Source organism: Bradyrhizobium sp. STM 3562, from assembly GCF_045571435.1.
Taxonomy (GTDB): domain Bacteria; phylum Pseudomonadota; class Alphaproteobacteria; order Rhizobiales; family Xanthobacteraceae; genus Bradyrhizobium.
Window position 1 is genome coordinate 4395247 of record NZ_CP120694.1, and the last position, 461373, is coordinate 4856619.

General features: G+C 62.6%; 429 protein-coding genes, 5 tRNA genes and 7 pseudogenes (1 of these 441 only partly in view). 177 read left to right on the forward strand and 264 right to left on the reverse strand.

Annotation, left to right across the window (positions count from 1 at the left end; translation table 11 throughout):
- Positions 1-5 precede the first annotated feature (5 nt).
- Together P6U23_RS20350 and P6U23_RS20355 are read right to left on the reverse strand one after the other, a co-directional pair.
- Positions 6-923, reverse strand: coding sequence for a helix-turn-helix domain-containing protein (locus P6U23_RS20350; protein WP_407174306.1), 918 nt, complete (start codon positions 921-923; stop codon positions 6-8).
- A gap of 52 nt (positions 924-975) precedes the next feature.
- The gene (locus P6U23_RS20355; RefSeq protein ID WP_407174308.1) at positions 976-1416 is read right to left on the reverse strand and encodes a MarR family winged helix-turn-helix transcriptional regulator; all 441 of its coding nucleotides are present in this window, start codon (positions 1414-1416) and stop codon (positions 976-978) included.
- Between the two features lie 143 nt (positions 1417-1559).
- Between P6U23_RS20355 and P6U23_RS20360 the strand changes: the two genes are divergently transcribed.
- On the forward strand, positions 1560-2546 hold the full coding sequence (locus P6U23_RS20360) for a helix-turn-helix domain-containing protein (protein WP_407174310.1): 987 nt from the start codon (positions 1560-1562) through the stop codon (positions 2544-2546).
- A 910-nt stretch (positions 2547-3456) separates the two neighbouring features.
- On the opposite strand, the gene P6U23_RS20365 is transcribed toward P6U23_RS20360, so the two are convergent.
- The gene (locus tag P6U23_RS20365; protein WP_407174312.1) at positions 3457-3903 is read right to left on the reverse strand and encodes a hypothetical protein; all 447 of its coding nucleotides are present in this window, start codon (positions 3901-3903) and stop codon (positions 3457-3459) included.
- 516 nt (positions 3904-4419) lie between these two features.
- Between P6U23_RS20365 and P6U23_RS20370 the strand changes: the two genes are divergently transcribed.
- Positions 4420-6093, forward strand: coding sequence for a carbohydrate-binding domain-containing protein (locus P6U23_RS20370; RefSeq protein WP_407174314.1), 1674 nt, complete (start codon positions 4420-4422; stop codon positions 6091-6093).
- Between the two features lie 48 nt (positions 6094-6141).
- On the opposite strand, the gene P6U23_RS20375 is transcribed toward P6U23_RS20370, so the two are convergent.
- Positions 6142-6744, reverse strand: coding sequence for a CinA family protein (locus P6U23_RS20375; protein WP_024510980.1), 603 nt, complete (start codon positions 6742-6744; stop codon positions 6142-6144).
- Positions 6745-6746: 2 nt separating this feature from the next.
- Positions 6747-7928: a bifunctional 2-C-methyl-D-erythritol 4-phosphate cytidylyltransferase/2-C-methyl-D-erythritol 2,4-cyclodiphosphate synthase gene (locus P6U23_RS20380; RefSeq protein ID WP_407174316.1), complete on the reverse strand. Its 1182-nt coding sequence runs from the start codon at positions 7926-7928 to the stop codon at positions 6747-6749.
- 350 nt (positions 7929-8278) lie between these two features.
- Here P6U23_RS20380 and dusB point away from each other — a divergent pair, with 350 nt between their 5' ends.
- The 10 genes from dusB (at position 8279) to hflX (ending at position 18936) form a co-directional block, all read left to right on the forward strand.
- Positions 8279-9232, forward strand: coding sequence for a tRNA dihydrouridine synthase DusB (gene dusB / locus P6U23_RS20385; protein ID WP_407181528.1), 954 nt, complete (start codon positions 8279-8281; stop codon positions 9230-9232).
- Positions 9229-10407 (forward strand): two-component system sensor histidine kinase NtrB, encoded by a 1179-nt coding sequence (locus P6U23_RS20390; RefSeq protein ID WP_407174318.1) that lies wholly within the window; start codon positions 9229-9231, stop codon positions 10405-10407. Before dusB ends, P6U23_RS20390 begins: the two co-directional genes overlap by 4 nt.
- A 9-nt stretch (positions 10408-10416) precedes the next feature.
- Positions 10417-11859 carry a nitrogen regulation protein NR(I) gene (gene ntrC, locus P6U23_RS20395; RefSeq protein WP_024510984.1) on the forward strand — a complete coding sequence of 481 codons (1443 nt, stop codon included), beginning with the start codon at positions 10417-10419 and terminating at the stop codon, positions 11857-11859.
- Between the two features lie 239 nt (positions 11860-12098).
- Complete coding sequence (locus P6U23_RS20400) at positions 12099-12335, forward strand: DUF3551 domain-containing protein (RefSeq protein WP_407174320.1); 237 nt, start codon at positions 12099-12101, stop codon at positions 12333-12335.
- Between the two features lie 313 nt (positions 12336-12648).
- The gene (locus tag P6U23_RS20405; RefSeq protein ID WP_407174322.1) at positions 12649-12774 is read left to right on the forward strand and encodes a hypothetical protein; all 126 of its coding nucleotides are present in this window, start codon (positions 12649-12651) and stop codon (positions 12772-12774) included.
- Positions 12775-12926: 152 nt separating this feature from the next.
- Positions 12927-13121 (forward strand): hypothetical protein, encoded by a 195-nt coding sequence (locus P6U23_RS20410; protein ID WP_407174324.1) that lies wholly within the window; start codon positions 12927-12929, stop codon positions 13119-13121.
- 159 nt (positions 13122-13280) lie between these two features.
- Positions 13281-15650 (forward strand): ATP-binding protein, encoded by a 2370-nt coding sequence (locus tag P6U23_RS20415; RefSeq protein ID WP_407174326.1) that lies wholly within the window; start codon positions 13281-13283, stop codon positions 15648-15650.
- Between the two features lie 20 nt (positions 15651-15670).
- Positions 15671-17041, forward strand: a complete 1371-nt coding sequence (locus P6U23_RS20420) for a sigma-54 dependent transcriptional regulator (RefSeq protein WP_024510988.1) — start codon at positions 15671-15673, stop codon at positions 17039-17041.
- Positions 17042-17299: 258 nt separating this feature from the next.
- Positions 17300-17548 carry an RNA chaperone Hfq gene (hfq, locus tag P6U23_RS20425; RefSeq protein ID WP_006613906.1) on the forward strand — a complete coding sequence of 83 codons (249 nt, stop codon included), beginning with the start codon at positions 17300-17302 and terminating at the stop codon, positions 17546-17548.
- 11 nt (positions 17549-17559) lie between these two features.
- Positions 17560-18936: a GTPase HflX gene (hflX, locus tag P6U23_RS20430; RefSeq protein WP_407174329.1), complete on the forward strand. Its 1377-nt coding sequence runs from the start codon at positions 17560-17562 to the stop codon at positions 18934-18936.
- 189 nt (positions 18937-19125) lie between these two features.
- Here hflX and mazG read toward each other — a convergent pair whose 3' ends face one another.
- The gene (mazG, locus tag P6U23_RS20435; protein WP_407174331.1) at positions 19126-20010 is read right to left on the reverse strand and encodes a nucleoside triphosphate pyrophosphohydrolase; all 885 of its coding nucleotides are present in this window, start codon (positions 20008-20010) and stop codon (positions 19126-19128) included.
- Positions 20011-20127: 117 nt separating this feature from the next.
- Between mazG and queC the strand changes: the two genes are divergently transcribed.
- Positions 20128-20841 (forward strand): 7-cyano-7-deazaguanine synthase QueC, encoded by a 714-nt coding sequence (gene queC / locus P6U23_RS20440; protein ID WP_407174333.1) that lies wholly within the window; start codon positions 20128-20130, stop codon positions 20839-20841.
- A 110-nt stretch (positions 20842-20951) separates the two neighbouring features.
- On the opposite strand, the gene P6U23_RS20445 is transcribed toward queC, so the two are convergent.
- Genes P6U23_RS20445 through nthA form a run of 3 tightly spaced genes read right to left on the reverse strand, consistent with a single transcriptional unit; the run spans position 20952 to position 22605 of the window.
- The gene (locus P6U23_RS20445) at positions 20952-21323 is read right to left on the reverse strand and encodes a nitrile hydratase accessory protein (protein WP_407174335.1); all 372 of its coding nucleotides are present in this window, start codon (positions 21321-21323) and stop codon (positions 20952-20954) included.
- Positions 21323-21982 (reverse strand): nitrile hydratase subunit beta, encoded by a 660-nt coding sequence (gene nthB, locus P6U23_RS20450; protein WP_407174337.1) that lies wholly within the window; start codon positions 21980-21982, stop codon positions 21323-21325. Before nthB ends, P6U23_RS20445 begins: the two co-directional genes overlap by 1 nt.
- Positions 21979-22605: a nitrile hydratase subunit alpha gene (gene nthA, locus P6U23_RS20455; RefSeq protein ID WP_407174339.1), complete on the reverse strand. Its 627-nt coding sequence runs from the start codon at positions 22603-22605 to the stop codon at positions 21979-21981. Before nthA ends, nthB begins: the two co-directional genes overlap by 4 nt.
- Positions 22606-23174: 569 nt before the next feature.
- Here nthA and P6U23_RS20460 point away from each other — a divergent pair.
- Together P6U23_RS20460 and P6U23_RS20465 are read left to right on the forward strand one after the other, a co-directional pair.
- Positions 23175-26366 carry an efflux RND transporter permease subunit gene (locus P6U23_RS20460; RefSeq protein WP_407174341.1) on the forward strand — a complete coding sequence of 1064 codons (3192 nt, stop codon included), beginning with the start codon at positions 23175-23177 and terminating at the stop codon, positions 26364-26366.
- The gene (locus tag P6U23_RS20465; protein WP_407174343.1) at positions 26363-27625 is read left to right on the forward strand and encodes an efflux RND transporter periplasmic adaptor subunit; all 1263 of its coding nucleotides are present in this window, start codon (positions 26363-26365) and stop codon (positions 27623-27625) included. The genes P6U23_RS20460 and P6U23_RS20465 overlap by 4 nt, the downstream gene beginning before the upstream one ends.
- 18 nt (positions 27626-27643) lie before the next feature.
- Here the strand turns inward: P6U23_RS20465 and P6U23_RS20470 are convergent, their stop codons facing one another.
- On the reverse strand, positions 27644-27808 hold the full coding sequence (locus P6U23_RS20470) for a hypothetical protein (protein WP_407174345.1): 165 nt from the start codon (positions 27806-27808) through the stop codon (positions 27644-27646).
- A gap of 230 nt (positions 27809-28038) precedes the next feature.
- Here P6U23_RS20470 and P6U23_RS20475 point away from each other — a divergent pair, with 230 nt between their 5' ends.
- The 5 genes and pseudogenes from P6U23_RS20475 to P6U23_RS20495 all read left to right on the forward strand — a co-directional run bounded on the left by P6U23_RS20475 (position 28039) and on the right by P6U23_RS20495 (position 30881).
- Entirely contained in the window at positions 28039-28494 is a 456-nt protein-coding gene (locus P6U23_RS20475; protein WP_407174347.1) for a host attachment protein, read from the forward strand.
- A gap of 307 nt (positions 28495-28801) precedes the next feature.
- Positions 28802-29525, forward strand: a pseudogene (locus P6U23_RS20480) (AMP-binding protein); the annotation flags it as partial.
- A 72-nt stretch (positions 29526-29597) separates the two neighbouring features.
- Positions 29598-29930 (forward strand): hypothetical protein, encoded by a 333-nt coding sequence (locus P6U23_RS20485; RefSeq protein ID WP_407174349.1) that lies wholly within the window; start codon positions 29598-29600, stop codon positions 29928-29930.
- Positions 29931-30007: 77 nt separating this feature from the next.
- Entirely contained in the window at positions 30008-30175 is a 168-nt protein-coding gene (locus tag P6U23_RS20490; RefSeq protein WP_407174351.1) for a hypothetical protein, read from the forward strand.
- Positions 30176-30323: 148 nt separating this feature from the next.
- The gene (locus P6U23_RS20495) at positions 30324-30881 is read left to right on the forward strand and encodes an FAD-binding oxidoreductase (RefSeq protein WP_407174352.1); all 558 of its coding nucleotides are present in this window, start codon (positions 30324-30326) and stop codon (positions 30879-30881) included.
- Here the strand turns inward: P6U23_RS20495 and fsrB are convergent.
- Together fsrB and P6U23_RS20505 are read right to left on the reverse strand one after the other, a co-directional pair.
- Positions 30838-32127, reverse strand: coding sequence for a siderophore utilization protein FsrB (gene fsrB, locus P6U23_RS20500; protein WP_407174354.1), 1290 nt, complete (start codon positions 32125-32127; stop codon positions 30838-30840). The two genes, P6U23_RS20495 and fsrB, sit on opposite strands and share 44 nt — an antisense overlap.
- A gap of 101 nt (positions 32128-32228) precedes the next feature.
- On the reverse strand, positions 32229-34535 hold the full coding sequence (locus P6U23_RS20505) for a TonB-dependent siderophore receptor (protein ID WP_407174355.1): 2307 nt from the start codon (positions 34533-34535) through the stop codon (positions 32229-32231).
- 108 nt (positions 34536-34643) lie between these two features.
- On the opposite strand from P6U23_RS20505, the gene P6U23_RS20510 reads away from it, so the two are divergent.
- The 5 genes from P6U23_RS20510 to P6U23_RS20530 all read left to right on the forward strand — a co-directional run bounded on the left by P6U23_RS20510 (position 34644) and on the right by P6U23_RS20530 (position 41080).
- Complete coding sequence (locus P6U23_RS20510) at positions 34644-35039, forward strand: hypothetical protein (protein ID WP_407174357.1); 396 nt, start codon at positions 34644-34646, stop codon at positions 35037-35039.
- 145 nt (positions 35040-35184) lie between these two features.
- Positions 35185-35979, forward strand: a complete 795-nt coding sequence (locus P6U23_RS20515; protein ID WP_407174359.1) for a hypothetical protein — start codon at positions 35185-35187, stop codon at positions 35977-35979.
- 492 nt (positions 35980-36471) lie between these two features.
- Complete coding sequence (locus P6U23_RS20520; protein ID WP_407174361.1) at positions 36472-37491, forward strand: TRAP transporter substrate-binding protein; 1020 nt, start codon at positions 36472-36474, stop codon at positions 37489-37491.
- 11 nt (positions 37492-37502) lie between these two features.
- Positions 37503-39404, forward strand: a complete 1902-nt coding sequence (locus P6U23_RS20525; protein WP_407174363.1) for a TRAP transporter large permease subunit — start codon at positions 37503-37505, stop codon at positions 39402-39404.
- A 26-nt stretch (positions 39405-39430) separates the two neighbouring features.
- A complete protein-coding gene (locus P6U23_RS20530) occupies positions 39431-41080 on the forward strand; it encodes an acyl-CoA synthetase (protein WP_407174365.1) in 1650 nt (549 codons plus the stop codon).
- A 60-nt stretch (positions 41081-41140) separates the two neighbouring features.
- Here the strand turns inward: P6U23_RS20530 and P6U23_RS20535 are convergent, their stop codons facing one another.
- The 6 genes from P6U23_RS20535 to P6U23_RS20560 form a co-directional block, all read right to left on the reverse strand.
- Positions 41141-41938: an MBL fold metallo-hydrolase gene (locus tag P6U23_RS20535; protein ID WP_407174367.1), complete on the reverse strand. Its 798-nt coding sequence runs from the start codon at positions 41936-41938 to the stop codon at positions 41141-41143.
- Positions 41935-42723, reverse strand: coding sequence for a TatD family hydrolase (locus P6U23_RS20540; protein WP_407174369.1), 789 nt, complete (start codon positions 42721-42723; stop codon positions 41935-41937). Before P6U23_RS20540 ends, P6U23_RS20535 begins: the two co-directional genes overlap by 4 nt.
- A gap of 12 nt (positions 42724-42735) precedes the next feature.
- Positions 42736-44664, reverse strand: coding sequence for a methionine--tRNA ligase (metG, locus tag P6U23_RS20545; RefSeq protein WP_407174371.1), 1929 nt, complete (start codon positions 44662-44664; stop codon positions 42736-42738).
- A 66-nt stretch (positions 44665-44730) separates the two neighbouring features.
- Positions 44731-45777, reverse strand: coding sequence for a DNA polymerase III subunit delta' (locus P6U23_RS20550; protein ID WP_407174373.1), 1047 nt, complete (start codon positions 45775-45777; stop codon positions 44731-44733).
- Entirely contained in the window at positions 45774-46463 is a 690-nt protein-coding gene (gene tmk, locus P6U23_RS20555) for a dTMP kinase (protein WP_407174375.1), read from the reverse strand. The genes P6U23_RS20550 and tmk overlap by 4 nt, the downstream gene beginning before the upstream one ends.
- 1 nt (position 46464) lies before the next feature.
- The gene (locus tag P6U23_RS20560; RefSeq protein ID WP_407174377.1) at positions 46465-47712 is read right to left on the reverse strand and encodes a D-alanyl-D-alanine carboxypeptidase family protein; all 1248 of its coding nucleotides are present in this window, start codon (positions 47710-47712) and stop codon (positions 46465-46467) included.
- Between the two features lie 152 nt (positions 47713-47864).
- Between P6U23_RS20560 and P6U23_RS20565 the strand changes: the two genes are divergently transcribed.
- Positions 47865-48815, forward strand: a complete 951-nt coding sequence (locus tag P6U23_RS20565; RefSeq protein WP_407174379.1) for an alpha/beta fold hydrolase — start codon at positions 47865-47867, stop codon at positions 48813-48815.
- A 9-nt stretch (positions 48816-48824) separates the two neighbouring features.
- On the opposite strand, the gene P6U23_RS20570 is transcribed toward P6U23_RS20565, so the two are convergent.
- Positions 48825-49763, reverse strand: coding sequence for a septal ring lytic transglycosylase RlpA family protein (locus P6U23_RS20570; RefSeq protein ID WP_407174381.1), 939 nt, complete (start codon positions 49761-49763; stop codon positions 48825-48827).
- Between the two features lie 1072 nt (positions 49764-50835).
- On the opposite strand from P6U23_RS20570, the gene P6U23_RS20575 reads away from it, so the two are divergent.
- Positions 50836-50967 carry a hypothetical protein gene (locus P6U23_RS20575; protein ID WP_407174383.1) on the forward strand — a complete coding sequence of 44 codons (132 nt, stop codon included), beginning with the start codon at positions 50836-50838 and terminating at the stop codon, positions 50965-50967.
- 795 nt (positions 50968-51762) lie between these two features.
- Positions 51763-51852, forward strand: a tRNA-Ser gene (locus P6U23_RS20580).
- Positions 51853-51946: 94 nt separating this feature from the next.
- Here P6U23_RS20580 and P6U23_RS20585 read toward each other — a convergent pair.
- A complete protein-coding gene (locus P6U23_RS20585; protein ID WP_407174385.1) occupies positions 51947-52723 on the reverse strand; it encodes a sulfotransferase domain-containing protein in 777 nt (258 codons plus the stop codon).
- A 553-nt stretch (positions 52724-53276) separates the two neighbouring features.
- Between P6U23_RS20585 and P6U23_RS20590 the strand changes: the two genes are divergently transcribed.
- The 4 genes from P6U23_RS20590 to P6U23_RS20605 all read left to right on the forward strand — a co-directional run bounded on the left by P6U23_RS20590 (position 53277) and on the right by P6U23_RS20605 (position 55743).
- Positions 53277-53477 carry a hypothetical protein gene (locus tag P6U23_RS20590; RefSeq protein WP_407174387.1) on the forward strand — a complete coding sequence of 67 codons (201 nt, stop codon included), beginning with the start codon at positions 53277-53279 and terminating at the stop codon, positions 53475-53477.
- A gap of 114 nt (positions 53478-53591) precedes the next feature.
- The gene (locus P6U23_RS20595) at positions 53592-54104 is read left to right on the forward strand and encodes an NUDIX domain-containing protein (RefSeq protein ID WP_407174389.1); all 513 of its coding nucleotides are present in this window, start codon (positions 53592-53594) and stop codon (positions 54102-54104) included.
- Positions 54105-54499: 395 nt separating this feature from the next.
- The gene (locus tag P6U23_RS20600; protein WP_407174391.1) at positions 54500-55375 is read left to right on the forward strand and encodes a S1C family serine protease; all 876 of its coding nucleotides are present in this window, start codon (positions 54500-54502) and stop codon (positions 55373-55375) included.
- On the forward strand, positions 55372-55743 hold the full coding sequence (locus P6U23_RS20605) for a response regulator transcription factor (RefSeq protein WP_407174393.1): 372 nt from the start codon (positions 55372-55374) through the stop codon (positions 55741-55743). Before P6U23_RS20600 ends, P6U23_RS20605 begins: the two co-directional genes overlap by 4 nt.
- Positions 55744-55777: 34 nt before the next feature.
- Here the strand turns inward: P6U23_RS20605 and P6U23_RS20610 are convergent, their stop codons facing one another.
- Positions 55778-56818, reverse strand: a complete 1041-nt coding sequence (locus P6U23_RS20610; RefSeq protein ID WP_407174395.1) for a family 16 glycosylhydrolase — start codon at positions 56816-56818, stop codon at positions 55778-55780.
- Positions 56819-57094: 276 nt separating this feature from the next.
- Here P6U23_RS20610 and P6U23_RS20615 point away from each other — a divergent pair, with 276 nt between their 5' ends.
- Complete coding sequence (locus tag P6U23_RS20615; RefSeq protein ID WP_407174397.1) at positions 57095-57316, forward strand: hypothetical protein; 222 nt, start codon at positions 57095-57097, stop codon at positions 57314-57316.
- Between the two features lie 108 nt (positions 57317-57424).
- Entirely contained in the window at positions 57425-57661 is a 237-nt protein-coding gene (locus P6U23_RS20620; protein WP_407174399.1) for a hypothetical protein, read from the forward strand.
- Here the strand turns inward: P6U23_RS20620 and P6U23_RS20625 are convergent.
- On the reverse strand, positions 57655-59406 hold the full coding sequence (locus P6U23_RS20625; protein ID WP_407174400.1) for a beta-(1-6) glucans synthase: 1752 nt from the start codon (positions 59404-59406) through the stop codon (positions 57655-57657). The genes P6U23_RS20620 and P6U23_RS20625 overlap by 7 nt on opposite strands.
- A 133-nt stretch (positions 59407-59539) precedes the next feature.
- Here P6U23_RS20625 and P6U23_RS20630 point away from each other — a divergent pair, with 133 nt between their 5' ends.
- From P6U23_RS20630 to P6U23_RS20655, 6 genes and pseudogenes are all read left to right on the forward strand, one after another.
- The gene (locus P6U23_RS20630) at positions 59540-61015 is read left to right on the forward strand and encodes a GH1 family beta-glucosidase (RefSeq protein ID WP_407181529.1); all 1476 of its coding nucleotides are present in this window, start codon (positions 59540-59542) and stop codon (positions 61013-61015) included.
- 157 nt (positions 61016-61172) lie between these two features.
- Positions 61173-61358 (forward strand): annotated as a pseudogene (locus tag P6U23_RS20635) (hypothetical protein); the annotation flags it as partial.
- A gap of 284 nt (positions 61359-61642) precedes the next feature.
- The gene (locus P6U23_RS20640; protein WP_407174401.1) at positions 61643-62281 is read left to right on the forward strand and encodes a DsbA family protein; all 639 of its coding nucleotides are present in this window, start codon (positions 61643-61645) and stop codon (positions 62279-62281) included.
- 312 nt (positions 62282-62593) lie between these two features.
- Complete coding sequence (locus P6U23_RS20645; protein WP_407174403.1) at positions 62594-64000, forward strand: MFS transporter; 1407 nt, start codon at positions 62594-62596, stop codon at positions 63998-64000.
- Between the two features lie 12 nt (positions 64001-64012).
- Entirely contained in the window at positions 64013-65206 is a 1194-nt protein-coding gene (locus P6U23_RS20650; protein WP_407174404.1) for an acyl-CoA dehydrogenase family protein, read from the forward strand.
- 13 nt (positions 65207-65219) lie between these two features.
- Positions 65220-65621, forward strand: a complete 402-nt coding sequence (locus tag P6U23_RS20655; RefSeq protein ID WP_407174406.1) for a VOC family protein — start codon at positions 65220-65222, stop codon at positions 65619-65621.
- A gap of 302 nt (positions 65622-65923) precedes the next feature.
- Here P6U23_RS20655 and P6U23_RS20660 read toward each other — a convergent pair whose 3' ends face one another.
- Positions 65924-66712, reverse strand: a complete 789-nt coding sequence (locus P6U23_RS20660; protein ID WP_407174408.1) for a Spy/CpxP family protein refolding chaperone — start codon at positions 66710-66712, stop codon at positions 65924-65926.
- Between the two features lie 510 nt (positions 66713-67222).
- Here P6U23_RS20660 and P6U23_RS20665 point away from each other — a divergent pair.
- The 5 genes from P6U23_RS20665 to P6U23_RS20685 all read left to right on the forward strand — a co-directional run bounded on the left by P6U23_RS20665 (position 67223) and on the right by P6U23_RS20685 (position 73297).
- On the forward strand, positions 67223-68563 hold the full coding sequence (locus P6U23_RS20665) for an ABC transporter substrate-binding protein (RefSeq protein ID WP_407174410.1): 1341 nt from the start codon (positions 67223-67225) through the stop codon (positions 68561-68563).
- A gap of 127 nt (positions 68564-68690) precedes the next feature.
- The gene (locus P6U23_RS20670) at positions 68691-69629 is read left to right on the forward strand and encodes a carbohydrate ABC transporter permease (RefSeq protein ID WP_407174411.1); all 939 of its coding nucleotides are present in this window, start codon (positions 68691-68693) and stop codon (positions 69627-69629) included.
- Positions 69629-70540: a carbohydrate ABC transporter permease gene (locus tag P6U23_RS20675; RefSeq protein WP_407174413.1), complete on the forward strand. Its 912-nt coding sequence runs from the start codon at positions 69629-69631 to the stop codon at positions 70538-70540. The genes P6U23_RS20670 and P6U23_RS20675 overlap by 1 nt, the downstream gene beginning before the upstream one ends.
- A 5-nt stretch (positions 70541-70545) precedes the next feature.
- A complete protein-coding gene (locus P6U23_RS20680) occupies positions 70546-71655 on the forward strand; it encodes an ABC transporter ATP-binding protein (protein WP_407174415.1) in 1110 nt (369 codons plus the stop codon).
- A gap of 283 nt (positions 71656-71938) precedes the next feature.
- Positions 71939-73297 (forward strand): tyrosine-type recombinase/integrase, encoded by a 1359-nt coding sequence (locus P6U23_RS20685; RefSeq protein ID WP_407174417.1) that lies wholly within the window; start codon positions 71939-71941, stop codon positions 73295-73297.
- Positions 73298-73351: 54 nt separating this feature from the next.
- Here the strand turns inward: P6U23_RS20685 and P6U23_RS20690 are convergent, their stop codons facing one another.
- From P6U23_RS20690 to P6U23_RS20730, 9 genes are all read right to left on the reverse strand, one after another.
- Positions 73352-73606 (reverse strand): hypothetical protein, encoded by a 255-nt coding sequence (locus P6U23_RS20690; protein WP_407174419.1) that lies wholly within the window; start codon positions 73604-73606, stop codon positions 73352-73354.
- An 11-nt stretch (positions 73607-73617) separates the two neighbouring features.
- Positions 73618-74115: a hypothetical protein gene (locus P6U23_RS20695; protein WP_407174421.1), complete on the reverse strand. Its 498-nt coding sequence runs from the start codon at positions 74113-74115 to the stop codon at positions 73618-73620.
- 425 nt (positions 74116-74540) lie between these two features.
- Positions 74541-75377 (reverse strand): hypothetical protein, encoded by an 837-nt coding sequence (locus P6U23_RS20700; protein WP_407174423.1) that lies wholly within the window; start codon positions 75375-75377, stop codon positions 74541-74543.
- Between the two features lie 32 nt (positions 75378-75409).
- Positions 75410-76042: an HK97 family phage prohead protease gene (locus P6U23_RS20705; RefSeq protein ID WP_407174425.1), complete on the reverse strand. Its 633-nt coding sequence runs from the start codon at positions 76040-76042 to the stop codon at positions 75410-75412.
- On the reverse strand, positions 76042-76788 hold the full coding sequence (locus tag P6U23_RS20710) for a hypothetical protein (protein ID WP_407174427.1): 747 nt from the start codon (positions 76786-76788) through the stop codon (positions 76042-76044). Before P6U23_RS20710 ends, P6U23_RS20705 begins: the two co-directional genes overlap by 1 nt.
- Positions 76789-77934: 1146 nt before the next feature.
- Entirely contained in the window at positions 77935-78357 is a 423-nt protein-coding gene (locus P6U23_RS20715; protein ID WP_407174429.1) for a hypothetical protein, read from the reverse strand.
- Positions 78354-78887, reverse strand: a complete 534-nt coding sequence (locus tag P6U23_RS20720; RefSeq protein ID WP_407174431.1) for a hypothetical protein — start codon at positions 78885-78887, stop codon at positions 78354-78356. The genes P6U23_RS20715 and P6U23_RS20720 overlap by 4 nt, the downstream gene beginning before the upstream one ends.
- A 1155-nt stretch (positions 78888-80042) precedes the next feature.
- Positions 80043-82460: a VapE domain-containing protein gene (locus P6U23_RS20725; protein ID WP_407174433.1), complete on the reverse strand. Its 2418-nt coding sequence runs from the start codon at positions 82458-82460 to the stop codon at positions 80043-80045.
- Positions 82461-82740: 280 nt separating this feature from the next.
- Positions 82741-83442 (reverse strand): hypothetical protein, encoded by a 702-nt coding sequence (locus tag P6U23_RS20730; RefSeq protein ID WP_407174435.1) that lies wholly within the window; start codon positions 83440-83442, stop codon positions 82741-82743.
- A gap of 359 nt (positions 83443-83801) precedes the next feature.
- Between P6U23_RS20730 and P6U23_RS20735 the strand changes: the two genes are divergently transcribed.
- The 3 genes from P6U23_RS20735 (at position 83802) to P6U23_RS20745 (ending at position 84998) form a co-directional block, all read left to right on the forward strand.
- On the forward strand, positions 83802-84416 hold the full coding sequence (locus tag P6U23_RS20735) for a hypothetical protein (protein ID WP_407174436.1): 615 nt from the start codon (positions 83802-83804) through the stop codon (positions 84414-84416).
- 121 nt (positions 84417-84537) lie between these two features.
- Complete coding sequence (locus tag P6U23_RS20740; protein WP_407174437.1) at positions 84538-84765, forward strand: hypothetical protein; 228 nt, start codon at positions 84538-84540, stop codon at positions 84763-84765.
- The gene (locus P6U23_RS20745; RefSeq protein ID WP_407174439.1) at positions 84762-84998 is read left to right on the forward strand and encodes a hypothetical protein; all 237 of its coding nucleotides are present in this window, start codon (positions 84762-84764) and stop codon (positions 84996-84998) included. The genes P6U23_RS20740 and P6U23_RS20745 overlap by 4 nt, the downstream gene beginning before the upstream one ends.
- A gap of 39 nt (positions 84999-85037) precedes the next feature.
- On the opposite strand, the gene P6U23_RS20750 is transcribed toward P6U23_RS20745, so the two are convergent.
- The gene (locus P6U23_RS20750) at positions 85038-85328 is read right to left on the reverse strand and encodes a DUF2285 domain-containing protein (protein ID WP_407174441.1); all 291 of its coding nucleotides are present in this window, start codon (positions 85326-85328) and stop codon (positions 85038-85040) included.
- A 147-nt stretch (positions 85329-85475) separates the two neighbouring features.
- On the opposite strand from P6U23_RS20750, the gene P6U23_RS20755 reads away from it, so the two are divergent.
- A complete protein-coding gene (locus P6U23_RS20755; RefSeq protein ID WP_407174443.1) occupies positions 85476-85889 on the forward strand; it encodes a hypothetical protein in 414 nt (137 codons plus the stop codon).
- Positions 85890-85978: 89 nt separating this feature from the next.
- On the opposite strand, the gene P6U23_RS20760 is transcribed toward P6U23_RS20755, so the two are convergent.
- A complete protein-coding gene (locus tag P6U23_RS20760; RefSeq protein WP_407174444.1) occupies positions 85979-86200 on the reverse strand; it encodes a hypothetical protein in 222 nt (73 codons plus the stop codon).
- A 218-nt stretch (positions 86201-86418) separates the two neighbouring features.
- Between P6U23_RS20760 and P6U23_RS20765 the strand changes: the two are divergent.
- The 5 genes and pseudogenes from P6U23_RS20765 to P6U23_RS20785 all read left to right on the forward strand — a co-directional run.
- Positions 86419-86628: pseudogene (locus tag P6U23_RS20765) on the forward strand (SOS response-associated peptidase); the annotation flags it as partial.
- 162 nt (positions 86629-86790) lie between these two features.
- Positions 86791-87642, forward strand: a complete 852-nt coding sequence (locus tag P6U23_RS20770; protein ID WP_407174446.1) for a hypothetical protein — start codon at positions 86791-86793, stop codon at positions 87640-87642.
- Positions 87643-87713: 71 nt separating this feature from the next.
- Complete coding sequence (locus tag P6U23_RS20775) at positions 87714-87920, forward strand: hypothetical protein (RefSeq protein WP_407174448.1); 207 nt, start codon at positions 87714-87716, stop codon at positions 87918-87920.
- 43 nt (positions 87921-87963) lie between these two features.
- Positions 87964-88548 carry a hypothetical protein gene (locus tag P6U23_RS20780; RefSeq protein ID WP_407174450.1) on the forward strand — a complete coding sequence of 195 codons (585 nt, stop codon included), beginning with the start codon at positions 87964-87966 and terminating at the stop codon, positions 88546-88548.
- A 14-nt stretch (positions 88549-88562) separates the two neighbouring features.
- Complete coding sequence (locus P6U23_RS20785) at positions 88563-88847, forward strand: hypothetical protein (protein ID WP_407174452.1); 285 nt, start codon at positions 88563-88565, stop codon at positions 88845-88847.
- 99 nt (positions 88848-88946) lie between these two features.
- On the opposite strand, the gene P6U23_RS20790 is transcribed toward P6U23_RS20785, so the two are convergent.
- The gene (locus P6U23_RS20790) at positions 88947-89615 is read right to left on the reverse strand and encodes a hypothetical protein (RefSeq protein ID WP_407174454.1); all 669 of its coding nucleotides are present in this window, start codon (positions 89613-89615) and stop codon (positions 88947-88949) included.
- A 188-nt stretch (positions 89616-89803) separates the two neighbouring features.
- A complete protein-coding gene (locus tag P6U23_RS20795; RefSeq protein ID WP_407174456.1) occupies positions 89804-90091 on the reverse strand; it encodes a hypothetical protein in 288 nt (95 codons plus the stop codon).
- A 62-nt stretch (positions 90092-90153) separates the two neighbouring features.
- On the opposite strand from P6U23_RS20795, the gene P6U23_RS20800 reads away from it, so the two are divergent.
- The 8 genes from P6U23_RS20800 (at position 90154) to P6U23_RS20835 (ending at position 98870) form a co-directional block, all read left to right on the forward strand.
- Complete coding sequence (locus tag P6U23_RS20800; RefSeq protein ID WP_407174457.1) at positions 90154-90678, forward strand: thermonuclease family protein; 525 nt, start codon at positions 90154-90156, stop codon at positions 90676-90678.
- A gap of 126 nt (positions 90679-90804) precedes the next feature.
- Positions 90805-91794, forward strand: a complete 990-nt coding sequence (locus tag P6U23_RS20805; RefSeq protein ID WP_407174459.1) for a hydroxyacid dehydrogenase — start codon at positions 90805-90807, stop codon at positions 91792-91794.
- A gap of 66 nt (positions 91795-91860) precedes the next feature.
- Positions 91861-93285, forward strand: a complete 1425-nt coding sequence (locus P6U23_RS20810) for an amidase (RefSeq protein WP_407174461.1) — start codon at positions 91861-91863, stop codon at positions 93283-93285.
- A 99-nt stretch (positions 93286-93384) separates the two neighbouring features.
- Positions 93385-93789, forward strand: coding sequence for a hypothetical protein (locus tag P6U23_RS20815; RefSeq protein WP_407174462.1), 405 nt, complete (start codon positions 93385-93387; stop codon positions 93787-93789).
- 95 nt (positions 93790-93884) lie between these two features.
- Positions 93885-94685 (forward strand): transporter substrate-binding domain-containing protein, encoded by an 801-nt coding sequence (locus tag P6U23_RS20820; protein WP_407174464.1) that lies wholly within the window; start codon positions 93885-93887, stop codon positions 94683-94685.
- 199 nt (positions 94686-94884) lie between these two features.
- Complete coding sequence (locus tag P6U23_RS20825) at positions 94885-95664, forward strand: DUF2147 domain-containing protein (protein WP_407174466.1); 780 nt, start codon at positions 94885-94887, stop codon at positions 95662-95664.
- A 257-nt stretch (positions 95665-95921) separates the two neighbouring features.
- Positions 95922-97589, forward strand: a complete 1668-nt coding sequence (locus P6U23_RS20830; protein ID WP_407174468.1) for a thiamine pyrophosphate-binding protein — start codon at positions 95922-95924, stop codon at positions 97587-97589.
- Between the two features lie 9 nt (positions 97590-97598).
- Positions 97599-98870, forward strand: a complete 1272-nt coding sequence (locus P6U23_RS20835) for an NAD(P)/FAD-dependent oxidoreductase (protein WP_407174470.1) — start codon at positions 97599-97601, stop codon at positions 98868-98870.
- 113 nt (positions 98871-98983) lie between these two features.
- Here the strand turns inward: P6U23_RS20835 and P6U23_RS20840 are convergent, their stop codons facing one another.
- The gene (locus tag P6U23_RS20840) at positions 98984-99391 is read right to left on the reverse strand and encodes a cupin domain-containing protein (protein ID WP_407174471.1); all 408 of its coding nucleotides are present in this window, start codon (positions 99389-99391) and stop codon (positions 98984-98986) included.
- Positions 99392-99518: 127 nt separating this feature from the next.
- Entirely contained in the window at positions 99519-100217 is a 699-nt protein-coding gene (locus P6U23_RS20845) for a ribonuclease activity regulator RraA (protein WP_407174472.1), read from the reverse strand.
- Between the two features lie 232 nt (positions 100218-100449).
- On the opposite strand from P6U23_RS20845, the gene pxpB reads away from it, so the two are divergent.
- Genes pxpB through P6U23_RS20860 form a run of 3 tightly spaced genes read left to right on the forward strand, consistent with a single transcriptional unit; the run spans position 100450 to position 103021 of the window.
- A complete protein-coding gene (gene pxpB, locus P6U23_RS20850) occupies positions 100450-101181 on the forward strand; it encodes a 5-oxoprolinase subunit PxpB (protein ID WP_407174474.1) in 732 nt (243 codons plus the stop codon).
- On the forward strand, positions 101178-102254 hold the full coding sequence (locus P6U23_RS20855; protein ID WP_407174476.1) for a biotin-dependent carboxyltransferase family protein: 1077 nt from the start codon (positions 101178-101180) through the stop codon (positions 102252-102254). Before pxpB ends, P6U23_RS20855 begins: the two co-directional genes overlap by 4 nt.
- On the forward strand, positions 102251-103021 hold the full coding sequence (locus P6U23_RS20860; RefSeq protein ID WP_407174478.1) for a LamB/YcsF family protein: 771 nt from the start codon (positions 102251-102253) through the stop codon (positions 103019-103021). The genes P6U23_RS20855 and P6U23_RS20860 overlap by 4 nt, the downstream gene beginning before the upstream one ends.
- 114 nt (positions 103022-103135) lie before the next feature.
- On the opposite strand, the gene P6U23_RS20865 is transcribed toward P6U23_RS20860, so the two are convergent.
- From P6U23_RS20865 to P6U23_RS20890, 6 genes are all read right to left on the reverse strand, one after another.
- Complete coding sequence (locus P6U23_RS20865) at positions 103136-103288, reverse strand: hypothetical protein (protein WP_198026581.1); 153 nt, start codon at positions 103286-103288, stop codon at positions 103136-103138.
- Between the two features lie 189 nt (positions 103289-103477).
- Positions 103478-105088, reverse strand: a complete 1611-nt coding sequence (locus P6U23_RS20870) for a sulfite reductase subunit alpha (protein WP_407174480.1) — start codon at positions 105086-105088, stop codon at positions 103478-103480.
- On the reverse strand, positions 105085-106881 hold the full coding sequence (locus P6U23_RS20875) for a NirA family protein (protein WP_407174482.1): 1797 nt from the start codon (positions 106879-106881) through the stop codon (positions 105085-105087). The genes P6U23_RS20870 and P6U23_RS20875 overlap by 4 nt, the downstream gene beginning before the upstream one ends.
- A 15-nt stretch (positions 106882-106896) precedes the next feature.
- Entirely contained in the window at positions 106897-107730 is an 834-nt protein-coding gene (locus P6U23_RS20880; RefSeq protein ID WP_407174484.1) for a formate/nitrite transporter family protein, read from the reverse strand.
- A gap of 361 nt (positions 107731-108091) precedes the next feature.
- The gene (locus P6U23_RS20885) at positions 108092-109255 is read right to left on the reverse strand and encodes a CmpA/NrtA family ABC transporter substrate-binding protein (protein WP_407174486.1); all 1164 of its coding nucleotides are present in this window, start codon (positions 109253-109255) and stop codon (positions 108092-108094) included.
- A complete protein-coding gene (locus P6U23_RS20890) occupies positions 109252-109860 on the reverse strand; it encodes an ANTAR domain-containing response regulator (protein ID WP_024511055.1) in 609 nt (202 codons plus the stop codon). The genes P6U23_RS20885 and P6U23_RS20890 overlap by 4 nt, the downstream gene beginning before the upstream one ends.
- Positions 109861-110055: 195 nt before the next feature.
- On the opposite strand from P6U23_RS20890, the gene rimO reads away from it, so the two are divergent.
- The 4 genes from rimO to argC all read left to right on the forward strand — a co-directional run bounded on the left by rimO (position 110056) and on the right by argC (position 114099).
- Positions 110056-111375, forward strand: a complete 1320-nt coding sequence (gene rimO / locus P6U23_RS20895) for a 30S ribosomal protein S12 methylthiotransferase RimO (RefSeq protein WP_407174489.1) — start codon at positions 110056-110058, stop codon at positions 111373-111375.
- Between the two features lie 61 nt (positions 111376-111436).
- Complete coding sequence (locus tag P6U23_RS20900) at positions 111437-111670, forward strand: hypothetical protein (RefSeq protein WP_407174491.1); 234 nt, start codon at positions 111437-111439, stop codon at positions 111668-111670.
- A gap of 230 nt (positions 111671-111900) precedes the next feature.
- Complete coding sequence (locus P6U23_RS20905; RefSeq protein ID WP_407174493.1) at positions 111901-113097, forward strand: acetylornithine transaminase; 1197 nt, start codon at positions 111901-111903, stop codon at positions 113095-113097.
- Between the two features lie 24 nt (positions 113098-113121).
- Positions 113122-114099 (forward strand): N-acetyl-gamma-glutamyl-phosphate reductase, encoded by a 978-nt coding sequence (argC, locus tag P6U23_RS20910; protein ID WP_407174494.1) that lies wholly within the window; start codon positions 113122-113124, stop codon positions 114097-114099.
- Positions 114100-114146: 47 nt separating this feature from the next.
- Here the strand turns inward: argC and P6U23_RS20915 are convergent, their stop codons facing one another.
- The 3 genes from P6U23_RS20915 to pcsA form a co-directional block, all read right to left on the reverse strand.
- Positions 114147-115121 carry a quinone oxidoreductase family protein gene (locus tag P6U23_RS20915; protein WP_407174495.1) on the reverse strand — a complete coding sequence of 325 codons (975 nt, stop codon included), beginning with the start codon at positions 115119-115121 and terminating at the stop codon, positions 114147-114149.
- An 84-nt stretch (positions 115122-115205) separates the two neighbouring features.
- A complete protein-coding gene (locus P6U23_RS20920) occupies positions 115206-115928 on the reverse strand; it encodes a TerC family protein (RefSeq protein ID WP_407174496.1) in 723 nt (240 codons plus the stop codon).
- Positions 115925-116659, reverse strand: a complete 735-nt coding sequence (gene pcsA, locus P6U23_RS20925; RefSeq protein ID WP_407181530.1) for a phosphatidylcholine synthase — start codon at positions 116657-116659, stop codon at positions 115925-115927. The genes P6U23_RS20920 and pcsA overlap by 4 nt, the downstream gene beginning before the upstream one ends.
- Positions 116660-116799: 140 nt before the next feature.
- Here pcsA and P6U23_RS20930 point away from each other — a divergent pair, with 140 nt between their 5' ends.
- Positions 116800-118035 (forward strand): UbiH/UbiF family hydroxylase, encoded by a 1236-nt coding sequence (locus P6U23_RS20930; protein WP_407174497.1) that lies wholly within the window; start codon positions 116800-116802, stop codon positions 118033-118035.
- On the opposite strand, the gene P6U23_RS20935 is transcribed toward P6U23_RS20930, so the two are convergent.
- Positions 118004-118957 carry an AEC family transporter gene (locus P6U23_RS20935; protein ID WP_407174498.1) on the reverse strand — a complete coding sequence of 318 codons (954 nt, stop codon included), beginning with the start codon at positions 118955-118957 and terminating at the stop codon, positions 118004-118006. The genes P6U23_RS20930 and P6U23_RS20935 overlap by 32 nt on opposite strands.
- 105 nt (positions 118958-119062) lie before the next feature.
- Between P6U23_RS20935 and hspQ the strand changes: the two genes are divergently transcribed.
- A complete protein-coding gene (gene hspQ, locus P6U23_RS20940; protein WP_024513238.1) occupies positions 119063-119395 on the forward strand; it encodes a heat shock protein HspQ in 333 nt (110 codons plus the stop codon).
- A gap of 105 nt (positions 119396-119500) precedes the next feature.
- On the opposite strand, the gene P6U23_RS20945 is transcribed toward hspQ, so the two are convergent.
- A complete protein-coding gene (locus tag P6U23_RS20945; RefSeq protein ID WP_407174499.1) occupies positions 119501-120331 on the reverse strand; it encodes an invasion associated locus B family protein in 831 nt (276 codons plus the stop codon).
- A gap of 316 nt (positions 120332-120647) precedes the next feature.
- Between P6U23_RS20945 and P6U23_RS20950 the strand changes: the two genes are divergently transcribed.
- The 5 genes from P6U23_RS20950 (at position 120648) to P6U23_RS20970 (ending at position 127823) form a co-directional block, all read left to right on the forward strand.
- Complete coding sequence (locus P6U23_RS20950; RefSeq protein WP_407181531.1) at positions 120648-122435, forward strand: extracellular solute-binding protein; 1788 nt, start codon at positions 120648-120650, stop codon at positions 122433-122435.
- A gap of 36 nt (positions 122436-122471) precedes the next feature.
- The gene (locus tag P6U23_RS20955) at positions 122472-123974 is read left to right on the forward strand and encodes an AMP-binding protein (protein WP_407174500.1); all 1503 of its coding nucleotides are present in this window, start codon (positions 122472-122474) and stop codon (positions 123972-123974) included.
- A 93-nt stretch (positions 123975-124067) separates the two neighbouring features.
- Positions 124068-125291 carry a GGDEF domain-containing protein gene (locus P6U23_RS20960; protein ID WP_407174501.1) on the forward strand — a complete coding sequence of 408 codons (1224 nt, stop codon included), beginning with the start codon at positions 124068-124070 and terminating at the stop codon, positions 125289-125291.
- A 782-nt stretch (positions 125292-126073) separates the two neighbouring features.
- Positions 126074-127153, forward strand: coding sequence for an IS630 family transposase (locus tag P6U23_RS20965; RefSeq protein ID WP_407174502.1), 1080 nt, complete (start codon positions 126074-126076; stop codon positions 127151-127153).
- Positions 127154-127271: 118 nt separating this feature from the next.
- Positions 127272-127823, forward strand: a complete 552-nt coding sequence (locus P6U23_RS20970) for a hypothetical protein (protein WP_407174503.1) — start codon at positions 127272-127274, stop codon at positions 127821-127823.
- Between the two features lie 270 nt (positions 127824-128093).
- Here P6U23_RS20970 and P6U23_RS20975 read toward each other — a convergent pair whose 3' ends face one another.
- Both P6U23_RS20975 and P6U23_RS20980 read right to left on the reverse strand, forming a co-directional pair.
- Positions 128094-129632 (reverse strand): L,D-transpeptidase, encoded by a 1539-nt coding sequence (locus P6U23_RS20975; RefSeq protein WP_407174504.1) that lies wholly within the window; start codon positions 129630-129632, stop codon positions 128094-128096.
- A gap of 433 nt (positions 129633-130065) precedes the next feature.
- Entirely contained in the window at positions 130066-130650 is a 585-nt protein-coding gene (locus P6U23_RS20980) for a TetR/AcrR family transcriptional regulator (protein WP_407174505.1), read from the reverse strand.
- 96 nt (positions 130651-130746) lie between these two features.
- On the opposite strand from P6U23_RS20980, the gene P6U23_RS20985 reads away from it, so the two are divergent.
- Positions 130747-131217 (forward strand): hypothetical protein, encoded by a 471-nt coding sequence (locus tag P6U23_RS20985; protein WP_407174506.1) that lies wholly within the window; start codon positions 130747-130749, stop codon positions 131215-131217.
- 265 nt (positions 131218-131482) lie between these two features.
- Here P6U23_RS20985 and P6U23_RS20990 read toward each other — a convergent pair whose 3' ends face one another.
- The 5 genes from P6U23_RS20990 to P6U23_RS21010 all read right to left on the reverse strand — a co-directional run bounded on the left by P6U23_RS20990 (position 131483) and on the right by P6U23_RS21010 (position 137587).
- Positions 131483-131761 (reverse strand): hypothetical protein, encoded by a 279-nt coding sequence (locus tag P6U23_RS20990; protein ID WP_407174507.1) that lies wholly within the window; start codon positions 131759-131761, stop codon positions 131483-131485.
- Between the two features lie 401 nt (positions 131762-132162).
- Entirely contained in the window at positions 132163-133365 is a 1203-nt protein-coding gene (locus tag P6U23_RS20995) for an MFS transporter (RefSeq protein WP_407174508.1), read from the reverse strand.
- 232 nt (positions 133366-133597) lie between these two features.
- A complete protein-coding gene (locus P6U23_RS21000) occupies positions 133598-133774 on the reverse strand; it encodes a hypothetical protein (protein ID WP_407174509.1) in 177 nt (58 codons plus the stop codon).
- A gap of 10 nt (positions 133775-133784) precedes the next feature.
- Entirely contained in the window at positions 133785-137300 is a 3516-nt protein-coding gene (mfd, locus tag P6U23_RS21005; RefSeq protein ID WP_407174510.1) for a transcription-repair coupling factor, read from the reverse strand.
- Positions 137297-137587 carry a succinate dehydrogenase assembly factor 2 gene (locus P6U23_RS21010; protein WP_407174511.1) on the reverse strand — a complete coding sequence of 97 codons (291 nt, stop codon included), beginning with the start codon at positions 137585-137587 and terminating at the stop codon, positions 137297-137299. The genes mfd and P6U23_RS21010 overlap by 4 nt, the downstream gene beginning before the upstream one ends.
- A 214-nt stretch (positions 137588-137801) precedes the next feature.
- On the opposite strand from P6U23_RS21010, the gene recG reads away from it, so the two are divergent.
- Complete coding sequence (recG, locus tag P6U23_RS21015) at positions 137802-139901, forward strand: ATP-dependent DNA helicase RecG (RefSeq protein ID WP_407174512.1); 2100 nt, start codon at positions 137802-137804, stop codon at positions 139899-139901.
- Between the two features lie 97 nt (positions 139902-139998).
- Here recG and P6U23_RS21020 read toward each other — a convergent pair whose 3' ends face one another.
- Positions 139999-140784 carry a DUF502 domain-containing protein gene (locus P6U23_RS21020; RefSeq protein WP_407174513.1) on the reverse strand — a complete coding sequence of 262 codons (786 nt, stop codon included), beginning with the start codon at positions 140782-140784 and terminating at the stop codon, positions 139999-140001.
- 89 nt (positions 140785-140873) lie between these two features.
- Positions 140874-142700, reverse strand: coding sequence for a glutamine--fructose-6-phosphate transaminase (isomerizing) (gene glmS, locus P6U23_RS21025; protein WP_407174514.1), 1827 nt, complete (start codon positions 142698-142700; stop codon positions 140874-140876).
- Between the two features lie 225 nt (positions 142701-142925).
- Between glmS and P6U23_RS21030 the strand changes: the two genes are divergently transcribed.
- Positions 142926-143162, forward strand: coding sequence for a hypothetical protein (locus P6U23_RS21030; RefSeq protein ID WP_407174515.1), 237 nt, complete (start codon positions 142926-142928; stop codon positions 143160-143162).
- A 73-nt stretch (positions 143163-143235) separates the two neighbouring features.
- On the opposite strand, the gene P6U23_RS21035 is transcribed toward P6U23_RS21030, so the two are convergent.
- On the reverse strand, positions 143236-144579 hold the full coding sequence (locus P6U23_RS21035) for a TIR domain-containing protein (RefSeq protein WP_407174516.1): 1344 nt from the start codon (positions 144577-144579) through the stop codon (positions 143236-143238).
- 99 nt (positions 144580-144678) lie between these two features.
- Positions 144679-146034 carry a bifunctional UDP-N-acetylglucosamine diphosphorylase/glucosamine-1-phosphate N-acetyltransferase GlmU gene (gene glmU, locus P6U23_RS21040; protein WP_407174517.1) on the reverse strand — a complete coding sequence of 452 codons (1356 nt, stop codon included), beginning with the start codon at positions 146032-146034 and terminating at the stop codon, positions 144679-144681.
- Positions 146035-146169: 135 nt separating this feature from the next.
- On the opposite strand from glmU, the gene P6U23_RS21045 reads away from it, so the two are divergent.
- Together P6U23_RS21045 and P6U23_RS21050 are read left to right on the forward strand one after the other, a co-directional pair.
- Positions 146170-147663, forward strand: a complete 1494-nt coding sequence (locus tag P6U23_RS21045; RefSeq protein ID WP_407174518.1) for a hypothetical protein — start codon at positions 146170-146172, stop codon at positions 147661-147663.
- 101 nt (positions 147664-147764) lie between these two features.
- Complete coding sequence (locus P6U23_RS21050) at positions 147765-148145, forward strand: hypothetical protein (protein ID WP_407174519.1); 381 nt, start codon at positions 147765-147767, stop codon at positions 148143-148145.
- Here the strand turns inward: P6U23_RS21050 and P6U23_RS21055 are convergent.
- Entirely contained in the window at positions 148105-149727 is a 1623-nt protein-coding gene (locus P6U23_RS21055) for a beta-(1-6) glucans synthase (protein ID WP_407174520.1), read from the reverse strand. The genes P6U23_RS21050 and P6U23_RS21055 overlap by 41 nt on opposite strands.
- 252 nt (positions 149728-149979) lie before the next feature.
- On the opposite strand from P6U23_RS21055, the gene P6U23_RS21060 reads away from it, so the two are divergent.
- The 4 genes from P6U23_RS21060 (at position 149980) to P6U23_RS21075 (ending at position 154490) form a co-directional block, all read left to right on the forward strand.
- Complete coding sequence (locus P6U23_RS21060; protein ID WP_407174521.1) at positions 149980-150555, forward strand: beta-1-3, beta-1-6-glucan biosynthesis protein; 576 nt, start codon at positions 149980-149982, stop codon at positions 150553-150555.
- A 195-nt stretch (positions 150556-150750) separates the two neighbouring features.
- Positions 150751-153417: a glycosyltransferase gene (locus P6U23_RS21065; protein WP_407174522.1), complete on the forward strand. Its 2667-nt coding sequence runs from the start codon at positions 150751-150753 to the stop codon at positions 153415-153417.
- Between the two features lie 215 nt (positions 153418-153632).
- Positions 153633-153708: transfer RNA gene (locus P6U23_RS21070), tRNA-Lys, on the forward strand.
- Between the two features lie 458 nt (positions 153709-154166).
- Entirely contained in the window at positions 154167-154490 is a 324-nt protein-coding gene (locus P6U23_RS21075; protein WP_407174523.1) for a hypothetical protein, read from the forward strand.
- Positions 154491-154562: 72 nt separating this feature from the next.
- Here the strand turns inward: P6U23_RS21075 and P6U23_RS21080 are convergent, their stop codons facing one another.
- Positions 154563-154991 carry a hypothetical protein gene (locus tag P6U23_RS21080; protein WP_407174524.1) on the reverse strand — a complete coding sequence of 143 codons (429 nt, stop codon included), beginning with the start codon at positions 154989-154991 and terminating at the stop codon, positions 154563-154565.
- Between the two features lie 164 nt (positions 154992-155155).
- Between P6U23_RS21080 and P6U23_RS21085 the strand changes: the two genes are divergently transcribed.
- The 8 genes from P6U23_RS21085 to P6U23_RS21120 all read left to right on the forward strand — a co-directional run bounded on the left by P6U23_RS21085 (position 155156) and on the right by P6U23_RS21120 (position 164411).
- Positions 155156-155638, forward strand: coding sequence for a thermonuclease family protein (locus P6U23_RS21085; protein WP_407181532.1), 483 nt, complete (start codon positions 155156-155158; stop codon positions 155636-155638).
- Between the two features lie 10 nt (positions 155639-155648).
- Positions 155649-156311, forward strand: coding sequence for an SOS response-associated peptidase (locus P6U23_RS21090; RefSeq protein ID WP_407174525.1), 663 nt, complete (start codon positions 155649-155651; stop codon positions 156309-156311).
- A 149-nt stretch (positions 156312-156460) separates the two neighbouring features.
- Entirely contained in the window at positions 156461-158041 is a 1581-nt protein-coding gene (locus tag P6U23_RS21095; RefSeq protein WP_407174526.1) for a recombinase family protein, read from the forward strand.
- A 153-nt stretch (positions 158042-158194) separates the two neighbouring features.
- Positions 158195-158506 carry a hypothetical protein gene (locus P6U23_RS21100; protein ID WP_407174527.1) on the forward strand — a complete coding sequence of 104 codons (312 nt, stop codon included), beginning with the start codon at positions 158195-158197 and terminating at the stop codon, positions 158504-158506.
- A gap of 164 nt (positions 158507-158670) precedes the next feature.
- Positions 158671-159948, forward strand: a complete 1278-nt coding sequence (locus P6U23_RS21105; protein ID WP_407174528.1) for an acyltransferase family protein — start codon at positions 158671-158673, stop codon at positions 159946-159948.
- A gap of 466 nt (positions 159949-160414) precedes the next feature.
- Positions 160415-162394 carry a hypothetical protein gene (locus P6U23_RS21110; protein WP_407174529.1) on the forward strand — a complete coding sequence of 660 codons (1980 nt, stop codon included), beginning with the start codon at positions 160415-160417 and terminating at the stop codon, positions 162392-162394.
- Positions 162395-162663: 269 nt separating this feature from the next.
- Complete coding sequence (locus P6U23_RS21115; protein WP_407174530.1) at positions 162664-163509, forward strand: ABC transporter permease; 846 nt, start codon at positions 162664-162666, stop codon at positions 163507-163509.
- A gap of 620 nt (positions 163510-164129) precedes the next feature.
- A complete protein-coding gene (locus P6U23_RS21120) occupies positions 164130-164411 on the forward strand; it encodes a hypothetical protein (RefSeq protein ID WP_407174531.1) in 282 nt (93 codons plus the stop codon).
- A gap of 193 nt (positions 164412-164604) precedes the next feature.
- On the opposite strand, the gene P6U23_RS21125 is transcribed toward P6U23_RS21120, so the two are convergent.
- From P6U23_RS21125 to P6U23_RS21160, 8 genes are all read right to left on the reverse strand, one after another.
- Entirely contained in the window at positions 164605-166299 is a 1695-nt protein-coding gene (locus P6U23_RS21125; RefSeq protein ID WP_407174532.1) for a glycosyl hydrolase family 28-related protein, read from the reverse strand.
- A 95-nt stretch (positions 166300-166394) separates the two neighbouring features.
- On the reverse strand, positions 166395-166586 hold the full coding sequence (locus P6U23_RS21130; RefSeq protein WP_407174533.1) for a hypothetical protein: 192 nt from the start codon (positions 166584-166586) through the stop codon (positions 166395-166397).
- Complete coding sequence (locus P6U23_RS21135) at positions 166587-167117, reverse strand: hypothetical protein (protein ID WP_407174534.1); 531 nt, start codon at positions 167115-167117, stop codon at positions 166587-166589.
- 209 nt (positions 167118-167326) lie between these two features.
- On the reverse strand, positions 167327-167845 hold the full coding sequence (locus P6U23_RS21140; RefSeq protein WP_407174535.1) for a hypothetical protein: 519 nt from the start codon (positions 167843-167845) through the stop codon (positions 167327-167329).
- Entirely contained in the window at positions 167842-168021 is a 180-nt protein-coding gene (locus tag P6U23_RS21145) for a hypothetical protein (protein WP_407174536.1), read from the reverse strand. The genes P6U23_RS21140 and P6U23_RS21145 overlap by 4 nt, the downstream gene beginning before the upstream one ends.
- A 95-nt stretch (positions 168022-168116) precedes the next feature.
- Complete coding sequence (locus P6U23_RS21150) at positions 168117-170228, reverse strand: hypothetical protein (protein ID WP_407174537.1); 2112 nt, start codon at positions 170226-170228, stop codon at positions 168117-168119.
- Between the two features lie 8 nt (positions 170229-170236).
- On the reverse strand, positions 170237-170734 hold the full coding sequence (locus P6U23_RS21155) for a hypothetical protein (protein WP_407174538.1): 498 nt from the start codon (positions 170732-170734) through the stop codon (positions 170237-170239).
- Complete coding sequence (locus P6U23_RS21160; RefSeq protein ID WP_407174539.1) at positions 170734-170910, reverse strand: hypothetical protein; 177 nt, start codon at positions 170908-170910, stop codon at positions 170734-170736. The genes P6U23_RS21155 and P6U23_RS21160 overlap by 1 nt, the downstream gene beginning before the upstream one ends.
- Positions 170911-171467: 557 nt before the next feature.
- Here P6U23_RS21160 and P6U23_RS21165 point away from each other — a divergent pair.
- The gene (locus P6U23_RS21165; RefSeq protein WP_407174540.1) at positions 171468-172205 is read left to right on the forward strand and encodes a recombinase family protein; all 738 of its coding nucleotides are present in this window, start codon (positions 171468-171470) and stop codon (positions 172203-172205) included.
- A gap of 125 nt (positions 172206-172330) precedes the next feature.
- On the opposite strand, the gene P6U23_RS21170 is transcribed toward P6U23_RS21165, so the two are convergent.
- From P6U23_RS21170 to P6U23_RS21240, 15 genes are all read right to left on the reverse strand, one after another.
- Complete coding sequence (locus P6U23_RS21170) at positions 172331-173965, reverse strand: hypothetical protein (protein ID WP_407174541.1); 1635 nt, start codon at positions 173963-173965, stop codon at positions 172331-172333.
- A gap of 135 nt (positions 173966-174100) precedes the next feature.
- The gene (locus P6U23_RS21175) at positions 174101-174415 is read right to left on the reverse strand and encodes an HGGxSTG domain-containing protein (RefSeq protein WP_407174542.1); all 315 of its coding nucleotides are present in this window, start codon (positions 174413-174415) and stop codon (positions 174101-174103) included.
- Complete coding sequence (locus P6U23_RS21180) at positions 174412-175032, reverse strand: hypothetical protein (protein ID WP_407174543.1); 621 nt, start codon at positions 175030-175032, stop codon at positions 174412-174414. The genes P6U23_RS21175 and P6U23_RS21180 overlap by 4 nt, the downstream gene beginning before the upstream one ends.
- 467 nt (positions 175033-175499) lie before the next feature.
- Positions 175500-176765 (reverse strand): AAA family ATPase, encoded by a 1266-nt coding sequence (locus P6U23_RS21185; protein WP_407174544.1) that lies wholly within the window; start codon positions 176763-176765, stop codon positions 175500-175502.
- On the reverse strand, positions 176732-177367 hold the full coding sequence (locus tag P6U23_RS21190) for a UPF0149 family protein (RefSeq protein WP_407174545.1): 636 nt from the start codon (positions 177365-177367) through the stop codon (positions 176732-176734). The genes P6U23_RS21185 and P6U23_RS21190 overlap by 34 nt, the downstream gene beginning before the upstream one ends.
- Positions 177364-178926, reverse strand: a complete 1563-nt coding sequence (tnpC, locus tag P6U23_RS21195) for an IS66 family transposase (RefSeq protein ID WP_407174546.1) — start codon at positions 178924-178926, stop codon at positions 177364-177366. Before tnpC ends, P6U23_RS21190 begins: the two co-directional genes overlap by 4 nt.
- Positions 178927-178976: 50 nt before the next feature.
- The gene (tnpB, locus tag P6U23_RS21200) at positions 178977-179330 is read right to left on the reverse strand and encodes an IS66 family insertion sequence element accessory protein TnpB (RefSeq protein ID WP_407174547.1); all 354 of its coding nucleotides are present in this window, start codon (positions 179328-179330) and stop codon (positions 178977-178979) included.
- Positions 179327-179803 (reverse strand): IS66-like element accessory protein TnpA, encoded by a 477-nt coding sequence (gene tnpA, locus P6U23_RS21205; RefSeq protein ID WP_407174548.1) that lies wholly within the window; start codon positions 179801-179803, stop codon positions 179327-179329. The genes tnpB and tnpA overlap by 4 nt, the downstream gene beginning before the upstream one ends.
- 401 nt (positions 179804-180204) lie before the next feature.
- A complete protein-coding gene (locus tag P6U23_RS21210) occupies positions 180205-180678 on the reverse strand; it encodes a hypothetical protein (protein WP_407174549.1) in 474 nt (157 codons plus the stop codon).
- Positions 180679-181017: 339 nt separating this feature from the next.
- Complete coding sequence (locus tag P6U23_RS21215; protein ID WP_407174550.1) at positions 181018-181425, reverse strand: hypothetical protein; 408 nt, start codon at positions 181423-181425, stop codon at positions 181018-181020.
- Between the two features lie 102 nt (positions 181426-181527).
- Positions 181528-182292 carry a hypothetical protein gene (locus tag P6U23_RS21220; protein WP_407174551.1) on the reverse strand — a complete coding sequence of 255 codons (765 nt, stop codon included), beginning with the start codon at positions 182290-182292 and terminating at the stop codon, positions 181528-181530.
- A gap of 172 nt (positions 182293-182464) precedes the next feature.
- The gene (locus P6U23_RS21225) at positions 182465-183211 is read right to left on the reverse strand and encodes a hypothetical protein (RefSeq protein WP_407174552.1); all 747 of its coding nucleotides are present in this window, start codon (positions 183209-183211) and stop codon (positions 182465-182467) included.
- Between the two features lie 94 nt (positions 183212-183305).
- Entirely contained in the window at positions 183306-184367 is a 1062-nt protein-coding gene (locus P6U23_RS21230; RefSeq protein ID WP_407174553.1) for a hypothetical protein, read from the reverse strand.
- A 177-nt stretch (positions 184368-184544) separates the two neighbouring features.
- Entirely contained in the window at positions 184545-184796 is a 252-nt protein-coding gene (locus P6U23_RS21235; RefSeq protein ID WP_407174554.1) for a hypothetical protein, read from the reverse strand.
- An 87-nt stretch (positions 184797-184883) separates the two neighbouring features.
- Entirely contained in the window at positions 184884-185363 is a 480-nt protein-coding gene (locus tag P6U23_RS21240) for a hypothetical protein (RefSeq protein WP_407174555.1), read from the reverse strand.
- A 239-nt stretch (positions 185364-185602) separates the two neighbouring features.
- Here P6U23_RS21240 and P6U23_RS21245 point away from each other — a divergent pair.
- A pseudogene (locus tag P6U23_RS21245) lies at positions 185603-185845 on the forward strand (helix-turn-helix domain-containing protein); the annotation flags it as partial.
- A gap of 278 nt (positions 185846-186123) precedes the next feature.
- On the opposite strand, the gene P6U23_RS21250 reads toward P6U23_RS21245, so the two are convergent.
- On the reverse strand, positions 186124-187704 hold the full coding sequence (locus P6U23_RS21250; protein WP_407174556.1) for a hypothetical protein: 1581 nt from the start codon (positions 187702-187704) through the stop codon (positions 186124-186126).
- 427 nt (positions 187705-188131) lie between these two features.
- Here P6U23_RS21250 and P6U23_RS21255 point away from each other — a divergent pair, with 427 nt between their 5' ends.
- The 5 genes from P6U23_RS21255 (at position 188132) to P6U23_RS21275 (ending at position 191590) form a co-directional block, all read left to right on the forward strand.
- Complete coding sequence (locus tag P6U23_RS21255) at positions 188132-188320, forward strand: hypothetical protein (RefSeq protein WP_407174557.1); 189 nt, start codon at positions 188132-188134, stop codon at positions 188318-188320.
- Positions 188321-188377: 57 nt separating this feature from the next.
- Positions 188378-188845, forward strand: a complete 468-nt coding sequence (locus P6U23_RS21260) for a hypothetical protein (protein WP_407174558.1) — start codon at positions 188378-188380, stop codon at positions 188843-188845.
- Positions 188846-188868: 23 nt separating this feature from the next.
- Positions 188869-189024 carry a hypothetical protein gene (locus P6U23_RS21265; protein WP_407174559.1) on the forward strand — a complete coding sequence of 52 codons (156 nt, stop codon included), beginning with the start codon at positions 188869-188871 and terminating at the stop codon, positions 189022-189024.
- A gap of 652 nt (positions 189025-189676) precedes the next feature.
- Positions 189677-191023 carry an IS5 family transposase gene (locus tag P6U23_RS21270; RefSeq protein WP_407174560.1) on the forward strand — a complete coding sequence of 449 codons (1347 nt, stop codon included), beginning with the start codon at positions 189677-189679 and terminating at the stop codon, positions 191021-191023.
- A 72-nt stretch (positions 191024-191095) separates the two neighbouring features.
- Positions 191096-191590: a hypothetical protein gene (locus P6U23_RS21275; protein WP_407174561.1), complete on the forward strand. Its 495-nt coding sequence runs from the start codon at positions 191096-191098 to the stop codon at positions 191588-191590.
- A gap of 38 nt (positions 191591-191628) precedes the next feature.
- Here P6U23_RS21275 and P6U23_RS21280 read toward each other — a convergent pair whose 3' ends face one another.
- Both P6U23_RS21280 and P6U23_RS21285 read right to left on the reverse strand, forming a co-directional pair.
- Positions 191629-192945 (reverse strand): tyrosine-type recombinase/integrase, encoded by a 1317-nt coding sequence (locus P6U23_RS21280; RefSeq protein WP_407174562.1) that lies wholly within the window; start codon positions 192943-192945, stop codon positions 191629-191631.
- A gap of 633 nt (positions 192946-193578) precedes the next feature.
- Positions 193579-193821 carry a hypothetical protein gene (locus tag P6U23_RS21285; protein ID WP_407174563.1) on the reverse strand — a complete coding sequence of 81 codons (243 nt, stop codon included), beginning with the start codon at positions 193819-193821 and terminating at the stop codon, positions 193579-193581.
- A 797-nt stretch (positions 193822-194618) separates the two neighbouring features.
- Here P6U23_RS21285 and P6U23_RS21290 point away from each other — a divergent pair.
- Positions 194619-194810, forward strand: coding sequence for a hypothetical protein (locus P6U23_RS21290; protein WP_407174564.1), 192 nt, complete (start codon positions 194619-194621; stop codon positions 194808-194810).
- Between the two features lie 88 nt (positions 194811-194898).
- Here the strand turns inward: P6U23_RS21290 and P6U23_RS21295 are convergent, their stop codons facing one another.
- Positions 194899-195096: a hypothetical protein gene (locus P6U23_RS21295; protein ID WP_024507055.1), complete on the reverse strand. Its 198-nt coding sequence runs from the start codon at positions 195094-195096 to the stop codon at positions 194899-194901.
- Between the two features lie 632 nt (positions 195097-195728).
- Between P6U23_RS21295 and P6U23_RS21300 the strand changes: the two genes are divergently transcribed.
- The 4 genes from P6U23_RS21300 to P6U23_RS21315 all read left to right on the forward strand — a co-directional run bounded on the left by P6U23_RS21300 (position 195729) and on the right by P6U23_RS21315 (position 198306).
- Entirely contained in the window at positions 195729-196127 is a 399-nt protein-coding gene (locus tag P6U23_RS21300; protein ID WP_407174565.1) for a DUF4118 domain-containing protein, read from the forward strand.
- Positions 196128-196679: 552 nt separating this feature from the next.
- Positions 196680-197273, forward strand: a complete 594-nt coding sequence (locus P6U23_RS21305) for a formyltransferase family protein (RefSeq protein ID WP_407174566.1) — start codon at positions 196680-196682, stop codon at positions 197271-197273.
- Positions 197274-197453: 180 nt separating this feature from the next.
- Positions 197454-197804, forward strand: a complete 351-nt coding sequence (locus P6U23_RS21310) for a hypothetical protein (RefSeq protein WP_407174567.1) — start codon at positions 197454-197456, stop codon at positions 197802-197804.
- Positions 197749-198306 carry a hypothetical protein gene (locus tag P6U23_RS21315; RefSeq protein ID WP_407174568.1) on the forward strand — a complete coding sequence of 186 codons (558 nt, stop codon included), beginning with the start codon at positions 197749-197751 and terminating at the stop codon, positions 198304-198306. The genes P6U23_RS21310 and P6U23_RS21315 overlap by 56 nt, the downstream gene beginning before the upstream one ends.
- A 24-nt stretch (positions 198307-198330) precedes the next feature.
- On the opposite strand, the gene P6U23_RS21320 is transcribed toward P6U23_RS21315, so the two are convergent.
- On the reverse strand, positions 198331-198531 hold the full coding sequence (locus P6U23_RS21320) for a hypothetical protein (protein WP_024507051.1): 201 nt from the start codon (positions 198529-198531) through the stop codon (positions 198331-198333).
- 11 nt (positions 198532-198542) lie between these two features.
- Positions 198543-198941 carry a RidA family protein gene (locus P6U23_RS21325; RefSeq protein WP_407174569.1) on the reverse strand — a complete coding sequence of 133 codons (399 nt, stop codon included), beginning with the start codon at positions 198939-198941 and terminating at the stop codon, positions 198543-198545.
- A gap of 204 nt (positions 198942-199145) precedes the next feature.
- On the opposite strand from P6U23_RS21325, the gene P6U23_RS21330 reads away from it, so the two are divergent.
- Positions 199146-200054 (forward strand): DMT family transporter, encoded by a 909-nt coding sequence (locus P6U23_RS21330; RefSeq protein WP_407174570.1) that lies wholly within the window; start codon positions 199146-199148, stop codon positions 200052-200054.
- Positions 200055-200141: 87 nt separating this feature from the next.
- Here P6U23_RS21330 and P6U23_RS21335 read toward each other — a convergent pair whose 3' ends face one another.
- On the reverse strand, positions 200142-200381 hold the full coding sequence (locus P6U23_RS21335; RefSeq protein ID WP_407181533.1) for a BrnA antitoxin family protein: 240 nt from the start codon (positions 200379-200381) through the stop codon (positions 200142-200144).
- Complete coding sequence (gene cysK / locus P6U23_RS21340) at positions 200381-201361, reverse strand: cysteine synthase A (RefSeq protein WP_407174571.1); 981 nt, start codon at positions 201359-201361, stop codon at positions 200381-200383. Before cysK ends, P6U23_RS21335 begins: the two co-directional genes overlap by 1 nt.
- 236 nt (positions 201362-201597) lie before the next feature.
- Between cysK and P6U23_RS21345 the strand changes: the two genes are divergently transcribed.
- Positions 201598-201813: a hypothetical protein gene (locus P6U23_RS21345; RefSeq protein WP_024507047.1), complete on the forward strand. Its 216-nt coding sequence runs from the start codon at positions 201598-201600 to the stop codon at positions 201811-201813.
- Here the strand turns inward: P6U23_RS21345 and tgt are convergent.
- On the reverse strand, positions 201810-202949 hold the full coding sequence (gene tgt, locus P6U23_RS21350; RefSeq protein WP_407174572.1) for a tRNA guanosine(34) transglycosylase Tgt: 1140 nt from the start codon (positions 202947-202949) through the stop codon (positions 201810-201812). The two genes, P6U23_RS21345 and tgt, sit on opposite strands and share 4 nt — an antisense overlap.
- Positions 202950-203199: 250 nt before the next feature.
- Here tgt and P6U23_RS21355 point away from each other — a divergent pair, with 250 nt between their 5' ends.
- Complete coding sequence (locus P6U23_RS21355) at positions 203200-204237, forward strand: aspartate-semialdehyde dehydrogenase (RefSeq protein ID WP_407174573.1); 1038 nt, start codon at positions 203200-203202, stop codon at positions 204235-204237.
- Positions 204238-204963: 726 nt separating this feature from the next.
- Complete coding sequence (locus P6U23_RS21360) at positions 204964-207474, forward strand: autotransporter domain-containing protein (RefSeq protein WP_407174574.1); 2511 nt, start codon at positions 204964-204966, stop codon at positions 207472-207474.
- 125 nt (positions 207475-207599) lie between these two features.
- Here P6U23_RS21360 and queA read toward each other — a convergent pair whose 3' ends face one another.
- The 5 genes from queA to coaD all read right to left on the reverse strand — a co-directional run bounded on the left by queA (position 207600) and on the right by coaD (position 210782).
- Positions 207600-208676, reverse strand: a complete 1077-nt coding sequence (queA, locus tag P6U23_RS21365; RefSeq protein WP_407174575.1) for a tRNA preQ1(34) S-adenosylmethionine ribosyltransferase-isomerase QueA — start codon at positions 208674-208676, stop codon at positions 207600-207602.
- Positions 208677-208795: 119 nt separating this feature from the next.
- Positions 208796-209260, reverse strand: a complete 465-nt coding sequence (locus P6U23_RS21370) for a peptidylprolyl isomerase (RefSeq protein WP_407174576.1) — start codon at positions 209258-209260, stop codon at positions 208796-208798.
- Positions 209236-209655 carry a hypothetical protein gene (locus tag P6U23_RS21375; protein ID WP_407174577.1) on the reverse strand — a complete coding sequence of 140 codons (420 nt, stop codon included), beginning with the start codon at positions 209653-209655 and terminating at the stop codon, positions 209236-209238. Before P6U23_RS21375 ends, P6U23_RS21370 begins: the two co-directional genes overlap by 25 nt.
- A 17-nt stretch (positions 209656-209672) precedes the next feature.
- Entirely contained in the window at positions 209673-210236 is a 564-nt protein-coding gene (locus tag P6U23_RS21380) for a peptidylprolyl isomerase (RefSeq protein ID WP_407174578.1), read from the reverse strand.
- A 48-nt stretch (positions 210237-210284) separates the two neighbouring features.
- Complete coding sequence (coaD, locus tag P6U23_RS21385; protein WP_407174579.1) at positions 210285-210782, reverse strand: pantetheine-phosphate adenylyltransferase; 498 nt, start codon at positions 210780-210782, stop codon at positions 210285-210287.
- Positions 210783-211060: 278 nt separating this feature from the next.
- On the opposite strand from coaD, the gene P6U23_RS21390 reads away from it, so the two are divergent.
- Positions 211061-211318 carry a hypothetical protein gene (locus P6U23_RS21390; RefSeq protein WP_407174580.1) on the forward strand — a complete coding sequence of 86 codons (258 nt, stop codon included), beginning with the start codon at positions 211061-211063 and terminating at the stop codon, positions 211316-211318.
- A 152-nt stretch (positions 211319-211470) separates the two neighbouring features.
- Here P6U23_RS21390 and gyrA read toward each other — a convergent pair whose 3' ends face one another.
- The 3 genes from gyrA to P6U23_RS21405 all read right to left on the reverse strand — a co-directional run bounded on the left by gyrA (position 211471) and on the right by P6U23_RS21405 (position 215298).
- Positions 211471-214218, reverse strand: a complete 2748-nt coding sequence (gene gyrA, locus P6U23_RS21395) for a DNA gyrase subunit A (protein ID WP_407174581.1) — start codon at positions 214216-214218, stop codon at positions 211471-211473.
- Between the two features lie 171 nt (positions 214219-214389).
- Complete coding sequence (locus P6U23_RS21400; protein ID WP_407174582.1) at positions 214390-214788, reverse strand: DUF2306 domain-containing protein; 399 nt, start codon at positions 214786-214788, stop codon at positions 214390-214392.
- An 18-nt stretch (positions 214789-214806) separates the two neighbouring features.
- Positions 214807-215298: a single-stranded DNA-binding protein gene (locus P6U23_RS21405; protein ID WP_024507035.1), complete on the reverse strand. Its 492-nt coding sequence runs from the start codon at positions 215296-215298 to the stop codon at positions 214807-214809.
- A 437-nt stretch (positions 215299-215735) separates the two neighbouring features.
- Between P6U23_RS21405 and P6U23_RS21410 the strand changes: the two genes are divergently transcribed.
- From P6U23_RS21410 to P6U23_RS21425, 4 genes are all read left to right on the forward strand, one after another.
- On the forward strand, positions 215736-216506 hold the full coding sequence (locus P6U23_RS21410) for an outer membrane protein (protein ID WP_407174583.1): 771 nt from the start codon (positions 215736-215738) through the stop codon (positions 216504-216506).
- Between the two features lie 256 nt (positions 216507-216762).
- Positions 216763-217518 (forward strand): outer membrane protein, encoded by a 756-nt coding sequence (locus P6U23_RS21415; RefSeq protein WP_407174584.1) that lies wholly within the window; start codon positions 216763-216765, stop codon positions 217516-217518.
- Positions 217519-217765: 247 nt separating this feature from the next.
- Complete coding sequence (uvrA, locus tag P6U23_RS21420) at positions 217766-220735, forward strand: excinuclease ABC subunit UvrA (protein WP_407174585.1); 2970 nt, start codon at positions 217766-217768, stop codon at positions 220733-220735.
- Between the two features lie 2 nt (positions 220736-220737).
- Positions 220738-220923, forward strand: a complete 186-nt coding sequence (locus P6U23_RS21425) for an HNH endonuclease (protein ID WP_407174586.1) — start codon at positions 220738-220740, stop codon at positions 220921-220923.
- A gap of 109 nt (positions 220924-221032) precedes the next feature.
- Here P6U23_RS21425 and P6U23_RS21430 read toward each other — a convergent pair whose 3' ends face one another.
- Together P6U23_RS21430 and P6U23_RS21435 are read right to left on the reverse strand one after the other, a co-directional pair.
- Complete coding sequence (locus tag P6U23_RS21430; RefSeq protein WP_407174587.1) at positions 221033-221338, reverse strand: DUF6295 family protein; 306 nt, start codon at positions 221336-221338, stop codon at positions 221033-221035.
- 10 nt (positions 221339-221348) lie between these two features.
- Complete coding sequence (locus P6U23_RS21435) at positions 221349-222098, reverse strand: dienelactone hydrolase family protein (protein ID WP_407174588.1); 750 nt, start codon at positions 222096-222098, stop codon at positions 221349-221351.
- Between the two features lie 159 nt (positions 222099-222257).
- On the opposite strand from P6U23_RS21435, the gene P6U23_RS21440 reads away from it, so the two are divergent.
- The gene (locus P6U23_RS21440; RefSeq protein WP_407174589.1) at positions 222258-222899 is read left to right on the forward strand and encodes an HAD-IA family hydrolase; all 642 of its coding nucleotides are present in this window, start codon (positions 222258-222260) and stop codon (positions 222897-222899) included.
- A 16-nt stretch (positions 222900-222915) separates the two neighbouring features.
- On the opposite strand, the gene P6U23_RS21445 is transcribed toward P6U23_RS21440, so the two are convergent.
- The 7 genes from P6U23_RS21445 to P6U23_RS21475 form a co-directional block, all read right to left on the reverse strand.
- A complete protein-coding gene (locus tag P6U23_RS21445) occupies positions 222916-223848 on the reverse strand; it encodes a YncE family protein (protein WP_407174590.1) in 933 nt (310 codons plus the stop codon).
- Positions 223849-223850: 2 nt separating this feature from the next.
- Positions 223851-224393, reverse strand: coding sequence for an SRPBCC family protein (locus P6U23_RS21450; RefSeq protein WP_407174591.1), 543 nt, complete (start codon positions 224391-224393; stop codon positions 223851-223853).
- Between the two features lie 364 nt (positions 224394-224757).
- On the reverse strand, positions 224758-225534 hold the full coding sequence (locus P6U23_RS21455; RefSeq protein WP_407174592.1) for an AAA family ATPase: 777 nt from the start codon (positions 225532-225534) through the stop codon (positions 224758-224760).
- Positions 225535-225576: 42 nt separating this feature from the next.
- Complete coding sequence (locus P6U23_RS21460) at positions 225577-226332, reverse strand: AAA family ATPase (RefSeq protein ID WP_407174593.1); 756 nt, start codon at positions 226330-226332, stop codon at positions 225577-225579.
- 111 nt (positions 226333-226443) lie between these two features.
- Positions 226444-227304, reverse strand: a complete 861-nt coding sequence (locus tag P6U23_RS21465) for a PCC domain-containing protein (protein ID WP_407174594.1) — start codon at positions 227302-227304, stop codon at positions 226444-226446.
- 12 nt (positions 227305-227316) lie between these two features.
- Positions 227317-229011 (reverse strand): acyl-CoA synthetase, encoded by a 1695-nt coding sequence (locus P6U23_RS21470; protein ID WP_407174595.1) that lies wholly within the window; start codon positions 229009-229011, stop codon positions 227317-227319.
- A complete protein-coding gene (locus P6U23_RS21475; RefSeq protein ID WP_407174596.1) occupies positions 229008-229208 on the reverse strand; it encodes a hypothetical protein in 201 nt (66 codons plus the stop codon). Before P6U23_RS21475 ends, P6U23_RS21470 begins: the two co-directional genes overlap by 4 nt.
- A 286-nt stretch (positions 229209-229494) precedes the next feature.
- Between P6U23_RS21475 and P6U23_RS21480 the strand changes: the two genes are divergently transcribed.
- Positions 229495-229770, forward strand: a complete 276-nt coding sequence (locus P6U23_RS21480; protein WP_407174597.1) for a GNAT family N-acetyltransferase — start codon at positions 229495-229497, stop codon at positions 229768-229770.
- A gap of 73 nt (positions 229771-229843) precedes the next feature.
- Here the strand turns inward: P6U23_RS21480 and P6U23_RS21485 are convergent, their stop codons facing one another.
- A complete protein-coding gene (locus P6U23_RS21485; RefSeq protein WP_407181534.1) occupies positions 229844-230257 on the reverse strand; it encodes a DUF3597 domain-containing protein in 414 nt (137 codons plus the stop codon).
- A 377-nt stretch (positions 230258-230634) separates the two neighbouring features.
- Here P6U23_RS21485 and P6U23_RS21490 point away from each other — a divergent pair, with 377 nt between their 5' ends.
- Positions 230635-231546 (forward strand): DUF2189 domain-containing protein, encoded by a 912-nt coding sequence (locus P6U23_RS21490; RefSeq protein ID WP_407181535.1) that lies wholly within the window; start codon positions 230635-230637, stop codon positions 231544-231546.
- A gap of 205 nt (positions 231547-231751) precedes the next feature.
- The gene (locus tag P6U23_RS21495) at positions 231752-232567 is read left to right on the forward strand and encodes a lytic transglycosylase domain-containing protein (protein ID WP_407174598.1); all 816 of its coding nucleotides are present in this window, start codon (positions 231752-231754) and stop codon (positions 232565-232567) included.
- Positions 232568-232640: 73 nt separating this feature from the next.
- On the opposite strand, the gene P6U23_RS21500 is transcribed toward P6U23_RS21495, so the two are convergent.
- Positions 232641-232907 (reverse strand): hypothetical protein, encoded by a 267-nt coding sequence (locus P6U23_RS21500; RefSeq protein WP_407174599.1) that lies wholly within the window; start codon positions 232905-232907, stop codon positions 232641-232643.
- Between the two features lie 727 nt (positions 232908-233634).
- Here P6U23_RS21500 and P6U23_RS21505 point away from each other — a divergent pair.
- The 3 genes from P6U23_RS21505 to P6U23_RS21515 all read left to right on the forward strand — a co-directional run bounded on the left by P6U23_RS21505 (position 233635) and on the right by P6U23_RS21515 (position 236501).
- Positions 233635-233787: a DUF1127 domain-containing protein gene (locus P6U23_RS21505; RefSeq protein ID WP_084305112.1), complete on the forward strand. Its 153-nt coding sequence runs from the start codon at positions 233635-233637 to the stop codon at positions 233785-233787.
- 173 nt (positions 233788-233960) lie between these two features.
- Positions 233961-235394: a methylenetetrahydrofolate--tRNA-(uracil(54)-C(5))-methyltransferase (FADH(2)-oxidizing) TrmFO gene (gene trmFO, locus P6U23_RS21510; RefSeq protein ID WP_407174600.1), complete on the forward strand. Its 1434-nt coding sequence runs from the start codon at positions 233961-233963 to the stop codon at positions 235392-235394.
- 3 nt (positions 235395-235397) lie between these two features.
- On the forward strand, positions 235398-236501 hold the full coding sequence (locus tag P6U23_RS21515) for a serine/threonine protein kinase (protein WP_407174601.1): 1104 nt from the start codon (positions 235398-235400) through the stop codon (positions 236499-236501).
- 31 nt (positions 236502-236532) lie between these two features.
- Here P6U23_RS21515 and P6U23_RS21520 read toward each other — a convergent pair whose 3' ends face one another.
- The 5 genes from P6U23_RS21520 to yajC all read right to left on the reverse strand — a co-directional run bounded on the left by P6U23_RS21520 (position 236533) and on the right by yajC (position 240874).
- Entirely contained in the window at positions 236533-237390 is an 858-nt protein-coding gene (locus tag P6U23_RS21520) for a phytoene/squalene synthase family protein (protein WP_407174602.1), read from the reverse strand.
- Positions 237387-237770 (reverse strand): Mth938-like domain-containing protein, encoded by a 384-nt coding sequence (locus P6U23_RS21525; RefSeq protein ID WP_407174603.1) that lies wholly within the window; start codon positions 237768-237770, stop codon positions 237387-237389. Before P6U23_RS21525 ends, P6U23_RS21520 begins: the two co-directional genes overlap by 4 nt.
- Positions 237771-237840: 70 nt before the next feature.
- Complete coding sequence (gene secF, locus P6U23_RS21530; RefSeq protein ID WP_407174604.1) at positions 237841-238866, reverse strand: protein translocase subunit SecF; 1026 nt, start codon at positions 238864-238866, stop codon at positions 237841-237843.
- 12 nt (positions 238867-238878) lie between these two features.
- Entirely contained in the window at positions 238879-240477 is a 1599-nt protein-coding gene (gene secD / locus P6U23_RS21535; RefSeq protein WP_407174605.1) for a protein translocase subunit SecD, read from the reverse strand.
- Positions 240478-240520: 43 nt separating this feature from the next.
- A complete protein-coding gene (gene yajC, locus P6U23_RS21540; RefSeq protein WP_024507011.1) occupies positions 240521-240874 on the reverse strand; it encodes a preprotein translocase subunit YajC in 354 nt (117 codons plus the stop codon).
- A gap of 181 nt (positions 240875-241055) precedes the next feature.
- On the opposite strand from yajC, the gene P6U23_RS21545 reads away from it, so the two are divergent.
- Positions 241056-242036, forward strand: coding sequence for an ATP-binding protein (locus P6U23_RS21545; RefSeq protein ID WP_407174606.1), 981 nt, complete (start codon positions 241056-241058; stop codon positions 242034-242036).
- Between the two features lie 12 nt (positions 242037-242048).
- Here the strand turns inward: P6U23_RS21545 and P6U23_RS21550 are convergent, their stop codons facing one another.
- Together P6U23_RS21550 and P6U23_RS21555 are read right to left on the reverse strand one after the other, a co-directional pair.
- A complete protein-coding gene (locus tag P6U23_RS21550) occupies positions 242049-243416 on the reverse strand; it encodes a peptidoglycan DD-metalloendopeptidase family protein (RefSeq protein ID WP_407174607.1) in 1368 nt (455 codons plus the stop codon).
- A gap of 122 nt (positions 243417-243538) precedes the next feature.
- Positions 243539-244192 carry a protein-L-isoaspartate(D-aspartate) O-methyltransferase gene (locus tag P6U23_RS21555; protein ID WP_407174608.1) on the reverse strand — a complete coding sequence of 218 codons (654 nt, stop codon included), beginning with the start codon at positions 244190-244192 and terminating at the stop codon, positions 243539-243541.
- 280 nt (positions 244193-244472) lie between these two features.
- Here P6U23_RS21555 and P6U23_RS21560 point away from each other — a divergent pair, with 280 nt between their 5' ends.
- A complete protein-coding gene (locus tag P6U23_RS21560; protein ID WP_407174609.1) occupies positions 244473-244850 on the forward strand; it encodes a response regulator in 378 nt (125 codons plus the stop codon).
- Positions 244851-245812: 962 nt separating this feature from the next.
- Here the strand turns inward: P6U23_RS21560 and P6U23_RS21565 are convergent.
- On the reverse strand, positions 245813-246781 hold the full coding sequence (locus P6U23_RS21565) for a zinc-binding dehydrogenase (protein WP_407181536.1): 969 nt from the start codon (positions 246779-246781) through the stop codon (positions 245813-245815).
- Positions 246782-246798: 17 nt separating this feature from the next.
- Here P6U23_RS21565 and P6U23_RS21570 point away from each other — a divergent pair, with 17 nt between their 5' ends.
- Positions 246799-247269, forward strand: a complete 471-nt coding sequence (locus P6U23_RS21570; protein ID WP_407174610.1) for a winged helix-turn-helix transcriptional regulator — start codon at positions 246799-246801, stop codon at positions 247267-247269.
- 108 nt (positions 247270-247377) lie between these two features.
- Here P6U23_RS21570 and P6U23_RS21575 read toward each other — a convergent pair whose 3' ends face one another.
- Complete coding sequence (locus tag P6U23_RS21575) at positions 247378-248637, reverse strand: MFS transporter (protein ID WP_407174611.1); 1260 nt, start codon at positions 248635-248637, stop codon at positions 247378-247380.
- A gap of 98 nt (positions 248638-248735) precedes the next feature.
- Positions 248736-249656 carry an alpha/beta fold hydrolase gene (locus tag P6U23_RS21580; protein WP_407174612.1) on the reverse strand — a complete coding sequence of 307 codons (921 nt, stop codon included), beginning with the start codon at positions 249654-249656 and terminating at the stop codon, positions 248736-248738.
- 150 nt (positions 249657-249806) lie between these two features.
- Between P6U23_RS21580 and P6U23_RS21585 the strand changes: the two genes are divergently transcribed.
- Entirely contained in the window at positions 249807-250277 is a 471-nt protein-coding gene (locus P6U23_RS21585; protein ID WP_407181537.1) for a winged helix-turn-helix transcriptional regulator, read from the forward strand.
- 358 nt (positions 250278-250635) lie between these two features.
- A complete protein-coding gene (locus P6U23_RS21590) occupies positions 250636-251451 on the forward strand; it encodes a glutathione S-transferase family protein (protein WP_407174613.1) in 816 nt (271 codons plus the stop codon).
- A 40-nt stretch (positions 251452-251491) separates the two neighbouring features.
- Here P6U23_RS21590 and P6U23_RS21595 read toward each other — a convergent pair.
- The 12 genes from P6U23_RS21595 to P6U23_RS21650 all read right to left on the reverse strand — a co-directional run bounded on the left by P6U23_RS21595 (position 251492) and on the right by P6U23_RS21650 (position 264028).
- Positions 251492-252249, reverse strand: a protein-coding gene (locus P6U23_RS21595) for an IS5 family transposase (RefSeq protein WP_407174614.1) whose coding sequence is annotated in 2 segments (ribosomal slippage) — positions 251492-251890 and positions 251893-252249 — 756 coding nt in all. Because the reading frame shifts where the segments join, the coding sequence is not laid out codon by codon here.
- A 92-nt stretch (positions 252250-252341) separates the two neighbouring features.
- Positions 252342-253109: a 5'/3'-nucleotidase SurE gene (gene surE, locus P6U23_RS21600; RefSeq protein ID WP_407174615.1), complete on the reverse strand. Its 768-nt coding sequence runs from the start codon at positions 253107-253109 to the stop codon at positions 252342-252344.
- Positions 253110-253214: 105 nt separating this feature from the next.
- Positions 253215-254543 carry a serine--tRNA ligase gene (gene serS, locus P6U23_RS21605; RefSeq protein WP_407174616.1) on the reverse strand — a complete coding sequence of 443 codons (1329 nt, stop codon included), beginning with the start codon at positions 254541-254543 and terminating at the stop codon, positions 253215-253217.
- A gap of 200 nt (positions 254544-254743) precedes the next feature.
- Positions 254744-255550, reverse strand: a complete 807-nt coding sequence (gene tatC / locus P6U23_RS21610; protein ID WP_407174617.1) for a twin-arginine translocase subunit TatC — start codon at positions 255548-255550, stop codon at positions 254744-254746.
- Positions 255547-256065 carry a Sec-independent protein translocase protein TatB gene (gene tatB / locus P6U23_RS21615; RefSeq protein WP_407174618.1) on the reverse strand — a complete coding sequence of 173 codons (519 nt, stop codon included), beginning with the start codon at positions 256063-256065 and terminating at the stop codon, positions 255547-255549. Before tatB ends, tatC begins: the two co-directional genes overlap by 4 nt.
- 78 nt (positions 256066-256143) lie before the next feature.
- Entirely contained in the window at positions 256144-256380 is a 237-nt protein-coding gene (locus P6U23_RS21620) for a twin-arginine translocase TatA/TatE family subunit (RefSeq protein WP_407174619.1), read from the reverse strand.
- A gap of 283 nt (positions 256381-256663) precedes the next feature.
- Entirely contained in the window at positions 256664-257395 is a 732-nt protein-coding gene (gene scpB, locus P6U23_RS21625; protein WP_407174620.1) for an SMC-Scp complex subunit ScpB, read from the reverse strand.
- A gap of 28 nt (positions 257396-257423) precedes the next feature.
- Positions 257424-258257, reverse strand: coding sequence for a segregation and condensation protein A (locus P6U23_RS21630; RefSeq protein ID WP_407174621.1), 834 nt, complete (start codon positions 258255-258257; stop codon positions 257424-257426).
- Entirely contained in the window at positions 258254-259279 is a 1026-nt protein-coding gene (gene nagZ, locus P6U23_RS21635) for a beta-N-acetylhexosaminidase (protein ID WP_407174622.1), read from the reverse strand. The genes P6U23_RS21630 and nagZ overlap by 4 nt, the downstream gene beginning before the upstream one ends.
- A gap of 48 nt (positions 259280-259327) precedes the next feature.
- Complete coding sequence (locus P6U23_RS21640; RefSeq protein WP_407174623.1) at positions 259328-260911, reverse strand: SPOR domain-containing protein; 1584 nt, start codon at positions 260909-260911, stop codon at positions 259328-259330.
- Positions 260912-261016: 105 nt separating this feature from the next.
- Positions 261017-262810 carry an arginine--tRNA ligase gene (gene argS / locus P6U23_RS21645; RefSeq protein WP_407174624.1) on the reverse strand — a complete coding sequence of 598 codons (1794 nt, stop codon included), beginning with the start codon at positions 262808-262810 and terminating at the stop codon, positions 261017-261019.
- A 9-nt stretch (positions 262811-262819) separates the two neighbouring features.
- Positions 262820-264028, reverse strand: coding sequence for a deoxyguanosinetriphosphate triphosphohydrolase (locus P6U23_RS21650; protein ID WP_407174625.1), 1209 nt, complete (start codon positions 264026-264028; stop codon positions 262820-262822).
- A gap of 129 nt (positions 264029-264157) precedes the next feature.
- Between P6U23_RS21650 and erpA the strand changes: the two genes are divergently transcribed.
- The 3 genes from erpA to P6U23_RS21665 all read left to right on the forward strand — a co-directional run bounded on the left by erpA (position 264158) and on the right by P6U23_RS21665 (position 266001).
- Positions 264158-264487 carry an iron-sulfur cluster insertion protein ErpA gene (gene erpA / locus P6U23_RS21655; protein WP_407174626.1) on the forward strand — a complete coding sequence of 110 codons (330 nt, stop codon included), beginning with the start codon at positions 264158-264160 and terminating at the stop codon, positions 264485-264487.
- A gap of 230 nt (positions 264488-264717) precedes the next feature.
- Positions 264718-265509: an exodeoxyribonuclease III gene (xth, locus tag P6U23_RS21660; RefSeq protein WP_407181538.1), complete on the forward strand. Its 792-nt coding sequence runs from the start codon at positions 264718-264720 to the stop codon at positions 265507-265509.
- Between the two features lie 21 nt (positions 265510-265530).
- Positions 265531-266001 (forward strand): GNAT family N-acetyltransferase, encoded by a 471-nt coding sequence (locus P6U23_RS21665; RefSeq protein ID WP_407174627.1) that lies wholly within the window; start codon positions 265531-265533, stop codon positions 265999-266001.
- A gap of 107 nt (positions 266002-266108) precedes the next feature.
- Here the strand turns inward: P6U23_RS21665 and P6U23_RS21670 are convergent, their stop codons facing one another.
- The 17 genes from P6U23_RS21670 to eno form a co-directional block, all read right to left on the reverse strand.
- Complete coding sequence (locus tag P6U23_RS21670; protein WP_407174628.1) at positions 266109-266939, reverse strand: tetratricopeptide repeat protein; 831 nt, start codon at positions 266937-266939, stop codon at positions 266109-266111.
- Positions 266926-268650: a dihydroxy-acid dehydratase gene (gene ilvD, locus P6U23_RS21675; protein ID WP_407174629.1), complete on the reverse strand. Its 1725-nt coding sequence runs from the start codon at positions 268648-268650 to the stop codon at positions 266926-266928. Before ilvD ends, P6U23_RS21670 begins: the two co-directional genes overlap by 14 nt.
- Positions 268651-268902: 252 nt before the next feature.
- Positions 268903-269874 (reverse strand): tripartite tricarboxylate transporter substrate binding protein BugD, encoded by a 972-nt coding sequence (locus P6U23_RS21680; RefSeq protein ID WP_407174630.1) that lies wholly within the window; start codon positions 269872-269874, stop codon positions 268903-268905.
- A gap of 205 nt (positions 269875-270079) precedes the next feature.
- Positions 270080-271321: a threonine synthase gene (locus P6U23_RS21685; protein ID WP_407174631.1), complete on the reverse strand. Its 1242-nt coding sequence runs from the start codon at positions 271319-271321 to the stop codon at positions 270080-270082.
- 110 nt (positions 271322-271431) lie between these two features.
- Complete coding sequence (gene lpdA, locus P6U23_RS21690; RefSeq protein WP_407174632.1) at positions 271432-272853, reverse strand: dihydrolipoyl dehydrogenase; 1422 nt, start codon at positions 272851-272853, stop codon at positions 271432-271434.
- A 68-nt stretch (positions 272854-272921) separates the two neighbouring features.
- Entirely contained in the window at positions 272922-274283 is a 1362-nt protein-coding gene (locus P6U23_RS21695; protein ID WP_407174633.1) for a pyruvate dehydrogenase complex dihydrolipoamide acetyltransferase, read from the reverse strand.
- A 99-nt stretch (positions 274284-274382) separates the two neighbouring features.
- Positions 274383-274835, reverse strand: coding sequence for a nucleoside deaminase (locus tag P6U23_RS21700; protein ID WP_024506984.1), 453 nt, complete (start codon positions 274833-274835; stop codon positions 274383-274385).
- Positions 274836-274837: 2 nt separating this feature from the next.
- Positions 274838-275143 (reverse strand): DUF5076 domain-containing protein, encoded by a 306-nt coding sequence (locus tag P6U23_RS21705; RefSeq protein WP_407174634.1) that lies wholly within the window; start codon positions 275141-275143, stop codon positions 274838-274840.
- Positions 275144-275151: 8 nt separating this feature from the next.
- A complete protein-coding gene (locus P6U23_RS21710) occupies positions 275152-276543 on the reverse strand; it encodes a pyruvate dehydrogenase complex E1 component subunit beta (protein ID WP_407174635.1) in 1392 nt (463 codons plus the stop codon).
- Positions 276544-276575: 32 nt separating this feature from the next.
- On the reverse strand, positions 276576-277598 hold the full coding sequence (gene pdhA, locus P6U23_RS21715; RefSeq protein WP_024506981.1) for a pyruvate dehydrogenase (acetyl-transferring) E1 component subunit alpha: 1023 nt from the start codon (positions 277596-277598) through the stop codon (positions 276576-276578).
- A gap of 344 nt (positions 277599-277942) precedes the next feature.
- Entirely contained in the window at positions 277943-279460 is a 1518-nt protein-coding gene (gene adh, locus P6U23_RS21720) for an aldehyde dehydrogenase (protein ID WP_407174636.1), read from the reverse strand.
- 219 nt (positions 279461-279679) lie between these two features.
- On the reverse strand, positions 279680-280645 hold the full coding sequence (locus P6U23_RS21725) for a GAF domain-containing protein (protein WP_407174637.1): 966 nt from the start codon (positions 280643-280645) through the stop codon (positions 279680-279682).
- Positions 280646-280860: 215 nt separating this feature from the next.
- Positions 280861-281178 (reverse strand): FtsB family cell division protein, encoded by a 318-nt coding sequence (locus P6U23_RS21730; protein WP_407181539.1) that lies wholly within the window; start codon positions 281176-281178, stop codon positions 280861-280863.
- Between the two features lie 67 nt (positions 281179-281245).
- Positions 281246-281797, reverse strand: a complete 552-nt coding sequence (locus P6U23_RS21735) for an NADPH-dependent FMN reductase (protein WP_407174638.1) — start codon at positions 281795-281797, stop codon at positions 281246-281248.
- 247 nt (positions 281798-282044) lie between these two features.
- Entirely contained in the window at positions 282045-283187 is a 1143-nt protein-coding gene (locus P6U23_RS21740) for a zinc-binding dehydrogenase (protein WP_407174639.1), read from the reverse strand.
- Positions 283188-283296: 109 nt separating this feature from the next.
- Complete coding sequence (locus P6U23_RS21745) at positions 283297-286434, reverse strand: glycoside hydrolase family 113 (protein ID WP_407174640.1); 3138 nt, start codon at positions 286432-286434, stop codon at positions 283297-283299.
- Positions 286435-286752: 318 nt separating this feature from the next.
- The gene (gene eno / locus P6U23_RS21750; RefSeq protein ID WP_407174641.1) at positions 286753-288036 is read right to left on the reverse strand and encodes a phosphopyruvate hydratase; all 1284 of its coding nucleotides are present in this window, start codon (positions 288034-288036) and stop codon (positions 286753-286755) included.
- Between the two features lie 109 nt (positions 288037-288145).
- On the opposite strand from eno, the gene queF reads away from it, so the two are divergent.
- Positions 288146-288622, forward strand: coding sequence for a preQ(1) synthase (gene queF / locus P6U23_RS21755; protein WP_407174642.1), 477 nt, complete (start codon positions 288146-288148; stop codon positions 288620-288622).
- 22 nt (positions 288623-288644) lie between these two features.
- On the opposite strand, the gene P6U23_RS21760 is transcribed toward queF, so the two are convergent.
- From P6U23_RS21760 to P6U23_RS21770, 3 genes are read right to left on the reverse strand one after another with little or no spacing between them, the layout of a single operon-like run.
- Positions 288645-289874 (reverse strand): MFS transporter, encoded by a 1230-nt coding sequence (locus P6U23_RS21760; protein ID WP_407174643.1) that lies wholly within the window; start codon positions 289872-289874, stop codon positions 288645-288647.
- The gene (gene kdsA / locus P6U23_RS21765) at positions 289874-290740 is read right to left on the reverse strand and encodes a 3-deoxy-8-phosphooctulonate synthase (RefSeq protein ID WP_407174644.1); all 867 of its coding nucleotides are present in this window, start codon (positions 290738-290740) and stop codon (positions 289874-289876) included. Before kdsA ends, P6U23_RS21760 begins: the two co-directional genes overlap by 1 nt.
- A 44-nt stretch (positions 290741-290784) precedes the next feature.
- A complete protein-coding gene (locus P6U23_RS21770) occupies positions 290785-291111 on the reverse strand; it encodes an NIPSNAP family protein (protein ID WP_407174645.1) in 327 nt (108 codons plus the stop codon).
- Positions 291112-291328: 217 nt separating this feature from the next.
- Between P6U23_RS21770 and P6U23_RS21775 the strand changes: the two genes are divergently transcribed.
- The 3 genes from P6U23_RS21775 to P6U23_RS21785 all read left to right on the forward strand — a co-directional run bounded on the left by P6U23_RS21775 (position 291329) and on the right by P6U23_RS21785 (position 294215).
- Positions 291329-292003 (forward strand): response regulator transcription factor, encoded by a 675-nt coding sequence (locus P6U23_RS21775; RefSeq protein ID WP_407174646.1) that lies wholly within the window; start codon positions 291329-291331, stop codon positions 292001-292003.
- Positions 292000-293361 (forward strand): sensor histidine kinase, encoded by a 1362-nt coding sequence (locus P6U23_RS21780; protein ID WP_407174647.1) that lies wholly within the window; start codon positions 292000-292002, stop codon positions 293359-293361. Before P6U23_RS21775 ends, P6U23_RS21780 begins: the two co-directional genes overlap by 4 nt.
- A 173-nt stretch (positions 293362-293534) precedes the next feature.
- Positions 293535-294215: a class I SAM-dependent methyltransferase gene (locus P6U23_RS21785; protein ID WP_407174648.1), complete on the forward strand. Its 681-nt coding sequence runs from the start codon at positions 293535-293537 to the stop codon at positions 294213-294215.
- On the opposite strand, the gene P6U23_RS21790 is transcribed toward P6U23_RS21785, so the two are convergent.
- The 3 genes from P6U23_RS21790 to tpiA all read right to left on the reverse strand — a co-directional run bounded on the left by P6U23_RS21790 (position 294178) and on the right by tpiA (position 297258).
- The gene (locus tag P6U23_RS21790) at positions 294178-295809 is read right to left on the reverse strand and encodes a CTP synthase (RefSeq protein WP_407174649.1); all 1632 of its coding nucleotides are present in this window, start codon (positions 295807-295809) and stop codon (positions 294178-294180) included. The genes P6U23_RS21785 and P6U23_RS21790 overlap by 38 nt on opposite strands.
- Positions 295810-295975: 166 nt before the next feature.
- Complete coding sequence (gene secG, locus P6U23_RS21795; RefSeq protein WP_407174650.1) at positions 295976-296365, reverse strand: preprotein translocase subunit SecG; 390 nt, start codon at positions 296363-296365, stop codon at positions 295976-295978.
- A 134-nt stretch (positions 296366-296499) separates the two neighbouring features.
- Positions 296500-297258, reverse strand: a complete 759-nt coding sequence (gene tpiA / locus P6U23_RS21800; protein ID WP_407174651.1) for a triose-phosphate isomerase — start codon at positions 297256-297258, stop codon at positions 296500-296502.
- Between the two features lie 240 nt (positions 297259-297498).
- Between tpiA and P6U23_RS21805 the strand changes: the two genes are divergently transcribed.
- From P6U23_RS21805 to P6U23_RS21825, 5 genes are all read left to right on the forward strand, one after another.
- Positions 297499-299403 (forward strand): SurA N-terminal domain-containing protein, encoded by a 1905-nt coding sequence (locus P6U23_RS21805; RefSeq protein ID WP_407174652.1) that lies wholly within the window; start codon positions 297499-297501, stop codon positions 299401-299403.
- Between the two features lie 20 nt (positions 299404-299423).
- A complete protein-coding gene (gene trpD, locus P6U23_RS21810; RefSeq protein WP_407174653.1) occupies positions 299424-300437 on the forward strand; it encodes an anthranilate phosphoribosyltransferase in 1014 nt (337 codons plus the stop codon).
- Positions 300438-300452: 15 nt separating this feature from the next.
- Entirely contained in the window at positions 300453-301247 is a 795-nt protein-coding gene (gene trpC, locus P6U23_RS21815; protein ID WP_407174654.1) for an indole-3-glycerol phosphate synthase TrpC, read from the forward strand.
- 20 nt (positions 301248-301267) lie between these two features.
- A complete protein-coding gene (gene moaC, locus P6U23_RS21820; RefSeq protein WP_407174655.1) occupies positions 301268-301762 on the forward strand; it encodes a cyclic pyranopterin monophosphate synthase MoaC in 495 nt (164 codons plus the stop codon).
- A 132-nt stretch (positions 301763-301894) separates the two neighbouring features.
- Positions 301895-302173: a hypothetical protein gene (locus tag P6U23_RS21825; RefSeq protein WP_407174656.1), complete on the forward strand. Its 279-nt coding sequence runs from the start codon at positions 301895-301897 to the stop codon at positions 302171-302173.
- 22 nt (positions 302174-302195) lie between these two features.
- Here the strand turns inward: P6U23_RS21825 and P6U23_RS21830 are convergent, their stop codons facing one another.
- The gene (locus P6U23_RS21830) at positions 302196-302786 is read right to left on the reverse strand and encodes a CGNR zinc finger domain-containing protein (RefSeq protein ID WP_407174657.1); all 591 of its coding nucleotides are present in this window, start codon (positions 302784-302786) and stop codon (positions 302196-302198) included.
- Positions 302787-302873: 87 nt separating this feature from the next.
- On the opposite strand from P6U23_RS21830, the gene P6U23_RS21835 reads away from it, so the two are divergent.
- Both P6U23_RS21835 and P6U23_RS21840 read left to right on the forward strand, forming a co-directional pair.
- The gene (locus P6U23_RS21835) at positions 302874-304130 is read left to right on the forward strand and encodes an MFS transporter (RefSeq protein WP_407174658.1); all 1257 of its coding nucleotides are present in this window, start codon (positions 302874-302876) and stop codon (positions 304128-304130) included.
- 137 nt (positions 304131-304267) lie between these two features.
- The gene (locus P6U23_RS21840; protein WP_407174659.1) at positions 304268-306952 is read left to right on the forward strand and encodes an EAL domain-containing protein; all 2685 of its coding nucleotides are present in this window, start codon (positions 304268-304270) and stop codon (positions 306950-306952) included.
- Between the two features lie 54 nt (positions 306953-307006).
- Here the strand turns inward: P6U23_RS21840 and P6U23_RS21845 are convergent, their stop codons facing one another.
- Both P6U23_RS21845 and P6U23_RS21850 read right to left on the reverse strand, forming a co-directional pair.
- The gene (locus tag P6U23_RS21845; protein ID WP_407174660.1) at positions 307007-308338 is read right to left on the reverse strand and encodes a S41 family peptidase; all 1332 of its coding nucleotides are present in this window, start codon (positions 308336-308338) and stop codon (positions 307007-307009) included.
- Between the two features lie 97 nt (positions 308339-308435).
- On the reverse strand, positions 308436-309599 hold the full coding sequence (locus tag P6U23_RS21850; protein ID WP_407174661.1) for an NADH:flavin oxidoreductase/NADH oxidase: 1164 nt from the start codon (positions 309597-309599) through the stop codon (positions 308436-308438).
- Between the two features lie 167 nt (positions 309600-309766).
- Here P6U23_RS21850 and P6U23_RS21855 point away from each other — a divergent pair, with 167 nt between their 5' ends.
- A complete protein-coding gene (locus tag P6U23_RS21855) occupies positions 309767-310903 on the forward strand; it encodes an alpha-hydroxy acid oxidase (protein ID WP_407174662.1) in 1137 nt (378 codons plus the stop codon).
- Between the two features lie 45 nt (positions 310904-310948).
- Positions 310949-311578: an HAD-IA family hydrolase gene (locus P6U23_RS21860; RefSeq protein ID WP_407174663.1), complete on the forward strand. Its 630-nt coding sequence runs from the start codon at positions 310949-310951 to the stop codon at positions 311576-311578.
- Positions 311579-311703: 125 nt separating this feature from the next.
- Here the strand turns inward: P6U23_RS21860 and P6U23_RS21865 are convergent, their stop codons facing one another.
- Together P6U23_RS21865 and P6U23_RS21870 are read right to left on the reverse strand one after the other, a co-directional pair.
- A complete protein-coding gene (locus P6U23_RS21865; protein ID WP_407174664.1) occupies positions 311704-312180 on the reverse strand; it encodes a hypothetical protein in 477 nt (158 codons plus the stop codon).
- A 322-nt stretch (positions 312181-312502) separates the two neighbouring features.
- Positions 312503-312853: a DUF6665 family protein gene (locus P6U23_RS21870; RefSeq protein ID WP_407174665.1), complete on the reverse strand. Its 351-nt coding sequence runs from the start codon at positions 312851-312853 to the stop codon at positions 312503-312505.
- A 163-nt stretch (positions 312854-313016) separates the two neighbouring features.
- On the opposite strand from P6U23_RS21870, the gene P6U23_RS21875 reads away from it, so the two are divergent.
- The 8 genes from P6U23_RS21875 to P6U23_RS21910 all read left to right on the forward strand — a co-directional run bounded on the left by P6U23_RS21875 (position 313017) and on the right by P6U23_RS21910 (position 320331).
- Entirely contained in the window at positions 313017-313310 is a 294-nt protein-coding gene (locus tag P6U23_RS21875; protein WP_407174666.1) for a hypothetical protein, read from the forward strand.
- 761 nt (positions 313311-314071) lie between these two features.
- Entirely contained in the window at positions 314072-314257 is a 186-nt protein-coding gene (locus P6U23_RS21880; protein ID WP_407174667.1) for a hypothetical protein, read from the forward strand.
- Positions 314258-315225: 968 nt separating this feature from the next.
- Complete coding sequence (locus P6U23_RS21885; protein WP_407174668.1) at positions 315226-315534, forward strand: hypothetical protein; 309 nt, start codon at positions 315226-315228, stop codon at positions 315532-315534.
- Positions 315535-315828: 294 nt separating this feature from the next.
- The gene (locus P6U23_RS21890; RefSeq protein WP_407174669.1) at positions 315829-316383 is read left to right on the forward strand and encodes an HdeD family acid-resistance protein; all 555 of its coding nucleotides are present in this window, start codon (positions 315829-315831) and stop codon (positions 316381-316383) included.
- A 625-nt stretch (positions 316384-317008) separates the two neighbouring features.
- A complete protein-coding gene (gene glp / locus P6U23_RS21895; RefSeq protein ID WP_407174670.1) occupies positions 317009-318220 on the forward strand; it encodes a gephyrin-like molybdotransferase Glp in 1212 nt (403 codons plus the stop codon).
- A gap of 331 nt (positions 318221-318551) precedes the next feature.
- Positions 318552-319244 carry a transcriptional repressor LexA gene (gene lexA, locus P6U23_RS21900; protein ID WP_024506947.1) on the forward strand — a complete coding sequence of 231 codons (693 nt, stop codon included), beginning with the start codon at positions 318552-318554 and terminating at the stop codon, positions 319242-319244.
- A gap of 295 nt (positions 319245-319539) precedes the next feature.
- On the forward strand, positions 319540-319962 hold the full coding sequence (locus P6U23_RS21905) for a hypothetical protein (RefSeq protein ID WP_407174671.1): 423 nt from the start codon (positions 319540-319542) through the stop codon (positions 319960-319962).
- A gap of 162 nt (positions 319963-320124) precedes the next feature.
- Positions 320125-320331 carry a hypothetical protein gene (locus P6U23_RS21910; RefSeq protein ID WP_407181540.1) on the forward strand — a complete coding sequence of 69 codons (207 nt, stop codon included), beginning with the start codon at positions 320125-320127 and terminating at the stop codon, positions 320329-320331.
- Here P6U23_RS21910 and P6U23_RS21915 read toward each other — a convergent pair whose 3' ends face one another.
- Positions 320332-320829, reverse strand: a complete 498-nt coding sequence (locus tag P6U23_RS21915) for a GDSL-type esterase/lipase family protein (RefSeq protein ID WP_407174672.1) — start codon at positions 320827-320829, stop codon at positions 320332-320334. It lies immediately after the preceding gene.
- Positions 320830-321108: 279 nt separating this feature from the next.
- Between P6U23_RS21915 and P6U23_RS21920 the strand changes: the two genes are divergently transcribed.
- Positions 321109-321318: a hypothetical protein gene (locus tag P6U23_RS21920; RefSeq protein ID WP_407174673.1), complete on the forward strand. Its 210-nt coding sequence runs from the start codon at positions 321109-321111 to the stop codon at positions 321316-321318.
- A gap of 56 nt (positions 321319-321374) precedes the next feature.
- Here the strand turns inward: P6U23_RS21920 and P6U23_RS21925 are convergent.
- The 3 genes and pseudogenes from P6U23_RS21925 to P6U23_RS21935 all read right to left on the reverse strand — a co-directional run bounded on the left by P6U23_RS21925 (position 321375) and on the right by P6U23_RS21935 (position 324773).
- A pseudogene (locus P6U23_RS21925) lies at positions 321375-323647 on the reverse strand (ComEC/Rec2 family competence protein).
- Between the two features lie 352 nt (positions 323648-323999).
- Positions 324000-324200, reverse strand: a pseudogene (locus P6U23_RS21930) (SOS response-associated peptidase); the annotation flags it as partial.
- A gap of 135 nt (positions 324201-324335) precedes the next feature.
- Entirely contained in the window at positions 324336-324773 is a 438-nt protein-coding gene (locus tag P6U23_RS21935; RefSeq protein ID WP_407174674.1) for a nuclear transport factor 2 family protein, read from the reverse strand.
- Between the two features lie 388 nt (positions 324774-325161).
- Between P6U23_RS21935 and P6U23_RS21940 the strand changes: the two genes are divergently transcribed.
- Positions 325162-325941 carry a hypothetical protein gene (locus P6U23_RS21940; RefSeq protein WP_407174675.1) on the forward strand — a complete coding sequence of 260 codons (780 nt, stop codon included), beginning with the start codon at positions 325162-325164 and terminating at the stop codon, positions 325939-325941.
- Positions 325942-326017: 76 nt separating this feature from the next.
- Here the strand turns inward: P6U23_RS21940 and P6U23_RS21945 are convergent, their stop codons facing one another.
- Positions 326018-326200, reverse strand: a complete 183-nt coding sequence (locus P6U23_RS21945; protein ID WP_407174676.1) for a hypothetical protein — start codon at positions 326198-326200, stop codon at positions 326018-326020.
- Between the two features lie 526 nt (positions 326201-326726).
- Here P6U23_RS21945 and P6U23_RS21950 point away from each other — a divergent pair.
- A complete protein-coding gene (locus tag P6U23_RS21950) occupies positions 326727-326909 on the forward strand; it encodes a hypothetical protein (protein WP_407174677.1) in 183 nt (60 codons plus the stop codon).
- A gap of 147 nt (positions 326910-327056) precedes the next feature.
- Positions 327057-328487, forward strand: coding sequence for a type I glutamate--ammonia ligase (gene glnA, locus P6U23_RS21955; protein ID WP_407174678.1), 1431 nt, complete (start codon positions 327057-327059; stop codon positions 328485-328487).
- A 310-nt stretch (positions 328488-328797) separates the two neighbouring features.
- Here the strand turns inward: glnA (P6U23_RS21955) and P6U23_RS21960 are convergent, their stop codons facing one another.
- The 3 genes from P6U23_RS21960 to P6U23_RS21970 form a co-directional block, all read right to left on the reverse strand.
- Positions 328798-329559 carry a slipin family protein gene (locus tag P6U23_RS21960; protein WP_024506938.1) on the reverse strand — a complete coding sequence of 254 codons (762 nt, stop codon included), beginning with the start codon at positions 329557-329559 and terminating at the stop codon, positions 328798-328800.
- Entirely contained in the window at positions 329556-330953 is a 1398-nt protein-coding gene (locus P6U23_RS21965; RefSeq protein WP_407174679.1) for an NfeD family protein, read from the reverse strand. The genes P6U23_RS21960 and P6U23_RS21965 overlap by 4 nt, the downstream gene beginning before the upstream one ends.
- A 102-nt stretch (positions 330954-331055) precedes the next feature.
- Positions 331056-332747 carry a glutamine--tRNA ligase/YqeY domain fusion protein gene (locus P6U23_RS21970; RefSeq protein ID WP_407174680.1) on the reverse strand — a complete coding sequence of 564 codons (1692 nt, stop codon included), beginning with the start codon at positions 332745-332747 and terminating at the stop codon, positions 331056-331058.
- A gap of 158 nt (positions 332748-332905) precedes the next feature.
- On the opposite strand from P6U23_RS21970, the gene gltX reads away from it, so the two are divergent.
- From gltX to bla, 3 genes are all read left to right on the forward strand, one after another.
- On the forward strand, positions 332906-334330 hold the full coding sequence (gene gltX / locus P6U23_RS21975) for a glutamate--tRNA ligase (protein WP_407174681.1): 1425 nt from the start codon (positions 332906-332908) through the stop codon (positions 334328-334330).
- Positions 334331-334491: 161 nt separating this feature from the next.
- Positions 334492-335799: a citrate synthase gene (gene gltA / locus P6U23_RS21980; RefSeq protein WP_407174682.1), complete on the forward strand. Its 1308-nt coding sequence runs from the start codon at positions 334492-334494 to the stop codon at positions 335797-335799.
- Positions 335800-335959: 160 nt separating this feature from the next.
- Positions 335960-336805: a class A beta-lactamase gene (gene bla, locus P6U23_RS21985; RefSeq protein ID WP_407174683.1), complete on the forward strand. Its 846-nt coding sequence runs from the start codon at positions 335960-335962 to the stop codon at positions 336803-336805.
- Between the two features lie 49 nt (positions 336806-336854).
- Here the strand turns inward: bla and lpxB are convergent, their stop codons facing one another.
- The 19 genes from lpxB to P6U23_RS22080 all read right to left on the reverse strand — a co-directional run bounded on the left by lpxB (position 336855) and on the right by P6U23_RS22080 (position 360979).
- Positions 336855-338048 carry a lipid-A-disaccharide synthase gene (lpxB, locus tag P6U23_RS21990; RefSeq protein ID WP_407174684.1) on the reverse strand — a complete coding sequence of 398 codons (1194 nt, stop codon included), beginning with the start codon at positions 338046-338048 and terminating at the stop codon, positions 336855-336857.
- Positions 338045-338902 carry an LpxI family protein gene (locus P6U23_RS21995; RefSeq protein ID WP_407174685.1) on the reverse strand — a complete coding sequence of 286 codons (858 nt, stop codon included), beginning with the start codon at positions 338900-338902 and terminating at the stop codon, positions 338045-338047. The genes lpxB and P6U23_RS21995 overlap by 4 nt, the downstream gene beginning before the upstream one ends.
- Positions 338903-338922: 20 nt before the next feature.
- Entirely contained in the window at positions 338923-339726 is an 804-nt protein-coding gene (gene lpxA / locus P6U23_RS22000; RefSeq protein ID WP_407174686.1) for an acyl-ACP--UDP-N-acetylglucosamine O-acyltransferase, read from the reverse strand.
- A gap of 228 nt (positions 339727-339954) precedes the next feature.
- A complete protein-coding gene (gene fabZ / locus P6U23_RS22005; protein WP_407174687.1) occupies positions 339955-340413 on the reverse strand; it encodes a 3-hydroxyacyl-ACP dehydratase FabZ in 459 nt (152 codons plus the stop codon).
- The gene (gene lpxD / locus P6U23_RS22010) at positions 340413-341492 is read right to left on the reverse strand and encodes a UDP-3-O-(3-hydroxymyristoyl)glucosamine N-acyltransferase (RefSeq protein WP_407174688.1); all 1080 of its coding nucleotides are present in this window, start codon (positions 341490-341492) and stop codon (positions 340413-340415) included. The genes fabZ and lpxD overlap by 1 nt, the downstream gene beginning before the upstream one ends.
- Before the next feature lie 142 nt (positions 341493-341634).
- A complete protein-coding gene (bamA, locus tag P6U23_RS22015) occupies positions 341635-344214 on the reverse strand; it encodes an outer membrane protein assembly factor BamA (protein WP_407174689.1) in 2580 nt (859 codons plus the stop codon).
- A gap of 172 nt (positions 344215-344386) precedes the next feature.
- The gene (gene rseP, locus P6U23_RS22020; protein WP_407174690.1) at positions 344387-345538 is read right to left on the reverse strand and encodes an RIP metalloprotease RseP; all 1152 of its coding nucleotides are present in this window, start codon (positions 345536-345538) and stop codon (positions 344387-344389) included.
- A gap of 42 nt (positions 345539-345580) precedes the next feature.
- Positions 345581-346804 (reverse strand): 1-deoxy-D-xylulose-5-phosphate reductoisomerase, encoded by a 1224-nt coding sequence (dxr, locus tag P6U23_RS22025; RefSeq protein WP_407174691.1) that lies wholly within the window; start codon positions 346802-346804, stop codon positions 345581-345583.
- A gap of 4 nt (positions 346805-346808) precedes the next feature.
- Positions 346809-347657 carry a phosphatidate cytidylyltransferase gene (locus tag P6U23_RS22030; protein ID WP_407174692.1) on the reverse strand — a complete coding sequence of 283 codons (849 nt, stop codon included), beginning with the start codon at positions 347655-347657 and terminating at the stop codon, positions 346809-346811.
- Positions 347654-348412, reverse strand: coding sequence for an isoprenyl transferase (locus tag P6U23_RS22035; RefSeq protein WP_407174693.1), 759 nt, complete (start codon positions 348410-348412; stop codon positions 347654-347656). The genes P6U23_RS22030 and P6U23_RS22035 overlap by 4 nt, the downstream gene beginning before the upstream one ends.
- A gap of 11 nt (positions 348413-348423) precedes the next feature.
- A complete protein-coding gene (frr, locus tag P6U23_RS22040) occupies positions 348424-348987 on the reverse strand; it encodes a ribosome recycling factor (RefSeq protein ID WP_407174694.1) in 564 nt (187 codons plus the stop codon).
- Between the two features lie 133 nt (positions 348988-349120).
- Entirely contained in the window at positions 349121-349831 is a 711-nt protein-coding gene (gene pyrH, locus P6U23_RS22045; protein WP_407174695.1) for a UMP kinase, read from the reverse strand.
- A 56-nt stretch (positions 349832-349887) separates the two neighbouring features.
- Complete coding sequence (tsf, locus tag P6U23_RS22050) at positions 349888-350817, reverse strand: translation elongation factor Ts (protein WP_407174696.1); 930 nt, start codon at positions 350815-350817, stop codon at positions 349888-349890.
- Positions 350818-350945: 128 nt separating this feature from the next.
- A complete protein-coding gene (locus P6U23_RS22055) occupies positions 350946-351944 on the reverse strand; it encodes a 30S ribosomal protein S2 (protein ID WP_407174697.1) in 999 nt (332 codons plus the stop codon).
- A 330-nt stretch (positions 351945-352274) separates the two neighbouring features.
- The gene (locus P6U23_RS22060) at positions 352275-354611 is read right to left on the reverse strand and encodes a caspase family protein (RefSeq protein WP_407174698.1); all 2337 of its coding nucleotides are present in this window, start codon (positions 354609-354611) and stop codon (positions 352275-352277) included.
- Positions 354612-354843: 232 nt separating this feature from the next.
- Positions 354844-355584, reverse strand: a complete 741-nt coding sequence (locus tag P6U23_RS22065; protein WP_407174699.1) for a carbonic anhydrase — start codon at positions 355582-355584, stop codon at positions 354844-354846.
- 228 nt (positions 355585-355812) lie between these two features.
- On the reverse strand, positions 355813-359325 hold the full coding sequence (gene dnaE, locus P6U23_RS22070) for a DNA polymerase III subunit alpha (protein ID WP_407174700.1): 3513 nt from the start codon (positions 359323-359325) through the stop codon (positions 355813-355815).
- 518 nt (positions 359326-359843) lie between these two features.
- A complete protein-coding gene (locus P6U23_RS22075) occupies positions 359844-360077 on the reverse strand; it encodes a hypothetical protein (RefSeq protein ID WP_407174701.1) in 234 nt (77 codons plus the stop codon).
- A gap of 164 nt (positions 360078-360241) precedes the next feature.
- Complete coding sequence (locus P6U23_RS22080) at positions 360242-360979, reverse strand: outer membrane protein (protein ID WP_407174702.1); 738 nt, start codon at positions 360977-360979, stop codon at positions 360242-360244.
- A gap of 259 nt (positions 360980-361238) precedes the next feature.
- On the opposite strand from P6U23_RS22080, the gene P6U23_RS22085 reads away from it, so the two are divergent.
- Together P6U23_RS22085 and P6U23_RS22090 are read left to right on the forward strand one after the other, a co-directional pair.
- On the forward strand, positions 361239-361544 hold the full coding sequence (locus P6U23_RS22085; protein WP_407181541.1) for a DUF3551 domain-containing protein: 306 nt from the start codon (positions 361239-361241) through the stop codon (positions 361542-361544).
- A 133-nt stretch (positions 361545-361677) separates the two neighbouring features.
- Positions 361678-361947, forward strand: coding sequence for a DUF3551 domain-containing protein (locus P6U23_RS22090; RefSeq protein ID WP_407174703.1), 270 nt, complete (start codon positions 361678-361680; stop codon positions 361945-361947).
- 51 nt (positions 361948-361998) lie between these two features.
- Here P6U23_RS22090 and P6U23_RS22095 read toward each other — a convergent pair whose 3' ends face one another.
- The 10 genes from P6U23_RS22095 to P6U23_RS22140 form a co-directional block, all read right to left on the reverse strand.
- A complete protein-coding gene (locus P6U23_RS22095) occupies positions 361999-362700 on the reverse strand; it encodes an ABC transporter ATP-binding protein (RefSeq protein WP_407181542.1) in 702 nt (233 codons plus the stop codon).
- A 5-nt stretch (positions 362701-362705) separates the two neighbouring features.
- The gene (locus tag P6U23_RS22100) at positions 362706-363986 is read right to left on the reverse strand and encodes a lipoprotein-releasing ABC transporter permease subunit (RefSeq protein WP_407174704.1); all 1281 of its coding nucleotides are present in this window, start codon (positions 363984-363986) and stop codon (positions 362706-362708) included.
- A gap of 74 nt (positions 363987-364060) precedes the next feature.
- Complete coding sequence (gene proS, locus P6U23_RS22105) at positions 364061-365380, reverse strand: proline--tRNA ligase (RefSeq protein ID WP_407174705.1); 1320 nt, start codon at positions 365378-365380, stop codon at positions 364061-364063.
- A gap of 324 nt (positions 365381-365704) precedes the next feature.
- The gene (locus P6U23_RS22110; protein ID WP_407174706.1) at positions 365705-366262 is read right to left on the reverse strand and encodes a copper chaperone PCu(A)C; all 558 of its coding nucleotides are present in this window, start codon (positions 366260-366262) and stop codon (positions 365705-365707) included.
- Positions 366263-366291: 29 nt separating this feature from the next.
- On the reverse strand, positions 366292-367251 hold the full coding sequence (gene copD / locus P6U23_RS22115; protein ID WP_407174707.1) for a copper homeostasis membrane protein CopD: 960 nt from the start codon (positions 367249-367251) through the stop codon (positions 366292-366294).
- A 15-nt stretch (positions 367252-367266) separates the two neighbouring features.
- A complete protein-coding gene (locus P6U23_RS22120) occupies positions 367267-367623 on the reverse strand; it encodes a copper resistance protein CopC (RefSeq protein ID WP_407174708.1) in 357 nt (118 codons plus the stop codon).
- A 5-nt stretch (positions 367624-367628) separates the two neighbouring features.
- A complete protein-coding gene (locus tag P6U23_RS22125; protein WP_407174709.1) occupies positions 367629-368627 on the reverse strand; it encodes a hypothetical protein in 999 nt (332 codons plus the stop codon).
- A 56-nt stretch (positions 368628-368683) separates the two neighbouring features.
- Positions 368684-369058: a DUF2946 domain-containing protein gene (locus P6U23_RS22130; RefSeq protein ID WP_407174710.1), complete on the reverse strand. Its 375-nt coding sequence runs from the start codon at positions 369056-369058 to the stop codon at positions 368684-368686.
- 109 nt (positions 369059-369167) lie between these two features.
- Positions 369168-371639 (reverse strand): TonB-dependent receptor, encoded by a 2472-nt coding sequence (locus tag P6U23_RS22135; RefSeq protein WP_407174711.1) that lies wholly within the window; start codon positions 371637-371639, stop codon positions 369168-369170.
- 104 nt (positions 371640-371743) lie between these two features.
- Positions 371744-372115: a DUF2946 domain-containing protein gene (locus P6U23_RS22140; RefSeq protein ID WP_407174712.1), complete on the reverse strand. Its 372-nt coding sequence runs from the start codon at positions 372113-372115 to the stop codon at positions 371744-371746.
- 875 nt (positions 372116-372990) lie between these two features.
- On the opposite strand from P6U23_RS22140, the gene P6U23_RS22145 reads away from it, so the two are divergent.
- Genes P6U23_RS22145 through P6U23_RS22155 form a run of 3 tightly spaced genes read left to right on the forward strand, consistent with a single transcriptional unit; the run spans position 372991 to position 376574 of the window.
- A complete protein-coding gene (locus tag P6U23_RS22145; protein ID WP_407174713.1) occupies positions 372991-374013 on the forward strand; it encodes a sugar ABC transporter substrate-binding protein in 1023 nt (340 codons plus the stop codon).
- Between the two features lie 8 nt (positions 374014-374021).
- Positions 374022-375524 (forward strand): sugar ABC transporter ATP-binding protein, encoded by a 1503-nt coding sequence (locus P6U23_RS22150; protein WP_407174714.1) that lies wholly within the window; start codon positions 374022-374024, stop codon positions 375522-375524.
- A gap of 12 nt (positions 375525-375536) precedes the next feature.
- The gene (locus tag P6U23_RS22155) at positions 375537-376574 is read left to right on the forward strand and encodes an ABC transporter permease (protein ID WP_407174715.1); all 1038 of its coding nucleotides are present in this window, start codon (positions 375537-375539) and stop codon (positions 376572-376574) included.
- A 125-nt stretch (positions 376575-376699) separates the two neighbouring features.
- Here the strand turns inward: P6U23_RS22155 and mtnK are convergent, their stop codons facing one another.
- The 23 genes from mtnK to P6U23_RS22270 form a co-directional block, all read right to left on the reverse strand.
- Entirely contained in the window at positions 376700-378007 is a 1308-nt protein-coding gene (gene mtnK, locus P6U23_RS22160; RefSeq protein WP_407174716.1) for an S-methyl-5-thioribose kinase, read from the reverse strand.
- A 49-nt stretch (positions 378008-378056) separates the two neighbouring features.
- Complete coding sequence (locus tag P6U23_RS22165) at positions 378057-378332, reverse strand: DUF1467 family protein (RefSeq protein ID WP_407174717.1); 276 nt, start codon at positions 378330-378332, stop codon at positions 378057-378059.
- A gap of 7 nt (positions 378333-378339) precedes the next feature.
- Complete coding sequence (mce, locus tag P6U23_RS22170) at positions 378340-378744, reverse strand: methylmalonyl-CoA epimerase (RefSeq protein ID WP_407174718.1); 405 nt, start codon at positions 378742-378744, stop codon at positions 378340-378342.
- 92 nt (positions 378745-378836) lie between these two features.
- Positions 378837-380501 carry a ribonuclease J gene (locus tag P6U23_RS22175; protein WP_407174719.1) on the reverse strand — a complete coding sequence of 555 codons (1665 nt, stop codon included), beginning with the start codon at positions 380499-380501 and terminating at the stop codon, positions 378837-378839.
- On the reverse strand, positions 380501-381310 hold the full coding sequence (locus P6U23_RS22180; protein ID WP_407174720.1) for a biotin--[acetyl-CoA-carboxylase] ligase: 810 nt from the start codon (positions 381308-381310) through the stop codon (positions 380501-380503). The genes P6U23_RS22175 and P6U23_RS22180 overlap by 1 nt, the downstream gene beginning before the upstream one ends.
- Positions 381311-382747, reverse strand: a complete 1437-nt coding sequence (gene nuoN, locus P6U23_RS22185; protein ID WP_407174721.1) for an NADH-quinone oxidoreductase subunit NuoN — start codon at positions 382745-382747, stop codon at positions 381311-381313.
- Between the two features lie 24 nt (positions 382748-382771).
- Positions 382772-384283: an NADH-quinone oxidoreductase subunit M gene (locus tag P6U23_RS22190; RefSeq protein ID WP_407174722.1), complete on the reverse strand. Its 1512-nt coding sequence runs from the start codon at positions 384281-384283 to the stop codon at positions 382772-382774.
- Positions 384284-386386 carry an NADH-quinone oxidoreductase subunit L gene (nuoL, locus tag P6U23_RS22195; RefSeq protein ID WP_407174723.1) on the reverse strand — a complete coding sequence of 701 codons (2103 nt, stop codon included), beginning with the start codon at positions 386384-386386 and terminating at the stop codon, positions 384284-384286.
- Between the two features lie 7 nt (positions 386387-386393).
- Entirely contained in the window at positions 386394-386702 is a 309-nt protein-coding gene (gene nuoK, locus P6U23_RS22200; protein WP_015685769.1) for an NADH-quinone oxidoreductase subunit NuoK, read from the reverse strand.
- Positions 386702-387340: an NADH-quinone oxidoreductase subunit J gene (locus tag P6U23_RS22205; protein WP_407174724.1), complete on the reverse strand. Its 639-nt coding sequence runs from the start codon at positions 387338-387340 to the stop codon at positions 386702-386704. Before P6U23_RS22205 ends, nuoK begins: the two co-directional genes overlap by 1 nt.
- An 18-nt stretch (positions 387341-387358) precedes the next feature.
- Positions 387359-387847, reverse strand: coding sequence for an NADH-quinone oxidoreductase subunit NuoI (gene nuoI, locus P6U23_RS22210; RefSeq protein ID WP_024506885.1), 489 nt, complete (start codon positions 387845-387847; stop codon positions 387359-387361).
- Positions 387848-387854: 7 nt separating this feature from the next.
- Entirely contained in the window at positions 387855-388925 is a 1071-nt protein-coding gene (gene nuoH / locus P6U23_RS22215) for an NADH-quinone oxidoreductase subunit NuoH (RefSeq protein WP_407174725.1), read from the reverse strand.
- Positions 388926-388936: 11 nt separating this feature from the next.
- Positions 388937-391012 (reverse strand): NADH-quinone oxidoreductase subunit NuoG, encoded by a 2076-nt coding sequence (nuoG, locus tag P6U23_RS22220; protein ID WP_407174726.1) that lies wholly within the window; start codon positions 391010-391012, stop codon positions 388937-388939.
- A 6-nt stretch (positions 391013-391018) separates the two neighbouring features.
- Positions 391019-392344, reverse strand: coding sequence for an NADH-quinone oxidoreductase subunit NuoF (nuoF, locus tag P6U23_RS22225; RefSeq protein WP_407174727.1), 1326 nt, complete (start codon positions 392342-392344; stop codon positions 391019-391021).
- A gap of 46 nt (positions 392345-392390) precedes the next feature.
- Positions 392391-393002, reverse strand: a complete 612-nt coding sequence (nuoE, locus tag P6U23_RS22230; RefSeq protein WP_407174728.1) for an NADH-quinone oxidoreductase subunit NuoE — start codon at positions 393000-393002, stop codon at positions 392391-392393.
- A gap of 14 nt (positions 393003-393016) precedes the next feature.
- Positions 393017-393982, reverse strand: a complete 966-nt coding sequence (locus P6U23_RS22235; protein WP_407174729.1) for an FkbM family methyltransferase — start codon at positions 393980-393982, stop codon at positions 393017-393019.
- Positions 393982-395178, reverse strand: coding sequence for an NADH-quinone oxidoreductase subunit D (locus P6U23_RS22240; RefSeq protein WP_407174730.1), 1197 nt, complete (start codon positions 395176-395178; stop codon positions 393982-393984). The genes P6U23_RS22235 and P6U23_RS22240 overlap by 1 nt, the downstream gene beginning before the upstream one ends.
- A gap of 51 nt (positions 395179-395229) precedes the next feature.
- Positions 395230-395841 (reverse strand): NADH-quinone oxidoreductase subunit C, encoded by a 612-nt coding sequence (locus P6U23_RS22245; protein WP_407174731.1) that lies wholly within the window; start codon positions 395839-395841, stop codon positions 395230-395232.
- A 13-nt stretch (positions 395842-395854) separates the two neighbouring features.
- A complete protein-coding gene (locus tag P6U23_RS22250) occupies positions 395855-396451 on the reverse strand; it encodes a NuoB/complex I 20 kDa subunit family protein (RefSeq protein ID WP_407174732.1) in 597 nt (198 codons plus the stop codon).
- A complete protein-coding gene (locus P6U23_RS22255) occupies positions 396442-396807 on the reverse strand; it encodes an NADH-quinone oxidoreductase subunit A (RefSeq protein ID WP_407174733.1) in 366 nt (121 codons plus the stop codon). Before P6U23_RS22255 ends, P6U23_RS22250 begins: the two co-directional genes overlap by 10 nt.
- A 372-nt stretch (positions 396808-397179) precedes the next feature.
- A complete protein-coding gene (locus P6U23_RS22260; protein WP_407174734.1) occupies positions 397180-397398 on the reverse strand; it encodes a hypothetical protein in 219 nt (72 codons plus the stop codon).
- On the reverse strand, positions 397398-398528 hold the full coding sequence (locus P6U23_RS22265) for a PepSY-associated TM helix domain-containing protein (protein ID WP_407174735.1): 1131 nt from the start codon (positions 398526-398528) through the stop codon (positions 397398-397400). The genes P6U23_RS22260 and P6U23_RS22265 overlap by 1 nt, the downstream gene beginning before the upstream one ends.
- Positions 398529-398553: 25 nt before the next feature.
- A complete protein-coding gene (locus P6U23_RS22270; RefSeq protein ID WP_407174736.1) occupies positions 398554-400872 on the reverse strand; it encodes a TonB-dependent siderophore receptor in 2319 nt (772 codons plus the stop codon).
- A gap of 266 nt (positions 400873-401138) precedes the next feature.
- On the opposite strand from P6U23_RS22270, the gene P6U23_RS22275 reads away from it, so the two are divergent.
- Positions 401139-401333, forward strand: a complete 195-nt coding sequence (locus P6U23_RS22275; protein ID WP_407174737.1) for a hypothetical protein — start codon at positions 401139-401141, stop codon at positions 401331-401333.
- 849 nt (positions 401334-402182) lie between these two features.
- Positions 402183-403598 (forward strand): hypothetical protein, encoded by a 1416-nt coding sequence (locus P6U23_RS22280; protein WP_407174738.1) that lies wholly within the window; start codon positions 402183-402185, stop codon positions 403596-403598.
- A 27-nt stretch (positions 403599-403625) separates the two neighbouring features.
- On the opposite strand, the gene P6U23_RS22285 is transcribed toward P6U23_RS22280, so the two are convergent.
- Entirely contained in the window at positions 403626-404519 is an 894-nt protein-coding gene (locus P6U23_RS22285; protein ID WP_407174739.1) for a LysR family transcriptional regulator, read from the reverse strand.
- Positions 404520-404616: 97 nt separating this feature from the next.
- On the opposite strand from P6U23_RS22285, the gene P6U23_RS22290 reads away from it, so the two are divergent.
- Together P6U23_RS22290 and P6U23_RS22295 are read left to right on the forward strand one after the other, a co-directional pair.
- On the forward strand, positions 404617-405036 hold the full coding sequence (locus tag P6U23_RS22290) for a CidA/LrgA family protein (protein WP_407174740.1): 420 nt from the start codon (positions 404617-404619) through the stop codon (positions 405034-405036).
- Positions 405011-405721, forward strand: a complete 711-nt coding sequence (locus tag P6U23_RS22295; protein WP_407174741.1) for an LrgB family protein — start codon at positions 405011-405013, stop codon at positions 405719-405721. Before P6U23_RS22290 ends, P6U23_RS22295 begins: the two co-directional genes overlap by 26 nt.
- 109 nt (positions 405722-405830) lie before the next feature.
- Here the strand turns inward: P6U23_RS22295 and P6U23_RS22300 are convergent, their stop codons facing one another.
- The 8 genes from P6U23_RS22300 to P6U23_RS22335 all read right to left on the reverse strand — a co-directional run bounded on the left by P6U23_RS22300 (position 405831) and on the right by P6U23_RS22335 (position 411278).
- Positions 405831-406244 carry a GFA family protein gene (locus P6U23_RS22300; protein ID WP_407174742.1) on the reverse strand — a complete coding sequence of 138 codons (414 nt, stop codon included), beginning with the start codon at positions 406242-406244 and terminating at the stop codon, positions 405831-405833.
- A 111-nt stretch (positions 406245-406355) separates the two neighbouring features.
- Positions 406356-406820, reverse strand: coding sequence for an SRPBCC family protein (locus P6U23_RS22305; protein ID WP_407174743.1), 465 nt, complete (start codon positions 406818-406820; stop codon positions 406356-406358).
- Complete coding sequence (locus tag P6U23_RS22310) at positions 406817-407146, reverse strand: ArsR/SmtB family transcription factor (RefSeq protein ID WP_407174744.1); 330 nt, start codon at positions 407144-407146, stop codon at positions 406817-406819. Before P6U23_RS22310 ends, P6U23_RS22305 begins: the two co-directional genes overlap by 4 nt.
- A 151-nt stretch (positions 407147-407297) precedes the next feature.
- Positions 407298-408389 (reverse strand): sigma-70 family RNA polymerase sigma factor, encoded by a 1092-nt coding sequence (locus P6U23_RS22315; protein ID WP_407174745.1) that lies wholly within the window; start codon positions 408387-408389, stop codon positions 407298-407300.
- Positions 408390-408477: 88 nt separating this feature from the next.
- A complete protein-coding gene (locus P6U23_RS22320) occupies positions 408478-409227 on the reverse strand; it encodes an SDR family NAD(P)-dependent oxidoreductase (RefSeq protein ID WP_407174746.1) in 750 nt (249 codons plus the stop codon).
- Between the two features lie 24 nt (positions 409228-409251).
- Positions 409252-409458, reverse strand: a complete 207-nt coding sequence (locus P6U23_RS22325) for a hypothetical protein (protein ID WP_407174747.1) — start codon at positions 409456-409458, stop codon at positions 409252-409254.
- 10 nt (positions 409459-409468) lie between these two features.
- A complete protein-coding gene (locus tag P6U23_RS22330) occupies positions 409469-410269 on the reverse strand; it encodes an SDR family oxidoreductase (protein ID WP_407174748.1) in 801 nt (266 codons plus the stop codon).
- Positions 410270-410486: 217 nt separating this feature from the next.
- Positions 410487-411278 (reverse strand): SDR family NAD(P)-dependent oxidoreductase, encoded by a 792-nt coding sequence (locus P6U23_RS22335; RefSeq protein ID WP_407174749.1) that lies wholly within the window; start codon positions 411276-411278, stop codon positions 410487-410489.
- Between the two features lie 323 nt (positions 411279-411601).
- On the opposite strand from P6U23_RS22335, the gene P6U23_RS22340 reads away from it, so the two are divergent.
- Positions 411602-412534 (forward strand): LysR family transcriptional regulator, encoded by a 933-nt coding sequence (locus tag P6U23_RS22340; RefSeq protein WP_407174750.1) that lies wholly within the window; start codon positions 411602-411604, stop codon positions 412532-412534.
- Between the two features lie 131 nt (positions 412535-412665).
- Here P6U23_RS22340 and P6U23_RS22345 read toward each other — a convergent pair whose 3' ends face one another.
- Complete coding sequence (locus P6U23_RS22345; protein WP_407174751.1) at positions 412666-412992, reverse strand: MBL fold metallo-hydrolase; 327 nt, start codon at positions 412990-412992, stop codon at positions 412666-412668.
- 115 nt (positions 412993-413107) lie between these two features.
- On the opposite strand from P6U23_RS22345, the gene P6U23_RS22350 reads away from it, so the two are divergent.
- A complete protein-coding gene (locus P6U23_RS22350) occupies positions 413108-414187 on the forward strand; it encodes an IS630 family transposase (protein ID WP_407174502.1) in 1080 nt (359 codons plus the stop codon).
- On the opposite strand, the gene P6U23_RS22355 is transcribed toward P6U23_RS22350, so the two are convergent.
- The 8 genes and pseudogenes from P6U23_RS22355 to P6U23_RS22390 all read right to left on the reverse strand — a co-directional run bounded on the left by P6U23_RS22355 (position 414111) and on the right by P6U23_RS22390 (position 424096).
- Complete coding sequence (locus tag P6U23_RS22355) at positions 414111-414680, reverse strand: MBL fold metallo-hydrolase (protein WP_407174752.1); 570 nt, start codon at positions 414678-414680, stop codon at positions 414111-414113. The two genes, P6U23_RS22350 and P6U23_RS22355, sit on opposite strands and share 77 nt — an antisense overlap.
- Before the next feature lie 405 nt (positions 414681-415085).
- Positions 415086-416018 carry a sugar-binding protein gene (locus P6U23_RS22360; protein ID WP_407174753.1) on the reverse strand — a complete coding sequence of 311 codons (933 nt, stop codon included), beginning with the start codon at positions 416016-416018 and terminating at the stop codon, positions 415086-415088.
- A 93-nt stretch (positions 416019-416111) separates the two neighbouring features.
- Positions 416112-417194, reverse strand: a complete 1083-nt coding sequence (locus P6U23_RS22365; protein ID WP_407174754.1) for an ABC transporter permease — start codon at positions 417192-417194, stop codon at positions 416112-416114.
- On the reverse strand, positions 417194-417958 hold the full coding sequence (locus P6U23_RS22370; protein ID WP_407174755.1) for an ATP-binding cassette domain-containing protein: 765 nt from the start codon (positions 417956-417958) through the stop codon (positions 417194-417196). Before P6U23_RS22370 ends, P6U23_RS22365 begins: the two co-directional genes overlap by 1 nt.
- Positions 417959-418051: 93 nt before the next feature.
- Entirely contained in the window at positions 418052-419095 is a 1044-nt protein-coding gene (locus P6U23_RS22375; RefSeq protein WP_407174756.1) for a LacI family DNA-binding transcriptional regulator, read from the reverse strand.
- A 309-nt stretch (positions 419096-419404) separates the two neighbouring features.
- Positions 419405-420328, reverse strand: coding sequence for a GGDEF domain-containing protein (locus P6U23_RS22380; RefSeq protein ID WP_407174757.1), 924 nt, complete (start codon positions 420326-420328; stop codon positions 419405-419407).
- 108 nt (positions 420329-420436) lie between these two features.
- Positions 420437-421384 (reverse strand): annotated as a pseudogene (locus tag P6U23_RS22385) (IS630 family transposase).
- A 429-nt stretch (positions 421385-421813) separates the two neighbouring features.
- The gene (locus tag P6U23_RS22390; protein ID WP_407174758.1) at positions 421814-424096 is read right to left on the reverse strand and encodes a TonB-dependent receptor; all 2283 of its coding nucleotides are present in this window, start codon (positions 424094-424096) and stop codon (positions 421814-421816) included.
- A 1119-nt stretch (positions 424097-425215) separates the two neighbouring features.
- Here P6U23_RS22390 and P6U23_RS22395 point away from each other — a divergent pair.
- Positions 425216-425701, forward strand: a complete 486-nt coding sequence (locus P6U23_RS22395; RefSeq protein ID WP_407174759.1) for a DUF992 domain-containing protein — start codon at positions 425216-425218, stop codon at positions 425699-425701.
- 111 nt (positions 425702-425812) lie between these two features.
- Here the strand turns inward: P6U23_RS22395 and P6U23_RS22400 are convergent, their stop codons facing one another.
- The 7 genes from P6U23_RS22400 to P6U23_RS22430 form a co-directional block, all read right to left on the reverse strand.
- Positions 425813-427417: an MFS transporter gene (locus P6U23_RS22400; RefSeq protein ID WP_407174760.1), complete on the reverse strand. Its 1605-nt coding sequence runs from the start codon at positions 427415-427417 to the stop codon at positions 425813-425815.
- 81 nt (positions 427418-427498) lie between these two features.
- A complete protein-coding gene (locus P6U23_RS22405; RefSeq protein ID WP_407174761.1) occupies positions 427499-428137 on the reverse strand; it encodes an isochorismatase family protein in 639 nt (212 codons plus the stop codon).
- On the reverse strand, positions 428134-429192 hold the full coding sequence (locus P6U23_RS22410) for a 2,5-dihydroxypyridine 5,6-dioxygenase (RefSeq protein ID WP_407174762.1): 1059 nt from the start codon (positions 429190-429192) through the stop codon (positions 428134-428136). The genes P6U23_RS22405 and P6U23_RS22410 overlap by 4 nt, the downstream gene beginning before the upstream one ends.
- Before the next feature lie 27 nt (positions 429193-429219).
- Complete coding sequence (locus P6U23_RS22415) at positions 429220-430038, reverse strand: alpha/beta fold hydrolase (RefSeq protein ID WP_407174763.1); 819 nt, start codon at positions 430036-430038, stop codon at positions 429220-429222.
- On the reverse strand, positions 430035-430829 hold the full coding sequence (locus P6U23_RS22420) for an Asp/Glu racemase (RefSeq protein ID WP_407174764.1): 795 nt from the start codon (positions 430827-430829) through the stop codon (positions 430035-430037). Before P6U23_RS22420 ends, P6U23_RS22415 begins: the two co-directional genes overlap by 4 nt.
- Before the next feature lie 20 nt (positions 430830-430849).
- Complete coding sequence (locus P6U23_RS22425) at positions 430850-431821, reverse strand: amidohydrolase family protein (RefSeq protein ID WP_407174765.1); 972 nt, start codon at positions 431819-431821, stop codon at positions 430850-430852.
- A gap of 136 nt (positions 431822-431957) precedes the next feature.
- Positions 431958-433157, reverse strand: coding sequence for an ABC transporter substrate-binding protein (locus P6U23_RS22430; RefSeq protein WP_407174766.1), 1200 nt, complete (start codon positions 433155-433157; stop codon positions 431958-431960).
- A 248-nt stretch (positions 433158-433405) separates the two neighbouring features.
- On the opposite strand from P6U23_RS22430, the gene P6U23_RS22435 reads away from it, so the two are divergent.
- Positions 433406-433891: a MarR family winged helix-turn-helix transcriptional regulator gene (locus P6U23_RS22435; RefSeq protein WP_407174767.1), complete on the forward strand. Its 486-nt coding sequence runs from the start codon at positions 433406-433408 to the stop codon at positions 433889-433891.
- 118 nt (positions 433892-434009) lie between these two features.
- Here P6U23_RS22435 and P6U23_RS22440 read toward each other — a convergent pair whose 3' ends face one another.
- The 6 genes from P6U23_RS22440 to P6U23_RS22465 form a co-directional block, all read right to left on the reverse strand.
- Positions 434010-435161 carry a 2Fe-2S iron-sulfur cluster-binding protein gene (locus P6U23_RS22440; protein WP_407174768.1) on the reverse strand — a complete coding sequence of 384 codons (1152 nt, stop codon included), beginning with the start codon at positions 435159-435161 and terminating at the stop codon, positions 434010-434012.
- The gene (locus P6U23_RS22445; RefSeq protein WP_407174769.1) at positions 435158-436009 is read right to left on the reverse strand and encodes an FAD binding domain-containing protein; all 852 of its coding nucleotides are present in this window, start codon (positions 436007-436009) and stop codon (positions 435158-435160) included. The genes P6U23_RS22440 and P6U23_RS22445 overlap by 4 nt, the downstream gene beginning before the upstream one ends.
- Positions 435999-438377, reverse strand: a complete 2379-nt coding sequence (locus P6U23_RS22450; RefSeq protein ID WP_407174770.1) for a xanthine dehydrogenase family protein molybdopterin-binding subunit — start codon at positions 438375-438377, stop codon at positions 435999-436001. The genes P6U23_RS22445 and P6U23_RS22450 overlap by 11 nt, the downstream gene beginning before the upstream one ends.
- A gap of 80 nt (positions 438378-438457) precedes the next feature.
- Positions 438458-438976, reverse strand: a complete 519-nt coding sequence (locus P6U23_RS22455; RefSeq protein ID WP_407174771.1) for an aromatic-ring-hydroxylating dioxygenase subunit beta — start codon at positions 438974-438976, stop codon at positions 438458-438460.
- 27 nt (positions 438977-439003) lie between these two features.
- The gene (locus P6U23_RS22460; RefSeq protein WP_407174772.1) at positions 439004-441853 is read right to left on the reverse strand and encodes an FAD-dependent oxidoreductase; all 2850 of its coding nucleotides are present in this window, start codon (positions 441851-441853) and stop codon (positions 439004-439006) included.
- Between the two features lie 622 nt (positions 441854-442475).
- A tRNA-Asp gene (locus P6U23_RS22465) sits at positions 442476-442552 on the reverse strand.
- Positions 442553-442773: 221 nt separating this feature from the next.
- On the opposite strand from P6U23_RS22465, the gene P6U23_RS22470 reads away from it, so the two are divergent.
- On the forward strand, positions 442774-443073 hold the full coding sequence (locus P6U23_RS22470) for an HU family DNA-binding protein (RefSeq protein ID WP_024506820.1): 300 nt from the start codon (positions 442774-442776) through the stop codon (positions 443071-443073).
- Between the two features lie 123 nt (positions 443074-443196).
- Positions 443197-444450, forward strand: a complete 1254-nt coding sequence (pepT, locus tag P6U23_RS22475) for a peptidase T (protein ID WP_407174773.1) — start codon at positions 443197-443199, stop codon at positions 444448-444450.
- Positions 444451-444475: 25 nt separating this feature from the next.
- Here pepT and P6U23_RS22480 read toward each other — a convergent pair whose 3' ends face one another.
- Positions 444476-445336, reverse strand: coding sequence for a class I SAM-dependent methyltransferase (locus P6U23_RS22480; protein ID WP_407174774.1), 861 nt, complete (start codon positions 445334-445336; stop codon positions 444476-444478).
- Positions 445337-445417: 81 nt separating this feature from the next.
- Positions 445418-446635, reverse strand: coding sequence for a cytochrome P450 (locus P6U23_RS22485; RefSeq protein ID WP_407174775.1), 1218 nt, complete (start codon positions 446633-446635; stop codon positions 445418-445420).
- A gap of 446 nt (positions 446636-447081) precedes the next feature.
- Between P6U23_RS22485 and P6U23_RS22490 the strand changes: the two genes are divergently transcribed.
- The gene (locus tag P6U23_RS22490; RefSeq protein ID WP_407174776.1) at positions 447082-447330 is read left to right on the forward strand and encodes a PilZ domain-containing protein; all 249 of its coding nucleotides are present in this window, start codon (positions 447082-447084) and stop codon (positions 447328-447330) included.
- Between the two features lie 128 nt (positions 447331-447458).
- Here P6U23_RS22490 and P6U23_RS22495 read toward each other — a convergent pair.
- The 7 genes from P6U23_RS22495 to P6U23_RS22525 form a co-directional block, all read right to left on the reverse strand.
- A tRNA-Val gene (locus P6U23_RS22495) sits at positions 447459-447535 on the reverse strand.
- A gap of 147 nt (positions 447536-447682) precedes the next feature.
- Positions 447683-448087 carry a GFA family protein gene (locus tag P6U23_RS22500; RefSeq protein ID WP_407174777.1) on the reverse strand — a complete coding sequence of 135 codons (405 nt, stop codon included), beginning with the start codon at positions 448085-448087 and terminating at the stop codon, positions 447683-447685.
- A 133-nt stretch (positions 448088-448220) separates the two neighbouring features.
- Positions 448221-450647 (reverse strand): endopeptidase La, encoded by a 2427-nt coding sequence (gene lon, locus P6U23_RS22505; protein ID WP_407174778.1) that lies wholly within the window; start codon positions 450645-450647, stop codon positions 448221-448223.
- 309 nt (positions 450648-450956) lie between these two features.
- Positions 450957-452231, reverse strand: a complete 1275-nt coding sequence (gene clpX / locus P6U23_RS22510; RefSeq protein ID WP_024506813.1) for an ATP-dependent Clp protease ATP-binding subunit ClpX — start codon at positions 452229-452231, stop codon at positions 450957-450959.
- Positions 452232-452662: 431 nt separating this feature from the next.
- Positions 452663-453301 carry an ATP-dependent Clp protease proteolytic subunit gene (locus tag P6U23_RS22515; RefSeq protein ID WP_024506812.1) on the reverse strand — a complete coding sequence of 213 codons (639 nt, stop codon included), beginning with the start codon at positions 453299-453301 and terminating at the stop codon, positions 452663-452665.
- Positions 453302-453549: 248 nt separating this feature from the next.
- The gene (gene tig / locus P6U23_RS22520; protein ID WP_407174779.1) at positions 453550-454908 is read right to left on the reverse strand and encodes a trigger factor; all 1359 of its coding nucleotides are present in this window, start codon (positions 454906-454908) and stop codon (positions 453550-453552) included.
- 157 nt (positions 454909-455065) lie between these two features.
- Positions 455066-455150 (reverse strand) — tRNA-Leu (locus P6U23_RS22525).
- A 125-nt stretch (positions 455151-455275) separates the two neighbouring features.
- On the opposite strand from P6U23_RS22525, the gene P6U23_RS22530 reads away from it, so the two are divergent.
- Positions 455276-456610: a multicopper oxidase family protein gene (locus P6U23_RS22530; protein WP_407174780.1), complete on the forward strand. Its 1335-nt coding sequence runs from the start codon at positions 455276-455278 to the stop codon at positions 456608-456610.
- Between the two features lie 10 nt (positions 456611-456620).
- On the forward strand, positions 456621-457703 hold the full coding sequence (locus P6U23_RS22535) for an enolase C-terminal domain-like protein (protein ID WP_407174781.1): 1083 nt from the start codon (positions 456621-456623) through the stop codon (positions 457701-457703).
- 19 nt (positions 457704-457722) lie between these two features.
- Here P6U23_RS22535 and P6U23_RS22540 read toward each other — a convergent pair whose 3' ends face one another.
- Complete coding sequence (locus tag P6U23_RS22540) at positions 457723-459222, reverse strand: NAD(P)H-hydrate dehydratase (protein WP_407174782.1); 1500 nt, start codon at positions 459220-459222, stop codon at positions 457723-457725.
- A 384-nt stretch (positions 459223-459606) separates the two neighbouring features.
- On the opposite strand from P6U23_RS22540, the gene P6U23_RS22545 reads away from it, so the two are divergent.
- Positions 459607-459945 (forward strand): P-II family nitrogen regulator, encoded by a 339-nt coding sequence (locus tag P6U23_RS22545; RefSeq protein ID WP_011441447.1) that lies wholly within the window; start codon positions 459607-459609, stop codon positions 459943-459945.
- Between the two features lie 159 nt (positions 459946-460104).
- Positions 460105-461373 carry the 5' portion of a type I glutamate--ammonia ligase gene (glnA, locus tag P6U23_RS22550; protein WP_024506807.1) on the forward strand. It continues 141 nt past the right edge of the window, so 1269 of the gene's 1410 nt are visible here — the first part of the coding sequence; the start codon lies at positions 460105-460107; its stop codon lies beyond the right edge, outside the window.

Consider the following 461373-nt stretch of genomic DNA (forward strand, 5'->3'; position numbering starts at 1 on the left):
TGAACTTACGAACGTCGGCAGCGCCGATATTCTCCCGGCGTCTTGCCGGTGGCGCGACGGAAGGCGCGGGTAAAACTTGCCTGCGAGGAGAAGCGCGCGTTAAGCGCGATCTGCACGAGCGGCAGCTTGCCGGCAGCAATCTCCGTCATCGCGTTTTCCAGCCGCAGCCGGCTGACATAGCGGTGAGGGGAAACACCGACGGCGCGCGTGAACATGCGGGTAAAGTAAAACGGGCTGAGGCCTGCGACCTCTGCGAGGTCCGACAGCGCGATCTCGTCGGCAATATGGGTGGCGATATAATCGAGCACGCGGCGCAGTCTCACCTGGCAGGAAGACTGGGAGGCGGCCCCGATCGGCCTGCAGGATCCGCTGTCGGAATATTTTTGCAGGAGCCGCGCCGCCAGCATCAGCGATGCCGTTTCCACGTACATCCTGCCGACCGCCGTTTCGTTTTTCATCTCGGAAAGGACAGAAAGCCCGATCTGTCCGATCATCTCATCGCGAATGCCCGCGGCGTAGCGAATGGAGTGGGCGGGGGCGCCCGGAAGATTGAAGTCGTCGCTCAGCCGGCCAAAGAGCGCCGTCGGCAAGTACAGATGCAGCATTTTCGGCAGCGCGGCGCTGATCGAGATCTCGTTGTCGCCGACCGCGATGGGGGTCATCCAGATCGTTCCGGTCGTGGGGATGGTCTGTTGGCGCTGACCGGCGCCGGTGCGGCTGACCAAGCCGTCGTCGTTGCCGCAAACCGCGAGCGTCAACTCCATGTGCAGCGGCAGGACGACGGGCGTCTCGCTGATCCCGTGCGATCGCAATTCGGCGGAGAGAGTGGACCAGCCGAGCCCTGCCGACGACTGCAGAAGCGCCGAGGCCGGATACTTTCTCGCGCCATGGGTCTGAAGTTCCATCGAGCTGTTCCGTGTCATCCCCGATTTCCTTCTGAAAGCTCCTGCTTGCCCCAGCCGTGTCGCGGGCGGTCTAGTCCGAGGCCTGGAGAACGGCGCTCCGCATCGAGAGAATATCATTCCGCAGCCTGCGCAGCGCCTCGTTGGAAAAGCCGGTTGCGGCTTTGACGCAGGAGGGGAAATCGCGCGCCTTGGTCCGCATTCCCGCGCCCTTGCGGGTCAGGCGCACGCGGACCTGGCGTTCGTCTTCGGGATCGCGGTTGCGGGTCAAGAGACCCGATTTCTCCAGCCGCTTCAACAGCGGCGTCAGCGTGCTGGATTCCAGGAGCAGCGTTTCGCCGAGATCGCCGACGGTCTGATCGTTCCGGGCCCAGAGCGCGATCATGACCAGATATTGGGGGTAGGTGAGGCCGATGGATTCGAGAAGCGGCTTGTAGAGGCGGTTGAATGCATGTCCCGCTGAATAGATCGCAAAACAGATGAAGTCGTCAGGTTCGGGAACGGCATGCGGCATGAAGGAAGGAACCTCCGGCTTGCGGCGTCTTTGGGCCGTCAATCATGCGACATATGTCGCGAGCGATTGAATCGCAAGTCGTTGAATTGCGACTGGCGCGGACCATTTACATCGCACGCGATTGAATCGCGATGGAGATTCCGATGGGCCCGCCGCGGACCAGAGCAAGCGCCGTTCAGCAAGGCAGCGCGCATGATGCGGCGCAGGGCTCCGCACCTGCCGGCGACGCTGCGCCCGATCTGCAGGCCGACGGGCGGCGGAAATATCCGCGCTCCAGGCTGCTGGCGTCTTCGGCCGAACGCGGCTGGAAGACGCTCGCGGCCGAACTCCGCTGCCATCCGTCCGGCAGGATCATCTCGTGCGCGCAAGACTGCATCGAGATCGTCATTGCTGTTTCCGGTTCGGATGACGGTCTCGTGATCCGTGCCGGAGCGGGGCGGCAGGAGCAGGCGCGGCCGGTCACCGGAACGATATGGCTAGCTCCGACCGGCGTTGGACGCGAGGACATCGTGCTGACGGCGCCGATGCCCAAGGCGCTGCATCTCTATTTGCCGCTTCGACAATTCGATACGCTCGCCGACCAATACAGCCTTGCGCGATCGCTGGTGCGTTCGATCCAATATGTAGGCGGGGTGGACGACGCGTTGATCCGGCAGATCGGCGCGGCTCTGCTCGACGAGGTGAATCACGAAACCGCGACCGGCCGCATGTTCGCGGAGACGGCTTCGTTGATGCTTGCCGCGCGGCTGATCCACAGCTATGCGGCCAAGGGCCTGCTTGAGGACGGCGCAGGCGCTCCCACGCCGTTCGACAGTGTGCGGCTGCAGCGCGTGCTCGATTACATCGAGCAGCACCTGGAGCACGAGATCACGGTGGCGGCACTCGCCGAGCAGGCGCATCTCAGCGCCTTCCATTTCACGCGGATGTTCACGGCCGCGCTCGGCGTTCCGCCTTATCGCTATGTGAGTCGCCGTCGCCTTGAAGCCGCAATGGCCATGCTGACGAGGGGCAAGCTGCCGCTGTCCGAGATCGCGCACCGCGCTGGCTTTTCGTCGCAAGCGAGCTTTACCCGTGCCTTCCGCCGCGCCACCGGCATGACGCCCGGCGCCTATCGGCGGCTGGTGCGGTGAGGGCGTTCGGCGTACCCACAAAGACAGTCCTTCCGATTTGGTCGTCAAACAGCCATTCACTCCGACGTCGTCGCTCGGTCGAACCGAGTATTCCAGAGACGCCGGTGCTTGAGCCGAAAGGCCGCTGGATGCCCGGCATGCATCCGATCTCGGGCTTATCCCGGATCGGCATAATCAATCCGCAAATCGGCCAGTGCCGATTTGCGGGGCATGAGGAGAGAGGAGACGAGAATTCGCGTTCTCGCGGCGCGTTGCGTCCGAGCTTTGCATCTGCTTGTCCCTCCGAAAATCGAGAGGGCGCAGGGAAGGCCAGGTGCCCGCCGCACCCGCGGCCCCGTGTGCCAAAAATTGCGCGAAAGCGCACACGGGAGTAACCACAGGCAAGGCGGAGTCACACCGGCCTTCCCTGCGCGATGGTTTTACGGCATACTCCGCGCTCTCCTCGGTGAACCAGCTTGTTGCCACCGTCGCCGGCGCGATGCGTCAGCATCGCGCCCGGCTTAGCGCCTGCATGTGCGCGCCAGGACCACACGACTTCGCCGTCCGCGACAGGTGCTGCTCGTCCATCAACACCATCACGGCCACCGCACCCTGTCCCACGTTTCGTGACGATCGGCCGTAACGCCCCTCTTGCCGGGACAGGATGCGCGAGACGATGGCGGTGATTTGCCCGACGGCGCAAGCCGACGGCCTGCGGCAGATTAACGCGACGGGCAAATCGGTGCGTTAGACATTGGCGACGTCGTCACGTTGCTTTCCCGCACGCGGCTCGCTGGAGCACCGGCGAGACCAACCATGTGGACGCCTTCAGCGCATCCCGGAATGACCGCGACGACGTCGAGAGCCAAATCCAACGGCAAAGATCCAAATCCAACGGCAAAGATCCAAATCCAACGGCAAAGATGATGTCTCAGTGACTCTTGTTCAGAGGTTCCTGGCCGCCCCGCGCGGAATCACTGGCAGTGTCGTTGCCCGGGGCCACGGGGGCCTGAGCGGGTTGCTCGCTTTGCCGGGGAGGGGCGCTGCCTGTGGTCGCGCCCTTCTGCGTTCCCATGTTGGTGCCGTAGAGGGACCAGACCATCCACACGATCGCGAAGCATACGATGACGATCGGGATGAGGAGCGCGTAGGGAACATTTCTCCTCAACCCGAAATCCGGCCTCGCCGCGTTTGCTTCGGCCACCTCTTCGACGTGCCGGACGGCTTGCGTGTTCCGGTCGAGCCGCTCCCGCTCGTTGCGCCGCAACCGGCCGGCACGCATGGCTGCATACGCAAGAGCGAGCCCGAGAACAATGATCCCTGCCGCCCAGGCCACGAAAAGCCAGAACGAATACGCATTCGGAGTCCCGCCGACCATGGATGTGAACTCCTTCCGTGCTTGCCGCACTTTCGATGCGACTAGTCCAATGATCGGTCGTCCCGCCGGTTCCAAGATTCGGTGACCTCCCGACGCATTTCCGAACGACGCGATCGGCCCGCAGCGCTTTCAGAAAAGCTCTCTGTGCAGGCGGGGTCCTTGCCATGCAAAGATCCTCAAGCGAAGCGGCGAGCGCTGAAATTGATTTGAGTCTCGTCACTGCGTGAGATCTGGTCTGACATTTTTGACGTCAGCAAATTCATTCCCTTACCTTCGCCTAACCGTCAGAAGTTCCTGCTCGATAGAGACACGTAGCGACCTGTGCGGTTCAATCCGCAGATCAGCGAAGCTGCTGCCTTTGAAACTGGCATGTCGCATCGAGAACGGCTGCCTATCATTTCAGCGGTCACAACATCTTGCGCCGCCGCATTTGCGTCGTGAAGAGCAGCGAAGATGTGGTATGGTTGAACAATTCAGCCGCTTCAATCGACGGTTTCCGATTGCGAGGAGCCTCCGATGATCGATTTGACTGGCTACAAGCTGACATTCGATGACGAGTTCAACACCAGAAGCATCTCGCTGACAGGCGCTGGCACCACTTGGGCTGATACGCGCGCGGAATGGCGCGGTGATGCGTTTTCGGACGTCGGCTTGGGCACGAGCTCGTTTGTCGATCCCGGCTCGGGCTATGATCCGTTCTCCGTCTCGCAGGGCGCGCTTACGATCACCGCCGTGCCTGATCGAACGCCGTATGGAGTCCCCGGAGCCTGGGAGTCCGGCCTGATCACCACGCAGGGACATTTTTCCCAGACATACGGTTACTTCGAGATCCGCGCGGATTTCTCGAGCCTGCCCGGCGGTTGGGATGCGTTCTGGCTGCTGCCTGATCATCAGATCCCTGATCCGACCCAGACCGGGCATTGGCAGGAGCTGGATGTCGCCGAACGTTATGGCGTTTCCGATTCAACCGTCTACAGCGGCATTCACACCACCGACCCGGGGCCGAACCAGGACTGGCAAGATCTGCTCCAGGTCACGAGCCAGATGCCGAATCCTGCCGGCTATCACACCTATGGCATGAACTGGCAGCCGGATCAGGTCAGTTTCTACATCGATGGCCAGTTCATCGGGTCGCACCCAACGCCGAGCGATATGCACGGCCCCATGTACATGATCGCGGACCTGGCCACGCAGGCGCCCGCCGACATCGCAGGCGTGCCGATCAGTTCGCACATCGACTACATCAGGGTTTTCTCTTCCGATCCGTCCGCAACAGCCGTTGCGCAAGACACGGTCTCGTCGCCGGACGGATATGATCCCGGCCTGTACGGCGCCACGACGGCTTCGCAGGTATCACAGAATCCGCCGACGCAGCCGCCGCCGGCGGGATCGACAGTGATTGGCAGCGGGCCGGATCAATTGGTGTTGAAGATCAGCGAAGACGCTTATCTCGGCGACGCCATGTACACCGTCTCGGTCGACGGCGTTCAGATCGGCGACACGCTCACCGCGCACGCTTCTCACGCCTCGGGCCAGGACGAACTTGTTACGGTCGAAGGCGATTGGGGCCCCGGTAGCCATAGCGTGCTCGTTCACTTCCTCAATGATCGCTGGGACGGCACGCCGCAAACCGATCGCAACCTGTATGTCGACGGCGCGACCTACAACGGAGCGGTCGTCCCGGGAGGCGCGATCGGAAGCGCGGTCGGGCAGACCTTCAGCTTCCAGGACACCTCGACCGGGACAACGGCAGCGACTGGAACGACAACAACGCCAACGTCGGGCACATCGGGTCAGACTTCGGGGTCACAGACCTCGACGCAGTCGCCGCCGGCGGGATCGACCGTGATCGGCAGCGGACCGGACCAGTTGGTGCTGAAGATCAGCGAAGACGCCTATCTTGGCGACGCGATGTACACCGTCTCGGTCGACGGCGTTCAGGTCGGGGACACGCTCACAGCGCACGCCTCTCACGCCGCGGGCCAGGACGAGCTCGTCACCGTGGACGGCAATTGGGCCCCCGGCGACCACAGCGTGCTCGTTCACTTCCTCAACGATCGCTGGGACGGCACGCCGCAAACGGATCGTAACCTTTATGTCGATGGGGCGACCTACAATGGAGCGGCCGTCCCGGGAGGCGCGATCGGAAGCGCGCTCGGGCAGACCTTCACCTTCCATGATTTGGCGTGACGTCGGGGCGGCTGCTGCGGCTCAATGCAGCCGTTTGATTGAGACCGACTATCCCCGCGGCGGTCGCCTTCGCTTCACCGCATGCCGGCGCGGCGTCCGCGCCACCCGCAGCCGCAACCGGCTCGCGGCTTCGCGGCGCGGCTTTGCGCTCGCATGGGGAGCCCGGGCGAGCTCCATCAGCATGCGGAGCGCTTCCACTACGCTGCGCTGGCGCACGGCGGTGCGGCCGATGCCGCCGAAGCGCATTTCGCGGTGGATGATGCGACCGTCGCGCGCAGCGGCGGCGAAATGCACGAGGCCCACCGGCTTGCCGGGAACGGCGCCGCCGGGGCCGGCAATGCCGGTGATCGCCACCGCAAGATCGACGCCGGCGCGTTCCAGCGCCCCGATCGCCATTTGTGTTGCGGTCTCCTTGCTGACCGCCCCGAAGGTTGCGAGCGTCGAGGCGTTGACCCCGAGCATCGCGCGCTTGGCTTCATTGGAATAGGTGACAAAACCGCGGTCCACCACGTCGGACGACCCGGGAATGTCGGTCAGCGCGCCGGCGACGAGGCCGCCGGTGCAGGACTCGGCGGTTGCGATGGTGAGCTTGCGCATCCGGCACAGATCAAGCAGCGAACGGGCGAGGGGCCGAGCGTCGCTGCCGGTCATTGTCAAACGCTCCAGGGCAGGCGGATGGTGGCGCTCGCAGTGGCGGCGATGCCTTCCTCGCGGCCGGTGAAGCCGAGCTTTTCGGATGTGGTCGCCTTCACGGCCACCCGCGAGATGTCGACGCCGGAAATCTCGGCAATCCGCGCCCGCATCGCATCGCGCAAGGGACCGATCTTCGGCCGCTCGCAGATCAGGGTGACCTCGAGATTGGCGATGCGGCCGCCGCGCGCGGTGACGCGGTCCACCGCATATTTCAGGAAGCGGTCGGAGGAGGCGCCCTTCCACTTGGGATCGGAAGGCGGGAAGTGGGAGCCGATGTCGCCGTCCGCGAGCGCGCCCAGAATCGCGTCGACCAGCGCATGCAGGCCGACGTCGCCGTCGGAATGCGCAAGAAAGCCCTTGGTGTGGGGCACGCGCACGCCGCAGATCATGACATGATCGCCCGCGCCGAAGGCGTGCACGTCATAGCCGGTGCCGGTCCTGATGTCGCCGAGAGACGCGGCCAGGCGCGCTTCCTCGCGCACAAAATCTTCGGGAGTGGTGAGCTTCATATTGGCAACATCGCCTTCAAAGGTTGCAACCGTCAATCCCGCCCACTCGGCGAGCGCCGCATCATCTGTGAAATCATCACGTCCCTCGCGCGCGGCGCGGCGGTGCGCCTCCAAAATGACGTCGTAACGAAACGCCTGCGGTGTTTGCGCGATCCGAAGCTGCGCGCGGGCAGGGGTGTCGGCGACGTTGCCGCCGGCGTCCACCAGCTTGATGGTGTCGGCGACCGGAATGGTCGGAATCGCAGCGCCGGTCCGGTGTGCAGCCTCGATTGCGCGCGAGATCAGCGCCTGCGAGACAAAGGGGCGCGCCGCATCGTGGATCAGCACGATATCGGGCTTTTGCCCGGCCAGCGCCTCGAGCCCGGCGCGCACGGATGCCTGCCGCGTCGTGCCGCCATGCGCCGGTTCTCGATGACGCAGACCAGCGGTCGCCGCATTGAAGATCGCGGTGTCGTCGGGGTTGAGCACGGGCTGCACGGCATCGATTTGCGGATGCGTGCAGAACGGCTGCATGGCGCGAAAGATCACGGTCTGCCCGGCGATGACGCGATATTGTTTTGGTCCGCCGCTGCCGGCGCGTAAGCCTCGCCCGGCTGCGACAAGGACGGCTGCCGTCCGTTCAGAATTTGCCATGCGACTCAAATATCGGTGATGCGTTAGAGAGGGTTTCGCGCGATGCGCGGCCCAGGCGGGGCAGCCCATAACACGGGTTGGCCGAAAAGGTGAGAGATTCAGCTTCTCGTCGGCGCGATCAGCAGGGCAGATATTGCTGCAGTGCACTTGCCAGACTGCAACAATTGTCTAAACTGTAGGCATAAAGCTTGACTGCACAAGAATTGTGCGCAAAATGGCATCGACAGCAGCCGCGATGATGCGGCTGCGCCCCAAAAGACGAGACATCCGTGAACGGCCCGGACGATCTACGTTCCAAGTCGCTGAGAATAGGCGATATTCAGCTCGCCAACCGGGTCCTACTCGCCCCGATGTCAGGCATTACCGACGCCCCTTTCCGGCGTCTGGCGGCAAGGCTGGGGGCCGGCCTGGTCGTCTCCGAAATGACCGCCAGCGACGATTTGGCTCAAGGCCGCCCCATCTCCAGGTTGCGTTGCGAGGCGGCCGGAGTCGGCCCCCATGTGGTGCAGCTCGCAGGCTGCGAAGCCCGTTGGATGGCCGAGGGGGTCCGAATCGCCGAACAGGCCGGCGCCGACATCATTGACATCAATATGGGCTGTCCCGCCCGCCACGTGACCGGCGGACAGTCCGGATCGGCGCTGATGCGCGATCTCGACCATGCGACCGGTCTGATCGAAGCGACCGTCGCGGCCGCAACAGTCCCGGTGACGCTGAAGATGCGGCTCGGCTGGGATGACCGCACGCGCAATGCGCCTGAGCTGGCGCGCCGCGCCGAAGCCGCCGGCGTGAAGATGGTCACGGTGCACGGCCGCACCCGCGCGCAATTCTACAAGGGCAGTGCCGACTGGGCCGCTATACGCGCCGTGCGCGAGGCGGTTTCCATTCCGCTCGTCGTCAATGGCGACATCACCTCATTCGAGGCCGCGGTCACCGCGCTCGACCAATCGGGGGCGGATGCCGTGATGATCGGCCGCGGCGCGCAAGGCGCCCCTTGGGTGCCCGGGCAGATCGCGCGGCGGCTCGCGACCGGGATCGTCGAGGAGGCGCCGAGCCTGCCGCAGCAGCTCGCCTACTTACGCGCGCTCTATGATGAAGTCTGCGGCCATTACGGCTTGCGTGTCGGCCTGCGCCACGCGCGCAAGCATCTGTCCTGGGCCCTCGACATTGCCGCCGCTTGCGCGCAGGCGCCCGCCGAGACGCTCAAGGGCTGGCGCGAGCGGATTCTGACGTCGGACGATCCGCGCCGCGTGCATCAGGCCCTCACCGAAGCGTTCGACGACTTTGCATGGAGTGCCGCTGCATGACCACGACAGCCGCAGAACATCGCAAGGCACTGCTATCCGACAGCGATGCGATCCTGAACGCGCTGCCGAATCCCGTGCTGCTGATCGGGCCGGACGGCAGGATCATCGACGCCAACAACGCCGCCGAGGCCTTTTTTGATCTCTCGACGCAGTTCCTGCAGCGCCAGTCGCTGAAGGAGCTGGTGCCGTTCGGCAGTCCCTTGCTGTCCCTGATCGACCAGGTCCGCTCGGGCAATTCGCCGGTCAATGAATACAAGGTCGATCTCGGTACGCCGCGCAACGGCGGCGATCGCCAGGTGGATCTGCATGTCGCGCCGCTCACCGAGCGGCCGGGCCATATCGTGGTGATGCTGCAGGAGCGCACCATCGCCGACAAGATGGACCGCCAGCTCACCCATCGCAGCGCCGCGCGCTCGGTGATCGCGCTGGCCGCGATGCTCGCGCATGAGATCAAGAACCCGCTCTCCGGTATCCGCGGCGCCGCGCAACTCTTGGAGCAGCAGGCCTCGTCCGAGGATCGCATGCTGACGCGGCTGATCTGCGATGAGGCCGACCGTATCGTGACGCTCGTCGATCGCATGGAAGTGTTCGGCGACGACCGTCCGGTGGCGCGCGGCCCCGTCAACATCCATTCCGTGCTCGATCATGTGAAGCGGCTGGCGCAATCGGGATTTGCCCGCAACGTCCGCTTTGTCGAGGATTACGATCCCTCGTTGCCGCCGGTGCTCGCCAACCAGGATCAGCTCATCCAGGTGTTCCTGAACCTGGTGAAGAACGCGGCCGAAGCCGTGGTCGATCTCGGGACCGATGCCGAAATCCAGCTTACCACCGCGTTCCGGCCGGGCGTGCGGCTCTCGGTCCCCGGCAAGAAATCGCGTGTCTCCTTGCCGTTGGAATTCTGTGTCAAGGACAATGGTCCCGGCGTGCCGGAGGACCTGTTGCCCAATCTGTTCGATCCGTTCGTGACGACGAAACAGACCGGCAGCGGCCTCGGCCTTGCGCTGGTCGCGAAGATCGTCGGCGACCACGGCGGCATCATCGAATGCGAGTCGCAGCCGCGCAAGACCACGTTCCGGGTGCTGATGCCCATGTACAACAGCGCCAAACAGCAACCAGAGCAAAGCCATCGCGATGACGTTCCGGGGACGCCGTTGCATGCCTCACAGGACCGATGAGGACTAACAATGCCTGCAGGTAGCATTCTTGTCGCCGATGACGACACCGCCATCCGGACCGTTCTCAATCAGGCTCTCTCGCGCGCCGGCTATGAAGTCCGGCTCACCGGGAACGCAGCCACCTTGTGGCGCTGGGTCAGCCAGGGCGAGGGCGACCTCGTCATCACCGACGTGGTGATGCCGGACGAAAACGCGTTCGACCTCTTGCCGCGCATCAAGAAGATGCGACCGAATCTCCCGGTCATCGTGATGAGCGCGCAGAACACTTTCATGACCGCGATCCGCGCGTCCGAGCGCGGCGCGTATGAGTATCTGCCAAAGCCGTTCGATCTGAAGGAGCTGATCGCGATCGTGGGCCGTGCGCTTGCCGAGCCGAAGGAGCGCACGCCGAGCCAGCCGGACGAGCAGGAATTCGAATCGATCCCGCTGGTCGGCCGCTCGCCGGCGATGCAGGAAATCTACCGCGTGCTGGCGCGATTGATGCAGACCGATCTCACCGTGATGATTTCGGGCGAATCCGGCACCGGCAAGGAGCTGGTGGCGCGCGCGCTGCATGACTACGGCAAGCGGCGCAACGGGCCGTTCGTTGCGGTCAACATGGCGGCGATCCCGCGCGATCTCATCGAATCGGAGCTGTTCGGCCATGAGCGCGGCGCGTTCACCGGCGCCAACACCCGCGCCTCGGGCCGCTTCGAACAGGCCGAAGGCGGCACGCTGTTTCTGGACGAGATCGGCGACATGCCGATGGAGGCGCAGACCCGGCTGTTGCGCGTGCTGCAGCAGGGCGAATACACCACCGTGGGCGGCCGTACCCCGATCAAGACCGACGTGCGCATTGTTGCCGCCTCGAACAAGGATCTGCGCATCCTGATTCAGCAGGGCCTGTTTCGCGAAGACCTGTTCTTCCGCCTCAACGTGGTGCCGCTGCGGCTGCCGCCGCTGCGCGAGCGCATCGAGGACTTGCCGGATCTCGTGCGGCACTTCTTCGCGCTTGCCGAGAAGGACGGCTTGCCGCCGAAGAAGCTGGACGCGCTGGCGCTGGAGCGGCTGAAGCAGCATCGCTGGCCGGGAAATGTGCGTGAACTGGAAAATCTCGCCCGGCGGCTCGCGGCGCTCTATCCGCAGGACGTCATCACCGCCTCGGTCATCGATGGCGAGCTCGCGCCTCCGGCGGTGACCGCCGGCGCCGCCGTCCAGCACGGCATTGATAATCTCGGTGGCGCGGTGGAGGCGTATTTGTCCTCGCACTTCCAGGGCTTCCCGAACGGCGTGCCGCCGCCGGGCCTCTATCACCGCATCCTCAAGGAGATCGAGGTTCCGCTGCTCACGGCAGCGCTGGCCGCAACCCGCGGCAATCAGATCCGGGCGGCCGACCTGCTCGGGCTCAACCGCAACACGCTGCGGAAAAAGATCCGCGATCTCGACATCCAGGTCTATCGCAGCGGCAATTGAGGCAATGGAACCCCGCCTGCTGGAGGTCTAGCAGGCGGGGCCGCTCCGAGCTTGGGAGACCGAAGCTGCGCCTCTGAGAACGGCGCGCGGTCATCCTGCGATGCGAAGCTTACACCTCGCTTACACACATCCGGCTATCCACGACTTCGGTGCGAACAGGTCCGGCGCAACCTAGGATAGGAACGGAAAGCGGGCCGGAGCGTTCATCATCATTAAACCCGACCCGAGGAGCCAGTCAGATGCATCGCATTCTGTTCGCCGGCATGTCTGCTGTTGCCTTGCTTGTCGTCGCTGCCTCGCTCTCGCCAGCATCCGCTGCGGGACGTTACTGCCTGCAGGGGAGACACTGGGGCCATCCAGGCAACTGCCAATTCGCCACCTATAGCCAGTGCATGGCGAGTGCATCCGGCACCAACGCGACCTGTGGCATCAACCCGCGTTATGCTTTCGCGCGCCAGCGTCGCGGCTACCGGTAACCGGCCATTTCCGTCGAATTTGCACGCCATCCGGACGCACCGGGAACTTCGCGAGTCCCGGTGCGTTGGTTCGGCTGAACAACCCAATCGAGTTGCGTGCGAATGCGATCGCGGGTCCGCCAAATGCTTACAGAAGGGCTGAGAGTGGCGCTGCCGATTGGGTCGGCTTCGGCCCGCTCGGGTCCGGAGCCGCAGTCTCGGCCCCGAACCTGGTAGGCCGCTCGTGAGCAGCAAGCGTCCAGACACCCTTTCCCCAGAACAGGCAGCAAGGCAGGACCGACAGCGACGAGCTGCCGAGGAGGGGGCGCAGGCCATGAAAGAGGCCGCGGAGAAAGCAATAGCGGTGCGCGCCAATATGGCGCGGCTTCGTGAACTCAGGCTCGCCAAGGAAGCCGCCGACAACCGGACCAAGGCCGCCAAGGCAAGCCGGAAAGCCTAGTCCACGCAGCCAGTTCGGCCTGGACCACGCGCCGGTTTAGTGAACCAGCTCACAAAAAATACCCGCCACATCATGTAGGTGAATGTCGTCTGCCTCCGATCACCTCATGATCGGGAGAAGGAGAGCAATTGAGCCCGAGGATGGAGCACGAGATGTCGCCATTGGAACGGCAGGCCGCAGACGCCCTGCGGCGCGCGCGCCGGCTCCCGATCGGCCCGGACCGCAATGACCTGCGGCAGCTTGCGATGGGTCTTCTGTGGCTGCACCGGCACGGCATGGATGCGCTGGTGGAGCGCCGCTCCGCGATTAGGGAGGGCCGCTCTCTCGATACATCGGAGCCCGCATAGACTTGCGGCGACATTTTCAAAAGCTTTCGTTCGCTTGTGGATGAATATTTCGGCGGCAGACACGCCGCGGAATTGTCGCAATTCGGCAACATTGTGATATGAATGCATCAGTTCGCATCCCCGCGAACGTGACCCGCTTCAGCACCACACTTTGTCGGAATGATCAGCGCAGAGGCCGCCCCAGCACCGTTCGATCCATCGCTTGCTGAGCCAAAGCGGTCGTCCCTGCGGCGCTGGCTGGCGCCGTTTGCGGTCGGCATCGCGCTTCTGTCGGCGTTCCTGACCTTCATCGTGCTGACGGGTCTCACCCGGATCCCGCCGACCCCGCCGGTGGTGAAGTCGTTCTACCTCATCAACGTCGCCACCATCCTGCTCCTGGTGGGAATCATTCTCCGCGAAGTCTGGCAGATGGTGCTGGCGCGGCGCCGTGGCCGGGCCGCTGCGCGCCTGCACATCCAGGTCGTCGGGCTGTTCTCGGTGATTGCGGTGTTGCCAGCGGTGCTGGTCGCGATCATCGCCAACGTCACCATCGACCGTGGTCTCGACCGGCTGTTTTCGGGGCCGACGCGGGAAGTCATTCAGAACTCGCTGACCATTGCCCGCGCCTATGTGCAGGAACACGCCCAGCTCATTCGTGGCGACATTCTGGGAATGGCCGTCGACATCAGCCATGCAAGGCCGCTCTACGACCAGGATCGCGGCTCATTTCTGCAATTGCTGACGGCGAGTGCCGTCGCCCGCAATCTGCCGGGCGCCATGATCATGGACAAGGACGCCAAGCCGTTGGTCACGGCGGATACCGGCTCTCAGCTACCCTATTCGCCGCCGTCGCCCGACTTCCTGAAAAACGTCAATGAGGACGAGCCCGAAATCGCGGTGCTGCCCGATTCGAATTCGGTCGCGGCCGTGATCCGGCTGCGGGCCTTCACCGACACGTTCCTCTATGTCGAGCGCGTGCTCGATCCGCGGGTGGTGGCGCAACTCAAGCAGACCGAGGCCAGCGTCGCCGGTTATTCCGAAATGGAATCGCAACGGCTCGGCATCCAGGTCGCCTTCGCGCTGATGTTTGCCGTGATCGCGCTGACCATCCTGATGGCCTCGGTGCTGATCGGGTTGAATTTCGCCAACTGGCTGGTGGCCCCGATCCGGCGCCTGATGAACGCGGCCAATATGGTCTCCACAGGCGATCTGCATGTGCAGGTGCCGGTGATGAAGTCGGAGGGCGATCTCGCCCAGTTGGGTGAAACCTTCAACAAGATGACGCAGGAGCTGCGCACCCAGCGCGACGAACTCGTCAACGCGAGCGAGCTGATCGACAGCCGGCGTCGTTTCATCGAGGGCGTGCTGTCATCGGCCAGCGCCGGCATCATCGGCGTCGATGCGTCCGGCAGCATCGGCATTCTCAACCGTTCCGCGGAAAAGCTGATCGGCCATGCCGAATCCGAGACGCTGGACCATCCGCTCTCCGATGTGCTGCCCGAACTCGATGAATTGATGAAGACCGCGCGCGAGGGCAACCAGCGCCTCGTCCAAGGGCAGGTGACGTTGCTGCGCGACGGCAGCGAGCGCAATCTCTCGGTCCGCATCAGCGCCGAGAAGACCAGCCAATCCTCGCGCGACAGCTACATCATCACGCTCGACGACATCACCGAGCTGGTCTCCGCGCAGCGCACCTCGGCCTGGGGCGATGTGGCGCGCCGCATCGCCCACGAGATCAAGAATCCGTTGACGCCGATACAGCTCTCCGCCGAACGCATCCGCCGCAAATTCGGCAAGGTCATCACCGAGGACAAGGCGGTGTTCGACCAATGCACCGAAACCATCGTGCGCCAGGTCGACGATATCAGACGGATGGTCGATGAGTTCTCACGTTTCGCGCGCATGCCCAAGCCGGTGATCGAGGGCGAGGACGTGGCCGACACCGTGCGACAGGCCGTGTTCCTGATGAAGGTCGGGCATCCCGATATCGATATCGAAACCGACATCAAGGAAGATCCGCTCCGTGCGCAGTTCGATCGACGGCTGATCTCCCAGGCGCTGACCAACATCATCAAGAATGCGACCGAAGCCATCGAGGCGGTAGCGCCGGACGAATTGGGCAAGGGCCGTATCGACGTCGTCGCCCAGCGCGAGAAGGACGAGATCATCATCGACGTCATCGACAACGGGATCGGACTGCCCAAAGTGGCGCGCCAGCGCCTGCTCGAGCCCTATGTGACGACGCGCGCCAAGGGCACGGGCCTTGGGCTTGCCATCGTCGGACGCGTGCTCGAGGACCATGGCGGGCGCATCGAACTCAAGGATGCGTCCGATTTCCGGCCCGGCCAGCGCGGCGCGTGGATGCGCCTGCGTTTTGCGGTCTCGGGACGTGCATCGAAAATCGAGGTGAAGGGGCAGGGTACGGACAACAACCCGACGATGAGCGAAACGAAACCGACAGACGAAACAAAACAGCCGGCATCAGAAACCAACAACACGGCTGAAACGACCAACAGTGACACAAAAACCGAAGCCGCAACGGGCAACTGACGAGAGGCAGGGTGGGACCGATGGCAAGTGATATTTTGATCGTCGACGACGAAGCCGACATTCGTGAACTGGTTGCGGGCATTCTCGACGATGAGGGGTTCTCGACCCGCACCGCGCGCGACAGCGATACGGCGCTCGCCGAGATCGCCAACCGCCGTCCGCACCTGGTGTTTCTCGACATCTGGCTGCAAGGCTCCAAGCTCGACGGGCTGCAGCTCCTGGAGCAGATCAAGCGCGATCATCCCGATCTGCCCGTCGTCATGATCTCCGGTCACGGCAACATCGAAACCGCGGTCGCCGCGATCAAGCGCGGCGCCTATGACTTCATCGAGAAGCCGTTCAAATCGGATCGGCTCATCCTCGTGGCGACGCGTGCGCTGGAGACGTCGCGACTGAAACGGGAAGTGCGGGAATTGAAACAGCTCGCGCCGACCGCGAGCATTCTGACCGGACGCTCGCCGTCAATGAACCAGCTCCGGCAGACGATCGAGCGCGCGGCGAAGGCCAACAGCCGCATCCTGATCGTCGGCCCCGCCGGTTCGGGGAAGGAATTGGTGGCGCGTACGCTGCATGCTGCTTCCAATCGCGCCGATGGACCATTCGTGGTGATCAATGCCGCGGCCATCACGCCGGAGCGGATGGAAGTCGAACTGTTCGGCATCGAGCAGTCCAACGGCGAGCAGCCGCGCAAGACCGGCGCGCTGGAGGAGGCGCATGGCGGCACGCTGTTCATCGACGAAATCGGCGACATGCCGCGCGAGACCCAGAACAAGATCCTGCGGGTACTGGTCGACCAGACTTTCCAGCGCCAGGGCGGCACCACAAAGGTCCATGTCGACGTCCGCATCATTTCCTCGACCGCGCGCAACCTCGAAGAGGAAATCGCCGCCGGCCATTTCCGCGAGGACCTCTATCATCGGCTCTCCGTGGTGCCGATCCGCGTGCCGCCGCTGTCGGAGCGGCGGGAGGACATCCCCGAACTGATCGATTATTTCATGGATCAGATCTCGGCTACCACTGGCCTGCCGAAGCGGCAGATCGGCCAGGACGCGATGGCGGTGCTGCAATCGCATGTCTGGCCGGGCAACGTCCGCCAGTTGCGCAACAACGTCGAGCGCGTCATGATTCTGGCCGCCGGCGGGCCCGAAACCATCATCACCGCTGATATGCTGCCGCAGGACGTCGGCTCCATGGTCCCGGCGATGCCGACCAGCAACAATGGCGAGCACATCATGGGCCTGCCGTTGCGCGAGGCGCGCGAGGTGTTCGAGCGGGACTATTTGATCGCCCAGATCAGCCGTTTCTCGGGCAATATCTCGCGAACCGCAGAATTTGTCGGTATGGAGCGATCGGCACTGCACCGGAAGCTGAAGGCGCTCGGGGTCGGCTGAAAGGCGGAAAGCCCAAAAAGCGTTGCCGTTTCATGTATTTGCTTGGGAAAATTCGCCTTTCTTTGAAAGTTTTGCAAAGAAATCTGCGATTTGGCCCTCCCATTGCCGTCTCAAGCGGCTTGCCTAAAAACCGGACCTGCCCTCTAATCGGCTCGCCGCACCCCAGAGGGGGACTCAGGGGGTGGGGCAGCCGGGGAATGCCCCATCAGAGGGCGGCAACCGGTCCAATAAAAAGAAGCACATAGCGGGATAAAAACAATGGCGGCAGACCGCGCACAAAATCTACAAGACACCTTCCTCAATCACGTTCGTAAAACCAAGACGCCACTGACGATCTTTCTGGTCAACGGAGTGAAGCTGCAGGGCATTGTCACCTGGTTCGACAACTTCTGCTTGCTGTTGCGGCGCGATGGACACTCGCAGCTTGTGTACAAGCACGCGATCTCGACCATCATGCCGGGCGCCCCCATCCAGTTGTTCGAAGGCGGTGAGGATGCGTCGGCTTGAGAGTGATCTGATTGGAGCCCCGAGAGCGAGAACGGGGAGCTGACCGTCCGCGGTCGGCGGGGCAGAAACCAACAGGGCGGGTGATCGTCATCGGCCCGTATGTACGGATGCGCCGCGGCGGAGCCGAAGCGCAAACGGACGAGCACGCCTCGCGCGATTTCGAGGCCCGGCTCGATGAAGCCAAGGGCCTCGCTCGCGCCATCGATCTCGAGGTCGTCGATGCCCTGATCGCGCCGATCAGCGAAATCAAGCCGGCGACCTATCTCGGCAAGGGCAAGGTCGAGGAGATCACCGGCCTTGTCGGCGCGCGAGATGCGGAGCTCGTGGTGATGGATTGTGCGCTCTCGCCAATCCAGCAGCGCAATCTGGAGAAGGCCTGGAACACCAAGGTGCTCGACCGCACCGGGCTGATCCTGGAAATCTTCGGGCGCCGCGCCAAGACCAGGGAGGGCGCGCTGCAGGTCGAGCTCGCCCATCTGAACTATCAGCGCAGCCGCCTGGTGCGGTCCTGGACCCACCTGGAACGCCAGCGCGGCGGGTTCGGCTTCATGGGTGGCCCGGGCGAAACGCAGATCGAGGCGGACCGCCGGCTGATCGGCGAGCGCATCACCCGCCTCGAGAATGAACTGAAGAAGGTTCAGGCGACGCGACGGCTGCATCGCGCCGGACGCAAACGCGTGCCCTATCGTGTGGTCGCGCTGGTCGGCTACACCAATGCCGGCAAATCGACGCTGTTCAACCGCCTTACCCGCGCCGACGTGCAGGCCGCCGACATGCTGTTCGCAACGCTCGATCCGACGCTGCGCGCGATCAACCTGCCGCATGGTGGCAAGGCGATGCTATCCGACACTGTCGGCTTCATCTCGAACCTGCCGACCCAGCTCGTCGCGGCGTTCCGGGCCACGCTGGAAGAGGTGCTGGAAGCCGACGTCATCCTGCATGTCCGCGACATCTCCCATGAAGATGCGGAGGCGCAGCAGCGCGATGTCGATGCCGTGCTGCGCCAGCTTGGGATCGACCCCGACTCCGCGCGTATTCTTGAAGTCTGGAACAAGATCGACCGCTTCAGCCCGGAGGAGCGTGAAAAGCTCGCCAATATCGCCGCGCGCCGCCCATCGGAGCATCCGTGCCTGTTGGTGTCAGCGCAAACCGGGGAGGGCATCGACGCGCTGCTCGTCGCCATCGAAGACCAGCTCGCGGCTGCACGCGTCACGCTGGATCTGTCGATCGATGCCTCCGATGGCGCCGGCATTTCCTGGCTGCACCGCAATTCGGAAGTGCTCAACAAGGAGCTCCACGACGGCCGTTTCGACATGACCGTGCGCGTCGAGCCGAGCAAGCGCGACATCGTGGTGTCGAGGTTCGATGCCGAGCCGCATGGGATGTGAGCGCAACTGGAATGTGGAATGCGCCCTGGCGAAGCGGGCATCCAACTATCACCGTCACCTTGAGGAGGCCGCCAACGGGTCCGCGCGATGCGCGGCCCGATGACAGGCTCCGCGGCTGTCTCGAAGGGCGACGGCCCGGCCCTCGCAGCGGGGCCGTTCATCCTTCGAGGCTCGCTGATCGCGAGCGCCTCAGGATGACGGTTCAACTTGGGTCCCGCCTCGGCGCTCGCTTTGCTCGCTTGGCTGGGACGACGGAGCGTTTTCGCTCTGCTTCGCCTCGTTCCACAGCGCATCCATCTCGTCGAGTGAAGCTTCCTGCAGCGTTCGGCCCCGCGCTTCAAGCGCGCGCTCGATATAGGCAAAGCGGCGCTCGAATTTGGCGTTGGAGGCGCGCAGCGCCATGTCGGGGTCAGCGCCGACATGGCGGGCGAGATTGACCAGCGCGAACAGGAGATCGCCGGTCTCGCTTTCGAGCTCGGCCTTGTCGTTGCGGTCCAACGCAGCCTCGATCTCGTCCGCTTCTTCGCGGATCTTCTTCAAGACAGCGCGCGGATCGTTCCAGTCAAAGCCGACCGTCGATGCCTTGCGCTGTAACGCCATCGCACGGCTCAGCGCCGGCTGCCCGGCCTTCACGCCTGACAGCAGCGATTTGTGGTCGTGTTCTTCGGCGGGACGGCGCGCGGCGCGCTCGGCCTTTTCTTCCGCCTTGATGCGGTCCCAGTTGCCCTTGACGTCGGCCGACGTCAGCTCCCCGCTCTCGTCACCGAAGACATGCGGGTGCCGGCGGATCATCTTCCTGGTGATGGCTTCGACGACATCGCCGAAAGCAAAGGCGTGCTGCTCTTCGGCCATGCGGGCGTGGAACACGACCTGCAGCAACAGGTCCCCAAGTTCCTCGCGCAGATCGTCGAGGTCGCCACGCGCAATCGCGTCCGCGACCTCATAGGCCTCTTCGATGGTGTAGGGGGCGATGGTCGCAAAATTCTGCTCGAGGTCCCAGGGGCAGCCCGTCACTGGCGTGCGCAGCCTCGCCATGATCTCGATGAGGGCGGCAATATCGCGGGAAGGGGTCATGGCGATCGGAGTTCCCTAACAGAAACGCTGGCTTCTCTATGCCGCAAGATGCGGCGCGGTCCCAGCCTCAAACAGCGCTGATTTCCACTTGTTCGCCGGAAATGCTATGGGCCGCGTATGAGTGAGCAATTCCCATCAGAAACAGCGCTGGTGCTGTTTTCCGGAGGGCAGGATTCCACCACCTGTCTCGCCTGGGCGCTGTCGCGCTTTGCGCGCGTCGAAACGCTCGGCTTTGCCTATGGACAGCGCCACGCCATCGAGCTGTCCTGCCGCGACCGGCTGCTGGACGGCATCAGGGCCTCGCGCGCCGATTGGGCCGCCAAGCTCGGCGACAGCCATACGCTGGACATTCCGACCCTGGCCGCGATTTCCGAGACGGCGCTGACGCACGAGGTGGCGATCGAAATGGGGGCGGACGGCCTGCCCAACACGTTCGTGCCCGGCCGCAATTTGATCTTCCTGACTTTTGCGGCGGCGCTCGCCTATCGGCGCGGCATCTCGCACATCGTGGGCGGCATGTGCGAGACCGACTATTCCGGATATCCCGATTGCCGCGACGAGACCATCCGTGCGCTCGGCACCGCGCTCAATCTCGGCATGGCCAGGCATTTCGAGCTGCACACGCCGCTGATGTGGCTGGACAAGGCCGCGACCTGGCGACTAGCGCATGCGCTCGGCGGCGCGGCGCTGGTCGACCTGATCCGCGAGCACTCCCACACCTGCTATCTCGGCGAGCGCGGCGCGCGCCATGATTGGGGCTATGGCTGCGGCAAGTGCCCGGCCTGCGAACTGCGGGCGAAAGGCTGGCGGGAGTATGTGGCGGGCGGTTAGTGCGGGCTCCGCCCTGACCGTCATTCCGGGGCGATGCGACGCATCAAACGGGGAATCTCGCACTTCCGGGTTTGTAGTTGGCGCGACGCTCCGGAACGACGGCGATGGGTCTACCCAAAATCCTCCGGCTTGAGCTCGATCGGCTTGCCGTGCGGGGTGCGGTCGGCGGCATGGTCCCAGGCGGCGCGGTAGCGGTGCTGCGTGTCCATCGACGCCACGCCTTTTTGCGCCACCAGCCTTTCCAGCGTCGCCAGCCAGTGGCGGTAATAGGTCTCGCCCATGTCGGGATCCCCGGCCGCTTGCGCGCGCTTGATTTCGTCCGCGAGCGCCGCCGCCCATTCCGTCCAGGTGAAGACCCCACGCTGATGCAGCGTCAGCGCCATCGCGAAGGCATGGGCTTCCCAGGGTTCGCGAAAGACCGGTCCGCCCTCGTCGCGAGGAATGCCGGGAACTTCCGCGGTCGCGCGCGCCGCCGCGTCCATCAGACGGGCTCCAGATAGGGCTCGAAGGCGTCGATCGAGACTTTCACCGTGGGATCGCTGTCCGGCCCCCAAAGCTCACGCCCGTCGAACACGACGGTGTAAAGCCATTGCGGGTTTTCGCCCAATTCCTTGGCAGCCGAATCCGGAAACACATGACAGCCATGGTCGCGCTCGACCACGCCGACATGACCGCGCACGTAACGCGGGAGCCTCGTGTGCGTCACGGGGTGCATGTTCCTGGCGCGCACCTTGTCGCCAGGCTTGAACTTGGCCGCGGCCTGTGGCGTGCGCCCGAACTGGCCGCGCGTCATGATGCGCTCGACATCGCCACGCGTGAACTGACCGCGCTTGAGCGGCTTTGCTGCTTGCACCGCATGGCCCGCCGCCATCTCGGTCTCGGAGACAAAGCCCTTGTCGCGCAGCATGTTTTCCAGCCCGAGCAGCCATTTCTGGTAATATGAGCTGGCGAGATAGACGTGCGGCGGCAATGTCTCGCGATAGTAGCGCGAGGTGTCGATGTTGTAGGCGCCGGCGGCACCCATCGCGCGCACCATCGCCATCACGCGCGCTTCCCAGTCGGCATGAAACATCGGCTCGTTCGGTTCGGCCTCGACCCTGCCGAACCCATCCATGCCGCCCATGTCGTGCACGCCGTTCATGATGCCGCTCCCGGCGCTTTCGGAAAGCCCGTGCCGATCATGGAATCGCGCGTTACGAGTTCGGCGAGCTGCTCCTCGCTGAATCCTTCAGTGCCCGCGGGCCGCATCGGCAGCACCAGGAAGCGGGTCTCGGCGGTCGAATCCCACACCCGAATTTCCGTGTCCTTCGGCAGCGTGACGCCGAAATCGCCGAGCACGCCACGCGGGTCTTTGACCGCACGGGAGCGATAGGGCGAGGCTTTGTACCAGACCGGCGGCAGGCCCAACAATTCCCAAGGATAACAGGAGCACAGCGTACACACGACCATGTTGTGACGGGTCGGCGTATTCTCCACCACGACGAGATGATCGCCGACGCGGCTGACATGGCCGAGCGTGCCCACCGCCTTAGTGCCGTCTTCCAGCAGCGCTTTCTTGAAGGCGGGATCCGTCCAGGCCTTGGCGACGACACGCGCCCCGTTATGCGGGCCGATCTTGGTCTCATAGGCCTGGATGATCGCATCGAGCGCGCCGGGCTCGACATAGCCTTTCTCGGTCAGAATGGTTTCGAGTGCGCGTACGCGCAGCTCGGTTTCGGACAGCTCCGAGCGGCCGTGATCGTGGTGATGGTCGTGAGGGCTCATGCCGCAAAAATAGGCTCAAGATGCCGTCCCTGTCGAGGTCTATCCTCGACGCGCGCCGGCCGGCTCTGTCGAATCCTGAAATGTTGCCCGTGCGGCGGCTGGCGCGAGACTTGCAATCCCTTTCTCGTAGTTGCCGAGGTGTCCTCAATCACTTTTGAGGCCGCGCGTCACGGCAATCACCGATTTGTGGTCAGAGAAGCGGGCGTATTACGGCAGAAACGGACTGCTTGGACATTCAACTCTCGCTTATGATCCCTAGATCCAGCCTTCGGGCTGGCGCGTGCGGCGCAAGCCGCCCGCGGTAACAACGCCGCCAGCTCGTCGGCGCGGCGGGGGCGCTTCTTAGCGAGCTGCCAACAACGGGCAAGGGAACGCAACAGGCGGGGCGGCGGAGAAATCGCGCGCAACGGCTGATCGTGTACGCTCTTACGTCATGGGGCTTCGTGCCCCCTTGTGAGGGCCGATCCGGCTTTTGCGCGGGCGGTGCGGCGGCTGCCGCCAGTTGAGGCTGTTACGAGAATTGCGCCCGCCCAGCCGTGCCCACGGCGAGGTGCGGGCGGGGAGTGCCAATGGGTATTGTTCGGTTCGCGCTCAGATATCCGCACACGTTCTACGTGGTCGCCGCCCTGATCCTGTTTCTGGGCATCGTCAGCGTGCGCGAAATGCCCACCGACATCTTTCCGGAAATCAATATTCCCGTGGTGACGGTGATCTGGAGCTACACGGGCTTGAGCACGCCCGAGATGGAGCAGCGCGTCACCACCTACAGCCAGTATTCGATCTCGTCGAACGTCAACGGCATCAGGAACATCGAGGCGCAGACGCTGGCCGGGCTGTCGGTGCAAAAGATCTACTTCCAGCCGGACGTCAATCTCGACCTTGCGATCTCGCAGATCGTCTCTGCCACCAACTCCATTCGCGCGCTGATGCCGCCCGGTATTCAGCCGCCGATCGTGGTGCAGTTCAATGCCTCGAGCGTGCCGGTGCTGCAGATCAGCCTGAGCTCGGATTCGCTGAGTGAGCAGCAGCTCTATGACTACGGCATCTACCGGATCCGCCAGCAGCTCGCGCCGATTCCCGGCATCACGCTGCCGACGCCGGCGGGCGGCAAGTACCGGCAGATCATGGTCGACATCGATCCGAACAAGCTGGTGGCGAAGGGGCTGACCCCGCTCGACGTGGTGAACGCCGTCAATGCGCAGAACCTGACATTGCCGGCGGGCACCGCCAAATTCGGCAACACTCAGTACGTCGTCCGTACCAATGCAACGCCGCCCTCGATCGACGACCTCAACAATATCCCGATCAAGGTGGTGAACGGGGCCACCGTCTTCGTCAAGGACGTCGGCCAGATCCATGACGGTTGGCTGGTGCAGCAGAACGTCGTGCGCGAGAACGGGCGGCGCTCCGTGCTGCTCTCCATCATCAAGAACGGCAATGCCTCGACTGTCAGCGTCGTCAATGCGGTGCATAAGGCACTGCAGACCGCACGCGCGGCCGCGCCGCCGGGCATGCAGATCAACGAGCTGTTCGATCAGTCCGTGTTCGTGAAGGAGTCGGTCACGGGCGTGCTGCGCGAAGGCGCGATCGCCGCGGGCCTGACGGCGCTGATGATCCTGTTGTTCCTGGGCTCGTGGCGATCGACGGTCGTCGTCATGGTGTCGATCCCGCTGTCGATCTTGGCCTCGTTGATCGTCCTGTATTTCCTCGGCGAGACGCTGAACACGATGACGCTGGGCGGGCTTGCGCTCGCGGTCGGCATCCTCGTCGACGATTCCACCGTCACCATCGAGAACACTCACCGCCTGCTCACCGAGGAGCGCCAGCCGCTGCCCCAGGCCACCCTGCATGGTGCGGCCGGGATCGCGGTGCCGACGCTGGTCTCGACGCTCGCGATCTCCTGCGTGTTCACGTCGGTCGTGTTCCTGGAAGGGCCCGCCAAATACCTGTTCACGCCGCTCGGCCTTGCCGTGGTGTTCGCGATGCTGGCCTCTTACGGGTTGTCGCGGACGCTGACGCCGATCATCATCGGACTCTTGCTCAAGGGCGAACATCACGGCCCCGCGGATCAGGCGACGCGCAATCCGTTCGCGCGCTTCCACGCCGCATTCGAGCGCAATTTCGAGCGGCTGCGGCACGCTTATTCGCGCTCTCTCACCGAGCTGCTCAATCACCGCTTCATTCTGCCCATCGGCATGGTGGCAGTGCTGGCGCTCGGTGTGGTGCTGTATCCGATGGTCGGGCGCGACTTCTTCCCGGCGATTGATGGCGGGCAGATCCAGTTGCACGTCCGCGCCCCCGCGGGCACCCGGATCGAGACCACGGAGCGGATCTTCCAGGACATCGAGAACAAGATCCGCGAGATCATCCCCGACAGCGAGCGCGAACTGGTGGTGGACAATATCGGCCTGCCGGCGCGCGCCTATAACCTCGCTTTCAGCGACGGCTCGACCATCGGCGTCAACGACGGTGTGATCCTGGTTTCGCTGAAGGAGGGCCACCGCCGCACCGCCGAATATGTACGCAAGCTGCGCGAGGTCCTGCCGGTCGCGTTCCCGGAAGACACGTTCTACTTCCAGGCAGCCGACATCGTGACCCAGATCCTCAATTTCGGCCTGCCGGCGCAGATCGACGTGCGCACCGTGGGCTATGACCGCGCCAACAATCTGCGCATAGCCAAGGAATTGCGCCAGCGCATCGCCGCGATCCAGGGCGTCGCGGACGCGCATCTGCAGCAGGAGGTGGACGCGCCGGCGTTCTTTGCCGACATCGACCGCTCGCGCGCGGCGCAACTCGGGCTGAACGCGAACACGATCGCGACCAATGTCAATGTCAGCTTGAGCTCGTCCGAGCAGGTGACGCCGAATTTCTGGACCGATCCCGCGTCGGGCATACCCTATTACCTCGCCGTGCAGACGCCCGAGAGCAAGATCGGTTCGCTCAACGATCTCGCCAACACGCCGGTCTCGACGTCGCTGGCGTCCGCTCTGACCGACACGCCGATCCCGGGCCTGCTCAGCAACGTCGCGACCTTCAAGCGCACGACCGTTCCGACCAATGCCAACCAAGCCAACGTGCAGCCGGTCTACGAGGTCTATGCCAGTACGCAGGGCCGCGATCTCGGCAGCGTGGCCAGCGAGATCAGCAAGATCGTCGCCGACCTGCAGAAGGAGCTCAAACCCGGCAACACCATTCAGGTGATCGGGCAGATCCAGAGCATGAACGGCGCCTTCATCGACCTCGGCATCGGGCTGCTATTTGCCGCCGTGTTCGTCTATTTCTTGATGGTGGTGAACTACCAGAATTTTGGCGATCCCTTCGTCGTCATCCTGGCGCTCCCGGCCACGCTGTGCGGCATTCTGACCATGCTGTTCGTCACGGGTACCACGATGAACGTGCCGTCGCTGATGGGCGCGATCATGGCCGTCGGCGTCGCCTCCGCAAACTCCATCCTGCTCGTGACATTCGCGCGCGAGCAGCAGCTCGCAGGCAAGACCGCGTTCGAGGCTGCCATCGAAGCCGGCCACACCAGGATCAGGCCGGTGCTGATGACGGCGGCGGCGATGATCGTCGGCATGATCCCGATGGCGATCGGCGCGCCCGGCGAAGAGCAGAATGCGGCGCTGGCGCGCGCGGTCATCGGCGGCCTCCTGTTCGCGACGCCGACGACGCTGTTGGTCGTGCCCTACCTGTTCGCCGTGCTGCGCAAGGGCAACGACGGCAAGACACATCACGGGGTATTCGACGAGGTGCTGGAATGAACTTCAACGGGCCTTTCAATGCGGAAGAGGCGGCGGAGACCGATCGGCAAACCGAGATGCCGGCCCCGCCCGCGCACAAGCGCAAGCGGCGAGGGCGTTTGATCCTGCTCGGCGTGGTGCTCGTCTTCGCAGGGGCGCTGACGTCCGGCGCCTGGAACCATCTGTCGCAATACCGTCAGGCCGCAGCCGCCGCGGAACAGCAGCGCGACCTGGTCCCACAGGTTCGCATCGCCACCGTGCAGCCGAGCGAGGAGGTCCAGACCGTCACCCTGCCTGCGACGACCTCGGCCTTTGCCAGCGCCAACATCTTCGCGCGCGCCTCCGGCTATATTGGCCGGCGCGAGGTCGATATCGGTGACCGCGTCAAGGCGGGGCAATTGCTGGCGGAGATCGTGGCGCCCGAGCTCGATCACCAGATCGCGCAGGCCGAAGCGACGCTCGCCCAGCTCAAATCGGCGCTGCAGCAGGCGGAAGCCAACCGGAAGCTCGCGGAGGTGACCTGGGACCGCGATCGGCCGCTGGTCGAGAAGGGCTGGGTCACCGCGCAGCAGGGCACGATCGATCAGCAAACGCTGAAGGCGCAGGAGGCCGCCGTCCTGGTGGCCCAGTCCAATGTCGCCGCCGAAGAAGCGCAGCTTCAGGTACTGCATCAGCAGAAGGACTATCAGCGCGTGGTGGCGCCGTTCGACGGCGTCATCACCCAGCGCAATATCGACGTGGGTAGCCTGGTGCAGGCCGATGCGACCTCGGGCACCTTCATGTTCAACATCATGCAGGGCAACGTCATCCGCACACAGGTGTTCGTGCCGCAGGACCAGGCGTTCGGGCTCAAGCCTGGTATCGATGCCGTGGTGCACGTACCAGAGATCCCGGATCGCACCTTTCCAGGCAAGGTGACGCGCATCGCGGACGCCCTCCAGCCGGGCTCGCGGACCTTGCTGACCGAGATCGATATCCCAAATCCGGACGGGGCGCTCACGCCCGGCATCTACTGCACCATCGACCTGCGCATCCCGCGCAAGACGCCGAGCTTCAGGGTGTCGGCCGATGCCGTGATCTTCAACGCGGGCGGCATGCAGGTCGCCGTGGTCGAAAACGGCGTCGTGCATCTACGCAAGATCAACGTGGTGCGCGACTTGGGGCGGGAGGTCGAGATCAACAGCGGCGTCAAGCGCGGCGACCAGGTCATCCTCAATCCGGCCGTCGATCTCGCCGACGGCGCGAAGGTGCGCATGCGCACACCCGCGGCAGTGTCGTGAGGGCGGGCGGGCTGGATCTCAGGTGACGAATTCCGTCGCCAGTCGGAAGATGATCCAGCCCGCCACGACCAGCAATATGCCGATGAGCAAGAGCTTCTCTTGCCAGGTCACGCCGCGGCGGATTTCGTCGGCCTCATGGTGTGCCGCAGCCTTGCGCGCGGCGGCGGCGCTGATGTGAGACAATGGCTGCTCCGCGCCTTGCATCCTAAACGTCCACAGATCTTGCCCCTTGCGTAGCTCGCAAGCTCCTTGCTGGGAACGCCGCTATTGTCGCCGCTTGCCCCGGAGTTTTCATTGATGCGGATCAATCGGGCGGCTTTGACCGCAATCCGCCGGCCACTTGATCTTCGTCAATTCCAACCCGGCGCCTACATCTACCTTGATGAAGATAGTGGATCGCCTGGAGCGAAGGAATGAGCAGATTAAAGATACCACATAATGCTTTCGTATTCGTCGGGGACGGCCGCAAGGCGTTGTTCCTGCGCAACGAGGGCGATGAGAAGTTCCCCAATCTGAAGACGGAAAACGTGTTTGCCAACGAAAACCCGCCGACCCATGAGCAGGGCAGCGAGCGACCGGGGCGGGTGAGCAAAGCGCTGGAGTCGGGTCAGCGCAGCGCGGTCGAGTCGGTCGACTGGCATCAGATCGAAGAGCATCGCTTTACACGGAAGGTGGCGGCGGCGATGGAAGAGGTGGTGCGGACGAGGAGGGTTCCCGCGCTGATCGTGGTGGCGCCGCCGAAGACCTTGGCCGACCTGCGCAATGCTTTCCACGAGGACATCAAGTCGCGTGTGATCGCCGAGATCAACAAGGACCTCACCAAACATCCGATTGGCGAGATCGAATCGCACCTGACCAACGCCGCCTGAGAAACGTCTCGCGGCAGCGCGGCTCACGACGAAAGCGCGGGGCGCACGACCGAGCACGCGCGCTTTGTCCATTCATGCGAGGCTGCGCCCGCAGGCGAAGCGAGCCCCACCGGGGATAGCCGGGAGATGAGGCCTCAGCAGAAGGCCCGCTTCGCGCGGGCCCTTTTTACAGACGCGGTCGGCTTGGTCACGTTTTTGCCGCGTGTCGGGCGGCTGGTTACCGCCGCAACTATTTCCCGAAAGCCTGAAATCCGGCAGTAGCACGAGCGCTGCAATGTCGCTCCCATCGCACAATGGGAGAAGGTCGATGATATCAAGCCCACTCGACGCCTTGGTGGCGCAGGCGCAAGCCCGGCCCAGGAGCGCAGCTTTCGTTTTTCACGAGGAAGCTTGGACCTGCGAGCGGATCCTGCGCGAATCCGAAATGGTTGCGCGCGGAATGGCGGCCCGCGGCGTCAGGCGAGGCGATCGCGTGGTGCTCCACATGGTGAACCGGCCGGAACTTGTTATTGCCTATTATGCCTGTTTTCGCTTGGGAGCTGTTGCGGCGCCACTCGGACCCGCGCTCAAATTCGCTGAACTCGCACCGCTCTTGCAGCGGTTGAGGCCTGCCCTCTACGTTGGCGAGGCGCAAACTTACGACAACGTCGCTCCTGCCGACGAACTTATCCTGCGGCGGGACAAGCGCTTCATCGTCGGCGCAACCCCGGCAGACGATGGCGGTCTGGTATCGGAAAGTCTGTTCGACGGCGCCAGCAACGGTCGTCCGCCGGTTTCCTGTGCCGTGGACGAAGCCGCGGTGCTCATCTCGACGTCCGGAACCACCGGAGAACCCAAATTCGTCGTTCATACGCCGACAACCTTGGGCGCCTCCGTGGACCAGCTCATCAGGAACTGGGGAATTGCCGAGGATGACGTCGTCACCATGCCGCTGCCGCTGGCGCACATGGGCGGGCTGATCAGTCTCTTGTGCTATGTGCAACTCGGCGCCGTCTTTGTGCTGCTCGAGAGTTTCGACGCCGACGAGGTTTTGGATACGATCGAGCGCCACCAGTGCACATGGCACCTCGGCTTTCCCGCGTTTCGGTCTCAAGCGTGGCTGCGTGACGCGGATAGGGCAGGACGCGCAGATCCGGCTGGTCGACGAGCATGGCGAGGACGTCGCCGACGGCAAAGTTGGCGAGCTTCTGCTGCGCGGCGCAAACCTGTTCGCCGGCTATTGGAACGATCCGCAGGCGACGGCGGAGAGCATGAAGGGCGGCTGGTATCATACCGGGGATCTGATGCAGCGCGGCGAGGACAGTGAGCTGCTGTTCGTGGGCCGCAAGAAGGACATCATCACTCGCGAGGGCCGGGTATCCATCCCGGCGCGCGGCGCTGCCCCGGTAGAGCCTTCCACTGTCAAGCGCCTGGATATCCGACCATGCACAAATTGATCCGAAGCATCGTTTTGGCAGCGCTACTCAGCAGCCGCACAGCCTCTGGCGAGACCGTTGGCCTTGCAAAATCGTCCGTGATCGAGGTGCCGTCCCCGCAGATGCAAATGGCCCGAGGCGCGCCAATTGGCCATCGCCAGCCGCAGGCGAAAGACGTTCCGTCCGAAAACCCCAGCGATCTCGAACGCGTCAGCGAAGAGGACCGTGCCGTCGATCGCAAGCTCACGATCTGTCGGGGCTGCTGAGCCCGACCAGCAAGGCAGCTACAAATGACCGATCTCACAGAAAAGGCGCTGCGCCGGCTAGGCGAACGTCTGCCCGGCCGCGTTATCGCGCCCCGGCAATGGCCGCTACCGGACGGCCACGGCGCTCTGGGCGAAGCAGACTGGCGCCATGCCGCAAGCCGTCGTGCATTGCCGCCGCGCCGCGGACGTCCAAGCGGCGATCGACACCGCGGGCCGCGCCGGACTCCCTCTCTCCGTTCGCGGCGGCGGTCACGACTGGGCGGGGAGGGCGTTGTGCGACGGACTGGTCCTCGACCTCGGCGACATGCGCGACGTCATCATCAGCCCAGATCGGCGCAGCGCATTGGTTGGGGGAGGCGCCCGGACCGCTGACTTGCTCGTGGCGACGGATCGTCTGGGCCTCGTCGCTGCCACGGGCTCCTGCAGCGGCGTCGGAATGGCCGGCCTCACCTTGTGGGGCGGCTATGGAACGCTAATCGGCCGGTTCGGGCTCGCCCTCGACAATCTGATTGCCGCCGATGTCGTGCTCGCCGACGGCAGCGCGGTCACCGCGGATGCCCTCCGTGAGAGGGAGATGTTCTGGGCGCTGTGCGAACTGAGGGACATGACCGCGAATGGAAGCCGCCACCGGCTTTTCATCGTGCTGAAGGCAAAGGCCCGCGCTATTCCGCGGGCGCGAGCCGTTGGAGCTTGCGTGTTGCATTGATCTCGCGCATCCGGACACGAGCACGGCGCTTGCGCCACCAGATCACGACTCCGGTCACTGCCAGCGCCGCAACCACCAATCCCATCATCGAGATCAGGATGCGGCCCGGAAGCCCGAGGATGCGACCGGAGTGAAGGGGAAACTGCGCCTGCACGAAGATGTCCGCGGCGGTGCCGACCCACGGCAGCCTCTCGCCGATCGGGCGTCCGTCCGCGCTATCATAATAGAGCTGCGCCGGACCGACGCCGCCGGCACCATGATCGTCGCCGGGTGAGAAGAACGCCGCGGCATAGACGCCGTGGGCGGGCCCATAATTGATCGAGCCGACCGGCGTGGTCCAGCCGCGACTCCCGCCGTCTGCTGTCGCACGCGCCGCGATGTCCGCGAAGCTGACCTTCGGCTCGATCGGATCGTCAAGATGGCGATACGGCCGCAGCTCATATGGCGTCGGAGTGTAGTTCGACACCATCTTCATCAGCGGCGAGAACACCTCGAAATAGAGATTGAGTGAGAAGGCCGTAAAGGCGATCACGAACAGCGGCACCCACGCCCAAAGGCTGAAGGCGCGGTGAATGTCGAAGTTGATCCGGTAAGCGCTGCCTGAGGTCTTGATCTTCCAGGACGGCGCCCAGCGCGCCCAGAAGCCACGGCCGAGTTCACCTTCGACTGCAGGCGCTCGCGACGCACTGGCGCGTCGGCGGGAGGGCAGTGTCAGATAGAAGCCGACGAAGCAATCGACGGTCCAGATGATGGCGATGACGCCAAGGATGCGCATGCCCCAGCGATCGCTGCCCCAGAATTCCGGAATGTGCATCGTGTAGTGCAGCTTGTAGAGGAACGAGACGAAGTTCTCCTTTGTCACCGGCCACACCGCGCCCCAATAGCGCCGCCCGAGCTCTGCGCCCGTGTTGGGATCGAGGAAGATCTGGTTGTAGTCGAGCGTGTAGCGTTTGCCGGTTGCGGGATCGACTCTCGGCAGCACGAAGAACCACAGCGATCGGCCTTTTTCCGGGGTCGTGAAGATGTGGACGACCCGTGCGCGCGGGTCGCGCTGCTCGATCAGCCTGGCAAGATCGACCGACGGAATCGCGGGACCGCTGCTGCTCACCTCGAACAGATGCTTGTTCAGGATCTCGTCGATCTCGTGGTCCCATGAGATGATCGCGCCGGTGATGCCGGAAAAGAACAGGAAGCCGGCAGTGAGCAGGCCCGCCCAGCGATGCAGTCGCCCGAGGATCGATCTCATGACATTCTGCCCCTGTCGTCGTGTGTCTCACTAGCGAGGGTGGACGCCGCTCGTCGATCGACCCGCGGCGTCGAATTGTCGCGCTTGGAGATGTTCTAAATTCACCAGCGATAGGTCAGCCTGGCGACTGCCTTGCGGCCTTCGGCGTAGAAGCAACCCGACAGGCTGTAGCAGGCGGCGACATAGCGCGTATCGGCGATGTTGGTGACGTTCAGCGCCAGGCGGTAATTGTCCTTGCTGTAGGCGATCAGCGCGTCTGCCACCGTCGAGGCGCCAACCCTGAAGGTGTTGGCGTCGTCGCCCCAGGTCGCGCCGACATAGCGGATGCCGCCGCCGAACTGCACGCCGGCGAGCGGCCCGCCCTGCAGCGTGTAGTCGCTCCACAGCGAGAAGCGATTGAGCGGCACCGTGCTCGGCGTGTTGCCGACATTCACCGGATCTTGCGTGACCACCGCATCGACGTAGGCGTAGGCGGCGCGCAGATTCCAGCCCTCGGCCAGCGACGCCGTCCCTTCGAGCTCGATGCCCCGCGATCTCACCTGTCCGGTCTGTTCGGCGGTGTAGAGGGGAGGCGGATAGGTGACGACGTTGTCGCGCGTCAGGTCGAATGCGGCCAACGTGAACAGCGCGTTGAGTCCGACCGGCTGGTATTTGACGCCGACCTCGTATTGAACGCCGGTCTCCGGCTTCAGCAACTGGCCCGCGGCATCGGCCGCGAGCACCGGCAGGAACGATTCGGAATAGCTGAAATAGGGCGCGAGGCCGTTGTCAAAATTATACATCACGGCGGCGCGGCCGGTGAAGGCGGAGGCATCGGTCGAGGCGGTGGTGTTGGCAAGGCCGCTGTCCACCGTCGTCGTCACGAAATCCTGGCGCCCGCCGAGCTGGAACGACACCCGGCCGATCTTGATCTGGTCCTGAGCGTAGAGCCCGACCTGCGATTGCTTGATGCCGGTATCGTCGGTAAGGCCGCCGATGGTCCAGTCGTTGCTGTAGACCGGGGCGAACACGTTGATATCGGGGCTCGAGGTCGTCACCGCATAGGCGGTGTCGCGGAAGGATGTGTTGCGGTAGTCGAGGCCGACCAGCGTCGTATGGCCGAGGAGGCCGGTGGTGAACTTGCCCTGGAGCTGGTTGTCGACCGCGAATGAATTGATGGTCGAGTTGCTCGTGCTGCCGGCGCGCGCCAGCAGGCCCGCGGCTTCGTCTGCATAGCCAGCGCCGTAGAACACCTTCTCCTCGTTGTGCTGCCAAGCATAGCGCAGGTTCTGCCGGAACGTGATGGCGTCGTTGAAGTCGTGCGAGAACTGATAGCCGGCCGTGGCGATCTCGGTGTTGAATGCATCGAAATTAGGAACGCCCGCGAAGAACGAGGTTGGGATGATGCGGCCGTTATTGGGCCACACCGTGCCCGAGGCCGGCAGAAACTGCAGACCCCAGCCCGCTCTGTCCCTTTGGTAATTGGCCAGAAACGTGATGGTGGTGTCGTCGTTCGGCTTGACGGTGACGGCGGGTGCGATGAAGACGCGGTTGTCCTTGGTGAAGTCGACCTGGGTTTCGCCGTCGCGGACAAGCCCGGTCAGGCGCCACAGCACCGTGCCTTCCTTGTTGGCGGCTCCGCCGGCGTCGAACTGGCCCTGGTAGCGGTTGAAGCTGCCGCCCGAGACGGATATCTCGCCGAATTGCTGCGCCGTCGGCAGCTTGCTCACATAGTTGAGGATGCCGCCGGTGCCGCTGCCGCCATACATGGCCGAGGAGGGCCCCTTCAGCACTTCGAGCCGCTCGGCGCCGTAGGGATCGAGGCCGTTGAAATGAACGTAGTTGGAGGCGGGCAAGCGCAGGCCGTCGAGATAGAGGCCGGGCATGGTCATATCGAAACCGCGGATCTGCAGGCCGCCGAAGCGCGTGTCTGATCCGCCATTGACGTCGCCGCTGACGCCTGCGGTGTAGCGCAGCGCGGCGCCGATCGATTCGGCGCCCTGGTTTCTGACCTGGTCGGTGGTGATGACGGAGATCGACTGCGGGGTCTCGATGATCGGAGTGTCGGTCTTGGTCGCGGTGCCGCTGCGGGTTGCGACGAAGCCATGGACCGGACCATTGGCGCGCTCGCCAGCACCGGCACCTGACGCGGTTGCGACCGCCGCAGCTTCGGGCGAACGTGCGGCGCGGCTGGTGCGCGCCGCTCGCGCGGCTGCAGCGCGGCGGGATGACTGGACGGCATGGGAGCGCGTGCGCTGCTGCGGAGCATCCACGGTGACCGGGGGAAGTGACGCCTGCGCCTGCGCGGTGCCACCGGGCAGCGAGAGCTCAAGTGCGCCGATCGCTCCGACGCAGATCACTTGCACGTAGATCAGTTGTAGTAGGTGCAGCCGAGTGTTGAACCGCGAGTGAGATGCAGTTGCTGTCACGCTGTGATGCTCCGAATGTGCCGGCTTCGCCGGTATGATTTTTGGTCGCCCGCTCTATCGCAGGCATCTTCGGAGCACGATGGGGGATGGTCTGGAATTGCTCCAGGTTTGCGCGGTGCGCGCGCAGATGTTGCTGTGATCGCTGGAATTAGCAACGCTCGCTGCGACAATCTGTCCCGCGACGGCTTTGGTGACAACGTGCAGCAGAACGCGTCTCGTCCGAGCGATAGCGAATCCGAGCGTCAAGCTGACTTCGCAGATTATCGATGGTGCTGGCGCTTCGAACGCATGCAGCAATCGTGTTCGCAGTCCCTCAGGATCTCGACTGCTCGACTATTAGTGCAGGTGTGCGAGGAAGCGGACAAGCTCTACCACTTCGAAATGAAGAAACCGGAAAACAGAGAGAAGATGTGGCGCCTGCAGGACGACTGGATGAGCGCAAAAGAGGCCATGACGTTCGATGAATGGCGTCTCCGTGTGAGAGAACGAAAGCGCAATCTATAGTCATTATGAGGACCGACGAAGTAAGGAGGAGGACCGGTTCCGGGCCAGAATGAATCCCTCGCGTTGCCGGATTTGAGTCGCATTGCGACCCAGGTCCCGGGTCAAAGGTCATAGCCGGGCGGGGCGCAACACCGGGGGGTGTGCCATGTCCGGTCATTTGCGATTTTCGTTCGCCGCTTTTCTTTTCCTCGCCGCGGGTCTGTCGACATCACCTGCATCTTCGAATCCCTTCGCCAACCTGTTCTCCCCCGATACCGCCGCTGCTCCGGAAGCCACTGCACCCGCGCGCCCTGAAGACGAGTGCTTGCCGCAACCCGGCAAGTCCACGGCGGACGGCCAGCACTGGGTCTACCGTTTCGACGGCCAACGCAAATGCTGGTTCCAGGCTGCCGAAGGGACCGCGACGAAGAAGCAAGTTCGTCGCCACGCCGCGAAAAATGCTGCCTCTCGCAACGAGAACGAGGCCACGTCGCACAAGCGGAAAGCGGTCGTGGATGCGCGTGCGGAGTTGCTACGCTCCGCGGCGCCAGCGGAACCGCTCCAGCCGGCGCCGCCACCGCCGGAGCTCGAGGTGGTCGATGCGGCTCCCGTCCATGTTACCGGAGCCGCGACGCTCGTGCCTCCGGCGCCGGTCATCGCCAAGCCCGCCAGCGACCAGCTCACGCCTGATCATCCCACGCCCCGCCAGGTCGACGTCGAGAAGCTTCTGGTGGCCGCGCCGGCCGCCAGCGACGCGGTTGGCGCCTCAGTGCCTCCGGTGACCTCAGTGCCTCCGGCGACTTCGGTGCCTCCGGCCGCCCCAATTGCCGTTTCCATGGCCGAGGCGGGCGACCAGGGGCGAGGGTGGACGACGACCTGGCTCGGCGTGCTGCTGCTGGCGCTCGGGTTCGTCTTCCTCTTGAGCTCAAGCCGGACTCTTCGGGGAGTGTTTGGCATCTGACCGGTCGGACGACTTCCCGATCCGAGGACGGAGGCCCGCGCCGCCTTTCGTCTTGGGCGGAGTACGTTCAAATCGGCCGACGTGTTGGGAAGAGCCGGTGATGTTTCAGCCGAGCTTTCCGGTCCGGAGCGTAGCTGGTGCAGGAATCGCGTGTGAAGGGAATGCAGACATCTGGCGGCCGCTACGACAAGACATCCGCTGACGTCAGCCGCATCTATGATTCGCATAAGGTATATTATGGAATATATTTATATCGAATAAGATCAGACATTTACGCCAAAATCCTGGTGCGTCGCGTCAATATGGGCGATCGCGGCCAGTTTCCTGACACCCGCTGGACCCTACGCGCTCACTTCTCAGAAAGCCGATATTGCCGTCCGCCACGCACGCTGCAATAAGCGCTCGTGACGGGATCAAGGCTGACCCCGACCCACCCGCTGCGCCGCAGTTCGTATTGCGACCACAACAACAAGAAGCTTCAGGGAGAATGAGATGAGCTTTTCACGACGCACACTGTTGAAGGCTTCCGCTGCCTCGGCGGTCCTGGGCGGTCTCGGAGCCCCAATGGTGGCGCGGGCTCAGGCGGCCGAGTTCTCGTACAAATACGCCAATAACCTGCCGGACACCCATCCGATGAACACGCGCGCCAAGGAGATGGCCGCGGCGATCAAGGCTGAGACCAACGGGCGTTTCGAGCTCCAGATCTTTCCGAATAACCAGCTCGGCTCCGATACCGATATGTTGAGCCAGGTCCGCTCCGGCGGCATCGAGTTCTTCACGCTGTCGGGTCTGATCCTGTCGACGCTCGTGCCGGCGGCCTCGATCAACGGCATCGGCTTTGCGTTCCCGGACTACGATACGGTCTGGAAGGCCATGGATGGCGACCTCGGCGCTCATGTGCGCGGCGAGATCAACAAGGCCGGCCTCGAGGTCATGGACAAGATCTGGGACAATGGCTTCAGGCAGACCACGTCCTCGACCAGGCCGATCAATGGCCCGGACGACTTCAAGGGCTTCAAGATCCGCGTTCCGGTCTCGCCGCTCTGGACCTCGATGTTCAAGGCCTTCGACGCGGCGCCCGCTTCGATCAACTTCAGCGAAGTCTATTCGGCGCTGCAGACCAAGGTGGTCGAGGGCCAGGAAAATCCACTGGCGATCATCTCGACCGCCAAGCTCTACGAGGTGCAGAAATACTGCTCGCTGACCAATCATATGTGGGACGGGTTCTGGTTCCTGGGCAATCGCCGCGCCTGGCAGGCCGTGCCGGCCGACATGCGTGCGATCGTCGCCAAGCACATCAATGCGGCGGCGGTGAACGAGCGTGCCGATGTCGCCAAGCTGAATGCGAATCTGCAACAGGAACTGGCGGCCAAGGGCCTCGTCTTCAATCAGCCGGCCACGGCACCATTCCGCGACAAGCTCAAGGCCGCCGGATTCTACGCCGAATGGAAAGGTAAATACGGCGAGCAGGCCTGGGCGCTCCTGGAAAAGGCGGTCGGCAAGCTGTCGTAACGGGTGCCGCCATGGCCCAGGTCCAAATCACGGAAGTCGAGATCACGGAAGCTGCGGTCGGTGAGGTGACCTTGAAATCGCCTCGCCGCCCTTCCCTTGTGGCATCGATCGAACGGGGGCTGGGGCTGATGGTCGAGATCCCGGCAGCGATCCTGGTCGTTGCCGAGATCGTCATCCTGTTTGCTGGCGTGGTGTCGCGGTACGGATTGCGGCAGCCTCTGATCTGGTCGGACGAACTGGCCTCGATCCTGTTCCTGTGGTTGGCCATGCTGGGCGCGGCGGTCGCATTCCGGCGTTCCGAACACATGCGGATGACCGCTATCGTGGGCAGCGCCAGTCCGCCTGTACGGGCCTATCTCGACGTGGTCGCGACCTGCGCGGAGCTGGCCTTCCTGCTGCTGATCGTCTGGCCGGCCTACGAATACGCTTACGACGAAAGCTTCATCACGACGCCAGCGCTGCAGATCCCCAATATCTGGCGCGCGCTGGCGCTGCCGATCGGTAGTTGCCTGATGGCGCTGTTTGCGCTGTTGCGGCTGGCACGGAGCGGCAACGTCAAGCTGGTGCTCGCGGCGGCGATTTCCGTGGCCGCCTTGATCGGGCTGTTCTGGCTGGCCCAGCCGTGGCTGCGGCCGCTCGGCAATCTCAACCTGGTGATCTTCTTCGTCGGCGTTGCCGGCTTTTGCGTGTTCGCTGGCGTACCGATCGCATTCGGCTTTGGGCTTGCCGTGTTCGGCTATCTCGCGCTGACCACGCGCACGCCGCTGTCGGTGCTCGTCGGGCGGATGGATGAGGGCATGAGCCATTTGATCCTACTCTCGGTGCCGCTGTTCGTCTTCCTGGGACTTCTGATCGAGATGACGGGCATGGCGCGGGCCATGGTCGCGTTCCTGGCGAACGTCCTCGGCCATGTCCGTGGCGGCCTGCACTATGTGCTGGTCGGCGCGATGTACCTGGTGTCGGGCATTTCCGGCTCGAAGGCCGCCGACATGGCCGCTGTCGCGCCGGTGCTGTTTCCCGAGATGAAGCAGCGCGGCGCCAAACCCGGCGATCTCGTCGCCCTGCTCGCTGCGACCGGCGCGCAGACCGAAACCATTCCGCCGAGCCTTGTGCTGATCACCATCGGTTCGGTCACGGGCGTGTCGATCTCGGCGCTGTTCACCGGCGGTCTCTTGCCCGCCGTGGTGTTGGCGGTCACGCTGTCGGCGCTGGTGTGGTGGCGCTACCGCAAGGAGGATTTGAGCCACGTCCGCCGGGCGGGCTTCGGCGAGGTGGTGCGCTCGCTAATCGTCGCCCTGCCCGCACTTGCCCTGCCCTTCGTGATCCGCGCCGCGGTCGTGGAAGGGGTGGCAACGGCGACCGAAGTCTCGACCATCGGCATTGTATACGGCCTTGTCGTCGGGCTCCTGGTCTATCGCCGCTTCGACTGGAGACGGCTGATGCCGATGCTGATCGAGACGGCCTCGCTCTCCGGCGCCATCCTGCTGATCATCGGCACCGCGACGGGCATGGCCTGGGGGCTAACGCAATCCGGATTTTCCCGCGCGCTCGCCGCCGCCATGACCGGCCTGCCCGGCGGCGCCGCATCGTTTATCGCGGTGTCGATCGTGGCCTTCACCATTCTCGGCAGCGTGCTGGAAGGTATTCCTGCCGTCGTGCTGTTCGGCCCGCTTCTGTTCCCGATCGCGCGGACCGTCGGCGTCCACGAGGTGCACTATGCCATGATCATCATCCTGGCCATGGGCATCGGATTGTTCGCTCCGCCCTTCGGCGTAGGGTATTATGCGGCCTGCGCGATCGGGCGGGTTGATCCGGCGCAAGGCATCCGGCCGATCTGGGGTTATTTGCTCGCGCTCCTGGTCGGACTTATCATCGTCGCTGTATTTCCATGGATCTCGATCGGGTTCCTGTAAGTTTTTTTATAAACGGGAGGTGGCCGATGGATGGGAAAGTGAACCAATACGATATCGGTCTGGACAAGAACGCCGCCAACTACGTGCCGCTGACGCCGTTGAGCTTCCTTGCGCGCAGCGCCGCCGTCTACCCCGACCACACCAGCACGGTCTATGAAGGCCGCCGCTTCACCTGGGCCGAGACCTACGCGCGCTGCCGGCGCTTTGCCTCCTATCTCGCCGCGCACGGCATCGGTGGCGGCGATACCGTGGCGGCGATGCTGCCCAACGTGCCCGCGATGAACGAAGCGCATTTCGCGGTGCCGATGACGGGCGCTGTGCTGAACACGCTGAACATCCGCCTCGATGCACCCTCGATCGCATTCCAGCTCGATCACGGCGGCGCCAGGATCATCCTGGTTGACCCGGAATTCGCGGACGTGATCAGCGAGGCGCTCAAGCTGATGAGCGGGCCGAAGCCGCTCGTGATCGACGTCGATGATTCGTCCTTCGCCGGCGGCAGGCGGATCGGCGACATCGAATATGAGGCCGCCCTCGCGCAAGGCGACGCCAGCTTCGTCCCGCGCTATCCCGACGACGAGTGGAACGCGATCGCCCTGAGCTATACGTCGGGTACAACCGGCAATCCCAAGGGCGTCGTGACGCATCATCGCGGAGCCTATCTGAACGCCGTGAGCAACATCCTCGCAGGTGGGCTCGGCGAGCATCCGGTCTATCTCTGGACGCTGCCGATGTTCCACTGCAACGGCTGGTGCTTCCCGTGGACAGTTGCCGCCGCCGCCGGCGTCAATGTTTGTCTGCGCAAGGTCGAGCCGACAAAGATCTTCGAGCTGATCAAGACGCACGGCGTCACCCACATGTGCGGCGCGCCGATCGTGTACAACACGCTGATCAATGCCCCCGACGCGCCCAAGGGCACGGCCGCGCGACGCGTAGCCGGCCTGATCGCGGGTGCGGCACCGCCGGTCGCGGTGCTCGAGGGCGCCGAGCGCATCGGCATCAAGCTCACCCACGTCTACGGCCTCACCGAGGTCTATGGTCCCGCCTCCGTCTGCGCCGAGCAGCCCGGCTGGGATGAGTTGCCGGCCGCCGAGCGCGCGCAGATGAAGCGGCGGCAGGGCGTGTCCTATCCGCTGGAGGAAGCCGTTACCGTGCTCGATCCGGAAACCATGCGCGAGGTGCCGCGCGACGGGCAGACCATCGGCGAGGTCATGTTCCGCGGCAACATCGTCATGAAGGGCTATTTGAAGAACGAGAAGGCGACCAGGGAAGCCTTTGCGGGGGGCTGGTTTCACACCGGCGATCTCGGCGTGCTCGACCAGCACGGCTATGTCATCATCAAGGACCGCTCCAAGGACATCATCATCTCCGGCGGCGAGAATGTTTCGTCCGTCGAGGTCGAGGATGTTCTCTACAAACATCCCGCCGTCCTGTTCGCCGCCGTGGTGGCAAAACCCGATCCGAAATGGGGTGAAGTGCCCTGTGCCTTCGTCGAATTGAAGGAGGGCGCCAACGCCACCGAAGCCGAGATCATCGCCTATTGCCGCAGCCAAATGTCCGGCTTCAAGACGCCCAAGATGGTGGTGTTCGGGCCGATCCCGAAGACTTCGACAGGGAAGATCCAGAAATTCCTGCTGCGCAACCAGATGCAGTCGGCGAAGGCGATTTCGGCATAGCGCTTGCTGTCATTCCGGGGCGCCTCGCGGAGGCGAACCCGGAATGACAGCCTTCGGCCGTCACCCCACCTCCAACCTCATTCCGTCGTAGGCTGGCACCACGTTCTCCGGCAGCTTGTGCCGCAGCACCTCGTAGTCGAGATCGGAATGCAGGTTGGTGATCACTGCCCGGCGCGGCTTGAAGCGATCGATCCAGGATAGAGCGTCGTCGACGCTGAAATGACTGGGATGCGGCGCATAGCGCAGCGCGTCGACGATCCAGAGATCGAGATCTTCCAGGAACGGCCAGCTCTCCTGTGGGATGTCGTTGAGATCAGGCGAATAGGCAGCGTTGCCAATGCGATAGCCGAGCGCCGGGATGTTGCCGTGCTGCACCTGGAAGGCCGACATGGTCACCGTGCCGCCCTTGCCTTCGATGTTGCGGCTTTCGTTGGCTTCGATCCCATGCCGCTCCAGGATCGGCGGATAGTCGCTGCCTTCCGGCGAAATGAAGCAGTAGGAGAACCGCGCCATGATGTCCTTGGCGGTGGATTGATTGAAATAGGTCGGAATGCGCCGACGCTGGTGGATCACCACCGAGCGGAGATCGTCGATCCCATGCGTCTGGTCGGCATGCTCATGCGTCAGGAAGACCGCGTCGAGGTGATCGACATTGGCATCGATCAATTGCTCGCGCAGATCAGGCGAGGTGTCGATCACGATGCGCGTGACGCCCTGCCCGGTGACCCGTTCGACCAGAAGCGAGCAGCGGCGCCGGCGATTTTTCGGATTGTTCGGATCGCACCGGCCCCAGCCGAGCGCCGGGCGCGGAACGCCGGCCGACGAGCCGCAGCCGAGAATTGTGAGTGTGAGCGTCATGCTGTCTGCGGCGCCGGCACTTTCGAGAACAGGCGGAAGAAATTCTCACTGGTCTGGCGCGAAATCTCCTCGAGCGACACGCCGCGTACCTCCGCCAGCACCTTGGCGACCTCAACGACATAGGCCGGCTCGTTGCGCTTGCCGCGGAATTTGCCGGGCGCGAGATAAGGAGAGTCGGTTTCGACCATGATGCGGTCGGCGGGCAGCTCAGCGGCCAGCGCGCGCAAATTCTCGGACTTCTTGAACGTCAGAATGCCCGTGAATGAGATCGAAAGGCCCAATTCGATTGCCTTCATCGCAAGGTCCCGCCCACCAGTGTAGCAATGCAGCACGGCGCGAAAAGGTCCCTTAGCGACTTCCTCTTCCAGGATGCGGCGGCAATCCTCATCGGCCTCGCGGGTGTGGATGACAAGCGGCAGACCGGTCAGGCGCGCGGCCGCGATATGGGCGCGGAAGCCGCGCGCCTGTGCCGCCGGCGAGCCATTGTCATAGAAATAGTCGAGCCCCGCCTCCCCCAGCGCCACGACTTTCGGATGCCGGGTCAGCTCGGCCAGTTCATCAGGGGAAATGCCATCCTCTTCATCTGCATGATGCGGATGGGTGCCAACCGAGCAATAGACATTGGGAAAGCGCTCGGCGATCGCGATGAGCGCCGACAACTGTCGCACCCGTGTCGAGATCGTGACCATGCGGCCGATCCCCGCCTCGGCGGCGCGCGCCACGATCCCGTCGAGGTCGCCGGTGAAGTCTGGAAAATCCAGGTGGCAGTGACTGTCGACAAGCATGAACGAACCGCCTTAAGCCGCTGTAGGCTCGATATAACGCGGGAATACGGCCTGCGGTGCCGGCAACTTCGTGCCGGATGCGATCCGCGTTGTCCCGCCGAGCGTCGCAAAATTGCGCTCGCTCTCGGGGATACCGAGGCTGTCGAGCAGTTTTGCAGCGGCCGCCGGCATCACCGGCTGGGTCAATATAGCGATCTGCCTGATCACTTCCGCCGTCACGTAGAGCACGGTGCGTTGGCGCGCGGGATCCGTCTTGGCCAGCGCCCATGGCGCCTCGCCCGCGAAATAGCGGTTGGCTTCGGCAACCGCCGACCACACGGTGTTCAGCCATTGATGGATCTGCTGGGTCGCCATGGCGCTGCGCGACGCCGCGATCATCGCATCGGCCTCGGCGAGGATCGACTTGTCGCTGTCGCTGAAGCTGCCCGGCTCGGGCAGCACGCCGCCGAGTTGCTTCGCGATCATCGACAACGAACGCTGCGCCAGATTGCCGAGGTCATTGGCGAGATCGGCATTGATGCGCGCGACGATGGCTTCGTGGTTGTAATTGCCGTCCTGGCCGAACGGCACCTCGCGCAGGAAGAAATAGCGTATCTGATCGACGCCATACTGGTCGGCGAGATTGAAGGGGTCGACGACATTGCCGACCGACTTCGACATCTTCTCGCCCCTGTTGAACAGGAAGCCATGCGCGTAGACCCGCTTCTGCACGGGAATGCCCGCCGACATCAGAAACGCCGGCCAGTAGACCGCGTGAAAGCGGATGATGTCCTTGCCGATGACATGCACATCGGCCGGCCAATAGCGCCAGTTCGGATCGCCCTCATCGGGGAAACCGACGCCGGTGATGTAATTGGTGAGCGCATCGACCCAGACATACATCACGTGCTTGGGAGCGTCGGGCACCTTGACGCCCCAATCGAACGTGGTGCGCGAGATCGAGAGATCGCGCAGGCCGCTCTTCACGAAGCTGATCACCTCGTTCTTGCGCGCGTCGGGGCCGATGAAATCCGGCTGCGACTCGTAGAGCGCAAGCAGCCTGTCCTGATAGGCCGACAGACGAAAGAAATAGCTCTCCTCCTCCACCCACTCGACCGGCGTGCCCTGCGGGCCGAGGCGCACCCCATCCTCGCCGAGCCTCGTCTCTTCCTCGGCGTAATAGGCCTCGTCGCGCACCGAGTACCAGCCCGAATAGCTGTCGAGATAGATGTCGCCATTCTCGGCCATGCGCCGCCAGATCTCCTGGCTGGAGCGATGGTGCTGCTCTTCCGTGGTGCGGATGAAGCGGTCGAAGGAAACATTGAGACGCTCGTCCATGTCCTTGAACCGCGCCGCATTCCTGGTGGCGAGCTCGTGCGGCAGCATGCCTTCGTTCTGCGCGGTCTGAATCATCTTCAGACCGTGCTCGTCCGTGCCGGTCAGGAAGAACACATCCTTGCCGTCAAGCCGCTGGAAGCGCGCCAGCGCGTCCGTTGCAATCGCCTCATAGGCGTGTCCGATATGCGGATTTCCATTGGGATAGGCGATGGCCGTCGTGATGTAGAAGCGGTTGCCGCGGGAGGTTGCCTGCGGCGTCCCAACGGTTGCAGCTTTTGGCGTGGCGGCACGCGCTGGCTTGGCAACGGCCGATTTGGCGGTCTTTGCTCTTGGTGCGGCCGCGTTCGAAGCCGCCGCCGTCTTTGGAGCTTTTTTCACGCTCCTCGTCGCGGTCTTTGACGCGGATCGGGCCTTGGCAGCCGTCTTGGCCGCCTTCCTGGCCTTTCCTGCCTTCTTGACGCCGCGCTTCACCTTTTTGGCGGAGCCCGTTGCTTTCTTGACAGCGCGCTTGGCTTTGGCGCGTTTCTTGGTCGCCGCTGCGGCGGACTTGCGCGTGCGCTTCTTGCCCACTTTCTTCGCGGCTTTCTTGGTCGTCTTCTTGGCAATTGTCTTACGCGCTGCCACCGCAAATGTCCTTGGTTTGAGCTCTACAGAATGTCGGGGTTGAAGCGCGCGGGCTTGCGAAATCCCCTACCGCGTCGCTTCCGCAAGCATGCCGAACACCGAGAAAACCAGCGGTTTTCGTTCAAGATTGTAGTCCTGGGTGTCGCGCGCGGCGCGGGCGATCTTTTCCCATACCTCCGCCAGCCGTGCAAGGCGGGGCAGGTTCGCATTCGCGTCAAGGCCCGGCGCACGCAGGCGCTCGGCCACCCAATGCTCGATGCTGTCGACGAAGGCCGCGAGCGCCACGCGGTCGCTGGTGCCGAGCGCGTCACCGAGCGCGTGCAGCTCGCGCGGATCGACGCCTGGCAAAGCGGCGAGCAGCGCTGCTGTGCGCTGCTGCAGCTTCAGGCTGTCGCCTCCCAGCAGCGTGAGCGCTCGCGCCACGCTGCCTTCCGAGGCGGCGGCGGCTTCGCGCAAGCCGGGCTCATCAGCCGCGAGACCCGCGGCCTGTGCCGCCGCGCTGATGACGTCTGCCTGCGATAGCGGCCGCAACGAAAGCTTGCGGCAGCGTGACTGGATCGTCGCCAGCACCCGGCGCGGCGCATGGCTGATCAGGAGAAACAGCGATTGCTGCGGCGGCTCCTCGAGAATCTTGAGCAGTGCGTTCGCCGCGTTGGGGTTGAGCTCGTCGACGGTGTCGACGATGCAGACCCGCCAGCCTTCGACGGCCGCGGTCGAGCCGAAGAAGGCGATCGTCTCGCGCGTTTCGTCGACGGTAATGACCGTGCGCATCACGCCTTTGTCGTTCAGCGTGCGCTCCAGCGTCAAAAGGCCGCCATGCGCGCCCGCGGCGACCTGCCGGGCCACCGGCTCGTTCTGGTCGACCTGGAGCGTCTCGGCCCTCTGCACCTCGGGAGCGAGCGGATCGCGACGGCTCAGCACAAAGCGCGCCATGCGGTAGGCGAGCGTCGCCTTGCCGATGCCCTGTGGTCCCCCGAGCAGCCAGGCATGCGGAATCCGCCCGCTGCGATAGGCGGAAAGCAGCGCCGCTTCGGCGTCGCGATGCCCGAACAACGCGGACGTCTCGCGCGGATGCGGCACGAGCGTCTCGACTTCCGCCTGGCGAGGACTCATGCGGGCGCGGCCACGTTGGCCGGGTTGGCGAAGAAGCGCTCGCTCACGGCACTCCAGACACGGGCTGCAACCGTGCTCACGTCGGCATTGGCATCGATCAGCACGCAGCGCTCCGGTTCACTTGCGCCGATTTCGCGATAGGCTTCGCGAAGCTCTTGATGAAACTTGAGGTCCTCCGACTCGAAACGATCCGGCGGCTCGCCGCCGCGACGGGACGCGGCCCGCTTCAAACCGATCTCGACCGGCAGGTCGAGGATGATGGTCAAATCCGGCTTGAGGTCCCCGATGGTCACCCGCTGCATGGCGTTGAGCACGCCCGGGGCGACATGACCGAGCTTGACCTGATAGGCCCGCGTCGAATCATAGAAGCGATCGCAAAGCACCCAAGCGCCCTGGGTCAGCGCCGGCAGGATCACCGTTCGCACGTGATCGTCACGTGCGGCCGCAAACAACAAGGTCTCCGCGTCTGGTCCGAGCAGCTTGCCGACCCCTGACAGAACGAGATGACGGATGATTTCCGCGCCCGGCGAGCCGCCAGGCTCCCGGGTTAGCACGACGCGCAGCCTGGCCGCTTCAAGATGCTCGGCCAACTTCTTGATCTGGGTGGATTTTCCGGCGCCCTCGCCGCCCTCGAATGTGATGAAGCGCCCGCGCCCGGGAGCTCGTCTGGTCGCGTCCTCCGCCATGTCAGAGCTTCTCGACACCGGCGCGGAACATGCCGATCACAAGCTCGCTCGCCCCATCGATCGCGCGGCGCATGGTGGATCCTATAGCGACGGACTCGGCGGCATAGACAGGCTGCTCTACGGCGATATTGGGGCCGCGCCAGACCTTGATGAGGCCGACTGGCTGCCCGGCCTGGATGGGCGCGTGCACCGGGCCCTTATAGACGAGGCGCGCGATCAGTTTCTCGTTGGAGTTCTTCTGCACCATCACCTTAATTGGCTCGGGACTCGTGAGCGGGACCGAGCGGCTGTCGCCGCCGAACACGCGCGCATAGCCGAGCGGCTGCTGCGCGGCGAACAGGTTGCGCCATTCGAAATTGCGGAACCCCCATTCCAGCATCTTCTTGGCCTCGTTGGCGCGATCTTCAGAGTCCTCCAGGCCGTTGACCACAACGATCAAGCGAACCCCGTTCTGGACCGCAGACCCGACGATGCCGTAGCCGCCCTCCTTGGTGTACCCGGTCTTCAGGCCGTCAGCGCCTTCCAGAGAGTTAAGCAGCGGGTTGCGGTTCTGCTGCCGGATCTTGTTCCAGGTGAACTCCTTCTCTCCGAACAATTTGTAGAATTCGGGGTAGGTCAGGATGATATGGCGCGCCAACATGGCCAGCTCGCGCACCGTCATCTTGTTGCCGGGGTCTGGCAGGCCGTTGGCGTTGGCGAAGGTCGATTTGGTGAGGCCGAGCTCGCGCGCGCGCTTGGTCATGAAGTCGCTCGCAAAGGTGCGCTCGTTGCCGGCCATGCCCTCGGCCAGCGCGATGCAGGCGTCATTGCCGCTCTGGATGACGGCGCCATGCAGAAGATCGTCCACCGAGACCTTGCTGTGTATGGCCGCAAACATCGTCGAGGTGCCCGAGGGCGCGCCGCCATGGCGCCAGGCATATTCGCTGATCGGATATTCGTCGGTCAGCTTGACCTTGCCCTCCTGGATGGCGTGGAACACCACTTCGGCGGTCATCAGCTTCATCATGCTGGAGGGCGCGCGCAACTCATCCGCGTTCTTCTCGAACAGCACGCTGCCCGTGGTGGCTTCGATCAGGATTGCGGTCGGGGCGTCGCCTTCAAAGCCGCCCTCTTCCTTCTTGGCCCCCTGCACGCTCTGATTGGCGGCGAGCAGCGCGCCGCCCCAGGCAACCGATGCCGCGACCGCACCAGCGATCAGGCCGCGCAGCAGCCGTCCGGTCGTAACCTTACCCAGGCTGAACGGGAACATCAGGCGCGCCTTTAACGAAGTCCTTGAACAGCGCCTTCTAACAGTTGGAAGTCACGCAAACAACACGGCTTTTTGGCGCCGCCGGCGATTGTCGGTGAAATCGAAGGAACCTATCGTGAGCATCCCACATTCAAAAACAAACGGGAAACGCCATGCCTTCCTCGCGCACCATCGCCGTCAACGGCATCGAGCTGTACCTGCTCGAGGAGGGCCAGGGCCCGCTTGTCCTGCTCTGTCACGGCTGGCCGGAATTGTCCTATTCCTGGCGCCACCAGATCGCCGCGCTGGCGCGGGCCGGCTTTCATGTCGTGGCGCCCGACATGCGAGGCTTCGGCAACAGCAGCGCGCCTGCCGATGTCGGCGCCTACAGCATCTTTCACATCGTCGGGGACATGGTTGCGCTCACCGCCGCGCTTGGCGAAAGCAAGGCCGCCATCGTCGGCCACGATTGGGGCGCGCCCGTCGCCTGGCATGCAGCGCTGTTCCGCCCCGATCTCTTCACCGCGGTGGCCGGGATGAGCGTGCCGCCGCCCTTCCGCGGCCGCGGCCGGCCGCTCGAGACCTTGCGCGAGAACGGCATCAGCAATTTCTATTGGCAATACTTTCAGACGCCCGGCGTCGCCGAGGCCGAGTTCGAGCGCGATGTCGCGCGCAGCATGCGGGCGCTGCTGGGGAGCGGCTTTTCCGATGCGTCGGCTTCGCTCTTCATCGATGCGGCCAAGGGCTTTCTCGGCGAGGTCTCCGCCGACCGCCCGCTGCCGCACTGGCTGAGCGAGGCCGATCTCGCGTTCTTCGTCGGCACCTATCAGCGGACCGGCTTTCGTGGCGGGCTAAATTGGTACCGTAACATCGATCGCAACTGGGAACTGACCGCGCCCTGGCAGGACGCCCAGATCCGCCAGCCGTCGCTGTTCATCGCGGGCGCTCAGGATTCGGTAGTGACCGGGCTGATCGGCGCCAAGCGCATTAACGAGCTCGAGCGGGTGCTGCCGAATCTGAAAGGAAAGCTCATCATCGATGGCGCCGGCCACTGGATCCAGCAGGAGCGGCCGGAACAGGTCAACGCCGCACTGATCGCGTTCCTGAAGGACAATGCGGTCTAGCTGACGCGGTCAGTACAGGCCGCGTCCGGCCAGCACTTCGCTCGGGCCCTGCGAATCGACCGGCGCATAGGCGGAGACCGGGCTGACGGGCTCGGCATAACGCGCGTCTTCCTCATAGGAGACCGCGCGGTGGTTTTCGAGAGTCCGGCCGCTCGAGCGTGCACGGCTCGCAGCCGACATCTCGGAGGTCGCATTGACCGAGGCGTAATCGGCCGAAGTGTTGCCGAGGCTATAGGGCCGGTCCTGCGGCATCGGCACCTCGCCGTGGATCGGACGTCCGTAGGACGGACCTTCCGGAACGAATGGGCGGGCGGAGGCAACGCGCACGAGCGATGGCGCCGGTGCCGGCACGCCGGTGCGCAAGGTCGCCATCAACACCCGATCGTCGGAGCCTTCCAGTGGCGCCCGGCCGACGTATTCGACCCGCACCCGCGCGGTGCCGTTGCCTTTGAAGCCAAGCAGATCGGCCGCCTTGTGCGAGACGTCGATCAGGCGGTTGGCGGCATAGGGGCCACGGTCGTTGACGCGCACGATCAGCGACTTGCCGTTGGCGAGATTGGTGACCCGCGCGTAGCACGGCATCGGCAATGTCGGATGCGCCGCGCTCAGCGAATCCATGTCGAAGACCTCGCCGTTGGCCGTCAGCCGGCCGTGAAAGTCGTCGCCATACCAGGAGGCCAGACCCTCCGCGCGGTAGTTGACGTCTTCCTGGGGCACATAGATGCGACCGGCCACCACATAGGGCTTGCCGACGCGGTACGTGCCGCCACCCTTCGGCACCGGCTCGCCGGGCTCGACAACGCGCGGACTCGAAGAGACGCCGTATTTGGGATCGAGCCGGCTCGCGAACTTGTTGGACGAGGCGCAGTTGGCGAGGACCAGGCAGAGAGTTACAGCAACAGCGCCGCGCGCCACGCCGACCACGCGATCTGTTTGTCGAATCCCCATCTGCCCCAAATTACCATTCAGCCGGCCCGCCGCCTATTGCACAGACTGCGGCCGGCTCACTTTACGTTTCGGTGCACCACCCCTCGCACCGGGAGCGGACGATATCGCAACCGGAACAAGGCGGAAATGGGGAGACCGTTGTCGTGGTGAATCAATGGTTGTCCGCGCAGGTCGTTGATCTGCCGGCTTGAACCGCACTCTCCGTGCTCCCTTTTGAGACACCTGTTGCGGGAAATCCCCACCTGAACGGGAATATGGGCAGTGCCGGAGGAATCTTTTTGACTGTGCAGGGTGGCACTGTGTTTTCTGCTGCGCGGGGCCGGAAGGATGCTTGCAATGTTCGAAACTGTGACTGCGGTAATGGGCTTGGTCGGTGTCGGGATTTTCCTGGCTCACGCTTTTGAGGGCGTGCTTTGGGCCTGATGGCCTGAAGCAGCCGCCTACGGCGCACTGCCGCAAATTCGGCTCGTTCGGAACGCTTGATCGATTCGGACGAGCTTGGAGATCGGAGGGTGTACATGCGCAATCATGACCTTGTCTCCGACAGCTTTCTGGCACTGACCGCTGCCGGTCTTGCACTGCTGTGCTCGAGCCTCATCGCGTTCGCCTTTACCTGACCGCGCCGGTGCGTGGCGCGAGCATGAACTACGAAATGACTCGACGGCCTTGCCGTGGCTGCGGGCTCTGCTGCCTTTAGGCTGAACAGGCCGGGGCTGCTTCCTGATCTGGCCGTTGCGCTTGATACCGGTCGGAAATGCGTCTGGCCCACTGAGGCAGCTTCCCTTGGCCCCGCATTCTCGAGCGAGAGAACTCGCAAAGCCGTGAACTGACTTCACCGTTGACCTCGCGACGAAGTTTTCGCTGCTCCGACGAAATCATTTTTCCACGCGTGCGAAGACGCGCCGAAACCAAGCGGCGCCATCATGGCTCCATTGATCAACAACGGAGTCGATCATGTGGACGGTCCTCAGCCTGATCTACCGGCACTATTGCCGTATCAGCCTCCTCACGATGCGGAAACTTCATCTCGGCGCAGCCGGCTGAAGTGCGAAAATTGAATGGGGGAAGTGCCATGCTTGCCGAAAAGTTCTTTTTGATGCTTGAGACGCTCATTAGAAGCCACGCCTATGCCGACGGCAGCCCGCCCGTCGTGAGCACTTCGCCGCACGTGCCGGTCAAACTGCCGGAAGGCAAGCAGGCCTGAGTCGACGCTTGCAGCCGGCCGTGAAAAGTGACCGATCTGCGCCTTGTTGCGACTGACCGTTCTGTCCCATGGACATCATCGGATTGAAGCTGCGCGCTCGCAGACGCGAACGCATCGGGCGTTCCGCACGCCGGCAGCTTGCCAGACGATGCTTTGGCGCCTGGGATTGTTTATCCTCGCGATGCCCCCCACCTCTTCTTCCAACGGCAACGTCTGCTTGCGCCCGATCACGGAGGCAACATGAGGAACCTTTTCATCGCCGCCCTATTCGCCGCCGCCATCCCCGGAATAAGCGCCGCCAATGCCGCAGATGGATGCGGCGCGGGCTGCTATGCAGCCCCCAGAGGAGGCTGCGTCGTCAATGGCTGGAGCATCGCCGCCACGGGAGGCGTGTCCAATGAATGCCCCGTATGGACGAGGCCTCGCCGCCCCTGTCCTTATGGTTATAGCTGGAAATTCGGGGCCTGCTTCATGAGCAGGTAAGGGGCTTATTCGGAGCGCGCGAGGGTCAGCCCAGGCCGGCTGACTCCAGCGCGGCCCAAGCCGCGGCGGCTTGGCGATGGTTCAGATCAGCGCTCCCTGCTGCACCATCGCCGCATAGAATCACTTGCGCGGAGAGACCAGGCTGATCTCGCTTCTTTAGGGCTCCGAATGATCGAAATGCTGCAAGCGGCACTCCGCCCCGAACTCCCCTGCAAACTTTAGCGTCACGTCAGGCCCGCTACGGGTCTGACCGCATTCCGTCCCCATCCATCCTTGAAATTCCCCCCGCCAAATGCTTGATGTCGCAGCATTGGAAGGGTGGCCGAGTGGTTTAAGGCACCGGTCTTGAAAACCGGCGTGCCCGCAAGGGTACCGTGGGTTCGAATCCCACCCCTTCCGCCAAATTCGCAAAATCCCTCATGAGTCAGTGTAGCCGTTAGCGGTCGCCGCCACCGGCTGCGGCCTCGCGCCGGGCAAGAGGGTCCAGTCCCCCAGATCAGTCAACAGGCCACGCCATGCGCGTTCGCAACGTCTCGGGAATGGCGGCTAGTGAACGGGCCTTTTGCTCCTCGGTGAAGACGCTTCGCCACTCCGCAACTTCGCCCTTTCTGAAATGGTGCGCCTCGCTGCGAAACCGCGACAGATCGCCCAGCTCCGGGTTGGAGATATCGAAAAAGTTTAAGAGCCGGCGGAAAAATGCCGCCTGGTCATCGATCATCTGCTCGTAGGTCGACACCAGAACGCGATCGGCATTCCTGTCCGCATACTCCAGCCACGAGGCAGTCCAATGGACGATGTGAGGCAAGAAATGAGTTATCTGCCAGTCCAACCGGCCGCTGAAGTCCAAAGCAAGGTAGTCCTCGCCTGGGATTGGTGCGACATAATCGAGCATGCCCCTTTGATTGAGTGCAACGAACTTATCGAGGTGATGCGTCCAACTTAATGTCACGGAGCGCGGATCGCGCAAATGGACCACCCATTTGGGGACGAATTTTTCCAGAATGGCAAGATTGTTCGGTCTGCAATCCGCGTGCTGCTGAGCCGCGAATCCTCCTTGGCTGAACTTGCGGGCCTGATCGAGAAGCAGAGAGTCGTTCGGGACGTACCCGGTGCCCAGGACAAGATGCTCGCACCCGGCGAGCTCCTGCAACGCAGTCAGAATGAAAACACTCCCGGACTTCGGAATAGTGTTCACAAAGATCTTCGCGTGATTTTTCTTTGGTGAGTTTGTTTCCGAATGTTTCTGCAACGAGTGGCGCACCGGGCGCAGCATTCGACCCATCTGCTGAAAGGACGATGAAAATCGCAACTGCAGCCCCCGTCGGCAACATTGATCCGTTGCGCGCGAACCTGGGCCCAACAAGGCGATGTGACAAGTGAAGGATAGTTTAGATAGCTGAACGCGGCAGCGTGCGTGAATGAAGCAAGCCTGGTGCTCGCCCACGCGATCGGAGCGAGAGAAGCCAAGCGACGCGGGGCTGATGCTTGAGCGGCCCGTCATGAATTTGGCTCTCCTCGCATTCAGCGTTCGTCTTTCGCGTGAAGCGCGAGACACTGGCGCCAGCATGATTGCAAAACCTGGAGTGGCCGTCACTTGAACTGGACCCCGCGGTTTTCGCCGATCATCATTTCCCGAAGCTATCTGCAAATCATCGGCGCTTCGCAGGCGTCCTGTTGATCAGCGCCGCCCTACGCCAAGCGCCACTTCGCGCGCCCCGGGAACGCCGGCTACTGCGCAAACGCGGATCACGCCAACGTGCTCGGAACCAATCCGGGTTCGGTCGGGTTCACTGCGCATGGGCGGTAAACGGCAAGAAGGCAACAGCATGGGTCGGAAGCTTACGCCCCGCCAAGCGATCGCGAGGTCCTACCCCGGCTGGGACTACGCCATGGCGGACCGGCTGATCGCCTGGCTCGATCATTGCGGCTATGAGATCGTCGAGAAAAACGCGGGTCACAAGGAGCCGAGCCTCGTACCCGACGAATCCGCCTTACCGGCGTCGCCGGAGTTCGAACGCAGCCACTGAAACCGACGCCCGCGAGGAGACCGCCGCGGCGGATTTCGCCTGGGACGGTGACGGCATTGACGCCCCAAGGCTTCTGGGGCAATCCGGCATCGGGGACAGGCAATCCGGCGAAGCATGGCCATTTCCGATTATCTCAAAGCGATCCGCGCCAAGGTCGGGCACGACCTCGTTGCGCTCACGGCAGTTGCCGCTGTGATCTTCGACGATCAAGGCCGCCTGCTGCTGGGCCAAGATTCTGAAATGGGATTTTGGACGCTTCCCGGCGGCGCCATCGATCCGCACGAACAGCCTGCGGACGCGGCTCTGCGCGAATGTTTTGAAGAGACCGGGCTCTTTGCCGAGCTGCAAGGCATCATCGGAGTGTTCGGCGGCCCGGAATTCCTCATTCGCTATCCCAATGGCGATCTCGCGTACTACACCTGTATCGCGTTTCGCGCCAAGGCCGTGGGCGGCGCGCATCGACCGGGCGATGGTGAGATGTCGGCCTTGCGCTATTTCAGCAAATCCGAATGTGAGGGTCTGATGATCTCCCCCGCCAGCAGGCTGATCGCGCGGGAGGCATTTGCCGGCGCATCGCAACCCTATTTTCGACCGCCGACCTGGACGCCGGACGCACCGAAGGCATAGCGGGCAATTTCCGGTGCGCCGATGCGAGCAGCGTCTATTGCATGCCGATCAAGACCCGATATCGTCCGTAGTCTCCCGGTCTAGGACGGCTCTGCATTACCCGTTAGAGAGGTCGCCATCGGCGCACGTGATGGGCGGGGGAAAGTTGCGAGGCCCGGACTCCTAGGCACACCGGGCCTCGCACTTATTTCGGCGAAGCGAACCTCCTTCGCGGGCCAACAAACCCGCCATCCCAAATCAAAGACCCTGCAAAACCTGCTCCACCTTGCACCGGAACCCGCAAGTTGGCGGCCGCTGGCGCGAACTGCCCATGACATGGTGCCCCTGCCCACCCGGCTAGTTCCACAACCGGCCACGAGCTCCCAGATTGAGGTGAAACCCCATGGGAGCCATCCATGACCGATCCGAACGCCACCAGCCTTGCCGCCATCTCCTCGTCCTTCGCCGATATCGTCGCGCGCGCAGCGCCGGCAGTCGTTTCCGTCCATTCCCATCGCTTGCGCGCCTCCGGCTTTGTCTGGAAACCCGGCCTTGTCGTGACGGCGGACGAGGCTTTGGCGGAGGACGGTGAGATCTCCGTCAAGCTCGCCGACGGAGCGGAGCGCGCCGCGCGCATCGCCGGCCGCGATCACACCACCGATGTCGCACTGCTGCGTGTCGACACGGGGAGCATCGCGGCCGCAACATTGTCCCCCACCGTGCCGGCGCTCGGCTCTCTCGCCCTGGTCGTTGCCGCCGAGCGCGGTGCGCCCACCGCATCCCTCGCCATGGTGTCGTTGGTCGGGGAACGCTGGCGCAGCCTGCGCGGCGGCGAGATCGATGCGCGGCTCGAGCTCGACGTTCGCCTGCGCCACAGCCACCAGGGCGGCCTTGCTGTCGATGCCTCCGGCAACGCGGTCGGCATGGCGGTGCAGGGGCCAAGGCGCGTGCTCGTCATCCCCACGGCGACCATCGAGCGCGTCGCGGCCAGGCTCGAGAGCCATGGCCGCATTGCGCGCGGCTATCTCGGCCTTGGCCTGCAGCCGGTCAGGCTCGATGAGGGCGTTGGCGCCATGGTCATGAACGTCGACAAGCAGGGGCCGGCGGCGGCTGCCGGCATCCGGCAAGGCGACATCATTATCGGTTTCAACGACGAAAAACTCACCGGCGTCCGCGCGCTTGCGCGTACGCTCGGTCCTGACAGCGTCGGCTCCGTGGTCGACGTTTCGGTCCGCCGCGCCGGCGAGCCCGTACAATTCAAGCTGACCGTCGGTGAGAGGCCGGAGGCGTGAGCGAACCGGAGCCCATCGTGCTCGCTGTCGAGATCGACGATCCGGTGCTTGCGGACCGTCTCGCCTCGCTGCTTGGCGGCGTCGCGGGCCTGCGGCTGGCGGCGCCGGGAGAGACGGCGAACGTCGCGGTCGTCTCGCGTGAACCGCGCAAGGCCGCCGAGCCCGCCGAGATCGAACTGACGCCGAGAGAGCTCGACGTGCTCGCCTTGCTCGCGGAAGGCGCTTCCAACAAGGCGATTGCACGCCAGCTCGGGATATCGGTTCACACCGCCAAATTCCACGTCGGCTCGATCCTCGACAAGCTCGACGCGACCGGTCGCACCGATGCGGTCACCCACGCCGCACGGCGCGGGGTCATCAATCTCTAGCGGCGATGATCTTCCGCGCAGACCCTTGGCAGCGTCACCTCGTGGCGGTCTCGGCGGGCGGAAGGGCGGACTCAAGCTGATAGGCCGAGATGCGGTCGATTTGGAATTCGACCTCGGGCGGCGATTGGGCATCGACAAACCCGACCCCGCCAAACACCTTGGATCCCATTGCCAGGTTCACGATCATGTACATGGGATCCTCGAAGCTGCCTGGCGCCTTGATCTCCGACACCGGCTTGCGGTCGATGAAATAGACCAGCCGGTCGCGCTCCCACAGCACACCATAATCGTGAAAGTCTTCCCAAGCATTGGCGACGGAAAAATCGAAGCCGCAACGTTCGACCAAGCCGGTGGACGGATTTCGCCATTGCGTGGTCATCACCACGTCACCCGGCTGTTGTCCCCGTCCCTCAATGACGTCGATTTCCGGCGGCCAGCCGCCGTTGTTGGCAAGCAGCCAGAAGGCCGGCCATACGCCGACGCCCACCGGGACCTTCGCGCGAATTTCGAAATAGCCATGCTTCTGGGAGAAGGATTGCTGCGTGGTCAGCAGGCCCGACACATATTCGCTGTTGAAGAGCACCTCTTTCAGCTCGGGAGGCGTTCGCCGCGCCATGATCGAAAGGACTCCGCGCTCGACCTTGAAGGGATCGAGGCCGAGAGGCACTGTCCCGCGCCCTTCGTAACCGGGGTCGACATAGATCTGCTGCTCGCCATTATATCTCGTCTTGCGCCGCAACTCCGATCCATCACCGCCGGCATAGAAGGACTCCGGCATCACGACGGGCCCAGCGTAGTGCGGCACCCATCGTCCGCTTCGAAGCGGATGCTCATCGAAATCGTCCTGGAAGGTTCTTTGCAACAACACGGTCTGTGGCATCGGCGAAGGCGATGGCTCGATGCGGGCACATCGTTCGCCCGGTGCGTCGTCGGGGATCTGCAGCAGGAGTTTTGGTGGGGCACCCGTGCTGGTGTCCTCTGCGAAGACCGGCGGCACCAGCGCAAAACAGGCGCCCAGGATCAGCGCTGTTAGCATCGGGGTTGCCACGCCTTTGGATATCGACGCGCTCCTCACGTCTTCCCTCCAAATTGTGTCTTGGGCTGCACCGGCACGGTGACCTTCCGATCACTCCGAAGTTAAACGGCGGCCATGGCGTGAAAAAGTGGCCACCATTCAAAGAACCGTGTGGGCGGCGTTATCACGGTGGCCGACTCGTCATAGGGAACTGGCATTGCTGTGCCCCGCCTGACAGGCCGAACGATTCTGGCGTGGATCGGAAACTGTGAACCTGTTCACAGCGCATTCCCCCATTTACCCCTTCAATGCGCAGCCGGTTGTTCTGGAATCACGATGACAAAGAAAATCGATCTGTTGACGGCTTCGATCGCCCTTGGTGTTGCGAGCTACGCGGCGATCATCCTCGACTGCCTGGCGGTGGACCAATTTGGGCTGTCTGATCGGCAAATTTGCCGATCAGCAGTGGCCGTCGCCTTTCTGATCGCGCTCGTCCTTGGGGCAGCCTCCTTCAGCAAGGAAGTGGGCAAAGCCAAGAGGTCCGACCCGAGGCGCTAGCCAACGATCCGCGAATTGAGGTTTAACATAGCAGCGGATCCGGTACTTGTTGCGATCGGTTTGCGGATTCGCCCGATTTTTTTAAATGCCAATTCGCAGGGGGCGATTTTGAAGGCTTTCTTCCGAGCCGCGTTGTTCGCATGGCTCTTGATCTCACCCGCGTTGGCGGAGCGGCTGGTCGATCCCAGTACCGTTGCGCCGGAATATCGCGACGCGGCCGTCAAGCGCCGTGCCGAGCAGATCAGGCAACTTGAATGCGCCAAGAAGGCCGACATCGCAAAAGTGATGCCACGCGAGCGAACTGCGTTCCTGCTCCACTGCCTCGAGGCGGACGCGACTCAATAGATCCGATCAGGACTTGCGTGACTGTCATTCGATGACGCGCCGGCAATAAACTCCACGACACTCGCCGGCTGCAAACCTGCTCGCGCAGAAACCGTTGGCATCATGGGGACCATCGCGGCAACAGGCAGGGAACGCGCCCGCCACAGTGTGTTGACGAGCAGGAAATAGACTGCCGAGGTCCACAGGGACTGCCAGTTCCGAAAGCCCTCGTTGAAGACAATATAGATCGCGGCGAGGGCAAGCAGGCCTGCGAACACTTCCTCCGCGATCGGTCGCGCAGACGACGTCGAACGGTTCGCCAACGTCGCTGTCCAGAACGGCACGACGGCCATGGTCAGGCTCGCAAAGGGGAAATCGCGCCACCGCGCGTCGAACACGAGGCTGAGCGCGGTCTCCACCGCGAGCAGCGTCACGGCCATCAACGCGAATCCCAAAATCTGCTTTGGCAATGCAAGCGGCGCGCCCTCGCCTCTGCCGATCAGCTCCCGAAATGTCGGTATCGCCCGCTTCGACGTGATCGCATTCGAACACAGGATTGGCGCGGCCATGCCTACGCTCAGCAGCGAGCCCTGCAGGAGCCAGCCGCCGAGCCCGTAACTTTGGTAGAGAAAATCCTCGGCCGCGAGGCCCAGCAAAATCCCGCCCAAGGTTGCCGACATTGCGACGCCGACCCACGATGCCAGGCGCGGCAAGGACGGCCGCCGCCTGAGCGCGAGCAAGGCGGAGCCAAATGTGCAAAGCCCGAATAAGAGGCCGCCCGCAAGCTGAAGGCGCCAGAGCGGATGATTGCTGACCGTCGCCCCAGCCGGATATTTCAGCTCGCGAGTCCAACCGTCAAACACGCCCCAGGCGCCCCCGACCGTGCCTTCCCACTGCCGCTTCCACGGCTCGTCGTAGGCCTCGAACAGATTGACGCGGAAATTCTCCCGCCGCGCACGCTCGACAAGCTCGGCAACAAAGCGCGCCTGGTTGATGCGTGATGGCAGCGCCCCCTCGCGCATGCGCCCCCTGCTCGGCCACCCCGCCTCTCCGATCAGGATCTCCTTGCCCGGAAACTCAAGCGCGACCCGCTTGCGAATCTCATCCACATGAGCGGCCGCCTGCTCGGCGCGGACAGGAAAGTCCTCCCAATAGGGCAGGACATGGATGGTGATGAAATCGACGTCATCGGCGACGACGCGATAGCGTTCCCAGAACTCCCACACGTCGGCATAGGTCACGGGAATCTTCACGCGCGACTTGGCTGAGCGGATGGTCTGCCGAAGATCGGACGCAATCATCTCGCCGCGCAACAGCACCTCGCTGCCGACGATCATCGCCGTGATCACGCCGGGATATTTCTCGACCAGCGATACCGCTTGGTCGATCAGCAGCGCGTTCTTGGCACGGTCCCGCCCGATCCAAACGCCCAGAATGACCTTCAGCCCGACCTTGGAAGCAAGTTCAGGCACCTTGTCCAGGCCGTTATCGATCGAATAGGTGCGAACACATTGCGTGACCTTGGAAAGTTCGGCCAAGTCAGCGGCGATCTGCTCCGGGCTGATGATCAGATCCTGCATAAACGGCGTTTGCTCGCCGCGAAACGGCGCGTAGGACACACAATCCAGCTTGATCGCCGGATCGACCGGCGCGGACGCCAATGTCACTGGCCTGCCCAACCACCACCAGCCCGCGGCGATCAGGCCCAGGGACAGGACAAGAAGCGCCAGCGGCGCACGAACGGCAATGGGAGGCGTCCTCGGCAAGGCGTATCGATCGGGTTTGGAGTGATTAGCGGTTTAGGTGAGAATTCGATAGCTGCTATATTGACCTGCCTCAAGGGCTGGCTACGACAGATTAGCCTTGCTCGCATGCAAATTTGTCTTGGCCTGAACCATGCTGCTCAACAGATTTTCCCGGCGCCATTTTGCCAAGCTGGCAGGCTGGTCGGCCGCTCTCGGACTGACGAGATCTTCCATCAAGTCCGCCCGGGCCGAGCGGGCCGGAGCGCTGCCGCACGCCGGCGGCGAATCGCGTTTTCCCAACGACTTTCTGTGGGGAACTGCGACATCCGCTTATCAAGTGGAGGGAGCCGTCAATGAAGACGGACGAGGTCCATCGATTTGGGACCGCTTCGCTCACACCCCTGGAAAGATCGCCGATCACAGCAATGCCGACGTCGCCAACGATCATTACCATCGCTACAAGCAAGACGTTCAATTGATGAAGGCTATCGGAGCCAAGGCATATCGCTTCTCGATCGCCTGGCCTCGCGTCTTTCCCGAAGGATCGGGCGCACCGAACCCAAGGGGCCTCGACTTCTACAACCGCCTTGTCGACGAATTACTGGCGAGCGACATCGCGCCGTTTGCCACCCTGTATCATTGGGATTTACCCCAAGCGCTGCAGGATCGCTTCGGCGGCTGGCAGTCCCGCGAGACCTCAAAGGCATTTGCCGATTATGCAGCCTATGTCGCCGAACGCCTGAGCGATCGGGTGAAACACATTTTCACGATCAATGAATGTTCGAGGCTCGTGCATTTCGGCTATGGCCTGGGCGTCGATGCGCCCGGTTTGAAACTATCCGCACGTGAACTGAACCAGGTACGCCACCATGTCGCACTTGGACACGGACTAGCAGTGCAGGCCATCCGCGCTCATGGAAAAGCCGGAACCAAGGTCGGACCGGCCGAGAATATCTTGACCTGCATACCTGCCGTCGCAACGCCCGACAACGTACGCGCGGCGGAAGCGGCGACTCGCGAACTCAACGCCAGTTACATCACCGTGATACTGGAGGGACAATATACGCAGCGCTTCCTGGCGGAAGCCGGAGGTGCCGCTCCGACATACACGACCGAGGATCTGAGGGTCATTTCATCCCCGATCGATTTCATCGGGCTGAACATCTACAAGCCCGACCAATATGTCGTCGCAAGCGAGGGACAGGACGGCTTTAGCCTGGTGCCATTTCCCGCATCGTTCCCGCACATGTACTCCTCGTGGCTGAGGATTGGACCTGAAGCGATGTATTGGTCGCCGCGTCACGTGGCGAAGCTATGGGGCGTGCGATCGATCTACATCACTGAAAATGGAGCGTCCGCCGTCGACGAACCTGACGCGAACGGCAATGTCGTCGATATCGATCGGATCATGTATCTGCGCGGCTATCTGAGCGAGATGCAACGCGCGACAGCGGAAGGAATACCCGTGTCCGGGTATTTTCTCTGGAGTCTGATGGACAACTTCGAATGGATCGACGGCTTTCAAACGCGCTTCGGACTTTACCGGGTCGATTTCGCGACCCAACGCCGAACGCCAAAGCTGAGCGCTTCATTTTTTCGTGAGACGATCAGACAGAACCGCGTCGTCTGACCGCTCCGGGTCATGATCTGACGGCGATCGTGACAGTCGTCATCCTGCTTGTATGTCGGGTCTAACGAAAACAACGGTTGATATCCTTAACACAGACTATTGTGCCGCCGTCAGCCTTGCGAAACACTACCCGCACACGTGCATGTTGGGGCGTAACATGCGTAAGCAGGATGGCGGTTACGACTATCATCGCTATCGGCAGTTGCTGGCCGAGGCGAATGACGAGAAAAAGCGGCTGGCGTTGATCGAGCTGTTGATCCAGGAGCGGGCCAAGGATCGGCTGGCGGCCGAACGCGCTTCCGATCACGCCGCGACAACTGCGATGACGATCGCAAAGGTGCTCGGCACATCGGCTCCCCGTGACAGGAGCTACTCCAGCACGTCGCTTAAGCTGGCGCCGTTGCGATTGGTTACGGATCCGCGGCGAGCCGGCGGTCGGTGATCATCGCCCCCTTAAAGCTTTCCCGCTTTGTGCCGCCTGCTCTGGCCATTTCACCCGGCATTTGAGCTCCAATAGGACCCGGCCCGTGGCCGATTGTCAGATCACACGTTTCGCGGTAGCGAGATGGCTGCATGTGACGCGGTGCCTTTGAGGCAGACTCAACGCCCGCCGTTCGGAGCAAGCCATTGCCGATCCATTCTCGCCTCGCCGCCCTTGGTCTACTTGTGCTGACCGCGCTGTTCGTGCTGCCAGAGGCTCGTGCGGACAAGGCGCAGACGCTGACGCTGTTGGCGAAGCCGCAGCCGTTGCCCGACATGACCCTCGGTCGCGAAAAGGCGCCCATCACCATCATCGAATACTCGTCGCTGACCTGTCCGCATTGTGCAGCCTTTGCGGAGAACGTCTTTCCTATGCTGCAGACGAAATACATCGACACGGGCAAGGTTCGCTTCGTGTCGCGGGAGTTCCCGCTGGAGATCAAGGCTGTAGCCGCCTCGATGCTTGCGCGCTGCATCGCCGGCGATAATGCGCAGCGCTATTTCGACGCGCTCACGATGCTGTTCAAGCAGCAGGACGCGGTCGTGGCACACACCACCGATACGCTGAAATCCATCGGCGGCCATTTCGGCATGAGCGAGCAGGATGTCGACACCTGCGAGAAGAACCAGGAAATGCTCGACAAGATCGGGGCCGGCCAGAAATTCGCCTTTGACCAGCTCAAGGTTAGCGCGACGCCCACCTTCTTCATTAACGGCGAAATGGTGAAAGGCGCGATGTCGTTCGAGGAGTTGGACAAGCGGCTTAGCAAACTCTTGGCGCGCTGATGTCGCGTGCTGTTGCCCGCCGGTTTGGGGCGAGACCAATCACTTTGCAGTCATAGCCCGGCGTGGCGTTGGCCACACCATCGCGGCGCGTTGATGCGACGTTGCGCCAAACCGGCTTTGAATCCCGGCACTTGCCGTGCGCATCGCATCGACATTTGCGCCTACTCTCCCGCGCCGCAATAGCCATAAGCCGAACGAGGTTCCGGCCTTGCCGCTTGTCGCAATCGCAGGGTAGCCTTCGGATGAAGGCGAAAAGCGCAGGCGCAACGCTCGCCTCCTAAAAAAATGAACATGCGCCATTGGGGAAATGCCATGTTCGATATACTCGATCGACGCACGAGTCTGTCCCGAAATCAGATCAAGATTCTCCTCGCCGCCATCATCGGCGATGCCCTGGAGTTCTTCGATTATTTCCTGATCGGCTTCGTGCTCGCCTTTCTGATCGGGCCGTGGAAGCTCACCTTCGGCCAATCCGCGACCGTGCTCATGAGTTCGGGAATCGGCGCGATCATCGGCGCCTATGCCTGGGGCTGGCTTGCCGACCGCCTCGGCCGCCGATTGGTTTTCATTGGCACCGTCATCAATTTCTCGGTCGCCACGGGCCTGCTCTATTTCACGCCCGACAACGGCTGGATCTATCTGGCGATCATGCGCTTTTTCGTCGGCACCGGCGTCGGCGGCCTTTATTGCGTCGACCTGCCCTTGGTCCAGGAATTCATGCCCTCCTCCAAGCGCGGCTGGGTTGGCGGGCTCGTCACTTGCGTCATTCCTCTCGGCGTCGGCATCGGAGCGGTCCTCGGCGCCTTTATCGGCACCGATCAGTGGCGGCTGCTCTTTGCCATTGGCGTGCTGCCGGCATTGCTGGTGCTCCTGGTCCGCATCTGGGTTCCCGAGAGCCCACGCTGGCTCTGCCGGCAGGGCCGATATGCGGAGGCGCGCAAGTCGCTCGCCTGGGCGCTGCAGGTCGAGCCGTCCTCCTTGCCAATGCCGACCGCGGCCGATGCCGGACCGGTCGTTGTCAGCAATTGGTTCGATCTCTTCAAATATCCGCGCAGCCTGATCGTGTCCTGGCTCGGCAATGCCGGAGCCCAAACCGGGGTCTACGGCCTCACCTTGTGGGCGCCATCGCTGTTCGTGGTGCTCCTGAAGGTGACCCCGCAGGGGGCCGCCCGGATGATGATCCTGCTGAGCGTATTCGGCTTCATCGGCCGGCTGTCGTTCTCGTTCTTTTCGGAATTCATGGGACGGCGCAACGCCGGCGGCCTGCTCGGTTTCGGCGCGGGATTCCTGACCATTTTGGCGGGTTACAATTATGATGCAACGGTCATGGGCATTTCGGCATTCTGGCTGATCCTGGCGCTGACCTTCTTCTTCGCCGATGGCGGCTTTGCCATCGTCGGCCCCTATGCCGCGGAAGTCTGGCCGTCGCATCTGCGCACCTCCGGCATGGGCTCGGCCTATGGCTTTGGCGGCATCGGCAAGATCATCGGCCCCGTCGGCCTCGCACTGATCGTCGGCTCCAACAATTATCTCAAGCCGGACGTGCCACTGCCGCAGATCCCAACGGCGTTCGTTTATCTCGGCTGCTGGTTCCTGATGGCCGGTGCCGTCTATTACTTCTTGGGCATCGAGACCAAGGGCAAGTCGATCGAGCAGATCGATCAGGAGCTGAACGCCGCGGCCGATTTGCCCGCGGTGCAGCAGGTCCGGCAGGCCTGAGGGGGTTCGGCCATGCCTGCCGCAACCACGGCCGAGCTTGCTGGCGATCCAGGCGTGCTCGCCCGCGCGCAAGCCCTCCGCGAGGCGGTTGCGGCCGCCGCCGACGACATCGAACGGGAGCGGCGGTTGCCGCCTCCCCTGCTCGACAGGCTGCATGAAGCCGAGCTTTTCCGCTTGCTGCTGCCGCGCTCATGCAACGGGATCGAGACCGATCCCGTTACCTTCTTCCACGTGATGGAGACCATCGCGCAGGCCGACGCCTCGACGGCCTGGTGCCTCAGCCAGGCCGGCGGCTGCGCGATGTCGGCAGCCTATCTCGACCTGCCGGTGGCGCAGGCGATCTTCGGCGATGACCCCCGTGCGGTGCTTGCCTGGGGGCCGGGTCCAAAGGTGAAGGCGATCGAATGCGAGGGCGGCTACCGCGTGACGGGCGTCTGGGCCTTTGCCTCGGGCGGCCGCCACGCCACCTGGCTGGGCGCGCATTGTCCGATTTTCAACGCGGACGGCTCGCCAAAACGCGACGAGAACGGCGTTCAGATCGAACGCACCATGCTGGTGAGGAGCGAGGACGTGACCTGGACGGACATCTGGAGCACGGTCGGCCTCCGGGGCACGGCCAGTGATCAGTTCGCCCTGAACGAGTTCTTCGTCCGCGCCGACCATTCGATTACCCGGGAGTTCGATCGCGAATGCCGGGAGAGCGGTCCGCTCTACCGGATGGGCTCCGGCACCTGTTACCAGGTCGGCTTTGCCGGCGTTGCCTGCGGCATTGCCCGCGGCGCGCTCGACTGCTTCGTCGATCTGGCGCGCAACAAGGTGCCGCGCGGCTTCAAGAGCCCGCTGCGCGACAATGCCGTGGTGCAGTCGGGCCTGGCCCAGGCCGAAGTGGGACTCCGCGCCGCCCGCGGCTTCGTGCTGCAATCAATGGCCGAGATCTGGAAGCAGCTTCAGGCCGGTGCAATGATCACGGTGGAACAGCGTATCGTCGTGCGGATGGCAGCAACGCACGCCATCGTGAAAGCGCGCGAAGCGGTCGACTTCGCCTATCATACTGCCGGCGCGACAGCGATCTTCGAGAACCACCCGCTGGAGCGGCGCTTTCGCGACATGCACACCGTGACCCAGCAATTGCAGGGGCGGATGAGCCATTTCGAAACCGTCGGTGCCTGGATGCTCGGCGCCGACGCCGACCTCACCTTCGTCTAGGGAGAACAAGAGCATGCCGCTTGGCACACTACAGCACTTCACGATCGAGCCGCGGGACCTCGAGCGCAGCAAGGATTTCTATGTCGACGTGCTCGGCCTCGAAATCGGCGACCGTCCGCCGCTCGATTTCCCGGGCTATTGGCTCTACTCCGGCGGGGTCGCCACCGTGCACCTGATGGGCACCCGCAAGCCGCGGGAGGGGATTGTCGTGCGCGGCACCGAGAAGACGTACGCGGACACCGGCCGCTTCGACCATATCGCCTTTGCCGCCACCGGTGTGGAGGCCATGCGCGATCGCCTGCGCTCCAAGGGTGTGACGTTTCGGGAGAGCATCGTGGCGCGTACCGGTGACACCCAGTTCTTTCTCTATGATCCCGATGGCGTCGGAGTTGAGCTGAATTTCCCAAGGGCTTAAGCCCTGCACAAGAACGGCTGCGGTACCATCCGGCCGCCGAGTGCGGCCGAATTGCAACGCGCCGCGCTCACGTCATGTCGATCCCGACAAAGGTCACGCCGCAGCCATCAGTCCGGCGCGAAACGGTCGGCTTTTCTTCATCATTGCATTGAGGATTTGAGGAGCCGCGCCGCTGCGGCAGGATAGCCGGGTGCCGGGCCTTTAACCTACCCCAGGGCACGCGTGCCCGGCTATTCGCAAGCGCTGGGCACATCGAAACGAGAGCGCGTCGTCCGGCGACGCGCCATGCGCCGCTTCGCCTCTCAATCCAGACCGCGCTCGTGGCTGAGGCGGACCATCTCCTCGATGAAGATCTGCTTCTGCTTGTCGTCGAGGCTCGCATAGAGCGGCTCGGCGGCGTCGGCCACGTTGCGCTGATCGGAGGCGCGGTCGACCAGAAACTGGGCCTCATTGCGCATCTGTTCGACGATGTCATCGGGCGGATCGCGCTTGGCGCGGGCGATGCGCAGGTTGAGACGGTCGGCGCCATTGTGACCGAGATAGTGCATTGCACTTGCGAACGGTCCCCAATTCTTCTCCTGGTCCGCCGTCAGGTTCAGCTCCTTCTTGATCCGATCGATGAGCACGTCGTTGTTGGCGACGATCTGCTCGGCGGTCAGTTGCGGCTCGCCCTCCTGCGTCAGCACCGTGACGGGCTTATTATTATTGCTCAGAGACGCGTTATTGCTCGGAGGCGCGCTCGGAGCCTTGGCCGTCTTGGTGGCCTTCGGCGCCTTTGCCGCGTTGCTCTGCCTGTCCTTGTCTTTGTCGTTCTTGTCGTTGGCAGCGGGCGCGGTCGCCTGCTGCCCGGTATTCCCGGTGAACACGCCCGTGACGCCGGTGACGACGCCGACAACCCCGCCGATCGCGCCACCCAAGACGCCGCCGACAGGACCTGCCGCCTTGTTGCCCTCCCGCGCGCCCTGTTCCACGCCCTTCACCAGCCCCTGCGCGTCACCCTGTCGCGGCGCGCCGAACAGCGCGATTACGGTGGCCCCAAGCGCGATGCACAGCTTTAACCGCGCACGCAGCTTCGACGTCCTGCTGATCATTTGCCAGGCTCCATGACGGATCGGAATCGAAAATCGTTGGGTTTAACGAGCGGCGGGACTCCCCATCCTGCAGCTCGATTCTTACGTTTCCGCAGTACGTAAGTCCACCGTGTGCGACGCTTTGCAGCGATCGAGAAAAACCGTGACCTGCGAGGCCATTACAGGCGAAGCCGTACATGCTTGCCTGGCGATCGCGGCAATGACAGAGCGCGATTGATGTGTGATTGCGCAACGCGTACGCAGCGCAAAGCGGAGAGATAGCGACGGCGCATTATGTGCGACGCAATATTCGACGCCGCGTGATCGCAAACGCCTGTTAACTTTCGGCAGGCAGGCGCATCGGACGCAACATTAGTTCTAGAGAACTCCGTCACCGGATTTCTCGACAGAAGCTTTCAATTCTGCTCTGATCACTGGCAATGAAATCTCCGCGAAGCCTGACTGGGCCGCGATGCAAAAACAAAAAACGAGATTTCTCATCACATAAGATGGCTCACCAGGAGGAACGCCATGTCAGGGAGAAGGCTCACACGCCGTGAATTCGTAGCCAGCACTGCCGTCACATCCGCCGCGCTCGTCGCCGCGCCTTACGTTCGTTCGGCGCACGCAGCCGGTAAACTCTCGATCGGTTTCTGGGATCACTGGGTTCCCGGCGCCAACAAGGCCTCCACTGATCTCTGCAATGAATGGGCGGCCAAGGAAAAGGTCGACCTTCAGATCGACTACATCACGAGCCAGGGCAACAAGAACCTCGTGACCATTGCCGCCGAAGCGCAGGCGAAGTCCGGCCACGATATCTTCCAGATGCCGACTTGGTGGTGTCATTCCAATTCCGACCTGATGGAACCCGTGAACGACATCATGGAGCCCATCATCAAGCAGAACGGGGAAGTCAACGGCACGGTGAAGTATCTCGGCAATCTCGACGGCAAGTGGATGGGCGTGCCCGCTTGCGTCGGCAGCCAGATCAAGGGCCCCTGCTCCCGCATCGACCTGATGAAGAAATATGCCGGGATCGACGTGCAGGAGATGTATCCGGCCGGCAGCCCGCCCAAGGCTGACAACTGGAACACCGATACCTTCCTCAAGGCGGCCGAGGCCTGCCACAAGGCCGGTTATCCCTTCGGCATCGGGCTCGGTGAAACTTCCGACTCCGTCGACACCGCCGGCGCGTTCTTCCAGGCTTTTGGCGCGGAGCTCGTCAACGCCAAGGGCGATCTCACCGTGAAGACTGACAACGTCCGGCAGGCGCTCGAATTCTACAAGAAGCTGGTCCCCTTCCTGCCGCCCGATGTGGCGGCCTGGGACGACGCGTCGAACAACAAGTGGCTGGTCGCCGGCAAGGGTGCCATGATCATGAACCCGCCGAGCGCCTGGGCGGTGGCGAAACGCGATGCGCCGCAAGTGGCAGAGCAATTGTGGACCCATGGTTTCCCGGTGGGACCGAAGGGCCGCTTTGCGCCATTCCTGCCCTTCTTCTGGTCAATCTGGACCTTCTCGAAGAACAAGGAAGCGGCCAAGAGCCTCCTCGTTCATCTGTCAAAGCCGTCCTCGATCGAGAAGATGGTGGACGCCAGCGGCGGGTACGATCTGCCCGCCTTTGAGAACCTGACGACCCTGAAGGTGTGGGCGGAGGCGGAGCCGCCGAAGGGCACGCTCTACCACTACCCGAACCCGTATCACCATCAGGTACTCTCCATCGCAGCTTCGCCGGCGCCGCCCAAGGTCGCCCAACAGATCTATTTCCAGGCGACGCAGACCAAGATGTGCCTGCGCTATGCGCACGGCGAGAAGATGGAAGACACGCTCGCCTGGGCGGAAGGCGAGTGCGAGGGCTTCCTGCGAAGCTGACGGGGTGAACCTGCCCGTGGCAACCCGCCGAGCGCGGCTTGCCACGGTGCATCCCTCGTCGCCTGAGCCGGAAGCTGACTACGGCGGAACGGTTTGCCGGTGAAAGTCCCTGCAAGGAACACGCACCATGGCTGATGTCGCCTTTCAACAGAACAGGATCGCCCGCGCAACGAGCACCCGGCGCGGCTCAAGCCTACGCTACGCGCTCAAGCGGAAGTCCACCGCTGCGTTCCTGATGACGCTGCCGCTCATTCTGCTGATCGCGATCCTCGTGATCTATCCGGCGTTCTACTCGCTGCATCTGGCGACGTTGAACAAGTCGATGCAGAAGTTCGTCGGCCTCGGCAATTTCCAGTTTCTGTTCAGGCGCGAGACGTTCTGGCTGGTCGTCAAACAATCCTGCATCTTTGCCATCACGGCCGTGATCTTCAAGGCGCTGATCGGCTTCATCGTCGCGCATTTCGTCCACAACATCCCGGCCAAAGGCCAGCGCAAATGGCGCGGCATGCTCTTGGTGCCCTGGGTGATCCCGCCCGCAATGAGCACGCTGGCCTGGCTTTGGCTGTTTGATCCCTCCTACAGCGCGTTCAACTATACACTCTCGTTGTTCGGCATCGGCCCAATTCCTTGGCTTGGCGAAGCCGGCTGGGCGCGCTTCTCGGTGATCCTCGTCAATATCTGGTACGGCGCTCCCTTCTTCATGATCATGTACCTGGCGGCGCTGAAGTCGGTGCCGGATCAGCTCTATGAGGCCGCCGCGATCGACGGCGCCAATTGGTGGCAACGGATCTGGTACGTGACGCTGCCGATGATGCGCAACATCATCGCGATCACAACGCTGTTCTCGCTGATCGTCACCTTCGCCAATTTCGACATCGTCAGAATCCTGACCAATGGCGGCCCGTTGGATCACACTCACCTCTTCGCGACCTGGGCGTTCCGGGTCGGCATTGAGGGCAGCGATATTCCGCTCGGCGCCAGCGTCTCGCTGTTCATGTTCCCGATCCTGGCGATCGCGGCGATCTTCATCCTGCGCGACATCTCCAAACGTGGGAACGAAGCCTGATGAGCACACTTGCAATCGATAAATCCGGACCGACCCGCAAGGTCAAATACGGCAGCGTGAGCCGGAGCCGCGCCTGGGCGTTGCGCTGGTCGTATTTCTTCCTCATCGTGTTCGCGGTCTTTTCGCTCACGCCGCCGTTCTACATGCTGATCACGTCGCTGAAGAGCAGCGCCGAGATCTCCGCGGCGACCAATCCCTGGTGGGTGTTTCATCCGACGCTCAGCAACTACATCGAGTTGCTGGGATCGAACCAGTACATACGCTTCTTCCTCAATTCGGCGATGGTGTCGGTCGTCGTCGTGATCATCACCATGCTGATCAGCATACCCGCGGCGTTTGCTCTGGCGCGCATGAAGTTCTGGGGCTCGGCGCTGCTGGCAACCGGCGTTTTCCTGACCTACCTGATCCCGGACTCGCTGCTGTTTCTTCCGCTGTTCAAGATGTTCTCGTTCTTCAGCGACTGGACAGGAATCCCACTCGTCAACCATTGGTACGTGCTGCTGCTGGTCTATCCGACGCTGACGGTGCCGTTCTGCACCTGGATCATGATCGGCTATTTCGCGTCCATCCCGAAGGAGCTGGACGAGGCCGCCATCATCGACGGTGCCTCCTGGCTGCAGACGCTGACGCGCATCTTCATTCCGGTGGCGCTGCCGGGACTCATCGCCGCCACCATCTTCGCCTTCACGGTGTCCTGGGCGCAGTTCCTCTATCCGCTGGTCTTTACCACCTCGACTGATCAACTCGTGCTGCCGGTCGGCATCGTCACCACGCTGATCAAGGGTGACGTGTTCAACTGGGGCCAGATCATGACCGGCGCGCTGCTTGGCGCGGCGCCGCCGCTGATCATCTATGCCTTCCTGATGGATTATTACATTGCCGGCCTCACCGCCGGCGCGACGAAGGGTTGAAGCCGATGGCCGAAGTGAATCTGCGCAAAGTGGTGAAACGTTACGAGGATGTCGAAGCCGTGCGCGGCATCGACCTCGATATAGCCGACGAGGAGTTCGTCGTGCTGGTCGGTCCGTCCGGCTGCGGCAAGTCGACCACGTTGCGGATGATCGCCGGGCTCGAGGACATCACCGACGGCGACATCATGATCGGCGGCGACGTCGTCAACGACGTTCCGCCGAAAGATCGCGACATCGCGATGGTGTTCCAGAACTACGCGCTCTACCCGCATATGACGGTCGAAGAGAACATGTCCTTCGGACTGCGGCTGAAGCACTACCCCAAGGCCGAGATCAAGGCCCGTGTCACCGAAGCCGCCCGCCTGCTCGACATTACCGACCTCATTGACCGCAAGCCGAAACAGCTATCCGGCGGTCAGCGCCAGCGTGTCGCCATGGGGCGCGCCATCGTGCGCAATCCCAAGGTCTTTCTGTTCGACGAGCCGCTGTCCAATCTCGACGCCAAGCTCAGGGTACAGATGCGCATCGAGATCAAGAAGGTGCACCAGAAGGTGCGCACCACCACCGTTTACGTGACCCACGACCAGGTCGAGGCGATGACGCTGGCCGATCGCGTGGTGGTCATGAATAAAGGCCGGATCGAGCAGATCGGTACGCCCAACGAACTCTATCACAACCCGGCCACGCGGTTCGTCGCCGGCTTTATCGGTTCGCCCGCGATGAATTTCGTGCCGTGCCGGCTCGAGGAGCTTGACGGCAAGCTCAACGTCCGCCTCACCGACCGCCTCGCCTTCCCGGTGCCGGGCCAGCGCGCCGTACGTTACCAGAATATTCCGCGCAACGAACCGCTGTTGATGGGCATCCGCCCCGAGCACATCACGGAGGCGCGGCCGCACGCCGAACCGGGTGTCGAAGCTTTCGACACGGTCCTCGATGTGACCGAGCCGATGGGGATGGAGACGCTGGTCTACTTCACCCTCGAAGGCGCTCAGATCTGCGGACGCGTCAACCCCAACTGGGGCGCGCGCGAGGGTGCGCCGATGCGATTGGCTGTGGACCTCAACAACATGCACCTGCTAAACGAGGCGAGTGGCGTCGTCCTGGGACGGCCATAGACACTCTCCTAAGGGCAGGAAATGGCAGCAAACAAGAAGAAAATCCTCGTCACGGCGCTTTAGAACCCTGTCCGCCAGCCTCCGCCCGCCAACTTTTTTGTTCGAGAAGTAGTTATTTTTCAGGGGGTTTTGACAAAACCCCCTGTCCGTTCTCCTCCAACAACGTCCAGAACAAACCGTGTGCAGCCGCGACCGATTGGGGGTACGGCTGGGGGTACGGCCATTGCGTGCCCCCTCGATGACGTTCATTTAAGGTTCTCATTCCACGCCGGAGAGGGGCAAAATGGCAGCGTTGAACAAGCTGACGTCCAAGCAGGTCGAGGCAATCCAGAAGAACGGCGAGCCCGGCAAGTACGCCGATGGCGGCGGCCTGTTTCTGCTCAAGACGCCGAAGGGCGAGTGCTACTGGCGCTATAAGTACCGCGTCGCCGGGCAAGAGCGCCTGACTGGCTTCGGCAACCTTGATGAATGCACGTTGGCGCAGGCGCGCGAGAGGCACCGGGCCGCGCGCGAGATCGTCGTAGCGGGTGGCGACCCGGTCACCGAAAAGCGTCAGGAGGTCGCCGCCAAGAAGGAGGCAGCGGCGGCCCGCCGCCCCTTTCGCGAGGTCGCGCAAGAATGGCTAGATGCCAAGTACCCCGAGACCCGCCGTGCCAACCGCACCATCAAGGCCAAGAAGAACAGCATCAAAAAGCTCAATGCCGGGTTCGGGGGCAAGGAGATCAGCACGCTCGCGGCCCTCGATCTCGTCGAGGTCCTGCGCAAGTGCGAGCGCGCCGAGACGTACGAGACCCGGCTGCGGGTCCAGCAGGACGCCATCGCCATTTGCGGCTATGCCGTGGTGGCTGGTTATCTCAAGATGAACCCGTTCGCTGGCGTCAGCTACGGCGACGCCTTCACCAGCCCTGCCGAAACCTATGAGCCGCGCCCAGCGCTCACCGACGCCAAGGCGTTCGGGAAGCTGTTGCGCGATATCGACCATCGCTGCGTCATAGGGCACGACAAGCGGCAGCGTCACGCCGCCGTTGATCGCCATGCCTTGCGGCTGCTGGCGCTGATTTGGGTTCGTCCCGGCGAGCTGGCAGCCGCCGAATGGGCGCATGTCGATTGGGACGCCAAGAAGCTGATCGTGCCGTGGGAAACCCTCAAGATGCGAACGCACCGTAAGCAGAAGAAGTCCTCGCGCATGGGCAAGGACTTTGAAGTGCCGCTCTCACGGCAGGCGCTCGCCGAGCTACGCGAGCTGCACAAGCTAACGGGCGGCCATCGGTTCCTGTTCCCCGGCCGCCCCGGCAAGGGCGGCGACGCCATCCAGATGCGCAACAAACACATCTCTGCGGTATCGATCAACGAGACGCTGAACCGGATTGGCTACAAGGGCATTCACTGCGCCCATGGCTTCCGCTCAACCGCCTCGACCATGCTCAATGCTGAGCGCGTTATCGTAAACGGCATGAAACTGCCCCGCTTCGCCGAGCAGAAGGCGTTGATCGAAGTGCAGCTCGATCACGAAGATGCTTCCACGCAGGCGATCTACGATCGTGGCGGCTATTGGGAAGAGCGTTGCGATCTGATGCAGCTCTGGAGCGACCGCATCGACGAGATGCGCGCCGATCGGCCCAAGCTCAAGGCGGTCGCCTAAAGAAAAAGGCCGCCCTTCCGGGCGGCTTAATTCGTTCGGCGATAGTGCGCGCCGCTACTGGACGCGTGCTCCCCTGCGCCGACCCTTCTTGTCTGGCATCTTTTTGCCCGGCTTCCATGGCTTAAGCGCGCGGGCGTTCATGGCATCGATGCTATCGAGATCAACGAACGTGCGATTGCCGCGCGTGAACGCAACGATCGCGCCTTCATTGATTTTCTCATAGAGTTTGGTGCGGCCCATCTTGCCGTAGCCACACGCCTCCTTCACGGTCCCCAGCCGCATCGGTTTGCTCTCGCTGCTCGTGCTCATGTTCTCACTCATCAAAACACCTTAAGGCGATCCTTGATTAGTCCCTCCGCGATCCGCTCACAGCCCTCGTCATGGCGCTCACGCCACGCATCGGCGTAACCGCCCCGGCTCTTCGTCACCCAACCCGCATCGAGCCCGCGCGAATGCGCGAACGCGACCGCATTGACGGCTTCACAGAGTTCAGGCTGGGCGCGCAAGTATTGCGCGGGCCAGCCGAGTGCTGCCTCCATACACGCGATCTCGTTCGCGCTCGGCTGGATGCGCACGCGGTTCTGCTGCCGCATGGTGCGCTCAAGCTCACCCTGTTCGGCCTGCGCGACCAAATCGAAATATTCGTACATATGCGGCGGCCATGCCGAGCGCACGCCCAAGCGATCGCGGCGCGGCAGCAACCGGAGTGTCGTGAAGCCTTTGGTGATGCGCAGCGCCACGTGCGGGCCGTTCCATGTCGAAGGCAGCTCCTCGAACTCGTCAAGGCGCACGACGTTGCGGCGGATCGGCACGGTCACGGTTAACCTCGTTAGTTGGTCAGCTCGACCATCTACTTGGACCAATTCGCCCGATCGCGGAAGGTAGCTATTCAGGGCTATCTAGGGGTAATTCAGGGGTTCCGAGCTTGCGACTTACGTTTGCAAAAGCACGTCGTCCACATCCGCAGATTGGCGGACATGACGATCTGCTCTGGAAACTCGGCGCGCGCCGTTGGCGTGTTGACAGGTGGCAAAATAAAAATACCCCCGCGAGCCCTTGCTCGCAGGGGTATTTCATATCATCGAGCGCGAGTACATCCGTCGCCGCCCAATGATCCACATCGTGTCGCAACTGCATACTACACGATCTCACGCATGATGTTGAGCGCTACTGCAAGGTGCGCTGCTGCACCTCGCAGTCCCCGATCGACAACTTTGCGACCAGCATCGGTTGCTGTTCGCTCTTAGCGGTGGGCAAACATCTCCTCAAACTTTTTGGCGCTCTCTGCGCGGGCTTGCCACTCGCGCCGGGCGGCTTTCTCGCGCGCCAGTTCGAAGCCCGCGACGGTGGTCCCGATCACTTCATCGATCGCGGCTGCATCGAGCGTGCGACGGATGCGTAACACGATGGACAACGCCATGATGATCGGCACATGCGGAAACAGGAGGTCGTATGCGCGTTGTTCGCAGAACTTCAGGAAGTGTTCGGCCGCCGTGGAGGAGGTAGAGATCAAACTCGCAAGCTCGACTGCCTGTTCAACGTCGCTGACGGACGGCACGGGGGCACCGGGGAGAAGCATTTTTTCCGCGACGGTACCCGCTGCAAGCTCCGTGCAACGGTTGACGATATGCGCATAGATGTCTGCGACATCACCGCCATGATCCTCGCCCACCCGAGGCATCAGGTTGCGCAGCCTCGCGCAGATGTTGGAGTGCTTCGCCTCGCGCTGGGCATCCCGCTCGCCATCGCCTTCGACATCGTTGCTGAATGAGACAGTGTACTCCGGTCCCCACACGAGCCCTCCATACCTGCCGTTCGTGTCGGGCTGCACGGTCGCGCCACCGAGCGGCTTTCCGAGAATGCGCGCGCAGGTTGCGTGACCGCTTTCGTGTATCGAGACCCTTAGATCGTCGTCCGCGGAGCGACCGATCATCGTGAGCATCTTGTGGTACTCGTCGTCTTCGTCGGTCTCAAAGTTCTCGACCTGATCAGTCATTCCACATACTCCGTTGCGGGCCGCCGCACGTCGCGAAGGAGAACACGACGGCGGCGGCGCACGTGAACCGGCGGGACCGTGCAACAGATCGCAGGGCCTCCGACCGCCGGTGACGTTTATTCATGAGACAGTCGGCTATTGCGCAGGACGATATTGTGCCGCGCCCGCATGCGGGCACGGACACTCCTTAGCACGTCAGGATCGCCGAGCGACCGGATCGATGACGCGGCATCCGCAGGCACGCCAACGAGCGAGGCTTCGAACAGTTGCCACCGCGTTGCAGTGAAGGTGAGGTCGTCGTCCCAGCGCGCATCGCGTTCATCGACGACACCGCCATCTGCGTCGGTGATCTGCCATTGATCGACCCTGTAGCCCGCGCTGATCCCGGTCAGCTCGCCGCGCGCGACCATGCCTTCGGCCTTCTGGCCCTGTTCGGTCTGATTGAACTTGAAGCGACCGACCAGCGCGCCGTGCTCGAACCACGCATCAACGAGACGGCCGAGCAGTTTGTCGATGCTGCTCTGAGCGTGGTGATCAAGCAACGGGATGCCGCCCTCGCGCAGGCGGCTGAGATCGACCGCGTCGGGCGAGATGCGCAGCAGTTCGGTACCGTAGCTGCGCTTGACCGGCGAGCCCATCGAAATCACGGCCTCGACGGTGTGCTGGTGCTTGTCATAGGTCAGCGGCCCGCCTGCCGACGCGTCGTCAGCGGCGAGCCGAATTTGAAGCTGATCGCGGCGCGGCAGCATTACAGCATCCTCGGCACTGCGATCGTGATCTCACGCTCTTCAGAAGAACGATCGATCACACGGAAATCGGCCGCCACCAAGGCCGGGTCGAGCTTCGGGGAACGCGGCACTCCGCCCTTGAACGTCGGTCCGTGCTTCACCGGCTGATAATCGAACAACGGCTCCGGGGTCACGGCGGGCGGAGCCGCCGGGGCAACGGGCGCGGGCTTCGGTGCGGGTATCGCCATCGAGCCGTCGCGGATAGCCAGCGGCATCGCGTTCAGCTCGGGACTGTGGAAATTCAGAGCAGTTTCGACCTGCGCCGCGCAGTTCTGCACATATGCGGCAAGCTGGCCGCACTCGAAATTCCAATGAAGCTCACCAAGCGCGTCAGCAAGGATGCGCGACTGTTCAATCCAAGGCTTTAACGCCTTCTCGATGGCAGAGACCTTGGTGGTGACCTCTTCGGCCGCAGCAGCGCGGGCAATGCGGTCCTGCTCAGCGGCAAGCCGGGCTTCGGCTTCGGCCTTCTCCTTCATCAGGATGCCGATCGCATCATCGATCCCCTCAAGCAGGCTGGCGGCATCGCTGACGGCGCGCTGCAACTTGATCAGCTTCTGATCGTCGAGATCATCGACACCGATCAGCGCGTCCTGCCGGGCCTTGGTGGCCTTGTCTAAGGCCATCCGGGCCGCGCTGCGCTGCGCGTCGAGCTGCGCACCGCGCTTGGTGAGCGCGGCGATAGTGTCTTCGATCTTCTGGGTCATGGTTCTGCGGAATGGGAGTTTCATGTTGTGAGTTTAGGCTGCCGCGCTCCGATTTGTGGAGGCCACGCACTTGGGCGCCGCCAACTTCACGCTCTTTTCGCTTTGGCGCGGCCAAGTTTTTTGCTTTTTTTCCGCTTTCCGCCTTCGGCACCTTTCGGAGCTAAGCGGACGTCAAGCGGCCAAGACCCGGCGATGACCCGGTCGAAAATGGACCCGAAGCAGACATCCAAGGCCATTCGATTAATCATTGAACAAACCATCCACTAAAACTCTCTAGGCTCGCGCTAGATGATTTAAACGCTCGGGATATATCGTGCCTTTCAACGGCGGATGAGAGCAATGTATAGACGGCTTTGGATCATCTTGTTGCTGATGATCGGGACGTCCCTGTTGGCGGGGTATGTCGGCCTCGTTTTTCTGCCTTCCCTGTTAGCTGTGTGGCTAGTCGCTGTATTGGCGTTCGCCTCGCCAGTGGTTGTTGTCGCGCCTGTATTGGTTGGGGCGCAAATCGCGTGGCCAGTTACTTGCGTCGCGCTTCCGTTATCCGCGATGGCTATTCGGTCGGCAAAAGCGTCGGCGCCAGTCTTCCTTTCGCTTATTGGTGCGGGATCAGCGTTGATCTCTGGCAAGCTATTAGCTCGTACCGTGGGCTACGGGACAACAGATTTGCTTTGGGCCTGCGTCTTCTCCGGTGCCTTCCTGGGAGCTCTATTTGGGTACGCAATGTGGAGGTTCGATCGGTTAGGCACCACCGAAGTCGAAGCGGCGGGAAGCTTGCAGACGACAATAAGCGCAAAGTGGCTAAATATAGCTCTACCCGCTATCTTCTTAGGAGTGGCCCTAACTTACTTGGCGTTCGGGGGGGCGTCCAACCAACCATTTTTGGATAGCAACGGTATGAAGCGCTGTACCGAAGAAGGAGGAAAACTGTCGCCGCGTGAAGATGGGCGGGGCTTTAGGTGCGTTGATCCTCCAAGAAACAACTAGCGGTCACCGCCTCCGATTTTCAGCCTGCAGAAAAACCATCCTAGCCAACTCGTTTTCCGGCGATGACGGGTTTGCCGAGTGAGACGGCCGCCTTTGGCCCGAAGCGCCATCTCGCTGCCATTCACCAACCGCGTCGCTCTTGGGCGCAAGCGGACATCATCAGCTTGCCACCCGCTCCTTCGTCGCCGCGCGAACCTCCGGCGCCTGCGACCACTTCGGCCAGTATTCCTTGAACAGGTTCTCGGCCTTCACGCGTGCAGGCTTGCCGCCGCAATGCTCCTCGACATAGGCGAGCAAGCGCGACTTGCTCACGATCCATGTCGCGCCTTTCTCGGCAATCGGTTGGCCGATTGAGGCGGCATGCGCAATCCAGTCGCGAATGCACTGATCAGTCACCTCGCAAATAAGCGCAGCCCGCGAGGTCGTCAGGAACTCGCCGGTGCGGAGATCGTGGAGGGCATCACCAACCGGAGCGAGCTGGCGGACGCGGGCGGCAAGCCGAGCGGCATGGGCGGCGAGCCGGGTATGTTCGGATGCGAGCCGGTCGAGATCGGCGGCGAGTGACTGCTGGTCGTCATTCATCCCACCACCTCCTCATCCTCGGCGTCCGGCCACTGCGCCGCGAACATCTCCGCAAAGAAGTCACAGCCGTCACGTGGCCACTGGGCCGCCTCCGAGACCTGCTCCATCATCTCGCCCCAGATCAAGTCGGTCCTAGCGCCAAGCGCGTCGTCGTCGATACGGTGCGATCGGCCAACATCGAGATAGGTCGCCTGATATTCCGCAAGCAGCGGTGCAAGCGTGACGGCCATCTGCCGCCGCTTGTCGAGCGACGGCTCGGCGCTAATGGCAGCGACCTGCTTCTCGAACTCGGCGATGAGCCCATCCAGCTCTTTGGAATGCAGCCGGTAGCGGTCACGGACGCGGCTGCTCTCGCGGCGCTCGCGCGGGCTCTTTGCAAGAGCCTCGGCGATCCGCGACAAATACCAGCGCGGCCGGTCGTGTGCGTCGAAGGCGTCCGGCGCGAGACGATCGACGGCGCGTTGGATGGTCTGCCGATCGCGTCCAAGGAGGCGCGATGCACGATATGAAGTTACAAGTTCCTCTTCCACTCGTAAGCCCCTTCTATAACAAAATTTCAATGTTGTTGTTGTTGACCTCATAAAATTTCTTATCTCTGGGAACCCCGGTCGGGGGCGCGCCACCCGACCCCTATGCAGGTAGAGGGAGGACCCGTATAAGTTGTGTTAGTGAGTTCATTCGCTTTCTTTTCGAGGCGATGCTGTGCCTCGCGACCATCCAAGGGATGGTGACCGTCCAACTACCCGCCTGCCGCGAGTATCACTGCCCGGTGAAGCCGCCGACGGGGGTGATCGGCGTGTTCGCGGTCATCGTCGTCATCGCCATGATGGCCGTCGCGCTGATCGCCGCGCAGGCGGCCGCAGAACGTGATATTCTGCGTACGCAAAGGGGCCCTTGTCGTGGCCTATCTGGAACTTCCTCCAGATACAGCCTCACCGCAGACGGAGGCCGCTGCCAATGCACTTTCACGTGTATCGAGACCAAAACCGCGCTGGACACGTCGATCTTGTCGGCGAAGGCGACCACCCGTGGACCGTTGACTTGGTCACCCTCACGGCCGCAGCCATCCTTGTGGTGGGCTTCGCCTGCGCTATCGTGGCAAACTTGATCGTCCGATAGTCCTCGCGGGCAGAAATGCTTCTAGGCGCCCGACGCCAGCAGCATCTCGCGGGCTTTTTCCCCGTAACGCCGGGGTACGGCTTGGTCGGCGTGTCGATCGCGATCTGATTTCTGCGTGGTCATGGCTGCGGCGATCTCCAAAACCGGCTCGCCCGCAGCCCCGCGACGGCGGAAACCGGACACTGCTGACACTGACGACACTGACGATCCACACCGACACCGAGGACCGCGCCAGCCCCACGCGCACTCGCCTCGAAAGGTGAGCGACCTCGGCAATCACGACGGAGCGACCCTGCCCAGAGGGGCGCCGCGCCAACCCCGACCGACCTGAGCGGCCTTTCGCCACCAAAGGCGACCTCCTCGTTTGCAAGAAACCGGTGGGAGAGATGGCTTGGAGCGACCTGAGCGACCTGAGCGACCTATCTAGAGAGTTCCGGCTATGCCCTTCACCAGTGGAAATGTGCTGTATCCCGCACCGGGCCGAGCGGGCTGGGCTGGTGCATCCTGCAGCCAACAGGAAGTTGCCGCTCGGAGGCGCTCAGGTCGCTCACCTGACGCATTGGGCTTTAGCTCTCGGTGCTGCGCTTGCGGAAGTAGCCCTTCTCCCGCCCAATGCCGGGGATCGAGACATAGCCGTTCTTGGCCCGCTCCCAGCCCAGTTTTTTCATGACGGTCGCGAACCGCATGGTGTGCTGGGTGGTTTGGCTCCCCGGCTGGATCCCGAGGACATACTCCAGCACGTGCGACGCTATGACCTTTTCCTCGTCTCGCTCGTCATAGATGATCGTTCGCGTGCCTTCGTGTCGCACGCCGTCCTTCCAGTAGCCGTAGGTCGTCAGGTCGGGCATGTTTCGGAGGATGTCCTCCCAAGGGTCAGTCACGCGGCGGGCCTCTTGCTCGGCAGCGGCAGCTCCCCACAGCGCCTCATCGAGCACGAGGCTTTCGCCTTGGCTCTGGTAGTGCGCAGCCTCGCCCCACAACTGCAGCCGGTCACGTTTGAGCTTCGCGATGTCGATTGCTTTCAGAACCCGCAACGGCCAGAACCGTCGATTGCCGGTTTGCGACTGCAAGTAACGGTCGCTGTTCGTGGTGCCGACCTCAATCGAGTGGCGCTTCTGCTTCTTGACGAAATGCCCATATGCCGGTCGCGCAATATCGACCATCCTGCTTGCGTATGCCTTAACAGTCTCGACCTCGGCCTTCTTCATTCCGGCGAGATCGGCGTTCTCATGTATCCAGATTTCGGCAAGCTGCTCCTGCACCTCCCGGCTGTTCTTGCCGATGATGCTTTCGTCGGAGAAGTTCTCGTCGCCAGCGAGCACGCGCAATGCGGTGGATTTGTTGAAGCCCTCCTCGCTCTCAAGCACCGGGATGGTGTCGAACTTGATGCCGGGAATGCGCGCTCTCGCGGCGGCGGCAATCATGGTCTTGCGCATGAAGGCGGCGTTCAGCGGGGTATCTTCGCAGTTGAGATAATCCGCCGCCACCCGGTCCAGCCGATTGATCCCATCCCAGTTCGCCTCAGCTTTCGCAAGCATATCCACCACGGGATCGAAGCAGTGCTCCAGCGCGAGCGAGATCACGGCGTCCCGCGTGTGCTTGTCCGTCAGATCAAACCCGAACGTATCGGACATCACTTGCCGGAGGGCGATGATGCCGTTGTCGGTCACTTCACCGAAGATGTGTTCGATCGCATGGCGCACGTTGTCGTCCTTAAAGCCGAACAGTAGCTTGTTGTGGAACGTGTCATAGCTGCACTCGATGCCGAGCGCGGTGATGGCAAGACGCGCATTGTGCATGCTGGGTGTCGGTGATCCATCCTTCTTTTGCTCGCGCCAGTTCAGCGCGCCTGCCGTGCGCACCTTCCCCGCCGGTGGCTCATGTGAGCGCAGGATCAGGCGCTCGATCGCGCGGTGCTTGTCCGCCTGATGCCCAATGTGCTGGTTGCATTGCAGATCAGCCAACAGCGCCGCCGCGATCTGCTCGTTGCTGTAGCGGCCGTCATGCTTAAAGATCGCGGCGAGAGCAAAAGCAACCTCGCTCCAGCTCTGGTATGGCTTTGCGAGCACCTTGGCATGCTGGAGATCGAAATTGAGGTCCTTGAGGTTGCCGGAATGCGCGATGATCGCCCTGCCTTTGCCGCTGAAATCGGATGGCAGATCGGCGGCCCCCTTAAGCCACCCCCTGTGCTGCTCGACAACGGCCCAATCGATGCTCGCCTTCCCGGTGCGGGTGTTGTTGGCGCTGGCGTTGCCGCCATTAGAGCTGTTGGTATTTCTCTCCTTTGACGGCACCGGAAAGTCTTCCAGCTTGCAAACCGAGCCATCGGAGCTGAGCAGGCTGGATTGGCATGGCTTGCGCCCTTTCTTCAGCTTCACCGGGTTCGGCAGGTTCTTGGTCCAAGGCAGCCGCATGATGCGGTCGATATTCTGCGTCCCCGCTACGCTACCAAGCTTCTCCATCACCGCCTTAGCGCGAGCTTCAACGTCATCGACGATGATCTGAGCTTCAGGCGCGAGGCCCCAAATGGGTGCCCCTTTTGGATCAACAGCCTTGACCGGCTTGGGTAATGGAATGGGCTGGTCCAAGCGCCACAATGCCTGCACGCCATTCCCGCTATCGATCACAAACGTCGGTGCGGGCTGAAACGCTTTCAGCGAGGTTAAGTAGCGGTCCTTGGCTGCATCGGATGGCTCCTCATCGCGCGGATCGAGATCGGCGAGAACAAACTCAATCGCAGCGACATCGGGCTTCGACGCTTTTCTGTTCTCGACCCGAACCGGATTGACCGAGAAGTGGAGATTGCGCTTGCCGTCGTGCTCGCTGATGAACCTGCGTGCTGCCTCAGGGCTTCTGATAGTCCTCGTGATGATATCGTTGTTGACGCGCGGATTGATCGCCGTTAACTGCCACGGCCCGGCGGGGCGCAAATGCATCAGAAATTCGATGGCCCGCTCCAGCAGGGGCTTGGTGCGGTCATGCATGGCACACACCTCCCATCCGCTCGTTGCAGCCGGTAACGGCGCAGCGCCGCACCTTGTCATCGCGCGCGTTTTCGCACATAGTGCGGCTCACGATCATGGTCTTTTCCAGAAGGCTATGGTTGCGTTTGGAAGCAGAAATTCGTGCCCGGCGATGGTGGCGACCGTTGCCGGGCTTTTCTCTTCTGCAGGTGATTGAGAGGTGAGAGACAGCAGCCGCATGGGCTACCGATCGATTTGCTCAGCGGCATCGAGCTCTTGGGCAATCGAAAGATCTCGTCGGTTACGCCACCTGCATCTGCGGCTGCTTGCGCTGACCATGGATAATCCGTCCGCCCATCGCACGCTGCCTCACCCGCTCACTGACGCGGCGAATAGCGCTCTCACGCTTCCGGCGAGCGCTGGCCTCGACCATGCCGGTCGGCAGCTCGGCAAATGGCGCCATGATCTCGGTGAACTCGGTCGAGCCCGGCGCTGGCATGAACGGCCCGGACAGATCGACGCCAAGACGTGCGGCGTTAGCTCGAACAGTGCGAGTGATCTGATTGACGTTAATCGCGGTGACGCGCTCGATGGTGTAGCCCGGCGCCAAGTTCGCCACCTCCGCGCCGATCATAGCGAGCGACGCGGCGTGCGCGCCGCATGCGAGATGCCCACGCGTGCCGTCAGCCTCTCGGATGAGATCGACCATAACGAACAATGCATCGATCGGGCCGTGCTCGGCTTCGGCGATCACGTTCAGCAAGGTGTCGGCGAACGCGCGCGCAAACGACGCGGCCACGCCCGCGCCATAGGTTTTGGCCAACTCCAAGACCAGCAGAATTGCGACGGCATCGACTGGCGTATACCAGCGCGACGCCGACGCACGGCAATCGCCAAATGCGAGCGCGATCTCCCCGCGCCGTTGCATGCTTTTCCACGCTTCCACGCTGCGGCACGTCGTCCGCAGTAGTTCGGTTTTGGTCATGATCTGCTGCTGCAGCATGGTGGTTCCTTTTTGGCACAGGAGAGTTCGGCCGCGCCGAATGGGGCGCGTCGGTGTGGTGTTCGTGATTGTGGAGACAGGCGGCCTTGCGGCTCGCGCCAAAAGAAAAGCCGCTCCGAATGGAGCGGCTATTTTGCAGACGCTATTGTGGCCTGCGCGACGCGATGGAGGTACCCCACGAAACGGGTCTGATCAACCCGCTGGAATGCGGAAACTGTAAAATAGCCCTAAATAGCTCGATTTTATCCATAGATAGCTCCCCCGCGAACCCGCGCGAGGGTCGCCTCGCATCTTGACGCTTCGAAGATTAAGCGTTTTCTGGACAAAGCGAACGAGCAAGTGTTTCGGGGGGATCACGTATGCATGTCGATGCGCCTATCGCTGAAATTCCGCGCGGCGCCGCGCGCGAGTACATCACCCGTGAGGGGTTCGCGGCCGTCTACCTCGCGGTGATCGATGACCGCTGCGTCGTCGGCGCGTCGCAGGACCTGCAGCAATCGCAGAGCGCGTTACAGAAGCGCTCGCCGAGCTTGCGGGTCGTCCGCGCGTGGTGGGTGAAGGATCGCGCCACCGCCGATGGCATCGCGCGGGCCGTCAAGAAGGCTTTCGACAGGGACGACCAAGACCGCCTCGCGGCGGACGCTACGCACGTGCAGGCGGCGATCGAGGCCGCAGCCCGTGCGCAACGGGTGGCGCTGACCGCTCATGCGAGCGTGATGAAAAAAGTGAAAGCGGTCACTGCGCTAGAAAAGCGCGCCGTCAGCGCCGCCACGCTGACCGGGGACATGAAGCCCTTCAATCAAGCCTATGCGGCGTATCGTGTCCGGCACGGCAAGGGGGCGATGAGCTATAACGTTGCGAGGGCTCGGCTGGCTCGCGTGCTGAAGCTGCAGGGCGAAGGCGGCGGCTGTGATGTCACAGGCGCAATCGCCGAGGTGTTTGGGGATGGAGCGTCGGGCGAAGCTCCGAATTAGCCTGTTCGCTCGTTTAGCGGCCCTTCCGCTCGCAATTCCGGCCCTGCGCACCTACTTTAGTTAAAATGTATGCGCATCAATGTGTGATACCGGCGATGGCCGATCATGGAAGGATAACCACATGGAAAAATTTCAGGTCACCCACGCCATCAAGCCAATAGTCGATGAGCTGTGGGCAATTGCTAATCGAATTGAGCCGGGCTCAGCGTTCAGAATGTACGAAGACTTGTTCGTCGAGTTCAGCTCGGGAGAGGCGTCGGCGAAATTTTGCGGCTATGCTTGGTTTATGCATAACTTGCCACTTTCGCGCGTTGATAATGGCCGCACCGCTGTGTTGTTGAAGTGGTGACCCGCCTACAAAAGATCACCTTCGGCGAGATGCGCGCTGCTGGCGTGCGCAATGTGCTGATCTATTGCACGGACGATACCTGCTGCCGCTGCATCACGGTGCCCGACGATGCCGATCGCTGGCCGGATGAGCTGTGGATATCCGACGTTGAAGACAAATTCGTCTGCACCGCTTGCGGCCAGCGCGGCGCCGACATCCGGCCAGACTGGGCCGCCGCCAAGACGCGCGCTTGAACGGCGCCGTGCTCGGGTATCTTTCACTCGGGCTGCCCCTCAGTTTGCCTGACGCTCGGAAGGCCAGCCTCGTCGGAGCAATTCCTTATATCCGACCTTTGAGACCCACTTGGCCCGTGCCAGATGGCTGTCGAATACTCGTCGCGCCCGTTCGGGCTCGCGATCTGGATCAATGTGCAGCACGATCCGTGAGACCTCGCGCCAGTCGGCACCTTCCGCGTCAGCATCAAGCATGCGCAGATAGGTGATGCCATGCTCTTCATCATAGACGGCTAAGTCGGGGTCGGAGGGCGCCAGATCGGCGACGGCTGGATTTTGGAGGGGCGGCATCGGGTGTCCTTACGACGTCAGGTTGTGGCGCCCGGATCATTTCCCGGCTTTGCGTCAGTAGCGTGACGGCCTGCTTGGGCCGAACCAAGCGCTCAGCCGCGAGGTATAGCGGCTTGCCCCAGTCGGCCCGTCCGGCGATGATCTGACATGGGTACCAAATCCCGCGATCGGCTATACGGCACCTCGGTCCGAATAGCGGCCCAGCGCGCGGCTGAGGCGCGCCGCGAAGCCGATAAGCTCGCCTGCGAGGCGTGGAACAAGCGCATGCTCGCCTTCAAGGGACCGGCGCAGCCCTCGCCTACGCTCGGTGACGCGGTCAATGCGGGCTACACCTATCTTGAGGTCCGATGCTTGGGCTGTGACACCCATCAAACCGTCGCGCTCGACATCGTGCGGCGGCCGAAGACGACGCCGGTCCATGAGCTGGAACGATACATGCGGTGCAAGGACTGCTCGGAGGTGCGCGGCTATCCGTACAAGCGGAGCCATCTGGTCGCGCTACGGCGCACAAAGATTTCGGCAAGCGATCCGCCGTCGCATTGGTGGCCGGGGGAGCGGTGATGAGCATTAGTTCGGAAGAACCATATTCCGTCGCAAAGGGCTACGTGCAGTCCGCGTATTCGATGATGGCCAACCCTCACCGCCTGCAACTACCGGATGACATAACGCTTTTCATGGCATTTCACATGCTCTGCGGTTTTGCCGTCGAATTGTACTTCAAGGCGTTCCTCATCCATAAAGGCTACACCGAAGCTCAGTTGAGACAACGAGACATTGGGCACGACCTCGTAAAACTGCGAGACCGATGCAGGTGCGAGGGATTGTATGACACTGGGGGTGACCTGTTGGTCGATTTGTTGGCCGAAAAACATAAGAGTTTCGAATATCGCTACATGAAGCGAGCGAGCGAGTATCGTACTTCGGACGTGAGGGCGATTTTTTTCGCCTTCTCGTGTCTCGATCGGTTAATCAATACGGCCATAGGCGCCAGCGCGTCCAGAGGAGAAGCGCCGCGCCGTGGGTGGAAGTTTCCTAGCGACGGTGCATGGCGATTGCCGCTATTGTAACAGCCTCTCTCCACAGTCCGCGCATGTGCAATCTCTACTCAATCACCACCAACCAAGCCGCGATCGTCACCCTCTTCCGCGTGATCAATCGCTATGTCGGCAACCTACCCCCGATGCCGGGCGTCTTTCCCGACTACCCTGCCCCTGTGATTCGTAACACCGACGCGGGCACCGAGATGGTGACGATGCGCTGGGGCATGCCGCCACCGCCGCGCATGGGCGGTGCGCCGGTCTTTGCCAAATCTTATTCTGTTACTCGCGTAACCTACTTGTCTCATCGGCGCGGTAGGTAACCCCTAAGATATACACGGACGCCGGAAGGGCATAGGTCACGGGCCGGGATCGGAAGCGCGAGATGGGTTGCAGATGCGAATTTAGTTGATGGAAGCTTGAGAATGATGCGTGAAGTCGAAGCCCACCTACGATCTTTTCTGTGCCGTGATTATTATGAAGATGTCATCCGGCTGAACAAAGCCATATCAAGATCAGGAAATGGCGCGGGACTGCAGCCGATGATGCCACCTTTCGCCTACTCTGGAAATCCGTTCGCACTACGACGGAAGCAATGTATCGCGCTCTTCGGCCTAAATCCGCGGTGGCTTGGTCCAGAAGATAAATGGGCCGAAAGAGAATACTGGCCTGTGAAGCGCGCCGTCGACGCGTTTCGGTCCGGCCAAGAAGCTGGCTTCCACGAATATCGACGCATACGCGCCGGTTATTTTGACGACGACAGCACTATCTATTACGGAAAGTATTTTACGCGGCTAGGAAATTTAATTGGGAAGCATCTTTTCGGCTACCATCGCAGCACGCCGGGAAACACGTTTGCCCGGTCAGTGTTTCGACAGTCGATCTTCAAGACCGACTTCCTGCCGTGGTTTTCAAACAATACGAGCGACATTAGCTGGGGCAAGGTGGCCAGCTCCAGCTCGCAAGATCAAGCACTCCAGTCTTACTATGAATTGATCAGTTCGTTTTTAACGGCTCTTGAGCCCCGTTGGATACAATGCAATGGTAAAGAGAGCCGTCAATTGGCTGAGCTTCTGTTTGAGGCTCGCTTTTCGGAAGAAAGCGTTCACGGCGCAAGCGGCAAAAGGTATATCTTTTTCGTCGGTGAGACCACGAGGCCGATAGGCATTCCCATCATCTCGCATAGCTTCGGTCGTTTCAATGGGGAGGATAGTTTCTCGGCGATAGCCGCGCGGTTCAAAGCCCTTTGCGGCGCGCATACTTTCAATTTCGATTAGCTTTTAGTGCGCGCCAGTAATGGGGTTCTTGTCCGACCGCACCTTCCGACCCCGAGGTCGGCGCCCGCAAGGTGCGAGAACTGGCGAATGCATTCGAGCCGGTGCAGGACGGCCGCATCTATATCGAGAAGATGAAGGGGTCGTTTCTGTATCAGCTCGAGGACACACCTGCGGAGTGCAATGCTGGCCTCGACCTTTGCGTCGCCAAAGGCTGGCTCTGGCTCCACGAGAGCGGCAGCTATGTGAAGTTCACCGAGGCGGGTGCGGCGCCGTTTTAACCGATAGCGCGCTCGCAGTGTAGAAGTCATAAAGGTTCACGAGATGAATGACCGCCAGCCGCCCTTCGAAGAACGGAAGTGGAAGCACGAACTAGAGATCGAGCGGCAGAAGTGGCTGTTCGAAACCAATCGGGATGACGCGCATCGAGCGCATGATCAAAGCCGAGAGTTTCACACCTACGTCAATCAGTCGGCGATCGAAGGGGCAAACCTCGCCCTCAAGACCCTAATACTGATCAATGGCGGCGCTGCCGTGGCGATCCTGACGTTTCTCGGAGCACTTGCAGCGAAGGACAAAGCAGATTTCGTCCAGATCGGGAACGTCGCCCATACGCTGCGTGACTACGCCATCGGCGTCGCATTAGCATTGGCCGCGATGGCTCTGGCGTATCTAACCAATTATTTTCTGGCTGGTCAGGAAGGGCGCAAGTCGTTTCATTATGATCATCCGTTCATCCGAGAAACGACGGCCAGCCGCAAATACAAGCTGGCGTACTATACATCTCATGCACTGGCCTTCTTATGCGCGATGCTTTCGCTGATAGCGTTCATCGTCGGCATGTGGACCACGAGCGACCGGGTCACCAAGATCATCGAAAGGCCAAGCAGCGCAATCGTTGCTGATTAGCGACAACGCCGATCATGGCCAAAGGAAGCTGGCACCGCACCTTCGACGATCCCATCCCCCTGCCCGGTGGCGGCGAGCTGCATACCCTGCGCGATGCTGCCAACTTCATCACCAAGCTCCCCAAACGCGAGCACGACGCGCCGGAATGGCGCGCAGCGATCGAGGCGCTGATGCTGGTCGCGGAATACGGCGGCGACACCATGCTGCCGCGCATCGGCATTATGCGGGCGCTGTATCCGGGCGGTGCCGTGCCGGGGCCGCGCAAGAAGCGGGCGAAGAATTATCGGATCGTAAGATGAGCACGAGACGTGCCAGTCGAGGCCGTCGTCGGCTGTTGAACGAGAGCAGACAATCTCGGGCTCGGACACTTCTGCCCCTGACCCGTTGCGGAAATGCACCTAATTCCCGGCGGAATTTGTAGCGGGAGGCAGTACCTTGTTTCCCCTCAACACAGCCCACATTATGAAGAGTATTCCTTCCGCCGAGGAGGCGGAGGCCGCGCAGAACATAAAAGCTTGCAGCGCAAGAAAACCGCGGGGGGAATGTTCGACTAACAAGCGAACCGGAAGCTGGTCAACAAAGTTGTACAAGTTTGTCGCCACGAATATTCCGATTAGCCCTAGGAATACGAACGAAGCCAAAACTCCGCTAATCGTCCATCCTCTCCTTAGCAGGTCCGAGTACTGGTCAAGGCTCGGCAGGGTCACCGCTCCAGTCACAACCCTCAGGATGACCAGCGCAAGTGCAATCCAAACGAACATCTCGAATAGCGCGAAATCAAATGGATTGAGCTGACCAATCATCTTGCTTTTACAGGCGGCGATATCGAAAACATTCAGCAGGTAGCGGCAATTCAACAGGAAGTCATACTGCTTCTGGATGAATGACACGCCTTGCGGTGATAACATACCGAGCCCAAGGGCTTTCCAAAAACGGAAAAGCTGCTGGCCAAAAATAAGCGCGATAGCGGCGGCAAACGGCAGCGCCAAGAGAGCGCGAGCTAGTCCCCCGGCTCCGCGAAGGGCGGGCGGCATTAGGCTTTCAAAAAGCCGCGCGACTATTGCCACGGTGTCCTCGCAAGCAAGCAGCCACTAGGATTGCAACTTCAGCGATAACAATGCAACCTTTACTCTGACTAAGATTAACAGATTGTTGCGCGTTAGACTTCCGCTTCTGTGCCATCCCGGAATTGTTGCTCATGTCCGCTTTCAATATTCAGCAGACCACCGGATCGGATCACCCTAGGCGCAGGCGGTCACCGGCTGCGAGGCGTTTTCCGCTTCGCACGATCTTCGGCCGTGACCTTCCGCTTTGCCTTGGCCCGCATCCGGCCAAGCGCCTGCTCAAACGTCTCGGTCCGCTTCTCAGGCAAGCGGTCTACTAGATCGGGCATGAAGCGCTCGACGAGGTCGCGAGTGGCGTTGTCGATCCATTGGATGTCGTCGAAAGCGGTGATCTGATCTCGGATTACCCGGAAGTCGTCCTCGGTCATCGGCGCGCCATCGGGGCGGAGCGGTGTTCGCTTTGGCTTGATGCGCTTCATGGCCGTTAACCGAGCGTTTCGAGACATCGTTCCAGTCTACTGCAATCCAACCGAGAGCGCCCGTGCGCCTCCCGCTCATCATCGCCCTGACGCTTCTTGCGTCAACCTTCCCCGCCCTACCTGCCGACCTGATCGGGCGCGCCAGCATCATCGACGGCGACACCTTGGAACTCCACGGCACGCGCGTACGCCTCTGGGGCATCGACGCGCCTGAAAGCGCCCAGCTCTGCCGCAATAGCGACAGCGATCTATACCGATGCGGCGCCAAGGCCGCGAATGATCTTGACGCCTTCATTGCCCGCCGACCAGTGAGTTGCACGGCCGTCGCGCTAGATCAGTACGGCCGGACCGTCGCGACCTGCACGGTCGGCGGTGTCGATCTCGGGGAATGGCTTGTCGGCCATGGGCTCGCGCTCGATTGGCCGCACTATTCCCATGGCAGGTACAGCGCTGCCCAGAACGGTGCCAAGCGCGCTGGGCGCGGTAGTTGGGCGGGCAGTTTAGTGGCGCCGTGGCTGTGTCGGGCGTGCATCAGGGCGCGCGGGAGGCCGGGCGGGTGTTCGGACGATGCGAGCGCGCATCCGTGAAGCTGCCCCACCCCCGGCCTCCGTTCCACCCCCGGCCTCCGTTGCCGTCCACGATAAGCCGCGCTAGTTTGGGGGTACCAAAAGGGGTACGGGAGGTGCCCCTACTCAAAAAGGGCCTAAAACAAAGTGCATCACAATAAAATGAAGATCCTCGTCACGGAATCCATGTCGGCGACGGGGCGAGCACTCCTCAATGCGCGTGACGACATCGATCTCGTCGAATTCCCCAACATGATTTCGGCCCCGGATTTCGAGGCCCTTCTGCGCGCGCAGGCGCCGGTGCACGGGGTTGCGCTCGGAGCGACCAAGTTCGGCGAGCCCGAACTCGAAGCGTCCGGCGACATGAAGGTCGTGACCCGTATCGGGGTCGGCTACGACGCGGTGGACGTGCCGGCGCTGAGCCGCCGCAAGGTCCCGCTGATGGTGGCGGGCACGGCCAATTCGCCCTCGGTTGCCGAATGCGCGCTGTTCATGATGCTGACGCTCGCCAAGCGGGCCGTTGAAATGGACACGATGGTCAAGAACGGCACCTGGCCTGAGCGGCTCGGCAAATTGCCCTACGACCTCTTCGGCAAGACCTTGCTGATCGTTGGTTTCGGTCGCATTGGCACCCGCACCGCCAAGCGCTGTCAGGCCATGGAGATGCAGGTCCTGGTTTACGATCCCTACAAGAGCCCTGCTGATATCAAGGCGGCGGGCTGCGAAGCGGTGCCCGAGCTCAATGCGGCGTTGCCGCGCGCCGATTTCGTCAGCATTCATTGTCCGAAGACGCCGGAAACGGTCGGCCTGTTCAACGCGGCGCGGCTCCGGCTGATGAAGCCGATGGCTTACCTCATCAACACCGCGCGCGGTGGCATTGTCGACGAGAGGGCGCTTTACGATGCGTTGGCATCGGGCAAGCTCGCCGGCGCCGGCCTTGACGTCTTCGAACAGGAGCCGCCGCCGGTCAGCAATCCGCTGTTCGGCCTGCCCAACGTGGTCACGGCGCCGCATGTTGCGGGCGTTACGCGCGAAGCCGTCGACCGCATGAGCGAGCAGACTGCGCGCAACATCCTGAGCGCGCTTGACGGCGATCCGATCCGGCAGAACGTGATCAATCAGGACGTGCTCGGGTGATTTCGGCAGCGGCGGGCGCGCCATCCGGGTGCGCCCGCTGTACGCCCAGTTTCAATGGGTGGTCCAATGGCTCTCAAGGAATATGGCAGCTACGACGCGGTCGGTCTTGCCGACCTTGTCCGCAAAAAGGAGGTGACGCCTCGAGAGCTGCTCGACGAAGCCATCGCCCGAACTGAAAAGCTCGATCCGCAGATCAATGCCGTCGTGGTCAAGCATTACGACTATGCCGAACGACAGATCGACAAGGGGCTTCCCGAGGGCCCCTTCGCGGGCGTTCCCTTCCTGCTGAAGGACCTCGACCTGTTGGAGGGCACGCGCACGACATTCGGCGCCAGTCTCTACAAGGACGAGGTTGCTGATCATTCGAGCACGCTGGCGCTGCGCTGCCTGAACGCGGGGCTGACGATTTTCGGCAAGACTTCGAGCCCCGAGTTCGGCTTGATGCCGACCACCGAACCGCGCCTGCACGGCCCAACCCGCAATCCCTGGAATCTCGCACATTCCGCCGGCGGTTCCTCCGGCGGCGCAGCAGCGGCGGTCGCCGCGCGTATCCTGCCTGTCGCCCACGCCAGCGACGGCGGCGGCTCGATCCGCATCCCCGCCTCGGCCTGTGGCGTGTTCGGGCTGAAGCCGACCCGCGCGCGCAATCCGGTTGGACCGGATCGCGGCCAGGGCTGGGCCGGCCTTTCCTGCGGGCACGTCGTCAGCATCAGCGTGCGCGACAGCGCGGCCATGCTGGACGCCTTGTGCGGGCCGGAGCCGACAAGCCCCTATCACGCGCCGGCGCCGGAGCGGCCTTTCGTCGAAGAAGTCAGGCGCGACCCCGGCCGCCTGCGCATCGCCTTTACAGCCAAGTCGCCCTATGGCGAGGCGATCGATGCCGAGATATCGGCGGCCGTGCACGACACCGCATCGCTGTTGGAGAAGCTTGGCCATCATGTCGAGGAGCGCGCGCCCGTGCTGCCGCTCGATCCCGCGGAGGTGATGGCCACCATCGTCGGCGCCAACACCGCCCTGAGCGTGCGGCTGGCGGAAAAGCGCTTCGGGCGACCCATGACGGCGGAGGATTTCGAAATCCTGACGCTCGTGATGGCACACAATGCGCAAAGCACCAGTGCGACCGATTACGTCGCGGCGGAGCTCGGCGCGTTCCGAATGTCGCGCGCGCTCGCCGAATTCTTCGCAAGCTGCGACGTCTTCCTGAGCCCAACCTTGTGCACGCCGCCGCTGCGCCTCGGCGAGCTCAATTCGATGGCACAGGACCTGTCCCATATCGGGCCAACCCTGCGGCGTTACATGCCGGGCACCTCGATGTTCAACATGTCGGGCCAGCCTGCCATGTCGGTGCCACTTGCCTGGAATAGCGCCGGGTTGCCCCTCGGCATGATGTTCGCCGCGCGGTTCGGCGACGAAGCGACGCTGCTGCGCCTCGCCGCGCAGCTCGAGCAGGAGCGGCCGTGGAGCGCGAAACTGCCGCCGATTTGCACCTAAATAGCCCAAACTCGGCCTTATTCGGGGGCAAGCCTCGCAGAACCTGCGCGCCGGCCATGGCACGTGTGGGCCGGATGCCATGTTTCGGAGGACGGAACATTGACCCAGAGCGATCCAACGGATGAGGCGCTCGCCACCATTGCGAGCATCCTTGAGTACCCGCAGACCCCTCGTGGATCAGAAGAGCCCACGACTGCATCGCCCCCTATCGCACCGGTCGGCGCCGATGGCTACACCAAGATCGGTCCCGGCCCGATGGCCGCGATCCGTTTCAAATGGAGCGTGCGCCGCGGCGAAAACGACGAGTACTTCGTCGACGAGATGATCGGAGAAAATTCCGCCCCGATCGTGCTCGGCCCGATGAGCGCGGAAGCGGCGATCAAGATGGTCGACGAACGCGAGAGCGAGGCGCGGGCCCGCTTTGAGCAGATCCGACGTGAAATGATTGCTCGCAGTCCTGCAGCCGAGACCGCGGAGGACGTGCGGCGAGCTGGCGAGGCTTAGCCTCTTGCCTTTCCCATATCGGGCGTGTTTGCGAATGTCGAGGACTTGCCTATAGGACGATCGATTCGGCATTTCCTTTCGTGAATGAGAGCCCGATGCAACGCATCCTGTCCTGCCTCGCTGCAGCGCTCGTGCTTTTGGCGGGCGCGGCGCCGGCCCAAGAGTCTCGCCAAGAGCCCCGTCAGGAGATCTCCCGCCTCGACGAGATCATCAAGCGCGGAACGCTGCGCGTCGGCATGACCGGGGATTATCTGCCCTTCAGCGCCTTCGACAGCGCAAGCGGCAAATTCCGCGGCTTTGACGTCGACATGGCGGAAGCCCTGGGCAAAGCGCTTGGGGTCAAGGTCGACTATGTCAAAACAACCTGGCCGTACCTCACCAAGGATTTCGAGGCCGACAATTTCGATGTCGCGATGGGCGGCGTCTCGATCACGCTGGACCGGCAGAAGAAAGGATTCTTCTCAACGCCCGTCATGCGCGAGGGCAAAACGCCGATCGCGCGCTGCGCCGATGCGGACAAATTCCAGACGCTGGAGACGATCGATCAGCCGGGAGTCCGCGTGATCGTCAATCCCGGCGGCACCAACGAGCGCTTTGCGCGCGCCCACATCAAGAATGCCGACATCAAGGTTTACGGCGACAATGTCACGATCTTCGACGAGATCGCCAAGGGTGATGCCGATCTGATGATGACGGACGCCTCAGAAACCCGCTATCAGCAGAAGCTGCATCCCGGCGTACTCTGTGCCATACACCCGGACAAGCCCTTCGACTTTGCCGAGAAGGCTTATTGGCTGCAGCGCGACGAGGCTCTGAAAGCCTTTGTCGACCAGTGGCTGCATATCGCGATGGCGGACGGCAGCTTCAAGAGGATTTATGCAGCCTGGTTCGAGTGAGGTCAGGAACCGTTCCCGCTCTCCGGACATTGACCGGCCGTCCGCACCGCGTGCGCGGGGCGCGTTGAACCTGAGCCGCTAGGCCACGACTCATGTTTTGAAGTGATCTGGATCGCGCTCTGGGCGCGCGCCCCTGCGCAGGACCGTGCGAGGGGGACCAGGACCGTGCGAGGGGGACAAAGCCGCTCAGGAGGTCACGATGACAAGGCTGTTGGCTCTTGCCGCATTCCTGTTCGCGAGCAGCGCGGCCCAGGCGCAATACACGTTCCATTATGGCGGACACACCATCCATATTGATCCGGACCGCGGCACCGTCTCGATCCCCGGCATTTACGACAACACCGGTCGCAAGGCCAAACGCATCCGCAATCATGATCAGGCGTCCGCACACAGGCAACAGCAGTCCGCGCGGGAAGCAAAAGTCGAACCGCAGCCGCCGGGACCAGCCGCGCCGCCTGCTGACGCGGCTGCCATACCAGGGCCAGCGCAAACGGTGGTGACGCCGTCTCCAGCCTCTCCGACGACGGACAACCCGCCACCGACGGAGCCCGCGCCGACGACAACGGCGAACAGGACGCCGGCAGATGCGGCCGTGTCGTCTCCGCCCGCAGCAAAGCCCGGCGCTGCTGCTGCGCCGATCTCGCAGCCGGCCCCTGCGCCCGCAGCGCTGCGCGATCCCAATTCGCCGCTCGGGGTGTGGCTGACGGAAGAGAAGGAAGGCAAGGTCCGCATCGAGCAGTGCGGCGCCAATCTCTGCGGCTATTCGGTGGACGCAAAGTCCAACCAGAATGGCGAGCAGGTTCTCATCAACATGAAACCGGGCAAGGACCTGAAATGGACTGGCCGGATTCTTGATCCCAACACGGGCAGCACCTACGACTCGACCATCGCCTTGAGGGGGCCGGACACGCTTCGCGTCCAGGGCTGCGCCTTTGGCGGCATGTTCTGCGGCGGCCAGACCTGGACGCGCGTCGATTGAGGCGGCCCGCCCTACGCTTCTCCCACGCGCTGCGGCTTTGATCTCACCGGGCGGTCCGAGATCAGCCATGACGCCGTCATTTACGAAGCCGACGCTGGTCGAGCACGTTCTGCCGTTATCTCCTGGAACAGCACGATCTCGCCGTGGTGCGCGGCACCTGTTTCGGCCTTGCGCCGTTTTTCCGCTTGTCCTACGCCGCTTCCGAACAAAACTTGCGAGGCCATCGCCCGCATCGCTAACGCTTGCAAGGAGCTGTCATGAGCCCATCGAACGCAGCCAAGAGTAACTTGCGCACCGGCGGCCAGATCCTGATCGATCAGCTCGTCGCGCAAGGGGTCGAGCGGGTCACCTGCGTTCCCGGCGAAAGCTATCTCGCCGCGTTGGACGCGCTGCATGACAGCAAGATCGACGTCATGATCTGCCGCGCCGAGGGCGGCGCGGCCATGATGGCTGAGGCCTACGGCAAGCTCACGGGACGCCCCGGCATCTGCTTCGTCACCCGCGGTCCCGGCGCAAGCAATGCCTGCCATGGCGTGCACATCGCGATGCAGGACTCCACGCCGATGATCCTCTTCATCGGCCAGGTCGATACCGGCATGCGCGAGCGCGAGGCTTTCCAAGAGGTCGACTACAAGGCCATGTTCGGCAGCATGGCGAAATGGGTGGTCGAGATCGACCGCCCCGATCGCATTCCGGAATTGGTGGCGCGCGCGTTCCGCGTCGCCATGCAGGGCCGCCGCGGCCCCGTGGTGATCGCGCTGCCGGAAAACATGCTGACCGAAGCGGCTGCGGTGAGCGACGCACCGCGCGTCGAGCCCGCGGTGAGCTGGCCCGCGCCATCCGATATCGGGCGTCTCGGCGCCTTGCTTGCGCAAGCGAAGGCGCCGATCGCCATTCTCGGTGGGTCGGGTTGGGACGAAGCGGCAGCCAGGAGCATTGCGCACTTCGCCGAGCGCTTCGAACTGCCCGTCGCAACCTCGTTCCGCCGCGCTTCGCTGTTTGACGCCGATCATCCCAACTATGCCGGCGACCTCGGCATCGGACCCGATCCGCGCCTGAAAGCCCGCATCACCGGCGCCGACCTGATCCTGCTGATTGGCGGCCGGCTGTCGGAAATGCCGTCCTCCTCCTATACGTTGCTCGACATTCCCTCCCCCGCTCAGCAACTCGTTCACGTGCATCCGGGCGCGGAAGAGCTCGGCCGCGTCTATCAACCGACGCTCGCGATCGAGGCCGGCCCGGCCGCCTTCGCTCAGGCCGTCGAGATATTGAGGCCTCGCGCGCCTGTCGCTTGGAAGGGCGAAGCCGCGAAGGCCCATGCCGATTACCTCGACTGGACCGACAAGCCCCGCGAACTTCCAGGCGCCTTCCAATATGGGGAAGTCGTCGCGTGGCTGCGTGACCGCCTGCCGAAGGACGCGATCGTCTGCAATGGCGCCGGCAATTATGCCGGCTGGCTGCATCGCCATCATCGTTTCCACACCTTCGCCGCGCAGCTCGCGCCAACCTCCGGCTCCATGGGCTATGGTGTCCCAGCCGCCGTGCTGGCGAAGCGGCAATATCCCGATCGTGTCGTCGTCGCCTTTGCCGGCGATGGCTGCTTCCTGATGAACGGCCAGGAGTTCGCCACCGCCGTCCAATATGGCGCGGCGATCATCGTCGTCATCATCGACAACGGCCAATACGGCACCATTCGCATGCATCAGGAGCGCGACTATCCGGGCCGCGTGATCGGAACGCAGCTCCAAAACCCCGACTTCGCGCTCTATGCCAGAGCCTTCGGCGGCCACGGCGAGCGGGTCGAGCGCACCGAGGATTTTGCGCCCGCCTTCGAGCGTGCGCTAACCTCCGGCAAGCCCTCGATCCTGCATTGCTTCCTCGATCCGCGCGCGATCTCGGTGGGCAAGGACTTTGTACCGAGCTAGGCTTGAGCCATGACAGAGACCAGCGCGCGCCACGTTGCCATCATTGGAGCCGGCGCTGTCGGCGTGATCAGCGCCATCGAGGCGCTGCGCGACGGCCACCGCGTAACCCTGATCGATCCCGGCGAACCCGGCGGGACGCAGGCGGCAAGCTATGGCAATGCCGGCTGGCTGTCGTCGCATTCGGTGATTCCGCCGGCGGAGCCTGGCGTCTGGAAGAAGGTGCCGAAATATCTGATGGATCCGCTGGGGCCGCTGGCGATCCGCTGGTCCTATTTGCCGAGAGTCCTGCCCTGGCTGATCCGCTATCTCTTGTCAGGCTGGACCGAGGCAAAGGTCGAGGCGACGGCTCGCGCGCTGCGGCCGCTGCTCAAGGATGCGCCCGCCCTCCACAAGAAGTTGGCGGAGGAAGCTGGAGTTCCCGATCTGATCGAGCGCAATGGCGTGCTGCACGTCTTTCCCTCGCGCGCACCGTTCGATGATGATCTCGGCTGGCGCATCCGCAAGCGCGTCGGCGTTGAGTGGCTTGAACTCTCGGCCGATGAAATGCGCCAGCGCGAGCCCGATCTTCATCCGCGCTACACCTTTGGTCTCCTGGTCGAAGAGGCCGGGCGCTGCCGCAACCCCGGCAATTACATTGCTGCACTTGCCCGGCTGGCGCTGTCGCGCGGTGCGCAGCGCGTGGCCGCGAAGGCAACGGCGCTGAAGCTGCAGAACGGCAGGCTCGTCAGCGTCGTCACCGACCGCGGCGAAATCGCCTGTGATGCCGCCGTGGTTGCCGCGGGCGCGCGGTCCAAGGCGCTTGCGGCCTCCGTCGGCGATAACCTGCCGCTCGAGACCGAGCGCGGCTATCATGTCGTCATCGAAGATCCAGGCACCGGGCCGCGCACCTCGATGATGGTATCCGATGCCAAGATGGTCGTGAACTGGACCGACCAGGGGCTGCGCGCCGCGGGCACGGTCGAGATCGCAGGTCTCGAGGCCCCGCCGAACTGGAAGCGCGCCGACATTCTTCGCGACAATCTCTTCAGCATGTTCCCAAAACTGGCCAAGGACGTCCCGGCGTCCCGCATCAAGACCTGGTTCGGGCATCGTCCGAGCATGCCGGACGGCCGCCCCTGCATTGGCTATGCGAGGGCCTCGAAGGACATCGTCTATGCATTCGGCCACGGCCATATCGGCCTGGTCGGCTCGGCGCGCACCGGCCGCCTGGTCGCACAACTGCTCGGGCATCGCGAGCCGGAGATTCCGCTCGGGCCTTTTTCGCCCGATCGCCTTCTCTGATCGGGGCGCGACTCACGCGCCCACTCGATGGGCGCGATTTACGATGAGCACACGGCGTTTCTGCGCGGCTTCAAACCGGCGCCAGCCGGCACAGCGATCCGGCCGCAGCGGCGCTATCCAACAGCCGCGTTGTATTCGGCGTCGGTGACGTGCTCCATCCATGTCACGTGATTGCCGTCCAGCGATTCGTGCATCGCGACGTGAACCATGCCCGTGGTCGGAGCGGCGCCATGCCAGTGCTTCTCGCCTGGCGGAATCCAGACGATGTCGCCCGCTTTGATCTCGCGGATCGGGCCGCCCTTGGCCTGGATCCGCCCGACACCCTGGATCACATAGAGCGTCTGCCCCAAGGGATGGGTGTGCCATGCCGTGCGCGCGCCGGGCTCAAACGCGACGCGAGCGGAGGCAACACGTGCCGGCGCCTGCGGGGTGATGATCGGGTCCTGCCATACCGTACCCGTAAAGCTTTCGGCCGGTGCGCGGCGGGTCGGGCGCGATCCGGCGAGATAGACGTCCACCATGTTGTCTCTCCCTATGTCTGCTCACTCGTAGGTGGGCAAAGCCGCGTCAGCGCCGTGCCCAGCGATCCTCACTGGTCGTGTGATGGCGGGCGCGCTTTGCTTTGCCCACCCTGCAACACTCCGCGCCCTACTTCTTCGAGGCAGCGTAGCGCGCCTTGGTCTCGGCATTCATGGGATAAAGGCCAGGCAGCGATGCGCCATTGTTCACCTCGTTGACGATCCAGGCTTCCATGCGTTCCTGCTCCGGTCCTTCCGCGAGCACATGGTCCAGGAAAGCCTGCGGGATCAGGACCGCACCGTCCTGGTCGGCCACCACGATGTCGTTCGGGAATACCGCAACACCGCCGCAGCCGATCGGCTCGCCCCAGCCGACAAAGGTTAGCCCCGCCACCGAGGGCGGCGCCGCATAGCCATTGCACCACACCGGCAGGTTCGTACCCATCACGCCTTCGAGATCGCGCACCACGCCATCGGTAATCAGCGCCGTGACGCCGCGCTTGACCATGCGCGCACACAAGATGTCGCCAAAGATGCCGGCATCGGAGATGCCCATGGCATCGACCACGGCGATGCAGCCCTCGGGCATGGCCTCGATCGCAGTGCGGGTGGAAATCGGCGAGGACCAGGACTCCGGCGTCGCCAGATCCTCACGCGCCGGCACGAAGCGGAGCGTGAAGGCCGCGCCGACGAGCCGCTTCTGTCCCGGATGCAACGGACGCGCGCCCCGCATCCAGACGTTTCGCAACCCCTTTTTCAGGAGAACCGTGGTGATGGTCGCAGTGGAGACTTTGGAAAGGGTCGCGATGGCGTCGGGGGTCAGGGACATCGAAGGTTAGGCTCCTTAAGGGTGAGCAGATTGCGGGCGCATCTTGCGGGGCGCGCACCTGCCGTCAAGCGAAAGCTGCAGGCCTCAATTCCTCGCAAGCGATAAAGCAACCTTATCACGCGGCATTGCATCAATTTATTGAACTTGCGGGATTTTTTCGGGAAAGCGGATTCCACTGGAACACAAAACAAGCTACAGCTTGGCAAGCTCCCGATTTCGATATTGTGAGACGATGGAAGCCACGCTCCCTCCACCCCGCCTTTTGCCCAGCGGCGACAGCGCTATCACGGTGGAGTTCTCGAAAGTGATCGATGAGACCGCCAATCAGCGCGTGCTGGCGCTCGATCGCGCGCTCAGCGAGGCAGCCGTCGAGGGGGTGACCGAGGCCGTGCCGACCTACCGGTCGCTCCTCGTCCACTACGATCCCTGTCAAATCGACTTCGCGACGCTTGGCGAAAAGTTGCTGGCACTCGCAAAACGTCCCGTGCCGCCGAACGGAAAGACGCGGCATTGGCGTGTGCCTGTTGCCTATGGGGGAGAGAACGGCATCGATCTCGAGGATGTCGCGAAAGCCCTGCACACGACGCCGGAGGAGATCGTGGCGCGCCATGTCGCAGGCAATTATCGTGTCGCCATGATCGGCTTTTCACCGGGATGGTCATATCTCAGCGGTCTCGACAAATCGCTGCACATGCCGCGGCGGCAGAGTCCGCGCCTGTTGACGCCGCCCGGCACGATCTCGATCGGCGGCGTGCAGACCGGCATTCAATGCGTCGCCGCGCCCAGCGGCTGGCACCTTCTCGGACGCACGCCGGTGCGGACCTATCAGTTGCATCGCGAACCGATCTTCCTGCTGGAGCCCGGCGACCGCGTGACCTTCTACGCTATCGATCCGAAAACTTTTGCGGAACAGGAGCAGGCCGCGGAGAACGGCGAGATCGTTGCCGAGTTGATAGCCTCATGACCAAGCTCATCGTCACCAGCATTGGTCCTGCAAGCTCGGTTCAGGATGGCGGCCGCCACGGAGCACAGCGTTATGGCTTGACCGAGAGCGGCGCCATGGATCGGCTTGCGCTGGCCGCCGCCAACACCCTGCTTGGCAACGCGCCGTTTGCTGCGGGCGTGGAAATAGGCCCATTTGGCGCTGCGTTCACCGCGCACGAGGGCGCAGTTCGCGTGGCGCTGACCGGCGCGGCCCGAAGTGCCGACATTGCCGGACAGCCGGTCGCGTTCGACAGCTCGATGATCATTCCTGAGGGCGCGACCCTCACGCTCGGATTCGCCAAGGGCGGTGCCTTCAGCTATCTCGCGATCGAAGGCGGCATCACGGGGGAGCCGATGTTCGGCAGTCTCGCGGTCAATGCCCGCGCCGGGCTCGGCAGCCCCTATCCGCGCGCGCTGCAGGCCGGAGATGAGTTGCCTGCACGCGCCGCGAGCGCTGCGCCCGAGCGGCGGATCGAACTGCCCGCCGCGACGAACGGCCCGATCCGGGTGGTGCTCGGTCCGCAGGACGACGAGTTCAGCGATGAGGCGAAAAAGCTGTTTCTCGACAGCGAATGGATGATCTCGGCCACCAGCGACCGCATGGGCTATCGGCTGGAAGGGCCGGTCATCAAGCATCTCCACGGCCACAACATCGTCTCCGATGGCACCGTGAACGGCAGCATCCAGGTGCCCGGGAATGGCGCGCCAATCGTATTGATGATGGACCGCGGCACCACCGGCGGCTACCCGAAGATCGCAACGGTGATCTCCCCGGACCTGCGCCGCCTGGCCCAGACCCCGGCCGGAACCGCGTTCCGCTTCAAAGCGATCAGCGTGGTGGAGGCGCAGACGGAAGCAAAAAAATACGCGCAATTGTTGCGCTCCCTGCCCGATCGCCTGCGCACGATCGAGAACGTCGAACTCAACATCGAAGCATTGCATGATGCCAACGTCGCGGGCCATGCGGTGAATGCGGTGGATGCGGACACCTGGCATCACGTGCCGGGAGACAGTCAAGAGGCGGGACTTTCAGGAAGCGGAAGACCAACATGAGCACAATCGATCTCAATTGCGATCTCGGCGAAAGCTTTGGCCCCTGGGTGATGGGCAATGACGAGGCCATGATCGATCTTGCAACCTCCGTCAACATCGCCTGCGGCTTTCACGCCGGCGACGCCGACATCATGCGCAAGACCGTGGACCTTGCCAAAGCCCGAGGTGTTTCGATCGGCGCCCATCCCGGCTATCGCGACCTGCACGGCTTCGGCCGTCGTCCGGTGCCGGGGCTGAAATCGTCGGAGATCGAGAATCTCGTCGCCTATCAGATCGGCGCGCTGCAGGCGATCGCGACCGCCGCCGGCCACAAGGTCACGCATGTGAAAGCGCACGGCGCGCTCTCCAACGTCGCCTGTGAAGACGACATGACCGCCCAGGCCATCGCGAACGCGATCAAGGCCGTCGATCCGAGCCTGGTGTTTGTGGTGCTCGCGAATTCGCGCCTGGTGAAGGCCGGCGAAAACGCCAACCTGCCGATGGTGCATGAGGTCTTCGCCGACCGCGCCTATGAAGATGATGGGCAATTGGTGTCCCGCCGCAAGCCCGGCGCGGTGCTGCATGACGCCCGGCAGGTCACTGAGCGCGTGGTGCGGATGGTGCAGGATGGCGAGGTGGTGTCCATCACCGGCAAGCGCATCAAGATGCGCATGGACACGGTCTGCATTCACGGCGACACGCCCGGCGCGGTCGACATCGCGAAGGGCTTGCGCAGGGCACTCGCGGATGCGGGAATTACGGTGGCGCCGTTCAAGCGCGCGACGTAGACCTTTGCCGAAGCCGTAGGGTGGGCAAAGCGAAGCGTGCCCACCCTACGCGGCGGCAAGGTTGATGGTGGGCCTGGCGCCACGCGCCTTTGCCCACCCTGCAATCTAAATCCATCAGAACGGGTGCACCGAGAGCGTGCCGAACACGATCGCGGCGATGACCGCGAAGGCACCGCAGAGCGCCGCGAGATGAAGGCCGCGGCCCGTGCGACGGGACAGGGAGCGCGCATGAAAATGCAGGCGGGCTTCCGCTGATAGTTCGCGCATGGTGGTTCTCCAACGCCCCATCGCGCGCCATCAAATAGCATCCGCCGGCCGTTGCAAGAGCGGCGACCAAAGAGCGATGCGGCCACTGCCGTGGAGCTCGTTCCCAGTCCAAATTTCTCCGCAAGCAGTCGTTATGAGAATTTTCTTCGTTACGATTGCGTGAAATTGGAACCGCTCGAAAGACGCCGCTCAGTACACGTCCTGCTGGAAGCGGCCTTTCTTCTTGAGTTCCGCGACGAAGGCCACGGCTTCGTCGGTTGAGCGGGCGCCGAACTGGGCGACGATATCGACCAGCGCGCGCTCGACGTCCTTCGCCATCCGCTTAGCGTCGCCGCAGATATAGAGATGCGCGCCTTCGGCGAGCCAGGTCCACAGTTCGCGGCCGACTTCCCGCATCCGGTCCTGCACGTAGAACTTCTTCGCACCATCGCGCGACCAGGCGAGCGACAGCCGCGTCAACAGACCTGACGTCTTCATCGCGTTGAGCTCATCGGCATAGAAGAAGTCGTAATCGCTGCGCTGATGTCCGAAGAACAACCAGTTCTTCCCCGTGGCGCCGGTCGCCTTGCGATCGAGCAGGAAGGCGCGGAACGGCGCAATCCCTGTGCCTGGCCCGACCATGATGATCGGCGTTTTCGGATCCTGCGGCAGGCCAAAGCCGTGCGCCTTCTGCACATACACGTTCAGCTTCTCGCCGGGATTGATGCGCTCGGCAAGGAACGTCGAGGCGAGGCCGAGACGCCGGCGCTTGCCGACGACATAGCGCACGCAATCGACGGTGAGCGACAGTTTTCCGGGCGTTGCATTGTGCGATGACGAGATCGAATAGAGCCGCGGCTGCAGCGGCTCCAGCGCTTCCACAAACGCCTCGGGATGCGGACGGACGCCGGAAAATTTCTGCAGGGCCGCCATCACGTCGAGCGTCGCCGCATCGCCGTCGGGGTCCTCGCCTTGTGCCAGCGCGCGGGCCTTTTCCCGCTGGGCGCCGCCGGTGATGAAGGAGATCAACTCGAACAACTTATCCGGCGCGGGCGACAGCGATACATCGCTGATCAGGGCCTCGCGCAGCGTCTTGCCGTTGACCTTGGTCGTGTGGGAGGCCCCCAGCAACGCGATGATCTGGTCGACCAGGCCCAAATCGTTCTTGGCGAAAACGCCGAAGGAATCGCCCACGACGTAATCGAGAGCCGACTCGGAAAGATCGAAATCGATGTGATAGGTCTCTTTCTCCGAGCCCTTCTTGTTGAGAAGCCGGCGCCCGACGAAGGTCGCTGGCGCCGGATTGTCGCGGGAGCGGCCAGGCTCGGCGACCACGGCGGGAGCTGCAGGCGCTGCGGGGGCCGAAGAGGCCGCCTTTGCTGGGGCTGGTGCCTTATCGAGCTCCTCGTAGAGCGTCTTCAGCATCCGCGCGGTTTCCTTACCGCCGGGGACGCAGAGATTGAGCCGCGCTTCGGACTTGTCGGCAATCGCATTGGAATAGTCGCGGCAATTGTAGCCGCACTGACCGCAATCCTGCTGCGCCATCGCGGCCATCATGCGCCGCCGCAGCGGGCGTCCTTCGGCAAGCTTCATGCGCTCGGCGATCGGCAGGGTCTGGTCATGCCACGGCGCGTCGTCGTCGTCCTCGGCGGCGGCCGGCGCTTGCAGCATGGCGGCGCCCTGCTCGGGCGACAGCGGCACGGCCACGTCGTTGGACAACAGTCCTGCGAGGAAGCCGTTCAACCAGGAACGCTGCGCCTCGGAGAACGGCGCGCTCGGCGGAATGATCTCGATCTTCGGCGGTGGCGTGATCTGGTTCATGGGGAGACCTCCGCATCTGCGAGCTTGCGCAGCGCTTCGCCGTCGTAGCGGCGGGCAAAGCTAAGGAACGTTTCGTCGGGTGAAGACCGATGCGCGAGATAAGCCTTCAACAGCCTCTCGACGGTCTTTGGCGCATCCACCGCCTTGACATCGCGATAGACCTCGCGGCCGATGTCGGCGTGCGGTCCGAAGCCGCCGCCGGCGAACAGATGGTAGCCCTCGACCACCTCGTCGCCCTCGCCTTCACCGGTCGGCACCTTCGCGGCGATCAGACCGATGTCGCTGATGTAATGCTGCGCGCAGGAATGATGGCAGCCGGTGAGGTGGATGTTGATTGGCGTCTCGATGTCGACGCGCGTCTCGCACCAATCGCCGATCGCGGCAGCGTGGCCCTTGGTGTCGGAAGCCGCAAATTTGCAGCCCTTGTTGCCGGTGCAGGCGATCAAGCCGGCGCGAATTTGCGAGGCTTTTGTCGAGAGGCCAAGCTTTTCGATCGCCGCAGTCGCGAGCGCCACATTCTCATCGCGCACGCCCGAGATCAAAAGGTTCTGCCACACGGTCAGGCGGATCTCGCCGTCGCCGAGGTCCTGCGCGGTTTTCGCCAAGCCCCGCATCTGCTCGCAAGTCAGCTTGCCGAGCGGCAACACCACCCCGATCCAATTCAGGCCGTCCTGCTTCTGCTTGTGCACGCCGATATGGGCCATCCGGTGGAACGCCGGCCGGGGCGCGATCGCTTCGGAAGGCAGGCGCACCAATTTGCGGCCGAGCTTCTCTTCGACCCCCGCCATGAACTTGTCGACGCCCATGCTGTCGAGCACATATTTGAGCCGCGCTTTCAGCCGGTTGGTGCGGTCGCCGGTCTCGATGAAGAGACGCACGATCGCATCCGCCACCTGCGTGGCCTCCTCCGGCTTGACGATGATGCCGGTCTCCTTGGCAAAATCCTTATGGCCGGTGATGCCGCCGATCCCGAGGCGAAACCACACGCCGGGATCGATGCCGAAACCATCCTTCACTTCCACGGCGGCAAACGCGATGTCGTTGGTGTCTTCCAGCACGGCGATGCGGCCGGCGCCGTCGAAGGCGACGTTGAATTTGCGCGGCAAGCCATGGAGCGAGCGGTCGTTCAAGATGTGAAAATGCCATTCGCGCGCGTAAGGCCGCGTGTCGATCAGCTCCTGCGGGTCGATGCCTGCGGTCGGCGTGCCCGTGACGTTACGAATGTTGTCGGCGCCGGAGCCGCGCGAGCAGAGGCCGAGATCCTGGATGCCTTCGATCAGCGCCACGCTGTTCCGAGGCAGAATTTCCCGAATCTGGATGTTGGCGCGGGTCGTGACATGACTGTAGCCGCCGCCATAGATCTCGGCGAGATCGGCGAGACCCGCGAACTGCCAGTGCTTGAGGATGCCGTTCGGCATGCGCAACCGGCACATGTAGGAATCCTGTGCCGGTGCGACGTAGAACAGGCCGTAATAGCGCCAGCGGAAATTGTCGGCGGGCGATGGCGGCGTGTTGTTCGTCGCCTGCTCTTTCAGCCGCTCGTAAGCGTCGAACGGATGCAGCTCACGCTTGAACTTCTCCTGGTCGGCGAGTTTCTTGCCTGACGCCGTGACCTTGTCCTGCGCCTTCAGATGGATGGCGTCCGGCCCGGTCGGCTCGGCACTCGCTTTGCCGGCGGCCGCGCCGCCGCCGAGTCCACGGCCGACCCGGCTGATCTGCAAGCCGGTGGCAAAACCTTCGAGATAACGCTTCTGCTCGTCGGTAAAATCGACGGAAACTGCTTCGAGCTTCATGATGCTGACGTGCCCTTATTCGGCTGCGGTCTGGGCCGCAACGGGCGCGGCCGAGATGGATTTTTGCGCGGGCTTGTAGGTCACGTAGAGCGCGAGGCCCGTGAAGACGAAGCCACCAAACAGATTGCCGAGCGTGACTGGGATCTGATTCCAAACCCACCAGTCGTAAACGCTGACCTTGGCGCCGAGCAGCATGCCCGTCGGGATCACGAACATATTGACGACGGCGTGCTCGAAGCCGAGCGCGAAGAACAGGAAGATCGGAAGCCAGGTCGCCGCAATCTTTCCAATCGTCGAGGTCGACGTCATCGCCATGACCACGCCGAGGCAGACCAGCCAATTGCAAAGAATGCCTTTGACAAAGACGCTGACCATGCCGGCCGTACCGAGCGCCGCGTTGGCGATGGTCTTGGCCTCGGAGACCGCAACGATGCGCGCGGCGACCCCGGTCACTTCGACCTTGCCCATGTTGGTAAGCGAGATCGCGATCAAGACCCCGAATGCGATGCTGCCAAGCAGATTCGCGACGAAGACCCAGGACCAGTTGGCGATCACCGCGTTCCAGCTCGCCTTGCCTTCAAGGCGCGCCAGCGGCACCAGCGCAAAACTCCCCGTAACCAGCTCGAGGCCCAGTAGCACGATGATCACGAGGCTGACGGGGAAGATCAGCGCGCCGATCAACGGCTGTCCCGTGGTCACGGCGCCGGTGAATGCAAGCGTCGTAGCCGCGCCCAGCAACGCACCGGAAAGAGCACCACGAATGAGCAGGTCGCGCGGGCCAAGCGCGAGCTTCTTGAGCCCCGCATCGATCATCGAGGCAATCACGTCGGTAGGCTTTGCGTAATCCATAGCGATGCTCCAGCAGCCACGCGGCGCGTGGTCACAACGGGTGAAGGGGCGTGCGATCGCTCGGAACTTCGACGTGCGGGCCAGCGCACTTTTGAACTTGCGAGACGATCCGGTCAGCCTCGTTGCTGCGGAAGTCCGTCTTGGACTTGGGCCAGCGGGCATCTCCGGCGGCTGGCTTGCAAACCTCTATTCAAGTTATGTGCCAATGCAGCATTCTGAGAAAAATACTGCTAAATCAAAAAGGTAATTCGGTTGCGGCGCATCAAATGAATAACGATCCATGCCTTTTCCGAAGGCAAAAGCTCAAATGGCGTGCAGCAAACTGCAGCGCCTAATCTTTAGTCAGATCAGATTGAGCGGATTACAGGCGGCTGCGCGGTATCTTGAAAGCGGCCAAATAGGCCGCCATGTCGTCCGGATTGAAGGCGGGGCCATCGAATGGCCCAATCGGACGATTTGCTGCCACGTCCGCCCCCGTACCCAGCGCGGCGTCGTAAAGCTCCGGCCTGAACACGGCCATGGCGGCCCTCAGGGCATCCGGGCTGAACCGGGCTTGTGCCCAGCGCACCATTTGAGAGTAGAGCCAAGCCGCCTGCGCCGGATCCGGCCGGCCCGCGGCTTCGCGCCCCACCAGGAGATAGCGGCTGTTCTCGCGGAAGGTGCCATCGGGCGAAATCTTCAGGCGGCCGTCCAACGTGCGTTGGATCACTTCCGCGTCCACGCCGATGCGGTCCGGCTGTGCCAGGATTCGCGCGGCCTCGGCGCGGTTTGCCGGCTGCTCGATGAAGTCGGCGGCACGGGACGCGGCGCGGACCAGGCGCGCGACCGTATCCGGATTTTTCTCGGCCCAGCCCTGCCGGATCGCGAGCACCTTTTCGGTGGCGTGCACCAGGATGTCCGCGACAAAATGCAGGATGTGGCCGACGCCGTGATCGACCGCGATTGAATTCCACGGCGCACCCACACAGAAGCCGTCGACATGCCCGCTCTCGAGGCTTTCCACCATGAAAGGCGGCGGCAGCACCACCAACCGCACATCCTCGTCGGGATCGACCCCACCCGCCGCCATCCAGAACCGCAATTGAAAATTGTGGGTGGAGAACGGGAAGGTCATGGCGAAGGTCAGGGGCTCGGCCCCGCTTTTGCGCCTTGCGGCCACCACGCGCGCCAGCGCCCGCGCCGTCGCCATCGGATCGAAGCGGTCGCCATCGATCTCAGCCATCATCGCGGCGTGCAGCGCCGCCGAGACGGTGATCGCGTTACCGTTGATGCCGAGGTTGAAGGGTGCGACGATCGGGACCTTGACATGGCCGAGCCCTAAGCTCGAGGCGATCGCGACCGGCGCAAGCAAGTGGGCGGCATCGAACAGCCCGATATTGAGCTTGTCGCGGACATTGGACCACGACACCTCCCGCACCAGGTTGACGTCGAGCCCTTCGGCTTTGGCGAATCCCTTGTCGACGGCAACGATGAGGGCTGCGGCATCGACCAGCGGAATGAAGCCGATATGAAGGGGCGTGGTCATTTCAGGAGCTCCGATGCGGTCAGGATCGACTGCGCGATCTCGCCGATCTTTTTCTTCTCGCGCATCGCGGTGGAGCGCATCAGGACATAGGCCTCTTCCTCCGTGAGCCCCTTCAATTTCATCAGGATACCCTTGGCGCGGTCGATCACCTTACGCTCTTCCAGCGCGGATTTGGTGCGGTCGAGCTCGTCCTGCAGCTTGGCGAACGCATTGAAGCGGGAGACGCACAGATCGAGGATCGGCTTGATCCGCTCTTTTTTCAGCCCGTCGACGATATAGGCGGACACGCCGGCATCCACGGAGGCCTGGATCGAGGCGGCGTCGCTCTGGTCCACGAACATGGCGATCGGCCGGCGCACTGCCCGGCTGACCTGGAACATCTGCTCCAGGATGTCGCGACTGGGGTTTTCCAGGTCGATGACGATGATGTCAGGGTCGAGCGCGTAGATGCGGGCGAGCAGGCTCTGCATTTCGCTGATCCGCACGACGCTGCTGTAGCCCGCTTCGCGCAGCCCCTCCTCCAGGATCGCGGCACGGATCGGGCTTTCGTCGACAATCACAATTTTGGGCGACTGCTCAGCTTTGGGCGGCTGCTCGGCGGTCATCGATCACTCGTCTTCGAACCCGTATGCATAGCACGGCAAATTCCGGCTTGAAGCCTTGTCTTTGTGAGCAATTAGGACTAGCTCACGGCCATCAATCAGGCAGATTTGGACGATGCAGCAGGCCTCCGCGCCAAGAATTAGCTTTGTTTCGCTTGGTTGCCTAAAAGACAACCAATGTGGTCTTTCGGGACGCTCATGAAGCCAGCCCCGCGCATATCGTTTACCAGCCTCGGCTGTCCCAAGGCGCTCGTGGACTCCGAGCGGATCATCACGCGCCTGCGTGCGGAAGGCTATGAGCTCGCCCGCAAGCATGATGGCGCTGACATCGTCATCGTCAATACCTGCGGGTTCCTGGACAGCGCCAAGCAGGAATCGCTTGCCGCCATCGGCGAGGCTATGGCCGAGAACGGCAAGGTCATCGTCACTGGCTGCATGGGCGCGGAACCGGAAGCGATCGAAACCGCCTATCCCGGCGTGCTCTCGATCACGGGACCGCAACAGTATGAGACCGTCTTGGATGCCGTGCACCGCGCGCTGCCGCCGCTGCACAATCCCCATCTCGACCTGGTGCCGCCGCAAGGCATCAAATTGACGCCGCGGCACTACGCTTATCTGAAGATCTCCGAAGGCTGCAACAACCGCTGCAGCTTCTGCATCATCCCGAAATTGCGCGGCGATCTGGTGTCGCGGCCTGCCAGCGACGTGCTACGCGAGGCGGAGCGGCTGGTCGGCGCGGGCGTCAAGGAGCTCCTGGTCATTTCGCAAGACACCTCGGCCTACGGCGTCGACCTGCGCTATGAGGCAAGCCCGTGGAAGGACCGCGAGGTCCGCGCCAAATTCGTCGATCTTGCACGCGAGCTCGGCGAACTCGGTGCTTGGGTGCGGCTGCAATACGTTTATCCCTACCCCCATGTCGACGAGGTCATCCCGCTGATGGCCGAAGGCAAGGTGCTGCCCTATCTCGACATTCCCTTCCAGCACGCAAGTCCGGAAATCCTGAAGGCGATGCGGCGTCCGGCGGCGCAGGACAAGACGCTGTCGCGAATCGCAAAATGGCGTGCGCAATGTCCGGAACTCGCCCTGCGCTCGACCTTCATCGTCGGCTTCCCCGGCGAGACCGAATCGGATTTCGCCTATCTGCTGGATTGGCTTGATGAGGCCGAGCTCGATCGCGTCGGCTGCTTCAAATACGAGCCCGTGGCCGGTGCGACGTCGAATGCGCTGCCCAATCCCGTGCCCGACGAGGTCAAACAGGAGCGCTGGAACGCGCTGATGGCGCGCCAGCAAAAGATCTCCGCGCGCCGGCTCAAGCGCAAGGTCGGCACGCGGCAGCAGGTCATCATCGACGAGATTGGGCCGACGGTGGCGAAGGGTCGTTCAAAGGCCGACGCGCCGGAGATTGATGGCTCGGTCTATCTCTCAAGCCGCCGCCCGCTGCGCGTCGGCGAACTCGTCACGGCGAAGATCGACCGCTCGGACGAATACGATTTGCACGGCAGCGTCGCGGGCTTTTGAGCCCCCGCCCCTTGGCGCTGATGGTATCCTGGCTTGATGTAATGCTGCAGGAGGACATGCGATGCCCAGGCCCCTGAAGGTCAAGATCTTTATGGATATCAGCCCGAGCGTGATCGAAGAGCAGATCAACGCCTGGCTGGAGAAGCTCGGTTCGGCGAGCATCATCAAATCCGAGACCGTGGTCACGGCCATCGCCAAGAAGTCGGGCGACGGGACCACTCCCTGCATTGTTGTGACCATCTGGTACGAGCCTCCCGCGTCCGACCAGGAACGTCCCGGTTTCCGGGCTGCTTGACACCCATGCCCTTCGGCGGTAAGGGCACGCGCCATGATCTTCACTCGGACCCAGCGCCGCGCAGCTTTCCGTCGTCACCGCCGTGACGATGACGGGTTGCGCCATGTCCGACGCCAGCGCTGAATAGATCATCAGCTCTAAGGTTTTCGAGAAGGCCGCAACCCAGGAAGTTGCGGCCTTCTCTGCATTTCGGCCCCACGTTTGATCCCACACTGCAGGAGACATCGGACATGACCAACGTCGCCCATCCGTTTGATGCGCTGATGGACATCACCGCGCGCCCGAAGAAGGTGTTCGTGCGCGGCGACGGGTCTTGGCTGTGGGATGATACCGGCAAGCGCTACCTGGATTTCATTCAGGGCTGGGCGGTGAACTGCCTCGGACATTCGCCGCCTGTCGTGGCGCAAGCGATCGCGAGCCAGGCGAAAACCCTGATCACGGCGAGCCCTGCCTATTACAACGCGGCAAGCCTCGAACTCGCCAAGGCGCTGGTCGAGAAGAGCTGCTTCGACCAGGTGTTCTTCGCCAATTCGGGCGCGGAAGCCAATGAAGGCGCCATCAAGCTCGCGCGCAAATACGGCGCCTTGCATAAGGGCGGCGCGTTCGAAATCATCACCTTTGAAGGCGGCTTTCATGGCCGGACGCTGGCGACCATGTCGGCCTCCGGCAAGAAGGCCTTCGAGCCGCTGTTCGAACCCAAGGTCAAGGGTTTCTCCAAGGCGCGGTTCAATGACATCACCTCCGTCCGCGAACTGATCAACAAGAACACCGTCGGCGTGATGCTGGAGCCGATCCAGGGCGAAGCCGGCGTGCGGCCGGCGACCGACCAATTCTTGAAGGATTTGCGGACATTGACGCAGGATCACGGGCTGCTTTTGATCTTCGACGAGATCCAGACCGGCATGGGCCGCACCGGAAAGCTCTTCCATTACGAGCATGCGGAGATCACGCCCGACATCATGACGCTCGGCAAGGGCATCGGCGGAGGCGCGCCGCTCGCGGCCCTGCTCGCCACCGAACGCGCCTCCTGTTTCGAGCATGGCGACCAGGGCGGCACATTCAATGGCAATTCGCTGATGTGCGCAGCGGGCCTTGCGGTCCTCGCGGAGGTCAGCCGGCCGGCGTTCCTGAAATCGGTGGCCGATACGGGGCTGTTCCTGGAAGCTGAATTGCAGCGCCTATCGGCGCGGCACGGCCTCGGCGAGGTGCGCGGGCGCGGCCTCTTGCTCGCGCTCGATCTGAAACTGCCGATTGGTGCCGCGCTCGTAGCGCAGGCGCTTGAAGGCGGGTTATTGCTCAACTCGCCGCGGCCGGACACGTTGCGCTTCATGCCCGCGCTCAATGTCACGCGGGAGGAGATCTTGCAGATGACCGATCAGCTCGACACGATGCTGACCAAGGCCGGAGCCGCGAGGCGGGTGGCGTAGCGAAGGAAATTGGGACATACGAACATGGCAGCGAAAGTCTTCATCGATGGCGAGGCCGGAACGACGGGCCTGCAAATCCGCCAGAGATTGCTCGGTCGGACCGATGTCGAGCTCATCTCGATCGACTCGGCGGGGCGGAAGGACCCGCAGGCGCGAAAGGAGATGCTCAACGGCGCCGACGTCGCCATTCTCTGTCTGCCGGACGATGCGGCGCGCGAGGCCATGAGCCTGATCGAAAACAAGGCTGTTCGCGTGATCGACGCCTCGACCGCGCACAGGACCCTGGACGGCTGGGCCTACGGCTTTCCGGAAATGGCAAAGGGACAGCGCGAGGCGATTGCGAAGGCGCGCTTTGTGGCCAATCCTGGTTGCTATCCGACCGGTTTCATAGCGCTGGTGCGGCCGCTGGTGGATGCCGGCCTGTTGCCACGCAGTTGGCCGGTCACCGTCAACGCCGTCTCCGGCTACACCGGCGGTGGCCGCAAGATGATCGAAGAATTCGAAGACGAAGCCTCGCCCGCGTTCACGCATGTTCCCTATCGCGTTTACGCGCTGTCTCTGGCCCATAAACATGTGCCCGAGATGAGGTCGCATGGCGGGCTCGATCATGCCCCGCTGTTTGCGCCGGCGGTGGGCCGTTACGCCCAGGGCATGATCGTCGAAGTGCCGCTCCCTCTTTATGCGCTGCCGGCCAAGCCGGCGCTTGCCGATCTTCACGCCACTTTGGCCAAGGCCTATGCCGGCGAGCATTTTGTCGAAGTGGCGACACTGGACGAAGCGGCATCCGTCACGACGCTTGCGCCTGAGGGCTTGAACGGGACCAACAAATTGAAGCTTTACGTGTTCGGCTCGAATAAGCTCGGGCAAGCCAGGCTCGTGGCCGTGCTCGATAATCTCGGCAAGGGCGCGTCAGGCGCAGCGGTGCAGAATCTCAATCTGATGCTGGGACTTCCCGAAGCCGCAGGCCTGGATGAGCCATTTGAATGGAGCACCGCTGCATAGCATGGCACCACGGCCCGCGACGAATACGGCCCATCGCGACAGAGCGGCTACGGCTTCAGGATCGAAGCCCCTGTCGTCGCGCGGCTCTCCAGATCGATATGGGCCTTGGCCGCGTCCTTCAGCGCATAAGCGTGATTGATGGGGACGTGCAGTGTGCCGTTGATGACGGCGGCGAACAGCGTATCGGCCCCCTCAAGCAATTCCTTGCGTGTGCCGATATAGTCGTTCAGTTTTGGGCGCGTCGCAAACAGCGAGCCGTGATTGTTCAACTCGGCGATCGCAAAGGGGGGCACGGGTCCTGAGGCGTTGCCGAAGCTGACGAACAAGCCGCGCCGTTTCAAACAGGACAGCGAGCCGGGAAAGGTCGCCTTACCGACGCCGTCATAGACGACATCACACAGTTCGTTGCGGCTGATCTGCTTCACGCGCGCCACGAAATCCTCCTCGTTGTAGAGGATCACGTGGTCGCAGCCGCTCGCGAGCGCAAGCTCCGCCTTCGCCTTCGATCCCACGGTGCCGATCACATGCGCGCCCTTCGCGCGCGCCCATTGGCAGGCGAGCAACCCGATGCCGCCGGCGGCCGCATGGATCAGCACCCGGTGATGCTGTTCGACCTTGAACGTCTTGTGCAGGAGGTACCAGACCGTCAGGCCCTTCAGCATCAAGACGGCGCCCTGCTCGTAGGTGATATGGTCGGGCAGCTTGACCAGCTTGTCCCATGCAATGTTGCGCTCGCTCGTATAGCCGCCGAGGTTGGTGTAATAGGCGACGCGATCGCCGGGATGAAAATGCGTCACGCCAGGGCCGACGGCGACCACTTCGCCCGCGGCTTCGTTGCCAGCGATGAATGGCAATCCCGGAGCCTTGTAGAGTCCGGTGCGGTAGTAAGTGTCGATGAAGTTCAGACCAACCGCGTGCTGGCGGATGCGCACCTCGCCGGCGGCCGGGGCCGGCACGTCGATGGCCTCATAGACCAGCGTTTCCGGCCCGCCCACCTTGTGCACGCGCACGGCCTTGACCATCACTCACCTCCCCTGGTGATCTGCCAAAAATGAAACGAATGCCATCGCACCCGTCTTGTCAACTCGACGGTCGCAGGATGCGCATCAGCCGCCCGCTCTTCGGTTGCGCCTCGCGAGCATGTTGAAGAATTCCACCGCGGCCGAGAAGGCAATCGCGAAATAGATGTAGCCGCGCGGGATGTGGAAGTGGAATCCGTCCGCGACCAGCGCGACGCCGATCAAGACCAAAAACGCGAGCGCCAGCATTTTGGTGGTCGGATGGTTCGCGACGAAGCGGGCGATCGGGCCTGAGGAGGCATACATGATGATACAGGCGATCACCACCGCCGCGATCATGATGGCGAGGTCCTGCGCCATGCCGATGGCCGTGATGATGGAGTCGAGCGAGAACACGATGTCGATCACGACGATCTGCGCAATCACCCAGACGAACGCGCTTGCGCCCTGCCCCTTGGCGTGCGCTTCCTCCTCGCCCTCGACCTCGCCATGGATCTCGTGAGTCGCCTTAGCGATCAAAAACAATCCGCCGCCGATCAGAATGATATCGCGCCAGGAAAACGCCACGTCGCGCACGGTCAGCACAGCCTCGGTCAAACCGATCAGCCAGACCAGGAGACTGAGGAGCAAAATCCGGAATAACAGCGCCAGTGCGAGTCCGATTTGGCGGGCGCGCCTCGCCAGCGGCTCCTGGATGCGCGACACGATCACGGAGATGAAGATGACGTTGTCGATGCCAAGCACGATCTCGAGCGCCGTCAACGTCAACAGTGCCGCCCAGGCCTCCGGGCTGAGTAGCAGTTGGATCATGACTTCAAGGATCTCAGGAAACGGATTGCGGCGTCGCTGGCGACGACGTAGGCCGCGATCGCGCACAAAGCTATGACGACCGGCGTTCCCACGTCGAAATCCCTAAGCAGCACATGCAGGGAAAGCACGGCCCAGAGCACGATCAACGCCAGTGTCAGCCAGCGCAGCCGAAGCGTCCGAACCGGATGCAAGACGTGGAAGGGCAGAAAGGTCGCCGCGATCAGGACGAGCACGACGATGCTCGACAGCGCCGGCGGCCAATGCAGCAGAAACAGGTAGAACGCGGCCAGATTCCATAGCCCGGGAAAGCCGCGAAAATGGTTATCCACCCCCTTCATGCGGCGATCGGCGAAGTAGAGCGCGCCCGACACGGTGATCCCGACGCCCAGCAGCGGAGCGGCCAGCGGCAACAGCAGTCCGCCGGCCGTAATGGCATAGGCCGGCACAAAGACGTAGGTGACGAAATCGACCACGAGATCGAGCACGTCGCCCGACCAGTTTGGCTGCAATCGCACCACGTCCAGTCGCCTTGCGAGCGGACCGTCGGCCCCGTCGATGATCAGCGCCGCGCCAAGCCAGAAAAACATCGCGGCCCAGTGCTCGCGCACCGCCTCCAGCAGTGCCAGCAATGCGACGCCGGCGCCGAGCGCGGTCAAGACATGCACAGAGAACGCGGCGGCCCGGGCGCCCGGCGCGGCGTGCGGCATATCCGGCTGGCTAACTTGCTCCATCATGGCCGGCGCAGTGCTATCAGGAATCGGAGGGTTTTGCACACCGGACCTTGCGGCCTTCCGCCGCGTTATTGCAACGGGAAGAGAGGCGCGGGACCGGCGATCTTGAAAATGTCGCCCGAAGGGTGAATTGTCGGGTCATGAGTAACGCTCCAGTGACCTACGATGTTGCCGTGGTTGGTGGCGGCCCTGCCGGGCTTTCCGCGGCGATTGCGCTGGCCCAGGCCGGCAGCAACACGTTGCTGATCGCCCGCCGCACACCTTACGCGGACAATCGCACCACCGCCCTGCTTGGCGGCTCCATCGACTTTCTCACGAGCCTCGGCGTCTGGGAGCGCTGCCGCGACCAGGCGGCGCCGCTGGTCGAAATGCGACTGGTCGATGACACCGCGCGGCTGATCCGCGCGCCAGAGGTGTGCTTTTCCGCAGGCGAAATTGGCCTTGAGGCGTTCGGCTACAACATTGAAAACCGTGTCCTGGTCGCGGCGCTGGAACAACGGGCCACCGAAATCGCGGGCCTGATGCGGCTCGATGACGAAGCCGAAACGGTGCTTTCGAATGACGCGGAGGTTGCGATCCTCACGACGCACGGCGCCTCGCTCTCGGCGCGGCTCGTGGTGGGCGCCGACGGACGGCATTCGCTCTGCCGCGAGGCGGCTGGAATCGCGGTTGCCAAACGCGAGTTGAACCAGGCCGCCCTTACATTCAACATCGCCCATGCCCGGCCACACCGTAACGCTTCAACCGAGTTTCACACATCTCACGGCCCCTGCGTCTTCGTACCCTTGCCGGGAAACCGCTGCAGTATCGTGTGGGTCACCTCGCCCCGGGAGGCCGAGCGACTGCTGGCGCTGACCGACAGCGAGTTGTCGGAGGCCGCGGAAAGGCAATCGCATTCGATCTTCGGCAGCGTTCGGGTCGAAGCGGGCCGGCACGTCTTTCCGCTGGCGATCGAGCGGCCGAAGCAATTTGCGCACGAACGCATCGTGCTGGTCGGGGAAGCCGCGCATGTGATCCCCCCGATTGGGGCACAGGGGCTCAATCTGGGCCTGCGTGATGCCTCCGACATTGCCGACCTCGTGGGTGAGGCGGTGCTTGCCGGCAAGGATCCCGGCGCGTCGGAGGTGCTGCAGCGCTACGATTTCGCGCGGCGTGCCGACGTCTTGAGCCGTACCTTTGTCATCGACGTTGCGAACCGTTCGCTGCTCAGCGATTTCCTGCCGATGCAGTCGCTCCGCGCCGCCGGCCTGCATCTGATCGGCTCGATCGGCCCGCTGCGACGGCTCGCCATGCGCGAGGGGCTGGCGCCGTCCTGGCACGCCTTTCGCGCAAGACCGCGAACGCCTACGGGAAGGTCAGCCGGCCGCTCTGGATGAACCACATCACGCTGGTGAGCGTGACGACGGACGCAAAAGTTCCGATCAGCACGGCGACGGACGCCTGCTCAATCCAGGCCTCGTTTTGCCGCGCGATCACGAACACATTCAGCGCAGGCGGCAGCGAGGCCATCAGCACCGCAACCGCGGCCCAGGGCTGCGCGAACGGCCCGAACAGCAGCATCAAGGCAAACGCCGCGAGCGGATGGATCAAGAGCTTGATCGCGATCACGCCCGGCACTTCCCAGGGGACTCGCCTGAACGAGCGCAGCGCCACCGTCACGCCCAGCACGAAAAGGGCTGTGGGCGCCGCGGCGTTCTGCAGGAACAGAAGCGTGTTGTCGATCGCAACAGGCAAGCGGATGTGGAAGGCAGCCGCCAGCGCGCCGGCGGCGGCCGACACGATGAGCGGATTGAGCGTGATTTGCCGCACCACAAGACCCAGCGCGTGCAGCACGGATGGGTGATCGCGGTCGGTCAATTCGATCAACAGCGGCACGATCGTGAACAGGAAGATGCTGTCGCAGCAAAAGATCAGTGCCGTCGGCGCCGCCGCCTTCGCGCCGAGCACCGCAAGCGCGAGTCCCGGGCCCATATAGCCGATGTTCCCGTAGCCTCCGGAAAGCCCGGCTAGCGTCGCTTCACGCAATGAGAGGCCGCCGGCAAACCGCCCAATCAGCAAGGCGAGGACAAACGCCGTCATCGTGCCCAAGGTGGTCGCGATCAGGAACGGCGGATTGTTCAGCTCCGCAAAGGGCGTCTTGGAGGTGATGACGAACAGCAGTGCCGGCAGCGAGACGTAAAGCAGGAAGAAATTCATCCAGGCAAGGCCGGCCTCAGGCAGGCTCTTGGCTTTGCCACAGGCATAGCCGATGAAGATCAGGCCGAAATACGGAACGGCCAGGTTGAGAATGTCGGTCATTTCGGAGGGATTTCGGCAGGCCGCCCCGCCCCGGGGCTGTTACAATGGGTTAATTCGGGCCCTTGGGCACTAGCATCCCCGCCCGTCATGGTCTATCGACAGGGAATGATCAAAGCGCGAACCGCCAAGTTCCAGATCGGTCAGATCGTGCGCCACCGGATCTTTTCGTTCCGTGGGGTGATTTTTGACGTCGATCCGGAATTCAACAACACCGAGGAATGGTGGCTGTCGATCGCGGAGGAGATGCGCCCGCGCAAGGACCAACCGTTCTACCATCTGCTCGCCGAGAACTCGGAAACCGAATACGTGGCCTATGTTTCCGAGCAGAACCTTTTGCCCGACGATTCCGGGGAGCCGATCCGCCATTCGCAGGTCTCCGAGATCTTCATCAAGGACAAATCCGGCGGCTACCGGCCTCGCAATCCCTCGTTGAACTAATTCGGCGCGTGAAATACGTCCCGTAAGCTCAAGAGAATCCTGAATGAAAAGGCGCTCCCTTCCAGAAGCGCCTTTTTTCGGATCAATTTATGGCTCGCGCCGCCGCTATTTGGCAGCCGCGCTGGGTGCCGGGCCGCCGGCCGGCTGTTGCTGCTGCTGCGGCTGGGTCTGCTCGAGCTTCTTGCGCGTCTCTTCGGCGCGCTTCTGTAACTCTTCCTGCAGCTTCTTCTGGGTTTCCTCGAACACCTTCGGATCGGTCGGCGGGCCGTCATAGGCCTTGGCGAATTCGCCGAGCGGCAGCGGCAGCGTCAGCGGCGCGCCGTTGGCATTGATCGCCTGAACCACCAGGTTCTGGCCCTTCTTCATGTTGTTGATCAGTTCCGGGGTCGCCTCGTAATCGGACATACAGCCGTTGGCGAAGCAGATCACGTAGGGGCTCTGCTGCGGCGGGTTGTTGTCGACGATGATGCGGGTACCGTGCTGGAGCTGCATGCCGAGCGGCAGCGTCACGCGGAGGATCTTCTTGGGCTCCCCTTCCGGCTCGATGATCACGGCGGCGATCACCGGCTGACCGGACTCGATGCGGCCGTCCTTGCCGGTGAAGCAGACCTGCTTGGCATTGGCGTCCTGGCCCTTCAGGCAGAACTTCGTCCATGGCGCATAGATGAGCTGGATCTGCTGGTCGGCCGGCTGCTGACCCTGGGCCGGCTGCTGCTGGGCCTGAGCGCCGGGGGCGGGCTGAGCCGCGGGCGCCTGAGCAGCCGGAGCCGGCGCATGGGGGGCCGCCTTCGGTGCCGCCTTCTTCGCACCCGGCGCGGGGGCCGGGGCCTGGGCGTGGGCGTAAGGCACAAACGGAACAGACAGCGCGGTTGCCGCCAGCAAGGCGAGTAGCCGCCCACGCGGCCCGACCGACGCGGCCAAATAGCGGAAATTCATTGCGGAAAACCCTTTCTGAACGGGAGTGCCCGAAACCGCCGGAGGCGCTAGCACCTCGCCGTCTCGCGCGGCTGTCTCCTAGTCAATTGAGGCGGATACGTGACACGTCAGCAGCCAGTCTCAATCGCTCGCCTTCATACAGGGGCGAGCCAAAAGATCAATGCCGGCAAGCGTGTTTGATGGCTTTTGATGGCTGTCACACACCTGTTGCGATGCGCTATGCTAGAACCTGCCAGTGAGCTATTCCGAATCAATTCCCTACGTTCCCGGGTTAGCTTTTAGGCCTAAGCGCAACGTCGCCGGCCTCGCGCTTGCGCTGGGCATTGGCCTCGCGCTTGCAATTCCCGCGCCGCTCGCGGCAGCGGAAAGCGATGCGATCGCCATGCACGGCGCTCCGGCCCTGCCGCCCGGCTTCAATCATATGCCCTACGTCAATCCCGACGCGCCAAAGGGCGGAAGACTCACCTGGGGACTGCTCGGAACTTTCGACAGCCTCAATCCTCTGATCGTCAAAGGTCTCGCAGCGCAGCAGATCCGCGGCTATGTGGTCGAAAGCCTGATGGCGCGCGGCAATGACGAAGCCTTCACGCTCTATGGCCTGCTCGCCAAATCGGTGGAGACGGATGACGCCCGGGACTATGTCACCTTCCATCTCGACCCGCATGCGCGCTTTTCTGACGGGCAGCCGGTCACTGCCGACGACGTGCTGTTTTCCTGGGCGCTGTTGCGCGACCACGGCCGCCCCAATCACCGGCAATATTACGCCAAGGTCGCCAAGGCCGAAGCGCTTGACCCGCTCACGGTGCGATTCGATCTCGCCGGCGCCAACGATCGCGAACTGCCGCTGATCCTCGGCCTGATGCCGATCCTGCCGCGGCATGCGATCGACATCGCCACATTTGAGGAAACCACGTTGAAGGCGCCAGTCGGTTCCGGTCCCTATCGCGTCACCGAGGTCAAGCCGGGCACCTCCGTCACCCTCACCCGCAATCCCGACTATTGGGGCCGCGATCTGCCCGTCAACCGCGGGCTGTACAATTTCGATGAGATCAAGCTCGACTTCTACCGCGAGGCCAACAGCCAGTTCGAAGCGTTCAAGCGCGGCCTCTATGACTTTCGCGTGGAGACGGAGCCGCTGCGCTGGCACGACGGCTATGATTTTCCGGCCGCACGCAGCGGCAAGGTGATCCGCGACACGATCAAGACCGGCCTGCCCGAGCCTTCGGAATTTCTGGTGTTCAACACCCGCCGCCCGGTGTTCTCGGACATCAGGGTGCGCAGAGCGCTGACGCTGCTGTTCGATTTCGAGTGGGTCAATCGCAATTACTTCTTTGGACTCTATTCGCGCAAGGCCGGCTTTTTTGCCGGCTCCGAATTGTCCGCCTATGAGCGCCCCGCCGATCCGCGCGAGCGCGAGCTCTTGAAGCCGTTCGCGGCCCGGATCGCGCCCGACATTCTCGACGGCAGCTACCGCCTGCCGGTCACCGACGGTTCGGGGCGAGACCGCGAAAGCCTGCGCAGCGCGCTCAGGCTGCTGTCGGAGGCCGGTTACGATCTCGACGGCACCGTCCTGCGGCAACGCCAGACCAAGGCGCCGCTGAGCTTCGAGATCCTCGTCACCACCCGCGACCAGGAGCGCATCGCGTTGGCGTTCGCCGGCAACGTCAAGCGCGCCGGCATCGAGGCGAAGGTTCGCCTCGTCGACCCCGTGCAGTTCGACCAGCGTCGCCTCGACTTCGATTTCGACATGATCCAGAACCGTTGGGACCAGTCGCTGTCCCCCGGCAATGAACAGTCGTTCTATTGGGGCAGCCAGGCCGCGGACATCAAGGGCACCCGCAACTACATGGGCGCCAAGGACCCCGCGATCGACGCCATGATCGCGGCGCTGCTGGCCGCGCGCGGGCATGACGATTTCATCTCGGCCGTGCGCGCGCTGGACCGGGCCCTGATGTCCGGCTTTTACGCAATTCCCGTGCTCAATGCCGGGGAGCAATGGATTGCGCGCTGGAATCGGATAGAACGTCCAGCGGCCACCTCGCTCTTTGGCTACCTGCCGGAGAGCTGGTGGCAGCATCAAGCACCAGACGCCCCTGCGAAATGAGCCCCACGCCCTGGTCAGCCAAGTGAGCCGGATCACGTGAACCAGATCAACGCTTCGCCGACCCTCGACGTGCTGTTCCAGCGCATTCTGGCACGAAAGCCCGAGACGCTGGCGCTGATCGATCCGCCGAATAAGCAGCGCATCACCGGTCAGGCGCCGAGAGCCCTGACCTATGCGGAGGCGGATCGCGCGATTTCGGCGCTGGCGGCCCATTTCACCGAGGCGGGACTGCCGAGCCATTCGGTGATCGCGGTCCAGCTCCCCAATACGATCGAGTTCATGCTGACGGTGCTCGCCGCCCACCGAGCCGGCCTTGTGGTCGCGTTGCTCCCGCAATTGTGGCGGCAGGCCGATCTGGTCGCGGCGCTCAACCGCACCAGCGCGCGCGCCATCGTCACCACCAGCAGGATCGACGGCGTGCTGCATTCCGACCTCGCCATGAACGCCGCCGCCGAGGTGTTTTCGATCCGGCATGTCTGCGGCTTCGGCAGCGACCTGCCGGAGGGCATGGCCTCGTTCGACCAGGCGATGGCGCGGGACGCCATGCCGACGCGCACCGCCATCCAGGACGGCCGCAAGGCGGCAATCATTTCCTTCGATATGACCGCGGACGGGTTTCGCGCCGTCCCCCGTCCGCATTTCAGCCTGATCGCGGGCGGGCTCGCGATCTCCCTGGAAAGCGATGTGCCCCAGGGCGCGATCATCATGTCGGCCTTCGCGCCCGGCTCCTTCGCCGGACTTGCCGCGTCGATGGTGACCTGGCTGCTGTCGGGGGCCACGCTGGCCCTGCACCATCCCTTCGATGGCGATGTGCTGGAGCAACAGATCACCGCGCATCGCTGCGACACGCTGATCGCGCCGGCCCAATTGGCCTTGCGGCTGGACGAGCTCGACCTTGCAAGCCGGCTGCCGAGCCTGCGCCGTGTGATCGGCCTCTGGCGCGCCCCGGAACAGGTGGCCTCCAGTCCCGCCTGGACGGCTCAGCAGGCGTCCATGACGGACGTGTACCTGTTTGGCGAGGCCGGACTGTTCGGGGCACGGCGCACCGAGGAGGGCACGCCCGCCCCCATCAAGCCGGGATTGCACGGCGCGCGGCGCGAACTCGCGGGCCACTCGATCGCCGGCGAAATCCTGTTGACGCCCAAGGGCACGCTCGGGCTGCGCGGCCCGATGGTGACGGTCGCGGCCTACGCACCGCCCCCGCCGCCAACCGACTCGCTGGTCGCGCAACCGCCGCGCGATTATGTCGATACCGAATATGCCGCGCGGATCGACCGGCAAAGCGGCGCCATCTGCGTCACGGCGCCGCCATCGGGCATCATGCCGGTCGGCGGCTATCGTTTCCTGTCGCAGGATTTGCAGGAGTGGTCGAAACGGCTCGGACAAGGGGCGCTGCTCACGGCCCTGCCCGATCGCCTGAGCGGCCATCGCCTGGCCGGAAGAGCCCAGGACAACGCCCGCGCCCGCGAGGCCCTGACCGAACTCGGCCTCAACCCATTGATGGTGGAAGCATTTCGCGACCGCACCGCGCCGGCCTGAAGACCAGCGGTTGCGGTTCCGTTGACAGTGCATTAAGGCCCGCACATTAGGATCCGCGGCTCCAGCACGCTTTGCCGAGTCGCGGGTTTGTCGATGTCCCAGCAGGGTCCGATTCTGATCGTATCGAGTGCGGGGCGTCCCTCTTTTGCCCGCGCGCTCGACGACGCAAAATTGTTTCCGCTGATCGATGCCAATTTTGCGGAAGCGCCCCGCGCGGTTCGCGAGGTGCAGCCGGCCGCCGTCGTGGTCGCTGCGGCCAATCTGCCCCAGCCCCAATTCGAGGCGCTGGCGAGCCTGGTCGGCGCGCGAAAGCCCTACGTTCCGCTGATCGCGCTCAATCCGGTGACCGCGCTGCCGGACAACGCCCTTCCGCTCTGGCGTAGCGAAGCCAACCCGGACCGCCTGGTCGCGCGGCTTTCCGCGGCCTTGCGCATTCGCGCCCTGCACGCGACCGTGCTGCGCAGGCTCGAGGACGATGCGACGCAACAGCCTTTGCCCGAGATCGATTCCGTGCGTGACGCCACCGCGCTCCTGATCGGCCGCGGCGGCAACTACCCTGCCCTTTCGGTCGCGCTCGGCGAGCGCATGGGCGTGGTCGGCGCGCTCAGCATCGAGGCGGCCGCGAACCATCTCAACAACCGCGACATCGACGGCATCGTGCTCAGCGAAGGTTTCACGCCGCGCGTGGTCGATGCCTTTCTCACCGTGCTGTCGGAGGATTCCCGCTTTCGCCATCTGCCCATCGCTCTGACCTCGGGTCCGTTGGCGCGCAATTATGATCTCGCCAATCTCGAAACGATCTTCGGCCAGCCTGCCGAGATTGCCGCCGCGGCCTTGCCGCTGATCCGGCAGCACGCGTTTGAGGCGCAGTTGAGTCGCACGCTCGCGGCGATCGACGCCGACGGCCTGCTCGACCCGAAGACGGGCTTGCTGACCAGCGCGGCCTTTGCCCGCGATTTTGCCAAGGCCGTCGAGCAGACGCTGTCGGGCGGCGGCGGCCTGTCGGTGGCGCGCTTCGCCTTCAATCCGGGATATCCGCGCGCGCAGCTCGACGGCGCGCGCATCATCAGCCGCCTCAAGCGGCAGACCGATTTCGGCGCGGCCCACCACGACGGCTCGGTGCTGGTTGTGCTCAACGACACTGACTTGCGGGCAGCTCATGCGGTCGCACGGCGCCTTTACAGCGTGATGCGCCACACCTCCAACGGCCGACGCTCGCGCTCGGACCCGACCGTGACGGTTGCGACCTTGCTGCCCTCGGACACGCCGAGGTCGCTGCTGGCACGGCTGTACGAGGGCACACGCGAGGCGGTGTGAGGGCCTGGTGCGGGCGTAACGATTCCGATTCAACCTTACAGTTCCTCAGTCATTGCGCGCGCAAGCGAAGCAATCCATGGCCACACGAACGCTCTCTCCATTCGCGTCATGGCAGGGCTTGTCCCGGCCATCCACGACGTTTTCCTGGCAAGAGAAGGCTTGGATGCCCGGGATGAGCCGGGGCATGACGAGCAAGGTGCGACGCCTTTGTGCGTAACATCCACTTTCAATTTCAATGGCCGAGGATGTGACTCCGCGTTCTCGCGGCGCCTTTCGCGTCCGAGCTTTTGACTTTTGCCGCCCTTCCTCACAGAAGAGGGCGCAGGGAAGACCGAGTGCCCGCCGGCACCCGTGGGCCCTCGCGCGAAAAAATACGCGCAAGAGCGCGAAGACCACAGGTGGAGGCGGAGAACACTCCGGCCTTCCCTGCGCAGTGGTTTTACGGCTTACTTCGAGCTCTCCCCGGTGAACCAGCTTGTTTGCCACCGTCATCGGCGCGATGCGTAAGCATCGTCGCCAACTTGGCGCCTGTATCGGCGCGCCAGGACCACACGACTTCGCCGTCCGCGATTGGCGCCGCTCGTCAGTCAGCGCATTCGCGTCCACCGCATCCCGCCCCACGTTCGTGACGATCGCGATCGTCCCTCTTCAATCGAGGCGGGATGCGCGAACAATACACTCGATTAGACTTCTGAAAAACAGAAATATTTTTTCCGCGGGGGCTAGTGTTCCGTCACTGACAGACGATTCACAAATCGGCGCGAACCTGCAAGTCTGCGCCGATGAGGAAGATCGAACAGATTGCGGTCGGCGCGACCGATCGTGAGCGACTGGAGCGGCTGGTCCGGGGCCGGAACACGCCGCAGAAGGTGGTTTGGAGAGCACGGATCGTGTTGCTGGCAAGCGATGGACTGACGGCGGAGGCGATTGCGGCGGCGGTTGGCAAGAGCCTGCTGACCGTGCGCCGCTGGCGTCAGCGCTACTTGGCGAAGGGCGTGGACGGGCTGCTGAAGGACGCGACCCGGCCATCGCGCGTCAAACCGTTGTCGCCCGAAAAGATCAAGCAGGTTGTGCACATGACGCTGCACGAGAAGCCGCCAAATGCGACCCATTGGAGCGTGCGCAGCATGGCGAAGGCGGTGGGCCTCTCCTACAGCAGCGTCCAGCGTATCTGGCATGCGCACGAACTGAAACCGCATCTCGTCGACACCTTCAAAGTCTCGCGCGACAGGAACTTCGCTGCCAAGGTGGAAGACGTGGTCGGGCTCTATCTCAATCCGCCGGACAAGGCGCTGGTCCTCTGCGTCGATGAAAAGAGCCAAATCCAGGCTCTCGATCGTACCCAGCCCGGTCTGCCCATGAAGAAGGGCCGCGCCGGCACCATGACCCACGACTACAAGCGCAACGGCACTACGACCTTGTTCGCGGCACTCAGCATGCTGGACGGCAAGGTGATCGGGACGTGCATGCCACGCCATCGGCATCGTGAGTTCCTTCGCTTTCTCAGGCTGATCGACCAGCAGACCCCGCCCGGCCTCGACCTGCATCTGGTCGTTGACAACTATGCGACCCACAAAACGCCGGCCGTAAAGCGTTGGCTCAAGGCGCATCCACGCTTCCATTTGCACTTCACTCCGACCTCGGCCTCTTGGCTCAACATGGTGGAGCGCTTCTTTGCCGAGATCACTCGAAACCGCATCCGCCGCGGCACCTTCGAGAATGTCGCCGAACTGAAAAGCGCGATCATGGAATACCTGGAAAACCACAATGCCGATCCAAAGCCCTTCATCTGGACCAAGTCCGCAGGCGAAATCCTCGAAAAAGTCGCCCGTGCGAAACAAGCGTTAGAGTCACAACACTAGACAGGATTTCGCGCATCGCGCGCGTCGGGCAAATCAATTGCGCGTTTGCCGTGTTCGCGAAGAGGTCAGGCGTGCGGATGATCGATCATGCACATCTGGCCGAGCGCGACGAGCATGCGTGGCTCAACTGCATCGCGGACTACCAAGCGCGGTATCATTTTTTCAATTCATGCAGCATTCGATCCAACTGCCGGTCAATCCCGTGTTCAAGCGCAGTGACGGATCTATACTGGGCAAGCTTTCGTTTTTGGTCGTAGCGTTCAACCCAAAGCGCAAGGCGTTAGTTTTTTTACGTACGAATTTTTTGTTATCCGGTGCGCGAAAGTCCAAGAAATCATGTCATCCGCTCGCTAACCTCACGTCGTTTTTTTACGAGCTGGTATTTCACAGGAGCGTGATCATGAAAAACGTCATTCCCATTGTGATCGCAACTGCTTCTCTTCTTACAATGTCTGATGCACAAGCAGCAGCTCAACAACACCGGACCCATCATCATCGCACCGTAGTGATGGGCGCTACGATCAGTCCGGCTTTACTCAATGCCAATGCCAGTCTCAATGCCAACCTCAGTGACCACGAGATGCATATGCGGAATCTGCATGATTCCGGGTACAATCCAAAGAATGACTTTGGTCCTTCTGGCAATATGTCTGATCCTAATAACTGGTAACGCGATGAGATAATGACCTTGGGTTCGCGGCTTGCGGCGATTGTCGTAGCATAGCGACCGGCGTTTGCTGCGGTCGCATATGTACACACCATCGCGCTCGGGATGGACCTACGGTTCTGCTTCAATGGCCGCTGTTGTGGGCCCTTCCCGACCGCCCCCGACACGTGTTTCGATATCTGCCGTCGGGGGCACTCGACATGGTCGGCACAGGGCCAAATCGACCCTCACGACGCTAAGCGACCACGCGGCCTTCGGGCGGCGTGCCGCGTCTTACCACCAGCGCTGTTGCATCGGTTGATAGTATTGGCCGGCGCGCGGGCGCGTATAGCCGGGTTGGGAGTTCCAATTGCGCTGCTGGAAAAAGAAGCTGAAGCCATTGCCCCAGTCGTTGCCGCTCGCAACGGGAACATCGACCGTAGGCCGGCGCATCAGGAAGCCGCCTTGTGGCTGATCGTTCAGCACCGCGACGAACTCGGTGCGATAGTTGGTCTCGCGGCTCAGCGGCTCGTCCGAGACGATGATCGAGGATCGCGGCAATGCAGTCGGCGCGATGCGATCGAACACATCCTTGGGGATGGTGATGCGGTCGAGCGCGTCCTTGGCGTCGTCGGCGTTGTCGATCGTGACCACGGTCCAGCGCAGGCCCGCGTCGCTCTGCGCCATTGCTGTGAACACATGCGTGCCGATCGGCTTGTCGGGATTGCGGATCGTGACCGGAACCTCGATGCTGGCATCGAACACCTCGCCCCCGTCCGGCCAGGGCTTATGCGTGTTGCGTCGCACGTAAAGCTTCTGCGTCGCGCGGCTGATGTAGACCGAGACCGGCTCGAGTGCGAGCTTCGCTTCGCTCGCAGCCTTGGCCGCGTCGGCCTTCTTGGCCTGAGCCACCTTGGCGGCGTCCTTTGCGGCAGCGGCGGCGTCGAGCTTCGACTTCGCGTCGTTCTTCGCGATGTCGAGCTGCGTCCCCGCATCCGCGGCTTTGAGGGCGGCCCTCTGCTTCAGCTCCTCGGCCCGCGCCTTGGCCTGGTCCGTCTTGGCGGCGGCGACTGCCTTGTCGGCGGACGCGAGCTCGGCGTCGGCGCGGGTCTTGAGCCTTTGCAGCTTGCGCAGCGACGCCGTGAGCGAGGCCGCCTCGCGCGCCGCTGTTGCGGCGGCTTTCTTCGCCTCGTCGGCCGTTCTGGCGGCCTCGGCGGCCTCGCGGGCGAGCGTCTCGGCACGGGCCGGAGCAGCCGCGATGGCCTCCGCGTTCGGCACGAAGAGCGCGGGGTGAGAAAACGCGACCGGGGCCGCGTCGTTCGGCGAGATGATCACCCGCATCCCGATCCACGTTTTGTCGAACAGCTTCTCCGCAAAGTCGTAGGGCATCCGCACGCAGCCGTGCGAGGCCGCATATCCCGGCAGCGGCCCGCCGTGCAGCGCGATGCCGTTCCAGGTGATGCGCTGCATGTTCGGCATCCAGGCGTCATCATAGAGGGTCGAGTGGTGGTCCTTGTCCTTCTCGATGACGGCGAACACGCCGGCTGGCGTTTCGCGTCCCGTGGTGCCGGTCGACACCGGCGCGCGCAGGATCGAGCCGTCGGCGTCATAGAAAGTGACCTGCTGGGACTTGATCGACACGATCGCCATGATTGGCTCGCCTGCCTCGCGCGGCGCCGTCGCCTCGATGGCTGGCGCGGGACGCGCCTGTTTCGCCGCAGCGGCGGCGGTCAACGCCGTCAGTGCCGCCATCGCCGCGATCACCACAATGACGGGAGGCGCCCAACGCCCCATCGCCCCGGCGGATTGCGCTGTCGCAAATCGATTTGCCATGCCATGCTCCGGTCGAAATGGCTGTCCGTGCTTGCGTCGGTCGAGATCGGCGACCAGCTTATTTGACTAAGGCCGGCACAGCCAGACCGATCCGCTGTCAGCTTCTGGCTGCGGATTATGTCTGACTTGAGTCCGCAAAGCGCTGCAAAGTGGACATGGCTCAAGGCGGGTTGACCAGTTCGTAGGCCGGATAAGCGACAGGGGCTGGGCAAGAATTCACGCCAGTTGTCCACCCGTGGAACATCGTTCGCCGTTGCAGCGCGCGCGGCTGATCGAACACTTGCTCAGCCTCGACAGCATAATCCGCCCTTGCTTCAATCGTCAGCACGGTGACACGCGACGATCATGACAGGGTCTTCCGGACCACCGCGGAGGGGGCCTGCGAAAACAATGGCGGGTTACGCCTTCGGCTCCAACCCGCCCTACGCCTCCCCTACTTGACCCGCAAAGCGTCGAGCAGTGCGTGGAATGCCCGGGCGTAGTCGCTGCCCGCCCTGCGCAGGTCGCGGCCCGAGCAGGCGACGGCCGCTTCGGTGACGGCGCCGAGCAGGAGCCGTGACAGCGGCTCGATGGGCTGCGGTGCGATCAGGCCGTCGTCCATGGCACGCTTCAGCGCTGTCGCGAAGCGACCGCCGAAATGCCGGTTGTCGATCTCGCGCCAACGCTCCCAGCCGAGCACCGCGGGGCCATCGTGGAGCACGATCTGGCCCGTCGCGCCCTTTGCGCATGCCGTGAAATAGGCTTGCGTGCCCTTGGCCATCGCCGAGAGCGCGTCCTCCTCGCTCGCCGCGGCGCGGTCGACCTCAGCGAGCAGGTCCTGAGAGGCCAGGTCGAACACCGCTTCGAACAGCGCCTCCTTCGTCTCGAAATGGTGGTAGACCGCACCCTTGGCGACATGCGCGCTCGCCGCGACCTCATCGATCGTGGTTGCGGCAAAACCACGCTCGCCGAACAGACGCTTCGCCGCCTTCAGGATCGCCGCCTGCGTCGCCTGACGCCGCTCCGACTGTGTTGCCATCGGCGTATTATCGCGAACCGAAAACTCTTTGCAATTGACTTTCCGACCTTTGGTCGGTAAATACCGACTTATAGTCGGTAATTCGTGAGGACTCCCATGACCTCTGCACCGGCGCGACCAATCTTCGCGAGCCTTGGGGCCGGGCTCTTCGCAGGCACCACCAACCTGATCGCCGCAGGTGCGATCTTCGGCGGCACACTGACGCACGGCCTGCAGCTCATCGCTTCAGGCCTCCTCGGCGAATGGGCGTTCAAGGGCGCCACGCCAGCGGCCGCGCTCGGCGCCAGCCTGCACTACGGCATCTCGATCATTGCCGCGGGCCTTTATTGCGCGCTGGTCCTTCGTCGCAAGTGGTGGCGAGAACATTGGCTGATCGGCGGTACGCTGTTCGGCATCGTCAGCTATCTTGTGATGAATGTGATCGTCGTGCCGCTGTCGAACGCTCCGAACCCGGACTTTTCGCCCGTCATCGTTGCCAAAGAACTCGTGGCCCACACTGTGATGTTCGGCATTCCCATCGCCGGCATCATCACCGCGGTCCTGCGACCACCCTCAGGCGGCGCATGATCCGCCATCATGAATCGCTGGGATAATCGGTTGCGCCCTCAGCGCCAACCCGCCCTATGGTCTGCGATCTCGACGGCAATCTCGTAGACAACCTCGTAGAAGGGGCTCGCTTCGCTTGATCGCGGGCAACCAATACTCGCTGCGCCGAGGCTGCGAGGAAAAGCTCGTTGATGGCAATTTATGCAGGCATACGACTCCCCCCACCCCAAGCTGTTGTTATCCCAGCCTGAGGTGAGGAGACGAAGCTGGACGACGAGACCTGGCGCTATTGCGTCTTGATGGTCCCGTTGTCGTTGAAGTTGTTCTTCGGATTGTATCCGGAGTCGTGCAGGTTTCGCATATACATGGTGTAGTCGCTGTTACTCACACCGCCCATCGTGGCGGGCGGAGGCGCACCCATGCCGGGCGCACCGACGGCGCCATAGGCACCCATCGCGCGGTGATAACTCATCGCCGGGCGATAATGATGATGCGTCCGATACGCAGCCAAAGCAGCGGAAGTGGAGAGGGCGAGGATAGTAATAGCAAGAACGCTCTTGACCATAGTCAGCTCCTCTGACGTACCTGCCCCAAGGAGTAGGTAGGTTGTAGCACAACCGGCACTCCCGCGATAGCTCGTTGGGACCGAGGAGCGACAGCGCCATCAGCCGTCCGCCCTGCACTCAACAAATACGCGCTCAACAAAAAAAGGCCGCCCGCAATATGCCGGGCGGCCTCCGGGCTTAAAATAGATGCGGCGAAAAAATCTGTCTCAACCCCGGTGCGCGGATGTTATCGGCAGCATGAGCGCGCGAATGTTCGGTAGCGAACGTTCCGGTCCAAGAACCAAGCCGCTGTTGCATATCGGGCACACGGCAGCGATGCCACCTCACGCGCGGCCTTCGCCTGCAATCATTTGCAATCAAAATTGAAGATCGTCTCTGAGTCTTGGAGACGAAGAGAGCGTCACGCATCCGCGGATCGCGGTGCGCTTCGATCGCTTTTGTCATCGGCCGCGACCGCCAGCAGCCAGATCGCAAACCCCGCCAGAGCCAGGCCGCAGCCGACCCAACCGGTCGATGTCCATCCGTAGCCGGCAGAGATGGCGAGGCCGCCGAGCCACGGGCCAAGCGCATTTGCGGTGTTGAAAGCGGAGTGGTTGAGCGCGGCTGGGAGGGCTTGGGCTTCGCCTGATACATCCATCAGCCGCGTCTGCAGCACACTCCCAAGAGCTCCGCTCATGCCAATGAGAAATGCATCTGATGTCACGGTCCAGATGTTCAACGCGGCCCAGGGGAACAAGGCCAAGGCGGCGGCACTCCAGAGCAGCAGTCCGCCCGCCGTCGGCATGATCGCGCGGTCGGCGAAACGCGGCACGACAATATTGCCGATGGTCAGGCCAAGTCCGAACGCCGACAAGACCAGCGGTACGAAGGTCGGCGAAACGTGCGTCACTTCCATCAACGTCGTCGCCGTATAGGTGTAAACCGCAAACAAACCGCCAAAGCCGATGGCACCGATTGCGAGCGTGAGCCAGACCTGACCGCGTTTCAGTGCGTCCAGTTCGCGCAATGGGCTCGCCTCCGGAGCCGGTTGATCGTGGGGCGCGAACCAGGCAACCGTCGAAAAGGCGGCGACGGCGAGCGCGGCGACGACGCCAAAACTCCAGCGCCAGCCGACCGCTTGTCCCAGCCAGTTCGCAAGGGGAACGCCGATCACGGTCGCGACCGTCAGGCCAAGGAACATCTTGCCGACGGCCTGAGTCCGCTTGTGGAACGGCACCAGCGATGCCGCCACCATGGCCGCCGCGCCAAAATAGGCGCCGTGCGGGAAGCCGCTGAAGAAACGGAACGCCAGCATCCAGTGATAGCTGGGCGCAAACGCACTTAGCGCGTTGCCGACCGCGAACATGGCCATCAGCAACAGCAGGACGTTCCGACGCGCCAGGCGCGCCGTCAATACCGCGAGCACCGGCGCGCCAATCACCACCCCCAACGCATACATGCTGATGACATTTCCGGCGGTCGGCTCATCGATTCGCAGATCGGGCGCGAAATAAGGCAACAGGCTCATGGTTGCGAATTCGGTGGTGCCGATCGCAAAGCCGCCCATGGCCAACGCGAACAGGACAAGGCCGATCCCAGGCGGGGCGGCATTCTGCTTTTCCATATCTTTTCTCGGGTTCTTGGATCGCGGATTCGAGCGCCTTAGGGATCGATGGAGCGAGTAGCTCGACCGGATGGCGCCGGCGCGATCATGGACGGTTGCAGCCGCCGGTTTGCACGACGGACTGCTGAAACTTTAGGCGATCGGTGTTGGTGAATCCGATGGCGGATTCGGGCGGATGTTCACAGAGTGCGTGTCGCATGTCTTCCATGCGTTCGCACGGCTTGAGCACTCATCATTCATTGGAGCGTGAGACCTGACGGATAGAGGCACCTGGTAGCAGCATCACATTGGCTTGCGTGACATCGATCAGATAGCCACACATGCCGGAAAATCCAAATGATGTCTGCGTGATGTCCGGGCGCTTCTGGCGTGGCGAGCGGTGGTAGGCTGCGCCTTGCCCGCGCCACATCGCCACGCCCTCAAGCCGCCTTCTTCTTCTCCGCGAGGTTGGCGAGTTGCCGCAAGATCTCCGTCGTCCCGTTGAGCCGCTCTTCCGGCGTTTCCCAGTTCTGGAAAAACACCACCTTCATGTCGGGCCGGACCTTGGCCGCCTGGCCATGCTGCTTGATGAAGGTGACGAGACGGTCGGGCTGGGCAAAGCTGTTGTCGCGGAAGCTGATGACGGCGCCCTTCGGCCCGGCATCGACCTTCTCGACATTGGCGCGGCGGCAATAGCCCTTGATGGCGGCGATCTTGAAGAGATAGCGCACCTCGTCGGGCAGCACACCGAAGCGATCGCGCATTTCGGCGGCGAAATTCTCGATCTCCTCCTCGGTCTCGAGATCGGCGAGCCGCCGGTACAGCGACAGCCGCACCGGGAGATCGGAGACGTAGTCCTCTGGGATCAGCACGGGCATGCCGACTGTAATCTGCGGCGACCAGCGCTCGGCCACGGGCTCGGTGATGCCGGCCTTGAGGTTGACGATGGCCTCCTCGAGCATCTGTTGATACAGCTCGAAACCGACTTCCTTGATGTGTCCGGACTGTTCCTCGCCGAGCAGATTGCCGGCGCCGCGGATGTCGAGGTCGTGCGAGGCGAGCTGGAAGCCGGCGCCCAGCGTTTCCAATGACTGCAGCACGGTGAGACGCTTCTCAGCCTGCGCTGTGATCTTCTGCTGCGCCGGCAGCGTGAACAGCGCATAGGCGCGCAGCTTCGAGCGCCCCACCCGGCCGCGGAGCTGATAGAGCTGCGCGAGGCCGAACATGTCGGCGCGATGCACGATCAGTGTGTTGGCATTGGGAATGTCGAGGCCGGATTCCACGATCGTGGTCGAGAGCAGCACGTCATATTTGCCGTCGTAGAAGGCGGAGATGATGTCTTCGATCACGCCCGGCGCCATCTGGCCGTGCGCGACCGCGACCTTCATCTCCGGCACGGTCTTGTCCAGAAACTCCTTCACGCCGGCGAGATCTTCGATCCGCGGCACCACGTAGAAGGCCTGGCCGCCGCGGTAGCGCTCGCGCAAGAGGGCCTCGCGGATCATCAGGGGATCATGGGGTGCCACGAAGGTGCGGACCGCGAGCCGATCGACCGGAGGCGAGGCAATGATCGAGAGCTCGCGCACGCCGGTCAAAGCGAGCTGGAGCGTGCGCGGAATGGGGGTCGCGCTGAGCGTCAGCACATGCACTTCGGCGCGGAGCTGCTTCAGCCGCTCCTTGTGGCTGACGCCGAAATGCTGCTCCTCGTCGACGATGAGGAGACCGAGATCGCGGAATTTGATGGTCTTTCCGAGCAGCGCATGGGTGCCGACCACGATGTCGATCGAGCCATCGGCAATCCCCTTCTTCACCTGGTTGAGCTCCTTGGTGGAAACCAGGCGCGAAGCCTGCGCCACCTTCACGGGGAAGCCGCGGAAGCGCTCGCTGAAGGTCTTGAAATGCTGGCGGGCGAGCAACGTCGTGGGCACCACGACCGCGACCTGCTTGCCGTCGAGCGCCACCGCAAAGGCCGCCCGCAACGCCACCTCGGTCTTGCCGAAGCCGACGTCGCCGCAGATGAGGCGGTCCATGGGACGGCCGATTTCGAGATCCTTCAGCGTCGCCTGGATGGCGGTGAGCTGGTCCTCGGTCTCATCATAAGGGAAGCGCGCGCAGAACTCGTCATAGAGCCCCGCCTGTACCGGCAGTTTCGGCGCTTCGTGCAGCATGCGCTCGGCGGCGATCTTGATCAGTTCGCCCGCGATCTCGCGAATGCGGTTCTTCAGCTTCGCCTTGCGTTGCTGCCAGCCGGTGCCGCCAAGCCGGTCCAGTTCGACATTGGCCTGGTCGGAGCCATAGCGCGACAACAGCTCGATGTTCTCGACCGGCAGAAAGAGCTTCGTATCCGCCGCGTAGTGCAGTTCGAGGCAGTCATGCGGGGCACCCGCGACCTCCAGCGTCTGCAGGCCGACGAAGCGGCCGATGCCGTGCTCGACATGGACGACCAGGTCGCCGGCGGCAAGGCTGGTGATCTCCGCGATGAAATTGTCGGCCTTGCGGCTCGCCTTGCGCGGCCGCACCAGGCGATCGCCGAGGATGTCTTCTTCGGTGATGAGCGCGACGTGCTCGGTCTCGAAGCCGCTTTCGAGGCCAAGCACCGCGAGCGTGGTCTCGTTGCGCGGGGTCGCCTGCACCATGCGCCAGCTATTGACGCTAGTGACGTTCACGAGCTTGTGGTCGCGCAGCATGCTGCCCATGCGGTCGCGCGAGCCCTCGCTCCACAATGCGATCACGACCTTCTTGCGCTGTGTCTGCAGCGCCTGCACATGGGCGACCACCGCCTCGAACACGTTGACCGTGGCATCGTTGCGCTCGGGCGCGAAGTCGCGGCCCTTGCGCGCGCCGGCATCGAACACGCTCTCGCCTTCCGGCACCGCGAACGGCGTGAACCGCGCCAGCGCCACCTCCTCCAAACGCCTGCCCCATTCGGCTTCGGTCAGATAGAGCCGGTCGGGCGGCAACGGCTTGTAGATCGCGCCGCCGCCCGGATGCTTCAGCGCCTCGCGCCGCGCTTCGTAATAGTCGGCGATCTGCTTGAAACGCTCGCGCACGGCGTCTTCGGCCTGCGGCTCGATCGTAACGGGCGCCTGCCCGAGATAATCGAACAGCGTTTCCATCCTCTCGTGGAACAGCGGCAGCCAGTGCTCCATGCCGGGATGGCGGCGGCCTTCGCTGACAGCCTCGTACAGCGCATCGTCGCGCTCGGGCGCGCCGAACTCGGCCGTGTAGGCCATGCGGAAGCGCCGGATGGTTTCGGTGACGAGCTGAAATTCCGAGATCGGCACCAGGTCGAGCGAGCGCATGTCCAAAAGCGTGCGCTGGGTCTCGGCATCGAAGGAGCGGATCGATTCCAGGCTGTCGCCGAAGAAATCCAGGCGCACCGGCTGATCGAGGCCGGCCGGAAACAGGTCGAGAATGCCGCCGCGCACCGCGTATTCCCCGGGCTCGCGCACGGTCGAGGCGCGCGTGTAACCGTTATGCTCGAGCCAGGCGACGATGGAATCCATCGGCACGACATGGCCGGGCGCGACCGACAGCGCCTGGGCCGCGACGATGTCGCGCGGCGGTACGCGCTGGACCATCGCATTGACGCTTGTGAGCACGATCAGCGGCTTGTCGCTGCCCGTCAGCCGCGACAGCCGTGCCAGCGCGGTCATGCGCTGCGCCAGGATGCCGCCATGCGGGGAGACGCGGTCGTAAGGCTGGCAGTCCCAGGCCGGGAACTGCATCACCGGCAGATCGGGCGCGAAGAAGTCGAGCGCGCGGGCGAGCTGCTGCATGCGTGGTCCGTCACGGCAGATCACCGCGAGGCTGATCGCGGATTTCTTCGGCCGCGCGGCGATGGCGCGCGCGAGATCCGAGACGATCAGGCCTTCCGCGCCCTCGGCGACATTGGCAAGTGTCAGCACCTTACCCGGGTGCAGCAATTCGGCCGGCGACGTTGCGGTCTTTTTCATACGTCCAAACCCGTCGCGCGAAACGCCTTGATGCGATCGAACAGCGCCCCTGCGTAGGCCGGTGCCGGCGGCTTCTCTTCGGTCAGCGCCGCATAGAGATCGGGATCGGGGACCTCGATCAGCCGCTCCAGTTCCGTCACCTCGCCGTCCGAAAGGCTTGCAATCTCGGCATCGGCAAAGCGCCCGAGAATGAGGTCCATCTCGCGCGTGCCGCGGTGCCAGCAGCGAAACAACAGCCGCTTGCGGCGGTCATCGAGGCCGCCGCTCGATCGTGTCGATCCAGTCATCCCAAAATCCAGTCCAACGCCAAAAGCCCGGACGGGCCGGGCGCGGTTCATATAGCCATCGGGACGACGGATGTCAGCATCTATCGTTCCTAGACTTATCAACCGCTCCGTTATTGCCGGGCTTGACCGGGCGATCCATCGTCTCTTGAAGATGGACGCGCGGGAATCCAGGCCGAAGAGGCCCGCGTGACGGATGAGTGGTACGAACGACCTTATGCGCCCTGCCCTGCTCAATCCGCTGTTTGCACCGGTCACGAGCCTTGCCGGCGTCGGGCCGAAGCAGGACAAGCTGCTGCGCTATCTGCTCGGGCGTGACGAGACGCCGCGGCTCGTCGATCTGTTGCTGCATCTGCCGAGCAGCGTGATCGACCGCAGGGCGCGGCCCAAGGTCCGCGATGCGGTGCCGGGAACCGTGGTGACGCTGGAAATCACTGTCGACCGTCATCGCCCGCCCCCGCCGCGCAACGCACGCGCGCCTTATCTCGTCTATGCCAGTGACGACACCGGCGATCTCGTCCTGACCTTTTTCCGCGCCAAGCCCGGCTATGTCGAAAAGCTGCTGCCGGTCGGCGCCAAGCGTTACGTCTCCGGCACGCTGCAGATGTATGACGGCATGGCGCAGATCGTGCATCCCGATCGCGTGGTCGACGAAGCGGCTTTCGCAAAACTGTCGGGCATCGATCCTGTCTATCCCTTGACCGAAGGTCTGGCGCTCGGCGCTCTGCGGCGGGCGATCGCGCAAGCGCTGCAAAAGCTTCCCGACCTGCCGGAATGGATCGGCCCTGAGGTCATCCGCCGCTGCCATTTCCCGCCGATTGAGGACGCGCTGACACGCGTGCATGTGCCAGTCGAACTGACCGACGTGCTCCCCGAAAGCCCGTTCTGGTCGCGCCTTGCCTTCGACGAACTGCTCGCGGGTCAACTGGCTCTCGCTTTGGTGCGTGCGCAGTTGCGCCGGCCGGCCGGCAACCGCCACGCCGGCGACGGGCATTTGCGCAGGAAGATCATCGATGCGCTGCCCTATGCGCTCACCACCTCGCAGCGGAAGGCGGTCGCGGCCATCGCGGAGGATTTGCGCCAGCCGGTGCGCATGCTTCGGCTCCTGCAGGGCGACGTCGGCTCCGGTAAAACCGTGGTGGCGCTGCTCGCGGCCGCAGCCGTCGTCGAAGCCGGCAAGCAGGCGGCCCTGATGGCGCCGACCGAGATTCTGGCGCGCCAGCACATCAAGACGATCGCGCCGCTGGCCGAGCGCGCAGGCCTGCGCGCCGCCATCCTGACCGGCCGCGAAAAGGGCAAGGAGCGACGCGATCTCCTGTCCCGGCTCGCGGCTGGCGAGATCGACTTCCTGGTCGGTACTCACGCGCTCATCCAGGACGACGTCGCCTTCAAGGCGCTGGCGCTTGCCGTGGTCGACGAGCAGCATCGATTTGGCGTGCGTGAGCGCCTCGCCCTGACTGAAAAAGGCGAAGCGGTCGACGTGCTGGTGCTGAGCGCAACGCCGATCCCGCGCACGCTGGTGCTGACCTATTTCGGCGACATGGACATCTCGGAGCTGCGTGAGAAGCCGGCGGGCCGCCAGCCGATCGATACCCGCGCTGTGCCTGACACCCGACTCGAGGAGGTGATCGAGGCGGTTGGCCGGGCGCTCTCCGCAGGCAAGCGCGTTTACTGGATCTGTCCGCTGGTCGAGGAATCCGAGACCGTCAATCTCACCGACGCTGAGGCGCGTTTCAAAAGCCTGCAGCAACGCTTTGGCCACCAGGTCGGCCTCGTCCATGGCAAGATGCGAGGCTCCGACAAGGACCGCGTGATGGCGCAGTTCGCCGCCGGGGAGATCGGCCTCTTGGTCGCCACGACGGTCGTCGAGGTCGGGGTCGATGTTCCGGCCGCGACCATCATGGTGATCGAAAATGCCGAGCGTTTCGGGCTAGCCCAACTGCACCAGTTGCGCGGGCGGATCGGCCGCGGCCAGGAAGCGTCGACTTGCCTCCTGCTCTACCGCGAACCCTTAAGCGAAATGTCGAAGGCGCGGCTCAAGGTGATCCGCGAAACCACCGATGGCTTTCGGATCGCCGAGGAAGATTTGCGCCTGCGGGGCGAAGGCGACGTGTTGGGGGTGCGCCAAAGCGGCCTGCCCGGCTATCGCATCGCGCGCTCTGACGTGCATGCGCAGCTCATCACGCAGGCGCGCGACGAGGCGCTGCGGATCATGAAGGAGAACCCGAAGCTGGCAGGTCCGCGCGGCGAGGCCCTGCGCTGCCTGCTTTATCTGTTCGAGCGCGACGAGGCCTTGCCGCTGATGGGCGCGGGATGATGTAGGTTGCTGTCATTCCGGGGCATCGCGGAGCGATGAACCCGGAATCTCGAGATTCCGGGGTTGCGCTTCGCGCGCCCCGGAATGACGCGACGCGTCACTCCACCTTCTCCGGCGCCGGCTTCAGTGCCGAGGCGCCGGCATTGGCGATGCGCGCGGCATTCGCCATGCCGGCGAGCGCGGCCACCTTCTTCTGCTGATCGGAGCCGGGCTGGACCACGCCCGCGGACATGATCAGCGTCGCCGCTTCCTCGGCGCTCATTTCGACCTCGATGATCCTGCTTTTCGGCACGTAGAAGAAGAAGCCGGTGGTCGGGTTCGGTGAGCACGGCAGGAACACCGAGATATGCTCCTCCTGCCCTGGAAGGCTGTTCGCCACATCGGCGCTTGGCGGCTGCGAGATCAAAACGATCGACCACATCCCGGGCGAGGGAAATTCGACCAGTCCGACGCGGCGAAAGCTGGAGCCCTTGCCGGAAAACAGCGTCTCGAACACCTGCTTCATGGCGCGATAGATCGCGCGCACCGCCGGAATGCGTCCCAGGATCCGCTCGCCAAGGTCGAGCAAGGTGCGCCCGATCAGGTTGGCGGTGAGAAAGCCGAGCAGCGTCAGCGCAACGACGGCCACGACCAGCCCGGAACCGGGCACGCCGAACGGCAGATATGTTTCCGGCCGGTAGGCGATCGGCACGAAGGGCCGCACCAGACCGTCGACCCAGGTCACGAACCACCAGGTCAGGTAGAGCGTGATCGCGACAGGGCCTGTGACGACGAGGCCGGTCAGGAAATAGTTCCGCAATCGGCCCATCACGCCGGTGTGGGGGGTCTCCAGCGGCGGCTCGGCCGGAGACTCTGTCGGGGGCAAATCGTCGCGGGAGGTCATTCGGGTTCCAGGTCAGTCGCGGACTCTTCAGCTATGCTCTTCTAGCAGTTTTTTGAAGACCACAGCCGCCCCGACTTTCGCCCTCCCGCCTATTCGACGGTCACCGATTTCGCAAGGTTACGCGGCTGATCGACGTCGGTGCCCATCACGACCGCGGTATGATAGGCCAAGAGCTGCACCGGAATGGCATAAATCATGGGCGTAAAGGTCGCCGCCATGTCCGGCATGACGATGGTGACGAGCGAATCCACGGTCGCCTCGGAGGCGCCCTTGGCGTCGGTCATCAGGATGATGTTGCCGCCGCGGGCGGCAACTTCCTGCATGTTCGAGACGGTTTTCTCGAAAACGCGGTCATGCGGCGCGATCACCACGACCGGCATGGTCTCGTCGATCAGCGCAATCGGCCCGTGCTTGAGCTCACCCGCGGCATAAGCTTCGGCATGGATATAGCTGATTTCCTTCAGCTTCAGCGCGCCCTCCAGGGCCAGCGGGAACGAGGTGCCGCGACCGAGATAGAGCACGTCGCGCGATTTGGCGATATCGCGCGCCAGCTTTTCGATCTGCGGCTCGGTCGCCAGCGCCGCGGCGATCAGCCGCGGGATTTCGATCAGGCCGCGCACGAGCTTGGCCTCGTCCTCTCCCGACAATTCGCCGCGCGCCGTTCCGGCCGCCACCGCAAGCGCGGCAAGCACCATGAGCTGGCAGGTGAAGGCCTTGGTCGAAGCGACGCCGATTTCCGGACCCGCCAGCGTCGGCAGCACGGTCTCGCTCTCGCGCGCAATCGTCGAGGTCGGCACGTTGACCACCGAGAGCGTGTGCAGCCCCTGCGCCTTGGCGTAGCGCAGCGCGGCCAGCGTATCGGCGGTCTCGCCCGACTGCGAAATGAATATCGCAAGATCCCCCTTGCGCAGGGGGGCCTCGCGGTAGCGGAACTCGGAAGCGACATCGATTTCGACCGGCACGCGCGCCAGCCGCTCGAACCAGTATTTGGCGACGTAGCCGGCATAGCTCGCGGTGCCGCAGGCCGTGATCGAGATGCGGCCAACGTCGTTGAAGTCGAACGGCAGCTTGAGCGGCAGCGCGACGCGTTCGGCGGCGATATCGACATAACGCGCCAGCGTATGTCCGACCACTTCCGGCTGTTCGTGGATCTCCTTGGCCATGAAGTGACGATAATTCGCCTTGTCGACCAGGAACGACGACGCGCCCGACTTGAGCGTTTCCCGATGGGCGACGGCGCCTTTCGAATCGTAGATGACGCCTGTGTTGCGGGTCAGCACGGCCCAGTCGCCGTCTTCGAGGTAGGTGATGCTGTCGGTGAAGGGCGCGAGTGCGATCGCATCCGACCCCAGGTACATTTCGCCCTCGCCATGTCCGATCGCGAGCGGCGAGCCCTTGCGCGCGCCGATCATGAGGTCGTCATGGCCTTTGAACAGGAACGCCAGCGCAAACGCGCCGCGCAGACGCGGCAGCGACGCTTTCACCGCGTCCTGCGGCGAATAGCCCTTGCGCAGATAGGACTCGACGAGATGCGCGACCACCTCGGTATCGGTCTCCGAGGAGAACGCGGCGCCGTTCTGCTCCAGTTCGGTGCGCAGCTCGCGAAAATTCTCGATGATGCCGTTGTGCACGACCGCGACATTGTCGGTCGCATGTGGATGGGCGTTGCTCTCGGTTGGCTTGCCATGGGTGGCCCAGCGGGTATGGCCGATGCCGGTATGGCCCGCCAGCGGCTCGGCGCGCAGCCGCTTCTCCAGATTCTTCAGCTTGCCCTCGGCGCGGCGGCGCTCGAGATGGTCACCTTCCAGCGTCGCGACGCCGGCGGAATCGTAGCCGCGATATTCGAGCCGCTTCAGTGAATCGACCAGCAGCTCGGCGACCGGTGCGCGCCCCAAAATCCCGACAATCCCGCACATGCGGATCAATCTCCGAGTTTAAGGAAATGATCGTAAAAGCCGCGGGAATCTTTAACGAAATTCGGTTCCCTGCAGGACTCAATATTTATTGCCGATTGCGACAACGTTAAGCGAACAGCTTAACCCCTCGCGCCGCCGCCTGCCATCCGCGATTTCCCGGAGGCCGGGGCCTTAACCGCTGATCAACGCTTTTGATCAACGATCGGGTGAAGTGGAGAGAGAACCATGAGCGGTAAGCGCGACAAATCGCCCGATCCCAAGGGAATCGCCTTCATGCACGCGCGCGCCAGCGAGACCGCCGGCACCCATCTCGCCCACTGGCCACCGCCGCATCACGATCGCGAGGCGCCGGCGATGCTGAAGGTCAAACATCCTGACGGCGAACCAGGCAAGCGCACCAGGGCGCGCGGCTGGCGCCTGACACGCGCGATGTTTTCCGAATTCGCCGACGGCGAGGATTAGCGCGCGTGTCACCACGGTGCGCGGGCAGATCCCGCTCACTATACCGGTTAGGGCACGACGGTTCCGGCGTATCTCAGGACCTGAGTCGCCGACGCTCCCTCTCGAAATATCCCTCAATGTAGCCTGCTTTCAAGAACGCGGCAGAAATTTCCTCTGCGTCTGCCTGCAGGTTGAGAGTCCGGAGAGCACTTTCGACCAACTCATTCAGCGATGCTCTAAGTCGCTTGGTCAGCTTGAACTTGCTTGGAGTCCGCACAGAAAGCAATGCATAGAAAAATCCTTTGCTTTCGTATGTGTCGGTAACATCTCTGCTACTTGTCCAGGCCGCCCAATCGACAGTTCCGCGCGTTAAAACGGAACGAACGTTCTCAGGCAGCCAAGTAGAGTGCTCTGATAGCAGCCAGACCACGTTCGCAAAACTCTCATAACCTTCAACCTTAGGTGCAAACATCTGACCGGAAAAATAGTGGTGCGCGATCTGCCACGCTTCGTATCCCCCGAATGCGGGATGGCGCAGGGACCACTCTTCGTCACAGAGGTGCTCCGTCGCTCGTTGCTTGTGCTGGACGATCGAACGCTCCAGCTCTTCATCAAAAATTTGCGCCAAGAAGCCACTAAATGGTGGAAGCGTAAGTTGGGGCGCGTAACATGCAACATGCCATGGGCTACGAGAGCAAAGCTCAGCTAAACCCGGAAATTCTTGAATGAACTTATGAACGACGTCGGGATGCGATACCTGGCAGATCTTGTTTCTCTCAGCATGTTCCGACCACGCCATTTGCAGTGCAGTCCACGCGAGGTGCCTTCCCCGCTCTGCGCCCGAGGAGTTATCGTGTGGAAGCGGGAACGTCCAACTGCCCCAGACGGTCGCATCCGGAACAACTGCGCCGCCGTTGCTCATTCTGTTGGACGCCTCGACCACGTCGAGCCACCATTCGTCCGAAATCACAGGTGGCTCGACCCCCCAACGTAAGAGTTCGTCTCTTGCCGAGATCAAAGGGCTCTCATCGGGACGCAATTTCTTCAACAGGCCGGCGCAGACCTCATCCAATCCCCGAGCGGAGTGTAGTGCAACAGTGTCGGCCAGCGGCGGAGAGAACTCAACGATATCAGTGGCAGTGACCTTATGCCAAATTGGCAAAATCAATCTTCGATCCTCGGCAATTTGGCGCGCGACCAGACCATCCAGTTCACGTTGTGCCCACCCCTTTCTAAAGAAATGCGGACTTAGGACCACAATTCCGAAGCGAGATTTTGCCAAGCCTTTGTCGATCGCTCGTCGTAAACCATCCCCAACAGAAAGCGAGAATTCGTCGTACCAGATTTCGAGGTGACGCTTCGATAAAGCCTCCGCTAGCGGCCGAACAAACTCGTCCTTGTCTTCACTAGCATGGCAGATGAAAGCATCGTAAAGCATTAGTCTTCAGCCACCTGTCTGTGATCGTCTATAATCGTAGGCGCCCGAACCTCGACGAATGGGATGTAAGAAACTAGTGCACTGCCCCTATTCTTTCGCTCAGTCTTTCGGCTTCTTGTCCTTCGTCTTCAATTCGCGATAGCGCGTCGCACCGCCCTCGCGGATGCTTTGCGGACTGCGCTCCACGGCCATGGCATCGTCGGGCACGTCCTTGGTGATCACCGAGCCCGAGCCGATATAGGCGCCGTTGCCGATCTTCACCGGCGCGACCAGCGAGGAGTTGGTGCCGACAAAGGCGCCCTTGCCGATCATGGTCTTGTGTTTGGAGAAGCCGTCATAATTGCAGGTGATGGTGCCGGCGCCGATATTGGTGTTGGCACCGACCTCGGCATCGCCGATGTAAGAGAGGTGATTGACCTTGACGCCGGCTTCCAGCCGCGCCGCCTTCGTTTCCACGAAATTGCCGATCCTTGCGCCGTCGCCGAGCGAGGTCCCCGGCCTCAAGCGCGCATAAGGTCCGACCGATGCGCGGCTGCCGATCTCGGCCTGCACCAGATGCGAGAAGGAATGGATCACCGCGCCATCGCCGATGGTCACGCCGGGCCCGATCACCACGAATGGCTCGATGGTGACGTCTTTTCCGAATTGCGTGTCCGTGGCGAGGAAAACCGTCTCAGGCGCGATCATGGTGACACCGGCATCGAGTGCAGCCTGGCGAAGCCGCGCCTGCATGACGGCCTCCGCTTCCGCAAGCTGTGCCTTGGTGTTGATGCCGCGCACTTCATCCTCGTTTGTTTCGATCACGACGGCCTCCAATCCCATGTCTCTCACGATGGCGACGGCATCGACCAGATAATATTCGCCCTTGCTGTTGGCGTTGCCGATCTTTTCGAGAATAGAAAGCGCCTTGTCGCCGGCGAACGCCATCACGCCGGCATTGCACAGGTCGATCTTGCGCTCCGCCGCGCTGGCATCAGCATGCTCGCGGATGGCTGCGAGCCGGCCGCCTTCGAGCAGAAGTCGGCCATAGCCGGTGGGATCCGCGGCGCGGAAGCCGAGGACACTAAGGGCCGCGCCCTCGCTCAGCGGTGCGCGAAGCCGCTCGAAGGTCGCAGCGGAGATCAAGGGCGTGTCGCCGAAGGCGACCAGCAGATCGTCAGGCCTGCGTGCGATCGCCTCGCGCGCGGCCAGCACCGCATGCGCTGTCCCGAGCCGCTCGCGCTGGATGAAGATGGAGGCGTCGGGACGAAGCCGCTTCACTTCATCGGCCACTGCCTGATGGTCAGGCCCGATCACCACGGCAAGCGAGGCGCCAGCGCCCTTGGGCGCGGCCTGCAGGACATGGGACAGCAGCGATTGCCCGGCGATCGGATGCAATACTTTCGCCAATTGCGAGCGCATCCGCGTGCCCTCGCCGGCCGCGAGCACCACTGTCAGGCTGGATCGAGCGTTCATTGCTGTCCTTTTCGCAAACTTGTCGTCAGCGCGCCGTCATAAAGCGTTTTTCCCGCCCCGCAAATGTCCGGGATTCAAGATCGGCCGCCAATTCCTGTTAATGTTTCCCTGTGATTCGTTGAGGTTCCCCTTCGTATGGCAAAGGAAACGGACAAAAAGGCCGGCGCCTTCGAGCTCGAAAATCCCGGGCTTCTGTCCGGGCTTTTCGCCGAAGAGAATGAATTCGACCGGCGCGCTTTATTGAGGATTGGGACCTGGGGAGTGACCGCGGTCGGCGCCGTGGTCCTCGCGGTCGTCTCCAACCAATCGTCGCTGGGTTGGCGGCGCGAGCAGGTTGCGGCCGCCGATCTCGCGCGCCAGGCCCAGCAAATCCAGGCGCTCGCGCGCGAAAGCCAGAACGAGACGCGACGGCTCGTTTCCGCGATCGAGACGCTGAACAGCGACCGCGACCGGCTGTTTGCCCGCGTCACGGTGCTCGAGCAAGGACTGGACTCGGTCACCGGCGCGCTCGCAAAACAGAGCCCGGTCCCGCAAGCGGCACCCGCGCCGCAAGCCTCCGCCGTCCCGCCCATGTCGGCGCAAAGTGCGGTGACGCAGCCGGCCGCGCAAAGTGTCGCAACAGCAGTCCCGGCGCCCGTTCCGGCCCCGGTGACGACCACGACGGCAGCCCCGCTTGCCGCGGATAAATCACACGCGGACGCGGCCAAACCTGAAACGCAGGCTCCTGCATCAGCGGCCACAAACGCGAACGCATCGGCGGCGCCTTTAAACCCGGCAGCCGCCGCATCGCTGATGGCGAAATCCATGATCGGTCCACCCGAGCCGGCCGCAGCGAAACCAGCCGAGCCGGCCAAGGGGGGCGAGATCAAGGCGGGCGAGGTCAAGGCGGCCGACGCCAAGATCACCGATGCCAGGATCGCCGAGGCCAAGATCGCCGAGGCTAAGGCAGCCGTTACCAAGATAGCCGATGCTAAAACACACGATATCAAGACGGCCGATGCAAAAGCGCCTGATGTAAAGACGGCCGACGCCAAAGGCACGAACGCGCCGGCGACTCCCTCGGCTGCGCCGCCGGCGGCTTCGCAGCGGCCACCGCCCGAACTGACCGCCTTGGCGTCGGCCAAAAACTCAGAAGCGCCGGAGCAAGCGACGGTTACGGTCGATGTGCAGCGGACGGATTTTGCGGTGGATCTGGGCAGCGCCAATTCGCTCGGCGGCCTGCGCGCGCTCTGGCGCGGGGTGCGGCATTCAAACGCAGCTCTCGCCACTTTGAGCCCCATCATCATGGTGAAGGAAGGCAATAACGGGCTGGGCATGCAGCTCCATCTGGCGGCAGGCCCGCTCAAGGATGCAGCGACGGCCGCAAAGATCTGCGCGGCGCTCGTCGAGCACAAGCACGGTTGCGAAACCACGGTCTATGATGGTCAGCGTTTGGCCATGACGGGCGACGAGAGTCAGCCGCTTTCGGCGGCGGCCAAGCCACTGCCCGAGGCCAAGCAAGGTTTCTACAAGCGGAGCAAGCACGCCAAGAAAGAGGAACCGCCGCCGGCGGCCGCGGCCCCACCCCCGCCTCCGCCCCCGCAGCCGGAGCAGCCATCCGCCCTTTCGACGCTGTTCGGCAGGCATTAAATTACCCTCGTCTTTGCAGCGGGTTGGGTGTAGGTCTGCAAGCCCCGGCAGGATCAGCCGGGGCACACCGTCGTTTCGCCTCCATTCGACTTCGATCAGGCATGAAGAAAACTCCGTTCCGGCTCACGCCCTATCAGGTGCAATGGCTCCTTATCGTGGGCTTCGTCAGCGTCGGCTATGCACTGTACCTGCGCTATCTCGCGATCGAGTTCTCGACCGTGGCGTTGGCCTGCGATGCCGGCCTGCGGACCGTGCTGTGCACGTCGCGCTCGGTCGCGACGGCGCTGTTCAAGAACAACGTGTTCGGCATCGTCGCGGTGGTGATCGCGGCATTGCACGTCATCCGCCCCTCCATCGTGCTGCTGACGGGAGGGTTGATCGTGGCGGGCCTTGGGATCGTGCTCTACAACGTCGCGCTCTCGGGGATCGCGATCGGCCTGCTCATTTTAGGCTTTGCGCGGCCCGCCCCCGCCACAGCGTGACAGCGAACAGCGCATAGATTGCGCAGGTCCACACCGACTGCCAGTTATCCCGGCCCTCGTTGAAGCCGACATAGATCGCCGACATCGCGAGCAGGCCGGCGAAGACGGCTTCCGCGAGCGGGCGCTGGCCCTGCTGCGGCCGGTTCAGCGTCAAGAGCGCGAACGGCACCACCGCCATCGTCAGCGAAGCAAACGGGAAATCGCGGTAGCGCGGATCGAAGACAAAGCCGAGCGCAGTTTCGCAAGCGATCACTGCGGTCACAATCAAGGCCGCCCCCAAGACCAGGGTCAAAGCCTCGCGGCGCTTGTCGTCGCGCGGGCCGAGCAGGTCCAGGAAGGTCGGCAGCGAGCGTCCGGACACCAGCGCATTGGCGCACAGGATGGGTGAGGCAATCCCGGCGGCGAACAGCGCGCCCCATTGCAGCCAGCCGCCCCAACCGTAGCTTTCATAGAACATCTTGTCGGCGGCAACACCGAACAGGATTCCGGCCGTGGTCGCGGAAATCCCCACCGCGATCCAGGAGCTCAACCGCGGCGTCCAGGGCCTACGGCGTAGCGTGAGAAGCGCGGTGGCGAACACAAATACGCTGATCAACATGCCCGCCGCCATCTGCCACTTCCAGAGCGGATAATTGCTGATCGGCACGCCGGGCGGATATTTCAGCTCGCGCCGGGCCGCATCGAACAGGCCCCAGAAGCCGCCGACCGTTCCCTCGAGCTGCCGTTTCCAGGGCTGGTCGTAGGCCTCGATCAGGTTGACGCGAAAATTCTCCCGCTTGGCGAGCGACAGGATCTCCGAGACCACCCGCGCCTGGTTGGTCCGCGACGGCAGCGCGCCTTCGCGCATCCGCCCTGCGCTTGGCCATCCCGTCTCGCCGATCAGGATCTCCTTGCCGGGAAAAGCCACTGCCATCTGCTGGCGGATCGAATCGACATGGGCGGCGGCGAATTTGGAGCGGATTGGGAAGTCTTCCCAATAAGGCAGGATGTGAATGGTGATGAAATCGACCGCATCGTAGATTTCGCGGTTCTTCAGCCAGTATTCCCAGACGTCCGCATAGGTGACCGGGACCGTCACCTGCGATTTCACCGAGCGAATGGTGGCCGCCAGATCGTTGACCGTCATCTCCCCGCGCAGCAGCACCTCATTGCCGACCACGACGGCCGTAATGACGTCGGGATATTGCTTGGTCAGCCTCACCACGGTCGCGATCTGGTTCAGGTTCTTGAAGCGGCTGTTGCTGAGCCAGATGCCCTGGATGACTTTCAGCCCGACCTTTTGCGCAATACCCGCGACCTGATCCTGCCCGTACTCGATCGAATAGGTGCGCACGCATTCGGTGACCTTGGCGAGTTGCCTCAGGTCCTGCTCGATCTGCTCTGCCGAGATATGGACATTCCCGCTGAGCGGCGACTGCGCGTCGCGAAACGGCGCGTAGGAGACGCATTGCAGCTTGGCGCTGGGATCGATCGGCGCGCGCTCGAGCATGATGGGCGTGGCCAGCCACCACCACACGGCAGCGATCGCGCCCAACGAGACGAGCAACAGCGCCAGTGGCGTACGAAAAGAAATCAGTTCCATCCTCCAGGCGGGGGAAGCGTCGATTAGCCGGAAGCCGGCCGTCTGCCAAGAGCCGGAAGCGCCTTCTTTCCAGACCAGTCGTCACAGGATTTTACCACAAAGCGATAAAGTTGTGACTTTGCTGGACAAAATCCGAAATACAGGTCATGGGATCAGCGTTGCGTCTCTGCCGCATTGGAGACCCATTTGAACGGCATCACCGGTCATATCCGCGGCGGAGGCGGCGGAAGGACTGCAACAATTGGGGAATCCATGCGTCGACGGGTGCTTGAGCTTAAGAACATCACTGTGCGCCGTCTCGCTGTCCTCGGGCTCATCGCCCTCTTGAGCATCGGAACTGCCTTCGCCCAAAGTGGCGATAACAAGGCCCAGGAGCAATCGGGCAAACCCGCCGCCAACCAGGCCGACGCGGCCAAGGAGAGTCAGCACAAGATCGACCAGTTCGTCGAAGCGGCGCAGGCCATCAACGGCCCTGCCGGAAACCCCGAATGCGTCTGGCTCGGCCGGCGCGTGGTGCAACTCGTCTGGGTCGACGATCTCGACACCGCCTTCCGTCACCTCGATCTCTATGACCGCTTCGGCTGCCCCGGTGGCCACATCCAGGCGGCTTTCCGCTGCCTGACCCGTTTCGCCAACCAGATCGACGACAAGGTCCCCAACAGTCTGCGGGATCACGTCCACGCCTGCTGGATCAATCCGGGCGCCCAGCCGCAGGCGGTGGCGGCCGCGCCGTCGAACCCGCCCGCGACCGCAGGTGCAACTCCCGCGCCGACGCCAACTCCGGCCAATCCGCAGCCGCAAGCCTCGCCGCAGCCGCCCGCGAAATAGTCAGCCCGCGTTCAGGTTTGATGGGCTAGCAACCATCTGGACCATGCGAGTTGAATGCTGCGCCCTTAAAACGCCATGGCGTCATATCAGTTGTTTAATGGCGTGGCAGGACTATCCTTTAGTCGCCGTCGTGGCGGTCGAACCTAGGGGACAGGTTCGCATGTCCCACTGCATGCCCCATCTGGTCTAGTCGCGATGCGCGCCGTCGTTGCCGTTCTGCTGTTTGTCAGCGCCGTTCACGCGGCGCTCTGGGGGATTCTTCAGGACAAGCAGGAGGCGCCTGATTTCAAGGGCATGCTGCCCAGCGTCTCCTACGCACCGTTCGAAGGCACGGCCCACCCGGACGTCGACAACATCCCGACGATCGAACGCATCCGCGCCGACATGAAGAAGCTCGCGACGATAACGCGGGCGATCCGTCTTTATTCGTCGACCGGAGGCGTCGAGCTGGTGCCGCCGATCGCCGCCGAGTTTGGGCTCAAGGTCACCGTCGGCGCGTGGATCGACAAAAACTCCGATCGCAACGAGCGCGAGATCGAGGCCGCGATCAACCTCGCCCGCCGCAATAGCAACGTGATCGGCATCGTCGTCGGCAACGAGACGATCTACCGCGGCGAACAGAAGGTCGACGACCTGATCGAGCTCATCAAGCGGGTGAAGAAATCGGTCAACGTTCCCGTCACGACCGGCGAAATCTGGAACATCTGGCGCGACAATCCGTCGCTGGCGTCGAACGTCGATTTCATCGCCGCGCACGTTCTGCCCTATTGGGAGAATTTCTCCTCCGCCCAGGCCGTCGACCAGGCCGTCTATCTTTACCAGTTGCTGCGCGAGAAATATCCCGGCAAGCGGGTGGTCATCGCCGAGTTCGGCTGGCCCAGCGCCGGCTACAATCTGCTCAATGCCGACCCCGGGCCGTTCCAGCAGGCCAAGGTCCTGCGTAATTTCGTTACCCGGGCCGAATCCATCGGCATGGAATACAACATCGTCGAGGCGATCGATCAGCCCTGGAAATTCTTCGAGGGCGGCGTCGGCCCCTATTGGGGCGTCCTCAACGCCGCGCGCGAGCCGAAGTTTTCCTGGACCGGACCGATCGTGAACCCGGATTACTGGAAGCTCGCCACGATCGCGCTTCTGGTCGGCATCCTGATGTCGCTGCCGATCCTGAGCATGGCAGCGCCGACCGCGCTGCAGGCCCTGGTGCTCTCGGCCGCCGCCAACGGCGTCGGCGCCTGGATCGCCACCGTGTTCGCCTATTGGAACGGCCATTACTTCGTGTTCGGCTCGGCGTTCGCGCTGACCCTGGGCCTCATCCTGCTGGTGCCGCTGATCCTGATCGCGATGGCACGGATCGAGGAGATCGCGGCCGTCGCATTCGGCCATCTGCCGCGCCGCCTGCTGGTCAAGGGCAGGAACATGCGCGCCAATCCGGCGGACGCCGCATATCCGAAAGTATCGATCCACGTGCCGGCCTATTTCGAGCCGCCGGAGATGCTGAAGCAGACGCTCGATGCGCTGGCCCGGCTCGACTATCCGAACTTCGAATGCGTCGTCATCATCAACAACACGCCGGATCCGGCGTTCTGGCAGCCGATCCAGGATCACTGCCGCGCGCTCGGCGAGCGCTTCAAGTTCATCAATGCCGAAAAGGTCTCGGGCTTTAAGGCCGGCGCGCTGCGCATCGCCATGGACCGCACGGCGGCTGACGCGGAGATCGTCGGCATCATCGACGCCGATTATGTGGTTCACCCCGACTGGCTGAAGGATCTGGTGCCGGTCTTCAACGATCCGCGCGTCGGACTCGTGCAGGCGCCGCAGGACCATCGCGACGAAGACCGCTCGCTGATGCATTACGTCATGAACGGCGAATATGCCGGCTTCTTCGACATCGGCATGGTCCAGCGCAACGAGGAGAACGCCATCATCGTGCACGGCACGATGTGCCTGATCCGCCGCGCGGCCATGGACATGGCCGGCGGCTGGTCGAGCGACACCATCTGCGAGGACACCGATCTCGGCCTTGCGATCCAGGAACTCGGCTGGCTCACGCATTACACCAACAGCCGTTACGGCCAGGGCCTCCTGCCCGACACTTACGAAGCCTTCAAGAAGCAGCGCCATCGCTGGGCCTATGGCGGCTTCCAGATCGTCAAGAAGCACTGGCGGCGTTTCCTGCCCGGCGCGAGCCGGCTGACGCCGGATCAGAAGCGCGAATTCTCGCTCGGCTGGCTGAACTGGCTCGGCGCGGAAAGCCTGGGCGTGCTGGTGGCGATCCTGAACCTGATCTGGGTGCCGATCGTGGCCTTTGCCGACATCGCCATTCCCGACCGCATCCTGACGCTGCCGATCATCGCGGCCTTCGTAGTCTCGCTCGGGCATTTCCTGGTGATGTACCGCCTGCGGGTACCGGTGAAGACCGGGCAGATGCTGGGCGCGATGATTGCGGCCATGAGCGTGCAATGGACGGTGTGCCGCGCGGTTGCGCAGGGCCTGATTACTGAGCACCTGCCCTTTGCGCGGACATCCAAGGGCGGGCTGTCGCGGATGTCGATTGAGTTCCAGGCGTTCTGGGAGGCCGTGATCGCCGCGCTGCTGCTGGCCGGCGCGGGCGTGCTGATCGCCACCAACAGCGCGCGGCAGATCCACGAGATCTATATTTTCGCCGTGGTCCTGGTGCTGGAGAGCCTGCCCTTCCTGTCGGCGGTCGCGATCGCCACGCTGGAGCTCTCACGGGCGAACTCTTTTGCCTTCTGGCGCAACACCGCCGTGCGTACGGCGGAACTGATCGGCCTGCGCCCGGTGGCGCTGCCGGTCGCCCCGCCCCAGCGCGCCGGCAGCGAGGTCCCGCGCGACGGCCGCTGATTGGGTTGGATGGTTTTGACGATTCGTGCCTTTATCTTTTAAGAAGGGCGCGTAACGATTGCCTGGAGTTGCGGAATGCGGGCAGAGGCCCGCTTTGCAAGGGTCCCATTCGCAACTATTGACCCGCGAGGGATCGGCCCCTACACAGCGCGGGCCGGAGCATGGTCCAAGACAAGCCGCGACGCCTTGGATGCGGCAACCATGGTCAGGGGAGCGAGCGCGTAGCTCAGACGGTAGAGCACGTGACTTTTAATCACGGGGTCCTGGGTTCGATCCCCAGCGCGCTCACCAAGGATTTCAACGACTTAGTTGGATATAGGCTCGGTTCGGTCCCTTGTTGTACAACCAAGGGAACACCACCATGCACTCTCAAACCGAGGACATTTACGGATATACGCCACAGCCAGGCGAGACCTTGATTCACTCTGATGAGGTCGCTTGCATCCTGGTCTATCGAAATGGCCAGCCGAACAAGATCATTTATCCGGACGGCCGCGTAGAACCCTTTAGTCCGCGCGATAGGCCGAAGGCGGGCTAAGCGTGTCTTTTGGAGCTGCTGACGATGACTGGACGCCATGGGACCGGCGTCGTTCGGGGGTACTGTCCGTATTTAGGCCCCAGTGTCCTAAGTTGAGTAAAGGAGTGCCCTAATTCCGAATGTCACACGAAGCCTTTGAGCCCCAGATCGGCATGAAGTAGCATCCTAAGTGCGCCACTATCGACGCTTGTACAGCAATGGAGCTTTTGCAATGTCAAATGGTCCAGCGATAGTTTGCTACGGCGAAGTCGATGATCGGCAGAAACCACCACACGACCTTCGTGTATATCCCTCCGGGTCTGTCCATCTCACGCGTGATAAACCCGGCGTGTTCAATTTCGCATTTTTGCGCCCTATAGCCCTAAAGAATCCTCCTATTGTGATACTGACAAGTGCAGGCTTGGCGGGCGATGGCACCCAGTGGACGAATGTTTATGTGCGAGACGTGACGAATACCGACTTCAGGGTGGTCGGCTATCTGAATGGCGGTAATGCAAACACCACTTTCTCCTTCCTGGTGCTTTCTGCAGGCTGATTAAATCAAAGAGGCCGCCTCAGTTGGCGGCCTCTCTCCTAATTTAATTAGGATAGCACCGAGCGGGCCTGTCTATCGATCTTCGTCCGGATGTACCCAAACATAGGGCGTAATCTCCCGTTCCTCGGTTAGCCTGATCATATGCACGGGCGGAGCATGCCTGCCCTTGCGGCATGATCGGCATTTGAGCGAGGCCTCCAGCTTCCAAATCGGGGTGCTACGCGGACGGCGGATCGCGTCCAACGGGATACTCGCCTTGGTCTCGCAGCGATGACACTTCACCTCCAGCCAGCCATAACCACCATTGAGGCATTGAGCGATCGTGGGGGATGGCTGGGCAGGTCCCCCAAAGCCTTCCATACGGAGGGACCAGGCGTGAGCCTCGGCTCGATCGGCCTCACGGATGGCCTCCGTAGCCCGCTTACGGGCGGCCTCGGCGTTCACCCTGGCCGCACTGACGCGCCCACCCCAAATTACCTCACGCGACTTCGTGCTGTTCATGGGCTAGATTACAGCGAACCCAGCCGCCGTTTTCAACGCCACTAGGATTAGAGGCCCGGAACGGCTTGGGCATACCAGTGCTTTGCGAATGCAGTTCTTACCACAGTATTCCACGGGCTCAATTTGGCGCGGGCCTGTTGTTCGCCGCCTCGATGCTAACGGTGATGGCGCCCGCCGAGGCTGATGACTTAGTTGGGCAAGCAAACATCGTCGACGGCGATACCCTCGAGATCCACGGCAATCGCATCCGGCTCTGGGGAATTGATGCCCCCGAAAGCACCCAACTCTGCCGCGGCGATGACAGCGAGCAATATCGCTGTGGCGCCCAAGCAGCCAACGATCTAGATTCCTTCATTGCCCAGCGGCCTGTGAACTGTAATCCAATCAGTCTCGACCGATATGGGCGGACGGTAGCGATGTGTATGGTCGGGGGCGCCGATCTTGGCGAATGGCTGGTACGAAACGGTCTCGCTTTAGATTGGCCGGAATACTCCCGTGGAAAGTACGGCGCGGCTCAAAGGAAGGCCGAGCAATCCGGGCGAGGAATATGGAAGGGCAGCTACGTTGAACCCTGGTTATACAGGGTGTGCATCCGGGCCGGCGGCAGACCAGCCAATTGCTCGGACGACGCAAACGCTCATCCATAACGGCGGCATCATGTGCAATCTTTACAGCATCACAACTAACCAAGCCGCCATTATCGCCCTGTTTCGGGTCGTCAACCGCTACGTCGGCAACCTGCCGCCAATGCCTGGAGTGTTTCCTGACTACCCGGCCCCGGTCATCCGCAACACCGAGACTGGAACCGAGATGCTGACGATGCGCTGGGGCATGCCGCCTCCGCCGCGCATGGGCGGTGCGCCGGTCACGAACATCCGCAACACGTCCTCGCCGCATTGGCGCATGTGGCTCAAGCCCGAAAACCGCTGCCTGGTGCCGGCCAACAGCTTCGCCGAGTACGCGCCGGAGCCGAACCCCGAGACGAAAAAGAAAGACGTCGTGTGGTTCGCGCTCAATGAGGACCGGCCGCTGTTCGCATTCGCCGGCATCTGGACCACGTTCAACGGCGACCGCGGGACCAAGTCGAAGCCTATCCCGGGACCGCATCAGGTCTATGGCTTCTTAACAACCGAGGCGAATGCCGTCGTGAAGCCGATCCATCCAAAGGCAATGCCTGTGATCCTGACCACAGAGGAAGAACGCGACGTATGGATGCAGGCGCCGTGGGACGAGGCGAAGGCACTACAGCGGCCTCTCCCGGATGACGCGCTCCAAATCGTGATGCGTGGTGCGGAGAAGGAAGACCGGGCGGCGGCGTAGGTTTGGGCCGGTCTAGTACGTCCGCTTGTAAGCAAGGGCGGACGATCTCGGTCTCGGACACTTCCAACCGTGACCCATTGCGGACACAACAGAGCGCTCGATTTCGCTGCGGTTCCAAGGCTCAGTCCAGCAAGGCAGGGAGGCACGAAATGGCTAACGCATTGATCGTTCGCCCATCGTCCGATGTGTTGTCGCCGACAAACGCTGGTCGCGCCGCCCAATACGTCCGCATGTCGACCGACCATCAGCGCTACTCTACGCAAAACCAAGCTGCCGCCATGGCAGTCTATGCCGCGCAGCATAGCCTCGTGATTGTTCGCACGTATGCGGATGAGGGCAGAAGCGGACTTCGTATTCACCACCGCGAGGGCTTGATTGAACTGATCGATGATGTTCGCAATAGTCGGGCAGACTTTGACCACATCCTTGTCTATGACGTGAGCCGTTGGGGCAGATTTCAGGATGTCGATGAAAGCGCCTATTACGAGTTCATCTGCCGTCAGGCGGGGATCAAGGTTTGCTACTGCGCCGAGGAGTTCGACAACGATGGTAGCGTCATCGCGAGCATTGTGAAGAACCTCAAGCGCGTAATGGCGGCCGAATACTCAAGGGAGCTTTCGGTGAAGGTCCACACTGGCGCATGCCGCGTAGCCAGCCTCGGATTTAAGCAGGGTGGCGCCGTTAGCTATGGGCTCCAGCGCGAGTTGGTCGATGAAGATGGGCGTTCGAGATGCATTCTGGCCAAGGGCCAGCGTAAGCATTTGCATACGGACCGAGTCGTGGTCCGGCCCGGCCCGGAGCGCGAGCAACGAGTCGTGGCCCAAATTTTTCGGGAGTATGTCGTTCACCGCAGGTCCCAAGCGTCAATCGCCCGCTTGCTCAACAATGAACAAATTCCCAACCATCGGGGAACGCCGTGGTCTGACGCGATGATCGGCAACATCTTGAGCAATGAGGCGTACATCGGCAACAGCGTCTACAATCGCAAGTCATTCCGGCTCAAGCAGGTGATGAAGAAGAACCCGCCAGAGCTGTGGATTAGAGCTACGGGCTTGTACGAACCGATTGTTGACAAGAGCATTTTCCTCAAAGCTCAAGAATTACTGAAAGACCAATATGTCAGGCTCTCCGATGAGCACCTTCTAAACAAGCTGCAAGAGGCCCTCTCAGTGCATAGAAAGCTCAGTGTTTCGATTATGGCAGCGATGGACGGGATGCCGAGCGCCGCCCTCTATGCATATCGGTTCGGCAGCTTGCGGGAAGCCTTCCGCCGTGTCGGCTATGTCAATTCAGAACGCGATTTTGACTACCTTGACGCGCGCCAACAATCCGACGGCGAGTTGTTGAGGCAGGCATCGGCCCTTGCCACTCGCATCAGAGCGTTTGGTGCCGCCGCCATTTTCGACGCCGAAACTAAGGTGATGACAGTTGACAGCAGACTGACCATCTCGCTGCGCATAGCACGCTACTATGTCGCGCCGCGTCACGCGCCCGCTTGGCTGGTTCATCGACGGAAAATCGAGCCTGCCGGACTTATTTTGGCGCTGAGACTGGACGAGGAAACAAACAGAGAGGTTATCGACTACTTCTTGCTACCCTTGAAGGAAATGGCCAAGGAGCGGATCAATCTCACTGCAACGCCCCGCTCGCGCTTCGCGGCTTATCGCTGCCCTACCGTGAATGACGTTTTGCGAGCCGTTATGTCAAAAGTTGCGGCCCTACCGACGTGAGGGCGGTGGCTCCAGCGGACCTTGTTCCGCTTGTCTCCCTCTGGGCCCATCTCGGAAGTATCGCTCATGTCTGAGCTTCCGCATTCAGCGGACCAAGAGGGTGCAGTCTGTTGGCGTATTGCGCGTCGTGAGCGAAGCAGCTAATTCCGAACCATGAAATTCGTCAGCGACCGCCCCTTCGCCGATCCCGAGGTCGCCGCGCGCAAGCTCCTCGAAATCGCCCACAGGGTCCAAGCGGTCCAGGACGGCCGGATCCACATCGAAAAGATCAACTGGCCTTTTCTAACGGACCCTGCGATCAGGGGCACTCCGTCCGAATACAAGGCGGCCCTTGAGTTTGCCGTCGCCAAGGGCTGGTTCTGGAGACCGCCGCAACAAGTTCGCGACCTGCTCTTAACCATTGCGGCGACACAGGCAGCGTTGATTACGTGGCTCCGCCCTTCGTGCGGAAATAAATCGCAATGAACTGCAACCGGTTCCGACAAATTACAACCGTCTGGAAGTTCGTGGGGAAGCTTCGCTCGTTGTGGTTGCCGGCGAGGTGGTGAGTTGTTACCGTCGGGGTCAGTTCGCGCAGCCCTGCCGCAGGGGGAATGCGGTATTACCACTGACGCGCGATGGGTGGGTATATGCACGTTCATGTCGCCGGACGCGCTGAGGAAGCGCGCATTCGCTATCTCGATGGTCTCAGAGGTGTTGCGGCGCTCACCGTTCTGATCAGCCACACGATTATGACGGTCATACCCGCCATCATCACTCTCCAGCCCAACGACAGTTTGGCGGATCCGGCACTGGTTCAGTTCGCCATTGGGGTCGGTAAATCGCCGATCGGATTGCTGTGGAACGGCAACTCCGCAGTCTGCATCTTCTTCGTTCTCAGCGGCTACGTCATGGCCGATTTCGCCGCCGGCACGCGGCTTGGATTTACTGCGCAGATCGTGCGGCGCTATGTTCGCCTGGCCCTGCCGATCTTGCTAATCTCAACTTTCGCGTACCTTCTCCTGCGGTTCGGGCTATTTCACAATGCGCAGGCCAGCAAGATTTTAGGAAGCGCCTGGCTCGGACACTGGTATCAGTTCGGGCCATCTGGCCGGGTGATGGCGTTCGAGGCGCTGATCGGAACGTTCCTGACCGGATCTGCGGAGTACAACTGCAATATCTGGACGATGCGGACAGAGCTCGTCGGCTCTTTGTACATCCTTACGATCGGGGCGATCGGCCGAAACGCCCGCGAGAGAGCCGTGCTTTACGCGCTCTTTGGTGCCGTTTTCTATTCGGAGTATGTCCTCCTCTTCGTGATCGGCGCATTATTTCGCGAGTTTCACGGCAAGATCCATGATCGTGCGTCGCCGACCTGGCTGCCGATCTTGGCGTTCGCTATCGGCTGCTATTTTTGTTCAATGCCGGATGCGTTACCGAATGACCCCTTGCCTTGGTATGATCTGCTCATGCCTCGCATCTTCACCCTCGATAATGCGCGTTACTGGCACTCAATCGGGGCATCTCTTCTGGTGTTTGGGGTCTTGCACTCGTTCGCTGTGCAACGGCTCTTCAGCTCGACGGTCGCGCAATTCCTTGGCCGGATCAGTTTCACGCTCTATCTGATGCATATTCCCCTTCTCTGCAGCTTCACGGCTTGGCTGGTCCTGTTGATGCAGGGACAGGGTGTGGCGGTGATTGCCGCGGTTTGTTTTCCAACCACGATCGCAGTCTGCGTAGTCGCAGCGGCGCTCGCCACTCCTTTCGTAGACGGACAGGCTATCCGCATTTCGCGCCAGATCGGCAAAGCCGTCGACGGCTTCATCAGCCAGACAAAGCCGCGGAGCGAAGCACAGAACACGCTGCAGCCTGCGATCGTGGCCGATACGGGGATCCAGTCAGCGCGAAGCATAGCCAGTGGCCGTTAGTCGCGGCGTGGCCATGGTGAGACACCGCTAGTCGCGTTGGCAGAGCGCTTGTTGGTCATCGGCGTCAGATTGCCGAAATATGCGCTGGATTCACAGCGATCCCCGCTGAGTTCTCCCGAGGACAATTGCCGTTCCGGTCTCGGCGGGGATCATTAGGGGAGCCTTAGCGCCTGTTTGCAACCGATGGCCGTATTCACTCGCGGATCGTGAATGCACGATGTAGTTGAGGGCCGTTTCACGAGGATGAGCCCGCCGTCCATGGTAAGATAGTATCGCTCTGTTGTACAATAGGTATCATAACACAGCAGCTTTGCTCAACATAGCCGGCTGTCAAGTCGGCGGTTCCGACGGTTTGACTTTACCGGGCGGCGCCATATACAACCTAGAATCTATGCAATCTGGAATCGATTTTGCTTGATCGCTAAATCGGTGATTTAGCCGCGGTATGCGGCACGTGGGGCAAGGGATGGGTGTAGGTCCGCATGCTATTCAATTAACCCGTATTATTCAGGAAAAGGGATTTCTCGCCAAAGGCTTCAGCGTTTTGGAATTGGGCAGTCAGGATTTCGCACCGACGCCCGCGGAAGCTCGCAGCGCGATCCGCCGTGAGTTTGCTTTGGATCGCTCCAGCATCTCCACCCCTGGAGATTTTTACAGGGCGATCGGCTGTGAACGATACGAGTGTATCGATCTCGATGGAAAGCACGGGGCCAAGACGTTTGATCTAAACTTCGACATTCGGGAGAAGTACGCTTTCGACGATCAGTTCGATCTGGTGACCAATCACGGCACCACCGAGCACTTGTTGAATCAGCACACCGCCTTTTTGAATGTGCACAATCTGACTGCACCTGACGGCGTTATGCTGCATGGTCTCCCGTTTCAGGGTTATCAGAACCACGGGATGTTCAATTACAATCCTTCGTTCTTTCTGGATCTTGCAACTGCCAATGGCTACGAGATCTTAGGGCTGTATCTGAGCATAAACGACGCGCTGTATCCGTACTCGGAAGAGTTCTTGGCCGCCTATGACGTAAGGTGTTCCGAGGACGTGCTCGTGATGGCTGCTCTCCGTAAGCAGTCCAATACGGCGTTTAAGACGCCGTATGACGGCCGATATTTCACGCTGCACGGGAAAGACAAGATATCAGCGCGTGACGAGGTCGGATCAAGCATTCGTTTTCGCGATCGGGGCGCAGGGGAGGAAACCTCATCTCCTGACCACGAAAGTCCGTCATCCCCTACGCAAAGGGCCGATCGCTATTCGAGACCGTATACCTTCATCACGCCGGTTTGGGGCGAGCCATACGTCGACACTTACGTTCACGTCACTCTCCCCTCGCAATTGTCTGAAGGAAACCTTGGCGCCTTCGCGAGCGGCGAGGTCGAGTACGTCATCGTAACCACGGCCCATGATGAACGCCGGATTCGGTCAAGCGATGCATTCGCAAAGCTGCAAAAGATTGCATCTGTCTCTTTCATTCGACATCAAGCAATCAATGGAGAAACATCGTATCAGCGACAGACGCGCGCTGCGAACCTTGCACTTCGTAGGATTGTAAAGGAAACGGCGGCCTTCTTTTTGACGGCGGACGACTTTTTCGCCGATGGTCTTTTTGGCTACGCCCGCAAGCGCCTGAGTGAAGGCGCTCGGGCCGTCATCGTTCCGACATTGCGAGCGACCCAAGCCGGCTTTAATGCCTACCTGCAGGCATCCGGAGTATCGTCTCTCAAGCCTCGAGAGCTCGTGCGCGCCATCATGCAGCATGAGCATCCTCTGCTGACTTCGGTCGTCATCAATTGTCCGTCGCGGGTCTGGCATGAACTGCCCTCTCAAACTCTGGTGCGCCTGAAGGACGGTTACGTTGGCCGCTGGAACGTCATGCATCCGCTGGCGGTGAAGGTCGCGCCACCGGTGGCAGATATCGAGTCGACCTGGGATTGGAATTATCCAGCGCTGGTTGCGCGCAACGCCGATGACATCGAAATCATCCGGGATTCCGATTGCGGGTTCATCTGCAGTCCTACAGAGATGAACTACTCACAGGACTATCCGATTTTGCGCGGGGCTACTCGTCGAATCCGTATCCGCACGCTGATCGAATGGATCAGTATCAATTGGGGGCTGAATTTTCATTTGCTGCAGACGTCAGATTATGTCCGGCTGCATGCTGGAGACATCGGCCCCGAGTGGAAGGCCGCGGAAGTCGAGCTCGACAAGGTCTGCGGACCGTACATCGCTTTTGTTAAAAAGCGCGCAGCTCGGCAACCGGAGAACCTGCGCAATTCGAACGTCGACCTGCTGTCCCGTCCATTTGCCGGCACTCAACGGTTCATATTGTGGCGTCGCGCAGCTCGCATCTCCATTCGTAGCGCCCGTTCGAGTGTCAAGAATCGTATTTTGACCCTGCTCAGACGCGTAGCCCGTCGGATCGCGAGGGGATGACGGTAGCTCGCGTGGCCAGCGGGCCAAAGTCATGACGTCAAGCCGAATCGAGACATTACGGCCGGGGAGCCATAATGTCAGGTTTGTCCATCCCGGCGATCTGGATTGTTGCCCTTGTGCTCTATCTTGTCGTTGAGCGCGCAGGTCTGCTCTTGCGAGACAGATGGACGGGTTTGTCCACGGGCGGCCGAAAGGGTTATCGGCACGAAAGGATCTTGTTCCGGTGGAGTTTTTCAACGCGAGGGCAAGTGACTAGGATAGAGCATGACTTGGATTGGAAGCTGTATGGGGAGCTTCCGACCGCCGCCCACTTTGGCGCTGGCGCGTCTAGGCGGGCCGCGACTATTAAGGACTTGGCTGACGGGTTGCGGCGATGGCGGCTGTGGATTTCGCTCGGCTGGCTCGATGTCAAGCAACGTTATCGCCGCGCCGTACTCGGTCCGTTCTGGATCACCATTAGCATGTCGATCCTGGTGCTAACGCTCGGTACTGTCTATTCCGGCCTTTTCAAGCAGGATGTTCATTCGTTCCTTCCCTATCTCTCTGCCGGCTTCATTGTCTGGAATTTCTGCACGGGGACGATCAACGAGAGCGCGACAGCTTTCATCGGGGCCGAGGGCCTGATTAAGCAGGGCGGGATACCGCAATCGCTGCACATCTTCCGCACGATTTTTCGCAACTTCGTCATTAACGCACACAACCTCTCGGTCATGCTTCTTCTCTACGTGTGGCAGCCGGCACTTTTGAACTGGCATCTCTTGCTGTTGTTGTCTGGGCTTGCTCTGATGCTCGTCAACTTCGTATGGATTTCGCTCATTGTCGGCGTGCTCTGCACTCGCTTTCGCGACTTGCCGCCGATCATCATCAATTTCCTGCAAATCCTGTTTTTCGTGACACCGGTCATGTATCAGCCAGATCATCTGCCGCCGCGCCTCAGCTTCATTGTCGAGCTGAATCCGTTCTACTACTTGATGGAGGCGGTGCGCGCGCCGATGCTGGGGAAAGCACCGCCGGACAACACCTATCTCGCTCTTATTTTCATGGCGGTCACCGGCTCGCTGTTAGCCTTCTGGTTTTTCGAGAGAACGCGTGCGCGCATCGCATACTGGCTCTAGCTCGGAAAATCCCAATGGTCGCGCCGTCGTCTCACGAAATGAGCCGCCATACAGAGGCACTTTAGTGGCGGCCGCCGGGCTTGGGGAGCCAACGCCTAAGCAGCGGACCACACGCGAGTCTGGTTAGCTGGCCCCGGTATGGACGCTCGCTGTAACTCCGGAGCCACAGCGCTGATGTCCGGCCAGACTGGCAGACCGACTTAACCGGCAAAACGCGGCCAGCCGGGACTGCTTACGTGATGCCAAACAGACGAGTTGCGTGACTGCGGGTCCGGCGCAGTCGTGAGGCATCAACCGCGAGGCATACATCCTACCCGATTCGCATTTTCGCTAGGGGCGCCTATCTGGATCACATGAGATTCTGCGCGCGTTGCGATAACACCCGTTGGGTTTGCGAGGCTCATCCCGACAGGCCCTGGATCGATAGCCCCCGCGGCTGTCAGTGCGGCGCGCCTGGAGAGCCCTGCCCGGTCTGCAACAAGGCGGACGATGATACCGAGCCCGAGCTGCCCGAGGATTTCGAGGTCGACAAGCGGCGCAGCATCAAAGACTGGGACCCGTAGAGTCGCATTCGCGGCCGTCGCCCTATATGACCGGCAGTTCCTGAGTACCCAGCCCGAATGTCCTGGTCCATCGAATTCGACGACCCGATTGCGCTCGCCAAAGGCAAGCCGTTGCGCACCTTGCGCGATGCTGCCGAGCACATCACTGCGCTGCCCCGCGCAGTTGCGGAGCTCGATCACTGGCAGACTGCAATTGCGTGCCTCATCGCCGCGGCAGAGAAGCGCGGAATCGTGATGATGGCGCGGATAGCCATGGTGCAGGCGCTGCAGGCTGGAAAGCCACAACCAGCGCCGTCGATGCGCAAGAAGGCCGCTAAGAAATACCGGATCATCGGCTGATCACGAGCACGTCGGGGTGCGTCGGTGACTACTTGCCGCCTCGCATCCGTCAGCAATGCGCCCGAACCATCGTCGCAATTAACGGCCGTCAGATGCCGCGCTGGTCTCTGGCTAACCGCTCCACCGCTCCCCACGGCCTCCAGCCTAGGCGGTGGAGCGGGATATTCAATTGAAGCCGCAGCGTGCCTGGCGCTCAGCAGTTGGTGAAGTTGGCGTTGGCCGCGCAGGCCTTGGCACCGGCGCCGCTAACAGTCGTGGCGCCAAATGCTCCAGTGCCCGTCATCATCAACGTGCCAGCGTTGATCGTGAACGAGGTCGACCCCACTTCACTGCCGGTGATCTGAACCCACTTTGCGTGATTGATGAATATCGGCGAGTCGAAGACGCTGCCGTCGAAATGAGTGATCGAGGTGTTGGCGCCATCATCGATGTAAAGCGAATACGTCGCACCCTGCACGCTCAGATCCGTTTGCAGAAAGTGATTTTCGGCAATGGTCAACCCAGGGACGTTGGCGCCCTGAACAAACCCGTAGGTAGTTGGTATCGTTCCTGGAGAGACCGCATCCAGTTTCGTTCGGACATACCAATTGGCGCCGCTGCTCTGAACGCATCCCACATAACCGCAGATGAAACTATTGAAGACAAGCCCGTCCGTGCCGTTGTTCTTGAGCCCAAAGGTCCCAAACCACACGCGGCTATTCAATATGTGCGCAACACAATTGTCACCGATGAATATGGCAGGCTGAGTTGTTGCTGCGTTTTGGTACCCGTAGACGCTGAACTTATCGATTCCACCGTTCAAACCACCGCCGGGACATGTTCCGGAAGATGTGTAGAATTGCACCGCAATGCTGTCCGTGTGAACCTGGATCGATGTCGAGTCAATGCTCGAGGCCAAAAGCCATATTCCGCCTCTTACGACAACTCCCCCGCCAGAGACGAGGTAATTCCCGGGCGGGAAATAGACGGTGCCGCCACCGAACGTGTTATGCATATAGTCAATATGGCACTGGATGGCAGTTGTATCGTCCGTCGAATTATCGCCTGCAGCGGCAGCGCAGCCGTGCTGCGCCGATTTCACATCAAACCACGGCTTGCCACTTCCGAAAATTCCATCGCCATTAATGAAGTTCGTGCCATTCAGGTTGACTTGGCCGCCCAGCGTTATTGGCTGATTGGTAGAAATGGCAGTCTGGTCTTGGACGATCGTGCCAGTCGTCCCACTGAACGTAACAAGATCGCCGCTGGTTGAGCTTCCTGGACCCGAGACATTCCCAGCTCCCGCTGGCGTGGCCCAGTTGCCATCAGCGCGCAGGAAGTTCGTTGTGCCGCCGCCCGAGCCGGGCACGCAGCCAGCCTGCGCCGATCCGAAGGTCGTGCACTTCAGCGTCGTTCCAGAGAACGATAGTGTAGGATCAAGCGTGATTTCTGACGGAGATGCGAGTACTCCCGTGGGATTGCCCAACAGCGTCGATGCACTTTCGTTTTGTAGCTTCGAATAGGTTACAGAGCCGTTCGCAAGATTGCTAGTGGTAATCGTCAGAGTGTTTGGAGCAACGCCGCAATCCTGCAGGAGACCAGTGGTCCCGTTGAAGCAGGCAAGATTCCCACTCACGACAGGAGCGTTCGGCATGATCGAATTGATCACGTCATTCTGAAATGCCCGCACGCCAGCCGGCGTGATCTGGCCAGCAGTATTATCCGGGAATGTCGTGCCGATCTCAGTCGAGAGTTGCGCCTTTGTTTTTTGCGCAAAGCTCGGCGAGCTGAGCAACGCCGCACAAAGCAAAGCAATGACAATTCCAAAATAAGCAAGCGGTCGGGCGACCGGGCGTGAGGCAACCATAGAGAAACGTCTTTCCGAATACCCTCTCGGGTTCGGCTTCATTCAGTGAAGCCGCTGGAAAGACGGTTTTTCGCCAATGTCTCAAAGGCGGGGCTGATCCGGAAAGCCCATCCGAAATGCTCTTTAGGCGAGTAACTTTACTCGAAGGGTAGAGATTCCGCCTGCAGCAAATTCTTGAATTTGTCTTCGTCGAGTGCCGCCAGCTTTTTCAGAGTATGCGCAACAGAACACCACCGTATGTTTTGAGCCTTCAACTCGCGCACTCTCTCGCGCGTCGTCTTGAGCTCACGCTTGAGGCCGAGGATAGCTATTTCTTGCCGATCGGTCATTCAGTTGATCCTGACAACTGAGACCGTGCTGTCTTTTCCGGTGCCACTGTTGTTACCGATTATGAACCCCGACGTGGAGGTCGAGTCCTTGCAGCTTATCTTCAGATTTCCCACTGGGGCCGATAAGTATCCACTCAGATGTACGTCAAGCGTGGCGCTGGCCGCGGTAATCGTGACGATGCTACTGTCAAGCACGCTGCTTCCGTCCCACAGTTTGCAAGCGATCACGTCTCCGCTAGGGCCGCTAACAGTTGCCTGCCCCATCGCAAGCCAAGTCCCAGTGTTGCCTTGGGCAACGCTTGGGCCATCAAAATAGGTCGAGGTACTCGACAGAGAGACGTTGGCGCCGATCGAATTGGTAAAGACCGAGAGCGAAACAGCGCAGGCGCCGCTCGAACTGATCGTGCCGCCCGACAAGCCGGGGCCGCAGGTTACGGATGTCACCGTGCCAGGATTGCTGATGGAATCAGCGAACGCGAGTCCACAGGGGAGGCCAAGCGCAAGGGCAAGGACAAGGATACGCCGGATCATTGCCGCCCCCCAGCAAACGCCGAGCTGAACCCGCTATTGAAGTGAGCAGGCGCCGACAAGCGCTGCCAAAGAAGGCCGGTCGTGACGGCCAGAACCAGGGTGAGAAAAGCGAGCCGACTTACCTTATGCTTTGCCAACTGTGACATGATATCAAAACTCATCAAGTGCCTATGCGAAAATGTTTGCGTGAAATCGGGTTCTCCCCCGCCTCACTTGCGCTCCAACCTGTCGAGCCGCTCAGCCAGCGCCAAAATCAGCATCCTATTTTGTTGCTCCAGCGTCGAGCGCTCCCAGGTGCTTACGTAGCTGACCATTTTCTGCGCGCGCGTCTCCCACTCTGTGGCAAGCGCCGCCGTTTCAGCGTTCGCCGCATCGTGCGCATCAACCGTCGACGCCGGGCTCTCCCACCTGGGCAGGTCCGGCTTTTCGAAAAACTCCGCCGGAGCACCATTGATCTCGTGCAGCCGGCGATTCTTCTTCAAAACAGCCTGGGCTTCCGTAATCGCCCGCCGGGCCCGATGCACTCGTTCCCTAGTGTGATGCAGCCGCGTGGCGGCGTCGATTAGCGGCTGGGCTGCCCTCGCATTTTCCTGCTCCGTATCGGCCTGGGCCGCAAGCTTCTGCAGCCGGACAATATCCCCGGAAATGAAGCCCCCGACCTCCACACTCGGGCCGTAGTGCTTACGCACCCTGGCAACCATCGCTTCCCACTCAGCTCTATGCATCATCCGGCTAATTCCTCAGTTGCGTTCAAAGTAGCCCTACCTTGAATATTCTCGGTTTGAGTGTTGTTATGGGTCATGGCCGAACAGTCATTCCCGACCAAAGAAAAGAAGCGAGAACCGATCTTCACGCGCGCAGGGCGCGTCATAATCATCTCGTTTCTGTTTTCGTTCGCAGTCATGGCTGCCGCCAGGACGCTAGGATACGAACACAGCGTACTGGGGACCCTCGTTGTTCTCGTCACGGTAAATGTGGCGGGCGGGATTGCCGCGTTCATCATCGAGCGGCAGCGGGCTCAAGAAGCCGCTTCCCAAGTTGCGGAAGAGTGGATGAGGCTAGCCCAGTCACCCCTCTTCCAATCTGATTCAAACGATTTACCCGGCCAGCCCTATTCGCTTGTTCATTCATCAAATCGCGAATTAAGGCAGCGAATTGCGGATCATCCATCCGGCGAGTGATGAGAGGCGCAATCTGTTGATAGGCATCGGCATAGCGCTGAGCCTTGGCGCCTTCCAAAATGGTTTGAGGTTTCATCCACTCGGGGATGAAGGAAGCGGGCTTAGTGAGATCCAAGTTGGATAGGTAGCCCAATTCACTCGGTTGTGGCGAAATGGCGTTGACACGCTCCTTTTTAGGAGTGGTTTGCGTGCCGCCAATGACGTTCTCCGTCTTCTTTGAGACATTCACTTCTGCCTGAAGGTCTTGAATCAGGCGATTAGCCCTCTCCTTCCCGAACAGCAGCTCGAGCTTATCGCGATTAGCCCGCGTCAAGAGAGTGTTTCTGGCCGTCGTGTCACCGCGCACAGAGTTTTCCATGATTTGCTGGATCGCATCACGAGCGCCTTGCACGCGCGCCGAAAGCTCTGGACCGGATAACCCATTTAGCTCGCGAGCAAGATCATCCTTGCGCGTGTTGCGAGCGAAGGTTTTTTGCCCCTCTTCGATCTGATGCAAGAGCTCGGAATGCTCGGCGAAGGTCTCGCGTGCCTGCGCCCAAACCTGACCGGCCGGCGTCTTGTCAATCTCGCTCAGCATCTCACGCTTAAGATTGACGAGTTCGCGGTACAATTCCTTGTCGCCGCCGTCTTGTGCCGATGCGATCCGACGATCCAGGCCACGCTTAACGTAATCCCAGCCCTCCGCGGTCGGGTAAGATTTCTCTTTACCAGGGGTAAAGTAGTTCTTGTTGAAGGGCCGACCACTAATCCCGGAAAGCTCCTCTGCCAAGTCGAATGCCCCGGCATTTTCCAAACGCGGGATCAGCGCTTTCAGCTCAGGGGTGGGCTCCACCTGCATAGTGCGGAATCGATCATACAGCGGATCAGCCGCCGTGCCGCGGGCGTTCTCAATGCTGTTCGTCAGATCTGCAATATCGACGTGTGGGACGGTATTGCGATCAAGAGACTGCAGAATCCGATCTGCCTGCCCACGCGCTCGGTCCCGATACGCTTCTCTGACAAATCCCTTGTGCGGGCCTGGAATATCGGCCAACGCGCCGGCAATGTCCGTAGTTGCGTCGTTGATGTCGGCCAACATTCCGGCTCGCCCATACCGCGCACGCGTCTCGGCCAATGATTGCGGCGTCTCTCCCTCAACCGCATTCACAAGCATGTTGCGGCCAACTGAGTTGACGCCTGCCATCTCCCCCGTCTGGCGCGGCATCCATTCCAATAGCCTATTTCCACCAGCGGAGATGGCTTCCCCGACCATTGGACCGAGGGCGCCGCCGGCCATAGCCAGAGGAACGGGACCAAAGATGCCCTGATCGGTCGGGTTATTGCCCTTCAAAAGCTGATTAGTGGTCTCGATCGCGCCAGCACCACCAATGCCCTGATAGACGCGAGCGCCGAGAGAATTGCCACGCATACCAAGGATGCGTTGGCCTACATTAGTCACTAGGCTGGGCGCCGCAGGCACTGCACGGGTGGCCGCAATGCTCATCGGACCACCAGAGAGCGGACCAAGTGCGATCGCCCCGCCTGTCACATCGGCCGCTGTCGAAGCTATCGGATGCTGTTCGCCATAGAGCAGGTTTTGTTCATCCTGGTAGGCGAGATTTTCTCGATATCGCTCGCCGAACGTCTTTTTGGCAGCAGCAGAGCTCACCAAAGGCTGCACTGCAGCCCCCGCAGCCGCCGTTGCCTTATCGAACAACGGTCCGATGATCGGCATGCTCGAGACCATCCGGTTATTGAAACCGGATGCATTGACGACATCGACACGTGATCTTGCTGGACTAACGTAGAGGCGAGCCTTCTTCTCTTCCTTCGGCTCGGAGCGGGCATATTTGTCAAACAGCGCATCAGGGTCAGCCGAATCCGTTGCCGCCGCCTCAGCGGTCGGCTGCGCGTCGCGCGAATACCGCTCGAAAATATCGTCGTCGCTCATACCGCGGTTCACCACCCTATTTGCTTCCGACGCGCCTCTAACAAACGCCGTTCGCGAGCTTCTTCCTTGCGATTCCACTCTTCGTCGGAATCAGAGTCGCGCGGGAGAGCGTCGGTAGCGGCCCGGGCAGTTACTGGTCCGGCCGGCGCGTGGGACCGCGGACGAGCGAGAACGGGGGACTTGGGTGCGGCGAGCTTATCCATGGCGATGGCCCGCTTAATCGGGGCCAACCCCCTGAGCTCGTCAGCCTTTTCGAGATCCCGGCCAAGCTCAAAAAGAACACGTGCCGGATCCTCGGTCTCCAAGGCTATTTCCAAGATATCCATCGGAATTCGCCCGTCGTCGTCGAGCAGAGCGAGGTCCTGTTTGGCTTTGCCCCATTTGTCGCCGAACGCCTTGGAGCCAGCCGCCTCAACGGCGTTGCATTTGGCGTTGAACTCTTCGATCGCGCGTTCAAGGGCCGCCTGTTCGCGAACAGCAGCCTCCGCCATGCCGCCGTTAGCCATCAGGCTGCTCCAGCAATCTCGATGCCGTCCGCCTTTAGCTGGTTGGCCAAAGTCGTCCGAATGAAATCGCTTCGCGACATGAGGCGGGAGACAGCCGCCTTGTCCAGCGCGTTTGCGAAGGATCGAGGCGTCTTGACCTGCACCAACGTATCGAACGCCACGCGTTCGCTCTTCATGGCTTTCACCATCGGTTTTGCGGGCCACACGCGGCGAGGCACAGCTATGCTGTCCTCCCGCAAGCCTGCGGGATTTGGGGGATTGTCGAACCTTTTAGACGGTCACTTAACCCAGGTAGCCCGGAGGCCGGGTGCCGCAGAAGCGGCCGGGGAAGAGGATTGTCTCTTCAATCAGGACGGCCCGTATCGTCGCAGTCGGGATCACGAGGTGATCAGCGCGGCCTGCCAACAGGTGGGCAGTTTCGATTAGCCGGACTGAACCTCGGTCGCCACCTTCGCCAGAACAGGTGGAACGAGACTACCCTACCAGATCAGAACGTAATTACAAGTACTTTCTTCAAGCAATATTCACGAACGCCTTTTCTATTCTTAGAAATACATAAGCTCTTCTGATATCTTCTGATCAGAATAGTATTATTTGCAGTAATCGCTGCCACCACCGAAGCGGCGCCGGCCAGGCGCACCGCTCCCCATCTTATTACATCACTTTCAACGGGTGTTGACAGAGATGTAAACACTTGGAATGGATATTCAGACTCGGTAGTACGGTTAGACTGATGGTGTCGAACGGCAAATTCATCGCCTACTATCGCGTCTCCACCGCTCGCCAGGGACGCAGCGGGCTTGGCCTTGAAGCTCAACGGGCCGCCGTTGCCAGCTATCTCAACGGTGGCAACTGGACCATCGTCGCCGAATTTACCGAGGTCGAGAGCGGCCGGAGGGCCGATCGCCCCGAGCTCGACAAGGCTTTAGCCGCAGCGCGCTTGCACCGCTGCCCGCTTGTCGTCAGCAAGGTGGATCGTCTGACCCGCAGTGTTGCCTTCCTGAGCCGCCTGCTCGAGGCAAACGTTGATATGAGGTTTGCGGACCTGCCGCAGATCGAAGGCGCTACAGGGCGGTTTCTATTGCAGCAAATGGCTTCCGTTGCCGAGCTGGAAGCGGGCATGATTGCTGCTCGCACTCGCGCGGCGTTGGCAGCCGCAAAGGCTAGAGGCAAAAAATTAGGTGGGCAGCGCATCCGACGCAGCAACGGTCAGCCGGTATTGATCAGCCATGCCGCTCAAAAGCGCGGCGCAACCGCCAACAGAATGCGCGCTGTCGATCGTGCGGCGGATTTGGCACCCATCATTACCGAGATCCAGGCCAATGGTGCAAAGACCCTGGCGGCCATTGCAGAGGGCCTAAATGCGGCCAGCATTCCAACCCCGCGAGGACAGGGCAAATGGAGCCCGGTGCAGGTTAAGCGCACCCTGGAGGCTCTGAAGGAGGCTGAGGGGCCCGCAGGCGTCGCTTGACCGAGGCGATTCTTCAACGGCAGTTTTCGCACCTCATACCGAGCGGCCCGACATATCGGAGCGCATACGATTGAACCTGATCGCATCGTACCGGGGTGATAACTGGGTCGACGCACCGCCGCCGATCAGCCGTACAGTCTTTTCTGTAGAAAGCTATAGGCAACGGCAACAAGGATGGCGCCAAGTGCACGGAGCAGATAGAGCATCTTCTGAGGCCAACCCTTGTAGCGCACCTCGAGGTTATTTTTGTCGAGCTGGATTCCTGGGATCACTGAGTCGAGAGCAAGCAAAAAGGTAGCGAACGGAGTCTTAGGTTGGTACGCTCCTGCTTCTAGTCGACCTGAGGCGCACCAGAAGATTGCCCAGCCAAGCAAAACAAAAAGAAGAATGTAAACGAAACCGATTTCGGGTGAGAAGCCGTAATTCACGAGATAGCGGAGAAAGGTCAGTTGAGCAAAATCGGCCAACGACTGTGTCCTCGCCAAATCCCGGTTTCGCTCATTCATGGCGATTAAGACATCATCGGAAATGCGTTTTTCCCCGCGTTCCGTGTAAGATTTTGCAATCAGAGTATACGGCTCGAGATCTGGGCTCTTTGTGTCGACGTCCAAGGCCGTGACAACTGGCATTGGGTTACTGCCGAGGTAGGCATTAGCGAAAATGAACTGGTTCAGCTTGATCCGCTTCGGCAAGGACTTTTCATTGACCTGAAGAGTGAAAACTCCATTGTCAACGGACTCGATAATGCTCAGGTCGGGTGTCGTGCCGTTCTTGGCACCAGTCCATTTAGGCTGAAAAATGAATAGATCGTCGACTTTCACATGCGTGAAGTTCATGGCGCCGTAATCGCCTTCCAGTATCGCCAGTCGGTCGTCGATCCGAACCGTGTCGATCACGAGTTCGCCATCATGTTCCACGTTGTTGGACGACGGTTGCTTGGGCTGAGTGATCAGGTTCTCACGCTCGCGGTTCGATCCGCGCACTGCCCCAATCGTCGTCATCCCGCAATCGCGCTTGTCGACCCCTGGAACCGATTCGGACCGTGAAATCTGTTCGGAATTGTTTTCGGAAACAGATACGCTGCTGAGTAAAATATTCTTGGCCGTAACTAAGTTTATGTTGATGCTTCCTGAGTAAACATTTTCTAGCCTTACGCCGCCATCAACGGCTGCATTCTGAATCGAGAGCCTTCCAACGTGCGCGTGGCGGAGGTCTAGTGATTTTAGCAATGCGGTGTCGATAACCAGTATGTCGGTGTTGAACCCCGCAAATCTAAGCTGTTCTGTCCAAGTGTGAGGCCTCAACTTTGGCTCGCCGAAAACTTTCGACAGGAAATTCGCGCTGAGCCTCCTCGATGGCTCATTCGCCAGCTCTCGCGGGGACTTATTTCGAAGAGTGCTAAGCTTGTTCTTGTAGATCGTATCGCGGTCAGGTGCATCTTTTGCCTGCTGATTTGCGCAATCGTTTGCGTCCCTCTCGTCGAAATCGACAGGTAGGTGTTGGCAGATTTGGCTCCATGCCCATTTTTCTTCGTCGGACCAGCCCCAGTTCGGGTCGACCTTCGCCTCACATGCGGTCTGGTCGACAAGATAGACGGGGGTTGCGTTGTCGAATCGGTTGGAAGACCTTGGGAAGGCGTCCTGGGCTACACATGCTGGCGAGACGATTGTCAGCGTGATGCTGCACCAGGCGGCGAACGCCAGAAGCGATGCAGGCTTGCGCCGCGGCCGTTCCCATTCCAAACACGCTGCGCTTTGCATGTTCGTGCCTCCCGGGATCGGGTGAAAAACAATATTTGACAGAGCCCATCCGCAAACACTGTGATCCAACTCACAGCGGCCACGGTTTTATCGATGGCCGCCAATTCAACTAAGCCCAGCCATTGCTCGCCGGCTCTAAAACGCATCCAACGCATCCTTCGCCGCTTTTATTATCCGGCGGACTTCTCGACGCTGCTCAATCATGTCTTGGCTGTACTGGCCGTGCTTCCACATCCCATTGCGGGGCCCCTTAGGACCGCCGCTGCCGGGTGCGCCCCCGTGCATGCGGCACCTGCCCTTTGGCGTAGCGGGCGCTTGGCAAAGCGTCCCACGACGCGTCTTGGCCAGACAGCGCGGTGCCTGACGTAGGCTCAACGGCTCTCGAGACCGTTGCATGGCCTCGTCGAGGGACGTTGCACCTCTGCCCCCCTCCCTATCCACACTCCTCATCCGAGCTTCTCCCCCTCAACCACCCGCAACGCGGCGGATTCGATTGCCATCTGATCCGCCGCCGTTCCAAGAGCAGGCGCCGGATTGACGTTTCCGACCACGGCCTGGCCGCCGTTGATCGTGACGTGCTCGACCCGCACGGTCTGTTGCGGTCTTCGCGATTTCATCAGCGCCTGGAAAAGCCGCTCATAAGTACCCATGAGCTTGATCGCCATTAGGCCGTGTTCTTGCATCTGCGGCATAAACTCGGCCCGCTTGCATCGCGTCAGCATTTCCATCGCCACTTCATAGGAGGCGATGAGTTGCTGGCAAAGCATGACCTCGGCAGGACCATGAGGTGTAAGCCCAAGAAAAGCTTCGAATGCGAAGTCATAGGCGTCTTTCGAGGGCAATTCCTCCCCCTTGCCGCGCATGACACCGAGTACCCGACCCATGGAGTGGTTCAAAAGGTCTGGATACTTCATCACGTCCTGATATCTCTGCACTTCCTCCGCAGAGAACGTGTGGTGGAGCGTTGGAGTCGCCGATCCCTGCGGCGGATTCTCTGCAGGCCGAGCCACTTTCGTCGCCTTCTTGGACTTGCCGGATCTCAACTTCGTGTCCTTCTTTGCTGTCATGCCTGATCCCTTATTTGAGCTCGTTGGGCGATTTCCAATGGTTCAACATGCCGGTAACCAGCCAATTTCCGTTCGTTTAATTTCCAAACGGAAGCATCCTCATCCCGCCAGCCGCTAAAGAGATTGGATCCTGGGCTCCACTTGCTGCTGCAACGTTCAGGTAATCACCAGAGCAATCACCACATCGTGGACAGGCGCCGAAATACCAACGGCTGTTAGTGGGGCGGCGCTTGAAGATTATTGCGTTTCCGCGATCGGTCATTTTGCAATTCCTACATTTGAGTTTCCCGGCCTTCGGCTGGCGCTTCCGGTGCGTCGCTCGGCGACACCGAGCACGCCACGAAGGCTAGGCGTGTAGCCCGCCCCCAGCGGGCGTTCACACGCCCTAGGGGGTATAAGGGGGTGTGTATGGCCAGGCGTCTGAAGGCCGTCTGAAGGGGGTCTGAAGGGTGTCTGAACTCATCACGTCACCCATTGTAAGCCGTCAATCTGGTCGTTTGCCGCGATGGTGGGCCTATGGTCTCGATCGCGATTCTCTTGGTGCTCAGCAGCCGCTCCAGGGCACCGGCAAAGGCGCGCTTGCTGATCCCCTGTGCGTCGCCATGACGCGCGAATACGGTCGGAGCGTAGGCGGCCGACGGCTTTGGGCTGACGTTTATCCCATGCTCTTCATGCCAGCGCAGGAGCGACATGAACACGAGTTCAGCACGCTGATCGCGTTCGGCTCTATCCAGTCCGAAATCGCCATCCTGCCGCTCAAACACACCGTCAGCCCATTTCAATCTGATCGGTTGGCCCTTTTGCGCATAGTTGGCTTTCTTTACTGAAAGCTCACGGATCGTTTCGTCCGGCTCCACAAGTCGGCTCTTCTCGCCAGCATCGCTCACGAAAACCCGTTCAAGATACAGGCGCGAGCGCACGCTGTTTGACCACCCCGTGTTGCCCGAAGAACCCGATCCTGACGCCATGCCGGAAAGGCTGGGATGAGCCAGCACAACAGGCGTTGTTTCGTAACGAATGGCCAAGCCGCGAAGCAGGCCAATAAACTGCCGCGCCTGAGCCCGCTGATTTTCATCCCCACTGAAAAGATCGGCGAGTGTGTCCAGAACGACCAGGGACGGCCTGATTTCCTCCACGGCCAGCTCGAGCTGCTTCCACAGCTCGGTTGTCTCGATCACATTGCCGCGGCCATTGGGGCCCGCTAGCACGGCATCCTCGCCGGCTAGCGGGATGATATGCAATGCAGCCAAGTCAACAAAACTGGCGTCGTAGGACTGCACAATGCGCGCGAAACGGCGATGGAGCTCGTCCTCGTCATCCTCCGCGGAGAAGTAGATCGCGCTTCCATAGCCAATTTCTTCAAAGCCAACCCATGGGCGCCCCAGCACGGTAGCGGCAGCCAATTGCTGAGCTAGAAGGCTTTTGCCGGTGGCCCCATCGCCGCCCAATAGCGTGACGGTACGCGCCGGGATAAGCCCCGGCACATGCCAAATGGCTTCTGGTACGGCCTTTCCGTCCCAACGATCGGCGGTGAAGATTTTCAGTGGCGCACGCCTCGGTGTCGCCGTCGATCTCCGATTGAGGACAGCGACACGGTTATTGATGACGCGGGCGCCGATGCCTGGAAACGATCCAAACGCAACACCGTCTTCCACCCACGATACAACGTAACCGGTATGAGCTTCCACGTCGGCGGTGATCAGCGCGCGCGAGCGTAGCGGGTCGGCATCCAATACTGGCGCATGGCCTCGACGACGGCTGGGATGTCGGCGTGGGCGTTGCGCAGGAACTCTTCGGTCTCGCGGCCCTTTCTTGGCGGTCCCAGCAGTGGACGCCTTTGATCGTCGACGCAATGCAGCAGGATGGGCAAGAGCAAGCCGTGGTGTATGTTGCTGATGTCAAGCAGCGGGGCCCAGGCCGATAGTCTCAGCTGCATGGCGGCATGGAATCCCTGGCACCACGGCCGCGCATCAACGTCGCCATTCGGCTTGCGGGCATGGGTCGGCGCGAACCGATGGGGTGCGGTGGAAAGACCGTTGCTGATGTCGTTGTGGCGCAGCGCGACGGCCGAGATCGCGGCGAACTCCGGCGTTCCGCCATGGTTGAATGCGTCGGCGTCGATGGCGAGTAGCGGACAGATCCAGTCGAGTGGACTCATCGACACCGGCCCGGCCACGATCGCGGCAACATAGCCGTCGAGCATGGGAAGACTCGTGGCGACGGGATGCCGCTCGGCGCGAGCCTGCAGCCAAGGCTCAAGTTTGTCGAGCGGCATCGCGGCTGCTGCCATCGATGATGAGGAAGATGATGATGACGAACGGTGGCGTCGGCTCATGCAGCCACCCGTGCGCTGAGCTCCTGGGCCGCCTTCCAGTTCCAGGCGAGAAGTTCGTGCAGCTGGTGGTTCTTGGTCTGACCGGAGACGATGCGCTCCAGCACATCGGCCAGATACGCCTGCGGATCGAGTTCGTGGAGCTTTGCCGTATTGACCAACGATGCAAGAATTGCCCAGCTCTCGGCGCCACCCTCGCTACCGCTGAACAATGAGTTCCGCCTTCCCATTGCAATCGGGCGCATGGAACGCTCGACGCTGTTGGAATCGACCTCGACGCGGCCATCGCGGAGGAACAGCGTCAGTCCGTCCCAGTGATTGAGCGTATAGTTGATGGCCTCAGTCAGCTTCGACTGGGAGAACAGCTGGTCGAGCATCGAGGTCAGCCGCGCCTTCAGCTGCTCCTCCACCAGCGGTGCAGTCTTGGTGCGGCGGACGGCAAGCCGCTGTTCGGCGCTGGAGCCGCGGATCTCGGCCTCGATGGCGTAAACCGCCTGCAGGCGCTCGATCACCTCGTGGGCGAACGGCGACTGCATTGTCTTGTACACCTCGACGAATTTGCGTCGGGCATGCGCGAGACAAAAAGCGAGCTGGATCGCGCCGCCATGACCACGCGCAAGCGCTTTGTAGGCGGCATAGCCATCCACCTGCAGAATGCCGGAGAAGCCGGTCAATTGGCCGGCGATCTCCTCGGTGCCGCGGCCATCGGCAAACACATAGGCAACCGCCGGCGGCGATGGGCCGCCCCATGGGCGATCATCCATCGCATGCGCCCAGAACTGGCAAATACGGGCGCGATGTCGCCCGGGATCGAGCACCGGCATCGGCGTCTCGTCGCAGAACAGCCGCGGCGAAGCCTGGATCGTCCGCAACTGAAGCTCATAAAGGCTTTTGAGCCACCATGCCGCACGCTTCACCCAGCCGGCGAGCGTCGCGCGGTCGAGATGAATGCCCTGACCGGCCAGGATCTGCACTTGGCGGTACAGCGGCAGATACCAGGCAAACTTCGACACCACCACGTGGGTCACCAGCGCCGTCGAGGCCATGCCGCCCTCGATCAGGCGCGGCAGCACCTTCGCCTGGACCACGCCGTCGGTGCAGGCGCGGCAGCCATATTTGGGACGGATCGTGCGCAGCACGCGCAGGATCGCAGGGATGACGTCCAGCACTTCGCTGACGTCTTCGCCGATCCTGTGCAGAAGGCCCTGGCAGCACGGGCACGCTGTCGTCTCCGGCTCGAGCACCTGCTCGCAGCGCGGCAAATGCTTGGGCAGTGCGCCGATGTTGCGCCTCGCCTTTTTGCGCGGATTCGCAGCCGGCTTCGTCGCAGACACATCGTCGTTGGCCGACGCAGGCGGTGTGACGTCGGTCGCGAGATCGTCCAGCTCGAGCGCGAGCTGCTCGGCCACGACCGCCGCCAGCCGCTCCGAGCGCTTGCCGAAGATCATCTCCTTCAGCGTCTGCATCGCCACACGCAGCTTCTCGTTCTCGGCGTCAAGCGCAAGCACCATCTCGGTCAGAGCCGCTGCGTCGGTCGGAAGAGCTTCGGGACGAATCGCCATGATCGAACGATATATCCGCGTATCACAGGCTCCAGCAAAATCTTCGTCTCTCAGCCGACAACGGTCGGCTGCTTCACAGGCTTGGGTGAAATACGCGTCCACTCAAGTCCGTCGAGAAGCATCGCGAGTTGTGTGGCACTTAGATGCACTACGCCGTCGCGGATCGGAGGCCAGGTGAAGTGTCCCTGGTGCAGCCACTTCGTCACCAGCACCATGCCGCTGCCATCCCATGCCAGAAGCTTCACTCTGTCCGCGCGCTTGCTGCGAAACACGAAGACGTCGCCGCAGTACGGGTTCGCACGCAGCGCTTCGCTCACCAGCGCCGACAGCGTGTGCACTGACTTGCGAAAGTCGACCGGCTGTGCCGCCAGCACCACCTTGAGGTCTGACCGTAATGCAATCAACGGATGCCCCGAAGCGCCGATAGCACCGTCGAAAGTGTCGCCAACTCCACTCCTGGCTCGACCCGGATGCGTGCCCCTCCCACCTCGATCTCGATCATCCCGCCAAGCTTGCCTCGGGGCGATGCCATCTGCGGCAGCTCCTTATGCGCGGACGCTAAGCGGTCCGGCTCCTCTGCTGTCGCCGCCGGACCGCTCTCGGATGTGATCTGGACCGGCACGAAGCCCGGCGCCTGAAGGCCCGCTGCCGTCGCGAACTTGTGCCGCCACACCGTCAGCAGCCCACGGACAACGCCATGGCGCCGAGCCACCTCAGAAACATTGGCCCCTTCCTCGAAGCTCTCCGCCACGATCCGCGCCTTCTCTTCCGCCGTCCACTGCCGTCGCCGACGCTGCCCCGTGATCACTTCGATCCGACGATAGGAGCCGCCTTCCTGCCTGGCATCAAGCATGGCTTCATGCATGGCATCTGCCATTGCCCACCTCCAAAAAACAGTTCATGCCACGATCTATCGCAGCTCAGTCGCGCGATGCCCAGGTGGGGGGCTCATGCCGGTTACGATACAACACCATCTCCGTGCGCAGGGTGGCGCACACGTTGGCCCACTTTGAGCTCAGTCATTTGCTAACGCGTGACAGCCACACCACGCGTCAGACCATATCAGCGGCCAGACGCCATAATGTTCGTAGGTGTGTTCCGTGGAAAATTGAGGCGGACCGAAACGGCATTCACCGGGAAAAGCCGATGAGCCCGGACGGCTGTATGGTACTTGGAATCCCGAATATTCCGGATGGAAGAAACGGCACGTTGCACAGCGGCGGGGTGGCTGATGCTCCGTGCGTTTGTTTTGCGCGTCCGCGCGATAAACCTGATCCGTCATCGCGCTTGGCCTCCGGCACCGGAAGCGAGACATGCTTGGAGCGCCTGGATTAGCAACGGTAGGTTAGACGGATGAATGAGGATCAGGTGATCCTCGTCCTCGTCCCAGTTCCGCTCCTGTCTGATGACGATGTCGCCTCGGCGATTTTCATAAACGGCTATTGCGGCCTGCGATGAAACGACGACGCAGTCACTATCGATACCGAAATAGTTCTCATCGGTCAGATCTTCGTGACCAGACCCTGCAAGACTGATCCTGCCTTTAGCCACAGCGTCGTCGACCATCTCCTCCGGCGTTTTGGGCACGAATTTCTTCTGAAACTCCCTGGCGCCCTCAATGAGAAGCTGCCGCATCTCGGTCGGAGAAGGCCGCTCCGGGGATTTTTGCGACGGCTGGGGAACGTCAAGGCGAAATTCATCGCCGTTGCCTTTGGGCGCCGAAAGCCCAGGGCTGAGATGCGCGTCGTTCATTGGAGCACCTCCTCGCCGCCGAGGCCGGCGCATGCCGCCAGGAAATCAGCGAGCTCAGCGGGTACAGCGTAGCAGCGATAAACGTGCCGACCTGCCGGAGTCCGTGGGACGGCGGGCAATTCGCTGAAACACTCACCGCTAGCCGTAATGCGTTTGGTAGGTTTTCGCTGGCCTGCCTTTCGTCGTGCACAGCGCTGAATTCCCGCCGAAGAGCGGACAAAGGGTTTGGATTTTTCGAGGGGATTTGGTATATGTCGCATGTGAAAAGACTTTCTGATTAGAGCCCGGTACGCTCGCCGATCCCGCCAAGGAGTCGAGCTGCCGGGCTTTTCCTTGGAACTAAGCGGCGACAGCTTCGCGCGCAGCGATAACCTGCTTTTTCAGGCGTTCAATCTGCCGCTGGCGAAATTGTCTGTTCTGCTCTGCACGTTCGCGCGCGGCCGCGGTCTGCTCTTCGACCTTTGCGCGCAACCAGGCGACGGCCTCATCCGGATCGTAAAGCGGCCGGCGATTCCAAGTCATCGCGACCGGCGGCCCCTCGCCCCTCGAGGCGATTTTGTTCAGATAGTTTAGGCTCAGGGCAGGAAGGCCGTTCTGCCTAAAATGCTCAGTGAGCTGATGCCTGTAGAGTTTCGGTTTGCCGGGGACGGTTTTGCCAAGGGCGGCAGGTGCGCTCGCGCATGTCTCGATATTCGGCGCGTAAGTGATACCCGTGAACACCGTCCAGCGCTTGTTTGAGATCGACATTTAGCTTTGTCTTTCCTGGGTTGAACCTGGAAAGACTTAAATCACGGGAAAATTTGGCAGCAAAAATTGGCAAATTTGGCAGGGCGCAAATTTCTGCCAGATTTATTTCTTGCGGGGCGCCCCAGGATCCTGCCATTCCGGCGGCGCTAACCTTTTTCTGATGTCGCGCGCTGTCGTCCTATCAATTCCGAATTTTTGCTGCAGCCACTTTACGTCCTCGTCTCGCGACGGATTTTTTTTGCCGCGATGTTCTTGAATCCGCTGTAAATAGGTAGCTTCGACCTGTTCGAGCGTAGACCTTTCGGGAGTCTTTGCAGGAGCTTGGCCTCGAAGCCACTCAAAAAAACTTCCAGGCTGATCAATCCTGACGTCGAACCATTTTGTACGTCGGCCGGCGTGATCATCATCAAACACTCGGTCGTCCGAAATATCGGCTAAATCTAATTCAAGAACGCGCGATGGCTCTCGCCCACCTAGTCGGCGCGGAAAGTCGAAATATCGAGTAGGGATTTGCTGGCCATCATCGCTGCCGGCATTCCGGCTGCCATACAAAGCGAACTTGCCGAGACGGGCTGCCTCGCAGAATGCGCGAGTCGCCGGCGCACGTCGTGCCGCGCGTTCAATAGGGTCGAGCGGGCACGCGCCAAGACCAAAAGCCATCAAGTCAATGGCGTCATCTAGCCAAATGATTGATTGCTCCTGTAGCTGGTTAAGGGCTTCGGGGGTCACCGCATCTGGCGTCCATGGCTGCGCCATGAATGCGCGCCAGCGATCTAAATGCTCGCGTTCTTCTCTAGCCCTGCGATTCCAGAGGCTATCCTCAGGAGGCTCTGCAAATTCATGCGGCCCCATTTCGTCACTGGACATCGCACCTCCGCTGGTGCTCTCCGCAAAGTGGTCGACGCGACAGGCTGGTGCGGTCCAGCTTTTCGGGCCGTCGTCCTAGCCGCGCCGATTGATGCTAGCGCCATTTGCCTGCGCGAAGATCCCGTTTCAACAAACTGAAAGCCGCTGCGCCTCGGCAGCCTCGGACCTCAAATTAGTCGCGCAGGGGGCGCTTACCAATTTTCGAAGTCAGTTCGGCTATCTTCTTGGAGTCTTTCGCTTTGATTGCCTTGCGTAACTCCCTTAGATCTTCTTGACCAAACGCCGCCGTCTGCTGGCGGGTTCGTTCTAGCTGGATGGGAGGGGTTTTTGAAGTTTCTGCCATTGCCGCGGGTGATTCTGGCTTCGGGGCTGCTGGCCGGTCTGCCCGCATTTGCTTCTTGGGCGCGTTCTTCGCGCGAGATAACTCGGCATTCCAGTATGCGTGAGACTTCGCCTTGGCCGCAATGAGCTTACCATCGCTCATCTCCGACTTGCCTGCTTTTTCCTGCAACGGCTGATCTACGAATTGTGATGCAATGATCTGCAATACACCGGCCTTGATGGAGGCCTCCGCGTACTTGCGATCAATCGTGCCGTCCTCGTACCAGCGCTCCATGTCGGCTTCGGTGCATTTGCCCGCCGCTTCTCGCTCATGCATCTCGTCCACCTCGTCGCGCATTCTCAGCATTTGGCCCAGCAGATCCGATGGCGGCCAATGCCCCACAGCATCCCTGTATTGGATGGCGGCCTGGACCACCCTGTTGAACTGCATCATCAGTTCGTAGGGCTTTCCAGCCCCTCGAACAATTCGGAGCAAATTGGCTGCTGTGATATGGAGCGCGTTTCTTAGCTCCTGTTCAGCCAGAAGCCGGCTTCGCCCCTCCGGGCCGCCTCCCTCAATCACTCTAAAATCTGCCATGGGGTCGGTCTCCTGCCGACCCCAATCTTTCCTGACGCGAAGATCAAAAACAAGACCCGCCAAGATGCAGTCGGCGCGGCCCTTTTTGTCGCCTCTAGGCCGATAGTGACCGCAAACACTCCCGGATATTGGCATTAAGATAGTATTGCCACGTGTGGGTCTTGTTGAACCGCTCTTCCGGAGGGGCATTCTCGTCATAGTCATCGTCAACGAGGTCGCTGGGCCATGAATGCCCCTTCTCTTCCATTGAATTGCAGTAAGTTACGAGAGCTGCGACACCTTGAAGCGTCGTTGGAACTACGCTCACCAGTTGCAACTCGCAGTCGTTTTCAGCGCGAGAAAGCTCGTGCTTTCTGATCTCATGACTGATCCAACGGGGATCATCTGTTTCCACGATCTTTACTCCGTCGCTGTCCCAACCAAATTCAGTCTGACGGCGTGCTTTCGGAATGGTCTCCTCAAGCTTGCTCTGTTCCTCGAGCGATTCAGAAAATGCGTCATAGGCCTGCTTATGGGCCTCGATCGCTACGAAAATAGGGTCAGCGGGCGAAGGGATCATGGCAGCGCTCGTGGCTTCGGGCAACTCCCTCGTCTTCACGATCGCGTCTTTCCTAACCTGTTCAACGAACGAGCCGAAGAGATCTGACAGGCCCGTAACCGCTATGGTACCAGTCAAGAGCGAATAAAGACTCCACTCATTGTCCAAGTTGAGATCGCCAGTGTGCTCGGCCACACCTGGCCGGCAATCCCATATCGCGACCAGCGCTTTTGCGCGAAGGCCGGCTAAGCTTTGTATTTCTGCATCTCTAATCAGCTCGGCGATCGGATTCATTTCATCGTGCAGCGCACTCTCTGTGTCGGCGGCTTGACGGGCACCATTGCACGCGAGCGCTTGCTGAAGAAAGAGGAATGCCGGAGAATGTGCGCCATCCGGTTCCGTCCAAGCTGGGCTGCAGTAGTCTTCTCCGAACTTCGCATACGTTTCCGCTCTTGCCTCCCGATGGAGCCGTGCCCACTCGAACCAGGCCGTCATGTATTTGGGCAAAAGCTTTTCAAACCTCACGCCGGCAGCGATGATTTTGGCATCCGGATGGGCTGCCTCAATCGGCGAAACGGTCGCGACGCCTGCGACGGCTGAGCTGACGAGCATATTCATTACTGACCTCCTGTTGATTCGAGCCCCGGTTGAGAGAATCGATAAAGGTCCGCTTGGTTCTGGGCTTGATCTGACGGCCAGACATGCGTCAGACCCGCTTTCCGGAATCAGAGCAGATGAAGAGAATTGAATGGCGCCCGGGGCGCTAGTGCTAAACGCTTTCATGGCCTGTCTCCCCTAGTTTGCTGTCCGCGTCTCGTGGGCGATGAGCTCGGGCGATATGGTCTCCCGATCTGCTCCCGCCGCCATGTAGGCCAGTGTCATCATGACCTCAGCCGGGAGGATCAGCTTCACCACAACGTTTTCATAGGCATCGCCATCAACGCTGGGCATGGTGAAGACAAGTCGGCGGTTCGGCCCGAGCGCGTCAATGCGTGCTATGCGATGGCAGTACATATCCGGGGCTTGGTCGATCAAACGGTCGTTCATGGGATTCTCTCGATTGGGACTCCAGTGGTTGATACGCCTTGGTCACTGGCCTAACCGCTTACGCTGATTGCAATTCCCAAGGTGGGCTTAGACGATGCCGCCGGCCTGCCAATCGAGATTACCGACTTGCTCCAGCAATCCATCCATGTCGCCGATGCCAGTGTCATCGAGTTCCCGTGGATCGTCGTCCTCCTGATCGCAGTCGTCCTCTTCAAGATCGTGATCAAACGTCGCCCATTTCATCCGCTGCGTGTAGGACTTCTCCTGATTGATCATCCGATCAAAGCTGCCCAGCGAAGGCTCGCTGTCCCCGCCTTCTTCAAATAGACTGCTATCGTCGTCCTCCAGTTCGGTCATCACGTACGGGTCGCTCTCATCCAGAAATCGGATGAGCCGGCAAATCTCGTCCCTTGCCTCTCTGCGGAGCCGCCGCAGGGTGCTGATTGCCTCGACCCGCATTGCGTGCTGCTCGGCCAGTCGGTCAGCCCGCTCTGGAGGCATATTGAGCTCATGAAATTTGACCGCACACAGCCGTGGCGCGTCTGGCGCGCGATTAGTCTCGCTCATCGGTAAATGTCCTTGGTGGTTAGCCTTGATCAGTCTTTCGTTCAGAACGTTTCCTGCCTCTCGGCTTGCCCCAAGCGCGCCGCATAAGCGCTGCGGTCGATTTTGGGCATAGCTCCGCCGTTCACCGGAATGGTGTTTCTGGCCATTCTTTGCAATTCCAGGGCTTGGAAACCTTACACAAATGATGTAAGGCTACGCGAAATCAAAGTCAACATAAAAAATGTAAGGTTGCTCGAAAAATGACAATCTCCCCTGAGCAGTGCAGGGCGGCGCGCGGTTTGTTGGGCTGGTCCCAATCCGACCTTTCCGAGGCCAGCAAGACAGCCACAAAGACGATTGCTGACTTTGAGCGAGGGGCACGCGAGCCCTATGCGCGCACGTTGGAGGACGTGCAGGCCGCCCTCGAGCAGGCCGGTGTCGAATTTATCCCTGAGAATGGTGGGGGCGCGGGAGTTAGATTGGCAAAGAGAGCCAAGCGGTCCAAATAGCCCCGTCACTGGCTCCTTTCGATTTTGTGATTGATCCACTTTGGATCCGTAAGGCCAGCGTCAGGTCGGGCATCTAGTGTGTTCCTCGATGATGCACGACATCTTGTACTTTCTCTTTCCACTCATATCGGCTGTGCTGGTGCTCGGCTGGCTGGTTTTCGTGACGCTCGGCGCATAAGCGGCCGCCTCAATGGCCGCCCTCCCGGCTGGCGAGGCGCACGAAGCGAAAATGGAAAGGGGCGCGCTAACGCCCCTTCCGGGTTTGACCGATCTTACCAAAGACCGTGTTGGACGGTGTCCTTAAGAGTCATCGAGCTATCGGCGAAGATTGGCGCATCGAGCGACACCAACCCGAATTTGCCGACGCCGTGTCTGTTGGCTTCTCGGTTATGCGAGGCCACGAATTCACGGATCCGCCCGCGTACCTGATCGCGCCGCAGCGACCCTTCCAGCAGCGCCATAAAGATCGATTGCACGATATCGTCGCGGATATCGCGCGGCAGGTTGGCTGGCACCAACGTGGCTATGGCGTGATAGTCGTTTGCCTGCTCCCGCCGTTCGGCCGTGGCTTTCCGAGCTCGATAAACGGCCCAGCGCTGCTCTCCGGACAGCCGGCGAATGCGCGGTATGTGTGCCCTCACAAACATATCAAGCTCCGGGTCGGCTTTTCGCGCGTTGTAGAACTGCACGGTGTTGACCGTGATCTCACGTTTTTTGCCGCGAAGCCATTTGCCAGTAATCTCCGCGATGGGCTTCCCGGCCATAAGCATGCGCTTGACCTTCTCCAGTTTGGCCGGAGGAAGGGGCATCGCACGATTGATCCGGGCTTGATGGCACACGCGGCAATTCCGCATGGTCCAACCTTGTGGACTGACATGGATGTAGGCGTCGGCCAAGGAGTGGCCCCGCTTGCAATGCGTGCGATTTGCCCGTGGGGCGCCTTTGCGCTTGTTAGCTGCCTTATAGTTTTGTTCCAAGAGAGGGAGCGCCTTAGAGGCAAATTCGGGATGTTGTGCGCAGTATTCACGAAACCTGTCGTTGGTTGTGATGATCGGCACACGTTTCCCCCGGAATTTGCCGCCACTTATTCCTCTCAGCGTTCTCCCTTCTCGCAGGGCTGACAGGATCTGCTCTGCCTTGGCTTCATCGATCGGTGCGCATATCGATCCCCTGGGCTGTCGTGCAGGTTGCGTGCAGATCTTGCGCCGGCCTTTCCGATGATGGCCCCTCCGGTAGAGTTTCCTTTTTTTGCTCGATGCAAACGCAGCGCAAGGTTGGGGATTCCGACGACGCTGCTGGAACCTCGTACTGCTGTCGGAAATAACCGAGCAAACAAATTGATCGTATTCGGGATTTTGCTGGCGGTACAGCTTCAGCTTGTTGTGCCCGATAATGCGCTCGCCAGTTCTTTTCCCACCGGACTTGCCCCAACAGATCTGGCCTATCGTTTGTCCCGCATTGAGCGCCTCCGTGACGCGCTGAATCTCATCCTCTGTTGGCGGTCGTGGCGCTGCTGCTCGGCGGGCCATGCAGATCCTGCACCTCCTAAACTTCGTTTTTCCTTCAACGAGAAGATTGGCGCCGAGCAGCGGATGTCCAAACTTGCAGTGCGTCTGGTTTCGCTTCAGCGCCCCCTTGCGCTGGCGGGCGGCGGCATCATTCGCCACGACAAGTGCTTTGGCCCGTGCACCCCATTCGGGGTTTTCTGCGCAGTACTTTTCGAACGCACCACGGGTGTGCATCGCTGGACGAACGCGCTCGTTGTTCCGACGACCAGTAAGAATCTGGTTCAGAGAATTGCCGGCCTCTAACAGTGCCATGAATTCAGTGTGACGAAACGGAATGACTCCCATAGTTCATCTCCATCATGCGCGGAATGCGCACGCGGAGGGAGCGGCTGAGTCGCGGCGTTGCAGGGGCTAAGGCATGGCAACCTTAGGGCGAGCTACTGCGAACAATGTTGCCGAAAGCCTACGCCACTCAGCAGTAGACATGCCTAGATGAGATGCGAACGGAAAATGGCGCCGAGGACGCTCCCGGTGAGTGCGTCGACAACATGAGATTCCGGACCAGCCCCTATTTCGACCTCCGCCACTTAGAAATCCGCGGCGCGATCCTGCGCCCCACGCTCGAGGCGATCGAAGCGGAAGTGAAGCTGTTTTCCGACTCACCGCCTGATCGCCCAGGAGCCCAAATCATCCCGAGCGATGTTGATGGCGGGCAGGAGAAAAGCTTTCCGAATAGAAGGGCGCTGATGTGCTCAGGGCGGCGACGGAACCTATGACTGCCGATCTGGCCGCCGCCGTCCTCAAAGCCATGGAGGGTGAGGACACCTCCAAAGACGAACCGCAGAACGTGTCGCAGGGCGTCCTGCGAAGCCCGCAAAACCATGCCGGAAAGGGCGTGATGCAGGTCAATGAGGACATACCTGCAAAATGGAAGTTGGCCAATCCTGCGGAATCGTCCTAGGTTGACGCCACTTTCTTGGCGCCCTAGGGTTGCAGAAAAGGCGGGGAGAAGTCCAATTTGGGACCGAAATGGCGTGCCACCATGCGGGTGGCAATATGGGTTGTTGCGGCCTTTATTGGCTTATATCCCGTCTGTCACGCAGTCCATTTGCGACCGACGATCAGGTTGGTCTATCTCGCCGAAATGGCGAACCAAAAGCTGCTGTTCAGGGACTACTTCTTCATCGTGGTGGTTTTCGTATCGGCTTCTTTTGGGAACATCATCTACTGCATTGTGAACGGCGAGCGCCTTCCGAATTGGATGAAGGGCCTGTTCGGGCTCGCATCCCTCTACTACCTGTACGTCCTCGTCTATGGAGTGAGCCGATTCTCGGAGTTGACGGAAATGACCATTCCCGTACCAGTGACAGAGCTGCACGACGATCTTACGTTTATGGGGCTGGCAATTTTTGTAACTTTATTAGCAGAACTTGCCATTTCATTAACCGAAAATCTGGAACATACTACCGCCCAGGTTGTTGCATAGCTGGAGCAGGATAAGGTGCAACTATGGCCGACATTCTCCTCTCTCCCGAAGCAGCGAAATTCATCAGCGGGTTCGTCGCCGGTGCAGCAGTTTGTATTTTTGCGCTTCGCTTCGGGCTGGCTGACAAAACCCGGCAATTTTTGATGAATAAGATGAAGTCCTTCGTTCATCTTCACTGATGCCGCTGCTGAAATCCGCCCTCTCGCCACGCTTGAGAGCCAACCCAGCCATCCGGCTCGCTTGCGCGGCCGTTGTCTTCCGCCATAATTGGTCTTGGCACCATCGAGGCTGTAAGCCTGCTGATGGTTGATCCGGTTCACCTTGAAACGTTCAGGCGGATGGTCCCAAGCGGCGGCTTCGTGTGCATGAACCGTTGTGCCCTTGGCGATCCGGAGGATGAAATTGGCGGCTTGTCTCTCCGAGCCGAACACACAGCCGGAAACGAATTGCCGCCGCGCTCGTGAACGATCACAACCATCTTGCGCTTGCCGCTCTGGTTGTAGGCGAAGCGTAGCCGCCGAAATAACCGCCGTCCACCTCAGCGGCCTTGCCTCATCCCTCCACAAGACGACCCTTCATTTCCTCAGCCGAGGCCTCCCGCAGTTCATGCAAGTGGAGGAAATCTTACCGCGTCCGACGGTCTGTCCGGCGTATTGACGAGTCGTCCGTGAAAATGAGCCGAGGCCGTTGAGCGGGAATCGGTTTTTGGCGCCGGTTGCGGTTTTGAGATTGCAAGCTTTCGAGGGTTGAGGCCTCGAAAGCTTGCAATTTCGTTTTGGAGATTCCCTCGAATCGCCGGGCATGATTCCGTGGTCGCAGCGGAGGGGACCGATGCGACCGAAAAAGTCGGAACCGACAGCGGAAGGCGATCTGTTTCGCGCCAGGCTGGATCAGATCATCAATCTGAAGCACGAGCTGGTGCAGCTCGGCGCCAAGATCGACTGGGATTGGATCGATCGCGAGATCGCACCGCTCTACAGCGACAAGGGCCGGCCGGGCGTGGCGAGCCGCTTCCTGATCGGGCTGCTGCTGCTCAAGCACATCTACGGCTTGTCCGACGAAGGCGTCTGCGAGCGCTGGGTCTACGACCCGTATTTCCAGCACTTCACCGGCTTTGAATTTTTCCAGCATGAGTTCCCGCACGAGCGTTCCGGCCTCAGCCATTGGCGCAAGCGGCTTGGTAGCAAACTGGAGCTGTTGCTGGCCGAGAGCCTGAGGGTAGCGCATGAGACTGGCGCGTTGCGGACGCGCGATCTGAAGCGGGTGACGGTGGACACCACCGTTCAGCCCAAGGCCATCACCTTCCCGACCGACGCCAAGCTCGTCCATGCGGCGATCAAGGGCCTCAATCGGCTGGCACGCGCGCACGGCGTGCGGCTGCGGCAGTCCTATCTGCGTATCGCCAAGCGGGCGGCGATGATGGCCGGGCGCTATGCCCACGCCAAGCAGTTCAAGCGCCATCGTCGGCAGTTGCGCAGCTTGCGAACCTGGCTCGGCCGGCTTATCCGCGACATCCGCCGTAAGATCGGAGGTCAGTCGGAGCTTGAGGCTGCCTTCGAGCAGGCGCTTTTGCGCGCCGCGCAAATCCGCTCCCAGGAGCAGCGCCAGCGTGGCTGGAAGCTCTATTCCTTCCACGCGCCCGAGGTCGAATGCATCGGCAAGGGCAAGGCCTCGGCGCCTTATGAGTTCGGCGTCAAAGCCTCGATCGTGACCACTAACGCCCGCGCTCCGGGCGGCCAGTTTGTGCTGCACGCCCAGGCGCTGCCGGGCAACCCATATGACGGCCACACGCTCGGTGACGTCATCGAGGCCACCGAGAAGCTCACCGGTTGCGCGATCGAGCGCGGCTATGTCGACAAGGGCTATCGCGGCCACAAAACCGAAAACCCGCGCCGCGTCTTCATCTCCGGCCAGAAGCGGGGCGTCTTCGGCGCAATCAAACGCGAACTCAAGCGCCGCTCAGCCATCGAGCCCGTGATCGGACACATGAAGACCGACGGTCAACTCGGCCGCTGCTATCTCAAGGGCCGCGAGGGCGATGCGGCCAACGTCATCCTCTCTGCCGTCGGCCACAATCTCCGCCTCGTCCTCGCCTGGCTTAGCCTTCTGCTACGCTTGATCTTGAACGCCTTGATGCGACTGCTCGCCGCCCCAACCGCGCTCAATTGGGCTTCTTAACGGACGACTGACGAAGAAAGCCTGTACTGCCTCAAAGGGAGCCGGTGACGCGCGCAGAGGTGAGCCCGCAATATGACGACGCACTATTTCCCCGATGCAGACGAGCTGGAGCTGCGGCCTTTTACGCGGGCCTTTGTGCGCTTGATGTTTGCCCATGCTGCTTTCGAGCGCCGCATTTCCGACTTGCTCACGGTGATCACCGGCGTCCCAGGATTTGGCGAACGGTCGGGCAACCGGTGGCCGTCAAATCAACGCGTCAAGCGGATGAAGAAGCTGATCAAGGAACACCATCCTGCCGGACTGGCGCATACAACGGAGTTATTAGCCTTCTTGGACAGCTCCGTCCGGCTATCTCACGATCGCAACTTGCTTGCGCACGGGACGTGGTGGGAGCTTGACGCTGATGTTGGCACGATCGCGGTGCGCGCCGGGACAGATTGGCCGCAAGAGGATCAACACCGGACGTTCACGATTGCTGATATTGACGCCACGGCCATATCGCTAGACAATCTAGAAGTGGAATTGTGGAAAATTCAAAGGGCCATTGCGAACAGCTTAGGTCGATAATCGCGCCCGCCGCTACGCAGACGTGGATAGCAGGCGCGTTAGGTTTCTTGTCTGGGCCGGTGAAGGCCTAGGTTCGGAATATCGGCCCTCATCGGGATTACGTTCTCTTGGGGCGGCGTCAGAATCCAAGCCACATGAGCAGCCAGCGCTTCGAAGGCTGCCCGCTTCTCGTCCAGATACTCATAACGGTTGTAGACGCCCTCAACGCCCGCCAAGACGTGTCCCATGCAGCGCTCCGCATGTTCGGCCGGCACCTTGGCGCGCGTCATTAGCGTCCGTGCGGTCCTTCGCAAGTCATGGAGCGTCCAACCGGGCATTCCGGCCCTGCCCTCGTCTTTGCGGAGCTTGGCGATGGCCGCATCTAAGTCCTTCTTAGCTTTGGAAAAACCGCTGAAGGGTTTTTTTCCGCCTGTGGTCGAGAAGATGAACCAGCTATTGCCCTTCACCTCCTCGGGCTTGTCGCCGATCAGTTCCTTCATGCCGGCGGTCAGCGGAATCACGTGGTCAAGCTTGTTCTTGTAGCGCTCGCCTGGGATCGTCCACAGATCGCCCTCAATCTCCCTGGAATGCATCTTGGCGGATTCATTGCGGCGGGTTGCGCAGAGCAAGAGGGATTTCACGAAACGCGCATAGCAGGCGGGTTCCGTCACCTTCTCGAGGCCCGCCCAAACGTCGCGGATCTCCTCATCAGTAAGAATCCGCTTACCGGCCCGGGCCTTCGGCTTGGTCTTTGCCATGCCGCGCACGATCGGCGAGCGGAAGCTGTCGACCCGGGTTTCGTGCCAATTCATGATCTTGCGGATATGCGCCAAGGCGCGGTCCGCGGCGACGGGGCCTCGGTCGTCCGCAATCGCGTCGAGCAATTTTACGATCTCGGATCGAAGGATCTCGTCAATTTGCTTGGCCCCAATACCGGGCCAGGCAATCTCCTTTTTGGTTCTCTTGGATTTGATCCGGGTCGGGTAGACGAGCCGCTTCAGCGCGCTCTCGATTTGCCCCTTGCTACGGAGCTCGGCGCCATCGCGCTTGAGATAATCCGTTGCGACGGCCTCAAACGTGTTTTCGGGTGATCCGGGTTTCGGCGCGGTCGCCCCGATCTCTACGAGCGGTTTCCCGCCTAGCTGAACCCTAAGTCGGGCCTCGTCTGCGGCCACCTTGGCTTTCTTCAGCCCGAGATCAAACTTGAACGTCACCCGCGATTGCTCGCGCGTGTTCCGATCCCGATACTGGTAGACGTAGCTCTTGTGGCCCGTCTCGCTGACCATCAGGCCGAAATTGGTGAAGCTCTTATCCCAGTAGATCGTTCGCCGTTTGCCCGGTTCCACGGTGGCGGCATCCACAAAATCGGCGGTCAATTTGATGATGGGCATGCGATGTTCCGTACAACCGCGGTACAACCACCACCCACGTAAACTAGGGGAAACCAAAAGCAACAGAAATCTCTGGAAAACATTGATTCGTCAGGCTAAAAGTAAAGTAGGGACAAGAACCGGAAACGCGCGGAAATCCCGATTCCAGGACTTTTAATCACGGGGTCCTGGGTTCGATCCCCAGCGCGCTCACCAAATAAGATCAAAGACTTAGCCGCAGAATACCGATCCCGATCTTTAGGCCAAGAATCCCGCGTGCACACGCACACGAGAATGACCCAAGTGCGGTTCGGCCAAGTGCTGCCGCCTGTCCAGCCAGCCCTCATTGCGAGGGTACGCGTTTGCTAGTCTTAAAGGCCCCGTAAAGCCCGCCCCGCGGCATAGCACTTGCTGAATGATCGGCGGCTGGGGATTGCATAGCCCAGTTTGATACAGGCGCCGCCAGGACAGCGTATTTCGAGCCTGGCGGCGTATTTTTTTGAGACAGTCGGGGCTTCAGGCCGCAATCGCTCTCAGGGATTGAAACCAGATTGCGGTTGGCGAAATCCATCTCACCGAAGATCAATGGACTGTGCATCGCCATGCCGAACTCTGGCTCAACGCGAAAGAGGCAGTCGCTCAGTACGTTGTCGGCGCCGCTGCTTCGCCGCCAAACTTGGACGGATCATTGTAGCTCGGGGTGTCGCCGTAATAGACCGGCGGGCGAGGCGGTGCGTAAACCGAGCCTGGAACGGCGGCAAAGCTCGAGGCCACGCCGGGACGAATGAAGACGTGGTGACGCGAACGGGGGTGATGCGCCGTTGCCGAAGCCGCGGAAGCACCCAAGGCGACCAACATTCCTAAAGCCAAAACCGCGCGCATTGCATTCGCTCCAATGGACCAACGCCGCTTCTGAACCTTTGGGGGCGAGCGGTCCCAGCCGGGGCGAGCCGGGACCGCTGCCGCGCGGGCCGCTGGGGGGGGGGAGGATGCAATTGCCCGCTGCCGCTCATGTGTGTTCGTGCGGGCCTGGCCCAAGGTCCGATGGCTTCACGATCGGTCACATCGGCGGCATCGCTTGTAGGTGCCCGCCCTGCTCCGCTGGAAATCACCTTGCCTGCCGGCGTTGTCGGCCCTCTCGAATCGGGCGATCTTGTCGACGTGCGGAAACAGGATTGTCCTATTGCTGGTTGCTGGTTCGAGGTCCGCGCTCTTGCGGTCGCTTCGGCCATGCAAGTCGAGCAGAAGCGTTAACCGATCCTCGGTCCGAGAAGCGCAGATGCGCCGCGTCTTTGAAACGGCTTCTTTACCCTCGGGCGGGCCGCGGCAGATGGCCCCTACGATATCCCCCCGACGAAACCATTTTTAGGACCCGACGAAACCATCCTGAAACCAGCGGACTTCTATAAGGGAGCCCATAAGAAAATAAGGCAGGGTTTTGGCGTAAGGACGAGTTCGATGATCGAGGCATTGGCACTCCTAGTCGCATTTTTTAGCGCCAGCATTTTCGTGGCCCATGCGGTCGAGGCTTATTTCTGATCGCACTGCGGATCAGGCGACGATGATCCTGATGGCACCGCGGCGCGGCGTATTTTCACGTTGTCGTGTTGCAGGTGAGTAGACCTGTTTTGGCCTATTTCCGCTCCCCAGCTTAGCAATGAGACAAACAGGAACGCACCATGCGCAAGCTCACGCCCCGAGAAGCTATCGCTCGAGCCTATCCCGGCTATGACCGCACCATGGCAGATCGGCTGATCGCCTGGCTTGATGCTTGCGGTTATGAAATCGTCGAGAAGGATCACGACGTCAGCGTCGCCCCGTCGCAGCCGAAAGATGACGAGCGCCAGGCGAGCCTGGCCTTCGAGCACTAACCACCTTCGAGCAGAACTGTCTTCGCGCGCTCACGGTTGAGTGCGCTCGTCGCGTTTATTGCAACGTTGGAGACGCGCCGGCAGCGCCTTACTCGCCTTTGATGAAGACGTCGCCCAGCGACGCGACCGTCGTGGGATGCGCTTCGGACCAACCTTGGCTCTCCGCGAGATGCTCGTAACGTTCGGCCATGCGGATCAGCCGGCGGCGTATGGTCTTGTCGGCCTCTTGCTCCGCCTGCTGCCTGAGTTCGGCCGCCTCGCGGATGAGATCGGAACGTTCGGCCATGAATGTCCTCCGCACGTTCGGGAAGCAGCTTTCATGCCGCAACTATCGCGATAATCGATGCGCGCAAGTGAGGTTCCTCCGGAAATCGCAGACGAGGTCTTCCAACTTGCAGGTGAGGCCACGTTTACCCGGAGCAGTGTGACTGGGAACATCCGCCGCCACGCTTGGTTGTGTCGCGAAGGATTCACAAGGGACCCGTCATGAAACTCGCGACGATAATACTCGCCTCCGCCTTTGCACTGACAAGCACGGTCGCACTCGCGCATGGCTACAAGCACACACACCATGGCATGCGCCACTCGATGAACATGATGCGCCACTCGTCCAATTCGGGTAATCCGAATGGCTCGGCAGGCGGCCCCACGACTCTGAGCGGGACCGGCTCATCCACCTATGGCGGGTCCTCGCCCGGGACCAGCGGGAGGCCATGACGAGGCTCCGCGCTGCACCGCAAGACGGCCTGAATAGCGAAGAACCACTGCCCTCTGAGCCGCTTTAACCGCCCTGCCCCGGCAATCGCTGTTGCGGTGCTCCATGATCCCCCTGTTGCACAAGCCTTCCCCCGGCGCTAACCCTACGCTCGGTGGCCAAGCGGGGCGGGCCGCTTGTTTCGAGCGCGCGGGGGGCGAGCGTTGCGTAACGGATTTTCGAGGACCCACCTGTTTCTCAAGCTCAAGCCTTGGTCGCCTGCCGCATTCCTGATCGCGCTATCCGTTCTGGCGGTCGCGATCGGCCTGCGCATGCTGTTCGATTGCCTGGGTGCCACGCTGTACTTCGCAACGTTCTTTCCGGCTGTGCTGCTGGCGAGCCTGCTTGCAGGCATACCCGCAGGGGCTTGCGCGGCGCTGTTGTCCATCCCCATCGTTTGGTGGGCCTTTCTGCCGCCGGTTTTCGAGTTCAGCCCGCTGACCCCTGCCGATTACAGGGATTTCACGATGTTCCTGTTGGGAAGTGGCTTATTGATCTGGTTCGCCCAGCTCTGTCGCGAGGCGATCATGCTGCAGCGCGTGGAATCGTCCCGCGAATTCTAGGCGCGGCCCTTCTCCGACCGGGATCGGCGCGCAGTGAGACCCGTCCTGCAATGAAAGGCATCTGGCACCGTCTCATCATGAGCCTGCTGTTGATCGCGGCGCTCGTGGTCATCTGGCACGTGCTGGGCGCCAGTTGAGCTGGTCAATGGCAGGTGGCGTTCCTGGCCTTCCGCGTAGAGGAGCAACGAATTCTCGGCGCGGGGCTCTAAACCTGCTAGATGGAAGGACGCATCGTTGAACGGGAGCGCCGATCAGGCGTTGCCGCCAGCCGTGGCAAATAGCCGAGCGCTCGTGCCCTGGGGTAGGTTGTGACAGGCGCGGCACCCGGCTATTCGGCCGCGCGGCGGTGCGGCCTTTATATAAAAGCATCAAAGCTTTAAAGAACCGTCTTCGCTCGCTTTGCGAGCCGCGCCCAAACGCGGCCGCAAACGGCGCAAAAAACTTGGCCTCGATTCTCGCCCCGTCTGTTGATAACCCAGCGCCTGCCTTCCACCTGGAGCGCCGCAACATGTTATCGACGGGCCGATTGCCCGCGCGCACGAAAGGACGACCATGCGGATTACCCTCATCGGCTCCCGCCATTTTGGTGTGACCACATTCAACATGCTCAGGGAGCATGGGGTCGAGGTCGCACGGGTCGTGGTGCACGATGGCGAAGACCGCCTCGCCGCCGCTGCGCGTGCCGTCGGGATCGAGGTCGTGGTGCAGGCCGATCCCAAGCTGGTCACGACCCCCGAGATCGCGCCCAACACCGACTTGATCGTGACCGCGCACAGCCACGCTCGTGTCAGCAAGGACGCGCTCGCTGCGGCGAAGCTTGGCGGCATCGGCTATCATCCCTCGCTTCTGCCCCGCCATCGCGGCATCGCTGCGGTGGAATGGACCATCAAGGAAGGCGATCCGATCGCCGGTGGCACCGTCTACCATCTCGCCGACCGCATGGATGCCGGCGCAATCGCAGCGCAGGAGTGGTGCTTCGTCAAGAAGGGCGAAACCGCCCGCGAATTGTGGGAGCGCGCGCTTGCGCCGCTCGGGCAGAAACTGCTCGCCGAGGTGATTGAATACGCCAAGGCCCACAACGCGCTGCCGGCCAAACCGCAGGACGAGCAGTTCGCCACGAAGGCGCCGGCGCTGTCCCCGCATTAAATCAAATCCTTCGGCCATTAACCATCCGGTCGTGCAAAATCCGGCTCACGCGCCGGGCTCGGTCGTAGGGTTATACGACTGAAATTACAGGAACAATTTTAACTGTGGCGACGCAGCAAATTTTCGTCACATTTGATCCGAATAAGCCATCCTATCCCCCACATTGAGGATTTCTTATTCATGCGTTTCAGTCGCATCGGTTCGATTGTTTGTGCTTCCGTTCTGGCCGGCGCTGCAACGGCCCCAGCGTTTGCAGCATCGCCCTATGATGGACTCTGGCATGTCACGATCGTGACCAAGACCGGCAGTTGCGAGCCCACCGCAAGCTCGACGCTTACGGTCACGGACGGTAAGATTTCGGCAGCCGGTGCGAATGTCTCCGGCAGCATCGGACGTGAGGGCCTTGTTCGTGTCTCAATCAACGGTGCATATGCGAACGGACAACTCAATGGCAATGTCGGATCAGGTAAGTGGAATGGTGCGTCAGCGGGCATACCGTGCAGCGGTCGGTGGGAAGCATCGCGGCAATAGTGCCGTCACAACCAACGGTGGCGTAAGCAATTTCCGGCGGCTGTTCATCACAGCCGCCGTTTTATTTGGTGCTGGTCTTTTTGGCCCCGCCGCTCACGCGCAAGCCGGTCCCTTCGCGGCGCTCGCCGGGCGCTGGGCCGGCAGCGGCACCGTGACGCTGGATGACGGCTCGACCGAGCGCATCCGCTGCCGCGCGACTTACGCGGTCGGTGGACCGCGGATGGACCTGACGCTCACCTGCGCCAGCGAGTCCTACAAGTTCGATCTCCGCGGCGATGTGGTCGCAGAGGCGGGCGGCGCAATCTCGGGCACGTGGAGCGAGGCCAGCCGCAATGTCACCGGCAACCTGCAGGGCCGTGGGCGTGACGGCAGCTTCCAGGTGGTCGCCAGCGGTCCCGGCTTCAACGCCAATATCTCGCTCGTCACCCACGGCAATCGCCAGTCGATCACGATGCGGGCGGAGAACCAATTCCGCGGCGCTTCGATCACGCTGTCGCGCTAGATCTATCCGAACCGAAAGCGCGCCTCAGCGCGCTTTCGGTTTCGCCAGCCGCTCCGCGGTCTGGTTCATGGTCTTGGCGATCAGAAGCGCCTGCTCCTTGGTCAGGGCAAAATCCTGCACGCCTTTCTGCGTGGTCAGCGACAAGACCATGATGTGCGGTTCCTGCTCCGGCCAGCCGGTCGCGAAGGCGGTGACAAAGTCAGCGGACGTTTTTCGTTGCGTCATTACAAAATCTCCTAAGCGGCCGGAACGAAGGCCGTTACTTCGATTTCGACCTTGGCGCGGGCATCAACCAGGCCGTCGATGTAGAGCAGGGTCGAAGGCGGAAAGTTGCGACCCAGCGTCTCTTTCCAGGCGCTGGCGATGCCGGCTCCTGCGGACTCGTACTCGTTGCGGCTGGTGAGATACCAGGTCAGGCGAACAATATGCTCAGGGCCGGCGCCGGCTTCGGCGAGCAGCTTTGTGATCCGCCGCAAGGCAGTCGCAACCTGCGTGGCCATATCGGGCGCATAATCGCCCTTTCCGTCCCCGCCGGTCTGCCCCGCCAGCACGATCCATCGCCCGGGACTGCTGAATTCGACGCCATGGGAAAAGCCTCGTGGCCGAGACCATTCGGCCGGTTGCAAGATGCGCATGATCGTCTCTCTCCCTTTTTCCGTCGTTTCGGGGCAGGCCAAGCAACTAGCACCAAACCGCTCGATCCTCCCACGGTGAAATTCACCTTCACGAATTTGCAGGGTGCCGGGTTGCAGATGCCGGGCGCATTTGCGGTTGCAAATAGACCCCTATTCGCCGATACCGCAGCCGGCTCTTCTCTGCCGACCGGGTCCCGCTGCGCCATGTCGACGACGCCTTCCAAACCTATGGCCGCGCTCTGGATGGCGGGCTGGCTTTCGCTGATGCTGGTCATGGCGGTCGCCGGCCGCGAGGCCACGCGCGAATTGAACGTGTTCGAGCTGATGGAGGTGCGTTCCCTCCTCGGCTTCCTGCTGCTCTACCCGCTGATCCATCGGAGCGGCGGCTTTTCCGCGTTGGGGACCTCGCGCCTGCCCCAGCATATCGCCCGCAACCTCATCCACTATGGCGCGCAGCTCGGCTGGTTCTTCGCGCTGACGCTGATCCCGATCGGACAGGTGGTGGCAATCGAATTCACCATGCCGATCTGGACCGCGATCCTGGCGGCGAGCTTCCTCGGCGAACACCTCACGTTGGGGAAGCTGACGGCGATTGTCCTCGGTATCATTGGCGTCGCCATCATCGTGCGTCCCGCCACGGGCGAGATCAATCCGGGGCAACTGATTGCGCTTGGCGCCGCAGTCGGCTTCGGCGTCTCCATGGCCCTGGTCAAATCGCTGACCCGCACCGAGAGCGCACTTGCGATCATCTTCTGGATGCTCGTGGTGCAGTCGACTGCCGGTCTCTTGCCGACGCTTTACACCTGGACGTGGCCGTCCGCCTATGGCTGGGGCTTGATGGTCGTGATCGCCATCTGCGGCACTTACTCGCATTATTGCCTTGCGAACGCGATGCGCTATGCCGACGCCACCGTGGTGGTGCCGATGGATTTCCTACGGGTGCCGCTGACCGCAACCGCCGGCTGGCTGCTCTATGCCGAGCGGCTCGATGCGTTCACGGTGCTGGGCGCCGGCCTCATCCTCACCGGCAATCTGTTGAATCTGAAGGCATCCGAGGCGGCTGCCTCGCGCTCTGCGCTCAAGCGACCGGCCGACCAGCCGGTCAAACTCTGATCTGATCAGACAGTCCGCAGAACCGGGAATCTCGAGATTCCCGGTTCGACGCTGTCGCGTCGCCCCGGAACGACAGGGGGTTAGAAACTATTTCCCCGCCGCCTTGCGCAGCGCTTGGTTGATGCGGTCCTGCCAGCCCGGGCCGCCCCCCTGGAAATATTCCAGCACATCCTGGTCGATCCGCAGCGTGACCTGTTCCTTCACGCCGGGAATGGCGGTCTTCCTGGGCGGCGCTTCCGCAACTTTGGCGGTCACCTTTTTGAACGCAGCTTCGGCTTCGCTGCGCGCGTCACTTAAGGTCCGCGGTCTTCTCGGTTGATCCGGCATCATCCAATTCCTTCAAACAAAGCGGTCGAAAGATAGCGTTCGGAGAACGACGGCACGATGGCAAGAATGATCTTGCCGGCATTTTCCGTCCGGCGGCCGAGCTGCAAGGCGGCCGCGACGGCCGCGCCGGAGGAGATGCCGCCGGGAATGCCCTCATGACGGGCCAGGGCACGCGCGGTCTCGATCGCGGTAGCGCTGTCGATCCTGACGATCTCGTCGATCACCGACCGATCGAGGATATCAGGGACAAAGCCGGCACCGATCCCCTGGATCTTGTGCGGTGAATGCTGCCCGCCCGATAGCACCGGGCTTTCCTCGGGCTCCACGGCGACCACGCGCAAGGACGGTTTGCGCGGCTTCAGCACCTGGCCGACGCCGCTGATTGTGCCGCCGGTGCCGACGCCCGCCACGAAGATATCGATGTTGCCGCCGGTGTCGTTCCAGATCTCTTCCGCGGTGGTGCGGCGATGAATTTCGGGATTGGCGAGGTTCTTGAATTGCTGGGGCATCACGGAATTCGGTGTGGTCCGCAGCAGTTCCTCGGCCTTGGCGATGGCGCCTTTCATGCCTTGCCCCGCCGGGGTCAGCACGAGCTCGGCGCCGAGGAATGCCAGCATCCTGCGCCGCTCGACCGACATCGAGTCCGGCATCACCAGCTTCAGCCGATAGCCGCGCGAGGCCGCAACGAAGGCGAGCGCAATGCCGGTGTTCCCGGAGGTCGGTTCGATCAGCACCGTGTCCGCGTTGATCTTCCCCTCTTTCTCCATTGCGACGATCATGGCCGCACCGATGCGATCCTTCACGCTTGCGGCCGGATTGAAATATTCTAATTTGGCGAGGATGGTCGCCTGCACGCCGCGCGCCGGCGGCAAATTGCGCAGCCGGACGATCGGCGTGTCGCCGATCGCATCGACAATGCTGTCGAAGATCCGGCCACGGCCGGGACGGTGCATTGCATCCGTGGCTGCCGATGCATCCATTACGAACTCCTGATGACGGTGAAAGCGCGGGGACCCGGCCGATGGCGCAAGTTAGCGATTGCGCACGCCGCCGCGCAAGGAACAATGATTCAAATCAAATACATCGATCAAAGTACGCTGCGTTGCAAAAGTTTCGCGCGGCCAAATAACGCAAAAGCTACGCAATTGTGTTGCTACACTGTCAACGATTTTGGTGTATAAGTTGTGCAAGGCTTCGGAACGCAGAGGGGTCCGCGATGCCAGCTCTTGCTGAATTCCTGTCGACCGTCACGCCTCTCCCCGATCCGCGCGGGAGCGAGTTACCAACCTGCCCTGTCTGCGCAGACTCCATGGTAGCTGCGGAAGCTTCCGCCTATCTGTCGGACAATCTGATCAGCTATCTCTGGACCTGCGACACCTGCGGTTACGGCTTCGTGACCAAGCACACGACCAAGCGGATGATGTGCAATTAGGTTGTCAGAGCGGCGATATCGCCCTGCGCCCAACCGGCGCGGACACGCTCGTAAAGCTCAGAGAAGCTCCCGTTCGCGATGGCATCCCTGATGTCGGCCATCAGGCGCTGATAATAGGCGATGTTGATCTCGGACAAGAGCATCGCACCCAATGTCTCGCCTGATCTGACGAGGTGATGCAGATAGGCGCGCGAGATGTCTCGCATCGAGGGCCAGGTGCTTTCCTCATCCAGCGGTCGCGGATCATTGGCGTGGCGCGCGTTGCGCAGGTTGATGGCGCCGAACCGGGTGAAGGCGACGCCATGCCGTCCGTTGCGCGTCGGGAGCACGCAGTCGAACATATCGATGCCGCGCCTGACCGCCTCCAGAATATCGTCCGGCGTGCCGACGCCCATCAGGTAGCGCGGCCGATCGGAAGGCAGGAGCGGTGCGGTCTCCTCGATCATGGTCAGCATCACCGCTTGCGGCTCGCCCACGGCGAGCCCGCCGATCGCGTAACCGTGAAAGCCGATGTCGGCGAGCTCACGCGCGCTGATCTTGCGCAGCTCGGGGACGTCGCCGCCCTGCACGATGCCGAACAGCATGTAGCCCGGCAGCGCGGTTTCGAAAGCACGCTTGCAGCGCTCCGCCCAGCGCAGCGAGAGCTGCATCGCGCGATCGATGTCCGTCCGCTCGGCGGGCAGCCGCACGCATTCGTCGAGCTGCATAGCGATGTCCGAGCCAAGCAGCCGCTGCACCTCGATCGATCGCTCCGGCGACAGCTCGACCTTCACACCGTCGATATGGGAACGGAAGGTCACGGCCTGCTCGGTCAGTTTACGCAAATCCGAGAGCGACATCACCTGGAAGCCGCCGGAATCGGTCAGCATCGGCCCACCCCATCCGGTGAAGCGCTGCAACCCGCCGAGCGCGGCAATGCGCTCAGCGCCGGGCCGCAGCATCAGATGATAGGTGTTGCCGAGCACGATGTCGGAGCCGGCTACGCGGACCTCGCGCCAGTACAGGCCCTTCATGGCCCCGGCCGTGCCGACCGGCATGAAGGCGGGCGTGCGCACCACGCCATGCGGCGTGGTCAGCCGGCCGGTGCGGGCCGTGCCGTCGGTCGCGAGCAGTTCGAAATGGTTGGGAAGCGTCATGGGCCGGCTTATGGCGTAACAACGCGGTCGGATTCAACCGTTCTGGAGCCGTTATCGGCCTTGAAAGCCGTTGACGGCGCTCCGCCGTGCCCCTATGTTCCCGCGCCATGTTCACCGCGACCAAACGCACGACCAAAACCACCAAAGCCCGGCAGGGCCTCGGAGGCGTGCGCGCGTAGCTGACTGAAAAGCCGCGTTATCTCGAACCGAGCCCCGCCTTGAGAAAGGTCCGGGGCTTTTTCATTGCCTGATGGAGAGCAAAGTGAAGAACGATCCCGTTGTCGCGATTGTCGGCGTGACCGGCGCGGTGGGCGCCGAATTCATCGCCACTATGGACAAGCGCGACTTTCGCGTCAGCAAGCTGAAGGCGCTGGCGAGCGCGCGTTCGGCCGGCCAGACGGTGAGCTTTCGCGGCAAGACCGTCACGATCGAGGAGCTCAACGAGCGCTCGTTCGAGGGCGTCGACATCGCCCTGTTCTCCGCGGGCGGCTCGATCTCGCGGAAGTTCGCGCCTCTGGCCGTGCGGTCCGGCGCCGTGGTCGTCGACAACTCCTCCGCCTTCCGCATGGACCCGAACGTGCCGCTGGTGATCCCCGAGATCAACGCGCAGCGCATCCGCGAGCACAAGGGCATCATCGCCAATCCGAATTGCGCGGCGATCACGGCCCTGGTGCCGCTGTGGCCGATCCACCAGAAGAACCGCATCAAGCGTGTGATCATCACGACCTATCAGGCGGCGAGCGGCGCAGGTGCGGCGGCAATGGATGAACTGGTGCAATCCACCCGCGCCTATCTCAACGGCCAGGTGTTTCCGCCCAAGGTGATGCCGCACCCCTACGCCTTCAACCTGTTCAGCCACAACACCGCGATCGACCCGGAGACCGGCTACAACGACGAAGAGAGCAAGGTCATCAACGAGACGCGCAAGATCTTCGAGGACGAGAAGATCGGGGTGGGCGTCACCTGCGTGCGCGTGCCGGTGTTGCGGGCGCATTGCGAAGCCATCACCTTCGAATGCGAGAGGCCGATTTCGGAAGCCGAGGTCCGCAACATCCTGGCGGTGGCGCCCGGCGTGCGAGTCGTGGACGACCGGGCCAACAATTATTTCCCGATGCCGGTCGATGCCTCAGGGCAGGACGACGTGCTTGTCGGCCGTATCCGCAAGGATCTGTCCGACCCATCCGGCCACTCGATTTCGATGTTCGTCGCCGCCGACCAGCTCCTGAAGGGCGCCGCGCTGAATGCGGTGCAGATCGCGGAACTGTTGCCGGAGCGGGTGATGGCGTGACGTAACTATCTGAACCAGCTGAGCCGTCGCGGCGGCAAGAACACCTTTCATCGGAAGAGGTCGATTTGCTCTTGGCGGTGCCAATGGGGCCGGTCGAACACGCCCGATGACAGGCTCCGCATCGTCCAGTGCAAATTGATTGATGGGTTACGGTCTATCTTGAGCGCTGCGGTCCTCGCAGCGCGCGAGTGGCTCCGCGCAGACTCGGTAGTTCTTGCACGCGGGCGCGGGCAGACGGCAATGATCTGACGTAGGAAGCAGTAAAAATCCGAATTGGTCAGTCTCGCTGTCCACTGCGTAGCTCGCCCGCAACAGTCTTGGACAAATTCGAGCCGCCCGGTCGCGTGCCATAGTTATGGCAACTCTGGGTTTACGCTGATGCTGGCAGCACGCATGGAATGAGAAGACAGCGAAGTGGAGCCGGCGGCGTAACGAAGGGACGGCAAAATGCGCATACATTTGCTGGCGACGACTGCCATGGCTACAGCATTGCTCGGGACGACATCATCCGCGCGCGCCCAAGCCATAATTGCCAATTGGCAAGGTACACAGTCAACCAACTGGTTCACTGCTGGCAACTGGTCGACCACTCCGCCCAACCTGATCCCAACTAGTACTACGTCACTTGTAACCATTAACACCGTAACGCCAAATCCAACGGTGATTGGAGCCGCAGGCGCGACAGCCGGAGCTGTCATCGTCGGCTCGGGCTCGACGGGCACGGGCATGCTCACGATCGAGAACGGCGGGACCCTGAGTGCTCTCACCGTTTTTGTAGGACAACCGGCCGGGTCGCAGGGTACCGTAACGGTATCCGGCCCCGGCTCCACCTTAACCACCACGGGCGCTATGGCGGTCGGCGTGCAAGGCCAAGGCATGCTCACCATCAGCAATGGCGCCGTGGTGACCAACATCGCAACGTCGCTTGGTCTAGGGGCTGGGGGCACCGGCACCCTCAACCTCAACAGCGGGGGCACACTGCAGACTGCGGGGCTGGTCGTGGGGTCTATCCCCCCCACCCCCATCTCCAGCACAGGGGTGGCCAACTTCGATGGCGGCACGTTGCGTGCAGTGCCTCCGGCACCGCCACCGACGGTCCCTCCGCCCTTCTTCATCGGCGGCTTTTCCACCGGCGAACTCAATCTCCTCCCCGGCGGCTTGACTATCGATAGTAACGGTTTAGCGGTCGCTACCGACACCACCTCGGGCTTCAGCGGCGTGGGCGGGCTGACCAAGGAGGGCAGTGGCATGCTGACCCTCAACGCCGCAAACACCTACAGCGGCCCGACCGCGGTCAATGCCGGCACGCTGCAGGCCGGCATCCCCAACGCGTTCGCGCCGGGGAGCGCCTACACGATCGCGAGCGGCGCCACGCTCGATCTCAACAGCTTCAACCAGACCATCGGCTCGTTGGCCGGGGCCGGCAACGTCACGCTCGGCAGCGCTACCTTGACGACGGGCGGCGACAATACCAGCACGACCTTCTCCGGCGCGATCTCCGGCAGCGGAGAAGTCAACAAGGTCGGCGGAGGCACCTGGGTGCTCAGCGGCGACAGCCCCGGCTTTACGGGCAGCATGACGGTAGACGGCGGCACGGTCGAGGTGGATGGTTCAATCGCGGGGGCCTCCGTCACTGTGCACGCGGGCGATACCCTGGGTGGCACTGGCACCGTGGGCGCGACCACCATCCGGAGCGGTGGCACACTGGCACCTGGCAATGCGGCCAATCCGACCGGCACGCTGACAGTCAACGGCAGTCTCGCATTTGAGTCCGGCGCGTTCTATCTGGTGCAGGTCAATTCCTCGACGGCCTCGCTCACCAATGTCACCGGCACCGCGACGCTCGCCGGCACCGTGGTGGCCAACGTGACGTCCGGCTCCGCCATCAGTAAGAGGTACGACATTCTGCATTCGGCCGGGCTCGGCGGCACCACCTTCGATGCGCTCGTCCTCACCGATCCGAATTTCAGGGGAATCTTAACCTACAGCGCGACCGACGTGTTCTTGGACCTAACGGCGGCCCAACTTGGCACCGGCCTCAATCTCACTCGGAACCAGCAAAGCGTCGCCAACGCGCTCAATAACTTCTTCAATTCCGGCGGCACGCTGCCGCCGGCCTTCGGGGCACTCTTCGGCCTGACCGGCGGCAATCTCACCCATGCCCTGGACCAAGTTTCCGGCGAAGCCGCAACCGGCGCACAGCAGGCCGCCTTCCAGCTCGGCGATCAGTTCCTCAACGTGATGCTTGATCCCTTCGTCGATGGCCGTTGCGGGATTGGTGGCACCGACTATCCACCGCTCGGCTATCCGCCAGACTGCCAAACGCGGCCGTCGTCGCCCGCACTCGCCTATGCCTCGATGTACACCAAGGCGCCGCCGATGGCCCCGCCGGTCTATGTCCCGCACTGGTCAGTGTGGGGCGCCGGCTATGGCGGCGGCAACCACACCGATGGCGATGCGGTGATCGGCAGCCACGACCTGTCGGCGCGCGCAGCGGGCTTTGCCACCGGGTTCGATTATCACTTGGCGCCCAATTCCGTGGTGGGATTTGCGCTCGCCGCCGGCGGCACCAATTGGAGCCTGTCGCAGGGGCTGGGCGGCGGCCGGAGCGACGCGCTGCAGGCCGGCATCTATGGCGCGACCCGTTGGGGCCCGGCCTATTTCGCCGGGGACTTCGCCTTCACCAATCACTGGATGTCGACCGACCGCCTTGCCTTTGAAGGCGACCATTTGACGGCTGATTTCAACGCGCAGAGCTACGGCGGGCGGCTCGAAGGCGGCTACCGGTTCGCGACCCCGTTTGTCGGCATCGCGCCCTACGCGGCGATCCAGGCGCAGAGCTTCCACACGCCGAGCTACAGCGAGATCGGCACCCTTCCCGATGGCTTTGCCCTGGCCTTCGGGTCGCGTAACGCGACCGATACCAGGAGCGAGCTGGGCGCGCGCTTCGACCAGGCTTGGCCGGTCTTTTCCGATGCCGTGGTGGTGCTGCGCGGACGGCTCGCCTGGGCGCACGACTGGGTCAGCGATCCCACGCTGACGCCGCTGTTCCAGTCGCTGCCAGGGGCGAGCTTCGTCGTCAACGGCGCTACGCCGCCGCAGGACTCCGCGCTGACGTCTTTGGGTGCGGAGTTGCGGTTCGCCAATCACATCTCGCTGCTCGCCAAGTTTGATGGCCAGTTCGCCTCAAACTCGCAGACCTACGCCGGCACGGGCACGATCCGCTACACGTGGTGAGCGGCGCGCGGCCTGGGACACTGCCGAGGACACCCAGTCCGTGCCATTTTGAAGTTGCTTGTCGTTTCGCGAGGCCTCGCGTCCCCCGCCGGCGAGAAGGTGCCCCCGGGAGTGCCTTGATCGTCTCACTGATTATCGCGAAACAACAAGCACGCATCGCCATAGGAATAAAACCGGTAGCCCTTGGCGATCGCATGCGTGTAGGCGCGCTTCATGGTGTCGAGCCCTGCGAAGGCCGAGACCAGCATGAACAGGGTCGAGCGCGGCAGGTGGAAATTCGTGAGCAAAATATCGACCCCGCGAAAACGATAGCCCGGCGTGATGAAGATCGAGGTCTCGTCCGCGAACGGCTCGATCATGCCGTCCTCGGCTGCCGCGCTTTCCAGGAGGCGCAGCGAGGTGGTGCCGACCGCCACGATCCGACCCCGGTCGGCGCGGGCCTGGTTCAACGCCGCAGCGGTCTCGGCGGAGATGCGGCCCCACTCGGCATGCATCCGATGGCCTTCGGTATCCTCTGCCTTCACCGGCAGGAAGGTCCCCGCCCCCACGTGCAGCGTGACCGTGTGAATGCCGACGCCATGGGCGCGTAGCGCGGATTCCAGCGCCGGCGTGAAATGCAGGCCCGCGGTCGGTGCAGCGACCGCGCCCTCGGCCTGCGCGAACATGGTCTGGTAGTCCTGCGCATCCCGCTCGTCGACGTCACGTTTGGAGGCGATATAGGGCGGCAGCGGCGTCACGCCGAGATCGTCGATGGCCTGATCGAGCGCCGGGCCGTGAAACGAAAAGGACAGCGTGACCTCGCCTTCCTCGCCCTTGCGCTCGACCTGGGCGTCGAGATGGCCGAGCAGGCAGACCTTGCCCTCGTTGCCGAAACGGATGATGTCGCCCTCGACGAGTTTTTTGGCGGGCCTCACCAGCGCCTGCCAGCGCGAGCCGTCGAGCCGCTTGATCAATGTTGCATCGATCCTGGGCTCGGTGGGGCGCCCAATGCGCCGGCCGGACAACTGCGCCGCGATCACCTTGGTGTCGTTGACCACGAGCTGATCGCCGGCCTCGAGCCATTTCGGCAGCTCCGAGACCACGTGGTCGCGCAGCACGCCATCGCCCTGCACCACCAGCATGCGCGCGGAATCCCGCGGACTCGCGGGACGCAGCGCGATGCTTTCAGGTGGCAGGTCGAAGTCGAACAAATCGGTGCGCATGGAGTTTGAGTGCGCGCTTCCTCACTTGCTGTCATTCCGGGGCACGCGAAGCGTGAACCCGGAATCTCGAGATTCCGGGTTCGGTGCTTTGCACCGCCCCGGAATGACGGTGTCTTAGGTTACTCCGCGTCCACGGCCATGCGCGCCTTGACGATCTTGTCCGGGTTCTGCACCGGCTCGCCGCGCTTGATCTTGTCGACGTTCTCCATGCCCTCGGTGACCTTGCCCCAGACCGTGTACTGGCCGTTGAGGAAGGAGGCGTCATCGAAGCAGATGAAGAACTGGCTGTCGGCGGAATCCGGATTGGCGGCGCGCGCCATCGACGCAGTGCCGCGCACATGCGGCTCCCTGTTGAACTCGGCCTTCAGCTTCTGGCCGCTCCCGCCGGTGCCGGTGCCATGCGGGCAGCCGGTCTGCGCCATGAAGCCGTCGATCACGCGATGGAACACGATGCCGTCGTAAAAGCCCTCGCGCACGAGTTCCTTGATGCGCGCGACGTGGTTGGGGGCGAGGTCCGGACGCATCTCAATGGTGACGGGCCCCTGGGTGGTTTCAAGGATCAAAGTGTTCTCGGTAACAGCCATGCTTGTTTCTCTGTCGGTTTGGGGGTGGGCCTAACGTTATGGAACCGGATCGAAAACGGGTGGCCGGCCACGGCGCCCGCCATACTCTCGGTAAATGGCATCGGCGTACATCGTTGCAACGTCTCCATCACAGCGATGCGGTATTGAAGGCGGTCGTTGTCGGTCGCGCCGGGCGATTCATAGGTAATCCGCGGGCGGCCCAAAATCTCGCCGGCGCGATTGAAGCTGACGATCACGGTGATGTCGATCGGATTGGCGCGCGACGGTGGCGGCGGTCTCCAACAGCTATAGAGTTTTGCGAGCGCATCCTTGATGGTGTTGACCTGTCCGTCCTCGGCTTGCGCCGACGACGCGAACAAGGCGAGCGCCGAGGCTGCGGCAATCAGGATGCGCAACGGCCGGCCGGCGCCGCTCACTTGATATCGGATGCGACTTGCACCTTCACCATCTTGTCGGGATCGGTGACCGTGCCGCTCGCCGAGCCGGACGGGGCCTTCTTCAGCTTGTCGACGACATCCATGCCCTGCACGACTTCGCCGATGACGGTGTATTGACCATCGAGGCTCGGCGCATCCGCGAACATGATGAAGAACTGCGAATTGGCGGAATCGACGCTGTCACCGCGCCGCGCCATGCCGACGATGCCGCGCTTGAAGTGAACGTTTGAGAATTCCTGCTTCAGGTTCGGATATTTCGATCCGCCGGTGCCATTGAAGTTCTGGCCGTCCCCGGTCTGCGCCATGAAGCCCTCCATCACGCGGTGGAACGGCACGTTGTTATAGAAGCCGTCGCGCGCGAGCTGCTTGATGCGCTCGGCATGGTTCGGCGCGAGATCAGGGCGCAGCTTGATGACGATGCGCCCCTTGGTGGTGTCGATCACGATCGCATTGGCCTTGTCGAGGCCGGCGGGCAAGGATTGCGCAAGCGCAGGCGCCACCGAGATGAGCGCGAAGAGGACGGCAAGGACTCGGATCATGAAAACTCCGGATCGTTGGACGAGACGTTGGCTTGCGCGCGAATGCGGTCAGCCGGCGAATTTGGCCTTGAGCGCGGCGGCGACGAGCGGCGGCACGAAGGCGGAGAAGTCGCCGCCCATGCCGGCGATCTGCCGGACCAGTGTGGCGGTGATCGGGCGGACAGGCGCGGACGCCGGAACGAAGACCGTATGCACGTCGGGCGCCATGGTTTCGTTCATCCCGGCAAGCTGCATCTCGTAATCGAGATCGGTGCCGTCCCGAAGGCCCCGGATCATGATGGTCGCATTGTTCTGTTGCGCCGCCGCGACCGTGAGATTGTCGTAGGTGGTGCAGTCGAAGGCGCAGCCGGCCGCGGCTGCGACCGGCGCAAAGACATCCTTCACCATCTTCAGCCGTTCGTCGGTGGAGAACAGCGGCTTCTTGCCCGAGTGCACGCCGATGGCGACGATCAGCTTGTCGCAAAGCGTGACGGCGTGGCGGACCACATCCAGATGGCCATTGGTGACGGGATCGAAGGAACCTGGATAAAGGGCGATGCGCGGCATGGCCCCTCCTACCCCGCCCGTGTGATGCGGGCAAGCCATCAGGTTCCATGGAGACGCCGCCCCGACCGCAGCCCGTTCGGCCATTGCACCGGCCGGGCCGACCGAACCGCCCATCGCCTGGGCGGGCACTGTTTCACCCAGAACCGCCCGACGAAACAAAACACGCCCGAAATGAAACCATTTTTCGCTTTTGGCGAAGGCATCTCGAAACCGTTCACGGTTAAGAACCCGCCCAACCAAATGACGGGCCAGTAAGGCCCGTGGCAGGGGACCGTCAAATGATCAAAGCTCTTTTCGCAGTCGCGGCGGCTGCCTTCATTGCCGCTGCCCTCACCGCTCTGCCCGGCTTTGCCCCGCAGGTCGAAGCGAGCGTCCCGCAGGCCCTGGCCAAGGGCGAGCGGCTCGATATCCGCCCAGTCGGCCCGGATTGCTCCCACCAGGCCTGGCCAAATTTCGAAGCCGCCTGCCTGCGCACCGCCGGCAGCAAGCTGGCCGTCCGGCAAGCGCGCCTAGTCTCCGCGGACCGCACGCCATAAATAGTACCCGTTACAACATGCAACTTTAAGCTTGTTGGCAGATACCGGCAGCTCGTTGTGGCTGCGAAGCCTCGTCTTACCGCGTCAGTAAATCCTCATGGTGGGCTGACGCTACAAAGAGCGCAATTTGCCAGGGAGAAGGGGCGAGCCCCCTACCCCCCGTTGTTTCCATTTCCATTGCCGCCATTACCATTGCCGTTCTCGGCATCCTCGGGGATGTGCTCGACGGAGACCACGTGCTCGTCCTCGGCGGTGTCGAACACGATCACGCCCTGGGTCGAACGGCCGGCAATGCGAATGTCCTCGACCGGGCAGCGGATGAGCTGGCCCTTGTCGGTGACCAGCATGATCTGGTCGGAATCCTCGACCGGGAACGAGGCGATGAGCTTGCCGTTGCGCTCATTGACCGACATCGCGACGATGCCTTTGCCGCCGCGACCGGTGGTGCGGTATTCGTACGACGAGGACCGTTTGCCATAGCCGTTCTCGCTGATGGTCAGCACGAACTGCTCGGCCGCGGACATCTCGACGTAGCGCTGCTCGCCAAGCTCCATGGTGCCGCTGGCGTCCTCGGCATCCCCGCCCGCCTCTTCCTCGACGCCGCCGCGGCGCACCGCATTGGCGCGGCGCAGATAGGCCGCGCGCTCCTCGGAGTCAGCGTCCATGTGGCGGAGGATGGAGAGCGAGATCACCTTGTCGTTCTCGGCCAGCGCGATGCCGCGCACGCCCATCGAGGTGCGGCCGGTAAAGACACGCACGTCGGTGACCGGGAAGCGGATGCACTGCCCGCCCGCGGCAGTCAGAAGCACGTCGTCCCGCTCCGTGCAGATCTGCACGTCGACGATCGCCTCGCCCTCGTCGAGCTTCATGGCGATGATGCCGGAACGGCGCACGTCGACGAAGTCGGACAGCTTGTTGCGCCGGACATTGCCGCCTGTCGTGGCGAACATCACGTCGAACTGCGCCCAGGAGGATTCATCCTCCGGCAGCGGCATGATCGTGGTGATGCGCTCGCCCTGCTCCAGGGGCAGGATGTTGATCAGCGCCTTACCGCGCGCGTTGGGCGCTGCGACCGGCAGCCGCCAGACCTTTTCCTTGTAGACCTGGCCGCGTGAGGAGAAGAACAGCACCGGCGTATGGGTCGAGGCTACGAACAGGCGGCTGACGAAATCCTCTTCGCGGGTCTGCATGCCGGCCCGGCCTTTGCCGCCGCGGCGCTGCGCGCGATAGGCCGACAGCGGCACGCGCTTGGCATAGCCCGCATGCGAAACCGTGACCACCATATCCTCGCGCTGGATCAGGTCCTCGTCTTCGACCTCGCCTTCCTGCTCGATGATCGTTGTCTTGCGCGCCGTGGCGAACTCTTCCTTGATCGCGGCGAGTTCGGTCTTGATGATTGCCTGCACGCGCGCACGCGAGCGCAGAATGTCGAGATAATCGTTGATCTCGGCCTTCAGCTTGTCCAACTCGTCCGAGATTTCCTCCCGGCCGAGCGCGGTCAGGCGCTGCAGACGCAAATCGAGGATCGCCCTGGCCTGCTCCAGCGAGAGCCGGATCGTACCGTCGGGCGAGAGCCGGTGGCGCGGATCGTCGATCAGCGTGAGCATCGCCTCGACGTCCCGCGCCGGCCAGTCGCGCGACATCAACGTCTCGCGCGCGGCTTCGGGATTTGGCGACGTGCGGATCACGCGGATGATCTCGTCGATGTTGGCAACCGCAATGGCGAGACCGACCAGGATGTGGGCACGGTCGCGCGCTTTGGCGAGCAGGAATTTGGTGCGGCGTGTCACCACCTGTTCGCGGAAATTGACGAAGACCGTCAGCAGGTCCTTCAGATTCATCGTCTGCGGCCGGCCGCCGTCGAGCGCCAACATATTGGCGGGGAAACTCGTTTGCAGCGGCGTGAACTTGTAGAGCTGGTTCAACACCACGTCGGCCATGGCATCCCGCTTCAGCTCGATCACGACACGAAAGCCCTCGCGGTCGGATTCGTCGCGCAGGTCGGCGATGCCGTCGATCTTCTTCTCGCGCACCAGATCGGCGATGCGCTCGACCATGGTCGCCTTGTTGATCTGGTAGGGGATCTCCGTGACGATGATCGCCTCGCGATCCTTCCGGATCGTGTCGATCGTCACCTTGCCCCGCATCACGATCGAGCCGCGACCGAGATGATAGGCGGAGCGGATGCCCTGGCGGCCCAGAATGATGCCGCCGGTCGGGAAGTCCGGTCCGGGAATGATGCTGATCAGCTCGTCGATCGTGAGCGACGGATTGTCGATCAGCGCCACGCAGGCGTCGATCACTTCGCCGAGATTGTGCGGCGGAATATTGGTCGCCATGCCGACGGCGATGCCGCCGGCGCCGTTGACAAGAAGGTTCGGAAATTTTGCCGGAAGGACCGACGGTTCCTTATCCGAGTTGTCGTAGTTGGGCTGAAAGTCGACCGTGTCCTTGTCGATGTCATCGAGAAGCGGAATGGCGGATCGATCCAGGCGCGCTTCCGTGTAACGATAAGCCGCGGGCGGATCACCGTCGACCGAACCGAAGTTGCCCTGGCCATCGATCAACGGCACGCGCATGGAAAAATCCTGCGCCATGCGGACCATCGCGTCGTAAATCGATTGGTCGCCGTGTGGGTGATATTTACCGATGACGTCGCCGACGACGCGCGCGGATTTGACGTATTTCTTTTCCGGCGTGTGCCCCTGCTCGTACATCGAGTAGAGGATGCGGCGATGCACCGGCTTCAACCCGTCGCGCGCATCGGGCAGCGCACGCGCCACGATTACGCTCATGGCGTAATCGAGGTAGGAGCGTTTCATCTCATCGAGAATGGAAACGGGACGAATGTCGGAAGGTCCCGACGGCTCGCCGGGCTTGTTATCTTCAGGTTCAGACAAGGGGAAATCCGGTCAGTCTTTAGCTAAGAATCATATAGCGCATGGGGGCAGTTTTCACCACCCCCAACCGACCCGAGAGGATCGTTTTTCTCTTCGTTTTTCCAGTTACTTACGGGGCGATCAGGCCCCCTCATCGACGACCCGCAGCCGGGCTTTTCCTGGCGCCTCGTTTCAGGGGCCGAACACCACCTGATGCATGATGCGCCCGGGCAGAAGCGTGAACAGGCCGGCGACGACCAGCGCGCCCGAAAACAGCATGATCATCGACCTGCGATGCGCCCCGACCTCATGACGGCGGGCCTTCCAGACCGCAAACGGAAGCACGGCGAGCGTGAAGATCGAGAGCAAGTGGATCGGGCTGAAGGGGCCGCGCAAGCGAAGCTCGTGAATCCAGAACGAGCTGATCGCAACCATCCCCATCAGCGCCACCCAGATCCATCCCAAGGTCCGATGCGGCAAGGTGCCCTTGGGCGCCGCAAGCTGCACCACGCCGAGCACGAAGGCCGCCATCGCCGCCGACGCGTGAAGCGGGATCGCAGGCGCGGCCTCGAGCAGTGGCGCAAGACTCAATCAAGCCTCATGCGGCGCTCAGAACGGGATGTCGTCATCCATGTCGCTGTTGCGGGCGCCGGCCGGCACGGCGCGACGCGGCGCAGGACCAGAGGACGACGGTCCGATCGCTCCGAAATCGCCACCCGTATCGTCGGCGCCAAAGCTTCCGCCGCCGCCGCGGCCATCAAGCATGGTCAGGTTGGAATTGAAGCCCTGCAGCACGACTTCGGTGGTGTATTTCTCGGCGCCGCTCTGGTCGGTCCATTTGCGCGTCTGCAGTTGCCCCTCGACGTAAACCTTGGCGCCTTTCTTCAGATATTGCTCGGCAACCTTGGCAAGCCCTTCGTTGAAGATCACCACCCGGTGCCACTCGGTCTTTTCCTTGCGCTCGCCGGTCGCCCGGTCGCGCCAGGTCTCCGAGGTCGCTACGCTCAAATTGGCGATCGGCCGGCCATCCTGGGTCCGCCGAATCTCCGGATCCTTGCCAAGATTTCCGACCAGGATCACCTTGTTCACGCTTCCCGCCATCGCCACTCTCCACGCTGAAAAATCGGAAGGCTCGGCCGGCACCGGCCTGCCCTAAGCCGCCGACCCTATACGCTTGCAGCGCGCTTAAGCCCGGCCATTCCTGAATTTATCCCCATATATAGCACCGCCGCAGGCCATGTTCCAGTTTTGTTCCAGGAAACGGGACCCCAATGCGGTCCGCGTCCGCCTTCTCGAAGAGCCTTCCCCCAAACGGCCGGCAGCCACCCTCCGCATGCCGCGCAAGGCACCGAAAAACCATGGATGTCCATTAGCTTAGCCACTGCGCAGTTCTCCACCGAGTGTTGCATTTCAGAGACGGCATTTCCGGTTCAATAGGGATATATACCGGCTGAGTTTGGATCGCATGGGCGGTCGCGACTGCTATTTGAGGGCGCTTCTGGGGAACTTAGGGAAGCGTAGGGTCCGGGGACGGTACGATGAAAGGGATTTTGCTGGGTGCGGTCGGGTTGATCGCATTGAGCGCTGCGGCTCCGGCGAGCGCAGCGGATCTTGCCGCACGGCCCTACACCAAGGCTCCCCCGATGGTGGCCGCGATCTATGATTGGAGCGGCTTTTACATCGGCATCAACGGCGGTGGTGGCTGGAGCCACAATTGCTGGACCAACACCGCGACCCCCGCAGGCGCGACCGTTCCGACCGTTTCGGAAGGCTGTCATGACGCCAGCGGCGGCATGGTCGGCGGCCAGATCGGCTATCGCTGGCAGGCGGCCAACTGGGTGTTCGGCGTCGAGGGCCAGGGTGACTGGGCCGACTTCAAGGGATCGAACGTCAGCGTCGCCTCACCGATCTTCGGGTTTGCCGCCACGAACCAGACCAAGGTCGATGCTGTCGGTTTGATCACCGGCCAGGTCGGCTACGCCTGGAGCAATGTGCTCTGGTACGTGAAGGGCGGCGCCGCCGTGACCCACAATAAGTACCAAGGCCTCCTGACTGCGACTGGCACGGTGTTCGACCGGGCTGACGAGGCCCGTTGGGGCGGCGCGATCGGAACCGGCGTTGAGGTCGGCTTCGCACCGAACTGGTCGGTTGGCGTCGAATACGACCATCTCTTCATGGGCCGCCAGACCTTTACGCTCACGGCTCCTGCCGGCGCGTTCTCGCGCACCGATAGCATCAAGCAGGACGTCGACATGGCAACCGTCCGGGTGAACTACCGCTGGGGCGGTCCTGTCGTCGGAAGGTACTGATCCTCGCCGACAGTTCGACTAAATTGCTCTAAAAAGGCCGGCTTTTTGCCGGCCTTTTTGTTGCCTGTCCGCAACAGTCCGATCGAGCCAGCCCGGATTCTCATCAACCAGCGCTTAACCACTGTGCATTTGTGAAACACCTGCGTTTTTTTGGTGACGGCATTTTGCAATCCGCTTCGCTATAGCTTGCTGCGGTTCAATTGATTCCGCTGCTGGTTGCGGCCGGTGGCCTTAAGAAAATGGATTGGAGAAGAAAATGAAAAAGGCTTTGCTGGTCGGCGTGAGTTTGGCGGCTATGGGGATTGCCCCGGCCGTTGCGGCGGACCTGGCTGCGCGTCCCTACACCAAGGCGCCCGCGCTGGCGCCCGTTTACAATTGGGGCGGCTTCTACATCGGCATCAACGGCGGCGGCGCCTCGAGCCACAATTGCTGGGACACGACCGCCATCGCCGGCGTCGCTGTGCCCGTGACCCGCGAAGGCTGCCATGATGCGACCGGCGGTCTCGTTGGCGGTCAGATCGGCTACCGGTGGCAGGCGGCGAGCTGGGTCTTCGGCGTGGAAGCTCAGGGCGACTGGGCGGACCTGAAGGGATCGAATGTGAGTTCGCCCGCTGCTTTTGCGCCCCTGGTCAACCAGACCAAGATCGATGCGATTGGCCTCTTCACCGGTCAGGTCGGCTATGCCTGGAACAACGTGCTCTGGTACGTGAAGGGCGGCGCTGCCGTGACCAACAACAAGTACAACGGCCTGTCGGGCGGCGTTGTGTTCGATCAGGCCAGCGAGACCCGCTGGGGCGGCGCTGTCGGAACCGGCATCGAGATTGGCTTCGCGCCGGGCTGGTCCGTTGGCGTCGAATACAACCACCTGTTCATGGGCAGCAGCAGCATCAACTTCAATTCGCCCGTGCTCCTTGGTATCAACACCCGCACCGACAGCATCAAGCAGGATGTCGACATGGGCACGGTCCGCGTGAACTACACCTTCGGCGGTCCGGTGGTCGCGCGCTACTGATCCTCGCAAGCTTCTGAATGGGAAAGGCCGGCCACGCGCCGGCCTTTTTGTTTGCGCGCGTTCCTGCTGCCGGCTGCCGCCATTGCCCTTTACGGAAACGTGGAAACCGTTGATGGTCTGCACACGGCACTGGAAATTCCTTGTCGTTCTTCCTATGTTCCGAGCTTCACCCATCGGCGTCAGATCTCGGCTCACGCAGCGAGGCGCGCCTTGAACCTGCGCTGCTCACGCGCCCGGAATTGCCACCATGGATGAAATCCTCAAAGCGCGACGGCAACAGAATGCGAGCTCCTTACGCGCAATCACCATCCGCGGCGCGCGCGAGCACAACCTGAAAAACATCGACGTCGAGATCCCGCGCGACAAGCTCGTCGTGTTCACCGGCCTCTCCGGCTCCGGCAAATCCTCCCTCGCGTTCGACACCATCTATGCCGAGGGCCAGCGCCGCTACGTGGAATCGCTGTCGGCCTATGCGCGGCAATTCCTGGAGATGATGCAGAAGCCCGACGTCGACCAGATCGACGGCCTGTCGCCTGCGATCTCGATCGAACAGAAGACCACCTCGAAGAATCCGCGCTCCACCGTCGGCACCGTCACGGAGATCTACGACTACATGCGCCTGCTCTGGGCGCGCGTCGGCGTGCCCTATTCGCCGGCCACCGGCCTGCCGATCGAAAGCCAGACCGTATCGCAAATGGTCGACCGCGTGCTGGCGCTGCCGGAGGGCACGCGGCTCTATCTGCTCGCGCCGGTCGTGCGTGGCCGCAAGGGCGAGTACAAGAAGGAACTCGCCGAATACCTCAAAAAGGGTTTCCAGCGCGTCAAGATCGACGGCACCTTCTATGAGCTCGCCGAGGCGCCGAACCTGGATAAGAAATTCCCGCACGACATCGACGTCGTGGTCGACCGCATCGTGGTGCGCCCCGACATCGGCCAGCGCCTCGCGGAGAGCTTTGAAACCGCGCTGAAGCTCGCCGAAGGCCTCGCGGTCATCGAATATGCCGACGCGCCGGCGGCGCCGGTCGAAGAGAAGAAGAAGACCGCAAAGATCCACGACAAGAGCGGGCCCGAGCGCATCCTGTTCTCGGAAAAGTTCGCCTGCCCCGTTTCCGGCTTCACCATTCCCGAGATCGAGCCGCGGCTGTTCTCCTTCAACAACCCCTATGGCGCCTGCCCGGCCTGCGGCGGGCTCGGTGTCGAGCAGCACGTCGACGAAGACCTCGTGATCCCGGACAAGGAGCTCACGCTTCGCAAGGGCGCGATCGCGCCCTGGGCCAAATCGTCTTCGCCCTATTACATCCAGACGCTGACCGCGCTCGGCAAGCACTACAAGTTCACGCTCGACACCAAGTGGAAGGAGCTGCCGAAGAAGGTGCAGAACGCGCTGCTGCACGGCTCCGGCGACGACGAGATCAAATTCTCCTACGAGGACGGCGTGCGCTCCTACGACACCAAGAAGCCGTTCGAGGGCGTGATCACCAACATCAACCGCCGCTATCGCGAGACCGAGAGCGAGTGGGCGCGCGAAGAGCTGGCAAAGTATTTTGCCGATGTGCCGTGTGAAGCCTGCAATGGCTATCGCCTGAAGCCCGAGGCTTTGTGCGTCAAGGTTGGCGGCAAGCATATCGGCGAGATCTCCGAGTTCTCGGTCAAGCGCGCTGCCGAATGGTTCGAGGACGTGCCGGCCGCGCTGAACGCGCAGCAAAACGAGATCGCCACGCGCGTCCTGAAGGAGATCCGTGAACGCCTCACGTTTCTGATCGACGTCGGCCTCAATTACCTGACGCTGTCGCGCTCCTCCGGCACGCTGTCCGGCGGCGAAAGCCAGCGCATTCGGCTGGCCTCACAGATCGGTTCGGGGCTGACAGGCGTGCTCTATGTGCTGGACGAGCCCTCGATCGGGCTGCACCAGCGCGACAATGCGCGCCTGCTCGATACGCTGAAACGCCTGCGCGACCTCGGCAACACCGTGATCGTGGTCGAGCATGACGAGGACGCCATCCGCCTCGCGGACCACGTGCTCGACATCGGCCCGGGCGCCGGCATGCATGGCGGCAACATCGTCGCACAAGGCACGCCGGCTGAGATCATGCGCAATCCGAAGTCGCTGACCGGCAAATATCTCACCGGCGAACAGTTCGTGGCAGTGCCGGAGCGGCGGCCGCCCAACCATCGCCGCACCATCAAGGTGGTGAACGCGCGCGGCAACAATTTGAAGAACGTCACCGCGGAGATTCCGCTGGGGCTGTTCACCTGCATCACCGGCGTTTCCGGCGGCGGCAAGTCGACGCTTTTGATCGACACGCTCTACAAGGCGATCGCCCGCAAGCTCAACAATGCGAGCGAGGGCGCTGCGCCGCACGACCGCATCGAGGGGCTGGAGCATATCGACAAGATCATCGACATAGACCAGTCGCCGATCGGCCGCACGCCGCGCTCCAACCCCGCAACCTATACCGGCGCCTTCACGCCGATCCGCGAATGGTTTGCCGGCCTACCCGAGGCGAAGGCGCGCGGTTATGAGCCCGGGCGCTTCTCCTTCAACGTCAAGGGCGGCCGCTGCGAGGCCTGCCAAGGCGACGGCGTCATCAAGATCGAGATGCACTTTTTGCCCGACGTCTACGTCACCTGTGACGTCTGCAAGGGCAAGCGCTACAACCGCGAGACGCTGGAGGTGCTGTTCAAGGGCAAGTCGATTGCCGACGTGCTTGACATGACCGTTGAAGAAGCCGCCGAGTTCTTCAAGGCGGTCCCGCGCGTGCGCGACACCTTCCGGACCCTGCACCGCGTCGGCCTCGACTACATCCATGTCGGCCAGCAGGCCACCACGCTCTCAGGCGGTGAGGCCCAACGCGTCAAGCTCGCGAAAGAACTCTCCAAGCGCGCGACGGGCCGCACGCTCTACATTCTGGACGAGCCGACCACGGGCCTGCACTTCCACGACGTCAAGAAGCTGCTCGAAGTGCTGCACGAACTGGTCGCGCAAGGCAACACGGTCGTGGTCATCGAGCACAATCTCGAAGTCATCAAAACCGCCGATTGGGTGATCGACCTCGGCCCCGAAGGCGGCGACGGCGGCGGCGAAATCGTCGCCTGGGGCCCGCCGGAAGATATCGTCAAGGCACCGCGGAGCTATACGGGGCAGTTTTTGGCCCCGGTGCTCGCGAAGGCGAACAAGCCGCGGAAGGCGGGTGGGGCGAGCGAGGCGGCGGAGTAATCGTGCCAAAGCGGGGAAGGCGGCAAGATGTCCACGCCTGTCAACACTGTGGCAGGCATCTGAAGGACGGTGAAGTCGAATTTGACCACATCATACCGATCGCAAAGGTCGGCAGTTCTGAGGAGCACAACATCCGGCTTACATGCTTTGATTGCAATCGCGACAAGAGTGACGAATACGTGCCCTGACACGATAGAAATTCGCCACCCGTACGATAGGTAGAGCGCAGCGAAACCCATCGCGCCGCCGCGCAAAGATGGTGGGTTTCGCTAACGCTCAACCCACCCTACGATCCCGTTACGCCGCCCGCTCAATCCCCGTCACCACCCCCTTCCCCCGCACCTCCGCCTCCTCGAATTCCGCAGCGACAATGGCCCGATCCAGCGCGGCGCGCAGCTCCTTCGCGGTCTCCAGCGTCAGTTCGAGCCCGGCGCGCGCGCCGGGCTCCAGGCTCGTGTTGATGAAGTCGAGCGTGATCACGTCGCCCTCCGGCGCGTGACGGGCGTGGTCGTAGGCGACCACGCTGTGCGTGAGCGGGAACCATTCGTCGCCGCGCTTGGCCATGCCACAGGCAGCCGCGATCTCGATGATGGACGTGCACATAGCAACCTCCTCACTTCGCCAGATGCTTGCCGAAGAAGCCGAAGACCTTGCTCCAGGCATCCATGCACTGCTCCACCCGGTACAGCGGCCGGTGCCAATAGAAAAAGCCGTGACCCGCACCGTCGTAGCGATGGAATTCGTAAGTCTTACCGAGCTTCTTCAGCTCTGCCTCGTGCTGGTTCACCTGCTCCGGGCTCGGTGCGCGATCGTCGTTGCCGAAGATGCCGATCAGCGGACAGCAGAGGTCCTTGGTCATATCGATCGGCGCCACCGGCGTCTTGTCGTTGAGCTCGTCCTTGCCCATCACTACGCGGCCGCCCCACAGCTCGGCGCAGGCGTCGACGTCCTTTCGCTGGCAGGCATAGATGAAGGCGTGCCGGCCCCCGGAGCAGGAGCCGAACAGGCCGACCTTGCCGTTGTGATTTGCTTGCGCGCGCATCCACTTCACGGCGGCCTCGGTGTCGCCCACCATCTGGGCGTCGGGAATACCGCCCTCGGCACGCACCTTGGCGGCGACGTCGTCCGGATTGCCATCGCCCGCGCGTTGATAGAGATTGGCACAGATCGCGAGATAGCCGTGATGCGCGAAGCGCCGTGTCGTCTCGATGTAAAACTCGCTCCAGCCTGGCATGTGGTGGACCAACACCACGCCCGGAAACGGTCCGGCGCCGGACGGTTTTGCGACATAGGCGGTAATCGGCGTCCCCTTGTCGCCTTTGATCGTAACGTTTTCGCAGGTCATGCCTCGGTAAAATGACATCGTCTTGCTCCAGCCGCGTTAGCCGTTGATCGGCATTGCAGGTCACCTGCCCGTATCGGTTGTACGGAAAGTGTGAAAGACGGAACAGTCTACTCCACCGCCTTTCTTATAAAAGGCGCATTGTACGTTTGCCATGTATCTCTGCCCTGCTCGCATTTCATGCCCTATTCCTTTGTCATATTCGATCTCGACGGCACGCTGGCCGACAGCTTTCCGTGGTTTCGGCGCCATGTGAACGGATTCGCCGACCGCTACGGCTTCCGTCGCGTTGCGGACGAAGACGTGGAGTCGCTGCGCCACGCCGGCTCGCGCGAAATCCTCGATCATCTCCAGGTCCCGCTCTGGAAGCTGCCCCTGATCGCTCGCCACATGCGGCGGCTGAAGGGGCTGCATATCGCCGACATCCCGCTATTTGACGGCGCGGAGCTGATGCTGCGCAATCTCGCGGAGGGCGGCTTCCGCCTTGCGCTGGTCAGTTCGGACAGCGAAGCAAATGCGCGCACCCAGCTCGGCCAAGCTGCCGCGCTGTTTTCGCATTTCGATTGCGGTGCCTCGATTTTCGGCAAGGCCGCCAAGTTTCGGCGGGTGATGGGACGGGCCGGCGTCAAGCCGTCGCAGGTGATCGCGATCGGCGACGAAATTCGCGACATCGAAGCCGCCCGCGCCGCAGGCATCGCCTGCGGCGCTGTTCTCTGGGGGTTTGCCGCGCCGAAGGCACTGCGTGCTCTTGCGCCCGACCTGACGTTCGAGCGCATGGAGGACATTGCGCGCGAATTGGGCGCTGCGCGTGGGACGCAATAGCGCGGCAACCCGCATCCTACCGCCGCAGAAAAGCCCCGAACGCCCGCGGTCCGTCGCCAACCTTGATCTCCGCCGTCACCTTCAGCTCGGCCGCATCGATGATGCTGAGCGTATTGCTCTCCCAGTTCGCCACGACGATGCGCCGCGCGTCCGCGGTTGCGGCGATGCCTTCGGGATAGTCGCCCACGCTGATGCGCTTGATCGGCGCCAGAGCGGTCAGATCGAACACACTGACCGTGCCGTCATATTGGTCGGTCACGAAGCCGCGTCCGGCCGCCAGCGCCACCGCATAGGGACGCAGCCCGACCTTCACGCGACCGATCTCGCGCGCTTCGGCGATATCGATCACCGATACGTCGTTGGATCCGACATTCGCCGCATAGGCCCGCCCGCCTTCCGCATCGATGGTGACGCCGAACGGGCGCGTCCCGACCTTAACGACAGCCCGCCGTTCCCGCGTCGCGGTGTCGATGATCGAGACGCTGTCATCATCCCGGTCCGCAGAGAGCAGAAGCCGCCCGTCGGGCGTCACCGCAAGCCCGGATGGGGAGGCGCCGACCGCGATGCTCGCAGCAACCCGCTGGCCCTCGGGATCGACGACGCGCACGGCCGCGGCATACCAGTCGGCCACATAGACCGTGGCGCCGTTCGGAGCGGCCGCCACGCCAAGCGGACCGCCACCGACCTCGATCCGGCCGATCACACGACGTGCTGCGGCGTCGATCACCGTCAAGACCTTGCTGTCGGGACTGGTCACGTAGGCGAAGCGTCCGTCCGGCGTGACCGCAATACCCGCCGGCTTGCCGCCGATCGCAATGGTCGCGATCGGCTGCGATGTTCCGAGGTCCACGACCGTGAGGTTGTCACTGAGCTGATTGGTGACAAAGGCCTCCTCGGCGGAAGCCGGACTGATGCTGGCGACCACCGCCGCCAGAACGATGGCCCGCACGATCAGCTTCCGCTCTCGATCTTCTTTTTCAGCGCCTCCAGGCCCGTGCGATACAGCCCGCTCACCGCCTTCATCGCAGCCTCGTCGTTCAGCTCCGGCGGCGGGTCGTTGTTGGGATAGCCGCGATAGAACGCGCCGGCCCACTCCAAAAGGGTCGTCTTGCCGTCGGCGCCTGGCGATACCGTCAGGGTCGAGGAGTAGTTGGTGACCGGCAGCACCTTCACGTCGACCGTGGTAATGCGGTACGAGTAGGTCATCTTCTCGGCATCATACTTGTAGAGCTCCTCGTCGATGGTCGCGCCGGTGGACAGCGTCAGCCGCCGCGTGGCGCCGATCTCGTTACCCTTGTCACCCTCGGTCTTGCTGACCGGCTGCAACCAGTTCATGTCCTGAAAATTGCCAATCACCGCCCACACCTTCGCAGGCGGTGCATTGATCTCGATCGATTCGTTCACCTTCCGGCGGGTCGGCCCATGGGCCCAGGCGGTCCCCAGCACGGCCAGCACCCCCAGCGCAGCCGCGACCGTCGCGATCGTTACCCTCATATGTCGTGTCCTCACAGCTTTTGTTGGTCCACGCAAATGATGCGTGGCGGTCCATCCTAGAGCACGAGCGGGAAAGGAGGGTACCGGTTTTTTTAAGGCAATCGCAGACTGACGAGCGTAGCCCGCATGAGCGGCAGAGATACGGTCGAGCCGGACGATGACGGGCGATTTGCCGTTTGAAACTTGAATCAGGAAGCTTCAATACATCGTCCCGGCGAAAGCCGCGACCCATACCGCGGAATCTGCGTTGAGGCCCGGATGGTAGACGAACATTCGTAACAACAAAGGCCTGCGGTGAGAGCTCCTGGCTTTCGCCAGGACGACGATGCTGTTGGCCTGTTTGAAGACGCCCCTATCCGCGCGCTCACTCCGCAAGCACGGCTTCCACAAATCCCTTGGGGTCCTCGCAGAATTCGCGCATGGCCTTGTAGTGATCAGTCTGCTCGAGCGTGGTCGGCTCCAGCCCGTGCTTGGTGAGGCGCAACAGGGTCGCGTTCGGATAGGCCATCAGAACCGGCGAGTGTGTGGCCATGATCACCTGGCAATGGCCAATGTCGTCCATCCGCCGCAGCAGCTTCAGAAACTCGATCTGGCGAGATGGCGACAGCGCCGACTCCGGCTCGTCAAAAATGAAGATGCCCTGCCGCTGGCAGCGCTCGTTGAAGAAGCGCAAGAAGCCCTCGCCGTGCGAATGCGAGAGGAAGTCGGGCGGCGGCGGGTTAAATGGGTCCTCGAGAGCTGCCTTATCCAAATATCGCGCGACCGAGAAAAAACTCTCGGCGCGAAAGAACCAGCCATTGGTGATTTTCGGCAGCCAACTCGCGCGAAGCGCATCGGAGAGTTCGCCGCCCATGACTTCGATCGCATTGGAATGATCGACCGGCATGTAGCCCTTGCCCCCGCCCGCTTCATCGTAGCCCGCGAGCGCCGCGATGCCCTCAAGCAGCGTCGATTTGCCGGTCCCGTTTTCGCCGACGATGATGGTGATGGCGCGTTCGAATCGGAGCTCGAATTCGTCACGCAGAAAGGGCAGACAAAACGGATAGGCCTCGCGATCGGAAATGCGCGAGACGTCGAGCCAGAGCCGCCTGAGATAAGGCGCCGGCATCCGGATGTCGCGCTTTTTCGGTCGCCAGCCCATGCTTCCCCAATCCAGATGATCAGTGCCTGCGCAAACTCGATTTCATTCCGCCAGCGCAGCCTCGACGAAGCCCGTCGGATCCTCGCAGAACTCGCGCATCACCTTGAAATGGTCCGTCTGCCGCACCATCACGGGCTCGAGCCCGTATTTCGAGAGGCGCAGCAGCCTCGCATTGGGATAGGCCATCAGCATCGGCGAATGCGTGGCCATGATGATCTGGCAACGACCTGACTCGTCCATGCGCTGCATCAGCTTCAAGAACTCCATCTGGCGCGCCGGCGACAGCGCCGACTCCGGTTCATCGAAGATGTAGATGCCCTGGCGCTGGCAGCGCTCATTGAAGAAGCGCAGAAAACCTTCCCCGTGAGAATACGACAGAAAATCAGGCGGCTCTGCACTGACGGCGTCCAGATATCTGGCTACGGAGAAAAACGTCTCGGCGCGGAAGAACCAGCCCTTGGTGACCTTCGGCAGCCAGGCGGCACGAAGTGCCTCCGACAAATCACCGCCCATCACTTCAAGAGCATTGGAATGGTCGACCGTACTGTATCCCTTACCGCCACCCGCACCATCATAGCCAGCCAGCTCCGCGATACCCTCGAGCAGCGTGGATTTACCGGCCCCGTTCTCCCCCACGATAATGGTAATGGCGCGGTCGAAGCGGATCTCGAAGTCGTCGTGCAGGAAGGGAAGACAGAACGGATAGGCCTCGCGATCAGGAATGGACGCCGGATCAAGCCAAAGCCGCTTCAGATAGGGCGCCGGCAGATTGGTGTCGCGCTGCTTCCTCGAACTCATGAACTCAAAGCCCCCACGCATTCGCAATGCTCAGCCCGAGCTTGTGGCACATTCCCGTGAACGTAACAAGAACATTCGTCAGCCAATTCCGGCGGCCATAGACTTGGCCGCCTATCCCACCGCCTCCAGCACCAGCTCCATAGTCATCAGGATCGGGTTGTCGCCGCGGACCAACCGCCCTTCCGCAAGGCCTCCCGTATAGTCGACCAGCGCCACATCAAGCTGAGCCTCCAGCGTGCCATCGGCTGCGGGACCAATGGAGCCCGAGGTCACCGTCAGCTCGGTCGCAAACGGCTCAACAACGCGGCCATCGGCAAACCGCGCCCCGATGGTCGAGCCGACCCCGCCGCGAATTCGGGCCGCAGTAATGCCATGCGCGCGGCAGAAGGCTTCCAAGCTGCCGGCAAAATCCTGGTTGGGGCGCAGCCGCAGCGCGAACGCGCGTGTGATTGCGTCTACTCCCTTCGCCTCGCTCGGGACCGGACCAAACAATTTGAAATTGGTCTCCGGGTCGGGCTCGGCCTTGAACACGGCGCCGTTGATCCCGAAGGCTTCCACCTCGAACGATTCGGCAACGATGGTCTCTTCGGGCAGGATGTGGCCGCCATTCACACGGCCATGAGCTTCGAGCCACATACCGTGACAATGGAAGAACGGTGCGCCGTCGCGCTCGCCGAAGGTCATGGTCGCGTGCTTGAGCCAGACCTGGCCCTCCGGGCGGAAAGTCTCGCTGTAGAATGCAGCGTTCTCGCCGGTCTTGGACAGCGCCGGCATGACGTAGGCGAACGGGCCGAGCGCCCCGCCCCTGATGTTCAGCGCGCCGCCCGCAAAACCCTTTGCCGCGAAGGCCCGACGCCCGGCCTCCAGCAGCGGAATGCCGGCTTCAAGCGTGAAGGCAAAGCCGCGGCCGCGCACTTCGACCCACTGGATGCGTTCGGGGTTCGGCGGGCCTGGCTGTTTGACCTCGCGCATGGCTCGTCCGCGTCAGCTTGCTTGGCTCTTTGGTTTTGATTTGGACGCGTTTTCTTCACGCGAACCGGTGCCCACTTCGCTCGAAAACGCTTTGCTAACATCAAGCAGCCCGCGCGCCTCCAGCTCGTCGCGCACCATCCGCTTCGGGATCTTGCCGTAGCCCGATTTCGGCAAGGCATCCCAGAAGAAGAAGCGCTTGGGCATCTTGTAGCGCGGCACCTTCTGCGCGAGAAACGCCGCCATCTCGGCCTCGCTCACCGGCTGTGCGCCCTCGCGCAGCACGCAGACGGCAACGCCAATCTCGCCCCAGACTGGATCCGGCACGCCGAGCACGGCGACCTCGCCCACCGCAGGATGGGTGAGAATCTTCTCCTCGATCTCGCGTGGATAGATGTTGGAGCCGCCGGAGATGTACATGTCGGAGGCGCGGCCGGTGATGTAGACGAACCCCTCCTCGTCCATATGGCCGAGATCGCCAGTGCGAAACCAGCCGTCGCGGAACGCTTTCGCATTGGCTTCGGGATTGTTGTAGTAGCCCGCGAACACCGCCGGACCGATGACGCAGATCTCCCCGGTCTCGAAGGCCTTGAGCTCGCGCCCCTGATCGTCCTGGATCGAGACCTGCATGCCCGTGCGCTCATAACCGCAACTGCCGATCTTCGCATGCGGCCCGTCGTCCTCGAAATGCAGCGCGGTCGGCAGCACCGTGATGTTGCCGGTGACCTCGCCGAGCCCGAAATACTGGACCAGCACCTTCCCGAGCTTCTTCAGTGCGGCCTTCTGGTCCTCCCGGTACATCGGCGCACCGGCGTAGATCACATAGCGCAATGACGAATGATCATATTGGTCGACTGCCGGATGCTCGACCATCATCTTCAAGATCGTCGGCACGGTGAAGAGATTGCTCACCCGACGCGCCTGGATCAGCCGAAAGGCTTCCGCGATGTCGAAGCGTTCGGTCGGCAGCAAAATCGTCGGCACGCCGCGCGCGGTCTGCATCAATTGATGCACGCCGGCGCCATGCGAGAGTGGCGCGACAACCAGCGAGGCGTCGGCTTCCGTCGTGCCGGGCGTGAGATCGGCAAGATGGTTGGTGACGACAAACCCCATCTGGCCATGGGTCAGCACCGCCGCCTTGGAACGGCCGGTCGTGCCGGACGTAAAGAAGAACCAGCAGGGATCGTCGTGCTCGACCACGGCGTTCGGCACGGCGGCGCCGGCATGCGCGGCAATCGCCTCGCGCAGCGAACGCTCACCGAAACCGGCTTCCGGGCCGATCCGCCAGGTGAAATCAGGGCCAGAGACGGCGGCCGCGTGATCGGGGAAATCGCCATGGCACAAAAATACCTTCGCGCCCGAGGCGCTCGCGAGATAGGCGACCTCGTCCGGCATCAGGCGGAAATTGGTGGGCACCCAGACCGCACCGAGACGGAAGGCCGCGAACATCGACCAGAACATCTCCTCGCAATTCTTGGAATGCACGAGGATGCGGTCGCCCTTGGTGATCCCGCGCGCGGCAAGCGCGGCCGCAAGCGCCGATACTTCCGCGTCGATCTCCCGCCAAGTCCAGGATTTGTCGGCCCATATGAACCCATCCCGATCACCAAGCCGGCGCGCATTCTGGGTCAGCATGTGCGCAAGGTTCATCACCCGGCGCGACATCCGCAACCGTTCGCCTGGGGTGGTCTCTGACGTGCTCTCACTCATTTCCGTCCCATCCATGCGCCGGCCGCGATCAGGATGATGCCGATCACGCCGGAGACAATGCCATGTTTGACATGCACCCGCATTCCGCCCGCTTCATGTCCGGGAAAGAAGCCCGGCAACTGGTCCGCGGGCACCAGGACGTAGACGGCGGCGGCGATCAGGAGAATGACGCCGAGCGCAGTCAGCACGAGCTTCATGGGTGTTTCCCCACCAGGGGGCGCTTGGCTGCGCCCCGCGTTGAAACAATCGATGTTCGCCTCTGTTTATCGTGAGATGGCGAGGGCGAGCAAGGGCGGCTCGGAGTACGATAAGCTTGCCACAGCGGAGAACCACATTGCGCGCTGGTATCTCGTCCCGTAGGCAGGCAACTGAAAAAATGACGACGTCAGGGAGCGCCGCCGACGGTCAACCCTGCTCGAGGCTTAACCTGGTCTCGCATCATCTGAAAGACGTGAAGAACCCGAAACAAGTCGAGCCGAATGCATGAGCGATGTCGTTAACAACAAGGCCCAACACCGCTTCGAGCTCACTGTCGACGGCCATCGCGCCGACGCTTATTACAAGCTCGAGGGCAACGTCATCACTTTCGTCCACACCGAAGTGCCGCCGGAACTCGGCGGCCAGGGTGTCGGATCAAAGCTCGTGAAAGGCGCGCTCGAGCAGGTGCGCGCCGAGGGAATGAAAGTGATTGCGCAATGCCCCTTCGTCAAAGCCTACATCGACAAGCACGCGGAGTATCAGGACTTGTTGGAAACCTAGGTCCGCATCCTGGCGCTGCACGTGAAAGCAAGACCCGCACCGATCGCGCGGGCCATTGCGGTCGCTGCGAAGCTCAGTGCTTGATCTCGGGCGGCAGCTTGCCGCCATTGGCCACGAGCTTGGCCATCACCTGCTTGTGCAGCCACACGTTCATGCTGGCGGAATCATTGGTATCGCCGGTGTAGCCCAATTCCTTTGCGAGCTCCTTCCGCGCGGCAAGGCTGGAATCGATGTCGAGCGCCTTCAGCAGGTCAACGATCGAGGTGCGCCATTCCAGCTTCTCGTGATGCGCCGCCACAGCCTTGTCCACGATCGCCGCGACGTCGACGCTTTGCGGTGGCGCCGCCGGCGCCGCTTGTGTTGACGCTGACGGCGGCGCGGCCGAGGTGCCGCCCGCAGTCGCACCACTACCTGCCGTGCCGCCGGTCGGGGTCGCGGCGGCATGGTTGCCGAAGATCGCGCTCATGATTTTTCCGAAAACGCTCATCGTTTGGTCCCCATGAGAAAAGACAATGTGTGAAGGCTTCCAGGCGCCCGTCTGGTCAGCCGACGTCAGCATCGGCATCGTGCACGAGAGCTTATCTCCGTCGAGTCGATCCGCCAATACGCAGTCAATAAGCGAATCCAGCTTACCCGAGGCAAAATGACGGCGGAATGACGCGCTCGCGTTTGCGTTGCGGCAAAGAAAATTTTTCACTGAGCCGTGAGTCATCGGCGCGGCGTTTGGGAGTATGCTCGCTTGCAAGAGTTCGCGACTGGCCTGTTCCGGTTCGCGCATGGCCAGATCAGCGATCGTTCCATCGGCGACCGCAAGCGCCCGACCGGACGCAAGGGGTGACCGCCGCGGCAAGGGAGCTAACGGCCATGGCCACGTTCTACCAAGGCAATGTGTCTTCGCAGGTCCGCTCGGCGCAGGACAGCGCGGCGGGCCCGGCGATCCGGTCTCTCACCCTGTCCGATCTGCGCCAGGCGTTGCGGGAGGGGTGGGACGATTTTCAGGCGGTGCCCAGCCACGCCCTCTTTCTTTGCATCATCTATCCCGTGCTGGGATTGGTGCTGGCGCGCGCCGTGCTCGGCTATTCGGTGATTCCGCTGATGTTTCCGCTCGCCGCCGGTTTCGCCCTGCTTGGGCCACTGGCAGCGGTTCCTCTATACGAGTTGAGCCGCCGCCGCGAACGCGGCGAGGAAGTTTCCGCCTGGGATGCGCTCGAACTCGTGCGCTCACCCTCTTTTGGTGCCATGCTCGCGCTCGGGGCCATGCTGCTCGCCTGGTTCGTCACGTGGGTTGCGACCGCGCAGGCGATCTACGTTGCCGCATTCGGCTATGCCGGGGTGACCGGTATCTCCGATTTTGTCACGCGCGTGTTCACGACGACGCAAGGCTGGTGGCTGATCGTGGTCGGCTGTGGTGTCGGCTTCCTGTTCGCGCTGATTGCCTTGTGCCTCACCGTGGTCGCCTTCCCCCTGATATTGGATCGTCACACCAGCGCCGGTGAAGGCATGGTTACCTCCCTCCGCGTCACCGCCCATAACCCGGTGTCAGTCGCGGCCTGGGGCCTGATCGTCGCGGCACTGCTCGTGTTGGGAACGCTGCCATTTTTCCTTGGGCTGGCCGTCGTCATCCCGCTCTTGGGGCACGCGAGCTGGCATCTCTATCGCAAGGCGGTCGAGATTGATCCAAATGCGCGCCCGCTCCCGCCCCGGCCCCATGTGCGGAAACCGGCCGCCGATTTCCCCGCCAACCTGTTTCCTTGGCGCCGTCGCGGCAACCCGTAGGCTCGCAACCTGGTGAACAACACCGCCGGCCGCCGCGCGACCGGCGGTGTTGTTTGCAAACAGCCAAGCATTGCGTTCGCCACGCCGGGATCGCTGCCCATCCTCGGAGCAGGCCTCGCATGACCAAAGCCTTGTTTTGGCCGCGGTTGCCACCGACATTTCGGTGCGCTACTCACCTCCGATCGAAATTGCCTGAGGAGCTTCGATGCGCGCTCGCACTGCCCTCACTGCCCTGGTGTTGAGTGCCGCGTTGGTCTTGCCCGGAACATCCGCGCTCGCCGCGTCCTGTGGCACCACCAGTTTCGACGCCTGGCTCGCCGACTTCAAGAAGGAGGCTGCTGGCAAAGGCATCTCGCAAACGGCCATCGATGCTGGGCTGAATGGGGTAACGCTCGATCAGGCCGTGCTGTCGCGCGACCGTTCGCAGAAGGTGTTCAGCCAAAGTTTCGAAGAGTTTTCCGGGCGCATGGTGCCGCCCCGGCTGGCGCGCGGCTCCAACATGATGAAGCAATACGGTTCGGTGCTGTCGCGCATCGAAGAGCGTTACGGCGTGCCGGGCGAAGTGCTGGTGGCGATCTGGGGGCTGGAGACGGATTTCGGCGTCAACACCGGCAAATTTCCGACCATCCGCTCGCTTGCAACCCTCGCCTATGATTGTCGTCGCGCCGACCAATTTCGTGCCGAGTTGATGGATGCGCTGCGAATCGTGGAGCGCGGTGACCTGACGCCCGCCGAAATGCGCGGGGCATGGGCGGGCGAAATCGGCCAGACCCAGTTCATGCCGTCGTCCTGGATGAAATTCGCCGTCGATTTCGACGGCAATGGCCGGCGCGACCTCATGCACAGTGCGCCCGATGTCCTCGCGTCAACTGCGAACTATCTCGCCAGCTATGGCTGGCAGCGCGGCAAGGATTGGGAGCCCGGCAGCCCGAATTTCGCGGTGTTGCAGCAGTGGAACAAGAGCGAAGTTTATGCGCACACGGTAGCTTACTTCGCCACTCAGCTCGCCCACGCGCCTTGAGAAATTTGTCAAAAGAGATTGCCAGCGCGCATTGGGCCGATCGCCACGCAACCGGCCCCTTACGCGAATAGGCTTACTTAGCCGTCGTCGCCTGCATGGCCTTGGTGAGATGAGCGCCGCACGCCGCAATCTTGCCGTTCAGCATGGAGTCCTGAGCAGCCGCGATTTCCTTCTCGGCCACCCACTTGCTATCGCCATCGGCCATAGCTTCGACGGCCGACTCGGTCTTGCCGAAGTTCGGCCCACTGCAACCGACTGCGGACAATTTAGCGGCCTGCACCGGAACAACCGCAAAAGCGACTGCAGCGACAACCGCTGCCCCGAGTAACTTTTTGATCATGTTACTTTCCATTTTTTGAGAACAGAACCGGCGACATTGCCGGATTCCGCGAAATCATTTTTCGCTGATGGTTCCCAAACTTCGGAATGAAAATCGCGCGATGGAAATGTGATCGGCGTGTGCCGCAGAGCCTTATGCACGCAACGATTGCTTCGCGTCACGAGCCGGTAAGGAGGTCGTGCATGCGCGTCTGCGGGTCGCCCCGCAACCGATCGAGATCAGGCCACGACCCGACTGGTCTATGGGCCCCGAGCAAGCCCCGCCAGCGGGCTCGTGCTGCCGTTCGTCTCCGGGTCGCAGGTCGCCGGCATTGGTTCCCAGCAAGAAACTCCCGCCATACGCGACCCAAAGAGTGCTTCTATGTTCATTTTTTTATACAGCTTCCGTATGCGAATCGCGCATGCACGGCCGGGCTTTGGCGCCAGCGCGAGGCGCAACGCCGCAGCTTGTGGCGCTATATCACCGTGCCTGTCTGGTCCGACGACGAGGCCATTACGCAGTTGCGGTAATCACATGATTTCACGTAGGTATTCTGTGGATTTGATCCGAATTTTGATCACTTTTGTGCACCGCGCCAATAAATTAACGAAAGCTTACCGGCGGCATGCATTTTCGGCTTAGCTGCACCGCAACATAAGCGCTACCGATCCAAGGAACTCTCTTCTATATTCATTTCAACGATGAGGCTCGCCTCCAAGAGCTGAATCACCATGCAAGGAGACTACCCATGTTGCTCTCGCTCATCCGGATGATCCAGGCGTTCCGGGAGTATCAGCGCAATGTTGCCGAACTGTCGGCGCTCAGTGACCGCGAGCTGGCTGACATTGGCTTGGACCGCTCGGACATTCCGCGCGTTGCAGCCGGCAATTACAACGGCTGATCCCGTCCCGACGCCCCGAAATTCGAACCGATGGATAACGCCCGCACTTCGCGGGCGTTGTCATTTGCGGGAAACCGGCCTCGGACAGCCTGCGACCCTAATTTTTAGCGTATCCACTTTTCTGGATCACACGCCAGATGCGTTTGGATTGAAAACGCGCTAACCCTCCGCCCATGAGCGGGACCCAATCTTCTTCTGACGTTGTCCACATCATCGGCGCGGGCCTTGCGGGCTCCGAGGCTGCTTGGCAGGTCGCCGAACGCGGCATCGGCGTCATCCTGCACGAAATGCGCCCCTTGCGCATGACCGAAGCGCACCGCACCGACGGCTTGGCCGAACTCGTCTGCTCCAATTCGTTCCGCTCCGATGATGCCGCCAACAATGCCGTCGGGCTCCTGCATGCCGAGATGCGCAGGCTTGGCTCGCTCATCATGCGCGCGGCCGATGCCAATCAGGTGCCCGCGGGTGGCGCGCTCGCAGTCGACCGCGAGGGATTTTCCGCGGCCGTAACCAAGGCGCTGCATGCCCATCCGCTGATCCAGATCGAACGGGGCGAGATCGCCGGCTTGCCGCCATCGGACTGGGCCAATGTCATTGTTGCGACGGGTCCCCTGACCTCGGCAGCCCTTGCCGATGCCATCCGCGAACTGACCGATGAGGATGCGCTCGCCTTTTTTGATGCGATCGCGCCCATTGTCCACAAGGATACGGTCGACATGTCCGTGGCGTGGTTTCAATCGCGCTACGACAAGGCTGGGCCTGGCGGCAGCGGCGCCGACTACATCAATTGTCCCATGACCGAGGAGCAGTACGGCGCCTTCGTGGACGCGCTGCTTGCAGGCGAGAAGACCGAATTCCACGACTGGGAGGCCAACACGCCCTATTTCGACGGCTGCCTGCCCATTGAAGTCATGGCGAGCCGCGGCCGCGAGACACTGCGGCACGGGCCCATGAAACCGGTCGGGCTCACCAATCCGCATAGTCCGACCGTCAAGCCCTATGCCGTCGTGCAGCTACGCCAGGACAACAAGCTCGGCACGCTCTACAACATGGTCGGATTCCAGACCAAACTGAAATACGGAGCCCAGCAGCGCATCTTCCGGACCATCCCGGGGCTTGAGAAGGCTGAGTTCGCCCGTCTCGGCGGACTGCACCGCAACACCTTTCTCAACTCGCCAAAGCTGCTCGACAGCGAGCTGCGGCTCCGCGCGCAGCCGCGGCTGCGCTTTGCCGGCCAGATGACCGGATGCGAAGGCTATGTGGAATCGGCAAGCATCGGGCTGATCGCCGGGCTCTACGCAGCAGCGAACGCCCGCGGGCGCTCTCTGGCGCCACCCCCACCAACGACGGCGCTGGGCGCCCTGCTCGGTCACATTACCGGCGGCCATATTGAAACCATCGAGCCGGGCGCGCGCTCGTTCCAGCCGATGAATATCAATTTCGGCCTGTTCCCGCCGCTCGCGGTATCCCCGACCAAGAAGGCGGACGGCACGCGGCTGCGCGGCAACGAAAGGACGGTCGCCAAAAAGCAGGCCTTGAGCGCCCGGGCCCTGGCCGACATCGACCGCTGGATCAGCGACAATCTGCACATTGCGGCGGCAGCATAGACGATGAGCCTGCCAAAGGACGACGCTGCGGTGCTCTCGGCGCGCTGGATCGAGGGCGTGCTGCTCAAGCGGGACGTATTTTCAACCGTCGAACGGGGGCGCTTCCGGATTGACGACGGCGAGACCGACGCGGTGCTGCGCCGGCTCGATCAGGTGCCCTGGTGGTCGTTCCTGCTGGCGCGCCATTTGTTTGCGCGCGAACGCAAGGCGCTGTCGCGTGCCAAGGGCCTGGCGGTTGGCCCGGAACTGCTCTGGGCCGGCAGACGAGCGCTGGTCCGCGGCTTCATCGATGGCGTCGCGCTGCATTTGGCAAAGCCCTATGGCGACATCGAATACTTCCGCTCAGCCAAGGTCACGTTGCATCGATTACATCGCGCCGGCATCTGCCATAACGATCTGGCCAAGGAGCAGAACTGGCTGGTCGGCCGCGACGGGCGGGCTTATGTCACCGATTTTCAGCTTGCCGCCTGCTTCCGCAAACGCAGCCGACTGTTCCGCATCGCAGCTTACGAGGATTTGCGGCATCTGCTCAAGCACAAGCGCAGCTACGCGCCGCACGCGCTCACGCCGAGCGAGAGGAAGATCCTCGCGCGCAAATCGTTCGTCGCCAGTCTCTGGCTCGCCACCGGCAAGAAAGTCTATCGCGCCATTACCCGCGGGCTCTTCAATTTCACCGACCGTGAGGGCGGCGGCCGTCGCCTGGTGAACGACGCGCCGGTCCTGGCCGACTTGATCCGCAAGAATCCCGCCGTGCGCGATACCGCGATTGTCGCCTTCGCCGATCGACGCTCCGGCGTCGGGCTCTACGCCTTCGTCGAGGCCGATCGCGCGGCGCTCGAATCGCAGTTGCGCACGGAACTCGCCGCCGCGAAGGGGCCCAAGCCACCTGAGCACATCCAGGTGGTGCATGCGCTACCGCGCGACGCCAGCGGCCGGCCACGCACCGAGATCCTCCAACTTGTCGCGATGAACCAGCTCGATCTGATCGAGCCGATGATGGCGAGCGAGGCCGACCGCGCCTTCCTGAAGGATATCCTGGAGCAGCGGAAGAACCTGCGTGACCGCTTCAACTTCGAGACAAGCGATCTGAAGCTGCCCTTGCACTGAATGACGTGGAAGCGCGGGCCGGCTTCGAGGGTTACGAAAACGTCTTCGACCGCGACGCACGCCACAGCGTCCAGAGCGTCGACAGTCGCGACGGCGTCTGCGGCGCGAAGGGATCATGATCCGCCCGTGACAGCCGTGCCAGTTCGCGCTTGACGACGGAGAGCGGCAGGAAAACCGGCCTCACTTCGTTGGGCACATCGGCAAGCAAGGTGAACGCGGTACCAAGATGCTGGCGGGCCTCGCCGAGCAGTTCGTCGACCGCGGCACGCAGGCGTGTCGTCTGCTTCCCGGCGAAAACCTCTTCGAGGTCGCTGCCCTGCGCTGTCAGCAGTTGCTGCGGCAGGAAGGACTGGTGACGCGAGGCATCGTAAGGCAACCTTGCGATCACCCGCACAATGCCCTCGGCAAGTCCGGCATGCCGCGCCAGATGATCGATCTCCGGCAGCGGCGGAGCTGCAAACCGCGCGGCAAGCGCGAACAGCGCCGACGAGGTATCGTTGAGGTAGCCCTCCAGCGCTGCCAGCGTCGGCATCGGATCGTTGTAGAGATCGAACTGATGCTCCTCGATCAGGCGCAACAGGATGTCGACCGGAAGATTGAAGCTGCGGATAGCCAACAACAGTTCCGCGGCCACAGGATTGCCTTCCACACCGCCACGGCCCTGCCCCGCAAGCGTGTCGCTCCACCATTGCAGGCGAATTTCTCCAGGCAGAGGTTGTGTGACCTGGTCATGCACCCGGGTGATTTCGACGTTGAAGGCACAAAGTGCGAGCAGCGCACGGCGCTGCTCCGCGGGCAGAAAGATGGTTGCGGCGTAGCGGGCAAAGTCATGGCTGCGCACTAGGTCGGCGCAGAACGCCGCGTCGTCCTTGGCATCGTTTGCGCTCATGGGACCGCAATCAGGGCCGCCGCCACGCGCCGCCGCTCACCGATCATGATGTTGTAAGTGCGGATCGCGGGTCCCGTTTGCATCGTGTCCAGGACCACCCGCACGTTGCGCAGCGCGTTGCGCAGCTCCGGGGGCGGCAACCAGACCGCATTGCCAGTGCCTACGATGAGGGTGTCAATCGAGTTCGCGGCGTCAAAGACACGCGCCAGAGAATATTTGTCGATCTGCTCGGGCCTGGTCACGTCCCAAGCCCAGACTGCATCGGGCAGACACAGAAGCGAGCCGCGATGCGACATGCCGGCAAAAGCAAACCCGCCATTGCCATAGGCATCGATAGGCGCCGAGCGCGGAAGATGGGGGGCGTCGGATGCGTTGGGCATGATCGGTCCGAAGAACGAGCTTCCTGCCTCAGGGTCAAGTCCTGAAGCGCCATTTTCGGTCCATGCGCCGCTATTTCTTTGCCGGCCTGTCGGGCTTCTTGGCAGGTGTCTCCGGCGCCTCGGCCCGCTGGGTGCCGACGCCGAGATAGATCAGGACCGGCGCCGCGATGAAGATGGACGTGTAGGTTCCGACCAGCACCACGCCGAACATCATCACGGCGGTAAAGCTGTGAATGGCCTGTCCCCCGAACAGGAGCAGCGCGAGCAGCGCCAGCGTCACCGTGACATGGGTGATGATCGAACGCGACAGCGTCGAGTTGATCGACTCGTTCAAGAGCTGGGGCATCGGCATTTTCTTGTAGCGCCGCAGCATTTCGCGGATCCGGTCATAGATGACGACCGTATCGTTGAGCGAATAGCCGAGAATGGTCAGCAGCGCCGCGATGCTGGTGAGGTCGAAATCGACCTGCGAGATCGACATGAAGCCGATGGTCAGCACGATGTCATGCACGTTGGCGATCATGGCACCGAGCGCGAATTGCCACTCGAAGCGGAACCAGAGATAGACCAGGATCGCCATGATCGCGAGCATCAGGCCGATCATGCCGTAGGCCAGAAGCTCGCCGGAGACACGCGGCCCGACCACCTCGACGCGACGATAGTCGACCGAATCGCCGAGCGCGCCACGGACCTTGTTCACCGCCTCCTGCTGCGCGGCATCGCCGCCGGGTTGCTCGGCAACGCGGATCAGAACCTCGTCCGGTCCGCCGAACTGCTGCAATTGCACTTCACCGAGGCCCAGCGCGTTCAGACTCGATCGCATGCCTGCGATGTCGGCCACCCCCGACTTGGCCCGGACTTCGAGCAGCGTGCCGCCCTTGAAGTCGATGCCGAAGTTCAGGCCGTGGGTGAAGAAAAGCGTGATCGCCACGATCGACAGCATCGCCGAGATCGGGAAACTGATGCGGCGGAACCGCGTAAAGTCGAAATGCGTGTTGTCGGGGACGATGCGCAGCGAGGGCAGCAGGCCGAACGCGCTGACGACGGTCAGCACGGCAATGAGAACGCCGAGAGAGATCAGAACGATGTGAGTCACAGCCGCAATTTCCTAGATCGGCACGGTTTGTGGCCGCTTCCAGCGCACCCACCATGCCACGATCAGTCGGGTCAGGGTGAAAGCGGTGAAAACCGTTGTGAGAATGCCGATGCCGAGCGTCACGGCGAAGCCGCGCACCGGTCCGGTGCCGATATAAAACAGCACCGCGGCGGCGATGAAGGTGGTGATGTTGGAGTCCAGAATCGTCGCCAGCGCCCGCTTGAAGCCGGCGTCGATCGCGGAAATCGCGTTGCGGCCGCCGCGCAACTCCTCGCGGATACGCTCATAGATCAGCACGTTGGAGTCGACCGCAATACCGACGGTCAGCACGATGCCGGCGATGCCCGGCAATGTCAGCGTCGCATTAAGCAGCGACAGCAGCCCGAAGATCATCGCAACGTTCACGAGCACGGCGATATTGGCGAACAGACCGAACAGCCGATAGGTCAGGAGCATGAACACCACGACCATGATCGCGCCGACATAGGCGGCGAGCTTGCCCTTCTCGATCGAATCCTGGCCGAGCCCCGGCCCCACCGTGCGTTCCTCAATCACCGTAAGTGGCGCGGGCAGCGCGCCGGCCCGCAGCAGGATCGCCAGATCGTTGGCCGACTGGACGGTGAAATTGCCGGAAATCTGGCCCTGACCGCCGGTGATCGGCTCGCGGATCACGGGCGCGGAAATGACCTCATTGTCCAGCACGATGGCGAAGGGCTGCCCGACATTCTCGGTCGTTGCCTGCGCAAACTTGCGCGAGCCAGTCGAGTTGAATTTGAAACTCACCACCGGCTCGCCCGTGCGCGGATCGAACGCCGTTTGTGCGTCCGTCAGATCGCCGCCGGAGACCAGCACCTGTTTCTTGACGACATAGGGCACCTTCGGCGACGACGCGCTCATCAAGAGCTCGGAATCCGACGGCAATTGGCCCTGCTGCGCCTGCTCCGGCGACACGCTGGTGTCGACCATCCGGAATTCCATCTTGGCCGTCTTGCCCAGCAATTGCTTCAGCCGGGTTGGATCCTGCAGGCCCGGAACCTGCACGAGGATGCGGTCAGTGCCTTGCCGCTGAATCACCGGCTCGACCGTGCCGAGCTGGTTGACGCGGCGCTCGACGATCTGGATTGACTGCTCGATAGTCTGGCGGATGCGCTCGTTGATCGCTGCCTGCGGCACCGTGAGGCGGATCAGGCCGCCACCGGCCTCGGTGACCTCGACTGAGCGCTGGCCGCTCGAGCCCAACAGCCCGCCCAAGGGCTGCGACAAGTCGCGCAGTTTGCCAAGCGCTGTCTGAACATCGCTATCCTTGACGCGCACCTCGACGGCATCGCCGCGCGTAGCAAGCCCGGTATAGCCGATCCTCGCCTCGCGCAGGGTGCGCCGCACATCGTCGCGGATCTGATCGAGCTTGTCCTTCTTCACGTAGTTGGAATCGACCTCGAGCAAGAGATAGGACCCGCCCTGCAGATCGAGGCCAAGCACGAGACGGCGCTGTGCCCACAGCGGCCAGTTCTTCACCGTCGCTTCAGGGAAAAAATTCGGCACCGCGCAGAGGCACACGATTAGCGCCGTCAGGATGATGCCGAGCGCCTTCCACCGCGTGAAATACAACATCGAGTTGACTCTTTAAGAACCAGAATGTGGACGAGAAACGCGATCAGCTCGCGGCCTCGTCCTTGGCCTCGCTCTTGGCCGGCTCGCCCTTCGCCCGCACGCCGGAGATCATCTGCCGCATTTGTCGGACCCGGACGCCATCGGAAATTTCGAATTCGATCTGATCGTCATCGACGACCTTGGTCACCTTGCCCACCAGCCCGCCAGACGTCACCACCGTGTCGCCACGGCGGATGTTCTTGACGAGGTCGGCATGGTCGCGGACCTTCTTCTGCTGCGGGCGCAGGATCAGGAAATACATGATCACGAAGATCAGCGCGAATGGCAGAAGCGACATCAACATGCTGTTGGTGTCGCCGCCAGCCGCGGCCTGAGCATAGGCGGGGGTAATCAGCATCGGGCAATCCTTTGTGGGACGGCAACAAGCCGGCAAAGCCTCAAGACGGCGCCGGCTCCGGGAAATTTGCGCGGACTATAGCGGTCGCAGTCCCAATTGCAACGCCGCCCGCCCCTCATTTGGGGCGGCTTGCGGCCGTTGAAAAGGCTCGATAAAGGCTGCGCCGTCAGGAAACTCACTTATGTCAAAAAAGCCCCAAAAAACTGCCTCCGCACCCGCGCTCAAGGCGATGCCGCGGAAATCCGCCAAACCCGCGACAAAACGCCCAAGCGCGCCTGCCGCATCAGACCAAGATGACAATGCGGCAAGAATCGCCGCCGCGCTCGAAGCTATCGCGGCGCACCTTTCCGCGAACGCGCCCGCAGCGCTCTCATCCGACTCCTTCGCGGACGCCGACGCCTTCGTCTGGCACCCGAACGGACGGCTGACCAAGGTCCCGCGTGTCAGCCGCGTCGAGATGACCCTGCTCAAGGGCATCGACCGGATGCGCGACATCCTGATCGAGAATACCGAGCGGTTCGCCAACGGCCTGCCCGCCAACAACGCCCTGCTCTGGGGCGCCCGCGGCATGGGCAAATCCTCGCTGGTGAAGGCTGCCCATGCCACCATCAATCTCGACCGCAAGTCCGCCGACCGGCTGAAGCTGATCGAGATCCACCGCGAGGACATCGAGAGCCTGCCGACGCTGATGGAGCTTCTGCGCAGTTCCGATTTCCGCTTCATCGTGTTCTGCGACGACCTCTCCTTCGACGGCAACGACGCCTCCTACAAGTCGCTGAAGGCGGTGCTGGAGGGCGGCATCGAGGGCCGGCCGGATAATGTGATCCTCTACGCCACCTCCAACCGCAGGCACCTGCTCGCGCGCGAGATGATCGAGAACGAGCGCTCGACTGCGATCAATCCGGGCGAAGCCGTCGAAGAGAAGGTCTCGCTGTCCGACCGGTTCGGACTGTGGCTCGGCTTCCACCGCTGCAGCCAGGACGAATATCTCGCCATGGTGAAGGGCTATTGCGGGCATTTCGGCATCGAGCTTGCCGAGGAAGAGCTGGAGCACGAAGCCCTGGAATGGGCGACCACCCGCGGCTCGCGCTCGGGTCGCGTGGCCTGGCAATTCACTCAGGAATTGGCCGGGCGGTTGGGGGTCAAGCTCAGCGGGAGATGAGGGGCTGGCGCCTCACGCCCCGTTCAGGAATTGCAGGGGATCGACCGGCGTCGATCCCTTGCGGATCTCGAAGTGGAGCTGCGGCGACGCCACTTCACCCGACTGGCCGGACTTGGCAATCACCTGGCCGCGCTTGATCGTATCGCCGCGTTTGACCAACAGCTCACTCGCATGGGCATATGCGGTGACGTAGCCGTTGGCATGCCGCACCAGGACCAGATTGCCATACCCCTTCAATTCATTTCCCGCGTAAGCGACGACGCCGTCCTCCGCGGCCTTGACCGGCGTACCCTCGGGCACTGCGAGGTTGATGCCATCGTTGGATTTGCCGTTGGTCTTGGCGCCGTAGCTCGCGATCACCTTGCCGCGCACCGGCCAACGGAACGTCGGTAGCGCACCGGTGGCCTCGCTGGCCTTGACCGGGCTCTCGGGCGCGCCGTCCTCGGCCGATGGGCTCGCCTGGGCGAGCCGCGCCGTCTGCTGCGGAACCGCTGCTGCGAGCCTTGGGACGGCCACAGGCGCTGCAACCTGCTGCGGCGCTGCAGCCGCAACTGGAGCGGCGACCGCCGGCGCCGCGGCAACCGCCTTGGCCGGGACGGTCAGCCGCGTGCCGAGCTTGAGCTTGGCGCCAGTGTCGAGACGATTGGCCCGGGCAAGTTCCACCACCGAGACGTGGTAACGGCGGGCGATGCTGTGCAGGGTGTCGCCGGAATTGACCACATGAATGCCGGGCGCGGCAGCCACAGCCACCGGTTTGGCCGTCGGCGCCATGGGCGCAAGGGCAGGCGCGGCGGCCGGACTAGCTGCGGCGGTCTCGGTCGGCTGCGGAATGATGAGCGACTGTCCGGGCGACAGCGTCCGCGGCCCCTTGTAGCCATTGGCGGCGAGGATCGCCGCGGGTGTGACGTGATAGCGATGGGCCAGCACATCCAGCGTGTCGCTGGTGCCGACGATCACCCTGATATGGGCTAGCGGACGGCCGGCGGCGACAGAACGTGGCGGCACGGTGCCGGTCGCCTCGAGCCTCGGCTGGGGCGGCGGCGTATAGGAGGCCACGCCCCGTCCTCCGCCGGACACGCCGGCGCTCGCGGTTGGATAGGACTGCGGCGCGGCAACCACCGGCGGCGCGCCGGCGGATGACCCGTAAGAGGCTTGCGGCCGGGCATATTGCGGCAGCTCGTGCCGTTCGACCGGCGGCGCGGGCGCGGCGGCGACCGAGCCGGTGGCTTCCTGCTGCGAGGCAAAGGGATTGGAAAAACCGCCCTGGGACAATCGCGTCGACATGTCGGCGCTGCAGCCGGCAAAAGCGAACGAGATCAGCGTCAACGCCGCAGCGTGCGGTACGCGGCGTGCGCAAAGCAACTCGGCAACACGGGACATGGTTACTCACTCGTACGCAACAAAATACCGATTTGAGTAAACAACATCCCCAGTAAACAAGCGCTTAACCCTGCGAGTAAGATCTTGGCGGGCCAGCCGATCCGGCACTCGGCGCTGCCGCCTCAGAGTTCTTTGGCGACGCCCGGAAGCGCCGGCACGAAGCGCACATCCACCAGCTCCTTGCGGTCGAAGCCGGTCTCGGTCCTCACGATGCGAACCAGCGTCTGGACCCCGTGCGGCGGCCCCACCGGCGCGATCAGGATGCCCTCGGGCTCGAGCCGCTGCATCAGTTCATTCGGGATCTGCGCCATGGCCGCCGTGACGATGATGCGGTCAAACTGACCGAGCTGCTCGGGCACGGCAAAACCGTCGCCCAGCATGACCTCGACGTTGTGGTAGCCGAGATCCTCCAGCCGTCGGCGCGCCCCATCAGCGAGCGTCCGGAATCGCTCCATGGTCACCACATGGCCGGCGAGGCGCGACAGGACCGCGGCCTGATAGCCCGAGCCTGTGCCGATCTCGAGCACCCGGTGACGCTTCTGCAGCTTGAGCTGCTCGGTCATGTAGGCGACCACGAATGGCTGGCTGATGGTCTGCCCGCAGGCAATGCCGAGCGCAGTGTCGCAATAGGCATCGGCACGATCGGTCTGCTCGACGAACGTCTCCCGCGGCACCTCCTCCATGGCGCGCAACACCGCCTGATCGCTGATGCCGCGCCGCCGCAGCGTCAACTGGAACATCATCTTTTCGGGAGGAGTGGTCGCCTTCGCCGACATTTGGCTCTCGCTCTTGCGCAACCTCTCGTGAAATCTAACGAGATCGGCCGGACAAGGTTGACGTGAGATGGGCGGATACACGCAAGCCCACGGCTCGAATCACTGTTCCGTCCTAGGAACCCGCCGTGCTAACTTGACGTTTAATGCGTTGGCGATCAATGCGGTCGTTCGGCCGACGATGCCATGGGCCGATGGACGGGCTTTCAGGCAATGTTGGCGTTGCGTCTCTGGCAAAGATTTGCCAACCTTTCGATAAGGGGAACGGGCAAGGACTGACATCATGACTGCGACGCGGCCGCCGCGCGGCTCTGTGTTCCTCGTCGAAGACGAGGTCATGATCAGGATGATGGTCGCCGACATGCTTGAAGAGCTCGGCTACACCGTTGCGGCCGAGGCCGGCGAAATCAACGAGGCGATCCGGCTGGCGCAATCGACCTATTACGACCTCGCCATCCTTGACGTAAACGTGAACGGAAAGGTGATTTCTCCCGTCGCCGATCTGGTCAAGGCCCGCAACCGCCCCTTCATCTTCGCCACCGGCTACGGCTCCTCAGGCCTGCCGGAAGAATATCGCGACCGTCCTGCGCTGCAGAAGCCGTTTCAACTGGAGACGCTCGGCAAAGTGATCGACACCGCGCTGCGCAACGCACCGGCGTGACTAGGTCCGCCGGCTTTTCGGTACGTGCCGGCTTACTTTCGGATTTAATTTTCAAACAGCCGAAGGCTTGTCTCATTGCCGCAGCGGGGCCTCGTGGTTCGAGACGCGCGGCCTTGCCGCGCTCCTCGCGATGAGGGTCGCACCTGGCACCGCGCGTATAGCTTCTCCCGAGGAGCGCGTTCGAGCGCACGTCTCGAAGGATGGACACGGCGACGCTGCAGCCACGACTTCGCATCCTCGCGGCGCGATCCTCGCCCGAGTTTTGTCCATGATCACCCTCCGAGAAACAGAGGGCGCAGGGAAGACCGGGTGCTGGCTGCACCCATGGCCACCGCGCGAAAAGAGTTTGCGCAAAAGCGCGCGTTGACCGACAGGTTCAGCCGGAGCAGTCCGGCCTTCCCTGCGCAGTGGTTTACGGCTTACTTCGGGCTCTCCCCGGTGAACCAGCTTGTTGCCACCGTCGTAGGCCACGATGCGTCAGCATCGTTGCCAACTTAGCGCCTGCATGGGCGCGCCAGGACCACACGACTTCGCCGTCCGTGTCAGCCTCGTTCGTCTTGCGACGCCTTCACGTCCACCGCATCCTAAGCCCAACGTCCGTGACGATCGCGATACGTCCCTCGATTTCGGGCCGGGACGGCGCAAGCAAACATCAATTTCTGAAAAAACGAAAGAGCAATATTTCTCGCGCAAGATCTGGACAGCGCAAATCAGCCTGAAACGGCTCGCGAAATTGGCTTTTTGCGCCACGCGCCTTGCATGTGTCTCAAGGTCCTAGCCGTCACAAAAATCGCGCTGATCCCTACCCGTCGGGCGAATCTCGTCGACGCTTCGCGCGGGCGTGCCCCAGCTTTCCGCTACGCACATCTGAACCAACTCACCGCTTCTGTCTGGTCGGTGGGACTTGGGTATCGCCAGAGGCTGACGGGCGAGGCCGGCAGCGACCGCGAGCGCGAATTCATTCAAGCTGAGCGTGGGACCAACAACGCCCTGACCCCCGGGACCGGCTCATAAGCCATGGCTTCATCGATCTGATGGAAACTGAACTCCTTCCCGATCCTCGTTTTGAACAGCGGATCGTCGACCAATCCTTCGATCTCCTTCATTGCGGCGGCGAGGCGCTGCGGATCACTCACTGTGGCACTTTCGAGATTGGAAAATCTTCTCAGCGTCAGGTTCTTCTCCATGAGCAGCATCGTGGGTAGCGTGATCGGCACGGAGCCACCCAGGAAGCCGTAAATATAAATCGTCGAATTCATCGGAAGAATCGGCAAGATACGGCTGACAAGAGCACCGCCGACGCCGTCAAATACCGCGGTCGTTCCAAGCTGGGTGGTCAATTTGCCGAGCTCTGCTTCGAAATCATCTTGCCTCGTGAGGAGAACGTTTTCCACGCCATGCTGAATGAGTTCTTCGCGCGCCGACGCTGAGCGCACTAGGAAGATAGCGGGCACATTTCGCCGTCGCGTGAGAGAGGCCGCGATGTACCCGGTTGCCGAGTTTCCTGCCGTGACGATGATCCCTTTGTGCCCTTTGGCCTGGATCTCGGAGAGAAACGCGTAGACCGTGAGGATATTGGCAAACGATCCGCAATAGTCGCGCGCGCGGACATCGTCAGGCAGGATCAAGCAGCTTCTATAAGAAACCTGCGCCCTCTCGCACCAGAGCCCAATTGTGTCGGGGCTCCTGCTAATGGACTTATAGATCGCCACCTGCTTACCCAGGTATTCAGATGGCACGCCCGCCCCCACTGCTGCAACTTTGCCCGATCCATTCGCCCCATAAACATCGTGACCATCGGGCACAAAGCGGGTCGCCCCTGGCAACGGCCTCGTCAGAAAGAACTTATCACCATGGGTGATCGTCGCGGCATCCATGTCGACCAGGATGTGACCCGGAGGCGGTGCCTCCGGTGCTCGGATATCGCGCACCTCCAACGTGCGGCTCGATGTCACGCAAATCGCTTTCAAGGCAGTCCACCTTCCGCTCGGGTCAAGCGCGGGATTGCGGCACCCGAGCCGCATCACAGAAGGCGCAAGCCACGATAGATTTGCAAGTACGGAAATTTTTGTTAGTGCCCTACTCCATGAAAGCTCAAGCTCAATGTCCGGTGACCTTCACCTCTCGAGTCCTAGGAGGAAAATGGAAGGCAAGGATCGTCTGGGCGCTGCTTCGGAATGAAAATTTGCGCTTCTCCGAGGTGCGCAGGGCATGTCCTCCCATCAGCGACAGGATTCTTTCCAAAGAGCTGAAGGAACTTGAGGGCTGGGGTCTCATCTCGAGGCGCGAATACTCCACCATCCCACCTCACACTGAATACAGCCTGACAGACCTGGGACAGACGCTTCGCCCTTTGATGATGGCGATGGCGGAGTGGGGAGCGAAGACTCAGGAAACGGTGGTTGCTGCGTCGAAATAATGGATCACACGCCACGATCCCAATCGATGGGACTGCGGCTTTCTGCGAACGTATTTCCATCGCGCTCCTGCGAGACCATCCGCTCCCGCCGCTCGTGAGCAAATCCAATCAACGCGCCAGGTCCGGTGTCAGATGGCGCGTGGAAAGCCAGAACAGCAAGGCGGTGACACTGATCGCAGCGCCCAATGCGCATACGCCGATCCAGCCGGCGTGAGCATAGATAAGCGTCGAGACGACCGAGCCGGTGGCGCTGCCGATGGAGTAGAAGATCATGTAGCCGGCGGTGAGGCGGCTGCGCGCCTCGGGCCGCGTGCGAAGAATGAGGCTCTGATTGGCGACGTGAACCGATTGCAGGGCGAAATCCATGGCAATGACGCAGACGATCAGGCCCCACAGCGAATGATACAGGAGCGCAGCCGGCAGCCATGAGACGAGCATGATCGCGAGTGCGAGGCCGGTTATCCATTGCGCCCTGCCCCGATCTGCAAGATGGCCGGCGCTGGTCGCACCAACGGCGCCCATCGCGCCGGCAAGACCGAACAAGCCGACCTGCGTGTGGGACAGCGAGAACGGCGGCGCACTCAGCGGCAGCACCATGGGGGTCCACAGGACGGTCATGGTCGCAAAGATCAGCAAGGCGAGCACGGCGCGAATGCGCAACACTGGTTCCTGGACGAACAGCGTGAACACCGATCCGATCAGCTTCGGGTAGGACATGGAGGCGCCATACACGTCCTGCCGCGGCAGCAGTCTTGCGAGCACGGTCGCCACCACCAGCGTTGCGCCTGCCGAGGCAAGGTAGACCGATCGCCAGCCGAACAGGTCCGACAAGGTGCCGGAGATGGTGCGGGCAAGGAGAATCCCGATGATGATGCCGCTGGTGACGGTGCCCACTGCGCTGCCGCGCTGGCAAGGATGCGCCAGGGTCGCCGCATAGGCCACCAGGGTCTGGGTGACGACAGCGAGCAGGCCGACCGCCACCATTCCGGCAAGGAGAACCGTACTTGTCGGCGCCACGGCGACGGTGACGAGCGCCAACACCGAGAGAAGGGACTGGCCGACGATCAGGCGTCGCCGGTTCAGAAGATCGCCGAGCGGCACCAGCAGCAGGAGCCCCAGGCCATAGCCGACCTGGGTGACGCCGATGACGAGCCCGACCGTTGCGCGGCTCATGGCGAATTCGTCGGCCATCGTGTCGAGCAAGGGTTGGGCATAATAGACGTTAGCGACAGCGAGACCGCAGGCAACGGCAAACAGAAGTGCCACCCCGCGCGACAATGCGGCCGTCTCAGTCGACGCCGGCGTCGCGCCGCCGACGTTCTTCACCGCCCTACCCACAGCCGCGCCGGCTCCGCCTTCGATCTGCATCGACTGATTCCTTCTTAGTTTTAATTTGCAACCTACGGACGCGGAAAAATGCCCGACTTGTTGATCCTTCGCGCGCTCTCAGCTTGCGTGGAGTGCCATCAGGTCCGTTGGATGAAGGCCGAGATCAGCGTCGTGACATCGTCCGGAGCGTCCTCCAGGCAATAATGTCCGACGCCGGCGAGACGCTCGATCGGCGCGTGGGGAAAGAGCGCACTGAAGAGCGGCAGGAAATGTTCAGCCCGGAGCGTGCGATCGGCATCGCCCCAGATCGCGAGCGCGGGTTTCTGACGGATTGCGCGTTCGGCGCTAGCATCAGGCGTTTCGAACCTGTGGGCGCCGGTTGCAAAACCCTTGGCCCAGCCGATCGCGCCAAGGCAGTCCGCGGGATTCGCGAATGGCGCGCTATAGGCGGCAAGCCAAGCATCGGTGATGAGCGCATTGTTCTGAAAGCCGTTGAGCTTGAGCGTACTCAGGATGTTGAAGCCGAGTTGCCCGAGCACCGGCTCCAGAGTGCCGTCTGCCTCGGCTTTGGCGATCCATTGAAACCAGGGAGAGGTGCGTGCATTGACGGTGATACGGTCAACGAGATCGGCCTGGCCAAACGGCGTCGGTCCGTTGGTCGAGATGACGCGACGAATGCGGTCCGGATGCCGTGCGGCCAATCCCATCCCCACGGGACCACCGAAATCGTGCATGACGAGGGTGATGTCGCGCAGGTCGAGCGCGACGACGAACCGCTCGAGATTGTCGATGTGATCCTGCAGCCAATAACTGCGGTGCTGCGGAGTCTCGCTCTTCCCAAAGCCCATGTGATCGGGCACGACCACGCGGTGAGTCCTGCCGAGAACCGGAACGAGGTGGCGAAACAGATAGCCCCAGGTCGGCTCGCCATGCAGGCAAAGAACCACCTCACCGCCGCGCGGACCTTCGTCGACATAGTGCATCTGGAAGCCGGGCGCGCCGGTGAAATGCGGCGCGAAGGCAAAGGTGCCGTCGAACGTGGCATCGGATCGGATCATTGGGGTCCTCACAATTGTCAGACTAGGTTTCAAACTAAAACCATGCCTTGGCTATAACGCTTGAGGTTTTAGATTGCAACCATTATATCCGCGGGCAAGTAACCCGGGTCCGCCGGCGCTGTGCAGGACGAGGATGGAGGGCTGACCGCAATGGCGAAGAGAATAAGCCACAGGGATTCGCTCTGCGGCGTGGCGCGGCCGCTCGATGCGATCGGCGACTGGTGGTCGCTTCTGATTGTTCGCGACGCGTTCGACGGCTTGCGGCGTTTCGGGGAGTTCCAGAAGAACCTGGGACTTGCGAAGAACATTCTTTCAGCCCGTCTGCGCAACCTGGTCGCGCACGGGATCATGGATACCCTACCTGCCGCCGACGGAAGTCCTCACCAGGAATATGTGCTGACCGCAAAGGGCCGCGGCTTATTCCCCGTTCTTGTCGCGCTCCGGCAATGGGGTGAAGATTTCTTCTTTGAGCCTGACGAGACGCACGTCCTTCTCTTGGACAAGAAGACGTCCCTCCCCGTGCGAAAGCTTGAACTGCGTGCCCATGACGGGCGCATCCTCGGCCCGGAAGACACCTTCGTGCGTATGCCGCCGCGTCCGGCTAAACAGACCAAACGCTAACCTACTTGCCTCGGAGGCTCACCTCTTCCCAGCGGGGAGAGGTCGGATTGCGCGTGGTGATGCGAAGCATCGTCCAGAGCAATCCGGGTCAGGGCTGCAGCGCTCAATGGAGACCGGAATCCCGCACACACGACTTCCGGAGTCACTCGGACGCGCGGGCCTCACCAGGCGCCACCCAGCTCGATCGCGCAGCAGTCAAAAACCTCTGTGTCGAGCTGTGCCTTGCGTGTGGCGCGAAATTCTCCGAAAAGCGCAGCTCCCCCATAGGCACGCGCCGCTAACCTCACGGCCCGTTTGCGCGCGGAGCCCCATTGAACCCGCCCAAATTCCGATCCGCCGCCTTCCGAAGATAAACGACATGACGAAGCCCGCCCGATTCTGCGCTGCCAAGCCGCGTCTCTATCACGCGCCATCCTCCTACTATTCGATGATCGCACGGCTCGCGCTCGCCGAAGGCGGCATCGCCTATGAGCCCGTCTTCATCGATATCCATTACAGGGCGAGCCAGCAGCAGCCGGATTATGTGCGGCTCAATCCCAACATGACCGTGCCCACACTCGTGCTGCCAGACCGCATCCTCGATCAGAGCCGCGATATCGCCGAATATGCGCTCGGTGTCAGCGAAGGACGGCTGGATAGCGAGACCAAAGCCTGGGTCGACCTCCACTACGCCTATCCGATCGAAGAACTGACCTTCGGCGGGATTCTCGCCCGCAATCCCCTGGCGCGGATCATGATCCCGCGGCAGCTCAAGGCCGCGCATCGCCGCCTGCTGACGCGCGCCGCCGAAAACCCTGACCTCGCAGATATCTATGAGGCGCGCGCTGCGGTCTTCGCCGAGCGCGTCCGCATCTTCGATCCCGACGCTGTCGTGCGGCTTTCGCAGCAGCGCCGCAATGAAGCGGTCGGCCTGATGGATCGGCTGGAGCGGACGCTTTCCGATAGCCGCGCGGTGATCGTGCCGCCCGCCTATGGCCTTGCCGATGTGGTCTTTACTGCATTGCTCGCGCGCATGGAATTTGCCGGTCTGGGCGAGCGGATTCCACAGCGGCCGGCGCTTGCACGCTATTGGCGCGCTATGCAGGCGCGCCCAAGCTTTGCCGCTGCGGACATCTGGACCAAGCTCCATGTCTTGCGCCTGATCGGCGGGATCCTGGGCATCGCCAGAGGATGACGGGCGACGCCGCCCGAAACCGCACTAGGGTCCAGACTCATTAAATCCACCATACAAGAGCTGCGGCAAGGCAGACGGAGGCCAAGTAGTTGCGTGCCAGCTTGTCATAACGGGTCGCGATGCGCCTGAAGTCCTTCAGTCTGTTGAAGGCGCTCTCGATGCGCCAGCGGAGCTTGTAGAGGCGCTTGTTGAAGCTAAACAGTCGTACCCTGTTGCTGCGGTTTGGAATGACCGGCTTGGTTCCGCGCTCGTCCAGGTTCTCGCGTAATTCATCGCCGTCGTAGGCGGTGTCGCCGAGCATATGCTTCGGCGGCTTTACTCTGCGGATCAGGCGCTTGGCGATCGGGTAGTCGTGCGCCTCGCCTCCAGTCAGCAGGATGGCGATCAGCCGCCCCTTAGCATCTGCGAGTGCGTGTATCTTCGTGTTGCGCCCTCCACGCGAGCGGCCAATAGCCTGCTTTTGCTCCCCCTTTTTCCGCCCGCTGCCGAGCGATGCGCTTTGACATGCGTGGAGTCGATCATTTGCATCTCCATTGCGCGACCCTGGCCGGCAAGCTCACGGAATAGGTTTTCCCAGACCCCACGTCGTGCCCAGCGCACAAAGCGATTGTAGATCGTCGTCGCAGGACCATATTCGGGCGGGCAATCGCACCAGCGGCAACCACTTTTCAGCACATGAACAATGCCACTGATGACGCGGCGATCATCTGCACGCTCGACACCACGGACATCCGTCGGCAGATGGGGTTCAATCCGCCCCCACTGTTCGTCGCTCAGCCAAAATAGATTCTTGCGCACGATCCCAGCCCCTTCCAAAAACGAATCAGGATCGTATTGTCAGCGCAAAGAAATTAATGAGTTCTGACCCTAATCTGTCCCGCCGGGGCAGATCATTTCAACGCCTCGCCCAGCTCGGCGGAGAACGCTTCATCCGTGCGGTTCAGCCGCAGCGGGGTCACTGAGACGTAACGCGCGGCGAGGGCGGCGAGATCAGTGCCCTCCTCCGGCGCGTCCATCATCGCCGTGCGCTCAAAACCGATCCAGAAGTAGGGATTGCCCCGGCCATCGCGGCGCTGATCCACTTTCAGGAAGCCGAGATTGCGCTTGCCCTGGCGCGTGACCCGTATGCCCGCAACGTCTTCCGGCGCGCACGCAGGAAAGTTGATGTTGATCACGGTATTGTTCGGCACGCCGGCCGCGATCACCTTGCGGATGATGTCGGGCGCGAATTGCAGCGCGGTGTCCCACAACGGTCTTTCGCGCGTCTCGGCTGAAAATTCCTGCGACAGCGCGAATGACGGCAGGCCCAGGATGGTGCCCTCCAGCGCGCCGGCAATGGTGCCGGAATAAACCACGTCCTCCGCGACGTTGCGACCCTTGTTGACGCCGGACAGCACGACCTCAGGCAGCTTCGGCAAAAGAATGTGCCGTGCGCCCATGATGACGCAGTCGGTCGGCGTGCCGCGTACGGCAAAGTGGCGTTCCGTCACCTCGCGCAGCCGCAAGGGATCGTTCAATGACAACGAATGCGACACGCCGGACTGGTCGAGTTCAGGTGCGACCACCCACACGTCATCGGACAATGCGCGGGCGATCTGCTCGACGACTTTCAGTCCCTGGGCGTGAATGCCGTCGTCGTTCGTGCAGAGAATTCGCATTCAGCCAAGAGTCCTTATTCGATCAATTAGCAAATCTTTCGGTCTTGTCTTATCCGCTGGATACCCCTGAGGCAAACTCTTCCAAGCCGCGGCGCGCGGCAGCAGCTATTGCGCCGCGATCACCTTGAGCCCGCCCATATAGGGCTGCAGCACGTCGGGGATCGCGATCGAGCCGTCTTCCTGCTGATAGGTTTCCATGACCGCGATCAGCGCGCGGCCGACCGCGGTACCGGAGCCGTTCAGCGTGTGCACGAAGCGCGGCTTGCCGTCGCTGCCGCGGTAGCGCGCATCCATGCGGCGCGCCTGGAAATCGCCGCAGACCGAGCAGCTCGAGATTTCGCGGAAGGCACCGCCGTCGCCCTGCCCCGGCATCCAGACCTCGATGTCGTAGGTCTTCTGCGAGGAAAAGCCCATGTCGCCCGTGCACAGCGTCATCACGCGGTAGTGCAGGTCGAGCTGGCGCAGCACCTCTTCGGCGCAGGCGAGCATGCGCTCGTGCTCGTCCTTGCTGGTTTCAGGCGTGGTGATCGAGACCAGTTCCACCTTCGTGAACTGATGCTGGCGGATCATGCCGCGGGTGTCGCGCCCGGCCGCGCCCGCCTCGGCGCGGAAGCACGGCGTCAGCGCCGTGAGCCGCATCGGCAATTGCCTTTCGTCGAGGATGCTTTCGCGCACGAGATTGGTGAGCGAGACTTCGGCGGTCGGGATCAGGCCGAGGCGTTCGCTGCGCAGCCGCTCATCGGGGCTCGCCAGGAGTTCACCCTTGATCGCCCAGAACTGATCGTCCTCGAATTTCGGCAACTGGCCGGTGCCGAACATCACTTCGTTCCGCACGAGCAGGGGCGGATTGATCTCGGTGTAGCCATGCTCGTTGGTGTGCAGGTCGAGCATGAACTGGCCGATGGCGCGTTCGAGGCGCGCCAGGCCCTTCTTGAGGACCACGAAGCGCGCGCCCGACAATTTGGCTGCAGTCTCGAAATCCATGTGACCGAGCGCGCCGCCGAGATCGTCATGCGCCTTCGGTGTGAATGCATAATTGCGCTTGTTGCCGAAGACGTGGCGCTGCACATTGCCGTGCTCGTCGAGGCCATCAGGCACCTCGGCGAGCGGCAGGTTCGGTATCGCGGCCAGCGCCTCCCGCAATTCGTCGTCGGTGGCTTTGGCGGCCGCCTCGAGCTCCGGCAGCGTGACCTTGAGCTTTGAGACCTCATCCATCAGCGCCGCCGCGCGCGCCTCGTCCTTCGCTTTCTTGGCGTCGCCGATTTCCTTGGACGCCGCATTGCGCCGCGCCTGCGCCTGTTCGGACGCCAGGATCGCCGCGCGGCGCTTCTCGTCGATCGCCAGCAGAGAGGCCGACAGCGGCTCAAGCCCGCGGCGCTTCAAGGCTGCGTCAAAGGCCTCCGGGTTTTCGCGAATCCATTTGATGTCGTGCATGGCAATGTCGTCCTAAGGCGTCGCGCCGCGAAATTTCAACATATCTGTTGACAGTCTACGGCGCGTACTAGCATGGCCGTCATCGCCCGCGAAAGCGGGCGATCCAGTATTCCAGAGGCGATAGCGATCCGATCGAGAGGCCGCGACGGACTGGATACCCCGCATGCGCGGGGTACGCTGGTGGTGACTGGGACGTGCCCTTATTCCGCGGGGTTGGCGGCTGGCGGTGTCGGCGTCGTGGCGGCCTGTGCGGCGGCCTTCTTTTCCACCATGCGCACGGCGATGATAGAGCCTTCGTAGAGCAGAAGCAGCGGGATCGCGAGCGAGGATTGGCTCAGCACGTCCGGCGGCGTCAGCACGGCGGCGATGATGAAGGCGATGACGATGAAATAGCGGCGCTTGCTGCGCAGCATCTCGGAGGTGATGATGCCGATCCGACCGAGCAGCGTCAGGATCACCGGAAGCTGGAACGCGATGCCGAAGGCGAAGATCAGCGACATCATCAGCGACAGATATTCGCCGACCTTGGGCAGGAGCGCGATCTGTGCGGTCTCGGCCCCTGCGGCCTGCTGCATGCCGAGCGAAAAGCGGATCAGCATCGGCAGCACGACGAAATAGACCAGCATGGCGCCGAGCACGAAAAAGATCGGGGTCGCGATCAGATAGGGCAGAAACGCGCTGCGTTCGTGCCGATAGAGGCCCGGCGCAACGAATTTGTAGATCTGGGTCGCGACGATCGGGAACGAGATGAAGCCGGCACCGAACAGCGCGAGCTTGAGCTGGGTGATGAAGTACTCCAGCAGCGCCGTGTAGATGAACTTCGAGTTCTCCGGCCCCGCCACCCAGACGAACGGCCAGACCAGGACATTGTAGATCTGCTTGGCGAAGAAAAAGCAGAAGATGAAGGCCACGCCGAAGCCGAGCAGCGACTTGATCAGGCGCGAGCGCAGCTCGATCAAATGATCAAGCAACGGTGCCTTGCTGGCCTCGATGTCGGCATCGGTCATGACGCTTTGGCGTCCTTCAGTCCGTCGGAAGCAGCCGGTGCCTGTTCCGCCACCGCGGTGGGCTCGTTCTCGCTGACGACGGCGAGCGGCTCGCTGGCCGCGTGGGTTTCGGCTTCGACAAAGGTCTGCGGCGCCGGCGCTTCCGGCGCCGTCGGGGTCACTGGCGGCTCGACGGCAGGCGGAGCCTCCGTCGCCTCTGCAGGCTTGTCCGTGGGCTTGTCGAGGTCGTCAATGCGCAGCGAGCTCGAGACGTCCTTCTCCAGCGAGGAGAGCAGATTACGACCGGAGAAGCCGCTGGCGGCGTCGCGCACCTCGTCGAAGCTCTTCTTAAGGTCAGCCATCTCGGCCTCGCGCAGCGCTTCCTGAAACTGGCTCTGGAATTCGGCGGCCATCTTGCGCGCCTTGCCCATCCATTGCCCGACCGTGCGCAGGACCCCCGGCAGCTCCTTCGGGCCGATGGCAATCAGCGCGACAACTGCGATGAGGACAAATTCACTCCACCCGATGTCGAACATCAAACTTTCCGCTCACGCGAAACTATCTTGCCCCGCAGCAGAGGCCGGGGGGCCGACCGCGCTCTCCTCGACGTCCGGTCAGACAGCCTTGCTGCCGATATCCGAGCGAGCCGCCGTCGGTTGGCCCGCATTGTGATCGATGCTCTTCATCGGCTCAGGCTTCTCGGCAGTCTTCTCGTCGTCCTGCATGCCCTTCTTGAAAGCCTTGATGCCCTGCGCGACGTCGCCCATCAGGTCCGAAATCTTGCCGCGCCCAAACAGCAGGAGGACGACTGCGATCACGACGATCCAGTGCCAAATACTAAGCGAACCCATCCTGCAACCTCCAAAACACGAAACGGCCGGCACCCGGCCTGATCTTGCCGCAAACGTAGGCTTGGCGGGTGTCAAAAACAAGGACTTCGGGTGCGTTAAATCGCGGCCGAAGCTCGGCTATTTGCGCTACCGTTAACCTACGGGGATGGTGCCTTGAACTCCAAACCATCTCCGTCATCCCCGCGCAAACGGCTGCGCCGTTTGTCGCTGGAGGTGCTTGCGAAGCAAGCCTCGAAGGATGACGGATCAGCAGGGCTGTCCAGCTCTGCGAGTTACTGCGTCGCTACGCCGCGTCTCCGCCCTCGCCGCCCCCGCTCTCCGGTTCGGGCGCGGGCGCCAGCGTGAGTTCCAGATCGCCCGGCTCGAGTGGATCTTCGTCCTCGCGCAGCGTCGGATCATCCGATGGCGTCGGAACGGTAAAGCCGGTCGGCAGGCGCGTATCCAGCATGCCGGTACCCTTGAGCTCCTCCAGGCCCGGCAGGTCGCTGAGCGCCTCCAGGCTGAATTGCGACAGGAACGCTTCCGTGGTCCCGAACGTCAGGGGACGGCCCGGCGTCTTGCGGCGGCCGCGCGGCCGGATCCATCCGGTCTCCAAAAGCACGTCCAGTGTCCCCTTGGAGGTGACCACGCCGCGGATTTCCTCGATCTCGGCCCGCGTCACCGGCTGGTGATAGGCGACGATCGCCAGCACCTCAATCGCCGCGCGCGACAGCCGCCGCGTCTCGGTGCTTTCGCGTGTCATCAACCAGGCGAGGTCGCCGGCGGTGCGGAAGGTCCACTTGTTGGCGATGCGCACCAGATTGACGCCGCGGGGGGCGTAATCCGCCTGGAGCTGCGCCAGCGCAGCCTTGACGTCGACGCCCTCAGGCATGCGTTTGGCGAGCGTTGCCGTGTCGAGCGGTTCCGAGGAGGCGAACAGCAGCGCTTCCAGCAGCCGCAATTCCTCGGGCCGCGCCTGCGGATCCGCGACAGGCTCCTCGGCGATGGCTTCGCGTTTTTCCGCCAAGCTGGCCATGGCTGGGTCTCCTTCTTCCAACACTTAACTACTCGGCCGTCATATCCGGCACGGGTTCAGCAGCCGGCGGCTGCGGCGGGCGTTTGCGAAAGAAAATCGGCGCGAACGCCTCTTTCTGGTTCAGTTCCAGTTGCCCCTCGCGCACAAGTTCGAGCGCCGCCGCAAAGCTGGAGGCAAAGACGGTGGCGCGTTGCGAGGGTTCGGCAACGTAGCGAACCAAATATTCGTCGAGACAGCCCCAATCCTCGGATTCGGGCAAGCCGATCAGCCGCTCCAGCGATGCGCGCGCTTCCGCAAGCGACCACACGGTGCGCCTGGCCAGATGCACCGATGCCAGCACCCCTTGCTGGCGCTGCGTCGCGTAGGCCGTGAGCAAGTCGTATAGGGTTGCGGTGTATTTGGGATGGCGAATCTCGGCGATGGCCTCGGGATTGCCGCGCGGAAAGATGTCGCGCTGCAATTGCGGCCGGTTCATCAGGCGGTTGGCCGCCTCGCGGATCGCCTCGAGCCGGCGCAGCCGGTTGGCCAGCGCCGTCGCCATCTCCTCGGCGCTCGGCCCGTCCGGTACCGCCGGCTCCGGCAACAATAGCCGCGATTTCAGGAAGGCAAGCCAGGCCGCCATCACGAGATAGTCGGCCGCGAGCTCAAGGCGGACCTTTCGCGCCTCCTCGATGAACTGCAGATACTGGTCGGCCAGCGCCAGGATCGAGATCTTGTGAAGATCGACTTTCTGTTGGCGCGCGAGCGCGAGCAGGAGATCGAGCGGGCCCTCATAGCCCTCGACGTCGACCACCAGTGCCGGCTCGCCTTCGGCCAGTTCGGTTGGCCGGCCGGTCTCAAAGGACAGGATTTCCGCGCTCATGCGCCAGCTATTCCCGCTCGCTCAATCAATGCATCCAGTTCGGCCCGCGCCGCTTGCCGATCGAACGGCTGCGGCGCCTTGCGCGACGACAACGCGCGCCTTGCGCGCTGCTGGGCCGGGCCCGACAGTTCGGGCGTCATCCGGGCAACGTCGCGCATCTCCTCGAGCTTGCCGTTGCAATGCAGGACCATGTCGCATCCGGCGGCGATGATCGCAGCCGTCCGCTCGGCAATCGATCCCGCCAGCGCATTCATAGACACGTCATCACTCATCAACAGACCTTGGAACCCAATCACGCCGCGAATCACCCGTTCGACCATTGTCGCAGAAGTCGTCGCCGGATGGGCGGAGTCGAAGACGCTAAACACAACATGTGCTGTCATCGCCATTGGCAGGTCCGAAAGCGGCCGAAAAGCCGCAAAATCGGTGCGTTCCAGCTCACTTTCGGCCGTATCGACCACCGGAAGCTTAAAATGGGTATCGGCCGTCGCCCGTCCATGGCCCGGGATATGTTTCAGGACCGGTAAAATACCACCCTGCTCCAGTCCCTCGGTCACCGCCCGCGCGATGGCCGCGACCTTGCCGGGCTCGGTCCCGTAGGCGCGGTTGCCGATCACCGCATCGGCACCGGCGACCGGCACATCGGCGAGCGGCAGGCAGTCCACGCTGACGCCGAGCTGATGCAGATCGTCCGCAATGAGCCGTGCGCTCAGCCGCGCCGCTTTCAGCCCGAGCTCCTCGTCGATGTCATAGAGCCGGCCGAACAGCGCGCCAGCCGGATAAACCGGCCAGTGCGGCGGGCCCAAGCGGGCGACACGGCCGCCCTCCTGGTCGATCAGGACAGGCGCGTCGGGCCCGCCCAGACAGTTGCGCAATTCCCTAACCAGATGAGAGACTTGCCTGGGAGTCTCGACGTTTCGCTTGAACAGGATGAAGCCCCACGGGCGTTCCGCCGCGATGAAAGCGCGTTCGGCCTCGCTGAGTTCGGTTCCGGCAACGCCGGTGATGAACGCTTTCGTCATGACCGGCCGATTAGCCCGCTGCCGATCAAGGGGTCAAGGAAACGGCAGCTAATTCCTCTGGACGACGCACTGGCCGCCGGCACTTTTCAGATTGCTGCAGAACTGCACGGCTTCCTCAGACGTCCCGAACGGACCCACCATCGCCCGATAGTAAACGCCTTTCTCGCCGAGATCTGCGCGCTTGATCACCGGGCTCTGCGAAGCCAGGACCTGCGGGAACTTGTTCTGCAGCGCACGGAACGACGCACTCGCGTCGGCCTCGTTCCGCTGCGAGGAGACCTGGACCATATAGCCGCCGCTCGTCGCCGGGGGAGCGCTGGGCAAAACCTGAGTCGGCACCGTCGACGCCACCCGGGTCTCGGCGGCCGGCGCCGGTTGCCCCTGAGGCGACAGCGACAACGGCATATTGGCGCTGGCATTGGCCTGGGCCGGCGACGTCCTGCTTGCGCTCTTGGCGGCCGGCTGCTTCGCGGCCGCGGTTGGCGCCTGCGTATTGACCGGCACCGACGCCGTATCAGGCTCATCGCTCTTGACCGAGAAAGTCTTGATCTTGCGCGGCTCGGCGCTCGGCAAGGTGCCATTGCTGACCATCGCCGCCGGCCCGGTGCCCGGAGGCGCGGGCGGCATGGCATTGGCCGAGACGCTCGCCGCCGATGGCGGATTGGCGTTCTGGTTCAGCGGCGGGAAGACGACCCGCGGGCCGGCGACGCGGGCGTTGACGTCCACGGGCTGCTCCTCGCGGGGCACGATTTTTTCGGTGCCATCGCCCGGCGCGATGCGATCCGGCATCTTGGCGCTGCCGTCGGAGGGCGTCGGGATGATCTTGGTCGGGCTGTTATCCGCCTTGATGATCGGCGGTTCACCGCTGCGCACGTGCGTGAAATAGGTCCGGTAGCCATAGGCCGCCGCCGTGCCCAGCACGCCCAGCGCCAGAACGGCAATGACCGCGAACATCGGGCCGCGGCGCCGCGGCGCCGGCTCTTCCTCGCCCTCCTCCTGATAACCCGCCTCGTAGGCGTAGGGATCGTCGGGATAGGCCGGCTCGCGCTGCAGATCCTGCAGGCTGCTTTCGAGCTGCCCATAGAGCGCATCGTCGTACCGCGACGGATCGAGCGCGGCCTGCGGCTCGGCATACGCCTGCTCGTCCTGGTAATGTTGCCCGTCCCCATAGTACGCATCAGGCTGCGCCTGCTGCGGCGTCGCGCCATAGCGGTGCAGCGGATGCATCGAGCCCAGATAATCCTCGCCTCCAGTCTCCACCTGGGGGGCAGGCGGAAAGTCCCGGCGGACGTCGCTCACCGCCTCGCGACGGATATTGGCGCGCTGTATCCAGGACGGCGGGCCGGCCGGCGCAGGCGCTTCATCGGGCTCCGCTTCCGGCTGGTGGGCCTGCTGGTAGTCTTGCGAGAAATCCTGCCGGTAGTCCCGGCTCGGCCGATAGTCCTGCCGCGGCACGGGGCGCGGTGGGACCTGAGGGCTGGGCTGGCCCGCCGTTCCGAACGGATCGGTCTGACCGATCAGCCGCGCCAGTTCGGCCAAGGGGTCGCTCTCAACACGGTCAGACTCATACTGTTCGCCGCCGCGGCCATGGCTGGCGGCGCCGTAACGTCTGTCCTGATATCGATCGGCCATCGTGATGCCTTTAGAGAAAGCCGCCCCGCTTCGCCTGAATGCTAAACCAGCTCTGCCGGGGTGCGCCCACACGCCAACTATAGATAGGCAACAAACTAACCCAGACTACCGCATTTCGTCCGGAGCATGGACGCCCAGAATGGCGAGCCCTGATGCCAAAACCGATACGACGCCCTGGACCATGGCCAGCCGTGCCTTGGTCAACTCTGGATCATCAGAGATAATGAAGCGTAAATAGGGCAAATCATGCCCTTTGTTCCAGAGCGCGTGGAGTTCGCTGGCGAGATCGTAGAGATAAAAGGCGATCCGGTGCGGCTCATGGGCCGCCGCCGCCCCCTCGATGACCCGCGGGAACAGCGCAAGCCGCTTCAAAAGGTCCAACTCGGCGGGGTCGCTCAGCCGCTCGATCGCGGCCCCGGCAAGATAGGCGACCCGGGCGGCCGTTTCCTCGGGCAGATCGGGCACGACCTCACGCGCTTTCCGAAACACCGAATGTCCGCGCGCGTGTCCGTACTGCACGTAGAAGACCGGATTGTCCTTTGACTGCTCGATGACCTTGGCGAGGTCGAAATCCAGCACCGCGTCATTCTTGCGGTAGAGCATCATGAAGCGGACGGCATCCCGGCCGACCTCATCGACCACTTCGCGCAAGGTGACAAAATCGCCGGATCGTTTCGACATCTTCACCGGCTCGCCGTTGCGCAAGAGCTTGACGAGCTGCACGATCTTCACGTCGAGCACGGCCTGACCCGCAGTGACCGCCTTCACGGCCGCCTGCATGCGCTTGATGTAGCCGCCGTGATCGGCGCCGAACACGTCGATCAGATCGGCAAAGCCGCGATCGAACTTGTTCTTGTGATTGGCGATGTCGGACGCGAAGTAGGTGTAGGAGCCGTCCGACTTGATCAGCGGACGATCGACGTCATCGCCAAAGGCAGTGGCGCGGAACAGAAGCTGTTCGCGGTCTTCCCAATCCTCCACCGGTGCGCCCTTCGGCGGCGGCAGGCGGCCGACATAGACGTCGCCGCGGGCGCGCAGGAAATCGATGGTTTCGGCGACCTTGTTGTTGCCGCCCTCGATCAGCGAGCGCTCGGAGAAAAAGACATCGTGATGAATGTTGAGCGCGGCGAGATCGCCCTTGATCTCGTCCATCATCATCGCGATCGCCTTGTCACGCGCGATCGGGAGCCACTGCGCCTCCGGCATGGTGCGCAAGCGGCCGCCATATTCGGCCGCCAAGGCCTGCCCCACCGGCTTCAGATAATCGCCGGGATAGAGCCCCTCGGGGATGGCGCCGATGTCCTCGCCCAGCGTCTCGCGATAGCGCAGGTAAGCCGAGCGGGCGAGCACGTCGACCTGGGCACCGGCGTCGTTGATGTAATATTCGCGCGTGACGTCGCGGCCGGCGAACTGCAACAAATTGCACAGTGCGTCGCCAAACACCGCGCCGCGGCAATGACCGACATGCATCGGCCCCGTGGGGTTGGCCGAGACGTATTCCACATTGACCTTGGCGGCAGCCCCCGCGGGGCAACGGCCATAGGCCTCCCCTTCCCGCAGCACGGTGCGCAGCGCATCGGCCCAGGCCTGCGGTTTCAAGGTGAGATTGATGAAGCCGGGGCCAGCAATATCGACCTTCGCGATCAGCGCGTCCTCGCGCAGCCGCGCCGCGATCGCCTCGGCGAGATCGCGCGGCTTTGCCTTGGCCTCCTTGGCGAGCACCATCGCGGCATTGGTGGCCATGTCGCCATGGCTCGCCTCGCGCGGCGGTTCCACAACCACGCGGGAAAAATCCGTTGTCTCCGGCCAATGGCCTTCCCTGGCCAAGGCAGCGCAAATCGCGTGCACGCGCGCGAGCACGTCCGCGAAAAGGTGGAGTGAGGTGGGCTGATCGGCCATGGCCGCCGCCTAACGCAAATCCGGGGTCGAGTCAAAAAGCCTTTGATGCTCCATGAGCGCGAAACGGTCGGTCATCCCGGCGATGAAATTGCCGATCCGTCGTGCCCGCGCCGCCCCGGCGGTCTGCTCGGTGCCCTCCCGCCATTCGTCGGGCATATCAGCGGGACTGCGCTCGTAACGGGCAAAGAGATCGAAGATGATCTGCTCGGCATCCTTCATGATGCTCATGACGCGCTCGTGCCGGTACATGTGCGCTTTCAGGAACGCCTTGATGCCCGCCTCGGTCTCGGCGACATCAGGCGGAAACAGCATAAGCTGCTGACCGGCGTTGCGCACCTCTTCGACCGACTGGGGCCGCACCAGCGAGAGTTGCCGCCGGGTCTCCGCCGCGACCGCGCCGATCAGGTAGGAGATCAGCTCACGCACGAACTCCGCGCCCCGCCTGTCGCCGTCGAGACCAGGATAGTTTCCGTCGATCGCCGCGATCATGCGCTCCGCGGCCGGCATGACCTTGAGATCATCGACGGCAAACAGGCCGGCACGCAGGCCATCGTCGATATCGTGGGCATCATAGGCAATGTCGTCGGCAATCGCCGCCGCCTGTGCCTCCAGCGAGGCAAAAGTTGAGAGCTCGAGGTCAAAGGCTTGGACGAAATCGGAGATGCCGACAGGCACGCCGCGCTCAACGTAGCGGCCGATCGCCGTGCCGTCGCGCGCCGTCAGCGGACCATTGTGCTTGACGATGCCTTCCAACATTTCCCAGGTCAGGTTGAGCCCATCGAAGCTCGGATAGCGATGCTCGAGCGCGGTGACGACCCGTAGTGACTGGGCATTATGGTCGAACCCGCCATGCGCCTTCAGGCAGGCGTCCAGCGCCCGCTCGCCGGCGTGTCCAAACGGCGGATGCCCGAGATCATGGGCCAGCGCCAGGGCCTCGGTCAGGTCCTCGTCCAGGCCAAGTTGACGGGCGAGCGCCCGTGCGATTTGCGCCACTTCCAGCGAATGGGTGAGCCGGGTGCGATAATGATCGCCCTCGTGGAACACGAAAACTTGGGTTTTATGCTTCAGGCGGCGGAAGGCGTTGGAATGAATGACCCGGTCGCAATCCCTGCGGAACGGGCTGCGGGTCCGGCTCGGCGGCTCCGCAAACAGCCGGCCGCGGGACCGATCGGGGTCGCAGGCATAGGGCGCACGAGGGGCAGCCATTCCGACCGACACGGGTATTTAGTCCCTATCCATTTGATTCCTTAAGGCTCTGTACTTAACTATCTCAGGCGTCGGATACCAATGAATTGGCGATGACGCTTCGCCGGAGTGAGCTCCGCACAAGACCTAGAGAGACCGAAGATGACAGCAGCCGTGACCATCAGCGAGCGGGCCGCCCGCCGCATCGGTGAAATCCTGAGGAGCGAAGGTGGTGGCGCCATGCTGCGCATCTCCGTGGAGGGCGGCGGCTGCTCCGGATTCCAATATAAATTCGACGTCGACCGCGCCAAGGCGGACGACGACCTCGTGATCGAGCGCGATAATGCGGTCGTGCTGGTCGATTCGGCCTCGGCGCCGTTTCTGGCGGGATCGGAGGTCGATTTCGTCGACGACCTCATCGGCGCGTCGTTTCGGGTCAATAATCCCAACGCCACCGCCTCCTGCGGCTGCGGCACCAGTTTTTCGATCTAGAGATTCCAGCTATAGAGCTGATCGGTCGGGGCACGGTTCAACCTCTCCCGCAGGGAGAAGTCCGATCGCACCAAATGATGCGATCCGGGTGAGGGGTTACGGTCTATCGAGAGAGCCGCGCCCCCTCACCCGGATCGCTGACGCGATCCGACCTCTCCCCGCTGGGGAGAGGTGAAGTGCGTTTTCTTTGCTTCAACTTCCAGCTCTTTCCATCAGCCGGGCCATTTCCCATGCGCATCGCCACCTGGAACGTCAATTCGATCAGGCAGAGGATCGAGCACCTCATGACCTGGTTGAAGGAGTGCGAGCCCGACATTGTCTGCCTGCAGGAAATCAAGTGCACCGACGAGGCCTTTCCGCGGCTCGAGATCGAGGCGCTCGGGTACAACGTCGTCACGCACGGGCAGAAGACGTTCAATGGCGTGGCGCTGCTGTCGAAGCTGCCGTTCGATGAAACGAAATCGGGGCTCGCCGGCGACGACGAGGACGCCCATGCCCGGTTTCTCGAAGGCGTGGTGACGCTCAAGCACGGCGTGGTGCGCATCGCCTGCCTCTACCTGCCTAATGGAAATCCTCCTGACAGCGACAAATATCCCTACAAGCTCAAATGGATGTCGCGGCTTCTTGAGTATTCGAAGGAGCGGCTGAAGACCGAAGAGCCCCTGGTGCTCGCAGGCGACTTTAACGTCATCCCGACGGCAACCGACGTCTACAACCCCGTCAACTGGGTCAATGACGCCCTGTTCCGTCCCACCACCCGCGAAGCCTTCCAGTCACTCCTCGGGCTCGGGCTGACCGATGCTGTCCGCGCGGTGACCGACGCACCGGGCCAATACACCTTCTGGGACTACCAGGCCGGCTGCTGGCAGAAGAACTGGGGCCTGCGCATCGACCACTTGCTCCTCTCCCCGCAGGCCAGCGACCGCCTCGTCGATGTCGGCATCGACAGCTATGTGCGCGGCTGGGAGAAGCCATCCGACCACGTGCCGGTGTGGGCGGATTTTGATTTGGAGAAGGTGTAAGCCCCACCCGCCGGAGCCTGAATGAACATTCGCGACGCCAGGCTGGAGGATGCGGAGGCCGCTTGCACGGTGCTCCGAACTTCGATCACCGAACTTTGCGCCGCAGATCACGATAATGATCCGGCGCTCCTGGAGCGCTGGCTGGCCAACAAGAAGCCAGAGATCGTTGCGGGTTGGATCGCTCGACCAGACAGTTCGGTTCTCGTCGCAGTCGAGGGCGACACTATCTTTGCGGTCGGATCGGTGAGTGACGCGGGCGAAATCACCCTGAACTATGTCGCACCTGAAGCGCGCTTTCGCGGCGTCAGCCGCGCGCTGCTCAGAGCCCTGGAAGCGCGGGCGCTTGAGCGCGGCAACATAGAGTGCCGCCTACACAGTACCGAGACCGCGCGTCGATTCTATCTCTCGAGCGGCTATGTCGATACTGGCACGCCGTCGCGAAAATTCGGTATGAACTCGGGCTATCCGATGTCGAAGCGCATCAGCCCGTGAGTTGTGTGAGAGCGTAGGATGGGTAGAGCGAAAGCGAAACCCATCACCTTACCAGCCGGCGTGGTGGATGGTGGGTTTCGCTGCCGCTCAACCCACCCTGCGCAGCCTCAATCCCGCTTGCCCTGCACCCAGTGCTCGAGCATCTGCAGCGCCATGGCGCGGTCGTTGTCGGAGGCTTTTGCAAAGGCGCGGTTGTAGCTTTCCTTGATCCAGGTCTCGTCCGGACCGGCGCTGTCACGCGCCAGGGTGAGCCACATCAGCCCGCGCGCTGCCTGGCGCGGCAGGCGGTCGCCGTTGAACAGCATCTGACCGAGCAGCGCCTGCGCCTCGTGCTGCCCCTTCTGAGCGGCCAGCCCGAGCCAGCGCGCACCGTAGCGGAAATTATCCGGCGTGGCGTCCGGCGCCTTCAGATAGAGCCGAGCCAGATCGTACTGTGCATCCGCATTGCCGAAATAGGACGCCGCATAAGAGAACATCTCCCGCGCCCGCTCCGGATCCGGCTTCACCTTCGAATTGGGAATGCCATTCAGATAGTAGCGTCCGAGCGCGACGAAGGCGTTGGCGACGATCGAGGCCTGCGGTGCCGACGGGCTGTCCTCGGCATGCTCATTGGCGATGCGGCTGAAATATTCGAAAGCGCGCACATCATCCTGAGCGACGCCGTCGCCATTGGCGTACATCCGCCCCAGCTTCCACTGCGCGACGGGATGCCCGCCTTCGGCGGCATATTGCAGCGCAGTGAGCGAGGTATCCTGCGTAACCGCTGCCTGCGCCCCCTTCTTCAGGGTCAAGGCGCCGGCCGCGCTGCCAGACTGGGCGGACGCGACGGGGATGGTGGCATCCTGGTTGACCGGCGCGCCGTCAAAGGCGAACGCCGCGGTGGCGACGGAAGACGCACCCAACAGCAACGCAACAATGATACGCCTAGATGTCCGCATAACACTGCTTCTCATGCGCTGCACCCGGATGGGTCACGGCCCCGCCGACCGCTGGCCCGACCTGCTGCGCGTATTTCCAGAGAGCACCTGATGTATGGTTGGTCTCACGAGACCGCCATTTGGTTCTGCGCTCGGTCAATTCCGCGTCGGTCAATTTCACGTTAAGAGTCCCGGCGACCGCATCGATCTCGATGATGTCGCCGTCCTGCAACAATCCAATCGGTCCGCCGACCGCCGCTTCCGGCCCGACATGGCCGATGCAGAAGCCGCGCGTCGCGCCGGAGAACCGGCCGTCGGTGATGAGGGCGATCTTGCCGCCCATGCCCTGTCCGGTGAGCGCCGCCGTGGTCTGCAGCATTTCGCGCATGCCGGGACCGCCGCGCGGCCCCTCATAGCGGATGACGATGACGTCGCCTTCCTTGTAGGTGCGCTTCTGGACGGCCTCGAAGGCGTCCTCCTCGCGGTCGAAACACCGGGCCGGTCCGGTGAAACGCAAATTCGACATGCCCGCGACCTTCACGATCGCACCTTCTGGCGCAAGGTTGCCCTTCAGCCCAACCACCCCGCCAGTGACGGTGATCGGGTTGTCGGCTGACCGCACCACATCCTGGTGCGGGTTCCATTTTACGCTTTTGAGATTTTCGGCGATCGTGCGGCCCGTGACGGTCAAGCAGTCGCCGTGCAGGAAGCCGTTATCGAGCAACGTTTTCATCAGAAGCGGTATGCCGCCAGCTTCGAACAGGTCTTTGGCGACATAACGACCACCCGGCTTCAAATCGGCGACGTATGGTGTCTTTTTGAAGATTTCGGCGACGTCGAACAGGTCGAACTTGATGCCCGCCTCATGCGCGATGGCCGGTAGGTGCAACGCAGCATTGGTCGACCCGCCGGACGCTGCAACAACGGCCGCAGCATTCTCCAGCGACTTGCGCGTCACGATGTCGCGCGGCCGGATGTTGGCCGCGATCAGCTCCATCACCCTTTCGCCGGCGGCCATGCAGAAGGAATCACGAATCTCGTAGGGGGCCGGTGCGCCGGCCGAATAAGGCAGCGCCAAGCCGATCGCCTCGGAGACGGTCGCCATGGTGTTGGCGGTGAACTGTGCCCCGCAGGCGCCCGCCGAAGGGCACGCCACGCGTTCGATCTCGTCGAGGTCGGCATCGGACATCGCGCCGACCGAGTGCTTGCCGACTGCCTCGAACATGTCCTGCACTGTGACCTGTTGGCCACGGAAATTGCCGGGCAGGATCGAGCCGCCGTAGATGAAGATCGAGGGCACGTTGAGCCGAACCATCGCCATCATCATGCCCGGGAGCGATTTGTCGCAGCCGGCAAGCCCGACCAGCGCGTCATAGGCATGGCCGCGGACGGTCAGCTCGACCGAATCGGCGATGCATTCGCGCGACGGCAGCGACGAGCGCATGCCGTCGTGGCCCATCGCAATGCCGTCGGTGACCGTAATGGTGCAGAACTCGCGCGGGGTGCCGCCGCCGTGCGCGACACCCTTCTTCACCGCCTGGGCCTGCCGCATCAGCGAAATATTGCACGGCGCCGCCTCATTCCAGCAGGAGGCAACACCTACGAAAGGCTGGTGAATTTGTGCGGTGGTCAACCCCATCGCGTAGAGATAAGAGCGATGCGGTGCCCTCTCGGGCCCCTCCGTCACGTGACGGCTCGGGAGCCTGTTCTTGAGATTGGTGTTGGCGTCCATCGCGAAGTCCGCTTCCCCGGCCAATCTTTCGGACCCGGAAAAAGACCCCTGACATTGAGGGCCTTCCTTCGCCTGTAGACGTTTTGGCCAACAGCCTACAAAGTCATCATTTCACGAAGGGGTGTGGCCAAAAAGCGGCGCGGGCAAGAGTAGACTGCGGCGTGAGCCAAATGTTCCTCTCGCTGTTGCGAGATCGCAACAATCGTAGCGCCGCAGCAACGATTTTCTTAGCTATGACGCCGTGAAAGGCGGCTAATCGACCTTCACATTGGCGGCCTTGATCATCGGCCACCACTTGGCGATCTCCGCCTTTTGCCAGTCGCCCAGCGCTTCCGGGGTGAGCTTATCCGCCGGCGGCATCTGCAATCCCAGGTTTTCGAGCTGCTTGCGGACCTGCGAATCATTCAAGGCATCGACCGCCGCGGCATTGAGCTTGGCCACGACCTCCTTGGGCGTGCCCTTGGGCACCCAAAGGCCCGACCACAGGGTCATGTGGAAGCCTGACAGCCCCGCCTCGTCGGTGGTCGGGATGTCCGGCGCCGATCCGGCGCGCTTGTCGTCGGTCACGGCATAGCCGCGTATCGTGCCGGCGCGGACCTGGTTGATGGAGTTGGAGAGCTGATCGACGATCAGGTCGATCTGGCCGGCGACGAGATCGTTCAGCGCCGGGCCCGTGCCGCGATACGGCACATATTGCAGTTTGATGCCCGTGGCGTTTTCAAAATAGAGCCCGGCGATGTGGCTGCCGGAGCCCGCGCCGGCGGTTCCGGCCGTGGCGGGCGCCGGCCGTGCCTTGAGCCAGCCGATCAGCTCCTTCAGCGTCGTCGCGGGGACCGCGTTCTTGCTGACAATGATCATCGGGTTGCTTGGCAAGAGCACCACCGGCTCGAGATCACTCACGAGGTCGTAGTTGAGCTTGTAGATCGCGCCATTGGCGACGTGGGTGCCGAGATGGCCGAAGCCGACCGTGTAGCCGTCAGGCGCGGCATGCACCGCGCGCCCCACCCCGATCGAGCCGCCGGCGCCGGTGACGTTCTCGACCAGGATCGCCTGGCCCAGCGTCAGCTTCATGCGCTCACCGAGAATACGTGCCATCGCGTCCGACGGGCCGCCCGCCGAGAACGGCACTACAATGGTGATGGGACGCGAGGGAAAATTGTCGGCGGACGCAGGGCAACAGAACGCTAGCAGTGCGATAAAGGTGGCCCAAACTGCTCTTCCCATCCGCGTCCTCCCGCGAACTCAGTAGAAACTCTTGAACCAACCCATCTTAACCCGTCATCCTGAGGCGCTCGCGAAAGCGAGCCTCGAAAGATGAACGGCCCTGCTGCAACAGTCGGGCGTCGCCCTTCGAGGCCTCCGCTGCGCGGAGGCGCCTCGGGCTGACGGTCGCAGTTAGGAGTTCGCTTCGACCTGATCTCATTGCACCTTAGAACATCGCGTAGTCGATCGGCTTGTTTCGATCGAGCGTTCGCGTGACTGGCGGCAGCGGGTATTTAAGGCCGGAGGCGCAGTTGAAGAGCATCACGCGATCATTCTTGCTGACGCGGCCATCGGCGAGGCTCTGCTGATAGGCGGCGTAGGTCGCGGCTCCCTCGGGGCACAACAGCAGGCCCTCTTCGCGCGCGACCTCGTTGAGCGCAGCCGAAATCGCCTCGTCGCTCACGGCGATGGCAAAACCTTTGCTTTGGCGCACGGCACGCAGAATCAGAAAATCCCCGATCGCCTGCGGCACGCGGATTCCAGAGGCGATGGTGTGCGCGTCTTCCCATCGCGCGGCATGCTCGGTGCCATTCTCGAAAGCGCGCACCATCGGCGCGCAGCCGGCCGCCTGCACCGCGACCATCCGCGGGCGCTTTGAACCGATGAAGCCGATCGCCTCCAGTTCGGCAAAGGCCTTCCACATGCCGATCAGCCCGGTACCGCCGCCTGTCGGATAAAAGATCACGTCGGGCACGTCCCAGCCGAGCTGCTCGGCGAGTTCCAGCCCCATCGTTTTCTTGCCTTCGATCCGGTACGGCTCTTTCAAGGTCGAGGTATCGAACCAGCCGACCTTCGCCTTGCCTTCACCGACGATCTTGCCGCAATCATCGATCAGGCCGTTGACGCGGTAGACCGTCGCACCCTGCAGCGCGATCTCGCTGACATTCACTTCCGGCGTATCGGCGGGGCAGAAGATGGTGGTCTTGATCCCGCAGGCGGTGGCGTAGGCTGCGAGCGCCGCGCCGGCATTGCCGTTGGTCGGCATCGCCATGTGCTTGATGCCGAGCGCCTTGCCCATCGAGACCGCCATGACCAGCCCGCGCGCCTTGAACGAGCCGGTCGGCAGGCGTCCTTCATCCTTCACGATGATTTCGCCGCCGCCGAGTTTCTTTCCAAGTTTTGGCAGGCGGATGAGCGGCGTCATCACCTCCCCCAGACTGACGATGTCCTTGCATTTGCGCACCGGCAGCAACTCGCGGTAGCGCCACATGTCGGCGGGGCGGTGCTGAAGCGCATCCTTGCTCAGCGCGTTCCTGACGCCTGCGAGATCGTAACGGACCAAGAGCGGCTTGCCGGCCTTCGACAAATTGTGCACCTGGTCGGCGGGGTAGCCGTCGCCTTCCATCGCGCATTCGAGATGGGTGACGAAGGTCGGACGCTCGATGGTCAGGTTGTCGTTGTCGTGCACGAGTTCGCTCTCTCTTCGAAGGGCATTGGTTGTCCGTCATTGCGAGGAGCGTAAGCGACGAGGCATCCAGACTGCATCCGCGGCACTGGATCGCCTCGCCCGCAATGACCTCAGATATTCAGCACGCGCCCGTAGGCGTCGAGCACCGCCTCCTTCATCATTTCCGACAGCGTCGGGTGCGGGAATACGGTGTGCATCAGCTCTTCTTCGGTCGTCTCCAGGTTCATGGCGACGACATAGCCCTGGATCAGCTCTGTGACTTCGGCGCCGATCATATGCGCGCCCAGAAGCTGGCCGGTCTTCTTGTCGAAGATCACCTTCACGAGCCCCTGGTCCTCGCCGAGCGCAATCGCCTTGCCATTGCCGATGAAGGGGAAACGACCGACGCGAATTTCGCGGCCGCCTTCTTTCGCCTTGGCCTCGGTGAGACCGACTGAAGCGATTTGTGGGTTGCAATAGGTGCAGCCGGGGATGAGAAGCTTGTCCATCGGATGCGGATTGAGGCCCTTGATCGCCTCGACGCAGATCACGCCCTCATGCTCGGCCTTGTGCGCGAGCATCGGCGGACCCGCGACATCGCCGATGGCGTAGATGCCGGGCACATTGGTCTTGCAATGCCCGTCGATGACGATGGTGCCGCGATCGGTCTTGACCCCGAGCTTTTCCAGCCCGAGATTTTCGATGTTTCCGACCACGCCGACCGCGGAAATCACCCGCTCGAACTCTACGGACTGAAGCTTGCCCTTGCCGTCGTCGATCGTGGCGACGACGCTGTCGGCCTTCTTCTCCAGCTTTGCCACCTTGGCACCGGTGATGATCTTGATGCCCTGCTTCTCGAAACGCTTGCGCGCAAGCCCTGCGATCTCCGCATCCTCGACCGGCAGGATCTGCGGCAACACCTCGACGACGGTGACGTCGCTGCCCATGGTGTGGAAGAAGGACGCAAATTCGATGCCGATGGCTCCGGAGCCGACGACCAGCAGCGATTTCGGAAACCGATCCGGCACCATCGCTTCAAAGTAGGTCCAGACCAGCTTCTTGTCCGGCTCGAGCCCCGGCAGCACACGCGGGCGCGCGCCGGTCGCGACAATGATGTGCTTGGCCTGATAGGCGCCCTCACCCAGCGCGCCCTTCGGCCCTTCGACGGCGGACTTCTTCACCGTGATTTTGCCGGGCGCGTCGACCACCGCCTCGCCCCAGATCACGGCGACCTTGTTCTTCTTCATCAGGAAGCCGACGCCGTCGTTGAGCTGCTTCGAGACCGCGCGCGAGCGCTGCACCACGGCTTTGGTGTCGTAGCCGACCTTCTCCGCATACAGCCCATAACTCTTTGCGTGCTGCATGTAGTGGAAGATTTCCGCCGAGCGCAAAAGCGCCTTGGTCGGAATGCAGCCCCAGTTCAGGCAGATGCCGCCGAGATAGGATTTCTCCACAATCGCGGTCTTGAAGCCGAGCTGCGCGGCGCGGATCGCGGTGACATAGCCGCCAGGTCCGGAGCCGATGATGATGACGTCGAAGGATGTGTCGGCCATTGCAAGCTACTCTTGATTTCCTTCCCTGCTCTCTCCGAGGAGAGAGCGGCGCACGTTTACGGCGTTTCCTACACCATCATCATCACGGGGTTTTCGATGAGCTGCTTGAAGGCGCCGATCAGTTCGGCCCCCAACGCACCGTCGATGGCGCGGTGATCGCAGGACAGCGTCACGCTCATGAGACTGGCGATCTCGATCTTGCCGTCACGCACGACGGGGCGCTGCTCGCTGGTGCCGACCGCAAGGATGGTGGCATGCGGCGGATTGATCACCGCGGTGAAATGGTTGATGCCGTACATGCCGAGGTTGGACACCGCCGTCGTGCCGCCCTGATATTCCTCGGGCTTGAGCTTTCTGGCGCGGGCGCGGGCGGCAAAATCCTTCATCTCGTTGGAGATGACGGACAGCGGCTTCGTCTCGGCTTTGCGGATGATCGGCGTGATCAATCCGCCGGGCATGGCCACCGCCACGCCGACGTCGGAATGCTTGTGCTTGACCATGCCGCCTTCGGTCCAGCTCACATTGCAGTCGGGTATCCGCTGCAACGCGATCGCCATCGCCTTGATGACGAAGTCGTTGACCGAGAGCTTGTAGAGCGGCTTTTTCTCCTTGTCCTTCGGTGCCGCGGCATTGATCTGCTCGCGCGCATCGAGCAGCCGGCCGATGTCGCAGTCGATGGTCAGATAGAAATGCGGCACGGTCTGCACCGACGCCGTCAGGCGCTGCGCGATCGTGCGTCGCATATTGTCGTGCGGCACGATCTCGTAAGAGCCCGGCTCGAAGAGCCCGAGAATCTGCTTGTCGGACATCGACGGCGCGAGCGCGGGTCCCGCGGCAGGTGCAGCCGCGGGGGCTTTCAGGCCCTTGCCGGCTTTCGCCTGTTCGACGTCATGGGCGATGATGCGGCCATGCGGGCCGGTGCCAAGGATGCGGGACAGATCGATGCCGGCGTCCTTCGCCAGCCGCCGCGCCAACGGCGAGGAAAAGATGCGGCCCTGTCCATTGCCCTGCGCGGCGGGCGCCGGGGCCTGCGGCGCCGGCGCTGCGGCGGGAACCGGCGCGGGCGCTGCTGCAGGCGGCGGTGGCGCCGCTGCGGGCGCGGCGGCAGCCGGCTTCGGCGCCGGCGCCTCGGCGGCCGGTTTTGGCGGCGCTTTGCCGGCGGCGGCACCAGCCGCTTTCACGTCCTCGCCGTCACCGGCGAGCACCGCGATGACGTCGTTGACGGGCACGTCCTGCGTACCTTCCGGCACCAGGATCTTTGCAATCGTGCCCTCATCGACCGCCTCGACCTCCATGGTGGCCTTGTCGGTTTCGATCTCGGCAATCACGTCACCCGATTTGACCTTGTCGCCCTCTTTTTTGAGCCACCTCGCAAGGTTGCCCTTCTCCATCGTCGGCGACAGCGCGGGCATCAGGATGTTGATGGGCATGCTGACCTCAAACAGCTAACTTTTTGACGTTGCCTTCCCTCGTGGAAGCCAACCGGAATCGTTTGGGCATTGCGGCGCCCGACCAGGAACGTAGAGCGCTCAATTGCCGATGTCGCCTTGCCAGATGCGCTCGTTGGCGGGATTCGCGCGCCAGGACTTCATCATGTTGACCGAGCGATCGTCAGCAAGATCAATGAAGGGAATGCCGAACTGGGTCAGGATGTCCTTGGCGCCGGGAAAGGTCACGGACTCTCCGATCACCAGCAGCTTCAGCTTGAACAGACCGATCGCACCCGCACACATCGAGCATGGCGACAGCGTCGTATACATCACCGTGTCGTGGAACGAGATCAGTCCGGCATCGCGCAGGCACGACATCTCGCCATGCAGGATCACGTTCTTCTCCTGCATGCGCCGATTGTGGCCGCGGGCGATGATCTTGTTGTCGCGCGTCAGCACCGCGCCGATCGGCAGACCGCCTTCGGAGATGCCGATCTCGGCCTCACGAATCGCCTCGGCCATGAAGTCGTAATGATATTGTTCGATTGCCACCTTCAGTGCCCCTTTGACGAGCGAGGTGTGGTCGTGCCGACATCCGTGGGACGTTCGAGCTCAGCCTCGAACATGTCGAGGATACGGCCAAGCGCTTCCTCCTCGCTATAGTCGCTCTCGCGCGCATAGGCGCGCGCTGCGTGGCGGGCGATGTCGACGAGCAGGAGGCCCCACATGTCCGGCTCCTCGAAAGCGCGGGTGAAGGCGATGGAGAGGCCGCCGTCGAGCACGAAGGCGCGCAACACCTCGGTGGCGTCCTCACGGCCGATGACGTCTGGAGGTAGGGGCTGCTCCTTGGGGCCGGGCATGGCGCGGCTCACCGATAACAGACGGCTTTGGCGGCCTGAACCACCTCTGCGGCCGAAGGCAGCGCGAGCTTTTCAAGATTAGCCGCATAGGGCATCGGCACGTCCTTGCCGGAGACGCGCAGCACCGGCGCATCCAGATAATCGAAAGCGTGCTCCATGATGCGTGCGGCGATCTCGGCGCCGACGCCGTTCTGCTGCCAGCCCTCTTCCACCGTGACCGCGCGCCCGGTCTTCTTCACGGACTCGACGATGGTCTCGGTATCCAGCGGGCGCAGCGTGCGCACGTCCACGACTTCGGCCTCTATCCCTTCCTTGGCGAGTTCCTCGGCCGCCTTCAGCGCGTAGGTCATGCCCATCGACCAGGAGATGATGGTGACGTGGCTGCCCTGTCGCGCGACGCGCGCCTTGCCGATCGGAACGACGTAGTCGTCGAGCTTCGGTACCTCGCCGGAATGGCCGTAGAGCACTTCGTTCTCGAGGAAGACCACCGGATTGGGATCGCGGATCGCGGCTTTCAGAAGGCCCTTGTAATCGGCGGCAGAGAACGGCGCGATCACCTTCAGGCCCGGAATCTGCGAATACCAGGCGGAATAATCCTGGCTGTGCTGGGCGGCGACGCGGGCGGCGGCGCCGTTCGGCCCGCGGAACACGATCGAGCAGCCCATCTGTCCGCCGGACATATAGAGCGTCTTGGCGGCCGAGTTGATGAGCTGATCCATCGCCTGCATGGCGAAGTTGAAGGTCATGAACTCGACGATCGGCTTCAGGCCGGCCATCGCCGCACCAATGCCGACGCCCGCGAACCCGTGCTCGGTGATCGGCGTGTCGATCACGCGCCGCGCGCCGAACTCCTGCAGCAACCCCTGCGTCACCTTGTAGGCGCCCTGATATTCCGCGACCTCTTCGCCTATGATGAATACGTCAGGATCGCGCCGCATCTCTTCGGCCATGGCATCGCGCAGCGCCTCGCGGATGGTCATCGTGACCATTTCGGTGCCGGCGGGCACTTCCGGTTCGGGGACGGCAACGGCCTGAGGTGCGGCCGGAGCTGCGGGCGAGACAGGCGCCTCCTTCTTGGCCTCGGCAGGCGGCGCGGATTCCGCGGCCTTCTGCTGCTTTGCGGGTGGCGCCGCCTTGGCGAGGTCCGCGGCGCTTTCGCCGTCGGCGAGGATGGTGGCGATCGGCGTGTTGACCGCGACGTCCGCGGTACCTTCCGGGATCAGGATCTTGCCGAGCGTGCCCTCATCGGTCGCCTCGACTTCCATCGTCGCTTTGTCGGTCTCGATCTCGGCGATGACGTCACCGGACTTGATCGGCTCGCCTTCCTTTTTCAGCCATTTGGCGAGGTTGCCCTTTTCCATGGTGGGCGACAGCGCAGGCATCAGCACTTGAATGGGCATGGTAACTCCGGATGGGCTTCGCGTGCGCTTAATCAGCGATAGACGTCGGTGTAAAGCTCGGATGCATCGGGCTCGGGATCGTGCTGGGCGAAGTCGGCCGCTGCGTTGACGATCTCACGAACCTCGGCGTCGATTGCCTTCAGCTCGTCCTCGCTGACCTTCGCCGCCAACAGACGGTTGCGGACCTGCTCGATCGGATCGTGCTCGTGGCGGACTTTCTCGACCTCCTCGCGCGTTCGATATTTGGCGGGATCGGACATCGAGTGGCCACGATAACGGTAGGTCTGCATCTCGAGGATGTAGGGCCCCTTGCCGGCGCGGCACCAGGCGATCGCCTTGTCGCCGGCGGCCTTGACCGCGCGGACGTCCATGCCGTCCACCTGCTCGCCCGGGATATTGAAGGAGGCGCCGCGCTTGGAGAAATCGGATTGCGCGGAGGCCCGCGTCACCGAGGTGCCCATAGCGTAACGATTGTTCTCGATGACATAGACAACCGGCAGTTTCCAAAGCTCCGCCATGTTGAAGCTTTCGTAGACCTGGCCTTGGTTGGCCGCGCCGTCGCCGAAATAAGTGATGCTCACGAAGTCGTTGCCGCGATAGCGATTCGCAAAAGCGAGCCCGGTGCCGAGTGACACCTGAGCGCCGACGATGCCATGGCCGCCGAAGAAGTTCTTCTCCATGCTGAACATGTGCATGGACCCGCCTTTGCCCTTGGAATAGCCGCCACGGCGTCCCGTCAGCTCAGCCATGACGCCCTTGGGGTCCATGCCGCAGGCGAGCATGTGTCCATGGTCCCGGTATCCGGTGATGACCTCATCGCCCAGCTTCAGGGCCATCTGCATCCCGACCACGACGGCTTCCTGGCCGATGTAGAGGTGGCAGAAGCCACCGATCGCACCCATGCCGTAGAGCTGGCCGGCCTTTTCCTCAAAGCGCCGGATCAGGAGCATGTCCCGCAGCGCCCTCAGTTCCTGTTCTTTTGTGAACTCCGCGACCGCGCCCTCTCCTTTTTCCGCGTTCAGTTCTTTTGCAGCGCTTTTCTTGGGTGCGGCCATGGCGATTCCGGCTTCAGGGGGAGAATGGATGCGCCCTCTCTAACCCAACTCAAACCGGCGTGGAAGGATTGCCGTGCTGCGGCAAAAGTTTTGCTATGCCGCAGTGCAGCGCAGATGAAAGTTTTGAAAAGACTCCCGCCCGCTTGCGATATTCAATTGCTCAGAAGGGCGGCAGATCGCAAAGCCGTGACGCGCTTGCTCCGGCCCTGCTCTCAGGCGAGCCACCGCCGCGCGATTTGGAGCGCATGGTCAACAAAGAGAAAAAGCCGGCGGTACCGCGCTCTCGCGCCGTACCGCCGGACTCAAGTCTGGGGAGAAAACTCCGGGGATGAAGCAATGGGGTCTTAGAAGAAGCCCAGCTTCTTCGGGCTGTAGCTGACCAGGAGGTTCTTGGTCTGCTGATAGTGATCGAGCATCATCTTGTGCGTCTCGCGTCCGATGCCCGACTGCTTGTAGCCGCCGAAGGCTGCATGCGCCGGATAGGCGTGGTAGCAGTTCGTCCAGACTCGCCCCGCCTGGATCGCGCGACCGAAGCGGTAGCAGCGATTGGCATCGCGGCTCCAGACGCCAGCGCCCAAGCCGTAGAGCGTGTCGTTGGCGATCGAAAGCGCCTCCTCGTCCGTCTTGAACGTCGTAACCGAAACCACCGGCCCAAAGATCTCTTCCTGGAAGATGCGCATCCGGTTATTGCCCTGGAACACCGTGGGCTGGACATAAAAGCCGCCGGCGAGATCGCCGCCGAGCTGTGCGCGCTTGCCGCCGGCCAGCAGCTTCGCCCCCTCCTGTCGACCGATGTCGATGTAGGAGAGGATCTTTTCGAGCTGCTCGTTGGAGGCCTGCGCCCCGATCATGGTCGCTGGATTGCGCGGATCGTCCTGCTTGATCGCCGCGACGCGGCCGAGCGCCCGCTCCATGAACTTGTCGAAGATGTCTTCGTGCACCAGCGCCCGGCTTGGGCAGGTGCAGACTTCGCCCTGGTTGAGCGCGAACATCACAAAGCCTTCGATCGCCTTGTCGAAGAAGTCGTCGTACTCGGCGGCGACGTCCTTGAAGAAGATGTTGGGCGATTTGCCGCCGAGTTCGAGCGTCACCGGGATCAGGTTCTGACTGGCATACTGCATGATCAGCCGCCCCGTGGTGGTCTCGCCGGTGAACGCGATCTTGGCGATGCGCGGGCTCGAGGCGAGCGGTTTGCCGGCTTCCAGGCCGAAGCCGTTGACGATGTTGATGACGCCGGGCGGCAAGAGATCGGCGACGAGCTCGATCCAGACCATGATCGATGCCGGCGTCTGTTCGGCGGGCTTGAGCACGACGCAATTGCCGGCCGCGAGCGCCGGCGCGAGTTTCCAGCACGCCATCAGCAGCGGGAAGTTCCAGGGGATGATCTGGCCGACCACACCCAGCGGCTCGTGGAAGTGATAGGCCACGGTGTCCTGATCAATCTCGGCCAGAGTGCCCTCTTGCCCGCGCACCACGCCGGCAAAGTAGCGGAAGTGGTCGATGGCCAGCGGCAGGTCGGCGGCGCGGGTCTCGCGGATCGGCTTGCCGTTATCCCAGGTCTCGGCCACCGCAAGGCGCTCGAGATTGGCCTCCATGCGGTCGGCGATGCGGTTGAGAATGATGGCGCGCTCGACGACGCTGGTCTTGCTCCAGGCGTCCTTCGCCGCATGGGCCGCATCGAGTGCGGCCTCGACGTCCTGCGCATCCGAGCGCGCGATCCTGCAGACGACATGGCCGGTCACCGGCGAGATGTTGTCGAAATATTTGCCCGAATGCGGCGCGACCCATTTGCCGCCGATGAAATTGTCGTAGCGCTCAGCGAAGGGCGCCGTGGTCGTCGTCAGAAATTCCGGCTTGTTCATGGCGTGTCTACTCCCGCTGTTTTGTTGCATCGTTCGTCGCCTTGCGACGTGGCGAATGGTCTCGCGGGAGGCCGTAAATGTCAGCCCGGGTGCAACGGCCGACGGCTGAAACTGTCGCAGATTTGCGACAGTTTCGCGCGCGCTCATCCATCGGAGGAGAAAGCGCGGGCTACTGGACCCCGCGTTTTCGCGGAGTATGTCGGGAAAGCCTGAGGCCGCTCAATCTGGCTTGAGGCCGAACCGCTTCAGCTTGCGGTGGAGCGTTGCGCGGCTGACGCCGAGCGCCTTGGCCGCGGCCGAAACATTGCCGCGGGCCCGCAGCAACGCGCGTTGCAATACACCGCGCTCGCTATCGCTGAATTGCTCAAGCCCCGCGCCCACGCCGCCCAGGAGATCGGCCGCCGGGATCGGCTGAAACGCGCGGTCGGGCGCAACACCCAATGCGGCACGCGCCGAGCGCGTGGCGCCTATCACGAGATCGTCGGCATCGACCGCAAGCAGTCCTCCGCCATGACCATCGAATGCGGGCACCAGCACAATTCTCGCCTTCGGGAAGGCTGCCCTGAACATATCGGCTTCAATGCGGCGCGCCGCTTCTCCAACCGCAAGCGTGATCAGATCTGTGAATGCCTCGGTGCGGTCGGCGCGGCAGGAGGAGACATCGAGCACGCCGGCGAGCTTCGCGTCCTGATCGTAGATCGGTGCGGCCGTGCAGCTCAGCAGCGTGTTGCGGGTGAAGAAATGCTGGTCGCGATCGATCGTCAGCGGCCGCCTTTCGACCAGACAGGTGCCGATGCCGTTGGTGCCTTCGTGCTCCTCGCTCCAGATCGCGCCGGTCCACAGGCCCCAGGACTCGAAGGTGGCGTCGTCGGCCGGAGAGCCGCGGCGCTCGACGGGCACACCATCCTGTGCCGCGAGCAGAACGCAGCATCCCGCCGCGCCGACCGCCTGGTAAAGCCGATCCATGACCGGCCGGGCTGCTTGCAACAGTGGGGCGGCTTTCTCCCGCGCCCGACCGAGTTCGGCTTCGGTCAGTCTCAGCGGTGGCCGGCTGCCGGCGGGATCGAGCTGATGGAATCGGGACGAACGGCACCATGATGCCACCACGGCAGATTTGGCTGCATGGCCTGATGCGATCGCAGCCTCGACCAACGCCGCGTGATGCGCAAGCTGGCGCTCTTTCATCGCGTTTGGCGTTCCTCCCAAGAGCTCCTTCGAAAGACAATTGCTAGGGCAGCCCCGCGCGGCACCATTTGATCTGGGTCAAATTCGGTACCGACGGACAAATCCAAATCTATCACAGCCTGCCGGAAATCGAGTCCGAATGAGCAGGCACGCATCCTGACCCGACATCCCCGCGCAAACGGCCTTGCCGTTTGCCGCTGGAGGTGCTCGCCAGTTTACTTCGGATGGTTCGTCCGCACCAGATCATGCGGATTGACATAGTCAAGCTGGTAGCGGGCGCGCTCGTCCAGCATGTCCGGATCGACCCGGTCCGAGCGCAACAACGAGACGCGCTTCTCGCCCTCCGCCCGCTCCTGCTTCAATCGCGCAAGCTCCGACGTCAGCGCGATGATCTCCTGGTCGAGTTCCTGTCGCGCATTGAGGCCGTAACGACCGGTATAGGCGTTGACCCAGAAATAGCCGATCATGGCAGCGGCCATGGTGTAGAGGGCAAGACCGGTCAGGAAGGATTTGAGGCGTGCGCGGGAGACCATGCGCGACAGCATGCGGCGGTCCGGTTAACGGACCGCTAAGGATACCGCCGCGCTTGTCGGGCACCTCTTACTTGTTGTGCTTCTCGACGTGGGCCGCGAACGCGGCGATATATTGCTGCAGCACCGTCTTCAGCGACTCCTTCACCAGTTCGCCCTTCTCGTCGAAGGCATCGCCCACGCCGTTCAGATAGATTTCCGGCTGTTGCAGGATCGGCCCCGAGATGCCCGGCAGGATGTTCTGCAAATGCTTGGCCGCGCTGACGCCGCCAAGCGGTCCGGGCGAGCTGGAGATGATGCCGGTCGGCTTACCATTGAACGAGCTTTTACCATAGGGACGCGATCCGACATCGATCGCGTTCTTCAGAACGCCCGGGATCGAACGATTATATTCCGGCGTCACGAACAGCACGCCATTCGACTTCTGCAGCTTTTCGCGGAAGGCGAGCCAATCGGCCGGCGGATTCGCCTCGAGATCCTGGTTGAAGAAGGAGATGCCGGCCGGCGTGATCACCTCGAGCTTGAGCGTTGCGGGGGCGAGCTTCGCCAAGGCATTGGCGATCTTCAGCGAAAAGCTCTCTTTGCGCAGGCTGCCGACGAGGGCGACGATCTGGTGGGCCATAGAAATTTCCTTCTCGGAGGTTGAGGAACCGGCTGGGCCGCGCACTTAAACCGGCCGATCAGGAACATGCAAGTGCATGGACCGAGCAATTTCAGAAACGCAGCGTTTGCAAAACTGCGCCGTTGTAACGAGAAGCGGGCCGCCTCGGGAAGGCAGCCCGCCCAGATCCGCAAACCGCGGTGAGGATCAGATCGACAAACGACGTATGTCCTGGCGTCCTTGTCCCACCACACCGCCAGGACGCCATTCATCCGGCCTTGTGCGGATTGATCAGGAATTTCTCGCCGGTGGCGCGCTTGGCGTAAAGATCGACATTGGACAGGTCGAGCGCCTCGGACAATGACACGGTCTTGGTGTAATGGCTGGCGAAGGTGGTCTTGAGCTCGCTCGCCACGCGCCCGCGCAGCTTCTGTATTCCATCCGGCCCGATTTTCATCAGGAAGGGAAACAGCAGCCAGCCGCCGACGCCCCAGGCCATGCCAAAGCCGCGATGCAATTCGATCGGCCCGGGATCGAGGCTGCCATAGACATAGACCTGCTTGTGCACGTTCGAGCCGTAGCGGCTGTAGGCTTTGGCGTCCCGGTTGATGGCAGCTTCCATGCAGTTGAGGATTTGGCCGGCGAGCTTGCCGCCGCCGATCGCGTCGAAGGCGAGCGTCGCTCCTGTTACATGCAGGGCGTTGGTCAAATCATCCACGAAGCTCGGCGAGGATGAGTCCACCACATATTTTGCGCCGATCTTGCGCAAAATCTCCGCCTGTTCCGGCTTGCGCACGATGTTGACCAGGGGAATGCCGTCCTTGAGGCAAATCTTGTTGAGCATCTGCCCGAGATTGGAGGCGGCCGCGGTGTGCACCAGCGCCTTGTGCCCTTCCCGCCGCATGGTCTCGGTCATGCCGAGCGCGGTGAACGGATTGACGAACCAGGATGCACCTTCGGCCGCCGTCGTCCCGGCCGGCAAGGCCATGCAGTCGCTGACCTTGATGCAGCGATATTGTGCATACATGGCGCCGCCGATCATCGATACGGTCTTGCCCATCAGCGCTTTCGCCGCATCCGACGAGCCGGTCCTGATCACGACGCCGGCGCCCTCATTGCCGACCGGCATGGATTGATCGAGCCGCGCCGCCATTGCCGTCATAGCCGCTTGCGGGACTTTTGCCGTGATCGCCGGCCGCTCCTTGCCGCCGGACGTCTTTGCTGTCGTAAGGTCGGCGGCGCCGATCAGAAGCCCGATGTCGGAGGGGTTGATCGGCGTTGCCTCGATGCGGACGACGACTTCGTCCGGACCGGGGTCGGGAGTCGGCACTTCGGCCAACGAAATCTCGAGTTCGCCGGAGCTCTTGATCAACGAGCGTAGCTGCAGCCCGGTCTCACCTTCGGACGCCATCGAATCCTCCCTGCTTCATGTTTGGTCGCCTTCAATTAAGTTTGAAGGCAACCGCCAGCAAGGGGGCAAGTGGCGCGTCCCAGTCCCGGCCGTAGCGGTGACCGCGGAATCAGACGATCAGCACGTCATGCGCGGTGAGCGGCGCCGTAACCCCGGCGAGCGTCACGGACGCGCCGTGGCCGAGGTCGATGACGGTGTCGTGCCCGACGACCTCTACGGAAAGATGCGCGAAATCGCTCGCCGTCGTCGACGATATTTCGAGAACGTCGTGCCCCAGAGCATCGCCGACCTTGAAATTGTTGATGACGTCATGTGCGGCCGGCTGGGTCTGGGTGAAGACGAAATTATCGCCGCTTGCGCTGTTCATCACATCATTGCCCGCCGTCGATGTCAGCGTGACGCCCGGCGTGTAGGCCGTCATGGTGTGCGAACCGTCCTTGTTGTCGAACGTGGTCGCGACCGTGTGTCCCGACGGATCAATGACATCGTGCCGCGCCGAATAGGCTTGTCCCGTGATACCGTAAGTGTCCACCGTGCGGCTGCCATCGAGATGTCGGCTCGTCTGCTCGGCAAGGCTGCCGTCTGCCGCATAGTTCGACTGCACGAAGGTGCCATCGGTTTGCGTGATGGTTTGCTGCGTCAGTTGCCCGGGGCCGTCATACTGATCCGACGTCGTGATACCGCTCGCATCGACCGTCTGCTTGTCAAGCAGCGAGCCGTCGCCGCGATACTGCTCGATTAGCAGGCTGTGGCCCGAAGCATCGTTGAACACGTGCTGCGACGTGTAGTCCTTGCCGACAATTCCGTAGGTGTAAATGTCGCGCGAGCCATCAGCATGCCGCTGGGTTTCGCCGGTCAGCGTGCCGTCCGATGCGTAAGTGGACTGCACGACCGAGCCGTCCGCTTGCGCGACGGTTTCCTGCGTGAGGTGGCCGGAAGCGTCATATTGATCCAGCGTCTTGACGCCGCTTGCATCGACGGTCTGCTTGTCAAGCAGCGAGCCATCGCTACGATACTGCTCGACCAGCGTGCTGTGGCCGGACGCATCGGTCGCGACATGCTGTGAGGTGTAGTCCTGGCCGGCGATGCCGTAGGTATCGATCTGCCGGGAGCCGTCCGAGGCACGCTCGGTCTCGCCTGTGAGCGCGCCGCTGGTGTTGAAATTGAATTGATCGTAGGAGCCGTCGGCGTGGCGGATGGCGAATTGCAGCAGATGACCCGCATCATCGTAGCTATCGGTGCTGACCGAACCATCGCTGTTGACGACCTGCTTGAACGCCAACTGGTCGTTGCCGAAGAAGCGCTCGATCAACGTGGTCGCGCCGCCGGCGCTGATCGTATCGTGCTCGGCAACGTAAGCTTTGCCGGTGATGTCGGAGACGTAGAGATCGCGTGAGCCGTCCGTATGGCGAATGGTCTCCGTCGTCGTGCCTCCTGCGGTGGCCGCGATCTGGACGGAGTCGCCGGGATCGGTTGTCGTTGCCAGATTGCCGACGTTGACGGCGGTATCGGCAAACTGCAGGGACTGGATGTTCGTCAGATGATCGACGACGCCGGAGGCGTTGTCTGTGACGATCGTCTCATTGCCGGCAAAGCTGATGCTGTAATCGCCGAGATTCCCTTGGAAAACAGCCGTATTGGTCCCGCCGCCGCCATCGATCGTGTCGTTGCCGGCGCCGACATAGACCACGTCATTTCCCGCCCCGCCGTAGACCGTATCGTTGGCGGTCGCATCGCCGACAAACCAGTCCTGATGGCTCGTGGTGTCGAAATGGATGGTGCGGACGTAGAGGTCGAAGGTGCCGGGACTGCTCGCATTGGTGGCATCGCTTGGGCTCAGGGCGACGCCATTGATGGAGAAATCCTTCACATGCAGCGCGCGCCCCGACGTAGCATTCAGCAACGCGATATCGACGCTGTTGACCGCGCCGACCGTGGAATTGTCGAAGGTGACGGTATACGTCTGGTAGCCCGACGGATCGGTAGCGGGCGTGAATTCGAAAACGCCGGACACCGGCTGCCCGTTGACGAGAATTTGCGCCTGCGCGCCGACGCCGTTCACCACCGAGCCCCAGCCGGTCAGCGTGATCGTCGTGGTCTGCAGCGGAGCCAACGTCGTCGGCCCGGCGTGGATGGTGTTGTCGCCGTCTCCGACGTGGATGACCTTGTCGCCCAGATTGGCGTTGATCACATTGTTGCTGTCGCCGACATCGATGGTACCGGCAATCGGCGTCGCGTTGACCGTCAGGCTCGGGATAGAGCCCTGGTCATGGAAATATTGCGAGACCAAGGTCTCGGCGGGCTTGCCCATCGGCGAGAAGCCGGTGGTGTTGTACTGATTATTGAGATCCCACTGCCAGAGCTCGACGCCCTTCAGCCAGCTCCCGCCATGAGTGGCCCAGACCTGGAAGAACGCGTTGTAGGCATCCGCCTGCGCGTTCGCGTCGGCCGTGACGTTGGTGCTCAGCGACGACGGCGAAATCGCGGTGCCCTCGATGCTGCGATAACCCATCTCCGTCATCAGCACCGGCTTGTTGTACTGTTCGGAGAGCGAGTGCAGAAAATCGACCGGCGACTTGTATTCGAACGCGGCCGCGTAATAGGGATTGTAGGGAACCTCGGTCCAGGCATGGATGAGATCCTGAACTGTCGGTGTCTCGCTCGAGGTCAGCGGCGGATATGTGTTCACACCGATGGTGTCGACCTGATCCCAGAACGAGACGTGCGACGCCTCGTCGGTCGCCGCGGCGTAGGTAATTTCTCCGTGATACACTTGGCGGACCGCGGCAATGATGTCGGTCCAATAAGAGCGATATTGCGCGCCCGTCAGGCTCCCCATCTCGTTGCCGATCGCAAAGGTCGCGACGCCGCCCTCCTGGGCAATAGTGGCAAGATGGACGATTTCCGCCTTGTAGTTGGCAAAGAAGGTCGCAACATCCGACGGCGCGAGGCTGTAGGTCGACGATCCGTCCAGCGGCGAAATCGCCGCCTTGAACACGACTGACAGCCCCGCGGCTTCGGCGGCCTGAAAGCCTGCCAGCAGGCTTGCATCGCTTTCCGTCTTTTGGGGCTGGGCAAACACATCGTTGCTGGTGTGGCTGTCCGTCCAGATGCGGACGGTCAGCTCGACCGAGTTCGAGCCGAGCGATGCGATGGTCTGAAAGGCCTGATTGGCTGAAGCGCTGGAGAATTGTCCGTTCCACTCGGACAATGCACCGAAGCCTTGAACGTCGAAGAGATTTGCCACGCGAGGATTCCGTCCTTGGCCCCGACGAAGCCTAAGCTCCCTCGTTGTCGTTTCTCTGACGGTTACCGCGAAGCGTTACGTTCACCTTAAAGAGACTGGGTTCCGCGCGAATTTCGAAAAGCGGTGGATCGCAAGAGCACGACCCTCCTTTCGATTCCAAGCGTGCCCAATCTCTTTGCAGTTCCGCGTACGGAACTGCAGGTTCGATCAGCGCATTGGATCTACGGCATCGGAGAGGCGGTCGCCATCCGGTAAACCCCGTCGTTTCGTCTTCAAACAAAACGATGCGCCGATGGTTTCTATTTTGTTTTACATCTTTTACGCGAGCGCGCGCAGCGCCGCCTTGCCGGCGTACTTCGCCTGCTTGCCCAATTCCTGCTCAATGCGCAGCAACTGATTGTATTTCGACGTGCGATCGGAGCGCGCAAGTGAGCCGGTCTTGATCTGACCGCAATTGGTGGCGACGGCGAGATCGGCGATGGTCGAGTCTTCGGTTTCGCCGGAGCGATGCGACATCACAGCGGTGTAGCCGGCCTTGAATGCCAATTCGACGGCGGCGAGTGTTTCGGTCAACGTGCCGATCTGGTTGACCTTGATCAGGATGGAATTGGCGCGGCCGTTTTTGATGCCGTCAGCGAGGCGGTTCACATTCGTGACAAACAGATCGTCGCCGACAAGCTGGCACTTGCCGCCGATCATGTCGGTCAGTTCCTTCCAGCCCTCCATGTCGTCTTCCGACATGCCGTCCTCGATCGAGACGATCGGATAGCGCGAGACGAGATCGGCGAGATACTTGGCCTGCTCGGAGCGCGAGCGGGTCTTGTTCTCGCCGCCATAGACATAATTGCCGTCCTTGAAGAACTCGGTGGCCGCGCAGTCCAGCGCCAGCATCACGTCCTGGCCCGCCTTGTAGCCGGCCTTGCCGATCGCGCTCATCACGAACTCGAGCGCGGCATCCGCCGACGGCAGGTTGGGCGCGAAGCCGCCCTCGTCGCCAACATTGGTGTTGTGGCCGGCCTTCTTCAGCTCCCCGCGCAGCGTATGGAAGATTTCCGAGCCGCAGCGCAGCGCGTCGGCGAAGGTCGCTGCGCCCACCGGCATGATCATGAACTCCTGGAAGTCGATCGGGTTGTCAGCATGCACGCCGCCATTGACGATGTTCATCATCGGCACCGGCAAAGTCCGCGCCGAGGTGCCGCCGACATAGCGGTAGAGCGGCATGTCGAAGGATGCCGCCGCGGCCTTGGCGCAGGCGAGCGAGACGCCGAGGATCGCATTGGCACCCAGCCTGCTCTTGTTCGGCGTGCCGTCCAGATCGATCATGGTCTGGTCGATCAGAACCTGCTGCTCGACCTCCATATCGGCGAGCGCCTCGAAGATCTCGCCATTGACGGCGGCGACCGCCTTCTGCACGCCCTTGCCGAGGTAGCGCGCCTTGTCGCCGTCCCGCAACTCCACCGCCTCATGCGCGCCGGTGGAGGCCCCCGACGGCACGGCGGCGCGCCCGAGCGAGCCGTCCTCCAGCACCACGTCCACTTCGACGGTGGGATTGCCGCGGCTGTCGAGAATTTCGCGGCCGATGATGTCGACGATAGCGGTCATGATTGCCTCGTTTGGATGCTGGACCTTGGGATTGGCGAGCTTCTAGCGCAACGCATCGGAGCGGAAAAGGTCGCGTGACGTGGCGGAGCGGATTGGTTAAGAGGGGCCCATGTCCAAAAAGCCCAACAAACCGGCAAATTTCGCCGGCCTGCAGCTTGGCCGCGCCGTGGAATGGCCCCACTCTCCGGAGGAGGCCAAGCTCGACCGCGTACCCAATCCGCAAAGCGACACCGATTACCTGGTGCGTTTCACCGTGCCGGAGTTCACCTCGATCTGCCCGGTCACGGGCCAGCCGGACTTCGCGCATCTCGTGATCGATTACGCGCCTGGCCAATGGCTCCTGGAATCGAAATCACTGAAGCTTTATGTCGCAAGCTTCCGTAATCATGGCGCTTTCCACGAAGATTGCACGGTCATGATCGGAAAGCGGATATCAGCCGAAATCAAGCCGAAATGGCTGCGCATCGGCGGTTACTGGTATCCGCGCGGTGGCATCCCGATCGACGTGTTCTGGCAGGCCGGCAAACTGCCAAGGGGACTCTGGGTTCCGGATCAGGGCGTCGCGCCCTATCGCGGGCGGGGTTGAGGCGCAGCGGATGAGTTGAGCGTTAGGGCCTGACGTCGGGTCTGCCGGCAGCATCTGCCGGCGTACGGGGCCGCAGGAGTCGCGCGCAAATCAAGCCGAGCACGACCATGATAGCGGCCGCCGTCGACAGCACCGGCAGCTTACCGGCGTGCTGCAGGCCGAAGCCATAGGCGATCGGCCCGGCGGTTTGCCCCATGAAAAAGAAGAACGAATGCAGCGCCATTGCGGTGGCGCGGGCTTCGACCGAGAGCTCGCTGGCGAACACCTGCAGGCAGCCGTGGATCATGTAAAAGCCCCAACCCATCGCCAGCAGGTTGAGGAACTGGATTTTCCACCCCGGCCCAAAGGCGAGCGCGACGAGCTGCAAGGCCACGAGGCTCGCACCCGCGATCATCATCCCCTTCACGCCAAGCCTCGGCAGGAAGTGCGACACGGTCAGCGTATAAAACAGCCCGCCGACCGCGAATCCCGCGATCACGATCCCGGCGATGGACAGCGAGGTCACGCCGAGATCCATCAAAAACGCGGCGATGAACGGAAACAGCCCCAACACGCAACAGCCCTCGATGAAGACGGCCGAAAAACAGATCCGCGCGTTCGGATTGCTGAAGATGGTGCGATAGCCCTGTTTGAGCGATGAGAGATTGGTCTTGGGCGGATGGGTCAACGCGGCGCCGCGAAAGCCGGCGGCGACCACCATCGATGCAAGCAGGACGAGCGCGCCAAGCACGGCAAGCACGCCGCGCCAACCCAGGAAATCGCCGATCAGGCCCGAGACGGAGGCTCCCAGCAGATTGCCGGTCATCGACCCTGCAAGCGTGCGTCCGATCGCGACCTGCCGCTTGTCCGGCGCGACAAGGTCGCTGGTCAGGCCGAGCGCCACCGGAAACACGCCGCCTGAGCCGATGCCGGCGAGAATGCGCGTGGCGAAAAACAGCAGAAACGAATTCGATAGCGCGCCCAATATGCTGGCCACGCCCAGCAGCGCCAGGCAGCCGATCATCAGCCGCGCTTTGCCGAACAGGTCGGCGGCCGCCCCGAGCACGGGCTGCACCAGCGCATAGGTGAGTGCGAAGGCGGAGGCAAAGCTTGCTGCAGTCGCGATGCTGATCGAAAACTCGTCCGCGACATGCGGCAGCACCGGATCGAGCGCGCGCGCCGAGAGGCTTGCCGCAAAGCTGGTCAGGGCGATGATGTTGATTGCCGCCGGCAGGCCTTGATCGTGCGGTGTCCGCTGGACGGTCTGATGCATTACGCTGGCTTGCTTCGCTCTGGCTTGGCCTTGGCCAGCGCATCGAAACCCATCAGGCGCCGCAACAGGCCTTCGAACGCGTTGAGCGGCACCATGTTGGGACCATCGGAGGGCGCGTGGTCGGGGTCGGGATGGGTCTCGATGAAGACGCCGGCGACGCCGACCGCCACCGCGGCCCGCGCCAGCACCGGCACGAATTCACGCTCGCCACCCGATGAGGTCCCCTTCCCGCCCGGTTGCTGCACCGAATGGGTGGCATCGAAGATGACGGGCGCGCCGGTGGTGCGCGCCATGATCGGCAGCGCGCGCATATCGGAGATGAGCGTGTTGTAGCCGAAGGAGGCGCCGCGCTCGGTCACCAGCACGTCCGTATTGCCGGCGCCCGTGATCTTCGCGACCACATTGGCCATGTCCCAGGGCGCAAGGAACTGGCCCTTCTTGACGTTGACGACCTTTCCGGTCGCAGCCGCCGCGAGCAGGAGGTCGGTCTGCCGGCACAGAAAGGCTGGGATCTGCAGGACGTCGACCGCTTCGGCCACTTCCGCGCATTGGGCCGCCTCGTGCACGTCCGTGAGCACGGGCAAGCCGAGCGAGGCGCGGATTTCGGCGAAGATCGGCAGCGCCTGTGTCAGCCCGATGCCACGGGCGGCGGAGGCACTGGTGCGGTTGGCCTTGTCGAACGAGGTCTTGTAGACGAGGCCGATTCCGAGCCGGGCGGCGATCTCCTTCAGCGCGGACGCCACTTCCAGGGCATGCGCACGGCTTTCGAGCTGGCAGGGGCCGGCAATGACCGAGAGCGGCAGGGCATTGCCGAATTTGACCGAGCCAACCGTGACGACCGGTGCTGCCGAATGTTTGACGTCCAAGATATCGATCCTTAATCAGGCCCTGCGGCCGATCACCTGCGCTGTTACTTCACCGCGGAGAATGCGGTCGGCACCAAGAGCTGGTTCACGATGTTGCCCACGATCTGGCCATCGGCTTCGGTCTTGGCGCGTGCCTCGATCCATTCCGGATCGGTCTGGAATGCGGTCCATTTCTTGTCGCGCTCCGCCAGAGATTCCCAGGCCAATAGATAAGTCAGTTCCTGGTTCGATTCCCCGATCAGCGTCGTAAAAAAGCCGGCCTGCTTGATGCCGTGCTTCTCCCATAGCTTGAGCGTGATCGTCTCGAAGCGCTTGAGCAGCGCCGGCAGCCGGCCGGGCAGGCAACGATAGACACGCATTTCGTAGATCATGGTTTCGCTCCCCTTTTTGAGCGCGCGTTTATAGCGATTGAATTGGGCCCTGTCTTGAGCCAATCCGGCCCTACGACGCAGCGCGGGTTGCATAGCTGGCTCGCCTCCCCTCGGGAGAAGCTCGCCCTGCGGCCCGATGTCCTGGATAGCCCGATACCACGCAATGCTGCCGCAATGTTGCTAGTGCTAAATGGCTCGTGAGAAGTGGGTCCAGGCGATGCGAATTCTGCTGGTCGAAGATGAGCCGGAAATGGCTGCGGCGCTCGCCACGGCGCTCAGGAACTACGACATGGTGGTCGATCACGTCCCTACGCTCGCCGAGGCGGAGGAGGCTGTCTCCGGCGAGGTGCACGGCGCGGTGCTGCTTGATCGCCAGCTTCCTGACGGCGATGGCCTCGCCTTGATCCCCAAGCTCAGGGCGCGGGCGGACGGCGTCCCCATCATCGTGTTGACGGCCCGCGGCGAACTGGCCGACCGGATTGCTGGCCTGGATCGTGGCGCGGACGATTACCTGGCAAAGCCGTTCGCGATCGAGGAGTTGCTGGCCCGGTTGCGTGCCGTGCTGCGTCGGCCTGCCGGACTGCAGGCGGATGTGATCCGCGCCGGCCGGCTGTCATTCGACTTCGGTCATCGCGAGGCCAGCATCCAGGGCGTCCGCCTCGAGCTGCCGCGCCGTGAACTGCTCGTGCTCGAGACGCTGCTGCGGCGCATGGGCCGCACCGTTCTACGCGCCACGCTGGAACAAGCCGTCTACGGCTTCAGCGACGAGATCCAGTCCAACGCGCTTGACACGCACGTCTCGCGTCTCAGGCGCAAGCTGGCTGAAGCCAATGCCGCGATTGAGATCCACGGCATTCGCGGGGTCGGATACCTGTTGAAACGGCAACCGTGACTCGCTCGCTCCGATCGCGGCTGCTCTTGGGGCTCGTCCCCCTGCAGGCCGCCTTGTTGGCGCTCCTGCTCCTCGTTGTGATCGGAACGTTGTGGCAAGCCGGCTTTCTGCTTGCGCCGCGCGACGAGGATCACGTCATCGACATCGTGCAGCGGGCCGTGGCGCGCGATGGCTCAGGCAGGCTCGTCCTGCAGCCCACGGACGAACTACAGCGACTCCGATCCGAGATTCCCGACCTCTGGCTTCTGGTCAGGGACAGCCAGGGCGGTTCGCTATCGGAAGGCGCGGTGCCGCCGGACATGGCCCAGATCGGGGCCGCCCTCGACCACATCAGCCAGGCGCGCCTCGGCTGGCAGCTCTTCGACGATCCGCGCAAGGCACCGGTGCGGCTGAAGCGCATCGACACCGCGGCCGGAAATTTGCAGATCTTGACGGCGACACAGGGCGACCTATCCGGACGCAAGGCGTTGCTGGCAACCATCCTGGTGTTTCTCGGTCTCGCCCTGCCCGGCTTTCTGCTGATGACGTTGGCAACCTTCATAGCAACGCCGATCGTGGTACGCCGTGCGCTTGCGGGGCTTTCCCTGGTTGCGGATCAGGCCCGACAGATCGATACGCACCAACGCGGCGTGCGGCTGGCGCTGACGCATGTACCGGCCGAGATCGTGCAATTGGTAGCAACCATCAACGATGCTTTGAGCCGCCTCGACGACGGCTATGCGCGTCACCAGCGCTTCGTCGCGGATGCCGCGCATGAGCTGCGTACCCCCATCGCCATCCTGAACACGCGGCTGGAGGCCATGCCGCCGAGTTCGGAACGAACTCGGCTGCTGGAAGATGTGGCGCGCCTTGCCACTCTGGCGGACCAGTTGCTCGACATTCAACGCCTCGAGCAGAACCGAAATTCGTTCGCCCCAGTCGACCTGGTGGCACTCGCGCAACGCGTCGCTGCCGACCTCGCGCCGCTCGCGATTGCAGGCGGATATGAGCTCGCTTTCAACGCCGAGGCCGATCGCATCGAATGCTGCGGTGATGCGAACGCGCTGGAACGGGCTGTAATCAATCTGGTGCAGAATGCGATCCAGCACGGCGGCCGCCAGGGCACGATCAGCATCTGCGTGACGCCGCCCGCGATCATCGAAGTGTCGGATCAGGGGACCGGCATTCCGCCCGAGCACCGCGCGCTGATTTTCGAACCCTTCTATCGTCTGCACCCGCTGAACCGCGGCGCCGGCCTGGGGCTGAACCTGGTGCGCGAAATCGCCCATCTGCACGGCGGCAGCATCACGGTGTTTGATGCGCCATCCAAGGGCGCCTGCTTCCGATTGAGCTTACGGCCGATCCAAGCCGCGCGGTAAGTCGCTCACCGCCGCTCGGCCGCGTGCACGGCAAAGCAAGCACGCCTCCATGCAAGAGCCAACTCGATGCGATGTGCGATCGCCGGGAGCGCGCAATGCTGGCGTAATGCACGGCGCGGAGATTGGGCTCCATCTCGAGCAGGATTCGAGAGCAGACGACTGCCGGAGTTTCCATGTCCCACGATTTCTTCTCGTTCTTTCTTGCCTGGCTGTCGGCCCCTCGCCGGGTCGGCGCGATCGCCCCATCCAGCACGGCGCTCGCCGAGCTCATCACCCGCGAAATCACAGCCGCAAGCGGCCCGATTCTGGAATTGGGACCGGGCACAGGCGTTTTCACCTATCAACTGCTAAGGCGCGGCATCCGGCAGGAGGATTTGACGCTCGTCGAATATGGCTCCGACTTCATGCGCCTCCTGCAACTGCGCTTTCCCGGAGCACGCGTGCTGTGGATGGACGCGGCGCGGCTCGCGGACGAGCGGCTGTTCGATAGCGCGCCGGTCGGCGCGGTCGTCAGCGGTCTGCCGCTCCTCAACATGTCGACCCGCAGGGTGATGTCGATCATTGGCGGCGCGTTCAGCTACCTGCGCCCCGGCGGAGCCTTCTACCAGTTCACCTACGGCATGACTTGCCCGGTGCCGAGACCCGTTCTCGACCGGCTCGGGCTTCGCGCGAAGCTGGTCGATCGCGCAATGCTCAACGTCCCGCCCGCTGCCGTCTACCGATTGACACGGCGACCGCAATGCAGGCTCGTGGCACAAAACAACGACGTGCCACGACGTACCGTCCTCACGACCGGTCCGATCACTGGTTCAGAGATTACACCAGCCGGCTCTGCACGACGGCCGCTTGGATGAAGGACGCGAACAGCGGATGCGGTTCGAACGGCCGGGATTTCAGCTCGGGATGGAATTGCACGCCGATGAACCAGGGATGGTCCTCATATTCGACGATCTCCGGCAGCACGCCGTCGGGCGACAGGCCGGAGAATTTCAACCCGTGCTGCTCCAGCCGGTCCTTGTAGGCCATGTTCACTTCGTAGCGGTGGCGATGCCGCTCGGAAATCTCGGTCGCCCCGCCATAGACCTCAGACACCCGGCTGCCGCGCTTGAGCACCGCGGGATAGGCCCCTAGCCGCATGGTGCCGCCGAGGTCGCCATTCCTGGCCCGCTTTTCCAGCTCGTTGCCGCGCAGCCACTCGGTCATCAGGCCGACCAGCGGCTCGGGCGTCGATCCGAATTCGGTGGAATTGGCCTTCTCGATGCCGACCAGATTGCGCGCGGCCTCGATCACGGCCATCTGCATGCCGAAGCAAATGCCGAAATAGGGCACATCGCGCTCGCGCGCGAATTGCGCGGCCTTGATCTTGCCTTCCGCGCCACGCTGGCCGAAGCCGCCGGGGACCAGGATGCCGTTGACGTGTTCGAGAAACGGCGCTGGATCCTCGTTCTCGAACACCTCGCTCTCGATCCAGTCGAGATTGACCTTGACCTTGTTGGCGATGCCGCCGTGCGACAGCGCCTCGATCAGCGACTTATAGGCATCTTTCATCCCGGTATATTTGCCGACGATCGCGATGGTGACGTCGCCTTCCGGATTGCGGACGCGCTCGTTGATAGTGTGCCAGCTCTGCAGCGCCGGCGGAATGCGCGACTCGATGCCGAACGCGGCCAGCACTTCGTCGTCGAGGCCAGCAGCGTGATAGGCCTCGGGCACCGCATAGATGTTGTCGACGTCGCGCGCCTCGATCACGGCGCTCTCGCGCACATTGCAGAACAGGCCAAGCTTGCGCCGCTCCTCCTTCGGGATCGGCCGGTCGGTGCGGCACAACAGGATGTCCGGCTGGATACCGATCGAGCGCAATTCCTTGACCGAATGCTGCGTCGGCTTGGTCTTCAGTTCGCCGGCGCTCGGGATGTAGGGGAGCAGCGTGAGGTGAATGTAGACGGCGTGGTCGCGCGGCAATTCGTTCTTGAGTTGCCGGATCGCCTCGAAGAACGGCAGGCCTTCGATGTCACCGACGGTGCCGCCGATCTCGACCAGCACGAAGTCGTAGCCCTCGTTGCCGTCGAGAATGAATTCCTTGATCGCATTGGTGACGTGCGGCACCACCTGGATGGTGGCGCCGAGATAATCGCCGCGCCGCTCCTTGGTGAGGATGTCCTGGTAGATGCGCCCGGTGGTGATGTTGTCAGCCTTGGTGGCCGGGCGTCCCGTGAAACGCTCGTAATGGCCGAGATCGAGGTCGGTCTCGGCACCATCATCGGTCACGAACACTTCGCCGTGCTGATACGGCGACATCGTTCCGGGATCGAGATTGAGATAGGGATCGAGCTTGCGAAGCCGGACCTTGTAGCCCCGCGCCTGCAGCAGCGCACCGAGTGCCGCTGAAGCAAGCCCCTTGCCGAGCGAGGAGACCACGCCGCCGGTGATGAATATGTACCGCGCCATGGGACTTAACCTTTAACGCCGTTGGCGCGATTCGCCAAAACGAATCGCGCGCCGCGGCCAAACTTCGGCGCGGCTGTGGGTGACTGAAAAAAGAGAGTGCTGCCAGTACCTTGATGGTGATTTCTGATGCAGGATGCCAGCCGTCCTCCTGCATGGCCACTCTGCTTTATTGTGACTGCGGAGCCTGCGGCGTCGCGGGTGCCTGTTTCTGCTGCTGTTCGTCCGCCTTCTTGAGCGTATCCAGCACGCCACCGCTGGTCGGCGGCGCCACGGGTGCCGCTCCGCCGGGCTGCGACTGCGAGGCGGGTTGTGCGCCCAGGATCGAGGTCGGCTTACGATCGAGGCTGGCGATCCAGGACAACAGCAGGCTCGTCGCGAAGAACCCCACCGCCAACACCGCCGTCGTGCGGGTCAACAGGTTTGCGGTCCCGCGACTGGACATGAAGCCGGCCCCGCCGCCCATGCCGAGTCCGCCGCCTTCGGATTTCTGCAGCAACACTGCGCCGATCAGCACGATGACGATCATGAGATGAATGACAATAACGACAGTCTGCATCTTAACCTTCCGTCACAAGCCGAGCCCGCCCGGCGCGGGCTCTCGGACGGCGGCTTGCGGAGTTCATGAAGTTGCGCGCGTGTTACACGAAAGGGCAGCGCAAAGCCACCCCCGACATCGCTCACCCCCTTTAGCTAAGGGCAAGCTTTCGCGATCGCAAGGAAATCGGCTGCTTTCAGGCTGGCGCCACCCACCAGCGCACCGTCGACATTGGCCACCGCCATCAGCTCGGCCGCATTCGAGGGCTTGACCGAGCCGCCATAGAGGATCCGCATCCGCGCCCCCTCCCGGTTGAACCGCCCGGTCAGAAAATCCCGAATAAACCCATGAATTTGCTCGACATCTGCTGCCGTCGGAGTGCGGCCGGTGCCGATCGCCCAGACCGGCTCATAGGCGACCACCAGATTGTCGGCCCGCGAGCCGTCCGGCAGCGACTGGCTGAGCTGCCCGCGGAGGACATCCAGCGTCTGCCCGGCGTCCCGCTGCGCTTCCGTCTCCCCGACGCAGACGATGGCCACGAGCCCTGCGCGCCAAACCGCCTCCGCCTTCTGCCGGATCAACAGATCGCTTTCGCCGTGATCGGCCCGCCTTTCGGAGTGGCCGACAATGATGGCGCTGGCGCCAGCATCGGCCAGCATTTCGGCGGAGATATCGCCGGTATGGGCGCCCGACGGCTTGGGGTGACAATCCTGCGCGCCAACCGCCAATCCCGCTGCGGCACCGGCCTTCTCCGCAAAAGCCGCAACCAGGGTCGCAGGCGGGCAGACCAGGAGATCGGCCTTCGAGGCGACCTCCGCAGCGCCTGCCAGCATCGCCTCGAACTCCCCAATGGAAGCTCTCAAGCCATTCATTTTCCAGTTGCCGGCGATCAGCGGGCGGATGGCATCGGTCATGGCGTTTTTCCAGTGAAAGACAACTTCCCCTGCGCTAGCAAAGCGCGGCCCTCAGTTCCAGATTGGACGCAAGCCTTTTAACCGCTTCTTGCGGTCGTTAGCGGCAGCAGTTAGGCCTCCGCTCAAGGTTGCGGGGGCCCCGCTGCCTCTTTATGATGCGTAATCAATTCGGTGACGCCCGTTTTGCAGCATCCGCTATAAGCGGGGTGTACCGGTTCCCCTCAGGACAAGTTGGATCCCATGCTTCGAGGAATGCGCAAAGCCTCATCCAATTGGCTCGGCAAAATCATTATGGCCGGGGCCATGGGCGCGTTGATCGTCAGTTTCGGTATCTGGGGCATTGCCGACATCTTCAGGGGCTTTGGCCAGTCGACGCTGGCGACCGTAGGTCACACCGAGATTTCCATCAACGAGTTCCGCCAGCTCTATATGGACAAGCTGCAGCAGCTTGGCCGCCAGTTCGGCCGTCCGCTGACCCCCGAACAGGCACGCGCCTTCGGCCTCGACCGCCAGCTCCTGGAGCAGACGATTGCGGAAGCCGCGCTGGATGAGGAGGCGCACCGGCTCGGACTGGGACAATCCGACGCCGAGACCATGCGGGTGATCTTCAGCGATCCGAACTTCAAGGGGGTCGGCGGCGCCTTCGACCCGCAGCGCTTCCAGGCCATCATCCGCCAGTTCGGCTTTACCGAGGCCCGCTATATCGCCGACCAGAAGAAGGTTTCGCTGCGCCGCCAGATCGCAGGCACGCTATCGGCCGGGCTAGAGCCGTCGAAAACGCTGATGGAAGCGTTGATGCATTATCAGGACGAACAGCGCTCGGTCGAATACGTCAAACTGAGTGCCGCACAAGCCGGCACGATCGACCCGCCCTCGCCGGAGACGCTCGCCGGCTATTTCGACGAGCACAAGGCGCAGTTCCGTGCGCCCGAATACCGCAAGATCGCCTTCGTCGTGGTGACACCGGAGGAGATCGGCAAATGGTCTGATATCTCCGACGATGACGCCAAGAAGCTGTACGAGCAGCGCAAGGAGAGGCTCGGCACGCCGGAAAAGCGCGAGGTCTCCCAGATCGTGTTTCCCAACATGGAAGAAGCGACAGCCGCCCGCGCACACATCACATCGGGCCTGTCGTTCGACGATCTCGCCAAAGAGCGTAAGCTGAGCTCCGCCGACGTCGATCTCGGGGTGGTGAGCAAATCCGGCATTCTCGATCCCGCATTCGCCGACGCGGCGTTTTCGTTGCCTTCCGGCGAAGTGAGCCAGCCGGTGCAGGGGCGGTTCGGCGTCGCGCTGCTCAAGGTCGGCAAAATCCAGCCGGCCGTGCAGCCGAGCTATGAGAGTGTTGCGGCCGACCTGAAGAAGGAGATCGCCATCGAGCGCGCCCGCGACAAGGTCGCAAGCTTGCGCGACAAGATGGAGGACGAGCGCGGCGGAGGCGCCAGCGTTTTGGAAGCGGCCCAGAAACTCGGGCTCGCCGCCACCACGATCGAGGCCGTCGATCGCTCGGGTCACCTGCCCGACGGGCAGCCGGCCAATATTCCCCCCGGCCTCGATGTGGTTGCGCAAGCCTTCAACAGCGATGTCGGGGTCGACAACGAGCCGATCTCCTACCGGGGCGGGTATGTCTGGTACGACGTGCTGGGCGTCACGCCGCCGCGCGACCGGACGCTTGACGAGGTCAAGGATCAGGTCGCGGCGCACTGGCGCGAGGATCAGATTGCCAGCCGCCTGCGCGACAAAGCCACGCAGATTGTACAAAACCTCGGCCAGAGCGGCAGCCTCGCCGATCAGGCGGCGAGCATCGGGGCCAAGGTCGAGACTGCCACGGGATTGAAGCGCGATGGCTCGGGATCCGGCCTGCCCGCCAACGTCGTTGCGGCCGTCTTCCGCTCGGCCAAGGACGCTGCAGGCCAGGCCGATGGCCAGGGCGATACCGAGAGGTTCGTGTTCCGCGTCACCGACATCACGGTGCCGCCGGTTGATCTCGCTTCCGACGCGGCCAAGAAGCTGAAAGAGAGCCTGCAGGGCGCGTTGAGCAACGAGGAGCTCGCGCAATACGTCGCAAAGCTGGAAAAGACTATCGGCACATCGATCAACGAGGAAGCCTTCGCGCAGATTACGGGCGGCGGCAGCAGCAACTGAGCAGTGTTCGAAAGTACGCGATGGACGACCTCAAATCGATTATTGCCAAAGTCGCCACCGGCGCCACGCTGAGCCGTGAAGAAGCGGCTTCCACCTTCGACAGCATGATGTCGGGCGAGGCGACGCCCTCGCAAATGGGCGGGCTCCTGATGGCGCTGCGGGTGCGCGGCGAGACCGTCGAGGAGATTACCGGCGCAGTCTCGGCGATGCGCGACAAGATGCTGCGGGTGACAGCGCCCGCCAATGCCGTTGACATCGTCGGCACCGGCGGTGACGGCTCCGGCTCCGTCAATGTGTCGACCTGCGCCGCCTTCATCGTCGCCGGCGCAGGCATCCCGGTGGCAAAACATGGCAACCGCGCGCTGTCGTCGCGCTCCGGCGCCGCCGACGTGCTGGCTTCGCTTGGAGTCAAGATCGACCTCAAGCCGGAAGAGGTCGGACGTTGCGTGAGCGAGGCCGGCATCGGCTTCATGTTCGCGCCTGCGCACCACCCCGCTATGAAGAACGTCGGCCCGACCCGGGTCGAGCTTGCCACCCGCACAATCTTCAATCTCCTGGGGCCGCTCTCCAACCCAGCCGGCGTCAAGCGGCAGATGGTCGGCGTGTTCTCGCGGCAATGGGTGCAGCCCTTGGCGCAGGTCTTGAAGAATCTCGGCTCGGAATCGGTATGGGTCGTGCACGGCTCCGACGGGCTCGACGAGATCACCCTCACCGGCCCGACATTCGTCGCGGCGCTGGAAAAGGGGGAGATCCGCACGTTCGAGGTGACCCCGGAGGAGGCCGGCCTTCCCCGTTGCGGCCATGACGGATTGAAAGGCGGCGATGCCGAGGCCAATGCGATCGCCCTGCAAAGCGTGCTCGACGGCATGCCAAGCCCCTATCGCGATGTCGCGGTTTTGAACGCGGCGGCGGCGTTGATCGTCGCGGGTCATGCCAAGGATTTGAAGGAAGGCGTCGCAATCGGGCAAAAATCGATCGATAGCGGTGCCGCGGCCGCGCGCTTGAAACACCTGATTGCGGTCTCCAACGGTTAACAGCCGAGACCACCAATGTCCGACATTCTAACGAAGATCGAGGCCTACAAGCGCGAGGAGATCGCGGCCGCCAAGCGCGCCCTGCCGCTGGCGGACCTCGAAGCACTTGCAAGGACCGCCCCGCCCCCTCGCGGATTTGTCAGCGCCATCCGCAGAAAACACGCTGCGGGGGATTATGCGCTGATCGCCGAGATCAAGAAGGCGTCGCCTTCCAAAGGGCTCATCCGCGCCGATTTTGATCCGCCCTCGCTCGCAAAAGCCTATGAAGCGGGCGGTGCAGCCTGCCTTTCGGTGCTGACGGATACGCCCTCGTTCCAGGGGCACCTCGACTTCATGGTGGCCGCCCGCGCGGCAACCAGCCTGCCGGTGCTGCGCAAGGACTTCATGTTCGACACCTACCAGGTCGCGGAGGCCCGTGCACATGGCGCCGACTGCATCCTGATCATCATGGCTGCGCTCAGCGACGGAGCGGCCAAGGATATCGAGGATGCCGCCTTGGCCCACGGCATGGATGTGCTGATCGAAATCCACGATCGCGCCGAACTCGATCGCGCGCTCGCACTGCGCTCACCGATGATCGGCATCAACAACCGGAATCTCCGCACCTTCGAGACGACGCTTTCGACCAGCGAGGCGCTCGCGCCGCTCGTGCCGAAGGACCGCGTGATCGTCGGTGAAAGCGGCATCTTCGTCCCCGCCGATCTGGCGAGGCTTTCACGCGTGGGCATTTCGACTTTCCTGGTCGGCGAGAGTCTGATGCGCCAGGCCGACGTCACCGCAGCGACCCGCACACTGCTGGCGCGCGATTAGAGCTGCAGCGGAACACGACGATGGCACACAAGGCATCCGATTCCCCTGCCCTCACCCACATCGACGCCGCCGGCGAGGCGCGCATGGTCGACGTGTCGGAGAAGCCGGCCACCGAACGCGTTGCGGTCGCCGAAGGCCGTGTCGTCATGAGCAAGGCGACGTTGGATTTGATCGTTTCGGGCAACGCCAAGAAGGGCGACGTGCTGGGAACGGCGCGCATCGCCGGCATCATGGCTGCCAAGCGCACCTCCGATCTGATCCCGCTGTGCCATCCACTGGCGCTGTCGAAGGTCACCGTGGATATCACGCCGGACGCCACTCTACCGGGCTGTATCGTCAGCGCGAGTGTCAAGGTCACGGGGCCCACCGGCGTTGAGATGGAGGCGCTGACCGCGGTGTCGATCGCATGTCTCACGATCTACGACATGGTCAAAGCCGTCGAGCGCGGCGTGCGCATCGAGGGTATTCATCTCGTTGAAAAGAAGGGCGGCAAGTCCGGTCACTACAGGGCCTGACACTGGCCGCGTCATCACGGCGGAGTGATCGCCATCACCGGAAGAGCCCGGCTACGTCGGTGTTAAACTGTGCGCGTCCGCATCACCCCAACGCGGAGACTGCCGATGTCGCCGTGCAGGATTGTCGCCACAATGGCGATTCTGGCCGCCGCAATCACAACGCCGGCGCCAGCACAACAAGTGATGTCCGAACCGGCCTATTGCGCGTTCTTCTATCCGAATGCCAATTGCCAAAACAAGGGACCTGGCAATCCCTATACTGATCCCAATTACCGGCGCAACGGCGGCCAGAGCTCCGGGCTTTGGCCCAGCGAAACGACGGTCGGCATCGCTCCAAACCGGATACAGCGTTCGAACGGCAGTGTCGCGGATGGAATGAGAACACGCCACCGGAGCGGCGCCACTCGATGAGTCCGATGCGCTGTTCGCGCGCTCACCCCCCCGCACGCTGACGTTCCCGATAGGCCCGGGCCTTGCTGCGGTTGCCACATAAGGTCGACATGCACCAGCGCCGCGTCGCCGGCTTCGAGCGATCGAAGAAGACCCGCCGGCATTCTTCGGCCGCGCACATCTTCAGCCGGTCCAGTGATCCATCGCGCGCGCCATCGTAAAGTTCAGCAACGACAGCCGATAGTCCCGCCAGCGCATCGGCGTGGGCCGGCTGCAATCTTGCCCCTGCCTCGCCGCCGAATTCGGCAAGCAGCGGGAATGCTGCCAATCTCTCGTTCAATGTACGGGTCACGCTGCCTTGCCGGCGGCCGGCGGGATCGTGCTGCAGATACGCACGCACGGCCGCGCGAAGCCTGAGCGCGGTCTCCAGCGTCGCTGGCGTGACTTTCGCACCAGCGCGCAACAGTCCGCGTTCCGCCATCCACGCAGCGAGGTCCTGCGCAGTTTTCAGCTCGTCATCCTGCTGGTGCGGCACGCCGTGATGCGTGAAATGCCGCACATCCAGCGTGTTTGCGAAATCGTAAAGATTCGCCAGTGCGTCGGGAACCTTGAACTTTCGCGACTGCTTCGACATTCAACACCATTAAAACATTTTTGCTGGTTGACGCAACCAACACCGGTATAATAAGTTTACTGGTGTCTAACTGGAAGGGAGGCCGTGATGCTGGAACAGGCAGCGTGGTTCCGACCCCGCATCTTCTACGGCTGGTTCGTCGTCGCAGCCGCCTTTGCCGTCACCTTTATCGGCTTCGGCTGCGCCTACACGTTCAGCGCCTTTCTCGAACAGCTCGAGCACGACTTCGGCGCCTCCCGCGGCTCAGTATCGCTGGTGTTCTCGCTCGCCGGTTTTCTTTATTTCGGGCTCGGCATTGTGAGCGGACCACTGGCCGATCGCTTCGGCTCGCGCCCACTGGCGATTGCGGGCATGGTTCTGATCGGCCTCGGGCTTGCGCTCGCAAGCGTGGCGCAAAGCCTTGCGGAGGTCTACGCGGCCTACGGGCTCGGCGTCGGAGTTGGGGTTGGCTGCGCCTATGTGCCGGCAATCGGCGCTGTGCAGCGCTGGTTCGTTCGGCGTCGCGGCTTCGCCTCGGGCCTCGCGGTGAGCGGCATCGGTGTCGGCACGCTCGCGATGCCGCCGCTTGCCTCGCTGTTGATCGCAAGCATCGGCTGGCGCGGCGCCTATCTTGCGCTCGGCCTGTTGGCGCTTGTGCTCGGTAGCGCAATGGCGCTGCTGATCGAGAACGATCCGCAACGCCGCGGCCTCCACCCTGACGGCGATGATTTGCCGATGCAGACGGGGCGCGCACCGGCCGCTGGCGCCGCTGTTGGCGAGGCGATCCGCTCGCCTCGCTTTGTCAGTCTCTACGCGGCCTGCCTGATCTGCTCGTTCGGCGTATTCGTTCCGTTCGTCCACCTCGTGCCGTTTGCGCGCGATCAGGGGATTACGGCTTCATCGGCGGCATTGCTGCTGAGCGTGATTGGCGTCGGGAGCACCGCCGGACGCTTCCTGCTGGGCGGCCTCGCCGACCGGATGGGTCGCGAACGGTCGCTGCTGCTGATGTTCATTGGCATGGCCGTGGCCTTGGCGATTTGGGCCGCATCAAGCGACGTTTGGGCGTTGGCAGCTTTCGCATTCGTCTACGGCGTGTTTTACGGCGGATGGGTTGCCGTGCTTCCCGCCGTGGTGATGGATTATTTCGGCGGCCGCAATGTCAGCGGCATCATCGGCGTGCTCTATACGAGCGTCGCGTTCGGCACCTTGATCGGCCCAAGTGCGGCCGGATTCGCGTTCGATCTCAGCCACAGCTACGAGCTGCCCATCATCGCGAGCGCCGCGACCAATATCATCGCCGCCGTTATCGTGGCCCTCACCTCAAGGCCGGCGGCGCGCAGGGCAAAGCCGCTCACCCAACAGTGAGGCGCAAGGTCGTGGCGGCGATCTTTACCGCGAATTAACCCCGATTGCTAACGGCGCCTCCATATCGGTGGCGTAGAGCTACGGGAAGCCGCGACCTTAGATTGAGGCCACCATCGGCCGCGGCGACGATCAGGCCAATGACCGGAAATGAAGCCGCCCCGATCGACAGCTACGTCCGCGCGCGCGGCGGTCCGATCCGCTGGCTTGTGGTCGGCGGCCTGTTGCTGATCGGCTCGATCACGATCGGCGCCACGGTCGTTGCGAGCAACTCCCGCGAGCGGGCGCTGCGCGGCAGCGAACGGGAATTGGAAAACACCGTTCTTTTGCTGGCGCGACATTTCGATCAGCAACTCCAGGACTTCGGAGCTGTCCAGCGCGACCTTTCCGCCTTCGTCAGGGCCGAGGGAATCGAGACCGGCGAACAGTTCAAGCGCCGGATGTCAGGCAATGACATTCATCTCATGCTGAGCGCCAAGCTGGGCGCACTGTCCTACGTTGGCGGGGTGAATCTTTTCGACAACGATGGCAGGCTGATCAACTCCTCGGCGGCCTGGCCGGTCCCGGACGTTACGGTCGCGGATCGCCCCTACTTCCAGACTTTCAAATATGACCCCCATTCGCCCGACATCATGGTCCAACCGGTCCACAGTCGGGTGACTGGCGTGTGGACGGCCGTGATTGTCCGCAAACTGACGGGACCGAGCGGAGAATTCCTCGGGGTCATCGGCCGCGGCATAGAGCCCGCCAATTTCGAGACGTTTTTGGCATCGGTCGCCCTCGGGCCGGATGCAGCAATCTCCATGCACCACCGCGATGGCACGCTGCTGGCGCGCTATCCTCACGTCGAAGCGATGATCGGACGGAATTTCAAGCAGGGCCCCGCGGAACAACAGAGCGTGTTCGAGCTGCCTCACCACACCGCTCGCTTGGTCAGCCCGATCGACGGCCAGGTGCGGCTGGTCGCCTCGCGCGCGCTCACGAATTTCCCGATCGTCATCGTCGCCACCACGACCAAGGCGGCAGCTCTCGCCGTCTGGCGCGAGCAGGTCGGCATCCTCATCGCGGTGGCCGGCGCCTCGGTTCTTGCCATTGCGACCCTGTTCCTGGTTATCCGCAAACTAACCCAGCAATACCGAGCCTCCGAGCAGCGGCTGAGATTGGAAAAACAGCGCCTCGACCGGGCCGTCAACAACATGACGCAGGGGCTTCTACTGTTCGATGCGTCGGAGCGGCTGGTGGTCTGCAACCAGCGCTACATCGAGATGTATGGCCTGTCCGCCGATGTCGTGCGGCCCGGATGCAGCTTTCGCGACATCATCCGGCATCGCAAGGCGACGGGATCGCTGATCGGCGACGAGGAGCAATACATCGCCTCGGTGCTCCGCGACATCGATCGGCGAGCGGTCAGCGTGATCGAGACCTCCGACGGGCGCGCCGTGCAGATCGTCAATGAGCCGCTTGCCGACGGCGGCTGGGTCGCCACCCACGAGGACATCACCGAGCGCCGCCGCGCCGAGCAGCGCATCGCCCACCTGGCCCATTACGATATGCTGACCAACCTTCCCAACCGCGCCCTGTTCCATGACCGGCTGAGGCAGGAACTGGCGCAGCTCGGCGGCGGGCGACAGCTTGCGGTGCTGTACATCGATATCGACGAGTTCAAGAGCGTCAACGACGCGCTTGGTCACATGGTCGGCGACGAATTGCTCAAATCGGTCGCCGGCAGTTTGAGTCGCTGCATCAGCGAGACCGACTTCGTCGCCCGGCTGGGCGGAGACGAGTTCGCAATCGTGCAGCTCGGCATCGCAACCGCCGACGATATCCTCAATCTCGTGACGCGGATCTTCGACGCGATCAGGACCCCGTTCGAGTGCCTTGGCCATCGCGTGACGAGCGATGCAAGTATCGGCGTCGCGCTGGCGCCAGACCATGGCGTCGACCTCGACCAGATCCTGCGCAATGCGGATCTGGCGATGTACGCCGCCAAGACAGCGGGACGCCGGACCTATCGCTTCTTCGATCCGGAGATGGAGGCGTACGTCAAGGCCCGCCGTGCAATGGAGATCGACCTGCGCGAGGCGATTGCGGCCGGCGCGCTCGAGGTTCATTACCAGCCCTGCGTCAGTCTCAAGGACGACCGCATCACAGGGTGCGAGGCGCTGGTGCGCTGGCGCCATGCCGAACGCGGGATGATCTCGCCCGCCGAGTTCATTCCCATTGCCGAGGACACCGGGCTGATCAACGAGCTTGGCGAATGGGTGTTGATGACGGCCTGCGCGGACGCGGCGCGCTGGCCGGACACGATCCGCCTCGCGGTGAATGTCTCGCCGGTCCAGTTCAAGAGCGGCACGCTCGCGCTGAAGGTCATGACGGCCCTTGCCGCATCCGGCCTGCCGGCGGACAGGCTCGAGCTGGAGATCACCGAAGCGGTCTTGATCCGCGATGATGCGACCGCGCTTGCGATCCTGCATCAGCTCCGCGCCATCGGCGTGCGGATCGCGCTGGACGACTTCGGCACCGGCTATTCGTCGCTGAGCTACCTGCAGCGTTTCCCGTTCGACAAGATCAAGATCGACCGCAGCTTTGTCGAGCACGTCGCCGAGCCGGAGGGATCGTCGTCCATCGTGCAGGCCGTGGTCCACCTCGCAAATGCCCGCCAGATGACCACGACGGCCGAGGGCGTCGAGACCGAGTCGCAGAAGCACTTGCTCCGCTCGCTCGGCTGTTCGGAAATGCAGGGCTATCTGTTCAGCGCGGCCAGATCGGCGGGTGAGATCGCGAAGCTATTCGCATCGCACGGCGAGAGCGCCGCCGTCGCATAGCAAGGACGGCCCAAGGCCGCCCTGCTCTCGCACATCCCGTTCGCGCCTGGGCGATCAGTTCGGCACCGTCTGCTTTGGCGCCAGCGGCACGCCGGCATTGACGGTGGTGCCGCGCAATATGTTGTAGGCGGCATGCAGCGCCTTGTCGTCCTTCTCATCCGGCGGCACGTAGGACTGCGAGCCGGTCTGCTCCTTGCCCTCAGCCGACAGATGCCCGCGCATCGAAGCTTCGCCCTTGGTATCCGCGCGGCCCTTCAGATCATCCGGCACGTCCTGCAGAATCTCGATGTCGGGCGTGATACCCTGGGCCTGGATCGAATGGCCCGACGGCGTGAAGTAACGCGCAGTCGTCAGCGCCAGCGCGCCATTGCCGGCGCCGAGCGGAATGATGGTCTGCACCGAGCCCTTGCCGAAGGAACGCGTACCGACCAGGGTCGCGCGCTTGTGGTCGTGCAGCGCGCCGGCGACGATTTCCGACGCCGAAGCCGAGCCGCCGTTGATCAACACCACCATCGGCTTGCCCTTGGTGAGATCGCCGCCGCGCGCGGTGAAGCGCTGGGTCTCTTCCGGGTTACGGCCACGGGTCGAAACCACCTCGCCTCGCGGCAGGAACGAGCCCGAGACCGAGACCGCCTGATCGAGCAGGCCGCCCGGATTGTTCCGCAGGTCCACCACAAAGCCGGCGAGCTTCTCCTGCGGGATCTGCTTTTCGATGTCGGAGATCGCCTTGTGCAGGCCGTCGGTGGTCTGCTCGTTGAAGGAGGTGATGCGGATGTAGCCGATGTCACCACCCTCGGTGTGATAGCGCACCGGCTTCACCCGAATGATCTCACGCGTGATCGACACGTCGAACGGCTGATCCTTGCCTTTACGGACAATGGTCAGCTTGGTCTTGGTGTCGGCCGCGCCCTTCATCTTGTTGACGGCCTGCTCGAGGGTCAGGCCCTGCACCGCCTCACCGTCGATCTGTGTGATCAGATCGCCGGACATGATGCCCGCCTTCGCGGCCGGAGTATCGTCGATCGGCGCAACCACCTTGACCAGACCATCCTCCATGGTGACCTCGATGCCGAGGCCGCCGAACTCACCCGACGTGGTCTCCTGCATTTCGCGCCAGGCCTTGTCGTTCATGTAGCGCGAATGCGGATCAAGCGAGGTGACCATGCCGTTGATCGCGCCCTCGATCAGCTTGGAGTCGTCGGGCTTCTCGACATAGTCGGCCTTAACGCGCTCGAAGACCTCGCCGAACAGGTTGAGCTGCGAATAGGTGTCAGCGCCCGCGGCGGTGGCTCTGGCGATCAGGTGCGAGCTTTGCGGCCCGGTCACCAGAAGGGTCAGGCCAACACCTGTCAGGGAACCCATTACAAAGAGCCAATTCTTCCGCATCGCTGCCGCTGCCTTCCGCGCTGTTGGTGATTTCGCGCCCGCCTGACCCGGTCAGGTATGATTGAGGCGCCAAGCTCACAATACCTTTCTGGTTTCTTCAAGGCCGACTGGCCAATCCGACCTGCCAGGTCGACGGTTTCGTTCCAAAACCGCGCTTGGCGCGGGTCGAGAGCCAATAGCCAAACTGCGGCGGTACATTTCGGAACGCGCCCTCCGAGCCTAATTTCAAGGCAGCGTCCATTGGCCAATTCGGATTATTCAGGATTTCGCGGCCAATGGCGATCAAATCCGCTTGTCCGTTTTGTAGGATTTGCTCGGCCTGATCACCATGGATGATGAGGCCGACCGCCATGGTCATGATACCCGCCTGGCGCCGGACATGGTCCGCCAGCGGCACCTGATAGTTGTATCTGATTTCGCTTCCCAAAATCGGCGCAAGATCCGTGATTCCGCCCGAGGAGCAGTCGATCACATCGACTCCCTTGGTCTTGAGAATCCTGGCGAGCCGGACGCTCTGCTCCGGACCCCAACCGGCGTGGTCCTCCACCGACAGCCGCACGAACAACGGCTTGCTGTCAGGCCAATGCGCACGGACGGATTCCGTTACCTCAATGAGGAAGCGCATCCGATTCGCTTCCGATCCGCCATATTCGTCGCCGCGCTGGTTGGAACGCTCGGACAGAAATTCATGGACCAGGTAGCCGTGGGCGCCATGCAGTTCCAGCACCTCGAACCCGGCCTCCTGTGCGCGGCGCGCCGCCTCGCCCCAGGCCTGCACGAGGTCCTTCACCTCGTCTCGCTCCAGCGCCCTGGGCACCGGCCATTTCTCGCTATGGGCAATCGCGCTGGGCGCGACCGGCGTCCATGCCTCCCAATCCTCGATCTCCGGTGTACGCTGTAACGGCCCCCCGCCTTCCCAGGGGCGGTAAGCGCGCGCCTTGCGGCCGGAGTGGCCGAGCTGGATCCCGGGCACTGCGTTCTGTTGCTTGATGAATTTCACCAGCCGCCGCAGCGGCTCGATGAACGCATCATCCCAGATGCCGAGGTCGCCGACAGTGCCGCAGCCGCGCCGCTCGACCTTGGTCGATTCCACGATCACCAGGCCGGCGCCGCCGGCGGCGAACTTGCCGGCGTTCATCAGGTGCCAGTCGGTCGGAAACCCCTTCACCGCGGAATATTGATGCATCGGCGGCACCACCACCCGGTTGCGCAAGCTCACGTCGCGGAGCGACAGCGGCGTAAACAGGAGCGGCCCGGTCATGGTGATGTCCTTGCTGGTTTCCTCAAACCCTAAACTCTCATTCGCGTCTGCATGCGCAGCCTATGCCCGGCTTTGCGAGCAAGCCATGCAATTTTGGGATGGCATGAAGCCCTCGGAAGCGATACCCGAAAGGTCCAAACAAGCATCACATTCCCGGGAGGACTTTCATGAACGACGCGACCCCGATCCGGCCAAACCGGAACGTCGAGCTTGGCGCGAGCAACGAACCCTTCCAGAACCTGCATGAGTTCGTGCGCAAGGCGCGCGCCAACCTCAACCAGAACGCCTGGGATTACATCGTCGGGGCCGCGGAGACAGAAACCACGATGCGCCGTAACCGCATGGCGCTGGACGAGATCGCGTTCCGGCCGCGCGTGCTGCGCGATGTTTCCAAGGTAGATCCGTCCGTCGAACGATTTGGCCGCAAGTTGCGCCTGCCGGTCATGATGGCACCGGTCGGTGCGCTGGAGATTTTCGAGCCGGTCGCGGCGGCCGCCGCGGTCACGCGCGCGGTCGGCAAATTCGGCGCCGCCCATATGCTGAGTTCGGTTTCCGAGCCTGGGCTCGAGAAGGTCGCCGAAGCCGCGCCCGACGCGCTGCGCATCTATCAACTCTATGTGCGCGGCGATGATGCCTTCGTCGACGACTGCGTGAGCCGGGCGGTTGCGAACGGTTACACCGCGTTCTGCCTGACCGTCGACACCGCCCATTACAGCCGGCGCGAACGCGACATCGCCAAGCGCTACGTCCGCGAAAGCCGGCTGCGCGCGACCGGTGGCGATTACCAGAAGTCGCTGAGCTGGCGCACGGTCAAGCTCATCAAAGACAAGTACAAGATCCCGCTCATCATCAAGGGCATCGCCACCGCGGAGGACACCGCCATCGCGCTCGATCACGGCGTCGACTGGATCTACGTTTCCAATCATGGTGGACGACAGCTTGATCATGGCCGCGGCGCCATGCATGTGCTGCCCGAGATCGTCGATGCCGTGAAAGGCCGGGCCAAGATCATGATCGACGGCGGCTTCTGCCGCGGCTCCGACGTGGTGAAGGCGGTCGCGCTGGGCGCCGACATTGTCGGGATTGGCCGCCTGCAATGCTGGGCGCTGGCCGCGGCTGGCGAGAGCGGCGTGCTGCGCATGCTGGAACTCTTGGAAGACGAAGTCATCCGCACCCTCGGGCTGCTCGGCGTCACCTCTTTCGCCGACCTCAACAAATCCTATCTCCACCCCTCGACCGCCACCAACGCGCCGAGCGTGTTCAGCGCATTCCCTTTGGTCGACATCGAACCGTATCGCTACTGAGCTATAGGGGCGGAGCATTCTCAACTGGTATCCTCAGACGACATCATGACCTCCGCCCTCCTCTCGCCCGGCGCGGCCGACGCGCTCCTGTTCGATCTCGGCCGCGTCGTGATCGACATCGATTTCGAGAAGGCGCTGGCCTGCTGGGCCGGCCACGCCGGCTGCACGCCGGCCGACATCGCCGCGCGCTTCGTGCGCGACGACGCCTACCGCCATCACGAGGTCGGAAAGATCAGTGATGCGGCCTATTTCGAGAGCCTGCGCACCTCGCTCGGCATTCCTCTTTCCGACGATCAGTTTCTGGAAGGCTGGAACGCTATCTTCGCCGGCGAAATGCCTGATATCGACGCGCTGCTCGCGCGCGCCGCCAAGCATCTGCCGCTCTATGCGTTCTCCAACACCAATGCGGCGCATGTCGCGCATTTTCCGAGCGTCTATGCCGACGTGCTGGCGCATTTCCGCGAGGTGTTTTTCTCGTCCAGCATCGGCCTGCGCAAGCCGGATGCCGCCGCCTACCGTCACGTGATCAACGCAATCGGCGTGCCCGCCTCACGCATCGTGTTCTTCGACGATCTCGCCGAGAACATCGAAGGCGCGCGGGCCGTGGGGATCCATGCGGTGCATGTGAAATCAACTGCCGATATCGCCGAGGCGCTTGCCGCACTGGGGATCTGAGGCGGCCCTCTGTTCGGTCATTCCGGGGCCCCTCGAAGAGGCGAACTAATCTTTAAGATTCCGGTTCGGTGCTTCGCACCGCCCCGGAATGACGGTCAGGCAGTGCGAGCCTCCTACCCGCCTTTTTAGGAGACGGCTTTGTGGGACCGTTTCCGCTGCATTCTGTCGTTCCGACCTACCGGTCCCAGCAAGGCCGCGAGCAGTAAGAGAACCGGACAGATCAGCCAGAGGTAGAATCCTGACCCAAAGCCGCAGACCGCGTTGCCGGCGACGTCATTGGGTAAATAGGTCAACGTCACCGATGTAGGAGCGAGCACCGCAGCCAGTATTGCAAATGCCGATTTGAGGGATCTGCCCAGCGGCAACGCGGCGATAAGCATCAGCGGGTTAGCGAACCACCCAAACTGCCCGATGAGTATCCCCAACGATCCCATGACGAGAAAGAACCATCCCGGCACTTCATCCGGATTTACACAATCAATATTCTTGAAGGCATCTTTGCTTATCGAAACTGCCGGCGAGAACAGACAAGAGATGAAAAGAACAAGTGCCCCAATGTAAATGAGCCGCATCATTTGACTGCGGCGCGCCATTGAAAACATGATCAGGAAATCCTTCGAAAAACGAAATCAGAACTGCGCATCCATTTTCCGAGGTGTCCAGCACTTCCTAGCCCTCTCTAATCATGCGTTCGCGATTCGGGTATCATAATACACCACAATTCCTGATTGTATTCACCGTTCGCCGGCGCGACGCTCATGCGTGAAGGGCTGATCATGGTTGCAATTGCCCCGCTCTTCGTCCGGTAGAGACGGCGGAGGCAATCCGTTCCATGTCGTGTCGGTTTGGGGCAACCCAATCATCGCTGCCGGCGCCAGGCCGAACAGCACCTAGTCCAGTGTCGCGGGCGTGAAGCTCAGTGGCTCATGTTGCGGGACGCGTCGATGTGGCGGGGGCCGCCCCCATGCACTGCTGCACCTCGCCCGGCACGTTATAGTCGCGCATGATCGTGCGGCTGTCGCGCAGCCCACACGCTTCTCGCTGCACCACAAACATCCAGAGTGCGTGGCCGGCCTCTCTCACCAGGGCGCGTCGCGCCTGCTGCGCTGACGCCGTTGCGTCCGAGCGCGGATGGGCGGCATCGAACTCCCGCAGCCTGGCGAGGGCTCGTTCCAGCGCGCGCCCCATCCGTCCAAGCGCTGTGGCCCTCTCCTCGGCGAGCTCATAGTCGAGAATGCCGACGGGAGCGCGATGAAGGCGAAAATCGCGAGACATCCGTTGTGTATAGCGCCACGTCGGTCGCATGCGCAACGATGCGCCCTGCGGGAAAGTACCTGCAGGACCTGCGCAATCACAGACAGCCTCAAAAAGATTTTAGAGTGCTTGGCCGTGCAGATTGGGCGTTGTCCTCTATCTAAAGGCGGAGAAAGGACCAACCATGATGACCATGAAACTGGCGATTGCGGCGCTCGTGACCGTAGGGCTGGCGGCAGCACCCTTTGCTGCGGAAGCGAAGAAGCACAGGCAAGTCAGGCGCCATATTCCGATAGCGCAAGCCGAAACCTATGGGATGTCTGGAATATCGGCGACGCAACCCCGAACCTATGGGACATCAGGAAATTCTGTCGGAACCGTCACCGCTCCGTCGGTCGGATCGTACAATTGGCCGTCGGTCGGCGTGACCAACTCAGTCCCCACCTGGAGCAACACGAATCCGGGCGTTCGCAGGTAACGGGAAGATCAGCACGGCCCACAGCGGGGTGTGAGTTGTCAATACGATGCGGGCCTGGCGGCCTGGCGTTCCTCGACGGCGCGCGATGAGACGACTGCTGGACGCCGCCGCGGCGCTCGCACGTCTGCACCTGCCGCGCATTGATGCTGCGTCCACATAGCTCCGCGCCTTGGAGGTGATCATGCGCTGAGCTGCGCAGATGAAGGCGGTACTTAAGCCGCATTCGTGTGGCCGCGCGACTCCGTTTGAAGTCAGTGCCATGCTGATCAACAACAACTTGCCCATAGGTCAGCACTGCTGCGTTTTTCGAATCAGCTCAAGATGATTCCCTGCGTCAAATATCTTAGGAGTTCGTTATGGTGGTTCGACTTTCCTTTGGACTTTTGATCGCAACGAGCTTGGCGCTGACGGGCTATTTTGGTGCGGCAGCCTGGCGTCTAACCAGCGACCAACAACTCGAGAGCGTCGGATCGAAAGTACCTTTCGAGTTCGCCCGTTCGCGCCGGCCATGATACGCGGCATCAGCAATGCCCTGGTAGCACTGGTGCTCGCGTCACTGATCGACAAGTATTTTTACGACGGGCGCTACACTGATGCCGCACTTTCGATACTGAGCCAAGTCCGGCACTCATTAGGATTGTAAGTTAGGATTGTGAGGGCGCTCCGGCGCCATTCATCAATTAGAAACCATGAAAAATAATCTGCAAACTTTCGGGAAACCGAGGGCACCTCTCCGAGTCGAATGAGCGGAGGGCCGCGGAATGACTGATCCGGGTTTCTTGAGAGAGCAGCAAGTCCGTATTGACCGCTATCGGGCTTTAGAGCGCGAGGTGACCGATCCGCTCGCCGCGCGCCTGCTGCACGACATCGTCCTCGAGCTTGAAGCGGATGCTCAGCGTTCCCGCTTCAATGCTCCTCACCACGATGCCCCCAAACGCGGCGTGTGATCTCACACGAGCCTGAAGAACGTTCTACGCTCACGGGGTAACGGTTGGGACGGCGCCACTTCCCTCCAGCCGCGATCCATCTTGTCGCCCCTGCCGTTTGAAAAAGGGCGTGAGACGAGCTGTCGGAGCTGCGAAACCCAACCTGAATGGCCAAGTGATGGGAGATGTTGGACATCATGCATCACGTTTACCTTGCCCTCACCTTCACTGGAGTGGTCGTGCTTGTCTTTGTCTCCCTCCTTGCCCTGGAGAGGCTGATAGGGTGACCCGGCGCATGGACGCCACGCTTTTCTTTGTTACCTGAGGTAGTCCGCCACCAGTCAGGTAAGGCTTCATTTACCTACAAGCCCAATGATTTACCGGTCGTTTAGGAGGTTTCCACCATGCGTGCGGAGCCGCGGGATTTCCCATTCGCGACACCAACGGACCCTGCTGAGCAGACGCCTCATCAGGAAGCAGGAGACGGTCAGTCTCAGATCCATGTCCTTGCCGGCGACCGCATCGCTGCCGCCGATTCAATCCCGTCAGGCCCGGACGAACCAGCAATTGATCTGGCCCAGGTCCGGGGGTTTGGTTTCAGACAGATCGCAAGATTCAAGGAGATCCTGAGCGGGCTCCACAACCGGATGACGACCCGGTGGAATTGGGTGACCCTCCGCCCGTCCTTGATCGGAAGCGCCCTCGTCTTTGCCTTTGGCCTCGGCTGGGCATGCGCATCTATGCTCAATTCGAACCCCGATGCGAGCCTGAGCTCGCCGGACCAGAAAGATGCGAGCTTGGCCTCGCTTGACCAGGAAGCGGACGCGTCACCTCGGCGGCCCGGCTCCGAACAAGAAAATGTCCGGCATCATCACCATCGCATTGCAACCGCGGCAACCGCCCCTCCACCAGCGCCTCCTGAGTCAGACAAATCAAAGCCGCCAGCATCAGTCGCAAGCGCGCGCGCAAGCCCTTCGGGCACCGTTCAGATGCGCGCCGAACCGCAGGGCTCGATTTCCCAGAGCACGAGGGAGCGAACATCGCCGGTTCGAGCGTTGCCGGGCTCGAGCGATCCGCCACGGCGGCTTGTGCCGTTCCCCGAGTCGAAACCGACCACCATCGCCGGGTGGAGCGTCCGTGAAGTCCATGGCGACAACGCGGTGCTGGCCGGCCCCGACCGCGTCTGGACCGTGCGAACGGGAGATACCGTGCCAGGGGTAGGCCGGATCGATACGATCGTGCGATGGGGCAATCGTTGGATCGTCGCGACCACCGCGGGACTCATTTCGACCGAATAATCTCGCGCTCGGGACGAGCATGGGCCGTTCCGAGATTTTCTTCAGAAGATCGCGCCAAATGATCCCGAGAGCGCCACTCTTGCCGATCCGCCATTCACGGAGATGATGGTGCCAGCGCACCACCATCGCGGTATCATGCTCTACTTGGACGATACTTGGACGATCGATGGCGGCCTGTTGACCCCGACGAAAAACAAGCGCGCGTCCATCGAAGGCCGGTTCGCGGCAGACATCGAAAAGCTCTGCGCGCCGGTCATCACTTTGAAGGGAGCAACGAGATAGGGGAGCGACGAGATGAGCGATGCTCAGGGTTTCCAGATCGAGGTGCCTCAGGAAATAGTCCAATACTGGGGCTGGTTCTTGGCTTTCGGCATCGGGCTCGTCGTGCTCGGCCTCGCCGCGATCGCCCGATCGTTCAGGGCGACGATCGTGACCATGCTGTTTTTTGGATGGCTGCTGATCATCGCCTCCGCACTGGAGATCGTGCAATCCTTCATGGTGGGGCACTGGGCCGGATTCTTCCATCACCTGTTCGCTGCCGTCCTGTTCGGCGTCGCAGGCCTCCTGCTGATCACCAAGCCTATCATGAGCGCCGAGACATTGACGCTGTTCATGGGCCTGTTCTTTCTGATCGGCGGCATCTTCCAATTCGTGACGGCGCTGGTGCTGGGGTCGGCCGGCTGGGAGTGGCAGGCCCTTGATGGAGGCATCACCTTCGTGCTCGGCATGCTCGTCGTGTCGCAGTGGCCGATCTCGGGTCTTTGGGCCATCGGCCTTTTCCTCGGCATCGATCTGATCTTCTACGGCGCCGCTTGGATCGCGGTCGCGTTGAGCCTGCGCACGGCTTGAGCGATCGATCTCAGTACGGCTTGGCCGGCCCTGCGAGACAGTCGCCGACGTCAACTCCCCAATCGCGCCAACGCCGCCTTAGCGGAATATCTTCGCTAAGGCGGCGTTGGCCTTGCACTGGGCACTGAAATTCCCAGCCGTCGGAAATACTGCACTACGACGCCGCACGCGTTCAATGTTCCATACCCCCACACCGGAATGATACGGAAAAGTCATACCGATCGCGTTCCCGCGGTTAATCGCAGGTATTAGTACCCGATCCCATGGGAATTGTTTGTCTCTGGTTTGGAACAGCCCGGTCGGTTTGCGCGTTTGAGGTGCGTGCCGTGCCAGCCCACGGCTCAAGCGTCCGGGAGGCCCTGACACCTGCAAGGCGTCGGGGCCTTTTCTTGCGCGCTCAGCTTATGCCTCTTCTTCGATCAGCTTACGCCCTGGGTGGACGCATCATAGATCCTGCACCGCTGCTGTTGTTTCGCCGGGCGCGGGCTCATGCACGAGGTGCAACCGCTCCAGCGAATTGCATGCGCAGGCCAAGCGAACGGGCGCCGCCTTTGCCTCGCCGCGCGCTCTCGGCTAGAAGCGACCCGCGATCCCAAATGCGATCGCAGAATCTGGAGTTTTGCCCGTGGCCCTGATGCCGGTTGCCGACGCACTCGCCGCGATCCTCGATGGCGCCAAGCCCTTGCCGGAGGAATCCGTCGCATTGGATCTCGCCTATCACCGCACGCTGGCGCGCGATGTCGTGGCGCTGCGTACGCAGCCGCCGCAAGCGATGTCGGCGATGGACGGCTATGCCGTGCGCGCGGCCGATGCCGCCGAGGTCAACGCAAAGCTCAAGGTGATCGGCGAGGTCGCCGCGGGCCGGCCGTTCGACCGCGCTCTCGGCAAAGGCGAAGCCGCGCGCATTTTCACCGGCGGCGTCATCCCCGAAGGCGCCGATGCCGTGGTGATCCAGGAAGACACGGTTGCCGACGGCGGCGCCATCACAATCAAGGAAGCCGCGATCCTCGGCCGGCATATCCGCCCCGCCGGCGTCGACTTTCGGCAAGGCGACGTCCTGCTCGAGGCGGGAAGCCGTCTGACCGACCGCGATCTCTCGCTCGCCGCCAGCATGAATTATCCGGAACTGCCGGTGCGCGGCCGCCCCAAGGTCGCCCTGCTCGCCACCGGCGACGAATTGGTGATGCCGGGCACCGAGCCGGGTCCGGGCCAGATCGTCTATTCCAATGGCTACGCCCTGCGCGCGCTGATGCGCAGCGAGGGCGCCGAGGTCGTCGATCTCGGCGTCGCCGCTGACACCATGGAGGCGACCGTCGCCGGTATCCGCCGCGCCCGCGATCTGGGCGCCGACATCCTGGTCACCACCGGCGGCGCGTCGGTCGGCGACCACGATCTCGTCAAGAAGGCGCTGGAAGCCGAGCGGGTCAGCATCGCGTTCTGGCAGATCGCCATGCGGCCCGGCAAACCGATGATGCACGGCCGGCTCGGTGCCATGCGCGTCGTCGGCGTCCCCGGCAATCCCGTCTCGTCTTATGTCTGCACCCTGCTGTTCGTGGTGCCGCTAATCCGCGCGCTTTCCGGCCGCAAGACCATCCATCACGCCCGCGAGGCCGCCCTGCTCGGCCGCGACATCGGGCCCAATGACGTGCGCGAGGATTACTTGCGCGCAACGCTCGATGACCGCGCCGAGGGCGCCCCGATCGCAACACCGGTCACCCGGCAGGACTCCTCGCTGCTCAACTATCTCTCGCGCGCCCGGGTACTGGTGATCCGCCCGCCCTTTGCGCCGGCGGCGAAGGCCGGCTCGCCTTGCGAGATCCTGCGGCTGCCGGAATAGCTGCGCTCGATGACTTGCACCATCGTTCCGGGACGATGCGAAGTGTCGAAATCCGCAAATGACGGCGCATGTGGCCGGCATGATTCGGGCGAGATCGGCGGCATCCGCTCGCGCATCGTGCCGTTCGCGCATCTTGCGAGCACGCACGCGAGCGGACTAAGGTTCCGCGCGCGCTTTTCACGCAAACTAATCGCGTTCACCGGAAATTAAGTGGTTGCGGAACACTTATCGAACATATAGTGTCCGTTCATGATTTGTTTCGACGATCTAGGGGGAGCCGACGGCTCCGACATCCCGGAATCGAACGACATCAACCTGGGGATTGGTCGCGATGCTTACGCGCAAACAGTATGAACTTCTGCGTTTCATCAACGAGCGGCTGAAAGAGGCTGGCGTTCCGCCCTCCTTCGACGAGATGAAGGATGCGCTCGATTTGCGCTCGAAGTCGGGAATCCATCGCCTCATCACCGCACTTGAGGAGCGCGGCTTCATTCGTCGCCTGCCGAACCGCGCCCGCGCCATCGAGGTGATCAAGCTGCCCGAACTGTCGCCGGCGACCTCCGGCCGCCGCGGCTTCACGCCCAGCGTCATCGAAGGCAATCTCGGCAAGGGACGCGGCGCGGCCGCCGATGATGGCGAGCGTCCGGTGGCCGTTCCGGTGATGGGCCGCATCGCGGCCGGCACGCCGATCGAGGCGCTGCAGACCCGCAGCCATACGATCAGCGTGCCGCCGGATATGCTCGGCTCCGGCGAGCATTATGCGCTGGAGGTGCGCGGCGACTCCATGGTGGATGCCGGCATTCTCGACGGCGACATGGCGCTGATCCAGCGAAATGAGACCGCCGATACTGGCGACATCGTGGTCGCGCTGATCGACGACGAGGAAGCGACGCTGAAGCGTTTCCGCCGTCGCGGCGCCTCGATCGCGCTGGAACCCGCGAACACCGCCTACGAGGTGCGCATCCTGCCGCCGAACCGCGTCAAGATTCAGGGCAAGCTGGTCGGGCTCTACCGAAAGTACTAAACTGTCTGCGCGCGCCTGACGCACGTGAGGCGCGCGACTGCGATTGCGTTGGCACTGCCGGATGCCGATTCCGGCAGAGTTGGAGTTTGTGCCCCGCCAGCAATGGATGCGATGCACACGTCGAGCGCTGACGCTCAAAGGAAATGCACACAGTCAAACGGATGTGATCGCACTTCGCCATTGCGGGCCGCATAATCGCCCACAAGCCCTCTGAGACTGGAGGGCTCGTCCACTCTGATAGAGGCCTGCGCCTCGAAAGAGCGCGGGTTGACTATCTCAAGCGAGGAGCAATCCGATGTGTGACTATAGCCTGCATGCCGTGGCGTCACGTCCCGCTCAGGTTGGCGAAACGCTGATCACCACGACATTCCGCGGCACCTCGACCCGCGGTTTTGCATCAGAGAGCGATCCGACGGTCGCGGTCTGCATGCTGCCGGGCACCGAGCTCGCCTTCGCCGACAACGTTCGCTATGACAATCGATGGATCTGGACGCGGACCGTCAACTTCCGTGTCGGAAAATTCAACACCATCGATACGCACATTCCCGATCGTCATCATGATGCGATCGAATTTCCGGATGGCAGCCACGTGCTGGTGACCCTGCTCTGCGAGGGCCAGCGGGTAACAGTGCTGCAGTTGCCGGTGACGCACCCTGTCGGCACGCCCGCGCACACCGCGGAGACGACGCCCGCGACGCGGCGGTTGCCGGTCGACTGAGACAGTTAGCGCAATCGATGGTTCCGCCGGTTTTTGCCGGCGGTGCCGCGCGCGTATCGAACGTGATTTTTGAGTGGTTTGTAAACGCGTCCTTGGAGCTGACCTGTGGTCAACAAGATCACGTGGCAGAAGGCCGGGCGGGTGGCGCAGCCTGGCCGCTATATGTTTACGTTTGGCTGGCTCACGGTGACGGCCGAAGATATCGGCATCTGGCAGCAATTTCCCAACGCGGCGTTTACGCTGGTCAGGCTGCCGGGCAGCGGCGACGGCATCGCCGAAGAATTTCACCTGGGCGCCTTCGATATCGCTCAAGATGATATGCGCCGAGAGCCGGCTGCGGCCGGCTCTCAGAGCGGAGAGATCGCTTAGCTACTTCCGCAATGCACTGGCGACGGGACCAACGAGCTGTTGCGCGAGCATGTGGTAGCCCTCCGGAGTCAGATGCATGCCATCAGGCTGGTGCGGTTTGCCCCGGAACATTCCGTTTGGCAGCATGACAACCCTGACCCCCATCGCCGTGAGCCGACGTTGCAACTCAATGGTGTAGTTGGGCGCTCCCTTTCTCAGATCATTTCCGCCGGGCTGAAGAATCACGACCTTGGTCCCTTTCGGAACTGCGCTTTCCAGCCGAGCCATCATGCCGCCCGTGGTGTCACCGCTGATGCCCGCATTGATCACGTTGACGTCCAAGCCTCGCGCACGAAGCATCGCCTCAAGCTGTGCCGGGTACGCCTGGTCAGGCGAGACGCCCTTGCCGGCGGTGTTGCTCGCACCGAGGGCGACGACAGTCGCGGCATGTGCTCCGCCAAGCTGAAAGAAAACCGCCAACGCGACAAGTGGAAGAAGCAGTCTGGATATGACGCTCATCTTCAGATCCTGAATTTGATTCTACAGCAATAGCTCGGTGCATCAGCATCCCAGATGTCGAGCGTCAAGCACACACGGCCCTGAAACCGCCGCGGGGCCTCCAGATCCGCCAAGGTGAGGATGACGGCGGAGCAAGACCCGATTGTTCACTGCTGGCGAATAGTCCTTTCCGGTTTTCCCGGGTTCCCGGACTCATGCTCCCGCACTACGTGACCTGCCGACGCAACAACACCCGAAGCGCTCCCGCTTCACTAAGCGTCAGCAATGAGGAGATACCCCATGCGCAAGGCCGTTCTCACTACCCTCGGCGCCCTGCTGATTGCCGCAACGACCGTTCAGGCCGCTTCCGCCGCTGAGCACGATCGCACCCGCAAGGCCCCGCCGGCTGCGACGACCAGCCAGCAATTCCGCAATTCCAACAACGCCGCCGCATCGTCGAGCGGGCTCGGGGTGTACTCGGGCGGCTGGTCGGCTCCCGCCGGTCACTGACGGCCCCGCGAACGAGAAAAACTCCGGCCCAGCGCCGGAGTTCTTTGCAAATTTTGTCAGTCGTCCGGCTGCAGATCGGATTCGGAGGGCGTGGCGTCCTTGCCGCGCTGCGCAGCCGGGCGCGACAGATTGGCCGTATCGGTCTCGGCATAGGCTGCTGCCGGAGACCACGGCCGGTCAAAGCCGCGCGGCCTCACCGCCTCGACGTCAAAGCCGCTCCCGTCGCGCCGCAATGCCAGCGCCCCTTGTCGCCGCAGCCGATCGCGGTCGATCACGGCGGCCGCACAATCCTTCGACGCCTGATGGATCGTCACAACAAGCGCGGCGCGATCGCAATCATCAAGCAAGGCGTCCGCGCGCAGCGCCTGCGCGACAAAGGCGCCGTCGGCCATCGCCACCACGCAGCCGGCCTCATCGCATGAGACTCCTTGCGCGAGCGAAGCTTCGCCGCCCGCTCTGGGATCGGCATCGGCGGCAAGCCATTCTTTCACGAGGAATGCGTCCTTGCCGGTCTGCATCAGATGCAGGTGTCCGTCGCGGCCGCGCACCGCAACGCTCCGCCCGTCGCCGGAAATCAGCACATCGGCCGGCGGCGCGGCGAGCGCCCAGACCACGGCTAAGGCAAGCACAAGCGCGCCCGACCAGCGCAGCGGCGTGCGCAACAGTCCCATCACGATGATACCGATGGAAGCCAGGGCCAGCGGCGCTGCGCCGAACGCCGCCATGCGGCCGATCGCGCCGGGCAGATGCGCCACCCTTGCGTAACCACGATCATCCAGTCGATGCCAACGCCCATCAGCCACCAGAAAAAACCGTCGAGGCCGAATGGCATCGCGAGCAGCCCGAGCAGCCCGGCCGGCATCACGAGCGCCGAGACAACCGGCATCGCCGCGAGATTGGCGAGCACACCGAACGGCGTGACGCGATGGAAATGGAAGGCGGCGTAGGGCGTGGTGGCCAGTCCCGCCACCAGCGAAGCCAGCATCAGCATCATGAGCTCGCGGCCGCCCCACAGTGCCACGCGCGCAGCAGTCGAACTGTCGGGCGTGGCCAGCAGGCGGGGCATGCCAACCTGCACCAGTGCCACGAGTGCCAGCGTCGCGGCAAAGGACATTTGGAAGCTCGGATGCACCAGCGCCTCCGGCGCGATCGCCAGCACGATCATGGCGGCAACCGCGAGCGTGCGGAAGGTGATGGCGCGGCGGTCGACCATCACCGCGATCAGCACCACCGCGGTCATGAAGAACGATCTTTGCGTCGCCACCTCCGCGCCCGAGAGCAGCAGATAAAACGCCGCAGCGACGAGTGCGGCAGCCGCCGCCCACTTCTTGATCGGAAAGCCGACGGCAAGGCCGGGTATCAGCGCCAGCAATGCGCGCACGGCGAAGAACACCACGCCGGCGACGACCGCCATGTGATAGCCGGAGATCGACAGCACATGGCCGAGGCCGGAGATGAACATCGCATCGTTGACCGGCTCGGAGATCGCATCGCGCCGCCCGGTCAAAAGCGCGGTCGCTATCGAGCGCTCATCACCCTCAAGGCGCGTGCGGATGCGCGCATCGATGGCATCGCGCAGGCCCTGCATGAGTGCGGCGTAGCGCAAGGACAGCCCGCCACTCTCGGGCGGTTTGGTGATGGTGATGCCGCCCATCGCGAATCCCGACGCACCGATGCCCTGGAAAAACAGGTCGCGCGCGAAATCGTAGGACCCCGGCCTCAAGGGCGAGAGCGGCGGCATCAATCGCGCCTTCAACTCGACAAAGCTGCCGACATCGGGCGCGGTGCCTTTCTTCACCGACAGCCGAACGCGCTCGAGCTTCAGATCGCCGCGTTGGGCTTCCATGTGGACGACGCGCAGCACGAAGCGGTCCGTGCGCTCACGAATGTCGCGCGTCTCGACGAATCCGGACAGAGCGACCGAATAAAGCGGCCGGGACAGCACGATATGGGCGACATGCGCAGTTCTGAATGTCGCCGTGGCGAACCCCGCGGCTGCGGCGGCGGTCAGCACGAGAGCAGGAAAGAATTTCCAGCGCCGCAACAGGAACGCCGCGAGGCAAAGCACCAACGCGGTGAACGTGGCGACCACGAGCTGCGGCTCATGATCCGCGCTGAAGTAGACCGCGATCCCCGCGCCGAAGGCCACGGGCACCCAGGGCAACAGCCGCCCGGCGCCCGCCTCCGCGCGGACCCAGCTCCTGAACTTCGCAACGAACGATGTCCAGAGGTCAAGACCGGCCGGCGCGAAACCGCCGGCCTGCGCCGCTCCGCGCGGCGGCCAGGTCGTCGCGATCCCTCGCACTCTGCCGCCGCCCCGCTCCGCCATCCACTGCCCGCTGCACGCAATAACGCGGTCATGCTACCTGACGGTGCCGGTACCGAGATAGCGGAACAAAATGAGAAACCGGGAGCAGTTCTTGGCTTATGCCCAGGAGGAGCCGGGCAGCGGGATCGGTCATCAAAGGCTCGTTGCCAATCAGCCACGGCTACGACCGAAACAGTGCGTAGTAGATCACGTACAGCCAACCCAAGATGCCATGGATGATCGCCCAAAGTATCGAGTGGTTAGCGGTGTAGGATATCGCGATAGCAAGGGCGGAGCCAAAGCTCACGCCGTATTTTGCTCCCTCAACTTGAACCCCGTAGTACCGATTTCCGTTCATGCTCGCCCACCTCGGTTAAGCCGCCGCCCGATCTTCCTTGTCAGCGCCCCGCATCACGATCCTGAGCGCGTCATCCGGCAGCGGCCGTTGCAGCGCCTTCGCCTCATCCCACGGCGCCCGCATCCAGACATCGCGTTCTTCATCCGTCGTCAGGATTACCGGCATCGCTTTCGGATGGATCGGCTTCACCACGGGGTTCGCCTCGGTTGTGAGGAACCATAGACGCATTGCAGAATGTTAAGCGAAGGGCCGAGCAAGCTCCACAATCGGCCTTTGCAAAAAAGGAAGCCGCCGACGGAAGGCGGCTTCCTCTCCGTTTTTGGTTGCAAATGCTATGGCGCGTCCATTGCCTTAGTCTTTCGGCGGCGGTGCGTTCGGGATGGCCGACACCATCCGGATTTTCAACTTCCCGCCCTCGCGGAGGTATACTGCGGTCCAACGGCCCGCAAGCTCAACAGCCTGCCCACTCTGGTTCTTGCCGGTGATGCGGTACTCGCCCAACGCGAGGACCGTATCGCTTCCCAAGGGCCAAGCCTGATCCACTGCTATTTCCTCGTGATTAAACCCAGCCTTGAATAGGCCTTGGTAGAACTCCGCGATGTTCGTGTGCGGCCCTGCTGGGTTAACGAGAGCGCCACCGGCCGCGTACAGCGCGGCGATCCCTGCTCCATCCTGTTTGTTGAAGTTTTCCGCGACTGCAGAGCCGATTTTTTCCACCTCCTGCTTGAGATCGGTAGCCGCCGCTGGCGCTGCAAACGCTGCGAGCAAGAAGCACAAAACGTAGGACATTCGCATTGTGTGTCCTCCTCGAATAAATTTGCTGTTTTGAAAAGATGCTGGCCCCATCGCGGGAGCAGCGATGAACCATAGCACACAATCGTACATTGATTAGAAATGCCACCTAGGTACGCTGATGCCGCAGGCGCAAGAACTCCACTCGTTGAGCTCTTGCGTGGTCGCCTCCGCGATTGCTGGCGGCATCAACTGGAGCTGGAAACGCAGATGCGACCGCCCCCCCAGCCGCGGAAGAGGGCCCGAAGAAGCACCGCAATTGTCGGCCGAGAGGCAATTTTCTGTGCATGCCACATTGACTCAACCCCAGCGCGAGTAGTGAGATGAAGCGCCGTGGGCTTGGGGGCTCACCGAGGTTTTCGCGTGAGAATGGGGGCGGTCGGAAATGGCTTCGAGGATTGCGGCGCTCAGTGCGCTTGTCGGCGTCGTGGGACTCGGAGGCTGTGCTGGCACGCAACTTGCGCATAATACGCTGGACGTCGCATCGACCCTAACCGACATCGAAACCAGGCAGGTCTTAGCGAACCTCAGTCGAACCATCGACGAGCCGTACGCCATTCCCACTCAGGTCGACATTCAGACCGGCTCCATTCAAACGACCAACTCAATCACGCCGTCTATAAGCGCCCCTCTTTCCCGATCTGCGGTCCGCACTGCAGGCGGCGCGATTAGTAGCCTGACGACTGCAGGAACTGGGATTTCAGTGGGTGCAAGCGACGGATGGACTCAAACCTGGCAGGTCACGCCTGTCTCCGATCCAACAACGCTTACAAACATCAGAGCGCTCTACCACTATGTAATCTACGGTCTTGACGGACATGAAAATCTGCCACCGGCAGTTCTCAAATTGCCCCCAAGACATATCTTTTGGAGCGGCATTGCTGCCGACGGCTCCACAAATCCTCCTCCCCCAAGTTTAGCAGTGCGGGATCTTGGATTGTTTGGCAATCATGAGCTTTTCGTATCTGCGCAAGATTTCAATAACGGGTACCTCGCAGATTTGGTCCTCCTCGTTCTGCCGCCGGCAGCCCCGGCTGGACCCGCAGCCGCCGGCCAGAAGACGAAGAAAGGCGCCGCCGTCGAGCACGGGGGTAAGCGGGCTGGTACAGTTCGTCCGTTCGTGGAAAAGCCCGCAATTCTCGTTGTACCGCCTGTGACCCAATGAATTGATCACCGCGCATCTTGACGCCAGCGGCACCTGGACGGCGGAACAAAATGAGAATCCGGAAGTGCGCCTCCGCTTATGCCCTGAAAGTGTCGGGCGCGACCGGCAGGCGGGTGATCGGGTGCTCGACCGGCTGGGTCGTCGCGGGCTTGTGCCGCTTCGCCGCAGAAGCCTTGTGACGCTCCTTTGCGAGCGCGTCAGTCCCCGCATAGGCGGTTGCCAGCAAGGTCGCAATCACCAGAATGGTGAGCTTTCGCATGCGAGCCTCCACTTTTTGCTTTTAAATACAGGTCGAGAATGAACCCATTCGCCGCGGCTCGCTATGATCCGCGTCACGCAAAGCGGCGCAACAGAATACCGGGCTGATTGAGCCGAAAGTCTCATAATGCCGCGATCCGCAGTTAAGCTGCGCTACTTTCCGCGCTTCCGCTCCCACGCACAAGCCAGCACGATGGTTATCCAGACCTCTGCGCCGGCGAACCCAGGGGTGCTGAATACGAGCGAACAGCAACACACTCAGCCACACGCCCAAGAACAGACTGGCTGCCTCCTGCCAGTGTTGAATGCGCATGCGCTGCCCTCTGCCAAAATCTTGTAAGCCGAAATCTGCGCCACTCGTCGGGGGACGGTTGCCGCCGTTCGACACCTTTCAGCCCGAGCTGGAGCCTCTTGCAACTAACCCACGCGCGGATGCAAACTGTCCAGGCTTGATGGGCGTCAACGTCTGAGCTTTGCCCGGCCGAAGTGACCGGCCGCGCGGCTCGGAACAAGAGGAGGATGACGCCATGCGAGAAATCGAAATCCATTCCTATGCACGGCAATTGCTGGAAGCGCACGGCGCCAGGGCGATTGCGGAAGCCGCCCAGAATGCCATCGACCTCGAAGCAAAAGGCGATGTCGAACTGGCCAGAACCTGGCGGCATATCGAGGACGCCATGAAGCTCATGCGTGGGCCGCATCAAAGCTGAGGCAGCCGGCGCAAACGCCGCCACGCGGGACCGAGCCCGGTGCGGTAGCGGCGCAAAACATGGAGCGTGGACCCAATCCGTCCAAACCGCTTAGCCGCGGCTGATCGGTGAGACGAAGCCGCGGCTCGCCACCAGAGGAGTGAAGCCATGGTGCCGAATTGTGCGACAGCCGAAGATCTCATGAAGACGATCAAGGATGAAAAGGTCGAGATGATCGATCTGCGGTTCACCGACTTGCCGGGAGTCTGGCAACATTTCTCGGTCCCCCCGAGCGCCGTGAGTGCAGATGCGCTCGATGAAGGCATCGGCTTCGACGGCTCATCGATCCGCGGCTTCCAGGAGATCCAGGAGAGCGACATGTTGGTCGTTCCGGATCCCACGACCGCCTTCTTCGACCCCTTTAGCCCGACAAGGACGCTTGTGCTGATCTGCAACATTAGGGATCCCGTGACCGGCCAGTCCTACAGCCGTGATCCCCGTTACATCGCGCAAAAGGCCGAGATCCACCTGAGGGGCACCGGTCAGGCCGATACGAGCTACTTCGGCCCGGAGGCGGAGTTCTTCGTCTTCGACGACGTGCGCTACGGACAAGGCATCAATCACGCCTTCCACGAGATCGATTCCCGTGAAGGTAGCTGGAACACCGCTAAGGACGAAGGGCCGAATTTGGGCCACAAGCCGCGCCCGAAAGAGGGATACTTCCCCGTCCCTCCGACCGACAGCATGCAGGCACTGCGCACCGAAATGGTGCTGACGATGGAAGCACTTGGAATCAAGATCGAAGCTCATCACCACGAGGTGGCAACTGGCGGCCAGAACGAAATAGACATGCGCTTCACCACGCTGACCCGCATGGCGGACAATCTGATGATGTACAAATATGTGGTGAAGAACACGGCCCACCAGCACGGCATGACGGCGACGTTCATGCCGAAGCCGTTGTTCGAGGACAACGCTTCGGGCATGCACGTTCATCAAAGCTTATGGAAGAGCGAAACCAACCTGTTCTACGATAAGAGTGACTACGCGGAGCTGAGCAAGCTCGGCCGCCACTACATCGGCGGGCTCTTGACCCACGCCTGGGCGCTGTGCGGGCTTTGCGCCCCGACCACGAACTCCTATCGGCGCCTGGTGCCGGGTTACGAAGCTCCGATCAATCTGGTCTATTCCCAGCGCAATCGCTCGGCCTGCTGCCGGATCCCAATGTATTCACCGAACCCGCGGGCAAAACGCGTCGAATTTCGCTCGCCAGACCCGTCCTGCAATCCCTATCTCGCTTTCTCGGCGATGCTGATGGCCGGCCTCGACGGCATTGAGAAGAGGATCGACCCCGGCAGCCCGATCGACAAAAACCTCTACGATCTGCCACCCGCCGAGGCGAAGGAGGTGAAGTCGACCCCGGGATCGCTGGACCAGGCGCTCGACGCCCTCGAACGCGATCATACATTCCTGCTACGCGGTGATGTGTTCACCGCCGACGTGATCGAGACCTGGCTCGCCTACAAGCGCGAGAAGGAGGTCGATGCTATCAGGCTGCGGCCCCATCCTTACGAGTTCCATCTCTACTACGACATTTAAGCCAGCACATCCGCCGGTTAAGTTGCAGTGCCAGGCTCGTCATTGCGAGGAGCGAAAGCGACGACGCAATCCAGATTGCATCCGTGGAGAAAGTCTGGATTGCTTCGCTTGCGCTCGCAATTGTGCATGTTCACTAATTCGCTGATCGAATCCCCCCTGCGGGCTGGATTCGATCAGCGAATTAGTGAACATGCACAGCAATGACGCCGCGTCGCTGATTTTTCACTCAGCTCGGCGGACACGTTAACAGAGCCGCGACGCGGTTATGCCGAGCACGGCTCACATTCCTAAAGCTGGCAAATGACCGAGGTCAGGTTGCTTCGCCGCGCGGGGAGAAGTGGCCAAGCAGATCCATCGGCAGCGGGAAGACCACCGTCGAGGACCGCTCGCCGGCGATGTCATGCAGCGCCGCGAAATAGCGCAACTGCATCGCCTGCGGCTCCTGCGCCAGGGCTCGGCCGGCCTCGACGAGCTTCTCGGCCGCCTGCTGCTCGCCCATCGCATTGATCACCTTGGCACGCCGCAATCGCTCCGCCTCGGCCTGCTTGGCGATGGCGCGCACCATGGTTTCATTGATATCGACATCCTTGATCTCGACACCGGTGACCTTGATGCCCCAGGCATCGGTTTGCTTGTCGAGGATCTCCTGGATGTCGGCGTTGAGCCTGTCCCGCTCTGCGAGCATCTCGTCCAGGTCATGCTTGCCCAGCACCGAGCGCAGCGTGGTCTGCGCGAGCTGGCTGGTCGCGGCCATGTAGTCGCCGACTTTGATGATGGCGCGCTCGGGATCAACAATGCGGAAGTAGAGAACGGCATTGACCTTGACCGAGACGTTGTCGCGAGAGATCACGTCCTGGGGCGGCACGACCTGCACCATGACCCTGAGATCGACCTTCACCATCTGTTGCGCGATCGGAATAAGGATGATGATGCCCGGTCCCTTCACACCCGTGAAGCGTCCGAGCGTAAAGACGACGCCGCGCTCGTATTCGCGCAGGATGCGAACGGCCGACAAAAGAAATATGATGATGACCACTGCGATGGCTGCATAGGTCAGGTAATCAAGCATCATGACGCACCTCCTTCGCCGGTCAGCGCAGGCCGGCGCCGTACCACCAGCGTCAAATCCACAATATTGGCCACCTCGACCACCTCTCCCGGCTTGAAGGTTTCAGCGCCGCGCGCTTGCCAGCGCTCACCCTGGGTGAAGACATGCCCTTCATTCCCGGACCAGTCGAGGACCTCGGCACGCAGGCCGCGCATCGCCTGCGCGCCGACCCGCGCCAAACCCTTGCGGGCGCGCAGGAGCGAGCCGAGGACGGCGAGGACGAGGCCGGCGAACATCGCCGCAGTGATCCCGATGACCCACCACGACAGTCGGTAGCCCGGCGCCTGGACGTTGAAGAGCATCACGGCCCCGAGCACGAAGGCGATGATCCCGCCGGTGCCCAGAACCACGGTCGGGTTGAAGGCTTCGACGGTCAGAAGTGCGATCCCGACCAGCATCAACGCAAGGCCGGCGTAGCTTATGGGCAGCATATTGAGAGCATAGAGACCCACGAGCAGGCAGATTGTCCCGACCACACCGGGCGCGACCACGCCCGGAGACAAGAATTCGAAAATCAGGCCGTAGATCCCGACCATCAGCAAAATGAAGGCGACGTTGGGATCGGTGATGACCGCGAGGAATCGCGAGATCCATCCGGGATCGATCGCCTCGATCACGGCATCCTTCGTCGCCAGGCGTCGCGTGCCGCCACCCGCAACCTCCACCGTGCGGCCATCGACCTGCTTGAGCAAATCGGCCTGATCGCGCGCGATGAGGTCGACGACGTTCGCCTGCAGCGCACCATTGGCAGAGAGGGTCGCGGCCTCGCGGACGGCCTTCTCGGCCCAATCCGCATTGCGGCCGCGCAGCTCGGCGAGGCTGCGGATGAAGGCGACGGCATCATTGGTCACCTTTTCGGTCATGGCGTCCTTCGGCTTGGCCTGATGGTCGCCATCTTTGTTGTCTTTGCCGTCCTTGTCGGGGGTGGCTTGCGGCAGACCCGGGATCGAACCGCCAATCTGTACCGGGGTCGCCGCACCGAGATTGGTGCCCGGTGCCATTGCCGCGATATGGGTTGCGTACAGAATGTAGGTCCCGGCGCTGGCTGCATGGGCGCCGGAGGGCGCGACGTAACCGACGACTGGGACCGGCGAGGCCAGCACGTCTGCGATGATCTCGCGCATGCTGGTGGCGAGGCCACCTGGCGTATTCAGGCGCAGGACGACCACCTCGGCGTGCCTCTCGGCTGCCCTGGTCAAACCGTCCTTGACGTAACCGACTGTCGCCGGTCCGATCGCGCCGTCGATGGAAATGGTCAGTGCAAGACCGTCCCTCTCCCCCGCCAAGCTGGGAAGGGACGACTGAGCCAGAGCGACGCCCGCAATCGCCGCAACCAGGGCCGCCTGTACGGTCTGCACGGCAAGGACTCCCTTGCCCGGATATATGGCGGTACCGGCCTCGAACGACAATGAGCGCCGCGACCGGCCCTGCCAGGGATGCTTGCCGCGAAAGCGACCGGCTCAGCCCTTGCGGCCGACTTCCTTCGCAAAGGTGTCGCGCAGCCCGATGGTGCGGTTGAACACCAGCCGCTCCGGCGTGGAATCCTTGTCGCGCACGAAATAGCCCTGCCGTTCGAACTGCACGACCTCGTCCGAATTGGCTGTCGCGATCGCCGGCTCGATCCGCGCATCGCGCAGGATTTCCAGCGATTGCGGATTCAGGTCGGCGGCGAAATTGGCCGCATCCGGATTGGGTTTTGCAAAGAGCTGGTTGTAGATGCGGATCTCCGCCGGCAGCGACTGCGCGGCCGGCAGCCAGTGCAAGGTCGCCTTGACCTTGCGGCCATCGGGCGCGTTGCCGCCGCGGGTTTCCGGATCGTAGGTGCAGCGCAGCTCCACCACCTCACCGGATGCGTCCTTGATCGCCTCGCGGCATTTGATGAAATAGGCGTAGCGCAGCCGCACCTCGCTGCCGGGCGACAGGCGGAAAAACTTCTTGGGCGGGTTTTCCATGAAGTCGTCGCGCTCGATGTAGAGCTCGCGGCCGAAGGCGACGCGGCGCGTGCCTTTCGACGGATCGTCGGGATGATTGACCGCCTCGATCTCCTCGACCTGCCCTTCCGCATAGTTCTCTATGACGACCTTCAACGGCCGCAGCACCGCCATTCGCCGCAGCGCCGTGCGGTTGAGCTCCTCGCGGATGCAGAACTCCAGCATGCCGACGTCGACCACGCTGTTGGACTTGGCAACACCGATGCGCCTCACGAATTCGCGGACCGCCGCCGGCGGCACGCCGCGCCGCTTCAACCCCGCGATGGTGGGCATGCGCGGATCGTCCCAGCCCGAGACATGGCCCTCGCGCACGAGCTGGGTCAGCACGCGCTTGGAGAGCAGCGTGTAAGTCAGGTTGAGGCGCGCAAATTCATACTGGTGCGGCTGCGAGGGCACCGGCAGCTTCTCGATGAACCAGTCGTAGAGCGGCCGGTGATCCTCGAATTCCAGCGTGCAGATCGAATGGGTGATGCCCTCGACCGCGTCCGACTGGCCGTGCGCGTAGTCGTAGCTCGGATAGATCTTCCACGTATCGCCGGTCCGCGGATGGGTCGCATGCAGGATGCGGTACATCACTGGGTCGCGCAGGTTGATGTTCGGCGAGGCCATGTCGATCTTCGCACGCAGCACCCGCGCGCCGTTCGGAAACTCGCCGGCCTTCATGCGGCGGAACAGGTCAAGGTTTTCCTCGACCGAACGGTCGCGGAACGGGCTGTTCTTGCCGGGTTCGGTCAGGGTACCGCGATTGATGCGGATCTCCTCCTGAGACTGATCATCGACATAGGCAAGCCCGGCGCGGATCAGCCCCTCCGCCCATTCATAGAGCCGGTCGAAATAGTCGGAGGCGTAGAACAGGTTCTTGCCCCAATCGAAACCGAGCCAGCGCACGTCGGCCTGAATGGAGTCGATATATTCCTGCTCTTCCTTGATCGGATTGGTATCGTCGAAGCGCAGGTTGCAGCGCCCGGAAAACTCCTGCGCAATGCCGAAATTGAGCGCGATCGACTTGGCATGGCCGATATGCAGATAGCCGTTCGGCTCCGGAGGGAACCGGGTGACGATTTCCTGGTATTTCTTGGCAGCGAGATCGGCCTGGATGATGTCGCGGATGAAGTCGCGCCCTGCGTCTACCGTCTCTGCTACCGCCGGTTCTGAAACCATTCTGTCGTCCTGTATCGGGAGATGAGCGGACCTTCTGCCAAATTCGCCTAGGCGAGCCAAGAGGTCAGGCCCGGATCCGCTTGCTTTAACCAAGCCTTTAGTTATGCACGGTTCCTGCTATACACCACCGCCCATGATGCATACGACCCGCTTCCGTAATGGCTGATTCCGTCGTCACCCGCTTCGCCCCCTCGCCCACCGGTTTCCTCCATATCGGAGGGGCCCGCACCGCGCTGTTCAACTGGCTCTATGCGAAAAAGCATGGCGGCAAGATGCTGCTGCGGATCGAGGACACCGACCGGGAGCGTTCGACCAAGGCGGCGATCGACGCCATTCTGGACGGGCTGAGCTGGCTGGAGCTGAATTGGGACGGCGAGGTCATCTACCAGTTCAGCCGCGCCGCGCGCCATCGCGAGGTCGCCGAGCAATTGCTGGCGGCCGGCAAGGCATACCGCTGCTACGCTACGCCGGACGAGCTCGCCGCCATGCGCGAAAAGGCGCGCGCCGAAGGGCGCACCCGCCTTTATGACGGCATGTGGCGCGACCGTGATCCTTCCGAGGCGCCCGCCGGCATGAAGCCGACCATCCGCCTGCGCGCGCCGCTGACGGGCGAGACCGTGATCGAGGATCAGGTGCAGGGCCGCGTGGTCTGGCAGAACGAGAATCTGGACGACCTCGTGCTGCTGCGTGGCGACGGCACCCCGACCTACATGCTGGCCGTGGTGGTCGACGACCACGACATGGGCGTCACCCACATCATCCGCGGCGACGACCACCTGATCAACGCGGCGCGCCAAAAGCAGATCTATGACGCGCTGGAGTGGCCGATCCCCAGCATGTCGCATATCCCGCTGATCCATGGCCCGGATGGCTCGAAGCTTTCCAAGCGCCACGGGGCGCTCGGGGTCGATGCCTACCGCGCCATGGGATATCTGCCGGCAGCGCTGCGCAACTACCTGGTCCGGCTCGGCTGGAGCCATGGCGACCAGGAGATATTCTCGACCGAGGAGATGGTCGCGGCGTTCGACCTCTCGGCGATCGGACGCTCGGCCGCCCGCTTCGATTTCGCCAAACTGGAAAATCTCAACGGCTATTATATCCGCCACACCGACGATCAATCGCTGGTGCGGATGCTCGAGAGCGTGCTCGACTACGTCCCCAAAGGCGCGGAGCTCAAGCCCAAGCTCAACGAGGTCACCCGCGCGCAGCTCCTTGCGGCCATGCCGAGCCTGAAGGAGCGCGCCAAGACCCTGATCGAGCTGATCGAGGGCGCGTATTTCATCTTTGCCGACCGGCCGCTGCAGGTCGAGCCGAAAGCGCAGGCCCTGCTGACGCCCGAAAACCGTGCCCTGATCGGCCGGCTCCGCGCTGATCTCGAGACCGTCGACCCCTGGAGCGCGCAGACCACGGAAGCGGCGATGCGCGGCTTCGCCGAGGCCAACGGCCTCAAACTCGGCGCGGTGGCGCAACCGCTGCGCGTGGCGCTGACCGGAAAGACCACCTCGCCCGGCATTTTCGAGGTCCTTTCGGTGCTGGGACAGGCGGAATCCCTGGCGAGACTGGCGGATCAAGCCTCAACTTAAGTCGGTCTTTACCTCTTGAAGTGGCCATCTTGCAGCGCACATAGCAATAAGCTACGCATTTGCGAGGTGCTCTTGGAATAACCGGCTGCCGCCCCCGTTTTAGTCACCTTGGGCATGCTCAGCCGCCGGCTTTTCGCAACGATTTCATCGGGGACTTCACGATGGACGCAACATCAAACAATACAAAAAACGCAACGCTGACGGTCGGCAACAAGACCTACGATCTCCCGATCCACAGCGGCACTATCGGTCCCGATGTCGTCGACATCGGCAAGCTCTACGGCCAGTCCGGACTGTTTACATACGACCCGGGCTTCACCTCGACCGCGAGTTGCCAGTCCAAGATCACCTATATCGACGGCGACGCCGGCGTTCTGGAATACCGCGGCTATCCGATCGAACAGCTCGCCGAGCACGGCGACTTCCTGGAAACCTGCTATCTCCTGCTCTACGGAGAGCTGCCGACCGCCGCGCAAAAGAAGGACTTTGACTACCGCGTCACGCATCACACCATGGTGCACGAGCAGATGGCGCGCTTCTTCCAGGGCTTCCGCCGCGACGCTCATCCGATGGCGATCATGGTCGCATGCGTCGGCGCGCTCGCTGCCTTCTATCACGACTCTACCGACATCAACGATCCGCAGCAGCGCATGATCGCCTCGATGCGGATGATCGCGAAGATCCCGACGCTTGCGGCGATGGCCTACAAATACTCGATCGGCCAGCCCTTCATGTATCCGAAGAACTCGCTGAAATTCGCCGAGAACTTCCTGTACATGTGCTTCGGCGTGCCATGCGAGGAATACAAGGTCAGCCCGGTGCTGGCGGATGCGCTGGAAAAGATCTTCATCCTGCACGCCGATCATGAGCAGAACGCTTCGACCTCGACGGTTCGCATCGCCGGCTCCTCCGGCGCCAACCCGTTCGCCTGCATCGCCGCCGGCATCGCCTGCCTGTGGGGCCCGGCGCACGGCGGCGCCAATGAAGCTGCGCTGAATATGCTCTCCAGCATCGGCAAGGTCGAAAACATTCCGGACTTCATCGCAAAGGTGAAGGACAAGAACAGCGAAGTCCGCCTGATGGGCTTTGGCCACCGCGTCTACAAGAACTACGATCCGCGCGCCAAGATCATGCAGAAGATGTGTCACGCCGTGCTGAAGGAAACCGGCCACGGCGACGACCCGATGCTGAAGGTCGCGATGGAGCTGGAGAAGATCGCGCTCAACGATCAGTACTTCATCGACCGCAAGCTCTACCCGAATGTCGACTTCTATTCGGGCATCACGCTGAAGGCGATGGGCTTCCCGACCTCGATGTTCACCGTGCTGTTCGCGGTCGCCCGCACCGTCGGCTGGATCAGCCAGTGGAGCGAGATGATCGAGGACCCGCAGCAGAAGATCGGCCGGCCGCGCCAGCTCTATACCGGCGTCGCCCGCCGCGACTACGTTCCGATCGAGAAGCGCAAGTAAGACGCACCTCTCTCATCGAATAGAGAAGGCCGGGCGCGGAAGCGTCCGGCTTTTTTGCTCCTGCGCATCATGGTATCTCGCCAGCCCCACTCCCCGTCCCTGCCCGACCATGTTGACACGACGCCGCCTCACAAAGCTTGGCTTGGCCACTGCGGCCGGAATGCTCACCACGGATTGGCGCCGCTTCGGCATGGCCGCAGAGACCGGATTTGCCCGGCTGCCGGACGCGTTCGCGAAGGCAGAAGTGGACAGCGGCGGACGGCTGGGCGTGACGGTGCTCGATACTGGAGACGGTACGGCGATCGGCCACCACGAAAACGAGCGCTTCCCGATGTGCAGCACGTTCAAGGTGCTCGCAGCGGCTGCCGTTCTCTCCAGAATAGATGCGGGCGAGGAGCAGATCGCGCGACGCATTCGCGTTGCACCAGGCGATCTTCTGGCTTATGCGCCGGTCACCAAGCAACATGTCGGCGCGGACATGTCGGTCGCGGATCTGTGCGAAGCCGCGTTGACGCTGAGCGACAACACGGCCGCCAACCTGTTGCTCGCAAGTCTCGGCGGGCCTTCGGCGGTGACGCAATATGCGCGTGCTCTCGGCGACGACTTGACCCGCCTCGATCGGATCGAGCCCGACCTCAACACGGCTGATCCCGGAGATCTGCGCGACACCACCACGCCTCTGGCGATGGCGCGCGATCTGGCGGCGCTCGCGACCGGGACCGCGCTCTCGCCCGCCTCGCGCGAGCTGCTGATCAATTGGCTCGTCGGTTGCAAAACCGGCGATGCAAAGCTGCGCGCTGGTCTGCCAAAGACCTGGCGCGTGGGCGACAAGACCGGCTCGGGCGCTCACGGCACCAGCAACGACGTCGCAGTGATCTGGCCTCCCGGCCGCGCTCCGCTGATCATCGCCGTGTATCTGACGGAAACGGCGCTTCCTGACGACAAGCGCAACGCCAGCTTTGCGGCGATTGGCCGGGCTGTTGCAGCAGCTCTGCCCCGGCAATAGCGTCGAAGATTGGGCGCGCATCTTCTCGAGGCGCTCAAGGGCGACTGCTCTAATTCCCTCGCCTGCCCTGTCGCATCGTCGCCAGCACAATGTCGGCGGCGCGCACGCTCGGCGGCTGGTCACCGACGCCCATGATCCTGTCGATCGCTTTGAAAGCTTCGACTTGCCGCCGGCGTTGCGGGCTATCGACGAGCAGCTCGCGCAGACTGCCTGCCAGATTTTCCGGCGTGCAGTCGTTCTGGATGAATTCCGGCACGACATTCTCGCCGACCACGAGATTGGCGAGGATCACGGATGACACCTTGATCGCGCGCAGCACGATAAAGGCCTCGATGCTGCCGGCCCGGTAGCCCGCGACCATCGGCACGCCGGACAGCGCAAGCTCGAGGGTCACGGTGCCGGATTTGGCAAGCGCCGCGCGGGCGATCCTGAAGGCTGCGCGCTTCTCGGTCTCGCCCACCACGATTTTCGGCGCGACCTGCCAATCGGCGCTGGCTGCGCGGACGGCTTCCACAAGATGCGGCATGGTCGGCAAGATCAGCTCGAAAGCGGCGCCTTGCGCCTGTAGCAAGCTCAGCGCCTTGCCGAAAATCGCCATGTGATGCCTGATCTCGCTGCGGCGGCTGCCTGGCAGCACCAACAGCACCGGCGGCTCGCCGTCGCGGCGTTGCTGCTCGGCGGCGTTGGGCCGCAGCGTCGCGAGCTGGTCGGTCAGGGTATGGCCGACATAGCTGCAGGGCGGCCCCTGCAGCTTGCGATAGGCCTCCGGCTCGAACGGCAGCAGCGCCAGCACGTGATCGATATAGCTGCGCATGGTGCGCGCCCGCCCCGGCCGCCACGCCCATACCGTCGGCGAAACGTAGTCGACGATCGGGATCGCGCCATCGCGGGCACGCACGCGGCGCGCCACGCGATGGGTGAAGTCCGGGCTATCGATGATCACGAGCACATCGGGCGCCGCCTCGATCGCGGCCGCCGCGGTCAGCTTGATCAGCCGCAAGATCTTGGGGAGCTGCTTGACGATCGCGGCGAGACCAATGATCGAGAGCTCCTCGATCGGAAACAGCGATGTCAGGCCTTCCTGCGCCATCGCGCGGCCGCCGACGCCCTCGAAGCGAACGGCATCGCCGAGCCGCTGGCGCAGCACTTTCATCAGAGCGGCCCCGAGCCGGTCGCCGGATTCCTCCGTCGCGATCAGGAAGATCGTCCGCCCGACCCCGGGCGACTGGCGCGCCGGGCTCACGCGGGCACACCCGTGACGAACAGGCCATGGGCGTCGGCCTTCTCGACCATGACTTGCGGCTCGGCGACCAGCGTGTTGCCGGCAACGACGGCGATCCCTGCGAGTTTCGCCCTTGCCGCTCCCTCGACCGTGCCCGGGCCGACGGTCGGCAGGTCGAACCGCAGATCCTGGCCCCGCTTCGGCGCCTTCACCAGTACGCCGCGCTTCTCGGCCGCGCGGATACGGCCCTCTTCGCGCAAGGCGGCGATGCGCGCGAGCAGCCCGTCGGTGCCCTCGATGTCCTCCACGCCCACCACATGACGATCGATCACGATCACCGCCTGGCCGATATCGAATGGACTGAGCGCCGCCAGCACCTCGCGCGCCAAGGCGATGTCCGTGTTCGCGTCGGCCGTCGGCACAGCCCGGGTCAAGCAGCCCTCGGGCATCAAGATGTCGGGCGCGACGTCCTTGACCCCGAGCAGGCGGAAGCCGTCGCGCTCGAAAATGCGCCCCACCCCAGACAGCAGATGATCATCGCCGCCGCGGAAAGCCGCCCACACCTTTGGAAGCACGCGCAGCGTCGCCCAGTCCAGCCGGATTTCCGACAAGGCCGGCCGCGCCAGCGTGCCGATAAAGACGAGATCGCGGCAACCCTCGCTGCGAAATAGCTTTTTCGCACGTCCATACTGACCGATGGAGATCCAGTGATGGCGGAAACGATCGAGCTGCCTGCCATCGCAGGCGCCGCGCAGCGCAAACAGGACCGGTACGATGCCGCGCGCGAGGAGCGAATCCGCCACCGCAAACGGCATGGCGCCGCCGCCCGCGATCAGGCCGACGGGCGATGATATCTCTTGCGCTCCGTCTGTCATGGCGGGAGCCGGGGCCATCGTCAGTGTCGGCTGTTGTCGCCGGCCGGCAGGCAGAGCGGCCGGTGCTTGCCGCCTTCGATGAAGGCGAGGATCTCCGCGATGGCCGGGTCTTCGCTCGCCAGGCCCTGCACGGCGGCCAGCCTTTCGGCGAATACGCCGGGCCCATGAAACAGCTTTTGATAGAAGGCGCGCACGGTCGCGAGCCGCTCGCGGGTGAACTTCCGCCGCTTCATGCCGATGATGTTGAGGCCTTCGAGCACCGCATATTGTCCATTGGCGAGCCCGAACGGAATGATGTCGCCGCGCACGCCGCAGACGCCGCCGATCATCACCTGCGAGCCGACGCGCGTGAACTGGTGCACCGCCGACAAGCCGCCGATGTAGACGAAATCGCCGATCTCGCAGTGGCCGCCAAGCGTGGCCGAAGTGGCGAAGATCGCGTCGTTGCCGACCATGCAATCGTGGCCGACGTGGCTGTTGTTCATGAAGAAGCCGCGATCACCCACGCGCGTCAGCCCGCCGCCTTTGACGGTGCCGACATTCATCGTCACGCCCTCGCGGATGGTGCAGCCGGAGCCGATCTGAAGTCTGGTCGGCTCGCCGCGATAGCTGAGATCCTGCGGCGCGCCGCCCAAGGCCGCGAATGGCGAGATCACGCAATCATCGCCGATCGAGGTATGGCCCGTCACCGACACATGACTCGTCAGCCTGCAGTTCTTTCCGATCACGACATGCGGGCCGATGATGCAATAGGGCCCGATGCTCGTGCCCTCGCCAATCACCGCGCCGTCCTCAACGCGTGCGGTCGGATCGATCGTGCTCATGCGCCGCGTGGTCCCCAGCCTGCTCGAAATACTCGCGAATTTTGCGGTGGTTAGCGTGCAATGCAACACCTGTCCAGTGACAGATGGTTACGCGTTGTTGCGGCATCGCTCGGCTGCCAACGCGCACCCTGGCTAGCCCCGTCATCCTCCTCCAGCGACAAACGGCAAAGCCGTTTGCGCGGGGACGAGGGGGGAGTTCGCTCGCTCGACAGAGCGCGAGTGTCTGCTTCAATCCGTCAGCATGGCGCCGACATCGGCCTCGGCGACGACGGTGCCGTTGACCTTGGCCTCGCCGTGAAACCACCACATCGCCTTGCGGCGGTTGATCAGGCGCATGTGATACTCGATGGTGTCGCCGGGGATCACGGGTTTGCGGAATTTGCACTTGTCGATGGTGAGGAAATACACCGCGCGGGGCTTTTCGGTGCCCTCCACCGAGCGGATGCCGATCACGCCGGCGGTCTGCGCCATCGCCTCGATCATCATCACGCCGGGATAGACCGGGCGATCCGGAAAATGTCCGAGAAACGGCGGCTCGTTGAAGGTCACGTTCTTGATGCCGATGCCGCTGAAATCGGTGCGGATCTTGATCACCCGATCGATCAGCAGCATCGGATAGCGGTGCGGAAGGGTGTTGAGGATGTCGTTGATATCGACCGTCTCAAACTTGACCGGTGCCTCCTCCATCACTCCTGTCCTTCGCCCTTCACATCACTCTTGGCATCGACCTTTTCGCCGCGCGCCAGACGCTCCAGCGCAAGCACCTCTCGGAACCACTGCTTGGTCGGCCTGGCCAGATGACCGCCCCACCGCGCATTGGCCGGGATGTCGTCCTTCACCGCACTCATGGCCGCGATCTGCGCGCCGTCGCCAATCTTGATGTGGTTGTTGAGCCCGGCCTTCGCGCCAATCGCCACATTGTCGCCGATCGTCAGACTGCCCGCGAGCCCGATCTGGGCCGCCAGCAGGCACCGCCTGCCGATGCTGACATTGTGACCGATTTGGACCTGGTTGTCGATTTTGGTGCCCTCACCGATCACGGTATCGCGCAAACTGCCGCGGTCGATCGTGGTTCCCGCACCGATTTCGACGTCGTTCTGGATCAGCACCCGCCCGGTCTGCGGCACCTTCAGATGGCCCTCGGGGCCGAAGAAGACGAAGCCGTAGCCGTCCTGTCCGATATTGCAGCCGGGATGGATCAAGACGTTGTTGCCGATCATGGCGCATTGGATCGCGCAATGAGCGCCCACATTGCAGTCCCGGCCGATCTTCACATTGGCGGCGATCACCGCACCGGCGCCGATCACGGTTCCCGAGCCGATCTCGACATGCGGGCCGATCACCGCAAGCGGCTCGACGATGACCCCATCCTCCAGCCGCGCCGTCGGATCAATGATCGCGGAGGGCGCGATCCCCTCGCAGCCGAACCAGGACTGCGGCCGCAGCGTGTCGTGATGCAGCTCGCGCGCAATCTGCACGAAGGCGCGAAAAGGCTGCTTGGCGCGCAGCACCGCTACGTGCGGCGGCACGCTGGCCTCGAAGCGCGCGCTCACCAGACACGCGCCGGCCTTGGTCGCGGCAAGCTGGTCCGAATATTTGAGATTGTCGAAGAACGCCAAGTGCATGGGGCCGGCTTCATCGAGCGATGCCAGTCCTCTCACCTGTTGGCCGGCCCGGGAAGGATCGGCCAAATGCGCCCCGGTCAACGCGGCAAGTTCAGCCAGCGTCGATGACCGGGGTTGTTCGAAGAATGTTGGCTGCGCCATTCCCTCCGTCGCGGGTTAGGGCGGTAACTGAGCGTGATGATTTCTCATCACGCTTCATGTTCTCGTTTGAGCATGATCTTCCCGGAAAACCGTTACACGCTTTGCGCTAACGCGGGTCTCCGGGTCGGACCATGCTCCAGGATCAGAAGCTCGTGCCGCCGCCGAACTTGAACTCCTGCACGCGGTCATACGCACCCTTGGTCAGCGGCACCGCATAGTCGAAGCGCAGCGGACCGAACGGCGACTGCCAGATCAGGCCGATACCGACCGAGGATCGTACGACGTTGCTGTTGTCGTACACCAGGCCCGTACAGGTGCCGGGCGACGGCGGGTTCACGGTCGGCCTGATGCAGTTCGAGTTCGCAGGCGTCGTGATTTCGCCGGTCGCAGCCCAAGTCGTCGGACCCTGATAGTCGAACAAACCACCCGCGTCGGCATAGACCGCGCCCTTCAGGCCCACTTCCTTGGGCAGGAACCAGAACGGCATCTGCAATTCGAACGACGCACCCCAGTACTTGGTGCCACCGATCGCGTCCATCGTTCCATAGGGATTGATGTCGCGCGGACCGATGCCGTTCGGCGCGAAGCCGCGGACGAGATTCGGGCCCATCTGGAAGTGATCCAGCATGCGCAGCTCGTTGTTGCCGACCTTGTTCAGCATACCCGCCTGCAGGTGGATCAAGCCCACGATATCAGCCACCAGCGGGGTGTAGTATTTGCCGTCGATCTGGCTCTTCAGATAGGTCACATCGCCGCCGACGCCGGCGAAATCCTGCTTGAAGTCGATCAACAGACCGTCGGTCGGGTTCTTGTTGTTGTCGAGGGTGTTGTAGTCCAGCGTGTAGCCGAGCGCCGAGGTGAGCGACGAGCCGCCCGCCAGTTCCTTACGCACCGGCAACGAAGCTTCACCGTCGCTGTAGCACCACAGCCCGAGCCCGGAATCAGTGGCGGTTTGTCCACCTGATGTTACCGAGCCACCCGGCCCGACACCTGGTGCATTCGCCTGCACCCAGGCCGGCGACGGATTGAAGGCCAGCGACGCGTTGTTCGGATTGTTGTTACAGTTGTCGAGGTAATAGGGCAGCGAGATGCTCTGTTGATAGAGCGAGTAGCGGAGCTGCAGCGAGAGGTCTTCGCGCAGTTGCAGGCCCAGGCGCGGGCTGAAGCCCACAGTCTTGGTGCCGTACGCGATATAGGAGTTGGGCAACTGCTCGCGGTAGTAGGCGTCGAGGCCCAGCGCGATGCGGTAGTCGAGCAGATAGGGCTCGACGAAGGACAGCGAGACGCCGCGCGCATACTGGCCATAGGTCAGCGACGCCTTGGCGAACAGGCCCCGGCCGAGGAAGTTACGCTCGGAAATGCTGACCTCGCCGAGCGCACCGTCGGTGGTGGAATAGCCGCCCGACACTGAGAAGTCGCCGGTGGATTTCTCTTCGAGGTCGACGTTCAGGATCACCCGGTCGCTGGACGAGCCAGGCTCGGTGGTGATCTTCACGCTCTTGAAGAAGTCGAGGTTTTTCAGGCGCCGTTCGGCGCGATCGACCAGCGCACGGTTATAGGCGTCGCCTTCCGAAATGTCGAACTCGCGCCGGATCACGTAATCGCGGGTCCGCGTGTTGCCGCGGATGTTGATGCGCTCGATATAGGTGCGCGGGCCCTCCTCGATCGAAAACACGATCGAGACGGTGTGATTGTCGAAATTGCGGTCGCCGCGCGGACGCACCACCGCGAACGCATAGCCGCGCCGCGAGGCCTCGATCTGCATCGATTCGACCGACTTCTCCACCGCTTCGGCGTTATAGAGCGAGCCGACCGATACGTAGGAGAAGCTCGAAAGCGTATTGGGATCGAAGTTGGCGATGCCCGATTCGAACTTGACCGAGGCGACGCGATATTGCTGGCCTTCCTCGATCTTGAAGGTGACGAGGAAGCCCTTCCTTTCGGGATCGTATTCGGTGAGCGCCGCGACCACCTGCACGTCGGCAAAGCCGTGCTTCAGATAGAAACGGCGAATCAGGTCGCGGTCGGCCTCGACGCGGTCCGGATCATAGACGTCGCCGTTGCCGAGGAAACTCAGCAGGTTGGTCTCGTGCGTCTTGATGACGTCCTTCAGGCGGTAGGACGAATAATAGTTGTTGCCGACGAATTCGATGGATTTGACGCCGGTCTTCGGCCCTTCCTCGATCGTAAAGACGAGGTCGACGCGGTTGTTCGGCTGCTCGATGATTTCGGGCGTCACATGCACATCGTAACGGCCGGAGCGGCGATAGATCTCGGCGATACGCAGCGCGTCCGACTGCACCATCGGGCGGGAGAAAGTGCCGCGGGGCTTGGATTGGATCTCGGCCGAAAGCTGCTCGTCCTTGATCTTCTTATTGCCCTCGAAGGCGATGCGATTGATCACGGGGTTTTCGACCACGGAGACCACCAGGTGGCCGCCGGCGCGGTTGATTTTCACGTCCTGGAACAGGCCGGTCTCGATCAGCGCCTTCAGGCCGTCGTCGATGGCCGCCGCATCCAGCGCGCCATTGGGCCCGGGCTTGAAATAAGAGCGGATGGTGTCGGCTTCGACGCGCCGGTTCCCCTCCACCTGGATCGAGGCCACCGTTTGGGCGGCGGCCGGAGAAGACACGGCAACGGTTGCCAGCTCGGCAACCACCGGCACGGCGAACATGATCAGGGCGGCGAGCATGCCCCCCCGCACTCGCATTCCAAACTTCATGCGCAACGCGCCCTTGTCATTCCAGTGTCGGAACGCACCCCCGCGCCCCGACAGATTCGCTTCGTCACCCTGCTTCTAGCCAGTTTCACGCATGTGGCAAACGGCCGAGGGCGCTGCATTTCCATTTTCATTCCAAGGCGTTGCCATTAGGCAACGCCACAAAAAAGCCGCTTCACGATGCCGCGAAGTGCAGAATGTCATTATAAGTCGCAAACACCATCAGCATGAGCACCAGACCGAGCCCGATTCGGAACCCCATCTCTTGGGCCCGCTCCGAGAGCGGACGGCCCCGCACTGCCTCCACGGCATAGAACAGAAGGTGACCACCATCGAGGAGTGGAACCGGGAACAGATTCAAGAGCCCGATGGAAATCGAAAGCACCGCGGCCAGGTGAATCAGCGGCGCAAGTCCGATCGTGGCGACCTGCCCGGAAATCTGCGCGATCCGGAGCGGCCCACCGACCTGATCGGCAGCCTCGCGGCCGGTGAAAACACCGCCGATATAGGCGAGCGTCCGGTCGATCACGAACCAGGTTTCTTTCACGCCGAGCCACAGCGCCGTGGCCGGATCGACGCGCTCGGTCAGGACATCGCCAGCCGCCGTCTGGCGGGTGATCCCGAGCACGCCGCTCCGATGCACATTCCCAAACGGGTCTTTCACTTCCCTTAATTCCGGCGTGCCGTGCAGCGTCACGGTGTCATCGCCGCGCTTGACGGTGAAGGTCAGATGATCGCCCGGGTGGATGCTGACGATCCGCTGCATGTCATTGAAACTGTCGATCTTGCTGCCGTCGATCGACAGCACGACGTCGCCGACCTCGAAACCGGCAGCCGCCGCCGGGCTATTCGCCTCCACCTTGTCGACCCGCGCCGTCGTACTGGGCTTGCCGAAGAAGGTGAACAGGCAGGTGAAGATCACGATCGCCAGCACGAAGTTGGCGATCGGCCCCGCCGCAACGATCGCGGCACGCGGACCCACCTTCTTGTGATGGAAGCTGCCCGCGCGCTCTTCGTCGGTCATGTTGGCGAGCGCGTGAGCCGATGGCGTGGAAGCCTCGGTGTCGTCGCCCAGGAATTTCACGTAGCCGCCGAGCGGCACCGCCGAAATCCTCCAGCGCGTCCCGTGCCGGTCATTAAAGCCGACGAGCTCCGGTCCAAAGCCCAGCGAGAACGTCAACACCTTCACCCCGGCCCAGCGGGCGACCAGGAAGTGACCGAGCTCGTGAAAGAAAACGACGATGGTAAGGACGAACAGGAAGGGGATCACGTAGCCGATGAAGCCATGACCCAACGTGTTGAAACTATGCAGAAAAATTTCGGACATGAGATTCCCCTCAAGCAGAGCCTGAGGCCCCGTCCCCGACCCCTAGGATGCCTTTAGGGCAATTTGAGGCAAGAGGGAGGCAGCTCTGTTTCGCGCGTTATGGTCAACAGCGATGGCGTCGTCGGCAGAGCTCAGCGGCGCCAGATTCGTAGAACGACTCCAGGCCTCCATCGTTGCCTCGACAAGGCGCGCAATCGCGCCGAACTTGATCTGACCCGCGATGAAGGCCGCAACCGCCACTTCGTTCGCGGCATTGAAAACTGTGGTGGCGCCGCGGCCCATGCGCAATGCTTCATAGGCCAGCCGAAGGCCCGGAAAACGTTCAAAATCCGGTGCCTCGAACGTCAACTGGCCGATCTTGGCAAGATCGAGCTTCGCCGAAGGCCCTTTGATGCGTTCCGGCCATCCCAGGCAGTGCGCGATCGGGATGCGCATGTCGGGAGTCCCGAGCTGGGCCACCACCGAGCGATCCGAAAATTCCACCATGCCGTGCACGATCGATTGCGGATGCACCAGCACGTCGATCTCTTCCGGCTTCAGCGCGAACAGGTAGGAGGCTTCGATCACCTCGAGGCCCTTGTTCATCATCGACGCCGAATCGATGGTGATCTTCTGTCCCATGCTCCAGTTCGGATGTTTCAGCGCCTGCGCCAGCGTTGCCTGCTCGATATCGGCCGGCGCCCAGGTCCTGAACGGCCCGCCGGAGGCCGTGATGATCACCCGCACCAGCTCCTCGCGATGACCGGAGGACAGTGCCTGAAACAACGCGTTGTGCTCGGAATCCGCCGGCAGAATGCAGGCGCCCGCCGTCGCCGCGCGCTGCATGAAAAAATCGCCGGCGCAAACCAGGCATTCCTTGTTGGCGAGTGCCACCGTCGCTCCGCGATCGACCGCGGCCAGCGCGGGCTTCAGGCCGGCCGCGCCGGAGACCGCGGCCATCACCCAATCCGCCGGCCGCGCCGCGGCTTCGATCACCGCGCTTTCGCCTGCCCCGCATTCAATGCCGGTACCGGCTAGCGCCTCGCGCAATTCGCTGAGACGCGCGGGATCGGCCACCGCGGCAAAACGCGCGCCGAACTCCTTGGCGAGTTTTGCCAGTCCCTGCACGTTGCTGTTGCCGGTCAGCGCCTCGACCCGATAGCGGTCGCGCGCGCCACGCAGCAGATCCATGGTGCTGTCGCCGATCGAGCCGGTCGCACCCAATACGGTGACGCTACGGATGGCCCGGTCGGCCGTTTTATTGTTACGCAGTGGAACAGCGTTCATCGTCTCACCAAATCATAAGACCGCGGCCGATGCCATCCACACCGTGCCGCAAAATTCCGAAAATCATGGCGAGCACAATCGCCGCAACCAGGCCGTCGAGCCGGTCCATCAGCCCGCCATGACCGGGGATGAGATGGCTGGAGTCCTTCACCCCAAAACGGCGTTTGATCGCGGATTCAAAGAGATCGCCAAATTGTCCGGCGACCGACAGCACGCCGGCCAGGGCAAGCAGCGGTAAGGTCCTGCCGACGCCGGACGCGACAAACCCGACCGCCACCACGAGGCTTGCCACAAAGCCGCCGATGGCTCCCGCCCAGGTTTTGTTCGGGCTGACCTGCGGCCAGAGCTTCGGCCCCCCGATGCCACGCCCGGCGAAATAACCGCCGATATCGGTGGCCCAGGCGACCAGCAGAACGAAGATCAGCGCAACAAAGCCCATATCGGGGTCGGCGCGGACCAGCACCGCGGCAAATTGCGCGGCGGCCGCATAGAGAAATCCGCCCGTGGTCCAGCCGCGGCGCTGCCGCGAGAGCAATGCGACGCCGATCAGCCCCAAGGCCGAGATAATCAGCGCCGCATCAAGCCTGCCGAGCGCAAGGCATAGAGCGCTCAGCGCGAGCGCCAGTGCGCCGCTCACCACGACACGCATCTGGTGCACGGCGCCGACGACCATGAGCCATTCGACGTCGAGGCCGATCACCGCAAGCGCGACCAGTGCGGTCCACAGCCAGCCGCCGACATAGGCGCACACCAGCGCCAGCGGGACCAGCACCGCGGCGGCTAAAACGCGCATCAGAAGATTGCGCGATGGCGGCCCGGCAAGGGCCGCGGGCACTTCCTCACCTTTGCTCACGATGCGGTTTTCGCGACCAGACCGCCGAACCGGCGCTCTCGCCTGGCGTATTCGGCGATCGCGCCTTCGAGCGCGGCCTTGTCGAAATCCGGCCAATGCATCGGCACGAACACGAGTTCGCTATAGGCCGCCTGCCACATCAGAAAATTCGACAACCGCTGTTCACCGCTGGTCCGGATGATCAGGTCGGGATGGGGAATATCGGGCGCGTCGAGATATTGGCCGAGCACATCCGCATCGATCGTCTCCGGGGCACGCTTGCCTTCGGCGACTTCGCGCGCCAGCCGCTGCGCGGCACGTGCGATCTCCTGCCGCGATCCGTAGTTGAAGGCGACCACGAGGTTGAGTCGGGTGTTGTTGCGCGTGAGCTCCTCGGCCTCGCTCAGTAGCGCGCAGATATCGGGGTCGAGACCCTCGCGCTCTCCGATCACGCGGACGCGCACGCCGTCGCGGTGCAGGCTCGCCAGGTCGTTGCGAATGAAGCGGCGCAACAGGCCGAACAGATCGCCGATCTCGCTGGCCGGCCGCGACCAGTTTTCGGCGCTGAAGGAGAAAATGGTCAGATGATGGATGCCGAGTTCGTGCGCCGCGCGAACCACGCGCCGCAACGCTTCGACCCCGCGGCGATGCCCCTCGGCGCGAGGTAAGCCGCGCGCCGCCGCCCAGCGTCCGTTGCCGTCCATGATGATGGCGACGTGCAACTGACCGTCGGATCGGTCCGTTCCTTGCCTGTCGGGGACGGCGGCCTTGGACATCGGATGATCTTTCAAACCGTGAGGATTTCTTTTTCCTTGGCCGCAAGCAATTGATCGATCTCCGCAATCGTCCCGTCGGTCGCCTTCTGCACGTCGGCAGCCAAGCGCCCCTGATCGTCCTCGGAGATCTCGTGGCTCTTTTCCAGCTTCTTGACGAGGTCGAGGCCGTCGCGCCGCACATGCCTGACGGCCACGCGCGCGGCCTCGGCATATTTGTGCGCGACCTTCACCAGCTCCTTGCGGCGCTCTTCGTTGAGCTCGGGGATGCGCAGCCGAAGCACCTGCCCCTCGGTCGCCGGCGTGAGCCCGAGATTGGAATCGATGATCGCCTTCTCGACCGCCTTGACCATCGACTTGTCCCAGACCTGCACCGAGATCATCCGCGGCTCGGGCACGCTGATGGTCGCAACCTGATTCAGCGGCATGTGCGAGCCATAGGCATCGACCTGCACCGGCTCGAGCATCGAGGCCGAGGCGCGCCCCGTGCGCAAGCCGCTCAGTTCATGCTTGAGCGCCTGGGTTGCGCCTTGCATCCGGCGCTTCAATTCGTTGATGTCGAAATTACCCGTGGGCATAACGCTCTCCCATCATTACAAAACTCTTTAGGCCGTCGGCCGGCGCGTATCAGTCAGCGGACCGCCATCTTCTCCTTGAACATGATCTTTTCGGAAAAGCCGACACCCGGTTTTCCGGATCATGCTCGAAGCATCAACCGGCGACGACGGTTCCCCGCCCCGTCCCACGCAGCATCGCACTGATCGAGCCGGGCTCGGAAATCGAAAACACGATGATAGGCAGCGACGTCTCGCGGGCAAGCGCGAATGCAGTCGCGTCCATGACCTTGTAGCCACCCTCGATCGCCTGCGTATGGGTCAGCCGTTCGAACCGCTTCGCGGAAGGGTCTAGCTTGGGATCGGCGCTGTAGACCCCGTCCACATTGGTGGCTTTGAGCACCGCCTGCGCGTCGATTTCGGCCGCCCGCAACACGGCGGTGGTATCCGTGGTGAAAAAGGGGTTGCCGGTTCCCCCGCCGAGCAGCACGATGCGCCCTTCGGCAAGATATTTGTGCGTCGCACCGCGGGTGAACAACTCGCAGATTTCGGGCATGACGAAGGCCGAGAGCGTCTTGGCCGGCGCGCCCTTGCCCTCGATCGCCGCCTCCAGCGCGAGGCAATTCATGATCGTCGCCAACATGCCCATGGTGTCGCCGGTCGAACGCGACATGCCGCGCGCGGAGACACCACGAATCATGTTGCCGCCACCAACCACCACCGCGATCTCGGCGCCGAGTTCGCGGGCCGCGATCAGGTCGGAGGCGATGCGATCGATGGTGGGCTGATCTAAACCGAAGGGCTGGCTGCCTGCGAGATATTCGCCCGACAGCTTGATCACCACGCGACGATAGACCGGCTCAGCCATTCGCACTCGCTTTCGCTTGCGGGCGCTTCCGGCGCAAACGCCGGAAGCATCAACGGCTACTTCTTGCCGCTGGCGGCCGCGACTTCAGCAGCGAAATCGCTTTCCTGCCGCTCGATTCCCTCGCCGAGAGCATAGCGCACAAATCCGGCGATCTTCACCGGCGCGCCGACCTTGCCCTCAACTTCTTTCAGCACCTGCGCGACCGACTTGCCGCCATGCTCGGCATGGATCGAGGCCTGTTCCAGGAGGCAAACCTCCTTGTAGAAGGTCTTCAGGCCGGAATCGACGATCTTCTCGATCACGTTCTCGGGCTTGCCCTGCTGGCGGTACTTGTCGGCGAGCACGTCCTTCTCGCGCTTGACCACCTCGGGATCGAGGCCAGCGGGATCAAGCGCCTGCGGATTGGTCGCCGCGACATGCATCGCGAACAGGCGGCCGAGCGCTGCCAGCTCGTCGGCCTTGCCGGCCGATTCGAGTGCGACGATCACGCCCATCTTCCCCGCACCTTCGGTGACGGCGCCATGGACATAGCTCGAGACCACGCCTTGACCGACCTCGAGGAGAGCGGCGCGACGCAGCGTCATGTTCTCGCCGATGGTGGCGATCGCATCCGAAATCGCCGTCTCGATGGTGACGCTGCCGACCTTGGCCGCCTTGATCTTCTCGACATCGGCGCCGACGTCGAGCGCGACCTGGGCAATCATCTTGACCAGACCCTGGAACTGCTCGTTGCGCGCGACGAAATCAGTCTCCGAATTGACCTCGACCACGACACCCTTGGTGCCCTTGGTGACCGCGCCGATCAGGCCGTCCGCGGCAACGCGGCCAGCCTTCTTGGCGGCCTTCGACAGGCCCTTCTTGCGCAGCCAATCCTGCGCAGCCGTCATGTCGCCGCCGGTCTCGGTGAGCGCGGCTTTGCAATCCATCATTCCTGCGCCGGTCGACTCGCGCAGGTCCTTGACCATCGCGGCGGTGATTGTAGCCATTGTTGAATTCCCTTTTGCCTGTCCGGACCGAATGCGGCGCGGCGCTTCCCCGCCACGCCGCATTCCGCGATCAGGAACTTAACGCTTGTATGTGAGGGCCGAAAAACAACTGCGGCCCTCGCCTTTGGTTACTCCGCTTCCGCGGTCAGCTTCTTGGCCTGCGCGACCCAGGCATCGGCGCGGCTCGGCAGGCCGACCTCTTCGCCGATCTGGTGCGCGGTCTCGCGATCGAGTTCGGCCAACTGCCAGTAATGGAACACGCCGAGATCGTTGAGCTTCTTCTCGATCGCACCCGACACGCCCGACAGCTTCTTGAGGTCGTCGGCGGTGCCGCGCGGCCCAGGCAGGCCCTGGAACGCGGACGTCTGCGGCGCGGTCGGAATTTCCTCACTCACCGGCTCCGCAGCGGCGCCGATGTCGATGCCGGCGTCTCCTTGCGCACGCGAAATACCGTCGATCGCGGCGCGCGCGACGAGATCGCAATAGAGCGAAATGGCGCGGCCCGCGTCGTCATTGCCCGGCACCACGTAAGTGATGCCCTTCGGGTCCGAATTGGTATCGACGATGGCGGCGACGGGAATATTGAGCCGCTGCGCCTCCTGGATCGCGATATCTTCTTTGTTGGTGTCGATCACGAAGATCATATCGGGCAGGCCGCCCATGTCCTTGATGCCGCCCAGCGACCGGTCGAGCTTGTCGCGCTCGCGCTGCAGCGTCAGCCGCTCCTTCTTGGTGTAGGAGTTCGCTTCGCCCGAAGAGAGCACCTCGTCCAGATGCCGCAGCCGCTTGATCGAGGCGGAGATCGTCTTCCAGTTGGTCAGCGTGCCGCCGAGCCAGCGCGAATTGACGAAATACTGCGCCGAGCGCTTTGCGGCGTCGGCGACATTGTCCTGCGCCTGCCGCTTGGTGCCGACGAACAGGATGCGGCCGCCCTTGGCGACGGTGTCGCTGACCGCCTGCAAGGCGTGGTGTAGCATCGGCACGGTCTGCGCGAGGTCGATGATGTGAATGTTGTTGCGGGTGCCGAAAATGAACGGTGCCATTTTCGGATTCCAGCGATGGGATTGGTGACCGAAATGCACGCCAGCCTCAAGGAGCTGGCGCATCGAGAAGTCGGGTAGCGCCATAGGTTTGATTCTCCGGTTGGTTCCTCCGGAAACGTGTGAGCAAACGGGCACTTAAGGCCCGGCTGCCACCGGACGGCTTCGACAGCCATGTTTCCGTGTGAGATGGCGCGCTATATAGCGCGATTTCGGCCAGAAGCAAGGAAATAAGGCCGGATTGGCGGCTAGCTGGCCGAACTTCGGGCCACTTGCTCCGCCGTCCCAACGCCGGTTCCGGCCGCGTTGATCGCCTTTATCTCGGCCCTAGCCCGAACGAAAGCCAGGCTCTGGGGGTATCAGAACCGGGGCTTAAGCTTTGGTCAGGGCGTCTTAAGCACCTCCTTCAGCACTCCTTCAGCACTTGGGCTGGTTCGGCGGGCATTTCTTTGGCGCGGCTGCGGTCGGCCTCGGCGGTGCGGCCGGCCTGGGCGGGGGCGCGGCATGGGCCATCGGGGGCGCCGACGGGGCACGGGCCATCGGCGGTGGCGACGGGACACGGGCGACCGGCGGTGGCGCGTGAACCGCAGGCGGCGGTGGCGGCGCACGGTGCACCGGCGGTGGTGGCGGCGCGGTCGCACGCGCGCTCACCGGCGGAGATGGCCTTGAGGGGGCGGGCGGCGCGGCATGCTGCTGCGGAGCAAGCCTGGGCGGCGCATGCGGCGGCGACGGCGGCGGGCTCGACAGCCTCGCCGTCGGCCTCGAAGCGGCCGGAGGCACCGGCGGTGCCCCGCGCTTCTGCAGCGACTCCGCGGCCGGCTTTGGCGGCGCCACATTGGCCGACGGCGGACTGGCGGGACCTGGTTTACCCGGCGCAGCGCCGGGCGGCGGCGGCGATGGGGCAAGCCTGGCATTGGGATGCACCCCTGCGGGCGGAGTTCCCGTTGCCGGCGGCGCCGTGGGCGCCAGCTTTGCGCTCGGGCTCACCGCGGCTGGCCCGCTTGCCGCAGGCGCTGGCGGCGCCCCTTTGCCGGGCACAGGCAACTCATTGGCTCTCGGCAGCGCGGGCTGCGGCGGCGATGTGCTCGGATGCACGTTGGCCGGGGCCGCGGCGGGCGTGCTCAGCTTGGATGCCGGAGCGAAGGTCGCGCTCGGCGGCACCGGGGCCTTGCCCTGCTGGATCAGCGTCGCTTGATGCCTGACCGAAGGCGGCACCGGCGGGCTTGCCCCGACCGGCGCAGCGCTCGCTGCGGCCGCGGCGGCTTGCGGCGCACCGGGCGCCGCGGCAGCCGATGCCGGCGGCGGCTGGTTGATCACGTTATTGATGACGGTCGTGTTATGGATGTTGTTGAAGATGATGTTGTTCGGCGGCGGCGCGACATAGACCGGCGGCCGCACGAAGACAGGTATCGGCACGAACATGGGTTGCGGCAGGATGAACAGCCCGACCGGCGCGATCGGCGGCGGAAGCACCACGAAATCGGGCGGCGGTGGCGGCAGGAAGAACACCGGCGGTGGCGGCGGCGGCACGAAGCCGAAATCCGGATCGCCGAAAGACAGCACGGGCCGATCGACATAGACGACTTCATCCGGCGGGGGCGGCGGCACGTCATAGTCGATCATCGCAAATGACGGCGGCGGCTCCAGCGGTGCGGTCAAGATGGCGAGCCGGCGCCGCGCGTCATAGGCGTGCGGTCCATGCGGATAGCGCCGCAAATAGGACCAATAGGCCTCCGGCGTGTCGGTCCGGTAGGTACGGCGCCAGGTAATCGCCTCGCGCCTGGCCGCGATGATTGCCCTCACCCGCTTGGCCAGGGGATCGTTCGGAAAGGCTAGGACAAAATCCTCATAGCCTTGCAGCGTGTCGCGTTCGAGTGCGGCCGTGTACGCGTCCTGCACCGAGAGTTCGCGAATCGGCCGATCGCGAATCGCGGCGACCTGGTCCGCCGGTCCCTGCACCGGCGGCGCGTCGGGCGCGCGGTCGAAGAACGAAAACTGCGCCTGGATCTTCTGGCCGTCCCACGGCACCTGGGCGCCCTTGCTCGCCTCGTTGACGCGCAGCCGCACGCGATCGAACACGTCCGGCAGCGACAATCCGCCGGTGCGGATCATCTCGGCCAGCGATTGCGCGTAGATTCCGTAAGGCCCCTGCTCGCTGGGCGCGACCGTGCCGGGCGCGGCGTTGAAGGCGATCAGCATGTTGCTGTCGGGCTCGACCAGCGCAAGGCCGCTGGCGATCTGCTGGCCGCCTTCGATGAAGGGCTGCTGCCGCGCGGCATCCAGCACGACCACGCCGGCCTTCAATGGGAGCGCGGCGAGCTGGCGCGTATAGTCGCTGATCCGCAGGCCCTCGGTCGGGATGTCGGTGTCGCGGTTGATCGTGGAATCGACCGGAATGAAGTAGTTCTCGCCGGCGAGCTGCACGCCATAGCCCGCGAGATAAATCATTGCGACGGTATCCTGGCCCGAACTCTCTGCCTTCTGGATGAAATCGCGAAAACTCTTGCGCAGCGTATCGCCGTCGAGATCGCGGGCGCCGATGACATCAAAGCCGGCGGCCTGCAGGGTCTGCGCGATCAGGCCGGCATCGTTGGCGGCGGTCGCGAGCGGTGCCTTGGCGTAAGCGCTGTTGCCGATGACGAGCGCGATGCGCTTTTCCTGTTGCTGGGCAGAGGCGGAACTGCCCCACGCCGACAGCGCGGCGATCAACGCCAAACAAAAAGAGACGAGCGGGAAGGTTCTGGCCGGTTTCATGGCTTGTTCGCCCCATCAATCACGATGCACGCATTCAGCGCGACAGGAGCTGAATATCACTTGAATAAAAATTGCTGGCATTATGGCCGAAGGGCCAGCCGAAAAGAAATCTTGCGCTGCGCGAACGGGGCCTGGGTTTGGGGCCTCAGATCCTCATGCGGGCCACGCTCGAGACCCGCCCCGGGCGTAACTTTGCGGCCGTCGTCTGGGCGGCTTGGGAGCGATTCGGGTTTCACGCGTGAGCCAACAAGTCGACGTGGCCGGTGTGCAGGCGATAGATGCCGCCGACCACCTTCAGCTTGTTCTGGTCAACGGCGGTGCTGAGAATGGGGATTGCCGATTTCAGCTTGGTGACGTTGTCGATCACGTTCTGCCTGATGGCATTGTCGAGCGCATCGCCGCTTTGCTGCGCTGCGGTCTTCACCGCCGGCGCAATGGCGCTCACCAGCGACGGTATGTGCCCCGGCAGCGTCTTGTCATCCTTGAGCGAGGCGATGGTCGAGGCGACCGCGCCGCAACTGTCATGGCCAAGCACCAGAATGAGCGGCGTGCTCAGCACGGCAACCGCATATTCCATGCTGGCGACCGTTTCGTCCGCGGCGAAATTCCCTGCCACGCGGCAGACGAACAGGTCGCCGCGTCCGGTATCGAAGGCATATTCGGGAGCGACGCGCGAATCGGCGCAGCTCAAGACCGCCGCATAGGGATTCTGCCCTCCGACGAGCGCACCCCGCTCATGCTTGAAGTCATGGCGGCGTGAGACGCCGGCAACGTAGCGGGCATTTCCTTCCATCAAACGCTTCAGCGACGCATCCGGCGATAGCACGTTTTCCGGCTTGGGCGGCGCTTTCGCTTCCTTTGCACCGGCGCTATCTGCAACCAACAGGCCGAGCGCCGAGGCTGCGAGCAGAACGACGGAGCGCCGCGACGGCACGAGAGGACGACTGAGATCTTGGGTGCATCTTTCGCACATGGCTCTCCTCCGCCTCACCGGTTGCCGCGTCCGCGCGTCGACGACGCTTGACGCAGGCAGCGATCGAGGCGGCGATTCTACCGCGAAACCCTGACAGAACAGACTCAGTTGGCGAGACGCCGGGCCCAAATAGCTAAGCTCGATTACCGCCATCGCATGCAAATCGGTCCGTCCGCCGGACCGAAGGCTTCGGATGCGTGAACACGGTTTCGATAGCCGCTCATGGCTCTATAGCTGCTGCACGTCGACGACGCCCGCGACCGCCTTGATCGCGCCGGCGATTTGCGGCGAGACCTTGAAGCGGCCGGGTAGCTTCATCTCCACCTCGGTCTCGAGGTCCAGCATCATGACCAGGCTGACCTCGCCGTCGCCATTTCCGCGCGGCGCGATTGCTGGCGCCGGAACCTTGACCGCGGCACCATTGGCGGCTGCGGCTTCCGGCGCCGCAAGCCTCCGTGCGATCGATTCCAGCGGCTTGGTGTCGCGCAGGAAGATGCGAAGGCCCTTCTGGGTCTTGGCAGCGGCGTCATCCAATGGCTCGGCGTGCAGCACGCGCGCGCGCACGTCCTCGCCCTGCAATTCGGCCCCTAGTTGCAAGAGCACGGCGCCACCGGGCTCCAAGAGATCGCGATATTGCGCAAGGCCTTCGGAGAACAGCACCGCCTCGAAATGCCCGGTCGGATCCGACAGGCCGATGATACCCATCTTGTTGCCGGTCTTGGTGCGGCGCTCCATGCGCGACACCACTGTCGCCGCGACCTTGCCGGCGGTGGCGCCGGACTTCACGGCACGGGAAAACTCCGCCCAGGACTGCACCCGCAGCCGCTTCAACACGGTGGCGTAGTCGTCGAGCGGATGGCCGGAAAGGAAGAAGCCGATGGCATCGTATTCGCGCCTGAGCCGCTCCGCCGGCAACCATGGTTCGACCTGCGGCAAGATGATGGTCGGCGCGTCGGCGGCATTGCCGAACATGTCGTTTTGGCCGCTGCTCGCCGCCTCATGGCTCCGCTGACAGGCGGCAAGGATCGCTTCGGCGCCCGCAAACACGCGCGCACGGTTCGTATCCAGCACATCGAAAGCGCCGGCCGCGGCAAGGCTTTCGATGATGCGCTTGTTGATGGCGCGCGGGCTGACCCGGCCCGCGAAATCGGCGAGCGAGGTGAACGGGCCGCTCTTCCTGCGCTCCTCCACGATCTGCTCGACCGCCTGCGGGCCAACGCCTTTCAAGGCCGCGAGCGCATAGTGGATCTTGCCGTCGGCGACCTCGAAAGTGGCCCCGGAATGGTTGATCGAGGGCGGCTCGACCTTGATGCCGAGCCGCTGTGCCTCGGCGCGGAATTCGGAGAGCTTGTCGGTGTTGTTGAGATCGAGCGTCATTGACGCCGCGATGAATTCCACCGGGTAGTGCGCCTTCATATAGGCGGTGTAGTACGACACCAGCGCGTAGGCTGCGGCGTGACTCTTGTTGAAGCCGTAGTCGGCGAACTTGGCCAGCAGCTCGAAGATCGTTTCCGCCTGCCCTTTCGGCACGCCGTTCTTCACCGAACCGGCAACGAAACGCTCGCGCTGCTTGTCCATCTCGGCGCGAATCTTCTTGCCCATGGCGCGGCGCAAGAGGTCGGCTTCGCCGAGCGAATAGCCGGCCATTCTCTGCGCGATCTGCATCACCTGCTCCTGGTAGATGATGACGCCGAACGTCTCCTTCAGGATCGGTTCCAGCAGCGGGTGCAGATATTCCGGCTCTTCCTCGCCATGCTTGCGCGCGCAATAGGTCGGGATGTTCGCCATCGGGCCCGGGCGATAGAGCGCGACCAGCGCGATGATGTCCTCGAAACGGTCGGGGCGCATGTCGATCAGCGCGCGCCGCATGCCCTGGCTTTCCACCTGGAACACGCCGACCACATCGCCCCTGGCCAGCATCTGGTAGCTTTCGGCATCGTCGATCGGCAATGTCGGAAGGCTGACCTCGACATTCCGCTGCTTCAACAGCTTGACCGCGACGTCGAGCACCGTGAGCGTCTTCAGGCCGAGGAAGTCGAATTTGACGAGCCCCGCAGGCTCGACCCATTTCATGTTGAACTGGGTCACCGGCATGTCGGATTTCGGATCGCGGTAGAGCGGCACGAGCTCGCTCAAGGGGCGATCGCCGATCACGATGCCGGCAGCGTGGGTGGAGGCGTGCCGCGTCAGGCCTTCGAGGCGCATCGCGATGTCGAAAGCGCGCGCCACCACCGGATCTTCGTCGCGGAAGGCCTGCAGCTTGGGTTCGCCCTCGATCGCGGCGGCCAGTGTGACCGGCGCAGCCGGATTCTGCGGCACCAGCTTGGTGAGCTTATCGACCTGGCCGTACGGCATCTGCAGCACGCGGCCGACGTCGCGCAACACGCCGCGCGCCTGCAGGGTGCCGAAGGTGATGATCTGCGCGACCTGATCGCGGCCGTAGCGCTGCTGCACATACGAGATCACCTCGCCGCGCCGGTCCTGGCAGAAGTCGATGTCGAAGTCGGGCATCGACACGCGCTCCGGATTAAGGAAGCGCTCGAACAGCAGGTTGAACCGCATCGGGTCGAGATCGGTGATGGTCAAAACCCACGCGACCAGCGAGCCCGCGCCGGAGCCGCGGCCCGGTCCGACCGGAATGTCGTGCGCCTTCGCCCATTTGATGAAGTCGGACACGATCAGGAAGTAGCCCGCGTATTTCATGCGGGTGATGACGTCGAGCTCGAAGGCAAGCCGCTTCTGATAGTCCTCTTCCGTCATTCCCGGCGCGAGGCCGTGAATCTTCAGCCGGCGGTCCAGCCCCTCTTCCGCCTGTTTGCGCAGTTCGGCGGCCTCCGCGCTTGCGGCGTCCTCGGCACCGGAGCCGGCGCCAACCGTGAAAAGCGGCAGGATCGGCTTGCGCGTGAGTGGCCGGAACGAACAGCGTTCGGCGATCTCCACCGTCGAGGCCAAGGCTTCGGGAATGTCGGCAAACAGCACCGCCATTTCCGCGCGCGTCTTGAAGCGGTGATCGGACGTGAGCTGCTCGCGATCGGTCTCGGCAATCAGGCGTCCGCCTGCGATGCAGAGCAGCGCGTCATGCGCCTCGTAATCGTCCGTGCTGGCGAAATATGGCTCGTTGGTTGCTACCAGCGGCAGGCCTTTTTCATAGGCGATGTCGATCAGGCCGCCCTCGACCTTGCGCTCGCGGTCCATGCCGTGCCGCTGCAGCTCGATATAGAGGCGATCGCCGAACACGCCGGCGAGACGCTCGCAACGTGAGGCCGCGAGCGCGGCGTGATCGTGTTGCAGGGCGAGCGAGATCGGCCCGTCCGGACCGCCCGTCAGCGCGATCAGGCCCTCGGCTTCGTCTTGCAGCCAATCGAACTTGATATGAGGCGCCTGATGGACCGGCGTTTCCAGAAAGGCGCGCGAGTTGAGCCGCATCAGGCTGCGGTAGCCGCGCTCGCGCGCGGCGAGCAGCACGATGCGCGCCGGCGTTGCCAGATGCGCATTGCGCGAATTGGGATCCATATCGCCGAAATCCACCGCCAGCTCGCAGCCGACAATCGGCTGGATGCCGTAGCCGGCCATCTTGTCGGAGAATTCCAGCGCCCCGAACATGTTGTCGGTGTCGGTCAGCGCCAGCGCCGGCTGGCGGTCGGCTTTGGCCAGCTCGCCGAGCTTGGCGATCTTGATGGAGCCCTTCAGCAACGAATAGGCGGAATGGACGTGGAGATGGACGAATCCGGCGCTGGACATGGTTGGGTGGATCAAAGCTTGCGTGGGTCAGGGCGATGTGCGGCCTTGTTCGAGGCACCCTCGCCCCACCGACTCGCTTCCAATATGGTGATGGCCCCGGCGTAAAGAGTCCACGCACCAACGCAGGTTTGGCACCGCCGTCCAGCTTTTCCCCAGCGCCGGATTCCTGTCAGAATCAGAGCTGGGAAATGAGTTGCGCCCACACCGCGATCATGCCGACGAACAGCGTGATTGATGCCAGCGCCGCCGCCTCTTCCACGAAGATCTTCAACATCGCACTGCCTCCACGGACGAAGAACATAGAGAGAACATTGTTCCTTTTTTGTTCTTGCGTCAAGGCAAGCCCCGACCGTGGCGTCCTGAAACCCCTCGGGTTGGTTAATTGGAGCCGCCAACAATCGCGGTAGCCTGCGACTATAGGAGCATGATCCGGAAAAGTGTGAAGCGGTTTTCCGAAGAGATCATGCTCAAACAAGAATCCAAAGCGCGATGGCGATTCGACCTAATCCCATCGCGCTTTAGTCAGGAAACGGCGGCTCGTCTGGGCCGGGTGAGGCGAGCAGGAGGTGAAACAGCGCGCGATCGCCGCGGTACTTGGCTCCGTTCCGACTATCTTCCCAGCCGGACATCATGATCTTGCCGGCGCTGTTGCAGACACGCCACTCCCATCGCGATCTGCCGCGCTTTTCGACCACCACCTCGAACATGAACGGAAAAATACGACCGAGTCGCCGGGTGGCTTTGCGCGGCATCAATTCAACGCCCCCCGGAAACTACGGCCTCTCCGCTATCAGGCCGAATCCACGATCCCGGCTCCAAATGGTCGTTCGCCTCGCCACACAAGCAAAAGCCCCGGCCACGAGGCCGGGGCTTTCGATCCGCCGCTTAACGCGTCAAAGATCAGTCGTTTAGGCGATCAGTACTTGGCGATGATCGGGCCGCCGAACTTGTAGTTGATGCGCGCGGTCACGAGATCGACGTCCTGACGGATGCGATCGGAAGCCACGGCACCGGCCGGCGTGACGAACGTCACCGTACCATCCTGCATGAACAGGTGATCGTATTCGACGCCAACCGACCAGCCCGGCGCGAAGCCGACTTCGACGCCAGCGCCAACAGCGCCGCCCCAACGGGTCTCGTCGGTCCTCGCGAGCTCGACGCCGGTCAGAGCCGAGTTAACGCTGAAGCGATTGCTGGTCACCGCAGCACCGCCCTTGGCGTAGAGCAGCACGTTGTTGAAGGCATAGCCGACCTGACCGGTGATCAGGCCGAACGCGTCGATCTTGGTCCGGTTGCTGTCAGCCAGGAAGGCGGTGCTCACGTTGGAGCCGCTGAAGTCGGCCCAGTTGCCCTGGCCCTCGACACCGAACACCCACTGGCCGAACTGCCAGCGATAGCCGATCTGACCACCGACGGTGCCGCCGGTCGCGTCATGGGAGCCTTCCGGCACGACGCCGAGGAAGTCCCAGGAATTGTGGCTCGAGCCCCAACCGCCGTTGATGCCGATATAGAAGCCGGTCCAGTCATAGATCGCGGCCACCGGCGCTGGCGGCGCCTTGGTGTAAGGACGCGCAGCCAAGTCTGCGCCAAATGCGGGCGCCGCCGCGCTGAGGGCGACGATGCTCGCAGTCACAAGCAGCAATTTCTTCGTCATTTCGTTTTCGATTCCTTTTGATGGCCCCCGGGCCGCACGCGTCATAACAGCGTCAGCGGGAATTGCTGTAACTGGAGCGCAACACTCGCATCGAAAGCGCCGCCCTCCTCGATGCAAATTAACGGTGCAAGCGTAAGCACTTGTGGAACTTTTGATTTGCAGTGGTTCCAGGCTCGATTACAAGCACGTGAACGCTCACACATTGCGGCGAAACTGTGCCAAGTGTGTGAAGAACTTATGGGAGATGCACATGCGCCGTATGCGCAATATTGCCGCGGTTGTCCTTGCTCTGGGCGCTGCAACGACATTTGGGAACCAGCCGGCAAATGCCGTGGGCGTGCGCCATCCGTTCTGCATCCAGGGCGACGAATATCCGGGCCTTAGCAACTGCGCTTTCGACAGCTACGCGCAGTGCATGGCTTCGGCATCCGGGCGATTTCTGACCTGCATCGCGAATCCCTTCTTCGCCGGCGCGAGCGATGACCCCTACGCCTATCCCAACCGCAAACGCCCGTTCCCGTCGCGCTATGTTCCCTATCCGCCGAATCCGTATTGGGAGCGCTGAGAACCAGCGCGAGCCGATGAGAGTGCACGCGCGAACGTGAGTTGACTGGCGCGCGACAGAGCGATCCGGTGCCTCATGACCGCCGTATCACGTGGCGATCCGGCTCGCGATCTTTCGCATGGGAGGTTTTGATATGCGCATTCCGGTTTTGGCTTTTTTGGCGCTCGGAACCGTCCTTGCATCCGCGAGCGTTCGCGCGCAGACCTATGATCCCTCCTATCCGGTCTGTCTGCACGTCTACGGCCCGCTCAATTACTACGAGTGCCGCTACACTTCGCTGGCGCAGTGCAACGCCTCCGCATCGGGCCGCTCTGCGCAGTGCCTCGTCAATCCGTTCTTCGCAACCGCCGGAATCGGCGACCCGCCGGTTCGCTATCGGCGGCATCATCGTCGCGCCTACTGAGCTGGGCCGCTTCGACCAGGGTTTCGGGCGGAACTCCAGCGCCGACCGGTCTCAATCCAGCTCGACGATCTGGCCCTCGACGATCGACACGCGACGATCCATCCGGCCAGCCAGCTCCATGTTGTGGGTCGCGATCAGCATCGCCACGTGCGTGGCCTTCACGAGCTGCATCAGCGCCTGGAAGACGTGATCGGAGGTGTGGGGATCGAGATTGCCGGTCGGCTCGTCCGCAAGCAGCACGCGCGGCGCGTTGGCGACCGCGCGCGCGATTGCAACGCGCTGCTGCTCGCCGCCCGAGAGCTCCGCCGGCCGATGCTTCAGGCGCTCCCCAAGACCGAGATAGGTAAGGATTTCGGTCGCGCGCTTGACCGTCTCGGACTTTCTCAGGCCGCGGATCATCTGCGGCAGCATGACATTCTCAAGTGCGGAGAACTCCGGCAGCAGCCGGTGCGACTGATAGACGAAACCGATCTCGGTGCGGCGAATCTGGGTGCGTTCGACGTCGGACAATTGCGACGTCGGAGCTCCCCCGACATAGACCTCGCCCTCATCGGGAGTCTCCAACAGGCCCGCGATGTGCAGTAGCGTCGACTTGCCCGAGCCGGACGGCGCGACCAGCGCTACCGACTGCCCTGCCCAGAGCGCCAGCTTGGCGCCGCTGAGAATCGTCAGCGGTTCATCGCCCTGCATGTACTGGCGCTTGATCTCGTGGAGATAGATGACCGGTACATCTTCCGCCCCCTGCTCCATCAGGTCCCTCATTCGTAACGCAGCGCATCGACCGGATCGAGCCGGGCGGCGCGCCAGGACGGATAGAGCGTGGCAAGGAAAGAGAGCGTCAGCGCCATGATCACGACGGCAGTGGTCTCGCCGAAATCGACTTCGGCCGGCAGCTTTGAAAGGAAATAAAGCTCGGGCGAAAACAATTCGGTGTTGGTGACCCAGGACAGGAATTGGCGGATCGATTCGATGTTCAGGCAGATGATGAGCCCGACACAGAACCCGACCAGCGTTCCGACCACGCCGATTGCAGCCCCTGTGATCAGGAAGATCCGCATGATCGCTCCTTGCGAGGCGCCCATGGTGCGCAGGATGGCGATGTCGCTGCCCTTGTCCTTGACCAGCATGATCAGCCCGGACACGATGTTGAGCGCCGCGACCAGCACGATCATGGTCAGGATCAGGAACATCACGTTGCGCTCCACCTGAAGCGCGTTGAAGAAGGTCGAATTGCGTTGCCGCCAATCGACCAGGAAGATCGGGCGTCCGGCCGCCTCGGTCACGCTCTTGCGGAACGCGTCGATGCGATCAGGATTGTTGGTGAAGACCTCGATCGCGGTGACGTCGTTGTTGCGGTTGAAATAGGCCTGCGCCTCCGTGAGCGGCATGAACACCATGCCGGCGTCATATTCCGACATGCCGATCTCAAACACCGCCGCGACGCGATAGGGCTTGATGCGCGGCGTGGTGCCCATCGGGGTCACCGCGCCCTTCGGCGACACCAGCGTGACGCTGTCGCCGGCATGCACCGACAATTGGTCGGCGAGCCTGCGGCCGATCGCGATTCCCTGCCCCTCGTCAAAGCCCTCCAGCGAACCTTGCTTGATGTTCTTGGCGATCGAGGTGAGATTGTTCAGGTCATCCGCGCGCATGCCGCGAATGAGCACGCCGGCCGCGTTGAAGGGCGAGGATGCCAGCCCCTGGCCGTCCACCACGGGTGCCGCGAGCCGTATCCCCTGAACCTGGCTGATGCGTTCGGCAACGTCCTTCCAGTCCGTGAGCGGAGACTCCAAAGGCTGCACCAGGAGATGGCCGTTGAGGCCGAGGATCTTGTCCAGCAGTTCCTTACGAAAGCCGTTCATCACCGCCATCACGATGATCAGCGTGGCGACGCCCAGCATGATGCCGAGAAAGGAGAAGCCGGCGATGACCGAGATGAATCCTTCCCTGCGGCGCGCACGCAAATAGCGCGCCGACAGCATCCATTCGAACGGCGCGAAAGGTGCGGTTCGGGTCGGTTCGTTCATGGTCTCATCCATCCCTCGATAATCCCATGATTCGGGGCAAATGTGGCCGGATTGGCCGCTGCGGGAGGCGTGCTCGGTGGATAATGTCAGCCGGCGATCCGCGCCACCACGTCGGCGGCAGACATGCTCTCGCGCGCACCGTCCGCACGTCGCTTGATCTCGATCTTGCCTTCCGCAAGTCCCTTCGGTCCGACCATGATCTGCCAGGGAATCCCGATCAGGTCGGCGGCGGCGAACTTCGCGCCCGCACGCTGATCGGTGTCGTCATACAGGACATCGACGCCCTTCGCCATCAACTCGCGATAGAGTTTTTCGCAGGCCGTGTCGGTGTCGTCGCTGCCCTGCTTCAAGTTCAGAATGGTCGCCGTAAACGGGGCCACCGGCTCCGGCCACTTGATCCCGGCATCGTCGTGGCAGGCCTCGATGATGGCGCCAAGCAAGCGCGAGACGCCGACGCCATAGGAGCCGCCATGGATCGGCACCTCGGCCCCATCGGGACCGGCGACATAGGCCTTCATCGGTTCGGAATATTTGGTACCGAAATAGAAGATCTGGCCGACCTCGATGCCGCGCGTGTTCACCCTGCGCTCGACCGGGACTTCGCGCTCGAAGCGCGCGGCCTCGTGCACGTCTTCGGTGGCCGCATAGAGCGATGTCCACTGCTTGATGATCGGCGTGAGGTCGCCGTCATAATTGACGTCCTCACCCGGTACCGGCAACTCCAGCACGTCGCGGTCGCAATAGACGGCGGACTCGCCGGTCTCGGCCAGCACGATGAATTCATGGCTGAGATCGCCGCCGATCGGCCCCGTTTCCGCGCGCATCGGGATCGCCTTCAATCCCATCCGCGCGAAGGTGCGCAAATACGCGACGAACATCTTGTTGTAGGAGCGCCGCGCGCCAGCCTCATCGAGATCGAAGGAGTATGCGTCCTTCATCAGAAACTCGCGACCGCGCATCACGCCAAAGCGGGGACGCTGCTCGTCGCGGAATTTCCACTGGATGTGATAGAGGTTGAGCGGCAAGTTCCGGTAAGACTTCACGTAAGCGCGGAAGATCTCGGTGATCATTTCCTCGTTGGTGGGCCCATACAGGAGCTCGCGCTTGTGGCGGTCGCTGATGCGCAGCATCTCCGGACCATAGGCCTCATAGCGGCCGCTCTCGCGCCAGAGGTCGGCGAGCTGCAGAGTGGGCATCAGCAATTCCAGCGCGCCGGCGCGGTCCTGTTCCTCGCGCACGATCTGCTCGATCTTCTTCAGCACACGAAAGCCGAGCGGCAGCCAGGCATAGATGCCCGCCGCCTCCTGCCGCAGCATGCCTGCGCGCAGCATCAGCCGATGCGAAACGATCTCCGCCTCTTTCGGATTCTCTTTCAGGATGGGCAGAAAAAACCGCGTCAATCGCATGGGCCGCGCCTTGGGAATCGATATCAGGAGTTTGCGGGCTGCAGTGAAACCGGATCAGCCGCCAAAACACAAGGGAGGACTTCAAAGAAACCCGCTAAGCCATCGGATTTCCAGCCATTTCCCTCGCATAGATTAGAACCACGATTAAGACACAAACACGTCAGGCGTGACGCATCGCCTGAAAAAATGGGCCTATCCCATTGTGGGAACGGCCCGAAATCCTCCTTTGGATAGTTTTCCGAAGCACCAGTTCGGCCGCGGATCGGCCCGGCCGCCCGGCGCCGCCAGGGGCGACGGCCGGCCGAGGCGACGCACGGGCCAGGTTCACATCTTCATGCCGGAGTGATCGGGCATTTTCTTCATATCCATCTTGCCGCCCATGCCCGAGCCGCCGGCCGACGCGCCCGCCGGCCCTTGTGCGCCGACGCCCTCGATGTCCAGCGAGACCGTCACCTTACCCGCCTTCTCGAACTCGAGCGTGACCGGGACCTTGTCGCCCTGCTTCAGCGGCGCTTTGAGATCCATCATCATCAGATGATAGCCGCCTGGCGCGAGCTTGACCGTCTTGCCGGGATCGATGGTGAGGCCCTTCTCGACCGGGCGCATCTTCATGACGCCGTTCTCCATGGACATTTCATGGACCTGCACGCTAGCGGCGACATCGGATGATCCGCCGATCAACCGGTCGGGCGCGCTGCCCTTGTTCTCGATCGTCAGATAGCCGCCGCCGATCTTCGCCCCGTTCGGCGTGGCACGGCTCCAGGCCTGACTGATGACGAGGTCGCCGGCCTTGACGTCGTCGGCACGCACGGGCGCGGCAACGACAGAGGCGACCAAGGCGGCGCAGGCGATCGACGCCAGCGTCAGTTTTCGGATCAACATGTGTTCTACTCCTTTTTGTTGAAGCGATTTCAGTGAACGAGGTGAATGGCGGGATGCAGCGTGCCGAGCACTCCGACCATGATAAAGATCGCAAACGCGAGCACGAGCTCGATGAGAGTGTTGCGTCTTAATGCCGAAAGCGCGCGCCGATCCTCTCCGCTCTTGGCGGCCATCGCGAGCCGAGGTGTGAGCCAGAGCCGGTTCACCGCGGCGAAGCCGACCATGGTCGCGAAGACCGCGATCTTGAGCATCAGGAGCTGCCCATAATCGGTGACAAGCAGCGCGCGGAACGAGCCGACGAGAATCCATGCGATCACGAATCCCGATCCGATCAGGACGGCCACGCTCGCGACACCAATGGTGGAAAACCGCCTGACAGCATCCGATTGCAGCGATCCCCATTCGAAGCTTGAATGCCGCGCGACGGCGAACAGAACCGGAAGTCCGATCAGCCCGCCGATCCAGGCGGACGCGGCGGAGAGATGGAGAACGTCGGCGGCAAGATGCAGATCGCCCAATTCTCCAAGCGTCGATCCGGCATGCCCGGTCCAGGCGAGCGCGCCGACCAGTCCCAACGCCGCCAAGAGCGCGAGCCGGCGCGGCAGCACGAAGCGGTCGAGCAGCAGACAGCCGGCCAGCAGGACGGCCAGCGCGGCACGGATTTCCGCGACCAAGCCAAATTGCGTCTCGTCGAGGACGGTCCACATGGCGCCGGATCTGATCGCCTCATTGAGGCCAAGACCCGCGATCGACATGGTCTGCAGCGCAAGCCAGATCAGGCCGCTCGTGGCGGAAATCACAAGTAGGGCCCAGGCAAGTCCCGTCAGGCGCGACCGCACGATCGCGCTGCCTTTCGGCGCCGCCCGCAGGGCCGGTTCGGCCACCAAGCCTCGGAATATGAGGACGCCGGCGGTCGCCGCCGACGCCCCGAAATGGATCGCGCGCGTCAGCACCAACGGACCATCGATCTCCGCGACCAACCAGCTCATGGGCTTGCCGCCGACCTACTGCCCGACCTGGAAGGTAAAGCTGCCGTCGGTCGTGTGGGTGTCGACCGAAAGCACGTGCCAGTTCACGCGATAGGTGCCGTTGCCGCCCCCGCGCAGCGGGACCGACATCTGGTTGCCGCTGACGCGGGTCTTGCCGCCGTCGACGCGTTGGCCGGCCGCGTTGGTCACGGTGATGTGGCTGAAGGCCGGCTCCAGCTTCTGCGTGAACCAGAGCGTCACCTCGCGCGGCGGAGTTGCGACCTTGTTGCCGACGCGCGGCTCGGCGTGGTCAAGGAACGCATGGGCGTGTGCGGCACCGGTTGTGAGCATCAGGACAACCGGGACGGTTTCGATCAGAGACGAGCGTCGCATGTTCATTACCTTGCAAAGGGGCTGGCGGGTTGCACGGCGCCGCCGAACAGCGGCTTGCCGATCCCGTGTGGATCGATGTCATCGAGGTAGAGGTGAAGCTGCGCGATCACCCCGACATTGCTGCCGCTCTGCCGGTTGATCGGGATCAGTGCCTCCACGCCGACCTGGAAAGTGTTGCCGACCCAAATCACGCCGGGATTGATCGTGCCGGTGGTCAACGTTCCCGAGGTCAGGGTGTTCGACACCGGCGTCTGCAGGCTGGCCTCGACCAGCGGGATCAGATGATTGATGAAATCCGGCAGGCCCAAATCCATCACCGACGATTTCAGATAGGGCATGCTGTATTGAATCGTGCCGCCCCAGTTCAGCACGCGCGGATGGAACTCAGTGTCGGCCGTCAGCGCACCGGTGTCGGGATCGAGCGCGAAAGTGGTTGTGGAACTCCGCTCCGGGATCGCATAGCCCACCTGACCGGTAATCGCGATCGGGCGGAGCCAGGACAGAGTGTCCGGTAAATCACCCAAGCCTTTGCCGAAATAGATCGTGGGCGTGTAGGTGTTGAAGGGATCGGCGCCGACGCTCGAAGCCCCGGTGCCGCCCCACTCCACGGTCAAGCCCGCCGACAACACGAACTCGTGCTCGGGATTCCTGTACACCCGGTATTTGAACGTCGTCTCCAGGTTCTGGAAGCCGCTGGCTCCCGCGATCGTCGGATCGACGGAGCGAAGGAAGGTGTAGGTCGAGCCAAGCGAGATCGCAAAATCGTCGGTGATGCGCTTGGAGAACTCGGCCGAGATGTCGCGCTGCCGCGCCGGCGGATCGTCGCCGGTCTTGAAGCTGTCGACCGTCGGAAGCGACAGCTCGTCATTGACGCCGGGATCGTCGATGCTGAGCGTCGCCGGGAAGAAGCGATTGCCGACGATCTCGTGGGCTACGCCTGGATGGAACGGAATGAGGGCGGCGCCGAGCCCGGCAAGACTCGTACGCATGAGACGGAAGGACATTGGGAATCTCCGCAACTGCCTGAGAACGATGCTTCAGCGGCCGAATGACCGCGACATCACATCGGCAGTGGCGGGGCGCGGGCCTGCGTATTGGAGCCGATACGGGACTGTGGCTGCCGCGGTGCCGCTGCGCTCCAGACCACGCGCGTGGTTTGGCGGTAAGGGATCGTAAAGGCGGCTTGCTGCGGCGCGTTGCCGGAAGCGCTGGCCTGCACCGCGCAACAAAGGATGCAGGCCTCATCATGCGCGCGAGGGTCGCCCTGATCGCTCCCACCTGAGGTCCCGCCCGGAGCGCCGTGACAGATTTGGGCTATCTGCAGCGGATCGGACGTCACGGCTGCTGTGGCCCAGCAGGCGACGATCGGCGCCAAGATCTGCGCCACCAGCGCGATCAGGAGAACCGGCAGAAATTTTCGTTGCAACCGCTGCATCCGCAAATCCGGTTAGGCGCGCAAGTAGCTAATCACTACGGGAGTCCCGAGTCGAGATCGCCGCTGACCGCCTCGGCCTTCGCGTGACATAAATCTCATGAGATGTCCTTCAGAAGGTGTATTTGGCCGCGAGCACATAGGTCCGTCCGGGGAAGGGATGGAACAGGAAATACTGCTCATCGAACAGGTTATCGATGCCGAAATCGAACGAGAAATTCCTGGCCGCGGCGTAGTGGATCTTCATGTCCACGACGAAGTAATTGTCGAAGGCGCCGTAGACGTGTGGGATGATGTCCGTGTTGTCGAGCGTCGAATATTGCTTGCCGCTGTAGCGCGCAGCCACCGTATAGGCCCAGCTATCGTTGGGCCGATAGGTAACTCCTAACCGGGCCCGCCAGTCCGGCACATAGGGCACCCGCTTGCCGACGACCGTGTCGGGAAGACCCGTCAGCGGATTGGTGCCCGCCCAGGTCGGATCCGACAGGATGCGGGAATCGACATAGGTCACGCTGCCGAACACCTGCAGCCCCGCGATCAGCACGTTGTTCTTGTCCGCCGACAGTTCGACGCCTTGCATGCGGATGGCCCCGACATTGCTGACGGAGGTTTGCAGCGATTGCGCGCCGGTGCTGGCGTTGGTGACAGTGTTGGTCTGCGAGATCAGCGCATTGTTGGTACGCTCCCCGAACAGCGTCAGACGCACGCGGCCGTCGTCCCAGTGGCGTTCGATGTTCAGTTCGCCGCTGAAATCCTGCTCCGGCAGCAGAAGCGGATTGGGCAGAAAGACGTTTCCGCCCGAATTGACGTTCTGGTAGAGCTCGGCCACGGTCGGATAACGATAGGCTTCGCCGAAATTGGCGGTGATATTCCATTCCTTATTGGGGTCGTAGGACAGCGAGGCCTTCGGCGAGAAATTCGTCGAATTGAGCTGCGGTTGGTTGGTCGCAAATGTCCTGGTGATCGCGCCAGCGGACGTCGTGATCGTATTGACGTTGAGACCGTCCAGCGCCTCCCAGCTCTCCAGCCGCCCGCCCAGCGTCAGCTTCAGATTGGGCACGATCTTCCAGGCATCCTGGACCCAGAGCGCGCCAGTGCGCGTCTCGCCCTCGCCGTTCGAGTAGAGCGCCCCCGTGCCCGTTGACGACGTTGTGGTCCAGACCGTCGACGCATAGACCGGATTCTCGAGCCGGTAGCGGTCGCCGTGAAGGCCGAAGCTGATCTCATGCGGCCCATCATAGCCGTAAGGACGCCAGATGGCCTTGGCATCCGCGTTCTGCCAGTTGGTGCCGTCATTGCGCGTGATCTTGCCGTTCAGCGAATAGCCGACGCCGGTCGCGGCCACCGTGAACGGATTGAGCATGATATCCTGAAGGTAGTTGTAGGTCGAAGCCGACAGATCGAAATCGAACACCCCTTTGCTGTCGCTCTTCAGCGACACCGCGTTGCTCAGATGCGTCTCTTCCCAAGTGTACTTGTTGCTCGCAAAGGCGGACAGGCCCGCGAAGGTCGGCAACCCTGTCGCCGTCGACGTCAAATAGCTCTGAGGATTTGAGGTCTGAACGTTATTCCAGACCCCAAGGGAATACGTCCCCTGGACCGTCGACGTAAAATCATAGGCAAGCCGGACGTTACCCGAGGCCTGCTGCGAGTGCGCAAGCGTCCCTGCCCCCGCCACATTGGCGGCCAGCCCCTGCTTGTTGAGCGCCGGAAAGGCGCCGGTCGTCCCGGCTGGAATCGCGCCGTTGGTCACATAGGTCAGCGGCTGCTGGTAAGTATCGAGATAATTGGCGGTGACGAGCCAAGACAAGGCGCCGTTTCGATTGCCTGCGGCCGCGCTGGTCTGGCTGGTGACATAGGTGTCCTTGGTGCCGTATTGCTTCCACGGCATCACCGACACCGTTTCCTTGGCGGTTGCGAACGGCTTGTCCGGCATTTTCGAGGTGATCAAGAGCACGCCCCCAATGGAGTTTCCCGGATAGGCCGCCGCGAACGGTCCGTTCAGGACATCGATCCGCTGGATCGCCTCCGGAGAGATTAGGTTCCAGTGGGGTGAGCCGTTTTGGTTGTTGTTGTTGATGAGCGCCGAGATCAGCAGATCGTCGTAGTAGATGAGCGTCCGTGCGCTGGAATTGAGACCCCAGGTGCGGGTGGCCAGCACCGCCTGATTGTCGCCGTCGTTGCGCTTGCGGACGAACAGGCTCGGCATGTATTTGACGGCGTCCTCGGGATCCTTGAGGTTGATGGTCTCCTCGATCTGCCTGGCCGTGATGCTGTAGGACTGCTGCGGCAGTTGGTAGCGTTCCTTGATGGGCGGCGTCGCGTAGGACGCGTTGACACCGCCGCCGTCGATGGTCGACGAGACCACCGCGGCCTGCTGCGGCAAGCTCGCAGCGGCGGGCTTCTGCGCACGCGGTCCGACGGCCGCTGGTGGCTTGCTCCTGCGCTCCGCCGCGCGAGGCGCATGGACGACAAGGGTCGGCAGCACGTTTTGGCTGGATTGAGCGTTTGCGGCGGGCGCCAGCGATAGCGCCAACTCCACCGCGACCACGCTCATGCCACCCAGGGCATGAACACGAGACATCTTGAATTAAAATCCTTCCTGACGGACACGGCGGCGAAAATCGCCGGCCGCGAACACGGCTCATCCGGCGCGGCACGAGGCCACGCGGGTTCGTTCAACTGCGATCAGGAAAGTGACGGGGGCGCTCGCGCCTGCGCGTTCGAGCCCGTGCGGAGCGCTGAAAAGCCCGACGTTGGCTCACGCCAGACGACGACTGTCGGCTGACGATAGGGAGTCCACACCGTAAACATCCGCGGCGCGTCGACGGACCCGCTCGCCTGCAGCAGGCAACACATCGCGCAGGCACCATCATGGGCAGGATGTCCGCCCTGGTCGTCCTGCCCGGATGCATCGCCAATGCTGTGACAGATTTCTGCTAACGGCAGCGGATCGGACGCGGCGAGAGCGGCGGCCCAACAGGCGGCAATCGGTGCAAGGACTTGCACCGCCAGCGCGATCAGAACGACCGGAAGGAATTTTTGCAGGCGCCGCCGCATCAGGGAATCCGATTGACGCACTACCTGATCACCGCGAGAGTTCCAAGTCGAGATCAGGTTGATCCCGGAGGTCAGCCGGTCAATTGCGCGCACAGAATTATTCGGACTGCCTCCGGTTGAGCAGTGGCAACGCGCTGAAATGACGTGCCTTTTACAGACACAGCCGATGCTACTATATTACCTTCGACTAAATGGGTGTGCATACGGACGCGATCCCAGGTGAGCAATTTCCAATCGTTTCGAAAACTGCTCGAAGTTTGAACATTCGTTGCCGAAAATGATGACAAGGCAGTAAAGATAGTCTAGGAATCCAACTACAGGCTACGCCGCAAGCCAAGCCTGGTGGTCCAAGTCTCGGGAGGAGCCCTGACGCGCAGAAGCAGCGTCGTCCCGCCAGCAAGATCAAATCTAAATTTTGCGGGTACAAAGGGTCGACACAATTTTTCGAGCAGGGCCCGCTGCCCTGCTCTTTTTTTGGGGCAGCGCTGCTGCGTGCCTTCGGTAGAGAATGGGCCGCTCCGCGCGACATCACTGCGAGCACCGCACCGATCTGTCGCTTGCGCCGACACACTAAGAAGCCAAGCATCGCGCAAGATGAGCGCTTAAGCGCGCAAGTGCTGCATCACCGCTCGACGACGAGCCATCAGCGCCGGCGCCTTTACGATTGCAGGGCGCCGCAGCCTTTGGACGAGCCCGCGCAGCGTCGCTGCCTATCACCGCTCCTGCATTGCTCGATCAAATGCGGTGCACAACGCCTCGTCGGGAATGCATCCGAACTGCCCATAGCGGGAACAAATCGATTGTGAGACACTGCCCCTCCAATCGCGGCGCGAGCAAGATGCCGCGGTCATAAAAAGGCACCATGGGAGCGAGCAATGTCCGAGACGGATCAATCTAAAGCGAGCAGGCGAGACCTTATTCAGGCGGCAGGCGCCGGGGCCGCCGCGGCAGTGTTGGGCGCGATGGGCGTCAACCCGGCCATGGCAGCCGAAGTCACCCGTTCGGAGAAACCGCTGAAGGCCGCATTCTCCAATGCCGGCCTGCAAGCCACCTGGTGTGCGCAGGGCAAGCAGGCGGCGGAATGGTGGGGCAAGCTGTTCAATGTCGAGGTCACCTGGTTCGACGGCCAGCTCGACGCGGTCAAGCAGCGCGCCGCCATCGACAACATGGCCTCGCAGAAATGGGATTTTGTCGCGATCCAGGCCTTCGGCATCGGCACGCTGACCCAGCCCGTGCAGAAGATGATCGATGCCGGCATTCCCGTGATCGATATGGATACGCTGATCGCGCCGCTGGACCAGATCAACGTCCATGCCTTCCTCGCACCCGACAACGAGTTCATGGGCGCGTCGGTGACGCAAGCGCTGGTCAATGCCATCGGCGGCAAGGGCAAGATGATCATGACCCAGGGTGCGCTGGGCCATACCGGCGCACAGGGCCGCGCCAAGGGCTTCAACTCGGTCATCAAGCAGTATCCGAACATCGAGGTGCTCGACACCCAGCCCGCGGATTGGGACGTCTCGAAGACGGCGCGTCTTTGGGAGACCTATCTGACAAAATACCCACAGATCGACGCGGCCTTCTTCCACAATGACGACATGGCGCTCGCCGCCTACAACATCATGAAGGCGCACAACCGCACCAACATCCTGATCGGCGGCGTCGACGCCATGCCGCCGGCAATCCAGGCGGTGAGCGACGGCCGGATGTATGCCACCGTGCGCAACCCCTCCTGCCGTATCCATGGCGGCGCCATTGTCGCGGGCGTCGCCGCTGTCGTCGCGGGGGAGAAAACCGGCCAGGGCGGCATCCCCAAGAACGTCGTGACCGACGGCCCGGTCGTTACCAAGGCCAACGCCCCCGGCATGCAGTGGATGGAGGATCACTTCCTGATCTGAGCTTGCCGATGTCGGAGGGTCGCTCACCCATCCTCGAACTCACGCAGATCACGAAAGCCTTCGGTGGCGTCGAAGCTCTGCGTGGGGTCGACTTTGCGCTTTATCCTGGCGAGATCCACGGTCTCGTCGGCGAGAACGGCGCCGGCAAGAGCACGCTGATGAAGATCATCGCCGGCGTGCACCCGGAATTTTCCGGCCGTTTCATGCTGGACGGCGGCGAGACCCGCTTCCGTTCGACCCGCGACGCGCGCGCGGCCGGGATCGCGATGGTGCATCAAGAACTCAGCGTCGCGCCCGATCTGTCGGTCGCCGAAAATGTGTTCTTCGGCGTGCAGCCGACCAACCGCCTCGGGCTCGTGCAGTGGCGGCGCATGGCGCGCGAGGCCAGCGAGCAGCTCGCCCGTTTCGGCATCCACGTTGATCCGATGTCCCGGCTCGGCGATCTGCCGATCGGGCTGCAGCAACTGATCGAGATCGCCCGCGTGCTGTTCTCGGGCGCGCGCATCATCATCCTGGACGAACCGACCTCGGCACTATCTCCGCCTGAAGTCGAGCGCCTGTTCGCGACCTTGCGGCGGCTGCGCGACGCCGGCACCGCGATCGTGTTCATTTCGCATTTCATCGAGGACATTCTGAACATCTCCGACACGGTGACGGTGTTTCGCAACGGCCGGAAGGTGGCGGAGACCGCTGCGGCCGCCACCACCAAAGCCGAGTTGATCGAGGCCATGATCGGTAAGGGTCGCGAGGCTCTGGAGGAGACCTATACCCATGATGTCGCTCTGCCCGCGGCAAGCCGGGAGCCGGTGGTGCTGGCGGCAAACGGGCTTTCGCTCAACCGCAGCCTGCGGGAAGTCTCTTTCGAGGCGCGGGCCGGCGAGGTGCTGGGCATCTACGGCTTCATGGGCTGCGGCCAGATCGAGCTCGCGCGCATCCTGTTTGGCAAGCTAAAACCCGACCGCGGGACGCTCGAGGTCGCGGGCAAGGCGAAGGCGTTTGCCTCTACGGCCGATGCGCGACGTGCCGGCGTCGCCTTCGTGCCCGAGAGCCGCCGCGCCATGCTCTTCCACCAGGAACCAGTCTACAAGAATGTCTCGATCAGCATTCTCGATCGCATCTCATCCGTATGGCTGAAGCCAGCGCGTGAGCGTGCAATCGCGATGCGCCAGGTGGAACAATTGCAGATCAGGCCCACGGCGGTCGAACTCGATCTCGGCATGCTCTCCGGCGGCAACCAGCAGAAGGTCGCGCTGGCCAAGTGGCTCACCTTCCCGCCACGCCTGCTCGTGCTCTGCGAGCCGACACGCGGCATGGATGTCGGGGCCAAGAACGACGTCATCCACATTGTGAGGAGCTTGCGCGAACAGGGGCTGGCCATCATCGTGCTGTCGACCGAGCCCGAGACCGTGCTCTCGCTCGCCGATCGCATCATCGTGTTGAAGCGCGGCGCCGTGGTGCGCGAATTTGCCAATGAAGCGATCAGCAAGGATCGCCTGTTGGAAGCGGCCTGATGGAGGGGCTTTATGGCCACTAGTGATAGCGCAGCGGTCCACGCCGAACACCGAAAAGCTTCCGGCAGGATTGCCGCCTTGCTGCGCTCGCAGATGCGCAACATCGCGCCGTTCCTGACGCTGATCCTCCTCTCCGCATTCTTTGCGGTCGCCAGCCCCTCTTTCGCGACGATCGATAATGTCGGCAACATCCTGACCCAGGTCTCGGTCACCGGCATCATCGCGGTTGGGCTGACCTTCGTCATCCTCTGCGCCGAAATCGACCTCTCGATCGCCAGCATCGCCAACGTCACCGGCATTGCGGTCGCCTATTTCACGGCGCAGGAATCCTACGTCAATATCGCCAACATCCCCCTGCCCGGCTGGGCGGCGATCCTGCTCGCGCTTGCGCTCTGTGCCGGACTTGGCCTCGTCAACGCGCTCGGGCTGACGCTGATCGGTATTCCCTCCTTCATCATGACGCTGGCCATGATGCAGATCGCAGCCGGCATCTCGGCGCTCCTGGTGCGCGGACAGATTGCCTACAAGGTGCCCGACCTGATCGCGACGCTCGGCTCGGCCTCGATTGGCGGCATTCCCTGGATCGTCATCGTCGCCGCATTGATGCTGCTTATCGGCCATCTCGTGCTGACCTACACGCGCTTTGGCCGCTACGTCTACATGGTCGGCGGCAACCGCGAAGCGGCCGAATATTCCGGGCTCAATGTCAAGCTGATCCTCGGCAGCGTCATGGTCATCGCGGCGGTCTGTTCAGGGATCGGCGGCATGCTCGGCGTCGCGCATTTCGGCAGCGCCCAACAGAATGAATTCGACACCTATCTGCTGGACTCGATCGCCGCCGTCGTGGTCGGCGGCACCAGCCTGTTCGGCGGCCGCGGCGGCATCGGCAACACCATCGTCGGCCTGTTCGTGCTCGGTGTGCTCAACAACGGGCTAGATCACGTCAACATCGACAGTTTCCTGAAGATATTGATCCGCGGCCTCATCCTGCTCGCGGCACTCGTGATCAACGTCTACGCGCAGCGGCTGCGAGCAAAGGCGGCGGAGTAGCTCAGGCGCTCGAAGCGATTCACACACACAGTCGCTCCCCATCATCCTGAGGTGCCGACGCGAGGCTCGCTTACGCGAGCACCTCAGGATGACGGTATTGACTGCCGGTTTGCTTAGGCCCTTATTCAGCAAAAATCCGGCTGCCAGTCGCGGAGCTGGCGGGCACGCCTGGTCACGTCGCCGATGGTCGCGAATGATGCCGTGTCCACCAGCATCGCCCGTGCGAGATGCAGGCTTCTTGCCTCGCAAACCGCACGGAGACGCGCGTCCTCGATCCATTCGAAATCGATGTTGTGCGCAAGCCCGAGGATACGGCGGATGATCTTTGCCGCGGCAAAGCCAACAGTGTCACGGAATAGCCGCTCCACGTATTGCTGCCGCTCGGCTTCCAGCCACGCCTCGCCCGTCAGGCCCGCAAACAGCGCTTTCGGATAGCCGTCCCCATGCGCCTCGCAGCGCCACAGCTCCGCGAATTTGCGGGCGACCTCGGTCCAGACCTGCTCAATCGTCTGCAGCAGCCAGGCCTCGAAGGTGCGCCGCTCGCCGGCGCTGCGCTCATGGCCGGCGGAGGCGAGATAGGCCATGATCAGATTGGCGAGCACGGCACCGATATCGAAGCCCATCGGGCCATAAAACGCGAACTCGGGATCGATCACCCGCGTCTCGGTCTCCGTCACCATGATCGATCCCGTGTGGAGGTCGCCGTGGATCAACGCTTGCGGCTGGCCCATGAACTTGAGCTTGAGGCGCGAGATCGCGACATGAGCATCGAGATCCTCGCGAAAGCGCGCGGCTATCTCGTCGAGCCAGGGCGCGGTCCAGCGGTTCTGCTCCGCCTCGCGATAGGGATCGGTGAAGATCAGGTCTTCCGTGATCTTGCAGAGCGCGTGATTGCCGGCGAACGCGGCGATCCCCTCCTTCTTCTGCGCCGCGGAAACGGCAAGATCGGAGGTGAAGAACAGCGTTCTCGCCAGGAACGTCGTGATGTCCTCGACAAAGCGCGGATAGATCGTGCCGGCGATCAGCCCCTTGCGCATGATGATATGGGGCTCGAGCAGATCCATTGCGGTCAGCGCCAACGCCTCATCGTGATGCAGGACCGCTGGCACGAGACCGGGCGCCAGCCGCGCCTGATGGGTGAGCGCGAGATATTCATAATGCGCGCGCGAGAGCGGCAGCGGCCAGCTCTCGCCGACCAGGCGCACATAGGGGAGCGCCTGCTTGACGGCGATACCGCCCGCGCTGCCCCTGACGATGAAGACGAGATTGAGGTTGCCGTCGCCGACCTCGCTGATCGACCAGGCGTCTGATGTGCCTCCAAGCCGGCTTGCAACATCAGGCAATTGCGCCAAATAGTCCCGCAGGTCAGCCTCGCGCAGGACACGGTACGGGCCTGGCCGGGACTCGCGCACCGGCCGTTCTTGCAATGTCATGACCGTTCCCTCCCGTGCGGTCGCTAGGTCGAGCGCTTCAACTCGCCGCCTAATACGGCATGCCCATCAGCTTTGATAATCGCTCGATCGAAAGATAGCCTGCATCATAGGCGAGCATGCCGAGGCCGAAAACCACGGCCGAAATGACCGTATTCCAGATCAGCTTGATGCCCATGCGGCTTGCGATCGGTGCGCCCGGGTCGGTGCCCGGCGCGCCCACGCCGTCCTCATGCTGACTGCGCACGCCGAACGGCAGGGTAAGAAACAGCGTGACCCACCAGATCACGAAGTAGATCGCAAACGCGGTCGAGATTGTGTAGGCCATCGTGCGCCTACGCCTGCTCGATCTCGACCAGCGCGCCCGAAAAATCCTTCGGATGCAGGAACAGGACCGGCTTGCCATGCGCGCCGATCTTGGGCTCGCCGTCTCCCAGCACCCGCGCGCCTTCCTTGATCAGCGTGTCACGGGAGGCGATGATATCGGGTACCTCATAGCAGAGGTGATGGATGCCGCCCTCGGCGTTGCGCTCGAGGAATTTCGCGATCGGCGAGTTGTCGCCGAGCGGCTGGATGAACTCGATCTTGGTATTGGGCAATGTGACGAATACGGTGATCACGCCATGCTCGGGCAGCGGCACGGCGTTCGAGATGTCGGCGCCGAAGGCTGCGCCGTAGATCTTCGCGGCCTTCTCGGCATCCTTGACCGCGATCGCCACGTGATTGAGCCGGCCGAGCATGCGAGTCCTCCCTCTATTGTTTTTGCGCGTTGGCTCTTTGGATTGAGCATGATCTCTTCGGAAAACCGCTACGCACTTTTCCGGATCATGCTCTAGACCTCGAGAACGTGCACGAGGCAGAGCGGCTTCTTGCCCCAATATTCGTTGATCGTGCCGCGAACAGCCCTGCGCACCGACTCGGCCAGCGCATCCGGATCGCGCCGCCTGGGCCGCGGCAAGCCCTCGATCGTCGAGACCACGACGTCGAAGACGATGTCGTCGAACGTTTCGCCGGCCGTATTCTTCTCGGGGATACCGACAAGATCAATCTCCGGATCGTCGGCGAGCTCCCCTTTTTCGGTCATGGCGATGGCCACAAAAACGCACCCCGCAAATCCCATCCGCCGCCGCTCGACCACGGCGCGCGACTTGGCGTCCTCCAGGATGGTGCCGTCCTTGTAGAGCCGGCCAGACGGCAATTGGTCGATGACGCCGGGCGCGCCTGGTCCGAGCTTGATCAGATCGCCATTGCGGCAGGTCAGCACCTTGGGAACGCCGGCGGCGCGTGCAAGCTGGGCGTGTTCGGACAGATGCAGCGCCTCGCCATGTACGGGGATCAGAATTTGCGGCCGCGTCCAGGCCAGCATGTCCCGCAGCTCGTCGCGACGCGGGTGCCCGGAGACGTGAACCAGATGCGTGCGGTCGGTTATGACCTCGACCCCCTGCATCACCAGGCCGTTGATGATGGCGCCAACGGCCTTCTCGTTGCCCGGAATGGTGCGGGAGGAGAAGATGAGGCGGTCACCCTTGTTGAGCGTTATCTCGGGATGATCGTCATTTGCGATCCGCGCCAGCGCCGCGCGCGGCTCGCCCTGGCTGCCGGTACAGAGCGCGACCACCCGATCCGGCGGAAAATGGCCATAGAATTCCGGGCTGCGGAAATCCTGCACGCCCTCGAGATAGCCCGTTTCGCGCGCCACCTGCACCACGCGCGCCATGGCACGGCCAACGACGACCACCTCGCGCTCCGCGGCCCTGGCCGCATCCGCCACCGCCTTGATGCGGGCGACGTTCGAGGCAAAGGTCGTCACCGCGACACGGCCGCGGGCGGCCTTCACCAGTTCGGCAATGGTCTTTGCGACCTCGGTCTCCGACGGCGAGCGGCCCTCGCGGACCGCGTTGGTGGAATCCCCGACCAAGGCAAGCAGGCCGGCATCGCCCAGTTCGCGCAAGCGCCGCTCGTCGGTCGGCGGGCCGATGATCGGCGTCGGATCGATCTTCCAGTCGCCGGTGTGCAGCACCGTGCCGACCTCGGTATGGATCGCCAGCGCATGCGATTCCGGAATTGAATGCGCGACCGGAATGAACTCGACATTGAACGGCCCGACGTCGACCCGGCCTCCCGATGGCACCACGGTGACCGGGATCTTGGGCGCGTTGCGCTCGGCTGCGCACTTGGCTTCGAACAGCGCGGCGCTAAACTTGGTCGCATAGATCGGGCATTTCAGCCGCGGCCAAAGATCGATGATGGCGCCAAAATGGTCCTCGTGGGCATGCGTCAGCACCAGGCCGACGAGGTTCTGGCGCTCCTTTTCGAGGAAGGAGATGTCGGGCATGATCAAGTCGATGCCCGGCAAATGCTCTTCGTCGCCAAAGGAGACACCAAGGTCGACCGCGAGAAAGGACCGCTGGTGGCGATTGCCGAGGCCATAAATCGACAGGTTCATGCCGATCTCGCCAACGCCGCCGAGCGGCGCAAAGGTCAGTTCATCTGCCATCAGGTGGCACCCGCCGAGGCCGCCGAGCCAAAATAGACGTCACCCGCCGTGATCGGCACCAATTCCCCACTGGCGGTCCGGACGATCATACAGCCTTGCTCGTCGATCGTGTCGAACGTTCCCTCAATCGCTTCGTCGCCGGACTTGATCGCCACCGCTTGCCCGAGTCCGGCCGCCCGCTCAAGCCAGAGCCGGCGAATTTCACGGAATCCCCGGCCAGCGTCCCAGATCCCGCGAAACTCGGCCCAGCCATCAGAGAGGGCGGCGAACAGCTCTTCGGCGCTGACATCGATCCCGAGCGAACGAAGCGAGGTCGCCGGCGTCGGCGTATCCGTCGGCGCCGCCACGACATTGGTGCCGATACCAACCACGACCGCGAGCCCGCCCGTCACCGCTTCGGCCTCCAGCAGAATGCCGGCGAGCTTTTGCCGTCCGGCAAGGACGTCGTTGGGCCATTTCAACGAGAATTTCAGGTTATCCGAACCCGGCGAACGCAGGGCCGCTTCGACGCACAGCTTGGCAAGCGCGGATTCCAGTGCGAGCCCCGCCGCAAAACCAAGGGTCGCGGCCACCGCCGGCGTAACGGTCAAGACCTCCAGGATGCTGCTTGCAAGATTGCCGCGCGGCGCGATCCAGGGGCGCAGCCGCCGGCCACGGCCGGCGGTCTGCTCGGAGGTGACGAACCACATCGGACCGCGCTCGCCCTCGCGCGCACGCACCATCGCCTCCGCATTGGTCGAACCGATCTGATCGAAGGCAGCGAGCCGGTAACCTGCAGAGCTTGCGCGCGGGCCGAGCGTGAATGACATCTAGAACAGCGATTTGGCCGCTGATGTCGCAGCGCTAACCAGCGGTCCGGGATAGACGAAGAACAGGATATTGAAGAGGCCCGCGATCGCGAGCACCGTGCCCAACTCGAGCCGCACCGGATCGAGCCTGGTCAGCGGCTCATCGAAATACATCACCTTGACGATGAGCAGATAATAATAGGCGCCGACCACGCTGGTGAGCACGCCGATGACCGAGAGCGTGAACAGCCCCGCCTTGATCGCCGCGACGAACACGTACCATTTGGCGAAAAAGCCCGCGAGCGGCGGAATGCCCGCCAACGAGAACAGGAGCATGGCAAAGAAGAAGGCCAGCATCGGGTTGGTGCGCGACAGGCCCGCAAAGTCGCTGATCTCTTCGAAGCTCTGGCCATTGCGCTTGATCGCGATGATGATGGCGAACGAACCGAGCGTCATGGCGACATAAATCGCGATATAGACCAGCACGCCCTGGGCGCCCTCGACCGTGCCTGCGGCAAGGCCCACCAGCGCAAAACCCATATGGCCGATCGAGGAATAGGCCATCAGCCGCTTGATATTGCGCTGCCCGATCGCGGCGAAGGATCCCAGCGCCATGGAGGCGATGGAGACGAACACCACGATCTGCTGCCATTGGGCGAGAATACCCGGGAACGCCGTGAGCGTGATGCGGGTGAACACCGCAAGCGCCGCCACTTTCGGTGCGGAAGCAAAGAAGGCGGTAACCGGCGTCGGCGCCCCCTCGTAGACGTCGGGCGTCCACATGTGGAACGGCACGGCGGAGACCTTGAAGCAAAGACCGGCGAGCAGGAAAACAAGGCCGAATGCGACACCGACGGTGCCGGTCTTGAGTGCGGCCGCAAGCCCGGCAAAGCTCACCGTGCCGGTGAAGCCGTAGATCAGCGATGCGCCATAGAGCAGCATGCCCGAGGACAGCGCGCCGAGCACAAAATATTTGAGGCCGGCCTCGGTGGATTTGGCGTTGTCGCGGTTGCTGGCGGCGACCACGTAAAGCGCCAGCGACATCAGCTCGAGCCCGAGATAGAGCGAGATCAGGTCGCCGGCCGAGATCAGCACCATCATGCCGAGGGTGGAGAGCACCACCAGGATCGAATATTCGAAAATGCGCCGCGACGGATCGGAGAGGAATTCGGCCGAGAGCACCAGCGTCACGACCGAGCCGATCAGCGCCAGAATCTTCAGGAAACGCGCGAAATCGTCGACGATGAAGCTTCCGCCGAAGGTCGTGAGCTTGCCGGAGGGCAGCATCAGCTCGAGGATGCCGACGACGACCAAAAGGCACACGGCAAGGCTCGTCACCAGCCTCGTGGTGCCCTGCCCCCGATAAGCGCCGAGCATCAGGAGCGCCATGCCCCCCGCGGCCAGCACCAGTTCGGGGAGAACCGGCTGCAATTGGTAACCTGCAGTCTCAAAGCTCATAGCGGTTGATCCTAACCTGCCGCGTTATTGCAGCAGCGCGGCGGCCTTAACGGCCGTGACCGCGGTGGTGTAATTGTTGACGAGTTGCTGCACGGATGCCGCCGACATGTCGAGCACCGGCTTCGGATAGACGCCGAACCAGATGGTGAGCGCGATCAGCGGGAACAGCGTCAGGCATTCGCGGAACGTCATGTCCTTGATCGTCATCAGCGTCGGCTTGACCAGCGCGCCGAAAATGATCTTCCGGTACAGCCACAGCGCGTAGCACGCCGACAGGATCACGCCCGTGGTCGCGAAGAAGGTCGTCGGCAGCGACACCTTGAAGGTGCCGAGCAGCGTCATGAACTCGCCGATGAAGCCGGAGGTGCCGGGCAACCCGACATTGGCCATGGTGAAGACCATGAACGCCAGCGCGTACAGCGGCATCCGGTTCACAAGCCCGCCATAGGCGGCGATCTCGCGGGTGTGCATGCGGTCGTAGACGATGCCGACGCAAAGGAACAGCGCGCCGGAGACGATGCCGTGGGAGATCATCTGGAACACGCCGCCGGCCACGCCCTGCATGGTGCCCGCGAAAATGCCCATGGTGACGAAGCCCATATGCGCCACCGAGGAATAGGCGATCAGCTTCTTCATGTCCTCCTGCATCATCGCCACCAGCGAGGTGTAGATGATCGCAATCACCGACAGCGTGAAGATCAGCGGCGCGAAGTCGTGCGAGGCCAGCGGGAACATCGGCAGCGAGAAGCGCAGGAAGCCGTAGCCGCCCATCTTCAGGAGGATCGCGGCCAGGATCACCGAGCCGGCGGTCGGCGCCTCGACGTGAGCATCGGGCAGCCAGGTGTGCACCGGCCACATCGGCATCTTCACGGCAAAGGAGGCGAAGAAAGCGAGCCAGGCCCAGGTCTGCAACGACCGCGGCACCGCCGTGTGCATCAGGGTCGGGATATCGGTGGTCCCGCCGTTCCAATACAGTGCCATGATGGCGAGCAGCATCAGGACCGAGCCGAGCAGCGTGTAGAGGAAGAACTTGAATGACGCGTAGACCCGGCGCGGACCGCCCCAGACACCGATGATCAGGAACATCGGGATCAGGCCGCCCTCGAAGAACAGATAGAACAGCACGAGGTCGAGCGCGCAGAAGGTGCCGACCATCAGCGTTTCCAAGACCAGGAACGCGATCATGTACTCGCGCACGCGGGTCGTGATCGATTTCCAGCTCGCGATGATGCAGAACGGCATCAACGCGGTGGTCAGGATCACGAACGGCAGCGAAATGCCGTCGACGCCCATGTGGTAGTTGATGCCGGTGGCAAGCCAGGTGCCCTTCTCGACGAACTGGAAGTCCGTCTGGGTCGGATCGAAGCGCCAGACCAAGATCAGCGACAGCGCGAAGGTGACGAGCGTGGTCCACAGCGCGATCCAGCGCGTGGTGCGGTTGGCGACCTCATCGCTGCCCCGCGCCATCACATAGATCAATGCCACGCCCAGGATGGGCAGGAAGGTCGTGATGAAGAGAATGGGCCAGGTTGTCATTTACTGGCCTCCAAAGCCGAACATGAACCAGGTGATGAGGCCGGCGGCGCCGATCAGCATCGCAAAGGCGTAGTGATAGAGATAGCCGGTCTGGATCTTGACGACGTTGCGGGTGACGTCGAGCACGCGCGCGGAGACGCCGTCCGGGCCCAAGCCGTCGATGAGCCAACCATCGCCCTTCTTCCAGAGGAAGCGCCCGAGCCACTTCGCCGGCCGCACCAGGACAGCGTCGTACAGCTCGTCGAAGTACCACTTGTTGAGCAGGAAGTTGTAGAGCAGCGGCTGCTGCTCGGCGAGTTCGACCGGCAGATAGGGCCGGCGGATATAGAAAATGTAGGAGACCACGAAGCCGATCACCATCATCACGAACGGCAGGTAGCCGAGCCAGTGCGGCATCTGCTCCATGTCTTCAAGGATATGCGGGTTCATCTTCACGGACTCGCGGAAGAACTCCTCGACCCCCTGGCCGGCGAACAGCTCCCTGAACGGGAAGCCGGACAGGATCGAGCCGGCGGCCAGCACGCCGATCGGGACCAGCATCCAGAGCGGGCTCTCATGCGCCGCCTCGTAGTGTCCCCGGTCATGCGGCTCGCCAAAGAAGGTCTTGAAGATCAGGCGCCAGGAATAGAACGATGTGAGGCCCGCCGCGACCACCGTGAGGACATAGGCGTAGGTCGCGAGCGGATTGTGCGAGGCATAGGCGGATTCGATGATCGCGTCCTTGGAGAAATAACCGGCGAACATCGGGAACCCCGTCAGCGCCAGCGTGCCGATGCACATCACCGCGAACGTATAGGGAATCTTGCGCCACAACCCACCCATGTTGCGGATGTCCTGCTCGTGGTGCATCGCGTAGATCACCGAGCCGGAGCCTAGGAACAGAAGCGCCTTGAAGAAGGCATGGGTGAACAGGTGGAACATGCCCACCGAGTAAGCCCCCGCTCCCATGGCCACGAACATGTAGCCGAGTTGCGAGCACGTCGAGTAGGCGACGATGCGCTTGATATCGTTCTGCACGAGGCCGATGGTCGCGGCAAAGAATGCCGTGGTCGCACCTATGAACATCACAAAAGCCTGCGCGGTCGGCGCGAGCTCGAACAGGGGCGACAGGCGCGCCACCATGAAGACGCCGGCCGTCACCATGGTGGCGGCATGGATCAGCGCCGAGACCGGGGTCGGGCCCTCCATGGCGTCAGGCAACCAGGTGTGCAGCAGGAACTGCGCCGATTTGCCCATCGCGCCCATGAACAGCAGCAGGCAGGCCAAGGTCAGCGCATCCGGATGCCAGCCGAAGAAATCGATGGTTTTGCCGGCAAGCCCCGGCGCGCCCGCAAAGATGGTCTCGAAATCGGTCGAGCCGATCAGCGCGAACACCGCGAAAATGCCAAGCGCGAAGCCGAAATCGCCGACGCGGTTGACGACGAACGCCTTGATCGCGGCGGCGTTCGCGGACGGCCGTTGATACCAGAAGCCGATCAGCAGATAGCTTGCCAGGCCCACGCCTTCCCAGCCGAAGAAGAGCTGGACCAGGTTGTCGGCGGTCACCAGCATCAGCATGGCGAAGGTGAACAGCGACAGATAGCCGAAGAAGCGCGGCCGATGCGGATCCTCGTCCATGTAGCCGATGGAATAGAGGTGCACGAGCGAGGATACCGTGGTGACCACGACCAGCATCACCGCAGTCAGCGTATCCACCCGCAGCGCCCACGAGACCTGCAGATCGCCAGAGACGATCCACGGGAACAGCGCGATCCGTGCGTCGTGATGCAGGAAGCCGACATCGACGAAAGTGAACCAGGACAGCGCGGCAGAGACGAACAACAGGCCCGTCGTGATCAACTCCGCCGCGCGCGAACCTGCTGCGGCCGACTCGCTCGGGCCGTGTCCGTGATCGTCATGTCCCGGCTCGTCATGGGACTCGTGAATAACGGACGCTTCCTCATCGATCGCCGTCGTGCTGTGCGAGTTCGCACCGTGACCATGCGCGTCGTCGTGATGTTCCACCGTGTCGCCGCTCGGGTTGCGCCCATGCGCCCCGACAACGGCGATGATGCCCGCAAGGATGGCGCCCAGCAGCGGCAGGAAAACGATTGCCTGGATCATAGCCGGGTCAGCCCTTCATCAGATTGACGTCTTCGACCGCGATCGAACCGCGGTTGCGGAAATACACGACCAGGATGGCGAGTCCGATCGCAGCTTCCGCGGCCGCGACGGTCAGAACCAAAAGTGCAAACACCTGGCCGACGATATCGCCGAGGAAGGTCGAGAACGCCACCAGGTTGATGTTGACCGCAAGCAGGATCAGTTCGATCGACATCAGGATGACGATGATGTTCTTCCGGTTCAGGAAGATGCCGAGAATGCCGAGCGTGAACAGGATCGCGCCGACCGCCAGATAGTGTCCGAGCCCAATCGTCATTATTGCACCCACTCCGCGGCGTCCGCGTCCTGCAGCCCCTGCCCCGACGCGACCTTGCGGATCGTCATGGCGAGCTCGGGCGTGCGAGCGTTCTGCACGCTGATATCCTGCCGCTTGACATGCGCCTTATGGCGCAAGGTCAGCACGATCGCGCCGATCATCGCGACCAGCAGCACCATGCCGGCAAGCTGGAAGTAATGAATGTACTTCGTGTAGAGCACGAGCCCGAGCGCCTCGGTGTTGCTGACATTGGCCGGGATCGCCGCGGTGATCGACTTGCTGACGGTGGGATTGATCACCCAGAAGCCGACGGTCAAGAGCAGCTCGAACAGGAAGATGCCGCCGACCACGAGCCCGACCGGCAGATATTCGATGAAGCCTTCGCGAAGCTGGTCGAAGTCGACATCCAGCATCATGATCACGAACAGGAACAGCACCGCGACCGCGCCGACATAGACCACGATCAGGATCATCGCCAGGAACTCCGCGCCCATCAGCACGAACAGGCCGGCGGCGTTGACGAAGGCGAGGATGAGGAACAGCACGGAGTGAACGGGATTGCGGGAGGCAATCACCATCACGGCGGACGCGACGCAGATCGCGGCGAACAGGTAAAAGAACAGCGCGGGAAGGATCATTCTCTGCCCCTTGTCCCCTTACCGGTACGGCGCGTCGAGCGCGATCGCCTTCGCGATCTCGCGTTCCCAGCGGTCGCCGTTGGCGAGCAGCTTGGCCTTGTCGTAGTAGAGCTCTTCGCGCGTCTCGGTCGCGAATTCGAAGTTCGGCCCCTCGACGATGGCGTCGACAGGGCAGGCCTCCTGGCACAGGCCGCAATAGATGCACTTCACCATGTCGATGTCGTAGCGCACCGTACGGCGCGTGCCGTCATTGCGGCGCGGGCCCGCCTCGATAGTGATCGCCTGCGCCGGGCAGATCGCCTCGCACAGCTTGCAGGCGATGCAGCGCTCTTCGCCGTTGGGATAACGGCGCAGCGCATGCTCACCCCGGAAGCGCGGTGAAATCGGGTTCTTCTCAAAGGGGTAATTGATGGTCGGCTTCGGCTGAAAGAAGTAGCGCATGGCGAGAAAGAACGCCGATACGAATTCAGACAGCAGCAGCGACCGCGCGGCAGCTTTGACGCTCATAGCAACCTCATTTCGGCGCGATGTCGGCGAAATGCAGCACGCCGGCCACGATCACCACCATCACCAGCGACAGCGGCAGGAACACCTTCCAGCCGAGCCGCATCAATTGATCGTAGCGGTAGCGCGGCACGATCGCCTTGGCCATCGCAAACAGGAAGAACATGAAGAACAGTTTCAACGCGAACCAGATCACCCCGGGGATCCAGGTGAACGGCGGTAGCGCGACCGGCGGCAACCAGCCGCCCAGGAACAGGATGGTCGCCATCGCGCACATCGTGGTGATGGCAACGTACTCGCCGAGCATGAACAGAAGATACGGCGTCGAGCCGTATTCGACCATGAAGCCCGCGACCAGCTCCGATTCGGCTTCGACCAGATCGAACGGCGGACGATTGGTCTCCGCCAGCGCCGAGACGTAGAACACCACGAACATCGGCAGCAGCGGCCACACATACCAGTTCAGGATGGTGAGCTGCGGCAGCCCGATCAGGCTGGCAAGCCCGCGGGTGTTCTGCGCCTCCACCACGGCCGACAGGTTGAGCGAGCCGGCGCAGAGCAGCACCGTGATGATCACAAAGCCGATAGAGACTTCGTAGGACACCATTTGCGCCGCCGAGCGCAGCGCGGCCAGGAACGGATATTTCGAGTTCGACGACCAGCCGGCCATGATGATGCCGTAGATCGACAACGACGAGATCGCGAAGATGTAGAGAATGCCGACATTGATGTCGGAGATCACCCAGCCGAGATTAGTCGGGATCACCGCCCAGGCAGCGAGGGCGAGCACGCAGGACACCAGCGGCGCCAGCAGGAACACGCCCTTGTTGGCGCCAGCCGGAATGATCGGCTCCTTCAGCACGAACTTCAGCAGGTCGGCGAAGGACTGCAGCAGGCCGAAAGGCCCGACCACGTTGGGACCGCGCCGGATCTGCACCGCGGCCCAGATCTTGCGGTCGGCGAGCAGGATGTAGGCGATGGCGATCAAGAGCACGACGAGCAGCAACACGCTTTCCGCGACCATCACGATCAGCGGCCAGAGGAAGCCGGTCCAGAATGAGCTTGCGAAGAAATCAGCCATGATCTTAACGCCTATTCCGCTGCCTGCAGCACGCGCTCCGCGGCCAAGCGCGAACATTCCGCCATCACCGCCGAGGCGCGCGCGATCGCATTCGTCAGGTAGAAATCCTCGACCGATGATTTGAACGGCGCCTTCTCCAGGCTGCCGCCCTTGCCTGCAAGAGCCTTGACCTCGGCGGCATTGCCCGCCGCGATCTGGTCGAGGCGCATCAGATACGGCACCGCCTTGAAGATGGCCCTGCGCAAATCGGCGACCGAGTCATAGGGCAGCTTCTTGCCCAGGACTTCCGACAGCGCACGGATGATGGCCCAGTCCTCGCGCGCGTCTCCCGGCGGGAACGCGGCGCGGCCGGCCATCTGCACGCGGCCCTCGGTGTTGACGTAGATCGCGGATTTTTCGGTGTAGGCGGCGCCCGGCAGGATCACGTCGGCGCGGTGCGCGCCACGATCGCCGTGGGTGCCGATATAGACCACGAAGGTACCATCGGGCGCGTTGATCTCGTCGGCGCCGAGCAGGAACAGCACGTCCAACGTGCCGAAGGTCGCCATCTGCGCGGCATTCAGGCCGCCCGATCCGGGCACAAAGCCGATATCGAGCGCGCCGACCCGCGAAGCGGTGTCGTGCAGGACGGCAAAGCCGTTCCAGTCGTCCTTGAGTGCTCCGAAGTCGGCTGCGATTTTTGCCGCCAGCGACAGCACGGCGGCGCCGTCATGACGGCCAGCCGCGCCCGAGCCGACCAGCACGATCGGGTTCTTGGCTTTCTTCAGAACATCCGCAAACGAGCCCTTGCCGCTCGCGAGTTCGCTCAGGCTGTCGGTGCCTGCGCCGAGATAATCATAGTCGTAGGTCAGGTCGGCCTTCGGACCGATCACGCCGATCTTGAGCTGGCCAGTCCGCCAGCGCTTGCGGATGCGGGCGTTGAGGACGGCCGCCTCCTTGCGCGGATTGGCGCCGACGATAAGAAGCACATCCGCCTGCTCGATGCCGGCGATGGTCGGGTTGAAAATGTAGGAGGCGCGGCCGAGCTTCGGATCGAAGGCATCACCGCCCTGCACCGCAAGATTGCTCGAGCCCCATTTGGCCAGCAGATCCTTCAGCGCGAACATCTCCTCGACGCCTGCAAGGTCGCCGGCGATGGCGCCGACGCGCCTGCCGTCGATGCGCCCGGTCTTGGCCGCGATCGCGGCGAAGGCTTCCGGCCACGCGGCTGCGCGCAACTTGCCGTTCTCGCGGATATAGGGCCGGTCGAGTCGCTGCGTGCGCAGACCGTCGACGATGTGGCGCGTCTTGTCCGAGATCCATTCCTCGTTCACGGCGTCATTGGTGCGCGGCAGGATCCGCATCACCTCGCGGCCGCGGGTATCGACGCGGATCGCGGATCCCACGCCGTCCATGACGTCGACCGATTGCGTCTTGCCCAATTCCCAGGGCCGCGCGGCGAAGGCGTAAGGCTTGGAGGTCAGCGCGCCCACCGGGCAGATATCGACGAGGTTGCCCTGCAGCTCCGAGCTCAGCGCATGTTCGAGATAGGTGGTGATCTCCATGTCCTCGCCGCGGCCGGTCGCGCCCATCTCGGGCGTGCCGCAGACCTCGGCGGAGAAGCGGACGCAGCGCGTGCACTGGATGCAGCGGTTCATCGAGGTCTTGACCAGCGCGCCCAGATATTTGTCCTCGACCGCGCGCTTGTTCTCGGCGAAACGGCTGGTGTCGACGCCGTAGCCCATCGCCTGGTCCTGCAGGTCGCATTCGCCGCCCTGGTCGCAGATCGGGCAGTCCAGCGGATGGTTGATCAGCAGGAACTCCATCACGCCTTCGCGCGCCTTCTTCACCATCGGCGAACGCGTCGAGATCTCCGGCGGCTCGCCCTTCGGGCCGGGCCGGCAATCGCGCACGCCCCAGGCGCAGCTTGCCACCGGCTTGGGCCCGCCTTTGACCTCGACCAGGCACATCCGGCAATTGCCGGCGATGGAGAGGCGCTCGTGGTAGCAGAAGCGCGGAATTTCAGCGCCGGCGGCCTCGCACGCCTGCAGCAGCGTGTATTCCGCGGGGACATCGATCTCTTTGCCGTCGATGATGAGCTTCGTCATTGCCTGTTACTCCGCCGCGGCCATGTGGACGGGGTCGCGGATGCCGATATCGTCGATATCCGCCTTGCGCGAATATTCGTCGATCCGGGCTTCGATCTCGTGACGGAAATGCGCGATCAGCCCCTGGATCGGCCATGCCGCGGCATCGCCCAACGCGCAGATGGTATGGCCCTCGACCTGCTTGGTGACCTCAAGCAGCATATCGATCTCGCGCTTATGCGCGCGGCCCTCGGCCATGCGGGTCAACACCCGCCACATCCACCCGGTTCCCTCACGGCAGGGGGTGCACTGGCCGCAGCTCTCGTGCTTGTAGAAGTAGGAAATGCGCGCGATCGCCCGGATCAGGTCGGTCGACTTGTCCATGACGATGACGGCGGCGGTTCCGAGGCCGGAACGCAGCTTGCTCAGGCTGTCGAAATCCATCGCCGTGTCGATGATCTGCTCGGCCGGCACCATACGCACCGAGGAGCCGCCGGGGATGACGGCCTTCAGATTGTCCCAGCCGCCGCGGATGCCGCCACAATGCTTCTCGATCAACTCGCGGAAGGGAATCCCCATCGCCTCTTCGACGTTGCAGGGACGCTCGACATGGCCGGAGATGCAGAACAGCTTTGTGCCCGTGTTGTTCGGCCGGCCGATGCCGGCAAACCAGGCGGCGCCGCGGCGGAGAATATCCGGCGCGACCGCGATCGACTCGACGTTGTTGACCGTGGTCGGACAGCCGTAGAGGCCGACATTGGCAGGGAACGGCGGCTTCAGCCTCGGCTGGCCCTTCTTGCCTTCTAGGCTCTCCAGCAGCGCGGTTTCTTCGCCGCAGATATAGGCGCCGGCGCCATGCGCGACGTAGAGGTCGAACGGCCAGCCATGGATATTGTCCTTGCCGATCAGCTTGGCCTCATAGGCCTGATCGATCGCGGCCTGCAGATGCTCCCGCTCCCGGATGAACTCGCCGCGTACGTAGATGTAGCAGGCGTGCGCCCCCATCGCGAAGCTCGCGATCAGACAGCCTTCGATCAGAAGATGCGGATCGTGCCGCATGATCTCCCGGTCCTTGCAGGTGCCGGGCTCCGATTCGTCGGCATTGACGACCAGATAGCTCGGCCGGCCGTCCTTGTTCTCCTTCGGCATGAACGACCATTTGAGGCCGGTCGGGAAGCCCGCCCCGCCGCGCCCGCGCAGGCCCGAGGCCTTCATCTCATTGATGATCCAGTCGCGCCCCTTGTCGAGGATTGCCTTGGTGCCGTCCCAGCCACCGCGGCGGCGCGCGCCCTCCAGGCCCCAATCCTGCAGGCCGTAGAGGTTCTTGAAGATGCGGTCCTTGTCGTCGAGCATGACTAAACAGCTTTCCGATCCGAGAATGGGGCTTTCGGCGCACGCCTCATGTCGTTTCCTTCAGCGTGGTCGGCCCGGTGATGGGCGCCGAGAACTGGCGGCCGTTCTGCGGCCCCGGCTTCGGCGGATTGCCTGACGCAAAGCCGTCAAGGACTTTGCCAAAACTGTCTTTGGTGAGGTCTTCGTAAGTATCCTTCCAGATCATGACCATGGGCGCGTTCACGCAGGCGCCCAGGCACTCGACCTCTTCCCAGCTAAAGTTGCCATCCTTGGAGAGGTGGAACGGCTCGTGATGGATACGGCTCTGGCACACTTCGATGATGTCGCCGGCGCCGCGCAAGCGACACGGCGTCGTGCCGCAGACCTGGACATGGGCCTTCTTGCCGACCGGCTGAAGCTGAAACATCGTGTAGAAGGTCGCGATTTCGAGCATGCGGATATAGGGCATGTCCAGCATGTCGGCGACGACCCGGATTGCCGCCTCCGAGACCCAGCCCTCGTTCTGCTCCTGCGCCCGCCACAGGATCGCGATCGCCGCGGAAGCCTGCCGCCCCGGCGGATATTTCGTGATCTCGCGCTTGGCCCAGGCGAGATTCTCCTCCGTGAAAGCGAAGCTTTCCGGCTGCAGTTCTTTAGGCGCAAGGCGGCGAACGGACATCGTGTTCTAGACTCTCATTGCATGCGACGCGCGGCATCCGCGTTTAGCGCATCGATCCGGTTTTGCCAGAACACGCTTGCGGTGCCGAAGACGTTGTAGCCGACGTGGGTGGAAACCTTGATACGGTCGAGGATCGACAGCTCGGTCACGGTCTCCAGGCGGCTGGAGCGGGGATCGTAGACCATCAGCCTCAACGGCGTTTGCTCCAGGATGTAGCGCGACACCGTATGATCAGGATCATTGCCGTGCTCTTCGCAGAGGACCACGCTATCGCCCTCGAGCAGCCGCGAGCCCCCCTTGATGGCCTCGACCTCGACGCCTTCGACGTCGAGCTTGATCAGATATTTGCCCTCGGCGGAGACCTTGCCGTCGTCGATCAGATCGTCGAGCGCGATCACGGGCACTTCCTCGCCGCCGTCGCTGTCGGCCTCGCCTGCGATACTGAAGGCCTCGTGCTTGGTGCCGGAAAGCTGCGCGGACCCGCGCTTAGCGCCGACCGCGCACTTCATCAGCTCAAAGCGATCGCCGTTGACGCGCGCGTTGTTGGCAAGCTTTTGGAAATTCTGCGACGACGGCTCGATCGCGATGACCCGGTGCGAGCCGAACGGCGCGCTCGACACCAGGACCGACCAGTAACCGTAATTGGCGCCGCAATCGATCAGCGTATAGTCGACGTCGGCGGAGTGGCGGAACAAGAGCTCGAGTTCGTCCTCATAATGATAGGAACGGTTGAGCAGCTTGCTCCAATAGCCGTCGCCATAGGGAAACTCGAAGACAGCGTCCTCGTTGAGCTTGATCGCGATGTTGCGCTCGGGGAGCGTCTTGCGCAGCAGATTGGCGCAGCCGATGTAGCCGCGATGCGAGAAGTGCGAGGAAATCTTCGACCCCGTGGCCAACGCCAGCGCAGCCGTGCGCTCCCAGAGGTTCGCTCCTTCGAGCGCCCCGGAGGCACGGTCAAACTGGATCGGCGCCTGCGCCATCAACGATCGACCTCTCCGAACACGATGTCGAGGGAGCCGAGAATGGCGGAGACGTCGGCCAGCAGATGACCCCTGGAGATGAAGTCCATCGCCTGCAGATGCGCAAATCCCGGCGCGCGGATCTTGCACTTGTAGGGCTTGTTGGTGCCATCGGCGACGAGATAGACGCCGAATTCGCCCTTCGGCGCCTCCACCGCGGCGTAGACCTCGCCTTCCGGCACGTGGAAGCCTTCGGTGTAGAGCTTGAAGTGATGGATCAAGGCTTCCATCGAGCGCTTCATCTCGCCACGGCGCGGCGGGAAGATCTTGTTGTCCTGTACCACGACCGGCCCCTGCCCGTCGGGGCTGCGCAGCTTGGCGATGCACTGCTTCATGATACGCACGGACTGCCGCATCTCTTCCATGCGGATCAGGTAGCGATCGTAGCAGTCGCCGTTCTTGCCGACCGGAATATCGAAATCCATTTCGGCATAGCATTCATAAGGCTGCGCCTTGCGCAGGTCCCAGGCCGCGCCGGAGCCGCGCACCATCACGCCGGAAAAGCCCCACTCCCAGGCCTGCTTCAGCGTCACCTTGCCGATGTCGACGTTGCGCTGCTTGAAGATGCGGTTGGCCGTGAGCAGCCGGTCGAGGTCGTCGACCACCTTCAAGAAGGGATCGCACCAGGCATCGATATCGTCAATTAGCTTCGGCGGCAGGTCCTGATGCACGCCGCCGATGCGGAAATAGGCGGCATGCATGCGCGCGCCGGACGCACGCTCGTAAAAGACCATCAGTTTTTCGCGCTCCTCGAACCCCCACAGCGGTGGGGTGAGCGCGCCGACGTCCATCGCCTGCGTGGTGACGTTGAGCAGATGCGACAGGATGCGGCCGATCTCGCAGTAGAGGACGCGGATGAGCTGGCCGCGCCTAGGCACCTCGATGCCGAGCAGCTTTTCCGCAGCCAAGCAGAAGGCGTGCTCCTGGTTCATCGGCGCGACGTAATCGAGCCGATCGAAATAAGGAATCGCCTGCAGATAGGTCTTGGCTTCGATCAGCTTCTCGGTGCCGCGATGGAGCAAGCCGATATGCGGATCGACGCGCTCCACCACCTCACCATCGAGCTCCAGCACCAGGCGCAGAACGCCGTGCGCCGCCGGATGCTGCGGGCCGAAGTTGATGGTGAAATTGCGAAGGCCTGGGCTTTGTTCATTCATGGTGCGCCCTCCATGTGCGGGCGAATAGCGAATGGCGAGTAGCAAACAGCGTCACGATTTCTTCCCCGCCTTCTCATCCCCCGGCAGCGGATAATCCGCCCCTTCCCAGGGCGAGAGAAAATCGAACTTGCGGAATTCCTGGTTGAGGCGGACCGGCTCGTACAGCACCCGCTTCTCCTGGTCGTCGTAACGCACCTCGACGAATCCGGTGAGCGGGAAATCCTTGCGCAGCGGATGGCCCTCGAAACCGTAGTCGGTCAGGATGCGCCGCATGTCCGGATGGCCAACGAAGATCACGCCGTAGAGGTCGTAAGCCTCCCGCTCGAACCAGTCGGCGCCGGGAAACACCTCGATGATCGAGGGCACCTGCGTGGTTTCGTCGGCCTCGGCCTTCAGCCGGATGCGGGTGTTCAGCGTCGGTGACAGGAAGTGATACACCACGTCGAAGCGCTTCTCGCGTCCGGGACGATCCACGGCCGTGATGTCGGTGATATTGACAAAGCGGCAGTTGGGATCGTCGCGCAGAAATCGCACGACCTGCACGATCTTGCTGGCCTCAACCATCACTGTAAGCTGGTTGAATGCCACCACATGTCCGAGCGCCGCTCCCGGAAGCGCGCTAACGATCGTTTGCCCCAGGGCCTCGAGCCTGCCGTCGTCCATCGCTTAAAACCTTTTAGCGTTCGATCGTGCCGGTGCGCCGGATCTTCTTCTGCAACAGCAGCACGCCGTAAAGCAGCGCTTCTGCCGTCGGCGGACAGCCGGGCACGTAGATGTCGATCGGAACGATGCGGTCGCAGCCGCGAACCACAGAATAGGAATAATGATAGTAGCCGCCGCCGTTCGCGCAGGACCCCATCGAAATGACGTAACGCGGCTCCGGCATCTGGTCGTAGACCTTGCGCAGCGCCGGGGCCATCTTGTTGGTCAGCGTGCCCGCGACGATCATCACGTCCGACTGGCGCGGCGAAGCGCGCGGCGCAAAGCCGAATCGCTCGACGTCGTAACGCGGCATGGAGACCTGCATCATCTCGACCGCGCAGCAGGCGAGACCGAAGGTCATCCACATCAGCGAGCCGGTGCGCGCCCAGGTGATAAGGTCATCGGCTGCGGCGACAAAGAAGCCCTTGTCCGCCAGCTCGTGATTGATTTCGAGGAAATAGGCGTCATTGGCGCCGACCGGCTTGCCGGTCGCGGGATCAATGATCCCGGTCGCGGGCGGGGCGACCAAGGGGCCTTTGGCAGAGGGTGCCGCGGTTGGGCTCAATCCCATTCGAGCGCGCCTTTCTTCCATTCATATGCAAAGCCGACCGTCAGTACGGCCAGGAACACGATCATCGACCAGAAACCGGTCGCCCCCAGCTTCGCGAACGCCACCGCCCAGGGGAACAGGAACGCGACCTCGAGATCGAAGATGATGAAGAGGATCGCGACCAGGTAGAACCGGACGTCGAACTTCATGCGGGCGTCATCGAAAGCGTTGAATCCGCATTCGTAAGCCGAGAGCTTCTCCGGGTCGGGTTGCTGGAAGGCAACCACGAACGGAGCGATCAGGAGCACCAGCCCGATCACGGCCGCTACCCCAATAAAGACAACAAGTGGCAGATAATTCTGCAGGATGCCGGTCATCGGCGCTTACCTTCTGCTGCGGTTTCGGGAGAGCCGCAGATTCGTCGATTTGGAATTATTCCGAGGCTTTAGCGCAGCGCAGTAAGTGGCGCAAGACAAGCAATTTTGACGCCTCCAAGCCGCCCCCGGCGGCGAAAAACGCCGGCCCTGTATAGTGATGCATGCGCCCAGCCGGCCGTTTGCGCGTCCCTGTCCGTTGAACGATCTCCATTGAGATCGGAAGTCCAAGCTCAAGGAAAGAAGAAGAACGCCATCAGCCGGCGCCGAGGGGCCGCCGGCATCCCCAGAAAAAATTCGATCTTCGCCAAAGCCACACGATCATGGCCGGGTGGCCGGCATGGATCTTTGCTGGTCGCCCCGCTCCCGGATCCGCTAGCGTCGGCGGCCGGATTGCCGCAGTCGCAGGCGCTCCCGCGCCCAGGCCCAGACGCTCACCAGCACGGGACAGCCGACCAGGAGCCAGCACAGACAGCGGCCGGTGTCGCCCAAGAGCAACCCGGCCAAGAGGCCGGCCAGCGTCGACGCCGCAATCATCAGCGGCGCCCCGAAAACGCGGAGACCGCGCGCCAGCGGAACGAGGCGAGCGGACATTATTGAGGCCGGCACAGGACGGGCACGGCGGATGCGACAGAGTTCCTTCTCGGCCGCCGCGCGAACCAGAGATAGGCGCCGCTGCCGATCACGATGATCGTCATGATGTCCAGCGCGGCCCAGATCAGCTTTAGCGGCATCCCGCCATAGTCGCCGAAATGCAGCGGCTGCGACAGCAGAAGTGCCTGCAGATAGAACGGCAGCTCACGGCTATCGGCCACCACGGCCGTTTCACCGTCGAGCAGCACCGGCTTGAGCAGGCGCGACGTCAGGGGCGTGTTGCCGCGCATGAACGCCACGAAATGGTGCGAACTCGAGAATGGTGTTCCTGGAAAAGCGATGAAGGCGATGTCCATTCCCGGCGCAGCCTGCCTGGCCCGGCCAACCACATCGTCCAGCGAAGCTAGATGCGAGGGAGCCGATTTGCCGCCATAGGCCGCCACCATCTGAGCGAGCTCTGTCGTCTTCCACTGGTTCAACATCAGTTCCGCCCAGGTGTTGATGACGCCGGTGGCGCCGACCACCAACGCCCACATGATCGTCACCACGCCGAGCAGATTGTGCCAGTCGAGCCATCTCACCCGGCGCGAGCTGTGTCCGCGGATCGTCGCAAAGCGCAAGCGGCGGGTGAACGGCGCGTACAACACAACGCCCGATATGATGGCGACGATCAAGAGCAATCCCATGCCGCCCAGAAACAGTTTGCCGGCCTGGCCGGCGAACATATCGGTATGCAGTTTCAAGATGATGAGCATCGGGCCTGTGCCGACCAGGCCGAGCGGCTTGGCCCGCACCGCATCGAACGCCCGGACGGTCGCATCGTCGGGCTTGCCGTTCGGAGCGCTGTTCGTAAACGCGGTGACGAGGCCAGGCTCGTCCTTGTCCCAGGAGATGTATTGCAGCACCCTCCCCGGGTCGGCGGCGAGCGCGGCATCCGCGATCCGCTGCACTGGCGCGGGCGGCAAGCCGGCGCTCGACTCCGGTCGCGGTGCGTAACCGAGGAGCTCGTCGATCTCATCGTGAAAGATCAATGGCAGGCCGGTCACGAAGAGCAGCAGCAGAAACAGCGTCGGGATCAGGCTGGACCAGGTGTGGACCAGCGACCAGAGCCTGACGGTTCGCGCCTTCACCGCTCGCCTCCCCTGGGCCCCGACATCACCACTTGTAGGCAAGGCTGGCCGTCACGCGGCGGCGGTCGCCGTAGAAGCAGGCCGTGGGAGTGGAGCAGTTCGCGACGTAGATCTCGTCGGAAATGTTGCTGACGTTCAAGGCGGCACGCCAGTTCTGCCATTCGTAATGAATTGCGGCATCGCCCATCACCACGGATGGAACCTCGAGCGTATTCGCGGGGTCGGCGAAGGAAGAGCCGATGTAACGCACGCCTCCCCCGAAGCCGAAGCCGGTCAATGGCCCCTCCTGGAACGTGTAGTCCGCCCAGGCCGAAGCCATCTGCTGCGGCGTGGCCGCGGGCGCCTTGCCGATCAAGGCCGGGTTCAGGTCCTTGCTGATGAACAGATCATAGGTCGTGAAGGAGCCGACCAGCTTCAGCCCGGGCAGGACATTGGCGACCGCCTCCAACTCCAGCCCCCGCGACGTCCATTCGCCATTCTGGACCTGCAGCAACGCGTTGTTCGGATCGGTTGTCAGAACGTTCTGGCGCTTCAGATCAAACAACGCCACGCCGAAATGTCCGTTGAAGCCGTTGGGCTGATACTTCAATCCGACCTCGGCCTGCTGCCCGGTCTCCGGCTGCGCCAATTGCCCGCCCGCGGTGACGGTGACGACCGGGTTGTAACTGGTCGCATAGGAGACGTAGGGAGCCAATCCGAAATCGAAATTGTAGATCAGGCCGGCGCGACCGCTGAACTGACTGTCGTCGCGACTCTGGCCGAGCCCGATGTGATTGTCGTTGGTCGTCGTCACCCAGTCGTTTCGGCCGCTCAGCACCAGTGTGAACCGGTCCAGCTTGATCTGGTCCTGCACGTAAGTGCCGAGTTGCTTCTGCATCAGCGTTCTGTCCGCGTACGGCGCTCCGCTAAATTGGGCAGTGGGGGTGTAGACCGGGTTGAGCAGATTAATGGACGTGGCGGCGCCAAAGCCCTGCCAGTCGTCGAGGCCGTAATACTTGAGGTCGAGGCCGAACAGCGTGGTGTGGCTCAGAATACCCGTGTTGAAGCGGTATTCGACTTGACTGTCGAGATCGCCTTGGTTGCCGATCCCGTGCGTCAGGAAGTTGCCGCGCGCGAGATTAGCGGCGGCCGGCGTCGTTGCGTATCCGAGACCGTATAGCGTCGAGAGGGTCACGTCGACATGCGCGAACCGGGCGTTCTGTCGGAACGTGACATCGTCGGAGAGATTACGCTCGAACTGATAGCCGATCATCTCCTGTTCGCGCCTGAAGGTATCCGCGCTGGGCTCGCTGGTGAACAGGCTGGTCGGAATACGGCCGAACGGTGCGGCAACAACAGTGCCGATATAGGGCAGGAAGTTCTGGCTGCGGGTCTCGTTCTTCGACGCTGACGCGAGCACGGTGAATGTCGTGTCGGCGTCGGGTTTGTAGGTCACCGACGGCGCGATGAAGAAGTTGTTGTCCGGGGTGAAATCGACCTGCGTCCCGCCCCCCTGAACCTGCCCGACCAACCGGTAATAGAGCTTGCCATTGTCTCCCGGCGTTGCGACTGGCCCGCCGAAATCAAAGGACAGATATCCATTGCCGAAATTATTGACGCCGGTCTCGAGATAGCGGATCGGCTCGGCCGGGGGCATCTTGCTGATCGCATTGACGATGCCGCTGGGGCTCGAGCCGCCATACAGCACCGCGGACGGCCCGCGCAGAATCTCAACGCGCTCGAGATTGAAGGGCTGCAGTTTCCAGCTCGCATAGGAGGCGTAGAAGAGCTGCAGCCCATCGAGGAACATGCCGACGTCATTGGACGTGAAGCCGCGGATCAGGAACCAGTCGTTGCGGTTGTCGGCGCCGAACGTTCCGGCGAGGACGCCTGGCGCGTAACGCAGGATCTCGTCGAACTTGCCCGGCTTTTGGTCCCGGATCTGTTCGCTGCCGATAACAGAGACGGCCTGCGGGGTCTCCATGATCGGTGTGTTGGTCTTGGTACCGGACGAGCTTCGGTTGGCGACGTAGCCTTGAATCGGCCCACGCGGACTCTCGACAAATCCGACATTGCGCTGCGGCTGCGGCTGCGGCTTGCTCGCCTGCGTCGCGCGTGCTGAGCGTCGCTCAGTTTGCGAGGCCCGGCGCCGCGGCTCACTCGGACGGACCGTCACCGGCGGAAGATTTTCCGCGCCGGATTGCGTGCTTGACGTGCCTGCCTGCTGCGCGAAGGAAACCTGCGGCAACAAAACCAATGCGGACGCGGTCGCCAATGCGGCGATCCGCAAAAAACCCAACGAATTCAACGCGCCACCCCAACCCTGAATGCTTCGGCCTACCGTCAGAATCGACGATGCGGCCATTGCGGCGACGCTTATGCGATGGTTGGCGCTTTACCTAATGGAATACCTCTTAGAACCGGTCTTAGAATGCTTCGAGAAAACTCCCCTTCACGCCGCGACCAGCGCACCGAATCGAAGCGAGGCTGGGTCCGCGCGCAAGGAGGTGATGAATCCATCCTTTCTGCGAACGAAATCATTTTGGCAAAGGCGCGAAACCAGTCTGAAACATATTGAGGCTAAGCCTCCAAGCGACACAACGGCGCCTCGAGACGCCTGGGAGGCTTAAAATGAACCACTCGCTCCATTCGGCCGACCGCGCGACCCACCTGAAGGTCGTGGTGATGGCGCTGGTGGCGAGTCTTGCGGTGGCAGCCTTGGGCATCGCGACCCGCAGCCATGTGGACTACACCCAGACAGCCCATGTCATCAAAGCCGGCAAGCCGATCGTGATGACGAACTCGAATGCCATGATGGTCCGCTGAGCGGCGGTTCATCCGGGAGATTGGGGTTGGGAACGGTCGCATTCCCGTAAGGTTCACGTCAGGGTTGCGAGATAGGATCATCAGACGCGACTCAGCGAGCGGCGACCGGAAAGATGTTCCCAAGAGAGTGGATGTGGCTCGATCCTTATGAAGAGCGCCCCAGGAGCGGATTGATTACCCATCAGTACCGCACGCTGGAGGCCGATTGCCCTGAGATGCGATTAACGGGCATTGGTGGGGAACGCGCGCAGCCATCGCGGGGCTTGAGCACCGCGAGCGGCTCGAAGACACCGCATCCAAGGTCGAAACCTCCGCATTGAATGCGAGCGGCTTCACTGAGATGGGTTTGAAGCCGCACTCATAAAACAGGACCATCCTGTGAGGCGTTGGGAGCATTCAGCCGCCGACGAGCCAGTGAAAAAAGGTAACCAGGGTCCTCCCCCACGCTTGTTAGGCCGGAGTTCCCTCCCGGGAACCTGTTCCGCGCGCGCTGCCCCGGCGATGGCCGCCCAAAACTCTTGAATTTGTGCAGCGCAGTCCCATATAGACCCGTGCGATGGCGTGATCACGCTGTCGCTGCCCTTCTTGGGCGTTTTCCTCCCTAGACTTGGGCCTCCTGCCATCGCAGGCGGCCCTTTTTCTTTTCTGGCCCCTCGAATTGGCGGTGGTCCTCCGATCGGCTTGCACCGCGCCTTACGTCGCGTGAAGCTGGAGGAAGCTCATCCCGGGTGGACGTGGACGGCGAGCGTGCGGTCCGACAGCAAAGCTCCAGCGCGTATGACCGGCGGCGGAGCCGCCTCTTGGGGCGGCATCGGGTCCCCCTCGCGATGGTCCGTGCTGGTTTGGACCGTGCTGCTGGTGGCGATGGTCGTGTCGTTCAGGCCGGCGGTTCCGGTCATCTGGGGCGACACGCCGTCCTTCGTCGAGTCTGCGCTTCTCACGCTCGATGCTGGACGGCTGACTGTGGCCGGCGGGCGCGATCCGGGGTACCCGGCATTCCTTGCCACGATCTTCGCGTTCGGAGGCGATCTCGGGACAGTGGTGCGCGTGCAAGAGGCCGCGTGGGCCGTGCTGATTCTAACAATGGCAGCGACCACCCGGATGGCGACGCGCGGCGCCGTTGGGCTCGTGCCAGTCATCCTGGTCGCGACCTATCCGGGCCTGCTGCTGTTCAGGAACGTGCTCACCGCGGATCTTCTCTTTGCGGTCTTCCTCAATCTGGCAACGGCTGCATTGCTTGTTGCCACCTGCATCGACGATGCGGCGCGGTGCTGGGCGGTGGCGGCCTCTGTCTTGTGCGCGGCGCTCGCCGCCTGTTTCCGATCGCAAGGGCTCCTGGTCCCAATCGCCGCCATCCTGATGGGCGCTTGGCTGGCCCGGCCCGGCACCATCGCGCGTTTTGCCGTGATGGCCATGTCCGTTGCGATCGCCGTGGCGCTCCTTGTGGCAGGCTCCCGGTTCGGCGCTGCGGCTTCCGACCAGGCGTCGGCCGTATTCGTACCCAAGACACTGTTCTGCAATCACCTGAACATTGCGCTTGCAAGCGATGCAGCGCGCCGCGAGATCGCATCAGTGGCCGGCGACCGCGCCGATGCCACCATGGCGCGGCTTGAAGCCGACTTCGCCGCGGAGCCGGGTCGCTGGCCCGTGCTTGGGTTTTTCGGCGACGCGTGCCTGTTCGACACCGCACTTGAACGGGACGTCGCGGACGGGAACGCTGTCGACGCGGCCGCAGCCTATCGGCGTATCTTCCTGGCCGCCGTACGCGACCGGCCGCTGGCCTACGCAGGCAAAGTCCTGCGTCAGATGGCCTTTGGGGCGTCGGTCGCATGGCCGCCTTACGGGCTCGACTCTGCCATACCGGTGTCGAACGACGACGTGCCGCACGTGTCGGACATCATCACGCGGCACGGCCGCAACCTTCACCCGACCCAGTTGCAAGGCGAACCCGTTCGGATCGGGCTGCTGTCCGACGTCCCAGGCCTCTCCGCCTATCTGTTCAGAGCCCTGTCCGCCGCCTTCGTTGTTGCAGTCATATTCTGGACGGTAACGGCTGTGGGGCGTCGGCACCGCTCTCAGTTCCTGACGCGCGCAGGCATCGTGATCGTGATGTGGGCCGCTTCGATCGCAACCGCCGCCTGCGCCCATACCCTCGACATCGGACGCTATCTGATTCCCGCAGTGCCGATGGTGGGCCTGATGCTGTCCATTTTCGCGGCCGAACTGGCCGAGACGATCACGCGTCTGCGGAAGGGGGCCGATTGAGGCGCCCTGCCCGTTCGAGCCGCACCATCAGATCGAGCCGTCGCCATCCCAGGTCCTGCGCAGCAGAGTGAGCCAGGCCTCGGCCGCAGGCGAGAGATAGGCGCCGCGTCGCCAGGCCATCGCCATCGTCCACTCGACGCCAGGCTCGTCGAGGAGCACGAGACTGATCGGCACCTGTGTTCGCTGAGTCGCAATCATCCGCGGCAGAAAGGCGACACCGAGCCCCGCGCCCGCCAGTTCGGCGATGAAGTCGATCTGGCTGCTGCGCGCAGCGACCGCAGGCTCGAAGCCGTTGCGGCGGCACGCATCAAGAATGATCCGATTAAGGGCAAAGCCCGTCTCGAACAGAATGAACGGCATATCACGCAGATCGCTCAGCGTGACCTTGGGCTTGTCGGCGAGCGGATGATCGGCCGGCAAAAGCGCCATCAGCGGCTCGCGCCGCACGGCCTGCGAGGCGAACTCCTCCGTGATCGGCAGCAGCAGGCCGGCGAAATCAATCTCGCCTGCGTGGAGCAACTCGTTGAGGCGGTCGCTGCCATGCTCGACCAGCCTGATCTCGATCTCGGGATGGCGTTGGCGATAGAGGGCGAACAGCGGGGCAAACAGTGTGCTGCTGCCGATGGGCGGCAGGCCGAGCCGCAAGACCCCACGTGTCAGTCCGCGCAACTCCTTGAGTTCGGCCTCAAGATCGTCCCGCTCGGCCAAGAGCCGGAGGGCCCGGCGGTAGACGATCTCTCCTGCAGCCGTCAGCCGGCTTCGGTGGCCGAGCCGATCGAGCAAGGGCAAACCGAGTTCATCCTCCAACTGCTTGACCGCCTTGCTGACGGTGGATTGCGTGGCGAATACCACCTTGGCGGCTTGGGAGAAGCCGCCTTGGCGAACAACCTCCACGAAGGCTCTTAATGTCCTGAGTTCCATGGTATTCCAATAGCGACTTAATCCATTCAATCAATTCATTTTATACATGCTGCATTGCGAGATATAGTGATCTGGACAGGTTTTTTGGGATTTCTCGATGTCGCACCGCAACATCCTGGTCCTTGCACGCCATCGCTTGCGCCGCAGCCGGCTGCTGCAGATCGCGCTGATGGGAGCGTTCTGGCTTGCCGGCGAAGAGATCGCCCGAATCTGCGGGCTGCCGGTACCCGGCGGCATCGTTGGCATGGCCCTGGCGCTGGCGGTATTGTGTGCACGCGGCCTCAAGGTTGCGAGCATGAAACGCGGCGCCGATTGGCTCCTGGCCGAGATGCTGCTGTTCTTCGTACCGGCTGTACTCGCGCTTCTCGACCACCGCGAGTTCATGGGCCTGCTGGGCCTGAAAATCCTCGCCATCATCCTCGTCAGCACGACGGCGGTGATGTGCGTGACGGCCCTGACGGTCGACTTCTGCTACCGCTGGAGCGACGGCGATGAACGCACCCGCCCTGTGGCATGAGCCTCTTGCGCAGGCGGCCGGTTGGTCGCTGGCGACCATCTTGTTCTATTTTCTGGCCAAGCGTCTTCATCGCAAATGGCCGCGCTGGTGGCTGATGCCTCTTGCGGTCGCGCCGGCACTGCTGATGCTGGCTGCTCTCATCCTGCACGAGTCCTACCGCGACTATATCCGCGGCACGCACTGGCTGGTGGCGCTGCTGGGCCCCGCAACCGTCGCTTTCGCCGTCCCCATTTATGAGCAGCGGGCGCTGATCCGCCGTCGTTGGCCGCTGCTGCTGGCGGGCATGATCGCAGGCAGCTTCACCGCTATCGCATCGAGTTGGGCGCTCGCTGATTTGCTGGGTATCGATGGGGCGCTCCGCCTCAGCCTGCTGCCGCGCTCGATCAGCACGCCGTTCGCCATGGAGGTCTCGGACGAAATCGGCGGCATACCTGATCTCACCGCGGTGTTCGTCGTGCTCACCGGCATTATCGGCGCGGCGGTCGGCGACGTGGTGCTGGCGCGGCTACCGCTGCATTCAAGGCTGGCCAAAGGCGCGCTGTTCGGTATCGGCGCGCATGGGGCGGGAACAGCCCGGGCTCATCAAATCGGTCGGGAAGAAGGAGCAATCGCCGGTCTCGTGATGGTGCTGGTCGGATTGATGAACGTGGCCTTGGCACCCGTCATCGTTCAGCTCATGAGATAGTGGTGCCGAACGGCGCCACGGCCAAGGTGCTTCTTCCACGAAGGCCGCATCGTATCTACGTTGCGCCCCACAGTTTTCCGGTCACTGCGCTCCAAGCCACCAGGCGCAATCACGCTGGGGGCATCCTTTCGAATTTCGGCAAGGCTGGATCGAGGTGATCCCACGCGTGACCCGCAGCGCTCCAGATAACGTTTTGCGGCTTATACCGGCTTGGATCATCGAGGCTCCCCGCACGCGCGACGAAAACGTCCGGTATGTCGCGAAAGATCATATAGACCGGTGAACCGCAGGTGGCGCAGAAGCCGCGCGTTTTGACCGTTCCATTGTCGCCAACCAAGTCCCAATGCGTCGCCTCGCCCTGGACGCTCACGGCTGAACGCGGGAAGAACAAGTGGGACAAGTGCCCGGTGCCACTTTCACGCTGGCATTGGCGACACTGGCAATCGTTCATCGCCATAGGTTCGGCGGAGATCTTGTAGCGGATCGCGCCGCAGGCACACCCACCGGTATATGGCTCGTTCATGTCTTCTCACCTTGATCTGAAACGCCGTTGGCCAAACAAGCATTTGAGGGCATCGAACGTGCTCGCCCACCAACTTGGACGGGCGAGCGGACGACGCTCGTCTGCGCAGCGTCAGCCCTGCTCGTCGGCGATGCTGCCGAGGTTTTGCAGGACCTTTTTCCAACCCTCGCTCATGTTCTTGTAAGCCGTATCGTTCCTCGGCAGGACGAAACCGGAGTGGACAAGTCGGAGGCGCGTTCCATTCTCAACCCTCGAGAGAGTCCACGTGACCACCGTGTCCAACTGTGAGCCGTATCCGACATTTCCATCGTGTCCTCCTTTCCAGGCATATGCGAGGCGTTCGTCGCGCTTCACCTCCAGCACCTGACAGTGGATGGTACCGTCCCACGCGCCGGCCGGCTTTGTCTGGAAAGTAAAATGCTTGCCCTCCACGGGCTCGAAACCTGTCGGCGCCATGATCCAACGGCTCATCAGTTCGCCGCTCGTCAGCGTCTTCCAGATTGTCTCGGGCGCATGTGGGAAGACCTCGTCTATCACGATCTCCTGCGTATCGAGCTTCGATGCGGCGTCAGTCATGGATCGATCTCCTTCAGGAGGGTACGAAGATTGGCGAACCGCTTGCGCCAGAGCACGCCGTAATGGCTCATCCAATCGAAGAGTGGAGCAAGGCCCTCGGGTCGGGCGCGATAGTAAACCTTCCGACCCTCGGGCCGTTCGGCGACCAGACCAGCCTGCTTCAATGCTTTGAGATGTTGTGAGATCGCGCCCTGCGTTACCCCGCTCCCCCGCGTCAGCTCCACTACGCTGATCTCGTCAGCGCTGATCACCCGCTCGAACACGGCTCGCCGGGTTGGATCAGCAAGGGCGCGCATCACAGTATCGATGTGGGGTGTTACATGCATAACAACTCATTAGTCTGCACTGATTGATTAGTCAATACTAATACATCCGATCAGGAGCTCGCCAGGCCCGCGCAAGGGAGCGCGAGCAGGAACGTGAGCGCGACGAATTTCTATGATCGCGGATTTAGCGGCGCAGCTACCCAGTCTTTGATCAGAATCCGGAGTTCGGGAGATCGTCGGCTGTCGCAGGGATGATGTCGGGAAGATCGAAAACCGGAAACAGACTCTGCGCGAGGGGCTTTGCAAAGAGCGTCAACGTGGAGATGGTGCCGTTCTCGATGGTAAGCACATGGATGGAATGTGCGGTCCAAGGCGCATCGCTGCTCGCGCGCGAATACGCTGCGAAAGCTGGTTGATTGTTGGCAGCCGTCGGAACCAGTCGAAAGCTCTCGTAAGCTCGCCATGCCCATTCGAAGAAGTTGCCGATAGCCGTACGGCCCGCGTACCACTGTACTTTCGGCGGCATCGTGTACGTCGCGTCCTCTTTAAGCAGAGCCACAAGACCATCGACGTCAAGTCGTTCCCAGGCTCGCAAATAACGGCCTAGAAGTTCCTGCTCGAGCGGATTTGCCGAGCGCGACACCGCAGGTCGACCATCGGGGTAGCGCTTAGAAAGCGTCTCGCGCGCCCGCTGCAAGATACTGTTGATCGAAGCCGTTGAGCCGCCAAGAAGGGTTGCCGCCTCATTGGCAGACCAGCCCAGCACGTCGCACAGCAAGAGCGCGGCTCGCTGGCGGGGAGGCAAGCCCTGTATGACGGCGACGAAGGCGAGTCGGACAGCTTCCCGCGACAGATAGCGCGCCTCGGGGTTCGCCGACTCGTCAATGCCTTCAAGATACGAGTCTGGATAGGGTTCTAGCCATGGGACGTCGGCAACAGCCGTACCATCTGGCATGTGCGCGCCCGCTGCAGGCATCCATTCGTTCGGCAGGAGCCGCGGCGCGTTCCTTCGAGCCGCCAGCGCATTCAGGCAAACGTTCGTTGCAATCTGATATAACCAAGAACGGAAAGATCCGCGCCCCTCGAATTTGCCGAAGCCTCGCCAAGCTCGCAGGAGAGTCTCCTGAACCGCGTCTTCGGCTTCGTGGACCGAGCCAAGCATCCGATAGCAATGCAGTTTAAGCTCGCGGCGAAGCGGCTCTACGAGCCGACCAAACTCATCATTGGGGCGGTTCGGATCTCTTTTTGAGCTTGGCACGTCAGCCGCGGCCATCGCTATCGGATATTTGCATTCGGACAGCATGCTTCAAGCCCAGACGATCAGAGTAAACTTTCGACGACTCGGCCCAACCACGATAACGATGACTATCGGCGCAAGCCAACGTCGTCGCTCATTGAGGCACAACTTCGAGCCCACGGCCCGAGACAATGAAAGTGTTGCCTTCAACACGGCCGATATTCGTGGCCAACTCGATGACTGCGGTCGCAACGTGCGCTGAAGTCGGTGGCGAGGCCATACTCCGAACGACGTCCGCCGCGGGTATGCCGAGATAGCGAGAATAACCGGCGATCGCATGCTTTCCCAGGTCGGTATCCGGCATGATGCGCGGCGCCAGCGAAATGAACCGCAATCCAAGTCCTAAACGATCCGATTCCTTCTGTGCATAGTTAGCAATGAAAAGCTGCGTACGCTTGGCCCCGGCGTATCCTCCCGAGTTCGGCGAACCCGCGAGGGCCGCGCCGCTCGATATCAGAATGATCTGAGTGCCGGCGGGCAGCGGGCGCGATATTGCGGCCTTGCAGAAATTAAACGCAATCCTGACGTCAACGGCCCAGTTTACACTGAACTCGTGCCAGCTCTGCTCATGAAACGGGGCCGCGGGCGGAAAGGCTCCGGCACAAATGGCAAGAATGCTTGGCTCGAGGGTCTCAAATACTTTGAGCGGAGCATCTTCGTCCGTCGCATCGAGCGACAGAATCTGGACACCCGCGATCGCTTGTTGCAGTTGCCTCAGGGGCGCCTGCTGCCGAGCGACCGCAAGCACCCGCGCGCCATTGCCGCGAGCTTCCTCCACGATACGCCGCCCCACGCCTCGGCTCCCACCGATGACCACGATGTCCTTGCCCGTTAATGCAAGCATTCTGTTCTCCTGGCGTTTGGGTGTTCATGCCTGCCCACCCGACGAATAAGACCAGCTCGACCTGCGAAACTCATCGGTGATGCCCACTTTTTTTTCGCTGCTGAGCACCAGTCGACGCAGCCACGATACCGTGCAAAAAATCACGCGCAGCGCCCTCACCGCATGCGCCAGCGCCGCAGACCTGCCAGGACCGAACAGCCCATCCAGAGCTTTTAGCCTGCCGCCGGCCACGCATCCGGCTTCATGTGTAAGACAAACGCGGCGGCTTGGAATCGTCGGCCCCCATAGGCACCAGCTTCCTAGACGCCTTCCAGAGCTGTCCATTGATAAAATTCGGCGCGAGTCGGCGCATGAATGCGAGTTGCTCCGACTGCCCCGGCCGGATCTCGAGGACACCCGCCTTGAGCCCCTCGAACGATTGCTTCACTAACTGCTCGGTTGTGATCATGGTGATGCCATCTCCTCGAAGGTCAGCCGTCATCTCGGTCTTCACCGCCGGAGGCATGAGCTCGATGACCTCCACCCCGGTTTCCTCTAGCTGGAAACGAAGCGACTGCGTGTACGAGTGGATCGCCGCCTTGGTGGCGCAGTATATCGGCAAGCACGGCAACGGCACGAATGCCAGGGCAGAAGACACGTTGATGAGAGTGCCTCTGTTAGCCTTGAGCATGTCGATGAATGCAGAAGTCATCCGGATTACGCCGCCCGCGTTGACCTCCAACTCCACCGTCAAGCCGGCAAGGTCGGCCGCCGTGCCCTTGAGGTTCTTATAGCGGCTGATGCCGGCGTTGTTCATCAGCACATCGAGCTCAGGGAAGTCCGCCTTCACGCGCGCTGCAAGCGCAGCGATCTGCGTGGGGTCGGAAACATCGCTCTGGATCGTATGAAGCTTCGGGTGCTGTCGCTTCACCTGGTCGAGCGCTGCCTGGCGTCGCCCGGTCACGATGACTTGGTTACCGAGCTCGACGAATTTGAGCGCGAACGCAAGACCGATGCCAGCGGATCCTCCGGTGATGAGGACTGTGCGACCGGTGAGTTTCATGAGATTCCCCTTAGTGAACTGTGCTCCTGGATCGGAGCGGTGTCATCAAACGCTGCGATAAGAGTGGATCAAGATAATCGGGGGCTGCACGTGCCTCGCAGTCCGCTGCGAGGATGCGACCCGCACCGCCCTTTTGCGATGCCTGCTCCCGCCAACCCTCGATCGCCCAGCTCGGGCGATCGAGGGCATGAAAGCGCCGGCCAAGCCGAAGAACGCCCTAGTCGTCGAGGCTTCCCAAGCTCATGTTGAGGATGGTGCCGGTCATTGCACTCGCCTGATCGGAGGCCATGAAAGCAGCCGCATTGGCCATCTCCGCAAGCGTCGTCAACCGGCGCGGGTGGGTCCTGCTTGCGATCAAATCGTGGAATTGATCCCAGGAAACTCCCCAGGCTTTGGCATGAAGACCGTAAACCTCCTTGATCGTGCCCGAGTCCGGCATGCCCAGGGGTCGAAGACCGACGACCCGAACGCCGTGACGCGCGAGTTCCGCGGAGAGATTCCGAGTGAGCGCTTCCACCGCGGCCATGGCTGGGCCGACCCCTCCCATCAACGGAATGCCGGTCCGCGAGGGCGTTGAGGTGACGGTCATGATCACCCCTGATTTCTTTTCGACCATCCTGCGAGCGGCCAGACGCGCGGTCAGCAGATACGATTTTGTGTAAGTCGCGATCGGCAAAGAGAACTGGTCGAGCGCGAGATCGATCAGGGAAACCCCCTGCAGCTTCGTGTTCGGGATGCCGACAGCGTTGAAGGAGATATCAATGCGGCCAGCTTCGTCGACGACCGACTGCAGATGCCCATTGATCGCGTCCTCTTTGAGAGCATCGACCTCCGCCGTTCGGACCGCCGCTCCATTAAAGGCAACTTCCTTTGCGACAGCTTCGACCGAAGCTCGGTTGCGCCCGGTGAGAAAGAGCCTGGCTCCTTCGCGCGCGAAAGCGCGCGCCACGGCGCCGCCGACCGCGCCTCCAGCTCCGTAGATCACTGCAACCTTGTCCTTCAGCATCATCTCTGGCTTCCCGCTCTGTTTTCTTGATCCCTCGTCATTCCGAGCGACCTCATGCGTAAGACCGAGATGGCAGGCAAAATTCATCGGTGCCGCACCATAATTTTTGGATGCGTTCTTTGGCGAAGACCGGTCCCGCCTAAGGCCCGAGATGCCGACCGCGCGCGGAAAGGACAAACGGGTTAATCTGAATGCCCTGGACAACAGCCGGTTTTCTGAAGATATCGAGCGGACTGATAGCCAACTTTGCCTCGCCAATAGGACAGTTCGGCGCGCTTGGCGTTCGGCGACGGCTAGACCAGAGTCTTGACCGTGCGGAGACATACATGCAGGAATCCACAATCGATCACGCTCGGTTTGCTGAAGTCGACTTGAACCTTCTGGTCGCGCTTGATGCCATCAATTCTGCCGGTAGCGTTACCAAAGCCGCAAACAGGCTCGGCATAAATCAATCATCTCTCAGCCATCAGTTGGGGCGATTGCGCGAGCTTTTCGGTGACGAGCTTTTCGTGCGAAACGGTATAGGCATGACCCCGACCCCACGCGGCGCCGCAATCGCGAAAGCTGCTTCGGAGATCCTGCGCCATATCGATCGAGATTTGCTCAGGGCGATCGCCTTCTCTCCTGCCGAGACTAGCCGGATCTTCAAGCTTGGCATACCGGACTATCTGGAGAGTGTATTCGTCCCGCCCCTGGCAAGGTTCTGCCTGGACGCCGCGCCCCATGCGCGTCTGGAACTTCATTCGCTCGATCACCAAAGAGCGACGGATATGTTGGACAGGGGCGAAATCGATGTCGCCGTCGGGAATGTTTCGGATGGGGGCCTTGTGCACAAACGCAAGGTCCTATTCGATGATAACTACGTTTGCCTGCACAGCCCGGCACTTCTCGAAAAGGTGCGGTCCATTACTCTCGAAGAATACTTCCAGCTTCCTCACGTAGCGGTCGATTTGAAGGAAAGCGCGTGCAGACTGGTCGACGATACGCTCGAACAGAAGAAACGAAGCCGGAGGATCGTGGTGTCCACCCCTCACGCTCACGCTATTCCGATATTACTCAAGTCTCTTACGGCGATCGCAACTGTTCCACGATTGTTCGCCGATAATGCAGCGAAAGCGCATGGCCTCGCGGTAAGCCGGCTACCGTTCGATGTTGCGCCCTTTCAAATTTCGATGGTGTGGCATGCCTCCAGTCACGTCGACCCAGGAATGATTTGGTTCCGGGGAGCAGTCGCTGACGTCACGCGATCTCTGCGGTAACTCCTGCCCCGAAAATCATCTGCAGAACGCTTCGGCTTCAATTGGCGCCACCCATGTTCGACTCCGAAGTTCGACGGCTATGGATCGCGCGGAGGACACGAACGATGTGCCGGCATCGCAATGCGGATTGATCAGATCAGATCCGGGGACCAGGGCTCGTCGAGAATGGAGTAGGATTCGCCCGATGCTCGGACCCGGGCAAAGCCAGGAAAGTTCAGATGCATACCCGCAATGAGGGGATTTTCGGCCGCCGCCATGGCCAATACCGCACGGCGCGTCACAGACGCGGCGGCGGAATCCACGTCGAAGGCGATCGTCACTGCCGGCCTTGGGACCTGAATGTTCGGGTAATGAACGATGTCACCCCAAATGAGAAGGGTCTGCGTACCTGAACTGATCCTGTAACCGCTGTGCCCCGGCGTGTGGCCAGGTAGATGCAAAAGAGTGATACCGGGCACGACGTCACCGTCGACGACGGTCCGCCGCCGATCTCCATAGGCAGCAAAGACGCTCCTAGTGTTCCGTCACTGACAGACGATTCACAAATCGGCGCGAACCTGCAAGTCTGCGCCGATGAGGAAGATCGAACAGATTGCGGTCGGCGCGACCGATCGTGAGCGACTGGAGCGGCTGGTCCGGGGCCGGAACACGCCGCAGAAGGTGGTTTGGAGAGCACGGATCGTGTTGCTGGCAAGCGATGGACTGACGGCGGAGGCGATTGCGGCGGCGGTTGGCAAGAGCCTGCTGACCGTGCGCCGCTGGCGTCAGCGCTACTTGGCGAAGGGCGTGGACGGGCTGCTGAAGGACGCGACCCGGCCATCGCGCGTCAAACCGTTGTCGCCCGAAAAGATCAAGCAGGTTGTGCACATGACGCTGCACGAGAAGCCGCCAAATGCGACCCATTGGAGCGTGCGCAGCATGGCGAAGGCGGTGGGCCTCTCCTACAGCAGCGTCCAGCGTATCTGGCATGCGCACGAACTGAAACCGCATCTCGTCGACACCTTCAAAGTCTCGCGCGACAGGAACTTCGCTGCCAAGGTGGAAGACGTGGTCGGGCTCTATCTCAATCCGCCGGACAAGGCGCTGGTCCTCTGCGTCGATGAAAAGAGCCAAATCCAGGCTCTCGATCGTACCCAGCCCGGTCTGCCCATGAAGAAGGGCCGCGCCGGCACCATGACCCACGACTACAAGCGCAACGGCACTACGACCTTGTTCGCGGCACTCAGCATGCTGGACGGCAAGGTGATCGGGACGTGCATGCCACGCCATCGGCATCGTGAGTTCCTTCGCTTTCTCAGGCTGATCGACCAGCAGACCCCGCCCGGCCTCGACCTGCATCTGGTCGTTGACAACTATGCGACCCACAAAACGCCGGCCGTAAAGCGTTGGCTCAAGGCGCATCCACGCTTCCATTTGCACTTCACTCCGACCTCGGCCTCTTGGCTCAACATGGTGGAGCGCTTCTTTGCCGAGATCACTCGAAACCGCATCCGCCGCGGCACCTTCGAGAATGTCGCCGAACTGAAAAGCGCGATCATGGAATACCTGGAAAACCACAATGCCGATCCAAAGCCCTTCATCTGGACCAAGTCCGCAGGCGAAATCCTCGAAAAAGTCGCCCGTGCGAAACAAGCGTTAGAGTCACAACACTAGCGAGATGAAAAAATGGCTGCACGGCGTCCGGCGCACGGCTCAAATTGCCATCGTCGCTCCAGAATTTATATTCCTCCTCGTGGAGGACGAGTTCTGCATTCGGAAACAGGACGGCCGAGGGCGACGCCCCGATTAAGCCTCCGACGTGATCGGGATGCGCATGCGTGAGAAACACGTGGTTTATCTGGTGCGGGTCAATGTTGGCTGCAGCAAGCGCGACCTGGAGCCGTCCGCCCCACCCATTGATGCCGCCGGCCCCGCCGTCTATGAGAATCGTCCTCCCGCCACCTTCGACGAGGTAAGCCGAGACGGTCATCGCCGATGAGCGTGGACGCCCTGCCGCGGCGATCATTTCTGCAGCTTCATCGGGTTTTATCCCGGTCAGCAAATCGAACGGAACATCGACGATACCATCCACAAGCGCGGTTACGATGTAATCGCCAATTTCTCTTCTGTTCAGGCCAGATGCCTGGACTTGCGCGAGCTTTGTCAAAGGATCTCCTCACGAGAGCTTTGGAGTTGGTGCCGAGGAGTTAGTGACAGTTGAGCTGCTCGATTTCAAATCGAGGCAATCAATTCAGAAAATCGAAATTCTGCATAAAGCTTCCGAACCCGCGAACATATGCCAGGGCATCAACACATTACCCCATGGTCGACCGCGAGAAATCCCGCGGGACATGAGAGCTCCTCGTGGGCGGGGGACAGGATAGCGATCTTCCGCCTCAACAGAGAGCAGTCGAATGAGAAACGCTCAGGCATTGCATGCGCTGATCGCCGAGACCAGGCAATGTAATGGGGAGCCCCTCGCCCCACATTTGGCGTGAGTGGGCGGAGGCTCCCCACCAGCCTCTTCCCGAACGGGGCGAGGCGCGCAGGAACGTCGGGGCTGCGAGCGTCCCTACTTCAACATTGTCGCAACGTTGTCCTTCGTCACAATGTCGAGACCGGTGTAGATGATCTCCGGCACCTTCTGACCCTTCTTGATTGCAAGAAGAGTATCCATCGATTTCTCGCCCATCTCGAACGGGCGCTGCCCGACCAGTGCATTGGCATAACCCTCGTTCAGAAGTTCGAGCTGCATCTTGAGCGTGTCGGCCACGACGAGCGTGAACTTGCCAGCATCCATGTCCTTCTTGCTCTTGCTGGCGAACGCCTTGAAGCCTTCCGGCGCAAACATTGGCCAGCCGCCAACCGGGATGATCGCCGCGAGGTCGGGAGTCGCGGTGCGCAGATCGGTCATCTGCTGCACGGCAAGCGCGGGGTCGTCATTGCAGAAAGTCGGCGAGCCCGGGACTTCGGTCCACTTCGAACCTTTAAGCGCTTCGCGGACGCCATTGACGCGCTCGGCCAAATTCTCCGCACCCGGGCCGCCGGACACCATCGCGTATTTGCCGCCATCGGGCCGGAGCTTGAGCAACTGCTTGCCAAGCGCGACGCCGAACTCCTTGTTGTTGGTGCCGATATAGGCAATCCGCTTCGAGCCCGGCGCGTCCGAGTCAAACGTGATGACGGGAATGCCGGCTGCCGTCGCCGCCTCGATCGACTTGGTCATCGCGGCGACGTCGGCGACCGAGATGGCCAACCCGTCCACCTTCTGGGTGATGAAATCCTGGATGATCTGCGCCTGCGTCGCCGGCTCGTGCTCGACAGGACCTTTATAGATGCATTCGATGTTGCCGAGCTCCTTGGCACGTTTCTGGCAGCCGTCGCGCGCGAAATCGAAGAACGGATTGTTCATGGCCTTGGGCACGATCACGAATTTGTAGGTCTCGGCGAGCGCCGGCGTCGCCATCATGGCGACAGTGATGCCGGCAAGAAAAAGTTTTCTCATAGCTTCCCTCCGCATTTTTGTGCCTATCCTTTTTGAAAACTGTGGCTCCGGGAGGCGGATAGGGATCATTTCGTCATCCTCCGGGAGGAACTCTCAAATCATGCGCGATCGGATGCGATCGACCAGCACCGCCACAATGATGATCACGCCCACCAGAGTCTGCTGCCAATAGGAGCTGACCTGCGCGAGCACGAGGCCGTTGCGGATCACCTCGAGCAGCACGCAGCCGACGATGGCCCCAAGCGGGCCGCCGACGCCACCGGCGAGATTGGCACCGCCGATGACGGCGGCCGCAATGACGTTCAGCTCATAGGACGTCGCCATGTTTGCCGGCGCCGATCCCAGCCAGCCGGAGATGATGATGCCCTGCAGACCCGCTGCGAGCGCACAGATCACATAGACGGCGATCTTCACCCGCACGACCGCAATTCCGGTCAGCGCGGCCGCCTTCTCGTTGCCGCCGAGGGCAAAGACGTGGCGGCCGAAACTGGTGTGATGCAGCACGACCGCCATCGCCACCGCGAGAACCAGCAGATAGATGAACGGCGCGGGCATGCCCAACACAACGCCCGATGTCAGCCCATAGAAATAGTTGGCGTCGGGCCCACCGGGAAAACTGCCGCGGCCGTTGCTGACGACGTAGCCCAGTCCGCGCACGATCGAGAGCATGCCGAGCGTCGTCACGAAAGGCGAGAGCCCAAGCACCGCGGTGCAGAATCCGTTGACAAGGCCGACGATCAGCGCGACGCCAAGCCCCGCCAGGACCGAGGCGAGCAGGATCAAACCGGGCACATTGGCAATCACGGTCTTGCCGTCCCCGGCCAAATGCACAAACCACTCCGCGCCAGGCAGGCCCGGGGTCGAGAGCTGCGTCATCACCATCGAGGTGATCATCGCGGAAAAGCACATCATCGAGCCGACCGAGAGATCGATGCCGCCGGTGATGATCACGAAGGTCACGCCGAGCGTGGCGATGGCGATAAAGGAAAAATTCTTCGCCACATTCTGCATATTGCCTTCGGTGAAGAAATACGGGCTGGCGAAGTTCATCACCACGAACAGCGCCACAAGCGCGAGCAGGACGTAACCGGTCTGCGAGGCAAAGATGCCGCTCTGCCACCATCTGGCCTTGCCGACATTGGTGAAGGTGATAGGAGATTCGATCGGCGTGGCCATCACGCGGCCTCCTTCGCTCCGGTAATGAGGGAGGTCACTTCCTCGGGGCTGGTGTCGCCGATCGCCTTGTCGGCGCGCTTCTCGCCGCGGCGCATGACGACGACGCGGTCGCACACCGCGAACACGTCGGGCATGCGATGCGAGATCAGCATTACGGCCACGCCCTGCTCCTTCAGGCGATGGATCAGGCCAAGAACCTGCTCGACCTGACGGACCGAGATCGCGGCCGTCGGCTCGTCCATCATCACGAGCTTAGCATTGGACAGCCGCGTCCGCGCGATCGCGACCGCCTGACGCTGGCCGCCCGACATCTGCTTGACGAGATCGTGCGGACGGGTCTCCGAGCGCAGCTCTCCGAACAGTTCCAGCGCACGCGCTGCCATCGCCTTGTGATCGAGAAACGCGAACGGACCAAATTTGCGCTTGAGCTCGCGGCCGAGAAAGACATTGGCTGCCGCCGTAAGATTGTCGGCGAGCGCGAGGTCCTGGTAGACGACCTCGATTCCGACCGCGCGTGCATCGATGGGGCGGGCAAAATGGACCGCGTTCCCGTCAAAGCGGATCTCGCCCTGACTCGGCGGGAAATTGCCGGCGATGATCTTGACGAGCGTCGACTTGCCGGCGCCGTTGTCTCCCATCAAGCCAACCACTTCGCCGGGCAAGATGCGCATGTCGACGCCGTGCAGCGCACGAATGGCGCCGAATTCCTTGCCGATGCCTCTCAGCTCCAGGACCGGCCTCCCGGTTGCGTGAGTGGTTACCATGAGTTGCCGCTGTCCATTCCGAGATACACGCCTTCCTCCCTTCCGGCCCGTTTTGCGGTGTGCGAACTGCGCCGCCCTTCCCGCAGAAGCCGCCTACGGCAGATTGTCCCGCATCACGATATCGATTCGAATTTTCTCCTGTTCGCTCAGGATCGGCTCCCCCCTCGCAAGCGCGAGCAGCACGCGCACGGCGGCGCGCGCCTCATGACCTGGATTTTGCGAGATCGCCGCAGCCATCACGCCCTGCAACAACAGCTTGCGCGTCAACACCGTCACGTCATGGCCGACGAACACCACCTGCTTCTCGCGGCCCTGCTCCACCAGCGCCTTGGCGACGCCGGCCGTTCCGGCGCCGACATTGTAGAGGCCGACAATGTCCGGGTGCCTGCCAAGCAAGCGCGTCATTAGCTGCTCCGAGCGCACATCGTCGTCGCGGCTCTCGAGGACGGGCAGCACATCGAGTCCGGAGAACTCGCCCCCCATCACCTGGTTGAAGCCGAAGATGCGCTCGGCATGGTCGCGCAAGCCTCGCGAGCCGGCGATGATCGCGACCTTTCCCTTGCGGACACCAACGAGCCGGCCGACCAGCGCGCCAGCGGTGCGGCCAGCCGCGATATTGTCGATCCCGACATAATGATGGCGGCGCGACGAGGGCACGTCGGAGACCAGGGTCACGACCTTGGTGCCGGCATCGACGAGATCGTTGATGGCCGCGCGAACGCTCGGATGATCCAATGCCACCACGGCGACGCCATCATAATCATCGGCGAGCGCGTCCAGCGAAGAGGCGAGAGCGGAGGCTTCAAAGACATCGGTCGCGACCGTCTCAATCGCGAGACGGCGGGCCGAGAGCCAGGCCGACATCTGGCCAAGGTAGGAGTGGATCTGTTGCATGAACAAATTCGGACCTGACGGCATCACGAAGGCAAAGCGCCGGGTCCGGCCGCGGGCGAGCTCCGCTGCCGCCACATGAGGCTGAAATGCGTTGCGCTCGATCGCCTCCCTGACGCGGCGAACGGTATCCGGCCGCACTCCGGGGCGATTGTGCAGCACGCGGTCGACGGTCGCCAGGCTGACACCGGCCTGCCGGGCGATGTCCTTTAGCGTGAGCACGGCAGGTACGTCCCTCTCCTTCATAGACGAAGGCTAGCAGAGGTCAATTGAGGTACGCAACTCATATTGAGGGGCAGATTGCCACTTTCGTGCTGCGGTTGCGCGAGCCGAGATGTGGCCACTGCTTGAGCGCCGTCGTGTAGGTCAGGCACGACGGCAATCTGGGCGGGGCAAGCAGTGGAGCGCCGCCGGTGAGAGCGGCGCTCCATAAAGATGCCACCGGCGCCGCCAGCGATCAGTCCGAGGTCCGGCCTTTATCTCGGTCTCGCGAGGTAACGAGGTTTCGACGGCAAGAGCTTCCGATGCCCACCATTGGTGAGCATAGAGCCGCAGCTAAGCTGCCAGAGCCTCCTCTATATGAGCCTCTATCCGGTTGCGTCCCTGCTGTTTCGATCGATAGAGCGCCGCGTCTGCGTTGCGAAGGATTGCATCGAGAGCCATAGAGGCGGCCGATTGACGGGCGATACCAATGCTGAGCGTTGGGTGGACCTTGAGAACGCCCCGCCCACTGACAGCTACTGAAAATGCCTGGCTGATATCCGCGGCCACTTCTGTGGCTTCATCCAGCGGAGCGTTGCCGAGAAGCACGACGAACTCATCGCCTCCTATTCGCGCAACAACATCTCGGGGCGGAAGGTGGATCTTGATCACATCCACGAGCACCCGAAGAAGCTCGTCGCCTGCCGCGTGACCATGCTTGTCGTTCAGCGACTTGAAATGATCCATGTCGATGAGCAATGCCGTCACCCGCGCCGTCCCAAGTTCGGCATAGGCGCGGGCCAGACCCGCACGGTTGAGCGCACCAGTCAGCGGATCGCTGTTCGCAAACGCGGTTAGCTGGTGGTGATTTCGCTCCGCCGCCATGAGCATCATGACCATGTTACGCAGCACGATGAACAGGACAGCGAACATCGCCAGCAAGCTGTGAGCACTGCTGCCGTCGAACAGCCGCTCTGCGCCGATTTCGCCCGTGGCCGCCAGCGGGGCCCGAGCAGCGAACATCAGAGCAGTCGGCAAATAAAGGCCTGCCAGAATCCACGCGGAATAAAGCCGTTCGCGCATGCCCAGGAGGACGCCTTCGCGCACAATGACTAGGTCGACCACGCAATAGATGACCGAACCGAAAATGATGCGGCCCCTGGTGTCCGACGCTCCATCAAGCACGAAAACGCATATGAGAATGCCCGCGAGGACTGAAAGCAAAACGTGCTGCAAGTGTGTCGGACGGTTCGCAAACACGCGAACGGCCGGCAGCATGCAGACGTAACCTGCCAATGTCGCGGAGTTGCCGAGATCGACTGAGATGAAATCCGGAGCGAGATCACGAAGCGCGATCGCGAACGTGCCGATACCGGTTAGAGCGTTTCACGTTTTGATGGAAGCGTATCCGGCGTTTTCGAAGTAGTTGCTGCATTCGTTGGGCTGGATGGTTGTGATGAGGCTGCCGATATGGCGGCAAATCTCGTCGATGGTGCGCTTCTGGGCGGCGCGCATCCAGTGCTTGATCTTGGCGAAGGCCTGTTCGATCGGATTGAGGTCGGGGGAGTATGGCGGCAGGTACCAGAGCCTTGCGCCGGCGGCTTTGATCAGGCGGCGCAGGACCGCCGACTTGTGGCTGCCGAGATTGTCCATGATGACGATGTCGCCGGGCTGAAGCTGCGGAACGAGAACCTGCTGGACATAGGCGCGGAAGCATTCGCCGTTGATTGGGCCGTCGAACAGGCACGGCGCGGTGAGGCGGTCGCAGCGCAAGGCGCCAAGGAATGTCAGCGTCCGCCAATGGCCATGTGGCGTGAAGCTCCGCACCCGCGCGCCTTTTGGCCCCCATCCGCGCAGTGGGGCCATGTTGGTCTTAATCCAGGTCTCGTCGATAAAGACCAGGCGTCGGGGATCGAGGTTGGCCTGCCATGAACGCCAGCGCTGGCGTCTACGCGCGACGTCTGAGCGAGCTCGCTCGAGGGCGAGCAGCGTTTTTTTTGAACCGCAGCCCTTCGCGACGCAGAAACAGCCAAACCGCATTGTGGGAAACCTTGATCCCGCGCGCCGCCAGTTCGTCCTTTAGGGCGTGAAGCGTCACATGCGGCGTCTGACTGATCCGTTCCTTGATGAAGGCGCGATGCGGCTCAAGGACGGGTTTGCGATGGCCCCCATCTTCCCGGGCGCTACCGAGCCGGTCGCGCGATAACGTTGCGACCACTTCACCACGGACGACACCGCAACGCCAAACCTCGCTGCGACCGAACGACAGCTCTCACCCTTCGCAACCGCCGCAACAACACGCTTACGCAGGTCATTGGAAATTGGTCGAACCATCGGATGCTGGCCTCCAGTCCCAGCCAGCATCTTGAATCACATTCGCCCCAAAACCGGAATCCCTCCCGATTCAATTAAGCTGTGAACCGCTCTAGGATATTGCCGAGGCCCCACCACAGCGGCCAGCGACCGAAACGCCCGATAAAATAGCTTGCGAGCTGAAGCGCCCCCAGCAACGCCAAGGTTAACGAAGCGACAACATAGATTGTTCTCAAATCGAGGACCATGAGCCTCGCGCCCCACGCCCCACGCCTTGGGAGCGGCATAAAGCAGGCCGGTTGTGATCCCCTTGAAGATATCCCTAAATTGCAAGGAATTTTCCTGTCGCGCGACCGAACATCGCGGCCGCACTTCTTCCGCTAAAACCGGAGGCGCTCACCGGCCCAGTCCTACCAAGGGGCGATGGTTCCCCGGATTTAACAGCAGCGACTACATGTCCACGGTCATCGACAGGAGATACGTGCGCGGTGCCCCGAGGAAGAACGTTCCGAATGAGGCCACGCTGGACCAGTAATCCGCACCGGTCACGTTCTGGACGTTTGCGCGGAAAACCGTCTTCCGGCCGTTGATCTGTGTCGTGTAGCGGGCGCCGAGATCAAGCCGCGTCCAATCCGGGATCGGCTGTGTGTTCGCTGTATCGACGAACTGCTTGCCCGTGTAGATGAGTGCCCCATTCAAAGTGAGCCCCGTCACCAAGGGAAGATCCCATTCGGCTCCGATATTGGCCTGCACGCTCGGAACGCCGATCGGCGTATTGCCGATGTTCGCCGCAATTGCAGTCTTCGTTAGGGTGCCATCCAGCAGCGAAAAGCCTCCCAGGATCCGAACATCGGCCATGAGTTCGCCGTAGACGTTGAACTCGAGCCCACGGACTTGCTGTTCGGCGGTCGCCGCGAAGCGCCCGGCGGACAGCTCGCCGCTCGCCTTCGAGATCTCGAAGGCGCTGAAGGTGGTTGCGACCCTGCCGAAGCCCACCTTGATGCCGACCTCGTACTGCTTGGCGATGTAGGGCGGGAGCACTTCGCCGAAATTGGAAGCAGCTTGGGGCGCTACATCGCCCCGGCTTAGGCCTTCGATGTAGTTCGCGTACAGAGAGACGTTGTCCCGGGGGCGGATGACGAGGCCGACCACGGGGGTAGTCGCGCTCTTGTCGTAGGACGAGGTCAGTGTTCCGACATTCGAGAGGTAGTTGTTGGCCTCGATGCCCTGGCGCCGCACACCCAACGTCAACAGGATGCGCTCATCGAGCACGGACAAGGTGTCGGCAATCGAGAGCCCGGTGAGATCACTGTCCGAGAGCCGAGGGCGACCGCTGATTTCGTTCGCGAACTGGGTTGGCGCCACGGTCGGATTATAGATGTTCGACGCGACAAGACTGCCATTGGTGAGCCGCCGGTAGAGAACGTCCTGATAAACCGAGGCCTGGAAGGCGACGGCATGGTGGACGAAACCAGTATCGAAGCCGGCACGGACGCCGCCATCGTATGTGCCTCGATCAACGGTCAGGCCGAAGAACTGGGGGGTCGAGGTCGTGTCGCCGCGTGTGTTGATGATCGTCGGAAGACCGAAGAATCGCTCGACGTCGGTCCGCGATCCGCCGATGTCGGCGAACAGCGTAACCTGATCGGTTACATCGTATTCGGTGCGCAACAAGGCAGACTGATCGTTGATGCGCGACCATTCCCAGGGTTGCGTCACGTTCAGCCGACCGTCCGGCGCCTTCGGCACTTGAAGGCCGGGAGCAATTAGGAAGGGACGCAAGGGAGCGTCGAACCGATCGGTCTGGGCGATGACGTAGAGCCAAGACCTGAACCGTTCGCCCTGATAGTCGAGGGCCAGCGATCCGACCCCCGTCGTTTCGGACTGACGGTCAATGGGCGTGTCGCCGCCGCGCAGGCTGCCGCTGGTGCGCACGCCCCATTCCTTGCCGTCACCATAACGCCTTCCAACATCCCAGTGACCGCCGAACCGAGCGGCCGAGCCATAATCCATGGTGAAGCGGGTCAAGTCCTCTCCCGCGCGCTTAGGTACAACGTTGATGACGCCGCCGACGCCGCCATTGGGTGCGATGCCCGACAGCGCGGCTGAGGGGCCCTTGAGCACTTCGATGCGCTCGACGTAGTCCGTGAAGATGCGGTAGTTCGGCGCGATCCCGTAAAGGCCGTCGAAGGCGAACTCACCGTTGTTGCCTTCGTTGACGGGGAAGCCGCGAATGTTGAACGATTCGACCATACCGCCCGTCGGGTGGGAGCTGCGCACGGAAGGATCCAGGATCAAGGCATCGGTAGCCGTCGCCGCCTGCTGATCCCGGATGAACTTGTCCGTGTAGCTTGTCACGTTGAACGGCGACTTCATGGTGTCGGTGTTTCCGAGCAGTCCCAGCCGCGCGCCCTGAGCGACCTGGCCGCCTGCAAAGGCGGGCACGACACCCGACCGCCACGGCTGCGATTGCACGGCGGCCGTTTCGACTTGCGGAGCGCCAGACACCGGGGCGCGGCGTGAAGCTGATCGGACCTGGGCGGCATTTCGTTTGGTCGGTGCACGGCGGACCGACTGTCGGGTCGGCGCATCGACAGTAACGGGTGGAAGGGAGATGCCGCCTTGCGACGTTTGGGATTGAGCGGGCGATTCGAACCACGCCAGCAACGCCACTCCACTCAGCAGTGTCGCACCGAAGCGACCTACCGCCCCACCCCCACCTGCAAGTCCCATTTCCAGAAAGACCCCATCAACAGCACGTCGCCGAACGTAAGATGGTCCTAGGCTCGGCCCGCAATGACTGCGGATCGGAGATCCGCTCTCCGCGTCCGAGCACGGCGACACTTATCGGCCTTGTGAATCAGCTCCCCTGCAGACTCGCGCTCCGGGGTGCTTGCCTGTGCCTTATCGGCTAACTCCGACCGCCAGCGATCTGCACCGCCTCTTTAGAGAGGCGCTATTGTGACAGCAACGCAAATGCGTGCGCTGCGACTTAGAATGTCTCAACCATCGAGGACTCGAATAGGCCGACACCGTATTCGGAAAAGATTCCAAAGATGGTTTTGAAGGATTCCAAATCAATGCTGTTGAAATTTTGCAGGAGCGACGGATGAGAGCGCTCTCGCCCGCCCCATGCTCCCTCTCAAGTTGGCTTTGATGACTATGCCGTGCTGATGGTCGAGTGGACGCAAACTCAGTCTACAAAATGATCATCATCATTCCTCTCGATCTGATTGACCGAAAGGGTACGTTGGGCGGGATCAGCATCAGATCTCCGGCCCTTCATGAGATGTTTCTTACCTTGCGAGTACAGTTCTGCTCGCCATTTGGTGATCGATGTTATCTGCTCAAACTCTGTCCAAACGAACAGGCGCGCAATCAGCTTCCGCGTCGCCCCTGTATTCTGAGCAACGGCGTGCGGATCTGAAATACACCCGCGGTGCTTCTGCTTAGTTCTGTTCCCGATTGTCGTTCCTCTTTAATCGCATGGAGATCCTCGGTGACCACGCTCAAGCTCTTGTCGATTGGCCTCGTTATTGCGGCCCTCGCAAGCTCTCTTACGGCTCGAGAGGGCCAGGCAAAGTCGCGACATGTTAAGAAGGCCCACGCGGCGTCGGCCTCAAATTGCGCGCGGGCTCCGGACGTTGGCGCATTCGCCACTCGGCCCTGGAGCAAGCCTCCGTGCGAGCCCAGTACTACGGCCCATTGATCAGTCCGCACCAGCCATCGGTCCGGCAACGCATCGCGGCTGCCTGGCCGACGGTTAGATTCCAAGCCAATTGAGATCGATGCCGATCACTGCGTCGAGTCTTCTTGTCCTGTCATTCGCAAGCCAGTAGCAGGAGTTTTCCCATGCGTCTTTCGACCGTCCTTGCCGCTACCGCTATGACTATGCTCGCTGCGTCCTTCCGAGCCAGTCCGGCGCAACAGCCGAGTGAGCGCGTGCAGGTCGGGCTGCTTGAATGCCGCGGCGGGGCCAGTGTCGGCTTCATCATTGGATCGGAAACTAATCTGGGATGCGTGCTGCACGTCGACGGCATGCCTGAAGGCCATTACATCGCCGTCATCAAAAAGGTTGGTCTCGATATCGGCCTCACCGAGGAGACCAAGCTCGCCTGGAATGTTTTTGCGCCGACAGCGCGACTTGGACCGGGCGACCTCGCCGGCAACTACGCCGGTGTCGACGGTAGTGCGGTGGTCGGCATCGGCGTGGGCGGCAATGTCTTGCTCGGCGGTTCAAACAATTCCATCGCACTGCAGCCGGTGAGTGTAGAGGATGCCGTCGGCTTAAGCGTAGCTGCAGGCCTGGAAAGCCTTGAGCTTCGGCCCGGAAGGTAGCCGGCGCGCTGGAGCGAGGCTGGCGTGCAAAGCGTAGCGCGGGGAGCGCTGGATAGCGTGGAGCAATACTGAAGTGCTCCACGCCAATGGCTTACAAGCCGCCTGCCCCGATCAGGAATCGAGGTCTCGCCCTCTTGTTTCCGGCATGAAGCAAACTGCAACGAAGAACGCCAAGCCGGAAACTACGACCGGGTACCACAGCCCATAATACAGACTGCCCGTAAATACGTTCATCGCCGAAACGACGAATGAGAGCATCCCGCCTACCCAGCCCGCGCCGATGTGAAAAGGAAACGACAGTGATGTGTAGCGAATGCGCGCTGGAAAGAGCTCGACCATGAAGGCGGCCATAGGCCCGTACACCATGGCGAGATAAAGCACGAGCACGAACAGCAGCCCGAACACAGCAGGCCGATTGATGCGGGAAAGGTCCGCCACCTGAGGCCATCCGGCAGACACCAGGGCCTGCTTGAGCGCATCGGGATTGAAGCCCTCAACGACCCGGCCCGAAATGCGGGTCGTCGTTGGTTGCCCTTGGGCCGCCTCTGTCGATCGATACTGAACACCGAGGTCGGTCAGGTAGCCCGTCACCTTGTCGCATTCCGTGGTCGCTTCGGCAAACAGGCGGAAATGACAATCACGGGCGCTGACCACGATGTCGGTGCTCTCGAGGAAACGCTCGAGCGCCGGATTGGCGTAGTGGGTCAACCCCTTGAAGATTGGCTGGATCGTTACCGTCGCGAGCAGGCACGCCGCAATCATGATCGGCTTGCGGCCGATCCGATCCGAGAGCCAGCCGAAGCCAATATAGAGCGGGGTGACGACCACCAGCGCAAGGCCGATCAGCAATTGCACTTCCTCGATCGGCACTTTCAGGGTCTTGTTGAGGAAGAACATCGAATAAAAGTGACCGGTGCCGAAAATCGCCCCCAGGCCAGCCGCGATAATGAAGAGAAGCACGATACATTTAAGGTTCGTGGCGTGCGCAAAGCTCTCGACGACCGGAGCCTTCGACGTCGTCCCGGCGGCCTTCATTTTCCGGAATGTCGGCGACTCCTGCAGCTTGGCTCGGAAATAGACCGAGATGATCAGCATCAACAGCGAGAAAAGGAACGGCATCCGCCAGCCCCATTCCCTAAACTGCACATCGGAGAGAACGACCTTCAGGAAATATACGACGATGATGGAGCTCAGCAGCCCCAACGTGGCCGTGGTCTGGAGCGAACTCGTATAGGCGCCCCGCCGGTCGACCGGCGAATGCTCCGCAACGTAGGTCACGGCGCCGCCGACTTCGCCGCCCAGCGCAAGCCCCTGCAGGAGGCGAAGGGTGACGAGGCCGTAGGTTGCGGCGATCCCGATCTGATCGTAGGTCGGAAGCGCCCCCACACCAACCGTGGCGATGCCCATCAGAAGGATGGTCACCAGAAACGTCTTCTTCCGGCCGACCATGTCTCCCAGTCGCCCAAACACGAGGGCGCCGATCGGCCGGACCAGGAAGCCGGCACCGAACGTCGCAAGGCTCGCGAGGAATGCAGCGGTCTCGTTGCCCTTAGGAAAGAACAGATTTCCGAGCTGGACCGCGAGCGCGGCGTAAATATAGAAATCGTACCATTCCAGTAGCGCACCGAAAGACGACGCCAGAACAACCTTCCTCTCTTCGGCGGTCATCGCCGATCCGCTGCGCGTCACGCTGATCTGCTGAAGCATCTCCGTCATACAGTCCCTCCCACCATCATTTCCCTTTTGTCATTTACCCATGAGGTCTCCGCCGCTCCTTACGGGCGATTGCGGCCGTTCCTAACCTGTCGCGGTTCCCGCCCCCGTGATGCGCTCCAATGCCTCATCGAGATCCATGACAGACGCACACTTCTGCGCCATGTCGAACAGGTTTGCTTCGTGGGGTCCGATTGCGCGGTCACCGACGCAATCCCTGACAACCAGCGGCCGAAAGCCCAGCGACATGGCGTCAACGACGCTGGCGCGGACGCAACCGCTGGTCACGCAACCCGCGACCAGGAGCGTGCGAACACCTTTCTGCGTCAGCCAGGGCCCCAGCGGCGTCGCAAAAAACGCCGACGGAACGGTCTTGCGTACGACCAGCTCGCCGCTTGCCGGCGCAAGTTGCGGAACGATCGCGCTGTTCGGAGTGTGCTCCTTCAACGCGAGCAGTCCCGGCACCTTCATCGCGAACACGTTGGCGTCGCTGTCGTCATCGGCAAAGACAATCCGTGAATGCGCGACAGGCCATTTTCGCTGGCGCGCCTCGCCCAGCAGCCCCATCGTTCTCTCCATGGCGGCGGCGATGTTGCCGCCGCCGAATACGGCAGGATCGAGAAATCCGTTGACGAAATCGATGATCAGCAGCCCAAACGGGCCGCTGAGATCGAGATCCTTGCCGAACCCCTGTCGTCGATAGGTCTGCGTCTCGTCGATCATTCCGCGGCCTCTCTAACGGGGCCACCGTCCAGCACCCTGCCCTTGCGAACGACTTCCTCGCCGTCGAGCGCGATCGTACAGTTGCGCATCGGAATATCGATGTGGCACGCCGTGGTTCGGCTGCCGCCGGCTTCGTTGTTCGGACCAAACGAGAACAGGAAGTTGCCCTCGAACGCGCGTGCGTCCATGCCGATCGTCGCCTCGCGATCATAGAGGCCAAGCGTCGACCACTTCGCGCGCGGCTGCAGCCCCCAACCGATATGCGACATCGCATAGGCGTCCGGATCGTTGTATGAGGCCATGTACTCGCTGAGAATTTCGGCATCGACGCCGCCGTCGATCGACGTCACGAAGCCCTTTTCGATCTTGAAGTGAATGCGATCGTGAATGTAGGACTTCATCGGGAGGAGGATGTCGCCCCTCTCCATCACGATCGTTCCTTCGGCCTCCCCTTCGTTCGCCCAGGTCAGGGCGAACCCACTGGGCCAATGGTCCCAGCGTCCGGGCTCGTCGACGAACCCGTATTCGCTGATTGCCGGAAATTGGCCGAGCTTGAAGCGGACGTCAGTTCCGGCAGGAGACGTGACGTGCATCTCCTTCGCCTTGCCGAGCTTGGCGCTCGCCGCCATCACGCGCGCTCGGTCCGCCAGCGTCGGCACCATGCGAACCAGGACCTCTGGAGGCTCGACCGCGAGCAGGATCTTGGTGCCGGCTTTCAGAATCTCGTGCTGCTCCGGGGAGAACAGAAGGGTCATGAGGTCGAGAACGAGATCGCTCTCCTTCAGCGACGCAATTGCCGCACGATTGCCTGTCAACGGCGTGGTGCCGAGATAGGCTAGCGAGTCGCGGCTGAGCGCCTTGTCTCCATTCACCGGAAGCAAGTCGAGGCGGTTGACGATCGCGCCCATCGATGCAGCGGCGACGATCGCGGTCGAGAGAGTCTGCGGATGGGTCGAGGCGCTCGTCAGCACCGTGACGAGCTGCCCCGCTTGCAGCTTGGAAAGCGTGAGAACCTGCTTCCAGGCCTGTATCAGATCGTGATCACTGACCGACATGTTCGTTCTCCTTGCTGGTCCATGTTTCTAGGCATCCAACCGCGTACCGAGGAAATCTTCGAAAGCGGCGTAGAACCCCTCCTCGTCATCCCACGGGATCATGTGACCCGCGGCCGCTACCCGCGTAAACGTGATCGACGGAAGCAGCGATCGAATCTCAACGACATCCTCTTTGCGGATCACGTCGCCGCGGCCGGCAGCGATCAAATGCACCGGGACGTTGATTGATCGAAGATCTGCGTGGATATCGTCGCTGTGAAAGCCATCGAAGCTCGCGCAGACCGCGCGTTCATCGCAGGTATGCAGCCATTCCGCTCGGAGCCGAAGCTGATCATCCGTCCAAGTCGGACAGAACGCGCGCATCCCATCTGCATCACATCCTTGCGCAGCGAGCCGGATGGAATCTACGTACCAGTCCAATTTCGCTGGATAAGCCCTTCGCCCTGGTCCCGAGACCGGCGGGTCCACGAGAGCAAGCCGCGCCAGACCTGCCGGGCGAGCGCTCGCGGCCCGGATAGAGATCCGCGCGCCCATGGAGTGTCCGACCACGGAATAGCGCTCCAGTCCCAGGGCCGCCGCGAGGCCAACCAGATCGGCGGCCTGGGCATCAAGGCTATAATCGAGCAACGCTCCGCTCTGCGAGAGGCCGCGGCCGCGGATGTCCAGGATGTAGGTCTCGAAGTGCCGACCGAACCGCTCGCCAACGAAGCCCCATGTAATCGCGGGGCTTGTAATTCCCGGCAACACGATCACTGCGTCGCGGTCCGGCCGGTGCTGCCCGTAGCGCAAATAGTGCTGCCTGATCCCGTTGGCGTGGATGTTTGCGCCGTACTGGAAAGTGCTCATGCGTGAACGCTCGCGGCGCGAGGCGCGATGGCCTGATCGTCGAAGGCGCCCGACAGTAGCGCGCCTGCACCGGGCACCCTGGTGCTGAGGTTCAGGGCCCTGAGCATGGCGTAGGTCGTGGCGACCGCCGCCGTGATCACGGGCTTTCCGGTCCGCGCCTCGACCTCGGCGATCGATGGTAACGACGGCATTTGCACGCATGCCGACAAAACAACGGCATCTGCGTCCTTCACGTTCATTGCTGCGACGATCCCGGGGAGCCTCGCCGGATCATGACGTCCCACCTGGATGTTGTCGGGGATCTCGAGCGCCCGGGAGTCGGTGACCTTGACCCCTTCCTGCTCGATGTAATCAATGACGAGCTGCGTCAGCGGCTTCATGTATGGCGCGACGACGGCTACACGTTTCGCTTTAATGACATGCAGAGCGTCGACCAGGGCTCCCGCACTGGTCACGACTGGCGCTGGCGCGCCGTTTTCAACCGTACGGCCATGAAGCCGCTCCTGCGAGATGCGGTGATAGGATTTTCCAATGCTCATGATGGCGACAAGGCAGGCATAGCCCAGCACGTCGACGCGTGCGTCTGACAGCTCAATCGCGCAGCGATCGGACTCGCTGTCCATCGCCGCCAACTCCTCCTTCTTTACGGTCTTCATCCGCATCCGGCTGGAATGGAATGTGAAGCGCGTGCCATGCACGAGCGCGTGCGCACCGAGCATCGCCGGGATTTCGGTCTCCATCGTAGTATTCGAGCTCGGCACGATCTGACCGATACGAAAGACTCTCTGCATTGTCGTATCTCCGAGGATAATCAGCCCAGTTTCAGGATGCGCTCCGCATTTCGTGAGCAGACCCGCTCCCGGGTGTCATCCGACAGCGGAGCGCTTTCGATGAAATCAGCCGCAATCGCCGTCGACTCGTACGGATAGTCGACGGAGAACATGACGGCGTCGTCGCCCATTTCCGCGAGTGCGCAGGCGAGCGCCGCCGGAGAGCAGACCCCTGACGTGGTGATGACGATGTTGCGCCCGAAATATTCGGACGGCCTCAGCGCCAGCTTCACGCCGTGCGAATAGACCGCGAAGCGGCTGTCGAACCGCCACCGCAGCATCGGCAGCCCCTCGCCCATGTGACCAAGGATGATCTTCACTTGCGGAAAGCGATCGAACACGCCGCCAAACAGCAGCCTGAGCGCGTGCGTCGCGGTCTCGACACCCCATCCCCACACGGCACCTGAAAGTTCGGGATGTCCCTCGTAGGCCTTGGTGATCGGCAAGGGATCCGTTGGATGGAGATAGAGCGGAACGTCAAGCTGCTGCATGCGCTCCCACAACTCGTCGTAGGCCGGCGCGTCGTAATAGATTCCGTTGGTATGCCCGTTAACCAGCGCGCCTTTGAAACCGAGCGTTTCGACCGCGCGCGACAATTCCGCTGCCGCTGCGCGCGGCGAATGCATCGGAAGCGATGCGAAGCCGGCGTAGCGGTGCGGATGCCGGGCGACCTGCCGGGCCAGGAAATCGTTGTTCTCGGCGGCCCGACGAATGGCGGTGTCGACATCGGTCTCGGCCTGCACGCTCGGCCCGGTCTGCGACAGAACCGCAACGTCGATACCGGCACGATCCATCTCGCCAAGGCGAATGTCGTCGAAATCGGTGAGCCGCGACGACAGCTCGGACTGCGTCGCCGAGCCCATCAGGCTGGTGAAGACCTTCGAATATGTCTCGAATCCGGGCGCGGTGAAGTGCTCTTCAAGAGCGATCTTTCGAATTCGTCTGGCCGTCATCGCAGTCGTTCCGCAGCTTCGAGATTGAGTGGACAAGTCAGCCGGCGCTTTGACGGACGTCTTCCGTCAAAGTCAGCACGGGCATCGAGTCGCGTTCACCTTGGCGCGCGAGCAAGTCGCAGGCGCCGCATTAGCGTTACTTCACCAGCGGACAATCGCTGTCGGCGAGCGGCTTGAAAGCCTCGTCAGCCGGAATGGTCGCGAGCACCTTGTAATAGTCCCACGGCGCCTTCGACTCCGACGGCTTCTTGACCTCGACGAGGTACATGTCATGGATCATGCGCCCGTCGGCCCGCACCGTGCCGGTCTGCGTGAAGGCGTCCCGCACCGGGATGGCCCGCATCTTCTCTGCCACCGCCGGCCCATCATCGGTGCCGGCCGCCTTGACGGCCCTGAGATAGTGAAGCACGCCGGAATAGACGCCGGCCTGCGCCATGGTCGGCATCGCATTACGCCGCTTGTAGAACTTTTCCGCGAAGGCCCGGGTTTGGTCGTTCAGATCCCAATAGTAGCCGGTCACGAAGGTAAGTCCCTGCGCGACCGCGAGACCGAGGCTGTGCACGTCGGTGATGAAGGTGACTGGCGTAACGAGCGTCTGCCCACTCTCGACAATGTTGAATTCGTGCGCCTGCTTCACGGCGTTGACGGTGTCGCCACCGGCGTTCGCCAGCGCGATGACTTTCGCTTTCGACGACTGGGCCTGGAGCAGGAACGACGAGAGGTCCGGCGTATTGAGCGGATGCCGCGCCGTGCCGGCGACCGTGCCTCCGGCCGCCTTCACGGCCTTGGATGCCTCAGCCTCCAGCGAGAGCCCGAATGCATAGTCGACAGTGATGAAATACCAGCTACTGAGGCCCTTCTTGACCAGAGCCGAGGCCACGCCCGCGGCGTTGGAATAGTTGTCGTATGTCCACTGGAAGCCCGTCGGCGAACAAGCCTTGCCGGTGAGATCCATCGTGGCCGCAGTGGAGTAGATCGCAATCTTCTTCTTGCTCCTGGCGATCTCCTGCACGGCAAGTGCAACACCGGAGTTCGGGAAATCGATTACCATGTCGACGCTCTCGACGTCGAACCAGCGGCGCGCCAACTGCCCGCCGACGTCGGGCTTGTTCTGGTGATCTCCCGAAATCACCTTGATCGGTTTGCCGAGAACGGTGGGCCCGAATTCCTCGACAGCGATCTCTGCGGCCGCCACCGATCCCTGCCCGCCGAGATCGGCATAAACCCCGCTGAGGTCGTTCAGCACGCCGATTTTGATGGCGTCCGGCCCCGCCTTGGCCGGTCCGAGTCCCAACATTAAAATGAACGCGAGCGTCGATGGCACGAATCTGCCCATGGCTTCCTTCCCCTTAGCTGCGCGTTCCATTCGTTTCTTGAATTTGCTAACGGGGGTCAGCCCGGTTCGATGGTAACGCTCGTAATAAAACGATGTATACTGAGCATTTATGATCCAGCAGCGGATGTCAATAGGCCGGCAGCCCAATTTGCGGCCACCGCCTGCTTAAAAGTGGAAGGACGTGCACGTTGAAGAAGCAACCGATGACCAAACCGTCGAGGAGCGAAGCCAAGGTAGAGACCGCGCGCATGCCGCTGTCGTCGCGCCCGGGGTACCTCGTACGCCGGCTGCATCAGATCCACTCCGCAATCTTCCAGGAGGAATGCCAGGAATTTGGGATCACTCCGGTGCAGTACGGCCTCATCACCGCCCTGCTCAACAATCCCGGGATCGATCAGGTCACGCTCGGCAGCGAAGTCGGCATCGACCGCACGAACGTTGCGGACGTACTCAATCGTCTGTCCGAACGAGGTCTGGTGCGCCGCGAACGGAGCAAGGTGGACCGCCGGTCGATGGTCGCGTTCCTGACCAAGGAAGGCGAGGACATTGCGGAGCGAATGTACGACAGCATGCGCCGCGCGCAGGATCGCTTCCTTGCTCCGCTGCGCCCGGAATTCCGCTCGGCATTTCTTGCGATGGTGACGGAACTGATCGAAGGAAACAGCAAATACAGCCTGCCCGAGGCATCCGCCACTTCCGAACGTCGCCGAAAGAAGGCGCGGGAGGACGAGTGATGGCGACGGTCAATGGATCGCAAAATTCATCAGTATACTTCCCTAATGTGCGCTTATTGCTGCACATTATGCGCAGGTCAGCGCGCAAAGTCGCCGCGACACGGAGGGGGTTCGCGCGCTAGCTTCCCGGAAACAGGCGAGCCTTGATGATCGACCAGATCAGCCTGAAGCCACCGAGTGCGGCGCCGGCTTGCGCCGGCCGCGGCGCGCCGGTGATCGCGGCCTCAAGATTTCCAGCGAACGCCGCAGCGAGGCGGCGCACTATGTCCCGCACCAGGCCGGCCCGATTGAACTGGGCCAGCGGCCCGCCCAGCTTCCAAGTGAGAGTCACGGCAATGACGGAGGCATTGGGACCGTCGGCGAGCACTTTCCACCGGGCGGTCCCTTCGGCCGACGACCCCTGGCCCGCATCGCGTCCGCGCCCACTCATCCAACCTTCGCGCCTGGCAGCGTCCATGCCAACCTTGGCCTGACCGCTGAATGCGACCTTGATCGGTCCCAGCGCTATTCGCACCTTTCCTGTCAGGTCGTCTCCCGCCAGCGTCGAGATCTCGGCACCCGGCACACAAGGAACGACACGCCGGAGATCGGAAAGTACCGCCCAAACCTGCTCGGGCGATGCTGCGACCCGGACATGCTCCTCGATCGAGGTCCCGCCGTCGGCCACGTTGGCCGGCGCGGAGGGCTGGTCGGCGGGCAAGGTGCGGGGCGGCCTGGGCTTGTCGACAGCCCGCGTCGGCAAGGAAGGTGATCGCGCATCGCCCAGCGCGGTGCGGGACGGCGAAATGGGTGCAGTCGCGGCAGCAGGGCTTTTCCCCGCAGCGACCTTCCGGACCGCTTCGACAATGCCGACATAGCCGGTGCACCTGCAGAGATTGCCCGACAATTCCTCCCGTATCTGCGGCTCCGGAATGTCGCCGAGGCGCAGCACGATGTCGCGTGCGGTGGTCAGCATTCCCGGTGTACAGAACCCGCATTGCAGCGCGTGGCACTCCGAAAATGCTTCGCGAAGCTCGTTCATCGTGGGATCGTCATCAAACCCCTCAATCGTCGTGACATGCGCCCCGTCGCAGTCCGCAACGAACGTAATGCAGGATCGCTGCACTTTGCCGTCGACAACCACCGTGCAGGCGCCGCAAACACCCTGCTCGCATCCAAGATGAGTGCCGGTGAACTGCAGTTCCTGCCGCAGGAAGTCGGCGAGCAGAGTCCGCGGCTCGACATTGGCGTTCACGGCATTGCCGTTCACGGTCATCAGGACCTCGGTCATCGATGCTGCTCCTTGCCGAGCCTCGCCAGGGCGCGGGACACGGCCACCGCGTGCAACTCCTGCGCATCGACATCAAGATGCGGGAGAGCCCCGCGGAGTTCATCTGCCACGATCGTAGCGGCCGTGGCGGCACCGGATTCGGCAAGCCGTGCCGCCGTTCTCGGCAAAAGCGCGGGCGGCCCATCGGTTGCACCGGCAAGCACCCTGCTCAACCCGATTTTCGGATCCAGAATGACGACGCCGATTGCGTTCGCGAACTCACCGGTCTTGCGGCAAACCTTGTAATAGGCCCACTCGGCGCCGGCCGAGAGCCTTGGGACCTCAATCGCCGCGATCACGTCGGTCTCGGCAAGCTTGGTCGTAAATGCGCCCTCGACGAAGGTCTCGGCCGCGTAGCGCCTTTGCGTTACCTCGGTGCCGCTCCCCTGCACCACGATCGTGGCGCCGAGTGCGGCAAGCGTCGAGACCCAGTCCGCGGCGGGATCGGCATGCGCAAGGCTTCCCCCGATGGTCCCACGGTTGCGAATCGCGCGGTAGGCGATGCCGTGCGCGACGAAGCGCAACAGGCCCCGGGTCGGGTCCTCCAGCACACCATCCTCGATCTCGGCATGCGTCCATCCGGCGCCGATCGCAAACACCCTGTCGTCGGCCTCGAGCCTTCGAAAGTCGCTGGCGCGCTTGATGTTCACAAGAAGCTTCGGCCGTGCCAGCCTCAGATTGAGCATCGGTCCTAGCGACTGTCCGCCGGCTAGCACCTTGCCGTCTCCATTCGCCGCGGCGAGCAGTTCGGATGCTTCGCCGAGCGAGCGGCATTTCTGAATTCGAAAGCGGACGGCTTCATTGCGCAATGTTCCATTCGCCGTCGGCGGTGCCGCTCGCGCGCGCCTTCCTGATAGCCTCACGGATCCGCTTGGGGCTGGCTGGAATCTGCCGGACCGTCGCCCCGATGGGTGCGAGCGCATCGTTGATCGCATTGATGATCGCCGCCGCCGGCGCGATTGCACCCCCCTCGCCGACCCCCTTGATGCCGTGCGCCGAGTAGGGCGAGAGCGTCTCGCGATGCGCGATGCGAAAGCTGGGAAGTTCGGTGGGACCGGGCAGGATGTAGTCGAGCAGCGTGGAGGCCAGCGGCTGGCCGCTGCTGTCGTACGGACTTTCCTCGAACAGCGCGGTCCCGATTCCCTGCGCCGCGCCGCCATAGGTCTGACCCTCGACGATCATCGGGTTCACAATGCGCCCGCAATCCTCGACGATGGCATAGTCGAGGATTTCCACCTGCCCGGTGTCAGCGTCCACGGCGAGGCGGACCGCGTGGCTGGCATAGGAGAAGAGGCCGCTATCGACCGCGGGCTTGTAGCCTTCGGTCGCCTCCAGCCCGCCGGTGTCGACCGAGTCGGGAAGCTGGTCCGGACGCATGTACCAGGCGCGCCCGACATCCTCGTAGCTGACACTGGCATTGCCTGCGAAGATCCTGCCGTCGGCGAAAGTGACCGCTCCCATCTCGACCTGCAGCAGGTGAGCTGCGATCGCCTTGATCCGTCTCGCAACCACTTCCGAGGCGCGCGAGACAGCGCCGCCGGACATCACGATCCCGCGCGATGCGTAGGCGCCTGTCGAAAACGGCGTGGTCGCCGTATCGCCCAGAGTTACCCGGATATCCCTGAACGGCACGCCGGTCTGTTCGCTGGCGATCTGCGCCAGCGTGGTCTCCAGTCCCTGCCCAATCGTATGGATACCGGCACTGACCTCCAGGGCGCCGTCCGGCGTCAGTTTGACGTGGGCTTGGTCGAAACCCGGCACCAGCGGCAGCCCCCAGGCTGCGAACACCTTGGTGCCGTGCGCGGACTGCTCGGTGTAGCTTGCGAAGCCAATGCCCAGGTAGCGGCCCTTGTCGTCGCGCTTCGGCCCTGCCCGGAACGCCTCCAAGCCGATCATGTCCTTCGCCGCGACCAACGCCTCCGGGTAGTTGCCGGAGTCGTAGTGTTTGTTGGTGATGTTCGTGTACGGCATTGCCGACGCTTGAACGAGGTTATCCCGGCGTACCTCCCAGGCTTCGCGGCCGACCTTTTGCGCGATCGCGTCGATGACCTGCTCCATGGCAAAGCAAACGCCGGGCCGGGCCACGCCGCGATACGGGGCGAACGGCGGCTTGTTGGTCGCTACCGAGTAGGTGCGGCACCGATAGGCGGTCAGGTGGTACGGGCCCGGCAGATTGCCGCCCGCCTGCGCCGCCTCCAGACACGCCGTGAACGGCCAGACCGAATAGGCTCCGGTGTCGACCGATACTTCGGCGTCCATGGCCAGCAGCCGGCCGTCTCGGTCCGCGTACGCTCTGATCTTGTATTGATGCTCCCGCGCGTTCGCACCCGCGACGAGATGCTCGCGCCGATCCTCGAGCCATCGAAACGGCGCCTTGAACGTCGATGCAAGCCAGGCGACCGCGACTTCTTCCGGTTGCAACAGGCACTTGTAGCCGAAGCCTCCGCCGACGTCGGGCGCAGCGATCCGGATGCGCGCCTGGGGGATCCCGAGACATTCGGCAAGCCCGACGCGGATCAGATGCGGCACCTGGGTCGAGGTATGCACGACGAGCTGATCGGCCCGATGGTCCCACCATGCCAGCACGCCCTTGCCTTCCATCGGATGCATGGTCTGGCGCGCGCAGGACATCTCGAGCTCGACCGCGACCGACGCTCGCGCAATCACGTCCTCGACGCCGCTGTCGAAGAATGTCTCGAGAAACAGGTTGTCCCCCCATTCCTCGTGCAGGAGCGCAGCTCCGGTGCGGCGGCCCGAGTCGCATGATGTGACTGCCGGGAGATCCTGGAGCTCGATGTCGACCTGCTCCGCAAGGTCCTCCGCCACCGCGCGGCTGGCGCCGACGCACATCGCAATCGGCTCGCCGACGAACCGGACCTTGTCGGTCGCGAGCACAGGATACTTGGAGAGCTTGTATCCCGGGATCGACGATCGCGTGACGATCGGCGAGACCCCGGCAAGATCTTCGGCGAAGAAAGTGCACGCCGCATGTTGCGAAGGTTTTGCCTTGGACGCAATGCGTGCATGTGCAACGGGGCTGCGCAGGAAAGCCACCTCGCGAATGCCAGGCATCTGGATGTCGCCGACGAAGCGTCCCCGACCGCGCAGATGGCGCGCGTCCTCCTTCCGGCGAACCCGGGCGCCGATCCCACCATCCAAAACCTGCCCCTCGCCCATCACCACCTCATCCGCGTCATTACTCGCCCGTCCGGCTCCCCGACCATGGTCGCCCGCCGACCGGGCGCCGATCCAAGCTATCATACCGGGATGCAGAGAGCGTTTGGAACGAGCAGATTATCGTAGATGCAGCGGCGCTGCACGAGTTTGAGACCGGCATCGGTGCGTCGAAAGACGTCGTGATAGGTACCGACCTGATGGATGGTTGCATCCGGCCGATCGAACAGCACCTGAAGAACGACGTAATTCGCCCGCGCCTTGATCTCCCCAGTTTCGGTTTCGCCGTGGAGCTGGAGATTGCTGATCATATGGCGCAGATAGCGAGGCGCGAACATGGCGGTCTTTTCCAGCGCGAACGCCCGGTCGCGGATCATGCCCTGATTCTCGCAATAGATGAGGCCGACGGGAAAATTCCGCTCCTCGTTCTCGCGCGACAGCACGACATAGCTTGCGTCGGGCGTGAACATCTCGCTCCAGTCCGACAACCTTTGTTCGTCGAGCGCAGCCGCATAGGCGCAGTTGAACCGTTCGATCTCGTAGTGGAGCAGCAGGTCGTCCAGACGCACCGGACGGGAAAGTGTCGTATTTGTTGCCAGCATGAGATTGACCTAGCGATGTGATGCAAATCAGAGTTCCATCGCGCTGCGCCAGTGCTGGTACATCGCGCGAATGGATGCTTCGGAGATCAGGGTATCCGCGGTCCCGATAACGTCGGGATCGAGTTCGACGACGTGCTTGCCATCAGGCACTCCGAGCATGCCGTCCTGTACGAACTTGATCGCCTCGTTGTCCTCGAGGCCGAGGAAGCCGGCGGGTCCCATCAGGTTGCCCTGCCGCAATCGATGGCGCGTCATTTGCTCGTCATCACCCTCGAAGCCGAACATCGTCCATTTCATGATGAATTCGTTCGGGCCGGTCGGAACAATCTGACGAACGCCCAGCGTGTTCATCTCCCGCTGCACGATGAGGTTCGGCCAGATGGTCGTCATGGTCACCGACCATGGGCTGTCGAACTCGTTGATGAAATCCATGAAGCGCGGCTCGGCAAGCGTCATGCCCTCCTTATAGGCGCGCATTTCCTTCTTCGTCGCGCCGTCCAGCTTGCTCGCGTCCGACTTGGCCGATGCCATCACGCCATGGCGGCCGGACGCATCCGCAATCATCGACGACTTGTTGCCGGCAACGAGCAGGCCGAACGTGACGAGGAAGGTGTGGAGCAGCGTTGCGTGATAGGGGTCCTTGAGGTTCTCGTGATAGAGCTTCCAGTTGCCAGGCAGGGTGTGCCGGTAATGGCCCAGCACCATCGGCTTGCGGCCGTCGAAGGTCGCTTCGAATTCACGCAGGATGTCTGGCCCCAGATAATCGGCAAGCGGCTCCATATCCTCGCAGTAGGACGCGAAGACGACGCCGCGATGTGTCGTCACCTTGAGCCGCTTCAGGCCGTGATCGTCCGGCTTGAAACTCGCTGGCATGCCGCCCTTGCCATCGACGCCGCGACGGAACGGCACTCCGGCCAGATTGCCCTTCAGGTCATAGGACCATTGGTGATAGGGGCAGACGAACTCCTTGGCGTTGCCGCTCAGTTCGCGGCAGAACTCGGCCGCGCGATGCGCGCACCGGTTCTCGAACGCGCTGATGGTCCCGTCTTCCGCACGCGATACCACGATCGGTGTTGGGCCCACGTTCGAGCGAATGAAGTCGCCGGGATTCGGAATCTCGCTTTCGAGCGCGACATAGTTCCACGTGCGGCCGTGGAATATCTTCTCGACCTCGCGTTGGTAGATATAGTCGTCGGTATAGACCCAGTCGGGAATCCGCGTCAGTCCCTCGGACGGCCAGACGTATTGCTTCGCGGCCTGCGGCCTCGATTCCACTGTCACGGGCAGCTCCTTCTCCTTGCTTTTGCCGTTGACGACGACGGCCGATGCCTTCGCGACATCGAATGTTTCCGCATTCTCCAGCTCTTCGCGCGCCCGGCGTATCGCGCCGGGATCGGAGAACGCGACGACGCTGGTAAGCCGCCCTGTTGCCGGATCAATTGTCCTGTAGACAGCGCCCTGCTCACCATCGCGCCCCGTAAGCGCGACTTTGTCACCGGGCGCGGCCACTCCGAGGATCTGGATGTTGAGACCGAACTGGTCGGTCCAGAACCACGGCTTTGGCACGTCCGCTGCGGGCGCTACTCCCGCTATGGACCGCGCTGCCGCGGCCCCTTGCTGCTCGGCGTTGTGCCAACTTTCGAGGCGGCCGCGCCGGCCCCTGATCGGCGAATGATGCAGAGCGCAGTCCCCGGCGGCCCAGATGCCCGGGACGCTGGTCCTCTGCTCGGCGTCGACGACGATTGCCCCGTCGACCTCACAGCCCGCTGCAGCGGCGAGCGCCGTCTCGGGCACGAGTCCCACGCCAATGCAGACTGCATCTGCGTTGAAGACACCACCTGACGTGCGCACACAGAGCCCGTCACCAGCGCGCTCAATCGCTTCCACGGCCACCTCAAGCTGAACGCTCACCCCGTGACGCTCGGCGAGCGTACGGAAGGCGCGCCCCAGCGGAGCAGGCAGCACGCGCGTCATGAGTTCCGATTCCCGCTCGAGGACCACGGCCGAAATCTTCAGCGACGCAGCCACGGAAGCGAGTTCCAGGCCGATGAATCCTCCGCCGATGATCACGATCCGCTTGGCACTCTCCAGCGCCGCGCGGATCGCCGCCGCATCCTCCAGCGTGCGAAGAAAGTGAACCCCGGGCAGATCGGCACCGGGGATATCGAGACGCCGAGGAACGCCACCTGTCGCAAGCAGAAGCGCACCGTAACCCAGCTCTCGTCCATCACTCAGGGTTACGATTCTTGCTTTCGGGTCGATCCGCTTCGCATTGACATTGCGATGCACCGCGACATCCAGCGCAAGGGCATCGGACTGCGACAGGCGCACGCACGACTCCGCGGTCGTCTTTCCGAGCAGAATGTCCTTGGAGAGCGGTGGCCTTTCATACGGGAAATGCGGCTCGCGCCCGACCACGGCGATCGGACCAGTGAATCCATGTGCACGCAATCCCCGAACCGCGGCGGCGGCGGCCTGCCCCGCCCCCACCACGACAACCGGGCCATGTGCGCAGGATGATCTGGGTTCGCCAGATATCGGCAGCGGGTGCACGGCCCCAGCGGCGGGCGAATCCAGATCGACGAATACCGTCCCTTCCTCGACTTTGACAGCAAAGGTCTGGATATCCTTCGTCAGCGGCGCGCACAGCGCCTTGCCGGAGCGAATGTCAAACAGCCCCTGATGGAGCGGACATTCGATCTTTCCGTCCTCGACATATCCATCGGCCAGGAACGCAAGCGCATGCGTACATATGCCGTGCGTCGCGTAGACCTCATCACCGAGGCGATATAGCGCCACCGGCGTTCCGTCGATCCGGATCTCCTTGACCATTTCGGAACGCAGATCCCCCAACGAGATCGCCCTTCGCCACGCCATGCCCGCCTCGCCTCCTCCGTCCTGTTTTTAATCAGTATACATCCTTTTTTTATCCACGCAAGATGAGCGGCACCACCAGAGACGCCTGACCCGCAAACGCAATGATGCAATAAATCCAGCGATATCTTACGATATCCAGGCGTCGACGCTGTTTGACCGAGTCATCGATGGCGACGCCTAAAGAGATGCGTACTGATATTGTTGATGATCGATCAGGTCGTGCATCGCTTCGCTCTCGCTGGGCCGTGCCGGCGCCGGCGGTCGACACCAAGGATACGCTCTCAGGGATTTTCGCCTGGTGCGCGATGCCTACGGGAGCGCCGAGATGCGCCAACTCGCCGATATGCGGCGACCCCGCGTCGCGATGGTGACGGCGGATCAATCACCGACCAGTCGAACAAGAGGGCAAACACCGTCGCGGCCAATAACCGGCTGCGCAACACCTATAATCCGGTCAACGTCGCGAGCGTCCGGCGCTTTGACCAAGCCCGTGCCGTGGGAGCCCAGATGCTAGAACAGAGGGCGACCGAAAGCGTCACAACGACGGCCCTTATGACACTTTTGGAATGTCAGCGGGAACAGAAAAAAAGAGCGTAAGCCATTGAAATAACGTCTGTTTCAATGGCGCGAGAGACGGGGCTCGAACCCGCGACCTCCGCCGTGACAGGGCGGCGCTCTAACCAACTGAGCTACTCCCGCGGATGCGGCGTGAGCCGCATTCGGATGCAGGGCTTAATGGGGCACACATTCCAAGTCAAGGATGTTGCAAATCCTCGCAAAAATCAGCGGTTTTTGCCGCGCTGATGCAGAAAATGGCCTAATTTTCAGGGCGAAACGGCGTAGTAGCTACCCACAGAATCATCTAAGGCCTGAAGCGTCTTAGGTTCCTACGCCATTGTTAACAACGAGGAGGGCCCAACATGGCAAAGAAAGCAGCGACTCCGGCGACGATTACGCTCAAGCATCTCGCCGCAGCGATTGCCGAGGACCAGGAACTTTCGAAGAAGCAAGCCGAGGGCATTCTGACCGACGTTGTGACGCGGATCACCAAGCACCTGAAAAAGGGTGAACGCATCCGTATCGTCGGTCTCGGCATTCTGCAGGTGCGCAAGCGCGCCGCTCGCATGGGGCGCAATCCCGCCACCGGTGAAGCCATCCACATCAAGGCCAGCAAGAAAGTCGCCTTCCGCCCGGCCAAGGAACTCAAGGAAGCGATCTGACCGCCCTTTCGGCCTTCTAGCGCCAGCCAGAAGCGTCATTCCGGTTGCCTCGCGAGGGGCTCCCCCGGAATGACGCTTTTTCCGTTATAAGGGTCGCTCTGTCCCTCAGTCGCGGTTCTCAGCGTGAATTCGTCCCTGAACTTTCAGCACAGCGTGACCGAGCGCTTCCTGCGCTACGTCACCATCGACACCCAGTCGGATCCGGAATCACCGACCTGCCCCTCCACGGAGAAACAGAAGGATCTCGGACGCCTGCTCGTCTCCGAGCTCAAGGCGCTCGGAATTGCCGACGCCCATCTCGATGAGAACGGCTATGTCTATGCGACCATTCCGGCGAATACGTCCAAGAAGGTGCCGGTGATCTGCTTCTGTTCGCATATGGACACATCGCCCGACTGCACGGGTGCGAACGTCAAGCCGCAGATCGTCAGAAACTACCGCGGCGGCGACATCATCCTCCCCGCCGATCCCAACCAGATCATCCGCGTCGCCGAGCATCCGGCGCTGAAAGATCAGATCGGCAACGACATCATCACGACCGACGGCACAACGCTGCTGGGGGCCGACAACAAAGCCGGCATCGCCGAGATCATGGATGCCGCGCAGTTCTTCGTGCAAAATCCGCAGGTCAAGCACGGCACCATCAAGATCCTGTTCACGCCCGATGAGGAGATCGGTCGCGGTGTTGACAGGGTCGACTTGAAAAAGCTCGGGGCCGATTTCGCCTACACCATTGATGGCGAAACCGCCGGCCAGATCGAGGACGAGACCTTTTCCGCCGACGCCGCCACGATCCTCATCCAGGGTGTCAGCACCCACCCGGGTTTTGCCAAAGGCAAAATGGAGCATGCGATCAAGATCGCAGCCGCCATCATCGAGCGGCTGCCCAAGACCACCTGCTCGCCCGAAACCACCGAAGGCAAAGAGGGCTTTCTCCACCCGATCGGCATCTCCGGCGCGCTCGAACAAGCCACGATCGGCTTCATCGTGCGCGACTTCACCGTGGCTGGCCTGAAGGAAAAAGAGGCGCTGCTCGAGCGTATCGTCAAGGACGTCATGAAGGACTACCCGCGCTCCACCTACCGGATGGAGGTGAAAGAGCAGTACCGGAACATGAAAGAAGTGATCGACCGACATCCCGAAACGGTCGAATACGCCATGGAGGCGATCCGCCGTGCAGGGCTTGAGCCGGTGCGCGCCAGCATTCGCGGCGGCACCGACGGCTCGCGGCTCAGCTTCATGGGGCTGCCCTGCCCCAACGTCTTCGCCGGCGAGCACGCCTTTCACTCCCGCCTGGAATGGGTCAGCCGCCAGGACATGGAAAAAGCCGTGCTGACCATCGTGCATCTCGCAATGATCTGGGAGGAGCGGGCCTAGCCCGGAAGGCCGCACTCAAGGAGCCTTACGAAGCGCGCGCGGTGACGATCCAGATCGACGCCGGCAGCGGCACGCTTTCACCACGCGCGTATGGCGCCAGCGCTTCGCGGATCGAATTGCGCGCGGCTTCGCGGACTTGCGCTGGATGATCCTGCAGGGCGCGGCTCGCCGGGCCGATCTCCAGCGCGCCCTGAACGGCGGCCTCGAGGCCCCGCCCGATCGCGACGTCCAGCGCCAGATCATGCGGCTGCATCGCGATGGACCTATACCCCGCCTCGGTCAGGATTCGATGCACGCGCTCTTCGGACGCGAAGGAGAATGGCCCGGGATCGTCGGGACCTTGTGGCGGCAGTTTCGGCACATGCTTGTAGACGGCCTGCAGCGGCGCCATGAAAAACGGATTCTCGCGCGGCTCGCGCCAGCAGATGAAGGCCACGCGCCCGGACGGCCGCAGGGCTTTGCGCAAATTGACGAAGGAGACCGCGGGCTCGGCAAAAAACATCACGCCGAAGCGCGACACCAGAAGGTCGAAGCTCGCCGCATCGAAGGGATAAACGGTGGCATCGGCGAGCACGAAATCGACGGGCAATTCAGCCGGCGCATTCTGCCGCGCGCGTGCCAGCATCGGGCCTGACACATCGATCCCGAGGACATGACCTGATGGCCCCACCTTCCTTGCAAAGGCAACGGTGGTGGCGCCGCTCCCGCATCCGACATCGATGGCCCGTTCGCCCGGCTTCGGATCGGCATGCGCGATGAGGAGATCGAGAATCGGCGCGAGCAGGATGTCCTGCGCCTGCTGCCGATCGGCCCAGCGCTGGCCGCCCGGCCCGTTCCAATAGTCGATCTGGTCGGCGTTACGCTCGTGACCAACTGGCGTATTCATGTGTAATTCCGATGCAAGGTAAGACCGCCGCACCGAGTGTGATGAAAGCAGCCCGGTTTTGCAATCGCCCGTCCGCCGGGCTCAGGCGCCGCGTCGCGGCGTCATCCGCATCGGCAAGCCATGTGCCGGGCGCAAGGTGATTTTCTGCAGCGGCCACACTTGCGCGCCGGACACCAGTTGCATGTCGAAGGCTTGCACAAGCTTCGCCAGCACCAAGGTTGCTTCCTGCAGCGCGAAGGACGAGCCAATGCAGGTGCGTGGGCCGGCCCCGAACGGCAGATAGGCGAAGCGCGCGATCTTGGCTTTCGCAGGCGCGAGAAAACGCGTGGGATCGAACGCGTCCGGCCTGTCCCAGAGCCGCCGATGCCGATGCAGGATGTAGGGCGCAATCACGACCACCGAGCGTGGCTTGACAGGAAGGCTGCCAATCGCGTCGGCCTGCTCGGGAGCGCGGCTCAGCGCCGCGATCGGCGGATAGAGCCGCAGCGCCTCCTCCACCACCGCTTTGGTGACGACGAGCCGCTCCAATAAACCGTCGGGGTCACCGGACAGTTCGGCGTCCGCCTCCTGGCGCACCCGCGCGTACCAACAAGGCGATTGAGAGAGCAGAAAGGCGGACCAGGCCAGCGTGTTCGCGGTGGTCTCATGTCCGGCCGAGAGGAAGGTCAGGATGTTCGAGCGCACCTCGGCAAGGCTCATCGGCCGGCCGGTCGAGGGATCGAGGGCGCGCAGCAGCAGCGTCAGCAAATCATCAGGCGCCGCGGGCTCGCCGGGGCTGTCGAGCCGGCGCTGCCGGGTCGCGATGATCCGCCCAATAACGCCTTCGAAATACGCCATGGTTTGCCGCAACCGCTTGCGGCCCGGCCTTGGCACGGCCCCCGGCACGCCCATCAGATCAAGCACGCCAATGCGTCCGATGCAGGCGAAATACGCGTTCATCGCCGCGCGAAACTCGTCGAAATCGCCGCCGATCCCGTCCGAGAAGATGGTGAGCGCGAGGACATTCAGCGTCAGCAGCGTAAATTCGGCCGCGATATCGATCGTGTCGCCCGGTTCAAGGCGCCGCAAGCGCTCGGTGAGCCGGTCTGCGGCGGCGAGCATTGCACTCGTGAAGGTGGTCACGGTCCGGCGCGCAAAGAGCGGCGCCAGTGTTCGCCGCTGCACTTCCCAGCGCTCGCCCTCGACGCTGAGCAGGCCATCGGAAAGACCGGTGGCAAGGATGCGCCGTTGGATCGGATCCTTGCGGTAATTGGCGGCGTTGTCAACCAGCACATGCTTGATCGCGACGGGATCATGCACCAGGAGAGCCTCCAGAAAGGGGAGCTTAACCCTTGCAATGGGCTCTTCGAAAAACTCTTCGCTCCAGCACTCGAGCGGATTCCGTTTCAGTGTCGCCAAGAGATGGATCAGCCCCGGCCTGTCTGGCCGTGGCTTCGGCGCGGGGGGGCAATATGACCCGGCGATTTCGTCTTCCGAGGTAAACAACATTCGCTGAATAGGCTAACGCGTGAGGACAAGAAAATGTGATCCAAACGCGGCGATTTTATCGAAGTTCCGCTCCTGGCGGGGTGCTTCGCATCAGATCTCGTTAGCGAGCGGTAAATTCAGGCCGCGAAAACTAATCAAAAGTTGCACGCGCGCTTAAACGCGACGGAAGCGCGTCTCAAGCGAGAATGCGGCGATCGCCAACAGGCGACTGAAACGGGTTCACTCTGTCTTGTCCTGGATGAGTAGAGTATTCGCTCATGAATCAAAATCGATTGTTTGCCCGAACGAGGCCCGAAGGCAGAGTTTCCAAGGCCGCCAAGATTCTGTTCGGACCTAAAGCGCCCGTGCTCGATTGCACGCTGATCGACTACTCGGCGGGCGGGGCTTGCCTGCAATTGCTGACCTACGCCGACCTGCCGCAACGGTTTGAAGTGCTCTACGGCACCACCAAAAAACGCTGCAGGCTGGTCTGGAAGCGTGGACTGCGAATTGGCGTGGCGTTCTAAGCAAGCGCGGCGGTTTTATGCACCGCCTACAGTGAAGAACCCCACGTGACGGCGGGGTTCTGAGTTCGACGTCCGCGGCCGCCGGCGCCGGGCGTGGTCGATCGGGCAAAGGGATCGAACCTTGGAAGTGGTGGGCGGCGAGAGACTCGAACTCCCGACATCCGGTGTGTAAAACCGACGCTCTAACCAACTGAGCTAGCCGCCCTGCAGCACATTCCGGGAAGGTAGAACCGGATCTCCTCGCGATCAAACGCCATGCGTTCGTTCGGAGGGCATGCGCCAACGTCGCGCGAGACCAGAGGCATCGCACTTCGGCTCCGGTGTTTAGCCCTATCTCGCCCCGCTGGGCAAGCTAGTCCATGGGGCGGCCGGGCAATTCCCTGACCTCGCTGATCCATGGGACCGCCGAGCGGCACCAGATTTGCTGGGTGGGCCTGAGGGCGGCGCGCTGACGGATCGCGCCCCAGCGGATTCCCCATTCATCGGTGTGCTCGCCCTCGCCGCTCGTGAACAGCGGGGTGCCGCAATCGCCGCAGAAGTGCTGATAGCGGACCCGGCCGTTGTCGCCGGTTCTGGGATAGATCTTCGGCGCCTGTCCCGCCGTCCGGATTTGACTGCCCGAACAGATCACCGTCACTCGAAAAGGCGAGCCGGTCAAAGCCTGGCAATCCGTGCAGTGACAAACCCACACCGCCCGCGGATCGATATCGGCCTCGAAGGTCACCCGGCCGCAATGACAACGCCCATCCACTTGCATCGCGCTTAACTCTCTTTTCTGACACGTTTTCTTGACGCGAGCCCCGGCCTCCCCATTGGCGCGAAAAGACGATCAAAAAAAGAAACGGCGCCCGAAGGCGCCGTTTTTATGCTGTTCTTTTTTAGTCCGCCGCTCAGTGGGCCGTGAGGCCGCCGGACGCTTCGTCGCTGGTTTCTTGTGCAACCGGAACCTTGGTGTCCTCTTCCCAGACGATCGGCACCGGCGGACGCACCAGCGCACGCGAGATGACGTCGTCCAGGCGGGCGACCGGGATGATCTCCATGCCACCCTTGATCGCATCGGAGATTTCCGTGAGATCCTTGGCATTGTCCTCGGGGATCAGCACCGTCTTGATGCCGCCGCGTGCGGCCGCAAGCAGCTTCTCCTTCAGGCCGCCGATCGGCAGCACCCGGCCCCGCAGCGTGATTTCGCCGGTCATCGCGACGTCATGACGAACCGGAATGCCGGTCATGACCGAGATGATGGCGGTCGCCATCGCAACGCCTGCGGACGGTCCGTCCTTTGGGGTCGCCCCCTCCGGCACGTGGACGTGGATGTCCCGCTTGTCGAACATCGGCGGTTCGATGCCGTAGGTGATCGCCCGCGAGCGGACGTAGGATGCCGCAGCCGAGATCGACTCCTTCATCACGTCACGCAGATTGCCCGTGACCGTCATCTTGCCCTTGCCGGGCATCATGACGCCTTCGATGGTCAGCAGCTCACCGCCGACATCGGTCCAGGCAAGGCCGGTGACGATACCGACCTGATCGTCGCTCTCGATCTCGCCGAAGCGATATTTCGGCACGCCGAGGAAGTCCTCGATAGTCTTCTCGGTCACCTTCACCGACTTCTTCTTCGAGATCATCAGCTCCTTCACGGCCTTGCGGGCCAGTGTGGAGAGCTCGCGCTCCAGGTTACGCACGCCCGCCTCGCGGGTGTAGCGACGGATCACCAACAGCAACGCGTCGTCGTCGATCGACCACTCCTTCGGATCGAGGCCGTGCTTGGAGAGCGCGCTCGGGATCAGATGCTTGCGCGCGATCTCGACCTTCTCGTTCTCCGTGTAGCCGGCGATCCGGATGATCTCCATGCGGTCCATCAGCGGCCCCGGAATATTGAGCGTATTCGCGGTCGTGATGAACATCACGTTGGACAGATCGTAGTCGACCTCGAGGTAGTGATCGTTGAAGGTCGAGTTCTGCTCGGGGTCTAGGACCTCGAGCAGCGCCGACGATGGATCGCCGCGGAAATCGGCGCCCATCTTGTCGATCTCGTCCAGCAGGAACAGCGGATTCGAGGTCTTCGCCTTGCGCATCGACTGGATGATCTTGCCGGGCATCGAGCCGATATAGGTGCGCCGGTGACCGCGGATCTCCGCTTCATCCCGCACGCCGCCGAGCGAGACGCGCACGAATTCGCGCCCCGTTGCCTTCGCGATCGATTTGCCGAGCGAGGTCTTGCCGACGCCGGGAGGCCCAACCAAACACAGGATCGGCCCGGTCAGCTTGTTGGCCCGCGACTGCACCGCGAGATACTCGACGATGCGGTCTTTGACCTTCTCGAGCCCGTAGTGATCGGCATCCAGGATCGCCTGCGCCTGCTCCAGATCCTTCTTGACCTTGGACTTCTTGTTCCACGGAATGGACAGCAGCCAATCGAGATAGTTGCGCACGACGGTCGCTTCCGCGGACATCGGCGACATCTGACGCAGCTTCTTCAGCTCGTGCTGCGCCTTCTCCCGCGCTTCCTTGGAAAGCTTGGTCTTGTTGATCTTCTCTTCCAGATCGGCGAGCTCGTCGCGACCATCCTCGTCGCCCAGCTCCTTCTGGATCGCCTTCATCTGCTCGTTGAGGTAATACTCGCGCTGGGTCTTCTCCATCTGACGCTTGACGCGCGAGCGGATGCGCTTTTCGACCTGCAGCACCGAGATCTCGCTCTCCATCAGGCCCAGCACCTTCTCCAGGCGCGTGGTGACCGACAGCGTCTCCAGGATGCCCTGGCGATCCGCGATCTTCACCGCAAGATGCGAGGCAACGGTATCGGCGAGCTTGCCGAAATCGGTGATCGCCTGAACGACGCCGACGACCTCGGCGGAGATCTTCTTGTTCAGCTTTACATAGCTTTCGAAGTCGGACACGACCGAACGCGCCAGCGCCTCCGCCTCGACGGACTTGGCGTCGGTGTCGGCAAGCGCGACCGCGGTCGCCTCGTAGAACTCGGCGCGGTCGGAATATTTCTGCACGCGCGCGCGCTCGAGGCCTTCGACCAGCACTTTCACCGTGCCGTCGGGCAACTTCAAAAGCTGCAGCACGCTTGCGAGCGTACCGGTTTCGTAGATTGCATCGGGCGCAGGATCGTCATCGGACGCATTCTTCTGCGTCGCCAGCATCACCAGCGCGTCGTTGCGCATCACCTCTTCCAGGGCGCGAATGGATTTCTCGCGGCCCACGAACAGCGGCACGATGTTGTGCGGAAAGACGACGATATCGCGGAGCGGCAGCACCGGATAAGAATGGGGCTCGCCGTGGACGATAGTTGGTCGGGTTTTCGGGGTTGTCATGGGCTGTTCCTTCTGTTGTGCCCCCTTGCACGCAGCCCGCGATACTGCGCAACCGCCACAAGGTGCCGAGTTGATCCGAAGATGATGGGGTCGCTTGCTTCGCCCGGCTCCTTTCGGATCGATGGTAAAGGCGAATCTAAATGGAAATTCTGATCGCCCGCCACCATTAGGTGGCTATCGTGTATGGGGGTGTCAAGCCTGTGAAATCGCCCGCAAAATTGCGGGCCGCCAGAGCGAAGCGATTACGCAAAGCGCGGCTGTGAAAACACACTCCACAGCCGCTTTCTCAAACACAGCGCGAGCTCTTGATCAGGCGCTGGCGCTGCTCTCGACCGCACGGTCCGAGCGGTCGGCGTAGATGTAGAGCGGACGCGCCGTCCCCTCCACCACCTCGCGCGAGATCACCACCTCTTCGACGCCTTCCAGACCAGGAAGATCGAACATGGTCTCGAGCAGAATGCTCTCCAGGATCGAACGCAGCCCGCGCGCGCCGGTCTTGCGCTCGATTGCCTTGCGGGCGACCGCGCCCAAGGCCTCGTCGGCGAAGGTGAGCTCGATGTTCTCCATTTCGAACAGCCGCTGATACTGCTTGACCAACGCGTTCTTCGGATCGGTCAGGATCTTCTTCAGCGATGTCTCGTCCAGATCCTCCAGCGTCGCCACGACAGGCAGACGGCCGACGAATTCGGGAATCAGGCCGTATTTCAGCAGGTCTTCCGGCTCGACGTGGCGGAAGATTTCGCCGGTACGACGATCCTCCGGAGCCAGCACCTGCGCCGCGAAGCCGATCGAGGTCGAACGCCCGCGCGCCGAGATGATCTTCTCCAGGCCCGAGAAGGCGCCGCCGCAGATGAAGAGGATGTTGGTGGTGTCGACCTGCAAGAACTCCTGCTGCGGATGCTTGCGGCCGCCCTGCGGCGGCACCGAGGCCACCGTCCCTTCCATGATCTTGAGCAGCGCCTGCTGCACGCCTTCGCCCGACACGTCCCGCGTGATCGAGGGGTTGTCGGACTTGCGACTGATCTTGTCGATCTCGTCGATATAGACGATGCCGCGCTGCGCGCGCTCGACATTGTAGTCGGCCGCCTGCAGCAGCTTCAGGATGATGTTTTCAACGTCCTCACCCACGTAGCCGGCTTCGGTCAACGTGGTCGCATCCGCCATGGTGAAGGGCACGTCCAGAATGCGCGCCAGCGTCTGCGCCAGCAACGTCTTGCCCGAACCGGTCGGACCGATCAGCAGGATGTTCGACTTCGCAAGCTCGACGTCATTGTGCTTGGTCTGATGGTTCAGCCGCTTGTAGTGATTGTGCACGGCGACCGAGAGCACCTTCTTGGCGTGGCTCTGGCCGATCACATAGTCGTCGAGAACCTTGCAGATTTCCTTTGGCGTCGGGATACCGTCGCGCGACTTCACCAGCGAGGATTTGTTCTCCTCGCGAATGATGTCCATGCAGAGTTCGACGCACTCGTCGCAGATGAAAACCGTCGGCCCCGCGATCAGCTTGCGGACCTCGTGCTGGCTCTTGCCGCAAAACGAGCAATACAGCGTGTTCTTGGAGTCGCTCGTGCCGACCTTACTCATTCCTATCTCCGTCCGCCGTTCGACCTCGTCCGCTCAATCGCTCCATTTCGGGAAGGTCCGACATGGATAGTAGATAGAGCAAATTCCGTACCAAAAAAGACCCTCAGCGCTTCATCCCGTGCGAACCACGGTTCACTCGAATCCCCCGCGATCTTATCCGATCCCCCATAGCCAACCATGCTGACACGCGACTATCAAGAATTCGCTAAACGCGCGCCGACCTCAATCCGTGACAATACCGTGATTTTGCATATTCGCACGAGAAGAAAAGGTCGAAATCGTCCCAGCGTTGCGCGATTGCCACGCCAAATCAGCACGAAAGGGGAACTTTCTGCCCCGTGGCGAGCGCGCTGCGGCCACGCGAGCGGCCGCAAAGCGCCCGTCCGCCTTAACGCTGCAGCGCGGCCTGCGATCCCCGCAATTCCACGCGGTCACGCCGCCTTGGCTGCGGTGGCCGGATCGTCCGGACGCTTGTCGATCACCTTGTCGACCAGGCCGAACTCCTTGGCCTGGTCGGCGGTGAGGAACTTGTCGCGCTCCAGCGCATCCTCGATCGCCTTGTAGGTCTGGCCGGTGTGCTTGACGTAGATCTCGTTGAGCCGCTTCTTCAGGTTCAGGATCTCTTGCGCATGCAGCATGATGTCCGTTGCCTGGCCCTGGAAGCCGCCGGAGGGCTGGTGCACCATGATGCGCGAGTTCGGCAGCGTGAAGCGCATGTCCCTCTCGCCGGCGGCGAGCAGGAGCGAGCCCATTGAGGCGGCCTGTCCCGTGCACAGCGTCGAAACCGGCGGGCGGATGAACTGCATGGTGTCGTAGATCGCAAGGCCCGACGTCACCACCCCGCCCGGCGAGTTGATGTACATCGAGATTTCCTTCTTCGGATTTTCCGCCTCAAGGAACAGGAGCTGCGCGACGATCAGGGTCGACATGCCGTCCTCGACCGGGCCGGTCACGAAGATGATGCGCTCTTTCAAGAGGCGCGAGAAAATATCGTAGGCGCGTTCACCGCGGTTAGTCTGCTCGACGACCATCGGCACGAGGTTCATGTAGGTTTCAACGGGATCGCGCATGAGTCACCCAAGAGTTGGTGGGGGCGAACATCCAGCGGCGAACCATGGGAAAAGCAGGTGCCGGGGCGGACGCACGTCCCGTGATGCAAGACAAGGCCAAGACGCAAGCTCAGATATGAGCCAATTTCGCGGCGGCAAGAGCCCAAAGCCCCGACCGTCGCGACAGAAGTTCAAGCCGATTCGAAGCGTGGCGGCCAGCGATCCCGGCCGCTTTCGCTATTCATCATTAACGCCGCCCTGACGCTCGATCAGGCCGCGCTTTTCTCGTCCTCTTCCTTGAAGAGCTCCTCGCGCGAGACCTTCTTTTCGGTCACGTTGGCGAGTTCGAGGATGAAGTCGACGACCTTGTCCTCATAGATCGGTGCGCGAATCTGGGCCAGCGCATGGGCGTTGTTGCGGTAATAATCCCAGATTTCCTTCTCGCGGCCGGGCACCTGGCGCGCACGCTCGATCACCGCGCGGCCGACTTCGTCGTCGGTCACGGTAATCTTGTTCTTTTCACCGATCTCGGAAAGCACAAGGCCGAGCCGAACGCGGCGGTCGGCGATCTTGCGGTATTCCTCCTTCGCCGCGTCCTCAGTCGTGTTCTCGTCGGCGAAGGTCTTGCCGCTCGAGTCCATCTCGGCCTTGATCGAGTTCCACATCAGGTTGAACTCTTCATCGACCAGCGACGGCGGCGCCTCGAATTTGTGGCCCTCGTCGAGGCGGTCAAGCAACGCGCGCTTGACGCGCCGACGCGTTGCGGCGGCGAACTCCGCCGTCAGCCGCTCGCGCATCGCCTCTTTCAGCTTATCGAGCGATTCGAGCCCGAGCGTTTTGGCGAACTCGTCATTGATCTCGACCGCCTGCGGCGCCTCGACCAAAGTTGCCGTGGTCTCGAACTCCGCCGGCTGGCCGGCCAAGGTCGCGTTGGCGTAGTTCTTGGGGAAGGACAGCTTCAGCGTGCGGGTCTCGCCGGCCGCAATTCCGTTGAGCTGCTCTTCGAAGCCGGGAATGAAGGTGTTGGAGCCGATCACGACGGGAATCTTCTCGCCGGTGCCGCCCTCGAACGGCTTGCCGTCGATCATGCCCTTGAAGTTGATCGTCACGCGGTCGCCCGACTCGGCCTTGGCGCCCTCGCCCTTGTCGGCGTAGTTGCGATTCTGGTCGGCAATCCGCTTGATCGCTTCGTCGATATCGGCATCGGTGACGTCAGCGACGGGCTTTTCGACGTTGAAGCTCTTGAAGTCGGCGAGCTGAATCGCCGGCACCACTTCGATCGCGACCGTGTAGGTCAGATCGGACTTGCCGGTCAGCAGATCGTCGACCTCGTTCTTCTCGGTCGGCATCGTGATCTTCGGCTCGGTCGCAAGGCGGAAGCCGCGCTCGGTGAAGATCTGCGTGTTGGTGTCGCGGATGGTCTGGTCAATGGTCTCGGCCATCACCGAACGGCCATAGACTTTCTTCAGGTGACTGACCGGCACCTTGCCGGGACGAAAGCCGTTGAGGCGGACCTTCTCCTTGAGATCGACCAGCCGCGCATCCGCCTTGGCGTCGAGATCGGAAGCGGGAACGCTGATCTTGAATTCGTGCTTCAATCCCTCCGAGAGGGTTTCGGTGACCTGCATGGTAAAAAATCTTCTTCTGCTTCCTCGGGGTTGAGGCCCCGAAATTATCCATCCCTTCGGCGCGCGGCAAAAGCCTTGCGCCGGTTGTGTCGGCGAACCAATCCCGCGGAGGAAACAGGTTCTCCAGTGATCCCTGGTGCAAACGCCAAACAGCGCTTGGTGCGGGCGGAGGGACTCGAACCCCCACAACTTTCGTCACTGGAACCTAAATCCAGCGCGTCTACCAGTTCCGCCACGCCCGCGTGAACAGCATCAGTCCGGCCGCGAGGGCCGCGGGCGGCGGGCTTATAACATGGGCCCGCCCCTTCGCAGCAAAAAAATGGACCTTTGACAACCCACCGCAGCAACTGGACACAAGAGACTAGAAATGGTCCGCATCGGTCTCATGGCAAAGCAGATTTCGACGCCGAATCGGCGCGAGGTGATGGCCGGGCTCACCGCCGCCTCCCTGATGCCGGCCGCATCCCGAATTGCTTCGGCGCAAACACGTGTTCAAGCCCCGCAAACCCTGGAGCTTGAAGCAAAGCCAAGCCTGACTGCACTGCGCCCGGGCCAGCCGACGATACCAATATGGGGATTGCAAGGGCCACCCGCACCCCCTCGCCTCAAGCGCGGCGCGCTTGAGGTCATCTTTCGAAACGCCCTGCCGGTTGCGACGACCGTCGACTGGCGCGGCCTGGACGGCGCAGCGGCGGCGGAGCCGCTTACCGTGCGACTGCCTGTCGCGCCGGGAGCCGAAGCGACTCTTTCCGTGGCTCTGCGCCGCGCCGGCACGCTCCTTTGTGACCTCCGGCTGCTGGGTGACGGGCAAGCCCCGTCGCGTCCACTTCCGGTAATCGTCAGGGAAGACGCCCCACCGGCCGTTGATCGCGACGAGACCTTCCTGATCGAGGATTGGCGGTTACGCGGCGACGGATCGGCCTGGGCGCCGGGCGCGGCGGCCAATGACGCATCGACCATCTACACGGTCAATGGAGAGGTTTCGCCGGAGATTTCCGTGCGTTCTGGCGATCGCCTCAGGCTTCGCTTCATCAATGGCTGTCAACGCCAAGTCATCGCTTTGAAGATCGAAGGATATGACGTTCGCGTCATCGCCCTGGACGGCGCGCCCGCGGAGCCCTTCCTGGCCCGCAACAGCGCCCTCGTCATGGCACCCGGTGGCCGCGTCGACGCCCTGATCGACGCCACGGCCACTCCGGGCACAGCTTCCCAGATCCTGCTGCACGACGGCAAGGAAGCCCGCAGCCTGGCCCGCCTGGCGATCTCAGCCGAGCCGCCGGTTCGGCCGACACCGCTCCCGCCGGCCGAGCCATTGACGGCCGATGGGCTGCCCGCGCGGCTGGACCTGAAAGGCGCCCATCGGGTCGATCTCAGCCTCGCAGGGCCGGAATGGACAAGTCCGGCCAGCTTTTCGGGATCGGCGCCGCCGGCGTTCAAAACCAAAGCGGGCCGGACCGTCGTGCTGACGCTGGACAACCGCGCCGACCTTGCCACCATCTTTCACCTGCACGGCCACCATTTTCGCCTGCTTGACCGGCTCGACGACGGCTGGAAGCCATTTTGGTTGGATACGCTCGCCGTGGAACCGGGGCAGACGCAACGCATCGCTTTTGCCACGGAATTTTCCGGGCGTTGGCTGTTGGAATCCGTTGCGACCTCCTGGGCGGCGCCGCGTCTTGTGCGATGGTACAGTGTTGAATGAGGAAACGACCATGACCAAAACAACCCCCGCGATTCGCAGCATCAAGGCCCGCGCCGTCGTCGCCCCGATCGCCCGTCCCGTGAAAAACGCGTTCGGCGTCATCGAAGCGGCACCCCTGGTGCTGATCGACGTCGCAACCGACCAGGGCGTTACCGGGCACGCCTACATCTTCGGCTACAACAAGCTGAGCCTGAAACCGCTGGTCACGCTGATCGAGGAGATCGGACGCGATCTCACCGGCAAAGCCATCGTGCCATTCGATCTGATGGCGGCGATGGACGCCAAATTCCGCCTGCTCGGCTGGCAGGGCCTGGTTGGCATGGCCGTCTCCGGCCTCGACATGGCGTTCTGGGACGCGCTCGGCCGGCTCGCGGACAAGCCGCTCGTCGAACTCCTGGGTGGTTCGGCGCGGCCCCTACGCGCCTATGACAGTTACGGCGCGGTCGATCCGGTCACCGACGAACGGGCGCTCAAGCGTTCGCTGGAGCAAGGCTTTCGTGGTATCAAGATCAAGGGCGGCGACGGCGACGCCGCCAATGATGAGCGCGTGGTGAAGGGCGTGCGCGCCCTGCTCGGCCCGGACGTCGCGCTGATGATCGACTTCAACCAGTCGCTCGACCCGGCCGAGGCCAAGCGCCGTATCGCGCGCCTTGCGCCCTACGACCTCACCTGGGTCGAGGAACCCGTGCCGCAGGAAAACCTGACGGGTCACGCCAAGGTGCGCGCAGGCTCGCCGATCCCGATCCAGGCCGGTGAGAACTGGTGGTTTCCGCGTGGCTTCGCCGAGGCCATTGCGGCCGGCGCGAGCGACTTCATCATGCCCGACCTGATGAAGGTCGGCGGCGTCACCGGCTGGCTCAATATCGCGGGACAAGCGGACGCCGCTTCGATCCCGATGTCGAGCCATCTGTTTGCGGAAGCGAGCGCGCATGTGCTCGCGGTGACGCCGACGGCGCATTGGCTGGAGGTGATGGATCTCGGCAACGCGATCCTCGCCGATCCGATGAAGATCGTGGACGGCACGCTCACCGCGCGCGGACCGGGCCTGGGGCTGGAATGGAACGAGCCTGCAATCGCAAAATATCTGATCTGAAGAGCCCGTCCGGCGCCGCTCAGTAGTCGATGCCGAACTCGTCGTAGATGTGCCGGTGCACGGCGGGGAGAACTTCGGGCAGATCCTCCGCGATCAGGCCCGGTCCCGCCTCGCGGCCGGCCTCGCCGTGCATCCATACGCCGATGCTGGCCGCCTCGAAGGCCGGCACCCCCTGCGCCAAGAGCCCTGCGATGATCCCGGACAGCACGTCGCCGGCGCCGGCGGTGGCGAGCCAGGGCGGCGCGTTCGCGGCGATCGTGGCGCGGCCGTCTGGCGCCGCGACCGTGGTATCGGGCCCCTTCAGGAGCACGACCGCACCGGAGCGCTCGGCCGCCGCCCGCACGCGCTCGAGCTTGGAGCGGCCGGGATGCTTGTTGCTGATGTCGCTGAAGAGCCGCGGAAACTCACCCTCGTGCGGGGTCAGTACGACCTGGCTGTCGCGCGAGCCCTTGATGGCCTCGAACAGACGGTCCGGCGCGTCCGCATAGCTTGTCAGCGCGTCGGCATCGAGCACCAATGCCCGTTGCGCCGACAGGGCGGCATGAACGAACTCGCGGGTGCGCTCGCCAATGCCCGCGCCAGGGCCGATCACACAGGCGTTGAGACGTTTGTCGGAGAGTCGCTCGCCGAACTCGATTGCCGTATCGACCGGACGCACCATCACCGCCGTCAGCGCCGTGGCGTTTACCGCCAGCGCATCCCGGGGCGATGCCAGCGTCACGAGGCCCGCGCCGGCGCGCAAAGCGCCGCGCGCCGCCATCCGGGCAGCTCCCGTGGCGGCGATATCGCCGGAGACGACCAGCACATGGCCGCGCGCATATTTGTGTGCGTCGGTCCGCGGCACCGGGAACGCCTTGCGCCAGAATTGCGGGCTGTTTTCGAAGGCCTGCGGCTTGATCTCGTCGAGCACCCCCGTCTCGATGCCGATATCGGCAACCCGGACGCGGCCGCAATACAACCGGCCGGGCAGCAGCAGATGCGCGGGCTTCTTGCGAAAAAAGGTGATGGTTTCGGTCGCACGCACCGCGATCCCCATCACCGCGGCGGTGGTGCCGTTGATGCCGCTCGGCAGATCGACCGCAACGACCGGGGCGCCATTGGCATTGATCGCCGCGATCATCTCGTGGGCTTCGCCGGTGACCGAACGGCTGAGACCCGCGCCGAACAGCGCGTCGATGATCAAGGCGGGCTTGCCGATCGCCTGCGGCGTGAACGGCAGCACCGGATGTTTCCAGCCCTTCGCCGCGGACGCGGCATCGCCCTTGAGCGCGTCGCGCTCGCACATCAGGCTCACGGAGACCTCCCGCCCCTGCGCCGCAAGTTCCGCCGCGGCGACAAAACCGTCGCCACCATTGTTGCCCGGCCCGGCGATCACCAGGATCGGTCCCTCCTCCACCAGGTCCTGTGCCGTCTCGGCAACCGCTTGACCCGCGCTCAGCATCAGTGCAAAGCCCGGCGTGCCTGCGGCGATGGTGAGCCGGTCTGCACGTTCCATCTCAGCGGTGGTTAGAACTTCCATGCCGAATTCCTGGTAAGATCGCCTCATCCTGAGGCATTTCTTCTTTGCGCGGACCGGTCTCCACCAGCGACTGCATATCCGTTCATCGGTTTGCCTATTTCGCAGGCTTCGCTATTGTGGCGCTTCGGCTCAGTAGCAAGCGAAATGCCGGTTAAAAGTCTGATAACGTTCCGAAATCAGGCCGCTTAACAACTTGGCATAGACCCTGCTTTTGAGGAAGCCGCTTCGGTTCGCCGTGCCTACTGGCCGTGAAAACCTCACGCCGGACACTGCCGGAGGGTCAGGCGGGGTCCGAACTTCAGGCATCGAACAGCTCTGCGCATATGCGCAGCCTGAAGACAAGGTTGCAATGTTGGATTGGGAAAGGCCCGAGGAGGCGCTCAAGTGAAGAAGATCGAAGCCATCATCAAGCCGTTCAAGCTCGACGAGGTGAAGGAAGCGCTCCAGGAAGTGGGACTGCAGGGCATCACGGTGACCGAGGCCAAGGGGTTCGGCCGGCAGAAGGGGCATGCGGAGCTTTACCGCGGCGCCGAGTACATCGTCGACTTCCTGCCCAAGGTCAAAATCGAGATCGTGATCGGCGACGATCTGGTGGAGAAGGCCATCGACGCCATCCGGCGCGCCGCGCAGACCGGCCGGATCGGCGATGGCAAGATCTTCGTATCCAATATCGAGGAAGCGATCCGCATCCGCACCGGCGAATCCGGCCTGGACGCAATTTAGTTCCACGTTTGAAGGATTCAGAAGCATCAAATTGGCGGCGCGGTCGGTATTTCCGGCAACTTCTGTTGTCTTGAGCCCCACCCGACGCTATTGAGCTGTCACCCGCGGTCGTTGGTCCGCGGAACGGATCACGACGACCTGTAGCCTAGAGGGGGATTCATGAAGACCGCCAAGGACGTCCTCAAATCGATCAAAGACAACGACGTCAAATACGTCGACCTGCGTTTCACCGATCCGCGCGGCAAGTGGCAGCATGTCACCTTCGATGCCGGCATGATCGAAGAGGATTCGTTCGCCGAGGGTTTGATGTTCGACGGCTCGTCGATCGCCGGCTGGAAGGCGATCAATGAATCCGACATGTGCCTGATGCCGGACCCCGTCACCGCGACGATCGACCCGTTCTTCGCAGAGACCACCATGATCCTGGTCTGCGACGTGCTGGAACCGACCACCGGCGAACCCTACAACCGCGACCCCCGCGGCATCGCCAAGAAGGCCGAGGCGATGGTCAAGTCGCTTGGCATCGGCGACACCGTCTATTTCGGACCCGAGGCCGAGTTCTTCGTATTCGACGACGTCCGCTACAGCGCGACCCCCTACAACACCGGCTTCAAGCTGGACTCCTCCGAGCTGCCGATCAACTCCGACACCGATTATGAGGGCGGCAATCTCGGCCACCGCATCCGCACCAAGATGGGCTATTTCCCGGTGCCGCCGCAGGACTCGGTGCAGGACATGCGCTCGGAAATGCTGGGCGCCATGGCCAAGATGGGCGTCAAGGTCGAGAAGCATCACCACGAAGTCGCTTCCGCCCAGCATGAGCTCGGCATGAAGTTCGACACGCTGACGCTGATGGCCGACCAGATGCAGATCTACAAATACTGCATCCAGCAGGTCGCCCACATCTACGGCAAGACGGCCACCTTCATGCCGAAGCCGGTCTATGGCGACAACGGCTCGGGCATGCATTGCCACCAGTCGATCTGGAAGGAGGGCAAGCCTGTCTTCGCCGGCAACAAGTACTCCGATCTTTCGGAGATCTGCCTGTCCTACATCGCCGGCATCATCAAGCACGCCAAGGCGATCAACGCCTTCACCAACCCCTCGACCAATTCCTACAAGCGCCTGGTCCCGGGTTACGAAGCGCCGGTGCTGCTAGCCTACTCGGCGCGCAACCGCTCGGCCTCCTGCCGCATTCCCTACACGGCCTCACCGAAGGCCAAGCGCGTCGAGGTGCGCTTCCCCGATCCGCTCGCCAATCCGTATCTCGGCTTTGCCGCGATGCTGATGGCGGGTCTCGACGGCGTCAAGAACAAGCTCGATCCGGGCCCGGCGATGGACAAGGACCTTTACGACCTGCCGAAGGAAGAGCTGAAGCAGATCCCGACCGTGTGCGGCAGCTTGCGCGAGGCGCTGGAAAATCTCGAC

Coding starts and splice junctions, on each gene's coding strand:
- mfd (WP_407174510.1), bottom strand. CDS start 137,300: ATGAAAAAGACCGCAACGTCGCCGGCCGAATTGCTGCACCCGGGTAAG.
- P6U23_RS22035 (WP_407174693.1), bottom strand. CDS start 348,412: ATGTCCAAGGCCGCCGTCCCCGACAGGCAAGGAACGGACCGATCCGAC.
- P6U23_RS21460 (WP_407174593.1), bottom strand. CDS start 226,332: ATGAGTTCGAGGAAGCAGCGCGACACCAATCTGCCGGCGCCCTATCTG.
- P6U23_RS21885 (WP_407174668.1), top strand. CDS start 315,226: ATGCGCGCCGAACCGCAGGGCTCGATTTCCCAGAGCACGAGGGAGCGA.
- P6U23_RS21665 (WP_407174627.1), top strand. CDS start 265,531: ATGAACATTCGCGACGCCAGGCTGGAGGATGCGGAGGCCGCTTGCACG.
- P6U23_RS21175 (WP_407174542.1), bottom strand. CDS start 174,415: ATGAGGAGTGTGGATAGGGAGGGGGGCAGAGGTGCAACGTCCCTCGAC.
- P6U23_RS20820 (WP_407174464.1), top strand. CDS start 93,885: ATGCAACGCATCCTGTCCTGCCTCGCTGCAGCGCTCGTGCTTTTGGCG.
- P6U23_RS20660 (WP_407174408.1), bottom strand. CDS start 66,712: ATGATCAGCAGGACGTCGAAGCTGCGTGCGCGGTTAAAGCTGTGCATC.
- P6U23_RS21250 (WP_407174556.1), bottom strand. CDS start 187,704: ATGGGAGTCATTCCGTTTCGTCACACTGAATTCATGGCACTGTTAGAG.
- P6U23_RS22460 (WP_407174772.1), bottom strand. CDS start 441,853: ATGGCGTGGCGAAGGGCGATCTCGTTGGGGGATCTGCGTTCCGAAATG.
- P6U23_RS20365 (WP_407174312.1), bottom strand. CDS start 3,903: ATGGTCGGCGGGACTCCGAATGCGTATTCGTTCTGGCTTTTCGTGGCC.
- P6U23_RS21585 (WP_407181537.1), top strand. CDS start 249,807: ATGGCGAAGAGAATAAGCCACAGGGATTCGCTCTGCGGCGTGGCGCGG.
- secD (WP_407174605.1), bottom strand. CDS start 240,477: ATGTTGTATTTCACGCGGTGGAAGGCGCTCGGCATCATCCTGACGGCG.
- P6U23_RS21095 (WP_407174526.1), top strand. CDS start 156,461: ATGGCTAACGCATTGATCGTTCGCCCATCGTCCGATGTGTTGTCGCCG.
- coaD (WP_407174579.1), bottom strand. CDS start 210,782: ATGCCGCGCATCGCCCTTTATCCAGGTTCCTTCGATCCCGTCACCAAT.
- P6U23_RS21065 (WP_407174522.1), top strand. CDS start 150,751: ATGCGCGCCGTCGTTGCCGTTCTGCTGTTTGTCAGCGCCGTTCACGCG.
- P6U23_RS21590 (WP_407174613.1), top strand. CDS start 250,636: ATGACGAAGCCCGCCCGATTCTGCGCTGCCAAGCCGCGTCTCTATCAC.
- P6U23_RS20410 (WP_407174324.1), top strand. CDS start 12,927: ATGTCGCCATTGGAACGGCAGGCCGCAGACGCCCTGCGGCGCGCGCGC.
- P6U23_RS20420 (WP_024510988.1), top strand. CDS start 15,671: ATGGCAAGTGATATTTTGATCGTCGACGACGAAGCCGACATTCGTGAA.
- P6U23_RS21860 (WP_407174663.1), top strand. CDS start 310,949: ATGACCTCCGCCCTCCTCTCGCCCGGCGCGGCCGACGCGCTCCTGTTC.
- P6U23_RS21555 (WP_407174608.1), bottom strand. CDS start 244,192: ATGTCGGCGAAGGCGACCACTCCTCCCGAAAAGATGATGTTCCAGTTG.
- P6U23_RS20520 (WP_407174361.1), top strand. CDS start 36,472: ATGAGCTTTTCACGACGCACACTGTTGAAGGCTTCCGCTGCCTCGGCG.
- P6U23_RS21630 (WP_407174621.1), bottom strand. CDS start 258,257: ATGAGCGCGGAAATCCTGTCCTTTGAGACCGGCCGGCCAACCGAACTG.
- P6U23_RS21210 (WP_407174549.1), bottom strand. CDS start 180,678: ATGAACGACGCGCATCTCAGCCCTGGGCTTTCGGCGCCCAAAGGCAAC.
- P6U23_RS21525 (WP_407174603.1), bottom strand. CDS start 237,770: ATGCCCAACGCATCCGACGCCCCCCATCTTCCGCGCTCGGCGCCTATC.
- P6U23_RS21470 (WP_407174595.1), bottom strand. CDS start 229,011: ATGAGTGAGAGCACGTCAGAGACCACCCCAGGCGAACGGTTGCGGATG.
- P6U23_RS20415 (WP_407174326.1), top strand. CDS start 13,281: ATGATCAGCGCAGAGGCCGCCCCAGCACCGTTCGATCCATCGCTTGCT.
- proS (WP_407174705.1), bottom strand. CDS start 365,380: ATGCGATTGACGCGGTTTTTTCTGCCCATCCTGAAAGAGAATCCGAAA.
- P6U23_RS21550 (WP_407174607.1), bottom strand. CDS start 243,416: ATGTCCCGTGTTGCCGAGTTGCTTTGCGCACGCCGCGTACCGCACGCT.
- P6U23_RS21580 (WP_407174612.1), bottom strand. CDS start 249,656: ATGATCCGATCCGATGCCACGTTCGACGGCACCTTTGCCTTCGCGCCG.
- P6U23_RS21190 (WP_407174545.1), bottom strand. CDS start 177,367: ATGAGCCGACGCCACCGTTCGTCATCATCATCTTCCTCATCATCGATG.
- P6U23_RS22075 (WP_407174701.1), bottom strand. CDS start 360,077: ATGCCGCGCAAAGCCACCCGGCGACTCGGTCGTATTTTTCCGTTCATG.
- P6U23_RS21845 (WP_407174660.1), bottom strand. CDS start 308,338: ATGCGGAAGAATTGGCTCTTTGTAATGGGTTCCCTGACAGGTGTTGGC.
- nagZ (WP_407174622.1), bottom strand. CDS start 259,279: ATGACGAAAGCGTTCATCACCGGCGTTGCCGGAACCGAACTCAGCGAG.
- P6U23_RS22125 (WP_407174709.1), bottom strand. CDS start 368,627: ATGTCCTTCCGTCTCATGCGTACGAGTCTTGCCGGGCTCGGCGCCGCC.
- P6U23_RS20935 (WP_407174498.1), bottom strand. CDS start 118,957: ATGACCGACATTCTCAACCTGGCCGTTCCGTATTTCGGCCTGATCTTC.
- P6U23_RS21410 (WP_407174583.1), top strand. CDS start 215,736: ATGAAAGGGATTTTGCTGGGTGCGGTCGGGTTGATCGCATTGAGCGCT.
- P6U23_RS20725 (WP_407174433.1), bottom strand. CDS start 82,460: ATGCATGACCGCACCAAGCCCCTGCTGGAGCGGGCCATCGAATTTCTG.
- recG (WP_407174512.1), top strand. CDS start 137,802: ATGCGCCCTGCCCTGCTCAATCCGCTGTTTGCACCGGTCACGAGCCTT.
- P6U23_RS21130 (WP_407174533.1), bottom strand. CDS start 166,586: ATGACCGATCGGCAAGAAATAGCTATCCTCGGCCTCAAGCGTGAGCTC.
- P6U23_RS22150 (WP_407174714.1), top strand. CDS start 374,022: ATGTCGGAGGGTCGCTCACCCATCCTCGAACTCACGCAGATCACGAAA.
- mtnK (WP_407174716.1), bottom strand. CDS start 378,007: ATGACATTGCAAGAACGGCCGGTGCGCGAGTCCCGGCCAGGCCCGTAC.
- P6U23_RS22290 (WP_407174740.1), top strand. CDS start 404,617: ATGTCGCACCGCAACATCCTGGTCCTTGCACGCCATCGCTTGCGCCGC.
- P6U23_RS22305 (WP_407174743.1), bottom strand. CDS start 406,820: ATGACTGACGCCGCATCGAAGCTCGATACGCAGGAGATCGTGATAGAC.
- rimO (WP_407174489.1), top strand. CDS start 110,056: ATGAAGCCAGCCCCGCGCATATCGTTTACCAGCCTCGGCTGTCCCAAG.
- P6U23_RS22310 (WP_407174744.1), bottom strand. CDS start 407,146: ATGCATGTAACACCCCACATCGATACTGTGATGCGCGCCCTTGCTGAT.
- P6U23_RS22155 (WP_407174715.1), top strand. CDS start 375,537: ATGGCCACTAGTGATAGCGCAGCGGTCCACGCCGAACACCGAAAAGCT.
- moaC (WP_407174655.1), top strand. CDS start 301,268: ATGGCACACAAGGCATCCGATTCCCCTGCCCTCACCCACATCGACGCC.
- P6U23_RS21870 (WP_407174665.1), bottom strand. CDS start 312,853: ATGTCTCGCGATTTTCGCCTTCATCGCGCTCCCGTCGGCATTCTCGAC.
- P6U23_RS21475 (WP_407174596.1), bottom strand. CDS start 229,208: ATGAAGCTCGTGCTGACTGCGCTCGGCGTCATTCTCCTGATCGCCGCC.
- P6U23_RS21910 (WP_407181540.1), top strand. CDS start 320,125: ATGTTTACGTTTGGCTGGCTCACGGTGACGGCCGAAGATATCGGCATC.
- P6U23_RS20705 (WP_407174425.1), bottom strand. CDS start 76,042: ATGCTGCCGCGCCGCGATCAGCTTCAAATTCGGCTCGCCGCTGACGAC.
- P6U23_RS22360 (WP_407174753.1), bottom strand. CDS start 416,018: ATGAGAAAACTTTTTCTTGCCGGCATCACTGTCGCCATGATGGCGACG.
- P6U23_RS21000 (WP_407174509.1), bottom strand. CDS start 133,774: ATGTGGCGCGGGCAAGGCGCAGCCTACCACCGCTCGCCACGCCAGAAG.
- P6U23_RS21560 (WP_407174609.1), top strand. CDS start 244,473: ATGACTGCGACGCGGCCGCCGCGCGGCTCTGTGTTCCTCGTCGAAGAC.
- P6U23_RS21995 (WP_407174685.1), bottom strand. CDS start 338,902: ATGACAGACGGAGCGCAAGAGATATCATCGCCCGTCGGCCTGATCGCG.
- P6U23_RS21060 (WP_407174521.1), top strand. CDS start 149,980: ATGCGTCGACGGGTGCTTGAGCTTAAGAACATCACTGTGCGCCGTCTC.
- tatB (WP_407174618.1), bottom strand. CDS start 256,065: ATGTTCGACATCGGGTGGAGTGAATTTGTCCTCATCGCAGTTGTCGCG.
- argS (WP_407174624.1), bottom strand. CDS start 262,810: ATGGCCGATCAGCCCACCTCACTCCACCTTTTCGCGGACGTGCTCGCG.
- P6U23_RS20565 (WP_407174379.1), top strand. CDS start 47,865: ATGCCTTCCTCGCGCACCATCGCCGTCAACGGCATCGAGCTGTACCTG.
- P6U23_RS21505 (WP_084305112.1), top strand. CDS start 233,635: ATGTTGCTCTCGCTCATCCGGATGATCCAGGCGTTCCGGGAGTATCAG.
- pyrH (WP_407174695.1), bottom strand. CDS start 349,831: ATGGCTGAGCCGGTCTATCGTCGCGTGGTGATCAAGCTGTCGGGCGAA.
- nuoL (WP_407174723.1), bottom strand. CDS start 386,386: ATGATCCAGGCAATCGTTTTCCTGCCGCTGCTGGGCGCCATCCTTGCG.
- P6U23_RS20845 (WP_407174472.1), bottom strand. CDS start 100,217: ATGTCCCTGACCCCCGACGCCATCGCGACCCTTTCCAAAGTCTCCACT.
- P6U23_RS22255 (WP_407174733.1), bottom strand. CDS start 396,807: ATGACCGGCATCCTGCAGAATTATCTGCCACTTGTTGTCTTTATTGGG.
- lpdA (WP_407174632.1), bottom strand. CDS start 272,853: ATGGCCGACACATCCTTCGACGTCATCATCATCGGCTCCGGACCTGGC.
- P6U23_RS21180 (WP_407174543.1), bottom strand. CDS start 175,032: ATGACAGCAAAGAAGGACACGAAGTTGAGATCCGGCAAGTCCAAGAAG.
- P6U23_RS21100 (WP_407174527.1), top strand. CDS start 158,195: ATGAAATTCGTCAGCGACCGCCCCTTCGCCGATCCCGAGGTCGCCGCG.
- rseP (WP_407174690.1), bottom strand. CDS start 345,538: ATGTCCGAAATTTTTCTGCATAGTTTCAACACGTTGGGTCATGGCTTC.
- P6U23_RS21315 (WP_407174568.1), top strand. CDS start 197,749: ATGGTGCGTCAGCGGGCATACCGTGCAGCGGTCGGTGGGAAGCATCGC.
- P6U23_RS21045 (WP_407174518.1), top strand. CDS start 146,170: ATGGCAAAGGAAACGGACAAAAAGGCCGGCGCCTTCGAGCTCGAAAAT.
- P6U23_RS21855 (WP_407174662.1), top strand. CDS start 309,767: ATGAACGACGCGACCCCGATCCGGCCAAACCGGAACGTCGAGCTTGGC.
- nthB (WP_407174337.1), bottom strand. CDS start 21,982: ATGAACGGCGTGCACGACATGGGCGGCATGGATGGGTTCGGCAGGGTC.
- glmU (WP_407174517.1), bottom strand. CDS start 146,034: ATGAACGCTCGATCCAGCCTGACAGTGGTGCTCGCGGCCGGCGAGGGC.
- P6U23_RS21670 (WP_407174628.1), bottom strand. CDS start 266,939: ATGCGGACATCTAGGCGTATCATTGTTGCGTTGCTGTTGGGTGCGTCT.
- P6U23_RS21465 (WP_407174594.1), bottom strand. CDS start 227,304: ATGCGCGAGGTCAAACAGCCAGGCCCGCCGAACCCCGAACGCATCCAG.
- P6U23_RS21950 (WP_407174677.1), top strand. CDS start 326,727: ATGCGAGAAATCGAAATCCATTCCTATGCACGGCAATTGCTGGAAGCG.
- P6U23_RS21570 (WP_407174610.1), top strand. CDS start 246,799: ATGTCACGCAAATCGCTTTCAAGGCAGTCCACCTTCCGCTCGGGTCAA.
- P6U23_RS21105 (WP_407174528.1), top strand. CDS start 158,671: ATGCACGTTCATGTCGCCGGACGCGCTGAGGAAGCGCGCATTCGCTAT.
- P6U23_RS20475 (WP_407174347.1), top strand. CDS start 28,039: ATGAGCAGATTAAAGATACCACATAATGCTTTCGTATTCGTCGGGGAC.
- P6U23_RS20600 (WP_407174391.1), top strand. CDS start 54,500: ATGACCGATCCGAACGCCACCAGCCTTGCCGCCATCTCCTCGTCCTTC.
- P6U23_RS20575 (WP_407174383.1), top strand. CDS start 50,836: ATGCTTGCCGAAAAGTTCTTTTTGATGCTTGAGACGCTCATTAGAAGC.
- P6U23_RS21830 (WP_407174657.1), bottom strand. CDS start 302,786: ATGTCGAAGCAGTCGCGAAAGTTCAAGGTTCCCGACGCACTGGCGAAT.
- P6U23_RS20840 (WP_407174471.1), bottom strand. CDS start 99,391: ATGGTGGACGTCTATCTCGCCGGATCGCGCCCGACCCGCCGCGCACCG.
- P6U23_RS21735 (WP_407174638.1), bottom strand. CDS start 281,797: ATGGCCCACCAGATCGTCGCCCTCGTCGGCAGCCTGCGCAAAGAGAGC.
- P6U23_RS21335 (WP_407181533.1), bottom strand. CDS start 200,381: ATGCCGGATCAACCGAGAAGACCGCGGACCTTAAGTGACGCGCGCAGC.
- nuoE (WP_407174728.1), bottom strand. CDS start 393,002: ATGTCCGTTCGCCGCCTTGCGCCTAAAGAACTGCAGCCGGAAAGCTTC.
- gltA (WP_407174682.1), top strand. CDS start 334,492: ATGGACGCAACATCAAACAATACAAAAAACGCAACGCTGACGGTCGGC.
- P6U23_RS21490 (WP_407181535.1), top strand. CDS start 230,635: ATGGCCACGTTCTACCAAGGCAATGTGTCTTCGCAGGTCCGCTCGGCG.
- P6U23_RS21295 (WP_024507055.1), bottom strand. CDS start 195,096: ATGGCCGAACGTTCCGATCTCATCCGCGAGGCGGCCGAACTCAGGCAG.
- P6U23_RS21355 (WP_407174573.1), top strand. CDS start 203,200: ATGGAGAGCAAAGTGAAGAACGATCCCGTTGTCGCGATTGTCGGCGTG.
- dxr (WP_407174691.1), bottom strand. CDS start 346,804: ATGAACGCTGTTCCACTGCGTAACAATAAAACGGCCGACCGGGCCATC.
- P6U23_RS21265 (WP_407174559.1), top strand. CDS start 188,869: ATGGCCGACATTCTCCTCTCTCCCGAAGCAGCGAAATTCATCAGCGGG.
- P6U23_RS20460 (WP_407174341.1), top strand. CDS start 23,175: ATGGGTATTGTTCGGTTCGCGCTCAGATATCCGCACACGTTCTACGTG.
- scpB (WP_407174620.1), bottom strand. CDS start 257,395: ATGGCCAGCTTGGCGGAAAAACGCGAAGCCATCGCCGAGGAGCCTGTC.
- P6U23_RS20730 (WP_407174435.1), bottom strand. CDS start 83,442: ATGCTGCAGCAGCAGATCATGACCAAAACCGAACTACTGCGGACGACG.
- P6U23_RS22375 (WP_407174756.1), bottom strand. CDS start 419,095: ATGAAGGAGAGGGACGTACCTGCCGTGCTCACGCTAAAGGACATCGCC.
- P6U23_RS22440 (WP_407174768.1), bottom strand. CDS start 435,161: ATGACCGAGGTCCTGATGACCGTGAACGGCAATGCCGTGAACGCCAAT.
- P6U23_RS21835 (WP_407174658.1), top strand. CDS start 302,874: ATGCTGGAACAGGCAGCGTGGTTCCGACCCCGCATCTTCTACGGCTGG.
- P6U23_RS20405 (WP_407174322.1), top strand. CDS start 12,649: ATGAAAGAGGCCGCGGAGAAAGCAATAGCGGTGCGCGCCAATATGGCG.
- P6U23_RS21775 (WP_407174646.1), top strand. CDS start 291,329: ATGCGAATTCTGCTGGTCGAAGATGAGCCGGAAATGGCTGCGGCGCTC.
- P6U23_RS20930 (WP_407174497.1), top strand. CDS start 116,800: ATGAGTAACGCTCCAGTGACCTACGATGTTGCCGTGGTTGGTGGCGGC.
- P6U23_RS21170 (WP_407174541.1), bottom strand. CDS start 173,965: ATGCAAAGCGCAGCGTGTTTGGAATGGGAACGGCCGCGGCGCAAGCCT.
- P6U23_RS22390 (WP_407174758.1), bottom strand. CDS start 424,096: ATGGGACTTGCAGGTGGGGGTGGGGCGGTAGGTCGCTTCGGTGCGACA.
- P6U23_RS21515 (WP_407174601.1), top strand. CDS start 235,398: ATGAGCCTGCCAAAGGACGACGCTGCGGTGCTCTCGGCGCGCTGGATC.
- lexA (WP_024506947.1), top strand. CDS start 318,552: ATGCTTACGCGCAAACAGTATGAACTTCTGCGTTTCATCAACGAGCGG.
- P6U23_RS20525 (WP_407174363.1), top strand. CDS start 37,503: ATGGCCCAGGTCCAAATCACGGAAGTCGAGATCACGGAAGCTGCGGTC.
- P6U23_RS22085 (WP_407181541.1), top strand. CDS start 361,239: ATGCGCAATATTGCCGCGGTTGTCCTTGCTCTGGGCGCTGCAACGACA.
- P6U23_RS20655 (WP_407174406.1), top strand. CDS start 65,220: ATGCCGCTTGGCACACTACAGCACTTCACGATCGAGCCGCGGGACCTC.
- P6U23_RS22145 (WP_407174713.1), top strand. CDS start 372,991: ATGTCCGAGACGGATCAATCTAAAGCGAGCAGGCGAGACCTTATTCAG.
- P6U23_RS20860 (WP_407174478.1), top strand. CDS start 102,251: ATGAGCACAATCGATCTCAATTGCGATCTCGGCGAAAGCTTTGGCCCC.
- P6U23_RS21360 (WP_407174574.1), top strand. CDS start 204,964: ATGCTCACGATCGAGAACGGCGGGACCCTGAGTGCTCTCACCGTTTTT.
- P6U23_RS21480 (WP_407174597.1), top strand. CDS start 229,495: ATGAGCGATGTCGTTAACAACAAGGCCCAACACCGCTTCGAGCTCACT.
- P6U23_RS20835 (WP_407174470.1), top strand. CDS start 97,599: ATGACAGAGACCAGCGCGCGCCACGTTGCCATCATTGGAGCCGGCGCT.
- P6U23_RS22270 (WP_407174736.1), bottom strand. CDS start 400,872: ATGGCCGCATCGTCGATTCTGACGGTAGGCCGAAGCATTCAGGGTTGG.
- P6U23_RS21905 (WP_407174671.1), top strand. CDS start 319,540: ATGTGTGACTATAGCCTGCATGCCGTGGCGTCACGTCCCGCTCAGGTT.
- P6U23_RS22330 (WP_407174748.1), bottom strand. CDS start 410,269: ATGAAACTCACCGGTCGCACAGTCCTCATCACCGGAGGATCCGCTGGC.
- P6U23_RS20780 (WP_407174450.1), top strand. CDS start 87,964: ATGAATGACCGCCAGCCGCCCTTCGAAGAACGGAAGTGGAAGCACGAA.
- P6U23_RS21680 (WP_407174630.1), bottom strand. CDS start 269,874: ATGGGAAGAGCAGTTTGGGCCACCTTTATCGCACTGCTAGCGTTCTGT.
- P6U23_RS22400 (WP_407174760.1), bottom strand. CDS start 427,417: ATGACGGAGATGCTTCAGCAGATCAGCGTGACGCGCAGCGGATCGGCG.
- P6U23_RS21785 (WP_407174648.1), top strand. CDS start 293,535: ATGTCCCACGATTTCTTCTCGTTCTTTCTTGCCTGGCTGTCGGCCCCT.
- P6U23_RS20390 (WP_407174318.1), top strand. CDS start 9,229: ATGACCACGACAGCCGCAGAACATCGCAAGGCACTGCTATCCGACAGC.
- P6U23_RS22515 (WP_024506812.1), bottom strand. CDS start 453,301: ATGCGCGATCCCGTTGAAACCTACATGAACCTCGTGCCGATGGTCGTC.
- erpA (WP_407174626.1), top strand. CDS start 264,158: ATGACAGCAGCCGTGACCATCAGCGAGCGGGCCGCCCGCCGCATCGGT.
- P6U23_RS22450 (WP_407174770.1), bottom strand. CDS start 438,377: ATGGGCGAGGGGCAGGTTTTGGATGGTGGGATCGGCGCCCGGGTTCGC.
- P6U23_RS21120 (WP_407174531.1), top strand. CDS start 164,130: ATGTCCTGGTCCATCGAATTCGACGACCCGATTGCGCTCGCCAAAGGC.
- P6U23_RS21970 (WP_407174680.1), bottom strand. CDS start 332,747: ATGGTTTCAGAACCGGCGGTAGCAGAGACGGTAGACGCAGGGCGCGAC.
- P6U23_RS22260 (WP_407174734.1), bottom strand. CDS start 397,398: ATGTCCGCTCGCCTCGTTCCGCTGGCGCGCGGTCTCCGCGTTTTCGGG.
- P6U23_RS21155 (WP_407174538.1), bottom strand. CDS start 170,734: ATGGCTAACGGCGGCATGGCGGAGGCTGCTGTTCGCGAACAGGCGGCC.
- P6U23_RS22350 (WP_407174502.1), top strand. CDS start 413,108: ATGAGGAAGATCGAACAGATTGCGGTCGGCGCGACCGATCGTGAGCGA.
- nuoI (WP_024506885.1), bottom strand. CDS start 387,847: ATGAGCGTCAAAGCTGCCGCGCGGTCGCTGCTGCTGTCTGAATTCGTA.
- frr (WP_407174694.1), bottom strand. CDS start 348,987: ATGCCCACGGGTAATTTCGACATCAACGAATTGAAGCGCCGGATGCAA.
- P6U23_RS22300 (WP_407174742.1), bottom strand. CDS start 406,244: ATGAACGAGCCATATACCGGTGGGTGTGCCTGCGGCGCGATCCGCTAC.
- P6U23_RS20865 (WP_198026581.1), bottom strand. CDS start 103,288: ATGCGCGAACTATCAGCGGAAGCCCGCCTGCATTTTCATGCGCGCTCC.
- P6U23_RS20740 (WP_407174437.1), top strand. CDS start 84,538: ATGGAAAAATTTCAGGTCACCCACGCCATCAAGCCAATAGTCGATGAG.
- P6U23_RS22140 (WP_407174712.1), bottom strand. CDS start 372,115: ATGCGGCGGCGCCTGCAAAAATTCCTTCCGGTCGTTCTGATCGCGCTG.
- lpxD (WP_407174688.1), bottom strand. CDS start 341,492: ATGGCGCAGCCAACATTCTTCGAACAACCCCGGTCATCGACGCTGGCT.
- P6U23_RS20650 (WP_407174404.1), top strand. CDS start 64,013: ATGCCTGCCGCAACCACGGCCGAGCTTGCTGGCGATCCAGGCGTGCTC.
- P6U23_RS22240 (WP_407174730.1), bottom strand. CDS start 395,178: ATGAATGAACAAAGCCCAGGCCTTCGCAATTTCACCATCAACTTCGGC.
- P6U23_RS22490 (WP_407174776.1), top strand. CDS start 447,082: ATGAATCAAAATCGATTGTTTGCCCGAACGAGGCCCGAAGGCAGAGTT.
- P6U23_RS21110 (WP_407174529.1), top strand. CDS start 160,415: ATGGGTGTAGGTCCGCATGCTATTCAATTAACCCGTATTATTCAGGAA.
- P6U23_RS20915 (WP_407174495.1), bottom strand. CDS start 115,121: ATGGTCAAGGCCGTGCGCGTGCACAAGGTGGGCGGGCCGGAAACGCTG.
- P6U23_RS22060 (WP_407174698.1), bottom strand. CDS start 354,611: ATGAAACCGGCCAGAACCTTCCCGCTCGTCTCTTTTTGTTTGGCGTTG.
- P6U23_RS21495 (WP_407174598.1), top strand. CDS start 231,752: ATGCGCGCTCGCACTGCCCTCACTGCCCTGGTGTTGAGTGCCGCGTTG.
- P6U23_RS20750 (WP_407174441.1), bottom strand. CDS start 85,328: ATGCCGCCCCTCCAAAATCCAGCCGTCGCCGATCTGGCGCCCTCCGAC.
- tmk (WP_407174375.1), bottom strand. CDS start 46,463: ATGGCGGAGGACGCGACCAGACGAGCTCCCGGGCGCGGGCGCTTCATC.
- P6U23_RS20890 (WP_024511055.1), bottom strand. CDS start 109,860: ATGACCGCCGAGCAGCCGCCCAAAGCTGAGCAGTCGCCCAAAATTGTG.
- P6U23_RS21275 (WP_407174561.1), top strand. CDS start 191,096: ATGACGACGCACTATTTCCCCGATGCAGACGAGCTGGAGCTGCGGCCT.
- P6U23_RS22100 (WP_407174704.1), bottom strand. CDS start 363,986: ATGGATGAGACCATGAACGAACCGACCCGAACCGCACCTTTCGCGCCG.
- P6U23_RS21325 (WP_407174569.1), bottom strand. CDS start 198,941: ATGCGCATCTTGCAACCGGCCGAATGGTCTCGGCCACGAGGCTTTTCC.
- P6U23_RS21805 (WP_407174652.1), top strand. CDS start 297,499: ATGCTTCGAGGAATGCGCAAAGCCTCATCCAATTGGCTCGGCAAAATC.
- P6U23_RS21370 (WP_407174576.1), bottom strand. CDS start 209,260: ATGGCTGTTACCGAGAACACTTTGATCCTTGAAACCACCCAGGGGCCC.
- P6U23_RS21230 (WP_407174553.1), bottom strand. CDS start 184,367: ATGAATATGCTCGTCAGCTCAGCCGTCGCAGGCGTCGCGACCGTTTCG.
- P6U23_RS22315 (WP_407174745.1), bottom strand. CDS start 408,389: ATGCTGTCCGAATGCAAATATCCGATAGCGATGGCCGCGGCTGACGTG.
- P6U23_RS20975 (WP_407174504.1), bottom strand. CDS start 129,632: ATGGCAAATCGATTTGCGACAGCGCAATCCGCCGGGGCGATGGGGCGT.
- P6U23_RS20735 (WP_407174436.1), top strand. CDS start 83,802: ATGCATGTCGATGCGCCTATCGCTGAAATTCCGCGCGGCGCCGCGCGC.
- P6U23_RS22410 (WP_407174762.1), bottom strand. CDS start 429,192: ATGTCGGTCAGTGATCACGATCTGATACAGGCCTGGAAGCAGGTTCTC.
- P6U23_RS21290 (WP_407174564.1), top strand. CDS start 194,619: ATGCGCAAGCTCACGCCCCGAGAAGCTATCGCTCGAGCCTATCCCGGC.
- P6U23_RS20795 (WP_407174456.1), bottom strand. CDS start 90,091: ATGAAGCGCATCAAGCCAAAGCGAACACCGCTCCGCCCCGATGGCGCG.
- P6U23_RS20595 (WP_407174389.1), top strand. CDS start 53,592: ATGGCCATTTCCGATTATCTCAAAGCGATCCGCGCCAAGGTCGGGCAC.
- P6U23_RS22455 (WP_407174771.1), bottom strand. CDS start 438,976: ATGCTGGCAACAAATACGACACTTTCCCGTCCGGTGCGTCTGGACGAC.
- P6U23_RS21160 (WP_407174539.1), bottom strand. CDS start 170,910: ATGAAGAGCGAACGCGTGGCGTTCGATACGTTGGTGCAGGTCAAGACG.
- P6U23_RS21430 (WP_407174587.1), bottom strand. CDS start 221,338: ATGTGCACGTCCATCATCGAGATCGCGGCTGCCTGTGGCATGGCCAAG.
- P6U23_RS20400 (WP_407174320.1), top strand. CDS start 12,099: ATGCATCGCATTCTGTTCGCCGGCATGTCTGCTGTTGCCTTGCTTGTC.
- trpD (WP_407174653.1), top strand. CDS start 299,424: ATGGACGACCTCAAATCGATTATTGCCAAAGTCGCCACCGGCGCCACG.
- P6U23_RS20755 (WP_407174443.1), top strand. CDS start 85,476: ATGGGTACCAAATCCCGCGATCGGCTATACGGCACCTCGGTCCGAATA.
- P6U23_RS20465 (WP_407174343.1), top strand. CDS start 26,363: ATGAACTTCAACGGGCCTTTCAATGCGGAAGAGGCGGCGGAGACCGAT.
- P6U23_RS20960 (WP_407174501.1), top strand. CDS start 124,068: ATGTCCCAGCAGGGTCCGATTCTGATCGTATCGAGTGCGGGGCGTCCC.
- P6U23_RS22275 (WP_407174737.1), top strand. CDS start 401,139: ATGAACCACTCGCTCCATTCGGCCGACCGCGCGACCCACCTGAAGGTC.
- P6U23_RS20360 (WP_407174310.1), top strand. CDS start 1,560: ATGGGCCCGCCGCGGACCAGAGCAAGCGCCGTTCAGCAAGGCAGCGCG.
- P6U23_RS20570 (WP_407174381.1), bottom strand. CDS start 49,763: ATGGGGATTCGACAAACAGATCGCGTGGTCGGCGTGGCGCGCGGCGCT.
- P6U23_RS21920 (WP_407174673.1), top strand. CDS start 321,109: ATGCGCAAGGCCGTTCTCACTACCCTCGGCGCCCTGCTGATTGCCGCA.
- P6U23_RS21740 (WP_407174639.1), bottom strand. CDS start 283,187: ATGGCGTCCGAAGGTGAGACCGGGCTGCAGCTACGCTCGTTGATCAAG.
- P6U23_RS21390 (WP_407174580.1), top strand. CDS start 211,061: ATGATCAAAGCTCTTTTCGCAGTCGCGGCGGCTGCCTTCATTGCCGCT.
- P6U23_RS20760 (WP_407174444.1), bottom strand. CDS start 86,200: ATGTTTTTCGGCCAACAAATCGACCAACAGGTCACCCCCAGTGTCATA.
- P6U23_RS22065 (WP_407174699.1), bottom strand. CDS start 355,584: ATGTGCGAAAGATGCACCCAAGATCTCAGTCGTCCTCTCGTGCCGTCG.
- P6U23_RS20585 (WP_407174385.1), bottom strand. CDS start 52,723: ATGCTGCGCCCGGTGCGCCACTCGTTGCAGAAACATTCGGAAACAAAC.
- P6U23_RS20905 (WP_407174493.1), top strand. CDS start 111,901: ATGACCAACGTCGCCCATCCGTTTGATGCGCTGATGGACATCACCGCG.
- tpiA (WP_407174651.1), bottom strand. CDS start 297,258: ATGACCGATGCCATCCGCCCGCTGATCGCCGGCAACTGGAAAATGAAT.
- ilvD (WP_407174629.1), bottom strand. CDS start 268,650: ATGGACGCCAACACCAATCTCAAGAACAGGCTCCCGAGCCGTCACGTG.
- P6U23_RS20870 (WP_407174480.1), bottom strand. CDS start 105,088: ATGAACCAGATCACGCCACCGCCGAAGATCGAGATCATTCCGCCGAGC.
- P6U23_RS20535 (WP_407174367.1), bottom strand. CDS start 41,938: ATGACGCTCACACTCACAATTCTCGGCTGCGGCTCGTCGGCCGGCGTT.
- P6U23_RS20380 (WP_407174316.1), bottom strand. CDS start 7,928: ATGGCAAATTCTGAACGGACGGCAGCCGTCCTTGTCGCAGCCGGGCGA.
- P6U23_RS22080 (WP_407174702.1), bottom strand. CDS start 360,979: ATGACGAAGAAATTGCTGCTTGTGACTGCGAGCATCGTCGCCCTCAGC.
- eno (WP_407174641.1), bottom strand. CDS start 288,036: ATGACCGCTATCGTCGACATCATCGGCCGCGAAATTCTCGACAGCCGC.
- P6U23_RS21235 (WP_407174554.1), bottom strand. CDS start 184,796: ATGAACGACCGTTTGATCGACCAAGCCCCGGATATGTACTGCCATCGC.
- nuoG (WP_407174726.1), bottom strand. CDS start 391,012: ATGACGAAGCTCATCATCGACGGCAAAGAGATCGATGTCCCCGCGGAA.
- secG (WP_407174650.1), bottom strand. CDS start 296,365: ATGCAGACTGTCGTTATTGTCATTCATCTCATGATCGTCATCGTGCTG.
- P6U23_RS21545 (WP_407174606.1), top strand. CDS start 241,056: ATGTCAAAAAAGCCCCAAAAAACTGCCTCCGCACCCGCGCTCAAGGCG.
- P6U23_RS22380 (WP_407174757.1), bottom strand. CDS start 420,328: ATGCTGCCGGCCGTTCGCGTGTTTGCGAACCGTCCGACACACTTGCAG.
- P6U23_RS21345 (WP_024507047.1), top strand. CDS start 201,598: ATGCCAGCTCTTGCTGAATTCCTGTCGACCGTCACGCCTCTCCCCGAT.
- copD (WP_407174707.1), bottom strand. CDS start 367,251: ATGAGCTGGTTGGTCGCGGAGATCGATGGTCCGTTGGTGCTGACGCGC.
- P6U23_RS20880 (WP_407174484.1), bottom strand. CDS start 107,730: ATGGATTACGCAAAGCCTACCGACGTGATTGCCTCGATGATCGATGCG.
- P6U23_RS22175 (WP_407174719.1), bottom strand. CDS start 380,501: ATGGCAGATGAACTGACCTTTGCGCCGCTCGGCGGCGTTGGCGAGATC.
- P6U23_RS20675 (WP_407174413.1), top strand. CDS start 69,629: ATGAGCACACTTGCAATCGATAAATCCGGACCGACCCGCAAGGTCAAA.
- P6U23_RS21050 (WP_407174519.1), top strand. CDS start 147,765: ATGAAGAAAACTCCGTTCCGGCTCACGCCCTATCAGGTGCAATGGCTC.
- P6U23_RS21500 (WP_407174599.1), bottom strand. CDS start 232,907: ATGATCAAAAAGTTACTCGGGGCAGCGGTTGTCGCTGCAGTCGCTTTT.
- P6U23_RS21485 (WP_407181534.1), bottom strand. CDS start 230,257: ATGAGCGTTTTCGGAAAAATCATGAGCGCGATCTTCGGCAACCATGCC.
- P6U23_RS21125 (WP_407174532.1), bottom strand. CDS start 166,299: ATGAAGCCGAACCCGAGAGGGTATTCGGAAAGACGTTTCTCTATGGTT.
- xth (WP_407181538.1), top strand. CDS start 264,718: ATGCGCATCGCCACCTGGAACGTCAATTCGATCAGGCAGAGGATCGAG.
- nuoN (WP_407174721.1), bottom strand. CDS start 382,747: ATGAGCTTTGAGACTGCAGGTTACCAATTGCAGCCGGTTCTCCCCGAA.
- P6U23_RS20830 (WP_407174468.1), top strand. CDS start 95,922: ATGAGCCCATCGAACGCAGCCAAGAGTAACTTGCGCACCGGCGGCCAG.
- P6U23_RS21865 (WP_407174664.1), bottom strand. CDS start 312,180: ATGTTTTCAATGGCGCGCCGCAGTCAAATGATGCGGCTCATTTACATT.
- P6U23_RS20645 (WP_407174403.1), top strand. CDS start 62,594: ATGTTCGATATACTCGATCGACGCACGAGTCTGTCCCGAAATCAGATC.
- pcsA (WP_407181530.1), bottom strand. CDS start 116,659: ATGGAGCAAGTTAGCCAGCCGGATATGCCGCACGCCGCGCCGGGCGCC.
- P6U23_RS20370 (WP_407174314.1), top strand. CDS start 4,420: ATGATCGATTTGACTGGCTACAAGCTGACATTCGATGACGAGTTCAAC.
- hspQ (WP_024513238.1), top strand. CDS start 119,063: ATGATCAAAGCGCGAACCGCCAAGTTCCAGATCGGTCAGATCGTGCGC.
- P6U23_RS22130 (WP_407174710.1), bottom strand. CDS start 369,058: ATGCAGCGGTTGCAACGAAAATTTCTGCCGGTTCTCCTGATCGCGCTG.
- P6U23_RS21215 (WP_407174550.1), bottom strand. CDS start 181,425: ATGTCGATCTCAAACAAGCGCTGGACGGTGTTCACGGGTATCACTTAC.
- fabZ (WP_407174687.1), bottom strand. CDS start 340,413: ATGGAGGAGGCACCGGTCAAGTTTGAGACGGTCGATATCAACGACATC.
- P6U23_RS21220 (WP_407174551.1), bottom strand. CDS start 182,292: ATGTCCAGTGACGAAATGGGGCCGCATGAATTTGCAGAGCCTCCTGAG.
- P6U23_RS21730 (WP_407181539.1), bottom strand. CDS start 281,178: ATGGTCTCCCGCGCACGCCTCAAATCCTTCCTGACCGGTCTTGCCCTC.
- P6U23_RS20985 (WP_407174506.1), top strand. CDS start 130,747: ATGACCTCTGCACCGGCGCGACCAATCTTCGCGAGCCTTGGGGCCGGG.
- P6U23_RS22535 (WP_407174781.1), top strand. CDS start 456,621: ATGACCAAAACAACCCCCGCGATTCGCAGCATCAAGGCCCGCGCCGTC.
- P6U23_RS20900 (WP_407174491.1), top strand. CDS start 111,437: ATGCCCAGGCCCCTGAAGGTCAAGATCTTTATGGATATCAGCCCGAGC.
- P6U23_RS20515 (WP_407174359.1), top strand. CDS start 35,185: ATGTCCGGTCATTTGCGATTTTCGTTCGCCGCTTTTCTTTTCCTCGCC.
- P6U23_RS22425 (WP_407174765.1), bottom strand. CDS start 431,821: ATGACGGCCAGACGAATTCGAAAGATCGCTCTTGAAGAGCACTTCACC.
- P6U23_RS20825 (WP_407174466.1), top strand. CDS start 94,885: ATGACAAGGCTGTTGGCTCTTGCCGCATTCCTGTTCGCGAGCAGCGCG.
- P6U23_RS21840 (WP_407174659.1), top strand. CDS start 304,268: ATGACCGGAAATGAAGCCGCCCCGATCGACAGCTACGTCCGCGCGCGC.
- queF (WP_407174642.1), top strand. CDS start 288,146: ATGTCCAAAAAGCCCAACAAACCGGCAAATTTCGCCGGCCTGCAGCTT.
- P6U23_RS20920 (WP_407174496.1), bottom strand. CDS start 115,928: ATGATCCAACTGCTACTCAGCCCGGAGGCCTGGGCGGCACTGTTGACG.
- P6U23_RS20530 (WP_407174365.1), top strand. CDS start 39,431: ATGGATGGGAAAGTGAACCAATACGATATCGGTCTGGACAAGAACGCC.
- P6U23_RS21620 (WP_407174619.1), bottom strand. CDS start 256,380: ATGGGTTCGCTTAGTATTTGGCACTGGATCGTCGTGATCGCAGTCGTC.
- bamA (WP_407174689.1), bottom strand. CDS start 344,214: ATGAAGTTTGGAATGCGAGTGCGGGGGGGCATGCTCGCCGCCCTGATC.
- P6U23_RS22110 (WP_407174706.1), bottom strand. CDS start 366,262: ATGTTGATCCGAAAACTGACGCTGGCGTCGATCGCCTGCGCCGCCTTG.
- P6U23_RS21330 (WP_407174570.1), top strand. CDS start 199,146: ATGTCGACGACGCCTTCCAAACCTATGGCCGCGCTCTGGATGGCGGGC.
- nuoF (WP_407174727.1), bottom strand. CDS start 392,344: ATGCTCGACGACAAGGACCGCATCTTCAAGAACCTCTACGGCCTGCAG.
- P6U23_RS21880 (WP_407174667.1), top strand. CDS start 314,072: ATGACTGATCCGGGTTTCTTGAGAGAGCAGCAAGTCCGTATTGACCGC.
- P6U23_RS21090 (WP_407174525.1), top strand. CDS start 155,649: ATGTGCAATCTTTACAGCATCACAACTAACCAAGCCGCCATTATCGCC.
- yajC (WP_024507011.1), bottom strand. CDS start 240,874: ATGCTGATTACCCCCGCCTATGCTCAGGCCGCGGCTGGCGGCGACACC.
- P6U23_RS22420 (WP_407174764.1), bottom strand. CDS start 430,829: ATGCAGAGAGTCTTTCGTATCGGTCAGATCGTGCCGAGCTCGAATACT.
- P6U23_RS20855 (WP_407174476.1), top strand. CDS start 101,178: ATGACCAAGCTCATCGTCACCAGCATTGGTCCTGCAAGCTCGGTTCAG.
- tnpC (WP_407174546.1), bottom strand. CDS start 178,926: ATGGCGATTCGTCCCGAAGCTCTTCCGACCGACGCAGCGGCTCTGACC.
- P6U23_RS20375 (WP_024510980.1), bottom strand. CDS start 6,744: ATGACCGGCAGCGACGCTCGGCCCCTCGCCCGTTCGCTGCTTGATCTG.
- mazG (WP_407174331.1), bottom strand. CDS start 20,010: ATGACCCCTTCCCGCGATATTGCCGCCCTCATCGAGATCATGGCGAGG.
- bla (WP_407174683.1), top strand. CDS start 335,960: ATGCTCACCACGGATTGGCGCCGCTTCGGCATGGCCGCAGAGACCGGA.
- P6U23_RS21450 (WP_407174591.1), bottom strand. CDS start 224,393: ATGAGGGTAACGATCGCGACGGTCGCGGCTGCGCTGGGGGTGCTGGCC.
- P6U23_RS21225 (WP_407174552.1), bottom strand. CDS start 183,211: ATGGCAGATTTTAGAGTGATTGAGGGAGGCGGCCCGGAGGGGCGAAGC.
- P6U23_RS22090 (WP_407174703.1), top strand. CDS start 361,678: ATGCGCATTCCGGTTTTGGCTTTTTTGGCGCTCGGAACCGTCCTTGCA.
- P6U23_RS21010 (WP_407174511.1), bottom strand. CDS start 137,587: ATGACTGGATCGACACGATCGAGCGGCGGCCTCGATGACCGCCGCAAG.
- P6U23_RS21770 (WP_407174645.1), bottom strand. CDS start 291,111: ATGATCTACGAAATGCGTGTCTATCGTTGCCTGCCCGGCCGGCTGCCG.
- P6U23_RS22245 (WP_407174731.1), bottom strand. CDS start 395,841: ATGGACGACGGCAGGCTCGAGGCCCTGGGGCAAACGATCGTTAGCGCG.
- dnaE (WP_407174700.1), bottom strand. CDS start 359,325: ATGTCCAGCGCCGGATTCGTCCATCTCCACGTCCATTCCGCCTATTCG.
- cysK (WP_407174571.1), bottom strand. CDS start 201,361: ATGGATGCATCGGCAGCCACGGATGCAATGCACCGTCCCGGCCGTGGC.
- P6U23_RS20785 (WP_407174452.1), top strand. CDS start 88,563: ATGGCCAAAGGAAGCTGGCACCGCACCTTCGACGATCCCATCCCCCTG.
- P6U23_RS22235 (WP_407174729.1), bottom strand. CDS start 393,982: ATGGCGCAGGCGCCGATCCAGTTTGACCGTGCCTCCGGGGCGCTCGAA.
- P6U23_RS20685 (WP_407174417.1), top strand. CDS start 71,939: ATGGCAGCGTTGAACAAGCTGACGTCCAAGCAGGTCGAGGCAATCCAG.
- P6U23_RS21790 (WP_407174649.1), bottom strand. CDS start 295,809: ATGGCGCGGTACATATTCATCACCGGCGGCGTGGTCTCCTCGCTCGGC.
- P6U23_RS20690 (WP_407174419.1), bottom strand. CDS start 73,606: ATGAGCACGAGCAGCGAGAGCAAACCGATGCGGCTGGGGACCGTGAAG.
- P6U23_RS22365 (WP_407174754.1), bottom strand. CDS start 417,194: ATGGCCACGCCGATCGAATCTCCTATCACCTTCACCAATGTCGGCAAG.
- P6U23_RS22530 (WP_407174780.1), top strand. CDS start 455,276: ATGGTCCGCATCGGTCTCATGGCAAAGCAGATTTCGACGCCGAATCGG.
- P6U23_RS20540 (WP_407174369.1), bottom strand. CDS start 42,723: ATGCTTGTCGACAGTCACTGCCACCTGGATTTTCCAGACTTCACCGGC.
- hfq (WP_006613906.1), top strand. CDS start 17,300: ATGGCGGCAGACCGCGCACAAAATCTACAAGACACCTTCCTCAATCAC.
- P6U23_RS20445 (WP_407174335.1), bottom strand. CDS start 21,323: ATGGACGCGGCGGCGCGCGCGACCGCGGAAGTTCCCGGCATTCCTCGC.
- P6U23_RS21825 (WP_407174656.1), top strand. CDS start 301,895: ATGGCGATTCTGGCCGCCGCAATCACAACGCCGGCGCCAGCACAACAA.
- P6U23_RS21710 (WP_407174635.1), bottom strand. CDS start 276,543: ATGCCCATTCAAGTGCTGATGCCTGCGCTGTCGCCCACCATGGAAAAG.
- pdhA (WP_024506981.1), bottom strand. CDS start 277,598: ATGGCCGCACCCAAGAAAAGCGCTGCAAAAGAACTGAACGCGGAAAAA.
- P6U23_RS21380 (WP_407174578.1), bottom strand. CDS start 210,236: ATGATCCGAGTCCTTGCCGTCCTCTTCGCGCTCATCTCGGTGGCGCCT.
- P6U23_RS22500 (WP_407174777.1), bottom strand. CDS start 448,087: ATGCAAGTGGATGGGCGTTGTCATTGCGGCCGGGTGACCTTCGAGGCC.
- P6U23_RS20990 (WP_407174507.1), bottom strand. CDS start 131,761: ATGGTCAAGAGCGTTCTTGCTATTACTATCCTCGCCCTCTCCACTTCC.
- uvrA (WP_407174585.1), top strand. CDS start 217,766: ATGGATGAAATCCTCAAAGCGCGACGGCAACAGAATGCGAGCTCCTTA.
- lon (WP_407174778.1), bottom strand. CDS start 450,647: ATGACAACCCCGAAAACCCGACCAACTATCGTCCACGGCGAGCCCCAT.
- P6U23_RS22250 (WP_407174732.1), bottom strand. CDS start 396,451: ATGGGATTGAGCCCAACCGCGGCACCCTCTGCCAAAGGCCCCTTGGTC.
- P6U23_RS21935 (WP_407174674.1), bottom strand. CDS start 324,773: ATGTCCTACGTTTTGTGCTTCTTGCTCGCAGCGTTTGCAGCGCCAGCG.
- P6U23_RS21030 (WP_407174515.1), top strand. CDS start 142,926: ATGAGCGGTAAGCGCGACAAATCGCCCGATCCCAAGGGAATCGCCTTC.
- P6U23_RS21875 (WP_407174666.1), top strand. CDS start 313,017: ATGATGACCATGAAACTGGCGATTGCGGCGCTCGTGACCGTAGGGCTG.
- P6U23_RS22395 (WP_407174759.1), top strand. CDS start 425,216: ATGCGTCTTTCGACCGTCCTTGCCGCTACCGCTATGACTATGCTCGCT.
- clpX (WP_024506813.1), bottom strand. CDS start 452,231: ATGAGTAAGGTCGGCACGAGCGACTCCAAGAACACGCTGTATTGCTCG.
- trpC (WP_407174654.1), top strand. CDS start 300,453: ATGTCCGACATTCTAACGAAGATCGAGGCCTACAAGCGCGAGGAGATC.
- P6U23_RS21435 (WP_407174588.1), bottom strand. CDS start 222,098: ATGTCATTTTACCGAGGCATGACCTGCGAAAACGTTACGATCAAAGGC.
- P6U23_RS21940 (WP_407174675.1), top strand. CDS start 325,162: ATGGCTTCGAGGATTGCGGCGCTCAGTGCGCTTGTCGGCGTCGTGGGA.
- tsf (WP_407174696.1), bottom strand. CDS start 350,817: ATGGCTACAATCACCGCCGCGATGGTCAAGGACCTGCGCGAGTCGACC.
- P6U23_RS21695 (WP_407174633.1), bottom strand. CDS start 274,283: ATGCCCATCAACATCCTGATGCCCGCGCTGTCGCCGACGATGGAGAAG.
- nuoH (WP_407174725.1), bottom strand. CDS start 388,925: ATGGCTGATTTCTTCGCAAGCTCATTCTGGACCGGCTTCCTCTGGCCG.
- P6U23_RS21165 (WP_407174540.1), top strand. CDS start 171,468: ATGGTGTCGAACGGCAAATTCATCGCCTACTATCGCGTCTCCACCGCT.
- gltX (WP_407174681.1), top strand. CDS start 332,906: ATGGCTGATTCCGTCGTCACCCGCTTCGCCCCCTCGCCCACCGGTTTC.
- P6U23_RS20945 (WP_407174499.1), bottom strand. CDS start 120,331: ATGAATTTCCGCTATTTGGCCGCGTCGGTCGGGCCGCGTGGGCGGCTA.
- pxpB (WP_407174474.1), top strand. CDS start 100,450: ATGGAAGCCACGCTCCCTCCACCCCGCCTTTTGCCCAGCGGCGACAGC.
- ntrC (WP_024510984.1), top strand. CDS start 10,417: ATGCCTGCAGGTAGCATTCTTGTCGCCGATGACGACACCGCCATCCGG.
- P6U23_RS21085 (WP_407181532.1), top strand. CDS start 155,156: ATGGCGCCCGCCGAGGCTGATGACTTAGTTGGGCAAGCAAACATCGTC.
- P6U23_RS22540 (WP_407174782.1), bottom strand. CDS start 459,222: ATGGAAGTTCTAACCACCGCTGAGATGGAACGTGCAGACCGGCTCACC.
- trmFO (WP_407174600.1), top strand. CDS start 233,961: ATGAGCGGGACCCAATCTTCTTCTGACGTTGTCCACATCATCGGCGCG.
- P6U23_RS21075 (WP_407174523.1), top strand. CDS start 154,167: ATGTCAAATGGTCCAGCGATAGTTTGCTACGGCGAAGTCGATGATCGG.
- tgt (WP_407174572.1), bottom strand. CDS start 202,949: ATGACGCTTCCCAACCATTTCGAACTGCTCGCGACCGACGGCACGGCC.
- P6U23_RS22135 (WP_407174711.1), bottom strand. CDS start 371,639: ATGTCTCGTGTTCATGCCCTGGGTGGCATGAGCGTGGTCGCGGTGGAG.
- P6U23_RS20560 (WP_407174377.1), bottom strand. CDS start 47,712: ATGTTCCCGTTCAGCCTGGGTAAGGTTACGACCGGACGGCTGCTGCGC.
- P6U23_RS20355 (WP_407174308.1), bottom strand. CDS start 1,416: ATGCCGCATGCCGTTCCCGAACCTGACGACTTCATCTGTTTTGCGATC.
- P6U23_RS21255 (WP_407174557.1), top strand. CDS start 188,132: ATGACTGCCGATCTGGCCGCCGCCGTCCTCAAAGCCATGGAGGGTGAG.
- P6U23_RS21760 (WP_407174643.1), bottom strand. CDS start 289,874: ATGCATCAGACCGTCCAGCGGACACCGCACGATCAAGGCCTGCCGGCG.
- P6U23_RS22120 (WP_407174708.1), bottom strand. CDS start 367,623: ATGCGACGCTCGTCTCTGATCGAAACCGTCCCGGTTGTCCTGATGCTC.
- mce (WP_407174718.1), bottom strand. CDS start 378,744: ATGCTCGGCCGGCTCAATCACGTGGCGATCGCGGTCAAGGATGCCGAG.
- P6U23_RS21455 (WP_407174592.1), bottom strand. CDS start 225,534: ATGGGCTGGCGACCGAAAAAGCGCGACATCCGGATGCCGGCGCCTTAT.
- P6U23_RS21150 (WP_407174537.1), bottom strand. CDS start 170,228: ATGAGCGACGACGATATTTTCGAGCGGTATTCGCGCGACGCGCAGCCG.
- P6U23_RS22435 (WP_407174767.1), top strand. CDS start 433,406: ATGCCGCTGTCGTCGCGCCCGGGGTACCTCGTACGCCGGCTGCATCAG.
- P6U23_RS20350 (WP_407174306.1), bottom strand. CDS start 923: ATGACACGGAACAGCTCGATGGAACTTCAGACCCATGGCGCGAGAAAG.
- P6U23_RS21145 (WP_407174536.1), bottom strand. CDS start 168,021: ATGACTGCGAACGAAAACAGAAACGAGATGATTATGACGCGCCCTGCG.
- P6U23_RS21020 (WP_407174513.1), bottom strand. CDS start 140,784: ATGACCTCCCGCGACGATTTGCCCCCGACAGAGTCTCCGGCCGAGCCG.
- P6U23_RS21915 (WP_407174672.1), bottom strand. CDS start 320,829: ATGAGCGTCATATCCAGACTGCTTCTTCCACTTGTCGCGTTGGCGGTT.
- P6U23_RS20965 (WP_407174502.1), top strand. CDS start 126,074: ATGAGGAAGATCGAACAGATTGCGGTCGGCGCGACCGATCGTGAGCGA.
- argC (WP_407174494.1), top strand. CDS start 113,122: ATGGCAGCGAAAGTCTTCATCGATGGCGAGGCCGGAACGACGGGCCTG.
- queC (WP_407174333.1), top strand. CDS start 20,128: ATGAGTGAGCAATTCCCATCAGAAACAGCGCTGGTGCTGTTTTCCGGA.
- P6U23_RS20810 (WP_407174461.1), top strand. CDS start 91,861: ATGGCTCTCAAGGAATATGGCAGCTACGACGCGGTCGGTCTTGCCGAC.
- P6U23_RS21080 (WP_407174524.1), bottom strand. CDS start 154,991: ATGAACAGCACGAAGTCGCGTGAGGTAATTTGGGGTGGGCGCGTCAGT.
- P6U23_RS20670 (WP_407174411.1), top strand. CDS start 68,691: ATGGCTGATGTCGCCTTTCAACAGAACAGGATCGCCCGCGCAACGAGC.
- fsrB (WP_407174354.1), bottom strand. CDS start 32,127: ATGAGATCGATCCTCGGGCGACTGCATCGCTGGGCGGGCCTGCTCACT.
- P6U23_RS22470 (WP_024506820.1), top strand. CDS start 442,774: ATGGCAAAGAAAGCAGCGACTCCGGCGACGATTACGCTCAAGCATCTC.
- P6U23_RS20770 (WP_407174446.1), top strand. CDS start 86,791: ATGATGCGTGAAGTCGAAGCCCACCTACGATCTTTTCTGTGCCGTGAT.
- P6U23_RS22320 (WP_407174746.1), bottom strand. CDS start 409,227: ATGCTTGCATTAACGGGCAAGGACATCGTGGTCATCGGTGGGAGCCGA.
- P6U23_RS21705 (WP_407174634.1), bottom strand. CDS start 275,143: ATGCCCGGCCCCAAGGAGCAGCCCCTACCTCCAGACGTCATCGGCCGT.
- P6U23_RS20680 (WP_407174415.1), top strand. CDS start 70,546: ATGGCCGAAGTGAATCTGCGCAAAGTGGTGAAACGTTACGAGGATGTC.
- P6U23_RS20710 (WP_407174427.1), bottom strand. CDS start 76,788: ATGACCCAGAAGATCGAAGACACTATCGCCGCGCTCACCAAGCGCGGT.
- P6U23_RS22335 (WP_407174749.1), bottom strand. CDS start 411,278: ATGATGCTGAAGGACAAGGTTGCAGTGATCTACGGAGCTGGAGGCGCG.
- P6U23_RS21405 (WP_024507035.1), bottom strand. CDS start 215,298: ATGGCGGGAAGCGTGAACAAGGTGATCCTGGTCGGAAATCTTGGCAAG.
- tig (WP_407174779.1), bottom strand. CDS start 454,908: ATGCAGGTCACCGAAACCCTCTCGGAGGGATTGAAGCACGAATTCAAG.
- P6U23_RS22295 (WP_407174741.1), top strand. CDS start 405,011: ATGAACGCACCCGCCCTGTGGCATGAGCCTCTTGCGCAGGCGGCCGGT.
- P6U23_RS21310 (WP_407174567.1), top strand. CDS start 197,454: ATGCGTTTCAGTCGCATCGGTTCGATTGTTTGTGCTTCCGTTCTGGCC.
- tnpA (WP_407174548.1), bottom strand. CDS start 179,803: ATGGCAGATGCCATGCATGAAGCCATGCTTGATGCCAGGCAGGAAGGC.
- adh (WP_407174636.1), bottom strand. CDS start 279,460: ATGAACAAGCCGGAATTTCTGACGACGACCACGGCGCCCTTCGCTGAG.
- P6U23_RS21575 (WP_407174611.1), bottom strand. CDS start 248,637: ATGCAGATCGAAGGCGGAGCCGGCGCGGCTGTGGGTAGGGCGGTGAAG.
- P6U23_RS21960 (WP_024506938.1), bottom strand. CDS start 329,559: ATGATGCTTGATTACCTGACCTATGCAGCCATCGCAGTGGTCATCATC.
- P6U23_RS22405 (WP_407174761.1), bottom strand. CDS start 428,137: ATGATCGACGAGACGCAGACCTATCGACGACAGGGGTTCGGCAAGGAT.
- P6U23_RS22055 (WP_407174697.1), bottom strand. CDS start 351,944: ATGGCGCTACCCGACTTCTCGATGCGCCAGCTCCTTGAGGCTGGCGTG.
- P6U23_RS22340 (WP_407174750.1), top strand. CDS start 411,602: ATGCAGGAATCCACAATCGATCACGCTCGGTTTGCTGAAGTCGACTTG.
- P6U23_RS21140 (WP_407174535.1), bottom strand. CDS start 167,845: ATGATGCATAGAGCTGAGTGGGAAGCGATGGTTGCCAGGGTGCGTAAG.
- P6U23_RS21890 (WP_407174669.1), top strand. CDS start 315,829: ATGAGCGATGCTCAGGGTTTCCAGATCGAGGTGCCTCAGGAAATAGTC.
- P6U23_RS21440 (WP_407174589.1), top strand. CDS start 222,258: ATGCCCTATTCCTTTGTCATATTCGATCTCGACGGCACGCTGGCCGAC.
- P6U23_RS20665 (WP_407174410.1), top strand. CDS start 67,223: ATGTCAGGGAGAAGGCTCACACGCCGTGAATTCGTAGCCAGCACTGCC.
- P6U23_RS22480 (WP_407174774.1), bottom strand. CDS start 445,336: ATGAATACGCCAGTTGGTCACGAGCGTAACGCCGACCAGATCGACTAT.
- P6U23_RS21945 (WP_407174676.1), bottom strand. CDS start 326,200: ATGCGAAAGCTCACCATTCTGGTGATTGCGACCTTGCTGGCAACCGCC.
- P6U23_RS20615 (WP_407174397.1), top strand. CDS start 57,095: ATGACAAAGAAAATCGATCTGTTGACGGCTTCGATCGCCCTTGGTGTT.
- tatC (WP_407174617.1), bottom strand. CDS start 255,550: ATGACCGATGCCGACATCGAGGCCAGCAAGGCACCGTTGCTTGATCAT.
- P6U23_RS22415 (WP_407174763.1), bottom strand. CDS start 430,038: ATGAGCACTTTCCAGTACGGCGCAAACATCCACGCCAACGGGATCAGG.
- P6U23_RS21415 (WP_407174584.1), top strand. CDS start 216,763: ATGAAAAAGGCTTTGCTGGTCGGCGTGAGTTTGGCGGCTATGGGGATT.
- nuoK (WP_015685769.1), bottom strand. CDS start 386,702: ATGACGATTGGGCTCGGACACTATCTGGCGGTCGGCGCGATCCTGTTC.
- P6U23_RS21725 (WP_407174637.1), bottom strand. CDS start 280,645: ATGAAAGAGCGCCAGCTTGCGCATCACGCGGCGTTGGTCGAGGCTGCG.
- glmS (WP_407174514.1), bottom strand. CDS start 142,700: ATGTGCGGGATTGTCGGGATTTTGGGGCGCGCACCGGTCGCCGAGCTG.
- P6U23_RS22370 (WP_407174755.1), bottom strand. CDS start 417,958: ATGGTAACCACTCACGCAACCGGGAGGCCGGTCCTGGAGCTGAGAGGC.
- P6U23_RS20590 (WP_407174387.1), top strand. CDS start 53,277: ATGGGTCGGAAGCTTACGCCCCGCCAAGCGATCGCGAGGTCCTACCCC.
- P6U23_RS21285 (WP_407174563.1), bottom strand. CDS start 193,821: ATGCGCGCGGTTTTGGCTTTAGGAATGTTGGTCGCCTTGGGTGCTTCC.
- P6U23_RS21520 (WP_407174602.1), bottom strand. CDS start 237,390: ATGAGCGCAAACGATGCCAAGGACGACGCGGCGTTCTGCGCCGACCTA.
- P6U23_RS21850 (WP_407174661.1), bottom strand. CDS start 309,599: ATGACCGGGCCGCTCCTGTTTACGCCGCTGTCGCTCCGCGACGTGAGC.
- P6U23_RS20550 (WP_407174373.1), bottom strand. CDS start 45,777: ATGAGTCCTCGCCAGGCGGAAGTCGAGACGCTCGTGCCGCATCCGCGC.
- P6U23_RS20875 (WP_407174482.1), bottom strand. CDS start 106,881: ATGAAGCTCGAAGCAGTTTCCGTCGATTTTACCGACGAGCAGAAGCGT.
- P6U23_RS22430 (WP_407174766.1), bottom strand. CDS start 433,157: ATGGGCAGATTCGTGCCATCGACGCTCGCGTTCATTTTAATGTTGGGA.
- lpxA (WP_407174686.1), bottom strand. CDS start 339,726: ATGAGCACGATCGATCCGACCGCACGCGTTGAGGACGGCGCGGTGATT.
- P6U23_RS20715 (WP_407174429.1), bottom strand. CDS start 78,357: ATGAATGACGACCAGCAGTCACTCGCCGCCGATCTCGACCGGCTCGCA.
- P6U23_RS21135 (WP_407174534.1), bottom strand. CDS start 167,117: ATGATCCGGCGTATCCTTGTCCTTGCCCTTGCGCTTGGCCTCCCCTGT.
- P6U23_RS20495 (WP_407174352.1), top strand. CDS start 30,324: ATGCCGCAAGCCGTCGTGCATTGCCGCCGCGCCGCGGACGTCCAAGCG.
- P6U23_RS21270 (WP_407174560.1), top strand. CDS start 189,677: ATGCGACCGAAAAAGTCGGAACCGACAGCGGAAGGCGATCTGTTTCGC.
- P6U23_RS20980 (WP_407174505.1), bottom strand. CDS start 130,650: ATGGCAACACAGTCGGAGCGGCGTCAGGCGACGCAGGCGGCGATCCTG.
- P6U23_RS21240 (WP_407174555.1), bottom strand. CDS start 185,363: ATGAGCGAGACTAATCGCGCGCCAGACGCGCCACGGCTGTGTGCGGTC.
- surE (WP_407174615.1), bottom strand. CDS start 253,109: ATGCGAATTCTCTGCACGAACGACGACGGCATTCACGCCCAGGGACTG.
- P6U23_RS21320 (WP_024507051.1), bottom strand. CDS start 198,531: ATGACGCAACGAAAAACGTCCGCTGACTTTGTCACCGCCTTCGCGACC.
- glnA (WP_407174678.1), top strand. CDS start 327,057: ATGGTGCCGAATTGTGCGACAGCCGAAGATCTCATGAAGACGATCAAG.
- P6U23_RS22190 (WP_407174722.1), bottom strand. CDS start 384,283: ATGACAACCTGGCCCATTCTCTTCATCACGACCTTCCTGCCCATCCTG.
- P6U23_RS22165 (WP_407174717.1), bottom strand. CDS start 378,332: ATGGCCTACACAATCTCGACCGCGTTTGCGATCTACTTCGTGATCTGG.
- queA (WP_407174575.1), bottom strand. CDS start 208,676: ATGCGCACCGATTTGTTCGACTTCGACCTGCCACCTGAAAGCATCGCG.
- P6U23_RS22285 (WP_407174739.1), bottom strand. CDS start 404,519: ATGGAACTCAGGACATTAAGAGCCTTCGTGGAGGTTGTTCGCCAAGGC.
- P6U23_RS20885 (WP_407174486.1), bottom strand. CDS start 109,255: ATGACCACGCCCCTTCATATCGGCTTCATTCCGCTGGTCGATGCCGCA.
- P6U23_RS21640 (WP_407174623.1), bottom strand. CDS start 260,911: ATGGCCGATCGATATCAGGACAGACGTTACGGCGCCGCCAGCCATGGC.
- P6U23_RS21055 (WP_407174520.1), bottom strand. CDS start 149,727: ATGGAACTGATTTCTTTTCGTACGCCACTGGCGCTGTTGCTCGTCTCG.
- P6U23_RS20995 (WP_407174508.1), bottom strand. CDS start 133,365: ATGGAAAAGCAGAATGCCGCCCCGCCTGGGATCGGCCTTGTCCTGTTC.
- P6U23_RS22180 (WP_407174720.1), bottom strand. CDS start 381,310: ATGTCATTCACGCTCGGCCCGCGCGCAAGCTCTGCAGGTTACCGGCTC.
- nthA (WP_407174339.1), bottom strand. CDS start 22,605: ATGAGCCCTCACGACCATCACCACGATCACGGCCGCTCGGAGCTGTCC.
- P6U23_RS21305 (WP_407174566.1), top strand. CDS start 196,680: ATGCGGATTACCCTCATCGGCTCCCGCCATTTTGGTGTGACCACATTC.
- P6U23_RS21035 (WP_407174516.1), bottom strand. CDS start 144,579: ATGCTTTACGATGCTTTCATCTGCCATGCTAGTGAAGACAAGGACGAG.
- dusB (WP_407181528.1), top strand. CDS start 8,279: ATGTCAGGCATTACCGACGCCCCTTTCCGGCGTCTGGCGGCAAGGCTG.
- P6U23_RS22205 (WP_407174724.1), bottom strand. CDS start 387,340: ATGATCCTTCCCGCGCTGTTCTTTTACCTGTTCGCCGCGATCTGCGTC.
- serS (WP_407174616.1), bottom strand. CDS start 254,543: ATGCACGACATCAAATGGATTCGCGAAAACCCGGAGGCCTTTGACGCA.